The sequence below is a fragment of the Spirosoma aerolatum genome (assembly GCF_002056795.1).
In the GTDB taxonomy this organism is placed as follows: domain Bacteria; phylum Bacteroidota; class Bacteroidia; order Cytophagales; family Spirosomataceae; genus Spirosoma; species Spirosoma aerolatum.
The window spans coordinates 5,033,123-5,494,495 of record NZ_CP020104.1 but is presented as its reverse complement, the minus strand read 5'-3'; the positions used below and the strand labels follow the sequence as shown (position 1 = coordinate 5,494,495).

At 49.0% G+C, this 461,373-nt stretch carries 371 protein-coding genes and 1 other RNA gene (1 of these 372 running past the window's edge); 174 read left to right on the top strand and 198 right to left on the bottom strand.

All coding sequences use genetic code 11. From position 1 onward, the window contains the following. Window positions 1-412: the 3' portion of a UTP--glucose-1-phosphate uridylyltransferase GalU gene (gene galU, locus B5M13_RS22740; RefSeq protein WP_080057852.1), read on the top strand. The gene continues 455 nt to the left of window position 1, outside the view; 412 of the gene's 867 nt are visible here — the last part of the coding sequence; its start codon lies off the left edge, out of view; it ends in the stop codon at window positions 410-412. Between the two features lie 56 nt (window positions 413-468). On the opposite strand, the gene B5M13_RS22735 is transcribed toward galU, so the two are convergent. Continuing rightward, window positions 469-3,351, bottom strand: a complete 2,883-nt coding sequence (locus tag B5M13_RS22735) for a sialate O-acetylesterase (RefSeq protein WP_080057851.1) — start codon at window positions 3,349-3,351, stop codon at window positions 469-471. Between the two features lie 293 nt (window positions 3,352-3,644). Between B5M13_RS22735 and B5M13_RS22730 the strand changes: the two genes are divergently transcribed. Next, complete coding sequence (locus B5M13_RS22730; RefSeq protein ID WP_080057850.1) at window positions 3,645-5,138, top strand: sulfatase family protein; 1,494 nt, start codon at window positions 3,645-3,647, stop codon at window positions 5,136-5,138. A gap of 102 nt (window positions 5,139-5,240) precedes the next feature. Here B5M13_RS22730 and B5M13_RS22725 read toward each other — a convergent pair whose 3' ends face one another. Beyond that, window positions 5,241-6,011 carry a MerR family transcriptional regulator gene (locus tag B5M13_RS22725; protein ID WP_080057849.1) on the bottom strand — a complete coding sequence of 257 codons (771 nt, stop codon included), beginning with the start codon at window positions 6,009-6,011 and terminating at the stop codon, window positions 5,241-5,243. Window positions 6,012-6,308: 297 nt separating this feature from the next. Between B5M13_RS22725 and B5M13_RS34465 the strand changes: the two genes are divergently transcribed. Further along, window positions 6,309-6,431 carry a hypothetical protein gene (locus B5M13_RS34465; protein ID WP_262508054.1) on the top strand — a complete coding sequence of 41 codons (123 nt, stop codon included), beginning with the start codon at window positions 6,309-6,311 and terminating at the stop codon, window positions 6,429-6,431. A gap of 71 nt (window positions 6,432-6,502) precedes the next feature. On the opposite strand, the gene B5M13_RS22720 is transcribed toward B5M13_RS34465, so the two are convergent. Then, the gene (locus tag B5M13_RS22720) at window positions 6,503-7,087 is read right to left on the bottom strand and encodes a hypothetical protein (protein WP_080057848.1); all 585 of its coding nucleotides are present in this window, start codon (window positions 7,085-7,087) and stop codon (window positions 6,503-6,505) included. A gap of 167 nt (window positions 7,088-7,254) precedes the next feature. Further along, window positions 7,255-7,671: an OsmC family peroxiredoxin gene (locus tag B5M13_RS22715; RefSeq protein WP_080057847.1), complete on the bottom strand. Its 417-nt coding sequence runs from the start codon at window positions 7,669-7,671 to the stop codon at window positions 7,255-7,257. Between the two features lie 195 nt (window positions 7,672-7,866). Between B5M13_RS22715 and B5M13_RS22710 the strand changes: the two genes are divergently transcribed. The 3 genes from B5M13_RS22710 to B5M13_RS34240 all read left to right on the top strand — a co-directional run bounded on the left by B5M13_RS22710 (window position 7,867) and on the right by B5M13_RS34240 (window position 9,441). Continuing rightward, window positions 7,867-8,460: a Crp/Fnr family transcriptional regulator gene (locus B5M13_RS22710; protein ID WP_080057846.1), complete on the top strand. Its 594-nt coding sequence runs from the start codon at window positions 7,867-7,869 to the stop codon at window positions 8,458-8,460. Window positions 8,461-8,581: 121 nt separating this feature from the next. Beyond that, on the top strand, window positions 8,582-8,869 hold the full coding sequence (locus tag B5M13_RS34245) for a hypothetical protein (RefSeq protein WP_245859447.1): 288 nt from the start codon (window positions 8,582-8,584) through the stop codon (window positions 8,867-8,869). Then, entirely contained in the window at window positions 8,854-9,441 is a 588-nt protein-coding gene (locus tag B5M13_RS34240; protein WP_317047016.1) for a DUF2306 domain-containing protein, read from the top strand. Before B5M13_RS34245 ends, B5M13_RS34240 begins: the two co-directional genes overlap by 16 nt. A 4-nt stretch (window positions 9,442-9,445) precedes the next feature. Here B5M13_RS34240 and B5M13_RS22700 read toward each other — a convergent pair whose 3' ends face one another. The 3 genes from B5M13_RS22700 to B5M13_RS22690 all read right to left on the bottom strand — a co-directional run bounded on the left by B5M13_RS22700 (window position 9,446) and on the right by B5M13_RS22690 (window position 13,499). Next, window positions 9,446-9,766 (bottom strand): hypothetical protein, encoded by a 321-nt coding sequence (locus tag B5M13_RS22700; protein ID WP_080057845.1) that lies wholly within the window; start codon window positions 9,764-9,766, stop codon window positions 9,446-9,448. A gap of 247 nt (window positions 9,767-10,013) precedes the next feature. Further along, window positions 10,014-11,558, bottom strand: a complete 1,545-nt coding sequence (locus B5M13_RS22695; protein WP_080057844.1) for a glucuronyl esterase domain-containing protein — start codon at window positions 11,556-11,558, stop codon at window positions 10,014-10,016. Between the two features lie 21 nt (window positions 11,559-11,579). After that, on the bottom strand, window positions 11,580-13,499 hold the full coding sequence (locus B5M13_RS22690; protein ID WP_080057843.1) for a sialate O-acetylesterase: 1,920 nt from the start codon (window positions 13,497-13,499) through the stop codon (window positions 11,580-11,582). A gap of 403 nt (window positions 13,500-13,902) precedes the next feature. On the opposite strand from B5M13_RS22690, the gene B5M13_RS22685 reads away from it, so the two are divergent. The 3 genes from B5M13_RS22685 (at window position 13,903) to B5M13_RS22675 (ending at window position 19,873) form a co-directional block, all read left to right on the top strand. Further along, window positions 13,903-15,336: a TolC family protein gene (locus tag B5M13_RS22685; protein ID WP_245859446.1), complete on the top strand. Its 1,434-nt coding sequence runs from the start codon at window positions 13,903-13,905 to the stop codon at window positions 15,334-15,336. Window positions 15,337-15,438: 102 nt separating this feature from the next. Next, the gene (locus tag B5M13_RS22680) at window positions 15,439-18,666 is read left to right on the top strand and encodes an efflux RND transporter permease subunit (RefSeq protein ID WP_080057841.1); all 3,228 of its coding nucleotides are present in this window, start codon (window positions 15,439-15,441) and stop codon (window positions 18,664-18,666) included. Between the two features lie 115 nt (window positions 18,667-18,781). After that, the gene (locus B5M13_RS22675) at window positions 18,782-19,873 is read left to right on the top strand and encodes an efflux RND transporter periplasmic adaptor subunit (protein WP_170061172.1); all 1,092 of its coding nucleotides are present in this window, start codon (window positions 18,782-18,784) and stop codon (window positions 19,871-19,873) included. Window positions 19,874-19,912: 39 nt separating this feature from the next. Here the strand turns inward: B5M13_RS22675 and B5M13_RS22670 are convergent, their stop codons facing one another. Then, complete coding sequence (locus B5M13_RS22670) at window positions 19,913-20,980, bottom strand: TolB family protein (protein WP_080057839.1); 1,068 nt, start codon at window positions 20,978-20,980, stop codon at window positions 19,913-19,915. 277 nt (window positions 20,981-21,257) lie between these two features. Between B5M13_RS22670 and B5M13_RS22665 the strand changes: the two genes are divergently transcribed. Beyond that, a complete protein-coding gene (locus tag B5M13_RS22665; RefSeq protein WP_155297315.1) occupies window positions 21,258-21,779 on the top strand; it encodes a hypothetical protein in 522 nt (173 codons plus the stop codon). 10 nt (window positions 21,780-21,789) lie between these two features. On the opposite strand, the gene B5M13_RS22660 is transcribed toward B5M13_RS22665, so the two are convergent. Continuing rightward, window positions 21,790-22,959: an exo-beta-N-acetylmuramidase NamZ family protein gene (locus tag B5M13_RS22660; protein WP_080057837.1), complete on the bottom strand. Its 1,170-nt coding sequence runs from the start codon at window positions 22,957-22,959 to the stop codon at window positions 21,790-21,792. A 173-nt stretch (window positions 22,960-23,132) separates the two neighbouring features. On the opposite strand from B5M13_RS22660, the gene B5M13_RS22650 reads away from it, so the two are divergent. Next, entirely contained in the window at window positions 23,133-23,612 is a 480-nt protein-coding gene (locus B5M13_RS22650) for an ankyrin repeat domain-containing protein (protein WP_080057835.1), read from the top strand. Between the two features lie 92 nt (window positions 23,613-23,704). Here B5M13_RS22650 and B5M13_RS22645 read toward each other — a convergent pair whose 3' ends face one another. The 7 genes from B5M13_RS22645 to B5M13_RS22615 all read right to left on the bottom strand — a co-directional run bounded on the left by B5M13_RS22645 (window position 23,705) and on the right by B5M13_RS22615 (window position 30,979). Beyond that, window positions 23,705-24,421 carry an SDR family oxidoreductase gene (locus B5M13_RS22645; RefSeq protein ID WP_080060043.1) on the bottom strand — a complete coding sequence of 239 codons (717 nt, stop codon included), beginning with the start codon at window positions 24,419-24,421 and terminating at the stop codon, window positions 23,705-23,707. Window positions 24,422-24,543: 122 nt separating this feature from the next. Further along, window positions 24,544-25,197 (bottom strand): hypothetical protein, encoded by a 654-nt coding sequence (locus B5M13_RS22640; protein ID WP_080057834.1) that lies wholly within the window; start codon window positions 25,195-25,197, stop codon window positions 24,544-24,546. A gap of 52 nt (window positions 25,198-25,249) precedes the next feature. Continuing rightward, window positions 25,250-25,585: a translation initiation factor gene (locus B5M13_RS22635; protein WP_080057833.1), complete on the bottom strand. Its 336-nt coding sequence runs from the start codon at window positions 25,583-25,585 to the stop codon at window positions 25,250-25,252. A gap of 120 nt (window positions 25,586-25,705) precedes the next feature. Next, window positions 25,706-26,488 carry a LytR/AlgR family response regulator transcription factor gene (locus B5M13_RS22630; protein WP_080057832.1) on the bottom strand — a complete coding sequence of 261 codons (783 nt, stop codon included), beginning with the start codon at window positions 26,486-26,488 and terminating at the stop codon, window positions 25,706-25,708. 12 nt (window positions 26,489-26,500) lie between these two features. Then, on the bottom strand, window positions 26,501-27,976 hold the full coding sequence (locus B5M13_RS22625; protein ID WP_080057831.1) for a histidine kinase: 1,476 nt from the start codon (window positions 27,974-27,976) through the stop codon (window positions 26,501-26,503). A 94-nt stretch (window positions 27,977-28,070) separates the two neighbouring features. Next, window positions 28,071-28,721 (bottom strand): hypothetical protein, encoded by a 651-nt coding sequence (locus B5M13_RS22620; protein WP_080057830.1) that lies wholly within the window; start codon window positions 28,719-28,721, stop codon window positions 28,071-28,073. Window positions 28,722-28,819: 98 nt separating this feature from the next. Continuing rightward, the gene (locus B5M13_RS22615) at window positions 28,820-30,979 is read right to left on the bottom strand and encodes a TonB-dependent receptor (RefSeq protein WP_080057829.1); all 2,160 of its coding nucleotides are present in this window, start codon (window positions 30,977-30,979) and stop codon (window positions 28,820-28,822) included. A 226-nt stretch (window positions 30,980-31,205) separates the two neighbouring features. Here B5M13_RS22615 and B5M13_RS22610 point away from each other — a divergent pair, with 226 nt between their 5' ends. From B5M13_RS22610 to B5M13_RS22570, 9 genes are all read left to right on the top strand, one after another. Next, entirely contained in the window at window positions 31,206-31,781 is a 576-nt protein-coding gene (locus tag B5M13_RS22610) for a GNAT family N-acetyltransferase (RefSeq protein ID WP_245859444.1), read from the top strand. Window positions 31,782-31,899: 118 nt separating this feature from the next. Then, complete coding sequence (cmk, locus tag B5M13_RS22605; RefSeq protein ID WP_080057827.1) at window positions 31,900-32,616, top strand: (d)CMP kinase; 717 nt, start codon at window positions 31,900-31,902, stop codon at window positions 32,614-32,616. A 90-nt stretch (window positions 32,617-32,706) separates the two neighbouring features. Further along, a complete protein-coding gene (locus B5M13_RS22600) occupies window positions 32,707-33,774 on the top strand; it encodes an NAD(P)/FAD-dependent oxidoreductase (RefSeq protein ID WP_080057826.1) in 1,068 nt (355 codons plus the stop codon). A gap of 125 nt (window positions 33,775-33,899) precedes the next feature. Beyond that, window positions 33,900-37,169 (top strand): hypothetical protein, encoded by a 3,270-nt coding sequence (locus B5M13_RS22595; RefSeq protein ID WP_080057825.1) that lies wholly within the window; start codon window positions 33,900-33,902, stop codon window positions 37,167-37,169. Window positions 37,170-38,275: 1,106 nt separating this feature from the next. After that, window positions 38,276-49,570 carry an SdrD B-like domain-containing protein gene (locus tag B5M13_RS22590; protein ID WP_080057824.1) on the top strand — a complete coding sequence of 3,765 codons (11,295 nt, stop codon included), beginning with the start codon at window positions 38,276-38,278 and terminating at the stop codon, window positions 49,568-49,570. Window positions 49,571-49,575: 5 nt separating this feature from the next. After that, window positions 49,576-50,553, top strand: coding sequence for a PorP/SprF family type IX secretion system membrane protein (locus tag B5M13_RS22585; protein ID WP_080057823.1), 978 nt, complete (start codon window positions 49,576-49,578; stop codon window positions 50,551-50,553). 259 nt (window positions 50,554-50,812) lie between these two features. Continuing rightward, on the top strand, window positions 50,813-53,191 hold the full coding sequence (locus B5M13_RS22580; RefSeq protein WP_080057822.1) for an OmpA family protein: 2,379 nt from the start codon (window positions 50,813-50,815) through the stop codon (window positions 53,189-53,191). A gap of 160 nt (window positions 53,192-53,351) precedes the next feature. Beyond that, entirely contained in the window at window positions 53,352-54,269 is a 918-nt protein-coding gene (locus B5M13_RS22575) for a PorP/SprF family type IX secretion system membrane protein (protein ID WP_080057821.1), read from the top strand. Between the two features lie 102 nt (window positions 54,270-54,371). Continuing rightward, a complete protein-coding gene (locus B5M13_RS22570; RefSeq protein ID WP_170061258.1) occupies window positions 54,372-55,451 on the top strand; it encodes an AAA family ATPase in 1,080 nt (359 codons plus the stop codon). A 13-nt stretch (window positions 55,452-55,464) separates the two neighbouring features. On the opposite strand, the gene accC is transcribed toward B5M13_RS22570, so the two are convergent. Beyond that, a complete protein-coding gene (gene accC / locus B5M13_RS22565; RefSeq protein WP_080060042.1) occupies window positions 55,465-56,958 on the bottom strand; it encodes an acetyl-CoA carboxylase biotin carboxylase subunit in 1,494 nt (497 codons plus the stop codon). A 202-nt stretch (window positions 56,959-57,160) separates the two neighbouring features. Between accC and B5M13_RS22560 the strand changes: the two genes are divergently transcribed. Both B5M13_RS22560 and B5M13_RS22555 read left to right on the top strand, forming a co-directional pair. After that, window positions 57,161-58,465, top strand: coding sequence for an aminotransferase class I/II-fold pyridoxal phosphate-dependent enzyme (locus B5M13_RS22560; RefSeq protein ID WP_080057819.1), 1,305 nt, complete (start codon window positions 57,161-57,163; stop codon window positions 58,463-58,465). A 143-nt stretch (window positions 58,466-58,608) separates the two neighbouring features. Next, a complete protein-coding gene (locus B5M13_RS22555; protein ID WP_080057818.1) occupies window positions 58,609-58,791 on the top strand; it encodes a histone H1 in 183 nt (60 codons plus the stop codon). A 176-nt stretch (window positions 58,792-58,967) separates the two neighbouring features. Here B5M13_RS22555 and B5M13_RS22550 read toward each other — a convergent pair whose 3' ends face one another. Beyond that, the gene (locus B5M13_RS22550; protein ID WP_080057817.1) at window positions 58,968-59,375 is read right to left on the bottom strand and encodes a MaoC family dehydratase; all 408 of its coding nucleotides are present in this window, start codon (window positions 59,373-59,375) and stop codon (window positions 58,968-58,970) included. A gap of 127 nt (window positions 59,376-59,502) precedes the next feature. On the opposite strand from B5M13_RS22550, the gene B5M13_RS22545 reads away from it, so the two are divergent. Further along, window positions 59,503-60,732 carry an acyltransferase family protein gene (locus tag B5M13_RS22545; RefSeq protein ID WP_080057816.1) on the top strand — a complete coding sequence of 410 codons (1,230 nt, stop codon included), beginning with the start codon at window positions 59,503-59,505 and terminating at the stop codon, window positions 60,730-60,732. Between the two features lie 36 nt (window positions 60,733-60,768). On the opposite strand, the gene B5M13_RS22540 is transcribed toward B5M13_RS22545, so the two are convergent. Further along, window positions 60,769-61,212, bottom strand: a complete 444-nt coding sequence (locus tag B5M13_RS22540) for a YybH family protein (RefSeq protein ID WP_080057815.1) — start codon at window positions 61,210-61,212, stop codon at window positions 60,769-60,771. 152 nt (window positions 61,213-61,364) lie between these two features. On the opposite strand from B5M13_RS22540, the gene fabG (B5M13_RS22535) reads away from it, so the two are divergent. Both fabG (B5M13_RS22535) and B5M13_RS22530 read left to right on the top strand, forming a co-directional pair. Further along, window positions 61,365-62,102, top strand: a complete 738-nt coding sequence (fabG, locus tag B5M13_RS22535) for a 3-oxoacyl-ACP reductase FabG (RefSeq protein WP_080057814.1) — start codon at window positions 61,365-61,367, stop codon at window positions 62,100-62,102. A 277-nt stretch (window positions 62,103-62,379) separates the two neighbouring features. After that, window positions 62,380-63,258, top strand: coding sequence for a diacylglycerol/lipid kinase family protein (locus tag B5M13_RS22530; protein ID WP_080057813.1), 879 nt, complete (start codon window positions 62,380-62,382; stop codon window positions 63,256-63,258). Between the two features lie 22 nt (window positions 63,259-63,280). On the opposite strand, the gene B5M13_RS34235 is transcribed toward B5M13_RS22530, so the two are convergent. Continuing rightward, window positions 63,281-63,862, bottom strand: a complete 582-nt coding sequence (locus B5M13_RS34235) for a hypothetical protein (protein ID WP_245859442.1) — start codon at window positions 63,860-63,862, stop codon at window positions 63,281-63,283. Between the two features lie 213 nt (window positions 63,863-64,075). Here B5M13_RS34235 and B5M13_RS22520 point away from each other — a divergent pair, with 213 nt between their 5' ends. Then, on the top strand, window positions 64,076-64,657 hold the full coding sequence (locus tag B5M13_RS22520; protein ID WP_080057812.1) for a hypothetical protein: 582 nt from the start codon (window positions 64,076-64,078) through the stop codon (window positions 64,655-64,657). Window positions 64,658-64,710: 53 nt separating this feature from the next. Here B5M13_RS22520 and B5M13_RS22515 read toward each other — a convergent pair whose 3' ends face one another. From B5M13_RS22515 to B5M13_RS22490, 6 genes are all read right to left on the bottom strand, one after another. Beyond that, complete coding sequence (locus B5M13_RS22515; protein WP_080057811.1) at window positions 64,711-65,226, bottom strand: putative immunity protein; 516 nt, start codon at window positions 65,224-65,226, stop codon at window positions 64,711-64,713. Between the two features lie 80 nt (window positions 65,227-65,306). Then, complete coding sequence (locus B5M13_RS22510) at window positions 65,307-66,737, bottom strand: family 43 glycosylhydrolase (protein ID WP_080057810.1); 1,431 nt, start codon at window positions 66,735-66,737, stop codon at window positions 65,307-65,309. A gap of 120 nt (window positions 66,738-66,857) precedes the next feature. Further along, a complete protein-coding gene (locus B5M13_RS22505; protein WP_080057809.1) occupies window positions 66,858-67,616 on the bottom strand; it encodes an acetylxylan esterase in 759 nt (252 codons plus the stop codon). Window positions 67,617-67,895: 279 nt separating this feature from the next. Next, the gene (locus tag B5M13_RS22500) at window positions 67,896-68,423 is read right to left on the bottom strand and encodes a GNAT family N-acetyltransferase (RefSeq protein ID WP_080057808.1); all 528 of its coding nucleotides are present in this window, start codon (window positions 68,421-68,423) and stop codon (window positions 67,896-67,898) included. A gap of 243 nt (window positions 68,424-68,666) precedes the next feature. Next, a complete protein-coding gene (locus B5M13_RS22495; RefSeq protein ID WP_080057807.1) occupies window positions 68,667-69,293 on the bottom strand; it encodes a chloramphenicol acetyltransferase in 627 nt (208 codons plus the stop codon). 2 nt (window positions 69,294-69,295) lie between these two features. Next, window positions 69,296-69,991, bottom strand: a complete 696-nt coding sequence (locus B5M13_RS22490; protein WP_080057806.1) for an HAD family hydrolase — start codon at window positions 69,989-69,991, stop codon at window positions 69,296-69,298. 77 nt (window positions 69,992-70,068) lie between these two features. Here B5M13_RS22490 and B5M13_RS22485 point away from each other — a divergent pair, with 77 nt between their 5' ends. From B5M13_RS22485 to B5M13_RS22465, 5 genes are all read left to right on the top strand, one after another. Then, window positions 70,069-70,632 (top strand): Crp/Fnr family transcriptional regulator, encoded by a 564-nt coding sequence (locus tag B5M13_RS22485; RefSeq protein ID WP_080057805.1) that lies wholly within the window; start codon window positions 70,069-70,071, stop codon window positions 70,630-70,632. A gap of 284 nt (window positions 70,633-70,916) precedes the next feature. After that, window positions 70,917-72,119, top strand: a complete 1,203-nt coding sequence (locus B5M13_RS22480) for an argininosuccinate synthase (RefSeq protein ID WP_080057804.1) — start codon at window positions 70,917-70,919, stop codon at window positions 72,117-72,119. Continuing rightward, on the top strand, window positions 72,116-73,312 hold the full coding sequence (locus B5M13_RS22475; RefSeq protein WP_080057803.1) for a glycosyltransferase family 9 protein: 1,197 nt from the start codon (window positions 72,116-72,118) through the stop codon (window positions 73,310-73,312). Before B5M13_RS22480 ends, B5M13_RS22475 begins: the two co-directional genes overlap by 4 nt. Window positions 73,313-73,599: 287 nt before the next feature. Further along, entirely contained in the window at window positions 73,600-74,583 is a 984-nt protein-coding gene (argC, locus tag B5M13_RS22470) for an N-acetyl-gamma-glutamyl-phosphate reductase (RefSeq protein ID WP_080057802.1), read from the top strand. 68 nt (window positions 74,584-74,651) lie between these two features. After that, complete coding sequence (locus B5M13_RS22465) at window positions 74,652-75,155, top strand: GNAT family N-acetyltransferase (protein ID WP_080057801.1); 504 nt, start codon at window positions 74,652-74,654, stop codon at window positions 75,153-75,155. Between the two features lie 81 nt (window positions 75,156-75,236). On the opposite strand, the gene B5M13_RS22460 is transcribed toward B5M13_RS22465, so the two are convergent. From B5M13_RS22460 to B5M13_RS22430, 7 genes are all read right to left on the bottom strand, one after another. Then, complete coding sequence (locus B5M13_RS22460) at window positions 75,237-76,700, bottom strand: gluconokinase (RefSeq protein ID WP_080057800.1); 1,464 nt, start codon at window positions 76,698-76,700, stop codon at window positions 75,237-75,239. A gap of 197 nt (window positions 76,701-76,897) precedes the next feature. Then, complete coding sequence (locus B5M13_RS22455; RefSeq protein ID WP_080057799.1) at window positions 76,898-77,725, bottom strand: amidohydrolase family protein; 828 nt, start codon at window positions 77,723-77,725, stop codon at window positions 76,898-76,900. A 93-nt stretch (window positions 77,726-77,818) separates the two neighbouring features. Next, window positions 77,819-78,670, bottom strand: coding sequence for a fumarylacetoacetate hydrolase family protein (locus B5M13_RS22450; protein WP_080057798.1), 852 nt, complete (start codon window positions 78,668-78,670; stop codon window positions 77,819-77,821). Window positions 78,671-78,942: 272 nt separating this feature from the next. Next, on the bottom strand, window positions 78,943-81,705 hold the full coding sequence (locus B5M13_RS22445; protein WP_080057797.1) for a CHAT domain-containing protein: 2,763 nt from the start codon (window positions 81,703-81,705) through the stop codon (window positions 78,943-78,945). A gap of 114 nt (window positions 81,706-81,819) precedes the next feature. Next, window positions 81,820-83,238, bottom strand: a complete 1,419-nt coding sequence (locus B5M13_RS22440; RefSeq protein ID WP_080057796.1) for a S8/S53 family peptidase — start codon at window positions 83,236-83,238, stop codon at window positions 81,820-81,822. 32 nt (window positions 83,239-83,270) lie between these two features. Continuing rightward, window positions 83,271-83,990 (bottom strand): hypothetical protein, encoded by a 720-nt coding sequence (locus tag B5M13_RS22435; RefSeq protein ID WP_080057795.1) that lies wholly within the window; start codon window positions 83,988-83,990, stop codon window positions 83,271-83,273. Beyond that, a complete protein-coding gene (locus tag B5M13_RS22430; RefSeq protein ID WP_080057794.1) occupies window positions 83,987-84,580 on the bottom strand; it encodes an RNA polymerase sigma factor in 594 nt (197 codons plus the stop codon). Before B5M13_RS22430 ends, B5M13_RS22435 begins: the two co-directional genes overlap by 4 nt. Before the next feature lie 204 nt (window positions 84,581-84,784). Between B5M13_RS22430 and B5M13_RS22425 the strand changes: the two genes are divergently transcribed. Next, entirely contained in the window at window positions 84,785-85,249 is a 465-nt protein-coding gene (locus B5M13_RS22425; RefSeq protein WP_080057793.1) for a T9SS type A sorting domain-containing protein, read from the top strand. Window positions 85,250-85,355: 106 nt separating this feature from the next. After that, window positions 85,356-87,068, top strand: a complete 1,713-nt coding sequence (locus B5M13_RS22420; RefSeq protein ID WP_080057792.1) for a hypothetical protein — start codon at window positions 85,356-85,358, stop codon at window positions 87,066-87,068. Between the two features lie 66 nt (window positions 87,069-87,134). On the opposite strand, the gene B5M13_RS22415 is transcribed toward B5M13_RS22420, so the two are convergent. Further along, window positions 87,135-88,154: an acyl-CoA reductase gene (locus tag B5M13_RS22415; RefSeq protein WP_080057791.1), complete on the bottom strand. Its 1,020-nt coding sequence runs from the start codon at window positions 88,152-88,154 to the stop codon at window positions 87,135-87,137. Between the two features lie 134 nt (window positions 88,155-88,288). Here B5M13_RS22415 and B5M13_RS22410 point away from each other — a divergent pair, with 134 nt between their 5' ends. From B5M13_RS22410 to B5M13_RS22400, 3 genes are all read left to right on the top strand, one after another. Continuing rightward, window positions 88,289-88,639 carry a 4Fe-4S dicluster domain-containing protein gene (locus tag B5M13_RS22410; RefSeq protein ID WP_080057790.1) on the top strand — a complete coding sequence of 117 codons (351 nt, stop codon included), beginning with the start codon at window positions 88,289-88,291 and terminating at the stop codon, window positions 88,637-88,639. 359 nt (window positions 88,640-88,998) lie between these two features. After that, a complete protein-coding gene (locus tag B5M13_RS22405) occupies window positions 88,999-90,174 on the top strand; it encodes an outer membrane beta-barrel protein (RefSeq protein WP_080057789.1) in 1,176 nt (391 codons plus the stop codon). A 64-nt stretch (window positions 90,175-90,238) separates the two neighbouring features. Continuing rightward, window positions 90,239-91,573, top strand: coding sequence for an ammonium transporter (locus B5M13_RS22400; RefSeq protein WP_080057788.1), 1,335 nt, complete (start codon window positions 90,239-90,241; stop codon window positions 91,571-91,573). Between the two features lie 378 nt (window positions 91,574-91,951). Here the strand turns inward: B5M13_RS22400 and B5M13_RS22395 are convergent, their stop codons facing one another. Then, complete coding sequence (locus B5M13_RS22395) at window positions 91,952-92,314, bottom strand: DUF1304 domain-containing protein (protein WP_080057787.1); 363 nt, start codon at window positions 92,312-92,314, stop codon at window positions 91,952-91,954. 132 nt (window positions 92,315-92,446) lie between these two features. After that, window positions 92,447-93,775 carry a tRNA (N(6)-L-threonylcarbamoyladenosine(37)-C(2))-methylthiotransferase MtaB gene (gene mtaB / locus B5M13_RS22390; protein ID WP_080057786.1) on the bottom strand — a complete coding sequence of 443 codons (1,329 nt, stop codon included), beginning with the start codon at window positions 93,773-93,775 and terminating at the stop codon, window positions 92,447-92,449. A gap of 159 nt (window positions 93,776-93,934) precedes the next feature. On the opposite strand from mtaB, the gene B5M13_RS22385 reads away from it, so the two are divergent. From B5M13_RS22385 to B5M13_RS22375, 3 genes are all read left to right on the top strand, one after another. Continuing rightward, window positions 93,935-94,642 carry an RsmE family RNA methyltransferase gene (locus B5M13_RS22385; protein WP_080057785.1) on the top strand — a complete coding sequence of 236 codons (708 nt, stop codon included), beginning with the start codon at window positions 93,935-93,937 and terminating at the stop codon, window positions 94,640-94,642. Further along, on the top strand, window positions 94,639-95,298 hold the full coding sequence (locus B5M13_RS22380; protein ID WP_080057784.1) for a DUF4159 domain-containing protein: 660 nt from the start codon (window positions 94,639-94,641) through the stop codon (window positions 95,296-95,298). Before B5M13_RS22385 ends, B5M13_RS22380 begins: the two co-directional genes overlap by 4 nt. 153 nt (window positions 95,299-95,451) lie before the next feature. Beyond that, window positions 95,452-96,264: an acyl-CoA desaturase gene (locus B5M13_RS22375; RefSeq protein ID WP_080057783.1), complete on the top strand. Its 813-nt coding sequence runs from the start codon at window positions 95,452-95,454 to the stop codon at window positions 96,262-96,264. Window positions 96,265-96,351: 87 nt separating this feature from the next. Here the strand turns inward: B5M13_RS22375 and B5M13_RS22370 are convergent, their stop codons facing one another. The 3 genes from B5M13_RS22370 to B5M13_RS22360 all read right to left on the bottom strand — a co-directional run bounded on the left by B5M13_RS22370 (window position 96,352) and on the right by B5M13_RS22360 (window position 99,803). Then, a complete protein-coding gene (locus B5M13_RS22370) occupies window positions 96,352-96,879 on the bottom strand; it encodes a 5' nucleotidase, NT5C type (protein ID WP_080057782.1) in 528 nt (175 codons plus the stop codon). A 111-nt stretch (window positions 96,880-96,990) separates the two neighbouring features. Continuing rightward, entirely contained in the window at window positions 96,991-98,457 is a 1,467-nt protein-coding gene (locus B5M13_RS22365) for a dihydrolipoamide acetyltransferase family protein (protein ID WP_080057781.1), read from the bottom strand. A gap of 95 nt (window positions 98,458-98,552) precedes the next feature. After that, window positions 98,553-99,803 (bottom strand): competence/damage-inducible protein A, encoded by a 1,251-nt coding sequence (locus B5M13_RS22360; protein WP_080057780.1) that lies wholly within the window; start codon window positions 99,801-99,803, stop codon window positions 98,553-98,555. A gap of 205 nt (window positions 99,804-100,008) precedes the next feature. On the opposite strand from B5M13_RS22360, the gene B5M13_RS22355 reads away from it, so the two are divergent. Continuing rightward, complete coding sequence (locus B5M13_RS22355) at window positions 100,009-100,776, top strand: DUF4197 domain-containing protein (RefSeq protein WP_080057779.1); 768 nt, start codon at window positions 100,009-100,011, stop codon at window positions 100,774-100,776. A 69-nt stretch (window positions 100,777-100,845) separates the two neighbouring features. Here the strand turns inward: B5M13_RS22355 and B5M13_RS22350 are convergent, their stop codons facing one another. The 3 genes from B5M13_RS22350 to B5M13_RS33550 form a co-directional block, all read right to left on the bottom strand. Further along, a complete protein-coding gene (locus B5M13_RS22350; protein ID WP_080057778.1) occupies window positions 100,846-101,247 on the bottom strand; it encodes a group III truncated hemoglobin in 402 nt (133 codons plus the stop codon). A 75-nt stretch (window positions 101,248-101,322) separates the two neighbouring features. Next, window positions 101,323-101,670, bottom strand: coding sequence for an ArsC family reductase (locus tag B5M13_RS22345; protein ID WP_080057777.1), 348 nt, complete (start codon window positions 101,668-101,670; stop codon window positions 101,323-101,325). Window positions 101,671-101,730: 60 nt separating this feature from the next. After that, entirely contained in the window at window positions 101,731-101,889 is a 159-nt protein-coding gene (locus B5M13_RS33550; RefSeq protein ID WP_155297314.1) for a hypothetical protein, read from the bottom strand. A 104-nt stretch (window positions 101,890-101,993) separates the two neighbouring features. Between B5M13_RS33550 and gldC the strand changes: the two genes are divergently transcribed. Beyond that, the gene (gene gldC / locus B5M13_RS22340; RefSeq protein WP_080057776.1) at window positions 101,994-102,347 is read left to right on the top strand and encodes a gliding motility protein GldC; all 354 of its coding nucleotides are present in this window, start codon (window positions 101,994-101,996) and stop codon (window positions 102,345-102,347) included. Between the two features lie 238 nt (window positions 102,348-102,585). Then, window positions 102,586-103,773, top strand: a complete 1,188-nt coding sequence (locus tag B5M13_RS22335; RefSeq protein ID WP_080057775.1) for a thioredoxin family protein — start codon at window positions 102,586-102,588, stop codon at window positions 103,771-103,773. A 75-nt stretch (window positions 103,774-103,848) separates the two neighbouring features. Here B5M13_RS22335 and B5M13_RS22330 read toward each other — a convergent pair whose 3' ends face one another. From B5M13_RS22330 to B5M13_RS22320, 3 genes are all read right to left on the bottom strand, one after another. Then, window positions 103,849-104,613: a DUF4397 domain-containing protein gene (locus B5M13_RS22330; RefSeq protein ID WP_080057774.1), complete on the bottom strand. Its 765-nt coding sequence runs from the start codon at window positions 104,611-104,613 to the stop codon at window positions 103,849-103,851. An 86-nt stretch (window positions 104,614-104,699) separates the two neighbouring features. Beyond that, window positions 104,700-106,223 carry a SusD/RagB family nutrient-binding outer membrane lipoprotein gene (locus tag B5M13_RS22325; protein ID WP_080057773.1) on the bottom strand — a complete coding sequence of 508 codons (1,524 nt, stop codon included), beginning with the start codon at window positions 106,221-106,223 and terminating at the stop codon, window positions 104,700-104,702. A gap of 81 nt (window positions 106,224-106,304) precedes the next feature. Beyond that, a complete protein-coding gene (locus B5M13_RS22320; RefSeq protein ID WP_170061171.1) occupies window positions 106,305-109,481 on the bottom strand; it encodes a SusC/RagA family TonB-linked outer membrane protein in 3,177 nt (1,058 codons plus the stop codon). 314 nt (window positions 109,482-109,795) lie between these two features. Between B5M13_RS22320 and B5M13_RS22315 the strand changes: the two genes are divergently transcribed. Further along, a complete protein-coding gene (locus tag B5M13_RS22315) occupies window positions 109,796-112,204 on the top strand; it encodes an outer membrane beta-barrel protein (RefSeq protein ID WP_080057771.1) in 2,409 nt (802 codons plus the stop codon). 100 nt (window positions 112,205-112,304) lie between these two features. Here the strand turns inward: B5M13_RS22315 and B5M13_RS22310 are convergent, their stop codons facing one another. The 9 genes from B5M13_RS22310 to B5M13_RS22265 form a co-directional block, all read right to left on the bottom strand. After that, window positions 112,305-112,859: a tetratricopeptide repeat protein gene (locus B5M13_RS22310; protein WP_080057770.1), complete on the bottom strand. Its 555-nt coding sequence runs from the start codon at window positions 112,857-112,859 to the stop codon at window positions 112,305-112,307. Window positions 112,860-112,924: 65 nt separating this feature from the next. Beyond that, window positions 112,925-113,275, bottom strand: coding sequence for an MmcQ/YjbR family DNA-binding protein (locus B5M13_RS22305; protein WP_080057769.1), 351 nt, complete (start codon window positions 113,273-113,275; stop codon window positions 112,925-112,927). Continuing rightward, window positions 113,272-113,460 carry a DUF6728 family protein gene (locus B5M13_RS22300; RefSeq protein ID WP_080060040.1) on the bottom strand — a complete coding sequence of 63 codons (189 nt, stop codon included), beginning with the start codon at window positions 113,458-113,460 and terminating at the stop codon, window positions 113,272-113,274. The genes B5M13_RS22305 and B5M13_RS22300 overlap by 4 nt, the downstream gene beginning before the upstream one ends. A gap of 116 nt (window positions 113,461-113,576) precedes the next feature. Further along, window positions 113,577-115,592 carry a (E)-4-hydroxy-3-methylbut-2-enyl-diphosphate synthase gene (ispG, locus tag B5M13_RS22295; RefSeq protein WP_080057768.1) on the bottom strand — a complete coding sequence of 672 codons (2,016 nt, stop codon included), beginning with the start codon at window positions 115,590-115,592 and terminating at the stop codon, window positions 113,577-113,579. A gap of 157 nt (window positions 115,593-115,749) precedes the next feature. Continuing rightward, entirely contained in the window at window positions 115,750-117,933 is a 2,184-nt protein-coding gene (locus B5M13_RS22290) for a peptidase domain-containing ABC transporter (RefSeq protein WP_080057767.1), read from the bottom strand. Window positions 117,934-118,034: 101 nt separating this feature from the next. Then, window positions 118,035-118,544, bottom strand: coding sequence for a peroxiredoxin family protein (locus B5M13_RS22285; protein WP_080057766.1), 510 nt, complete (start codon window positions 118,542-118,544; stop codon window positions 118,035-118,037). Then, entirely contained in the window at window positions 118,541-118,882 is a 342-nt protein-coding gene (locus B5M13_RS34230) for a hypothetical protein (protein WP_245859440.1), read from the bottom strand. Before B5M13_RS34230 ends, B5M13_RS22285 begins: the two co-directional genes overlap by 4 nt. A 645-nt stretch (window positions 118,883-119,527) precedes the next feature. Further along, window positions 119,528-119,725: a hypothetical protein gene (locus B5M13_RS22270; RefSeq protein ID WP_080057764.1), complete on the bottom strand. Its 198-nt coding sequence runs from the start codon at window positions 119,723-119,725 to the stop codon at window positions 119,528-119,530. A gap of 158 nt (window positions 119,726-119,883) precedes the next feature. Next, window positions 119,884-120,549, bottom strand: a complete 666-nt coding sequence (locus tag B5M13_RS22265; protein ID WP_080057763.1) for a helix-turn-helix transcriptional regulator — start codon at window positions 120,547-120,549, stop codon at window positions 119,884-119,886. 321 nt (window positions 120,550-120,870) lie between these two features. On the opposite strand from B5M13_RS22265, the gene B5M13_RS22260 reads away from it, so the two are divergent. Beyond that, window positions 120,871-121,251 (top strand): hypothetical protein, encoded by a 381-nt coding sequence (locus B5M13_RS22260; RefSeq protein WP_080057762.1) that lies wholly within the window; start codon window positions 120,871-120,873, stop codon window positions 121,249-121,251. Window positions 121,252-121,381: 130 nt separating this feature from the next. On the opposite strand, the gene B5M13_RS22255 is transcribed toward B5M13_RS22260, so the two are convergent. Further along, window positions 121,382-122,254 carry a lysophospholipid acyltransferase family protein gene (locus B5M13_RS22255; protein ID WP_080057761.1) on the bottom strand — a complete coding sequence of 291 codons (873 nt, stop codon included), beginning with the start codon at window positions 122,252-122,254 and terminating at the stop codon, window positions 121,382-121,384. A 151-nt stretch (window positions 122,255-122,405) separates the two neighbouring features. Continuing rightward, entirely contained in the window at window positions 122,406-123,278 is an 873-nt protein-coding gene (locus B5M13_RS22250) for a lysophospholipid acyltransferase family protein (protein ID WP_080057760.1), read from the bottom strand. A gap of 122 nt (window positions 123,279-123,400) precedes the next feature. On the opposite strand from B5M13_RS22250, the gene B5M13_RS22245 reads away from it, so the two are divergent. Continuing rightward, window positions 123,401-124,081, top strand: coding sequence for a WbqC family protein (locus B5M13_RS22245; RefSeq protein WP_080057759.1), 681 nt, complete (start codon window positions 123,401-123,403; stop codon window positions 124,079-124,081). Window positions 124,082-124,120: 39 nt separating this feature from the next. Continuing rightward, entirely contained in the window at window positions 124,121-126,649 is a 2,529-nt protein-coding gene (locus B5M13_RS22240) for an ATP-dependent Clp protease ATP-binding subunit (RefSeq protein WP_080057758.1), read from the top strand. Window positions 126,650-126,786: 137 nt separating this feature from the next. Here the strand turns inward: B5M13_RS22240 and B5M13_RS22235 are convergent, their stop codons facing one another. Beyond that, entirely contained in the window at window positions 126,787-128,541 is a 1,755-nt protein-coding gene (locus tag B5M13_RS22235; RefSeq protein ID WP_080057757.1) for a GMC oxidoreductase, read from the bottom strand. Window positions 128,542-128,671: 130 nt separating this feature from the next. Next, on the bottom strand, window positions 128,672-129,415 hold the full coding sequence (locus tag B5M13_RS22230) for a phosphatidylinositol-specific phospholipase C/glycerophosphodiester phosphodiesterase family protein (protein WP_080057756.1): 744 nt from the start codon (window positions 129,413-129,415) through the stop codon (window positions 128,672-128,674). 281 nt (window positions 129,416-129,696) lie between these two features. Here B5M13_RS22230 and B5M13_RS22225 point away from each other — a divergent pair, with 281 nt between their 5' ends. The 4 genes from B5M13_RS22225 (at window position 129,697) to B5M13_RS22205 (ending at window position 134,796) form a co-directional block, all read left to right on the top strand. After that, complete coding sequence (locus tag B5M13_RS22225) at window positions 129,697-130,893, top strand: hypothetical protein (protein WP_080057755.1); 1,197 nt, start codon at window positions 129,697-129,699, stop codon at window positions 130,891-130,893. A gap of 162 nt (window positions 130,894-131,055) precedes the next feature. Further along, window positions 131,056-131,802, top strand: a complete 747-nt coding sequence (gene fabG / locus B5M13_RS22220) for a 3-oxoacyl-[acyl-carrier-protein] reductase (protein ID WP_080057754.1) — start codon at window positions 131,056-131,058, stop codon at window positions 131,800-131,802. Window positions 131,803-131,856: 54 nt separating this feature from the next. Beyond that, complete coding sequence (locus tag B5M13_RS22215; protein WP_080057753.1) at window positions 131,857-133,974, top strand: hypothetical protein; 2,118 nt, start codon at window positions 131,857-131,859, stop codon at window positions 133,972-133,974. A gap of 486 nt (window positions 133,975-134,460) precedes the next feature. Then, window positions 134,461-134,796: a DUF6169 family protein gene (locus tag B5M13_RS22205; RefSeq protein ID WP_080057751.1), complete on the top strand. Its 336-nt coding sequence runs from the start codon at window positions 134,461-134,463 to the stop codon at window positions 134,794-134,796. Window positions 134,797-134,841: 45 nt separating this feature from the next. Here B5M13_RS22205 and B5M13_RS22200 read toward each other — a convergent pair whose 3' ends face one another. Continuing rightward, on the bottom strand, window positions 134,842-137,304 hold the full coding sequence (locus B5M13_RS22200; RefSeq protein ID WP_080057750.1) for a helix-turn-helix domain-containing protein: 2,463 nt from the start codon (window positions 137,302-137,304) through the stop codon (window positions 134,842-134,844). Window positions 137,305-137,469: 165 nt separating this feature from the next. Then, complete coding sequence (locus B5M13_RS22195) at window positions 137,470-137,892, bottom strand: EamA family transporter (protein WP_080057749.1); 423 nt, start codon at window positions 137,890-137,892, stop codon at window positions 137,470-137,472. A 157-nt stretch (window positions 137,893-138,049) separates the two neighbouring features. Here B5M13_RS22195 and B5M13_RS22190 point away from each other — a divergent pair, with 157 nt between their 5' ends. From B5M13_RS22190 to B5M13_RS22170, 5 genes are all read left to right on the top strand, one after another. Beyond that, on the top strand, window positions 138,050-140,560 hold the full coding sequence (locus B5M13_RS22190) for a phosphocholine-specific phospholipase C (RefSeq protein WP_080057748.1): 2,511 nt from the start codon (window positions 138,050-138,052) through the stop codon (window positions 140,558-140,560). Between the two features lie 114 nt (window positions 140,561-140,674). Further along, complete coding sequence (eat, locus tag B5M13_RS22185; protein ID WP_080057747.1) at window positions 140,675-141,988, top strand: ethanolamine permease; 1,314 nt, start codon at window positions 140,675-140,677, stop codon at window positions 141,986-141,988. Window positions 141,989-142,085: 97 nt separating this feature from the next. Then, a complete protein-coding gene (locus B5M13_RS22180; protein WP_080060038.1) occupies window positions 142,086-143,465 on the top strand; it encodes an ethanolamine ammonia-lyase subunit EutB in 1,380 nt (459 codons plus the stop codon). Window positions 143,466-143,476: 11 nt separating this feature from the next. Then, entirely contained in the window at window positions 143,477-144,247 is a 771-nt protein-coding gene (gene eutC / locus B5M13_RS22175; RefSeq protein ID WP_080057746.1) for an ethanolamine ammonia-lyase subunit EutC, read from the top strand. 133 nt (window positions 144,248-144,380) lie between these two features. Further along, window positions 144,381-145,406, top strand: coding sequence for a Smr/MutS family protein (locus tag B5M13_RS22170; protein ID WP_080057745.1), 1,026 nt, complete (start codon window positions 144,381-144,383; stop codon window positions 145,404-145,406). Window positions 145,407-145,481: 75 nt separating this feature from the next. Here the strand turns inward: B5M13_RS22170 and B5M13_RS22165 are convergent, their stop codons facing one another. After that, window positions 145,482-146,849 (bottom strand): TrpB-like pyridoxal phosphate-dependent enzyme, encoded by a 1,368-nt coding sequence (locus B5M13_RS22165; protein WP_080057744.1) that lies wholly within the window; start codon window positions 146,847-146,849, stop codon window positions 145,482-145,484. Window positions 146,850-146,988: 139 nt separating this feature from the next. Here B5M13_RS22165 and B5M13_RS22160 point away from each other — a divergent pair, with 139 nt between their 5' ends. The 4 genes from B5M13_RS22160 (at window position 146,989) to rnpB (ending at window position 154,534) form a co-directional block, all read left to right on the top strand. Continuing rightward, complete coding sequence (locus B5M13_RS22160; RefSeq protein ID WP_080057743.1) at window positions 146,989-148,407, top strand: DUF4403 family protein; 1,419 nt, start codon at window positions 146,989-146,991, stop codon at window positions 148,405-148,407. A 645-nt stretch (window positions 148,408-149,052) separates the two neighbouring features. Further along, window positions 149,053-152,244 (top strand): SusC/RagA family TonB-linked outer membrane protein, encoded by a 3,192-nt coding sequence (locus B5M13_RS22155; protein WP_080057742.1) that lies wholly within the window; start codon window positions 149,053-149,055, stop codon window positions 152,242-152,244. Window positions 152,245-152,268: 24 nt separating this feature from the next. Beyond that, window positions 152,269-153,915 carry a RagB/SusD family nutrient uptake outer membrane protein gene (locus B5M13_RS22150; RefSeq protein WP_080057741.1) on the top strand — a complete coding sequence of 549 codons (1,647 nt, stop codon included), beginning with the start codon at window positions 152,269-152,271 and terminating at the stop codon, window positions 153,913-153,915. Window positions 153,916-154,056: 141 nt separating this feature from the next. After that, an RNA gene (gene rnpB, locus B5M13_RS22145) (RNase P RNA component class A) lies at window positions 154,057-154,534 on the top strand. 28 nt (window positions 154,535-154,562) lie between these two features. On the opposite strand, the gene B5M13_RS22140 is transcribed toward rnpB, so the two are convergent. Continuing rightward, window positions 154,563-155,078, bottom strand: a complete 516-nt coding sequence (locus tag B5M13_RS22140) for a GTP cyclohydrolase II (RefSeq protein ID WP_080057740.1) — start codon at window positions 155,076-155,078, stop codon at window positions 154,563-154,565. A gap of 246 nt (window positions 155,079-155,324) precedes the next feature. Between B5M13_RS22140 and B5M13_RS22135 the strand changes: the two genes are divergently transcribed. From B5M13_RS22135 to B5M13_RS22120, 4 genes are all read left to right on the top strand, one after another. After that, window positions 155,325-155,867: a 30S ribosomal protein S16 gene (locus tag B5M13_RS22135; protein ID WP_080057739.1), complete on the top strand. Its 543-nt coding sequence runs from the start codon at window positions 155,325-155,327 to the stop codon at window positions 155,865-155,867. A 120-nt stretch (window positions 155,868-155,987) separates the two neighbouring features. Further along, complete coding sequence (gene rimM, locus B5M13_RS22130) at window positions 155,988-156,575, top strand: ribosome maturation factor RimM (RefSeq protein WP_080057738.1); 588 nt, start codon at window positions 155,988-155,990, stop codon at window positions 156,573-156,575. Further along, entirely contained in the window at window positions 156,565-157,242 is a 678-nt protein-coding gene (gene trmD, locus B5M13_RS22125; RefSeq protein WP_080057737.1) for a tRNA (guanosine(37)-N1)-methyltransferase TrmD, read from the top strand. Before rimM ends, trmD begins: the two co-directional genes overlap by 11 nt. A gap of 70 nt (window positions 157,243-157,312) precedes the next feature. Then, window positions 157,313-157,945 carry an NAD(P)-dependent oxidoreductase gene (locus B5M13_RS22120; RefSeq protein ID WP_080057736.1) on the top strand — a complete coding sequence of 211 codons (633 nt, stop codon included), beginning with the start codon at window positions 157,313-157,315 and terminating at the stop codon, window positions 157,943-157,945. Between the two features lie 30 nt (window positions 157,946-157,975). Here B5M13_RS22120 and B5M13_RS22115 read toward each other — a convergent pair whose 3' ends face one another. Then, entirely contained in the window at window positions 157,976-158,335 is a 360-nt protein-coding gene (locus tag B5M13_RS22115; RefSeq protein ID WP_080057735.1) for a winged helix-turn-helix transcriptional regulator, read from the bottom strand. 139 nt (window positions 158,336-158,474) lie between these two features. Between B5M13_RS22115 and B5M13_RS22110 the strand changes: the two genes are divergently transcribed. The 5 genes from B5M13_RS22110 (at window position 158,475) to B5M13_RS22090 (ending at window position 161,878) form a co-directional block, all read left to right on the top strand. After that, entirely contained in the window at window positions 158,475-159,245 is a 771-nt protein-coding gene (locus B5M13_RS22110) for a type 1 glutamine amidotransferase domain-containing protein (RefSeq protein ID WP_080057734.1), read from the top strand. A 108-nt stretch (window positions 159,246-159,353) separates the two neighbouring features. Continuing rightward, a complete protein-coding gene (locus tag B5M13_RS22105; protein ID WP_080057733.1) occupies window positions 159,354-159,710 on the top strand; it encodes a nuclear transport factor 2 family protein in 357 nt (118 codons plus the stop codon). A gap of 119 nt (window positions 159,711-159,829) precedes the next feature. Continuing rightward, entirely contained in the window at window positions 159,830-160,612 is a 783-nt protein-coding gene (locus B5M13_RS22100) for a DUF481 domain-containing protein (protein ID WP_245859439.1), read from the top strand. Between the two features lie 36 nt (window positions 160,613-160,648). Further along, window positions 160,649-161,269 (top strand): NADPH-dependent F420 reductase, encoded by a 621-nt coding sequence (locus B5M13_RS22095; RefSeq protein WP_080057732.1) that lies wholly within the window; start codon window positions 160,649-160,651, stop codon window positions 161,267-161,269. A 9-nt stretch (window positions 161,270-161,278) separates the two neighbouring features. Then, window positions 161,279-161,878 (top strand): TMEM175 family protein, encoded by a 600-nt coding sequence (locus tag B5M13_RS22090; protein WP_080057731.1) that lies wholly within the window; start codon window positions 161,279-161,281, stop codon window positions 161,876-161,878. Between the two features lie 37 nt (window positions 161,879-161,915). Here the strand turns inward: B5M13_RS22090 and B5M13_RS22085 are convergent, their stop codons facing one another. The 4 genes from B5M13_RS22085 to B5M13_RS22070 form a co-directional block, all read right to left on the bottom strand. Beyond that, window positions 161,916-162,287 (bottom strand): hypothetical protein, encoded by a 372-nt coding sequence (locus tag B5M13_RS22085; protein ID WP_080060036.1) that lies wholly within the window; start codon window positions 162,285-162,287, stop codon window positions 161,916-161,918. A 45-nt stretch (window positions 162,288-162,332) separates the two neighbouring features. After that, window positions 162,333-164,636 carry a transglycosylase domain-containing protein gene (locus B5M13_RS22080; protein ID WP_080057730.1) on the bottom strand — a complete coding sequence of 768 codons (2,304 nt, stop codon included), beginning with the start codon at window positions 164,634-164,636 and terminating at the stop codon, window positions 162,333-162,335. Window positions 164,637-164,737: 101 nt separating this feature from the next. After that, complete coding sequence (locus tag B5M13_RS22075) at window positions 164,738-165,190, bottom strand: GNAT family N-acetyltransferase (RefSeq protein ID WP_020598965.1); 453 nt, start codon at window positions 165,188-165,190, stop codon at window positions 164,738-164,740. Window positions 165,191-165,566: 376 nt separating this feature from the next. Further along, window positions 165,567-166,598: an RluA family pseudouridine synthase gene (locus tag B5M13_RS22070; protein WP_080057729.1), complete on the bottom strand. Its 1,032-nt coding sequence runs from the start codon at window positions 166,596-166,598 to the stop codon at window positions 165,567-165,569. 105 nt (window positions 166,599-166,703) lie between these two features. Here B5M13_RS22070 and B5M13_RS22065 point away from each other — a divergent pair, with 105 nt between their 5' ends. From B5M13_RS22065 to B5M13_RS22050, 4 genes are all read left to right on the top strand, one after another. Continuing rightward, a complete protein-coding gene (locus B5M13_RS22065) occupies window positions 166,704-167,603 on the top strand; it encodes a 1-aminocyclopropane-1-carboxylate deaminase/D-cysteine desulfhydrase (RefSeq protein WP_080057728.1) in 900 nt (299 codons plus the stop codon). A 20-nt stretch (window positions 167,604-167,623) separates the two neighbouring features. After that, the gene (locus B5M13_RS22060; protein ID WP_080057727.1) at window positions 167,624-168,886 is read left to right on the top strand and encodes an acyl-CoA dehydrogenase family protein; all 1,263 of its coding nucleotides are present in this window, start codon (window positions 167,624-167,626) and stop codon (window positions 168,884-168,886) included. 41 nt (window positions 168,887-168,927) lie between these two features. After that, window positions 168,928-169,557 (top strand): response regulator, encoded by a 630-nt coding sequence (locus tag B5M13_RS22055; protein WP_080057726.1) that lies wholly within the window; start codon window positions 168,928-168,930, stop codon window positions 169,555-169,557. Between the two features lie 208 nt (window positions 169,558-169,765). Beyond that, window positions 169,766-170,839: a phosphotransferase family protein gene (locus tag B5M13_RS22050; protein ID WP_080060035.1), complete on the top strand. Its 1,074-nt coding sequence runs from the start codon at window positions 169,766-169,768 to the stop codon at window positions 170,837-170,839. Between the two features lie 363 nt (window positions 170,840-171,202). Here the strand turns inward: B5M13_RS22050 and B5M13_RS22045 are convergent, their stop codons facing one another. Together B5M13_RS22045 and B5M13_RS22040 are read right to left on the bottom strand one after the other, a co-directional pair. Continuing rightward, the gene (locus tag B5M13_RS22045) at window positions 171,203-172,153 is read right to left on the bottom strand and encodes an L-threonylcarbamoyladenylate synthase (RefSeq protein WP_080057725.1); all 951 of its coding nucleotides are present in this window, start codon (window positions 172,151-172,153) and stop codon (window positions 171,203-171,205) included. A 105-nt stretch (window positions 172,154-172,258) separates the two neighbouring features. Then, entirely contained in the window at window positions 172,259-172,726 is a 468-nt protein-coding gene (locus B5M13_RS22040; RefSeq protein WP_080057724.1) for an FKBP-type peptidyl-prolyl cis-trans isomerase, read from the bottom strand. Between the two features lie 292 nt (window positions 172,727-173,018). On the opposite strand from B5M13_RS22040, the gene B5M13_RS22035 reads away from it, so the two are divergent. Together B5M13_RS22035 and B5M13_RS22030 are read left to right on the top strand one after the other, a co-directional pair. Beyond that, entirely contained in the window at window positions 173,019-173,372 is a 354-nt protein-coding gene (locus B5M13_RS22035; protein ID WP_080057723.1) for a YciI family protein, read from the top strand. 158 nt (window positions 173,373-173,530) lie between these two features. Further along, window positions 173,531-174,796: an RNA polymerase sigma factor gene (locus tag B5M13_RS22030; RefSeq protein WP_080057722.1), complete on the top strand. Its 1,266-nt coding sequence runs from the start codon at window positions 173,531-173,533 to the stop codon at window positions 174,794-174,796. A 62-nt stretch (window positions 174,797-174,858) separates the two neighbouring features. Here the strand turns inward: B5M13_RS22030 and B5M13_RS22025 are convergent, their stop codons facing one another. From B5M13_RS22025 to B5M13_RS21985, 9 genes are all read right to left on the bottom strand, one after another. Further along, window positions 174,859-175,779, bottom strand: a complete 921-nt coding sequence (locus B5M13_RS22025; RefSeq protein ID WP_080057721.1) for an ROK family protein — start codon at window positions 175,777-175,779, stop codon at window positions 174,859-174,861. 103 nt (window positions 175,780-175,882) lie between these two features. Beyond that, complete coding sequence (gene kduI / locus B5M13_RS22020) at window positions 175,883-176,767, bottom strand: 5-dehydro-4-deoxy-D-glucuronate isomerase (RefSeq protein ID WP_080057720.1); 885 nt, start codon at window positions 176,765-176,767, stop codon at window positions 175,883-175,885. A gap of 200 nt (window positions 176,768-176,967) precedes the next feature. Beyond that, window positions 176,968-178,230: an L-fucose:H+ symporter permease gene (gene fucP / locus B5M13_RS22015; RefSeq protein ID WP_080057719.1), complete on the bottom strand. Its 1,263-nt coding sequence runs from the start codon at window positions 178,228-178,230 to the stop codon at window positions 176,968-176,970. Window positions 178,231-178,498: 268 nt separating this feature from the next. Further along, complete coding sequence (locus B5M13_RS22010) at window positions 178,499-179,107, bottom strand: tetratricopeptide repeat protein (RefSeq protein ID WP_080057718.1); 609 nt, start codon at window positions 179,105-179,107, stop codon at window positions 178,499-178,501. 23 nt (window positions 179,108-179,130) lie between these two features. After that, a complete protein-coding gene (locus tag B5M13_RS22005; protein WP_080057717.1) occupies window positions 179,131-180,369 on the bottom strand; it encodes a hypothetical protein in 1,239 nt (412 codons plus the stop codon). Then, a complete protein-coding gene (locus B5M13_RS22000; RefSeq protein ID WP_080057716.1) occupies window positions 180,366-182,576 on the bottom strand; it encodes an urea transporter in 2,211 nt (736 codons plus the stop codon). Before B5M13_RS22000 ends, B5M13_RS22005 begins: the two co-directional genes overlap by 4 nt. Window positions 182,577-182,686: 110 nt before the next feature. Further along, window positions 182,687-184,054, bottom strand: a complete 1,368-nt coding sequence (locus B5M13_RS21995; RefSeq protein ID WP_080057715.1) for a type III PLP-dependent enzyme domain-containing protein — start codon at window positions 184,052-184,054, stop codon at window positions 182,687-182,689. 32 nt (window positions 184,055-184,086) lie between these two features. Next, a complete protein-coding gene (locus tag B5M13_RS21990) occupies window positions 184,087-185,163 on the bottom strand; it encodes an ATP-grasp domain-containing protein (RefSeq protein WP_080057714.1) in 1,077 nt (358 codons plus the stop codon). Between the two features lie 50 nt (window positions 185,164-185,213). Further along, complete coding sequence (locus B5M13_RS21985) at window positions 185,214-185,402, bottom strand: PqqD family protein (RefSeq protein WP_080057713.1); 189 nt, start codon at window positions 185,400-185,402, stop codon at window positions 185,214-185,216. A gap of 136 nt (window positions 185,403-185,538) precedes the next feature. On the opposite strand from B5M13_RS21985, the gene B5M13_RS21980 reads away from it, so the two are divergent. From B5M13_RS21980 to B5M13_RS21960, 5 genes are all read left to right on the top strand, one after another. After that, window positions 185,539-186,273, top strand: coding sequence for a LytR/AlgR family response regulator transcription factor (locus tag B5M13_RS21980; protein WP_080057712.1), 735 nt, complete (start codon window positions 185,539-185,541; stop codon window positions 186,271-186,273). A gap of 179 nt (window positions 186,274-186,452) precedes the next feature. Then, window positions 186,453-187,514 carry a sensor histidine kinase gene (locus B5M13_RS21975; RefSeq protein WP_080057711.1) on the top strand — a complete coding sequence of 354 codons (1,062 nt, stop codon included), beginning with the start codon at window positions 186,453-186,455 and terminating at the stop codon, window positions 187,512-187,514. Window positions 187,515-187,534: 20 nt separating this feature from the next. Further along, on the top strand, window positions 187,535-188,332 hold the full coding sequence (locus B5M13_RS21970) for a LytR/AlgR family response regulator transcription factor (RefSeq protein WP_080057710.1): 798 nt from the start codon (window positions 187,535-187,537) through the stop codon (window positions 188,330-188,332). A 17-nt stretch (window positions 188,333-188,349) separates the two neighbouring features. Next, the gene (locus tag B5M13_RS21965) at window positions 188,350-189,468 is read left to right on the top strand and encodes a DUF3089 domain-containing protein (RefSeq protein ID WP_170061170.1); all 1,119 of its coding nucleotides are present in this window, start codon (window positions 188,350-188,352) and stop codon (window positions 189,466-189,468) included. Window positions 189,469-189,712: 244 nt separating this feature from the next. Next, window positions 189,713-190,087: a hypothetical protein gene (locus tag B5M13_RS21960; protein ID WP_080057708.1), complete on the top strand. Its 375-nt coding sequence runs from the start codon at window positions 189,713-189,715 to the stop codon at window positions 190,085-190,087. A 79-nt stretch (window positions 190,088-190,166) separates the two neighbouring features. On the opposite strand, the gene B5M13_RS21955 is transcribed toward B5M13_RS21960, so the two are convergent. From B5M13_RS21955 to B5M13_RS21945, 3 genes are all read right to left on the bottom strand, one after another. Further along, complete coding sequence (locus B5M13_RS21955) at window positions 190,167-190,730, bottom strand: dihydrofolate reductase family protein (RefSeq protein WP_245859437.1); 564 nt, start codon at window positions 190,728-190,730, stop codon at window positions 190,167-190,169. A gap of 226 nt (window positions 190,731-190,956) precedes the next feature. Further along, entirely contained in the window at window positions 190,957-192,498 is a 1,542-nt protein-coding gene (locus B5M13_RS21950; RefSeq protein ID WP_080057707.1) for an RtcB family protein, read from the bottom strand. A 64-nt stretch (window positions 192,499-192,562) separates the two neighbouring features. Further along, complete coding sequence (locus tag B5M13_RS21945) at window positions 192,563-193,666, bottom strand: slipin family protein (RefSeq protein ID WP_080057706.1); 1,104 nt, start codon at window positions 193,664-193,666, stop codon at window positions 192,563-192,565. A 646-nt stretch (window positions 193,667-194,312) separates the two neighbouring features. Here B5M13_RS21945 and B5M13_RS21935 point away from each other — a divergent pair. Both B5M13_RS21935 and B5M13_RS21930 read left to right on the top strand, forming a co-directional pair. Next, window positions 194,313-195,329: a helix-turn-helix transcriptional regulator gene (locus B5M13_RS21935; RefSeq protein ID WP_080057704.1), complete on the top strand. Its 1,017-nt coding sequence runs from the start codon at window positions 194,313-194,315 to the stop codon at window positions 195,327-195,329. A gap of 189 nt (window positions 195,330-195,518) precedes the next feature. Then, a complete protein-coding gene (locus B5M13_RS21930; RefSeq protein WP_080060033.1) occupies window positions 195,519-196,253 on the top strand; it encodes a GAF domain-containing protein in 735 nt (244 codons plus the stop codon). Window positions 196,254-196,317: 64 nt separating this feature from the next. Here B5M13_RS21930 and B5M13_RS21925 read toward each other — a convergent pair whose 3' ends face one another. Continuing rightward, a complete protein-coding gene (locus B5M13_RS21925; protein ID WP_080057703.1) occupies window positions 196,318-197,202 on the bottom strand; it encodes a cation diffusion facilitator family transporter in 885 nt (294 codons plus the stop codon). 505 nt (window positions 197,203-197,707) lie between these two features. Between B5M13_RS21925 and B5M13_RS21920 the strand changes: the two genes are divergently transcribed. Beyond that, a complete protein-coding gene (locus B5M13_RS21920; protein ID WP_080060032.1) occupies window positions 197,708-198,601 on the top strand; it encodes a hypothetical protein in 894 nt (297 codons plus the stop codon). A 127-nt stretch (window positions 198,602-198,728) separates the two neighbouring features. Here the strand turns inward: B5M13_RS21920 and B5M13_RS21915 are convergent, their stop codons facing one another. The 3 genes from B5M13_RS21915 to B5M13_RS21905 form a co-directional block, all read right to left on the bottom strand. Beyond that, window positions 198,729-199,952: a hypothetical protein gene (locus B5M13_RS21915; protein WP_080057702.1), complete on the bottom strand. Its 1,224-nt coding sequence runs from the start codon at window positions 199,950-199,952 to the stop codon at window positions 198,729-198,731. Window positions 199,953-200,101: 149 nt separating this feature from the next. Next, on the bottom strand, window positions 200,102-200,797 hold the full coding sequence (locus B5M13_RS21910; protein ID WP_080057701.1) for a porin family protein: 696 nt from the start codon (window positions 200,795-200,797) through the stop codon (window positions 200,102-200,104). 128 nt (window positions 200,798-200,925) lie between these two features. Further along, complete coding sequence (locus tag B5M13_RS21905) at window positions 200,926-201,756, bottom strand: AraC family transcriptional regulator (RefSeq protein ID WP_245859435.1); 831 nt, start codon at window positions 201,754-201,756, stop codon at window positions 200,926-200,928. Between the two features lie 202 nt (window positions 201,757-201,958). Between B5M13_RS21905 and B5M13_RS21900 the strand changes: the two genes are divergently transcribed. The 4 genes from B5M13_RS21900 (at window position 201,959) to B5M13_RS21885 (ending at window position 207,052) form a co-directional block, all read left to right on the top strand. After that, window positions 201,959-204,253 carry a DUF5703 domain-containing protein gene (locus B5M13_RS21900; protein ID WP_080057699.1) on the top strand — a complete coding sequence of 765 codons (2,295 nt, stop codon included), beginning with the start codon at window positions 201,959-201,961 and terminating at the stop codon, window positions 204,251-204,253. A 119-nt stretch (window positions 204,254-204,372) separates the two neighbouring features. Then, window positions 204,373-205,650 carry a TolB family protein gene (locus tag B5M13_RS21895; RefSeq protein WP_080057698.1) on the top strand — a complete coding sequence of 426 codons (1,278 nt, stop codon included), beginning with the start codon at window positions 204,373-204,375 and terminating at the stop codon, window positions 205,648-205,650. 48 nt (window positions 205,651-205,698) lie between these two features. Further along, window positions 205,699-206,325, top strand: a complete 627-nt coding sequence (locus B5M13_RS21890; protein ID WP_080057697.1) for an outer membrane beta-barrel protein — start codon at window positions 205,699-205,701, stop codon at window positions 206,323-206,325. Window positions 206,326-206,338: 13 nt separating this feature from the next. Next, entirely contained in the window at window positions 206,339-207,052 is a 714-nt protein-coding gene (locus B5M13_RS21885; protein ID WP_155297313.1) for a hypothetical protein, read from the top strand. Between the two features lie 181 nt (window positions 207,053-207,233). Here the strand turns inward: B5M13_RS21885 and B5M13_RS21880 are convergent, their stop codons facing one another. The 5 genes from B5M13_RS21880 to B5M13_RS21860 all read right to left on the bottom strand — a co-directional run bounded on the left by B5M13_RS21880 (window position 207,234) and on the right by B5M13_RS21860 (window position 214,541). After that, entirely contained in the window at window positions 207,234-207,653 is a 420-nt protein-coding gene (locus B5M13_RS21880) for a CBS domain-containing protein (protein WP_080057695.1), read from the bottom strand. Window positions 207,654-207,837: 184 nt separating this feature from the next. After that, complete coding sequence (locus tag B5M13_RS21875; protein ID WP_080057694.1) at window positions 207,838-208,938, bottom strand: NHL repeat-containing protein; 1,101 nt, start codon at window positions 208,936-208,938, stop codon at window positions 207,838-207,840. A gap of 31 nt (window positions 208,939-208,969) precedes the next feature. Continuing rightward, the gene (locus B5M13_RS21870; protein ID WP_080060031.1) at window positions 208,970-210,421 is read right to left on the bottom strand and encodes a DUF1501 domain-containing protein; all 1,452 of its coding nucleotides are present in this window, start codon (window positions 210,419-210,421) and stop codon (window positions 208,970-208,972) included. Window positions 210,422-210,453: 32 nt separating this feature from the next. Further along, the gene (locus tag B5M13_RS21865) at window positions 210,454-213,705 is read right to left on the bottom strand and encodes a DUF1553 domain-containing protein (protein ID WP_080057693.1); all 3,252 of its coding nucleotides are present in this window, start codon (window positions 213,703-213,705) and stop codon (window positions 210,454-210,456) included. 242 nt (window positions 213,706-213,947) lie between these two features. Continuing rightward, entirely contained in the window at window positions 213,948-214,541 is a 594-nt protein-coding gene (locus tag B5M13_RS21860; RefSeq protein ID WP_080057692.1) for an RNA polymerase sigma factor, read from the bottom strand. A 424-nt stretch (window positions 214,542-214,965) separates the two neighbouring features. Between B5M13_RS21860 and B5M13_RS21855 the strand changes: the two genes are divergently transcribed. Further along, on the top strand, window positions 214,966-215,988 hold the full coding sequence (locus tag B5M13_RS21855; RefSeq protein WP_080057691.1) for a LacI family DNA-binding transcriptional regulator: 1,023 nt from the start codon (window positions 214,966-214,968) through the stop codon (window positions 215,986-215,988). A 41-nt stretch (window positions 215,989-216,029) separates the two neighbouring features. On the opposite strand, the gene B5M13_RS21850 is transcribed toward B5M13_RS21855, so the two are convergent. The 13 genes from B5M13_RS21850 to B5M13_RS21790 all read right to left on the bottom strand — a co-directional run bounded on the left by B5M13_RS21850 (window position 216,030) and on the right by B5M13_RS21790 (window position 237,139). Continuing rightward, window positions 216,030-217,352 (bottom strand): M20/M25/M40 family metallo-hydrolase, encoded by a 1,323-nt coding sequence (locus B5M13_RS21850; RefSeq protein WP_080057690.1) that lies wholly within the window; start codon window positions 217,350-217,352, stop codon window positions 216,030-216,032. A gap of 94 nt (window positions 217,353-217,446) precedes the next feature. Further along, window positions 217,447-220,263: a M14 family metallopeptidase gene (locus B5M13_RS21845; protein ID WP_080057689.1), complete on the bottom strand. Its 2,817-nt coding sequence runs from the start codon at window positions 220,261-220,263 to the stop codon at window positions 217,447-217,449. Between the two features lie 292 nt (window positions 220,264-220,555). Then, window positions 220,556-221,365 carry a sugar isomerase domain-containing protein gene (locus B5M13_RS21840; RefSeq protein ID WP_080057688.1) on the bottom strand — a complete coding sequence of 270 codons (810 nt, stop codon included), beginning with the start codon at window positions 221,363-221,365 and terminating at the stop codon, window positions 220,556-220,558. A gap of 17 nt (window positions 221,366-221,382) precedes the next feature. Next, window positions 221,383-222,267: an ROK family protein gene (locus B5M13_RS21835; protein ID WP_080057687.1), complete on the bottom strand. Its 885-nt coding sequence runs from the start codon at window positions 222,265-222,267 to the stop codon at window positions 221,383-221,385. Window positions 222,268-222,287: 20 nt separating this feature from the next. Next, window positions 222,288-224,429: an outer membrane protein assembly factor BamB family protein gene (locus tag B5M13_RS21830; protein WP_080057686.1), complete on the bottom strand. Its 2,142-nt coding sequence runs from the start codon at window positions 224,427-224,429 to the stop codon at window positions 222,288-222,290. A 141-nt stretch (window positions 224,430-224,570) separates the two neighbouring features. Beyond that, window positions 224,571-225,620, bottom strand: a complete 1,050-nt coding sequence (locus B5M13_RS21825; RefSeq protein ID WP_080057685.1) for a glycoside hydrolase family protein — start codon at window positions 225,618-225,620, stop codon at window positions 224,571-224,573. A gap of 36 nt (window positions 225,621-225,656) precedes the next feature. Further along, complete coding sequence (locus B5M13_RS21820; protein ID WP_080057684.1) at window positions 225,657-228,269, bottom strand: glycosyl hydrolase; 2,613 nt, start codon at window positions 228,267-228,269, stop codon at window positions 225,657-225,659. A 102-nt stretch (window positions 228,270-228,371) separates the two neighbouring features. Beyond that, entirely contained in the window at window positions 228,372-230,834 is a 2,463-nt protein-coding gene (locus tag B5M13_RS21815) for a hypothetical protein (RefSeq protein ID WP_080057683.1), read from the bottom strand. An 8-nt stretch (window positions 230,835-230,842) separates the two neighbouring features. Beyond that, window positions 230,843-231,958, bottom strand: coding sequence for a DUF4249 domain-containing protein (locus B5M13_RS21810; protein WP_080057682.1), 1,116 nt, complete (start codon window positions 231,956-231,958; stop codon window positions 230,843-230,845). Between the two features lie 14 nt (window positions 231,959-231,972). Beyond that, entirely contained in the window at window positions 231,973-233,088 is a 1,116-nt protein-coding gene (locus B5M13_RS21805) for a DUF4249 domain-containing protein (protein ID WP_080057681.1), read from the bottom strand. Window position 233,089: 1 nt separating this feature from the next. Beyond that, on the bottom strand, window positions 233,090-235,861 hold the full coding sequence (locus tag B5M13_RS21800) for a TonB-dependent receptor (RefSeq protein ID WP_080057680.1): 2,772 nt from the start codon (window positions 235,859-235,861) through the stop codon (window positions 233,090-233,092). Beyond that, window positions 235,858-236,592, bottom strand: coding sequence for a hypothetical protein (locus tag B5M13_RS21795; protein WP_080057679.1), 735 nt, complete (start codon window positions 236,590-236,592; stop codon window positions 235,858-235,860). Before B5M13_RS21795 ends, B5M13_RS21800 begins: the two co-directional genes overlap by 4 nt. A 142-nt stretch (window positions 236,593-236,734) precedes the next feature. Continuing rightward, entirely contained in the window at window positions 236,735-237,139 is a 405-nt protein-coding gene (locus B5M13_RS21790; protein ID WP_080057678.1) for a VOC family protein, read from the bottom strand. An 84-nt stretch (window positions 237,140-237,223) separates the two neighbouring features. Between B5M13_RS21790 and B5M13_RS21785 the strand changes: the two genes are divergently transcribed. From B5M13_RS21785 to B5M13_RS21775, 3 genes are read left to right on the top strand one after another with little or no spacing between them, the layout of a single operon-like run. Beyond that, window positions 237,224-237,700, top strand: coding sequence for a RidA family protein (locus B5M13_RS21785; RefSeq protein ID WP_080057677.1), 477 nt, complete (start codon window positions 237,224-237,226; stop codon window positions 237,698-237,700). Window positions 237,701-237,702: 2 nt separating this feature from the next. Next, complete coding sequence (locus B5M13_RS21780; protein ID WP_080057676.1) at window positions 237,703-238,818, top strand: D-TA family PLP-dependent enzyme; 1,116 nt, start codon at window positions 237,703-237,705, stop codon at window positions 238,816-238,818. A 56-nt stretch (window positions 238,819-238,874) separates the two neighbouring features. Continuing rightward, complete coding sequence (locus B5M13_RS21775) at window positions 238,875-239,945, top strand: dipeptidase (protein WP_080057675.1); 1,071 nt, start codon at window positions 238,875-238,877, stop codon at window positions 239,943-239,945. A 79-nt stretch (window positions 239,946-240,024) separates the two neighbouring features. On the opposite strand, the gene B5M13_RS21770 is transcribed toward B5M13_RS21775, so the two are convergent. The 10 genes from B5M13_RS21770 to B5M13_RS21725 all read right to left on the bottom strand — a co-directional run bounded on the left by B5M13_RS21770 (window position 240,025) and on the right by B5M13_RS21725 (window position 252,560). Then, a complete protein-coding gene (locus B5M13_RS21770) occupies window positions 240,025-240,831 on the bottom strand; it encodes a methyltransferase domain-containing protein (protein WP_080057674.1) in 807 nt (268 codons plus the stop codon). Window positions 240,832-240,921: 90 nt separating this feature from the next. After that, entirely contained in the window at window positions 240,922-242,088 is a 1,167-nt protein-coding gene (locus tag B5M13_RS21765; RefSeq protein ID WP_080057673.1) for an aldose epimerase family protein, read from the bottom strand. A gap of 226 nt (window positions 242,089-242,314) precedes the next feature. After that, a complete protein-coding gene (locus tag B5M13_RS21760; protein WP_080057672.1) occupies window positions 242,315-243,013 on the bottom strand; it encodes an L-ribulose-5-phosphate 4-epimerase in 699 nt (232 codons plus the stop codon). 93 nt (window positions 243,014-243,106) lie between these two features. Beyond that, on the bottom strand, window positions 243,107-244,651 hold the full coding sequence (locus B5M13_RS21755) for an alpha-N-arabinofuranosidase (protein ID WP_080057671.1): 1,545 nt from the start codon (window positions 244,649-244,651) through the stop codon (window positions 243,107-243,109). Between the two features lie 112 nt (window positions 244,652-244,763). Further along, window positions 244,764-246,254: an L-arabinose isomerase gene (araA, locus tag B5M13_RS21750; RefSeq protein WP_080057670.1), complete on the bottom strand. Its 1,491-nt coding sequence runs from the start codon at window positions 246,252-246,254 to the stop codon at window positions 244,764-244,766. A gap of 144 nt (window positions 246,255-246,398) precedes the next feature. Further along, window positions 246,399-248,033: a ribulokinase gene (locus tag B5M13_RS21745; RefSeq protein WP_080057669.1), complete on the bottom strand. Its 1,635-nt coding sequence runs from the start codon at window positions 248,031-248,033 to the stop codon at window positions 246,399-246,401. A 199-nt stretch (window positions 248,034-248,232) separates the two neighbouring features. Continuing rightward, window positions 248,233-248,934 carry an NUDIX hydrolase gene (locus B5M13_RS21740; RefSeq protein WP_080057668.1) on the bottom strand — a complete coding sequence of 234 codons (702 nt, stop codon included), beginning with the start codon at window positions 248,932-248,934 and terminating at the stop codon, window positions 248,233-248,235. A gap of 149 nt (window positions 248,935-249,083) precedes the next feature. Beyond that, entirely contained in the window at window positions 249,084-250,067 is a 984-nt protein-coding gene (locus tag B5M13_RS21735; protein WP_080057667.1) for a pectinesterase family protein, read from the bottom strand. Between the two features lie 9 nt (window positions 250,068-250,076). Further along, window positions 250,077-251,423 carry a pectate lyase family protein gene (locus B5M13_RS21730; protein WP_080057666.1) on the bottom strand — a complete coding sequence of 449 codons (1,347 nt, stop codon included), beginning with the start codon at window positions 251,421-251,423 and terminating at the stop codon, window positions 250,077-250,079. Between the two features lie 714 nt (window positions 251,424-252,137). Then, entirely contained in the window at window positions 252,138-252,560 is a 423-nt protein-coding gene (locus B5M13_RS21725; protein WP_080057665.1) for an OsmC family protein, read from the bottom strand. A gap of 698 nt (window positions 252,561-253,258) precedes the next feature. Between B5M13_RS21725 and B5M13_RS21720 the strand changes: the two genes are divergently transcribed. From B5M13_RS21720 to B5M13_RS21690, 7 genes are all read left to right on the top strand, one after another. Further along, a complete protein-coding gene (locus B5M13_RS21720; RefSeq protein ID WP_080057664.1) occupies window positions 253,259-253,594 on the top strand; it encodes a PadR family transcriptional regulator in 336 nt (111 codons plus the stop codon). An 85-nt stretch (window positions 253,595-253,679) separates the two neighbouring features. Further along, complete coding sequence (locus B5M13_RS21715) at window positions 253,680-256,307, top strand: permease prefix domain 2-containing transporter (protein ID WP_218919459.1); 2,628 nt, start codon at window positions 253,680-253,682, stop codon at window positions 256,305-256,307. A 92-nt stretch (window positions 256,308-256,399) separates the two neighbouring features. Beyond that, window positions 256,400-259,051 (top strand): ABC transporter permease, encoded by a 2,652-nt coding sequence (locus tag B5M13_RS21710; RefSeq protein WP_080057663.1) that lies wholly within the window; start codon window positions 256,400-256,402, stop codon window positions 259,049-259,051. Window positions 259,052-259,128: 77 nt separating this feature from the next. Beyond that, a complete protein-coding gene (locus B5M13_RS21705; RefSeq protein ID WP_080057662.1) occupies window positions 259,129-261,750 on the top strand; it encodes an ABC transporter permease in 2,622 nt (873 codons plus the stop codon). Between the two features lie 124 nt (window positions 261,751-261,874). Continuing rightward, window positions 261,875-264,508 carry a permease prefix domain 2-containing transporter gene (locus B5M13_RS21700; RefSeq protein WP_245859432.1) on the top strand — a complete coding sequence of 878 codons (2,634 nt, stop codon included), beginning with the start codon at window positions 261,875-261,877 and terminating at the stop codon, window positions 264,506-264,508. 76 nt (window positions 264,509-264,584) lie between these two features. Next, window positions 264,585-267,224, top strand: a complete 2,640-nt coding sequence (locus B5M13_RS21695) for an ABC transporter permease (protein ID WP_080057660.1) — start codon at window positions 264,585-264,587, stop codon at window positions 267,222-267,224. A gap of 64 nt (window positions 267,225-267,288) precedes the next feature. Next, window positions 267,289-269,964, top strand: coding sequence for an ABC transporter permease (locus B5M13_RS21690; protein ID WP_080057659.1), 2,676 nt, complete (start codon window positions 267,289-267,291; stop codon window positions 269,962-269,964). A gap of 182 nt (window positions 269,965-270,146) precedes the next feature. Here the strand turns inward: B5M13_RS21690 and B5M13_RS21685 are convergent, their stop codons facing one another. Next, entirely contained in the window at window positions 270,147-270,743 is a 597-nt protein-coding gene (locus tag B5M13_RS21685; RefSeq protein ID WP_170061169.1) for a MarR family winged helix-turn-helix transcriptional regulator, read from the bottom strand. A gap of 102 nt (window positions 270,744-270,845) precedes the next feature. Here B5M13_RS21685 and B5M13_RS21680 point away from each other — a divergent pair, with 102 nt between their 5' ends. Then, window positions 270,846-271,214 carry a VOC family protein gene (locus B5M13_RS21680; protein ID WP_080057657.1) on the top strand — a complete coding sequence of 123 codons (369 nt, stop codon included), beginning with the start codon at window positions 270,846-270,848 and terminating at the stop codon, window positions 271,212-271,214. Window positions 271,215-271,285: 71 nt separating this feature from the next. Here the strand turns inward: B5M13_RS21680 and B5M13_RS21675 are convergent, their stop codons facing one another. Continuing rightward, complete coding sequence (locus B5M13_RS21675) at window positions 271,286-271,900, bottom strand: response regulator (protein WP_080057656.1); 615 nt, start codon at window positions 271,898-271,900, stop codon at window positions 271,286-271,288. Beyond that, window positions 271,893-273,875 carry a tetratricopeptide repeat-containing sensor histidine kinase gene (locus B5M13_RS21670; RefSeq protein WP_080057655.1) on the bottom strand — a complete coding sequence of 661 codons (1,983 nt, stop codon included), beginning with the start codon at window positions 273,873-273,875 and terminating at the stop codon, window positions 271,893-271,895. The genes B5M13_RS21675 and B5M13_RS21670 overlap by 8 nt, the downstream gene beginning before the upstream one ends. 136 nt (window positions 273,876-274,011) lie before the next feature. On the opposite strand from B5M13_RS21670, the gene B5M13_RS21665 reads away from it, so the two are divergent. Then, window positions 274,012-274,473: a hypothetical protein gene (locus B5M13_RS21665; RefSeq protein WP_080057654.1), complete on the top strand. Its 462-nt coding sequence runs from the start codon at window positions 274,012-274,014 to the stop codon at window positions 274,471-274,473. A 100-nt stretch (window positions 274,474-274,573) separates the two neighbouring features. After that, window positions 274,574-275,593, top strand: a complete 1,020-nt coding sequence (locus B5M13_RS21660) for an OmpA family protein (RefSeq protein WP_080057653.1) — start codon at window positions 274,574-274,576, stop codon at window positions 275,591-275,593. 92 nt (window positions 275,594-275,685) lie between these two features. On the opposite strand, the gene B5M13_RS21655 is transcribed toward B5M13_RS21660, so the two are convergent. The 5 genes from B5M13_RS21655 to B5M13_RS21635 form a co-directional block, all read right to left on the bottom strand. Further along, window positions 275,686-277,131: an alpha/beta fold hydrolase gene (locus B5M13_RS21655; RefSeq protein WP_080057652.1), complete on the bottom strand. Its 1,446-nt coding sequence runs from the start codon at window positions 277,129-277,131 to the stop codon at window positions 275,686-275,688. A 172-nt stretch (window positions 277,132-277,303) separates the two neighbouring features. Next, window positions 277,304-280,033 carry a permease prefix domain 2-containing transporter gene (locus B5M13_RS21650; protein ID WP_218919458.1) on the bottom strand — a complete coding sequence of 910 codons (2,730 nt, stop codon included), beginning with the start codon at window positions 280,031-280,033 and terminating at the stop codon, window positions 277,304-277,306. A 3-nt stretch (window positions 280,034-280,036) separates the two neighbouring features. Continuing rightward, the gene (locus tag B5M13_RS21645; protein ID WP_080057651.1) at window positions 280,037-280,363 is read right to left on the bottom strand and encodes a PadR family transcriptional regulator; all 327 of its coding nucleotides are present in this window, start codon (window positions 280,361-280,363) and stop codon (window positions 280,037-280,039) included. 205 nt (window positions 280,364-280,568) lie between these two features. Continuing rightward, the gene (locus tag B5M13_RS21640; protein WP_080057649.1) at window positions 280,569-281,378 is read right to left on the bottom strand and encodes an AraC family transcriptional regulator; all 810 of its coding nucleotides are present in this window, start codon (window positions 281,376-281,378) and stop codon (window positions 280,569-280,571) included. A 4-nt stretch (window positions 281,379-281,382) separates the two neighbouring features. Next, window positions 281,383-282,672 (bottom strand): hypothetical protein, encoded by a 1,290-nt coding sequence (locus tag B5M13_RS21635; protein WP_080057647.1) that lies wholly within the window; start codon window positions 282,670-282,672, stop codon window positions 281,383-281,385. Window positions 282,673-282,875: 203 nt separating this feature from the next. Between B5M13_RS21635 and B5M13_RS21630 the strand changes: the two genes are divergently transcribed. From B5M13_RS21630 to B5M13_RS21575, 11 genes are all read left to right on the top strand, one after another. Further along, window positions 282,876-284,054: a hypothetical protein gene (locus B5M13_RS21630; RefSeq protein WP_080060028.1), complete on the top strand. Its 1,179-nt coding sequence runs from the start codon at window positions 282,876-282,878 to the stop codon at window positions 284,052-284,054. A 35-nt stretch (window positions 284,055-284,089) separates the two neighbouring features. Then, window positions 284,090-285,121: a right-handed parallel beta-helix repeat-containing protein gene (locus B5M13_RS21625; protein WP_080057646.1), complete on the top strand. Its 1,032-nt coding sequence runs from the start codon at window positions 284,090-284,092 to the stop codon at window positions 285,119-285,121. 400 nt (window positions 285,122-285,521) lie between these two features. Further along, the gene (locus B5M13_RS21615) at window positions 285,522-285,848 is read left to right on the top strand and encodes a PadR family transcriptional regulator (protein WP_080057643.1); all 327 of its coding nucleotides are present in this window, start codon (window positions 285,522-285,524) and stop codon (window positions 285,846-285,848) included. Continuing rightward, window positions 285,845-288,472: an ABC transporter permease gene (locus B5M13_RS21610; protein ID WP_080057642.1), complete on the top strand. Its 2,628-nt coding sequence runs from the start codon at window positions 285,845-285,847 to the stop codon at window positions 288,470-288,472. The genes B5M13_RS21615 and B5M13_RS21610 overlap by 4 nt, the downstream gene beginning before the upstream one ends. 74 nt (window positions 288,473-288,546) lie before the next feature. Further along, complete coding sequence (locus tag B5M13_RS21605) at window positions 288,547-291,153, top strand: ABC transporter permease (protein WP_080057641.1); 2,607 nt, start codon at window positions 288,547-288,549, stop codon at window positions 291,151-291,153. A gap of 74 nt (window positions 291,154-291,227) precedes the next feature. Continuing rightward, window positions 291,228-293,909 (top strand): ABC transporter permease, encoded by a 2,682-nt coding sequence (locus B5M13_RS21600; protein WP_080057640.1) that lies wholly within the window; start codon window positions 291,228-291,230, stop codon window positions 293,907-293,909. A gap of 91 nt (window positions 293,910-294,000) precedes the next feature. Next, entirely contained in the window at window positions 294,001-296,667 is a 2,667-nt protein-coding gene (locus B5M13_RS21595; RefSeq protein ID WP_218919457.1) for an ABC transporter permease, read from the top strand. A gap of 93 nt (window positions 296,668-296,760) precedes the next feature. Beyond that, the gene (locus B5M13_RS21590) at window positions 296,761-299,370 is read left to right on the top strand and encodes an ABC transporter permease (protein WP_218919456.1); all 2,610 of its coding nucleotides are present in this window, start codon (window positions 296,761-296,763) and stop codon (window positions 299,368-299,370) included. A gap of 91 nt (window positions 299,371-299,461) precedes the next feature. After that, window positions 299,462-302,116 carry an ABC transporter permease gene (locus tag B5M13_RS21585; RefSeq protein WP_080057639.1) on the top strand — a complete coding sequence of 885 codons (2,655 nt, stop codon included), beginning with the start codon at window positions 299,462-299,464 and terminating at the stop codon, window positions 302,114-302,116. A gap of 337 nt (window positions 302,117-302,453) precedes the next feature. Further along, window positions 302,454-303,008 (top strand): peroxiredoxin, encoded by a 555-nt coding sequence (locus B5M13_RS21580; RefSeq protein WP_020598868.1) that lies wholly within the window; start codon window positions 302,454-302,456, stop codon window positions 303,006-303,008. Between the two features lie 83 nt (window positions 303,009-303,091). Next, a complete protein-coding gene (locus B5M13_RS21575; protein WP_080057638.1) occupies window positions 303,092-303,679 on the top strand; it encodes a carboxymuconolactone decarboxylase family protein in 588 nt (195 codons plus the stop codon). A gap of 82 nt (window positions 303,680-303,761) precedes the next feature. Here the strand turns inward: B5M13_RS21575 and B5M13_RS21570 are convergent, their stop codons facing one another. From B5M13_RS21570 to B5M13_RS21530, 9 genes are all read right to left on the bottom strand, one after another. Beyond that, window positions 303,762-305,864, bottom strand: coding sequence for an acylase (locus B5M13_RS21570; RefSeq protein ID WP_080057637.1), 2,103 nt, complete (start codon window positions 305,862-305,864; stop codon window positions 303,762-303,764). Window positions 305,865-305,986: 122 nt separating this feature from the next. Next, window positions 305,987-308,389: an ABC transporter permease gene (locus tag B5M13_RS21565; RefSeq protein ID WP_080057635.1), complete on the bottom strand. Its 2,403-nt coding sequence runs from the start codon at window positions 308,387-308,389 to the stop codon at window positions 305,987-305,989. Window positions 308,390-308,570: 181 nt separating this feature from the next. After that, window positions 308,571-309,068 (bottom strand): hypothetical protein, encoded by a 498-nt coding sequence (locus tag B5M13_RS21560; protein WP_080057634.1) that lies wholly within the window; start codon window positions 309,066-309,068, stop codon window positions 308,571-308,573. Window positions 309,069-309,106: 38 nt separating this feature from the next. Further along, window positions 309,107-309,460, bottom strand: coding sequence for a PadR family transcriptional regulator (locus B5M13_RS21555; RefSeq protein ID WP_080057633.1), 354 nt, complete (start codon window positions 309,458-309,460; stop codon window positions 309,107-309,109). A gap of 175 nt (window positions 309,461-309,635) precedes the next feature. Beyond that, on the bottom strand, window positions 309,636-310,223 hold the full coding sequence (locus B5M13_RS21550; protein WP_155297312.1) for a hypothetical protein: 588 nt from the start codon (window positions 310,221-310,223) through the stop codon (window positions 309,636-309,638). 281 nt (window positions 310,224-310,504) lie between these two features. Then, the gene (locus B5M13_RS21545; RefSeq protein ID WP_080057631.1) at window positions 310,505-311,017 is read right to left on the bottom strand and encodes a glycoside hydrolase family 97 N-terminal domain-containing protein; all 513 of its coding nucleotides are present in this window, start codon (window positions 311,015-311,017) and stop codon (window positions 310,505-310,507) included. A 139-nt stretch (window positions 311,018-311,156) separates the two neighbouring features. Then, a complete protein-coding gene (locus tag B5M13_RS21540) occupies window positions 311,157-313,307 on the bottom strand; it encodes a xanthine dehydrogenase family protein molybdopterin-binding subunit (RefSeq protein WP_080057630.1) in 2,151 nt (716 codons plus the stop codon). 97 nt (window positions 313,308-313,404) lie between these two features. Further along, on the bottom strand, window positions 313,405-314,334 hold the full coding sequence (locus tag B5M13_RS21535) for a Cif family virulence factor (RefSeq protein ID WP_080057629.1): 930 nt from the start codon (window positions 314,332-314,334) through the stop codon (window positions 313,405-313,407). Between the two features lie 27 nt (window positions 314,335-314,361). Then, a complete protein-coding gene (locus B5M13_RS21530; RefSeq protein ID WP_080057628.1) occupies window positions 314,362-315,453 on the bottom strand; it encodes an alpha/beta hydrolase in 1,092 nt (363 codons plus the stop codon). Between the two features lie 332 nt (window positions 315,454-315,785). On the opposite strand from B5M13_RS21530, the gene B5M13_RS21525 reads away from it, so the two are divergent. The 3 genes from B5M13_RS21525 (at window position 315,786) to B5M13_RS21515 (ending at window position 318,678) form a co-directional block, all read left to right on the top strand. After that, window positions 315,786-316,373: a hypothetical protein gene (locus tag B5M13_RS21525; protein ID WP_080057627.1), complete on the top strand. Its 588-nt coding sequence runs from the start codon at window positions 315,786-315,788 to the stop codon at window positions 316,371-316,373. 199 nt (window positions 316,374-316,572) lie between these two features. After that, window positions 316,573-317,694: a sensor histidine kinase gene (locus B5M13_RS21520; protein WP_080057626.1), complete on the top strand. Its 1,122-nt coding sequence runs from the start codon at window positions 316,573-316,575 to the stop codon at window positions 317,692-317,694. Between the two features lie 264 nt (window positions 317,695-317,958). Further along, a complete protein-coding gene (locus B5M13_RS21515; protein WP_080057625.1) occupies window positions 317,959-318,678 on the top strand; it encodes a LytR/AlgR family response regulator transcription factor in 720 nt (239 codons plus the stop codon). Window positions 318,679-318,722: 44 nt separating this feature from the next. On the opposite strand, the gene B5M13_RS21510 is transcribed toward B5M13_RS21515, so the two are convergent. Further along, window positions 318,723-319,088, bottom strand: coding sequence for a DoxX family protein (locus tag B5M13_RS21510; RefSeq protein WP_080057624.1), 366 nt, complete (start codon window positions 319,086-319,088; stop codon window positions 318,723-318,725). Between the two features lie 153 nt (window positions 319,089-319,241). Between B5M13_RS21510 and B5M13_RS21505 the strand changes: the two genes are divergently transcribed. Beyond that, window positions 319,242-319,622, top strand: a complete 381-nt coding sequence (locus B5M13_RS21505; RefSeq protein WP_080057623.1) for a winged helix-turn-helix transcriptional regulator — start codon at window positions 319,242-319,244, stop codon at window positions 319,620-319,622. Window positions 319,623-319,691: 69 nt separating this feature from the next. Here B5M13_RS21505 and fbp read toward each other — a convergent pair whose 3' ends face one another. The 7 genes from fbp to B5M13_RS21470 all read right to left on the bottom strand — a co-directional run bounded on the left by fbp (window position 319,692) and on the right by B5M13_RS21470 (window position 328,798). Next, window positions 319,692-320,696 (bottom strand): class 1 fructose-bisphosphatase, encoded by a 1,005-nt coding sequence (gene fbp / locus B5M13_RS21500; RefSeq protein WP_080057622.1) that lies wholly within the window; start codon window positions 320,694-320,696, stop codon window positions 319,692-319,694. 183 nt (window positions 320,697-320,879) lie between these two features. Continuing rightward, window positions 320,880-322,199, bottom strand: a complete 1,320-nt coding sequence (locus B5M13_RS21495) for an MFS transporter (RefSeq protein WP_080057621.1) — start codon at window positions 322,197-322,199, stop codon at window positions 320,880-320,882. After that, the gene (locus B5M13_RS21490) at window positions 322,196-322,855 is read right to left on the bottom strand and encodes a beta/alpha barrel domain-containing protein (RefSeq protein ID WP_080057620.1); all 660 of its coding nucleotides are present in this window, start codon (window positions 322,853-322,855) and stop codon (window positions 322,196-322,198) included. The genes B5M13_RS21495 and B5M13_RS21490 overlap by 4 nt, the downstream gene beginning before the upstream one ends. A 128-nt stretch (window positions 322,856-322,983) precedes the next feature. Continuing rightward, complete coding sequence (locus tag B5M13_RS21485; protein ID WP_080057619.1) at window positions 322,984-324,006, bottom strand: sugar kinase; 1,023 nt, start codon at window positions 324,004-324,006, stop codon at window positions 322,984-322,986. A 92-nt stretch (window positions 324,007-324,098) separates the two neighbouring features. Beyond that, entirely contained in the window at window positions 324,099-325,529 is a 1,431-nt protein-coding gene (uxaC, locus tag B5M13_RS21480) for a glucuronate isomerase (protein WP_080057618.1), read from the bottom strand. 87 nt (window positions 325,530-325,616) lie between these two features. Further along, window positions 325,617-327,272: a UxaA family hydrolase gene (locus tag B5M13_RS21475; RefSeq protein WP_080057617.1), complete on the bottom strand. Its 1,656-nt coding sequence runs from the start codon at window positions 327,270-327,272 to the stop codon at window positions 325,617-325,619. Beyond that, a complete protein-coding gene (locus B5M13_RS21470; protein ID WP_080060025.1) occupies window positions 327,269-328,798 on the bottom strand; it encodes a tagaturonate reductase in 1,530 nt (509 codons plus the stop codon). The genes B5M13_RS21475 and B5M13_RS21470 overlap by 4 nt, the downstream gene beginning before the upstream one ends. 294 nt (window positions 328,799-329,092) lie before the next feature. Between B5M13_RS21470 and B5M13_RS21465 the strand changes: the two genes are divergently transcribed. Then, complete coding sequence (locus tag B5M13_RS21465; RefSeq protein WP_080057616.1) at window positions 329,093-330,103, top strand: LacI family DNA-binding transcriptional regulator; 1,011 nt, start codon at window positions 329,093-329,095, stop codon at window positions 330,101-330,103. 51 nt (window positions 330,104-330,154) lie between these two features. Here the strand turns inward: B5M13_RS21465 and B5M13_RS21460 are convergent, their stop codons facing one another. The 9 genes from B5M13_RS21460 to B5M13_RS21420 all read right to left on the bottom strand — a co-directional run bounded on the left by B5M13_RS21460 (window position 330,155) and on the right by B5M13_RS21420 (window position 339,054). Further along, window positions 330,155-330,856 carry a hypothetical protein gene (locus B5M13_RS21460; protein ID WP_080057615.1) on the bottom strand — a complete coding sequence of 234 codons (702 nt, stop codon included), beginning with the start codon at window positions 330,854-330,856 and terminating at the stop codon, window positions 330,155-330,157. A 490-nt stretch (window positions 330,857-331,346) separates the two neighbouring features. Then, the gene (locus B5M13_RS21455; protein WP_080057614.1) at window positions 331,347-332,120 is read right to left on the bottom strand and encodes a LytR/AlgR family response regulator transcription factor; all 774 of its coding nucleotides are present in this window, start codon (window positions 332,118-332,120) and stop codon (window positions 331,347-331,349) included. A gap of 84 nt (window positions 332,121-332,204) precedes the next feature. Beyond that, complete coding sequence (locus B5M13_RS21450; RefSeq protein WP_080057613.1) at window positions 332,205-333,398, bottom strand: sensor histidine kinase; 1,194 nt, start codon at window positions 333,396-333,398, stop codon at window positions 332,205-332,207. 193 nt (window positions 333,399-333,591) lie between these two features. Continuing rightward, window positions 333,592-334,347 (bottom strand): SDR family NAD(P)-dependent oxidoreductase, encoded by a 756-nt coding sequence (locus tag B5M13_RS21445; RefSeq protein ID WP_080057612.1) that lies wholly within the window; start codon window positions 334,345-334,347, stop codon window positions 333,592-333,594. 132 nt (window positions 334,348-334,479) lie between these two features. Then, entirely contained in the window at window positions 334,480-335,646 is a 1,167-nt protein-coding gene (locus B5M13_RS21440; RefSeq protein WP_080057611.1) for a DUF1624 domain-containing protein, read from the bottom strand. A gap of 43 nt (window positions 335,647-335,689) precedes the next feature. After that, the gene (locus B5M13_RS21435; protein ID WP_080060024.1) at window positions 335,690-336,586 is read right to left on the bottom strand and encodes a 3-keto-disaccharide hydrolase; all 897 of its coding nucleotides are present in this window, start codon (window positions 336,584-336,586) and stop codon (window positions 335,690-335,692) included. 37 nt (window positions 336,587-336,623) lie between these two features. Beyond that, window positions 336,624-337,586 carry a Kelch repeat-containing protein gene (locus tag B5M13_RS21430; RefSeq protein WP_080057610.1) on the bottom strand — a complete coding sequence of 321 codons (963 nt, stop codon included), beginning with the start codon at window positions 337,584-337,586 and terminating at the stop codon, window positions 336,624-336,626. Window positions 337,587-337,784: 198 nt separating this feature from the next. Next, window positions 337,785-338,501 carry a DsbA family oxidoreductase gene (locus tag B5M13_RS21425; RefSeq protein WP_080057609.1) on the bottom strand — a complete coding sequence of 239 codons (717 nt, stop codon included), beginning with the start codon at window positions 338,499-338,501 and terminating at the stop codon, window positions 337,785-337,787. 91 nt (window positions 338,502-338,592) lie between these two features. Next, window positions 338,593-339,054, bottom strand: a complete 462-nt coding sequence (locus B5M13_RS21420) for an Lrp/AsnC family transcriptional regulator (protein ID WP_080057608.1) — start codon at window positions 339,052-339,054, stop codon at window positions 338,593-338,595. A 172-nt stretch (window positions 339,055-339,226) separates the two neighbouring features. Between B5M13_RS21420 and ald the strand changes: the two genes are divergently transcribed. Beyond that, window positions 339,227-340,360 (top strand): alanine dehydrogenase, encoded by a 1,134-nt coding sequence (gene ald / locus B5M13_RS21415; RefSeq protein WP_080057607.1) that lies wholly within the window; start codon window positions 339,227-339,229, stop codon window positions 340,358-340,360. A 157-nt stretch (window positions 340,361-340,517) separates the two neighbouring features. Continuing rightward, complete coding sequence (locus B5M13_RS21410; RefSeq protein WP_080057606.1) at window positions 340,518-341,000, top strand: group II truncated hemoglobin; 483 nt, start codon at window positions 340,518-340,520, stop codon at window positions 340,998-341,000. A 19-nt stretch (window positions 341,001-341,019) separates the two neighbouring features. Here the strand turns inward: B5M13_RS21410 and B5M13_RS21405 are convergent, their stop codons facing one another. Further along, a complete protein-coding gene (locus tag B5M13_RS21405) occupies window positions 341,020-342,558 on the bottom strand; it encodes a DUF2079 domain-containing protein (RefSeq protein ID WP_245859430.1) in 1,539 nt (512 codons plus the stop codon). A gap of 141 nt (window positions 342,559-342,699) precedes the next feature. Between B5M13_RS21405 and B5M13_RS21400 the strand changes: the two genes are divergently transcribed. Then, window positions 342,700-344,136, top strand: a complete 1,437-nt coding sequence (locus B5M13_RS21400) for a glycosyltransferase (protein WP_080057605.1) — start codon at window positions 342,700-342,702, stop codon at window positions 344,134-344,136. A gap of 28 nt (window positions 344,137-344,164) precedes the next feature. Here B5M13_RS21400 and B5M13_RS21395 read toward each other — a convergent pair whose 3' ends face one another. From B5M13_RS21395 to B5M13_RS21370, 6 genes are all read right to left on the bottom strand, one after another. Next, window positions 344,165-344,452: a hypothetical protein gene (locus B5M13_RS21395; protein ID WP_080057604.1), complete on the bottom strand. Its 288-nt coding sequence runs from the start codon at window positions 344,450-344,452 to the stop codon at window positions 344,165-344,167. After that, window positions 344,449-345,987, bottom strand: coding sequence for a glycosyltransferase family protein (locus tag B5M13_RS21390; RefSeq protein WP_080057603.1), 1,539 nt, complete (start codon window positions 345,985-345,987; stop codon window positions 344,449-344,451). The genes B5M13_RS21395 and B5M13_RS21390 overlap by 4 nt, the downstream gene beginning before the upstream one ends. Before the next feature lie 136 nt (window positions 345,988-346,123). After that, window positions 346,124-346,924, bottom strand: coding sequence for a DUF3298 and DUF4163 domain-containing protein (locus tag B5M13_RS21385; RefSeq protein ID WP_080057602.1), 801 nt, complete (start codon window positions 346,922-346,924; stop codon window positions 346,124-346,126). 82 nt (window positions 346,925-347,006) lie between these two features. Next, a complete protein-coding gene (locus tag B5M13_RS21380; RefSeq protein ID WP_080057601.1) occupies window positions 347,007-347,741 on the bottom strand; it encodes a LytR/AlgR family response regulator transcription factor in 735 nt (244 codons plus the stop codon). Between the two features lie 90 nt (window positions 347,742-347,831). Next, the gene (locus B5M13_RS21375; protein WP_080057600.1) at window positions 347,832-348,920 is read right to left on the bottom strand and encodes a sensor histidine kinase; all 1,089 of its coding nucleotides are present in this window, start codon (window positions 348,918-348,920) and stop codon (window positions 347,832-347,834) included. Window positions 348,921-349,070: 150 nt separating this feature from the next. Further along, window positions 349,071-349,709: a histidine phosphatase family protein gene (locus B5M13_RS21370; RefSeq protein WP_080060022.1), complete on the bottom strand. Its 639-nt coding sequence runs from the start codon at window positions 349,707-349,709 to the stop codon at window positions 349,071-349,073. Between the two features lie 143 nt (window positions 349,710-349,852). On the opposite strand from B5M13_RS21370, the gene B5M13_RS21365 reads away from it, so the two are divergent. From B5M13_RS21365 to B5M13_RS33545, 7 genes are all read left to right on the top strand, one after another. After that, window positions 349,853-350,269 carry a hotdog fold thioesterase gene (locus tag B5M13_RS21365; RefSeq protein ID WP_080057599.1) on the top strand — a complete coding sequence of 139 codons (417 nt, stop codon included), beginning with the start codon at window positions 349,853-349,855 and terminating at the stop codon, window positions 350,267-350,269. Window positions 350,270-350,469: 200 nt separating this feature from the next. Then, complete coding sequence (locus B5M13_RS21360) at window positions 350,470-351,501, top strand: hypothetical protein (RefSeq protein WP_080057598.1); 1,032 nt, start codon at window positions 350,470-350,472, stop codon at window positions 351,499-351,501. Window positions 351,502-351,576: 75 nt separating this feature from the next. Continuing rightward, on the top strand, window positions 351,577-353,844 hold the full coding sequence (locus B5M13_RS21355) for an NADP-dependent malic enzyme (protein WP_080057597.1): 2,268 nt from the start codon (window positions 351,577-351,579) through the stop codon (window positions 353,842-353,844). An 85-nt stretch (window positions 353,845-353,929) separates the two neighbouring features. Further along, window positions 353,930-354,907, top strand: coding sequence for a tryptophan--tRNA ligase (gene trpS, locus B5M13_RS21350; RefSeq protein ID WP_080057596.1), 978 nt, complete (start codon window positions 353,930-353,932; stop codon window positions 354,905-354,907). 107 nt (window positions 354,908-355,014) lie between these two features. After that, complete coding sequence (locus tag B5M13_RS21345; RefSeq protein ID WP_080057595.1) at window positions 355,015-355,233, top strand: response regulator transcription factor; 219 nt, start codon at window positions 355,015-355,017, stop codon at window positions 355,231-355,233. Window positions 355,234-355,589: 356 nt separating this feature from the next. After that, window positions 355,590-357,191, top strand: coding sequence for a hybrid sensor histidine kinase/response regulator (locus B5M13_RS21340; RefSeq protein ID WP_080057594.1), 1,602 nt, complete (start codon window positions 355,590-355,592; stop codon window positions 357,189-357,191). 697 nt (window positions 357,192-357,888) lie between these two features. Beyond that, on the top strand, window positions 357,889-358,035 hold the full coding sequence (locus tag B5M13_RS33545) for a hypothetical protein (protein ID WP_179950457.1): 147 nt from the start codon (window positions 357,889-357,891) through the stop codon (window positions 358,033-358,035). A 23-nt stretch (window positions 358,036-358,058) separates the two neighbouring features. On the opposite strand, the gene B5M13_RS21335 is transcribed toward B5M13_RS33545, so the two are convergent. Together B5M13_RS21335 and B5M13_RS21330 are read right to left on the bottom strand one after the other, a co-directional pair. Beyond that, window positions 358,059-358,448 (bottom strand): RES family NAD+ phosphorylase, encoded by a 390-nt coding sequence (locus B5M13_RS21335; protein ID WP_080057593.1) that lies wholly within the window; start codon window positions 358,446-358,448, stop codon window positions 358,059-358,061. Window positions 358,449-358,468: 20 nt separating this feature from the next. Further along, window positions 358,469-359,446, bottom strand: coding sequence for a GlxA family transcriptional regulator (locus B5M13_RS21330; RefSeq protein ID WP_080057592.1), 978 nt, complete (start codon window positions 359,444-359,446; stop codon window positions 358,469-358,471). Between the two features lie 145 nt (window positions 359,447-359,591). Between B5M13_RS21330 and B5M13_RS21325 the strand changes: the two genes are divergently transcribed. From B5M13_RS21325 to B5M13_RS21305, 6 genes are all read left to right on the top strand, one after another. Then, window positions 359,592-360,383, top strand: coding sequence for an SDR family NAD(P)-dependent oxidoreductase (locus B5M13_RS21325; RefSeq protein WP_080057591.1), 792 nt, complete (start codon window positions 359,592-359,594; stop codon window positions 360,381-360,383). 70 nt (window positions 360,384-360,453) lie between these two features. Beyond that, the gene (locus B5M13_RS21320) at window positions 360,454-361,317 is read left to right on the top strand and encodes an SDR family oxidoreductase (protein ID WP_080057590.1); all 864 of its coding nucleotides are present in this window, start codon (window positions 360,454-360,456) and stop codon (window positions 361,315-361,317) included. Window positions 361,318-361,347: 30 nt separating this feature from the next. Next, window positions 361,348-361,464: a hypothetical protein gene (locus B5M13_RS34675; protein ID WP_394334323.1), complete on the top strand. Its 117-nt coding sequence runs from the start codon at window positions 361,348-361,350 to the stop codon at window positions 361,462-361,464. Window positions 361,465-361,539: 75 nt separating this feature from the next. After that, entirely contained in the window at window positions 361,540-362,325 is a 786-nt protein-coding gene (locus tag B5M13_RS21315; protein ID WP_080057589.1) for an SDR family oxidoreductase, read from the top strand. Window positions 362,326-362,343: 18 nt separating this feature from the next. Beyond that, on the top strand, window positions 362,344-363,327 hold the full coding sequence (locus tag B5M13_RS21310; protein ID WP_080057588.1) for an NmrA family NAD(P)-binding protein: 984 nt from the start codon (window positions 362,344-362,346) through the stop codon (window positions 363,325-363,327). 18 nt (window positions 363,328-363,345) lie between these two features. Next, window positions 363,346-363,801: a DUF3291 domain-containing protein gene (locus B5M13_RS21305; protein ID WP_080057587.1), complete on the top strand. Its 456-nt coding sequence runs from the start codon at window positions 363,346-363,348 to the stop codon at window positions 363,799-363,801. Window positions 363,802-364,278: 477 nt separating this feature from the next. Here the strand turns inward: B5M13_RS21305 and B5M13_RS34670 are convergent, their stop codons facing one another. After that, complete coding sequence (locus B5M13_RS34670) at window positions 364,279-364,431, bottom strand: hypothetical protein (protein ID WP_394334322.1); 153 nt, start codon at window positions 364,429-364,431, stop codon at window positions 364,279-364,281. 300 nt (window positions 364,432-364,731) lie between these two features. Then, the gene (locus B5M13_RS21300; RefSeq protein ID WP_080057586.1) at window positions 364,732-365,205 is read right to left on the bottom strand and encodes a hypothetical protein; all 474 of its coding nucleotides are present in this window, start codon (window positions 365,203-365,205) and stop codon (window positions 364,732-364,734) included. Window positions 365,206-365,482: 277 nt separating this feature from the next. Here B5M13_RS21300 and B5M13_RS21295 point away from each other — a divergent pair, with 277 nt between their 5' ends. Then, window positions 365,483-366,145: an MltR family transcriptional regulator gene (locus tag B5M13_RS21295; protein ID WP_080057585.1), complete on the top strand. Its 663-nt coding sequence runs from the start codon at window positions 365,483-365,485 to the stop codon at window positions 366,143-366,145. 327 nt (window positions 366,146-366,472) lie between these two features. Here B5M13_RS21295 and B5M13_RS21290 read toward each other — a convergent pair whose 3' ends face one another. After that, window positions 366,473-366,982: a hypothetical protein gene (locus B5M13_RS21290; RefSeq protein WP_080057584.1), complete on the bottom strand. Its 510-nt coding sequence runs from the start codon at window positions 366,980-366,982 to the stop codon at window positions 366,473-366,475. 769 nt (window positions 366,983-367,751) lie between these two features. Then, a complete protein-coding gene (locus tag B5M13_RS21285; protein WP_080057583.1) occupies window positions 367,752-368,153 on the bottom strand; it encodes an RDD family protein in 402 nt (133 codons plus the stop codon). Window positions 368,154-368,434: 281 nt separating this feature from the next. Between B5M13_RS21285 and B5M13_RS21280 the strand changes: the two genes are divergently transcribed. Then, a complete protein-coding gene (locus B5M13_RS21280) occupies window positions 368,435-368,746 on the top strand; it encodes a hypothetical protein (RefSeq protein WP_080057582.1) in 312 nt (103 codons plus the stop codon). Window positions 368,747-368,964: 218 nt separating this feature from the next. On the opposite strand, the gene B5M13_RS21275 is transcribed toward B5M13_RS21280, so the two are convergent. Together B5M13_RS21275 and B5M13_RS21270 are read right to left on the bottom strand one after the other, a co-directional pair. Continuing rightward, a complete protein-coding gene (locus tag B5M13_RS21275) occupies window positions 368,965-369,324 on the bottom strand; it encodes a hypothetical protein (protein WP_080057581.1) in 360 nt (119 codons plus the stop codon). A 418-nt stretch (window positions 369,325-369,742) separates the two neighbouring features. After that, complete coding sequence (locus B5M13_RS21270; RefSeq protein WP_080057580.1) at window positions 369,743-371,389, bottom strand: glycoside hydrolase family 28 protein; 1,647 nt, start codon at window positions 371,387-371,389, stop codon at window positions 369,743-369,745. Between the two features lie 457 nt (window positions 371,390-371,846). On the opposite strand from B5M13_RS21270, the gene B5M13_RS21265 reads away from it, so the two are divergent. From B5M13_RS21265 to B5M13_RS21240, 6 genes are all read left to right on the top strand, one after another. Continuing rightward, complete coding sequence (locus B5M13_RS21265) at window positions 371,847-373,031, top strand: esterase (protein WP_245859426.1); 1,185 nt, start codon at window positions 371,847-371,849, stop codon at window positions 373,029-373,031. A gap of 109 nt (window positions 373,032-373,140) precedes the next feature. Next, window positions 373,141-374,295: an esterase gene (locus B5M13_RS21260; RefSeq protein ID WP_080057578.1), complete on the top strand. Its 1,155-nt coding sequence runs from the start codon at window positions 373,141-373,143 to the stop codon at window positions 374,293-374,295. Window positions 374,296-374,400: 105 nt separating this feature from the next. Then, complete coding sequence (locus B5M13_RS21255) at window positions 374,401-378,513, top strand: glycosyl hydrolase (protein ID WP_080057577.1); 4,113 nt, start codon at window positions 374,401-374,403, stop codon at window positions 378,511-378,513. Between the two features lie 131 nt (window positions 378,514-378,644). Beyond that, window positions 378,645-380,984, top strand: coding sequence for a glycoside hydrolase family 3 protein (locus B5M13_RS21250; protein WP_080057576.1), 2,340 nt, complete (start codon window positions 378,645-378,647; stop codon window positions 380,982-380,984). Between the two features lie 25 nt (window positions 380,985-381,009). Beyond that, the gene (locus B5M13_RS21245; RefSeq protein ID WP_080057575.1) at window positions 381,010-381,936 is read left to right on the top strand and encodes a sugar phosphate isomerase/epimerase family protein; all 927 of its coding nucleotides are present in this window, start codon (window positions 381,010-381,012) and stop codon (window positions 381,934-381,936) included. Window positions 381,937-382,018: 82 nt separating this feature from the next. After that, complete coding sequence (locus B5M13_RS21240) at window positions 382,019-382,420, top strand: hypothetical protein (RefSeq protein WP_080057574.1); 402 nt, start codon at window positions 382,019-382,021, stop codon at window positions 382,418-382,420. A gap of 168 nt (window positions 382,421-382,588) precedes the next feature. On the opposite strand, the gene B5M13_RS21235 is transcribed toward B5M13_RS21240, so the two are convergent. From B5M13_RS21235 to fmt, 3 genes are all read right to left on the bottom strand, one after another. After that, the gene (locus B5M13_RS21235; protein WP_080057573.1) at window positions 382,589-383,083 is read right to left on the bottom strand and encodes a dihydrofolate reductase; all 495 of its coding nucleotides are present in this window, start codon (window positions 383,081-383,083) and stop codon (window positions 382,589-382,591) included. Window positions 383,084-383,158: 75 nt separating this feature from the next. Further along, window positions 383,159-384,142 carry a polysaccharide deacetylase family protein gene (locus tag B5M13_RS21230; RefSeq protein WP_080060021.1) on the bottom strand — a complete coding sequence of 328 codons (984 nt, stop codon included), beginning with the start codon at window positions 384,140-384,142 and terminating at the stop codon, window positions 383,159-383,161. Window positions 384,143-384,292: 150 nt separating this feature from the next. Next, window positions 384,293-385,216 carry a methionyl-tRNA formyltransferase gene (gene fmt, locus B5M13_RS21225; RefSeq protein ID WP_245859424.1) on the bottom strand — a complete coding sequence of 308 codons (924 nt, stop codon included), beginning with the start codon at window positions 385,214-385,216 and terminating at the stop codon, window positions 384,293-384,295. A 310-nt stretch (window positions 385,217-385,526) separates the two neighbouring features. On the opposite strand from fmt, the gene greA reads away from it, so the two are divergent. The 3 genes from greA (at window position 385,527) to B5M13_RS21210 (ending at window position 390,350) form a co-directional block, all read left to right on the top strand. Next, window positions 385,527-386,000, top strand: coding sequence for a transcription elongation factor GreA (gene greA, locus B5M13_RS21220; RefSeq protein WP_020598809.1), 474 nt, complete (start codon window positions 385,527-385,529; stop codon window positions 385,998-386,000). A gap of 109 nt (window positions 386,001-386,109) precedes the next feature. Beyond that, window positions 386,110-386,499: an HIT family protein gene (locus B5M13_RS21215; RefSeq protein ID WP_080057572.1), complete on the top strand. Its 390-nt coding sequence runs from the start codon at window positions 386,110-386,112 to the stop codon at window positions 386,497-386,499. A gap of 146 nt (window positions 386,500-386,645) precedes the next feature. Then, window positions 386,646-390,350 (top strand): M12 family metallo-peptidase, encoded by a 3,705-nt coding sequence (locus tag B5M13_RS21210; RefSeq protein WP_080057571.1) that lies wholly within the window; start codon window positions 386,646-386,648, stop codon window positions 390,348-390,350. A gap of 88 nt (window positions 390,351-390,438) precedes the next feature. Here B5M13_RS21210 and B5M13_RS21205 read toward each other — a convergent pair whose 3' ends face one another. The 4 genes from B5M13_RS21205 to B5M13_RS21190 form a co-directional block, all read right to left on the bottom strand. Then, complete coding sequence (locus tag B5M13_RS21205; RefSeq protein ID WP_080057570.1) at window positions 390,439-391,191, bottom strand: hypothetical protein; 753 nt, start codon at window positions 391,189-391,191, stop codon at window positions 390,439-390,441. A 132-nt stretch (window positions 391,192-391,323) separates the two neighbouring features. Beyond that, window positions 391,324-392,829 (bottom strand): tagaturonate reductase, encoded by a 1,506-nt coding sequence (locus B5M13_RS21200; protein WP_245859423.1) that lies wholly within the window; start codon window positions 392,827-392,829, stop codon window positions 391,324-391,326. Window positions 392,830-393,033: 204 nt separating this feature from the next. Next, window positions 393,034-394,026 (bottom strand): sugar kinase, encoded by a 993-nt coding sequence (locus B5M13_RS21195; RefSeq protein WP_080057567.1) that lies wholly within the window; start codon window positions 394,024-394,026, stop codon window positions 393,034-393,036. A 6-nt stretch (window positions 394,027-394,032) separates the two neighbouring features. After that, window positions 394,033-395,394 (bottom strand): MFS transporter, encoded by a 1,362-nt coding sequence (locus B5M13_RS21190; RefSeq protein WP_080057566.1) that lies wholly within the window; start codon window positions 395,392-395,394, stop codon window positions 394,033-394,035. A 186-nt stretch (window positions 395,395-395,580) separates the two neighbouring features. Between B5M13_RS21190 and uxuA the strand changes: the two genes are divergently transcribed. Both uxuA and B5M13_RS21180 read left to right on the top strand, forming a co-directional pair. After that, a complete protein-coding gene (gene uxuA, locus B5M13_RS21185) occupies window positions 395,581-396,759 on the top strand; it encodes a mannonate dehydratase (RefSeq protein WP_080057564.1) in 1,179 nt (392 codons plus the stop codon). 88 nt (window positions 396,760-396,847) lie between these two features. Continuing rightward, window positions 396,848-397,483, top strand: coding sequence for a Uma2 family endonuclease (locus tag B5M13_RS21180; protein WP_245859421.1), 636 nt, complete (start codon window positions 396,848-396,850; stop codon window positions 397,481-397,483). Window positions 397,484-397,587: 104 nt separating this feature from the next. Here B5M13_RS21180 and B5M13_RS21175 read toward each other — a convergent pair whose 3' ends face one another. From B5M13_RS21175 to B5M13_RS21160, 4 genes are all read right to left on the bottom strand, one after another. Next, window positions 397,588-398,865 (bottom strand): metal-dependent hydrolase family protein, encoded by a 1,278-nt coding sequence (locus tag B5M13_RS21175; protein WP_080057561.1) that lies wholly within the window; start codon window positions 398,863-398,865, stop codon window positions 397,588-397,590. A 79-nt stretch (window positions 398,866-398,944) separates the two neighbouring features. After that, complete coding sequence (locus B5M13_RS34225; RefSeq protein ID WP_245859419.1) at window positions 398,945-399,181, bottom strand: hypothetical protein; 237 nt, start codon at window positions 399,179-399,181, stop codon at window positions 398,945-398,947. A gap of 209 nt (window positions 399,182-399,390) precedes the next feature. Next, a complete protein-coding gene (locus tag B5M13_RS21165; protein WP_080057558.1) occupies window positions 399,391-399,822 on the bottom strand; it encodes a hypothetical protein in 432 nt (143 codons plus the stop codon). A gap of 57 nt (window positions 399,823-399,879) precedes the next feature. Further along, window positions 399,880-400,329, bottom strand: a complete 450-nt coding sequence (locus B5M13_RS21160) for a DUF4920 domain-containing protein (RefSeq protein ID WP_080057557.1) — start codon at window positions 400,327-400,329, stop codon at window positions 399,880-399,882. Window positions 400,330-400,536: 207 nt separating this feature from the next. Here B5M13_RS21160 and B5M13_RS21155 point away from each other — a divergent pair, with 207 nt between their 5' ends. Then, the gene (locus B5M13_RS21155; RefSeq protein WP_080057555.1) at window positions 400,537-401,037 is read left to right on the top strand and encodes a DinB family protein; all 501 of its coding nucleotides are present in this window, start codon (window positions 400,537-400,539) and stop codon (window positions 401,035-401,037) included. Window positions 401,038-401,103: 66 nt separating this feature from the next. Here B5M13_RS21155 and B5M13_RS21150 read toward each other — a convergent pair whose 3' ends face one another. The 5 genes from B5M13_RS21150 to B5M13_RS21130 form a co-directional block, all read right to left on the bottom strand. Further along, complete coding sequence (locus B5M13_RS21150) at window positions 401,104-402,180, bottom strand: aminotransferase class V-fold PLP-dependent enzyme (RefSeq protein ID WP_080057554.1); 1,077 nt, start codon at window positions 402,178-402,180, stop codon at window positions 401,104-401,106. Between the two features lie 10 nt (window positions 402,181-402,190). Further along, on the bottom strand, window positions 402,191-404,122 hold the full coding sequence (locus B5M13_RS21145) for a hypothetical protein (protein WP_080057552.1): 1,932 nt from the start codon (window positions 404,120-404,122) through the stop codon (window positions 402,191-402,193). Window positions 404,123-404,212: 90 nt separating this feature from the next. After that, complete coding sequence (serA, locus tag B5M13_RS21140; protein WP_080057551.1) at window positions 404,213-406,117, bottom strand: phosphoglycerate dehydrogenase; 1,905 nt, start codon at window positions 406,115-406,117, stop codon at window positions 404,213-404,215. A 28-nt stretch (window positions 406,118-406,145) separates the two neighbouring features. After that, window positions 406,146-406,406 carry a nucleotidyltransferase family protein gene (locus B5M13_RS21135; RefSeq protein WP_080057549.1) on the bottom strand — a complete coding sequence of 87 codons (261 nt, stop codon included), beginning with the start codon at window positions 406,404-406,406 and terminating at the stop codon, window positions 406,146-406,148. Window positions 406,407-406,413: 7 nt separating this feature from the next. Beyond that, on the bottom strand, window positions 406,414-407,424 hold the full coding sequence (locus B5M13_RS21130; protein WP_080057548.1) for a YheT family hydrolase: 1,011 nt from the start codon (window positions 407,422-407,424) through the stop codon (window positions 406,414-406,416). A 432-nt stretch (window positions 407,425-407,856) separates the two neighbouring features. Here B5M13_RS21130 and B5M13_RS21120 point away from each other — a divergent pair, with 432 nt between their 5' ends. The 4 genes from B5M13_RS21120 to B5M13_RS21105 all read left to right on the top strand — a co-directional run bounded on the left by B5M13_RS21120 (window position 407,857) and on the right by B5M13_RS21105 (window position 413,358). Next, the gene (locus B5M13_RS21120; RefSeq protein WP_245859417.1) at window positions 407,857-409,128 is read left to right on the top strand and encodes a Kelch repeat-containing protein; all 1,272 of its coding nucleotides are present in this window, start codon (window positions 407,857-407,859) and stop codon (window positions 409,126-409,128) included. A 60-nt stretch (window positions 409,129-409,188) separates the two neighbouring features. Continuing rightward, entirely contained in the window at window positions 409,189-410,229 is a 1,041-nt protein-coding gene (locus tag B5M13_RS21115; RefSeq protein ID WP_080057545.1) for a DUF4249 domain-containing protein, read from the top strand. Continuing rightward, a complete protein-coding gene (locus B5M13_RS21110; RefSeq protein ID WP_080057544.1) occupies window positions 410,223-412,631 on the top strand; it encodes a TonB-dependent receptor in 2,409 nt (802 codons plus the stop codon). The genes B5M13_RS21115 and B5M13_RS21110 overlap by 7 nt, the downstream gene beginning before the upstream one ends. A gap of 64 nt (window positions 412,632-412,695) precedes the next feature. Continuing rightward, complete coding sequence (locus B5M13_RS21105; RefSeq protein ID WP_080060019.1) at window positions 412,696-413,358, top strand: Uma2 family endonuclease; 663 nt, start codon at window positions 412,696-412,698, stop codon at window positions 413,356-413,358. Between the two features lie 22 nt (window positions 413,359-413,380). Here B5M13_RS21105 and B5M13_RS21100 read toward each other — a convergent pair whose 3' ends face one another. Continuing rightward, entirely contained in the window at window positions 413,381-414,403 is a 1,023-nt protein-coding gene (locus B5M13_RS21100) for a cation diffusion facilitator family transporter (RefSeq protein WP_080057542.1), read from the bottom strand. A 106-nt stretch (window positions 414,404-414,509) separates the two neighbouring features. After that, window positions 414,510-416,660 carry a glycoside hydrolase family 31 protein gene (locus B5M13_RS21095; RefSeq protein ID WP_080057540.1) on the bottom strand — a complete coding sequence of 717 codons (2,151 nt, stop codon included), beginning with the start codon at window positions 416,658-416,660 and terminating at the stop codon, window positions 414,510-414,512. A gap of 238 nt (window positions 416,661-416,898) precedes the next feature. On the opposite strand from B5M13_RS21095, the gene B5M13_RS21090 reads away from it, so the two are divergent. Continuing rightward, on the top strand, window positions 416,899-417,891 hold the full coding sequence (locus B5M13_RS21090) for an amidohydrolase family protein (RefSeq protein ID WP_080057539.1): 993 nt from the start codon (window positions 416,899-416,901) through the stop codon (window positions 417,889-417,891). Window positions 417,892-417,922: 31 nt separating this feature from the next. On the opposite strand, the gene B5M13_RS21085 is transcribed toward B5M13_RS21090, so the two are convergent. After that, on the bottom strand, window positions 417,923-418,549 hold the full coding sequence (locus tag B5M13_RS21085) for a hypothetical protein (RefSeq protein WP_080057537.1): 627 nt from the start codon (window positions 418,547-418,549) through the stop codon (window positions 417,923-417,925). A gap of 235 nt (window positions 418,550-418,784) precedes the next feature. Here B5M13_RS21085 and B5M13_RS21080 point away from each other — a divergent pair, with 235 nt between their 5' ends. Both B5M13_RS21080 and B5M13_RS21075 read left to right on the top strand, forming a co-directional pair. Continuing rightward, window positions 418,785-419,333, top strand: coding sequence for an NUDIX domain-containing protein (locus B5M13_RS21080; protein WP_080057536.1), 549 nt, complete (start codon window positions 418,785-418,787; stop codon window positions 419,331-419,333). 116 nt (window positions 419,334-419,449) lie between these two features. Continuing rightward, window positions 419,450-420,088, top strand: a complete 639-nt coding sequence (locus tag B5M13_RS21075) for a LysE family translocator (RefSeq protein ID WP_080057535.1) — start codon at window positions 419,450-419,452, stop codon at window positions 420,086-420,088. Between the two features lie 76 nt (window positions 420,089-420,164). On the opposite strand, the gene B5M13_RS21070 is transcribed toward B5M13_RS21075, so the two are convergent. Beyond that, complete coding sequence (locus tag B5M13_RS21070) at window positions 420,165-421,712, bottom strand: GH3 family domain-containing protein (protein WP_080057534.1); 1,548 nt, start codon at window positions 421,710-421,712, stop codon at window positions 420,165-420,167. Between the two features lie 79 nt (window positions 421,713-421,791). Then, window positions 421,792-422,568 (bottom strand): 5'/3'-nucleotidase SurE, encoded by a 777-nt coding sequence (gene surE / locus B5M13_RS21065; protein WP_080057533.1) that lies wholly within the window; start codon window positions 422,566-422,568, stop codon window positions 421,792-421,794. A gap of 22 nt (window positions 422,569-422,590) precedes the next feature. Between surE and B5M13_RS33535 the strand changes: the two genes are divergently transcribed. The 3 genes from B5M13_RS33535 to B5M13_RS21055 all read left to right on the top strand — a co-directional run bounded on the left by B5M13_RS33535 (window position 422,591) and on the right by B5M13_RS21055 (window position 424,947). Beyond that, a complete protein-coding gene (locus B5M13_RS33535; RefSeq protein ID WP_155297311.1) occupies window positions 422,591-422,728 on the top strand; it encodes a hypothetical protein in 138 nt (45 codons plus the stop codon). 49 nt (window positions 422,729-422,777) lie between these two features. Further along, window positions 422,778-423,683 carry a LysR substrate-binding domain-containing protein gene (locus B5M13_RS21060; RefSeq protein ID WP_080057532.1) on the top strand — a complete coding sequence of 302 codons (906 nt, stop codon included), beginning with the start codon at window positions 422,778-422,780 and terminating at the stop codon, window positions 423,681-423,683. Between the two features lie 64 nt (window positions 423,684-423,747). After that, window positions 423,748-424,947, top strand: a complete 1,200-nt coding sequence (locus B5M13_RS21055; RefSeq protein WP_080057531.1) for a threonine synthase — start codon at window positions 423,748-423,750, stop codon at window positions 424,945-424,947. Window positions 424,948-425,015: 68 nt separating this feature from the next. On the opposite strand, the gene trhO is transcribed toward B5M13_RS21055, so the two are convergent. Beyond that, a complete protein-coding gene (gene trhO / locus B5M13_RS21050) occupies window positions 425,016-425,987 on the bottom strand; it encodes an oxygen-dependent tRNA uridine(34) hydroxylase TrhO (RefSeq protein WP_080057530.1) in 972 nt (323 codons plus the stop codon). 159 nt (window positions 425,988-426,146) lie between these two features. On the opposite strand from trhO, the gene B5M13_RS21045 reads away from it, so the two are divergent. After that, window positions 426,147-426,788, top strand: coding sequence for a deoxynucleoside kinase (locus tag B5M13_RS21045; protein ID WP_080057529.1), 642 nt, complete (start codon window positions 426,147-426,149; stop codon window positions 426,786-426,788). On the opposite strand, the gene B5M13_RS21040 is transcribed toward B5M13_RS21045, so the two are convergent. Further along, window positions 426,783-429,746: a lamin tail domain-containing protein gene (locus B5M13_RS21040; RefSeq protein ID WP_080057528.1), complete on the bottom strand. Its 2,964-nt coding sequence runs from the start codon at window positions 429,744-429,746 to the stop codon at window positions 426,783-426,785. The genes B5M13_RS21045 and B5M13_RS21040 overlap by 6 nt on opposite strands. Window positions 429,747-430,283: 537 nt before the next feature. Here B5M13_RS21040 and B5M13_RS21035 point away from each other — a divergent pair. The 3 genes from B5M13_RS21035 (at window position 430,284) to B5M13_RS21025 (ending at window position 432,049) form a co-directional block, all read left to right on the top strand. Further along, complete coding sequence (locus B5M13_RS21035; protein WP_080057527.1) at window positions 430,284-430,781, top strand: LytR/AlgR family response regulator transcription factor; 498 nt, start codon at window positions 430,284-430,286, stop codon at window positions 430,779-430,781. A gap of 415 nt (window positions 430,782-431,196) precedes the next feature. After that, window positions 431,197-431,466 (top strand): hypothetical protein, encoded by a 270-nt coding sequence (locus B5M13_RS21030; protein ID WP_080057526.1) that lies wholly within the window; start codon window positions 431,197-431,199, stop codon window positions 431,464-431,466. 232 nt (window positions 431,467-431,698) lie between these two features. Continuing rightward, the gene (locus tag B5M13_RS21025) at window positions 431,699-432,049 is read left to right on the top strand and encodes a LytR/AlgR family response regulator transcription factor (RefSeq protein ID WP_080057525.1); all 351 of its coding nucleotides are present in this window, start codon (window positions 431,699-431,701) and stop codon (window positions 432,047-432,049) included. A gap of 694 nt (window positions 432,050-432,743) precedes the next feature. Here the strand turns inward: B5M13_RS21025 and B5M13_RS21020 are convergent. Continuing rightward, window positions 432,744-433,721: a ThuA domain-containing protein gene (locus B5M13_RS21020; protein WP_080057524.1), complete on the bottom strand. Its 978-nt coding sequence runs from the start codon at window positions 433,719-433,721 to the stop codon at window positions 432,744-432,746. A gap of 363 nt (window positions 433,722-434,084) precedes the next feature. Continuing rightward, window positions 434,085-435,377: a PKD domain-containing protein gene (locus tag B5M13_RS21015; protein ID WP_080057523.1), complete on the bottom strand. Its 1,293-nt coding sequence runs from the start codon at window positions 435,375-435,377 to the stop codon at window positions 434,085-434,087. Window positions 435,378-436,251: 874 nt separating this feature from the next. On the opposite strand from B5M13_RS21015, the gene B5M13_RS21010 reads away from it, so the two are divergent. Beyond that, window positions 436,252-438,090 carry a right-handed parallel beta-helix repeat-containing protein gene (locus tag B5M13_RS21010; RefSeq protein ID WP_170061168.1) on the top strand — a complete coding sequence of 613 codons (1,839 nt, stop codon included), beginning with the start codon at window positions 436,252-436,254 and terminating at the stop codon, window positions 438,088-438,090. Between the two features lie 87 nt (window positions 438,091-438,177). On the opposite strand, the gene B5M13_RS21005 is transcribed toward B5M13_RS21010, so the two are convergent. Continuing rightward, window positions 438,178-439,101, bottom strand: coding sequence for a LysR family transcriptional regulator (locus B5M13_RS21005; RefSeq protein WP_080057521.1), 924 nt, complete (start codon window positions 439,099-439,101; stop codon window positions 438,178-438,180). A 92-nt stretch (window positions 439,102-439,193) separates the two neighbouring features. On the opposite strand from B5M13_RS21005, the gene B5M13_RS21000 reads away from it, so the two are divergent. The 5 genes from B5M13_RS21000 (at window position 439,194) to B5M13_RS20980 (ending at window position 444,591) form a co-directional block, all read left to right on the top strand. Next, window positions 439,194-439,490: a hypothetical protein gene (locus B5M13_RS21000; protein WP_080057520.1), complete on the top strand. Its 297-nt coding sequence runs from the start codon at window positions 439,194-439,196 to the stop codon at window positions 439,488-439,490. A gap of 138 nt (window positions 439,491-439,628) precedes the next feature. Further along, window positions 439,629-439,826 carry an IS1/IS1595 family N-terminal zinc-binding domain-containing protein gene (locus B5M13_RS34735; RefSeq protein WP_449448524.1) on the top strand — a complete coding sequence of 66 codons (198 nt, stop codon included), beginning with the start codon at window positions 439,629-439,631 and terminating at the stop codon, window positions 439,824-439,826. Between the two features lie 444 nt (window positions 439,827-440,270). Continuing rightward, window positions 440,271-440,807, top strand: coding sequence for a pyridoxamine 5'-phosphate oxidase family protein (locus B5M13_RS20995; protein WP_080057519.1), 537 nt, complete (start codon window positions 440,271-440,273; stop codon window positions 440,805-440,807). Window positions 440,808-441,660: 853 nt separating this feature from the next. Beyond that, on the top strand, window positions 441,661-442,065 hold the full coding sequence (locus B5M13_RS20985) for a PadR family transcriptional regulator (RefSeq protein WP_080057517.1): 405 nt from the start codon (window positions 441,661-441,663) through the stop codon (window positions 442,063-442,065). A 21-nt stretch (window positions 442,066-442,086) separates the two neighbouring features. Further along, window positions 442,087-444,591, top strand: a complete 2,505-nt coding sequence (locus B5M13_RS20980; RefSeq protein ID WP_080057516.1) for a PspC domain-containing protein — start codon at window positions 442,087-442,089, stop codon at window positions 444,589-444,591. A gap of 46 nt (window positions 444,592-444,637) precedes the next feature. On the opposite strand, the gene B5M13_RS20975 is transcribed toward B5M13_RS20980, so the two are convergent. The 5 genes from B5M13_RS20975 to lepA form a co-directional block, all read right to left on the bottom strand. Continuing rightward, the gene (locus B5M13_RS20975; RefSeq protein WP_080057515.1) at window positions 444,638-445,717 is read right to left on the bottom strand and encodes an AI-2E family transporter; all 1,080 of its coding nucleotides are present in this window, start codon (window positions 445,715-445,717) and stop codon (window positions 444,638-444,640) included. 150 nt (window positions 445,718-445,867) lie between these two features. Beyond that, window positions 445,868-447,250, bottom strand: a complete 1,383-nt coding sequence (locus B5M13_RS20970) for an L-serine ammonia-lyase (protein WP_080057514.1) — start codon at window positions 447,248-447,250, stop codon at window positions 445,868-445,870. A 34-nt stretch (window positions 447,251-447,284) separates the two neighbouring features. Then, window positions 447,285-448,040 carry an oxygenase MpaB family protein gene (locus B5M13_RS20965; RefSeq protein WP_080057513.1) on the bottom strand — a complete coding sequence of 252 codons (756 nt, stop codon included), beginning with the start codon at window positions 448,038-448,040 and terminating at the stop codon, window positions 447,285-447,287. 86 nt (window positions 448,041-448,126) lie between these two features. Then, on the bottom strand, window positions 448,127-448,858 hold the full coding sequence (locus tag B5M13_RS20960) for an OmpA family protein (protein WP_080057512.1): 732 nt from the start codon (window positions 448,856-448,858) through the stop codon (window positions 448,127-448,129). 144 nt (window positions 448,859-449,002) lie between these two features. After that, entirely contained in the window at window positions 449,003-450,790 is a 1,788-nt protein-coding gene (gene lepA / locus B5M13_RS20955; RefSeq protein WP_080060018.1) for a translation elongation factor 4, read from the bottom strand. Between the two features lie 485 nt (window positions 450,791-451,275). On the opposite strand from lepA, the gene B5M13_RS20950 reads away from it, so the two are divergent. The 4 genes from B5M13_RS20950 to B5M13_RS20935 all read left to right on the top strand — a co-directional run bounded on the left by B5M13_RS20950 (window position 451,276) and on the right by B5M13_RS20935 (window position 454,448). Beyond that, on the top strand, window positions 451,276-451,749 hold the full coding sequence (locus tag B5M13_RS20950) for an Lrp/AsnC ligand binding domain-containing protein (protein WP_080057511.1): 474 nt from the start codon (window positions 451,276-451,278) through the stop codon (window positions 451,747-451,749). A 135-nt stretch (window positions 451,750-451,884) separates the two neighbouring features. Further along, complete coding sequence (hslV, locus tag B5M13_RS20945; protein ID WP_080057510.1) at window positions 451,885-452,424, top strand: ATP-dependent protease subunit HslV; 540 nt, start codon at window positions 451,885-451,887, stop codon at window positions 452,422-452,424. Between the two features lie 130 nt (window positions 452,425-452,554). Continuing rightward, window positions 452,555-454,036 (top strand): sensor histidine kinase, encoded by a 1,482-nt coding sequence (locus B5M13_RS20940; protein WP_245859415.1) that lies wholly within the window; start codon window positions 452,555-452,557, stop codon window positions 454,034-454,036. Beyond that, the gene (locus tag B5M13_RS20935) at window positions 453,987-454,448 is read left to right on the top strand and encodes a response regulator (protein ID WP_080057509.1); all 462 of its coding nucleotides are present in this window, start codon (window positions 453,987-453,989) and stop codon (window positions 454,446-454,448) included. The genes B5M13_RS20940 and B5M13_RS20935 overlap by 50 nt, the downstream gene beginning before the upstream one ends. A gap of 144 nt (window positions 454,449-454,592) precedes the next feature. Here the strand turns inward: B5M13_RS20935 and B5M13_RS20930 are convergent, their stop codons facing one another. Further along, on the bottom strand, window positions 454,593-455,015 hold the full coding sequence (locus B5M13_RS20930; protein ID WP_080057508.1) for a hypothetical protein: 423 nt from the start codon (window positions 455,013-455,015) through the stop codon (window positions 454,593-454,595). 407 nt (window positions 455,016-455,422) lie between these two features. Between B5M13_RS20930 and B5M13_RS20925 the strand changes: the two genes are divergently transcribed. The 4 genes from B5M13_RS20925 to B5M13_RS20910 are packed head-to-tail and all read left to right on the top strand — an operon-like array spanning window position 455,423 to window position 458,612. Continuing rightward, window positions 455,423-456,379: an aldo/keto reductase gene (locus tag B5M13_RS20925; protein WP_080057507.1), complete on the top strand. Its 957-nt coding sequence runs from the start codon at window positions 455,423-455,425 to the stop codon at window positions 456,377-456,379. Then, window positions 456,372-457,409 (top strand): zinc-binding alcohol dehydrogenase family protein, encoded by a 1,038-nt coding sequence (locus B5M13_RS20920; protein WP_080057506.1) that lies wholly within the window; start codon window positions 456,372-456,374, stop codon window positions 457,407-457,409. The genes B5M13_RS20925 and B5M13_RS20920 overlap by 8 nt, the downstream gene beginning before the upstream one ends. Further along, a complete protein-coding gene (locus B5M13_RS20915; RefSeq protein ID WP_080057505.1) occupies window positions 457,409-458,221 on the top strand; it encodes a sugar phosphate isomerase/epimerase family protein in 813 nt (270 codons plus the stop codon). The genes B5M13_RS20920 and B5M13_RS20915 overlap by 1 nt, the downstream gene beginning before the upstream one ends. A 43-nt stretch (window positions 458,222-458,264) precedes the next feature. Continuing rightward, a complete protein-coding gene (locus tag B5M13_RS20910) occupies window positions 458,265-458,612 on the top strand; it encodes an L-rhamnose mutarotase (protein WP_080057504.1) in 348 nt (115 codons plus the stop codon). A 295-nt stretch (window positions 458,613-458,907) separates the two neighbouring features. Here the strand turns inward: B5M13_RS20910 and B5M13_RS20905 are convergent, their stop codons facing one another. The 4 genes from B5M13_RS20905 to B5M13_RS34220 all read right to left on the bottom strand — a co-directional run bounded on the left by B5M13_RS20905 (window position 458,908) and on the right by B5M13_RS34220 (window position 461,205). Continuing rightward, window positions 458,908-459,774, bottom strand: coding sequence for a hypothetical protein (locus tag B5M13_RS20905; protein WP_155297310.1), 867 nt, complete (start codon window positions 459,772-459,774; stop codon window positions 458,908-458,910). Window positions 459,775-459,962: 188 nt separating this feature from the next. After that, complete coding sequence (locus tag B5M13_RS20900) at window positions 459,963-460,454, bottom strand: hypothetical protein (protein ID WP_080057502.1); 492 nt, start codon at window positions 460,452-460,454, stop codon at window positions 459,963-459,965. A gap of 16 nt (window positions 460,455-460,470) precedes the next feature. Next, window positions 460,471-460,953, bottom strand: a complete 483-nt coding sequence (locus B5M13_RS20895; RefSeq protein ID WP_080057501.1) for a response regulator — start codon at window positions 460,951-460,953, stop codon at window positions 460,471-460,473. 33 nt (window positions 460,954-460,986) lie between these two features. Beyond that, window positions 460,987-461,205, bottom strand: a complete 219-nt coding sequence (locus B5M13_RS34220) for an ATP-binding protein (protein WP_245860089.1) — start codon at window positions 461,203-461,205, stop codon at window positions 460,987-460,989. Window positions 461,206-461,373: the final 168 nt, after the last annotated feature.

Below are 461,373 nucleotides of genomic sequence, written 5' to 3'. Positions count from 1 at the left end.
CTCGGTGATAGCGGTAGAAGAAGTGCCGCATGATAAGGTAAATCGCTATGGAATTGTCGGTGGTAAATACTTGAGCGACCGTATTCTGGAACTAAATACACTGGTTGAGAAGCCTTCCATCAGCGATGCGCCATCCAATCTGGCGATTGCGGGTCGGTATATTCTGACGCCCGAAATTTTTACCATGCTGGAGCAGACGCCAGCTGGTAAGAACAACGAAATTCAGTTGACCGATGCCATGCTGCTGCTGTTGAAGCGGGAGAACCTGTACGCTCATTGCATCGAAGGAAAGCGGCACGACATTGGTAACAAGCTCGATTTTCTGAAAACAACCGTCGAATTTGCCTTGAAGCGTCCCGAATTTGCCGACAAGTTCCGGGCCTTTTTAGAAGAGATTTTGGCGAAGGAATAACCGAAAGAAAGGTATAAAAAGGAGCGATGTGTGTACATATCGCTCCTTTTTATTTTTCACCTTACCCGCACACTGACTATTGCTTCGTCGTCCTCACCATTGGTGTACCCATTGCCTGGTGTCGAGTCGGGGTCCAATGGAGTAACACTCAATACCTGACCCTGTATTGTTCCTGAATTGGGTACCTGAACAAACAGCGACATAGTCCCTTTATTGCCTGCAGCGATTGGCCCTATGTTGGCCGTAACTGACTGTCCATTGATGGTCAAGCCGGTTGTAACGGCCAATTGCCAGCCTGAAGGCAGGAGTGTTTTCAACGTTACATTGTTAGCCATTGCTCCACCACTGTTCGTGACAATAAACGTAAACTTGGCTACCTGATTCGGTTGCACGACCAGTTGGTCACTAACAATAGCTAAACTCAGATCGGCTTTTGTTGGATCTGTAGGAGGTTGGTTCGATTGTACGGTAGGCAATGGAACCTGATTGGGATTCGGTGAAATACTTATGGCATCACTCTGTTCAGGCGTCCGTAAATCGACGGTAGCTTCATCATCCTGCCCATCGCCCGTACCCGACCCCGGCTGGCTGTCGGGATCACGATGGGTACTGGTCATAATCTGAGCTGATGTCAGGAACGTACCCGCCTGCCTGGGCTTGATTCGAAAAGCAAAGGGCAGACTGGTGCCAGCGTCGACTCTCCCCGAATTGATCCGAACTGTATCGCCAGTGGCCTGAATGCCTGCATCAACCGCATTGACAAACTCCATACCTGCCGGAAGTAAACTTCGCAGAGTAACATTATCAACAACGCCCGGCCCGTCGTTGTTGAGTACTAGGGTAAGGGTAACGGGCTGGTTAACAGTCGGACTACGACTACTAAGGCTCATTGAAATAGAGAGGTCGGCCTCATTACAGATTGCAAATGGCTGACTGGGTAACGTTGCCAGGTTTGGATTGCTGGTAACTACCCGGATGCGGTATTGGCTGCCCGAGGTTAACTGGGGCGACAGCGTAACGGTGAAGGGCCCGGTAGCTGTAACGTTGCTGATTGTCGTTTCATTGGCAAAGGAACCGGTTGGGTCCGATAAACGAACACTGTAAATGCCATCTTTAGGACCGTCAACAACGTCGATGGATACAGTAAGCGGATTGGTAAGGCAAGCAGGTGTAGCCGGGGTATTACTTAGCGTTAGGAGAGGCTGGATAACGGTAGTCGGTTCTTTTTGGTACAAGATTTGGCGGGCATCAATAAATGTAATATCGAACCACATCACCTGGCTCGTATTGCCCTGTAATCGTATCGAGTATCGGTATTTGCCGGGCGTGACTCCACCAACCCCGACTGCCTGGGGAGGATAATTGCGGACGTACGTAAAATTGGCAAATTCTTCATAGTCGGGTGCCTGCGAGCTTGGTGGAGCTAGATACCAGCCGGTATCGGTGAATGTTCCCCCATCAATGCGTTCAAGTTTCACCTCAACGGATGCTGTCGATTCCACCATAGCAAAGAAACCATGTGTATAGGAATCGTATTTATACGACACCCGCCGAATGGCATCGGGGGGTGTACCTCCCATGACAGGCTGACGTAATACACGCAGCAGCGCAGCAGGAGCGGCCGATTGCTGGATTGTAAACGGTTCACTAAGAGTTCCCAGAATTACTGGGTTCGTTGAACGGGTTCTGACCCGGTATTGGCTATTAGGTAGGCTGGAAGGAATCTTTATTAGAATCGGGTTGTCCTGCGTTGGGGAGGACTCGGCAACCACTGTTCCATCGCTGGCCCGAATGATCTGAGCAACATATTGATTGGATGGCTGATACGGGTTACTACGGAGTGATGCGACGGCCAGTGTATCACCCTGCCGACGAAGAAGGGGCAAGGTGTATCCGGTGGTAATCAAAGCACCAGGGTCGTTTGGCATGAAAGGGACTGCATTCTGAAAAAATGCAGTTGTCAGTGCCTGATCCCAACTATTAGTAAATCGGACCAGGCCTGGACCTTTCATGTGAATGCCATCCGGCCGGTTTGCCGTGCCTATAATACTGTCGCTGGCTGGGCCAGGAAACGCGTTGGGTATATTGGCAATGAGTTGGTTCTGAGCCGAAATAATGCCGGCATTGGTCTGATAATTATTAAAGCTCACGCGTGAGATCATCCAGGCCAGTGGCTGCGAGCCTACCTGCTGTCGACTTTTCTCAATGACCGCATTAATATTGTTGTAATATGTCTGACCATTTACGTTATAGTACGTATCGGTTTCGCCCTGATGCCACAACACGGCTCGGGCACCTGTACGCGATACATAATGCAGCAAGGCTTCTCCCAGCCTTCGATAAACCGACGAGTTGGTGGTGGTACCCATATTTCCAGTCGCACCCTGCTGCCATTCGCTACTGCTGCTGCCCCCCAGAGCTGCTCCCAGAAATAAAACGGGAACATTTAAACGTTGCACCAGTTTGTCGCCGAGGGTACTCCATAAATGGGGAGGCTGACTAGGACCTATAGAGCTTCCATAACTGACTTTGCTGAATTGTAAGGGTAAAAGCTGCTCGCTGATGCTATCCTGCCGGAAATCGACGCAGGATACGCGATCCTCGACCGAACTCGTTACGCGCTGCAAGCCGCCGTATACGTTCGATTGCCCCGCTACTACAAATACCTCGCCTACGCCTATCCGATCAACCTGTGTTTCGGCTATAACCACCGACCCATTTTTGGCCCGGACTGCTAATCGGTACCAGCCACCGTTGACTGTTACCTGACCCCGGAACGAGGATGTACCTGATAAAAATGAAAGGGATGACCAGTTGGTGAGCGTTCCCTGGCTGGATGATATGGGTATAAAACGTGCCTCAACCAGGGAGGCATTGGTTGGTGCCGTGCCGGTTATGGTAACAGTGGCATTATTCGCTAAGTTGCGCTGGAATACCATTCTGGTTACCGGGCTCGTAATCGTGAGCTGGGCATACAGGGTGGTAAAAGGAAAAACTACCAGTATTAAAAATACTAGCCTCTGTAAAGGTAAACGCATAGACAATCTATTAAATGGATAGGATATAGGATGCGGTGACAAATAGTGTGCCTAAAGACATCGAATTAATTATTGTTTTTAGGATCGATAATGCATTTGTGTTGATTGACGAAGAAGTTGGATTGATTATACAAGAGGAGTTTAGGGCAGATGCGAGGAAAAAGGTATTATTATGAGCGCTTACGTTCTTACTTATGGATGCTGTGTTTAAGTTGGCCTTAACCGGCTATCTGTCAATAGCTTTGCTTCTTTCACAGGAGTTAACAACAAGCCCTGAAATCAGTCAACAGGTGCCACTGGCTACCAGACGACCTAATATTGTTCTGATTGTTTCCGACGATCATGGGCGCGAAGCGGTAGGGTGTTATGGCAATACGTCCATACGCACGCCCCATATTGATCAATTAGCGACCGATGGTGTGCGTTTTTCGAATGCTTTTTGTACTACAGCCAGTTGCAGCCCTAGCCGGTCTGTATTACTTACCGGTATCCATAATCATGCCAATGGTATGTATGGACTAGAGCATCAGGCTCATCATTTTAGCTCGTTCGACACAGTACGTTCTTTACCTGTCTGGCTCGCGCAGGCCGGCTATCGCACGGCCCGCATTGGGAAGCTCCACGTGGCGCCAGAGCCAGTTTATCGTTTTCAACGTATACTTGGTACAGGAAAGGTCAATGATCCTGCATCCATTGGCCGTAGTCCGGTTGAGATGGCGCGGGCGTGTTATGATTTTATGGCGCAGGAATCAGATAAGCCATTCTTCCTGTATTTTGCAACCGACGACCCTCACCGCAGCAATACGATCGCTCCTGATGGCTCACCCATTTTTGACGGTACAAAACCGAATGTATTTGGGAATCGGCCGGGGGGGTATCCGCAGGTGGGCGATCATTTTTATCAACCTCGCGAGGTCAGCGTTCCGGCTTATCTACCCGATAACCGAGCCTGTCGGATGGAACTGGCTCAATACTATGAAGCCATTAGTCGACTCGATCAGGGCGTTGGACGGTTGGTAGATTATCTGAAAGAGACGGGACAGTACGATAACACCCTGATTGTTTATCTGTCGGACAACGGGGCTCCCTTTCCAGGAGCCAAAACGAACTTGTACGAACCGGGTATGCGGTTGCCCTGCATCGTAAAGCTCCCCAGTCAGCGCAAGCGTGGTTTTGTGCAGGATGCCATGGTTTCGTGGGTCGACGTGACGCCTACATTGCTGGATTTTGCGGGTGTTGATCTGAGCAGGATTGCAACACATGGCCGTTCGTTCCGGTCGATTGTGGAGCAGGAGTCGGTGACAGGCTGGGACGAGGTGTATGCATCACATTCGCTGCATGAAATCACAATGTATTACCCCATGCGGGTGCTCCGCGAACGACGCTACAAGCTGATTTTCAATGTGGCCCACGAATTGCCTTACCCAATGGCACTCGATTTATATCGGTCCTATACGTGGCAGGAAGGGTTGAAGAAAGGGGTAAAAGTATACGGAAAACGAACGGTAGACGCTTATTTGCATCGTCCACGTTTTGAACTTTATGACCTACAGACCGATCCCGACGAGATCCACAATCTGGCTGCCAATCCGAAGTATGGCGAGGTACGTCAACGGATGCAGACTAAGCTAAAGCAGTTTCAGAAACAGACCCATGATCCGTGGCTAAGCAAATGGGAGTTTGAATAATATAGGTTTCAACACAGAGACGTGGAGAGTACACAGAAAAAATAGTTTATGCAACTCACGTATCGATAAACGCTGTACCCTCCCCGACCCTGTGTTATACTTTTACTGAATCTGTGTGTCGGCGAAGTAGACCATGGCGTTGTGGAGGAAGGCCCCATAGGCCGGGTTTTCGGTGCCGTTCTGGCTCGTAAACCGGGCATCATCGAGGTATAATTGAGCCAACCCTTTATACGCTTTTGCCATATCTTTCGACTGGCAGACTTCTTCTCCCCAGAAGCCCCGAATATTGGCATAATGCCGGGCTATCTGCTGTTGTACCACCAGGCTGGTCGGGTCCAGATCGACCATTGCCGTTAATTTCTGCGCAATAGCTTGCTGATCGGCTTTAAGTTCCTCAAAACCGGCCTTGCCCATTTGCTGTAGTTTGGCTTCACTACTTTCAACGGCTTCTTGGCCGTATTTTTCAATAGCTTCCTGTCGGTACTCTCTGCCTTTGGGAAAACCTTCGTATAACTCTTCGTTGGTTACCATGACTCGTTTGCCTTTTAAAGTTGAAATTGTTTTATCAATCGTCAGCAGCAGCTTTGACAGTCGAAATTGCTGGGCCTGAAGGGCTAGTTTATGACTTTCGAGTGCTTTCAACGTGTCGAATTCCGGATCTTCCAGAATATGCAGAATCTCGTCAAGCGAGAAATCCAGTTCTTTGTAAAACAGAATCTGCTGTAGCCGGATCAGTTCTTTTTCACCATACAGTCGGTACTTAGCCTCGGTACGGACTACTGGTTTTAATAGACCCACCCGGTCGTAATGATGGAGTGTGCACACACTTACACCTGCCAGATTTGCCAGCTTATTGACCGAATAGTGTCGCATAAAAAAACGTGCTTTGATTGACCCTGGCAAATGTAGGCTATGACGTAAGGGGAGAGTCAAGTAAAAGTTTGATTTTTTACCGCCGATTTACATAACGCAGGTGGGAACCCGCTATTTGGGCCCATTGCGCGGGTTTCCACCTGCGTTACCTAAATCGGAGAACGAGGTGTTTGGGATTTATCGCTGTTTTCGGGCGTTTTATCCCCGAAATTCGACGGTTAATCAATTTGTCATAGGAGCAGACCGACCGATCAGTCATTTTTGTAGCCTCCCTTCCAACAGTAAACAACAACTACCATGAAATTCAAACACTGCTTATTGCTCAGTCTGATTCTGTCATCCTTGATGATTGGTTCCTTAATGGCTCGTAGTTTAAAAGCCCAGCATAAAGCCAGCGCAGCCATGCAGCAATCCCGTTAATTAGCCAACAGTTATCAAACCAGTTCGGCCCAGAGGGCAAACTGGTTTGATAACTGTTGAAAAGGCAAGCGTTAGTTCGTCACAACGGGTCGGGGAAGTCTATTGACCAGCCAAAGGCAGAATAGTGCGTTGAAAATCAGGGTGAACGGAATCACCGAAATATTCTTGAAGAACAGAATGATTGCCCACTCCGACGATTGATCGGAAATCAGGTCGCGGGCTTTCAACGTAATGTAAAGACAGGTTTCGTAAGCAATGTGGTCGATTAACTTGTTGAACAGCAGGGCGATGACCGAAAATGCGATTAAATTGACCAGTAAAGCCCCCCACTTGGTTCGAAGTTTCTGAATTGCCAACTGCCAGTTTTGTTTCCGGCTCTGTTTATTAAAAACGATCTGCATCAGCCGCTTAGCTCCGGCCCCTATATTGGTGAGCCCCAGTGCATACAGGAAAATCAGTATACGGGCCGACTCCACAACAATTTCCAGCAATCCATGCGACAAAGGGCTGATCGGTCCAAACGCTTTCAGTTGAATGGCTCGTCCAACAGCGGCAATCAGCCCCAGGCTGAAAATAAACCCGAAATGTTTTTTGCAGAATTGAATCGTTTCGACCGTCCAGTCGAGCGCTTTGAGGAGGTTAGGGGGTAACGTCATAAGTCAATTGGGTATTAATACTCAGATTAGTATTTAGTTTAAAAGTATTGATAGCCAGTAAATTACTGATTCATGTGAAAAGCCGCGAGGACGCGAAGACGCAAAGAGTACGTATTGATTACTTCCCTGCGCCTGCGCGTCCTCGCGGTTTATGTTCTATACGATTCTTATGCCAAAGTAGCCTCAACGCTGATGGTTGTATTGAACAGCTTCGAGATCGGGCAATTGTGTTCGGCATGGTCGACTAGTTCGTCGAATTTAGCTTTATCCAAGCCTGGAACAGCGGCTGTCAGCGTCAACTTTGAACTGGAAATGCCACCATCTTCAAGAGTGATAGCACAACTTACGTCTAGCGATTCGGCTGCGAAACCAGCCTGCTGAATGTTGAAGGCCAGTTGCATGGCGAAGCAACCCGCGTGGGCAGCCGCTACCAGTTCTTCAGGGTTAGTGCCGATTCCATCTGCAAATCGGGTATTGAACGAATATTGGGTTTTGTTCAGAACCGTGCTGGCGGTAGTCAGGTCTCCTTTTCCATCTTTTCCGGTTCCAGTCCAGTGAGCAGAGGCATTGCGTACGATTTTCATAAGAGTAAGCTTTAACTTGTTTTGTGATTTGTTTTTGATGCCTCAAAGGTAGACAGGCACTTTTTGCCAATTTTTCACCTATGTTAAAAAGAGAATATAGAACACTGATTTTTATGATGATTATGATTTGTCATGATCTGTGTAAATCATAATCATAATAAAAATCAGTGTTCTATTGAACGTAACGAATAGCCAATGCCCACCACGAAACACACTACCTTACATCAGTCTTTACGACAATTTGCTCAGCTTTCTGACGATGATCTCAGGCTGGGTGATCCGTTCTGGACTATCCGAACCATCGCCAAACATGAGTATTTCAATTTTCGGAATTCGGTATGTCGGCAGGTGGGATTTATTCTGAAGGGAATCTTTCGGGTTTACTACATCGATCCCCGAACCGAGCAGGACCATAATCTCTACTTTATTCCTGAATACGCTTTTCTGACTTCGCTAAAAAGTCTGCTGACGAAAACCACCTGCCCATACTTGATTGAAGCGCTGGAAGATGCTGAGTTGCTGGTGATCGACTACGACCATCTGCAGCAGTTATACGAACAGTCGCACGGATGGGAGCGCTTCGGCCGTTTGCTGGCCGAACAGTATTTTGTGTTCAATCAGACCCGTTCGGAGAGTCTGCTGACCCAATCGGCCGAGGAGCGGTATTTAGCTTTATTGACGAATTATCCGGATATTCTGAATCGGGTATCGTTGGGGCATATTTCGTCCTATCTGGGTATTAAGGGGCCGTCGCTCAGCCGCATTCGGGCACAGGTAGCGCAGAAGTAGGAGGCCAGAGCAGTGGGCGTTTCCAGTAACTCGTCAGCACGTTTGGAGGTTCGTTCTATGAATTCTAAATTTAGGCAATAGACCTTTTTCTGCTAAATTTCCAGAACGACTCGTCAAAGCAATGACAAACCTCTCTACTGAAGCGCCTGTTCGTTCGCCCAATCCGTCTCGTTTAGCAACCTCAAGCTTAATCACCCTGCGTTGGACCAGCATTTTGCTGGTGGTGATGGTTTGGGCCAGTGCTGCCTTATTTGGGTTGTATATCCTGGCCTTTTACGCAGCTGCCTTATACAACGGCGACATGAGCCGATGGAATGAGGTGTTGCCCCGATTATATGAACGAAACACGACGATGGCTACGGCCGGAATAGGGCTGCACTTTGCTATGGGGGGATTATTCTCCTACTAGGAAGTATTCAACTGATCGACGCTATCCGGAATCGGTTTCCGTCGGTGCATCGCTGGATTGGCCGTGGCTATGTGCTGGCTTCGCTGCTGGCGGCTATGGGTGGATTAATTTTTATTGGAATAAAAGGGACAATTGGCGGAACCTTCATGAGCATTGGCTTCGCACTGTATGGCGTCCTGATGTTTGTGGCGGCAATTGAAACCTATCGGCATGCCGTAGCCGGGCGTGTTGATACCCATCGGACCTGGGCGTTGCGGTTGTATGCATTGGCCATTGGCTCCTGGCTATATCGTATGGATTATGGGTTCTGGGTTTTGCTGACCGACGGCCTGGGGCACACGCACTCGTTTAGTGGCTGGTTCGATTACGTTATGGACTTTTTCTTTTATCTGCCCAATCTGCTGGTAGTCGAAGCGTTTATCCGTGCGGATCGCTATAAAGCGTCGCCTATCCTTCGCCTGTCGGCATCGTTGGTACTCCTGCTGGCAATGGGCTTTCTAGGTTTAGGTACGTACTACTTTACCCTGTATTACTGGGGACCTGCTATTCTGCGGTATTTATCCATTGCCTAATTGCTTAATAGCCTTCATCCAGAACGAGGTAATAGTTTTTTATAGCCGTTGTCTGGTCGGCATGCTGAAGCGTTACCGTCAGTAATTCGACGTGGGTATAGGCATCAAATTTGACAATCCGGCTATCCATAACCAGCTGTTGCTGGCTAGCAGCCTGTTCCTCAACAAATACCAGCGCTTCTTCCCGCGAGTCGAAACTACCGAGCAGATGGCCCAGGTCAAGAGCAGGCTCTTGTTCTGGAAGTTCACCCGTTGTGTTGGAGATGGGCGATTCAACGGGGGCTGAATAATCAGTAAGTGAGGTGTTGTAAAGTTCGATAGTCATCCGGGTGAAAAGTAGGTATAAACGGATAACTATTTTTAGGAGAAGTAGTTAAAAAATATGGAGATACGATTTGATCATTTGTCGCATATGTAGTGGCTCAACCTTGTCCTGCTGAAGAACGAAACATCTTAAGTTAGTGCTACCTGAGCATTTTTAATCGTTCAGATGCTTCCTACCTCAGCAGGACAAAATCGGCGGTTACAGGCTAAAGATCCTAATAGGCTTGATAATAGGTAGGCCAGAATCGTTATTTAGCCACTCGTTCATACCTTAACAGCTTACTGGCCCAGGGAATAAAATACTGGAAATTAGGCGCGTCGGTATGGCCGCCGTTATGCTGCCGCCACGCGAGTTCGCCGTTCATCAGGCCGGTCAATACGGGTGGCATACTGTCTTTATTGTACTCACTATTGGCACTTAGGTCTTTCGCACCCAGAAGTTGGAAAACCGGCCCAGCCGCTACGGTTGCCTTGTAACTACCCATCTGATCGAGCCATTTGGCATCGCCTTTTTCGGGTATACCGTAACTGACAAACGTTGGCCTTGGTGCACAGAGCGCCAGTAATTCGTGTGAGTCGATCGGGAGATCGCAGCCGGTTTTAGGGCCAGACGAAGATTCAGAAGCGGCATATTTCAGATAATTTCCGGCCATCCAGTGATACTCACCGCTACCCGCCAGACTTTCGACGGCTTCTCCAAAAACGCGCCGTTGCAGCGTAGTACCACCTTTTCCGGACGAACCAATCAGTACCATCGCAAATCGCTGGTCGAAGGCCATCGCCACCAGGGCCGCTTTCCCATAGCGGGAAACCCCCTCAACCGCTACCTGTTTGGCGTTTACGAGCGGATCGGTTTCCAGATAATCGAGTACCCGTGAAGCCCCCCAGCCCCAGGCGCGTAAGGCGCCCCAATCCTCTGGTTTGCGTGGTTGGCCTTTATTGGTCAGACCAATAATGCCTCGGGTAAGGCCCGCGCCGTTGTCGGCCTGGATACTACCCGGTTCCAGGGTGCAATAGCCCCAGCCAGCCGCCAGCAGTTGCTCGGTAGGGGGCGAGTCGCCGTTGGGGGCGGGGGCAAAGAAATTGGGGCCGGGCAGTCGGGTGATGGGTGAGTAAGCCGGGTATTTATCGAAAATAGCTTTTAGCTCCGGGTTGCTCTTGATCATCATGTCCTTAAAAGCGGCATTGATCTTTTCCAGCTCAGGAAGCGAAGGCTGAGCCGGTGCCGGTAAGGTCGGAAAGCCCAGCATGATCATGACGGGTACGGGGCCTTTCACGTTTTGCGGCAACACCAGTACCATGTTGATATTCACACTGATCAACGGATACTCGCTATTATCGACCCGGCCAATCATGTGCCGGGCAAGCACAGGGATACGGCCCACAAATTCGTTGTCGGTAACTTTCGTTGTCCAGGTAACCTTAGGAACGTTGGCCGGTATGCGACCATACATTTCCTTTTCGAAATCCTCAATGATTTCGGGACGACGAACGCTCCACCACTGATCGGGGGTTGTTACTTTCCTGCCTTTTTTAGTGGTAAGCACATCGGGTAGTTGTGGGCATGGATTCGCCTGCGACTCGTCGTAATTGGCATGATTGGGGTCTGATTCATTGCCACTTGGGCCCGGTCTTAATTTGCGGATGCCCAGTTGCTGCATCATGTTGGCCTGATCTTGTTGGGCCGTCATGGTTTTCAGCGGAGGGTACTTGCTGCTATCGATGGCAACTTGTTGAGCGATGGCCCAGCAGGGGAGGCTTGTCAACAGTACTAGCGCCAGATGTTTCGGCATATAGGTAGCGGTTTAGGAAGATTAGTTGTCGGTTCGGAACGGTGAAGCGGGTAGTCCCTCCTTATTATATAGGTTGGGATTCACGGGGTTATCGGCCCAGGCGTATCGCACGAATTTGGGCGAAAGTACCTCGTCGCTCCAAACGACCACTTTATCACCTTCGATTTTTGCCTTTGCCCACACGAATTTTTTGTCGCTGCCCGCAATGGCAAACTCGCCCAGTTCCTCGCCATCATGGGTGATCAAGCCACCGCCAACATGGGTAAAGCTGATCGTTATTTTGTTGCCGTCGACCTGCGCTGATTGATACAAAGGACCTGAAGAAACCAGGTTTTCGTGGTAAGCGGTTTTCAAAGCGGCCAGGGCCAGCCGTTCTCCAACTCCCTGTTTATTGTCGGGGTGAATATCGTTCCATTCGCCCAGGTCAATGGCGACAACCATAGCCGTGTTGGGTACCGATAAGGCGTTGAGTTGACCTTCCCGCAGAATAGCCCAGTTGCTTTCAGAAGGGAGATAGTTGTAGTCCATAAAGCCCGGAAGCTGGATGAATAGAAAGGGCAACGCTCCCTGTTGCCATTGATTTCGCCAGTTTTTGATCAGAGCAGGTAATAAGGTTCGGTACTGCTCAGGTTGTCCGGCGTTACTTTCGCCCTGATACCAGCAAAAACCTTTGATGGCGAACTTGATTTCGGGAGCTACCATGGCATTATACAAGGCCGTTGGCTGATTCTGAGCCGCGATGCCGCCACCAAAAACTCCTTCGACGGGCCGGTAAACGGTGCCGACTTTATACTGCCATGTCCCTTTCAGATCGACCGTATCGGCACCCGCAAAAACACAGTACGGCTTGTCGGGTACAAAGCCACCTTTCCCGGCCATATTGGTCACCCGCACGACAAACACGTTTTTACCAGCTTTCAGCAAATCGGGCGGAACGGCATACCGGCGTTGTGGGTACTGATAGGTGGTTCGACCGACCGACTTGCCATTGATATAGAGTTCGTCGGCATCGACGATTCGCCCCAGAAAGACGCGGGCCGGTTTACCAGCCATAGAGGCCGGGATGGTAATTTCCCGTCGATACCAAACCACACCGTTCAGGTCTTTAATGCCCTGATCTTCCCAATAACCGGGAATATTGATAGGCCGCCAGCCTTTGGGAACGTAAGCCGGGTCATACCATTTGGTGGCTCCTGTCTGTCCTAAATCTACAGGAGGAGCCGGTCGGTGGGTGGGCTGTCGTCGGGACAGACTGTTGATATAGGTGGTGTCTTTATTCTTCTCAGCAGTAGCTTTTAGGGTAACAAAATCGGTCAGGCCCTCTTCACTCATCCAGGCTTCGATGGGGGTACCGCCTACACTGGCGTTAATGATGCCGATAGGTATCCCATACTGTTGGTGAATTTTTTTGGCAAAGAAATAAGCTACAGCCGAGAACGGGCGGACATCTTCCCCAACAGCAGCTTTCCATTGGCCATTGGGCAGATCGCTCTGAGGTCCCTGCAGGTTCGTAAGGGTGGGAATCCAGAACTGGCGAATTTGCGGATAGTTGGCTTTCGCAATTTCGTTGGCATAGGTCACGTCATGAATGTTGAGCTGGTGAACCATATTGCTCTGCCCACTACAAAACCATACATCCCCCATCAGAATATCGTTTACGGTTAGTTGCGTACTGCCCACGATATCCATGCTGTAGGGGCCACCTGCTGCTGTCGATGGCAACTTGACCTGCCATTTTCCGGTAGCATCGGTGACGGTTTTGTAGGTTTTCCGGTTGAAACGCACCGTAATTTTTTCACCCGCTTTGGCCCATCCCCATATGTTCAGGGGCGTGTCGCGCTGCAATACCATTCCGTTGCTGATTAGGCGGGGCAAGCGAAGCTGAGCCTGCGTTGAGTTCGTTAAAATACAGAGCAAACAAATAATTAGTAGGTGCTTCATTATACGTGCATTAACGGATTTAGTATTCTATGCAATCGGTTGCAGAGATAGCGCGAAAAATAAACCGCTACTAAGGATGACTCTCCCATAATTGATCGCGGTTCGAGTTCAAAAAGCATAGACTATCGGTTTACTAACTATTTATTTTGCTCTAAATGATAGAGAAGGCAACTAATACCGTTAAACTCTGGCTTGTGCATATCAGCACAATTAAAAGAGGTACTATAGGAATGTGCTGTTGATGAAAAGCCGATAACTCCGATTGCCATACAATCGTGTGTTTTATGGGGGAGATAGTTTTTAAACGTATCCCCAACTACCTGTTTTCCCAAATGTTTCCAAAATTGATGCAGTGTTTTGCATACACCTGACTGTCGGCTAAAGGGCCGTCAGGTGTATGGACATGACGAGCTTTTTTTTCGCTTACGTTCGACAACGGTTTTTAATAACGAGAAACCGGTACTGGCAAACTGGGTGTATTCTGGTGGGGTTGAGTCTATCCGGGCTACCGTCCTGGGGACAGGCACTCTCGCTGAATCAGGTGGTCGAGCAGAGCGTACGACAGTATCCGTTTCTGAAAGCGAAGCAGGCCGAAATCAGTAGTGCCGAGCGTCGGGTACAGGCCAGTCGGACTGAACTGATGCCGATTATGCTGCTTCAGCATCAGTACAACTATGCCACCAGTAACAGCCTGAATGGGTCTTTCTTCCCAAATGAAAGCGTCAATATTTCTACATCGGGTGGTGTACGGCCTGTCGCGATTTCGCAGGCTAGTTTTGGTAGTTTTTCGACCGCTTCTATCGAATGGCGGGCTATCACGTTTGGGCGGATCAAAGCGAACATTGGCGTAGCCAACGCCGATCTGCAACGGAGTCAGGTCGATTATGAAAATGAAGTGTTTCAGCATCAGGTGCGCACCATCGATGCCTATCTGCTTTTACTGATCAATCAGAAACTGGTTCAGATACAACGGAGTAACCTAGACCGGGCCGAAACCTTCAAACGGGTAGTCGATTCGGGAGTCCGGTCGGGTATGCGGGCGGGCGTCGATAGTGCGCTGGCCACAGCAGAGGCCGTTCGGGCGCGTTTGCTTCTACTCGAGAGTCAGCAGCGCGAGCAGGTACAACGGCTCCGGTTATCCGAACTAACGGGCTTGTTGCAGACCAACCTCCGGGTCGACAGTATGCGCTTCTACACCAATCTGCCTAACGATTCGTTTCTGTCGGATTCCATTTCGCCCAAGAACCCAACGCTTCGACTGTTCGAATCACAGGTCAATCTGTCGGCGGCCCGGAGTTTAGCAACCCAGCGATCGGGGATACCCATGATTTCACTGGTCGGGGTAGGTAATGCGCGTGGTTCGGGCTTTTCCAATCAAGGAGATATTTTTCTGAATAATCAGATTAATGGCCTCGGCTATCAGGTAGGGAATTACCTCGTTGGAATCGTGGCTCGCTGGAATTTAACCAATATGATACGCACCAGACGTGATTACCAGGCCGATCAGTTTCAGATAGAGCGATTCCGGCAATTGTTCAATGAGCAGCGTTTGCGAATCAACCGACAGTACCAGGAAGCAGATACGCAGTATGACGTAGCACTGGAACAGGCGCGTCAGGCCCCGCTTCAGCTACGGGCGGCTCGTCAGGCATACGATCAGGCTAAGGCTCGCTATACCAGTGGTTTAACCGATTTGCCGACCCTGCTACAGAGTGTGGTTACGCTCAATAGGGCCGAAGTCGATGGCTACGTAGCCACCAGTAATGTCTGGCGGTTTCTACTGCTGAAAGCCGCTGCTGAAGGGGATTTGTCGCTATTTATGAATCAGGTAAAATAAACCAGTTTTTAGTGTCTACAGTTGCGAGTCCTCGCCGGGGCTGACGCGTTTGTCAGCCTCACAGCAACTAATTGAAAACTGAAAACAGAATGCTATACTAAGATGAATTCAATCATTCGATCTGCGCTGCGAAAGCCGATTTCGGTGGTGGTAGCGGTTATGGGACTGTTGTTCTTCGCTGTGATGTCCCTGTTTACTATCCCGGTCGACATTTTCCCGAACCTCGATCTACCGACTATTTACGTAGTACAGCCTTATGGGGGTATGGCTCCCGACCAGATGGACGGGTTTATCGCTACTCGTTATCAGGACCACTTTCTCTACGTATCGGGGATTCGCGATGTTGAGGTAAAAACGATTCAGGGACTATCGCTGATCAAGCTGCAATTTTATCCGGGCACCGATATGGCGCAGGCTGCAGCCGAGGTAGCCAACAACGTTTCACGCGCAAAAGCCTATATGCCTGAGGGTACGGTGCCGCCCCAGGTGGTGCGTTTCGATGCCAGTTCGGTGCCGGTAGGGCAATTGGTGTTTGAAAGTCAGAGTCGGTCATTGAACGAAATTCAGGATTATGCCTCGTCTCGTGTGCGGCCGATGTTCTCCCGGATTCCGGGCGTGTCGAGTCCTCCACCGTTTGGAGGGAACCAGCGTACCATCGTTATCCGGGTGAATCCGCAACTGGTGCGTAGTTATCAGCTTACGCCTGAAGAGGTCATTAAAGCCATTACGACCAATAACCAGCCATCGCCCGCCGGGAATATTCGGATTGGGGATAAAGCGCTGATGACCCCCGTAAATTCGCTGGTGAAACGCCCGGAAGATTTTCTGAATATTCCGATTCGGATTGGTACGGGCCCAACGGTGTTTGTACGGGATATTGGAACGGTGGAGGATGCCGCCGACGTAACGGTCAGTTATGCACTGGTCAACGGTCGACGGGCGGTATACATTCCGGTGGTCAAAAAGTCGGATGCCTCGACGCTTGATGTCGTGAACAACATCCGCAAGGCGATGCCCGAACTACAGGCGGCTGTACCCGAAGATGTAAAGATTTCGTACGAATTCGACCAGTCGGTGTATGTGACCAACGCACTTAAAAGTCTGGTGACAGAAGGGGTTTTGGGCGCTATCCTGACTGGCTTGATGGTATTACTTTTCCTGCGCGACTGGCGGAGTGTGATTATTGTCGTACTGACCATCCCGATTTCGGTGCTGTCGGCGGTGATTCTGCTCAATCTGTTCGGGCAAACTATCAACATCATGACGCTGTCGGGGCTGGCACTGGCCATTGGTATCCTGGTCGATCAGGCGACGGTGACGATTGAAAATATTCACCAGCATCTGGAAGAAGGCAAGCCGAAAGCGGTTGCGATCTGGGATGCCTGTAAGGAAATCATTTTCCCCGAATTCCTGATTCTGCTGGCTATTCTGGCGGTGTTTGCCCCGGCCTTTGTGATGAGTGGCATCCCCCGTTCCATGTTTCTGCCGCTGTCACTTTCCGTAGGGTTTGCCATGATTGCCTCGTTCATCCTGTCGCAGACACTCGTGCCGGTGATGGCCAATTGGCTGTTGAAAGCCCATCCTAAGCACGAAGCGCCAACGTTAGCGCTAGACGCCCAGGAACGCCACATGATGCTGGACGAAGCGGCCCATCCAACAAAAAATGCTACGGGTTTTGAGAAGTTCAAGCAACGGTATACGGCTCAGCTTGAAACGATTATAAACCATCGGGGGCTGGTAGTGGGTGGTTATCTGATCGGCTCGCTGGCGATAATTGTGGTTTGTTTTCTGGTGATCGGGACGGATATTCTGCCTCATGCCAACAGCCACCAGTTTCAGCTTCGGTTGCGTGTTCCTGATGGTACACGGGTAGAACGGACCGAGCTGGCGACCTTGAAAGTCCTCGATATTATCAAAAAGGAAGTAGGCCCTGAGCATCTTGATATTTCATCGGCTTATGTCGGTACGGTGCCGTCCAGCTATGGTACATCAAACATCTTTGTGTTCAACAGCGGCCCACATGAAGCCGTTTTGCAGGTGTCGCTACACGAAGATTTTCCGGTGAAGATGGATGATCTGAAAGAGCAGTTACGTAGTCGGATTGCCAGTGCCTTACCCAATGCCCGCATTTCGTTTGAGCCGATTGAACTGGTCGACAAAATCATGAGTCAGGGATCGGCTACACCAATTGAAGTGACCGTAGCTGCCAAAGACCTGAATGAAGCAGGACGGTTTGCGAACAAAATCAAAGACCGGATGAACCAGATTGCTTACCTGCGCGATGTGCAGATAGCCCAGCCGCTATCGTACCCGATCCTGAACGTGACCATGAACCGCGAACGGGCCGGGCAGTTGGGGGTTACATCGACGCAAGTGGCCCGGTCGATGGTGGCGGCTACATCGTCGAGCCGCTTTACCGATAAAAACCTCTGGCTCGACGATTCGAAAGGGCTGGCGTATCAGGTGCAGGTACAGATTCCTGAATATCAGATGGCTAATACCAGCGACATCGGGAATATTCCGTTGAAAAGTGGTGAAATGCGCCCGCTCCTGTCGGATGTGGCTACGTTCTCGGAAGGGACGGCCCCCGGCGAATACGACCGGGCAGGACCAAACCGGCTAGTGACGGTGACGGCCAATCTTCAGAAAAAAGACCTGGGTACGGCCCAGAAAGCCGTTATGCAGGCTATCAAAGACGCTGGCGATCCACCCCGTGGGGTTATTGTGGAGATGCGGGGCCAAACCCGGCTGCTAGCCGATACACTGAGCAGTTTGCAAACAGGTCTGCTGGTCGCGATTATCATTATCTTCTTACTGCTGGCGGCCAACTACCAGTCGTTTAAGCTGTCGCTGGTTATCCTGGCGGCTATTCCGGCTGTGGTAGCGGGGGCCTTGCTGATGTTGCTGGCCTGTGGCGCTACGCTGAACCTGCAATCGTATATGGGGCTGATTATGTCAGTAGGGGTATCGGTAGCCAATGCGATTCTGATGGTAACGAACGCCGAGAACTTACGACTGGAAATAGGCGAAACCCGAAAGGCTGCTGTATTGGCAGCTAACAGCCGGATTCGCCCCATCCTGATGACCAGTATTGCCATGATTGCCGGGATGGTGCCGATGGCTTCGGGTCTGGGCGAAGGGGGCGATCAGATTGCCCCATTGGGTCAGGCAGTTATCGGTGGGTTGATTGCGTCTACATTGGCCGCTTTGCTGATTCTGCCCTGTGTGTTTACGCAACTTCAGGCCAAAGCCGCTATCCAATCCGTATCGCTCGATCCCGAAGACCCGGAAAGCAAATTCTATCATCCCGAACTAAGTGCTACAGCATAAAATTGGTCTTTACATCCTTTCAATGGCAACAGACATGGCTTCTTTTCACGATAATCGCTCTTTCACTCTTTCGCTCTTTCGCTCTTTATCCCTGAGCCTATGCATATCTACAGCTATGGTTGCCTGCACTTCCGCCAGCAGTGACCATAAGATATCGGTTAAAGAGCCCGAAATTCAGCAGGTAGTGGTATCGACAGTGCAGTCGCTCCAGCCCAGCAAACGGGTTACGCTCCCCGGTGAACTGAAACCCTGGAACCGGGTGAGTATGTACGCCAAAGTAAAGGGGTTTGTCCGGGACGTTTCAGTCGACCGGGGTACTGTTGTTCGTAAAGGGCAGGTACTGGCTCGGCTGGATGCGCCCGAAGTTATTTCCGAGCTGAGTCAGGCTCAGGCGCAGCTACAGGCGCAGGAGGCCACGCTGGTGGAACAGACAACCCGTGCCCGTGCCAGCAAACTGACGTATACGCGGCTGTTGCAAACGGCCAAAATGGAAGGAGCCGTATCCGCCAATGAACTCGACCAGGCGCAGGCTCGCATGGAGGCCGACAGCGCTATGGTTGCTGTAGCGAGGGGAACCGTGCAGGCATCCCGTTCCAACTATCAGGCGAAGACCGAACTACGCCAATACCTGACCATTACGGCCCCGTTTGATGGTATTGTTATCGAGCGGAATATCAGCCCCGGTGCCTTGGTCGGCGCGGGTGATAGCGGTAAACCGTTATTTGTGCTGGAAGACAGCCGAACCCTTCGCCTGACGGTGGCTATCCCTGAGTTGTTCGCTAATCAGTTGCCTGCCAATAGTTCGGTTTCGTTTACGGTCAACGCCATGCCCGATCATCGGTTCAATGCAAAACTGGCTCGTTCGGCCCAGAGTCTGGTTGAAGCCAATCGGTCGATGATAGCTGAGTTTGATGTGCCGAATGCTGCACATGAACTGAAAGCCGGTATGTATGCCGAGGTGCAGATGCCTATCGAGCGTACGGCTAAAACCCTGTTTGTACCGACAACTGCCGTAGTCAACTCCAGCGAGAAGATGTTTCTAATTAAGGTACAGGGCAACCGGGCACAGTGGGTTTCGGTGCAAAAAGGTAATGTGCTGGACAGCCTGGTCGAAGTATTTGGCGACGTTCAGCCGGGTATGGCCATTGTCAAAAAAGCATCCGAAGAAATCCGGGATGGGCAGGAAGTGAAAGCCATTCAGCAGTAAAATAGTTAGATGAAATAATGCGTCGAAGAGCTATAAAACCTACGGCTGATTGATGGGAATACCCACCCGATATAAGTCGAACCCGCCTTTGCCTCCCGGACGATTCGAGGAAAAGAGCATTAGTTGATTACTAAACTGGTTTACACTGACCAGAATAGGGCGGTATTCATCATACTTTGTATTGATGGCAGGACCGAAATTGACAGGAGCTGACCAGCCCCCTGACGTCCATTGGCTGTAATACAGATCGAATCCACCATAACCTCCCGGACGGTTAGACGTAAATACCAACTTATCTCCACGGATAAACGGGCATTTATCATCGGCTGAGGAAGACAGAGCTGTTACCTTTTCAATCGGGACATCGGCCAGCGTGGTTAATTGGGCTGGTAATGCGGACGGAGAGAGAGTTGGTAAAGTAGCTTTGTATACATCGAACGAACCGGCCCGGTTAGACGTAAAGTAAATGGTTTGGTTGGTTTTGTCAAACGTTGGATAGGCGTCATCATAGAGCGAGTTGAGGAAGGATACCGGCTTAGGATCGACAAATACCTTATTGCTGACCCGACTCGACAGGCCGCTTACGGAAGTGGGTGATGACTGATAATTATGTGTCAGGTAAATATCCAGATTGCCAGTCCGATCGGAAGCAAACAGCATCAGATACTCTCCGAAGTGCGTATCACTGTATGACGTACTGATGTTTAAATCATGGGTAAACGAGCGGATATAAGGGCCTAATTCGTTGGCATTGGAGTTGGCTTTGCCGGTGGCCCAGGTCAGTGGACTTTGCTCTTCGACAACATCTAAGCCTCCGTAGGGATGAGAATCAAACGTAATTGCTCCGTTTCGTAGATTAAAGGACGTTTCCAGCGATTCATGAACGAAGTCGAAATCGGTTCGCCCTCCTCGTTTAGAGGAGAATACCAGCGCCATGATATTTCCCACAACATGACTGGTCGAGTTATAATCGTCATCGACGGAATTAATATCCCCTAAGTTCTCGACGGTTTCGGGGAACTGGCCTTGTGTGTACTGGTCGGGAAGTAATGGACCGCAGTTACTGGCAATCGCTAAGAGGAGGGATAGGAAAAGAAACCGTTTCATCGTACAATGTTTTAACAGCATAGACTCCAATTTTCAGGATACAGTTGGAACTGTATGGTCTATAATAGATTGGCTAAGAAGTTGGATGCTCATTATAACGTGGGTAGAAACCCGCGATTTAAAAAAAAGAGCGCGGGTTTCTACCCACGTTATAAGTTTTATTTACCGGAAAGATATAGTTTGAAATATATAGTTATGTTTATTCGATAAGCGCTTTTTAATTTGTCAGTTTGGTTAAACCGTCAATTTATACTGTTTTCTACTAGTTCGATACGCGATGATGCTCTTGATGGACGGAATGTATAAAGGAGTTCACTATGAGAATGTGGCTCACTGGGTTCAGAGTTATGAATCCGCATTCGAGCTACTAACGCAACTTGTTGTAAACCAGTGGACGTTGACGACTGCTATCCTTGTCGATAATGGCGATTGCCTGTGCCTGCCTGTTGAAGCATTTGATGGGCAACCGATTCAGATTCACATTCAGGCGTTAGAACAGGAATGGAAGCGACTCCTATCGACCAAGTCCTATACCTCCTCTATATCAGGCGATGCGCGGCTTAAGGATTGGTATGTACGACTGGATATCTATTATGGCGATTTACTGGCCCATTTAGAGAGAATCATTCTTCTGCTGGAAAACCGGAAGCTTAAGATCCTGAATCATCACAATGAAGCGATCAGGCGGCTGCTGAGCAGTAAATACGAATCGCGGCTTGAGCTAAACCGGAAACTGCATCTGCAAACGCAAAACAATCGACAAACGAATCAACAACGTTTACGGCAATTGGAGGGCTAATTCTTAAAAGTTAATACAGTAAATACGGCTTAATCATCTCTTCCCACCTCCTACAGTCAGTTACTGTCTGACTCGTTTGCAGAAACGAATCGAATGGTTGCTCGAACAAGGCTTCTGAGTCAGGTATACCCAGGAGCTTGTCCAGGTGTTGATTTCCCGTTGGGTTCACGTAAGTGGGGTAGGGAGCCCAGCTAAACTCGTCGGGATGAAAGTCGTAGACAAGCTTAATGAAAAGCATCCCAGACAAAACCGCCTTAAATACAGTAGCATCCGTAATGTGAAACATCACCCCCTGGCATAGTTCACCAGCGTATTTACCACTTTGGGGTGTAAACGTCAAGGCACGGGCAATAATACCCGGAACGGCCATCGCATTGAATTGATTCGTAAGCGTATATGCATCCAGCCAGGGCGCACCAGCCAGTTGGAACGGGGTTGCGGTTCCGCGTCCTTCGCTCAGATTAGTGGCTTCCAGCAGGCCCAAGCCCGGATAAAGGACAGCCGATTCCGAATTGACCATAGCTGGCGAGGTTGGAACAAACGAGGGTTGCCAATCGCGTGAAAAATAAGTCCGGTGCCAGCCTTCGGCTTTTACAACAGTAACTGATAGATTGGAAAAACGTTGATGTTGCCAGTACCGGGCCAATTCGCCAAAGGTGCAGGCGTGTCGGAGCGGAATAGCCCATCGGCCAATAAAGGACGAGCAGGTGGATTCATCGAGGATAGGGCCTTCAACTTGATCTATTCGCCCGGAAAGCGGATTTGGTCGGTCGAGCAGAATTAATGGTTTGTCATAGTGCGAACAGGCTTCCATAACGTGCGTAAGCGTCCACAGGTAGGTGTAAAATCGGCAACCGATGTCGGGTAAATCCACAATGACCACATCAATATCGGCCAGGTCGTCAGCTGAAGGCTGAAGTTTGGTACCGTATAGACTGACAATAGGAAGACCCGTCAATGGATCCGTTCCATTCGGCATAGGCCTGCCATCTTCGCCAATCGAATCCAGCCCATGCTCAGGGGAGAACAATTTGGTTACCGGAAATCCAGCAGTTAGCAAAGCATGCCGGGAAGGTATATACGAGGCCGTGGTAGCGGCCTGATTGGTGACAAGAGCAATCCGTTGTTGCTGAAAATTTACTGCCTGTTCTAGGAAGCGATCGATACCAAAGGAAACCATGATGCGGGAGAAGAAGGCCACTTCCTCAAAGTTCAGAACTTTGGAGAAGTCTGCAAGGAATAGGTGTGAATCAGAGATTCAATCCAGAAGTTTGCTGAGTTTTCGTTGCTATTTTCAGAACAAAGATGTCGTTGTCAAGTGTTTACTTCATGACCAACTTAAACACATTCACTATGTCTAGCCAATCTACCCGGCCCGAAGATTTGCTTTTTGAGGCCGCTCGCAACGGCGATGTTCGTTACCTGAACCAACTTATTGATAATGGGGTAGAGGTCAACATCCAGAATGAGCAGGGATTTACGCCGTTGATTCTGGCTACGTATAGCGGTCATTTGGAAGCGATCCGGGTTTTGCTGGACGCCAATGCCGATGTGAATGGACAGGACGTACACGGCAACACGGCGCTGATGGGCGTTTCTTTTAAAGGCTATCCTGACATTGCCCGTTCGTTGATCGAGAGTGGGGCCGATTTGAATAGACAGAATGTCAACGGTAGTACAGCTCTGATGTTTGCTGTCCTTTTTGGCCGAAATGAACTGGCCAGACTGTTACTGGATCATGGCGCTGATGCTTCTATTGAGGATAGCCGGGGGTTGACCGCCCGCGATCTAGCCATTCAAAAGAGCAATGAAGAAGCGTTGCAATGGTTATAGATGTTATTGATGAGCGTAACGTGGGAGGAAACCCGCGATTAAAAAGAAGAGCGCGGGTTTCCTCCCGCGTTACGCTCATCAATAACATCTATCTATTTCCCTCCTGGACGGGTTGGGCGTACTTCAATTTTACTGGGGAGCGTGCGGGCGGGCATTTTGATCAGGTCCGAAACGATCTGACCAATATCTTCCGGCTGGATTTTCCAGGCGTCTTTTTCGCTGGGCTGGTGGTCGTTGAAGTACGTAGCAACCGAACCCGGCATGATGGTCGATACTTTGATGCCTTCGTTTCGCAGGTCGAGCATGACCGCTTGTGTGAACCCGACCAGTCCGAATTTGCTGGCGTTATAAGCCGCTCCTTTCTCGAAGAAGTTTGTACCCGCCAGACTGGCAATGGTAATGAAGTAGCCTTCCGATTTCTTCAGGGCGTCGAGAGCTGCTTTGGCGGTGTAAAATACGCCAGTCAGGTTGATGTCTATGGTTTCGTGCCACAGTTCGGGGGTAAGGTCCTGAATGGACGCAAAGTGGCCGACACCGGCATTCGCGATCGCATAATCCAGCCGCCCCCATGTTTGTAGAATAGTGTCGACGGCTCGTTGCTGTGAGGCTAAATCGCGTACATCGGCACCGATGCCTAATGCATAACCGGGCTTGATGTCATTCAGTTTGGCGGCTGCCAATTCGGCGGCTACCGACGAGCGGCTGGTAATAGCTACCCGAATTCCTTCGTTGATGAGCACTTCGGCAATACCGTAGCCGATGCCTTTTGAGCCGCCCGTAATAAGTGCGGTTTTGATACTATCTGCCATGAGGACTATGAACGGAATGGTTTCTGTTTCGCCCATAACCCCGAAGCCAACAGAAAGGTTTTTGGTAAACCGATTTCATTACAGCGCCCAGGGGATGCGTTCACTGAAACGTTTAGGCTGGTTTACCGTGAATGAAACCGATAGTTTAGCGTAGCAATTCCCTGTATGCCCGGCCAGAACGTGTCCCAGTTTGTGAGGCCAATGCCCGGCTGGTAGGTCATGTACTTATCAAAGAGCAGATAATCCGTACGTTTGCTCAGTCCGATAAATTTCTGGAGGCCGAGGTCCATATTCCAGCGTGGCGAAAACCGGATGTTCATCGCTGCGGTTACACCTAACCCCATTATAAATCCGCTTGCCGATTGCGTGGAAAAAATGTCCTGTCCGCTCGGAAATGATCGAATCGTGGCGTTCTGGTCATACTGGGAGCCAATCAGCAGTACGCCAATCGGCAGGCCAATTCGGGTGGTGGGTTTGACCGTCCGAATGGCGTCGATTCGCGCACCAACTTTGGCCGAAGCGCCCGACGTATTGATGGCGCTGAGGCCGCAATCACACAAATAGCCGGAAGGGATTCGACTGGCATGATTCTGATAGGTATACCCCGCGCTAGCCACCAGCGCCCAACGGTTCAGGTCCGGGCTCCAGGCGGTGGTTAATTCGATTGACCGACCTGGTAGCGTAGCCAGATTAATACCGATCTGCCCTTGCCAGGATTGGGCGTGGGCTATGCCTGAGCAGATCAGTACGACTAGTGTAAGTAGATTGTGTTTCATGGAGAAGGAGGAGTGGTTCGTGAGGTAGTCGTTTGACGGAAGATGACGATAATCAACCGCCTGCTTTCTTCGCTTTGTAGCCTTTGCTGGCCAACCAGGTCAGGACTTTGTCGCGGTGATCGCCCTGAATCAGAATTTCGTCGTCTTTGGTCGATCCTCCCGATCCACAGGCTGTTTTGAGCTGCTTGCCTAAATCGGCCAAATCAGCCGTACTGCCGATAAATCCTCGGACAGTGGTAACAACTTTATTTCCACCTAGTTTAACCAGCCAGATTTTCAGGTTTTGCTGAACAGCAGGCAGCGTCTCGGCCTCCGATGGCTCGTCTGATTCATAGTGAAAATCTGGATTGGTGGAAAATACGATTCCCGACCTGTTTTTCTTGCTCATATGCCATGCCTATTTAAGTACAAAGCTAATGGCTTTAGGCCAAACTCTCGTTCAGTAGATGTAGACCCTAAACGGATGGGTAAGGTTGTATAGACAGGAAAATTAATGGATACACAGCCTCTATAACTCCATCAACTGCCGCACCGCTTCGCCATACGTGCTGCCACTGGTCAGTTTCGTTCCTTTCCGGTCGTTCATCGCCAATACGAATTTACCGTCGAAATGGCGGTGGATTTCACCAATCTTATGCCGATTGACCATAACCGACCGACTGATGCGTACGAACGTATCGGGTAGTTTTTCGTTGAGCGTCGTCAGCGTGTAACTGGTCAGGTATTTCTGGCCGTCGAGGGTGGCCAGGAAAACGTATTTATCTTCAGCCTCAAAGTACGCAATATCAGACAGAGGTATCAGAATGATTTTTTCGCCGGTTTTAACCGAGATCGAATAAATCTCCTTCTTCGGTTGCATCTGGGCCAGTAAGCGCATCACACTGTCGGTCATAGGGTTACTGACGGGTTGACTCGAATCGTTCCGTTCGACCAGGTTACGGATTTTTTGGGCGGTTCGGGCTAGCCGATCGGCTTCAATCGGCTTGAGCAGGTAGTCGACTGAGTTTTCTTCAAAGGCACGGATGGCGTATTGATTGAAGGCCGTGGCAAACACTACCATCGGTACAGTGGTCACTTTTGCCAGCATTTCGAACCCATTTAGCAAGGGCATTTCGATGTCAAGGAAAATAATGTCCGGGTGTTCGGCTTCAATCAGGGTTAGTCCTTCAGCTCCGTTGGTGGCTTCGCCTATAATGTCGAACGTGTCGCGGTGTTTATCGAGCAATCGGCGCAATCGGCTGATGGCCAGCGATTCGTCGTCGATCAGTATGGTTTTTAGGGGGAAAGTCATAACGCGTTGAGATTAAGCGTCGGGAGTTACAGCGGTATCGGTATTACGAATTTTATCCATGCTGATCGAGATCAACACCTGTTTAAGCGGCCAGTTCTGGAGTTCAACGCGGGCATCGTTGCCATATAGTAGTTTTAGTTTATCCTGAATACTGCGAAGGCCATAGCCGCCGTCCATATCGTCGGGAAAAGACGGGCCATTGTCGTGTACACACAGGTGTAACTCTTTGGCTTTTTCGTAAATTCTGACGTCGATCCGACCCGAATCGGCCCGTTTGGCAATACCATGTTTGATGGCGTTTTCGACAATGGGCTGCAATAGAAACTGTGGTAATTTCAGGTCATTCAGCGACGGGTCGGACACTTCTACGCTGAACGCGAGTCGATTGCCAAACCGGACCTGCTCTACCTGTAGATAGGTGCGAACCATTTCCAGTTCGTCCGACAGGGTTGCGTACAGCTCGCCGTTGCGTCCGGTCGAATACCGAAATAGTTTGGACAAGAGTAGCGTCATTTCTTCGGCCTTGTCGGGGTCTTCGTGAACCAGGCTGGCAATGCTGTTGAGGGCATTGTACAGAAAATGCGGGTTAATTTTGGCTTGTAAAGCGTCTAGTTCGGCACGGGTTTTCAGTTTTTCCAGATTCAGCAACTGGAATTCCTGCTCGGAGAGCTTACGCGTCAGTTGCCTGCCTTGTTGTAATACGTACAAAAACAGGTTGGCAATCAGCAGATCTCCCATCACATAGGCATACCAGGGCGCTGTTTGATCGATGCCCTCTGGACGTTTCAGCAGCACTTCGACATGAGGCCGTCCCAGAACCTCATAAAGACCCATATTCACGATAGTGAAGCTACAAATGATAATCAGGCTCATAAACACATGCCGGACCCATATGGCCGGAAACTGATTAATGAGCCAGCCTGAGAGTGCCCAGGTCAGCAGATATGTAACTGCACCATCGGTCATATTCTGAACGACCAGAAACCGATACAAACCCACCATGTTCGGGTCCTGAGTGGTCAGAATCAGATTGGTAAAGTAGATGATGGCGTTCGAGCCGTAGATCAGCAGGGCCCCTAACATCATTCCAATCAGCGTTCCCCAACCTGGTTTTTGTAGAATGGTGGTTAATGTAATCGGCTCAGGACGTATTTCCGATTTTGAACGGTATTTGCTCCGACCTGAAAAGTTGAAGGTAGCTCCTTCAACATTGGCTCCGGTCAGGTTTACCTCTTCTAGTGAACTGAAATTCAGGTTGGCTTCGTAGAGGTCCGCATCCGTAAAGTCGGCCCCTTCCAGATTGGAGAAACTTAAGTTGGCCTGCCGGAGAATGGCTCCCCGAAAGTTAGCTTTACCGAGGTTCGAAAAGCTTAGATCAGCTTGGGTCAGGTCAAGGCCGCTAAAGTCGAAATGTTCCAGATCGGAGCCCATCATATTGACCCGTCGGCCATTCTTGCCAATCGTACCAATGAGTTGTTCGCGCGTCATTTTCTTCGTTTACGGGTTACGGTCTTCAGTTTTCGGCTTACAAATGGCTGACATAAGAAATAGGTTAACCATCCGTAAGCCGAAAACCGTAAACTCATTTACACTTGGCTAATAGCGGTTCGATCTGCTTTTGCCCCCAGTTTGGCGACAGGTCGTTGGCAGGTTTAAATGTAGCAAATTTTTCGGCGGCCTGTTTCAGCACGGGGCAGGCAGTAGTAGGACCACCGCCAAACTGCTCGGGGGTGTACATCAGCGAGGTCCCTTCCAGTACATACGGGCGTGGATTGGCGGCATTCAGGCTTTTCGCTTTTTCAATACCCGCCTGAGCCAATGGGCCGTACTGTTGCCAGCGATTCATGGGATCGACTACCATTCGCGACTGGGCAATGTAGGCTTTCAGTACAACCAGCTCGTCGTTATTGAGTGAGAGGGCTTCGGCTGCTTTCAGATTCGCGTCGGCCTGGTCCAGGTATTTGTCTTTGGCGGCTTCATCTTTTCCCGTAAAGCCCAGATAAACGTACATCAAGCCTGCATAATACCGGGGTAGCCATTCTTTAGTTTCAACACTGGCGATACGTTCAAACTGATTGGCTAGCGCCTGTAAATCAGTAGCTGAAGTCTGCATAGTTTGCGTTTGCAAGGCGCCGATTGCCTGGCTCATAGCCTGCTTGTATTGGTCAGACTGCGCCCAGACTGGGGCTATTGTACCGAGCGTAGAGATACCGAGAAGGATAAGGGTTTTCATGAAGCTTATGTTTTAAGCGAGCCAGGTTCCAGTTTGACTCGATCATCGGTTTAAATGGCCAGCCTGGAACGATCCGCTGGAGCGGGCGGGCCAGTGAGTTATAATTCGTTGACGTTTACGTTGGCTTTTCGGGAAAGCATAATCACACCACCCACAAAAAAACTTCGATACGATTGTGGCCCCACTGCATAGCGCGTTTTGTTGTCGGGAGTATAGCGGTAGGTGTATACATTGTGTGTGTTGAGGATATTGTCGACTGATGCATACAGCACGACCAGATTTTTATTGATTCGGGTAATATGGCTGGCCGAAAAACTGAGGTTATTAACCATCGGCGTCCGGTCGGCCAGGAACGTTTCATTGTTGGGATTGTAATACGGGCGACCGCTGCTGATGGTGTACGTTAGGCCGAGGTTTGTGCTGATTTTCTCGAAATACCGTTTACCAATCAGGCTGATGTTATGGTTCGAAATAAACGTTGGCGTAGCGGATACAGTGAATTGCTGGAAAAGCCGTTTCGAGTCGACATAGCTATACGTAATCCAGTAGTCGAGTCCTTTAATGGTTTTCTGATCGCGCCAGAACATGTCGAATCCCTGGGCATATCCATTTCCCGAATTGTCGGTCTGGCCGATGGGAAAGCGGTAAGGGTTGGCGTCGAACGGCTGCCCGGTGAATTCACGGACCAATTCAGCGTAGTTTTTATAGAATGTTTCGATTCGGAAGGTGCGTTTGTTTTTGATAATCTGGTAGTTAAGAATCAGGTGGTCGGCGCGTTCGTAGGTGAGGCTGCGGTTCAGATACAGGTAACGATAATCCGGAGTCTGGTAAAATTGCCCATAGGCCAGTGAAACCTGACTGTATAGGCCGGTTTTATAGGCCATCGACAGGCGAGGAGCCAGGTTGAACCGATTGATGACCGATGCATATTCGCCCCGAATTCCAAGCTGAATAGCCAGATTCCGGCCCAGGTAGGTTTGCGATTCGACAAACAGAGCTGCGTAGTTATCGTGCAGCGCGTAGCGGGTTCCCATAACTGTATTGCGAAGCGTAACCCGGCTGGCTTCCGTACCGAACAGGAATGTATTGTTATTCGGCAGCAATCGTGTTAGTACGGCTCGGCCCTGTAACCGCTCACTTGATCGGCCAAAATCGTAGGCATCGAAGGTGGTGGCATCTGTATCGTAGCTGTACGACAGGCCAGAATAGAGTAACCAGCGACCATCGGCCCAGCTATCGGTATAGGTACTGGTGGTAAAAAAGTTGTTGTTTCGTTGTTTAAAAGCCGTTTTCCCGGCATCGTTCGATGGGTCGATGAAGTTCATGCCAAGCTGACTGGCCGAATACATTCCGTAGCATTTAAGCATGCCGGTCTTGCTGGGTTGCAACCTGTAGGTGAGTGAGGTGCCCGCAAATTCAGGAACCTGTGTCCAGTCGATATTTTGCCGAACCAGGGTAAATAACGGTTTCAGATTGCCGTAATAGGCCGTTGCCGAAATAGACGATTTATTGCTTGTGTGATCGTAGCTCAACCCGGTGTTAGCCAGATTTATGCTTAGGCCAAGGCCTTCATTTTGGGATTTATCGGTTGTGTTCAGGAGCAATACCGACGAAAGCGCCTGACCATACTGGGCCGAATACCCGCCCGTACTGAACGAAGTACCTTTGAACATAAACGGCTGAAACCGGCCCCGCGACTGCACATCGGGCATCGAACTGAAATAGGGATTCTGTACAATCATGCCATCAATAACAACTTTGGCTTCTTCGCCTGAACCGCCCCTGACAAACAAGCCCGTTTGTTCGCCCACCCGCTGCGTACCGGGTAGCAGGTTCATCGCAGCCGTTATGTCAGCATTAGCCCCGGCCGTGGTAACAATATCCATCGGTTTCAGCATGGTCATGCGCTTTTCATCCGATGCTTCAAACGAGCCTGCTGTAATGACTACCGTATTCAGTTCGTTGGTCGCTTCCTGAAGCCGAATGGTTAGCGGTGTGGAGCTACCAAGGGTTATTTTCTGGCTAAAAGGTTCGTAACCAATGTATGATACCAGCAAGGTTGCCGTATCGTTTCGGGCTGAAGTAAACCGGAACGTGCCGGTACTATCGGTATTGCCTCCATCGTAGGTACCTTTAAGAAACACATTGGCACCGGGTAAAGCACGTCCTTTCTGATCCAGCACCCGACCTGTCAGCCTGGTTTGTGCCGTAGCCGTCGAGCAGAGGAAGAGTATGCAGAGGAAGTAAACAGGTTTCATCAGTGCGGTGGCTGTTTGGATGAACCAAAGCTATCACCTTGTAGAGCCGTGTTAACTCATTTTCTGACGAATCCCGAAAGGAGTGGAGTGAACTAGGGTAGGGGCAAGATGAATTGTTGGCTCCTGATAGCCAGTCGGATCGGAAACTTACGTGGTTAAAAGCCAGTTTTAGACGATAAACATTTGGTAATATACGTAGTTAGTGACGTAATTTACCTTTACACCTGTGACTCCGTCAACTACTACTTTGATTTGCTTCCCCCTTTCTATCGGTCAGTTGCGTCCCTGGCGTGAGGGCGATGAAGATTCATTGATTCACCACGCCAGCAATCGACATATCTGGAATAATGTACGGGATTTTTTTCCGTACCCCTATACCCCCCGCGATGCCCATTCCTGGATACGCTCAAACAAATCGTACCAGCAGCCCAGCAACATGGCCATCGAAATAAATGGACAGGCCGTTGGCAACATCGGGTTTACGGTAAAAGATGATATCTATCGCTACAATGCCGAAATTGGCTATTGGATCAGCGAAGATTATTGGGGACGTGGGGTCATGTCGGAAGCGGTTCCGATCATGACCAATTATATCTTTCAGAATTTTCAGGTAAACCGCATCTTTGCCTGTGTACTGGAAGGAAATATCGGCTCCATGCGGGTGCTTGAGCATGCAGGCTATCGGCACGAGGCCATTCATCGGAAAGCGGCCGTCAAAAATAATCAGTACCTCGACGAGCACATTTTTGCCATTCTTCGATCCGAGCACAAACAGTTAAATGCCGCAGAGGGTAGTAAGTAACTTGTAATACACCAATATTTCGTTGGATTATAGTAGCTATTGCTAAAAACTTGCTTAACTATACGCCATTTTTGTGGTTATTTTGTAGGACTATTGCCGCTTCGGCGGACAACCATTCATGCCGAAGATCGTTATTGCCATTGATGGATATTCGAGCTGCGGGAAAAGCACAACCGCTAAAGCTGTAGCGGCCCGTATGGGCTACGGATATATTGATACCGGCGCCATGTATCGCGCTGTAAGCCTGTATTTTATTCAGGAGAAAGTATCGCTTTCCAGCCATCGGGATGTACTGATGGCACTGGATAATATTCACATCGCTTTCAAGTTTAATTCGCGTACGGGTAAGAACGAAACCTGTCTGAACGGCTTGAATGTAGAAGATGAAATCCGCAAGATGTACATCTCCAATATTGTCAGTGAAGTTAGTGCCATTCCTGAGGTGCGCTGGGCCATGGTGGCGCAACAACAGCAAATGGGTCGCCGACGGGGAGTGGTAATGGATGGCCGTGACATTGGTACCAAAGTTTTTCCTGATGCCGAAGTGAAGGTATTTATGACGGCCGATACCTATACACGGGCTCGGCGTCGTCAGCAGGAGCTACTGGCTAAGGGAGAGCTGGTCAATCTGGATGATATCATCAGTAACCTTGAGAAACGCGACCACATCGATACGACACGGGCTGAAAGTCCACTCGTTCAGGCGCCCGATGCCATTTTGCTGGATACATCGTACATGACCATCGAAGAACAGGTTGACTGGGTAATCGAACTGGCTGACCGACGTCTGGCCGAGCTGCACCGCGAACGGGCAAATAAGGTATTGGTGAAATAAGCCAAAAACTAAGAAAGGAAGGAGAGGTGGAGGAATAACAGCTTTCTCCTTTTCCTTCCTTTCTTAGTTTTTGGTTACTGCCTGAAAATTATGAACGTTGATTTTTTAATTGTGGGGCAAGGTGTGGCCGGGTCAGCTCTGGCCTGGACTCTTGACCAGCGCGGTTGTTCGGTTGTACTGGCCGATGATCCGGCTTTGCCAACGGCATCGACGGTGGCGGCTGGTATCGTAAATCCACTAACGGGCCGTAAGCTGGTTCGCACCTGGAAAGCCGATGAGTTGTTTCCGTTCCTACATACCTTTTACAAACAGATCGAGCAGGATCTGGGTGTTAAGTTCTTTCAGGCCAAAAACATTTACCGACCCTTTCGCTCACTGGACGAAAAGACAGCGTATCTAACCTATGTCAGTGAACCCGATATTCAGCCCTATGTAGAGAAAGTGACTGATGACCAGGTGTATAGCCCGTTTATCTATAACCCATTCGGTGGGATCGAAGTGACGCAGGCCGGGTGGTTGGATTTAACTGAGTTTGTCAGAATCATTAAAGGGTATTTTATAAAAAAAAATCAATACTTTGAAGGTTGTATCTTACCCCGTGACCTGACAATCAGTGATAATAAAGTGGAATGGCAGGGGCTAAGTATCGGGAAAGTACTATTTTGTGATGGGGTTCAAGCCCGCGAGAATCCATTATTTGACTGGCTTCCGTATAATCCCGTAAAAGGACAGGTTCTGACGGCGGTTGCGGAGGGTTACTCTATTAAGAATATAGTCAATCAGGGTGTATTTATTTTGCCGGTTCGGGAGGGGTTGCTCAAAATCGGAGCTACCTATACCTGGCATGACCTGGATTGGCAAACAACCGACGACGGTCGCGAGTTTTTAGAGTCGAAAGTTCAGCAGATTTTAAAAGTACCTTACAGAGTTGTGGCACAACAGGCCGGTATCCGACCTTCGACCAAAGACCGTCGTCCCTTTATCGGACTGCATCCTTTGCATCCGTCAGTTGGTATTTTTGGCGGTATGGGCACCAAAGGCGTGTCGCTTGCTCCTTATCTGGCAGAGCAATTTGCCCGGCATCTACTAGATGGCGAAGATTTAGAGCCCGAAGCGAATATTAGCCGTTGTGTTTCGTTATTATCGAGAAGTGAATAACTTAGGAGTTAGAAGTGAGGAGAGAGAATGATCGATGCAGGAAGCTAGTGCTGCGCTAGCCATTCTCACTGCACCGGTGGCCCGGTTCTCGTTTCTGACTCCTAATACCTGATTGCTAAACACGTATGCGAAATCAGTACATTTTGTTGTTGGGTCTGTGGCTGGGTGGACTTAGCGTGGCAACGGCGCAAAACTATCCATCGCTTGAACGGTTCGGGAAAAACCGTATTCAGTATCGGGACTTCGAGTGGAAAATTATCCGAACCTCCAATTTTGAGATTTACCATTATCAGGATGGGACTCAGATCGCCAATCTGACGGCACAGTATGCCGAGTCGGAGTTCGATCGAATTACCGAATTGCTGGGGTATACGCCTTACAATCGGGTAAAGATATTCCTTTTTAACTCACCCGCCGAGCTAACGCAAAGTAACATTGGCCTGAATGCGCAGAGTGGCCTTAACAGCCGTGAGCAAAATCTATCGAAATCGCGGATTGAGCTGGCCTTCACGGGTGATCAGATCAGTTTTCGGAAGCAGATTATACACGATGTGGCTATGTTGTTCGTGTACGACATGCTTTACGGGGGTAGTCTGAAAGATGCCTTACAAAGTTCATTGCTGCTGACCCTGCCCGATTGGTTCATGCCTGGTATTGCGTCCTATATTGCCGAAGGGAATAGCCTGGAACTGGACGATTATATGCGGGATGTGTCGCTTACGCGCCCGGTTCGGAAGCCATCGTTGCTCTCCGGAATCGATGCGGAGCGGGTCGGCCATTCAATCTGGAATTATATTGTGCAGCGATACGGTCGGGATAACGTGTCAAATATTCTGAACCTGACACGAATCATTCGGAATGAACAAAACAGTATTTCCAGTACGCTGGGTATTCCCTACAGCCGGTTCCTGCGGGAGTGGCGGGAGTATTACGCGGGTATGGCTAGCGGCTTTGCCCAGTCGAATACATTGACTACAGACGGTTTTGAGTTCAATGTTGGCTCTACTGATGATAAGACATCACTGGTAAGCCTGAAATTAAGCCCTGATAAGCAGTTTATTGCATATTCAGTACTACGCGATGGTAAGTTTCATGTTGAGGTTGTCAATACGGCTAATCGCAAACACACAACGGTCTTATCGGGTGGGTATCGGCTGGATGGCGAACTAATTCGTGCGAATACGCCCCTGGTGGCCTGGCAGCGGGATAACAATCTGCTGATTATTACCGATGAATTAGGCGAAACAAACCTTTATCAATATAGTGGTTTTGAAAAACGGCCTAAACGCCAGTTCAAGCGGAAAGTCAATGGATTGTCGCAGGTTGTCTGGATGGATGCATCGGAAGATGGTGGAAGTCTGATTTTGAGTGCCGATCGAAAAGGGCAGAACGATCTCTTTTTATACAGTATCAACCGGGGTTCGTATCAACAACTGACCAACGACCTGTACGATGATATGTATCCAGCCTTTATTGGCCGTACAGCTCGGCAGGTAGTGTTCAGTTCCAATCGCCGGGACGATACACTGGGTGTTGATAAAGGATCGTATAAAAGTATTCGCGATCAGATGGTGCTGTTTTCCCATGAAGGAAGTGCCCGCGACCTATCGGTATCCCGACTGACCGATTCACTGTATCATGCTACGCAACCTATACCCGCCAACGAATCAACGATCTATTTCCTGAGTGATGCCAACGGCATTCGGAACCTGTATAAGTTACAGACTGAAAGTGGTTCAGTGTCGCCCTTAACAGCTTTTCCACAAAGTATTCGATTGTATGATCTGATTCCGTCGAATGGAGGTTTTGTATATAGCAGCCTGAAAAACGGTCGCGAGTTTATTGGGTTCCGTTCGCAAATCAGCCTGACACAATCGGTGGCATCGACGCCTACCCAGCGAAGTGCCGCAATTGCCCGAACAATGGGACCCCGGCCTGGACAACCTAAAGCTGATACGACCACTCAGCCAAAATCGGTTGCAGCTGACTCCAGTAAAGTAGCTCAGGGACAGGCAACTACTCCGCAGTCGAATACGGGGTCGAAACTGGCTCTGGAACCCGGTGAAGTCGATACCGACAATTATCAGTTTGATCCTGACGTTCTAAAAGCAGCCGAGTATCGCCAGCGTCGTTCGATAACAGGATCTTCGCCTAGTATAACCACCACGTTACCACGTAATCGACGTCGGGAAAACATCACCATTCGTGGCCCCTTTGAGTATAAAGGGACTTTTGGGATTAATGAAGCGCCGTCAAGCTGGCGTATCGACCCCATCAAAGGGTTTGGTTACGCCCAGGACGTAACGCTAACGGATTTGCTGGAGAATCATGTGATACGGGCTGGTGGGTTTATCAGCTTGACTAATACGTTGCGTAACAGTGAGTTGTTTGCTGAATATACCAACCTCACCCATCGGATCGACTATGGTGCCCGGATTGACCGGCAAACCCTGTTTATCGATGGAGCTGGGTTGTTGCAGAAGTACCGGTATAATCGCTTTGCCGTTTCGGCCTCCTACCCAATTTCGGTAAATAGTCGGTTTACGGTATCGCCTTTCTATGCCCTGACCCGGCTGATTGATCTATCGTCGTTTGCTGAGCCAGACCATGTATCCGATTACGCAGGTCTGCGAGGAGAGTTTGTGTTCGATAATTCGAAGGTAAATGGCATGAACATGGTTGAAGGCACACGCATGAAACTCCGGTATGAAGAATATGCAGGCCTACGCTCGTCGTCGGAGGGCTTCCGGCGGTTGTCATTTGACTTAAGACATTATCAGAAAATTCATCGCGATCTGATCCTGGCGGCCCGTTTTGCATTTAGCCAGTCAGGGGGGGCGTCGCCAAAGAAAGCGACATTAGGTGGCATGGAAAACTGGATCGGACCTAATCCGAAGGAACCGGTTTCGTCGAACCCTCTACTAATTCCGAATACAGAGCGTAACGTTATTCCTTCCGATTATCGGGATGTATTCTTTTTAGATTTTGCGGCTCCATTGCGTGGATTCCGTCAGGGGAAACTTACTGGTAACAGTTATATGCTGTTTAATGCTGAGCTTCGGCTCCCATTGGTTCGGTATTTATACCGGGGTAATATAACCTCCAATTTCCTCCGCAATCTTCAACTGGTTGCCTTCTCAGATATTGGGACTGCCTGGACGGGTAGTGGGCCATTTAGCCAGCAAAATAGTCTGAATACCGAAATTGTTGGCGGAGGGCCCATACCATTTAGGGCCATTGTCACAAACTTTAAGAACCCATTCCTGATTGGGTACGGGGCTGGGGTGAGGACTATGATTTTTGGCTACTTTGTGAAGTTTGACTATGCCTGGGGCTTAGAAGACAAGACTGTAGGCAAACCGATTGCTTATCTCACACTCGGATACGATTTTTAGGACATTAACAGACTGCTTTCTAAATGCAAAAAGCCACGCTAGCGTGGCTTTTTGCATTTAGAAAGCGAGAATAGTCACGCTAAATAAATAATTACTATTGAGTATGTAATTTAGGCACATAGTTTGATATGTAAAAGATACTGTATAACGATAACTTAAGTATTTATTTAGAGCAATAGCTATATTTTTTGATAGCCTAAATCGTAATTGTTGGTAACAATTCGAATCTCACAAATAAATAAAGAAAGTGCAGAAGTATACAATAGAGTTGGCATAGTTTTCGCTAAGCCCTTTCAGCCTCACCGTAGCCTACAGCCGTAGAACAAAAGGTTTTTATGCTAACCACATAAGCATAGGTATTTCGTAAAAAGTCTCTAAAAGTTGAGTTTTTGGCGATTATTGATCTGATGAGCCAAAACGAAACTGTGGTTTGGCATAGTTTTAGTTAATTTTTAAGAAGCTATTGAGTCTGATATCTCCGGCTAATGAACCGTGGCTTATTTCCACGTGGTTGGCCTGAGTTATTGTAGTCTACCTTATAGTATCCGACTCGCTGAGATCATTCCAAATTAAGTTCCAAAATGGAAGAAATGTCTACGCTACACACAAAACATACCGATCGCTTTGCGCCTGCAATTGACAGTAGGCAGTTACCGAAGCGATACCATTCAGTCAGTAAGCCTCAGCGAAGAATAGGCTTGATTGGAACTCTGATTACCTATATCTGGCAATGGTATGATCAGGCCATGCAGGTCTTCCAAATGACCTTGTTTTCACAAGGGAAAGCGAGTGATTCAGCCTCAATTGATTTCGCATTCAGTCAAACAGAAAGTAGGCAGGGATTTAGTGGGTTTGATCGGGAGCCGCCTAATATCATCGATTCTGGACCACCCGGCTATGGTATCCATACTAGTTCAAACGCTTTTTATTTTCTTGTACGCCGACCAATGAATGAGCAATCTCTACTTAACAAATCACCTCATAAACCGATGAACTTCCCTGTTTTAGTTAGAACATCGGCAGCTATGAGACGGATTCCTCCGCGATGGAAGAGCTATACACAAAAGCTATCCTCGTTTGTTGGCTATACCCATCATAGTGGATCAATGCTTCGCGCATTATCAGTTCTGGCATTTTTACTGCTCGGAATGGCGGCTTTGCCAGCTCAGGCTCAGACGCAGAAGATTAACCTGAGTCTCCATAAATCTATAAACAGCCAGTCGCCAGCTATTGGCGACGTCGTTACATATACGATTGTAGTTGCTAATGCGTCTGGTTTCGCTACAGCGACTAATGTATCCGTTAAAGATGAACTGCCTGCTGGCGGGGTTTCATTTATACCAGGGTCGGCTACTGTCACACACGGTACAGGAACATTCACACCTACCGGCTCACTAACCGCAACAACGGGTACCTGGTCGATTCCGTCAATTGCTTCCGGCGATTCGGCGGTTTTGGTAATGAAGGCTACCGTACTGGAACGTGGTGTCTGGTTTAATACGGCTGAAGTTATTGGAGCCGATCAAACGGACTTAAATTCTATTCCCGGCAATCAGAGTCTGGCTGAAGATGATTATGATGCCGTTTGTTTTTCGGTGCCAATATTATGGTACGTTGGCGATGAATATACGGTTACGATCCCATCTGGGTATGATCAGATTGTCTGGTACCGAGATAATGTACCGGTTAGTTCAACGGCCGTGTCCACCTCACTGGCTGAGGTCAACAGTGATTCGTCCCTGACTATCAAAAGTCCGGGTACATACCGCTTTGTGACCTACAGAAATGGTTGCCCTTCTTCGAACTGTTGTGACATTCAAGTCATTCAGGGGCCTTATGGAAGCTTGGGCGACTATGTATGGCTTGATACAAATCAAGATGGTAAGCAAGATAATTCCGAAACGGGTATTGATAGCGTAAAGGTTTATTTATACGACAACACGGGTACCGTAAAACTCGATTCGACCATTACCGCCGGTGGTGGTAAATACCTGTTTGATAGCCTTACAGACGGAAGTTATATTGTCCGATTTATTGCGCCTTCGGGTTATCAATCTACTTCCGTTAATGCGGCTGGTGTTACTGACGATCTGGATAGTGATGCTGGCCTTAACGGATTTACAGGTATTTATACCATTGATACCAGCCAGCCAGAGTCCAGTACGGCCCGAAATAATCCGACTGTAGATGCGGGCTTCTACATCCCAAGTGCAGGATTGGGCGACTTTGTCTGGAATGATACCAATAAGAATGGTATTCAGGATGATGGCGAACCACCCATTCAGGGTGTAACGGCTGTCCTCTATATTAATGGAGTCGCTTCGGCAACGACGGTAACCAATGCCTCGGGCTTATACAGTTTCACCGGCTTGACCCCAGGCAGCAGCACCAGCTATGCGGTAGGCTTCACGACGCCATCGGGCTTTACGGCAACGCTGCCCTACAGTGGCACCGACCGCACGAAAGATTCGAATGCGGACTTGATCACAGGGATGACCGAATCGGTTACGCTGGCACCGGGCGAGTTCAACTCAACGCTGGACGCTGGCTTCTACATCCCAAGTGCAGGATTGGGTGACTTTGTCTGGAACGACATCAATAAGAATGGTATTCAGGACGATGGTGAGCCGCCCATTCAGGGTGTAACGGCTGTCCTCTATATTAATGGAGTCGCTTCGGCAACGACGGTGACCAATGCCTCGGGCTTATACAGTTTCACCGGCTTGACCCCAGGCAGCAGCACCAGCTATGCGGTAGGCTTCACGACGCCATCGGGCTTTACGGCAACGCTGCCCTACAGTGGCACCGACCGCACGAAAGATTCGAATGCGGACCTGATTACAGGGATGACCGAATCGGTTACGCTGGCACCGGGCGAGTTCAACTCAACGCTGGACGCTGGCTTCTACATCCCAAGTGCAGGACTGGGCGACTTTGTCTGGGTTGATCTGAATAAAGATGGTATCCAGGATGGTAACGAACCAGGTATTCAGGGAGTAACCGTTACGTTATATGTTAATGGTTTGTCTACTGGGACGACAGTAACCAATTCGTCGGGCTTCTATAGCTTCACCGGCTTAACCCCAGGTAGTAGCCTAAGCTACTCTGTTGGTTTCACGACGCCATCAGGTTATACAGCAACGATTCCGCTAAGCGGTTCGGATAAAGCATTCGATAGCGATGCTGATCTGATTACGGGTATAACCGCATCCGTCACGCTGGCACCAGGTGAATTTAATCTGACCCTTGACGCTGGTTACATACCACCAGTACAAGAGGTAGTAAAAGCAAGTCTGGGTGACTTTGTCTGGAACGACGTCAATAAAGATGGTATTCAGGACGATAATGAATCCGGTATTCCAGACGTAGTCGTTACGCTCTATACAAACGGGGTAGTTTCGGCGACGACAGTAACCAATTCGTCGGGTTTCTATAGCTTCACCGGCTTAACGCCAGGCAACAGTCTGAGCTATTCAGTAGGCTTTACAACGCCATCGGGCTATACAGCTACCCTGGCACAGCAGGGTGGGAATGATGAAAAAGACAGCGACGCTGATGTGATCACGGGTAAAACCCGCTCCGTAACGCTGGCCCCAGGCGAAAACAACCTGAATCTGGATGCTGGCTTCTATGTGCCAAGTGCAGGATTGGGTGACTTTGTCTGGAACGATACCAATCACAATGGTATTCAGGACGATGGTGAGCCGCCCATTCAGGGTGTAACGGCTGTCCTCTATATTAATGGAGTCGCTTCGGCAACGACGGTAACCAATGCCTCGGGCTTATACAGCTTCACCGGCTTGACCCCAGGCAGCAGCACCAGCTATGTGGTAGGCTTCACGGCTCCGTCGGGCTTCACAGCTTCAGTTCCCTACAGTGGCACCGACCGCACGAAAGATTCGAATGCGGACCTGATCACAGGGATGACCGAATCGGTTACGCTGGCACCGGGCGAGTTCAACTCAACGCTGGACGCTGGCTTCTACATCCCAAGTGCAGGACTGGGTGACTTTGTCTGGAATGATACCAACAAGAATGGTATTCAGGATGATGATGAACCTGGTATCGCAAGTGTAACAGTAACCCTGTATGTAAACGGTGTCGCTTCGGCAACGACGGTAACCAATGCCTCGGGCTTCTATAGCTTCACCGGCTTAACCCCAGGCAATAGTACCAGTTATGCGGTAGGCTTCACGGCACCATCGGGCTACACGGCAACGCTGGCTCAACAGGGTGGCAATGATACGAAGGACAGTGATGCGGATGCCATTACAGGCAAAACGCGGTCAGTAACATTGGCTCCGGGTGAATTTAATGGTAACCTGGATGCTGGTTACTACACCTGCCCAGTCAACTTCAGCCTGATCGCTTCGAACGATCTGTCAATCTGTAATGGTGATGTCGCGATCTTGACGGCAACTTCGTCGGTGACGGCTGCCCAAATCCGGTGGTACCTGACGCCTTACGATGGAGTGGCCTTCGCTACAACCTCGAATGGTGCATCGCTAACCGTGAACCCAACGACAACGACAATCTACTATGCTGAAGCCTTCACCGCAGATGGCTGTGTAAGCGCTCGTAAGCCAGTGGCTGTTCAGGTGACGACGGTACCAACGCCGGTTTGCTTGGGTATTATGAAAAATACCTGTCCTCAATCGACGGTTGATCTGACACAGATTCATATTGAGAACCACGCGAATGGGCTAACGTATGAATGGTACACCAGTATCGAACGGTTGGCTGAGACACGAGTAACGAACCTAACGGCTGTGGGCGCAGGTAAGTACTATCTATTTGCCAAGCAGAATAACTGTTACAGCACCCCAACAGTATTGAATGTGGAAATCGTTGATTGTAGCTGTCAGAACCCAGCAAGTGTAACCGCTGTTGCCCTGGCTTCGGTTTGTGAAGGTGACCCGATCTCACTGAGAGCGATCCTCGGCGGTTCTGCAACAAGTGTAACCTGGTCAGCAACAACAACGGGTGGTATGTTCAGCGCACCCGGTAGCCTGACAACGACCTATACACCATCGGCAACTGATGTTGCTGCTGGTAATGTCTTGCTGACGGTTACGACGAATGATCCGGATGGTGAGGGTATCTGTGCCCCAGCATCGTACGCTGTACTGGTGAAAATCAACAAACGGCCTGATGCTCCGCTAGGTGTAGCCTGCGATGACACGCTCGTTTGTCAGGGCAGCAGCACGAAGCTGGTTGGCTTCGCACCAAACGGTAGAATAAACTGGTATGACCAGAATGGAACGCTGATCGGAACGACCGTAAGCGGAGGTAAACTGACGGTGACACCTGCAAAAGCGGGCGATGCTATCTACTATGCTGAAACCATAAGCTCCGAAGGTTGCGTAAGCAGCACACGTTCGTCGCTGACGATTACAGTAGGTCAGTGCCTGGCCGATCTGGCAGTAGTGAAAGACGTAGTAACGGCGGGTCCGTTCTCGGTAGGTCAGAAAATTACCTACTCGCTCACGGCCTCTAACAATGGGCCGATTACAGGTACAGATGTGAAAGTAACCGATCTGTTACCAGGCACATTGACCTACGTAAGCTCGACCCCAGTCAACCAGTATAACCCTGCAACGGGTATCTGGACCATTGGCACGCTGACACCAGGTTCGAGCCGGGTGTTGTTGATCGAAGCAACCATCAATGCGGGTGGGTCATTGAAAAATACGGCCATCATCAGTGGTGCGAACAACGATCCAAACCATGCACTGAACGATACATCGAGAACGGTAACGCCAATTATCGACTGCAACGTGGCACCGCCAACGCTGATCTGCGCTATCAGCCAGATCTGTAAAGGCAATACGACAACGCTCAGCGCGAAAGGCTGCGAAAATGGTACAGTCAGATGGTCGAACGGAAGTACGGGTACGACAATCTTTGCGGCCCCAACGGCTACGACGACGTATACAGCTAGCTGCGTAATTGGTCAGTGTGTAAGTCAGGCATCGGCACCGATCACGGTCACCGTAGTTGAGCCTCAGACACCGGTAATTGTCGCTAGTGCAGATAACGTTTGCCCTGGTACATCGGTAACGCTGACCGCATCGGGTTGTCAGGGTGGTATCATCGAATGGTCGGATAAAGCACAAACCGGTAACTCGATTGTTGTAACACCTTACAGCAAAACGACCTATACCGCACAGTGCCGTCAGGGTAGCTGCCTCAGCAACCCGGCTGTCATCACGATCAATATAAATGCCGATCAGCCACAACCCACGATTGTATGTAGCACGTCGGTTGTATGTCCAGGTGAAACGGTAACCTTAACGGTTGATAACTGCATCGGTACACCGCACTGGAACAGCACAACGGCTACGACATCGAGCATCGTTGTAACGCCAACGCTGGGTAGCAATACCTACTGGGTATACTGTCAGAGCGGTAGCTGCACCAGCAAGTCGTCGCCAACGTATACGATTCAAGTGGTGGCTCCAGTAATCCCAACGGTTACAGCCAGTGCTGATACAGTCTGTGCCGGTGGGGCTATCACCCTGACGGCTGCTGACTGCAACGGTACGGTAATGTGGTCGAATGGTGAAACCGGTACTAGCATTACAGTACATCCAACGGCCAACATCAGCTACTACGCACAGTGTAAATACCGCACATGCCTGAGCAATCCTTCCAATACGGTGTCTGTAGCTGTGGTTAACCCACAAGCGCCAATTGTACGGCTCAGCAGCACGAGTGTTTGCAGTGGTGAACCTGTTTCGTTAACAGCTACAGGTTGCACAGGTACAGTGGTTTGGCATGGTGTCGATAAAACGGGTTCGATCATCACGATCTACCCGACCGAAAGCAAGCAGTACTACGCAACCTGTAAGATTGGTTCCTGCGAGAGCAGTGCTTCTAACTCGGTTCGTATATCAGTGAATACCTCGCCAGCACCTGCTCCAACGGTTGTGGCATCAACAACGGCCATCTGTAGTGGTGGATTAGTATCACTGACGGCTACGGGCTGCGATGGAACGGTGAAATGGTCGGATGGTCAGACAGGCGCTGTTGTATCGGTGTCCGTAACTCCGTCGAACCATGAATTCTACGCACTGTGTATACCAGCAAGCGGCTCTGCCTGTGGTTCAGGGAAGTCGAATGTGGTGAACATTCAGGTGACGCCAACGCCGACACCGTCAATCGTTCGTTGCCTGTGTAGTGCCGATACGATCTGCCCAGGTGAAGAGGTGAAGCTGTCAGTGAAAAACTGCCAGGGTACGCCATACTGGAGCACGGGTGAAACCACTACAAGCATTATCGTTTCGCCAACCGTTACAACGGGCTACACAGTATACTGTCAGGACGGCGTGTGCCAGAGCACCACGACCCAGCCTTACACGATTACGGTGATTCCAGTAACGGCACCGACCATCGTGGCTTCGACAACGAATGTAACGCCGGGAGGTTCGGTAACCCTGACCGCTTCGGGCTGCACAGGTACCGTAATCTGGTCGGCCAACGATGTGAATGGCAATAACAAAGGCGCGTCGATTGTTGTGATACCAAATGGTACACAGACCTACTACGCACAATGTCAGTACCATGCATGTCTGAGCGATCCGTCGAACCCTGTCATCATCAATCCTGGCGATTGCGTGGTTAAAGCAGGAAGCTTGACGCCTGTAAATGACAAGGTTTGTGCAAGCACCAGTACAACGGCTGTTGTGGCCGCTACGCCAAATGGCGGACTGATACAACCAACAAGCTACTCGGTGGTCTATGTGCTTGCCAAAGATGGTCTTGTTCAGCAAACAGGTGCTGCACCACAATTTACGGTAGATGCTTCGAATGCGCACTACACGATCCATACGCTGGTATACAATGCAAACTCGGGTGATGCCAACTACCTCGATCTGTCGCAGGTGAAACCGAATCTCTCGACCATTGCCGACGTACAGCAACTGATCGGTAGTAAGTGTGCCAGCCTGGATGCAACGGGTGCTGCTATAAAAGTATGCGTCATCGATGCACCAACGCTATCGGCTACCTCGCTCACCGTATGTTCGGGTGGACCGGTTTCGATCACCGCAACGGGTTGTGAAAATGGTACCGTGAAATGGTCAGATGGCAAAGAAGGCGCTGTGTATACGACAAGTGTCTATGCTGAAACCTGGCTGACGGCTATCTGTGAAATTGATCATTGTGCCAGCAAGCCATCGGCAACGGTACACATCAGCTTAGGTACACCACCTATCCCGATCATTGTGAGCAACAAGTCGGCTCTATGTGTGGGTGAAACCGTATCGCTGACGGCTACCGGTTGCTCGGATGGTAACTATCAGTGGTCTGACGCACAGCAAACGATCGGTTCGATCCTGACTGTAACCCCAACCCAGGATGTTACCTTCCGCGTGAAGTGTAAAGTGGGTAGCTGTGAAGGTGAGTGGTCGGCAGCAACGACGATCCAGGTTGGTAAGCCATCGGCACCAACGATCTCGATCCTGGGTGGTGGCAGCAATGCTACGGTCTGCTTCGGAGCTTCGGTAACGCTGGTCGCTCAGGGTTGTTCGCCAGATAGCTACGTAACCTGGTCTAATAATCAGGTGGGTAATACCCTGGTTGTTTCGCCTGCTAGCTCGACAACGTTCTCGGCACAATGCTGCAACTCGACCTACTGTAAGAGTGATGCGTCGAACACGGTGGGTGTGAATGTACTGCCAAAAGTACCAGTACCAACCGTGTCGGATCTGACGAATACCTGTCCGATTACGACGGCTGATCTGTCGAAAGGCGTAACCAGTAACCCAGCCACAACAGGTGGTGTGTTCGAATACTATACGGACGCTACGTTGAGCACCAAAGTTGCTGATCCAGCGCATGTAGGTACGGGCGTCTACTATGTGATTGAGAAAACGACAAACGGTTGCGTAAGTCTGCCGGTAGCGATTCATGTGCAGGTAACTACCTGTATGGAACCATCGCCCTGTGATGGTGTGAATCCGGCAACGGCCAGCGCTGGCGCCGATGCGAGTGTGTGTGCAGCGAAAACCTATCAACTGAGTGGAACCATGGGCGGTTCAGGTAATACCGCCCACTGGACCACCAGTGGTACCGGTACATTCGACAACCCCTATGCGCTGAATGCCGTTTATACAGCTAGTGCTGCTGATTTACAAGCGGGTAAAGTAACGCTGACGTTGACTGTGACGCCTACGAATCCGAATTGCCCAGTGGCTACGGATGCTATGGACTTGACGATCAATGGGGTTAAGGATGTACCTGTTGTAACGGTAGTCGGTGCTCAGAATCTGTGCTATGGCGACTCGGTAACCCTGAAAGCCCCTGCGGGTTATACAGGCTACAAATGGAGCAATGGTGCTACGAGTGAGACGATCATTGTGAAACATAGCGGAACCTACAGTGTGCAACTGGTCGATGGTTCGGGTTGTAGCTCGGTAAGTTCAGAGCCTGTTATGGTGAATGTAGCTGAGCCGGTACTTCCCCCGCTGGTACACAACCTGCGTAACGAGTGCCCATCGAAAATTGTGGATCTGACCAAAGCGCTGTCGACGACAACGGCTGGTAGCACCTATACGTATCGGATCTGCGAATGCAACACGTCCAATATTGTGATCCGTCCGGATTCCGTTTGCGAGGGAACCTATTGGGTAGTTGAACGGACCGCACAGGGATGTGTCAGCAAACCATCAAAAGTGGTTGTGAAAGTCTTCAACTGTGCCGCAGATACGTTGAATACGGATGTGAGCATTGCCAAATTGGCAAGCACGGCATTCGTGCAAAACGGTGCACCTGTAACCTATACCATTACGGTTAGCAATGCAGGCCCGCACACCGCTTATAATGTAGATGTGCGTGACGTACTGCCCAAAGGTCTGGAGTTAATACCGACTCCAGGTAGCAGCTTCACGATCTCGAACGGATCGATGATCATGCCTGATGCAGGTGGTAGCTTCACCGTCTCGAACGGTGTAGTGTCGAAACACATCGATAGCCTCAAAACAGGAGCGTCTACGCAGATCGTGTTTAACGCTCGTCTGACCGTGAAAAATCAGGAGGTTGTCAATACGGCCGAGATTGTTTATCTCGACAATAAGGAAACCAATCTGGCTAATAATACATCGAGCGTAACGGTGAAAGATACTTCAGCCCACAAAGCCAGCGTAATCGGTCTGGCGAAGTCGGTGCTGGGAACACCTCAAGCGATTGGTGATTCGCTCGTGAAGGTGGCCTACAAATTTGTAGTGACTAACTTCGGTGAGGATACCCTGCGTAGTGTTCAGGTAAATGATGATCTGGCTTATGCTTTCCGCCCGAATACGGTATCGGCTAGTGTAACACTATCGGATGCGGCTTCAACGCTGAAGGTTAACTCAGAATTTACCGGAAGCGGTAGCCATACAAACCTGCTGGATTCTGCCAGCTATATCCTGCCGGGTAAATCGCAGATTATGGTACTGGATGTTACGGTAAAACGCGTAGCGGGCGACACGACGAAAGCGTTCTACAACCTGGCTGGCTCATCGGCCGTCAGCAGTAATGGAACCGTAACGGATATGTCGACTGATGGCGGTGTGGCTGATCCAGATAACGATGGCGATCCAACCAACAACACGGTGGTCACCAGCTTCACGCTGGGAACGGGCCAGCCACAGGGACCAAGCATCGGTCTGGCCCTGGCTGTTGTTAAAGTTGAGCAGCAACCCGATAGTTCATACAACGTTACCTACAAGGCAACGATTAAGAACTTCGGAGATGTCGAACTGAAAGGCTTGAGCCTGACCGATAGCCTGAACAAGGTGTTTATCTCGCCAGCGTCGTATAGCGTGGTTGGTGGCCCAGTAGTGGGCGCAGGCAGCACCTTGGTTGCTAACACAGGTTTCGACGGTTCGTCGCAGCCCGACCTGCTGACCAACGCCAGCAAACTGGCCGCTGGTGCTCAGGATACGGTTGTCTTTGTGGTGAATGTGAAAACCAATGGTAACAACGGTCCGTTCTACTCCAGTGCTACAGTAACCGGTACGACACCAGATGCCTCGCAAACGGTAATGGATATTTCCAATAATGGATTCGATCCGGCACCGCAGGGGTCTACCCTAACCACGGTTCGCTTCGACCTGCCCAAAGGCTTGCTTGGGGTAGCCAAAGAGGTGGGTACACCGACGCTGGTACAGAATGGTGTATATGACATTCCGTATACCATCACACTGACCAACATGGGAACCGAGCCACTGAAGACTGTACAGGTAGAGGATAATCTCTCGACAGCGTTCGGTAAAGGAGCACTGATTGTCAGCAACCAGATTCATGTTGCCAGCACAGGAACCGTAACGGTCGATACGCTGTACACAGGTCAGGGCATGATTACCAAGATGCTGGTCGATACGGCCAGTACGCTGGCGGTGGGTGCGAAAGCTACGCTGACCTTCACCGTTCGGGTTGATGTGTCGGGTGTTAATCCGGATTCGCTGACCTTCTATAACACAGCGCTGGCATCGGCTAAAACGTCGTCTGATGAGCTTGTAGATGATGCATCGACGGCTGGTACGAACAATGACCCAGATAATGACCTGGATCCGCGTAACAACAGCCAGCCGACACCAATTGTGCTGAACGGTCGTGCTACGGATTCGCATATTGGTCTGGCCATGACCGTGGCCGATACGGTCCGTCAGTCAGATGGTAGCTACAATGTCACCTACCAGATCGTGGTGAAAGCCTACGGGCCTGATCCATTGACAAATGTGACCATCTCTGATACGCTCTCGAAGGTATTCAATACCCAGACGGGGTCGATCTTCACGTTGGTGAAAGCACCGTTCATCACCTCGACGGGTAGCGCCCTCAAGCTCAACCCCAACTACAACGGGGTGTCGGATCCGGTCATCGTCCTGGGCGACAGCACCAGCGCGCTGGCGGTGGGTAAAGTCGATACGATTCGAATGGTGATCAACGTCATCGCCGATGGCTCGACCACAACCTTCCTTAACACGGCTTATGCGACAGCTCAGTCGAAGACAGGTTTGGTAAGCGATATATCGACGAGTGGGTTGAATCCGGACCTCAACGGCAATGGTGACCCGACCGATCCCAACGAGCGCGAAGCCACTCCGCTGACGCTGCTGCCGACTTATCAGGAGATTTTCATCCCGCAGGGCTTCTCACCAAACGGCGATGGAATCAATGACCGGTTCGTGATCCGGGGCGCCAATGGGCTGACGGTCAGTCTGGAAGTCTATAATCGCTGGGGTAATCTGGTCTACAAAAACGAGGATTACCAGAACGATTGGGATGGCAAGCCGAACACGGGTATCGTGCTCAGCTCGGCCGACTCCAACGGCGTGCCCGATGGCACCTACTACTACGTAGTGAATCTGAGCGATGGCCGCAAGTTTGTTCGATACATGACTATTAACCGCTAATTCGGATGGCAAACCAGTTTGCAACTAAACTATGGGCCGCGGGAGTTGTGCTGCTGATGCTGGGCATCAGCAGCCGCCCCGTGCGGGCTCAGCAGGACAAGATGTTCTCTCAGTACATGTTCAACATGATGGCTTTGAATCCGGCCTATGCCGGTAGCCGGGATGTACTGAGTATGTCGGCGCTGTACCGCAACCAGTGGACAGGCGTCGAAGGGGCTCCCCAAACGGCGACTTTCACGGCGGACATGCCGCTGAATCAGGAGCGAGTCGGAGTGGGTCTACAGTTGTACGGGGATAAGGCCGGGGTGATTCAGGAAGCGGGTGCGTTTGCCTCCTATGCGTTTCGCATCAAAGTGGGCCGCAAGAGTACCCTGGCGCTGGGTCTACAGGCTGGGGCCTCCAGTTACCAGGCCAACCTGATGGAGGTACGGACATCTCCGGATAACCAGATCGATCCGGCCTTTGCCAGCAATATCTCCAAGATACTGCCCAACTTCGGGACGGGGATTTACCTGAGCAACGACAAGGCGTATGTGGGCTTATCGGTTCCCCGGCTGATCAAGAACCGGTTGAGCGAGTACAATGTGGGGGATTACCGGTCGGTGCAGGCTCGTCATGCGTATCTGGCGGCTGGTTTTGTGGTAGGCCTCAGCCCGGTGGTGAAGATGAAGCCGTCGATGCTGGTGAAGTATGCGGAAGGGGCCCCTCTGGGTTTTGATGGGAACATCAACTTCTGGTTTGCGGACCGGATTGCGATCGGAGCCTCGATTCGTCGGAATCAGTTTTCGACCTGGTCGACCTACACGACGGATGCGGTGGTAGGGATGCTGGAGGTGCAGTTGACGGATCAGTTCCGGTTCGGGTATGCGTATGATCGGACGATGAACGGGTTGCAGAGTGTAGCGCCGAGTTCGCACGAGATCATGATTCGCTATGAGTTTGGATTTGGCAAGAACCGTATCCTGACGCCGAGATATTTCTAAAGAGGGAGTAAGTAAGAACGCGTGCATAAGTGAAAGAGTGAACTGCTGAGACAGGTTTTTCGCTCCGTCACTTGTGCACGCGTTTGCGTTTGGGAAAGGCTGTAAACGTACTGGATGGTTTTTCATTCTTTCACTCATTCTGCCATTCTCGTATTCATTTTCGGCGTAGATTTTGCTTAGGAAAGGGTATATTCTTCTGGATTCCGGTAGAGTGTACCCTTTCTTTTTTGCTACTGAAGTTTTCCAACTTTTATAGTGTATGAAGCATATTTTCTCTATTATCGTACTTGCCTGGGTCATGGTAAGACCGGCTCTGGCTCAGTCGTTAGTAAAACAGGCCGACCGCCAGTTTGATCAGTTAGCCTATAACAAAGCTATTGAACTATATGAACAGGCGCTGAAGAATCCGGCTACACTTCCAGAGACTGATCGATTGGCGGCCCGTGCTAAATTAGGCTACAGCTATCAGCAAACGCGTGATATGCCCAATGCCGAGCGCGTATATCGCGACCTTATCGGTCAGGGTGCACTGCCAACAGACTACACGAAATGTTACTTATACTACGCCCAGACGTTGGCCAGCAACGGTAAATACCGTGAAGCCCAGGAGGCATATGATAAATACGGGGCTACCCAGACGAGCGATAAACGTGGTCAGGGATTTTCGAAGTTGTATCAGGATGTAAGTGCTTTAACGCGTAATGCCGGGAGTTATAAGGTTGAATTCCTGAGTATGAATACCCGACAGGCCGAATTCAGCCCCATGATGTATAAAGATGGGTTGGTTTTTGTGTCGACGGGGAATGGTAGCAGTGGTGTTAAACGTGTGTTCAAATGGAACAATACACCCTTTCTGGACTTGTATTATCTGCCCGATCTGAAGACGATTCGTGGCTCAAAGGCAGCAAGCTTAGGCGGTGGTACATCGGCAAGCAAACGTATTCGTACTCAATTAGTCCGGCCTCTCGGTAGTGATGATTTTACGGCTCCGACTGCCAACGACTCCCGAACGGTTGGGTTCTATGGTGGTACTAACATCAGTCAGGGCTATGAAGATCAGCCTATTAGCGAATCAGACCAGTTTAGCCGGACTTTAAATACCAAGTATCATGAGGGCCCAGCTACGTTTACCAAAGATGGCTCGCGGGTGATCTTTACCCGAAATAACTACAACGGTGGTAAATACCGGAAAAGTAGCGACGGGATTAATAAGCTAAAGTTATACACGGCTACGCAAACGAGTGGGATCTGGAGTAAAGCAGAAGAACTACCGTTCAACAATGACGAATACTCGACCGGGCATCCGGCGCTATCCAAAGATGATCAGCTTCTTTATTTCGCATCTGACCGACCTGGCGGATTCGGGGGAACTGATATATATGTGTCGAAATGGACGAACGGTAAATGGGGTGAGCCCGTCAACCTGGGTAAAGAAGTGAATACGAAAGGAAATGAACTGTTCCCCTTTGTCGATGAAAAAGGGAATATCTACTTCTCTTCCGATGGACGGCCTGGTCTGGGCGATCTGGATATGTTCTACGCTCAGCTTTCGCCCGATGGGCAACAGGCTTTGCTGTCACGAAACCTGGGTGAGCCTCTAAACTCGTCGAAGGATGATTTTGGGATTGTCACCGATGGTGACCGAATGAGTGGTTATTTCAGCAGTAACCGCAAAAATGGCGGAGCTGATGACGACCTGTATCGGTTTACCCGTGAAGGTTCGCTATACCCCTGTCGCGAACTCACCGTCAGCATTGTTGATGCAGAAACCAAACAGCCGCTGGCCAATACATCGGTTGCATTGGATAATCCAGCCAGCAATGGCCAAAAACAGCTTAAAACGGATGCCGAAGGCCTGGTGCGTGTCTGCCTGAATGTTGATAGCGACTTTAAATTCCTGGCTACCCGGGAAGGATATTTGGATAATCAAATCGGTTTTTCAACGAAAGATATGTCCGACGACCAGCCTTCGCGGCTTGAAATTCCGCTCTCAAAACCGAAGGTGGAAGAAAAGCCAGCCCTGGCCATGACGACGCTGCGTGGGCGTATTACGACCCAAACCGATAAACAGCCTATCGAGGGGGTAAAAGTAGTGTTGGTGAATGAATGCGACGGAACCTCTCAGGAAACCACTACCGGCCCCGATGGTAGCTATGAATTTTCTGTAAAACCCGGCTGCGATTATGCCATCGAAGCCATGAAAGACAACATGGGGACAACGGGTAGCCGGATTACCAAAGAGGGGGTTGGATCGACCGACATCGCTATGTTCAAGAAGGGCGATATCATTAAGATTGACAATATTTATTACGATCTGAATAAATCCGCAATCCGGCCCGATGCCGCTGTTGAGTTGGATAAAGTAGTTGCGTTGATGAAAAAATATCCGACCATGAGTATTGAAATGCGCTCGCATACCGACAGCCGCGCATCGGCCAAGTATAACGCTACGTTATCGGGCAATCGGGCGAAAGCAGCCGTTTCATACATCAAGTCGAAAGGGATTGCCGCTAAGCGAATGACCGCCAAAGGGTATGGTGAAAGCCAGCTATTGAATAAATGTAAAGATGGTGTAAACTGTCCTGAAGAGGATCATCAGCAAAACCGCCGGACAGAAATCAAGATTCTGAAGTTTTAGCGTGTACAACTGAATAGCACGGAGCCGATAGGGCACTTTACAGAGAAAAACTACGCTCTACTGTGAAGCGCCCTGTCGGCTCTGTGTTTCGCTATGCACTAATTTTAAGTAGGTTTTTCAGGCAAAACCTTGCAATTTGGGCCACTTTACCAGCAGCTCTATGCGTGTTTTTACGTCTGTACTAGTCTTGTTCTTTTTAGGGGTCATTAGTTTGTTGATTACCAGTCAGCAGGCATATGGCCAGAAGGAAGTGTTGTATTCACAATACCTCCTGAACCCACTCAGCATTAATCCGGCGTATGCAGGAAGTCGCGAATCGTTTCATCTGACGGCCTTTCTCCGGCGGAAATGGATCAGTGTTCGGTATGCGCCCGTTACGCAAAGTGTTTCGGCCGATGGAGCCATTGCGCATGGTCGGGTCGGGTTAGGTTTTCAGGCGTTAAAAGACAATATGGGGGTTTTTACGCCAACGGGTTTTTACGGAAGTGTAGCGTATCGATTTAATCTTCCTGCACTGGCAAAACTATCCATAGGCGTTCAGGGCGGAGTAAGTGTAGTGCCGCTCTACGACGTAACCAGCGCAACAAGTATCAACCGGGCCGTAAGTAGCCTGGGGGTTGGTGTCTATTATCGCTCTGATCGATTTTTTGCGGGTATTTCAGCGCCTGAGTTGAGCGGACAGATAAAGGATATTACGGGCCGATATTCATTTAAAGGGGTTCAGCCTATTATGCTACAGGTAGGTATACCCTTCGAAGTGGGCGAGAATACAGTCCTGATTCCATCGGTTCTGCTGTCGAAAATAGCGGATCGGCCGATGGGATTCGACATCAATATGCGAGCCTGGTTTCAGGAACAATTTGGCTTTGGCCTCTCCTACCGGCAAAATAGCCCGGGCTATATCTCGACCAATTATGTGCAGGCGATTGCCGAATATCAATTGAGCAAATCCATTCGGTTAGGGTATATTTTCAATTCACAAACCCCCGAAAGCCCTAACGCCATGCAGTACGATCAGAAGAGCGTGCATGAGATTATGCTCCGGTTTGCCCCCAACATACTTTCCATTACCTATTGATTAAAAGACCGCGTGAGTCTATTAAAAAAATAGTACATTGGTACTTTAGAAACGTAACATAACGACCGATTGGAAGCCAACGAAGAGATTTTAAGGAACGATATGTTGCGCTATTTGTCGGCCAGCAGTCGTATGCCTAATCAATCCAGTATTCAGAATTTATACATCCCCAGCGACCTCGATCGAGAGTTTCCGTTGGCCCCTCATTTTGTCCAGGCATTTGGTAGCTATCCCAATTACCTTCATTTCAACGATGATTTTAAGCCCTCGGCTCAGCAGTTGCTCGATAGTCGGGGATTTGTGTTAATCAATCACTCAACGCGTGTTACTGATAAAGGATGGCATGTTATAGAGCGAATTTATCAGCATGATGAGGGGTTGGTGCTGAAGGCAGAGTTTGTCGGGGAGCGGTTCATTCGGTTATATGGGTACTTTCGCGACGAAACATCTGCTAAAAGCTTACTGGATGGATTTCAGGAGCACAGATACGTTCATGAAGATAACCAGACGCACATCTACCTCATTCAAAGTGGACTGGGTGGACTGCATACCGAGCGTGTCGAAATTCTGCCGCCCGAAATCGACCTGGAGCTTCATTATAACGACGATTTCCCTGCGGTGCATGAGCGGCTGGTGGCCTTGTTGGCGCAACCCAAAAGTAAAGGGCTGATTTTACTGCATGGCGAGCCTGGAACGGGCAAAACAACCTATATCAAATACCTGAGTTCGCTGGTTAAAAAGGATATGCTCATTTTGCCTCCTTACATGACCAACTACCTGACCTCCCCCGAAATTATTCCGTTTTTGCTGGACAATAAAGATTCGGTGTTAATCATTGAAGATGCCGAACGGATTCTGCAATCGCGCGAGGCCGGTGGCGATACCAACAGCGTGTCCAACATCCTGAACCTGACCGATGGGTTGCTTGCCGACTGTATGCATATTCAGGTCATTGCAACGTTTAATGCCAGCAAGCACCTTCTGGATAAAGCCCTCCTCCGTAAAGGCCGCCTGATGGTCGATTATGCGTTTGGAAAGCTGGCTCCTGCCAAAGCCAACCGACTGCTCGAACACCTGAGTATGGACTACCGGACCAGTCAGCCCATGACTCTGGCGGATATTTTCAATCTCGATGAGCAGACCGTTTCGGGCGAGCGGCAGGAAGTCAGAATGGGTTTTTAATAACATATTGCCACTACCCTAACCGATTGGTTTTCCATTTGCTTTGTTGGGTTGTCGCAACGGTAACACCATGCTGTTTGGGCTTGGCCGTTTCCAGGAGCCAGGCACTCAGCACGGCCGCTAATTCGCGTTCGTGTGTGTCGGGCGCTGGGCTGAGTTTATCGGGAGTGAAATAGCGGCTTACAAACCCAGTGTCGAACTGACCTGACCGGAAGGCTTCATGTTCCATCACAAAACGACAGAATGGTAAGGTCGTTTGTACTCCCGAAATGGTATATTCATCAATCGCCCGGATCATTTTCTGGATGGCTTCTTCGCGTGAATCGCCATACGTAATCAGTTTGGCAATCATCGGGTCGTAATAGATCGGAATGGCCATGCCCTGTTCGAAACCATCGTCGACACGTACGCCATTGCCCTGTGGACGCACGTAGGTGTTGAGCGTACCAACGTCGGGCAGGAAGTTGTTGGCTGGGTCTTCGGCATAGACGCGCACTTCGACAGCGTGACCCTTGATCTGTAAATCTTCCTGTTTGATCGTCAACGGTTTCCCTTCAGCAATGTAAATCATTTGCTTCACCAGATCCACACCCGTGATTTGTTCCGTAACCGGGTGTTCAACCTGAAGGCGGGTATTCATTTCCAGAAAATAAAAGTCGAGGTTGTCGTTGACGATGAACTCGACGGTACCCGCTCCATAGTAGCCACAGGCTCGGGCTACATCCACGGCCGCCCGGCCCATAGCTTCCCGGATTTCGGGCGTCAAAATAGCCGATGGCGCTTCTTCGACCACTTTCTGATGGCGACGTTGCACCGAACATTCGCGTTCAAACAGGTGAATAATGTTGCCGTGCTGATCGCCCAGCACCTGAATTTCGACGTGTCGGGGCGAGGTAACGTACTTTTCAATGAACACCGACCCATCGCCAAACGCCGACTGCGCTTCACTGACCGCGCGGTCCATCTGCTCATCGAAATCCGCTTCCTGCTCCACGACACGCATCCCTTTGCCACCACCACCCGCACTGGCCTTGATCAGAATCGGATACCCAATTTTGGCTGAAATAACTTTGGCTTCAGTACGATCCGTAATTGCCGATGGCGTGCCTGGTACCATAGGAATGTTGTAACTGGCCACGGCAGCTTTGGCCGCCAGTTTACTTCCCATAACTTCAATACTTTCGGGCGACGGGCCAATAAAAATCAGGCCAGCCTCACGAACCTGCCGGGCGAAATTGGCATTCTCCGACAGGAAACCATATCCAGGATGGATGGCATCAACCTGAAGTTTTTGGCAAACGTCAATGATCACATCGGCGCGGAGGTACGATTCAGTGGAAGGGGGCGGACCAACGCAAACGGCTTCGTCGGCATAGCGGACATGCAGGGCATTACGATCGGCTTCTGAGTAGATTGCAACGGTTTTGATGCCCATTTCGCGGGCAGTACGCATAATCCGCAGGGCAATTTCACCCCGATTGGCAACAAGAATTTTTTTTATGGTCATTGGGCTTTGATCATTCATTGGCATAGGTTGTCATTCATTGACCGCCACTATTCATGACAATACAGGACGCTGAATGACTACTTCATAGCAATAATACGGAATTGAATTTTATGACTTCCGTTTGCGCTACCAAAAGATAACCGTATTTTTGCACTTACCGTATAAAAAAACGAGGCTGTAGCCTGATAAACACCAATAAAAAGTGGATTTATTTGAGAAACTGCGTAACAACTTAGGGCCGATCGGTTCACCGGCAAGGGATTTTAATGGCCACCACTATTTCGCATTCCCTAAACTGGAAGGAGAGCTTGGTCCTCACATGCGTTTCCGGGGCAAGGAGGTGTTGAACTGGAGCCTGAACAATTACCTGGGTTTAGCCAATCACCCTGAGATTCGGAAAGCCGATGCTGAAGCGTCGAAGCAGTGGGGACTGGCTTACCCAATGGGGGCTCGTATGATGTCGGGAAATAGCGACCTTCATGAGCAATTTGAGAAGGAACTGGCTCAGTTTGTCGGTAAAGAAGACGCGTTTCTGCTGAACTATGGCTACCAGGGCGTTATGTCGGCTATCGAAGCCGTCGTTGATCACCGCGATGTCATCGTATATGATGCCGAATGTCACGCCTGTCTGATCGATGGGATTCGGCTGCATAAGGCCAAGATGGGTGAGTACTATAAGTTCAACCACAACGATATCGAAAGCCTGGACAAAAACCTGCAACGGGCTACCAAAAAAGCCGCCGAAAAAGGTGGAGGTATTCTGGTTATTACGGAAGGCGTATTTGGTATGTCGGGCAAAGTAGGAAGCCTGGATAAGATCGTTGCGCTGAAAGAGAAGTATGAATTTAAATTACTGGTCGACGATGCGCATGGATTTGGTACGATGGGCAAAACAGGCGCTGGTGTAGGCGAAATGCTGGGTTGTCAGGATGGTATCGATTTGTACTTTTCGACGTTTGCCAAATCGATGGCGGCTATTGGGGCCTTTATCGCTGCCGACCACGACATCATCATGTACCTCAAGTACAATATGCGGTCGCAAACCTACGCAAAGGCACTTCCGATGCCTTACGTGGTAGGAGGCATGAAGCGCCTGGAGATGATTCGCAACTCGTCGGAATTCCGCGATAAGCTGTGGGAAAACGTTCGGGCACTGCAAAGCGGTTTACGCGAACGGGGCTTCGATATTGGCGATACGCAATCACCCGTAACCCCTGTATTCCTGCATAACCTTGAAGGGGGAGTACCAGAAGTGGCAGCTCTGACGAAAGACTTACGCGAGAATATGGGCGTGTTCTGTTCCATTGTCGTGTACCCGGTTGTGCCGAAGGGAACCATTATGCTGCGCATCATCCCGACGGCCTCACATTCACTTGACGATGTAGCGTATACGTTGAATGCATTTTCTGTAGTAGGCGAACGGCTGGAAAAAGGTTACTATAAGCAATTTGCTGCCGAAATAGCTCAAAAAACACTTCAGGTATCAGCCGAAGCGGCTACAGAATAGGGTTTTGTGTTGAAAATAGGATTTTTTGGGCATTTTTTTGGCTCAGCTATTGCGCTGTATAATAGAATGCTTAAATTTCCAACCAAAACCGCGTTTTTAGCGGAATTTGGGCATTTTTCACACTTAAACCCATACGTATCGCTATGGCACGCTTCGATGAAGTAAAGAATTTGGTTATGTCGCTCGAGAGTGATTTCGAGAAGTTTTACGAGAAAAATAACCAGGCTGCCGGTACCCGCGTTCGGAAAGGAATGCAAGATTTGAAAACGCTGGCGCAAAACATTCGGGCTGAAGTTCAAAACACCAAGAACACAGCCACCAAGTAGCGTTAGCATCTGGTCAATTGACCAACTATAAAAACACCCCTGTCAGGCAATAGTCTTACAGGGGTGTTTTTATTTGGCCAGTAATCAGGCAAATTTTGGATGTTTAAGGGTATAGCGTTGTAGAGACGTTACGCTCTAGTTTTATAGTCCTATGGCTTACCAGCCACCTGAACCGCTTATATTTTTTCGCGGTGCATCAGCGTAGCTACGCCCCGTGTGGTGACTTTGCCCGTTTGGACATCTCTAAGTTCGCCAAGGATCTGGGCAATATGTTTAACCGGATCAATCGACTGTACGGTGAACGTAGCTTCGTAGTCGGTATCGACAAACATAGGCCGTAAAAACTCCAGCGTTTGCCCTAAATAAACGGACCCATAGCCTGGAAACTCAGTACCCAGTACTTTCGTGAAGACACTTGCCCCCAGCATACCGTGAATGATAGGAAGTTTAAACGGGGTTTGAGCAGCAAAATCAGCATCGAGGTGCAACGGGTTATTATCGCCCGTAACCCTGGCAAAATCAACTACGTCGGCCTGCGAGAACCGAAAGCTATAGTGATGAACAGCATGTAGGCCAAATTCCATAGACGGAAATGAATAATGAATAATGTAAAATGGAGAATGACGGTGGGGCAAAGATCGTATAGAAGCACGAATCATTAGTCATTTTGCATTATACATTATTCATTGAGTCTTACCTTCGCGGATACTTATGCTTACGAAACTGTTTTCAACCGATACGGCAGCTAAGCGCGTATTTGGGCTGGATGTAATGCGGGCGCTGGCTATTCTGATTGTTGTAGATGCCCATGCGACCATTGCGCTGAAAGAATACTATAATGGGCTATTTATCCACCATCTGCTGCCCGATGGCGTTGAGCTGTTTTTTGTGTTGAGCGGCTTTCTGATTGGGGGCATTTTGATTCGATCGTATGAAAAGAAAGGCCATTTTAACGGGGAGCTACTGCTGAATTTCTGGACACGACGCTGGTTTCGTACCCTGCCGAACTATTATCTCGTACTGACTGGATTGATCCTGTTCGCGCTGGTCCGCGCCTGGCGCAGTGGGCTCCGCCATACATTGCCCGCTAAGGCAACGTTGATTAAGTATTACCTGTTTATTCAGAATTTTGCCAATCCTGTCCCTGATTTTTTCCCAGAAACCTGGAGTCTGGCCATTGAAGAATGGTCGTATATCACACTACCACTGGTATTGTGGGGGATGCATACGCTGCTTTCGGCACGGTGGTCGCGGCAGCGGATTGTTCTGGTTACCATTCTGACCATTATTGTCGGAACCAATCTATATCGGTTCATTACGGCTCTTCAAATCCCACTTTCGGAAGGAGAGTTGCAATACCGGGGCATGGTTATGACCCGGCTGGATGCGATTTCCTATGGCGTGCTGGCAGCTTATGCAAAAAACTACTTCCCGAGCCAGTGGACCAATAAGAGTCTCCAACGACGATTGTTAGTGATTGGGATACTGATCAGTGCACTGGTTTCTTTTTCGGCGTCGATTCTGGTCATTGGATACTACTATAAAGCGGGAGTCCATCTGGGTTACACATTTTTCAAACGGACATTATATTTTCCATTGATGGGGTTAAGCATGGCCCTGATTGTTCCCTATATGGATGGCTGGCGGACACCAACGGGGATTTGGGCAAAGGCCGGAATCAGCCAGATTATTACACACATCAGCCTGATTTCATACTCAATGTATCTACTGAATTTGACGCCCATTATGTTAATGATTATTGAGCGAATACCTACGACATCGTTTGTTGTTGGCTGGACCAAAGTCGGTCTATTCTGGGTAGTAGTGCTTGTTGCGTCAACGCTGCTGTACTACTTCTTCGAAAAGCCCGTCACCGAACTCCGCGAACGGATTTCCGCAAAAGAACCAACGCTGTTGATGAGCGAACGGGTGAAAGAATGAAATTGGTGCCCTGGTGCCACTTGTTCATTCGGTGAATCAGCTCGTATGGTCGCTGATAATGACCCAGCGTCGCTTGACTTTATGCCAGAGTAGGGTAAAATAGCCATTGGCATCGCCTATTTTGGGCCGGGTGAGATGAAACCGGCCAATTACATAGGCAACATTCGGACTCGGAAAATCCATATTTAACACATCGAACCGGAGCTTCCCCATGGCAGCCCGGTCGGGGTATCGCTTTTTATAGTTTTCAAGGGTAGCCTGATAGCCATAGGTAATGCCGGCTTTTCCTACAAACGTGAGAGAATCAGACACCCAGTAGGCGGTCATAAACTTGTCGATACGCCCGGCATTCCAGTCATCGGTCTGACGTTTCAAAATCTGGAGAATTGCCCTTCGGTCAGGGGCAGTGCCGATGGATTGGGCGCGTACACCTGTCTCAAAAAATAAGCTAAGAATAAAAAGGGTAATACGTAAGCGCATTATAAGCAGGTTTTGTGGTGTATAATGAGACGACAATTCGAGTAAGAGGCTGTTGCGTGGCAGTAAGTTAATCAGGAATTGATTGACAAGTAAGCAATAGTTTAGCGTTATTCGCTGCAGGATACGATTACGCTGTTTCTAAACCGGAAGTTATGCGATTACTGAATAAAGTTGCCATCATTACGGGTGCTGCACGGGGTATTGGCCAGAAAGCAGCCGAAATTTTTTGTCAGGAAGGGGCTACCGTTATGATCTGGGATGTGCTGGACGAAGGCGAATCTACCGCACAAACATTGCGTTCGCAGGGCTTTCGTTGTGAGTTCAAGCACGTTAGTACAACGGATGTCGAGGCTATAGAAGCGGCTGCCAAGGAGGTGGTTGACGAATTTGGCCGGATCGATATTCTCATAAATAATGCAGGCATTACGCGTGACAAAACCCTGCTGAAAATGTCGTTTGCTGAGTGGCAGCAAGTGATTGACGTAAACCTGACGGGCGTATTTAACTGCACGAAGATCGTAGCTCCGTATATGGTCGAGCAGAAATACGGTCGGATCATTTGTACGTCGTCGATCAACGGCGTACACGGGGCATTTGGACAAACGAACTACGCAGCCGCCAAAGCCGGTATTATTGGCATGGTCCGGTCGTGGGCTAAAGAACTGGGATCTAAAGGGGTTACGGCCAATGCCGTAGCGCCCGGTTTTATCCAGACTGCTATGACCGATGCCATGCCCGACGACGTTCGGAATCATGCCGTTGCGTCTATTCCCGTCCGACGGATCGGGAAGCCCGAAGATATCGCCTATGCCTACCTGTTCCTGGCATCCGACGAAGCTTCCTTTGTTAACGGCCACGTTTTAGCTGTAAACGGTGGACAGGCAATTTAGCGGGTTTACCGTTTACGGTATTTGGTTTACGGTAGGCCGACGCATAAGTTGCTTTCGCATGGTCTGCCCACCGTAAACCCTTATCTTTACGAATGCATTGACCGTAACTTGATCATGTGGAAAAAGATTCTGGATTTTTATCAGGAGTATAAGCCGTATATTTTTTCCGACGGCTGGTACTATATTTTTATCGTTGTGTTCATTCTCGTTCTGTTTATTTTCTTTTCCTGACAGGGGAAATGACAAGCAGTGCAATCGTAACCTTTAATTCATCTACGTGGCTATTCGGTCAAAAGTTCTGGCCATTATTAATCCCAACTCAGGCACAACATCGGCCGAGCAAAAGAACGTGCTTCTGGATGCGTTTATGCGTCGTGCAGAAGCACTTGCGTATGATCCCGAAGTCCTGTTGACAGCGCATGCAGGGCACGCTACCGAGCTGGCAGCCGATGCTGTAAAGCGTGGCGTAAGCCGAGTATTAACCATCGGTGGCGACGGCACCATTAACGAAATTGCACAGGCCCTGCGTCGGACATCCACGGCCCTGGGTATCGTGCCCATCGGGTCTGGCAATGGGCTGGCCCGACATCTTGGCGTGCCCCTGAATCCATTGAAGGCCATAGACCGGGCGTTGAGTGGACGCCCGGTAGTGATCGATAGTGGTGAGATTAACGAATATCCATTTTTTTGCACAGCAGGCATGGGCTTTGAAGCGTACGTAGCGCACGAATTCGCCAGAGCTCCGGTGCGTGGGCTGCCTACCTATATTCGAACGGCCTTTCGAGCCTTTTGGGCCTATAAACCGCAACGATACGTGGTCGATGGGCAGGTTAAGCCCCTGTTTTCGATGACCTTTGCCAACGCCGGACAATTCGGTAATAACGCCTGGATGGCCCCAACGGCCAACATCGCTGACGGGAAGTTGGAACAGTGCGAAATCAGACCGTTTCCAACTCAGGTGGCTGGTATGCTAACCTGGCGACTTTTCAACAAAACTTTGAACCAGTCGACATACTGGCGTGGGCGATCTATTACCAAAGCGGTGGTAGAGAGTGATGCACCGTTGCTTATTCACGCCGATGGCGAACCGCTGACGTTACCCACGGGGCGGGCAGAGGTGCGCGTCGTTCCGGGTAGTCTGTTGGTACTGTTGTAGATAACCAGTTTTAGCCAACGTTCTAGTACTCAAACAAACCCAGAATAACGCCAAGGGCACCAATCAATGAAGCAATCAGGCCAATAAATGCAACCGTACCAGAGCCCATAATCAGCATTAACAAGCCGCCTATCAACAAAACAGCGCCACCGATCAGAATAGGCCCCTTACTCAGCATGACCTTCTCTGGATGAGCGGGCGCCAGTCTATGGCTGATCTTTTTATTCACTTTCTTTAGTATGATTCGCTCCACTAAATTCAACTTGTGAGGAGTAGCAACGGCCGCCGGTTCCTGCATGCCATGAGCTGTTGCCAGCAGATACTTCATTCGTTCGATACGCTTGCCCAATTTTTTGCTAGCTATCAGTTTGCTATCGGTACGAGCGTACGTAACAGGCAGATTATTCGCAACAGTTTCCAGGGCAACCGACTCAGTAAGTAAAGGAATAGAAGGAGTAGCAGCGGGATTCGTCGTTTGGCTGGTGCGAGCCTGAACGGTCTCGACTGGGCTGCGCTGAAAATAAGCAGTCGGACGGCTACAAGATGTGAAAAGAGCTGTGCCAAACAGGGCGGCTACTAAAAATTGCTTACAGGTCGTGGTCATACATCACTTTTGTTTTGAGATAATACATTGAGTTGTTTATTTGGCCTTCCGTTGCTGCCAGGCTGTAAACCGTATTTCGTAAAAGGCTGGTCAATAAAACGCATTTTGTTGAATTTGTAAGCCGTTGGGAGCCCAGATACTGCCTTATGGAAAAGCTATTGCTTGTAATCGTCTGGTTATCTGAGTGTAGACAACTATTAAAATGTGATTAGTATGCCCCGTTCAACCCGTAAAGTCGTCGTGTCGCTCGATACATATCTGAGTATTCTGGCTGTTGTGTCCAGCTTCTGTGCCATTGGAATAACCTTCTATCAGGCGTATCTGCAACGAACCCAGCAGTATGCATCGGTCATGCCAATCATGGATAGCTATCTGAATGATAGCGGAGGAGATAAAGCCTGGCAAGTCGCTATGATTTTTGTGAATAATGGAGTAGGTCCTGCCATTGTTAAAGAAACGCAGATCACCTATAAAAAGCAGCGGTATAGTGACCTTCGACGGATAGCCGGCATCATTGTTGATGAGAAACTGGCGAAAGGGGAGGTAAAGCCAGCCGATGTAGAAGGTTATACTGTTACTAAGGCTGACCTTTGGCCCGAACGGGTTATCGCGCCGGGGCAGACTATCGAACTTTGCAACATCGACCATAAATACGTCGGGCGCTGGGTCGATGAGGCCATTGGGCGTGGGGATATTCGGGTACAAATCTGGTACGAATCCATTTATGGCGAACGCTGGCGATTCGATACAGTCCCCGAACGGATTGAATTGCGGAATATAAAAATTGAGGAGTAGCCCTAGTTATTGACGAGCCCCAACATTCGCTACAAGTTCCTGCTGATGTCAAGTCAACAATCGAATACAAACCAGCACAGATGATTCCTTAAGGCCTGGTCATCGAGAACAAGCTCACGGATGTTGGCTGGAAGCTGGTCGCGCTGCCATTGACATTCTGCTTGCCCTATTCTGTCCTTCTCATTCTTGTCAACAGATTCTCTAATTGCTCTGATAGCGTAGGCAGCCGCACCAAGTTCATGGGCGGCCACGTGGGCCACAGCCACGGCCTGTCCGGCAGCCAGGGCTGCAAACCGGGCTGCATCGGGCATACCTTTAGCTGCCGCATTAGCCGCAAAAGCCGCATTGTGCGCTTGTTTCATGGTTATTTCTCCGTTTGCCCATGCCCGTGTCAACTCGATAGCTTGCCGTGGGCGCTCATCCTCAGGGTTGACTTGCTCAAACAGATGAAGCACGTGTTCGGCACAGGCAGCGGCCCATAACGCAAGCAGCTGATGGTTGGAGTCAGTCAACGTACCGCCACGCCGTAGGGTAATAAACCGTGAATCGCGTTCTTTCGGTAAGATCATGGTTCGTCTGGTGTATGCCGTTTTTATGCCGTTCGTACTAATTTTTTGTTTTTCCTACGTTCAGCGTTTCTGCACCCCGTTTAGGGAGTCCTGAAATTCCACTTGGAATTATCGCTGTTAAAATCAAATTCGGCTAATGTAGGGGTGCTGTCGCCAGAGGATACCAGCGCTAACTTCTTTGCTGAATTCGGTACGATTTTCGGCATAATCCGATAAGCACCATCCGTCAATTGATCGATTCGCCATAACTGTTCGGGGGCGCCGGTAAAGGTCGGTACGGTTATGACTTCGGCATCGGCAGTGGCCGCTAGAGCCCGATCGGTTCCGGCCAGGGCAATCTTGTAATAGGGGCCACCTAAATACCCGGTGCTATCAGGTGCATCGGTAATCGTCCACTGTTGATGGGGACGCGACATATAGTCGCCTATTCGTAGATGAATAGGGCCGGTTGGCCAGTTTTTCTGCACATCGGCCAGCTGCTGAGCCGGAACAGGCTTTATGGGGTCATTGTTGGGCTGGCCAAATCCCCGGGGTCCAACGGCCATTCGGGTGAAATCAACGGCCAGCTCTAAGGCATAGCCTCGTCGTACGGATTCAATTTCAAACGTGCCTTCTTTAAATTTTTCTCCGGCAATCGGCCAGCCATCTTTCCAGACCACCGGCAATATGCCTAGTACGCTTCGACCACCCTGCGCCAAATCGGCTTCGTAATGGATCGACATTTTTTCAACACCGTTCTCAAGAACGATATGGCCAAAATGACCAGGACCGATTAATCCGCCACGCGTAGCCACCACCATTTTGCCACCCCCTTGCAGCATACTTCGCCCTACATTATCGAGATAAGGGCCGGCTATTTTTCTGGATCGACCCACCACCACATTGTAAGTAGAGTTGGCGCCATCGCAACAACTACCATGCGTGGCCAGCAGGTAATACCAACCATCGCGGTAGACGAGCGTGCTGGCCTCACAGACGATGGCTACATCCACGGGTTTATTACCAGCCTTGAGCTTACCTGTTTTGGGGTCTAATTCGATCAGGCGCGTGTAGCCAAAATAGGTGCCGTAGGTCATCCAAAGGCGTCCGGTCGTTGGGTCCAGCATCAGGCCGGGGTCAATGGCATCGTTCTCTTCATAACCATCCGACGTAGCCACAACAACTGGTTCAGAATACTTGAAATCAGGCGACTTTGGGTCCAGGGTCTTGTTCCACATGGTCAGAATCGCTCCTTTATGGTTGGGTGATCCACCAGTGGCTCCATATACGACCAGGTAACGATCCCCAATTTTGAGGACATCAGGAGCGGCACCACCACCGGGCCTCACTCCACCGCCATACCATGTCCAGCCATCATTGGAAATTAATCCACCACCACCGGTGCCAAACGTGTAATACTTGCCTTCGCATTCCGCGACGGTCGATGGATCATGGATAAACGGTCGCCCGATCTGTGCAATTACGGGTTGGGTTATCAATAAGGCGAAGAAGGTAGTCAGGATGGTGTTCATGTGTGCTAATGTGGTTTAAGCTTTCCTTACCCCTAAATCTCCTAAAGGGGACTTTGTCTACTAAGGAGCCAAGTCCCTTTTAGGAGATTTAGGGGTAAAGCAGCAAATCGTAAACAGGAGCTATTCGTAACTAATACGGAGGTTTTTGATGGGCGATCCTTTTTCATCTAAAAAACGCATACAGAAATTAGCCATTCCCGGTCCGTTTATGACGGCCCCGCGGATGATGTTCTTTCCCTTTTTAAGCGTCAATCGCGCCGAGGTGCCATTGTCGGCAATCATATCCCGGTCGCCGGAGAGTAGCAGGGCTTCCTGACCATTCAGCCACCACATGCTTCCCGAATTGCACCCAGCCGCCATCCTGACGTTCGGGATTTCTTCCGGGCAGTCGATCACTGTGACTAGCCAGACAAGGATTCCGTATTTGGGCTTGTTTAGGGCGTAAGTAAAATGGTATAGATTAAAGTTGAACGCCTTGCTGTCCAGCGCATACCATTTCAGCGCCTGATTGCCCACGTTTACCGTTTCGCCATTTTTAGGGACGAGGGTATAATCACTAGAAAAATTATCCGTCGAAAACGTGGTTCGGAGGTAATTGTCCGTGAAAATATTATTCCTGACAATATCTTTTTTCACGGGTTCCAGCACCAGCCAGCGCTGAATAAATCCCTCAGAATCGGGTGCTTTTTTAGCAGCAGCGGCTGGTATGAAGTGTTTGGATAGGGTATGGGTCGTATCGCCTTTTAGCGGTATGGGAGGGAGGGGGATTCGTTGTCCCGGACCGGGTCCCTGGGCAAACGCCGTAAGGCCGTTTAGTTGCAAGATTGATAAAACGCCGAAAGTGATAACTGGCAACAAGGTTTTGCGTTGTCTGTTCATAGCAGATTGCTCTGGTAAGGATCAGTGTTTCTACAGTAAGCGTAGTTTAAGCAAACCTACTCAGCGAAGCTAGTAAAATAGGGGTGGTTGAGTGAACCTTAAAATCCCCTAAGCTTAGGGTGATTTATATAAAATGTAGCAAGTTTCAGAAATTGTACATTCGGGTTTTCGCTATCGACGGGCGCTGAAACATGACTGATGGGGTGGTATTCCGTCATTTTAAATTTTACTAAACCTTTGTTAGCTAGGTGGGCTTTTATTGATCCAAACCAGTAATCTTTAGTTTGACAAACTGAATTGTACTAGGGTAGAGCTAGCCTCTTCAATACCTATCATTTCCTTGAAATTTAACTTGCGAAGAAGCTTAGTTGAACGCTGATTGCCTTTATGAACAAAAGCGTCAATTGTCTCAAATTTCAGTGTCTTAAAAGTGAATCCAATGATTTTCTTTAATGCCTCATTCATTATCCCTTTGCCTTGATAATTGGATAGAAGCTCGTACCCGATTTCACACTTTTTAAGTTCGTATGAGAAATTAAAAAGGCAAATTGCACCGATAACCTTTTCGTTTCCTGCTTGTATAATCACCCAATAAATACCCGTGCCATTTTTAAAGTTTTCATTTACTTTTCTAATAAAGCTTACTACTTCTTCTACAGTTTCGGTTGGCTGACGGTCGAGATATTTATTTACACTAATGTCAGACCGAAGTAAAAATAGGTGCTGCGCATCACTTTCCAAAGGTTGTCGAAGTGTCAATCGTTTACTAGTCAATATCGGGAAAGATGTTGAAATATTATTCAGCATTTTGCTTCTGTTTGCGGTCGAATCACCTGTTAACTAATAGTAAAGCATTTATGATGGCATGGGAATAGGGGAATGCTAGCCTGATACAAATACCAAATTAAAAAACTGATGCTGAAAATAAGAACAATTACTAAATGCTTCAGGCCGAGCTGGCCATAAAAGGTGATAAGAATTAATGCTATATAGTTGCTGCTGGTCAAGCCACGCTTTTACAAATACATTTGTTACCGGTAGAAGGCAGTACTACTTTTTATCAAGCATCTCCTGAAAAATGTCTGCAAATAGCCCAACATGATAACCATCCATCAGACCATGATGCGCATGTATTGAAACAGGCATCGATTTTAACGGGCCTTGCTCTATCATTTTTCCAAAAGATATTTTTGGAGAACTATCAGAAAAAGAAAAACTTCTGGCGTGAGATAGACTTGTAAAATTCAGCCATGGAAGCACTGAAAAATGAATTACATTTTCTCCTGAAACGGCTGGCAGTAAACCACTTGCCTGTCGAACCTTTTCCATTTCCACACGGGCACTTTCGTAAAACTCATGTTCATTCTCTATATAATCAATATACGAGAAGCCAAAAGTTCCGTTTGGGCGATTAACAGTTGTCGATGCTTGTATACTGTCGTATATATACACTTCGTTTTTATAAATCCGGTAGCGGAAATTTTCTACTTCATTGGCTGCTCTCAGAGCTCGGTACAGGTAGTAGAGAAAGAATGAAATGTTTTTGGATTTTGCCTGTTGGTAAGCAATTGTGCAATTAACAGATATAGTGACGCCAAAGAATGGCTCTTCAAATTTGGAGAAAAAAAGATAGTGTTCTTTCCTGTTCCAGTCGTTAACATTAATACTTTTTTTCATCACTACAACAGGTAGGTAAGGATTTCATTTATGGATTGTAGTTCAAAAAAGCGCTCGTGTTCCACTCTTGCTTCGTAGCGTTCGTGCTGCCAAGTAACGTGATAAGGAGTGTGCGCAGCAAAGCCGCCAAGTTCCAGTACAGGGAGGATGTCTGATTTAATAGAGTTGCCCAGCATAAGGAAGTTTTCAGCCTTGCAATCGAGGTGTTTGATAAGCTTTTGATAGTTGCCAACTTGCTTATCACTCATAATTTCAATATGGTGGAAGTATGGCTCTAACCCTGATTGTTTAAGTTTATTTTCCTGGTCGAGTAAATCTCCTTTTGTTGCCACTACCAATCGAAACTTCCCTTGCAGTTGTTTCAAGGTTTCAACAACGCCTGGCAACAATTCAATTGGTTTCTGCAATAGTACCTTCCCTATCTGGATTACCTTTTCTGCCAGGTCTATATTGGCATTCCCGTTTGTAATCCGGATTGCTGTTTCTACCATGCAAAGCATAAAACCTTTTACTCCGTATCCATACAAAGAGAGGTTTTGCATTTCGGTTTTAAACAGTTCCTGAGCTGTTGAGTGCTGTGGCAGGTAATCTTCCATCAGTTCGCAAAATAGCTTTTCGGCTTCCTGGAAATAAGGTTCGTTTATCCACAGCGTGTCGTCGGCATCAAAGACTACGGTGGTGATGGTATCTTTTAGCATATTGTCTATATTCGGTGGGCAAAAGTGAGCAGGGAGCAAAACAAAAAAAAGGACATTTGTCTCACCGTACAGATTTTATGGTACGCACCAATCAGACGTTTTTAGAATACATCGAAACGCTTTACGAAAAGCAGCACAAAGAAGAAATTATCGTAAAACAGTTTAGAAAGGGGCAAAATCTGTTGAGGCAGGGCGAAGCGGCTACCAAAGTGATGTTGATAAAGGAAGGCATTACAAAATGTTATCTCAGTGAAGAGAATGACAAAGAGTACATTGTTGAATTTCTGGGAACAGGCGAAATCGTTGGCGAAATAGAGAGTATAAGAGCAATCACCTGCTTATGCAGTGTAGATGCCATAACCGATACGTCGGTATTTGCCTTTTCAACTCCATATTTTTTTCACTTACTACAAACTGATTTACAGTTGAATCATTTGCTGTTAAATACATTTGCCGGGCGAATTATTAACACATCCATCCGTGCATCGTTTCAACAACTTTATACAGTAGAACATAGCTTGAAAAAGTTGCTGGAACTGCAGGCGAAACATGGCCTTAAACTGTCAAAAGAAGAAATGGCTTCTTATCTCGGCATTACAATCCGTACGTTAAACAGAAGCCTGAAAGGGTTGCTAGATTGATTATTTTAAAGTTAGGCTTACTAACAGGGGACTAGTGTATAGCGGATTTTATATATCCTATACACTAACAATAGCTTAATATCGCTGTCAACTGGTTTGGAATCGGATTAATGTGTTCTGGTTGGGTGTTAAGTGGTTTGTTGCGAGTACTACTGATGTAATGGTATGCCACTACTAACGAAAGGATAGAAATTAAGTCGGGTTTTTCGGGAACAAGCCCGATATTTGCCCCTCCAAAACTAGACTGATAATCGGGCGGTTAGTAACCCGTTATCTTTTTGCCGATGTCTCAAAAAGTAGTTCTTGCCTTTAGTGGAGGTCTGGATACCTCCTTCTGCGTTAAATATCTGTCCGAAGACCGGGGTATGGATGTGTATTCTGTACTGGTCGATACGGGCGGTTTTTCGGATGCCGAACTCAAAGCCATTGAGGAGCGGGCGTATTCGCTGGGCGTGAAATCGCATAAGACGATTTCGAAAACCGACGATTACTACCAGCAATGTCTGAAGTTTCTGGTGTTTGGTAACGTTCTGAAAAACAACACCTACCCGCTTAGCGTGAGTGCCGAACGGATTTTTCAGGCCATCGCTGCGGCCGAGTATGCCCGCGAAATCGGTGCGTCGGCTATTGCTCATGGCAGCACTGGAGCCGGTAACGATCAGGTGCGGTTCGACATGGCGTTTCGGATCATAGCGCCCGACGCCGAAATCATCACGCCCATTCGCGACCTGCGGCTGTCGCGGGAAGCCGAAATCGAATACCTCAAGTCGAAAGGGGTGGATCAGGAGTGGCACAAAGCGGCTTACTCGATCAACAAAGGTTTGTGGGGTACGTCGGTTGGCGGTAAGGAAACCCTGACGTCCGATCAGTTCCTGCCCGAAGCGGCCTGGCCTACCCAGATCACCAAAACCGAGCCTGAAACCATTACGCTGACCTTCCAGCATGGCGAAATTCGGGGTGTTTCGGGGGCTACGTTCTCGGAAATGTACCCCAATTCGGTCGATGCTATCCGCAAGATCACCGAACTCGCCGGGCCGTTTGGCATTGGGCGCGACATACACGTAGGCGACACCATTATCGGCATCAAAGGCCGCGTCGGTTTCGAAGCTCCCGCTCCGCTGATTCTGATCAAGGCGCACCACACGCTCGAAAAACACGTACTGGGTAAGTGGCAACTATACTGGAAAGAGCAACTGGCCAACTGGTACGGCACCATGCTGCACGAAGGCCAGTTTATGGACCCGGTGATGCGCAACATCGAAACCTTCCTGGCCGATACGCAGGCGCATGTGTCGGGTAAGGTACACGTACTGCTGGCTCCTCACCGTTTCCAGGTGCTGGGCATTGAGTCGGAGCATGATCTGATGTCGTCGACGTTTGGTTCGTATGGCGAAATGAACAATGCCTGGACCGGAGACGATGTGCGGGGCTTCTCGAAAGTGGCCTCCAATCAGGTGATGATCTATGAGAAAATCAACAACCAGTGATCGGTAAAGCCCGAAAATATTGCGCCCCCCGGAGTGTAGCCTATCCACTGCAACTGCTTGATGTCGTAGTGGATGGCTATGCACGGGGAAGCTATTCCCGTCGGGATTTTGGGTCGCCCAATCTGGATACGCCCCTTATACTGGTGATGACATCGGGACATCTGGGTGATGCGCTGATTGTATCGTACATTTTCCCGCTGATCCGGCAACGGTATCCCAATGCACAGATCGATGTGCTGGCCGGAAGTTGGTGCGATCCGATCTGGAAGGGAAATCCCTACATCCGACGGGTCATTCATCTGAACCACCCGAATACCAACCGGCGACCGTTGTCGACATGGGGCAAATGGCAGGAGTTTTACCAGACCGCCAAATCCGCCACCGCAACGTTGCACGATACGGTCTATGATTTTTCGATCGATGTACGGTTTTCGGATTCGCCCATGCATTTTGTACTGCCGTATCTGAAGGTTAAACGTAAAATCGGCTATGGCACCCGTGGCTTCGGGGGCTTGCTCGACGACGAGTTTTTTATGCCCGACGAAGAGGTGCATAACTTCGATCTGATTCTGAAACTGCTCAAGCCGATGGGCATCGAAGCCGATCTGCGCACCGTAAAGCCTTATTTCGTGCATCCAGCCGAATCGCCAGATCAATTATGGAGTAAACTGGATCGATCGGTGCCAACTCAAAAGCCTATTTTGATTTTCCCGGAATCGGGCGATGAAGTGCGGATGTTGCCGCTGGAATACTGGAGTGAACTGGCTGTCCGGTTGTTGCAGGAAAGCACCTCTCCAATAGTTTTTGGCGGCCAGAAAGCGTTCACGACGAACCTGTACGAGCAAGTCCGGGCGGCAGAGCCTGCCTTTGCCGACCGACTGGTATCGGCGGTAGGTAAGCTAACCCTGCAAGATATGGCTAGTCTGAGCGAACAGGCAAAGGCTGCGTTTACGCTCGATTCGTTACCGATGCACCTGTGCTGCCTGGGGTGTCCTACGCTTTCGTTTCAGAAACGTGGTATGGGTATTCAGTTTTTCCCCATTTCGAGCCAGCCAACGCTGGTCATTCACAATCATGAACCGAGCCGATACCTTACCCTCGATCGGCCTGGCTTCTCCAGCGAATACGTCACTACGTTTGATGCTGGCGTAATTGATCGGGCTGTGGAATGGTTTCGGGGGATAATAGGTTAACTAGCTATGATACAGAGATACACGGAGAAAACCGGAGATTCGTTGAGAAAGCTTCACGCTGAAGCTGTTGCCATTTTAACGAGACTTTGAATAGCGTGTTTTGTCATTCCGACGCAGGAGGAATCTCAAGGTATTCCTACCTGAGTGTTTGGAGACCTTGAGATTCCTCCTGCGTCGGAATGACAAAACGTACTCTATTAGGAGCCTTTTTATAAAGCTTGAACAGCCTTATAGCAATAATACCTCAGTGAATCTCCGTGTCCCTTTGTGTTCCAATCCTTTTCATAATGGAAAAAATTAACGTTGGTATTATTGGCGGAGCAGGCTACACAGGTGGCGAACTGCTGCGTATTTTGATTAACCACCCCTTTGTTAATGTCGCGTTTGTACATAGCAAAAGCCAGGCTGGCAAACCTGTCTGGTCAACCCATACCGATCTGCTGGGCGATACTGATCTTACTTTTTCAGGTGCCGAAACAACTGAGCTAGTGGCGCAGGAAGGATTGGATGCCGTATTTCTCTGTTCGGGGCATGGGGCGTCGGCGACCTTTATGGCCGATCATGAGGTATCCGACGATGTGATGGTGATTGACCTTAGCGCCGACTTTCGTGACGAACACGACGATTTTGTGTACGGACTGCCCGAACTACAACGCGAACGGATTCAGGAAGCGACCCGGATTGCCAACCCCGGCTGCTTTGCGACGAGCATCCAACTGGCTTTATTGCCATTAGCCAAAGCGGGTAAATTAACTGATGCGGTACAGGTGAGCGCCATTACGGGCAGCACCGGAGCCGGACAAGCCCTGGTACCCACAACGGGCTTTACCTGGCGGAATAACAACGTATCGATCTATAAAGCGTTCACCCACCAGCATCTGGCCGAAATTCGCCAAAGCCTGACTCAACTGGAGCCTGATTTTAAAGCGGCTATCAATTTTGTACCCTACCGGGGTGATTTTACGCGGGGTATCATGGCCAATGTGTACACCGCATTTTTGGGTACGCTAGATGAAGCGAAGCTGTTGTACAAAGCCTATTACGAGAATCATCCGTTTACGCATGTGAGCGATACGCCCGTTGATGTGAAGCAGGTGGTGAATACCAACAAATGTTTGTTGCATCTGGAAGTACACGACGGCCAACTGCTCATTACGAGTGTGATCGACAACCTGACCAAAGGGGCATCGGGACAAGCCGTTCAGAACCTGAATCTAGTCTTTGGCTTGCCGGAGGATACTGGCCTTCGGCTGAAACCAGTAGCGTTTTGATGATGTAACGCGGCTGGAAAGCCGCAGCCTGATAAGTAAAATCACGGCTTTCCAGCCGCGTTACAGCTATGTTCGAAACAGATCGGCTACTGCTTCAGAAGTTTACTTTCGAGGATGCTCCGTTTATTTTGCAGTTGCTGAATACAGCTGCCTGGCTCCGGTTTATCGGTGACCGTGGGGTACGGACGCTGGATGATGCCTGTCTATATATTCGGAATGGCCCTTTGCAGAGCTATGAACAGCATGGTTTTGGCCCCTATCTGGTCAGGCTGAAAGAGAACGAGCAGCCCATCGGGATGTGTGGCCTGTTCAAACGCGATACCCTGGAAGATATGGACATCGGATTCGCTTACCTGCCCGAACACGTTGGTAAAGGGTATGGTCTGGAAGCTGCCACTGCCGTGATGGATTTCGCCCGTAATGAGCTAAACGCAACGCGCATAGTGGGCGTAGTCGATCCGCAAAATGCCAATTCGATACGGCTGCTCGAAAAACTAGGGTTACGTTTCGTGCGTGCCATTCGTCTGAATGGGCATGAGGAGGAATCCTGGTTATTTGCCAGTGCAAAGTAATTTTTTCGACAGGATTCACAGGATTATCATGATTTTTTAAGACAATATATCCTGTCAATCTTGTGAATCCTGTCGAAAAAATTAGAGTCGGGCTAATGCATCCTGCCATTTTTTGAATGCTGTCCGGTACACTTTATGCCGATGTAAATCCGGTTCGAATGTTTGGCCGAAAGTAACTCGTTCGGCGGCTTCTTCCAATGTTTTGACGAGGCCGATGGCTTTCATGGTCAGCAAAATAGCCCCCATCGACCCACTTTCATTACTGGCATTCAGCCGAACAGGGACACCCGCCATGTCGGCCAGCATCTGCACCCAAAGCGTCGACTGGGCGAAACCGCCATTGGCGTGAATGACACGTGCCGGGCCGGTAAAATCAGTTAACAGTTCGTTGATGCTAAGCAGGTTGAATAAAACGCCTTCCAGAGCCGCCCGCACAAAATGCGCACGCGTATGCTGCCAGTCGACATGAAGGTAGGCCCCTCGAACCGAAGCGTCCCATAAGGGAGCCCGCTCTCCTTGTAGATAGGGGAGAAACAGCAAACCGTCGGAACCGGGAGCAATCGTAGCAGCTTCGTCCAGAACGGTTTTCGTTTCCTGTTGAGTGAGTTTTTCAGATACCCATTCCAGTACATTACCCCCATTATTGGTCGGCCCGCCTACGGCGTAATGCCCCTCGTCCAGATAATAACAGAACAGGCGAATTTGAGTATCTCGTAAGGGTTTTCGAACCGTTTGGCGAATGGCTCCACTCGTACCGATGGTCAGCGTAGCCGTACCCCGCTTAATAGCCCCAGCCCCCAGATTTGCCAGACACCCATCCGATGCGCCAATCAGCAGCGAAACCCCGGCGGGTAAATTGGTAGCCCGAGAATTAGCATTTGGCTGGTAAGTTCGCTGGTAGGTCGTTGAAACAGGTGTCGAAAGTTGGTCGGGCCGCACACCGGCATAGTCCAGGGCTCGTTTACTCCACTCTCGGGCACCTTCATTGAACAGCCCTGTAGCGGTAGCAATCGAAAAATCGACTTCGAAAGCGCCTGTCAGTTTATACCACAAAAACTCTTTAATGGAGCCAAAGTGCGCAGTCCGATGGAGCATTCGTGGATCATGTTCGCGTAGCCAGGCCAGTTTGCAGAGCGGAATCATCGGATGCAGGGGCGTTCCGGTTTCCTGATAGATCGACTTGCCTAAATCGGCCTTCGACGCTCGAAGTTCAGCCGCCTGCGCTTCGGCTCTATTGTCGGACCATAGAATGGCATTACTCAGAGGGTTCCCATCGGCATCCATCGGCAAAAGGCTGTGCATGGCTGTACAGAATGCCAGATGAGTAATAGTATATCCCCCTTTGTCTGCTTCCCGAACTACCTCGGCAATTACGTCGACAAAAGCGGCCCAGATTTCGTTAGGGTCCTGCTCAGCATAACCCGGCTCGGGATTCAGGGTCGTTAGTGGGGCCGATGCATGGGCCAGAATCTGACTCAGATCGGCAGGCATAGCTATCGCTTTTACATTCGTTGTGCCGATATCAACCCCAACAAAACAATCCATAATAGTGATATACGATTATTACACAGAGATACACGGAGAAGGTACTGAGAAAAATAAACCGTTCTGTACCTCCCTCTGTTAAGTTAGTTAAACTTCCCCTAATCGAGTCATAATGGTTTTTTGCCTTCCTGCGTCGGAAGGCAAAAAAAACCTGCTTTCCCAAAAAGAAAAAGTTTAAACAGGTTCTGTGTTATACGTTAAGTCAACCGATAAAATGACACGGCGTTGGCGCCGAAAACTTTCGCCCGTACTTCATCTCCCCAGGGTGCTACATAGTCTTCGACCAAGGTCTTTACCTGGGTGTAATTGGCGGCTACCAGACAGACCGGCCAGTCGGAGCCAAACATGAGCCGGTCGGGGCCGAATTGCTCGAAGACCACATCCAGATAGGGAAAGAAATCCTGCTTGCTCCAGTTCTGCCAGTCGGCTTCGGTAACCATACCTGATAGTTTGCAGGAGACGTTTGGCTGGCTGGCCAGTTGGGTCATATAATTGGACCACCGATTGATTTCCTTTTTCGTAATGTAGGGCTTGGCGAGGTGGTCAATGACGAAGTTGACCTCCGGTACAGCGCGTACCAGTTGCAGTGCCGCTTTCAACTGGCTGGGGTAAATCAGAATATCGTACGTCAGGCCAAACTCAGCCAGTTGACGAATTCCTTCAATAACAGGGGGCCGGGCCAGAAAGTCGTCGGGCTCTGCCTGGGCAACGTGTCGATACCCTTTGATCTGACTATGAGCTGATAAAGCTATTAAGCGCTCGTTTAAACGATCTGACTGTAAATCGATCCAACCAACAACCCCTTTCACAATATCGTAGGATTGGGCCATCCTAACCAGAAAAAGCGTTTCCTCTTCCGATTGCGATGCCTGCACGGCTACACAGCCATCAATGCCGTTTTCTTTGAGGACAGGTTCTAAATCGGCAGGTAGAAAATCGCGCTGGATGACGACCATGGCGTCGTTAATCCAACTGTCACGAACGGGGTCGAAATGCCAGAAATGCTGGTGCGAATCAATGGTCATAAAATGAATGGATAATGAATAATGGACAATGTATAATGAGCATTAGAGGGATAGTTTTCCATTCACCATTACTCATTATCCAGTCTACATGATTCATTGAAAACTTACGGCTACCTGCTTTTGCGATCCCAGCCCTTCGATCCCTAGTTCAACCACATCGCCGGGTTTCAGGAAACGCTGGGGTTTCAGGCCCATACCGACACCAGCTGGCGTACCTGTCGAGATCACATCGCCAGGGAGCAACGTCATAAACTGGCTAATATAGCTGACCAACGTTGGCACGTTGAAAATCATGTCGTCGGTATTCGAGTTCTGAAGTTGCTCGCCGTTGAGGTTCAGCCACAGCGGAAGGTTATTGGGTTCAGGCACTTCATGTTTCGTAACCATGTAAGGCCCCAGTGGGGCAAACGTGTCGGCGCTTTTGCCTTTCACCCATTGCCCATTGCGCTCCAGTTGCCACGCCCGTTCGCTGTAGTCATTGTGAACAGCATAGCCAGCAATGTAATCGAAGGCGTCGTCCAGCTCAACGTAACTGGCCCGTTTGCCGATGATAATGGCCAATTCAACTTCCCAGTCCGTTTTTTCGGAGCGTTTTGGAATCACGATGGTATCGTTTGGCCCACTGAGCGCCGTTGTCGACTTGAAAAACAGTATGGGCTCCGACGGAACGGGTGCATTGGTTTCTGCCGCATGTTTGGCGTAGTTCAGGCCAACGCACACGATTTTGGAAGGCCGTTTCACACAAGGGCCGAAGCGGTCAGGAGTTACTTCGGGACAGGTATGGGCATGGGCCGTCAGCCAGTGGGCGAGTCGTTCGGGGCCGTTGCTGGCGAAAAATGATTCGTCGTAGTCTTCGCCAAAATGGGTGACGTCAATGTGCTGGCCGGTGGGTAGTAAAACACCAGGGTGTTCGTGGTCGGGTAAGCCGAAGCGGAAAAGTTTCATGCGGTAAAATTCAGATTTTTTTTAATAAAAGACGCCCTGGAATTCTTTTTAATTATCAGGATTCGGGTAAGTTGATCATTACTATCCTACCCCGCAAACCAGAAGTTCCGACGCGCAACATACCAGAAGAAACCCATAAATCCTGTCATGGAATTTCGAGTTGGGCGACTGATATCGAAACGATTTCTCACGGCTGGTTTCAGCCTTTTGGTCTGCGGACTCAGCTGTTGGCAACTGGATAGGAGCTCCCGGAAAATTAATCTGAAATGGGCTCATGTGTCTGAAGTAGCCCGTTTTCGTCGGCTGAACCACCAGATACCACCTAGTGCTAATATGCCTAGCCCTGCGCTCCAGGCTACCAATGCCATGCTTTTTTTAAGGGGTTCAGCATCACCAATCAGTAATAGACCGGCCCATTGGTTAGGTAACTGACCCGATAAATCAACGCTGGCCAGATAATCGATTTTGGCTTGTTGAAGCGCAAAATCTTTGGGTAATCCCTCAGCCAGCTTCGTATAAAACCGTTCGGTTAGATCGTAGGTGGCCTCACTTTCCACATTCCAAAGGGTCGTCAGGATACTAGGAACGCCCAGGGCAGTAAATCCTCGTGCCAGACTAAATACGCCTTCGCCGAGTTGATTGGCGCCAATTCCCGTTTTACAGGCCGATAGACCAATCAACTCAGTTGACAATAAACTACTGCCTGATAACTCAGATAGGTGAAGGGCTGAATCCGAAAAGAATAAAGCAGGTTCATGACCTAGGGTATCGGCTTCGGCATGGGTAAAAAGTTGGATTACCTGATACGTATCGGCCTGTTGCCTGAAAGCCTGGCGTGTGGCCAGCTTTCCGGTTAATAAAGTCGGCGAGGAAAACTGATCCCCAATACGTTGCAGTACCATATTGGAGCCGGGCAGGGGAAGCTGATTTAATCGGGTCGAAAACCGGACGGGCGCCATTCCCAGAAATGAACCTGTTCGGTTAGCCCATCCAGTGCTGGTCGCAATTGATTCTTTAAATAGGCGATTGATGGAATAGGCATAGCTAAAGGCATAGCGATTGACCAAAAAATCGGGTTTAGTAGCCGATACGCTCAGAGCCTCGAATGGCAGTAGCATGCCATCGGGCGAAACAATGACCCGGCCTGGCTTGAGAGCCAAGGGGTACAGTAATTGGTTGTATAACTGATTGGAAACAGACAGGTAGCGGGTAAACTGCTGGTTTTGAGCATCCGAACTGGCATCCAGCGCGAGCAGCGTATTGGCTAAGGTAGTATAGCCTGATGCCGCTAGCTTGATCAGTTTTGTTCCACTTGGGCTAATTCCTAGTGCATACAGGCTACTATCGCCTACAAAATACGTGACCAGCGACGCGTCTCGTTTGGCTAGCTGCGTCTGCACCTGACTGAGCGACAGTACGCTATTGTCGTACTTGTATCGATAATAGACGGGGTTGGTCTGTTCGAGCTGGTGAACAAACGCTTCCCGTTGTTCCTGAGCCGTGTGCAGACTATCGAGTGCCTTTGTATAAGCAGATGTGTTCGGCTTTTCAGTCAGTAGTTTGGTTTGCCAGTCGCTTACCCGTTTCTGAAGCCGTTCTTCTTCGATAGCCTGCTTCGGCGAAAGCTGACGATTGGCTCCCAGTTCGTTCAGTTTATCGTTGAGCAACACCGCCCGACTCTTCTCAATAAAACGATAAGCACTAGCAGCATCCTTGAGCCGGAAACAGGTTTCAATGGCCTGTTCATATAGCCGATGCGTTTTGTCACGCCAGAATAGTTTCGACTGTTGCCCGGTATGCTCCCAGCGCATATAGTCAATAATGGTATCGGCCAGCGTATAGGTTTTCAGGGCATTACTGAGCCGGGCTGGATTGTTGTTCGTCTCTTTGCCCCAATCGAGCCAGGTGTCAGCTTTGTCCTGAACTAGGGTCAAAAAATATTCCTTCTTTGCGATCCGCTGAATGACATTCGCAGAAGGGTTGGCCGAAAAACTTGCTTCACTAAACCCGATAGACAGCGTTAAAAGTGCCTTCTGGAAATAGGTAAGGGCTTCGTTATAACGTTTCTGCTGTTGATAGATCGTACCGAGATTGTCCAGCACTCTGGCCTGGTCGTTAGGGTCGTCAAGGTAAGTAAGTGCCTGTTTATAAAGCCTAATTGCCTCCACTTGATTTCCCATTTTGAGTTGGTAGAAAAAACCAAGATTCGTCAGCGTTTGGGCGCAGCCATACCTAAAATCGGCTTTTTTGTTAGCCTCAAACGCTTTCTGATACGTGTCGATTACTGCTTTATAATGGCCTAAAGCTGTGTTTAATAGAGCTTCCTGAGTGAGTATATATGCTTCAGTTTTGGGATTATTTAATAAATGCGTCAAAGGTAGGGCGGCATTAAGAATTTTTTTTGCATCGGAATATCTATGCATTTCCAATAGGGCTTGCATCTGCTGAGCTAGATTTTGAACCATCATTTTGATGTCATTGGCCCGTTTGGCTAGTGCAAATCCTTCCTTAGCTATATCATTCGCTTTTTGATAATCGCCTTGTAAAAAATATAAATCAGCTTTTTTTACAAGAGCAATGGCACCAACGAAATACTTTTCAGGATATTTCTTGGCAATGCGAATGGCTTGATCAAAGACTGAATGAGCAGCTAAGTACTGATTCTTCTCGGCCAATTGTTGTCCAAGATTATTATAGCTGTTGGCCAAATTAGCTTCACGGGCAAGAGGAGTTTGCAGACTGTTAATAGCAATAGCTTTTCGGGTATAAGCAATACCTTGATCCAACTGACCACTTTGCCAATAACTTCTGCCTAAAATATGCATCAGTTTCGCGTAAACGGAATCCTTTGTTGCTCTACAGCGATCACATTGAGTCGCTAGTTGAGTGGCCGCTTTGATAATGGATGTATTATCGGAGAGCTGTTCAATGGATCGCAGTTGCTCGTATACCGCTTCCCGGTCAGGACATTGAGCAACGGCATTGGGCAATAGCCCGGCCAGAGTAACAACGATAAGCAGACAGGCTGGTTTCATAACAGCGACACTCTTTTGTTGAGGTACTGGATTCGTTCTCGCTACTCGGTAGTGCTACTAGTTCCTTCAGCTTGAAAAGGCGGTAAATTCCTGTTTATATAGTAATCGGTATAGCTATGGAGTGGATCGGAAAAATCGATTACCTCTTACCTGATCACCACTGTTCCCTTTATTCATAAGCTGAAGTAAATCGGCCGAACTAGCTATAGCCCCAGGGTTTTCGGCTAAAGACCTGGCTAGCCTTCCTGTTATGATGGGAGTTGCATAAGAGGTTCCGAAAATAAATAAATCAGTGCCAGCCTTCGTTTCGGCAGGGGTAGCTAACCGTAAACGACCTTCTCCTGTATTCATCCAGTCTATATCGGCCCAAACTCCCAATACGATAGCCTGTCCGTAGTTTTGTCGGGCAGAAGCCACAACTTTGCCCCCTGGTGTAAGTACTGTGGTTGCCACCAGCAGTTTATCGAAACCAGATTGCAGACTGAAAGCAGCCGGATAAAAGGTGGTATCCATCGTCGCTAAGTCACGGTTCATCGTCAGTGGCTCATATGGTCTGGCGTTGCCAGCCGCTACTACAATCCAGATGTTGTTGTCAACGGCTCGGGTAAAATAACGTTTCAACAAAGCATCCTCAGCCCCATAGTAACCCAGACTCATGTTAAATACGTTAACCCCATTTAAGCGAGCCGTTTCCATCGCACACATCAGCCCAAATAAATCACCTATACGGTTTTTATCCAGCACCCGCATGGGTATAATGTGTGGAGCTATTAGGCTACCATTAAATTGTTTGGCTAACAGGTTAGCGACTCGTGAACCATGATGGATGTTGCCACTGTCCAGCGTATTGGTTGGGAGTGCGCCATCTGCAACAAAATTCCAGCCTGATTGGCTATTTTCTGCAACGAGGCCTGTATTGGAATGTCCATTTTGGCATTGGCTGGTTAAATGAGTAGATAGGCCTTTAGGTAGGTAACCGGGATTCAGACCCGAATCAAATACGGCTATTTTAATACTCCTATCTGGCTGCTTATTCATTAAATTGATCGTATTCGCCAGATTTTTCTCAATAGTTTCATCTGAACCGCTGCCGGTTTGGTCGTCGTCGTATGTTGAAATAGGATAATTGACACCCGATAAATTAATGCCGGGTAAAGCTACAGTACCTTCTGTTGCTCCATCAGGTGGGCGAGCTGCGAGGTTGCCTCCTTGTCCTTCAATCGTCCAACTAGCGGGAAGCGTGATATTCACTAAGGTTGTATCACAAGGGCAGGAGCGGACTTTTATGGAGTCAGGTGGGAGTTGGGAAAACTGGTTATGAAAAGCCTGCTGGATGGCGCTTGCGGCTATGGGATGGCTGACCGTAATATTCAAGGAGTTGTAATTGACAACAGCTCGCATTGCCTCAAAGTCAGCATTTGTGAGGCTTACGGAAGAGAAACGGTCTCCCGTCAAGTTGAAGCAACCCCCTAGTAAACTGGCTACTGTAAAGACAATAGCGCCCCAGAGCGACAAGCGAAAGGTACGGGTCATAGCAGTGAATGGTTATCTGTTTACGAAGGATGCTAATCCAAGACCTCAACCAATTCCAGAGCTGCCTTCTTGCCTTCTAAGCTCTTGTTTATCACCATATTTAGCAATTGGAAAGCGATGTTTTTATCATCCGGTCGATTTCGCTTCAGGCGGGCCAGAGCTTCATAAAATAAACCGGGGTTTGCTCTCAGATTTGCCTGCTGGCTCAGCCGATGGAATTGGTTAATGGCTTGGTCGTAATTTCCTTGCTGGAGGGAAACAAGCCCGGCAATTTTTAGTAGCTCTGCGCTGCTGGTATCGCGTCGTTGCAGGGCGGTTATAATGGCATCCGCTTGGGCAAAGCGCCTGTCGTTATAGGCTTGATGAGCACGTTGCAGACTGTCGGGCCGACTGTTCATCGTAACGGGGAGGATGCTGAGATGCGCCTGAATGTAGCGGTCGGCAAGTTGCTGCGCCGATGGCTGGGGACGAAACAGGAAAAATCCTAAGATTAACAGAATGGAAGCCGCAGTAGCATAAGCGAAAGGTACCCAGGTAGGATTGATGGTGCGTTTAGGTTGCCGGCGAATGGCTTCCCAGTCGGCCTTGCGTTGCATCAAGGCTTCCGTTCGGGCAACCTGTTTAGCCTGTATATAAAAGGCAACTGCTTGCGCCAATTCAGGATCACTAACGATCTGCTGCTCAAATCGTGTTTTTTCGCTATCCGGTAACCGACCCGCAAAGTAGTTTTCTATGGTTTCCAGATCGTTCATTTTTTTATCTGATTATAAGCATCTCGTAAGCGTTCCAGGCATCGCAGTCGGCTGGTTTTGGCGACAGAAGCCGTATGATAGCTCATCTGTTGCGCAATTTCTTCATCTGAATAGCCTTCTCCCCAGGCCAGTAACATCTGATAGCATTTCTCTCCCAAACTACGTAGTTGCTGAAGCAGACGCTCCCAATCACTTTGATCGATAAGTTTCTGAACAACCGATCGGGCTGAGTCGGGCAGTTGCATGAGCGAATCATCGAGCGAAATCGCCTGATGAACGCTTTGCCGATTAGTCGTTTTTTTTCGAATAAAGTCAACGCATTTGTTCGTAAAAATCTGATAGAGGTAGGTCCTGAGTTCGGAACGGCCCTCAAAACGCCCACTGCTGATCTGCTCAATCGCTGCCAGAATGGTATCAGCATATATGGTAGCACAATCGTCGTCCGAAAGCTGATGTTTTCGAACTCCATCCCGAATTAGGAAGAGGTATTTTCCATAAAGCCGGTTCTCTGCAGTCAGCCGCGTAACCCCACCCGCAAGCAGGCCTTCGATAATCTCGGCATCGGCTAAATGTCTGGAAAAGAGGCTCATCGGTATGAAGTTGATCGGCCTAAGGTACAAGAAAAAAGAAGTTTTAAAAAAAAGTGCTGGCTTTGTTTCCAAAGTCGCTCGGTCGTACGACTAACTGGTCAGATGCAGCTCAAGTAATCGCTTTCCGCTGTCATCTGCATCTTATCGTATTTCTCATTGGGTACGAAGCTCAATGATTCCAGCAACTTTAATCCATAGTCTACCATGAAAACGAGCCGCGTTTACTCTCGCTTCAGCAAATTTTGCCAGCTATTTTGTTTTCTGCTTTCTGCCCAGGCCCTGCATGCGCAAACGTTTAATGGACAGCCAGCGCTACTGGACTCTCCGACTCAGTTGCAGGCTGTTATTTACCCTGTAAACAACGAGCCGTCCACGATTCGAGTTAACGTCAATAATCCAAAAGGAGGCTCCGTTCGGGTTGTTATTCGGGATGAGAAAGGCAAAGTGTATTACGATGAATTTGAATCAGATGGCCGCTTTCGTCGCGCTTTCGATTTATCGTCGGTGCCAGCGGGAATATACACGGTCGAGTTGAGTAAAAATAGAGAACGACTACTGCGTACATTCATGATTGAACCCCCTGTGGCAAGCCATATCACGCTGATTGATAAGTCTGATCAGCAAATACCTGTTTCATCGGTTAGTAAAAAGCTAATAGTCGATAATTAGCAAACATCATGTCAGGCCAGTTCTGCTGGCCTGACATGAGAGAGGATAGTAAGAGAAGTTACATAAATTAGTATCTTATCGGCTGATAATCAACCTGAACATCAACATGAGATACTCACTACTGCTTTTTATTTGTTTATTGACCACGATCACTCAGGCCCAGATAACGTTTTCGGTTTCGTTTGCCGCTTCGCAGGGCCAGCAACCACTTGATGGACGCGTATTGCTTATTCTGGCAAAAACAGATAAGACCGAGCCACGATTTCAAGTCAGCGATGGGGTGGCTACAGCGCAACTGTTTGGTATCGATGTCAATAGCTTGAAACCCGGTCAGGCCGCAACGATTGATGCCAGCGTGTTTGGCTATCCAAAACCGAGTCTGAAAGACCTGCCTCCGGGCGATTATTATGTGCAGGCGGTACTCCATAAATACGAAACCTTTACCCGGAAAGATGGCCATGTGGTCAAGTTGCCCATGGATCGGGGAGAAGGGCAAAACTGGCGGGTCGCTCCGGGTAACTTATTCAGCAAATCGCAGAAAATCAGCCTCAAGCCAGGAGCTAAACAAGCTGTGGCTATTGTGATGGATCAAGCTAATCCGGCACTGCCTGAACCAAAAGATACCAAATTTATCAAGCACATTAAGATTCAGAGTAAACGACTAACTGAGTTCTGGGGGCGGCCTATGTATCTGGGCGCGCACGTTTTGCTGCCTGCCGGGTTTGATGAACACCCTGAAGCCCACTATCCGCTTTGTATTTTTCACGGCCATTTTCCTTCTGACTTTGCAGGCTTTAGTGCAACACCCCCGCCTGCCAATATGGACACAACTGATTACGCAGAGCGTTTCCATATCTATGGATACAAAAAAATTGTAGCGCAGGAAGCCTATGATTTTTACAAAAAGTGGACAAGTAAAGATTTTCCCCGGATGCTGATCATTGAAATCCAGCATGCCAATCAATACTACGACGATTCGTATGCCGTAAATTCCGAAAACCTTGGCCCATATGGTGATGCCATTATGTACGAACTGTTGCCCGAAATAGAAAAGCGATTCCGAGGCATTGGTCAGGGATGGGCGCGGTTTACGTATGGCGGAAGCACAGGAGGCTGGGAAGCATTGGCGGCACAGGTATTCTATCCCGATGAGTTTAACGGCTGCTTTGCCGCCTGTCCTGACCCGATCAGTTTCGATGCATATACAGTTTTTAATCTGTACAAGGAGAAAAACGCGTATTATCAGGAAGGTACCTTTCGACGGACCCCTCGTCCTGGTCAGCGAAATTATCTTGGGCAAGTGCAATGGACCATGGAAGAAACTAACCACCGTGAGTTGGTCACCGGGACACACACACGCTCGGGCGATCAGTTCGATATCTGGGAAGCCGTGTTTTCGCCGGTAGGGGCTGATGGGTATCCGAAACGAATCTGGAACAAAATGACGGGCGAAATCGATCAGACTGTAGCCGCTTACTGGCGCGAGCATTACGACCTATTGCATATCCTGAAGCGCGACTGGAAAACACTGGGGCCTAAGGTTACCGGAAAAATCCATATATACTGTGGCGATATGGACAACTACTACCTCAACAACGCTGTTTACCTGATGGAGGATTTTTTGAAAAGCGTGAAAAATCCATCCGCCTATAGCGAAGTTGCTTATGGTGATCGGGCGGAGCATTGCTGGAATGGCGATCCAACGCATCCCAATTACATCAGTCGGTTACGCTACAATACGATGTATGTGGATAAAATACTGAAACGTATTGAGGCTAGCCATCCGGCGGGGGCAGATCTGACAAGCTGGCGGTATTAAGACGTAGAGGGAAAAGACAGAAGAAGGAGTAGTATAAATTCTCTTTCTATCTTTTCCCTCTACGTCTTATAACGTTGATAGAAAGGCCATTGTGTCGATACCGTCGGCATAGTCGGTGAGGGATGGACATTGAGTTTGGCCAAATGGAATGCTACCCGTTCGCCACCCCTGCGCAGAAGCTACCACCTGAATTTTTGCAGTATGGGTATGAATCCAGGCGTCTACATCGGCCTGCGTTTGATAGGTTTGGTAGTAAACGACCGAAATGGGCGATACCAGACCATCGTTTTGAGTGACCAATAGATAGCCATTATCCAGATGAGGAATGGCGTTGATCAGGTAAACCGACTTATTATAATCGTAATTGTTCTGGTACTTGTGGTTATCTAAATAGTTCTTAGCCTGAGGCTCCAGTGTCCGCAGGAGAGGGATAAAATCGTAGCCTTCGGGCACCAGCAATGTCGATACGTTACGGCAACCCAGCCCGTAGTAGTCCGAAATGTCGTGGCCTAGTTTTGTAAATTCTTCCTCAGACTCTTCACCCATTAGCAGACCCACTGATGTGCGGTTTTTACGAATAATATGGGGCTTTTTGGCGAAGTAATAGTCAAAGTAGCGGGAGGTATTGTTGCTGCCTGTAGCAATGTAGGCATCTGCCGCATTGAGCCGTTCAGCCTCTTCGACCCAGTCGGAAATAGCTGGATTGATCTCCTTTAATTTTTGTATTAAATAATGAATAAGTACAAAATCCTGGGTGCTGAGTTTGGCTAATAATTTGTGCCCGCTCATGAGCACACAGAGCAGGTCATGAAAGCCGACTGCCGGAATATTTCCTGCCATAACAACCCCAACTGTTTTAGGTGTTTCTGGCTCGATACCATACTGGTTAGCCCAGGCAGTAAGTTTATCGGTAGTCAGAAATTGATCGGCAATGGCTCGTAACGCTTTTTGTGAGTTAATGGGCGTGAACCAGTTATTTTTATGGTAGGCTCGTTGGGCAATTTCGTCCAATTCGGGCTGAGCGTTGGCCGAGCGCAGAAACTCGCCCAAAGCCACGAACGTTTGCAGGCGTTCAGAGTGAAGCATGTAAGAAATAAACAAATGGAATACACCATCAACTAATGTAATGAAATTTTAGTTTGCGGCCAACCTTTAAATAGTTATATTTGTTGTTCAATTTACAGAGACAAAAATTTACGATCTATAAATAAGTACTGCTCATGGCAATCATGATCACCGACGAGTGCATCAATTGTGGTGCCTGCGAACCTGAATGCCCCAACACAGCGATCTACGAAGGTGGCGTTGAATGGACTTGGGGTGGAGGAACCGAACTGACCGAAGTCGATTTTGGTGATGGTACAGTTGTGGGCGGCAAAGATCCACAAGCACCTGTTTCTGACGAATTCTATTACATTGTAGCCGATAAATGCACGGAATGTATGGGCTTTCATGAAGAGCCACAATGCGCTGCCGTTTGCCCGGTTGACTGCTGTGTACCTGATCCCGACCACGAGGAGGACGAAGAGACACTGCTGGCCAAAAAAGCATGGCTTCATGCCGAAGCATAGAGTAAGCTGAGATTTTAATTTTTTTTAGAAAGGCCCTCTCATCTCGATGAGAGGGCCTTTCTGTGTTTAGCCCGAACAAAGCAACCGCCTACGGCCAGAAAGATAACCCCAAAATGCTATAATTTAAGAAAAATAATATTTGGCAAATGAATTAATAAACCAAATATGTTGACAGATGATATTTTTAGCGTATTTTCAGTATTAAGGATAGAATAAGTAGTATATTTTAAATAATATTGGCTAAAAAACACAAAACAGCTTAATTTTTTTGCACTATTACTTGCGTAGAATAAATTATGTAACAAAATTTGCTTCGAAATAAGACCGCAGTACCTACTCTACACAACCAAATTTATAGTATGAAAAAAGCAATTTTACTTATCAGTTCTTTGTTTTTGGGTTATGGAGTTCAGGCGCAGGATACAACCGCTGCCGCCCCCGGAAAATTCACCTTCTCGGGCTATCTGGACACCTATTACTTTGGTAATTTTAATAATCCAAAGAGTCAGTCGAATTTGGGTTTAAACGGTAGTGGGGTTGGAAATGCGCGTGCTTTTGACCAGAAGGCTGGGCAATTTGGAATCGGATTAGTTCAGGCCAAAGCGGCTTACTCATCGGCGCATGTAGACGCGGTGATGGACCTTACCTTCGGAACGTTCGGCGATCTGGGGAACTATGGCAACAACGTTGGCCTGCTGGGCACCCCTGGTTCGACGGCTCTGGCGATTAAGCAAGCTTACATTACGTTGAAAGCATCCGACAAGTTGTCGTTTACAGCGGGTCAGTTTGGAACGCACATTGGTTATGAGGTGATCGATGCGCCGGTTAACTACAACTACTCGCTCTCGAACCTCTTCAACAACGGTCCCTTCTATCACATCGGTCTGAAAGCGCAATATGCGTTCAGCGATCGGGCTTCGTTGATGCTGGGTTTGGTTAACAACGTTGACAACCTGGTTGACAACAACAAAAAGAAAGGGCTTATCGGTCAATTCTTCTTCTCCCCGGTTTCGGGCTGGAACGTGTACCTGAACGCGATTGTGTCGAATGAAGCGTCGAAAGATGTAACGAATCCCAATGGTACAGTAGCTGTCAGTGCAGATAATGCCATGTACCAACTCTTCGATCTGACAACAACCTATCAGATAACGTCCAAATTCTTTCTGGGTCTGAATGCGGCTGCTGGTTCGCAGAAGGGCGATTATCAGGGTGTGGGTGGTCCTGTTACGACGAAGAACTGGGGTGGGGTTGCTGTTTATACGAACTATGCCTTCACCGATAAATTTGGCTTAGGTGCTCGTTACGAAACGTTTGACAACAAGGGAGGTGCCCGTGCCCTGACGGATGCTGCCGGAAATGGCGCCAGCGTAAATTCCATCACCATTACAGGAAATATCACGACTGGTGATGGTCATGTATTGTTGAAGCCTGAATTGCGTATCGACAGCTATTCGGCCAACAAGTTTGAGAAAAATGATGGCTCGTTGACAACCTCTCAGACTACACTGGGTATGGCTGCCATCTTTAAATTCTAGTTCGTATCCCCGTTTTCTTAACCTAGTTTTAAATTAACCAGTACAACAAAAAACCTCAATTATTATGCAAAAGCCCAATTACATTCCTCTGGTTTTGCTGTTAGTATTTGCCGTTCTGGGTATAATACCAGGCTTTAACGGCGTACCAACGCAGATTGTGACTGAAGGCATCAACTCAGGCGATACGGCCTGGATGCTGGTTGCTACAGCCCTTGTTCTGCTGATGACCCCTGGTCTGGCGTACTTCTATGGTGGTATGGTGAACAACAAAAACGTGATCTCAACCATGCTGCAAAGCTTTATTGCCATGGGTGTGATCAGCGTATTGTGGGTTATTGTTGGTTTTAGTCTGGCCTTTGGCTCTGACATTGGTGGATTTATTGGCAACCCAATGGATCACTTCATGTTCAAGGGTGTGCTGGATGGTAAGCCCTGGTCGCTGGCAGCTTCGATTCCACTGGTCGTATTCGCTTTCTTCCAACTGAAGTTTGCTGTAATTACCCCAGCTCTGGTTACGGGCTCGATGGCCGAACGTATCAATTTCCGCTCGTATGTTCTGTTCATGATTCTGTTCAGCATATTTGTATATGCTCCACTGGCCCACATGACCTGGCATCCTGATGGTATCCTGTTTAAGCGTGGCGTACTCGATTTTGCAGGTGGAACGGTTGTTCACATGTCGGCTGGTTGGGCTGCTCTGGCGGGGGCGCTGTACCTGAAGCGTCGTAAGTCGCACGTAGAAGCGAGCTATTTTCCACCAGCCAATATTCCTTTTGTATTGTTAGGTACTGGTTTACTGTGGTTTGGCTGGTTCGGTTTTAACGCTGGTTCGGCAGTAGCTGCTTCTCCATTGGCTGCTTCGGCTTTCGCAACAACGAACACGGCTGCGGCAGCTGCTGGCCTGGGCTGGGTGCTGTTCGATGCTGCAAAAGGTAAAAAAGTATCGGCGCTGGGTTTCTGTATCGGTGCGGTAGTTGGTCTGGTTGCTATTACGCCAGCCGCTGGTTTTGTTACAGTTCCGACAGCTATTTTTATCGGTGCGATAGCCGCTATTATCTCAAACTACATTGCTCACCTGCGTTCGAAATCAACTCTGGACGATACACTTGACGTATTCCCTTGCCACGGTGTAGGTGGTATGGTTGGTATGGTGATGACGGGTATTTTCGCCAGCAAAGGTGTTAACTCGGCTGTAACGGTTGAAGGTCTGGCTTTCGGTGAAACCGGTCTGTTTATCGAGCACATGATTGCTCTGATCGGTGTATCTGTTTTCGCATTCGGTATGTCGTTCGTACTGCTGAAAGTGACCGATCTGATCCTGCCACTGCGTGTTACCGAAGAAGACGAGAAGTCTGGTTTGGATATTAGCCAGCACGATGAATTCCTCATCGAAGCCTAAACGAATGTATGATGTAGGTTATTGAATACGCATGACCTACATCATACTGAGCATATTATACATCAACTGAGCCACAGGCACCCTGTCTAGCCATAATGTCTGGCAGTTTTATCTGTGGTTTTGTTGTACTCATGGAGCCGCTCCCACTTGGGGGCGGTTTCCTGTTTTATGCATATGTAAGAATAGTTAGGCATAGAAGCCCTATTAGAACATTACTACTTGGGCCAACAATGGTTTTGTCTTGCTAAATTATGAAGGGAAATAAGTTGTTTAGGCCTAGTTTCAAACGCTTATATGGACTAGGGTTGTTAAACACCATCTTGTAACACATTACAGTATCTGACTATTCTAGGCAGCACCCGATCAACCCGAACGGATTTAGGTCAGCAGCAAAACCAGTAAGGCGATAATGGCGGGCATCGCCTGAACCCAGAAGATAGATTTTTGTGCTGTTAAAGCCCCAAACACACCCGCTACAATGACGCAACCCAGGAAAAAAATAGCGACGTTTACGCACCAGGCTGGGTCCTGAATCAAGAGCGACCAGATCAATCCTGCCGCCAGAAAACCATTATATAGTCCCTGATTGGCCGCCAGTGATTTGGTAGGTTCAAACAACTCAGCCGGAAGCGATCGGAACGTTTTACGGCCACGGGTAGTCCAGGCAAACATTTCCAGCCAAAGTATATAGATGTGTTCCAGGGCAACAAGGCCGATCAGAATTTTGGTAAGTAGGGACATAGAATAAATGAGAGAGTAAAACTTATTGACTTAATCTCAATAGTTTAATTAACCGCAAAGGCGCGAAGACGCAAAGAAATACACTATTGTGAAATACTTTGCGTCTTCGCGCCTTTGCGGTTGATGACTAATTCAATGCTTCTCTAAAACCACTTCAGGCTCTTCGACTTCCATCAAGCCATCGCTGTTAACGGCCGTCAAGCGCACAGGGAGCGTTTCATTGATGAGTAAAGGGTCGTATTTGGCCACAACCCGGACGTAGTTTTCGGTAAATCCCTGCATCAGGCCTTCCTGAACATCTTCTTCAAACAATACAGTGGCTGTTTGGCCAACCTGAGCGTCGTAAAAGGAACGACGTTTTTTGTCTGATAGAATATGTAACATTTTAGACCGCTCGGCCCGTACATGATTGGGCACAATCGGTTTAATACCTAAAGCCGTCGTATTGGGCCGCTCCGAATACGTAAATACGTGCAGATACGAAATCGACAATTCGTTTAGAAACAGATAGGTCTCCTTGAATTCAGTATCTGTTTCGCCAGGATGGCCTACAATCACATCCACACCAATGCAGGCATGCGGCATCAATTCTTTGATTTTCTGGACCCGATCGGCATACAGTTCGCGTTTGTATCGACGACGCATCAGGCCTAACACCCGGTTACTACCTGACTGTAAGGGTATATGAAAATGCGGAACGAATCGTTTCGACTGTGCTACAAAGGCAATGATTTCGTCGGTCAGTAAATTTGGCTCGATGCTGGATATACGGAACCGTTCGATGCCTTCTACGTCGTCCAAGGCTCGTACCAGATCGAAAAATGTTTCCTGCCGCTGGCCATTGATCAGACCAAAGTCACCGATATTTACCCCGGTCAGTACAATCTCCTTTACACCTCTCCCCGCAATTTCCTGGGCTGCTTTTACGACGTTGGCAACGGTATCCGAACGGCTCTTGCCCCGTGCCAGCGGAATGGTGCAGTAGGCACAGGGATAATCGCAGCCGTCCTGTACTTTCAGGAACGTTCGGGTTCGGTCGTTGAGGGAGTAGGAAGCATGGTATTCGATGGCTTCTTCGATGGGAGAGTTGAAAACCTGCGCAGGTTGGCCAGTGGGAACTTTTACAAACGTTGGCATCAGCTCGTGCAGCCGGAATTTCTCCGATGCACCCAATACCGCATCGACACCCGGAATTTCGGAAATCTCCTGTGGCTTCAGTTGGGCATAGCAGCCCAAGATAGCTACATAGCCATCGGGGTTTATCTTCTGAGCTTCGCGGACGATTTTCCGGCATTTTTTGTCGGCATTGTCGGTCACGGAGCAGGTGTTGATGATGAAGATGTCGGGTTGCTCATTGAATTCTACGCGTTCGTATCCATGCTGCTCCATCAGCCGGGCAAGCGTAGACGTTTCGGAAAAATTTAGTTTACAACCGAGTGTATAAAAAGCGACTTTTTTCACAGCAGATGATCTATCTTGCAAAATTACAAAAAAACGACGGGCTGGGTTCCGTTGGCTTTTATTAGCAGTACCCGCCTGTCGTAAGAGGCTATGGTTTTTGCCGTTAGTTTTGGGTCAGTTCCTTTCTAATTTGGCAACAGTCTCATTCATAGAATACATATGCACTTATTTTATCAACCGGATCCGGTTTCTTATTTGAGTGAAGACGATTCGCGCCATGCGGTCAAAACATTGCGTTTAGGGGTTGGCGAGATTATTGCTGTTACGGATGGACACGGAAATCGATACACTGCCGTTATAACTCAGGCCGATGTTCGGCGTTGTGGGTTTCAGATAACCGAGACTGAGACGACACCGGGAAGACCGTTTTCGGTCCGAATCTGTGTGGCGCCAACCAAAAATCTGGACCGTATCGAATGGTTTGTGGAAAAAGCCGTCGAGGTTGGGATTGAGCGGATCAGCTTCTTTTATGGGCAGCATTCCGAGCGTCGGGTGCTCAAACTGGAGCGGCTGGAGAAGATTGCGATTGCAGCTATGAAACAGTCATTGCAGTCGTTTTTACCCCGTCTGGATGAGGCCGTTACCTTTGGTGAACTGACCAAAACAATCGACGAAGCAGAGCGGTTTATTGCACATTTACCTGGCGTGAATTCGTCTGCTAATGAACCAGTGATTAACTTAGCAAAAGTGGCCGTAGCAAACCGTCGATATGCCGTGCTGATTGGACCCGAAGGCGATTTTTCGGAAATCGAATTGCAACAGGCGGCTTCGGCTGGTTTTCGGATGGTAACGCTAGGGGCGAATCGACTCCGAACCGAAACGGCCGCCCTTACAGCCTGTCAGCTATTGAATTTTGTAAATACATGAGAAAGCTACTGCTTGTTTTCACCATTCTGCTGTCGACATCTTTTGTTGTGCAGGCGCAATACGCCTACAAAATTGCCAAGTTAAAATATGGGGGTGGGGGCGACTGGTATGCCAATAAAACCTCGTTGCCGAACCTGATCAAGTTTGCCAATGCTAATCTGCGTATGAACATCTTCCCGGAAGAAGACATCGTAGAAGCCGGAAGCCCCGATATTTTTGGGTATCCGTTTGTCCACATGACGGGTCACGGAAACGTTACGTTCAATGATGCCGAAGTGCAGAATCTGCGTCGGTATCTGATGTCGGGCGGCTTTTTGCATATCGACGACAACTATGGACTGGATAAGTTTATCCGCCGGGAAATGAAAAAAGTATTTCCTGAACTGAATTTTATCGAACTGCCATTCAACCACCCTGTCTATCAGCAAAAGTTTAAATTCCCGAATGGACTACCTAAAGTGCATGAGCATGATGGCAAGGCACCCCAAGGTTTTGGATTGATTTACCAAGGACGGCTGGTTTGTTTTTACAGCTACGAGTGCGATTTAGGCAATGGTTGGGAAGATCAGAGCGTATATAATGACCCCGAAACCGTTCGTCAGCAGGCATTGCGAATGGGAGCCAATCTGCTGCAATATGCAACGACAACAAACTAAAGAGGCTATAGGTCTCTGGCTTTCATAGGATAAATAGATGTGGTCCAGACTTAAATTATTTGAGGAAGCTAGGGCTAATCCAATGGAAATTCGTTAGTTTTGTATTACTATTTTTAGTGACTTGTAGTTTCACCCTTTAATTTAGTAAAGCTTGTGATTGTACTGGCCGCGTTCATTGGGCACTGGTATTTGTCCCTGTTCTGCCAAACATTTTTTTTACACCGCTATTCTGCCCATAAAATGTTCTCAATGAGCAAATTCTGGGAGCGGTTTTTTTACACGCTGACGTATATCTCGCAGGGGTCATCGTACTTGAGCCCACGGGCTTATGCTGTCCTGCATCGAATGCACCACGCGTTCAGTGATACAGAAAAAGATCCTCATTCTCCGCATCATACTAAGAACATCTTCACCATGATGTGGAAAACCAAAGATATTTATAACGCCGTTCTGCACCGTAAATATGCTGTTGAGCGTCAGTTCGACCGTAATTACCCCGAATGGAATTTTATTGAAAAACTGGGTGATTCGTGGGTGTCGCGTATCGGCTGGGGGGTGCTCTACAGCGTATTTTACATTTTTGCCTTCATTTATCTGGATATGCACTGGGCGTTTTTCTTCCTGTTGCCAGTCCATTTTGTAATGGGGCCTGTACATGGAGCTATCATCAACTGGAGTGGTCATAAGTACGGCTATTCGAACTTCGACAACCATGATCAATCGAAAAATTCGCTGGTGTTGGATGTGGTTATGATGGGTGAGCTGTTCCAAAACAACCACCACAAACGGCCTAATGCCGCTAATTTTGGCGCCAAATGGTTTGAATTCGATCCAACCTATCCCCTCATCGGTATTCTGCATAAACTGCACATCGTTCGGTTGCGTCCGTCGGCAGAGGCTAAGAAGGCACAGCAGGAAGTAGGCCATGACCGTCGGGTTGATGTTCAGGAGGAAGTGGAAAGCTAGATTAAAATGGACGTACATAGCCCGAGAAGGCAACGAAAAAGCCCTGAATGTTCAGGGCTTTTTCGTTTTATTTAGAAGAACAAGTAACTACAAAAGCGCTTTAGCGATGTCATGCCATGATTTAACCCGCCGAAACTGAGTGTCTTCACGGTTATGAAGTGCATCGAAAAGAAAGCCCTCTCCCTGAAACGTGCGGAGGTTTCGGGGTAAATCGTCGATCAGATAGTCTGTATTTAGGACACTTTTATCGCCTAGAAAAATATAGTTATGCCAGGTAATGGCCGGAAAGTGCCGTTGCAGCCAGTCCCATTTTTCGCGAAGTGAGTTAGGGAATTCCTGAGCGGCCGATGCCACAAAAACATCATATTTCTGCATCAGCTCGGCAATGACTTCCTGTGCCCCTTCCATCACCTCAATGTCAGCAAAGAAGCCAGGTTCGTACACCCGTTGCGACAAAGCAAGGTATTCATGTTCGTCGAACAGCTCGTGAAAGGACTTTTCTTTCAATTCATCGAGGGTGTAGAGGGGCATTTCGCCCTCCAGATAGAGTTTGACGAATTTAGCGTGTGTGTCGGCCATGACATCATCCATGTCGATGGCAATGCGTTGTTTCATAATTGTCTGATCGGACCGCCGACGCGGCCAGGATTGAAGGGGTTTTAGATTAATCTAATTTCGCTTTTCGCTTCCTTGAAACGCTTCTACAAAATCAGATTAATCCTGAAATCAGCTAAATCCCGGTTTAAATTGTTCAAGATAATCGGCGACGCGCCGGACAAATTGACCGCCTAATGAGCCATCGACAACGCGGTGGTCATACGAGTGGGAAAGGAACATTAATTGACGAATACCAATAAAATCGCCCTGTGGCGTTTCGATGACTGCCGGTTTTTTGACAATGGCACCAAAGGCCATAATCGCAACCTGGGGCTGTACAATGATCGGTGTGCCCATGAGGTTGCCAAACGTACCGATATTGGAGATGGTGTAGGTGCCACCCGCCAAATCGTCGGCTGTTAATTTATTCTCACGGGCCCGTTTGGTCAGATCATTCACCTTTTTTGTCAACCCTACCAGATTATACTGGTCAGCATTATGGATAACGGGGACAATCAGATTACCGTTGGGCAAAGCCACTGCCATACCAATATTGACCTGTTTTTTGACCAGAATCGTATCGCCTTCTACCGAAATATTGATCATCGGGAAGTCTTTGATGGCTTTAACAACGGCTTCAACCAATAGAGGTGTATAGGTCAGGTTTTCGCCAGTCTGCTGTTTGAACTGGTCTTTGACTTTCGTTCGCCATTCGACAACAGGGGTCATATCGGCCTCTACAAACGAACTGACGTGGGGCGAAATCTGCTTCGACTCCACCATGCGCTGGGCAATCATTTTCCGCATCCGATCCATCTGGATGATGTCGGTTTGTCCATTTAGTGAGCGCGGTGCAGTAGGCTGGACGCTGGGTGCTGGGGGCGTGGAGCCTGTAGCGGCAAACTTTCCGAGGTCTTTACCCCTTTGCTCCGTATTCCATGCCCCATGTACTTTCCCTTCTGCCCGGTCAATTACATAAGCCAGAATGTCCTTTTTGGTCAGCCGATTGTCGGCACCAGAGCCCGGAATGCGATCCAGTTCATCGCGTGAAACGGATTCTTCCTTGGCAATATTCAGGACCAGTGGAGAATAAAAGCGGTTGGCGAAAACAGGACCATCATTGGGCAGAACATGTTTGGATGACGTTGTTCCTGTTTCTGGTACAGCCGGACGGCTACTCATGGCCGAAATGCTGGCTTCCAGTTCACGAGCTACTTCGGTAACATCGTGGCTTTCGGCTTCGGGCTGCGATGTTGCCAATTCAGGATTGGCAACATCGCCAATCCCTTTGGGCGTTTCATAGGCGTCGTCGGGTTGGTCGTTGCTGGGTGTGGTAGCTTGTTCCGCAGATTCCTTTGCGACTTCAATACGGGCGATGGGCGCCCCAATCGCAACTACATCACCGTCTTTTACCAACAGTTCTTTCAAAACGCCCGCAAACGGAGCTGGTACTTCCGTGTCAACTTTATCGGTCGCCACTTCCAGTACTGACTCGTCGGCTTCGATACGGTCGCCCGGTTGTTTCAACCAGGTAATAACCGTACATTCCATTATACTTTCGCCCATTTTGGGCATAATCATGTCGATGAGCGCCATATTCGTTAAAGAGCGAGGAGCGGGGAGCGAGGAGTTAAAAGGGCTGACGCATCGTTTACCAACCATTCTCGCTCCCCGCTCCTCAATCCTACATACTAGTTCATAATTTCTTCCCGCAGCATGTTGAGCAAATAGGTGCTGGTAAGCTGGATGTTCTGGTCGCGGTACTGGCCTAGTTTGAGCAGCCGCGTAACCGTACGGGTGTCCGTCGCACAGGCAATCCAGATCGTTCCAACGGGTTTATCGGGTGTACCTCCGTCGGGCCCTGCAATTCCGCTGGTGGCAATTCCTACGTTTGTGCCGAGTGCGGTTCGGACACCTTCGGCCATTTGGCGTACCGTTTCCTCACTTACCGCGCCAAAGAGTTCCAGCGTTTCGGGTTTTACCCCCAGGGAGGCTACTTTTACAGCGTTGCTATAACTTACAATACTTCCCCAGAAATAAGCCGACGACCCTGGCACTTTGGTAATCTGTGATGATACATAACCACCTGTGCAACTTTCAGCAATGCCCAGTGTAAGGTTTTTTTCTTTCAGTAATCGCCCAACCACGTCTTCGAGTTCGTCATTGTCGAAGCCAAATACGTGCTTGCTAATAAGAGGCATTACCTTTTCTACCTGATCGGCCAATTCCTGATCAAGTACGTTCTCATTGTCGCCGGTTGCTGTTAACCGAAGTTTTACCCCACCAAAGCTGGGTAGGTAAGCGAGTTTGATATGGTCGGGTAGGGCGTCTTCCCAGGCTTCGATCCGTTCCGCCAGAAACGATTCGCCAATACCTACCGTCCGAATCATTTTGTGTTTGATGATCGGGGTCTGGAAATGGGTGGTCAGCTTTGGCAAAATCCGGTTCGTCATGAGGTGCTTCATCTCGAAGGGAACCCCCGGAAGCGATACATACACCCGTCCTTCATGTTCAAACCACATGCCTGGAGCGGTTCCCCAATCGTTCTGGATATAAACGGCATTGGCGGGCAGGTCGGCCTGGGCACGGTTTAAGTCGGTCATTTCCCGGCCTCGCTTGGCAAAAAAGCTGGTTACCAAGGCCAGTGCATCGGGATTTCTGACCATGTCGACGCCAAAATAGGTGCAAAGCGTTTTCTTGGTAATGTCGTCTTTGGTTGGGCCCAGGCCACCCGTAATGATGATGACATCAGCCCGTTGATGGGCTTCGTGCAGCACCTGCAGGATAACGTCGGCCTGATCGCCTACCGACGATTTACGAACGGTTCGAATCCCAATGTTGGTAAGTTCGGTGCCAATCCAGGCGGTATTCGTATCGATAATTTGCCCGAACAATATTTCGTCGCCAATAGTAATTACTTCGGCACGGATGGTGTTGGTCATAGAAATGAATAATGAGTAATGGATAATGAATAATGACTTGGAGCCAGCATTCGGGGGTGTGAATGGAAAAAATATTTACTGACTATCAGGATGTTGAAAAATATTTTTCATTCTTCATTATACATTATGCATTCATTGCTGTCAAAAGTACGAAAAAACGATTTAGCGCCATTGTTCGTTACGAAATAGCAACCTGATAAATGCAATGATGAATAAAACCATTTTTACGGCCGCCCTGCTTGCCTTCGCGCTCAGTCAACCAAGCTTTGCTCAAGATTCGACCCGCCAGCAGCAATCCTCCGGGAGCGGCATTTTTGGTAAAATCCTGAAAGCCGTAACCGAAACTGCCCCCACAACATCGGGCGGGCTGACGAGTACCGATATTGCGTCCGGGTTAAAAGAAGCGTTACGGATTGGGGTTACCAATGGATCGAATCAGGCTTCGAAACTGGATGGCTATTTTAAAAACCCATTGTTGAAAATTGCGTTCCCGCCGGAAGCACAAAATGTAGCAACAAGACTGCGCCAGTTGGGCTTTAACAAGCAGGTTGATCAATTTGAGCTATCGATGAACCGGGCTGCCGAGGATGCGGCCAAAAAAGCGGCTCCTGTGTTTGTAAAGGCCATCACATCGATGAGTATTCAGGATGCTGTTGGGATTTTGCGGGGTAATGATGATGCCGCTACCCAGTACCTTCGCCGGACATCGGGACAACAACTCGTAACGGAGTTTACGCCTATTGTCGACAGTACGTTACGGAAAAACAACGCAACCAAATATTATACCGACCTGGCGAATATTTATAACAAGATACCGCTTGTGCAGAAGGTAAATCCGAACCTGACCGAATATGCCACGAATAAAGCTGTTGATGGGCTATTTATTCTGGTTGCTCAGGAAGAAAAGAAGATACGCGAGAACCCGGCTGCACGGGTAACGGACTTATTGAAAAAAGTATTTTCGAAGCAGTAATGTGGGTGGAAACCCGCGTTTTATCGCTATTAAAACTAGGATTTTATAAATCGTGGGTTTCCACTCACGTTACTGCTCCATATACGAGTCATTGTTGATGTACTCCAGTTTATTGGCCCAGACCAACGCAATCTGGGTAGCTCTCTGACGAACCTGTTCGGCGGTTTCGCCAGTGAAGTTTTCGGCTAAGGTTGCCGAAAATAGCTGCAACCATCGTTCGAAGTGGTCGATGGTAAGTGTATGCTGTTGATTGACAATTAGATGAGGTCGGAATGGGTGTCCATCATAGGCATTGTTTCCCAGGATGATCGACTCCCAGAAGGCGTACATCTTAGGCAAATGCTTCGACCAGTCTACCTGGGCCACATCGGTAAAAACAGGGCCGATCAGCGGATCAACCTGTACTTTCTGATAAAAGGAATCGACCAGAAACTTAATGGCTTCCGGCGAATCCAGCGTTTTCCTGGACATAATACGAATTGGTTTTCAACCGGATTTACAGGATGAATCAGAACTTGTAAATCCGGTTGAAAATACAACCGTTAATCAGGCCGAAAACGTTTCCTGGTACTGCTCTTCGTTGAAGCCCAACGCAACAATTTCCCCATCAGACTCGATCAGGGGACGACGAATCACTGATGTTTTATCGAGCATCAAAGCGGTCGCTTCTTCGGCGTTGGTGGGCTTTTCGGCGTCGGTGAGTTTTTTCCAGGTTAAGCCCGATCGGTTTACCAGCTCTTCCCAGGGCTTTTGCTGAAGCCAGCGCTCGATTGTGGTTCGATCGATGCCTTGCTTTTTATAGTCGTGAAATTGGTAGTCGATACCGTAATTAGCGAGCCAGGTACGAGCTTTTTTCACTGTGTCACAATTTGGGATGGCGTAAAGGGTATACATGCGTGTAGTGCAAATCGAACGAACGGACGACTGCAACGTTTGATGAATAAAGCTCCAAAGTTATTGGTCGAGCTGGAAAATGTTGGCATCTGGATTTTTCTTTCCCTGCATCAAATCGGTGATGATTTCGACTGCCAGAATGCTAAACAGAGTGGTATGGTAAGCCCTTAATACCCCATTCTTGTAAAGCCAATACGACTGTCCACTGAGTAGATCCATGATTTGGTTGAATACCAGCGGATCAAACGGTTGTTGAAGGCAGGTGTTTCAAGAATGGCCTGTGGGTGTGTGGGTTTCCAGCTGTACTCCCTAAATTTGTACTTATGAAAAAATCAGATATTAATTTTTCGGTTGAACTCGATAAGGAAAACGTCCCTGAAAAAATCTACTGGGATGCTACCGATAACCCGAATGAAGGGCTCAGCGATACACGGGCTATTGCTATTGCCCTTTGGGATCACTACCACAACAGTACGCTCAAAATTGACCTCTGGACAAAGGATATGGAGGTAATTGATATGAAGCGTTTCCTGATCGAAATCATGAGTGGTATTGCCGACACAGCTATAAATGCAACGGGTGATCAGCAGATGGCGAATGACATTGAGAAAACCTGCCGGGTTCTCAGCAAACGGCTTGAGGAGGAAATTAAACAGCAGCAAAATCAACAGCAGTAGGCACGAAGTCAACACATTGGCCGTTAATTTGCTAAGGTCTGTTTAATCCTATTTTCTTGAGCAAGTAAGCAAATTTAGATTTGGGCATTCTATGTGACCCCGTCAGGGTCACACAAAAATTCGTTCAAGTTAATTCTGCGTGATTGCTTAAATATGGAGACACGGAGAGCACACAGCATAAAGTGATGTCTATGTTTTCTCTGTGTACTCCGTGCCTCCGTGTTTAATTCATTTATTTATGAAAAAAATTCTTCTGCTGCTTCTGGTCGCTAATGTAGCTCTTGCCCAGAAAGCGGGTATTCAGTTTCGGCAAATTCCGGTGGCGGCTGTCTTCCAGGAAGCCCGGCGAGCGAATAAGCCTGTATTCATCGAAATTTTTTCGCCAACCTGTCATGTCTGTCAGAGCTTTATTCCTACGCTGGAAGATGCTCGGGTCGGTAAGTTTTATAACAGCAAGTTTATCAGTACAAAGCTGGATATTAACCAGCCTACAACCCAGCAGTTTCTGACCAGCCGTCATCTGTTTGTGCCTTCGTTACCCCTGTTTCTATATTTCGATCCGCAACAAAATATGGTTCACTTCGCCATGAGTAATAACTCGACGGATGAAGTAATTCGGCATGGGACGAATGCACTGGACCCGAAAACGCGCAGTCAGACGATGCAGTCGCGGTTTCAGCAGGGGGAGCGGTCGGCCAACTTCCTGATCGATTACGCTATGTATGCCCGCATTACACGCGATACAGTGGCGAATATGGCTGCGATGAATGAATATGCTCATCAGCAATCGTCGGCTACCTATGCCAACCAGACGAATTGGGCGGCACTTCAAAAGCTGGTGCTGGACTATGAAAACCCGCTGTTCCAGTATATGCTGAATCACCTCGATACGTACCGAAAAGCATATGGCGCTCAGGAAACTCAGCAGGTGGCCGAAAATATCCTGATGTCGTCGTTATACAGCGGTCGGGGAGCACAGTTTCCAATTTCGAAGATTCTAGACGTAAAACAGGGTTTGATCAAGATCGGTATTGACTCGAAAGTGTCGGCCAATCGGACGCTCCTGCCTGAAGTTAATGCCTATTTTCGGGCCCGGCAGACGGCTAAAGCGGTTGAGCGAATGGATAATCAGGTGAATTCGAACCAGCTAACTGTACCGGAGTATCTGTACATTACCCGATTGTTTAATCGGAGCAGTCCCGATGCCAGCGATGTACCAACCGTTGTGAAATGGGTGAACAAAGGCTTGGCCCTGAAACCCACACCGAAGGATCAGGCTGATCTGTATTATGAACTAGCCGAGGCTTACCGTCGGGGCGGTAAAACTGCCGATGCTCAGAAAGCGGCTCAGAAATCCATGGAACTCGCTCAGGCCAGCCATATCGATACGCGTCGCAATGTTGAGCAGATGGGAAAACTGAAGTAGTTTACACTGATAGTAACAGAAAAGGGTCTCATTGCAATGTGACCCTTTTCTGTTATATAACCTTTTGAGTGAGTCTTAGCGGTTCACCGAAATATTCATCCCCACTGCCTGGGAGCCAGTTCCTCCGAACACACCACGTGCTAGAATTGTATAGAACCGACCTGCATAAGGTTGGATAGTGCCTGAGACTACGCTGGTAGAGCCTCCGGTTGGCCTGATTTGCACCGGAACGGCTGTAGCGCCGTAAGTAATGGCCGGGATAGGCACAAAAGCAGCGGTTCCTTTTAGCGGAGTAATTCCAGTAGCTACTACGGTTCCATTGACAACCAAGTCGTAGATGGCATTAGCGTCGGTTGTTCCCGTTACGAAGTTCAACAGCCTAATATACGCTTTTGTCGGGTCGCTAACCGTTAGATTATCGGTCAGCGTTAGCGTGCTGTAAGTAGGAGAATTCCCATATACGAAAACGGAATAGTAAGTATCGGCCTGGGTGCTTACGTCGGTTGTTGCCACGGTGGCACCAGGCGTAGTCGTTGTACTGGATGGGGCCACTACTTTTACTTTTGCGGTTCCGGGCGTTACCAGTGCATAATCCTGAATCGGAAATGAGTTGTTGTAAGTAACAGTCGCTGCACTAGCAGGAGGAACCGTGTTTACACCCGAAAACCGCTGGTCGTTAATATAAAAATCGACGCCTGACAAATCAGGAGCTAAGTGATAGAACTTCACTCGGGCTCCTGTTGCGGGCGCAACGGAATCCAGAAAGTTAGCCTTGTCTCCACAGGCTAGCACGAACGAGCCCAGGCAGAGAATGAATAAAAACTTTATGATCTGTTTCATAGATGGCATTGAATGAAAGTAGCGTTAAAGTAGGGTTGGAAAACTGGCCACTCTGGATCTGTTGAGGGAAAGTTTCCACTGCTCTACTATTTCTGACTGAACCATTGCTCAACCGTATGATAATCGAGTGCATTGCCGCCGTACTTATCCAGCGAGGCCCGGTTCCAGACATACTCTGAATTATAGCGCGGACGAACCCGATAAGCCACCTTCCCATTGTTGTCAGGGAAAAGCTGCGTACCATTGGGAGGTGTAAAGCCAATATATACGTTCGGATCGTAATGATACCGACGCAGATCGACCCAGGTTTCAATGATACCATGACCTACCAGCGCTAAGTACTTTTGTAGCATGATATCGCTGATTTTGAGCGCGCTGGCCGATTGGGCTACGGCTGCACTGGTCAGGTATTTGGCTTTGTCGGCTGCCGACACACCCGCGTAATCCATGGCTGCCCCAATACCCGCCTGATAAGCTGCTAATGCAGTCGCTTTGTCGCCTTTAATGAAGGCAGCCTCGGCTTTAATAAACTGAATCTCGGTGTACGTCAGGAGTGGGAACGGAGCGCCATCTCTGTAAATGTATTTGCCCGGCGTGGTACCCGACACCACCAGATTCGGTAATTCGCCCCAGAAAGTCGGAATCCGTTTGGTATTGCCATTTACGTTGTTGGGATCACCCTGGGTGGGTACCACACCCCGATAAACACCATCGGGAGAAGCCGACGTGAGAATTGGTTGACGAGGGTCAACAACACCGCCAAATACGCGACCATCGAGCAGGCTGACCAGAAAATCCGTCTGGCGATAGGTACCGAGGTTGCTTCGGGTAACGCCGAAGAAATTCATCAGGGCTGAGTTCCCTCCCGCTGTAAACGGAATGTTAAAGTTATCAGCATTGCTCGCCAACGACTTATTGCAGTAATCGATGACTACATCAGGGTTATAGCTGGATTTGTTGCTGATGTGATGGGCGTTGCGGGCCAGTACACCATAGGTAAACTTGATCCATTTAGTGCGGTCGCCCCCATACACCAGATCACCACGAGCCAGCGATGCCTGCGAAACGGCCCCATCCGTACGGTTAAGGTCGGTCAGGGCATCGTTTGCCAGTTGCTTGACATAGGCATACACATCCTCCTGCTTGTCGTAATCGAACACATACCGGTTTGGCTCGAAGGCTTCTTTAAGCACAATTTCGCCGTGATAGTCAGTTGTGGTCTGCCAGCTCCAGGCAAAGATTGCTTTCGCTACGCCACTATAGTCCCACTTTTGCTTGGCTTTCGCGTCGTCGATCATAAGCTGGATATTCTGACCCAGGTTCCAGTAGTTCATCCGCCAGATCATCCCGGCATTGTCCGAACCAGCATCATATCCCATTCGGTCCCAGTTGTTGTTAGCCGTGGCCTCGCTCCAGTTCTGAATGTATTTGCCAATGAACCGGGAATCGAACTGCTCACCGAAGGCCATCTGGGCAAACATCGGGGGGAGCAAAACATAACCTTCCGCAATCTGAGGGTTAGAGGGATCGCGGTTAATATCCAGGTATTTTTCGCAGCTACTCATCGTTATCAGGCTGAGTAGCAGAGCGAGTAGGGTAAGTCGTTTCATTAATGTATGATATAGGGTATGTGGTATATGGTGTAAGAATGAGCTTAGGCTATACATTCTGCATCATATATCCTATATAAGTTAGAAGCCTACGCGCAGACCGGCCGAGAAACCACGGGGAACCGATAACGTGCCGAAATCAATACCACCGGCACCGACACCACCCGATGTCGCCGTAGTACCATTTACGTTTGGATCAGCCCCGGTATAGTTGGTCAGCAGGAATAAATCGGTCCCGTTAACGAACACACTGGCCTGTTTGAACACTTTCGATTTGTTCAGCAGGGCTGTTGGTAGCACATAGCTTAACGTTACATCACGCAGACGTAGCCAGTTGATGTCTTTCTCGACAAACTCCGACTCAGGAATCGAGTTATAATAATCCGTGGATCGTAACGAAGGAATGATCTGAATCGTATTAGGCGTTGGCGTGCCTGTATCTTCCTTGCCATCGCGCAGAACGCCCTTGAATACGACCGGCGTATCGCGATCAAGCGTCTTTTTGCTTAGGCCTGAGCGCCAGAGATACATAGCCGTTCCATTGAACACATCACCCCCTTTGCGAATGTCGAGCAGGAACGACAGGCTCAGCGACTTGTACCGGAACGAGTTAGTCAGACCAATCGTGAAATCGGGATTACGGTCGCCAATGGGCAGGAAGGTGGCATTGGTAATGGGCAGACCTGTGGCTGGATTGACCAGAATATCGCCGTTTTTGTTGCGAGCATAACTATATCCGCCAATGGCCGTAGCCGAACCGCTGCCTCGTTGGTAATAGTTGAAGTTATAGCTTCGGTAGGCAGCATTGTCGCTTGGGAAATAGGATGGCAGATTACTTACGAACGCACTGGAACGGGCATTGCCATACAGCCAGGTGTCGGAGTTGTAGTATTCTGGCACGTCGGCAGGCAGGCTTTTCACATCCGTTTTCAACTTCGAGAAGTTCAGAATGACATCCCAGCCGAAATCTGCCTTTTTCACAGGTGAGCCTTTCAATTGCAGCTCAACGCCCCGGTTGTTGAATGTGCCCCCGTTCAGCAGTCCGAAAATGAATCCGGTGGCATAGCTAAGCCGTTGGGTAACAATCTGCTGGGAAAGTGTTTTGTTGTAGTAGGCAAAGTCGAGGCCAAGGCGTCCGCCAAAAAACATCAACTCGGTACCTACTTCATAACTTTCGCCACGTTCGGGCTTCAGATCGGGATTGCTGCCGTAAAAGTCATAGGCAAAACCACCACCCGTAGAGGTCTGCGGTACCAGCGTAGCGGCTACTTTGTAAGGAGGAGCATCGCGTCCCGTCTGGCCGTAACTGGCCCGAAGTTTACCATAGTAAAAGGTATTTCCACGCGCTTTGAGAGCTGGGAGATCCGAGAAATTGAACGCCAGCGAAGCCGCCGGGTAGAAGAAGCTCCGGTTGGCTGCAGGCAGGGTCGATGACCAGTCATTACGGCCAGTAACGGTCAGAATCAGCAGTTCGTCATAATTCAACGTCAGGCTTCCCAGCACACTTTGCAGCCGTTGTTGTGTCTGCGTGTATTTGTTCCGTTGCGTAGTTGGGTCGGTGTTGTTCGTTGAGTTGAAATCAGGCAGATAGAGCCGTTCACCGTAGGCTGTCGTAACTTTATAATTCCGGTCGTCTATAGTGGTTCCGAGCAGGAGGGAAGTGCTTAGCTTCCCAAAGTTCTTTTTGAGTGTCGCAAGCAGGTTCCCGTTTAACAGTTGGCTATTCTCCAATGCATTTTCAACCGAGCCTTTGGTCGAGTATCCGCCGAGTGTGACATCCGTACCCTGCCAGGATTCTGGACTCAGGAAGAGGTTACTTTGAGTCGAATACAGGTCAGCGCCGAAACGACCTGTCAGGTTCAGCCAGGGCGTTGGGTTATAGTTCAACTGGAAGTTGGCAATGGTCCGGTTAGTGATGTCGCCACTCTTGTTTTTGTTGACCGAAAAGAAAGGGTTGTCGGTTTCGCCCTGGTTGATGCTACCACCCAGAATTCGTCGTGTGCCATCTGGATTCAGGTAGTTCCGAACGTCATCGTTGGCAGGCCAGGCAAGCAGACTGATCAGAAACCCATTGTTTCCCCGGATAGCCTTCGTTACCTGCGAATTGACGTAATTCAACGAGGTCATAACGTCCAGTTTCGGGCTGAGCCGTGCCGTACCCGTAAGCCGTACCGACAGCCGTTTGTAACCCGTGGTCGGTACAACCCCCGTCTGATTGGTGTAGTTGGTCGATAGTCGATAGGTAGCTACATCGCTCCCTCCTTCAAAGCCCAGATTATGAACCTGGGTAAAGCCTTTCTGGAAAAAGTTATGAACGTTGTCATAGATCGGCGTATCTGACGGATATTTCGGGCCAAAATAAGCGGGTATGGTAGCGGCACTGGGGTTCGCATAGCCCTGTGTACCCCGGCCATATACCGTCTGTACTTCTGGGAAACGATAAACTTCCGTCGTTTGAAATCGGTTGTCATAGGTTACCCGGCCAGCGCCTTTTCCACCTTTTTTCGTCGTAATCACGATGGCACCCGAAGACGCGTCAATACCGTACAGAGCAGCCGCTTCAGGGCCTTTCAGGACGGTGATGCTCTCAATGTCGTTCGGATTGATGTCGGCGGCCCGGTTTAGGTAGTCGTTATCGCGGTTGGGGCGGTTGGAAACCAGTGCCCCCTGATTGAACGTCCGGTTGTCTATAGGCAATCCGTCGACGACGAACAGGGGCTGGTTATTACCGCCAATTGAACTGGCTCCGCGTAACTGAATCATCGCCGAAGAACCGGGGGTACCTGATGTCGTGGTCATGGTCAGACCGGCTACGCGGCCCTGCATACCCACCAGGAAGTTATCACGCTGGGCGTTGGCAATATCCTGTCCTTTTACCAGGCCAACCGAATACCCCAATGCCCGTTGTTCCTGCTTGATACCGAGGGCCGTTACGACGACTTCGTTCAGTTCTGATTCTGATTCGGCCAGGCTGATGTTGATTTGACTTTGCGCACCTACTTCAACTGTTTGGGCGACCATTCCGATCAGGCTGAATACCAGCGTAGCATTGGGTCCAACGGTAAGTTTGTAGTTACCGGCTCCATCGGTTGTAGTACCACGGGTTGTGCCTTTGACTTGTACGTTTGCACCAGGGAGGGGACTGCCATCTTTGGCCGATGTGACTTTACCCGTGACCGTGCGATCCTGAGCGTACACTTTCGTCAGCATGACCAGACTCACCAGCAGTATACAAATACTGCGTATACATGCTCTCATAAGCAGATAGTTTGGGTTAGTTGATGAAAAAAATAAATTAAAACTGAGTTAACGGGGCAAAGAAACAAAAATATAGGTTCAGTAGAGTAAAGAATTGACTTTTAAAAATGACCCGAAAGGGGCTGCCTATAGGTATAGTTGATTAACTGCCTTGGTAATCAGTTTTGTAGAATTATGTGTAGGTACTTTAAATAGCTGCATAAATAATATTTTGAAATCGTTCGGTTAGGATGCGTTTTATGCGTATGGAGCAAAAGCCTTCATTAGTCGTTTCGTTGACAAACGATTACTTTTGTCGGGTAACTTGTTTTTAAATGATTCGTTTCTACACCATCTTGTTCTGCTTTTTTCTTACGCTAAGTAGATCATCTCTACTTTTTGCCCAGCCTAATCCACTTCGCATTCGTATCCAGGAAGCCAATCAACAGGCGGTTATTGGGGCAACCCTACAACTGACCGACCGAGCCGATACGACCCGTAAGCTGTATGTGCTGAGTGATACGGCAGGCCGGGCTACGTTTACCTTGGCGCCTGGCCATTCCTACCGGCTTCTGGTGACTTCGGTGGGGTATAAGCCGCTTCGAAAAGAGCCTTTACTAGCCTCAACACAGCCGTTATTGACTTTGGTAATGACACCCGACAATGTACAACTAGGGGCTGTGTCGGTAACGGCTGCTAAACCTCTGGTGCGGCAGGAAGACGATAAGATGATTGTTGACCCGGAGCCTGTAGCGGCTACAAGTACCAGCGCTTACGAATTACTGGAAAAGACGCCGGGGCTTTTTCTGGACCCGGATGGAAACGTGTATCTGAGCAGTACAACCCCCGCTACGATTTACATCAATGGGCGGGAACAGAAAATGAGTGCCGCCGATATAGCTTCTATTTTGAAAAGCCTGCCGCCGAATAGCATAGCACGTATGGAGATTCTTCGAACCCCTTCGGCGCGATATGATGCCAGTAGTAGTGGTGGGGTTGTGAATATTGTCCTGAAGAAAGGAATTAGCCTTGGGATGACCGGGTCCGCCAACGCGGGTTTTAACCAGGGACGATTTGGTAATCAGTTTGTTGGGTTGAATCTGAACAATAGCCGGGGCAAACGGACATCCTATTTGAATCTGAATTATACCCACCGGGATTCGTATGAGCAGATTCTGACGAATCGAGCGTTTTCGCCCGATTCTATTTTGCGGCAGGACGCGTATACAACGTACCCGGCTCATGTTTTTTACACCGGGTATGGATTAGGACTTGAGCTTTCCCGGAAATGGGATATAAGTCTGGATGGTCGCTTTTCCTGGAATCAGTCGTCGTCATCGGCTGTCAATCGGAATCAGATCAGCCAGCTTAGTCTCAACCGGTTGGTGTCGGATAATTTGAATCTGACGGATGGCTCCAATCGGATGCTTTCGATTAGTCAGGGAGCGAACCTGAAATATAAAATCGATACGCTGGGTTCTGAATGGATTACTGATGTATCGTACAACTATACGGGTAATCGGAGCGAACAGGTATTCTCAACGCAGTACCTGCTGCCCGAACGCCCGGAGACGCGTGGCGATGGTAACTTTGATTCGCAACGCCAATTGATTGCCCTGCAAACCGATCTGAAATATAAGCTCACCAAAACAATTACGGTTGAAACTGGAGCCAAACTGACCTGGCAGCAATTTACCAGCCAGCAGGATTATTTTACGGTGATCGCGAATCAGCGGCAGCCAACCGTTAGCCGGACGAATGCCTTTGAGTATCGGGAAAATATCAATGCGGCCTATGCGCAGGCGTCCAAAACAGTCGGACCATTCCTGTTGAAAGCAGGCCTTCGGTTGGAGAACACGAATATGAATGGGCATCAGCGAATCCCGACGGATACGTCGTTTAAACTAAGCCGGACCGATTTGTTCCCATATGTATACCTGAGTCGTCGGGTCGCTAAAATAGCCGGATATGAACTACGAAGCTATCTGGTGTATCGTCGATCGATTACCCGTCCGGCCTACGATTACCTGAATCCCGCAGCCCGTTATGTCGATCAATACCTGTACGACCGGGGTAATCCGGCGCTGCGCCCCCAATTCACCGAAAACTATGAGATAAACATCAGCGTAGAAGATCGGCCTTTGTTTGCCATCGGGCAGAACAATACTCGTGATATTTTTACGAATGTGGTGTATCAGGACCCCGTTAATCGGAGTGTTGCGTATCGCACATACGACAATCTGGGTACGAATAAAGAGACGTATTTCCGGGTATTAGCTGGTATTCCGCCCATCAAGCGGTATTTCTTCGTAGTGGGAGCGCAGTACAATTACAACGAGTATTCGGGTGTGTATGAAAATCGTCCGCTAAACTTTAAGCGAGGAAGCTGGTCATTTTTTACCTATCATTCACTTAAAATCGATACCCGCTCTACCTTAACCCTAAATGGGTTTTTTCGCACGAAAGGGCAACTTCAATTTTATGAGTTGAGTAATTTCGGGGCGCTGAACCTGAGCTTGAACCGGAAATTTGTGCAGGATAAACTGATGGTGACTCTGACAGCGAACGACATCTTTTTTACGAATTTTTACGACTTTACCCTTCAGCAAGGGACTGTGTCCGCCAATGGATTACGTCGAAACGATACCCGTCGATTTGGATTGACGTTGCGGTATAACTTTGGCCTGCGCAAAAAGGAAGAGCGAGTAAATATGTTCAACATCGATGCTCAGCCGCAGAATTGAGAACAGGCCGCAGATTGGTATGATTCATATGATTTACACAGATCTTAACCAGTCATAGCCGAAGCCTCGGCCTGGCATCATAACAATCTGCGTTTTATTCTTATTTTCCCTGATAAATAGGCCGTGTAAACGGTGGTTGAAGGAGCAAATGGAATGAGTTTTCATCGCCCAGCACGACCGCCCGACGCAGGTCGTTTTCGGCCTGGGGAAGCTGCCGAAGCTGAATCCGGGCTAATGCTCGCCAGCGATAGGCATCCGGTTGCTCATCGTGGTAATGCCATACGGCTTTGTCGAACTCCCGGAACGCTAGCTGAAATTCAGCCGTGTGGTAATAAGCTATGCCCCGATCCAGGTAACATTCGGCCAGGGTATTATCCCGGCTGATGGCTTCGGTTAGGTCGTAGATGGCCGAGTAGTAATTTTGCTGAACAAGCTGACACTTACCCCGATATGCATACGCAATGGCTGATTTGGGGTATTGCCGAACGGCGTTGTCGAAGTAAGAGTAGGCTTCCGAAATATTGCGCTGCTGAACCAGATCGATGCCTCTTCGAAACCGTTTCAGGTCTTTATCAGAGACAGTGTCGTGGTCAACCAGGAAATACCGGATGGTCAGATAAATTCCAAAAAGCAGACATAACAGGGTAACTTCCATATCTCTTCTGGTTTTCCTAATCCTGCGAATTTAGCGGTTCAGGGCCTATTGAACAAGCAACCCATTCAGTTTAATCCGGCCTGAATGGCTTTGGGTAAACTTTTGCGAACGAGTTCGTAGGAGTGATCGATCCACTCCTGAAGCTCGGCTGTTCGAACCGTTCCGTTGACGGTTATTGTATTCCAGTGTGACTTATTCATGTGATACCCTGGCGCTACGGCCGGATGCTCATCCCGAAGCTGTACGGCCCGTTCCGGGTCACATTTTAAGTTGATTGTCGTGGGCTGACTTTCGGTTGCCAACAGGGCAAACATTTTGCCGCCTACCTTAAAAACGAGCGCATCACCACCAAATGGAAATGATTCGGTAACACCTGGTTTGGCAATACAGTAGTCGCGTATGGTTTCGATATTCATCGGGTGCAGTGACGAACTGAGTACACGATAATGGCGATCAAAAACATTACAATCGAAATTCGATTGATGCCGTGCATCATCCGCAGGTTTACGCTGGTAGGCTGGTTTGGATCAGGCTTGCGGAATACCCGTATGAAATAGGCAAAGACCGGCCCAATTTTCAGATAATTAAGGAGTCTGTTCACGAGAGTGTCAATGTATGCTGTACAAAGAAAAACGGATAATGCGAGTTCCTCACCGGATAACAATCCTAAAGACTTAAACATTACCGCAAGTCCGATTATTCATCCTACATTTTTCATTATTCGTTAACCAGGCTTGGTTCAATCCAGCGGTTGTCTTCCCGAATCAGTTCGATAAGCTCATCGACCGCCCGATCGGCAGGTACCGATTTCTTAATAACCTGCTGACCTCGGTAAAGGGAGATTTTGTCGCGACCGATCCCAACATAGCCATAATCAGCATCGGCCATCTCGCCGGGGCCATTCACAATGCAACCCATAATACCAATCTTAACCCCTTTTAGGTGGTCGGTACGTTGCCGGATCATGGCTGTCGTTTCCTGTAAGTCGAACAGTGTACGGCCGCAGGAAGGGCAGGAGATGTACTCGGTTTTGGTAATACGTGTCCGGGCTGCCTGCAAAATGCCAAATGACAGGTTGTTAAGTGTTTTTAACTGCTCTGGTTGGGGCTGCTTAACAGGCGATAGCATAACACCATCTCCTAGCCCATCGATCAGCAAACCACCTACATCGGTAGCGGCATACAATGGAATATCTTCAGAAGGAATAGCTGAATAGCTACGTTGAACAACTATAGGAAGAGTAATACCCTGGTTAATCAATTCCACAAACAACCGACGTAGTTCGGGCATTGCATGGGCATTGTCGGTTGTGATGACGAGCACAGCCGTTTGATCGTTGCTCAGCATAGCCAGCAATTTGGGGGACAATTCCGCAAGCGAAAGCCGGACGAAATTCAGACGTCCCTGTAAAGGGGCTTGCGCTACTTGAGCCTGTAGATACTCACTGGCTGTGAGCAGAGGGAACGCATTGATCTGATCCGTAACCGTTTGCCAGATGGTATAGTCTACAATCTGTTTCAACCCATTCGGCAGCATGAACGCTGCAGGCTGCGATCCGGTATAGATATAGTCGGCACCCAGGTCGTTCATCCGCCACTTATCGGGTTCGGGTAGGTAAAAGTGACCGATGGGTTTGAGATCATCATGTTGACGGACGGGAATCTGGCTAAAATCAGCAATGACCCGTGGTACATTCTGACCGCCAAAATTAGCGACCTCATGCGTAGCTCGACGCATATATTGAAATGGATTGATCGGATAGCTGGTAATGGCAGGAATTGGCTTGCTCTGGGCGGCTCGATGCGTGTACCGATCAATCAGGGCCTGAGCAACGGGCGCTTCACGTTCGGGTTCTTCGGTAAGGGATACCCGAACGGTATCGCCAATGCCATCTTCCAGTAAGGTGCCAATCCCCAGTGCCGATTTGATGCGGCCATCTTCAGCTTCGCCAGCTTCGGTTACGCCGAGGTGGAGCGGATACGCTTTGAGCCCTTCCTCATCCAGGCGTTGAACAAGTAAACGATACGCTTGCACCATCACCTGCGGGTTGCTGGATTTCATCGACAGGACGATGTTGTAATAATTTTCGTCCTCACAAATTCGTAGAAACTCCAGCGCCGATTCCACCATACCAACGGGCGTATCGCCATATCGACTCAGAATCCGGTCGGAAAGCGAACCGTGATTGGTACCGATCCGCATAGCGGTGCCATATTCCTTACAGATGCGTACCAACGGCAGAAATTTATCCCGAATCCGCTCTAGTTCCGATGCATAAGCCGCATCGGTATACTCGATAAACTCAAAGCGTTTGCGGTCTGCATAGTTGCCCGGATTGATGCGAACTTTCTCAACAATACGTGCGGCCAGTTCGGCTGCATTGGGTGTAAAATGAATGTCAGCAACGAGCGGAGTGGTATACCCCCGCGCCCGAAGTTCTTTGCGAATGTTCTCCAGATTCTGTGCTTCTTTTACACTGGGAGCTGTGATGCGCACATACTCGCAACCAGCTTCAATCATCCGGATGGTCTGCTCTACCGAACCGAGCGTATCCATCGTATCGACCGTTGTCATCGACTGAACCCGAATCGGATAATCGGAGCCCATTGGTACATCGCCAATGTTGACCGTAATCGTTTTCCGGCGGATGTACTGCGTCAGGGAAGGAGTATAGAGAACAGGTGAACCTGATAAAATGGCTGATTGTGAAGGGGTAATCAACGAGTCGAGCATACAGATAGCGGCAGCGCCGTTTGACCACACAAAGGTACGGAAAAACTGCGTTTTCAGTTTCGTGCCGGTTATCTGGAAAACGTTTAGCTTCTTCTAAACGTTCGTTGAGGAACGTTATGACCAGGGCTTTTGAATGGGGCTTGATAAGGTTCTAACTCTATTGGAGCAACGAATCCATAGACAATAGGGTTTGAGTTGTTTCTGATTGTGTATAGATATGGCCCGGACTTAGATGGCCTTGCTGTAAGAAGTAAACTTGATCGGCTAGTTGAGCGATACTTGGCTTGTGTGTAATCAGCAGAATAGCTAGTTGCGGACGTAGTTGCTCCAATAAATCTACGACAAATTGTTCCGTATGATGATCCATGGCGGCCGTTGGTTCGTCGAGCAATAGGAGTTGGGGCTTTCGGTATAAAGCTCTGGCTAAGGCTACCAGTTGTTGCTGCCCACCCGAAATGGCAATACCATCTTCGCCAAGCTTTGTCAGATACCCCTGTGGAAAGGCCTCGAAAAAACGGTTGAAACCGTATTGTTGGCAGAAATCAATCAACTGCTCAGCTTCCTCGGCTGTATTGCCAAGGCAGATATTGTCCACTAGTGTACCTGTAAACAATTTGATCTGTTGGGGAACAACACCAATGGCTTGTCGCCAGGTTGTCGTATCGACGTTATGCCAATCCGCCCCATTCAGGCTAATCTGACCTGCTTCGGGCGTATAAAATCGCTGAATAAGCTGAAGGAATGTACTTTTGCCGCTACCGCTTTCACCCAGAAGAGCAATCAACTCGCCTTTGTTTAATGTCAATGAGATGTTTTCTAACTGCAATGGACGACCCGGAAACCGAAAGTGCAGATGCTGGATCGTCAGCGACGAAAAGGTAAATGAGGGGTCGGGTTCCGATGCGCTTCGCTCGGGTGTAAGGTGGGCATACTCATACATCCGCTCAAAAGTTACGTTGGCCTCCTGAAGTTGAATGTTTGTCATGGCCAGACTAGCGACCGCAGGTAGAATACTGCCCGCTAGAGTTAAAATCGCCATCATTTCGCCCAATTGCAACGAGTGCTGTACAACCAGAACCGACGTGGCCGTAATTAATCCGGCAATGAGCAAGGCACTGATCAACTCGGCCGTCAGGTTGAAGCGAAGACTAACCTGGCCAAGCTGATACACTTTATCCTGAAAACGGCCGTAAATAATGCGGGTAATACCCCCGAAAAACGACTCCCGATTAGTAGCCTTGATCACATCGATGCCCTGAATGGTATCCACATAATTACTTTCCGTATGAGCTGAGGCTGCCATAACCTCGCGCTGACTATGGATGATGCGAGTATGATACAACCAAACCAATCCGCCGTATAATGGAATACTCACTAACGCCAGCAGACCCACCCAGACTGAATACGTAAATAGATAGCCTGCCGACACCAGTACCACTAAGGCGTTAATCACAACTGTACCTGTCAGAAAGCTAATACTGCGCTGGATTCGCCCTGTGTCGTTCAGGCGAGCCACGAGTTCACCCGTTTTGCGGCTATCGAAAAACGACTTGGGCAGGTAGAGTAATGCTTCATAAAAACGGTTGATAATCCGGTTATTAAAATCCCGGCTTTGGCGGTTCAGCAGAAAACCACGCAGATAACCAACTATTGCCCGTGCCACCAGCAGGAAGGTTAATAAAACCAGGCCTAGTATCAGTCGCTGGGTATCGTGTTTGGGTAAAATTTCGTCGATCAGTTTTTGGGAGAAAATAGCAGTCGATAGCCCTAGCCCCGCAGTAATAATGCCGAGCCCGGTTGCGATAGCTAGTAACGGGATATCATCGCGAATAAGGCTAAGGAGCCATCGTCGTTTGGCTTTTTTTTCATCAGCTTGGTAGTGAAAGGAAGCATTCGGGGATAACGTCAGGAGTATACGCGAAGACCAGAGAGTTTCTAATTCTTCGGCTCGATAGGTCCTGATTCCCTGCGCCGGGTCGCCAATCACGAAGTGCTGTTCTACAGCATTCCAGCCATAGCAAACCACATAGTGCTGTAACCGTTGGGCTATCGGACCGTTATCGATCAGGACATGCAGAATAACCGGGCCACTGACATCGGTTTTAAGGTTTTCCACCGATTCGGCTTCCATCCCTTCCCCATCCATACCCAATTGTGTAGCTGCCTGATACAAGCCCAGCAAAGTAGTACCCCGTGGATCGGTGCCACTCAATTCACGTAGCCGCTCCAGGCGGCTATGTCCACCATAGTAGGCCAGTACTGATGCCAGACACGCTACACCACAATCGGCCTGTTCCTGCTGACGGACCAGTGTCCGTTCAATATGTTTACGCGATTTCATATCAAAGGGTAGGATGGGCGAAATACTGAATCAAAAGCCACAGCAAAGCGAGCAGAACGGATAGAATCTGTTCCATAGTTGAATAAAGGGTGGTAGAAAACTTAGAGATGACGGGCGATAGCCTCTATGCTGGTTTCGCCCCGGAAGTGTTTGGCCAATGAGCCGTCTGTATGATAGATCAGTATATCGGGAATGGAAGTAAACCCAAACGTTTCGTAGGCTGCCTTCCGGTCAATGTGGGCTACCTGTACGTTAGAAAGTTTAGTGAGTTGGTGTATTTGGGCAAAAGTTCTCAAGGCTGGCAACGATGCCGACGAAAGCAGGATAATTTGCGCATTGTTCAGTAGGGTGGCTCGTTTATGGAGTTCATCAGCCTCACGCTGGCAATGCTCGCAATCAGGATCGAAGTAGATAAACACCGTTGAACGGTTCCTTAATTCGACTGTGTTAATGACTGAACTATCCAATCCATAGGCCGTAAACGTAGGTAGTGTCTGAATCTGCTTTGCCGTTTTCTGCTTCTGATTCAGTTTGTTGGTAAATCCCCAAATCAGATACGATAACACAGACAGTACCAACAAAGGCAACCCCCATTTCAAATAGGTTCTCATAATAAACTTACCGTTAAGAACATAACCAGCGCCACCCACACCAGTAGGCCCGACCCGTATGAAGCCGCTACCAAACCAACGGCTTTAGGCATAGGTATATCAATAACCTGCGAAACGCCATAAGCCAGCACCAGCCAATAGGCTAACTCGAACAGGTTGGTGAGTTGAAGCGGATAAAGCAGATAGGGAGCCACCGAGTCAGCACCAACCAGGCTCAGAACACTCAACGGATAAAATAACTGCAAGTCGGTAAGACTGTAATCCGTTTGGACAAACAAAAACCAGAGCAGCTTAATAACCGAAGGGAGTAACAGCACCATTTCAGCCTGAATAGCCACCCGAAAAAACGCTTTAAATATCCATTGGTTAGTTCCGAAGTAATACCCTAGACTTAAGCAGGAGGCTACCAGCGTAAATTTAAGGAGATTGAATATTGGGAATATTGTATATGCTAACCAGATGCGTCTGTGGCTATCATCTATTATCTGTTGGATCTGCTTAAACGTTAGCTGTTCAGCTAATTCGTTAAAATACAATTGATCTGTAGTTAGAAGATATTGGCTTGCAAAAAAAGCTAAGATACACAGTAAAGTTATAGCAGTGAAAAGGGCCCAAGTACTTTTGCTAATCCAAAGCTCAGCATAATAATTGCCAAAATTCATAATGTTCAATAAAAACAATATGTTATTTATCTATTTATTTAATATCCCGTTTTTCAAATTGGCTTTTCAACTCGAGGATAATTTGTTATTTTTTAGAATTCCTTAAAAAAAACTCTGTAAGAAATAAAATAAATAGAATGATGTAGCCAATAATTTCCCATGTTTGAGGTATTGTAATATAGCCAACTGAAAAACCTATTATTAATATTATTAGCCCTCTAATTATTTTAAAAACACTTGGTTTCTTCTTCCAAGGTCTATATATAATTTCCATATTTCGAAAATTTTTAATGCCTCTCTTAGGAGAGGCATTATAGTATTTTACCAATTTGCGTATACGGTATAGCCGCAAGCTACTAGTTCAACTAGTCCTAGAGGGCCTCCTGCAAAACATGCTATCAGTGTACCCCCTAAGCATACTAAATAAGCTCCGGGAGCCTTTAATTTTTTAGCTGCTAAATCGTCTAAACTCTGGCCGCCCTGAATAAACTGCATTTTTGAATAATCTAATTTTTTCATATATTTTATCCTTTAACCTACTCTCTTTAGGCTTTTCGGTATCCACCTTTGTTGTACATCAACGAGACAAAGTTGAATACTAAACCCAGTCGGCACATGAGGGAACTCACTCATTTTTCTATAGGTGAGTTCCCTCATTTTTGTATAGGTGAACTCACCTATGGTTGTCTGGCTGTAGGCTTTGTCTGAGAAGCCTCTTTGAACAGTGTACGTAATCGGTCACGGTGCAGTAATGAATATTTTACCAGGCTTCCGGGACCGCCCGTCACATTGAGTTTCTGAGAAATTTTGTATTTGTGGTTTTCAACCGTTTTAGGGCTTATGAACAGCATCTGGGCAATTTGTGGCCCACTATATCCTTCTGCCATTAGCTTTAATACGCTACGTTCGCTCGTTGTAAGCGAGTCCCAACCCGGCAGTGGCTCAGGCCGAACGTAGGCTGGATGAGTCTCTAAAAAGCTTGACGTGTAGAAATACCCTTCGGCAAGTGCAGTCAGACACTCGTTCAACTCCGGGAGCTTACAAAGAACATCGATATCCAAATTGTCCAGTAATGGCCAAAGTAGCGATGGGTTGGCTGCATCGGGCAGTAGGCATAGGACAATTCGGGTAGTAGGCGTATGCTGCCGAATGCTTGCGAAAAGAGCAGGCTGGTCGATGTATTCGCTGGTTAGTAGGGTAAAAGCAGGTTGTTGGATGCGCAGTGTATGCTGGAATGTTTTTTCGTCGGTCAGAAGGACCTCTTCACTAAAATTTGTTACATTGGTAACTGCTTTCATGAGCAGAACATTGCTCCGACGGCGGCAAAGCATAACAATAGCCATAATTTACAACGGGTAAGGTGGGCATTCGGTCAAACATGGCTAATAGAGGCAGGATCGTAGCAAATATAAGGTATTTATATATATTATTGTAATAATAATATATATAAAGTGTATTGAAAATATAGTATTTGTATCCATATAGCTTTTCTTGCAGATAAACGCTCATCTAGGAGTAGTTTTTAAACTGATTTATAAACTACTAGCTGCTATGGGGTAAAACAATTAGCCTCATTAGCAGTTGAATGAGCAACAGATTAGTCAAGTGGTTATAAGCTTACTGGAATCTGCTAATTAAGAATACAATCGTAAACTCAACACGTTATGAAAACCAAGATATTCAGTTCATTGGCACTTGCTTTTATGATCAGCCTGGGAGCTTACGCGCAGGATGCTAGTACCATGACGAAGCAGGAGCGAAAAGAAATGCGTAAGCAGGAAAAAGCTGAACGTAAAGCCCGCATGAAGGAGGATTTGAAGAATACCGGCCGGGCTATTGGCGAAACAGCCGACGAAGCTGCTCAAGGCGCTAAAAGCAAAGCCAAAGTAGCTGGTGAGGCTATCGATAGTGCCGCCACTAAAACGGGTCGGGCTGTGGATCGAGGATTAGATAAAGCAGAAGGGGCTATCATTAATGAACGCGATCGGGTCAGAGCCAAACGTGATTCGTCACGAGCCGAAAAAGCCCGTCGGGATTCGTTGTAGAGCGCAAGGTATGCGGCTTATGACAGGATGGTTCTAGTACCTGTAATGGAACAAGGATTGGGTCCGTGTAAGCTTGATCTAACAGACGGTAATTATTGCTGACGCGAAAGAGACGCAATACCCTGCGTCTCTACGTTAGCTTTGCTTCGATTTTCGTATATTTTCCCCGCCAGTGCTTCCAACGTTTATGTGACCAGAGCCAATCGGAGGGGTGTTTGCAAATACTGGCTTGTAATTGATCTCTATACATTTCGAGAATAGCGCCCTCAGGGATATTTGTATACGGCGGACAGGCAATAAGTTTAAAGGTACCTTCGTAATAACCTCGTCGGATACGAACCAATTCCAGAAAAAAAACAGGTAAGTTTTTACTTCGGGCCAGTCGTTCCGTACCGGGATAGAAAGGGGTATCGCGGTTCAAAAATTCCATCCAATAGCCTTGCTCCGGTACATTCGGAACCTGGTCTGCTACCAAGGCAATTACACGAGGAATGGCTTTTCGAATTACCATTTGCCGGGGGAGTAAATTCATGGGTGTTGGCACAGCCCCATGACTAGCACGCAATTCCTGCATAAACTTCTCCATGTCTGGATTGGTGAGAGGCTTATACACGCTATCCACCGGAATATCAATAACAACTGCAGCCGATGGAACCCACTCCCAGTTGCATTGATGAGAACCTGTGCAGATTACAGTCTGCCCATTTATTAAATACTCCTTAATTAATTCGGGATTGGTATATATAAATCGTTTTTTCAGTTCGCAGGGAGTGATGGCAGATAGCTTAATTGTTTCAACAAGTATATCGGCAAGATTACGATAAAAATTGTTGGCTATTTGCTGGATTGTTTCGGGGGATTTTTCAGGAAATGATAGACGAAGGTTTTCCAGAACAACGTGTTGTCTATAACGGACAACATGAGCAAGAACAGCATATAAAACATCCGAAATGCCATATAAAATAGGAAAGGGCAAACGGGCTAAAAGGCGCAGGAATATCATTTAGATGTACTGAACGGTAGGCAATTAAGACTTTTAATTGCCTTAAATATAATAAATTTTATATTAAATAGTCATAAAAAAACATAACATAGGGGTATGTACCATATTATTTGAACGATAGCCAGTAGAAAAGCGTATAGATTCGGGAAGATTAATCCAACTTTGTCTCAATCTTTGGATATTTCTCTCGCCAATGTTTCCAACGGCGGTGCGACCAGAGCCAGTCGGAAGGGTACTTGCGGATGGTGGCTTCAAGAAGATCCCGGTAGCGTTCTAGTAAAGTACCAGCAGGCAAATCACTGTAAGGAGGGGAGCCAACCGAAAAAAAAGTGGCCTCGTAATAACCACGACGTAAGCGAACTAGTTCTACATAAAAAACCGGCAAATGACGGCTACGGGCTAGTCGTTCGGTTCCCGGATAAAACGGCGTGTCATGGTGGAGAAAGTTTGTCCAATAGGCTTGTTCGGGCACATTAGGAACCTGATCGGCTACGAGTGCAATAATGCGAGGTACGTTTTTGTGCGAGGCCATCCGACGGGGTAGATTATTCATCGTAATGGGTACCGCACCAAAGCTTGACCGGATCATCTGCATCATTTTTTCTGAGAAACCACTGGTTAACGGCTTATAAATACTATCAGCAGGCATTCCATTTAATACAGCCGCCGAAGGTAGCCACTCCCAGTTACTCTGGTGAGAAGCCATGCCGATAACGGGCTGACCAGCCGCTAGACAGGCTTTTACAATATCGGCATTTGTGAACCGAACCCGCTCTTTTAACTCGTCGGGTGACAGGCTGGGCAGCTTAATCGTCTCAACCAGTAAGTCAGAAAGATTATGGTAGAACCCTTTGATAATCTGATTGATTTCGTCGGCTGATTTCTCTGGAAACGATTGGGTTAAATTGTCTGAAATTACCCTTCGGCGATAGCGGATAACGTAGTTGAGCAGGAAAGCTAATATATCAGAAATACCATAAAGGATACTCAGCGGTAAGCGAGATAAAAGTCTAAAAAAAGTCATTGGTTGAACCTAAACCGAACCCACGGCGAAAAAAAAGTTTAATCCAAAAATTAAAAAAATACTAAAATTAGTTGGTGGTATTGTTTTTTTGCTTTACTTGTGAACGGATACATGAGTTGCCTTTGGAAACGTACCCATTAACGCCTGACTCCACCGCTTTACTGATTGAATTACATTACCTGCCTTGTCTGGACTACCTGTCGGGGTTGTTGAAATTCGGTACAGTATGGCTGGAAGCTCAGGAGCATTACCAGAAGCAAAGTTACAGAAATCGTTGCTACGTTCTGACGGCAAACAAGGTAGATAGCCTTACAGTGCCTGTGCAGCAGGGGACCCGGCACCTGCCCATTCGCGACCTTCGGGTGGCTAATGACCAGAACTGGCAGATGCATCACTGGCGATGTATTCAGGCCGCTTATGGGAAAGCCCCATTTTTCGAATATTATGCGCCCGACATTGAGCCGTATTATCGAAAAAACTGGACGTTTTTATTCGACTTGAATTATGAGTTGCTGACAATTTGTCTGAAATTGATGCAGGTACGTATCAATCTGAACCTGACAGAATGGTACGAAAAAACACCTCCGGTCGGCTTATTTGACGCTCGATCCTGCATAAATCCAGCCAATGGGCCAGAATCATACATATTCCATCAGCCAGTGTCCTATCCACAAAATTTTGGACCTGAATTTGTACCTAATTTAAGTGTCATAGACCTGTTGTTCTGCCAGGGACCGGCCGCTAAGGACGTGTTGAAGGCCGGTCTTCGGGAGAGTGAACAAATCCTTAAAACTCTTCGTTAGGCCAGTATAGTACGCTTACCTAAGGAGACCCTAAAACGAATGGAAGCAAAATTCTCAAATCGCGTAAAGGAAGTTATCACGCTGAGTCGGGAAGAAGCCTTACGCTTAGGCCACGATTATATTGGCACAGAGCACCTGTTGCTCGGTATGATTCGTGAAGGGGAGGGTGTAGCCGTCGGCTTGCTGAAAAAATTAGGCATCTCGCTCGACGAACTCCGGGTTACCATTGAACAGGCCACGAAAGGAACCGCTACCAACAATGTGAAAAACCTGGCGAATATCCCGCTGACCCGTCAGTCGGAAAAGACGCTGAAAATCACGTATTTGGAAGCTAAGATCTTCAAAAGCCCGCTCATCGGAACGGAGCACCTTCTGCTGTCGATTCTACGTGATGAAGACAATGTCGCCACGCAGATTCTCAATAAATTTAATATTAATTACGAAGTCATTAAGGAGATGCTGGAATATCAATCTTCGGGTAGCCGACCAGTGATGGGCCCCGAAACCGACGATGACGACAACGACCGGGGCATGTTTGGCGGAAGCAGCTCCAGCTCAGGAAAAGATCCGAAAGGGTCTGAAAAGTCCCGGACTCCCGTTCTGGATAACTTCGGACGCGATCTGACCAAACTGGCTGAAGTAGGTAAACTCGATCCTATCGTTGGCCGTGAAAAAGAAATCGAACGCGTGGCCCAGATTCTGAGCCGCCGGAAGAAAAATAATCCAATTCTGATTGGTGAACCAGGTGTTGGTAAAACTGCCATCGCTGAAGGACTTGCCCTGCGCATTGTGCAGAAGAAAGTCTCGCGGGTGTTGTTCGGCAAGCGGGTAGTTACGCTTGACCTGGCGTCGCTCGTGGCTGGTACCAAATACCGGGGCCAGTTTGAAGAGCGTATGAAAGCCGTGATGAACGAGCTGGAAAAATCACCGGAAGTTATTCTGTTTATCGATGAGTTGCACACCATCGTTGGCGCAGGAGGTGCTTCGGGTTCGCTCGATGCATCGAATATGTTCAAACCGGCTTTGGCTCGGGGCGACATCCAATGTATCGGCGCTACTACGCTTGACGAATATCGTCAGTACATCGAGAAAGATGGTGCGCTGGCCCGTCGTTTCCAGATGGTGATGGTCGATGCTACGTCGATTGACGAAACCATCGAAATCCTGAACAATATCAAGGATAAATACGAAGACCACCACCACGTCAACTACACCAAAGAGGCCATTGAAGCTGCGGTGAAACTGTCGGAGCGTTACATCTCTGATCGCTTCCTGCCCGACAAGGCAATCGATGTGCTCGACGAAGTAGGGGCTCGTGTACACATCTCGAACATCACCGTTCCCGAAGATATTCTGAGACTGGAAGAACAGATTGAGAATATCAAGAAGGAGAAAAATCAGGTTGTCAAGAGCCAGAAGTACGAAGAAGCCGCTCAGCTCCGCGACAAGGAAAAACGCCTGATCGATCAACTGGAACGGGCTAAACAAGCCTGGGAAGAAGATACTAAGAAACGACGCTATACGGTCAACGAAGAAAACGTGGCCGAAGTGGTAGCGATGATGACGGGTATTCCAGTTACGAGTGTATCGAACGACGAAGGGAAGAAGCTCGTCAACATGGGCGAAGAACTGAAAGGTCGGGTTATCGGACAAAATGCTGCCATTGAGAAACTGGTGAAAGCCATTCAACGGACGCGGGTTGGTCTGAAAGATCCGAAAAAACCGATTGGTTCATTTATCTTCCTTGGCCCAACCGGGGTTGGTAAAACGGAATTAGCGAAAGTTCTGGCTACTTACCTCTTCGACAAAGACGATGCGCTGGTTCGGATCGATATGTCGGAATACATGGAAAAATTCAGCGTTAGCCGTCTGGTGGGCGCTCCTCCGGGCTACGTTGGGTACGAAGAAGGTGGCCAGTTGACCGAGAAAATTCGCCGGAAGCCCTACAGTGTTGTGTTGCTTGACGAAATCGAAAAAGCACACCCGGATGTGTTCAATATTCTGTTGCAAGTGCTGGACGATGGTATCCTGACCGATGGTCTGGGTCGCCGGGTTGATTTCCGTAACACCATCATTATCATGACGTCGAATATTGGGGTTCGTGATCTGAAAGACTTCGGTGCCGGTATCGGTTTCGCTACCAAGCGGAATGCCGAAAGCCAGGATGAACTGATGAAGAGCACGATTCAGAGTGCATTACGAAAGGCATTCTCGCCCGAATTCCTCAACCGACTGGACGATGTGATTGTGTTCAATTCGCTGCTGCGGGAAGATATTCACAAAATCATTGACCTGATGCTGGGCAAACTGCTGGGCCGTGTTATCAACCTGGGTTACCGGGTCGAGTTGACCGATAAAGCGAAGGACTTCCTGGCCGAAAAAGGATACGATCAGCAGTATGGTGCTCGTCCATTAAGCCGGGCTATCCAGCGCTACCTCGAAGACCCCGTTGCTGAGGAAATCCTGAAAGGTGAACTCAAAGAAGGCGACGTGATTATGGCGGATTATAGTGGTGAAGGTGAAAACCTGACTATCACGGTTAAGAAGCCTGAAGCTGTGGTCGAATAAGATAAATTAACTCATGAAAAAGCCTCCCGACTCTAGAAGTTGGGAGGCTTTTTCATGAGGCTGGAAAGTCATGAGGCCGAAGGCAAATCAACTTACTACTCTTCGGCTTCACGGCTTTCCAGCCGCGTTACTAGTTGCTACAAATTTCGTTGTTTCACCTGGTCGATCAGGTACTCGCTGGTACGCATGGAAGCGGCCAGAATAGTCCAGGTAACGTTCTTGTCACCCTGAGACACGAACGGAGCTGCATCGACCACAAACAGGTTTTTTACGTCATGAGCCTGCTGGAACTTATTGAGGGCCGATTTTTTAGGGTCGTTACCCATACGAACGGTACCGACTTCGTGAATGATACGTCCGGGAGCTGCCAGGCCATAGCCATGTGCTGTATTAGGCCCAGGTTTTGAACCAAGGGCAATACCACCCATGGCATGGATAATCTCTTCGAAGGTATCCTGCATGTGCTTGGCCTGCTTCACTTCATAATCCGACCATTTGTAGTGAAAACGTAGGGTCGGAATCCCGTATTTATCCACTTTATCGGGGTCAATTTCGCAGTAGTTACTTTCGAGCGGCACCGGCTCTCCACGACCCGACATGCTGATATAGGCACCATAGAAGCGACGATAATCGTCTTTCAGGCCTTTTCCATAGCCACCACCGGGTTTCATCTGGCCATCCCGACCCGGAATGATGCCGTTCAGGGCTTCAATACCTCCCCCAAAACCGGCTCCCGGCATGCCCATACCGCCACCGTATTCGATATGATAACCGCGCGGGAAGTCTAATTTTTTGTTATCGAGCCACCAGGGCGTAAACACGTGCATCCCTCCAACGCCATCTTCGTTATAGCGTTTACGGTCCATCAGGGCTGGTACGAACCCGGATCGGCTGGCTCCTGTAGAGTCGTTCAGGTACTTACCTACTACACCACTGCTATTGGCTAGTCCGGTTGGGAAACGGGCTGATTTTGAGTTGAGCAGTATCCGTGCCGATTCGCAGGTGCTGGCGCCCAGCATTACGGCTTTAGCCTTGATCGTTATTTCCTGCAAAGTGGCTTTGTCAACGTAGCTAACACCCGTAGCCAGACCGGTTTGCGGATCGGTCAGCACTTCACGAGCCATAGCGCCGTTGATTAGCGTTACGTTGCCTGTTTTAACAGCCGGAATGCAAAGCACTGAGGAGGCCGAGAAATCGGCATACGCCTGACAGCCCCGGTTACACTGATGGCAATAAAAACATTGCCCCCGGTCTTTATTGATGGGTTTGGTGAGGATACTCAGGCGAGACGGGATAACCGGAATTCCTACGCTTTTTCCGGCTTTCCGAAGCATCAGTTCATGCAAACGAGGCTTCGGCGGGGGTAAAAAGATGCCGTCTGGCTCGTTGGGCAAGTTCTCGATAGAGCCAAAAACACCGATTAGTTTATCGACCCGATCATAGAAAGGTTTCATATCGTCGTAGGTAATCGGCCAATCGTCACCTACACCAGATAGTGAACCCCGCCGAAAATCGTCGGGTCCGAAACGCATGGAAATACGCCCCCAGTGGTTGGTACGGCCTCCGAGCATACGCGACCGAAACCAGCCAAATTCCGTTCCTGGTTTGGCAGAATAGGGTTCTCCTTCGATTTCCCAGCCTCCCCATGCCGCGTCGAAGTCACCACCCGAACGGAATTCGGTAGCAGCCCCACGCCGGGGAGATTCCCAGGGCCACTTGAGTTGAGTAATATACTTTGGGTCGGCAGGGTCGTAATAGCCACCCGCTTCGAGCAGAGCAACTTTGGCACCCGCTTTGGCGAGCATATACGCGGCCATACCGCCACCAGCTCCCGAACCAACGATGACGACATCGTATACAGTTGGGGCTTTTTTGAGTTGTGGGACTTCCATACGTTGGAGAGGTACAAGAATAGGCTTTTCAGAAACAGTAGCTTTATAAGTTAAAAAGCGGTTAAGTTTACTGATACACCTGTACGAATTATGGTATCAACAACTTGGTAAGCCCGCTATGTTTATCGATTCACCGCATTGCCTGTACGCACTCGGCCACTTTATCGGTATTGATGACGTCCACACCGAGTTTCTTTAATTGCTTCCAGGCATTGGGCGTATCGGGAATTGCCCAGAAACGGATTGGCTTTTTATCGTTGTGTGCCCGTTTAATGACTCGTTTGAGCTTTTCGCGGTCTTCGTCCGGAATTTCGCCGTTGCCATCCCAGTGTGAATATAGTTGGAAATTATCACTGATAAGAGCAATACGCTGGAGGGTTTCTTCGTCGTACACTTCACTGGGCCGACCGTCAAACTGGAGCAGGGGATAGTCGAAATAATTGGGAATTTTAGGCCGATTTCCACTGATAATCAACTGGATCGCTTTCGGATTTGCAGCTCGATTAAAAACGGGTAGATTCTGCTCTAATAAGTTGATCAATAAGGGCAGTATCTCCGTTGGATTTTCTTTTACATCAACCACCAGGTTAAATGTATAGTCACGGTCGGAGCTGGGTTTGTCTTTGTATTGTTTAAACAACCGAATAATAGGTTGCAGATAGAGCGAATCGAGGGTAGGCGCATTAGGTCCTGGTTTATCGTGTGCAACAACCAGTTTGCCATTTTGGAGCCAGATGTCTGCTTCGATGAAATCCGCTTTTTGCTCGTAGGCGTTCATGAAAGGACGCGCCTTGGCATAATCGTTGTGAGAATGGATTTTCTGGGCAAAGGCAATCGAAGCCGTTAGTTGTATAAGGAGTAAGACGCGTAGCATGGCGAGATTTGTTGAAAGGCTCAGGAAATTAGGCTCGATAAGGTTTGAAGAATGAAATGTACACAGAACATCCTTAATTCCTGTGACAAAGTAAGAGACTGGTGCGGCAATCGCAAAAGACTTCGGTCAGGAGTTAGTCAGAAAGTAAGGGATTGCCAGCAATTAACATTATTTAATATGTTTTTGAATGATTCGATGGACAAAAGCTATAGATTGCTCTGTAAACGAAGAATATAGTCGATACATGGTTGTGACGCTATAGAAACAGGACGATTTATAGTATGAAACTAGTATTTACGGCACTTTTGGGACTGCTTTGTCTGAACGATTCGTATGCCCAGATTCAGAAAGGAAATGGTATTCTTAGCGGTAGTGTTTCTATTGCGTATAATCGGCAAACGCAGCCTTTTCCAAATTTGCCCAGTACAGGGGCAATGCGTGTACAAATGAACTGGATGCCTGCTTTATCCATAACGGCCGGGCGTTTCTGGAAAGATAACTGGTTGGCAGGAGTCTCGTTGTCAGGTTCGCTAACCCAGAACCAGCAGAATCTGGAGGGTAACCCCGATCAAACCTACCCAAATACTTTCTATTCCGTCTCTGTTACGCCTTTTGTCCGTCGATACTGGCAGTTAGGTTCGGTTTATGTATTTGGCGGGGTTGGTGTGTCGGTGAGTACGAATGGTAGTAAGCAATCGTATTTTGATTATAATGGCCAATTGAATGAATCTGGGCAACGAACTACAACAATAGGTATTGCACCAAGAGTAGAAGCCGGGATCAACTATTTAGTTACCAGTCGACTAGGGGTTCAGTTGCTGGCAAGTACTAATTCATTTCCATTATCGACTGCCGGGTTAAGTGCCGGTTTGGTGTACTGGACAGGACCTGGACGGACGTCAAATACTCAGGAGCAACGCGACAATCCGCAGACGAATGCTGGTAAATGGGTTTTAGAAGGTGGGTTTTCGGTAACTAATCAACAAACAAACCAGGATGCAGGGACCGGACTCACTGCCTATCAGTCAAGAACTAATGTATACTCGTTCAGTCCATCAATCGGTTATTTTGTTGGGAAAAATAATTTGGTAGGTGTTAGCATCCCTATTGCCTACAGTGGTAATCATCTGACAAGTACAAATACGCCAGATAGTAAGGATATACAATGGACAGTGGGGGTTGTGCCTTATTTTCAGCACTACTGGCTACCAACACGACTGACGCCTTATACACGCATCGAAGCCGGATATATGCATTACACATCAGAGGATTACAGTGGATTCTCTGCCAGTGGAGCGGTTCGGGTTGGATTGGCCTATATGATTGGACAGCGGTTTATTTTGGAGACATCGCTGGCAGGTGCTTCGGTTTCGTATATAGCATCTGATAGGCCTGGTCGGCCTGGCGATGTTAAAACCTGGAACGGAGGAGTATCGGCTGGGTTAACCGGAAACTTTGGACTTCGATATGTACTATAATACCCCGTTGATACCTTGTCATTTAGGCCCAAACCGCTATTTTTGGCACCGTAAAAAAACAGCGAAAGAGTGAACGAGTGAACGAGTGAAGCTATCCAGTAGTTTATTGCTCTTTCACTCGTTCGCTCTTTTACTCTTTCGTTTTTTGCTCTTTATTTTAAAATGAATTTACTAACAGGAAAAGTTGCCCTGATCACAGGTGCATCACGCGGAATTGGCCGGGCTATGGCCCAGAAATTTGCTCAGGAAGGGGCTACCGTTGCCTTCACTTATTTGTCGAGCATTGAGAAAGGCCAGGCATTAGAAGAAGAACTACGTGCCTTTGGCGGCCAGGTAAAAGGCTACCGGTCCGATGCCTCTAATTATCAGGCTGCCGAAGAACTGGTCAGTCAGGTGATTGCCGATTTCGGTAAGATCGATGTATTGATCAATAATGCCGGTATTACCCGTGATGGATTGTTAATGCGGATGTCGGAAGAACAATGGGACACCGTAATTAACGTTAATTTAAAGTCGGTCTTTAACCTGACTAAAGCGGCTACCAAGCCGATGATGAAGGCAAAAACGGGTTCGATTATCAATATCACATCGGTAGTCGGTATTCGGGGCAATGCAGGCCAGGCCAATTATGCGGCTTCGAAAGCTGGGATCATCGGATTTACCAAATCGGTAGCCCTGGAATTAGGCTCGCGGAATATTCGTTCCAACGCCATTGCACCCGGTTTTATCGAAACCGAAATGACTGGCGAAATCAATGAGAAGGCCCTTGAAGACTGGAAGCAGCAAATTCCAATGAAGCGGGGAGGCCAGCCCGACGAAGTTGCCGATTGTGCCGTTTTCCTGGCATCCGACCTCTCCCGCTACATCACCGGCCAGGTGCTGCAAGTAGATGGAGGAATGTTAACCTAGTAGTGAAGCGTGAGTAATACGATTACTCACGCTTTGCTCCTCACTCCTAAAAAAATGGATTTTATCTTTCAGTCCTCACCCTGGTGGATTTTCGTTTGTTTGCTTGTCGGGGCCGTGTATGCCTTCGCTATGTACCAACCCTTGCCACGTCTGGCAGGGAGTGGTGCAACCGTTGGTGGTTTCGACAAACGAACGACGTATGGACTAGCCGCTTTGCGTTTCGTAGTGGTTAGTTTTCTTTGCTTTTTGTTGCTGAATCCGCTAATTCGAAGTCTGCGCACACTGACCGAGAAGCCGAAAGTAGTGCTGGCTATTGATAACTCAGAGTCCATAGCAGGAACAGGACGTCCTAATCTGGATAAAGCGTTAGTGGGCTTGCAAACCCTTCGGCAGCAGTTGGCCGACAAGGGACTGGACGTTTCCATCCGAACCTTAGCCGATACGGTCACCAATGGTGATTTGACGCAGATTCCCTTTACTCGCCGAACGACCGATTTGTCGGCATTGCTCGCGGGCATTCGCTCGGATTATGAGGGACGTAACCTGACCGATGTAGTGCTGGTGACGGATGGCATTTTTAACCAGGGCGTGTCGCCAACGTTTGGTCAATATCCGTTTGCTGTACAGACAGTAGGGTTGGGCGACACTGTTGCCAAAAAAGATATTCAGCTTAAAGGTATTATCGCCAACCGTATTGCGTATCTGGGTAATCAGTTTCCGGTACAGGCCGAAATTGTGAGTAATGGCTTTCAGGGAAGAAACGCAACGGTTGTGCTGCGTCAGAATGGAAAGGAATTGGGGAGGCAATCGGTCAATTTTACCAAGAACGATACGTTCAACCAGGTTAATTTCCAGACAACAGCCACCCAGAAAGGTGTTCAGCATTTCGTCGTTGAGATATTGCCGCAGCCGGGTGAATTTAGCACCCGCAACAACCGTCAGGATGTGTATCTGGACGTTATCGACGGGAAAGAGAAAGTCCTGCTATTGGCGCTGGCCCCGCATCCAGATGTGAAAGCCATCCGCAACATTCTGGAGCGTAATCAGAACTACGAACTGGACGTACGTATCCTGACGGGAACGCCTGCCGAAGCTACCCCACCCGCCGACAAAACTTACGACCTGATTATCCTGCACCAGATTCCCGATAATGGAGGAGTCGGTAGCCCGTTGATTCAAAAATATTTTTCGAAAAATACACCTGTATTGTTTGTTCTTGGTAATCAGTCGTCGCTGGGGCCGTTCAATACATCTAATTCGGTGGTTCAGGTTTCAGCACAGCCTAGCCAGAGTGACAAAGTAACGGGCGTGTTTAACCCCGAATTCCGGCAGTTGAACCTTGATCCGTCCCGACTCGAAATACTGTCCAAACTTCCACCCATGTCGGTACCGTATGGTGACTACCGATTACAGCCCGGTAGTGAAGTTGTCCTATGGCAGCAGGTTGGCAGTATCAAGACAGCAAAACCATTGCTGGCTCTAAACGTAACCAGCCCACGTAAAACCGCTGTACTGGCCGGAGAAGGGCTTTGGGCATGGCGCCTGGAAGAATTCGCCCTGACCGATAAGCAGGAGGTTGTGGATGAGTTGATTCAGAAAGTGATTCAACTGATTTCAGTGAAAGAAGATCGACGCAAACTGCGCGTGTACCCGATTCGGAATGAATTCGTAGCTGGAGAAAAAGTCATTTTCGAAACCGAGCTCTACAACGACATCTACGAAGAGATATTTGATAAACCTGTTCGGCTGGAGATTAGCGACGAAAAAGGCGTAACGCGGTCTTACAATTACACGCCTACTTCTACCAATAAACGTTTTGAAATCAGTCGGTTACCTGAGGGGGCCTATCGTTTTAAGGCGACAGTAACGATCAATGACAAAGCCGAACAGTCGTCGGGGCAGTTTGTGGTTCGCGATCTGCAACTTGAAGCGCTTAATACAACGGCCGACCATGGTATGTTGCGTCAGTTAGCGCAGCAAACGGGCGGCCAGTTCTATGCAGTCAGTCGCATGGATGATCTGGTCAAAAACCTGACTAGCCGTTCGCACCCGGCTCGCCTGACCAGCACTGAGGAAATGAATGAGTTGATCAACTGGAAATGGCTATTTTTCGTCGTACTAACGCTGGCTGCCATTGAATGGGGCCTGCGAAAGTTTTACGGAGGCTATTAGCCGAATTGATTATCCAAACCTGTAGCGCTTTACCGACACCATGCTTTGTTTCGGTAAAGCGCTTTTCTTTTGAACCGTTAGTACTTCATACAGATAAACTATTTGCTTCAGCTTTTATGTTTTTAGGATGTAATCAAAAACTTTACGATTGTATATTCGTCTAATCAACACTAACTACAATGGAAACACCAATGAAGCCGATGACCGCTCTCGAAAAAATTCGCAGGCTGGTCGAAGTAAAAGAGCACGGGAAGCCCGGGAACGCTACCAAAATGACCCTGAATATCGGGCCATATTTGACGAGTTGAAAAAGAAGAATGCAGGAAAAAGGGCCATTAAAGAAATAGATACGATTTTGCCTGGATAGGTGGAGAGCAAAATGTATATGCTTTTACAACAAGCGACGAGGTTGTTTATGAAATTCGATTTGTTCCATCCGATTAGTTATTTATCGATTATATAGAGGGGCGGGTCAACGCTTTTGAAATGGTCATTGCCGTGGCCGATAATCCGACTGGAAAACACATTCCGGCCGACCCTCTGACAGAGCCAACAATTCTGGCTATTTTTTACGATTTCTTCCGGTCTTTAGAACACGTAATAATTTATATCTGCGATAGTTCGGATGGTCGGGAGAAGGCCCGCTTCCGAAAGTTTACCAGTTGGTTTTTCAACAATACGAGGGCCGATTTGGTCAAAATGGACGCCTGGATTCCTGATGGAGATCGCCATACAATTCTCTCCGGGATATTGAGTAGGAAAAATCCCTATTTCAGTCAATTTATCGAACTCTTCCACAACTTATCAGAAGCGGATAAGTGAGCGACGCTAAAGCCAATCCTAATTGACTGAAAAATTAGAAGGGTACTACTCCTGTTCAATCTCTCCCAATTCGGCCCGGATGGCGCTGTTTACAAACCGTATTTCGCTGTAGGTGACGCCATGGCCGATTGTCTGAATCAGTTCGGTAAATGTGGCTGATGGCGTAGTTTCGAGGTGGGGGCGAATCAGCTGAATACGATCGGAAGGTAACACGGCATCGACCGATAGTTCGCCCCGATTGATGCATTGAGCAAGATGCCCTTCGATAGTAGATATGGCAAATCCCCGTTCGGTCGCTATTTCGGGAATGGTTTTGCCAGCCTGAAAAAGGGCAAGGGTCTGCGTAGTCGATGGAATTTTAGGCTCCTTCGGCTCTTTCACCTTTTTTTCTTTCACTTTCGGCTCTTTGGTAGGCTTGGGCCGTTCGAGATACTCTTTAATGACGGACAGCACTTCGTGGCCGATCTGCTTCACCTTAGTTTTGCCAAACCCTTTGATAGCCAGAAGTTCTTCGAGTGTAGTTGGACGAAGACGGGCTAGTTCGGCGATGGTTTTCTGTGGAAGTACCATATAGCCGGAGGTGTCGTGTTCTCCCGCCAGATCATTACGCCATTTCATCAGCGCACCATATAGCCCCCCACGTCCCGATTTTTCGGAAGCAGCTTCGGCTGGCTGGTCGAAATTTTTGCGTTCGGGCTGAAAGTCCAGCTCGGCATGGTTTCGAGCCTGTAAATAAGCCAGCGCGTCAAATCCGTTTTGGCAGCTCTCGAAGGTACGAAGCTTGACAAACAACTCTTTTTCAAGTTCATCCAGCACTTCCAGCAGCAGCTCTCGTACCTGTTTGTTATCGCAATCGGTGGGGCAACGGTGAAGTGTAGGCAATAGCTCGTCGCCAAGCAACGACCGGAAATAGGCAACGGCCTTTCGGATACGTTCCTGTAAATCGGGGTTGTCTTCAGGCAAACGTTCGTCAGCAAAATAACCCGTTAACTGCTTCTGAAAGCGAATGCTGATCTCACGAGCCTTATCCCGTACGCTTTCTGTTAGTTGGGTGATAATAGGCCCACATTCAGGATCGACACTACTGGCATGCTCATTGACCACTCGTCGACAACGGTATAACAAGGAACTGGCGCGTTCGAACGAAAACAGATCCAGAAGTAATTGCTGCTGATTGGTGCGCTTAGACTCATGCAGGTGCTGTTCATTGGGCGTTTGCTGAATAAGTTCATCGTGAAAATCTTCCAGCGTCTGCTCGGTTTTGATGCTGTGCGACGGAATTGGTGATCGCAACACCAGTCCGTCGAGTGTTTTACAACGGCTCAACGCTACATAAACCTGCCCATGAGCGAAGGCCGCAGAAGCATCGATAATGGCTTTTTCGAAGGTAAGTCCCTGGCTTTTGTGGATGGTGATGGCCCAGGCGAGTTTGAGTGGGAACTGTCGGAACGTACCAATAGCTTCGGCTTTGATTTCTTTTGTAGCTGGGTCGAGGCTATACCGAAGGTTGGTCCAGTCGGTGGGGAGTACATCAATCACATCGTCGTCCCCGCTTTTGACATAAATGATATCATCGTCAATATCGACAATCTGCCCGATTTTACCGTTATAATAGCGTTTTTCGCGCGAAATGTCATTCTTAATGAACATCACCTGCGCCCCCACTTTTAGTTCAAGATTGGCTTCGGTCGGGTAAATCGTAGCCGGGAAATCCCCTTCAATCGTGGCATCAAAGGTGTGAAGTGCCGTTTTAAGGCTATTCAGTTTATGACTATTGATTTGCTGGGCCGTTGTATTATGCGTCGAGAGGGTAATGTAGCCTTCGTCGTCGCGGGGGGTAAAGTTGGGAATGTAACGTTGATTAAGGTCGGCAAGCTGATCGCGGGTAATCGTTTTTTCGCGAATGCTATTCAATAAACTCACAAACCGAGCGTCGGCCTGCCGGTAAATCTGCGTCAGTTCAATCGAAATATAGGGTGTATGGCTTAATGCTTTACTACCGAAAAAATAGCCGGTTTCGTAGTGTGGTTTTAGTAACTCCCATTCTTCATCCCGGATCACGGGTGGCAGTTGCTGCATATCGCCAATGAGCAGAAGCTGGACACCACCAAACGGCTGGCTGTTATTTCGGTATCGACGGAGCACCTCGTCGATACCGTCCAGAACATCGGCCCGGACCATACTGATTTCGTCAATGATGAGCAGGTCGAGGGTGCGAAGAAGCCTGATTTTTTCTTTATTGAACTTCCGGCTTTCCCGGAGCGTAGAACCTGGCACTAGGGGGCCAAACGGCAATTGAAACAGCGAATGAATGGTAACCCCCCCGGCATTGATGGCGGCTACACCCGTTGGTGCAACTACGGCCAGCCGCTTGGCACTTAGCTGTTTAACCTGGTGTAGAAATGTTGTTTTGCCCGTCCCCGCTTTTCCGGTCAGGAAAATATTTCGATTTGTGTGAAGAACAAATTGATGGGCAAGAGCAAGTCTTTCGTTTACGGGGGCAGGCATACCAACACAGTATTATTCGTATACAAAAGTACTCATTTTAAGGCTGGGTTTGTAGCTGGGTGTAAGCTTTGGTATATCAAACCACGAGGACGCAAAGGCGAAAGGAGGACTCTTTTTATCCTTGCGCCTTTGCGTCCTCGCGGTTTTTAGGAATGCTTAACTTACTCAGTCGCGGGAGATAGCGATGATGACGGCCCCAATTCCCATAAGCAAGGCCCCGGCTATGACCTGCCAATTGATTTTCTCTTTTAAAAACACCACCGCCAGAATGACCGAAAAAATTAGTGAGCAGTTGGTAATGGGTGATACTTGAGAGGCATGTCCAAGCTTCAGCGCCCGAAACGAAAATAACGACGACAGGCAGGTGACAATCCCGGCAATGATCAGGTATATCCAGACCCGGCGTTCTATTCGGGGTATGTCGGCCAGGAGACCCTGCGAAATGACCACACTCCACGACACAATTAGGATCATTACCGACTGAATGGCAAATGCCAGGCTGGAATCCAAATCTTTGATACCTGCTTTTGATAGCGTAACAACAATGGCTGCCGATAAAGCCGCCGATAAGGCAAATACAATCCACATAGCCTTTTTGATCTAGTATATCGTATAAATCAGTAGAGGAGCCTAAATGATTAAAAAAAGATAAAATTGACTTCACCCTGAGGGTTGTATTTTTGAGGATGCTTTAGGTACTCCATTTGCAGGATAGCCAGCCAATTACGATCAACGACAATAATGTATGGATTCCAGACGCGATTTTCTTAAAAAAGCAGCGTTGCTGTCAACGGTTCTTTCGGGCGGATTGCCTGAATCTATTCAGCGTGCGTTTGCCATTGACCCACAACCTGGTACTACCTTTCTGGATGCTGAACATGTGGTGATTCTGATGCAGGAGAATCGCTCGTTCGATCATACCTATGGTACGTTGCAGGGAGTTCGGGGATTCAATGACCCAAGGGCGTTTACCCTGCCGAACAAAAACAAAATATGGCTTCAGACCAATAAGGCGGGTGAAACATACGCGCCATTTCGGCTGAATATTAAGGATACAAAGGCAACCTGGATGCACTCACTGCCGCACTCCTGGGAGAATCAGGTCGATGCCCACAATGGTGGCAAAATGGATAAGTGGCTGGATGCCAAGCCGTCGGGCCACAAAGAATATGCCCATATGCCGCTTACGCTGGGGTATTACAACCGGGAGGATATTCCGTTTTACTATGCATTGGCCGATGCCTTTACAGTTTGCGATCAGAACTTTTGTTCATCCCTGACGGGCACCACACCGAACCGGCTCTATTTCTGGACGGGTACCATACGCGATCCCCGCGATCCAAAGGCCATGGCGAACGTACGAAATGAAAACGTTGATTACGATGCCGAGGTAAGCTGGACGACGTTTCCCGAACGACTGGAAGACGCTGGCATATCGTGGAAGATTTATCAAAATGAAATCAGCCTGTCGACGGGCTTGCAGGGCGAAGAAGACAACTGGCTGGGCAATTTTACCGATAATCCCATCGAATGGTTCTCGCAGTATCATGTCCGGTTCCACCCGGCCTACTATCCGTTTCTTCAACGTGAGGAAAAAGCCCTTCCCGAACGGATTAAAGCCCTGGAAGCCAAACTGAAAAGTTTGCCTGAAACTGACAAGGCTTACGCTGAAACAGCACGGGCATTGAAACAGCAGCAGGAATGGCAAAAGGAAGTGCAGGTCGATCTGGTGAAGTATGCACCGGAGAAATTTGACCAGTTGTCGCAGCGGGAAAAAGCGCTGTGTCAGAAAGCCTTTACGACCAATGTCAATGACCCGAACTACCGCCAACTGACCACCCTGACCTATCAGGATGGGACGGCGGAGCGGAAAATGGCTGTTCCAAAGGGAGATGTGCTGCATCAGTTTCGGGAAGATGTAAAAGCCCGGAAACTCCCGACGGTATCGTGGCTGGTTCCCCCCGAAAACTTCTCTGATCATCCCGGTGCTCCCTGGTATGGTGCCTGGTATCTGTCGGAGGTAATGGATATTCTGACCCAGAACCCGGACGTCTGGAAAAAAACGATCTTTATTCTGGCCTATGACGAAAATGATGGCTACTTCGATCATGTGCCTCCGTTTGTGCCAGCTCATCCCGATAAGCCAGAAACTGGATTAAGCAGCAAAGGCATCGATACGCGTCTGGAATTTGTGACCCAGGAGCAGGAAAGTAAGCGTAAAAATGGAGGACGTACCGGGCCAATTGGATTGGGTTTTCGGGTTCCGCTAGTGATCGCGTCGCCCTGGAGTCGGGGAGGATATGTTTGTTCAGAAGTGTTTGACCATACATCGACGCTTCAGTTTCTGGAGAACTTCCTGAGTCATAAAACCGGCAAGACCATCCGGGAATCGAATATCAGCGATTGGCGACGCACCATCTGTGGGGATTTAACCTCGGCGTTTCAGCCCTATCGCGGTGAAACCATTAAGTTGCCCACCTTTGTAGCGAAACAATCGTTTCTGGAAGGCATACACAAAGCGCAGTTCAAAGGCCTTCCCAGCAATTATAAGCAACTGACCTCCGATGAAATCAGCCGGATCAATGACAACCCGCAAACGGCAACCCAATTGCCACGCCAGGAAGAGGGGGTTCGCGCTTCCTGTGCCTTACCCTATGAGCTTTACGTGGATGGACGCGTAGTTGACAACCGATTTGCTCTGACCTTATCCGCGAAAAACGATGTGTTCGGAAAAAAAGCGCTGGGCGCACCGTTTCAGGTCTGTCAGATGCTCCCAAATGATGCTCGTTTTCGATCCTATACGGTGATTGCAGGCGATAGCCTTACCGATACCTGGTTGCTCGACGCTCCTTTACATCTATGCGTTCAGGGGCCTAATGGCTTTTATCGGGAGTTCAAAGCAGCAATCAGAACCCCACCTATCTCCATCGCCTGCACGTATGAACGCGATTCTAAAAACCAGTTGACGGGTAATGTGTTGGTAAAACTTACCAATACCGATGCGGGTCGAAGCTATACGGTTCAGCTTATAGACAATGGGTATCAGGCTAAGGAGCAAATGAAACCGCTGGAGAAGGCAGGGGCAAAGGGAGCCACGCAAACAGTTTTGTTAAATCTGAAAGCCAGCTATAACTGGTATGATTTCAGCGTGAAAGTGACTGGGTTTGCCGACTTTGAGCAACGCTATGCCGGGCGGGTAGAAACTGGGAAAGTGGGTTTCAGCGATCCGCTGATGGGACGCTCGAATAAAGTGTAAAAGCGACTTTTCTGTCGTTCCAATGAAGGAGTAATCTCAACATTGATTATTCGTCAAGCCTGAGATTCCCCTTCGTTGGTATGACCCAAGAGAAAAAAGTGTATCTTCCCCCGTATGACCGACGAATCACAGGGACTTAAAAAAGTATTAAAACCCATTCATTTGTGGGCTATAGGGGTTGGCCTGGTTATTTCGGGCGAATATTTTGGCTGGAACTATGGCTGGGGCGTAGCTGGAACCGTTGGGCTGCTGATTGCTACTCTGTTGATCACGGTTCTGTATTTTACCTTTATTTTCAGCTTTACCGAACTTACCACAGCGATTCCGAATGCCGGCGGGCCGTTTGCCTATGCGCTGCAAGCCTTTGGCCCCTGGGGGGCATTGATAGCAGGTTACGCTACCCTGATTGAATTTTTGTTTGCAACGCCTGCCATTGCCCTGGCGCTGGGCAGTTATCTTCATTTCCTGTATCCAGCCGTTCCTGTACTGGCAGCGTCGATCAGTGCGTATATTCTGTTTACGATCATCAATTTGCTGGGTATTCAGGAAGCGGCCTGGTTTTCGCTGATTATGACCCTGCTCGCCATTGTTGAGTTGCTGGTGTTTATTGGGGTTGTAGCTCCCGATTTTAAACTGGCTACGTTTCTGCATAACCCAATGCCGTTTGGCTGGGGTGGAGTGTTTGCTGCCCTGCCATTTGCTATCTGGCTCTACGTGTGTCTGGAAGGCATCGCTATGGTGGCCGAAGAAGTTCGTGATGAGAAGAATGCCATTGCCAAAGGCTACATTTCAGCGTTGCTTACATTGACCGTTCTGGCACTGGCCGTTATGTTCTGCGTAGGAGGCATTGCCGAATGGGAAAAACTCGACCATCTCGACTATCCACTGCCCGAATCGATTGCTCTGGTGGTTGGTCGCGATAACCCGCTGACGAAGGCGTTTGCCAGTGTTGGCCTGTTTGGCTTGATTGCTTCGTTTCATGGCATCATTATCAGTTACTCTCGGCAGATTTTTGCATTGGCACGTAGTGGCTATTTGCCCGGTGTACTCGCCAGCGTCAGCAAAACTCGCCAGGTGCCGTATTGGGCCTTATTGCTTGGAGGGATTCTGGGCGTTCTGGCGCTGTGCCTGTTGGATACTAGCAAATTGGTGGTCTTGTCGACCATTGGCGCTGTAGTGGTCTATATAATTAGTATGCTGGCATTGTTTACATTACGACAGAGCCAGCCAATGATGAACCGACCATTTAAAGCCCCGTTCTACCCCGTATTTCCGGCATTGGCGCTGCTACTGGCCGTTGTGGCACTGGCCGCTATGATTTATTTTTATAGTGGGTTGAGCCTACTATTTTTTGTTGGTTTAATGATTGTTGGCGGCTTGTTTTATGCCTCTAGCCTGTATCGGTTGAAAACTTCCCGACGGGTCTGAAAATTTCGGCGTTGCTGGTCATTGGGTAGTCATGCATGTTACATCAAGACCAATGGCTATCAGTGATCACAAAAAGACAACCAATGACGCTTTGTTTATGGCCTATTCGTGTACCATTCGAGGGTTTACGTATCGATTTGACAGCTTACGCGAACTGCTGGCAAAAGCAAGCCCATTGCGCTCGGGTGATGCATTGGCGGGACTGGTAGCCGATAGTTACGAGGAACGGGTAGCAGCTCAGATTGCCCTGGCCGATGTCCCGCTGACGGCCTTTCTGAATGAGGCTGTCATTCCTTATGAAACCGACGAAGTTACCCGGCTGATTGTCGATACGCACGATACAACTGCCTTCACTATAATTAGCCATCTGACCGTGGGCGACCTGCGCGATTGGCTACTAAGTGATGAGGCTGACACGGTTACCTTACAGCAACTAGCCCCCGGACTTACCCCCGAAATGGTGGCTGCTGTCTCGAAACTGATGCGGAATCAGGACTTGATATTAGTGGCCAAAAAGTGTGAGGTGGTCACCCGGTTTCGGAATACGCAGGGGCTTCGTGGGCATATGGCCGTTCGGCTGCAACCCAACCACCCTACCGACGATGCGAAAGGTATAGCGGCCAGTATAATCGATGGGCTGTTGTACGGGAGTGGTGATGCCATGATCGGGATTAATCCGGCCACCGATAGTCCGGCTGCTACGTCCCGACTGCTTTTCATGCTGGAAGAACTGCGTGAGCGATTTGCTATACCGACCCAAAGCTGCGTACTCAGCCACGTTACGACGACCCTACAACTGATTGAACAACAAGTGCCTGTCGATCTCGTGTTTCAATCCATTGCCGGAACTGAAAAGGCCAACGCTAGTTTTGGTATCAATCTGGCACTACTTCAGGAAGCCTATGAAGCGGGCTTATCTCTACAACGAGGAACGCTGGGCAGCAACCTGATGTACTTCGAAACGGGGCAGGGGAGTGCATTGTCGTCCAATGCACATCATGGGGTTGATCAGCAAACCTGCGAAGTACGGGCCTATGCCGTTGCGCGGGCGTATCAGCCCTTTCTGGTCAATTCGGTGGTAGGTTTTATTGGTCCTGAATACCTTTTTGACGGGAAACAGATCATTCGAGCGGGGCTGGAAGACCATTTTTGCGCTAAAGTGATGGGCTTGCCGATGGGCATGGATATTTGTTACACCAATCACGCTCAAGCCGATCAGGACGATATGGATACATTACTGACTCTGCTGGGTGTCGCGGGTGTCAATTTCATTATGGGTATTCCCGGTGCCGACGATATAATGCTGAACTACCAGTCCACTTCCTTTCATGATGCACTATATGTGCGTCGGGTATTGGGGCTTCGGCCAGCGCCGGAATTTGAAGACTGGCTATTGCGACAGGGTATTATGGATCAGCAGGGAAACCGGCTGTCGGGTCAGGCACAAAAACAGCTTTACGCAGCGTTGGTAGGCTGAGCGCAACAAACATGAGTGAGATTAGAAAAGCAGGAGTTGAATCCGATGAGTGGGAATCGTTGAAAGCCTACACCAAGGCGCGCATTGCATTGGGCAGAACGGGTGTTTCGGTTCCGCTTCGTGAATCCCTACAGTTCAAACTGGCCCATGCTCATGCTAAAGATGCGGTGTATTCAGCACTGGATGTGACTGACCTGCAAAACCAACTGGCGCTATGCGGATTGCCGGTTTACTGCGTTCGCAGCCGGGCTATTCACCGGGATATGTATCTTCAACGTCCTGACCTGGGCCGATTGCTGGACGAACGCTCGGCCGAACAGCTTCAACAGCTCGATAGTCCAGCGGCTGATATCAGTATTATTGTAGCGGATGGCCTTTCGGCATCGGCTATCAGGCAAAACGCAGCTCAGGTTGTAAGTGGTCTGGTCGACAAAGCGAAACAGGCTGGCTTTTCGCTGGCTCCGATCGTGCTGGTCGAACAGGGACGGGTGGCTATAATGGATGCCATCGGGAGCTTGCTAAACGCCCGTTTGGCGATTATTCTGATTGGTGAACGGCCAGGGCTAAGTTCGTTCGACAGTATGGGCGCTTACATAACCTATGCTCCTCGACCGGGACTGACCGATGAAAGCCGAAACTGTATCTCCAACATCCGTGAACAGGGTTTAGCGCCTGTTTTGGCCGTCGATAAAATCATGGACCTGATTTGGTCGGCGTTTCGGTTGCAACTGACAGGCGTTCAGTTAAAAGCAGATAGTAACGCCGGCATCCTACCCGCCTAGTTTCAGGCTATGTTCGCCGAAATAAACAATCTCAGGAGCAATTTCTGTTTATCTGCGTTATACTTTTGACATCACAAGGTCATAGGCTTTTGGGCTACTGAAGGCGTATGACGACTAACAACGAGCGATAATCATGAATATAGGCGATAAAGTCCGGTTGCTCCGGGCAAAAGAACAGGGCGTTGTGTCGCGGTTTTTACCCGGCGATATGATTGAAATTGAGATTGAAGATGGCTTTCGGATTCCGGTTATGCGTTCGGAACTGGTACTGGTTTCGCCCCTGGAGGCCGAACGTCTTCTGAAAGCGAATCCGTACGATCCACAGAAAACTATAACCCCTGCTGCGCCCACTATTCTGGCCAATCAGGGGATTTATCTGGCATTCGTTCCCATCAACGATCGTGAGTATACACTGCATCTGATCAACAATACCGACTGGGAATTTCCGTATCTGATCGGTGAAGAGTCGGCGGCTGCGGGGGGAGGAGTTCAGTTTCGAGGCTTGCAGAGCGGGGTTCTGAAACCTAAATCGCAGCAGAAAATGAACGATTTATATGCCCACGCCCAATTTGAAGCCTGGCCAACCTTTGTGGTGCAGGGGCTCTGGTTTCGGGCCGGTAAATCATCGCTGCGTCAACCGTTGATGAAACGGTTCAAGGCAAGGGCGGCTACGCTTTTTAAAGAGAAAGTAAAGGCGCCTATTCTGAATCAACCCGGTTTTCTGACCCAACTGGATGCCGATACAGCCGAACCAGCACAGCCTGTAAGCGCAACCAGTAACCGGCCTCCACAGCCCAAAACGATTCGCCCCGACGAACTGAAAGCAGAGATGCTGAAGCCCAAAGCGGAACAAACCAACGTCTCGATCGAACGGCCTACATCCGTCGTGGACTTACATGCCGAAGCGCTTCTCCCCAAAGGAACAGGCAATCGTACCCCCGCCGATTTATTGAAGCTGCAACTGGAAACCTTCGATAAAGCCCTCGAAAACGCTATTGCCAGTGGCATGAGCGAGATTACGTTTATTCACGGTGTAGGTAGTGGTGCATTGCGAACCGAACTGCATAAGCGATTGGGCAAGCATCCGAACGTCCGATTTTTTGAAGACGCTCAAAAGCAGAAGTTTGGCTATGGGGCCACAAAGGTGACGATTAAATGAATAATGGATAATGAACAATGAATAATGAGGCTGCCGTCGATCATTATTCATTGTTCATTATCCATTCCTGTAGGGCTAATTAATAATCGGTGTATCCAGTTCGGCCAGCGATGCCTGAATTTCTTCGGACGTAACCTCATGTTCGACCAGCTTTCCGGTCAGGTATTGTTCGTAGGCGCTCATATCGAAATGGCCGTGACCGCATAGGTTGAACAGGATGGTTTTGCTTTTTCCTTCTTCTTTCGCTTTTCGGGCTTCCTGCATCACCGTTGCAATGGCATGAGTCGCTTCAGGAGCCGGAATGATGCCTTCGGCTCGGGCAAACTGAACCCCCGCTTCGAAGCATTCCAGTTGCTTGTATGCTTGTGCTTCGATCAACCCGTCTTTTAATAACTGGCTGACAATGGCTCCGGCGCCATGATACCGTAAACCACCGGCATGAATGGGAGCCGGAATAAAGTTATGCCCCAGCGTGTACATGGGAATCAGTGGCGTCATACCGATGGTATCGCCCAGATCGTACCGGAACACACCCCGCGTCAGTTTGGGGCAGGAAGCAGGTTCGGCCGCAATGCAGCGAATCTGTTTGCCTTCGGTCAGGTTGTATCGGAGAAATGGGAACGAAATGCCAGCAAAGTTTGATCCACCGCCAAACGGTGCCACCACAATATCCGGGAAATCGCCTGCCATTTCAAGTTGTTTGATGGCTTCCAGACCAATGACCGTTTGATGCATCAAAACGTGGTTCAGCACCGAGCCGAGCGCATACTTGGTCTGTTCGTCCTGCATGGCGAGTTCCACCGCTTCCGAAATGGCGATCCCCAGGCTACCCGGCGAATTGGGGTCCTGCGACAGAATCTGCCGCCCGGCGGCTGTGCGCTCCGATGGTGACGGATACACGGTAGCCCCCCAGGTATTCATCATGATTTTTCGGTACGGCTTTCCGTCGTAGCTAGCCCGTACCATATACACCTCACAGTCGATACCAAATAACTGACACGCAAAGCTTAACGCACTGCCCCATTGCCCGGCCCCCGTTTCGGTTGTGATCCGTTTTACCCCAGCCTGCTTGTTATAAAAAGCCTGTGGTACAGCCGTGTTGGGCTTATGTGAACCTGCTGGGCTAACGCCTTCGTATTTGTAGTAAATCTTAGCGGGGGTGTCCAGTAGCTTTTCCAGGCCATACGCGCGAAACAAAGGGGTGGGGCGCCAGATTTTATAAACATCGCGGACTTCTTCGGGAATGGGTACCCAGGTGTCGGTCGTCACTTCCTGCTTGATCAGCTCCATTGGAAACAGCGGAGCCAGCATGTCGGGACCTATGGGTTCGTGCGTTCCCGGATGAAGCGGTGGGAGTGGCTTGTGGGGCATGTCGGCCACAATGTTGTACCAATTTTCGGGGATGTCCGTTTCCGGTAAATTGATTTTTTTGATCTGTGTCATAATCAATGAGGGACTCTGATGAACTGGGTTTTAGGTAAGAACAAATAGACTAATGCATAGATTGGCTATCAATAAACGGAGAATAAACGATAAAAAGCAACCAATTAATGTAATTTAGCTCCTAAATCTGCTACCCGTTATGCATGGTAAGTATGTGACCCGTCTAGTCATTATCGGACTATTGGTCAGTATCCTTAGTTGCCAGACTTCTCAAAAACGTCTCAATCCGAAAGCTCCCAAAGAAGCTTATAACACCACCGAAATGGAAGTCCGTAATGAACGATTTTTATCCACGGTTCATGTTCCTGTATCCATTGCCCTCAGCGATGTAGAACGGCAGATCAATGCTCAGGTCAATGGATTGATTTATGAGGACAATAGCCTGGATGATAATAATAACGACCAATTCATGACCAAAGTCTGGAAACGGGGAACCATTATGGTGTCGGCGCAGGACAGTCTGTTTCAGTTTACGGTCCCGTTGCGAATCTGGGCTAAAGCAGGCGTTTCTGTTCTGGGATTCATGCAGTATAAAGAAACTGAATTCGAAATCGACCTGCGCTTTAAATCTAAATTTGATCTCGATCCCGACTGGTCGGTGCATACCCAGACCCAGGCCGATGGCTACGGCTGGGTTCGTAAGCCAACGGTGAGCGTAATAGGGGTAAATATTCCCATTACCAACATGGTTGCCCGGCTTATCGATAAAAACCTGGGAACTATCTCCAAAACGCTCGATCAGCAGATTCGCCGAAATATTGATCTTCGGGCTCCCGTTCTGAAAGCCTGGAATACCCTTCGCGAACCGTACCTGCTTTCCGAAAAGTATCGGACCTATTTGCAGGTGGTACCCAAGCGCGTGCTCATTACCCCGCTACGGTTCGAAGGGCGGCTCATCCGGGCAACCATTGGCATTGAGGGATATACCCTGACCACTACGGGCGCAAAACCCGATGTACGTCCGGTCGTGTCATTGCCGAACCTGACGGTGGTATCGCAGGTGAAGGACGACTTTCAAATTGGTTTACTTAGTGAAGCCAGCTACCCCGAGGTGGCCCGGATTGCCGCCGACGAATTTGTCGGAAAGTCGTTTTCGTTCAGCAATGACCGCTACCATATTACCATCACTGGCATGGATTTGTATGGGCAAAATGAACACCTCATCATCAAAGCAGGAATTAAGGGAACCTTGAACGGTGATATATACCTTCGGGGAAAGCCGTATTACGACCCGAAAGATCAGACGATTTCTCTGAAAGATCTCCAGTATGACCTCGATACCAAAAATATACTGGCTCAGTCGGCGAGTTGGTTATTAAAAGGAACATTTGCCCGAACGCTCGAAAAACAGTTGACTATTCCGGTCGGCTCGCAATTGGCCGACATGCAGAAGTTGTTGCAGCAGCAATTGACTAATAATCAGTTAGCAAAAGGTGTCGTAATGAACGGGCATATTGATGAGATCAAACCCGATCAGGTATACCTGACTCCAACGGCTATGCTGGCGGTCGTTAATGCCAGGGGGCGTATCGATATTAAAGTGGATGGTTTGCAGTAGTTTTTGATATATTAGTTCCTGTCTTGCAAGAATAGATTAATAAGGCCTTCCCTGACTGTTGACAAGGGAAGGCCTTTCTTTTTGTCAGAAATTGACCGTATTAGGAAATTAGATTATCTATATATACTTAAGCAATGAAAGCTGAAAAATTCCTTCGTAAGTATCTTATATTTTGATATGTAATACTAGTGATTTATTGGTTTATAATTTTATGTTTTGTAAATAGTCTAGTTGGTGTAATTAAAAGTTAAATTATGATTAAAATTCAATTTATTATTTGGTTTAATATATAAAATTAAGATTTAATAAGTAATAATACTCAAAGACCCTTGTAGGATTATCGCTGACATAACTAGACAAGTATATAATTTTTCCAATAATAACTTATCTACTGGTCGTAAATCTAGGTTAAGACAATTCTTCAATTTATATGATTTATATCATAAAAAATTTAACAATATTTACATTTAATCTAATTTTTATATTTAGTATTGGAAAAATTACAGAATTATATTTTGATTATCTTATTGTAGTCATCTATAAAAGTTTGTATAATTTTTTTAATACGAAATTTTGAACTGAAAAATGCGGAATATACTTTTGTAGAAGTGCTTCTTGCTTAACTGACACTAATCGTACTTGTTTATGGGAAAAAAGTTACTGCTGAGCTTACTTTTCGTTTGCTCAATTTGCGTCGTTACCTGGGCGCAGGATCGTAAAATTACGGGTAAAGTTACTCAGGCCGATGACGGCACTTCTTTGCCAGGCGTGTCGGTGGTTTTGAAAGGAACGACCGTTGGAACAGTTACCGATAGTGATGGTGGGTATTCGCTATCTGTTCCCGCAAAAGGAACATTAACCTTCTCCTTCATCGGCATGATGACCAAAGAGGTAGAATTAGGAGCCTCAACGGTCGTAAACGTGAAATTGTCCAGCGACACCAAACAACTTTCTGAAATCGTTGTAACAGGAACCGGGGTTGCCACCGATAAACGTAAACTGGCTATATCCGTAGAGTCGGTATCGGCGAAAGATTTACCACAGGCGCCATCGGCCTCGATCGACCAGGCATTGATTGGTAAAATCGCGGGTGCTCAGATTACCAGCCGAAGTGGTACGCCCGGTGCTGATGTAAATATTCTGCTGAGGGGTATCAATACCATCAACCGGGGCACCTCACCGATGATTCTGATCGATGGAATCCAAATGGGCGCTACCAGCCTGCAAACCATTGATCTGAACTCGATCGAACGCGTTGAGGTCGTACAGGGCGCGGCTGCGGCTACTATTTATGGCGCTCAGGGGGCTAATGGTGTTATTCAGTTGTTCACTAAAAAAGGGAAAAATGGCCAGTTGAACATCGACATTTCATCGAGTATCGCCCAGAATACATATCTGAACGTTGGGGGGGTAAGTAAGGCCATGTACCATGCGTTTGCTACCGATGCCAGCAACAACATCATCGGATCGTCGGGCAAGCCCATCACCTATGATGCCACGAACGGGATCTATAGCGAAAACGTGCAGTATAACTCGACAGACCCTACGGCAACCAACAGCAAGCCGTACAACGCGAATCTGCAATACCACGATCACTTTGCGTATTTCTTTAAGCCTGCCAATACGGTTAACAACAGCATTGCGATTTCGGGTGGTAGTCAGAAAGCCGATTTTAGTTTGTCGGTGTCGAACAGCCATCAGGAAAGTAACATCATCAACAACGGCTATTTCGATCGGAGTAATATGACGGCTAACATTGGCACTCAGTTAGCCAAAGGCTTGACCCTGCGTTCGATCACGCAATTGGCGTACACCAAAAACACGTTGAAAACCAGCGACCGGACGATTCTGTACGGTATGCTGAACGCGTATCCGCTGGCTGATTTCTCGCTGACGACCACGGACGGTTCTATTCCCTTCAACATGAACCAGACCATTGGTATCAATGCGTCGAACCCATCGTATCGGCAGGCCTATACCCGGAACAATGACAACAAGGTTGACATCATCCAGAATATTAACCTGAACTTCAAGTTTCCCAAATTCGTGGAGTTGGACGCCAAGTATGGCCTCAATTTCCAGACGCAAAACCGCGACCTGGAATTTGCGAACCAGTCGAATAATGCAAACGTCAAATACTGGGTAACGCAGGGGTCGCAAAACTTTATTTCGAACTACAATACGGCCAACACGGGCGATCTGACGAAATATACGAACAGCAAGATGTTCCAGAACTTCCTGGCTACAGCAACTGCTGTGTTTGACCTGAAAGAAGATTTTGGTTCCTCTATCCCGCTTAAGTCGGTTACGCAGGCTTTGTTCGATTATCGGAACAGCACCGTGAAAGAATACACCAGTGCTGCTATTGGTTTGCCGGCTGCCTATGCGCCGTATAACGCAGCGAACACCACATCCTGGCGAGTTTACCGCGATTATCAGGAGCCGTTCATTACCTATGGGTATCTGATCAACCAGCGGTTTGAGTACGGTGATTTCGCGGGTATTTCGGGCGGTTTCCGAAGCGATTACTCGTCGGCCTTCGGGCAGGGTTCCAAGCCCTTTACATTCCCGCGTGGCGATGCGTTCGTGCGGCTGTCAGCCCTACCTTTCTGGCAGAACAGCACGGTCAATGGTTTCCTGCCTGAGTTGAAACTACGGGCGGCTTACGGTCAGGCCGGTATTCAGCCCAAGCCCTTTGACCGCTACGTGACCATTACACCAACCACGGTCGGCAATACTACGGCTTTTTATTATGCATACGGGCAAAGTAACCCGGCGCTGGGCGTAGAGGTGTCGCAGGAAATAGAAGTCGGAACCGACATGGTATTCAGCCTATTTAAAGGATCAAGCTGGCTGAATGGTATTGCGCTGGCGGCTACCTACTGGGATCGGCAGACTAAAGACGCGATCTACTCCGTCGACGTAGCGCCTTCCGTCGGCCTGGGGACGCTGATCGATAACGCCTTTACGTTGGGCTCGAACGGTATCCAGTTCTCGTTAAATTCAACGGTATATAACGGCTCTGCCCTGAAATGGAATACGACCATAAACTTCGGTAAGCAAAGTTCGAAAATTATTTCGGTTCGGGGCGATGCGCCGGTTGTTGTGACATCGAACGCCGGTAGCACCAACTATGTGCTGAAGGCAGGTGAAAAAATCGGTCAGTTGTATGGCTATAAGCTGATTCACAGCGTCGATGCCAAAGACCCGAACGGTAACTTCTTTATTCCTCAGGCCGATCAGGAAGCCTACACGGTTGCCAGCAATGGAATTGTCGTGAACAAAGCTACCAAGCAGCCGTACTTTACAGCCGACAAATTTAGCTTTGGCGATCCGAATCCGAAATTCAATATGTCGTTCATCAACGACTTTAGCTACAAGAATTTCCTGACATTCGGCTTCCAGTTCGATTGGGTAGCGGGTAACCATCTGTACAACCAGACCAAAGAATGGATGTATCGGGATGGTATCCACAGTGAGTACGCCAATCCATTCACTATTGATGGGCAGACGGGTGCCTGGACGGCCTTCTACCGGGGGGTTTATGCACAACGTACGGCCAACGGCACGAAAGATTATTTCTACGAAGATGCTTCGTTCCTGCGTTTGCGAAACATCCAGATCGGACTTGATTTTGCCAAGTTGTTTAAAATCCCGGCAACCAAAAAGCTCCAGCTTGTTCTGGCCGGACGTAACCTCTGGACCTTGACCAAGTACACGGGCTTCGATCCTGAGATCAGCTCGGGTACGTCGAATTCGGCCTGGGACCGGGGTACGGACCATAGTACGATGCCAAACTTTAAGTCGTATCAGGCTACGCTGAACATTGGATTTTAAGTAACCCACTCAAAAACTTGAACTATGAATAAGTTAAAAATATATGCATTAACGCTGGTTTTTTCGGGGTTCATGGCGTCTTGTAAAGAACAACTCCAGGTCGAAAACCCCAACCAGCCTTCCTCACCGGCTCTGAAAACGGAATCAGGTTTGGTCTCGTTCGGCGAAGGCTTTTACATCACTGGTTTCAAAGATGTGAAGTACTACGATGGGGTGCCGGGCTATTTCTGGTCGGGCGCTATCGGTAACCATGAATTGATGGGCGACGTGATCGGAACGGATATTGCCAACGTGTTTATCAATCAGATCGGCTGCCCCAATCAGGTTACCCTCGACGACGGTACGGTACTGGTCAATCCGAACTCACCGAGCAAGCAGATTGATTTCATTCGCATAACGGCAAACGTCAACTCGACAGGCTTCCAGAACTCCACTTATTACGAATGGGCCTACATGTATAACCTGAACAATGCCGCCAATACCCTGCTGGCGAATATTGACGGTGTCACATTTACGGGCGAGGCAGATACCAAAAAAGGTGTACTGAAAGCCTGGGCTTACTGGTGGAAAGGCTATGCCTACTCGCGTATTGGTTCAATATATTACGCCGGGATCATTAACGATAAGGCAAATGGCGAAGTGCTGAACGGCACGAATGGTAACTATGTAACCAAAGAAGCGATCATTGCTGAGGCCAATAAAAATTTCGATGCAGCTGCTAAAATTCTGGGTGGCTTAACGGCTAGTGCCGACTACACAGCTACGATGCAGGGACTGATTCCTAGCTTCAACCGGGTGGGTAAAGGCGGTGTGTTGACCCCAGCCATGTGGGTACGGAATATCAACACCATGAAAGCCCGGAATATTTTGGTGAACACGCGTGTGGCGGATATGACCGCAGCCCAGTGGGCCGACATCCTGACCTTAACCAACAGTGGGGTACAGGCTACCGATCTGGTCTTCACGGGTCGTTCGAACGCAACCAGTGATTTTCTGTCGCCAACTACCGGAACTGTTTCTGGAAAAACAACGGGTGCCAACAACACCTACAAAATTTCGGAACGCCTGATTCAGGATTTCAAAACGGGCGACCTCCGCTTGTCGAATAACTTCCAGCAACGGAGTTCGGCATACATTGGTGAAACCTCACGGGGCAATGCATTCTTTACCCGCTGGAACCTGATCAACCGGGGAGCCGCAGGTTCGGAGGGTAGTGCATCAGTTATTACGTATTCGAATACCAATGCGGGTGGTTATGAATTATACATGGCCAGTTCGTATGAAGAGAACCAGTTGATGAAAGCCGAAGCGTTGATCTATACAGGTAAAATCGAAGATGGCCTGGCGTTGATCGACGAAGTGCGGAAAGCGCAGGGCGCTGGATTGGCGGCTGTGGCCGGTACGGGTTTGACGCTGGATGCTGCGAAAGAAGAACTTCGTCGTGAGCGTCGAGTGGGCCTTTTGTTCCGTGCCCTGTCGTTCTACGATGCACGTCGCTGGGGATTACTGGAATCGGGGCGTAAAAATGCGGTTGCCCTGAGCCGGACGGGCGTTGTAAGCACAAAAGCAACCATTACGTATGGCTATCTAGATTATTGGGATGTGCCGGATAATGAAATCGCCTATAACCCACCCGCCAGTGGTAGTGCTGCTACAAAGAATCCGAAGTAATAAAACCTGAATTGATAAGTCGACTCCCGGTTGCATGTAGTTCGCTACAGAAACCGGGAGTTTTTTATTGGTCGGGCCTATACGATAGAATAGGGGGGGCGAAAACAATGGCTAAAAAAACGTAGCTTTGTAGCCCCATACAACCCAGGCTGGCTTATCGCGTCTGCAAGAGCAGATGAGGAAAGTCCGGGCAGCATAGAGCACCCTACTTCTTAACGGGAAGGCGGATGGCTGGGAACGGCCATTCGACAGACAGGGCAACAGAAAACATACCGCCCAGGTTAATAATTGAATGATTGGGTTTTGAATGATTGAATAGGCTTGCGCCAGTTGTTTTTATTCAATCATTCAAAACTCAATCATTCAATTATTAACCTGGGTAAGGGCGAACCGGTGGGGTAAGAGCCTACCGCCCATTGGGTGACCAACGGGGCACGGTAACCCTTAGGGGCTGAAAGACCAAATAAGCATCGGATGTGCGGCTGCTCGTCGCCAGAAGCCGAAAGGCCAAACCGATGCGGGTAGGTCGAACGAGGTGTCGGGTGACTGGCATCCCAGATAAATGATAAGCCATTCCAATTCGGAAGGACAGAACCCGGCTTATAGGCCTGGGTTGAATGGGGATTTTTTTAGAAGGGGCGTCAGACCTATAGAAGTGCTACGGCTTTTGTGCCGTTTACCTGAATGCCATGCTGAGTAAGTGTATCCACTTTCTTCGGATTGTCGGTTAGCATACAAATCGACCGTACGCCAAGTGCTTTCAGGATTTCGGCGGCTGGCGTGTAGTCGCGGGCATCTTTTTTAAAGCCAACAGCTTCATAGGCATCGGCCTGAGGGAGTCCCAAGCGTTTGTGTTCTACACTTTTCAATAGGGCGAAATGACCATTGCCTTTCCCTTCCTGGTCCAGCCAGATAATTATACCGCGCCCGGTCTGCTGAATCAACTGCTGTGAGATTTCCATCTGCTCCCGACAATCGCATTCAATGCTGTTGAAAGCGTGACCAAACAGGCAGGACGAGTGTACCCGGCATAGGACATCATCAGCCCCCGCTACGTCACCCATAGTTAAAGCAATTGATTCTTTTTGGCCGTTGTAGAAAAGCGTTTCATGGAATTCGCCAAACTTTGTTTTTAAGTCACCTTCGGCAAGTTTGATTATCATACGCTAGTGTGTTTGAGGATTATAAGCGTGAACCACCGGATCGGTCGTAGTCCCTTGTGGACTATACACGTACTGAGGGCAAAAGTAGCCAGCTCGTTTAAAAGAGCCATCACAACAAAATCAAAATATTAATGAATAATACGTGATAATTCAACGGCAGTAAGAAGGGATTAATCTATTTTTTCGTACCTTTGCGGCCACGTTTTACGAGGAGGTGCGCCCTCCATCAAAACCAAACAAGCACAAATGGCTGTTAAAATTCGTTTAGCGCGTCGTGGACGCAAAAAAAGAGCAATGTACGACATCGTCGTTGCAGAGTCGACTTCTCCACGCGATGGCCGGTTCATTGAAAAAATCGGTTCATACAACCCCAATACCGATCCGTCGACGGTTGTATTGAAATCGGAGCGGGCTCTTCACTGGCTTCTGGTCGGTGCACAACCAACCGATACCGCTCGTTCGGTATTGTCGCACGAAGGTATAATGTATCGTAAGCACCTGCAGGTAGGTGTTAACAAAGGTGCTATTTCGCAGGAACAGGCCGACGAGAAATTCGCAACCTGGCAAGGCGATAAAGAAAACCGTAAAGCCGGTGCTGCTGACACCAAAGCGCAGACTAAAGAAGAGGCTCGTGCCGCTCGTCTGGAAGCTGAGAAAAAGGTAAATGAAGCGCGTGCTGAAGCAATTGCTAAGAAAAACAAAGTAGAAGAGCCTGTAGCCGAAGTGGCTGCTGAAGAAGCGCCCGCTACGGAAGCGCCAGCCGCTGAAGAAACCCCTGCTGCGGAATAGTTTTTCCAGAAATCCTGTTAATAAAGAGCCTGTTCGTACTCGAATAGGCTCTTTTTATAAGTAACACGGCTGAAAATCCGTGCTTTTAGGCAAAACAGTGGCTACTCAGCCGCATTACCTATGACCAAAGACGATTGTTACCAGGTCGGCCATATTACCAAAACGCATGGCGTGAATGGTGAGTTGGTTCTTTTTCTGGATGTTGACCAGCCCGATGAGTATGCCGATCTGGAGTCGGTACTGCTCGATGTAAAGGGAGAGCTGATTCCCTATTTTATCGAATCGATTGCGATCGTGAAGGGGAGCCGGGCTATTATTGCCTTCGAGGATGTCGATACCATCGAGCAGGCGGAGCGCCTGATCAACTGTGGTGCCTACTTACCCTTGAGTGAACTGGAACCGATAACTGATGAAACCCGATTCTATTTCCATGAAATTGTGGGGTATCAGGTAGTGGATGCCGAAGCGGGTGAATTGGGTATTGTGCAGGGCGTATATGCCATGAATGCGCAGGATTTGATTACGATGGACTATCAGGGAAAGGAAGTACTAATTCCGATCAATAGTGATATTGTTCGTTCGGTAGATCGCGCCAGCAAAAAGCTCAACGTTGTATTGCCTGATGGGTTGCTGGATATTTACATGAACGAAAGCGGGAAGGATACGCCAGAAATCGAAGGCGACACGGACGATACGGATGAGGATTGATATTATCACCTGCCTGCCCAAACTTCTGGAAAGTTTCTTCGCTCACTCGATTCTACAACGGGCGCAGGCAGGCGGTTATGTAGAAGTGGTGGTGCATGACTTGCGCGATTATACCCTGGATAAACATCGCCGGGTAGACGACTATGCCTTTGGGGGCGGTGCGGGTATGGTGATGCAGATTGAACCCATTGCCCGTTGCATACGAGCACTACAGGCTGAGCGAACCTACGATGAAGTCATCTATATGACACCCGATGGGGAGCGACTGAGCCAGAAAACAGCGAATACGCTCTCGTTAAGAAAGAATCTAATCATTCTCTGTGGTCATTATAAAGGGATTGATGAGCGAGCCAGGGAATTATTCGTGACTCGTGAAATCAGTATCGGCGATTATGTGCTGTCGGGTGGCGAGTTGGCAGCCTGTGTACTGTCCGATGCGATCATTCGGCTGTTGCCAGGTGTGTTGAACGACGAAACATCAGCCCTGACCGATTCGTTTCAGGACAATTTACTGGCCCCGCCGGTTTATACCCGCCCAGCTGAGTTTGAAGGCCATCGAGTACCCGATATTTTGCTATCGGGCCACGAAGCGAAAATTGATGAATGGCGCTACGAGCAGGCACTGGAACGCACCCGAACCCGTCGGCCTGATTTGCTGGAATCGTAAAAGTATGCGAATTATCGTATAAACTGAATGACTGATTTTGCGTTATACTTACCAGAATCAGCCATTTTTTATGCAAGTACTAGTCGTAGGGGCCACAGGAGGAACTGGAAAACAGGCAGTGGAGCAGGCCCTTCAGCGCGGACATTATGTTACAGCCTTTGTCCGCGATCCATCTAAATTAGGTATTCAACATCCCAATCTTACCGTTTTTACGGGTGATGTATTGAACCTGGAAACTCTGTTGCCAGCCGTCCGGCGTCAGGATGTTGTTTTATGTGCGTTGGGGAGCCGACCCGGTCAGAAAGATGAGACCGTAGCACAGGGTACCGTTAATCTGATGGACGTTATGAAACGCTGTGGCGTTCATAGGTTATTGGTAGTGTCGTCGTTAGGGGTTGGTACCAGCTATGAGGAAGCGCCTTTGCCCAGTAAATTGATTATTAAAACGCTCCTGAAGGGATCTATCGACGAAAAAGAGAAACAGGAAAAAGCTATCCGGGAAAGTGATCTCGACTGGATCATTGCCCGGCCAACCCGGCTGACAGATGGACCCCTAACTGGACACTATCGACTGGGGGAACACCTGCCTTTTTCAACCTTCGCCCTGCCCAGTATTAGTCGGGCCGACGTAGCGGCTTTTTTGCTCGATCAGCTAGAAAGCGAAATGTACCTGCACAAAGCCGTTACGATTACCGGGGATTAATACGAATGTTTCGTTGAGGGGACTAACGATTTATTGTTGCGGTTTACGCTCTTCAACTCCATATTCATTCATCAGTTCCCGGCCAAACTGTCGGATTGTTTCGATGACAGGAATGACCCGACGGCCTTTTTCAGTAATTGCATACTCAACATGAGGAGGAACGACCGGGTAAACTGTACGCGTTACAAACCCGTGTTCTTCCAGTTCGCGCAACTGGGTCGTCAGCATTTTATGACTGATATGAGGCAGGTATTTTTTTAGTTCACTATAACGCATAACCTGCTTATTGAGCCGCCAAAGAATAGGCATTTTCCAGGTGCCACCGATATGGGCCATGGCAAACTCTACGGGATTATAGTAGAGCTTTCCGTTGTGCAAGAAATCAGGCATACGAGTAATTCGTTGTTAATCAGATACTCTCTAAAAGGAGAGTATCACACTTATATGTATATATATTTACAAAGGTACGTAGGTATTCTACTTTTGTTCAGGTCAATCAACAAAAATCTGACTAAACAACTGATAGATCATGAGCCTCAAAGACCCAAATCTGGTTAATATAAAGCGCCCTAAACGCATTGCAATTGTGATTTCCAATCCGGCCGTTTCAACCACCACAGGCTGGCCGGTTGGTTTTTGGTGGAGTGAGCTTACCCATCCCTACTATGAATTCGCCGAGAAGGGCTATGAAGTGGAAATTTTCAGTCCAAGCGGTGGTAAATGTGAGCCCGATGCTATGAGCGATCCCAACGACGCGAGTGGGTATTCATCGACAGACCTCATCTCGCAGGGTTTCATTCATACCGACAAGTTGCGAGCCCTGGTCGATGCGACAAAGCCAATTTCTGAGCTAAACATAGCTGATTTCGATGCGTTGGTTGTAGCGGGCGGACAAGCCCCTATGTTCACGTTCGAAAACGCAATTGAGCTGCACCAAAAGTTTGTTGAGTTTTACGAAAGTGGTAAAGTAACCTCGGCGCTCTGTCATGGAACGGCCATTTTACGCTATGCTAAACTGAGCAATGGCGAGTACCTGGCCAAAGGCAAAACCGTAACGGGCTTTGCCAATGTCGAAGAAGATTTTGCGGACAATGCCGTATGGGATTATGGACTGCTAGCACGCGATACGCATGTAATGCCCTGGCGTATTGAAGACGAGCTAAAGAAACTGGGAGCTAACTATGTGCAGGCGGGTCTATGGCGTGGCTTTGCCATTCGCGATGGAAATCTGATTACGGGGCAGCAGAACTTTAGTGGTGCCGAAACGGCCCGTGCCATTATCGAAGCATTGGGCGAATAGCGCAGTAATAAGTAACTAGGTATAGATGTCATTTCCTATCGAAACCGTCTTACCTGACGATTCAATGGGAACTCCGTTGCTATTCGTTCATAAATCCATTCAAACTATATGACAACACAGGAAATTGCCGACCGTTTGGTGGCACTCTGCAGCGAGGGTAAGTATGAGCAAGCCCAGCGCGAATTGTATGCTCAGGATGCCCAAAGTATTGAGCCCGCCAGTGCACAGGGTATGCAATCGGTAGCGGGATTGGAGGCTATCGTAGCAAAAGGGAATCAGTTTCAGGCTATGATTCAGGAAGTTCACGGTGGGAGCGTTGGCGGACCGTTGGTTGCGGGTAATCAAATCGCGATGACAATTGGCCTCGACCTAAGCTTCAAAGATGGTAACCGGATGAAGATGGATGAAATCGCCGTGTATACTGTAAAGGATGGAAAAATCGTGCAGGAGCAGTTTTTCTATTAACCCACAAACGTAATCCTAACGGAGGCATTCTACAGGCTATTTTAGGGTCGATGCCTCCGTTGGAGCAGTAAATTTATTTCCATCCTTCTCCGATGCACCTGGGATGTACTGATAAGCCAATGAGGGAGGCTATTTTATCTGTCTTCTTACTGACCGGGCTGGCAACCATGAGTTGTGCCCAACTTAATGAGAGTGATTCTTCCCGATTTCAGATTCGGATGTCATTGACAGGCAATTTTCAGCAAGGTAATGTGGACGTGAGCACTGTGCGGAGTAAGTTGGATTTAATTATATCTCCGGTTCGGGCGTGGGTGTTCAAGTCTCAGAACTCCAGTTTGTATCAGTCGTTCTACTCGGTCAAAGCCGACAATGACCTGTTCAGCCGGAATTATCTCTACTACCACCCTGAACGGCGTGTGTACCCGTTTGCTATTGCCTACATATCGACCAACTACCGCCGAAAAATCGACCTACGCTATTTTACCGGAGCCGGAGCCACGTTGCAACTCATTAGCAAGCCCAGGCATGTACTGAAACTATCGGCGGGGACAGTCTATGAGAACACCCGTTTTACGGCTGATATGTATAACGAGACTCGGTACAACGGCTCCCAATCTATTGCTATCTGGCGCGGCACAGTCTGGTTGGGTGGCTGGCATTATTTGTTCGATAATTACCTGCGACTCTATTACGATGCCTACTATCAGCCCGCTTTTTCGGATACCCACAACTACCGCTGGCAATACGACATCGGTTTTGATTTCCCAATCTGGCGGGGGCTGGCATTCAATGCGATTTATACCTTTACGCATGAGAATGTGGTGATTACGAAAATCCAGCCCGACGACAAAATACTGACGGTTGGTCTAGCCTATACCCTACGTAGCCAGCACAAACAATGAAACAACTCTGTATTATCATTTATCAGATTATTAACGATGATCATTGCTATTATTGGTTCCGGCAACGTTGGAGGAGCATTAGCCCAACGCTTTATTGAAGTTGGCCATACCGTATTGATTGGCGCTCGATTTCCACTTTCTGAAAAGTCAGTCAAGCTAGCCACAAAAATCGGAGAAGACCGCTTTACTTCACCAAACCATGCGGTTGCACAGGCAGAGGTTATTGTGCTGGCTACCCCTGCCTTGAAAACGATAGACGTAGTTCAGGAATTAGGTGACACCACTGACAAAGTCATTATCGATACCATGAATAGTGTCCGAGGCATGGGACCAGCCGGATTCGATAACACGACCAATGCCATTCTGGCCAATACAGTCACTCGCGATGTGGTAAAGTGTTTCAACACAACCGGCTTTGAAAATATACTCAACCCACATTATGGCGACCAGGCCGCCGATATGTTTATGGCAGGTGACAGCCTGAAAGGCAAAGCCATTGCCGCTCAACTGGCCAGAGAAATTGGCTTTTCAGACTGCTATGACCTGGGCGGAAACGATAAGCTTACCCTCATAGAACAATTAGCGCTAAACTGGATCAATTTAGCCCTTTTTCAAGGGTATGGGCGGAGTATGGCTTTTACCGTTTTAAAGCGTTGAGTTGCTACAATGGATTACTTCTCTAAATCACGGGTAGAAGCATTCAGCGACGGTGTTTTTGCGATTATTGTAACGTTGCTGGTACTGGAAATTAAGGTGCCACATCTTGTGCAAGCCGAATCGGTTCGTGAACTGGGAGAGGCATTGGTTTCATTACTCCCCAAGATTAGTAGCTGGGTAATCAGTTTTCTGATCGTATGCGTGATTTGGGTGAACCATCATCGAATTCTGGACCAGATTGAGCGGGTGACCCACAGCTTTTTCTGGCTTAATGCTTTGTTGCTGTTGTGGTGTTCATTTATTCCATTTCCAACGGCCCTTATGGGCGATTATCTTTCGAATCCGCTGGCTGCCTTTATGTTTGGATTCGTTCTGGCCATGATGGCCCTGACCTTTAGTTTTATCCGTTGGTACGCGCTTCGAAACAAACTCGTCTTAAAACCAGAGATCGATTTAGTCCAATTTCGGCAGGCGACGATTCGGTCGGTAGTATTTGGACCAGTGTTCTATCTGATAGGTGGTATACTGGCTTTCGTTCATCCGTGGGTATCGATGAGCATTTATGCCTGTATTCCGCTCTATTTTATTCTGTATAATTCGACCCGTTAACGCCTGAAGCATACGCTGAACGAGATCTTTACTACTTTTAGTTGAATGGGTGCGAGCTGACAATCTGGCAATCGCAGCGTTTGGTTTTTGCTGGTAAAGTCACGGGTTTATCAAATATGCTTTTGGGCGGGAGCATTCGGGAGAAAGTGGTATACTTTTCTTTCAGTAGATTACCTGCTTCATCGTAGGCCCTGATCTTGACGGATATATCGTTGTGTGAACGGGACGATAAATTTTGAACGGCTACATTCACCGATGAAGTAACCAGTACATTATCGATATCGGAACAGTCTACGCGCAGATCAATGGTGTTAGCCGAAAGGACTGTGTGATTTCGTTGCGAAATGACAATAGCAATGACGCCACCGATAACAAGGAGAACCAGAATAACGCGAATGAGTGATTTCATGTTGATATATTTAAACAATGCGGACATCCTGTCCGCGTTACTGCGTTACGGGATGTTGCCTTCTTCCTGTAATCGCTTGGCTTCTTTTTCCCGGCGTTTCTGTTCGCGCCGTTCCTGACGAAGTTGCTTGCGCGTTTTGACGGTATCGGTTGGAGCTACCTCGGGTGAGGCAGACTCGGTTCGTTCTGACTGAACTGTTGGCTCTTCTTCTTTCTTCTCATCGGCCTTTTTACCCTTGAAAAGGCGACGGAAAAAATTACCGATTCCAGTGCCGCTTTCTTCTTCATCGTCATCGAGTTCAGTGCCATTCGGGTTGGGCAGAAAGTCCTCCATTTGCATCGTCGTATCGACAGGAGCCACTTCATGGCGGAGACCTTCACGAAGCCGAACGCCATAGAAACCATAAGCGCCGGAGTCGGGAGCCGTGAGGCCACGCCGTGCCATGATTCGCCCAATCAATCGGAAATAACCGCGCACATTTCGGGTTTGCAGGGTGCCATCGGGCAAGAACCAGTCGAGAGCGTGTTTAGGACGAGGGACGACAAAAGCTAGAAAAATACTCTCCCCTAAGTCAAGATCAGCGGGGCGCTTGGCAAAATAATACCGAGCGGCTTCGCCAATGCCATAAATATTCCGGCCCCACTCAATGATGTTCAGATATACTTCATACATCCGTTCTTTCGGAACGATATGCTGGTTTTCGATGAGCCAGACAATCAGAATTTCTTCGACCTTACGGGATAACGTTTTATTACGATTCAGAAACACATTCTTAACCAACTGCATCGAAATTGTACTGGCTCCCCGTTTGAACGACTTTTCCTTAAAATTGGTAGCAATCGATACACGGAAGGCTTTTTCGTTAAATCCTTTGTGAGTGAAGAAATTGTAATCTTCCGAGGTCAGCAGCGCATTGCGAAGATCAGGTGAAATTTCGTTGATTGGGGTATAATCGGGATTGCTCGGCCCAACGATTATGTCGCGGACGGGTTTGCCTTTTTCGTAGGGCGTATAAACAAACGGATGATTGATTTCGGCAAAATCGGTCTGCCCCATTTTCAGGATTTGAAAGCCTTCTGAGGTCATGCCAGAGTTGAATTCAACCGAATCGGGGAGGGATGTGTCCAGTCGGAACGTAACGTCGTACTTCAGTTTGCCGGCTACCTGCATTCCTTCGAGCGATTCGAACAGTCCTTGGGGGAATGAGTTAAACAGCGATTGAGCCTCCATCTGACCGGTATGGAGCTGAACTTCATAAATTTTCCCCGGCCCTACAGGCTCCTCGTCGTCCGGAGAGGTATGACGAGCCTGCTTCAGGTTGGACTGATCTGGGGTTTCGGAAAGCGTATATTTCAGAAAAGGATGAGCGCTCACTTCGCCCAGATGGAGTGTTGACGAACTATCGACGCCAACATAATTTTTACCAACGAACAGGTGGGCGTCCATAGCCGCTCGGGGAACCAGCACATCCGTACGGGCAATAGCAGGGTGATTGATGCGTAAATTTCGAACCGAGCCAGCCCCTTCCATCCGAAACTCACCACCCGTCCTGTCGACATCGTGCAGTTCGGCCCGTAGGGTATCAACCTGTACTTTTAAATTGTACTTTTTCTGGATATACGGTATCTCAATCGGCTTGCCATCGGCATACAGAGCCAGGTTGTATTCCCGGTCGGCCGGATCGGCGGTTCCTGCTATATGCCAGGTTGCCTGATTGCCGTTGAGAAAGATGGTAGACCGAACCTCTTCGTTCTGAATGATGGCCGATTTAGTCAGCAGGTTCAGCGTATCATTATTATCCATCACCCGAAACGCCAGATTGTTGATGTTCAGGTCGTCAGGAATTTTAGAGAGGATGTTATCGATCAGATTTTCAGCTACTTCGGATAAATCCGTTTTGCGAGTGGTTTCTCTGGGCGCTTCTTCCACGGCTGTAGAATCCCGCTTCCTGTGCAATAAAAAATCGATATTCGACAGGGAGTCGCGCTTGACAACCTGAATAAATCCGTTGTCGAGCAGCATGCCGGATAGGCCAATCTTTCCGGTTAGTAAGGGCCAGAACCGAACGGCTACTTCTACTTGCTGGATATGGGCCAGACTGTCGCGGTCTTCGGGGACAACGGAAATGTCCTGAAATGCCACCGAACTCAGCCCGGTAAATTTGGCCGAACCGATGTGGACATTGAGTTTATAGTCACGTTTGGCTTTACGGATGGCCCGTTCAAGTGTAGACTGTAAAAGACTTTCCCGTTTGGAGTAGGCAATACCCGCTCCTACACAGGCCAGTAAAAAAATACTTAGAAATGCCCAACCCGCAATTCGGAGGGCCTTTTGTTGACGATACGTCATGCTCGGTCACAATTCGCGAGCTGCAAAGATAGGGAATTATAGGTAGTATTAAGAGCGAGGAGTAAGGAGGGTCATTGGCGCTCCTTACTCCTGATACTGATTTAAAAATCCAGGTGGCAGTTGGTCCAGCCGTCGTCGAAGCGAGTGCCGAATTGTTTGTAGAAGCCGATGGCGGGTTCATTCCAGTCGAGTACCTGCCACATCATACCCGTACAATTGGTTTCGCGGGCCGTTTCGATGGTGGCATCCAGCAGTAGTTTTCCGATTCCGTAGCCCCGAAATTCTTCTTTGACGATGATGTCTTCCAGATACAACCGTTTTCCTTTCCAGGTCGAATATCGATAGAAATACAGGGCCATACCAACGAGTCGTTGGCTATCGGAATCTTCGGCAACGAGCATCCGAAAAAGGGGATTAGGGCCAAAGCCATCCAACGCCATCTGTTCGACGGTATTCGTAACTTCATCGGCGGCTCGTTCATAAATGGCCAGTTCCATGACTAGCTCAAATGCTTCAGGTACATCTTCAAGGGTGCCGGGACGAATTGATATCATTTGCAATAATGAATGATGAGTGATGAATGAGTTTTAAGTAGTGATTGCTTTGCTGAGAGAATAATACTACGGATTTATTTCAGTAATTCATCTGGATCGTGGTAAATACTATTGAACCTGTTTATCCTTTCCGTTCTACGTACTAAAGTTATCTACAAATCAGCCTGCTTCACCCCTAAATCCCCTGAAGAGAACTTTGCTTACCAAGGAACCCAGTTCTTTTCATGGAATTTAGGGGTGAAGCAGGCCCGAAAATAAAAGTTCAAACAGTTTCACGGATAAAGTCAAATGATACACAGGGTGAACCCGAAAACTTTTATCAGACACAATATTATCTTTTTTCATTGTACAAGGTAGCTCATCGGCACAAAATTCATCATTCATTAGCCAGTATAAGCTTTCGCCATTTGTCCAGAGCCGACTGGAAGTCATCGGGTAAGGACGAATCGAACTGGAGCCATTGGCGGGTACGGGGATGAACAAAGCCCAGCGATTTAGCATGAAGGGCCTGCCGAGGGAGTAACTTAAAAGCATTATCGACAAACGCTTTATAGCTCCCGACGGGATTGCCCCGCAGAATGCGGTCGCCCCCGTACATGGCGTCGTTGAAAAGCGGATGACCAATATGCTTCATGTGCGCCCGAATCTGGTGAGTTCGCCCGGTCTCCAGATTACATTGGACCAGTGCCACATACCGTAGGTTTTCAAGCGTTTTGTAGTGTGTAACGGCCCACTTACCTTTGGTTTCGTCGTCGTAAATGGCTTGTACTTTACGGTCGCGAACGGAGCGGCCAATGTAGCCGGTTATGGTACCGTCGGGCGGATTGGGGATGCCCCATGCCAGAGCGTTATACGTTCGTTCGATAGTATGCTCAAAAAACTGCCGGGCCAGGTGAGTCATGGCATATTCCGTTTTGGCAATGACCATCAGCCCCGAGGTGTCTTTGTCGATCCGGTGAACGAGTCCAGGACGGATTTCGCCATTTCGGGAGGTAGGCAAATGCTGAAAATGATAAACCAGACCGTTTACGAGTGTGCCATCCCAGTTGCCATGTGCCGGATGGACTACCATACCCGCCGGTTTATTGAGTACCAATACGTCTTCATCCTCGTAAACGATATTGAGCGGAATATTTTCGGGTTTAATGTCAGTGTCACGAGGTGGGTGTGCCAGCGAAATCGTGATCACATCGGCTGGTTTAACCTTATAACTGGCTTTAGTGAGGTTGCCATTAACCCGAACGGATTCGGCATCAATAGCCGCCTGAATTTTGGTTCGGGTGGCGTTTGATAGTCGATCCATCAGAAAACGATCGATTCGCAGCAGACTCTGCCCCTTATCGACCACAATCCGGTGGTGTTCGTATAATTCTTCCTCTTCCGAAAATTCTTCGGCTATGTCGTTCATGAGCTGATAAATTTGGCAAATTTACGTTGTAACGCCGATATCCCGTCCGCCTTGTTTAGTAATACCAGTGGACAGGATGTCGGTTTGCCGTATCACCACGTTACAATGCATTCGCTTTTACAATCACTGGATAACCCCTTTCCCGAATCAATCAACATCCGGTTGCTGCTCAAGCGGGACGATCTGTTGCATCCGCATATATCGGGCAATAAATGGCGAAAGCTGAAATACAACCTGCTGGCTGCTCGCCAGCAGGGTTTCGATACGCTACTGACGTTTGGCGGGGCCTATTCCAATCATCTGTATGCTACAGCGGCTGCTGGTCAGGCGTTTGGCTTTCGAACGATTGGGGTTGTACGGGGCGACGAGCTGGCCCAGGCACCGCGTAACAAAACCTTGCAGGCCTGCGAAGACTATGGCATGACTCTTCATTTTGTCAGCCGGGCCGACTATCGGAAGAAGCAAGAGGAAGCATTTTGGGCCGATTTAATCGCTCAATTTGGATCGTGTTATATCCTGCCCGAAGGAGGAACCAACGAGCTGGCTATTCAGGGAACCGCCGAAATTATCCCTGAACTAATCGCTCAATTGGGCGCTATTCCCGATTATGTATGTTGTCCGGTGGGTACGGGTGGAACTGTGGCAGGATTAGCTCTTTCGGCTCCCGAAAGAATGCAGGTTATCGGATTTGTAGTCTTGAAAGCCGATTCGGGTTTCGCGTTTCAGATTATCAGGGTTGCGGAATCTAAGCCGACGAACCTAACGTTACTCCCGGATTATCACTTCGGGGGCTATGCCCGAACGACTCCGCAACTGATCGAGTTTATCCGGGCGTTTGAGCGAAAAACAGGCCTTCTACTCGATCAGGTGTATACGGGCAAGATGCTGTTCGGAATTTACGACTTGGCCCGGCGCGGTTATTTTTCAGAAGGAGCTACGGTTGTGGCCATACATACCGGCGGGTTACAGGGTAGGAGCGACGAACTGACGATGCTAATTCCATAAAAAATCTACTAATTTCCCGCATGGAAACCATTTTTACCACCGAACGGGTCCGACCTTTACTAGTGCGGGTTCGTGAGTTTGTCGAAACAGAACTGATTCCGCTCGAAGCCGGCTTTTCGCATCAGAACCTGAAAGCCATTCTGCCTATTCTTGATCAAAAACGGGAACAGGTCAAAGCGGCTGGCCTTTGGGGCCTGGCACTTTCTGAAGCCGAGGGTGGACATGGGCTAACGCTTTGCGAGTTCGGGCAGATTAGCGAAGTACTGGCCTATGCGCCATTCTTCGGGCACTATGTCTTTGGCTGCCAGGCTCCCGACATTGGTAATATCGAACTCCTGCACAAGTTTGCATCGCCCGAATTGAAAGAGCGGTATCTGAAGCCGCTTATGGCAGGTGAAATCCGTTCCTGCTTCTCGATGACCGAACCTGATTTTGCCGGTTCTAATCCAACGCGTATGGCAACGCTGGCGGTGCGAGATGGGGATAGCTACGTCATTAACGGTCGAAAGTGGTTTACCTCCTCCGCCGATGGCGCTGCCTTTGCGGTGGTGATGGCCGTAACGAATCCAGAGGCAGCACCGCACCAACGCGCCAGTATGATTATTGTGCCAACCGATACCCCCGGCTTTACTATTGAGCGGAATATTCCGGTCTTCGGCGAAGCGGGTGAAGGGTGGTTTAGTCATGCCGAAGTGACCTATACCAACTGCCGGGTGCCCATGTCGAACGTCATTGCTGGTGAGGGAATGGGTTTTCGACTGGCGCAGGAACGTCTGGGGCCGGGACGTGTCCATCATTGTATGCGTTGGATCGGTAATGCTGAAAAAGCACTGGATCTGCTCTGCAAACGAGCCGCTACCCGAGAGATTGAAGATTATGTGATGCTTGGTGAAAAGCAGTTTATCCAGGACTTTATTGCCGAGAGCCGCGCCGAAATTGATGCCTGTCGGCTGTATGTACTCAATACGGCCTACATGATCGATACGGTTGGCGTAAGCAATGTCCGTGAGGCTGTATCGGCTATTAAATTCTTCGTGGCTAACGCATTCCTGCGCGTACTGGACCGGTCTATTCAGGTACATGGCGCGTTGGGCGTAACGGACGATACCGTACTGTCGGCGATGTATCGGCACGAACGAGGTGCCCGCATCTGGGATGGGGCTGATGAAGTGCATAAGCAGAATTTAGCAATTAGTATCCTCAAACGGTATGGTCTGGACATTAAACAAAAGGTAAAGGAAATCCGGCAGTTCCGTAAACTAATGGCGTCTCAGCAGGAATAAGTGTTTATATTAGGGCTACTTCGTGTTAAATCAGGAAACCTATGCCATTACGGCTCATTATAGCAGATGATCACCCTCTACTGGTTGATGGGGTACGGTCGGTACTTGATGAGATGGACGAGGTAGAGGTGCTTGACCCTGTAACCAATGGACATCAGCTATTGGACCGCCTGCAAAAGCAGTCAATCGACCTGGTTTTGCTCGATCTGAATATGCCGCATATGGACGGCATCGCTACATTGACGACGCTGAAAGAAAAACGACCTGATCTTAAAGTGATCATCTTCACCAGTTATGATCAGCCGAAGTTGATCAAGGAAATGAAAGCGTTAGGCGCTAATGGGTACTTGTTGAAAACGAGTCGTTCGGCGACCCTGAAAGCCGCTATTCGGGCAGTTGCTGCTGGTGAAAACTGGTTTCCTGAAACAGGAGTGGCTGTCCATACATCGGAACGATTGGTCGATGATTTCACTGTAAAATACCAGATAACGAAACGCGAGGTCGAAATAATCCGGCTGGTTGTGCAGGGGTATTCAACCCGTCAGATTGGCGAACAGCTGTTTATCAGCGAATTTACAGTGAATGCCCACCGCCGGAACATAGCCCGCAAACTGGGTATCGATACGCCCATTGGCTTGCTTAACTTTGCCAGGGAACAGGGACTGGTATAAATTGGTGCTTAGTATAAGGCTGTAACTAATAAAAACTGACCCTCACTGACTGATTCCAGTGTAATAAAACCCTTTGCGTATTTTCTGTCATTCCTCCTCCGTCGGAATGACAGAAAACTTAAATTACAGTGTACTGATAGACATAAAGTATGAGGTCGACCTTAGCCGCTTTACTTTCTACAGTTTATTTTACACATCCCAGCATCAAATGATTGCTCCTGATATGCCCCGGTCGGTTCGGACGGGCGACGAGTTGGATCAACTTCGGTTAACTACATATCTCCACGAGCACGTCCCAGACATGGGTGAGGTTGTGGACGTACGGCAGTTTCCAGGGGGCTTTTCAAACCTGACCTACTGGCTCAAAACGGCTCATGACGAATACGTATTACGTCGACCGCCCGTTGGGGCCAATATCAAAGGTGGGCATGATATGGGTCGTGAGTTTCGGGTGTTGTCGTTACTAAAAGGTCACTATGCTAACATACCGGAGCCGATTGTGTATTGCGAAACAACGGATGTACTCGGAGCGCCTTTTTATATCATGAAGCGCATTCCAGGTATTATTTTACGGGCAACGATGGCGCCAACGCTGACACTCGCTCCCGAACGTATGCGTCAGCTTTCTGAATCGTTGATCGATAATCTGGTAGCCATTCATCGGCTGGATATTGAAGCGACCGGGCTTGTTCAGCTTGGTAAGCCGGATGGCTACGTACAGCGACAGGTAGTGGGTTGGATGAAGCGATACCGACAAGCCGAGACGGATAAAATTCCGGCTATGGACCAGGTTGGCGACTGGCTTCAACAGAACTACCCGCGTGAGCAACCGCCCGCTTTTCTGCACAACGATTATAAGTATGATAACGTCATTCTGGCTCCTGATGAACGCACTGGCGAGCCAACGCCGGAAATTAAAGGGGTATTGGATTGGGAAATGGCCACCGTCGGCGATCCGCTGATGGACCTAGGCGCCACACTGGCGTATTGGTCTGAGGCAGGGGATAGTCCGGCCTATCGAAATTTTAACCTGACCTGGCTCCCCGGAAACCTAACCCGTCGGGAAGTGGTAGCCCGTTACGAAGCCCAAAGCGGTCGTGACCTGACCGATATTGTCTTCTATTACGTGTTTGGCCTTTACAAGAATGCCGTAATTGCCCAGCAGATTTACGCCCGCTGGAAGCAAGGCTACAGCCAGGATGCCCGCTTTGGCCATTTATTGCCCATGATTATTGAACTCGCTACCAAAGCGGCAGGGACGATAGAGCGGAAAATCGAATGAATTGTAGGAGGGACTAGCGGATCACCCGGAGGGCGATTTCCGGTAGGATTGTCAATGACAACGATGCTTATCTCAAAAACAAACGGCTCCAGAGCTGGGTCGTTCGCAAAAATATACCCGCTTGGCTTAAAGCGGACTTCATAAAGAATTGAATTGCTTGTCCTAAATAGAAATGTGTTTTCTTATTCATGGGGGAATTGGTAACCTAACGATTGGTGTTCCTGCTTCTGCATTGATCTTTTGTTAATTCTTCAGAGGTCATACTTGATCGTAGTTGATAGTTAAATCAGAAACGTGCCACCAATTAGCTAGGCTAGTGTCAACTTTCTAGTAAATAAAAAACAAAAATAGTGACAAAAAAAATTACTGCACACTCGCTCGTCGTAAACGGTCGTTCATGGCCCAGCCGAGTTCCTGATTGGGTAAAGGCTCTGCATAAATAACATCGACAGGCAGTGAATCCAGGGCGCGTAAGTAGGCGAACAGGTTTTTTGCCGCTTCGGCCAGGTCGCCGGTAGGAGAAAGAATACGTTGATTTCCGGGTAGAATTCCACCAAATGGTTCCCGGAAAGCCAAAGCACCAACACGCTTGCCCGGTTGCGGACTTTCGCCCGGTGCCAGAAGTTTAAGCGGTTTACGGGGGGCATAATGGCTGCTCAGCATCCCCGGTGCTTTGGGATTCGACGTAGAGTGCGTACGGACCTCAACCGGGCCAATCACCTGCTCGATCTGTTCAATGGCCAGTCCTCCCAATCGATACACCGTAGGCTGATTCTCTTCAAATCCTACAATCGTTGATTCGAGACCGACACCCGCTGCACCCCCGTCCAGAATATACGGCACCTGATTGCCAAGCTGGTCGGCCACATGCTGAGCCGTCGTAGGGCTTATATAGCCAAAGGGATTGGCACTCGGTGCCGCCAGGGGAAAATCCAGCGAGCGTAGCAAGGCAAGCGTTAAGGGGTGATTCGGTATCCTGACGGCTACACGGGGTAAGCCAGAAGTTACCAGGTCGGGGATGATGTCTTGCTTGGGAAGCAGCAGCGTAAGCGGACCGGGCCAGAAAGTCGTGGCCAGCTTTTGAGCTGCTTCCGGAATCTCCGTAACAAATTGACTAAGTTTATCGAGCGAATCCGTATGGACAATGAGCGGATCGAAAGAGGGGCGGTTCTTAACCCGAAAGACGGTGAGTACAGCATCGGAATTGAGCGCATTACCCGCTAATCCATAGACCGTTTCAGTAGGGATACCTACTACATTTCCTGCTTCCAGAAATGCCTTTGCTGCCTGTATGTCGGTTCCTATCTGGGACATACGTGCAAAGATAAGTACAGTTTACGGTCTTCGGATTACAGTGGCTAACGCGATAAGACTTATTGCTTCAGCCACTGTAAACCGAAGACCGTAAACTGTGAACTATTAATGATGCCCACCAGGTCCGTGAACATGGCCATGAGCCAATTCTTCGGGACTAGCATCGCGGACCTCAATTACTTCGACATCGAAATGGAGATTCTGGTCGGCCAGAGGGTGGTTGGCGTCAACCGTAATGTTTTCAGGATCAACACCGGTTACGGTAACTACCTGACCGTCGTTGGTTTGGAACTGCATACCAACTTCTATGTTCTGGCCACCAAATGCCCGGCGAGGTACTGCCTCAACAAGCTGTGGGTCGCGTTTGCCATAGCCTTTTTCGGGCGTTACGTCAATTTGAAAGTGGTCGCCTTTCGTACGCCCTTCCAGGCCTTCTTCCATACCCGGAATCAGGTTTTGTGCTCCGTGCAGGTAGTACAATGGGTCGCGGCCCTGGCTCGAATCCAAAATAGTCCCCTGATCATCACGCAGGGTATAATGGATAGCAGCTACCTTGTTTTTTGTAATGTTCATGATTGGTTTATTTACAGCATCGCCTGCTATGGCAATGCCTTCTTTTTAGTACAACAAGTAAACGGGGAAAGTTGCTTTTTAACTGATAAAATGGCAGGCTTCCCAGGTATTACCAGTCTTTTTCGTAAGGAATAAGCCCATTTTTTGTGAAACTTACTGTGCTGATTACGAGTGTATGTCAGTCTGATAAATAAAAAAAAGAAAAATTTTTAGCTTACCTGTCCGATTTACGGGCCGCCATTCGTCTTAGTGACGAAAAACAAATCAATAACCTCTAAAACAATCAAATCGAATGGACAAATTTATGCTCGTCTTTCACTCGCCGTATTCTCAGGAAACTGCATTGATGGATATGTCGCCCGAAGCCATGCAGGCCGAAATTCAAAAATGGAATACCTGGATAGGGGGTATTGCCGCACAGGGAAAACTGATCGGGACCGATGCATTGGCACCCATTGGGAAAACCATGACGAAAGGCGGACAGGTTATTACCGACGGGCCGTTTACCGAAGGGAAAGAGATTGTAGGGGGCTATATGTTGCTGACGGCAGCTAGTCTGGATGAGGCCGTCGAACTGGCGAAAGGGTGTCCCATGTTCGATTCGGAGGGCACCGTTGAAGTTCGGCCGATCATCAACTTCGAATAGGCATCTCTAGGTTCTGTTAGTCCGGTAGGTCTGATTTCGTACGGGGCCGCCGGATTAGCAGAACGCAGATTATCTGAAACTTAAACTATTAATCCCATCTAGCTACTTTATAGAGCTTATTCTGAGCGGATGGCGCTAAATTGACTATACGCATGCACATGCCTGACAACATAGTATCCTCAACCGAACCTGGTCAGCTCGTAAGTCACCTGTTCCGGCACGAAGCTGGTCGGATTGTATCGGTGTTGACCTGCATGCTTGGGTTCGATCGGGTTGATCAGGCAGAGGACATTGTGCAGGATACGATGGTACAGGCGTTGCAAAGCTGGCGATTTCAGGGCATTCCCGATAATCCGGGCGCGTGGCTGTATCGAGTAGCCCGGAACAAAGCGTTGGATGTAGTTCGTCGTGAAAAGCGGTTTCGGGAAATCAGTGTTCAAACGGATTATTGGCATCAACAGGAAAACGCCGATACGATGCAGGAGCGCTTCTTTTTCGATGAAGAAATCACGGACAGCCAGTTACGGATGCTATTTGCGATCTGCCATCCGGCTATTGGCATCGAATCGCAGATGGCGATGTGCCTGAAAATTCTTTGCGGGCTGAGCGTTCGGGAAATTGCTGGTGCCTTTCTGACTACCGAAGAAACAATTGCCAAACGGATTTACCGGGCCAAAGAAAAGCTCCGGCAAGACGGTATCCAGCTCGACGTTCCAATGGGCGCTCAATTGCTGGTTCGGCTGGATGCTGTTCTGAAAAGCATTTACTTGCTGTTTAACGAGGGGTATAATTCATCGAACCCTGATCAACTGATCCGGCAGGATTTATGCGAAGAAGCCATGCGGCTCTGTCTGTTGCTTGCGCAGACCCCTCGCACCCAGCAGCCTACTGTTGATGCGCTATTGGCACTTATGTGTTTTCAGGCTGCCCGTTTCGACGCCCGAACTGATGCTAGCGGGGCCATCATCCTGCTCGCCGATCAGGATCGAAGTCGCTGGAACCAGGCTCTCATTCGACGGGGGCATGTATACCTGAATCGTTCGGCCGAGGGAGCAGCGCCCGGTGAATATCATCTTGAAGCCGGTATCGCCATGCTTCATTGTATAGCTCCTACCTACGCGGCAACCGACTGGCCTACCATTTTGCTGTATTATGATCTGCTACTGGGCCTAAAGCCGTCGCCCGTGGTAGCGTTGAATCGGGCTGTTGCGCTGGCAAACGTAGAAGGTCCACAAAAAGCACTGACTGAAGTGGCTAACCTGTCCGGCTTAGATTCCATGCATCATTATCACGCTATTCTGGGTGATCTATACGAACAGAACGGCCAATTTGAACCCGCCCGGATTCATTACCAGCGTGCCATTCAACTTACGTCTTCGATGGCAGAGAAGGAATTGTTGAGGAAAAAAATGGAGAAGCAATGAGCGGACGGAGAAGCGGAAGGGCTGTAAAACCCTGGTGTTGCTTTCATCCCTTCCATACGTCCTTACATCAACGCGGCACCGAACACCCCGGCACTGTCGCCCAGTTTAGGCTTCAGAAACAACGTATTCAATCGGCCATCGTTGAATGCGTATTTTTTGGCTCGCTCAACACCCTCAGTATAGAGTAAATCGACGTTGCCAACGCCCCCACCCAGAATAATAGCGTCGGGGTCGAGCATGTTGACGATGGTTGAAACGGCTCGCCCGAAATACTCCAGCATCCGTTCAACGGTGGCTTCGGCATAGGGATCGATTCGCCTATGATACCGGTCGAGAATTTCTTTCAGATTTCGACTTTCACCACTTTGCTCGAGGTAGAACCGCTGGAGGGCCGGGCCCGAAATTACCTGTTCGTTACAGCCACGTTTGCCGCAGTAGCAGGCATAGCCGTTTTCTTCTAGAATATTATGGCCCCATTCGCCCCCGATCCCCTGCCTTCCGGCCTGTACGACAGGCTGTCCGTCGAGGCCACGAAACACTACCCCACCGCCCACACCCGTTCCGAGAATGACGCCGAAGACCATCCGGTAGTCAGGAATGACGTCCTGCACAATGCCCATAGTAGCCTCAGAAAGGGCAAAGCAATTGGCATCGTTGGTCGTGGTGACGGGGATACCCAGGGCCCGCATCAGATCATCGCGGAAGGGCATTCCGTTGATACTGGTCATGTTCGAGTTTTTCATGGTTCCCAGGCCAGGGTCCAGTGTGCCGGGGGTACAGAAGCCGATCTTATCAGGGGTGATACCCGTTTCGGCTTTTAGGAGATTGACGAGCTTAACGATCTGATTGATAATGTGATCGTAGCCGTAATGGGCTTCGGTGTCGATGCGTTTGCGAATCAGGATCGCATTGGGCGATGGAGCGGTAAGTACAACCCCTTCGATCTTGGTGCCGCCCAGGTCAACACCCCAGTAAGTTTGCATTGGGTAAAGGTTTCAGTTTTCGGTATTTGGTTTTCGGAAGTCTGGCGTTAAACTAATGATGCGTCAGTCCTGCGAAAATCATAAACCGAAAACCGTAAACAAGCTAACGAAGTTCGGTGATTGGACTGAAATCCATGTCGCCATAATCAAGGTTTTCGCCTGCCATACCCCAGATAAATGTGTAGTTGGAGGTGCCTGCCCCCGAGTGGATGGACCAGTTGGGCGAAATGACAGCCTGCTCGTTTTGCATCCAGATGTGGCGGGTTTCCTGCGGTTGACCCATAAAATGACAAACGCTTTGCCCTTCAGGGACTTCGAAATAGAAATACACTTCCATGCGTCGGTCGTGGGTGTGGGCAGGCATGGTATTCCAGATGCTTCCGGCTTTCAGTTCAGTCATGCCCATCTGCAACTGGCAGGTCGGTAGTACACTATTGACGAGCAACTTGTTGATCGTGCGGTGATTAGCTGTTTCAAGGCTACCCAGCGTGACAACATCAGCTTCGGCCCGCGATACTTTTCGGGTAGGGTAGTTGCGGTGAGCGGGTGTCGAATTCAGGTAAAATTTGGCAGGTTTGGCCTCGTCGTGCGACAGAAACTGTACGTCCTGGGTTCCCTGACCAATATAAAGCGCTTCTTTGTATTCCAGATCATAAGCAACCCCTTCTGCCATTACGCGTCCGGGGCCGCCCACGTTGATGATACCCAGTTCACGGCGTTCGAGAAAATAGGTTGCCTTGAGTTGATCGGGTGCTTCCAGCGTAAGCGTTCCGGCTACGGGCATAACGCCCCCCGTCAGGTAGCGGTCGAAAAAGGAAAGTACCCAGCGAAATTGATCGGCAACGAATAGGGTTTCGATCAGGAAATTCTGCCGAAGCTGTTCTGTATTCATCCCTTTCACTTCGTTTGGTGAGGAAGCATAGCGGCTTTCAAACGTAACCGTCTGTTCAGCCTGTTTATGGGCCACTGGGGTCAATTCAGTTTGCATATACTGGTTGCCTGTTGTCGGCAGGCGTTTAGGCGTATGAGGTAATCTGGTAGAGTAGCTGTCGGTTTATGGCTATCCCTTACCTATACTAAAATAGTCGTTAGTTGGTCTGTAATACTCCCTTGTAGACTGAATATTTTTGGTTTGACGTTGGTAGGCTTATCGTCACCAACGTCAAACCCTATCGTACAAATGCCAAATTACCTGACTTTTGAAAATTTAGCGCCAAACAGGAAGATAACGGCGTAGCAGATAATGGGCAGGTAATAAGCAGAGGCAATATCTTTATCGGCAATCTGTCCCATAAGCGGAGGAAAGAGGGCACCGCCAACTACACCCATCACAATAAAGGACGAGGCCTGTTGGGTATGTTTGCCTAATCCTTTCAGACCCAGACTGAAAATGGTGGGAAACATGATGCTGAAGAAGAAGTTGAGCATGATGAGTGCCACGAACGATATCCAGCCCCAGCTCTGTGCAATCAGCAAACACATGGTGATACTGCCCAGGGCAAACCCTGCCAGCAGCTTATTTGGGGCAATGAACCGCATCAGATACGTTCCAACAAATCGCCCGATCATCATCATAACCATGCTGAAGGAGAAGTAATAGGACGCTTTTTCGGCGGGGAAGCCCATTTTTTCGACGCCGTAGTTGATAAAGAACGCCCAGGTGCCACCTTGTGCGGCCACATTGAACAACTGGGCAATAGCCGCCCAGATAAAATGCGGATGCTGAAAAAGGGTTTTAGGCGCTTTTAAATCAGACGGTTCAGTCGGAACGGCATAGGCATCAGCCTCGGCTTCGAGAGAATGAGCGTCCTGGACAGGGGGAACTTTGACGAACGAGAACGCAATGGCAATACTCAGGATAACGGCGCCAATAATAACATAAAGCATCTTCACAGATTCCAGGTCGTTGGAATGTTCCTGACCACCTCGCAGGATGAAATAACCACCCAGCAGCGGCCCGATAACGGCTCCTAATCCGTTGAACGATTGTGCAAAATTAATACGCTGGTCGCTGGTGCGCTGGTCACCCAGACCGGCTACAAAGGGGTGTGCAACGGTTTCCAGCGTAGCCAGTCCGCAGGCCAGGATGAACAAAGCCCCCCGAAAAAAACCAAACGACTCGGCATTGGCCGCCGGAACAAACAGAAACGCACCGATGGCATACAGCCCAAGGCCCAATAAAACGCCATTTTTATACCCAAAGCGTTTCATGAACAAACCCGCCGGTATACCCATGACCGCATACGCCCCAAAAATGGAAAACTGTACCAGCCCTGACTCGGCCTTCGATACGTGCAGTACGTTCTGAAAATGCCGGTTCAAGACATCCCCCATCGTAATGGCAATGCCCCAGAGCATAAACAGGGAGGTGACGAACACAAGGGTAACGAGGTATTTGTTTTCGGTAAAAGCGGCCGGTTTCGATTTGTCCGCCAGGGATGTTGCCTGCATGAGAGTCGATTATAGTAATAAGTTAGGGCTAAACGATTCAATATGGCGTACTGAATACGCTGTTCACGGGTAATAAGTATTCAGTGCGCTCAAAATACCCTTTTCATTCAGAAATCGCGTGTTTATGAGAACTCTATGCGTATAACCATATCAGTCGTGGTGGCAATACACACAAAACTCATGAAAAGCCATACCCCGACTCTCCAGGGGGCTAACTTCTAGGCTGGTTGGCGGTCATTATTTCCAGTTTAAACCAGACTCACTGCGCTTATTTCAGGGCGGCTAGCCCTTGCGTGGCCGATGAATCGGTGGGGGTGTTGAGCAGGGCTCTGTTAAACAAAACACGGGCTTCATTGCCCTGACCCAGCATGTATTTGGTCCAGCCCAGCATGAGTAAGCTGTCATGGTCGAACGGATAGAGTTTAAGCACTTTCTGAAAATAGCTTTCTGCAGTTTTATACTCTTTCCGGTAATAGTACATTAGCCCGACTCGGTAATTGGTTACGGTATTGTTGGGATCGAGTCGGAGTACGGCCTGATATTGCTCGGTCACATTGTCCCAGTTATTGAGAGCTGATGCGGGTAAGGCATAGCCTAAACGAGCTTCGATGGAGGTGGGGCGTTGGGTAATCGCTTTTTGATAATAATTTACCGATTCGGTTAGTAAGCCCGCCAGGTAGTGAAGCCAACCTTGCCGTAGGTTTACCTCATACGAATCGTCGTTGGCTTTGCTTAAGGCCGCTATGGCTTTTTTGTATTCTTTTTTGGATTCATACGAATAGCTTTCTTTAAAAGCATTCAAGGTCTGGGCGTAGGTTTGCGACAATGAAACAAAACCGATAATAAGGATAAAGGCTATTTGCTGCGTGAATTTCATGGCAATGAATTGGTTTTAGTGTACTAGAAATGGAACGTTATGCCGCCTGAAACCGTCAGGTAGCGGTAATTCTGGTTCAGCATCGGTGCTTCTTTGCGCTCATACTGACCGAGCAGATAGAGCGAACTGCGTTTGCCAAGGCCCCAGTTGAATAAAAGGGTTGTTTTGTCGAGGGTTGGGTCGGGTACGTTATTGAAAATCCCCGTTGTTGATTCCAGAAAATTGTTGGTATGGAAATACCCATAGCCAGCCCGAACGCGAAAGGCGGGCGAAGCCGTAAACCCAGCGTTGAGGTTCCAGATGGAATTCCAGGGCCCGTTTGAACCTGTTTTGGCCTGTAGTTCATAGCTTCCTACTAGCCGAAGCCGATGCAGGGCATACTCTCCACCTACACCCAGTTGCCATTGACGTTCCGAAAAGCTACCTGATGCAGGTGTGTTTGCGCTGCTTTCGAATGGGGTAGCCGCCTGCATGGCATTGTTGATTGTTGAGTAGGTTAATATCGGAAACAGTTTCCAGCCCGCTCCGCTTCGGGTCAGATTCAGATGAAATACGGTTCCGTTCTGGCGAAGGTCGGTGATGGTCGTACCCGCTCCTTTTACCGAAAACCATTGAAACGCAGGGGATAACAGCCAGTCGGGTGAGAATCGCAAATCGGCACGGGCGGTATACTGAACCTGATTCAATAGGAGGTCGTTGCCATATAGCTGCCGCAGATACCCAACCGTCTGATACAGATGCATGAACGGATTCAGCCGATGCCCGAAGCCTACTGTCCAATACGTGGCATTGCCTACCTGGTCGGGTATCGAACTTAGTTTTATCCCGCTTTCAATCGTCAGGGAGGTGATGAACTGAGAAGGTCGTATACCTAACTGGTCACTAACAGCCGTAGGGTATTCATGGGCTTGAGCAACGGCTTCGGCGGCTCTTCCATCCTGAAGCAGACTGTAGTACAGGTAAGTCAATGTAGTGGCATCGTGGTGATTGAACCGCCGGGCTGCCGTCAGATGCTCAATGCTTTGCGTAAAATCGCCCCGCGAAAAACTGGCAATACCAGCCCGCTGTCGCAATGCGAAATAGTCTATTCGGTTCAGAACGGCCAATTGAGTTAATTTCAGTACGCTCTGCCAGTCGCGCTTTGCATAAGCCGCCTGAACCTGTGCCTCCATGGAAAGATAATCTGGTTTCTGCTGTGTAAAACCATCCGGTTGCCACCCCAGCAAAAGGGCCATAACCAATACGATGACGGCTTTTTTCATACCAATTCTTCGATTAAAATAGGAATGGAGGTAGCTTCGGCTGAGTCGGCAACGGATTGAATCTGGCGAGCCGTCAGTAATTTACCCCTGTATTGAATGGTTAGTTGACTAAGCATCTTATTCTCGAGAGTCAACTCAAAATTGTACAACTGTTGTGTGCGCCCTAAAACGGCCTTGTGTATGGTTGAGTGTATCCGCAAGGTTTTAGGCCGGATGTGGTTGTCCATATACGTATAAGCCAGTTGATACCGATAATGGCGGTAAACCATGAAAGGAGCCAGAAAATCCTGAATCAAACGTCCTGCGCCTTTGTCCACCTGCTGAAGCGGTATTTCGTCGTCGATGGTGGTACTCCGATAGAATCCAAGCATAACCTTGTAGGCTGCCAGATAAAAATAGTACAACAAGCCATGTCGAGGCCCCACATACAACGAGAAGTAAAACATGGTTCCGTCGTTGACAAAATAGGCTGTTGCACCCGTCACCGCGCAATACAGATAGGACTGATTCAGACTGGTAGTGCCTACTACCCACTCCTCCATCCAATGTTCACCACTGGCTTCGATGTCGAACCGAAGCGTCTGACCAGGTAGAAACCCAAACGCATCGCGCAAAAGAGGGGTGGTTCGGATGTTCGCAATGGTTTCATTTTCCTGCGGCACATCGTAGCTTTTCAGGCTAATCTGTTGCTGGTTTTTGAGCAGGTAATACGTGATTGGATATTGGATGGTGGGCGCACCGACATCGGGGGTAGCCTGTACCTGAACATGAATGTGTGGCTCTGGCGACCGCCCCGAATTACCCAGTGCTCCCAGCACATCGCCCTTCCGAACATAATCGCCCAGCCGAACGGTGAAACTGTCTTTTTTGAGGTGAGCAATTTTCGAGTACAGGTAATCGGCATGTTTGATGACAATGGCATTGCCCCAGTTTTCCTTGATGTTCATGTTGCCAATAGGGTTATCCTCAATGCCATCCACAATAGCCACCACATAGCCCGAAGCTGGAGCCACCACCGGCATATTGTAACTGTAGTAATCGTCGGGAGTCAGGCCCGTTGTCCGAAAGGTTTTATCGGCTGCATCCCGAATTACAAAATCCCAGGCAAAACGATAGGCGTCCTTGTGCGTAAACCGCCCGTTATAGCCTTGATAAACAGACCACTCTCCGAAAAATGGCAACCCAATTTCGACATAGGTCGACTTGCCGAAGCGTTGCTGGTGGTTTCGGAACGAGTACAGATTGAGTTCGGGCGAATAGTGCTGATAAATCACCTCCACCATGCCGGGTATTCGATTGCCCATCCGTAGTACGTAAATAACCATCGGAACCACCAGCACAAACGGCAGCGACACAATCGGTAAGCCTACTTTGCCAAACAGATTGGTGCCAGCCATCGCCAACAAGACAACCACCGGCATACTCAGGGCCGCTAGTCCGTAGGTACGCCAGTTGGGCACATAGAAGAACCCGCCCAGGGCAATAGCTGTCAGGATGAAATTGAACCCGATAAAGTGGTCGCTGATATGAATGGAGTTACCGCCGAGGCTGCTGAAAAGCCCATAACCGATGCCGAAGCCCAGAACAGATAAGGTGAAACTAATGCGAGAGGCCCACAGAATCCCCATTAGTACCAACCCTCCGGCGATTACGTTTCCCTGAAACAAAATGCAGCCCAGCGATTGCAGGTAATAGCGCACCCCATCGGGCAAGGGCCACTGCTGCACCAGCGAATCGTACCAGTGGGCAGGCGTTTCGGCCGAAATGGCTTGTGTGTGTATACTGGAGAATCCGGCTACGGCAATCATGACCACCCAATACCCTCCTAAAAATGCCGCACTCAACGAGGGTAGATTGTGTTTGCCCAACCGATGAAAAAATGTGATCGACAGCCATACCGACAGCAAGCAGGCCACTCCGAACAAGCCTATAAATGCCCCGTTGATCGCCAACGTTGAAGCCAGTCCTAACGAAACCAAAACCCCATTGAAGCTAACCATTCCCTGCCGAATCAGTGTCCGGTCGGTACCCATCAGTAGCCCCAATAGCATACACAATACAGCCCCTATCAATCCCCACACACCTACAAGAGGGTTCGTTAGCGATGCTGCTAGCACCAGTACGCCCGTTACTTTATCTTGGGTAAAAAACAATTGCGCGTAGCTGTTCAAAACCCCGTCAACGATAGTTTTGATGGTATCTTTCATGATAAAACAAGAAACCTCGCCCTCAAGAGGGCATTTAAAAACCGAGTATTCATGCCCTGGGGTGCTTGTGTGAGCATGAATGGTTCGTGACAAAAAGGGTTAGTAGTGACCTATAAATCGAATGATTCAAGGTGAGTAGGAGTCAATTCTAACTGGGTCAAATCGCCAACCGTTTCGTGCTTGCGGATCAGGTGCGGCTGCCCGTCCATATCAATCAGAACAATATTGGGCCGGAGCGAAATAAACTGCATCCATTGGGTCATGTTATAGGCTCCCACCCGATGCACCACCACCTGGTCACCTTTGTTGAGCGGAGGGAGCTTGACACTTTCACGCACCACATCAATATTCATGCAGAGAGGGCCATACAACACCGCATCTTCGGCATATTGGCTACAATCCTGCGCAGGCGAAATGGCGTGTTCATACCAGAACGAGGTGAAGAGCAGATTGACACCAAAATCCATAATGGTGGCCCGTCGACCGTCGGACAAGCGTTTGTTAGCCAGCACTGTACCCAGCAAATACCCTGCATCGTCCACCAGCGCCCGTCCAGTCTCCAGAATTAGCAAGGGTAACTCCTCCGACCGGAAACCCGCTTTAATCAGGGTCGTACAGATTTGTTCGGCGTAATCATGGAACGATGGGGTAATGTCGGTACCGCTTAGATAAGCACCCTTTAGCGTATTTTTTGAGGCAAACCCACCGCCTAAATCAAGGTATTGAATGTCGATGCCAAATTGCCGTTTCACGTTCAGGGCCAGGTCGGCCATTTTCGAAGCCGCCACCGCGTAGGCATTGGTCGAGAGCATAAAGGTTCCGATATGGCAATGCAAACCTACCAGATCCATTTTGTCGGTCTGGATTATTTTGGTAATCGCATCCCATGCCTGACCACTTTCGTAATTGAACCCAAAGCGGTCCCACATAGGCTGAACGCCTGTGTCCATATTGACCCGAATAGCTACTTTAGGGCGTTTGCCTAGTTTGGCACTTACTTCCATCAGTCCATACAACTCATCGAAATGGTCAATATGAATGGGAGAGTTATTCTGCACTGCCACCCGATGGTCGTCGGCGGTTTTGTCGGGCCCATTGAAAATGATTTTGTCGCCAGGTACGCCATTGCCTAACGCTTTCTCATACTCGAACCGTGATACCACTTCGGCCCAAGAGCCTTCCTGATGGAATACACGGCATACCGCATTCATATAATTGGTCTTGTACGACCAGGCAAACTGCACATTCGGGTATCGATTGGCGAACGCGTTGTAAGCTTCCTGATAGGTTTGCCGAAGGCTTCGCTCCGAAATTACAAACAACGGCGAACCATACTTAGCCATAAGGTCTTTCACCGCCACACCATCAATGTGTGTATGGGGGATAAAGCCCGTTTGTGCCCCGAATTTGTTGGTTATGCCTGCATTAAGCTGTTTAATAACAGGACGTTCGTATTTTATTTTTTGTAAGACTTCCATGATGTTAGAAAATTCTCTGTTAGGTGGCGGGTTTATTGTACCAACTCTAAAGGCCGTATTGCCATTTCACCCGTGGTGGCAATCTCCTGAAAGCGGCTCATGTCGCAAATCATATCCCACGAATAGCGGACAAACATCTTTCCTACCTCATACTCATCTGAAGGCTCTACATCTTCGCCCAATGCCAGCCGAACCAGCATGTCGGGATGGTTTTGACCACAGGCAGCCGCCAGATACACCCAGGCCGGAAAACGCGGATTTATCTCAATCAGATACACATCGCCGGTGCTGTCCTCCTTCATCAGTTCAAGCTCCATGCCTCCGCCCCAGCGCATCTGAGAAACCACTTCGCGAGCCATCTCAAGCAGGTTTTCATCTTCTATCGAAACTCCAGCCCAGCCTTTGCCATTGGATGTGATGTACGTTTTTCGCATCGGAACGGCTCCCATCAGTCGGCCTTTACCATCGCCCAATGCCGTTATGTTAAACTCCTGCCCCCGAATGAATTGCTGAAGAATGATAGGTGTACCCCACTTGGCTGCCAGTTTATAGAAGTAGCTCTGGGCCTGCTCAGGGGTGTGGGCAATGTAGGCTTCATAAAACTTGCCCTTTACGACCACTGGATAGCTAAACAATTGAAGCGCCTGTCCTAACTCGTCGGCCCGGAAAACCGTCACGCTTTTAGGGACATTTATATGGAACTGCTCGCCAAATTCGGCCAGTTTGCCTTTCAATCGGGCATCAAACTGTTCCTGTGTTGGCAACAACGTGCGAATGCCCATACTAACTAACCTGTCACTGATTTTGATAAAGCTGAACAGTTCGGCATCAAAGTTTGGAATAATTACATCCAGCCCTTCCTGCTCATGGATATAGGTCAGACGGGCCAGCAGGGTTTCGTGGCCGAGCGATGGGTACGGAATGGAATACACCATATCCACCATATCGTCCAAATAAATACCCGGTTCAAGATTTTCGTAGGAAAGCCCCACAATCCGAACATCCAGATAGCGGCTCTCGCGTAGGCTGCGAATAACGGGAATGCCAGGGCCAGGATTGTCAGAATTGTTAAGTCCTGTGACGGCGATGGTTACGGGTAGCTTGTTCATACGTCTAACAGGTTATATTGTTTCAAGATCTTAATGAAATCGTACAGGTCTTACTCGCAGGTGGCTTCATCAATTTCATACTGAGCCAGTAACAGGGCCTTCATCTCACCATCTGTTTTGCCCAGCCTGAGCCAGTCCAGAATTTGGGTTCCGGATGGGTTTGTCGAAAAGGAGTCTCCTCGCGATGCGTTGAAGACAAACCCATTTTCGCTAATGGCAACGCTTTTTTTGAGTTTCATAAAAAGTTCGTTTTTATCGGCCCGATGACCGTAGGATTTGCCAGAAAGACGACGTCTAAGCCATAAACCCTACGGACGATTCAGCAGACGCATCGAAACGTTCAGCAAACGGACATAAAATTTCAGTAAACGGTACATGACCTCCGAGAGTACAGAATCGCTCAATTGCCTGATCTATGAAGAGACCTACGACGCCAGTCGTTGGCTAAAGCAACACCTGCACAATGCCTCGTCGAGCAATACGATACGGGTGGTCAGCGAGATAGGGCAGTTTGAGAAACGCCTGCAGGAAGACGACTATAATCTGGCGTTTGTAGTGGTTGAGCAGTTGCCTATTCAGGCGTTTCTGGTTTGGCAGGAGCTTGACTTTTGTCCGCCTATTCTGGTCTGTAGTGCCAATAGGGCTGTGGCTGCCGATGCGTTTATGGTAGGGGCCGCTGGTTTTGTATCGCCCGACAATCCTACCCTTCAGTTGAGTCGACAGATTAGGGAGGTTTTAGCCCAGAATCGACTTAATATAAAGGTTTTACCTGCTGCTAAAGCCCCTACACTTCCGTTTTTCTTTGTAAAATCCGACTATAAAATTGTGCGGCTCAATTTTGATGATGTCCTGTTTGTAGAAGGCTTGGGTGAGTATTTACGGATTTATACCGATACGGCTAAACATATTGTACTCCAATCGTTTTCAAAGATGGCGGACGTGCTCCCCTCGCATCAGTTTTTGCGAATCCACCGTTCGTACATGGTTAACCTCTATAAAATCAATTTTATCCAGAACAATGTTGTGTCCATAGGCAACCATCAATTGCCCATCAGCAAAAGCCAGAAAAAAACGTTTTTAGAATTAATTGAACATATTGGATTGCTCTAGCAGGAAGAGCCGACACGTAAAAAAATAGAGAAGCTAGCCCATATAGACGTGTTCGTAAACACTGGGGTGATGAATGCATAGGTGTGTTCTCGCCCACCAAATTGTCAGCCTAACGTTCGACTTTGGGGGTTTCATTTGTTTTTTGCCAACCAAGCCTCCGTACCTGCGTATCTTGGGGTATGAATAGTCGTTTGTCGTGGCGTCAGATTGCCGCAGTAGCGTCGCTGATTATTGGGGTGCTGGTGAACCTACCGCTGTTGCGATTAACAGCCAGGGCGCGTTTGTCCTTTTTGCCAGGAGCCCCCGATGTAGGACCAGGGCTTGCTGTAAGTCGCCTGATTTTTCATGTCCTCTTTGCCTTCTTCTTTATCGAAATCAACCGATACGTGCTCGGCCGAAAGCTATACCGAAACCGGTTTGGTCTGGTGGGGTGGTACGGAATCAACTTCATCCTCTACGTTTTTTTAACGGGTGCGTTTGTCGCCTTGTTAGTGCTCTGGTATCCCGATCGGCCCATGTTGGTGGTTATAACATCCTACTTTCGCAGTTTTTTCGTTTGGGTAACGGCCCTGCCAATCGGTTATTTCCTGACCGTTCTGCAAGAGAACCGGGCTATGCAGGCAGAGAACGAGCAGCTAAAACGGCAGAGTCTGCAAGCGCAGCTCGACACGCTCCGGGCGCAGCTTAATCCTCATTTTCTGTTCAATTCGCTCAACGCCCTCAGTTCGCTTATTCGGGAAGGAGAGCCTAAGAGTCAGCAGTATCTGGCAAAATTATCGCAGGTATTACGGTACTCGTTGCAGACACAACAGCAGACGTTGGTCCCCTTTGCCGACGAAATGCAGTTTACCTCTGCCTATTCCTATCTGCTGACGATTCGCTTTGGCACGAATCTGCGCATCGAAAATGCATTACCAGCGCAGGCTCCCTGGCTGATACCACCTATGTCGCTGCAACTACTGATCGAAAATGCGGTCAAACATAACGTTGTTTCGAACGCCCGTCCCCTTACCATTCACCTGACGACTGACCCAACCCATGAATGGATTGTTGTTCGGAATGCACGACGGCCCAAAGCCGAGCCGACCGATGGCATGGGGAGTGGCTTGTCGAATCTGGATAATCGGTATCGGCTACTGACTGGTAAATCGATTCAGCTTATCCGAACCGACAACGAGTTTAGCGTGCATTTACCAATTATTCCGCTAACGTCCGGTCAGTCCTTAAACCAACTCCGATAAACCGAAATCAATGAACTGTCATGCGTGTCTTGATTATTGAAGATGAACAAACGGCAGCGAGCCACATCATGGCCTTGCTCCGGGAAATCGAACCGGAGTTGCACGTAACGGGTGTGATCGATAGCGTAGAAGATGGGCGGACCCAATGGCTAACGCTGCCGACACCGGATCTGATCTTCTCGGATATTCAACTGGCCGATGGACTGTCGTTTTCATTGCTCGAAACCGTGACGGTGCCCTGCCCGATCATTTTTACAACCGCTTATGATGAATATGCCATACGGGCGTTTCGATACAATAGCATCGATTATCTGCTGAAACCCATTGATCGTGAGTCGCTTGAAGGGAGTCTACAAAAATACCGATCCCTGGCCCAGCCGGTTGCCCACCATCTGATTCAGCAGATGCAGACCTTATTGAGTGGGCGGGCGTTTTTGCCCCCAGCGTATCGGCAGAGTTTTTTGCTAGCGTTTCGGGATAAGCTGTTGCCCATAAACGTGGCCGATGTGGCCTATTTCGCGATTGAGGGTGGCGTAGTGTCGGCAACGCTGTATGATCGGCCCAACGAACGCCGACTGTCGGAACGACCGGTAAGCTACGCCATCGACCTGAATCTGGAAGAACTGGAAACCCAACTTGATCCGCAGCAGTTTTTTCGAGCCAATCGACAATTTATTGTAGCCCGCAACAGCATTCGGGAGGCCGAATTATACTTTAATGGACGGCTCCAGTTGCGGCTCCAACCCGAATCCAGTGTTCAGGTGCTCATCAGTAAAGATCGGGTAAGCCAATTCAAAAAATGGATGGAAGCCTTTTAGCATTTTGGAGAATCATCATGAAAAACAGCCTTTTTATAGTCGCTACCTTACTGATGGCGCAGACTACCCTGGCACAGCGAGGCCGGCTGATGCAACAGATGATGGAGCGGAATTTCGACCGGAACGCAGCGCCTACTACTGGCCCGGTACCGGACTACAGCAACCTTTATTATTGGGCAGCTTCGCCTGACAAGCACGATGTGGCCGACAGTATCCCCGCCTTTCTGAAAGCCGAACAACGCGATACGCTGGCCGATGTATTCTTTATTCACCCAACTACGTTCGGAACGGGGATTCATTCGGAAGCCGACGCATCTGCTCCGACTCAGCAACGGACTAATCTGCTGGCTGAGCTACGAAATTCGGCCTGGAATGCCGACCTGCGCGATACGGCGCTGAACCGTACGACCGACTTACGGCCTATTCTGTATCAGGCATCGGTGTTTAATGGGAGCTGCCGCGTTTTTGCCCCCCGGTATCGACAGGCCAGCCTGAAAGCGTTTTTCGTGCGGGATTCTCCCAAAGCACAGGCTGCCTTCGATCTGGCGTATGGCGACATTAGAAAAGCGTTTCTGTACTACCTCGGTCACCACAACCATGGGCGGCCCATTGTGATTGCCTCGCATAGCCAGGGGAGTTTGCACGCGATTCGGCTGTTGCAGGAGTTTTTTGATGGGAAGCCGCTGCAACAGCAACTGGTCTGCGCCTACGTGGTGGGTTACCAGATTGAGAAGCGAGCCTTTAAGCAATTGCCCTGGGGCGATTCGCCAACGGCAACGGGCTGTGTGGTGGGCTGGCGGTCGTATGCAAAAGGGGAGATTCCCCGGCCTGTAGAAGAGGAAAATGGAAACTCGCTCTGTATCAATCCACTGGCCTGGACAACTGCTACGCAATGGGCTTTCAGCGATCTGCATGCCGGGGCATTACGGGGTTTCAATGAATTGTTGCCACATAGCATTGGGGCGGGTATTGAACCCCAGTCGGCTATTCTATGGGTCAGTTTGCCCGATGGGATCGATGATCGGTTAAAGCACATGAAAAACCTGCATGTGCTGGATTACAACCTGTTCTGGATGAATATTCGGGAAAATGTCCGGCAGCGGGTTACGGCTTTCGCAGGATTATCGAAACGGTAAATTCGAATCTATGAAGGATGGGCATACGATTTATTCCTATACTTACGTAACCGTATGCATAAGCGGATCAGATAGCCGTGCATCAACACTAGGTGTGTAAAAGAGGAAAAATCCTTCGGCAGGTCTTGCGGACGGTTGACGCGTTAATCTGTCGCCTTCGCCTTCGTTTCTCAGCGGTTGATTTCATGGTTAAGTAGGTTTGTATTGTCTGCTAATAGATAAAACAACCAATCTAGTAATTCGTATGAAAAACAACCTGTTAAGTTCTGTATTTGTATTTTCACTCGTTCTCTTTTCGTTGGTGTCATATGCCCAGCAACGACCCATCGGAATCCCTGAAGAACGCGCCACACGCCAAACGGCCCGCATGAAAGACGTATTGACGCTATCGCCCGAACAGGAAATATCGGTAGCCGATATTAATCTGAAATATGCCAAACAGGCTCAGTCGCTGATGGAGACGGGTGGACGTAACCTCAAGACCATGCGCGAAGCCAAAGCCATGATGAAAAGTAAAGACAAAGAGATGAAGGAAGTGCTGACCAAAGACCAGTATAAGCAATACGAAGCACTGCGGGACGAGATGCGCAGCGCCATGCGGGAGCGCCGTCGGCAGTAAGTAGATCAGGCTGCTTGCTGAATGGGGGAGGGGTGCTAAAAACCGTAAGTAGCCCTACCACCGTTGCGCAAGTAGCCATTTACTTTTTGAGTTCGTAGATGAGCTCAACCATACCGCTTTTATAGGCTCGCACATCACGTAAATGCAATGCCTGTTCTGGACCGAACTGCTCAAAGAACAAAACACCGTCGCCCAGAATAATGGGTAGGATGGATAAACGGATTTCGTCGGCCAGTTTCAACCGGATGAACTGGTTGGCAAGCTCCGCCCCGCCGACTACCCAAACCATTTTGTAAGCTGGTTTCAGCCGTTCATTCACCAGCACGCTCAAATCGCCCGAGTAGCGTTCGATGTTGGGTCGCTCAATGGGCAGGTCCCGACTGGTTACGACGAATGTAGGCACATCGCCATACGGCCAGCCGTACAATTTCGACAGTTCCAGTGCGTGCTCATAGGTGCGGGCACCCATCACATAGCAATCGATGGTTTTCAGAAATTCGGTGGTAGCCTGCTCGGTCAGTTCAATGCCTTTTTCGTAGTGGTCAGCAGTTTCGAACCAGGAAACACTATTGTCCTTTTTGGCAATCCTACCATCCAGGCTCGACACCATATGAATCGTTAGCGTAAATATGTCTGTTGTCATGGATTGGTAGGTATCGTACTTATGAATCTTTGTTGGCTATTTTTTATATGGTGCGGATAGTAAAATAGCAATAGACACGATGGCATCGCTAAAAAACAACATCCGCTCATAAGGAATTTCTCGTTCGTTGCTATCGCTCATGTTGCCCGGCTTATTTGTTGGCATAGATGTGATTTACAAAGCCTTCCCGAAAGTTTCGCGCTTTCGGGAAGGGAAACTATATTCATCAATCTTCGCGGCCTTCTTTACGGTTGGCGTCGGCCATGCGGACGATTTTCGGGGTGAACTTTGCCAGAACAGAGACCAGGTCGCGCTGGGCGTCGATGACGGTTTCGATGTTTTTGTAGACCATTGGGGCTTCGTCGAGGTCGCCACCGATCAACTGCACATCGGCCGCTTCCAGGGCTTTCTTCAACTGCGAATTGGTGATGTTGTTGAACGCCTGCGTCCGCGACATCAACCGTCCGGCTCCGTGCGAGGCCGAGTTGAGTGAGTCGGTATCACCGCGCCCCCGTACCACAAAACCGGGTTGGGTCATCGAGCCAGGTATGATTCCCAGTACATCCGGTCCGGCGGGGGTGGCCCCCTTTCGGTGCACAATCACCTCGCGGCCATCGGGCATTTGCTCTTTCCAGGCAAAGTTGTGGTGGTTTTCGATCATCACCAGCGGTTTTTCGCCGAGGGCTTTGGCCAGCTTGTTATGAATCTCGTGGTGGTTGGCCGACGCATATTCTCCCGCAAGGTTCATCGCAATCCAATATTCCTGCCCTTCTTCGGTATTCAGGTCGAGCCAGGCCAGATGCGCTGCCTGTTTGGGTAGTTTCGTTTTCAGCATGGCGAGTTTGGAGTAATAGTTTGCCACGTTACCCCCAAACCCACGCGAACCCGAGTGCGACAACAGCGCCAGGTACTCACCCGAAGGTAGATTCAGGCCAGTCGTTTTCGACGGGTCGGCTGATTCGTAAACCTCTACGATTCCCCATTCGACGAAGTGGTTACCCGTTCCTGAGCTTCCGAGCTGTCGGTAGGCTTTGTCTTTCAGGTCGCGGATTACTTTGGTCGCTGTCCATTCGGGCAGATCCATCACCGACTCATCGAACTTCGCCCGCGTTTCGCCACCGATGCCAAACTTAGTTTGTTCCACCAGCGATTTTTTCAATAGATGCGGTTCCCGTTTCAAAAAAGCGGGCGGTAAATCAAAGATGGACAGGCACATTCGGCAGGCAATATCGACCCCAACAGCAAACGGAATTACGGTATTGGCATCCGTTGCCAGCACACCACCAATGGGCAGGCCATACCCCTGGTGCGCATCGGGCATGAGCGCACCCGCTACCGAAATCGGCAGACTGGCAGCCGTTTCCATTTGTTTCAGGGCACCTTCTTCAATATTCTCCCGACCAAATATGGCATAGGGTAACGGGCCGGAACGCAGGTCGAAGGTTTGCTCGGTCTGGTTTCCGCTCGTATTCAGCGTGAATGGTGCGGGTTCGGGAGGCAGATACGCAGCCCCGGCTTCGCTCAACGGAATGGCAATGCCCTGTTTGTTGAGGTCATAGATGGCCTTTGCCAGATTCGTCACCTTGTTTTTCGAGTAAGCGAATTTTTTAGGATTCTGAAGCATTTGCGCCAGTAATCCCATCACCTTTTCGGTTGGGTACCCGGCCCGCTGAACCAGCCCATTGGCTACCCGCAGAAAGGGGGTATGCAACGATTCGGGAATGGGCCCAAGTGTTAAAATATTATCGATTGATATTGGTGTTTCCATTGTGTAACGCGGGTGGAAACCCGCGCTGTTTTAAGTAGTTATAAATCGCGGGTTTCCACCCGCGTTACGTTGGCCGTACGAAAAGTTGTTTCAATTGATCGACCATCGAGCTGTCGTTCGATACGGAAATCGAACTGATCTTATCCGCAATTTTCTCGACGTACTCCATCTCTTTCAATTTCCAGAGCATTTCGTTGTCTTCCATCAACTTGGCCGTGTTCAACAGACTGCGCGTTGAAGCGGTTTCTTCCCGGCGCATGATGCTGTTGGCCTGGGCTTTCTTTTCGGCCATCAGGACTTGGTTCATGATGTCGCGCATATCGCCCGGCAGGATAATATCACGTACCCCACCGTTTCGCAACTCAACACCCAGATCAGCGGCTTTGCCTGCCGTGGCTGCGAGCACAAACGGTGCCAGTTCCCCTTTTTTATCCAGCAGTTCGTCGAGTGTCAGGCCACCAATGTACTCACGCAGAGCCAACTGAATAGCCACATACAACTGCTTGTCGTAGTCCTTGTTGCCGACCAGCGCTTTTATAACATCCTGCACCTGAAACTGAACGAAAAAACTCAGCCGTAGAGAGGCTTTGTCTTTGGTCAGAATCTCCTGACCCGACACTTCCATTTGCTGCTGGCGCGTATCCACTTTCAGTACATGAAGGGGCGTGTTATTTTTCCACCAGTAATAAACCCCCGGCTTGAGCACTCGTTCGAATGTCCAGTCTATAAACAAAACGCCTTGCTCGTGTGCTTCTACCGTGAATGTACGGACATAGGCCGACAAAGGCGCTGGCATCAGCGATTTGAGGTCGATCGTTGTCGGAATATCGAGTTGACTTAAATCGGCTTTGAGGTAGTCGTACTGCTTGATACCTTTCCAGTACGCCCAGCGGCCTTTGGTCAGGATAGATTGAAAAAGCCCTTTTTCGTATTGCAGGGCAATTTCATGATCGTTCACGTCGATCACATCAAGTGAGGCCGCTACCTCGGGATACTGTAAGAGCACGTCCAGATCGCAGGGGGGATTCTGTAACCGCTCTCCCCGGTTGTAGACATAGACGGTCTCGTTCGGCCAGGCCCAGTACGTGCCTTCCGAAATCAGTTTTTGATACCCGCCCTGTTTGAACACAAGCCCGATTTGCCAGGCCTGGATGCGTACAGTTTTCATTGTTTTTTGGTGTTTGTAAATGGTTATGAATGAATAATCAGTCTGGAGCTATCGATTTAGCCTGTGCGGAAGCCGGTTGGCGAGTGCGTTGGTACAGAGGTTCGACGAACGAGTAGGGGCGAGGTGTTTTCAGGAGAGTGCCGTAACACGGTATCCGTTAACAAATCGACCCGTTTGCATCCGGCAAAGCACTGTACACCGACAAACGCGGTATCGGCCTGCTGGCCCTGGCTAAACTGTCACTCACCCGGCGAACCGATCGAGCAACCCGATAGCTCCTTGCTGATTATGGATCCTGGAGACCTTTTTAGAAGTGGCCGTCTTCCCAACCAATGGATCAACCTTTAGAGTTGATAGCAGGATTCGAACCTGCATTTCCTATTGCTCTACCCTTAAGCTACTTTGCCAAAACAAAGGGAGGACTCGAACCTCCAACACATAGAGACAGAACGCATCCATAACCAACAGCATATCGGTATCAGCCAGTGGCTGCGATACTATGGGGCTATACAGAAACCCGCATCTGGTTTGGGTATTGATGTTTCCATCGTTGCAAAGATTCGGGGCAACTGCGCAGTCTTTTTGCGCAGTTGAGAGATTTTTTTCATTTTTCTCAAAAAATAGCCAACAACCAACACTAATCACCATGCCTGTTAATCGGAATGCCCTGATTCGGTACAAAACACTGGATGCCTGCCTGCGCAATCGGCAGCGGAAATGGACGCTGGAAGCCCTGATCGAAAAAGTATCGGAAGCGCTCTACGAGTACGAAGGCATCGACAAAGGCATCAGCCGACGAACCATTCAGGCCGATTTGCAGCTGATGCGGAGCGATAAGCTAGGCTATTTTGCCCCCATTGTGGTCGTCGATAAAAAATACTACACCTACGACGATCCAGCATACAGCATTACCAATATTCCGTTGTCGGATGGCGATTTGCTTCGGATGAATGAGGCCGTCGAGGTGCTGAAACAGTTTAAAGGGTTTTCGCACTTTACGGCCCTGAACGACGTGGTGCAGAAACTGGAAGATTACGTGTATTCGACAGCCCAGAAGTCTGTTCCGGTTATTGATTTCGAAAAAAACGAGGGGCTGAAAGGGCTTCATTTTCTGGATGTACTGTATCAGGCCGTCATTCAGAAGCAAGTGGTTTGTCTTGACTATCAGTCGTTTTCGGCACGGCTGCCTCAAACGTTTATCTTCCATGTATGGTGGCTGAAAGAGTTCAAAAACCGCTGGTTTGCGGTGGGTGTACGGGATGGAAAAGGACAAATCATGAACCTCGCGCTCGACCGTATGCATGCCATAACACCCGCCCCAGAGGTCGATTATGTCGTGAGTCATATTGACCCTGAACTGTATTACCGGGATGTGATCGGGGTGTCGGTCAGCGATAATATGCGGCCAATCAGGGTGAAGTTGTTTGTTACGCATCGGCATGCCCCATATGTAGAAACCAAGCCGCTTCATCACTCACAGGAAGTACTGGAACGAACCGGCGAGGGAATTATCATTCGGCTATATGTGCAGCACAATTTCGAGCTGGAAAAGGAAATTCTGGGCTTTGGCGAAGCGATGGTCGTGCTTGAGCCCGACCGGCTGCGTCGTTCCATTCAGAAACGCCTGCTGGAAGCCGTCCATGCGTATGCTCCGAACGAGTAAAATGCTTCTTTCAACATGCCAGGAATAAAGCCGGAGGTTGATTATGTATCTTATTGTTCTGTTTTGGTATCCAAAAAGGATGCAATTGTTGCGTGTAGTAAATAAAGGATGCTTGAATGGCTGATTTTGTGTCTAAAAAGCTGCGTTGGTTTTAGCTTTGCTTTCCAAACGAACCTAATCAACGAACGAATGCAAAGTGCCCTCTTACCCACTGATGAACTGAGTCGGATCGACGCGTTAAAAAGTTATGACATTCTTGATACATTGCCAGAAGCCGACTATGATGCCATAACGACATTAGCGTCTGAAATCTGCCAAACACCCATTGCTCTGATTAGCCTTGTCGATGATGAACGGCAGTGGTTTAAATCGAATCATGGACTCGACACGCGCGAAACTCCTCGTGCCTTTTCCTTTTGCGCGCATAGTATTCTGAACCCGTCCGAAGTGTTTATCGTACCGGATTCGCGGCAGGATGAACGATTCTCCGACAATCCGCTGGTAACGGGTGATCCGCATGTGGTTTTCTATGCCGGAGTTCCTCTGGTAAATAATGAAGGCTTTCCGCTGGGATCGTTGTGCGTGATCGATAATGCTCCAAAGCAACTCAATGAATCCCAACTTAACGCGCTGAAAGCATTGGGTAAGCAGGTGGTCAATCTGATGGAACTCCGCCGTTCTAACAAGGCACTCAGCACCGTGAAAAACCTGTTGGAGCAGCGGAATGCCGAACTGGAGCAGATTGCCGCCATCGCCCGCGATGAAGTACGACCCGAAGTACTGCAACTTCACCAAACAATTGTTCAACTGATTACCGAAGCCATCAACCCCGACTACGACACGATCAAGTTATTACTCAATGAAGCCATCTGTAAGCTGAGAGTCGTTGAAGGTGGGCTGAACCGGATACAGCTACTCGATTGAACCGTACAGGTAATGTATGCAGGCTATTATGGGCTTGCCAGGCAAACATGTTCATAAAAGCCTGCTAATGGGGTTCGATGTGAATCAATACGTCATATACAGCGGGTTTTTCGGCCATAATAGTCCGCTTCACGGCATGAGCAATGTCGTGACCCTGCTTCACGGTCAGATGGGCTGGAACCTGTACGTGCATATCCACGAAATACTCAAACCCCGTTTTCCGGACAATACATTTTTCGACCCGTTTCACATTCGGAACCGTTAGCGCGATAGCTTCGATTTCAGCTTTCCAGTCGCCAGCCGGGGATTCATCCATGATTTCGCCAAACGACGGTCGGAAAATGTGGTAGGCGTTAAAAACAATAAATCCTGAGGCCAGCAGAGCCGCCCAATCGTCGGCACTTTCATAGCCTGGTCCACCAATCAGGGCAATGCTGATGCCCACAAAAGCGGTCAACGACGTAATGGCGTCGCTGCGGTGGTGCCAGGCATCGGCTTTTACCGCACTGCTTTCGGTTTCGGTGCCCACCTGAACGATGCGCCGGAACAGCACTTCTTTCACAATAACGACCCCCGCCAGAACCACCAGCGTAAACGGAGCCGGGACCTCGTGCGGCACCTGGATGTTATGAATACTTTCGAAAGCAATAAAAATAGCCGCGCCCAGCAGGGCCATCGACACCACAATAGCGGCCAGTGGTTCCGCTTTCCCGTGCCCATAGGGGTGATTTTCGTCGGGTTTACGGGCGGCAACCCGTAGCCCAAACCAGACAAAGGTGGACGTGATCACATCGGTTCCTGATTCGATGGCATCGGCAATGAGGGCATAGGAATGACCCAGCCATCCGGCCGTTCCTTTGATCACCAGCAAAACAATGCTGACAGCGATGCCGATGCGTGTTGTTTTTTGTCCCCGCTCGGCCCGATGGGGTTTAATGGGCTGCTCCATGAGATATACGCCTGGTGGTGAAGCGATATGGTAGTCCGTGTGTGTTTAACTATTTTGACCAGCGAACGGCTGTTAACTTTTTTTTAAGGCTACTTATCCGGCTAGTTTAACGCGTTCGACTCGCCCAGGGTTAAGGTATCTGGGCTACCTAGTTGAATATAGTTGATAATCTGTAGCCAACTGGCTGGTCTGACTAAAAAAAGGAAAGGGATTCAATAGGGAGCCGTATAAGGATCAGTTACCTATTGAATCCCTAAATAGTTCATGGGTATGTTGTAAACTGGCAGGGGTATCGGGTGTAAAAATAATAGACAGACTAATATAGTTGTATGGTATATAACAAAAATATAATATACAAATCTGGTAATCTGCTTAAATGGTCCGCAACTCTGGTAAAGTAGCTTACGCACGTATCCTGATACAAGTGGACGGCCGTTTTCAGATCTATCTGTCAAACATTCCCTTTAACTGGGGGTTGTAAATGGTATACTCAACGCTATTTTTTATGAATACTTTTTCAAAAACAGGTTTTATTTTGGCGAGTCTCTGTAGTGCGACCCTTGCTTTGGGGCAGCAGTACAACTCGTACGATGATCGGTATAATGACCGTTCGGATCGTATGCGGGACCAACGTCGGTATGATCGGCAAAGTGATCGAGAACGCGAACGGGTGATTGATGAGCGTAGAGACTACAATCGCCGTAATGAGGAATATCCCCGGTATGAAAACCGATATGAGGATCGCTATGACGACAATCGACGGTTCAGTGAGGAGGATTTGAGCAAGGCATATGACGAGGGGTTTGAAGATGGCATGCGCAATCAGGAAGCAACCGAACGTCAGGAGCGTCGGGAGAAATACAAGCATTTTACGTTTGGTATTTACGGCGGGGCCAACTCGACCCGTTTTGAAGGTGAAAGCGTGAACAACAAAAAACTGACTGGGCGACTAGGGTATCAGTTAGGCTTTTTTGTGCGGGGTGGTGGTCGTGTATACGGGCAGATTGGTGCCGAATACCTGACATCAAGCTCTGAGTTTTATCGGGCCGGTGATGGGCAGGTTGGCAGTGTGAGTGATATTACGGCCAATATTGATCAGCGTTATCTGCATGTTCCTGCCTACATTGGTGTTAAACTGGCGCAGTCGGATCGGGGAGTGTCGGCCGTTCGGCTGGCAATTGGGGCTGAATATGCTACACCACTGAGTACCGACAAAAATGATTTCAACCTCGGCAACGCTGATTTTCAGGCGGCTACTATCAACGGGCTGGTGAACCTTGGCTTCGATGCGGGACCAATCATGTTAAGCTTTGTATACCATCATGGTTTTGCTGATGTGTTGAGCAGCGGCAATAGCCAACGGCGGATACTGGGCGTTAACCTGGGGGTTAAATTTTAACGGATTTACCGATAGAAAGTGTATAAGAATGACAAAAGCCCCGGCCAGTCAATAGGTTAACAGTCTCTATATCAAAAAGGGGTAGCTTACAATGAGCTGCCCCTTTTTGATGGAATCGAATTCGAGATTACTTTTTGTCACTAAGTGCGTCCGTTACATCATCGACGAGCTTGTTGGTCTCTTTTTTTAGCTTGTCGAATTCATCGTCGCTCGACCGCTGCACTTTATAGTAGGCATACGACAACCGACTCCGTTTATCTTCCAGATCGCGTACACGCTCTTCTCGCTTATTGCGTTCCCGGCGGCTTTCATTTTTCACATCGGTCTTTGCCTCATCAATTTTCTGATCAAGCTTATCCATCTGCTCCGCTATACGGTCCATCAGGTCGCGCTGATCGCGGTTCATAGGCCGGTCACGCATGAAATCAGATGAGCGTCCCCCACTCATATTGTTTGAGCGGTTCATATCCGAATCATTGCCTCGGTTGTCGGAGTTTCCCCGGTTATCCATATCATCGGAGCGTTGCCGATTGGGCGACGAATTCATCTGCTGATTATCATTCCGGTCATCGTTGTTATTTCGATCCATATTCCGACGATTGTCGTTCATTGAATACGAATCCCGATTGCCGTTATCGCGTCGGCGGTCATTGTACTGGCGATCACGGTCGTCAGTATTGGATCGGTCGTTATCATTGTCCCGATCATTATAACGCATCCGGTTATCCGACGAATTGCGGTCATCGTATCGACGGTCGTTATAAGTATTCCCGTTATCGCGCTGATCCCGGTAGTTATCCGAGCGATTATTGTAGGAGTCATTCCGGTTACGATCATAGTCAGAACGGCCATTGTAGGAGTCCCTGTCCCGGTCGTCGTATCGACGATCGTCCGATTGCCGAGCATACGAACCATCCCGCCGATTATAGGATCGGTCAGTATACGAATCCCGGCTATTGTAATCCCGACGGTTATAATCGCGGTCGTCATAATCCCGATCATCATAATCGCGGTAGGAGTTCATGTAGCTGCGATTATCTGACCGCCGATCCGATCGGTCGTAACGATCGTTACCAGAGCGGTATGGGTTGCGATACGTACCCGTATACTGATCGTTGTAATCGTCGTCGGATGAACGACGATCATCGCGATTACGACGGCTGCTAAATATCGTTTCGTCGCGATCACGATCCGACTGTCGATCGCGCATTGTACTCGTTGTGCGTTGGGGCGCAATGTCCTGCCGACTATTACTTGAATTGCCGTAAACCCAGCGCTCTGTGGCAGCGCAGGATGATAAGCCCACGACAGCAGCCAAAATCGCTGCTACGGTTAGTATGTTCCTTTTCATAACGTTGTTGTGTATTGTTTAAATGATCGAGAAAGTTAATCTCAGTGGCCGTTAGCTAATTAATAGGATCGTAAACACGGATGACTAAAAAATCTTGTTTTTGTGTGCCAATGGTGCAATAGGTGCTTCCCTTCATTAGCCTACCTGAGTTATCGGGTCAGCTTCACACCTCGATTGCTTATCTGGCCGAAATAATAATTTACACCTAGTTTGATTCGATTACCCTTACCTCGACTGACGGTTGGATCGAGTTTGTTATAAAAATTGCTTTCGTAGGAGAGTTCAGCGCCCAGGCGATGCAGAATCCAGGCCATCACCCCAACTTCCAGCCCTACGCTGGTATACTTGGCCTTTGCTTCAGGAGGCAGGTTGTCCGAAAATTCCCGACCACTGTTCAGGCTGGCACCCAGAAAACTGCTTATGCGGGTCCTAAATGGATAGTATCGGGCAAAAGCGCCGATTTGACGGGAGTTGTATTTATTACCTACTAATCGATCGGTGTCGAAGCGTAGACCAGCTGCAAAGCCAGGCTGAAAGAAATAGCCGACTCGTGTATTCAACGCCAAATATGCCTGCCCATTGGCTGCACCCATTCCGAGGCTACCGCCCAAAAACAAGTTGCCCGGTTGAAACCAGCTAAGCTGATTGCGTTGCTGATACGAAATCGATTGGTCGAGTGTTTCCTCAAATTTTTCGGCCGCCTGGTTACTTTTCTGGTTGATGTTCTGTCGGGTCTCCTCCGATAAAATGGGTTTATCCCTGCCCGTCGAATCGGATCTACTCTGAGCCTGAACGGTCAGTGTAAAGGCAACAAGCAGTGTTGCTGTCGTAACAAGTGTTTTCATCGCTGTTGAGTTGATAGTTTCAATGCTTAATTAACCATAAATACCGCGTAAGGTTAACATCGACTCAACAGACCAGCCGTATATTCGAGTATTAGGCTCGTAATCAGGTAGGCCAAGCTGAAAAATAGTTACATCGTCCAGGCCGTTTCGCGGTACTGTCCGGGTGGTATACCGAATCGGCGTTTGAAGAGCCGGGAGAAGTAATAAATGCTGGGAATACCAACAGATTCGGCTACCGCTTTTAACGCCATTGATGACGTTGTCATCAGGAGCTGGGCTCGTTCCAGGCGCTTATTGATGATGTAATCCGTCGGACGAATGCCTACAATAGTTAAAAATAGTCGTGAAAAATAGTCGACATTAAGATGGACTTTGGTCGCTAGTTGTTCAACCGTGAGCTTATCGTGTAAATGACTGTCGATGTATTGTAGTACCGACGCCAGTTGATGTATACCTTTCGCTCGTTGTCGGTCATCATTGTTCTCAGCCCCCAGAAAGCGGGAAAAAAGTTGCAATAATATACCATTCGTTTCGACAAACTGACTCAGCGACTGGCTCGGTTTGGGCTGGTTAAAACTAAGTACTTCAGGTCGGTTATCATATTCTTTCGGATTAGGCTGCTGGATTGTCCGACCGGGATTTTGGGCCAGAAGGCGTTCCATCAGGCTATAATCGACAGGCTCTGCTTTTACTTCATATAGTGTAGAGGTAAGGTCGTAAATAGACAGCCCCTCAGGCATTTCGTCGAAAAAACTGATATAATATTGCTCCAGAAACTGATCGCAGTGGTAGCGGCTATAGGTAAAACTGGGTATTAGGTAAAGATAACCGGGTTTTAATATGAACTTTTGCCCGTTATGCCAAACCCAGCCTTCGCCGTTGGTAATCAGGTATAACCGCGAAAATGGGCTGATCACATGGTCGTATTGCCAGCGCGAGTCAAGCTGTATGAATCCCATGTGTAATAAGCTTAGTCGGAGACTTTTAATGACGTCGAACATGAGTTGTTGGAAAAGACAAAGTCGGATTTCGACAAAAGAAAGCCGTTATTGTGAATTTACTAATCGGGATAGAACACGGATTTTTAGGATCGCTATGATTGGTATGATCTTTTGAAATCCTAATTGATCATACCAATCATAAAATCGGCGTTCTATTCTTATGAAGTATACCCACTTGTGCTTTCTGATTATATGCCTACTGGTTCACTCGGGTTTTGCCCAGTCCCCGTCGATCAAGGCCTATAATGTTGTCTGGACTAGTCAGAGCCGAAACTCGTCGGAATCGATGCCTTGCGGTGGGGGCGATATTGGTCTGAACGTATGGGTCGAAAAAGGCGATGTGCTTTTTTACCTGGCCCAGAGTGGTACGTTCGATGAGAACAACGCCATGCTTAAGCTGGGCCGGGTTCGGCTGAAACTTTCGTCTAATCCATTTCAGGGGTCCGATTTCCGGCAGGAGTTACACCTGGGCGAAGGGGGCGTAACCATTAGTGGAGCGAATACACAGGTATCGCTCTGGGTCGATGTCTTCAGGCCCGTAGTGCATGTGGATGTGCAGAGTGCCAAACCCATTAGCGTGACGGCTTCTTATGAATCCTGGCGGTATGTCGATCATTGGGTACAGGGTACGGAGTACCGGGCAAATTCGTACAAAGTACCCCCGAAATTTGATGTGATTACCCGAAAAGATGTGATTGATTTTCAGGGCAATGATATTCTGTTTTACCACCGTAATCGCAGCGACGTCGAATCGGTTTTTGACTATACCGTGCGGATGGAAGGGATGGCTTCTGTAAAAGATAGTCTGTTCAACCCACTCATAAACAATACGTTCGGGGGCATGATGCGGGGCGCTGGTATGAAACCCGTTGGAACCGATTCCGGTCTATATGTTAGCACCCGATACAAGGCATGGTCGATAGCCAGTCAGAAACCGATCCGTTCGCAGCCGATCGAGATTTTTCTCAACGGGTCACAATCGCCCACGCTTGATGCCTGGAAAGCCGAATTGGCGACTATCGTTCAGCAGGCAGTACAGAACCGCAAAACGGCTCGGCAGAAAAGTGTGGCCTGGTGGGGGCAATTCTGGAACCGTAGCTACATCGCCATTGACAGTAAAGACACCGCCGTAGCAGCCATTTCCCGAAACTATCAGCTATTCCGCTATCAATTGGGCTGTAATGCCTACGGCAAATGGCCGACGAAGTTCAACGGGGGCCTGTTCACCTTCGACCCGGAGTTTGCCGATACAAAATATGCTTTCTCTCCCGATTTCCGGCTCTGGGGTGGGGGTACCATGACCGCACAGAACCAGCGGCTGGTGTATTTCCCATTCGTCAAAAGTGGTGATTTTGATATGCTCAAACCCCAGTTCGACTTTTATCTGCGTTCGCTGCGGAATGCCGAGTTGCGGAGTAGGGTCTACTGGGGGCATGATGGAGCCTGTTTTACGGAGCAGATCGAAAATTTTGGCCTCCCTAACATCATGGAATATGGGCTAAAACGTCCTGAAGGTTATGATCCCGGTGTGGAGTACAATGCCTGGCTCGAATACGAATGGGAAACCGTATTTGAATTCTGCCTGATGATGCTGGATACAGAACGATACGAAGGTCGCGACATTAGTGAATACATCCCCTTGATTGAAAGCTGCCTGACGTTTTATGACGAACATTATCAGTTTTTGGCCAAACAGCGGGGCAGTAAATCCTTCGATGGGCAGGGGCAGTATATTTTCTACCCCAGTTCGGCGGCCGAAACCTACAAGATGACCTACAATTCGACCACTGTGATTTCCGCCTTGACAGTTATTCTGGACCGGATGCTGGAACTGCCCGAACGGTATCTGAACCCAAAAATCCGGGAGAAATGGGCAACCATGCGCAAACGGATTCCACCCCTGCCGTTTGGTGAGTACAACGGCCATAAAACGCTGGCTCCCGCGCAGGCCTGGGCCCGAATCCAGAATTCGGAAGCCCCCCAATTGTATCCGGTGTTTCCGTGGGGGCTGTATGGGATCGGCAAACCCGGTCTGGATGTAGCTGTTAATACCTGGACATACGATACGCTGGTGGTGAAATACCGGAGCCATGTCGGCTGGCGACAACATAATATTTTTGCGGCCCGGCTTGGCCTTACCGACGAAGCAGCCCGGTTAACAACCCTCAAATTCAAAAATGGCTCACATCGGTTTCCGACGTTCTGGGGGCCCGGCTTCGACTGGACACCCGACCATAACTGGGGTGGTTCGGGCATGATTGGCCTACAGGAAATGCTGATGCAAACCGATGGCCGAACGATTCGACTGCTACCTGCCTGGCCCAAAACCTGGAACGCAACCTTCAAACTGCACGCACCTTATAATACGACGGTGGAAGGCAAAATCGTAGATGGAAAAATACAGGATCTGAAGGTGACACCGACGGGCCGAGTAAACGATGTGATTCTGCCCTGACGTTTCCACTGGCAGGGCGATGGCTGAAGATCAACAAGTTAGTTATTGATTATTAGATAAGTAGTATCCCAACCTTTTAGCACTGACTGGGGTCTTTAAAACGTAAAACTACTGGTCTTATGATGAAGCGTTTACTGCTCTGGTCGATTGTATTTGCGTGTCTGAGCTCCTGTAGGGAGAATGAGGACGTTGCGGTTGATCCAACTAAACGGGTAAGACCAGTTAACCTGCAGATTGCTGTAAGTGGCACTGACTATACACTCAGTTGGCAGGAAGTTCGTATCATTTGCATTACGGCACCCTGCCCCGATATTGCGGATGTCGAAGCTGAAACCTATGACGTACAGATTGCCTCCGGCGAGTTAGGGCCGTTTCGCACGTATCAGACCCTAAGCGCTGACCAAAAATCAATTCGTATTCCAGTAGCTTCGGCTGGTGAGCAACTGGTTGCCCGGATTATATCGAACAACAAAAGTGCCCCTCCGGTGAACTCCAATGTGGTTATGGTCACAAACGGATTCCTATCGCAGTCGCTTTACTATCCCGGATTTGGAAGTTCAACAACTGTTATGGGAGGGGATGTGACAGCGGATGGTAAGAAGGCTACGTACTCGTTATCAATTGAGCAGGGTGCAGGACAGTACATTAATCCGCTGTATGTAGTTAACTTACAGAACGAACAGCCTGTTTCAACAAAGCTGGTAACCCAGCAGGGAGCGAAAGCGTCATTTTCGCGAGATGGCGGACAGCTTGCCTATCCTTCCAGAGCAGAAAATGGACTTATTATCTACGATATTGCATCCGAACAAACGCGAACCTTGCCTGTGCCGGATGCCGCCTGGATACAGGGAATAGACTGGTCGCCGGATGGTAAGTGGCTGGCGTTTTCCACCGTTTCCAATGAAGAATCCCGCCTTTGGAAACTAGCGGCATCGGGTGGTGCAGCAATTCCATTGACACCTGCGTTGCCCATCAGTGCATCAACCTATATTCGGCAAACCAACATAGACTGGTCGCCGGATGGTCAGTTTATCGCCGTTTCACGCGGTCGGAGCGGGGGAAATAGCCAACAGTGGCGGGGTGTTATTTCCTTGTACTCTCCCGATGGGGGTGGCGAGGTGAAATTTTTTGACGCGCAACCCGGCTGGGTCGATACAACGCCGTCGTTTTCGCCCGATGGTAAACGGCTAGCTTTTCTAAGTACGCGAACCAGTCCGTCGGCTACTGTCTATAGTCTATGGGTTCGGGATTTGTCAACTGGCAAAGTGCGCCAGATCAATATGTTACCCGGCCTGATTCCATCGGCCGATTACGCCCCCCGCTGGCTTGGTAATGAACGACTGCTATTTATGGGCACTCAGCAAGGAAAGCAAGGCTATTTTTCCGTATTCCTGTAAGGGGCCTCAAGGGCTAAACGAAGTGTATGTACTTTCCTGCCTACGTTGATGAAAGGTTATCTGAGTGTCATACTTATCGTACTGTCCTGGGATGGATTTGCCCAGAGCGGTACTGATTTCTACAAATACCAGCCGGACACAAGACGTTTTGTCGGCTTACGGGTGGGAGTTAATTATTCGCATACGGCTGTTCGAGCTTATAATATTGGGCCATTGGCTGGTATGCGGCCATTTGCCGGATTCTATATAGGAGGATTTTTTCAGAAAAACCTGCAGTCTGATCTAGTGTATAGGCTGGATGCAAACGTTCAGATGAAGGGGGTGCGGGTTTTGAATACAAGCGGGAATGTGGGTATCCAGGCCAAGTATTACTATGCCGGATTTACACCCCAGTTCGGTCTACAGCTTATGAGGCAGTTAACCGTGTATGCTGGTCCTGAATTGAATATAATGCTGGCGAAGCATGATGAAATTGGTCGAAATAGTTACCCCGTTGAAGTGGGTGCGACCGTTCGGCTCTTGTATTCTTTTCGGAACCTGGGAGTTGAGCTTAGTTATTTCCGCTCGTTTACCCAATATGATTTTTTAACGTTTGGCCAAGCCAGTACGGCTGGCTACCGTCATGACTTCTATAACCGTAATTTGCAGGTGGGGTTAGTCTATCGATTCAATTAAATGTGTGATCTGTGTGAAACATCTATTTACCGTTCTATGGCTCTTTTGTTCCAGCGCAGGCGCACAGACTAGTTTGTCAGAGCCTAACCGAGTTTTCGATTCAGGCAAGGAGCCAACAGACACCCTTGCATCACCCGTGCCAAACCGAACCCGGCTTATCAAGGCAGGATTGACATTGCCTTTATTTCGACAAAGTTCCTTTGCTCCCACCTGGCTAACGGCGGGTTTGCAGGTAGGTATGGAACAGAAAATGAAGAGTGGATTCGCTTTGGTTGGGAGGTTGGAGACGAATTATAGCTTTCAGAAGGGAATCCAGCTATACACCGTTGAAATGCCTCTTGGTGTGCGATATTATTTTTCAGTAGGAAGGCACATGCGTCAACGAGCCGACCGGCATAGCTTCTTTAGCCATTACGTGGCTTTCCAAACACACAATGTTCTGTTTGCAAATGCACAATACAACCAGGGATATCGAATACGATATGACTTGATGAAATACTCAAGAGGTCAAATGCTGGATCATATTGTGAATGAAGGAGAAGTAAATGAGTCCTTCTATTTTTTACAATATGGGTATTTTCAGGTTGGTAGCCAACTCCAATTAGGAGTGAATAAGTATCTGGATATAGATGCAACAATACCCATTTCGCCCTTGATCCATCACAGAGGATCTTATACTTTATCTACGCCTTCTCTGGTCACCATCCGCTATGGTCTTTTCTGGTAATGCTCGTAAAATCAGGAGTATGCAGGCTACAAATTCACCATGCATCATGGTCAATCAGGCTGTTTAACTGTCTATTACGCAAATCCTGATAGGACGAATAGGGTATAGTTCCAGACAACAACGCTGGTAGTGATGCCGGTTATGTATCACTGACATCACTACTCGTTAAGCAGGAATTGGACTAGTACTGATCGAGCAGGTACTGAATCAAATCGGTAGTTGTCACAATACCAACCAGTTTATTCTCGTCGTCGACAACGGGCAGGGCATGGAATTCTTCTTCGGCAAACACTTCGGCTACTTCCCGAATAGTCATACCGACGGGAATCGTCCGGGGCTTATGGGTCATTACCTGGTCAATCGTGAGTATCTGTAAAACGGCTTCGTCGGCATCTTCCTGGCCTTCGAACAGCGAACTGAACGTCAATCGGTTGACGTCCGTTTTGCTGATCATGCCAACGATTTCATTGGCGTCGATAACAGGCACATGTCTGATTTTGTGGTGATTGATGAGGTCAATAACCTGGTGGAGGTCATCGTTGAGGTTGACGGTGAATACCGTGCGGGTCATAATGTTCGAAACAGGCTCTCTGTGTTTCATAGTGCAATGGTTTAATTGACTCAAAGGTCAACCAACCGGCCTGCTCCAGAAATGACTTACCTCAAGACTCTTCCTGTTTTTGCTCAAATTGAGGCTCAATAGGCACTGGACTAATTTTTTTCGACAGGATTTCAATAGGTTAAAACCCAAACCTGTTTAATCTTGTTAATCCTGTCGAAAAAAATTACACGCGCTCCAGCTTGATGGGATAGGTTCGTTTGGCGTTCCACTGGCAGACGTATAGATTATGGTCTTCATCAACGCACACGTCGTGGCCGTGGTAGAACGTGTTGCCGTCCTGATAGAGTTGCTGGAGCGCTCCGTTTTTGTATTCAGGTTGTGTTCCGCCCGGATTTGACACCACTCGATTGTTCTTGTCCAGAATGGTCACAAAGCCTGAATTGTCGAATCGCTTGCCTGTTTCCCGTGATTTCGACCAGCATACACCCGCGTAAATGTTCTCTCCATTAATTACAGGCCGACAAACATACGCTCCGGGAAGTTGAACGGTTTCGAGGTATTTTCCGTCGAGGGTGAAGAATTTGAAGGCGTTGTCTTCCCGCGAGGTACAGATGAGTTTGGGGTTATTGGGTTGTCGTAGATCAACCGCTACTCCGTGGGCGTTGTTGAGGTTATGATCGGGATTGGCGTTGTTATGGCCTCCAAAATGGCGGATGTATTGGCCCTGATGATTGTATTGAATGATGTAGTCGGAACCATAGCCATCGGCCACGTAGAAATCACCGTTGGGCGCAACGGCAACTTCGGTCGGCATGAATTTCTGATCGGGTTTGTAGATGCCAATGGTCGACGGGTGACCAATGCTGAAGAGCAGGCTGCCATCAAGGGTTGTCTTGAAAATGCCACCCGATTGTGCGTGCCATTTGTTGTCGCGCCCAAAGAAATAGCCACAGTCCGTAATGAACAGGACGTCTTCGCCCCCTTCGCTGGCTAGCGTGAGGCCATGTCCACCGGGGTAGCGAGTACCCCACGAATCGAGCAATTTTCCCGATTTATCGTAGACCAGAATGTTGTTTTTGACCTCATCGTTGATCATAATCAGCCGCCCTTTCGAGTCTTTGACCATTTCATGGCAGTTAAACACAGGCGTTTTGGCTGGGTCGAGTATGCCCCATTCCTTATTGACGCGGTAACGATACGCACCATGACCAATCACATCACTGTCTGGATTTCGGGCGTAACCAATAAGATTGATTACCATCGAGCTAGCAACGGCTGCTGTTGACTGTTTAAGAAACGTTCGGCGGGTTTGAGGCTGATTCATTGGTCAAAATAAGGGTAAGGGTGATGGTTGATTACGCTAAAATTCCTTTCACAATTTTGCCTTCAACATCGGTCAGACGGAAGCGACGGCCCTGGAATTCGTAGGTTAGTTTTTCGTGGTCGATGCCCATCAGGTGGAGCAGCGTTGCCTGGAAATCATGTACATGCACGGGGTTATGGGCAATGTTGTACCCGAATTCATCCGTTTCGCCATAGGTAATTCCCGGTTTTACACCGCCACCTGCCATCCAGACGGTGAAACAGCGCGGATGGTGATCGCGACCGTAATTGTCCTTTGTCAGTTTCCCCTGTGAATAGTTGGTACGTCCAAATTCACCACCCCACACAACGATGGTATCATCGAGCAATCCCCGTTGTTTCAAATCCTGAACCAACGCGGCCGAAGGCTGGTCGGTTGCCTGACACTGACGACGGATTCCCTTGGGTAAGTCGCCATGTTGGTCCCAACCCTGGTGATAGAGTTGCACAAACTTGACATCCCGCTCCAGCAATCGACGGGCCATGAGGCAATTCGCGGCAAACGTTCCTGGATTACGGGCTTCAGGACCATATAGGTCAAATACCCAATCGGGTTCGTCGGATAAGTCGTTGACTTCTGGTACGGACGTTTGCATCCGAAAGGCCATTTCGTACTGAGCAATGTGGTTGGCTACTTCCGGGTCGCCGTAGAGTTCTTCCTGTACCTGGTTGAGGTCTTTGAGTGCATCGAGCATATAGCGTCGGTCGGCCGTAGTGTATCCCGATGGATTGTTCAGATACAATACCGGATCGGCACCGGATCGAAATTGCACCCCCTGATGTTTGGACGGTAGAAAGCCATTGCCCCAAAGCCGGGCATAGAGGGGCTGATCCTGCGGGGCATTTTTCGAAACCAGTACGATGAAGGCGGGTAAGTTCTCGTTGGCGGACCCCAGGCCATAACTAATCCAGGAGCCAATGCTGGGCCGACCGGCCAGTTGGTTACCAGTCTGGAAGAATGTCAGTGCCGGGTCATGATTGATCTGTTCGGTAAACATCGACTTGATAAAACACAGATCGTCGGTCACCCGGCTGGTGTGAGGCATTAACTCACTCACCCAGGCACCACTCTGGCCGTGCTGGGCAAAGGCATAGGGGGAGCGAACCAGCGGTAACGAGGATTGCTGAGCACTCATACTCGTCAGGCGCTGCCCTTTGCGGACCGATTCGGGCAGGTCTTTGCCGTGCATCTTTTCCAGATACGGCTTGTAGTCGAACAGTTCGAGCTGGGACGGACCACCGCTTTGACACAGGTACACAATCCGTTTGGCTTTGGGAGACCGGTGCGGAACAAGCGGAACGGACGACGTTGGCGACGGAGTCGAAAACAGATTTCCGGGCAGCAAAGACCCTAATGCCAGCGACCCCAGGCCAATACCCGCCTTTGTCAAAAATGACCGCCGGGTAAACGTATCGGCCAGACTTTGTATGCGTTTATCGTTCATCGTCATTAAGTTGTCATTCAATGACAACCTAGTTAATGTTTGGTAATAAATGCCTCTGAGTTCATAACCGTGCTGGCAACGACGGCCCCCGCAGCCAGCGCAGGTTTATCCGTATTTTCTGTCAGCTTGTATTCGCCTGCCTGCAACCAGCCGTTCATTTTGGCCGGATTTTTTTTGAATTTCTGGTATTCCTGCTCATACAATCGGTTCAGAATAGCCATTTCGTTCGGAATCGGTTTACGGCTTGTTAACAGACGGAACAGGTTTGTAAGTCGTTCTGAGCGAGTTGTGGAACGTGTAAATGAACGTTCGGCAACGACTTTAGCGGCTTCGACAAACTGCGGATCATTGAGTAAAACCAGTGCTTGCAGGGGTGTACTGGTTTTCTGTCGCTGGACGACACAATAGCTACGGGAGGGCGCATCGAAGGTATTCATCGACGGGGGCGGGTTCGTCCGGCGCCAGAACGTATACAAACTTCGTCGATACAAACTTTCGCCCTTGTCCTGCTCATAGGTGGTGTTGTTGACGGCCCATAGCCCTTCGGGCTGGTAAGGTTTTACGCTGGGGCCACCAATTTTAGCGGATAGCAACCCACTGGCGGCCAGCGCGTTGTCGCGAACCATCTCAGCCGTTAAACGCGACATTGGGCCACGCGACAGCCAGACGTTTTCCGGGTCTTGCCGGAGGCTTTCCTTCGTTGCGCGTGATGATTGTCGATAGGTAGCTGACATGACAATCAGCTTTTGCATGGCTTTCATGTTCCAGTTGGATTCCCGGAAGTTAATCGCCAGCCAGTCGAGGAGTTCAGGGTGGGAGGGAAGCCCACCCTGATTGCCAAAATTGTTGGATGATTTTTGTAGACCTGTACCAAAATAGGTTTGCCAATAGCGGTTGACCACTACACGGGCCGTCAGCGGATTGTCGGGGTGCAGCAGCCATTGGGCCAGACCGAGTCGATTGCGCGGGAAATTGGCTGGAAACGGTAAGATACTGGCTGGCACATCGGGTCGAACGCGTTCGCCGTGGGCGTCGTATACCCCGCGTTTGAGGAGGTATGTCGGGCGGGGCGTTTTCATTTCTTCCATCACCATCAGCTCAGGAACAGCTTCGACCTGCCGATTACGCTCGGTGCGTAGCTGCTGGAGGGCTTCCCGCTGTTGCTGATATGGAACCGATACGTTTGTCAGGTAATAGGTTAGCAACGCGTTAGGTTCCGATACGGTGGTAGAGATGGGTGAGCTACTACCCGACGATTGAGCCAGTAGGGTAACTTCCGGGGCCGTCAGCTCACGGTTGTAGACGACTAATTCATCGACCAGCCCGTTTTTGATGCCCGTACCTCGCATGTCGGCTCCTACCTGCAAACCGGGTTGATCCTTGCTCAGCGATCGGGCAAACGTAATGTCTTTATACAGGTTGTCCCGTTCGGTGGTCATGGGCATTTCCCGGCCATCCAGATACAGCTTCAACCCATTGGCTTTACTCGATCCATCGTAGGTCATGGTGAGATGAACCCATTTTTGTTTGGGGAGGGGTTGCTGGCTTACCCGATTGATGCTGTTATACGGCCAGGTGTGCGCCATCCGAAGTTCGGCTTTCCCATCGCGTATATTCAGGAAATACCCTCGGAAATTGTAGAGAATATCGCCCTGACCTTTGTGCAGAATGACCCCTTTATTCAATCCGTTCGGAATGTTGACCCAGACGCCAATGGAGAAAGGTTGTGCACGGTTAAAGATGCCTACTTTACCTAAATTCAAAATGTCATCGCCATTGGATTGGAATGCCTGCCCGAACTTTCCGGCTGCCAGTACCGGATCGACGACGGTGCCTTTATCGACAGGCGATACCTCGCTGACAAACTGGCCATTAACCAGCTTGTCGAATGTAAACCGGGCCTGTAAACCTTTCTTTGGGTCGAATGTCACGGTATTATGATTAGCAGCTTTCCACTTTGCAAGGCTCCGTTTTTCGGTCGATATAATTTTGTTTAACGACTGTTCGCCCGTTTTGATGCGAGTATCGATGAAGGCCAGCAAACTATCCTGTTTTTTGTCGGAGAGGAGCATGGTTGGCACGGGCATGGCATCGTCCCAGGAGATTTGCCCGATCTCATCGACGTTGTTAAAAAAGGCGAACAGACTATAATAATCTTTCTGCGAAATGGGGTCGAACTTATGGTCATGGCAGCGGGCGCATTCGACGGTAAGGCCCAGCATGGCCGTGCCGAGTGTGTTGGTTCGGTCGGCAACGTATTCGACCCGGAATTCTTCGTTGATAATCCCCCCCTCCATGTTCTGCGAATGATTGCGGTTGAAGGCCGTAGCCAGCCGTTGTTCGTGGGAGGTCGGGTCGTTGTTGCGATGGGGAAGCAAGTCGCCAGCCAGTTGCCAGGTCAGAAACTGGCTGAATGGCTGATTACGGTTGAATGCCTGAATCACCCAGTCGCGCCAGGGCCACATGGGTCGGTAACGATCAACGGTGTAGCCGTGCGTATCGGCATAGCGAGCCAGATCGAGCCAGTCGACGGCCATTTTCTCGCCATAGTGGGGCGATTGTAGTAACCGATCGACTACTTTCTCATAGGCATTAGGCGAATGATCGGCCAGAAACGCGTCGATTTCATTGAGCGTAGGAGGTAATCCGGTTAAGTCGAGGGTTACCCGGCGGAGCAGCGTTTCCTTGTCGGCTTCGGGCGAAGGTTTCAGTCCCTTTTCGTCCAGTTTGTGCAAGATGAAATAGTCAATCGGGTTTTTAGGCCAGCGGGTATTGGAAACGGTCGGCAACTCCGACTGTTTGGGTTTGATCAGCGCCCAGTGGGGTTTGTATTCGGCCCCCTGTTCGATCCACTTAACGAGAATTGCTTTTTCGTAATCCGACAGAACCCGGTTCGAGGCTTTGGGCGGCATCATCTCGTGTTCGTCGGTCGTGATGATCCGGTGATAGACTTCACTGTTCGCCAGATTGCCCGGAACGATGGCATGTTTACCGTTCGTTTTTTTCAAAGCCGCCAATGCCCCTTCGCGGGTGGCTAGTTCCAGCCCAGCTTTCTGACTATTCTTGTCGGGGCCATGGCAAAAGAAGCATTTGTCAGACAGAATCGGCTTAACGTGCAGGTTATAATCGACGGTTTCGGGTAGCTTATCAGCCAATTGGAGAATGGCTACAGGTTTGTCGACATGGCTACAGCTTTGCAGGAAACCGACAGCACAACAGCCAAGCAGGCTTGCCAGCAGTACTAGATAGGGGTAAGTAAACGGTATCGGCGGTATTCGTCGCATAAACTCCCGGATAAGTGGTTGACGAACAGCTAATCAACAATATAGTCGTAAAAAGCTATCGGTCAGGTACGAAATACGTATTGACTAATCGGGAGCAAAAATAGGATTTAAACCAGCGACGATAAATACACAAATAAGAGATTGTTTTACACAAATCCGACGTGGAGAGTAGTTGATGATTGAATGAAAGAATTGTTGAATGATTGAATAAAGGCTGGCGCAAAAAACGACAATTCAATCATTTAGGCAAACGCCTGCGTGCGTAGGGTTGATTTCATGGTTCCCAAAGCCCGATACAGGAAATTGGCGACGGTTTGGCGCTCTACATCCATCATCTGGGCAATGGTTTCGTTCGATAGACCCTTGTAAAATTTGAGAAAGATAACTTCCTGCTGCCGGGCTGGAAGCTTGTCGATGAGTTGCCGCAGGCGATTTTCTTTTTCCGTACTGAATTCGTCAAGTATCCAGTCGCTTTCATACGTACGGCCGTCGGTTAGCAAGGCACCCGTTGCCTCCCAGTCTTCCAGCAGCGTTTCCCGACCCGTTTCTTTTTTGAGTAGTCGAAACAGGTTGTTGCGTAAGGCTTTGATGAGGTAGATGGTCACATAGTCGGTTTCGACCACATTGGCCCGCCGATACCAAAGCTCCAGAAACAATTCCTGAATACAGTCTTTGATTAACTCGTGATTCTGGGTAAAGCGGGTAGCATAGGTAAACAGCACCCGGTAACGCTTCTTGATTAATTGATTGAACGCCTGCCCATCACCCGCTTTGAACCGGAGCCAGAGTTGAGCAAGAAGAACTTCATCAGTAGGAACAAAGGCCAACCTAGCCATAATCGTATGTCTGGAAAAGGGTAAACGAGCTATACTGTGTGAAACAGCTTTTGGCAGAAGAGTCGCTATTTATTAAAGCTGCTTTGTGGCTTATCGCGATAAAGTACAATTCTAGGCTAAAAGGCTATGGAATTGCGCTATGCCCGAAAAGTTATGCTTAAGGCTATTCTTCTGGGTATTATATACTAATATACCCTCTTAGTACAACTTGTCAAGGCGAATTTCCCTTTAATTGGACTTGTTTTTATGCAATCGATTCCGCAAACGCTACCGCAAACGTTTGCATAAAAGAAACCTAGACTTAAAATGTTTAAATTTTTTTAAACTAACTTATTGCCTGGTTTTGCTGATATTTTAGTTAGTTTAAGGTATCTTGAGGAGACTTTCTTCTAAAAGTTATACTTGATAATCGCGTTCTGTCATCATGAAAAACACCCCTGTTACGATAAAGGATATTGCCCGTTCGCTGAATATCTCGATCTCGACCGTTTCACGGGCGCTACGCGGTATGCCCGAAATTCATCCCGATACGCGAAATGCGGTGTTGAAACTGGCCGAAGAGCTGGATTATCAGCCGAACCAGTTAGCTAAAAATCTGGCCAAAAGCCGGACCAAAACCATCGGGGTTATTGTCCCGAATTTGAGCTATTACTATTTCTCGGCCATGCTCAACAGCATCGAAGAAGCTGCCTTGCAGGCGGGCTATAGTGTGCTGGTGTGTCAGACCAACGAATCGTATCTACGCGAAATTACCAACATTCAGAACCTAATGCGAAGTCAGGTGGAGGGGTTTATTATTTCCTTATCGCGCGATACAGACAACTACGAACATGTGGAGCGGCTCGTTCGGAAGAACATTCCACTGGTGTTGTTTGATCGCTATGCCGAAAGCATCAATGTCTCGAAAGTGATTGTCGATAACCATGCCGCTGCGTTTAAGGCAACCGAACACCTGATCGAGAATGGTTGCCGACGGATTGGCTTTCTGGCGGGGCCTACGCAACTGGTTCTGAGTAACCAGCGGATTGCGGGGTATAAGGCTGCACTGGAAAAGCATGACTTGTGGGCTGGCGATAAATACGTGTTTCACTGTGATTACACGACCGAAAGCGCCATTATGCAAACGCTGGCGATGATGAGTCTGCCTCAGCCTCCCGACGGTGTGGTGATCATTAGCGACCGGATGGCGTTTTCGGCCATGTATGCCATGAATCAGAAAGGCATTCGGATTCCCGACGATGTGGCGATTGTGAGCTTCAATAACGAACCCGTATCAGCCCTTTTTTCGCCTACGCTGACCAGCATAAACCAGCCCATTCAGGAAATGGGGACGGAAGCCGTACGGTTGCTGCTCCGCGAACTCGATGCTGTTGATGAGAACGTGCCGAAAGAAACGAAAGTCATGGAAACTCAGCTTATGGTGCGAGGATCGTCGTTGCGGAAATAGGTTTTCTGATTCAGGCGTGTGCCAGCCTGAATCAGAAAAATTCAATACCCTGCTTCGGCCAGCAGTACCAGTAAAATTCGCTCCAGACCCAGAACGCCTTTGTCATTCAGCCACCACTCTTTGAGTGAATGAGCATTTGCTCCTGTTCCACCACTGCCGATAGTAATGGCTGGAATTCCTTTGGAAAACGGACCGTTGGCATTGGTCGAACTGGCGTTTAACTTAGGTTCGCCTTTGAGAAACTTGGAGGCCGCCATGGCTCGCTGTACGATTGGAGTGGTTGGCTCGGTACGGCCCGAAGGACGGTCGCCTACGAGTTTAACATCGACCGTTAGGTCAGGCCCCCGGCGTTTCATGGCGTTTTCTTCTTTGAGGGCTTGCTGAACGGCAACCTGAAGGAGTGCGTCGATACCTTTCAGTTTCTCCGGGCTTTCAGATCGCATATCCACTTCCATCCACGATTCATACGGAATAGCGTTCACGGAAGTGCCTCCACCAATAACACTCACGCTATAGGTTGTTTTCACGCCCTCTTTGGTAAATTTATCGGCTTCGGTGGTAAAGTGATAAATGGCTTTGCCCAATGCACCATGCGGATTAACGATGCCAAACGCGCCATACGAATGCCCGCCTGGTCCTTTGAACGTAATTCGGTAGCGATGCGAGCCCAGTCCCCGGTGGGTGATGTTCGTATAGCCATCTCCATCCACAGCAATATAGGAGTCAATTTTAGGGCCACCGGGCCGAAGTAGGTGCTTTACTCCGCGCAGATCGCCTAACCCTTCTTCCCCAACAGCCCCGACAAACAGGATAGTTGCATCGGTCTGAATGTTCGTTTGTTTAAGGGCTTTCAGGATGGTCATCACGGCAGTAAGTCCACGGGTATCGTCACCAATGCCGGGTGCATACAGCGTATCGCCTTTCTGCTTCACCTTCACATCGGTTCCGGCCGGGAACACCGTATCGAGGTGCGCTTCTACGACGACGGTTTTCCTGCCTGAGCGACCTTTGCGGGTAGCCAGCACATTGCCTACTTCATCAATCCAGACCGAATCGGCTCCGGCTTCCTTCATCAGAGCGGCAAAGGCTTTGGCCCGCTCGGTTTCCTTGAATGGGGGCGAGGGGATTTCGGTCAGCGTAATCAGCGTTTTTTTGGTTTGAGGTTCCCAGTCGGTAAAGAGTTTAAACGCCGACTGAACGGCCGGTTTTTTAGCGAGGGTACTGATTTCGGTCGTGTACTTCGCATCGATGGGTACTACCTTCTTCGACTCTTCATCATCCGCTTCTTCCTGGGCAAAAAGATAATGGCTAGTGCTGCTTAGTAACAGCGTACAAACGAAGGCTACTTTAATCAATTGATTCATAGATAAGATAGTAAATAGAACGCAGATGGTTTAACCATCTGCGTTCTATTAGCAAAATATGAACGGGATTGCCTGACGGGATCAGTTGATTCTCTTAATGTTCGCTGATAACATCACTGGCCTGTGAGCCGCTTTTGCCGGAACTATACAACTGGTTGAACAGCAGTTTGAAGGTGCCATGCGACTGAGCCCGGAAGGTAATTTCGGGACCGAAGGCATACAGTTTACCAGCACCCACCGGAGCCATGAAAGCCGCTACGCCATCCTGCAAATAGGCCTGACCCCACGCCCAGCCACTACGTAATGGCTTGTTGGTGGCAAACCAGGCCAGTGGTGTAACCGTTCCTTTGGCAATGGCTTCGGGAGCCAGTTTGAAGACCGGACTGGCATCGAAGTATACATCCGTCAGCGTCGACAGACCATAGGTTGCCTGCTGGGTAGAGTCAACGGTCACTTGCAGCACACTACCGGGGATGTAGTATTTCTCACCGGGTAGGGGGCGCTCCTGACCGGAGGAGGTCATTTCCATGAGGGCGTTTTTAACGGGTAGGCCGAGGTGGTAGGCCAGGTTCGTGCTGGAGCCAATGGTCACGATGTTTCCTCCGGCTTCCAGGAAAGCCTTGAGCTGAGGAATGGATTTGGTAGGGGTAATCTTTCCTAACCACGGACGATATTCAGCTGGCGTGTTCTCTTCTTTCGGTTCACGTTCGAAGCCACTGAATGGGTCATTTTCGCCACCACGAAGCGCCGGAATAGCCCGCGTTACGAACACAATCACGTCGAATTTCTTCCGCAGATCACCCGCGTCAATGTCTTGTGGGTAGACCACTTTCATCGGAAAATGATATTGTTCCATCATCCAGCGAATCCAGCCCGACGGCATCGAGCCACCGTAGGTATCCCACAGCGCAATCCGCATGGGCGATACTTTGATCATCGAAGCAGTGGGCTTTTTGGATACGCCCGTTACATTGAGGTTCAATTCTTTAGCTGATTTATCGATAATCGATTTCGCCTTTGCCGATGCAGGAACAAAGAACGTCCCGGCTTCTACGGTAGGTTTGCCACCTGTTCCATTGGGCAAACGATAGACATCGATACCCGAAGCCAGCAGGTCGTTGACGGCGATGAACGAGTTGTTCGTTTTAGCGCTCAGCAGATACCCCGCACTGGCACTTCCGGCAACGTGGCCTTCAGGCGACTGGAGTTCACCATAAGGTAGTTTTTTGAAGGGACCATCGAAGCTATCCAGAATCCGGTCGAATTTAACGTTCATCAGGTAAGCGGGTGTCCAGCCAGCGGCATCATAGGGTCGAATTGGAGGGCCACCGGGATACTGGAAATCGTTGGGGTGATCCTGGGGCTCGAACATATCCAGCAAGTGCGGACGGAATGACTGATCAGCCTTCACAACATACGAACCGGCTGGATACTTCTTGCCGGCTACGGTAAAATCGGCGGTAGCCTGTTGAATTTGAATCCCCGTCCGAATCAGCGCATTAACGAACTTAACGGCTGTTGAGAAATCAGGCTGGTTGGCCGGAATGATGAAGCCACGCGGGTCGCGAAGCGTCTGATTAGTCATGATGGTATCATAATACTTGATCGGCATACCCCCTCCGCGTGGCATCAGGCCATATTGATTGGCCGATGCAGTGGCTGGCTTTTTAGGATCAGCCTGAAACGCGGTATTGATGGCGTCGATCTTCTTGGGCGACAGGCTCCAGGTGTCCTGACTACCGCGCTCGATAGAGTTCTTACCCATCCGGTAGATGTTGAACAGCAATTCGTCGCGGTGACGGCTCGCATAATCCAGCACGGCGTAGTTCAGCGATACCGAGTAATCAATCGACTGTTTGAAATGCCATTTCTGCGGCCGAACGGGCAGTGGTGTATTCCCATTCGGAATTAATCGGCTCGGTACGAGGGGAACATCTTCAGGGGTTGGGCCCCCGATGATTTCGGTTAGCAGCCCAATCATGTTGTGGAAGTGAGTCGTTGTCCGTAGCCCACCATTGTACCAGGTCGAGAAAACCGACCCACCCAGACGCGTATATCCCGGCTTGTTTTCGGTATTCATCCGGTTGATCATAGCCGCCCCCAGTGCATCGATCCCCGTAACCATCAGCGGATCGAACACGTAGTTGAACGGATCACGGTACGGCGGCCCTGCCAGCACTGAACCGGCTGGCCCGCGCTGGTGGTGGTTGTACATGATTTGTGGGAGCCACTCGATGAATAGCTGACGGCCAATATTCTGGGTTTCTTTCAGGTTGAGCATGAAGAAATCCCGGTTGTTGTCGTGGCCCGCGTATTTTTCATACAACCGGGGCAGGTTTTCCAGCGACCGTTTTTCGGGCTTGGGATCACGCATGTACCAGTTGGTGACGAGTTCCTGTCCGTCGGGATTGGCGTGAGTGAGCAGGATGACGCAATTGTCCAGAATCCGCATGGTTTCGGGGTCTTTGCGGCTTACCAGTTGCCAGATGGTTTCGATCAATTGATGCGTGCCCACAACTTCTGTAGCGTGCAGGCCCCCATCGATCCACACCACCGCTTTGCCCTCGTTGGATAAGGCACGAGCCTGTTCCTCCGAAAGGCCTTCGGCGCGGGCCATTTTTGTCGAGATCTCTTTGTAGCGATCTAGCTTTTTGAGGTTTTCGGGCGACGATACGATGAGCATGAACTGATGACGACCTTCTTCAGTCATGCCAATGTCAACCAGTTTTGTCCGGTCGGAACCTGCCGCCAGTTTTTTTACGTAGGCTTCGGTTTGGGTGTAAGTCGCCAGTTGGTAATCGTCGCCGATGTTAAAGCCAAAATGTTCTTTTGGCGAAGGTAGGGTTTGGGCTAAGGCTGTACGTAAACCAGCAGTTAGCAGCACAAGTACTAAGTAAAGAGAAGAACGCATTTGTTGACGGATTGATTGGGTTATATAGACGCAGTTTAGAAGTTGCCAGGCAGGAGGTAATGCAAGTAATGCAGAGGTGGTAAGCTATATAGCAAAATCGAGTTCAATTTAACTTATAGTATTTTAGGGAAAGCTATCAGCGACAAATAATATTTCTAATAATTCATTAATTGAAATATATTCTTCCTTTGGTTCTATTCTATGGCTTATATTACTCCGTATTGTCAGATGTAAGCATCTGACAACACGGGAGACTACAGGGCGCTGCGACATACACATACATAAAGCGTACTTACAAGTCAGCTCGTTCGCTTACGTAGGAGGGGAAACCTACTTGCGCGTATAAGGTAGCCAGTCGGTGGGCGTGCTCGTCGTAGGCGCTTTCGAATAGCGTAACGGCTCGTTCTGGCCCGACAACATTAGCCGCTGATAATACAGTTGGTGGATAGCCTGCCTGCGTTAATAATCCAGCCACTTCAGCTTTAATGCAGTTGACAATCACGGCACCACCGACTGTAGAACCGGGCGAAACGGGCGTATCGAGACCAGGAACGTCGACCATTGCATCGCCTACCGGGGCGCCCGTGTCGAGTACCAAATCGGCAAAATCGCTTAGTTTTTTGCCATCCTGTCGTTTGCTGGTGCTTTTTTCGGCATGTTGCCGTGTTAGCAGGGCCACGACTTTGATACCACGTTTCTGAAAGAGTTCGGCCATCTCGATAGGCACCACATTACAACCACTTGACGAAATGACCAGCGCCGAATCCTGTTCGGAGAGATCGTAGTTGCGAAGAATCCGGTCGGCCAGGCCGGGTACATTTTCGAGAAACATGGCCTGCCGTTGCCCATTGGCGCCAACAACCAGGTTGTGAAACGAGAGTGACAGCTCAACAATGGGGTTGAAACCCGAAAACGACCCATAGCGGGGCCACATTTCTTCGACCATAATACGGCTATGACCACTGCCAAACAGGTGCACCATCCGACCTGCCAGAATCGTTTGACTAAACCATTGGGCCGCCTGTTGAATGGCTTCGGTCTGCTGTTCGGCAACGTCCAGAATGGCTTGGGCTTTCTGAATATATTGAGACGTTAGAGACATGATTGTAAACCGTAAATTTAATCAGTAAAGCGAGCTGCAGCGCCGATGGCCCCGGCCCAATCTTCGAAATGCGCTTTGCATAGGGTAGTTTTCTTTCCAGCAGGGCGCCATTCGAACAGATCCATGAAGGCTTGTAAAGGTGTAAATAAAGCGTCGTTGGCCTGGGTAATGCCTCCGCCTAAAATGACCACTTCGGGCGAAAACAGGTTGGCTATAGAGGCAATGGCTACCGCCAGCCGACGGACGGAGGTGAGCCAGACAAGGGCTGCCAGAGGCTCACTAGCGGCATAACCTGCTACTAGTTCGTGCGTAGTCTGATAACGGCCATACGAACGACGGCTAACGGTCGTGTTGCCAATGGCTTCTTCCAGACTGCCGGGTAAGTTGGTGATGCTGAGGTGGTCGCTATCGGCATCTACCGTTATGTGGCCGATGTGCCCGGCCATCTGATAAAACCCCTGATAGAGTTGCCCACCCACTAACAGGCCTCCCCCAACACCCGTTCCGAGGGTAATGAGCGCGGCATTGGCGATGTTCCGGGCGGCTCCAAAACGAGCTTCGGCCATCATAGCAGCATGCGCATCGTTGAGTACATGGACCTGTTCGTTGAGGAAGCTTCCCCAGTTGAAGCCTTCCAGCCCCGGTAATCGACCGGGCATACACGCAATAGCCGAATTATCGACCGTAGGTAAGCCGGGTGCGGCTAGCCCAACCCCCTGAATCGGCTCGGTCGTGGTCGCTTTTAGTTCGTGGACAATTTGATGAACAACGGCTTTCCAGCTACCCGTTTCACTGTCATTAGTCGGTACAATGCGTCGCTCCAATACCTCACCCGTATGCCTATCCATCAACACGCCTTTAATGCGTGTACCACCCAGGTCAATGCCAATCGATTGGCTCATAATTAGTGAAGCGTTTCGGTTTAGGGTAAAGCAAAGGCTACGTAGCTATCGCCTTTGGGGGCGCCAAGTTTGGTGCCTCCGCAAGCCAGGGCAATATACTGTTTTCCATTGACCGAGTAGGTACAGGGGGTTGCAAATGAGGCCGCCGGAAGCTTTGTTTCCCAAAGGAGCTTGCCCGTTTTACGAGCGAAAACCCGTAGCATGGCATCTTTCGTGCCGGCAATGATCACCAACCCACCGGCTGTAATGACCGGCCCACCGTAACTCTCCGAACCCGTTGGGGACTGGCTGTTCAATTCGGGATAGTTGCCCAGTACGGTTGTCCACACGTATTCGCCAGTGTTCAGATTAATGGCGTTCAGCGTTCCCCAGGGTTGTTTCATGGCTGGGTACCCGTTCTTGTCGAGAAATTTGCTGTAGCCCGAAATCTGGTAAGAGGCTTTGGGTTGGGTTGGGGTTCCTTTTCGGGCTTCGGATGAGGCATTCATGCCGACTTCCTGCTTTTCTTCACCAAACAAAAAAGCCAGTAATTCCTGCTTCTGCATTGTCGACAGACCCGTAAAGGCGGGCATCATGCCCTTACCCGTCGAGATGACATTATCGACATAAGCCCGGTTTCGCCGTTTACCGATATCGACCAATGATGGATAGCCACTGGCTGGATTGCCTTTGCGCTCAGCACCGTGACAGGACGCGCAGGTCGTGGTGTACACCCGATGACCCGGACTGAGTTGGGCAAGCTGATCGTTCGACAGTTTCTTATCGAGAGAAATCAACCAGGCCATTTCGTTACTGTTGATGTACATAATGCCGTTAGGGTCAACGGCTGCTCCTCCGTATTCCGCTCCGCCATCGAGACCGGGGTAGATGATCGTTCCTCGTTTGCTCAACGGGGTAAAGGGGCCTTCGTTTCGGCTTCGGCGAAGGCTTTCGATCAACTCCTGCCGATTGGCAGCCAGTGGGTTAACGTCTGTTTCAGGGAAGGATTGACGGGCATAGGGGGCTGGTTTTGTCGGGATGGGTTGAGTTGGCCAGGCTTTTTCTCCGTCAACATCTGAAGCAGGGACTGGTACTTCTTTGATGGGAAACAGCGGTTTGCCTGTTACCCGATCAAATAAAAAGACATACCCCTGCTTGGTTGCCTGCGCAACCGCATCGATTTTCTTTCCGTTTTGGGTGACTGTCAGTAAGTTTGGTGGAGCAGACGCGTCGCGGTCAAGGATATCGTGGTGCACAAACTGGAAATGCCAGCGTCGTTTCCCGGTTTTGGCATCAAGTGCCAGCAGACAGTTTGCGAACAGATTCTGTCCGAGCCGATTGCCGCCGTAAAAATCGAAAGCCGCCGAGCCGGTTGGCACATAAACAATGCCCCGTTGCCGGTCAATCGCCATGCCCGACCAGTTGTTGGCAGCTCCTACATCTGTATTCTTGTACGTGTCTTTCGGCCACGTATCGTAGCCAAATTCACCCGGATGCGGAATCGTATGAAATACCCAGGCTAATTCTCCCGTCCGAATATTGAACGCCTGGATGTTTCCAAGGGCGGCATCGGCTGCTTCCGACAGACGCATCGGCATGATGATCAGGTCGCCGTAAACGGTGCCGGGGGTATTGGAGATCACGAACTTATCTTTGGCCGTTGGGCCCAGTCCCGCTTTCAAACTTGTCCGGCCCTGCTCACCAAAGGAGGGAACAGGTTTGCCTGTGGTGGCCTCAATAGCGTAGAGCCAGGGCCCCCGTGTAAACAGAATCCGTCGATCGGAGCCGTTTTCCCAGTAGACAACACCCCGACTGGTACTCTGCGAACGGACAGAGCCTTTAAGTCCTGTCGTGTCCTGCCAGGTCCAGAGTTTTTCGCCTGTGGCGGCATTGAGCGCAAACGGCTGGGTCGTTGCCGTCATGCCATACAACACCCCATTCTTGACAATTGGATTGCACTGGACCTGCCCCGAATCCAGCGTATGGTATTGCCAGGCCATCTTCAGTTGGCCCACATTACTGGTATCAATCTGGCTGAGGGTTGAATAGTGGCTACGGTCGGGACCACCCAGGTACTCCGCCCAGTCATCACCCGAACCCGGTGGATCAACGGAGGACGTTAAGGCAGCCGCTCCGAATAGTGTAATCGACGCTAATGTGAGAGGTAGGTAAATACGTTTCATAGGCCGTGAAAGAGCGAAAGAGTGAAAGAGCGAAAGAGTGAAAGAGTGAAAGAGCGAAGGTATACTTTTAGTCCTTCGCTCTTTCACTGGTGCGCCAGCCCGGTCATTCACTCTTTCGCTCTTTCACTCTTTAATCATTCGTTAAACGATTTTGAAGATAAAAGGCGATGAGGTCATGTATTTACCGCCCTGAGCTGCTGTAAACAGGTAGCGTGGTCGACCGTGTTGCAAAAGCAATTGAGGATGCTCCAGTCGACCGTATGCGTTCCCTTGGTCAAGGGTAGGGGACTCTTTTACGTAGTCGTTGAGGGGGCCAAACGCAACGCTGGGGTCTTCCCAATGAACGCCATCGTGCGAATCTAGGTATAGGCCTGCGTTGTTACTTTGAACACCCATGTCGCCGAGAAGCATATTGAACCGGCCCCGCTGTAACCAGACAAAGGCATCATCGATCTGGGCATGTTTACCTTTGGACGAAAAGTCGATGATGGGTTTTTTACTGTAGCGTCGATACGGTCCCTGGAGTAAATTGGCAGTAGCCAGCCCATATTTTTGATACCCTTGACCGGCCGAGTTGCTCGTTTTTCCTGACTGGTAATAGAGCCAGTACTGTCCGTTGGGATGTTGAATAAACGCTGGATTCGTGGTGCAATGGTCATCCCAGGCTCCCGCAGTCCCAGGTTCCAGCAAAGGCGTATCGGAACGTTTCCAGGGCCCTTTTAGGGACTTGGCAGTAGCCAGTCCAATACGCTGGGTGTCTGGCTGTCCGTTGGAATTGCCCGTATAGAACAGACAATACCTGCCATCGATATACTGAATATGTGGCGTATGGCAGGTCGTTGCATCCCATTGGCCCGGACGAGGAGCCAGCACTGTTTCGACGTATTCAAACGCGGATTCGGGCGATTTGGCAACAGCATGGGCTATTTCAGCGCCGTTGAGCCAACCATCTGCTTTCCGGTCGGCAGGCCAGCGCGAATAAAATAGGTGTACGCTACCGTTGGGGCCATAGATAGGACTATTGGCCGATACATACCAATCGGGCGATTCCAACGCCCGACCAACGGGCTTAAGGTGTTTACTGAATTCGGCGCGATTATCATCGAAAGGCCATACAGTCAAGCCATCCGCCAAGGCATTGGTGAATGGGAGTAGGGTTAATCCGGTTAGAAAATTTCGTCGAGTCATCATAATGATATTGGTGTTTACGGTAAACCGACTACCAATTTATAACGAACTAATCGGTGTCAGCATTATTGGTCCCAGCAGACCAGATGGTTGAGCATCCCATTTCGTAGCGTCGAAGGGGCGGTAACGAATGTCTACGATGTTGATGTCATAAAACTTCTTCCAGCCTGGGTTTTGTCGGTCGTAAAGCCGCATGTAGTTGGCCGATAAGTTCGTTACGTCGATTTCCAGTTTGTTGCCGGTGGGTTTCAGGAGTGATGCGGGTATTGTGAGTCGAAAAGGAATGCACCAGGCGGTGCCAATGGCTTGTCCGTTGAGCCGCACCTCGGCCACTTCCCGCACATCACCCAGATCAAGCTGGTAGCCCGATGGGTTGGGGTTGGCAGGCAGATCGAAGGTGGTGGTGTATCGGGCTGTGCCCCAGAAATAACCAGCCGAGTCGGAAAGCGTTGTCCAGGAAGTAAGGGTGGGTAAGGTGACCTGGTTGGTTAGGCTCGGTCGGCCTTTCAGAAACTGTACCTGCCAGGGATTGGAGAGCGGAATGGACTTTGTCGATGCGTGGTTTACCAATTGGTTTTGACCGGCTGAACTCATCAGAACGGGATGGCCTGGAACCACATTGATAAAGCAGGATTGCCCCGGTTCCAGTGCCAGAAATACCTCGGTCTGGCCATTTGATGCTTTTCGGGCTGGCAACGGCTGGGTTTGGTTCGTCAGCGGATCGTAGCGACTTATGTGCCCCTGTGCTGAAAACGTTACCCAGTTCTGGCGGAACTGGTTGCCAAGGTTCGTGATAAAATACTGCGTGGTATCGCCCCGGTGTTTGCGGATAAAGGATAAACCTTCGGCCGCCCAGGGTTCTACCCGAACACCCGCTTTGGCTAGTGTATTGAAGATGTCCGGGCTAACCGCTACCGTCTTTTGCTGGCGAAGTGTCTGACCGATTTGTTGAATAGCTGCCGAACGACTTTGGTGGTTATGAAAACCCGGAGCTTGCTGCGGTAACTGGCTGTCAAACATAATCCGTGCACCCTGCTTTGTCAGTTGGTCGAGCAGTCGGAGCGAGGTTTCGGGTAGGTAGGTTGTGCGGGGAATCAGGATGGCCTGATAGGTTGCTCCACCGGGTGCATGAATGCCTTTCTTGTCGACCGTCAGAGTTTTTAATAACTCGTCGGATACATAATCGAACGAATACCCGCGCTGGCTCAACTGTTCGCATAATTGACCAAACGGTTGGGGAAGCAGCCACCGCTCCACATGATGCACCTCCAGTTGATGGATACCGCCTGCCGACTTTGCCCGTGTGCTCCACAAATCATGAATGGGGAAATAGACCAGCAGGTCATTGTCGGGTTTGCTGGCCTGCAAACGGGTCTGGCAACGTTCGATGTAGCGATTGAGTAAAGGTAAATGGGGCCAGAAATGGGAGCTTGGCCCGTAGTTCGTCGACGCGTAAAACAGCCAGCCGGGCGAATCCACGCGGGGCCAGCCTTCCGACGGGGGCGAGTAAGGCGTACCGTGATAAAAAATATGGTTGATACCAGCCGCCAGCAATTCATCTACCTGCGGTTTGATCTGCGACAGCGACACCTGAAAATGGTTGGCGAGCCAGGTAGTCGTTTCAGAGCTAACAAGTGGTTTGCCCAGCAGATGAGCCGCCGACGAAGCGAATTTCATCGCCAGCGGGTTGGGGGTTCCGAACCGATCAACTTCATAATTGGCATCGACGCGCAAACCCGGAATCGGAAATCGACTCGAACCGAAGGACTCAGTTTCAGGAATATCGGCTCTGGCGTATAGGTCGATCAGATTGCCGGGTGAGCCATGTGCCTGATTACGGGATAGATAGCCCGCTTTGGTTGCCCAACTGCCCCAGGGTTTGGCAAAGCCATCGTGCAATAGCTCGGACAACGTCTGGTGGTAGTCCTGATGAACGAGAATGCTGGTTTCGGACTGGGTAGTATCCAGAAAAGCCGCTAGTTGCGTGTGCAGATCATACCCGCGACGGGCTTTGAATTCGGTCAGGAAAACGTCAGACCAGTTGGCTCCGAACACTTCGTAAGAATCATTATATACCGCTCGCGGACGTTCGGGCAGGTGGGTAAGCGTTGAGTCGAACCGTTTGAGATAGTACTGAACCGCTGCCGGATTGAAATAGTCGATAACCAGCCCCTGACCACCGGGAGCCGGACGTTTTACCTGCTGTTTGGTCGGTACGGCAATCAGTTTCCCATTGTCCAGCTTCCATTCTTTGGCGGCCAGGCTGTTCGATATGCCCGGCCCCCCAAATGGCCAGCCTGTTCCGGTTGTCAGATCGACACCTACACCCAGCCGTTTTCCCTCGCGAACCGTATGGGCAAACACTGCCAGCCAGCGGTCGCTCAGGAAGGGGATGAATTGCTTTTCGGCGCCTTTTACCCCATAAATCGGGATGATATGAACGCCACCGAGTCCGGCTTTGGCAAACTGTTCGAGTTGGTAGGTAATGTCGGCTTCGTTAACGGCATTGCCCATCCACCACCAGTATGTCCAGGGTTTAGCGTTATTGCCGGTTGCTATCTGGGTATTTTTGGGAATCGACGACTGAGCCGCCGAAGAGGTAAACTGGAGCCATAGCAGAAGAGCCGTTAGGGCTATACATACGTTTTTCATGAAAGGTCAGAATCTGAACCGACAAAGTACTAAACAGAAGCCGGGTTACCGTACTGTACTTACCTAGTTTCGCGTTCATGTTCCCCCTGAGCGAGGCAAAATCTACTTCGGTGTATTTTTTACATCAAACGTAAATCGCTGAAAAACAGGCGTTCCTTCGCGGGTGAGGCCGTTTACGTCTACCTGGTAAGTGCCCGTTTGGTCGGAGGTGTAAAAATCCACCTGCGCTTTGCCCTGTGGGTTGGGTTTCCAGTTCGGATTCCAGTACAGGAGCGTTCGTCCATCGGGTAGTCGGCTGGAGGCTGACTTCGTGGCGGCACTGGCAGGTCGGTCGTAGCGGGGGGCAAAGAACTCCCGTTGCAGTTGGAGACCGTCGTAGTCAAGCCGTACCAGCCGATTATCGAGTGGGAAACCCGCCAGATCGCCCTTGTACGTCATAAAGCTGATGATGCCGCTGAAAACCGCCGGGCTCATGAGGTAGAAGTTCGTAACGACATCCAGTTGCTTCACCTTCAACGGGCTAAACTCAATCACTTTGTCCATGTCGAAAACGGGCACGCCATCGATCAGTACCAAGGCTTGGTTCTCAAAAATGGCGCGGTACGGTTCGTTGAGTACGTTCAACACAAAATGGCCCTGTCGTTTGCGGGGCATCACACCGAGCACATACTCGCGCAACACTTCTTCCATACGTGGAAAGCGGGTGTAGGCATCAAGCAGATACGATTCTTTGGGTTTGGCGTAAAACGCGGCACTATCGACGGCTGGGTATTTGTATTGAATGGATCGGTCGCCCCAGTAGGTCGATTGCACCTGCATGGCTACACTTCGATTGGTCAGCGAAGTGGCCTGGGATTCGGTGGGGAGCCGATCTGCCCATTGGTGTGTTGATGGCGTTTCGCTAAACGGATTGCTGATAGTTAGTTTGAAAAGACTATCCTGCGGATTGGTCTGGGCAATCAGGTTTTTCGGACCATAAAAGTCCTGCACTTCGTACAGAAGCCGTCCGGCTGTATCGCTTAGCGAGACATACAATCGGATGGGCTTACCGGGTGTGGAGAGGTAGGTTAATTTGCGGGGAACGGGTTTGCCCGTAGCCGGATCGGTGAGCGTTCCACTCACGGTTGGGCCGCTATATTCAGGAATGAATGGAAAGGAAGGTCGTGATACAGGACGCAGTACATCGGTCCAGCGGAAGCGTCGCCAGCCGTGGGTAAGCATCAGATTGTCAGTCGACTGGGCGATCTCCGGCGTTTCGGGTTGGAGGTAATAGTCCGGTGATTCGATGCCCCCCTGTAAATCGGAGGTCATCAGTAAGTAGCTCAGAATGTTGCTCGTATTGGGCGAACTCAATGAATCGACCCGGTACACAGCGACCGACAAAGCCGACGGCGTTACCTGCGAAGTCGCTCCCTGAATGGAGGCTTCGAGCGTTACTTTGCTGCGGGAGGCATACTGCGGCTGGTCTGTTTTGAGGGCAATGGTAAGCGGCTGAGCCGGACGTTTGAAATACAATCGCTCACAGACGGGTTTTTGCTGAGCGTCGAACAGGGTCAGGTGTGAAATGCCATCACCCAGGGCTTTTTTGTCGATCAGAAACGTCGTCTGTCGGTCAATCGAATGGGCTTCTACTTGGTTAATCGCCTGTCGGGTATGGGCAAACAGATAAACCGTCGAAGGAGTACCCAGATTGGATGTAACGGTGATCGTTAGCTGATTGGGGTTGCCGTCATCCAGAGCCATAACATACCCCTGCGGCTGAATGGCAGGCAATGATCGGGTAAACTGCCGCCCTGTTTCATCACGCAAAAGCACCCGGTAGTTGGTATTGGATGCCGGGGTGAGCGTAAACGTGCCGAGCCCAAATTTGTGCGCCGAGAAGGTCGTCAGCGTATCGTTCCGACTGTTGAGTACCCACCCCCGGACCGCTTGCCCGGCCCCCGACGCATTGACAGCCCGAAAGGCTACCTTGCTGGAAAGGCCATCGACGAGATTGCCTCCTTCGGGAAAAAACTGAATATCCAGATCAGCGACATCGGCTGTTGGGGATGGAGTCAACGGCTTGAACGGGTTGACAATGGTAATGGTTTTTTCGAAAAAGTAGCTGGCCGGAAAATTCTTCATCCAGTTGGTATAGGCCCGCATCAGATACGTCCCCGAATTGAGCGACGAAGGCAGAAACAGGGTTCCGTCGCCACCGTTGGCCGTGAGTGCTACTTTGGTTTGCAATACGGATTTCTGTTCTTTGTCGAGCAGTTCAATGTAGGCTACTTTGCTCAGGTCCAGCGGCTTGTGAAAACTACCATCAACGTAATAGATCTTGAACCACATCGTTTCGCCCGTTAGGTAAAATCCCTGGTCGGTATGGACAAAAAGCTTCTCCTGTAAGGCCTGCTGCCGATACTGGTCAAACGATTGGGTGAGTGCGGCAGTCGAGCCAGGTGTTTGTCCAAAGCCGGGTAAGGCGCTAATAGTCAGGTAGCTAAGGAATAGTAGAAAAGGGCTGGTCAACCAAGTGGCTTGCTTCGCGAGGGTAGGGGTATGGTCTAGCGTCAGGTGGTTCATACAGTGTCTTATTCCCAAAAAGAGGGCCGTTTATTTATGCCTTTGTACCGACAATCGACACAAGGAAACGAGGTTACCAAATATTGATTTTCGCCAAAGAGGCTGATGATAGCTGGTTGCTCTTTTAATACTTTCGATACCGAAAATGTGTCGACTACACAGCCGGGATCCCCCGCATAGGTATTGATATTCGGTAGCTGGTCGCGCCGGATAAAAATGCGTTTGGTTGCTACAGTGCCAACGCGGAAAAAGCCCAGCGCCAGATCGTCCGGGTTGGCGCTGGCCCGAATGTTTCCCGTAATCTGCGACGGCTGCGGGTCGAAAATAGAGCCTAGATTTTGGGTGATCTTTGCCAGTTGATCGTAGTAGGCAAACCCGGCCTGAGTCAGCGCATAGGATTTCACCAGCATACTGTATTTAATGCCCAGTTTGCCCGACGTACCCGCCACCGACGTCAGCGGAAACTGACTGACAATATCCTGACTCAGCCGTTCGGTCGAGGTGAGCATAATATTGGTCGAATAGGTAGTATTCCAGCATCGGTTGATGTTTTCCGTTCGGTCGACAATCTTATTGTTTTTGATCTCCAGCTGTGAAAAGTAAGGAGCCGTAAACTCCCAGGTTTCTTCGAATTCCCAACGGTAATAATGCGTGTTGTTTTTCGGATCGTGGGTGTTTACGCTGAACAGTACGTTGTTGGCTTCGGTATGCCAGCTAACGCTGTCGATAGCGGGCGTCGTAAGCACAGGTACATAGTCTGAGTAGTAGTCGGTCCCTTTGCTGGTTTTGATATGCAGGCGGTAGGTTTCGCCAGTCAGTGGCGAAACACCCGATAGTGAATAGGCTCCATTGGTTCCTTCTTTAAGTGTATAGACCGCCTTACTCTGACTTTCGATGGTCACCAGCGCCTTTGTCTCGGCCGTTGGCGATTTGGTATCGGTCAGGTTCTGGGTGCGCGATAGCTGGATCGTAGTCGTAGCGCCCGGTGCGCTATCGAAAAACCCATTGACGACCAGATAACTGGCAGGCGCAGCAATCTCAGGCGGCCGATACGGATCGATACACCCGCTTACGAGCAGGAGCAGAGCACAGCTAAGCCAATATAGGAATAGGTTGTTACGCATACGGAAAAGCTCCTCTACCAAAAACTCGGTCGTTGAATAACGCCACCCCGTAACCGGCAATCGACGCAGGGCTGACTAGTGGTTATATAACTGGCACTTGTGTAGGGACTAACGATACCGGGTTGATTCATTCGGACGTCGGCCGTACTTAATGTATCTGTGTCGCAGCTACCTAGTCCGTTGTTCGTGTACCAGTTGGGAAGCTGTGATTTCGAAATGAAAATGCGTTTGGTCTCGATGTTGCCAACCCGAAAGAAACCCATGACCAGATCGCTGGCATTTGTCAGCGAGTGAATGTTGCCGACAATCTGGGTGGGTTGCGGATCGAAAATAGAGCCAATATTCTGGGTGATTTTGCCCAACTGATCGTAATACGTAAAGGCGTCCTGCGTCAGGGCAAACTGCCTGACCAGTATACTGTATCGCACGCCTATCTTTAATGATGTTCCCGGAATGAAGGTTAGTGGAAATCGGCTGACCACATCCTGGCTGAGTCGGACGGTTGAAAAGGTCATGATGTTGGTAGAGCTTTCGCTTCCCCAGCACGTATACACATTCTCCTGACGCGGCACGATCTGGTTGTTTTTTATCTCATGCGATGAAGTATAGGCCGAATAGTATTCCCAGGTTGCATCGTATTCCCAGCGGTAGTAGTGGGTATTATTTTTCGGATCGTGCGTGTTTGCGCTGATTTGTACCCCATCGTTTTCAACCTGCCAGCTAATACTGTCGATAGGTGGAGTCGTCACAACGGGTACATAATCGGAGTAATAGTCAAGCCCTTTGGCCGTCTTGATATGCAGTCGATACGTATCACCTACCTGTGGAATGACACCCGTGAGGGTATACGACCCAGCCGTACTTTCCTTGAGCGTATAAACCGCTTTGCTTTGGCTTTCGATGGTGACCTGCGCCTTTGTTTCGGCTGTGGGCGCTTTGTTGTCGGATAAGTTTTGGGTACGCGCTAGTTGGATGGTAGACGTTGTACCGGGGGCACTGTTAAAAAAGCCACTCACCACCAGATAGCTATCAGGTGACGTAATTTCGGGTGGGCGGTAGGGGTCAATACAGCTACTAACCACTAGTATGAGTAGCCAGCCAACCAGTTTTGTATAGAATCTGCTCGTCATATCAAAACCGGAAATTATAGGTGACCGACGGAATGGGTTGTCCAAAAATAGATAGCTGATACCCATTGATCCGGTAACCCTCTGTTTTGAAATATACCGAATACGGATTGTGCCGACCCAGTAGGTTGTAGACCGCAATGGTCCAGGAGCTATGTGCCAGTTTTTTGACCTTGTGATTGCCCTCGATATTCATGGCAAAATCGGTGCGGTAATAATCGGGGATGCGGTATTGATTCCGTTCGGAATAGAGCAGGCGCGGTACGCCATCGAGCACATATTTCGATACAGGTAAGGTAATCGGACGACCCGTACTGTATGTAAAATTGAGCGACAGACTGAACCGACGGTTGATCTTGTAGTTGCCCACCAGCGTTACATCGTGTGGTTTGTCGTAATTGCTTGGATACCAGCTTCCTTTATTGATGATTTCGTTGTTGGTGGCGTCGGCGGTTCGGAGCAGAGTCCGGGCGTAGGTGTAGCTGAGCCAGCCGTTCAGTTTACCCGTTAGTTTTTTAACCAGAAATTCAACCCCGTAGGCTTTGCCTTCGGCATTGACCACATCGGTTTCAATATGGTGATTCAGAATCAGTTCGGCCCCGCTTCGGTAATCCAGTCGATTCTGCATGGTTTTGTAATAGGCTTCGACCGACATTTCGATGGTGTTGGTGCGGTTGTTTTTATAAAGGCCAATGGCATACTGATCGCCAACCTGGGGTTTGATGTGCGTGTCGCTGAGTTTCCAGATGTCGGTGGGCGAGATGACGGTCGTGTTCGACAGCATCTGAATATACTGGCGAGTCCGGTTGAAGCTCAATTTGATCGATGCCGTCGACGACAGACCATACCGAAGCGCAATTCGGTATTCGGGCCCCTGATAATTGGTGATCGATTTATGAGTTCCGTAATTCAGGGTATCGATAATGGTATTCTCCGACTTGGGAACGCCTGGTACATATTGATACACCGCATGAGGCCCCAGGTAGTTATAGAACGAATACCGCAGTCCGGCACTGATCGACAGTTTGGAGCTGATATCGAAGCGGTCGCCTAGATAAATCGCACTTTCCAGCCCCTGTTCATCAGGAACCACATCCGGCACGATCAGCGACTTATCGCCCTTGGGCTGGAAGTTGCCGGGTGAAAGTTTGTAGTACGTACTGCTGATGCCAAAGTCGACGGTGTGCTGATTGGTCGGGAAAAAGTTGAAATCGGCCTTAACCTGCGATTGATTGATACCGAAGCTCAGATCATAGGCATTGACCGGATTTTTATCGCTCGACACATGGTAGGTGTAGCCGCTATAACTGCCTGTGAATACGCTGTAGAGCTTGTTATTGAAAATGTGTTTCCATTTCAGCGTAGCCGTTTTGTTCTGATACTGGTAAGACGTATCGCTGTTGAGCCGGAATTTGTCATTACTCAGATAACCCGTGAAATAAATTGTATTCTTTTCATTGGCCTCGTGCGTGACGTGCAGATTCAGGTCATAGAACGAAGCTTTACTGTTCTGAAACGATGCACTTTGCAGTTGACGAAGCAGCCAGTCGGAGTAGGTAGAGCGTACCCCGGCAATGAACGACGTTTTGTCTTTAAAAATGGGGCCTTCCAGCGTCAGTCGACCTGTCAATAAGCCAATCCCGCCCGACCCGACAAATTTCTTTTTGTTGCCATCACGGGTTTGCACGTCGAGTACCGACGCCAGCCGACCGCCAAACCGGGATGGAATGGCACTTTTATATAATTCGGCACTTTTGATCATGTCGGGGTTAAATGCCGAGAAGAACCCGAACAGGTGCGACGAGTTATAAATAGTAGCGTCGTTGTAGAGAATCAGGTTCTGGTCGGTAGCGCCCCCACGTACATTAAGACCCGTAGAACTTTCGCCAACGGTTTTTACTCCAGGCAGGGTCTGAATCACCCGCAGCAAGTCCGCTTCGCCCAGGGCTGTCGGTACCTGCTTGATGCTTTTGATGTCGATCCGTTCCTGCCCCATCTGAAGCCCCGATATATTTTTATCCTTCTCGGCTTCGATAACGACTTCTTTCAGGGCAATTACATCGTCTTCCATATCAATATCGAGCTTACCATCACCGTACAGGATAATCCGGCGTCGGGTGTCTTTCATGCCGATGCTGCGGAGTTTGAGGTCGTGCCGCCCACGGGGAAGCGTGATGGAATAATAACCAAACTGATCGCTGACGGTGCCCTGGCGAGGATTTTCGATGTAAATAGCGGCTCCTACGACGGGTTCGCCGGAGGCTACATTGCGTACAAAACCGGCCAATGTTGAACGGCCCGGTCGAATTGGGTTGGTCCGTTTACCGATTTCGTAGGTTTTGGTTTCTGGTTCCGCCTGAACTTTTCGAGCGCCCTGGGTCAGGTAGGCATTTAATGTCGTGTCGGAACCGGACGGAGCACCACCCCGGAAAAATCCGATAGGTAAATCGGTTCGAATAACCCGATCAACAGTCACATAGACCCGCTGCTGGGCGTCGATGGCATAGTTATATCTGGAGCCATTGAATACCTGTTGCAATATCGTCCGCACGGGCTTATTCTCGACCCGTATATCCACCAGGAAGCTGTCGACTTCGGCAGGATTGTAGAAGAACCGATAGGGCGTTTGCATTTCGATGCGCTCCACAAAGGCGTCGAAACGCAGGTTCGAAAAGTCACCACTGATTGGTTTTTCGGGTAGGGACTGGGCCAGTGCAACTCCGCCAGACCCGATCAGTAGCAACCAAAGAAACGTAATCCGGTAAAGATGGGTCATAGTTTGTGCGTTAGTTCTTCATACTGCTGAGTCACCCGACTGATGGCCTCTTCGCGTTGCAGATCCTTGAATTTGAGTTGATTAGCCCGGATGAACTTTTTTAGTTCCTTTCCCTTATCTGCGAACACACTCAATACTGAGCCTTTGGTTTTAACGGGGTGATAAACGCCATCTTTCAGAATGAAGAAGCGATCCTGAGGAATGTAATCAGCTTTATAGGTGCCGCTCGAAATGTCTTCATGAATGGTTTTTATGCGACGGACGAACACCTTGACGGAGCCATTGTGCAGAAGTTGGTAGAATCCGCTAGGAGCACCTAATGCGCTGTCACCCATGATCTTCACAAATTGATAGGGCCCTATGGAAAAAGCGCTGACTTTGTTGGTATGAATCCGAATCCGGTAGCCGCCTTCGGGAGGCTGGATGGATAATTCATCCCGCACAATGTCGTACAGCATCGGCACATTGTGGTAATCAGTGCCATTATAGGCTATCGTTCCACGCTGAAGCGTATCGATGGGGTAGAAGGGATGAATTTTTATTCGGTGATCATGCGGAATGTATTCGTTGCCTTCATACACATGCTCCTGCCGATAAATAGCCCGTTCGTATACGCCAATAGCCCGATTTTTAGCACGTTGTATGAATAAGCTGTCTGACCTGACTGATTGCCCCAACAGGTTAATAGAGGGCAGTAAAGTAGCAACAAGAACAAGGGTGGGCCAGCGCATGGAGGATTAGTCGGGTGAGGAACGGTCGATAGGCAAATTTAAAAGAATTTGTGAAACAGCTTCTACTAAGTACTGCTGAGTAGGGCAATTAATCGCATAGGCTCATTTTATTAAACTGTTCTGGTTGAGCCTACTGCGCTAATTAGCCCTTGTTGTCGTCATTGGGCTGGAGTAAATCCCATAGATTGCCATACAGATCGGCAAAGACCGCTACCGTTCCATACGCTTCTTCGACAGGCTCACGAACGAACTGGACGCCTTTCTCCAGCATACGATGATAATCACGCCAGAAATCGTCGGTAAACAGAAATAGAAAAACGCGCCCGCCCGTCTGATTGCCGATTCGGCTTCGCTGTTCGTCATTCGCGGCTTTGGCCAGTAACAAACAGCATTCATGAGCGCCCGGCGGAGCTACAACTACCCAGCGTTTATCGTCGCTGAGCTGGGTATCTTCAACTAGCGTAAACGACAGTTTTTCGGTATAGAATTGGATGGCATCGTCATACTCTTCGACAACCAGGGCAATGTGTGCGATTCGCTGCTTCATATGTTTGGAAATATGCAGCAAGATAGCAACCGGACGCCCGCTTTCGATTAAGTTTGCAGGAACTAAAAACTCTAAACCAACCTCATGCAAGCGGAAATCCTATCTCCTGAAGCAGCCTTTGCCCAAACGGGTCTTTCTTTGCCTCCAGCCCCCCAACCGTTAGGTGTTTATAAACCCTATCTGATCGACGGCAAGTATCTGTATGTTTCAGGACACGGCCCTGTTCAGGATGACAAAAGCCTGATTATCGGCCGAATTGGTGACGATATGGACATGGAACAAGGTAAGCTGGCGGCTCGTCAGGTTGGTCTGACCATCTTATCTACAATACGAACTCACCTGGGTAGCCTTGATCGAGTGAAGCGAGTAATTAAAGTACTTGGCATGGTCAACTGCACGGCCAATTTCGAGCGACATCCCTATGTGATCAATGGATGTAGCGAGCTGTTCGCCAACGTCTGGGGGACCGAAAATGGCATCGGTGTGCGGTCGGCGGTGGGTATGGGCTCCTTGCCCGACAATATTCCGGTTGAAGTAGAAGCGTTATTTGAACTTGTTTAGCCATGGAACAAAAATCCTGGTATTCCATCGACGATTTGTCGCATCTGGACACACCAGCGTTGGTCGTGTACCCAGAGCGGGTTAAACAGAATATTTCCCGGCTCATCAGCACCATTGGTGATCGAAGCCGGTTGCGGCCCCACATAAAAACATGCAAATCGCGGGAAGCGGCCCAACTGTTGCTCGAAGCGGGTATTCAGAAGTTTAAGTGTGCGACGATTGCCGAAGCCGAAATGCTGGCGATGATTGGGGCACCCGATGTCTTGCTGGCCTATCAGCCCAATACCACAAAAATTCATCGGCTGATCGAGCTGATCAAAACGTATTCACAGACTCGCTTTTCGTGCCTGGTCGATAACATAGATACGGCTCAGGCCTTGTCGGAACAGGCGGTGGCGGCTGGGCTGGTTATACCTGTGTATATCGATCTGAACGTGGGAATGAACCGAACGGGGATTGCACCCGGCGAAGCGGTGGTAACGCTGTATGCAGAGCTGGAAAAACTGCCCGGTGTGCAACCCGTTGGGTTACATGCCTACGACGGTCAATTGCGAAACCCTGATATTGCCGCCCGGACCATTGAATGCGATGCCGGTTTCTGGCCGGTGCAGTTGTTAGGCGAAACACTGGCTGCCAAAGGGCATGGTAAACCAATCATCGTTGCAGGCGGTAGCCCGTCCTTTCCCATTCATGCGAAACGACCTGAGGTAGAATGTAGCCCCGGCACATTTATTTACTGGGATAAAGGCTATCAGACTATTTTGCCAGAACAAGCGTTCCTGCCAGCCGCTCTGGTTATTGCCCGTGTGATTTCGTTACCAACATCGACCAGAATTTGCGTCGATCTGGGGCATAAGTCGGTAGCCGCCGAAGGCGAATTAGTCCAACGGGTAACCTTCCTGAATGCACCCGAATTAAAAGCCGTCGGGCAGAGTGAAGAGCATCTGGTTTTAGAAGCTGGCGAAGGGCATTCCTACAAGGTGGGTGATGTATTCTACGGCATCCCTAACCACATTTGCCCAACGGTGGCACTCTATGAACGAGCCTACACGGTTGAAACGGGTAGGATCATGGGCGAATGGCGTACCATTGCCCGCGACCGAACGATTGTTGTGTAATCTTTAGCGACCGACAGGATACGCCAGTTCACTGTAAACCGGAAACGGAATATAATATGTTTACCATAGATGCCCACCTTGATCTGAGTATGAATGCGATGGAGTGGAACCGTGATCTCCGTCAATCGGTGGAACGGCTCCGCGAACGCGAAATTGGGATGACAGATAAGCCAGATCGGGGGAAAGCGACGGTTTCATTACCCGCACTTCGTCAGGGAAATATCGGCTTAGTGGTCGCTACCCAGATTGCCCGTTTTGTCGCTCCGGGGAACCCATTGCCCGGCTGGCAATCGCCCGAACAGGCCTGGGCACAAACACAGGCGCAGCAAATCTGGTATAAAACCATGGAGGAAGCTGGTGAGATGGTACAAATTACGGATCTGGCCAGCCTGGAAGCGCACCTTGCCCTTTGGAATGATGGGACTTCAAACGACCAAAAGCCTGTTGGTTATATTCTGAGCCTGGAAGGAGCTGATTCGATCGTCACACCAGCGTATGTCGAGCGGGCGTATCAATATGGTCTGCGCGCCATCGGGCCTGCCCATTATGGTCCGGGACGTTATGCGCAGGGAACGGATGCTACCGGCTTTATCGGTCTTGCCGGACGGGAATTACTGCGCGAGATGCAGCGGTTCAATATCATCCTGGATGCTACCCACCTCTGCGATGATAGCTTTTGGGAGGCACTTGATTATTTCGAAGGACCTGTTTGGGCCAGCCATAACAACTGTCGGGCGCTGGTCAATCATAATCGGCAATTCAGTGACGAACAGATTCGGGAACTGATTGCCCGTGACGCTGTTATTGGTGGCGCATTGGATGCCTGGATGATGGTGCCGGGTTGGGTACGCGGCCAATCGACACCCGAAGGCACCAACTGCAATCTGGCCAAACTAATCGACCATCTGGATCATATCTGTCAGATTGCCGGAAACGCTAACCATATCGGTATCGGTTCAGATCTGGATGGCGCTTTCGGAAAAGAACAATGCCCCTACGATCTCGAAACCATTGCTGATTTACAGAAAATCCCTGATTTACTCCGTCAACGCGGTTATTCGGAAGAAGACATTACCAACGTGATGCACGGCAACTGGCTGCGGTTTTTAAGACGAGTATGGAGTTAAATAGAACGCATATTTTTATGATGATTATGATTCCTTAAGATCCGTGTACATCATAATCATCATAAAAATCTGCGTTCTATCAGGACTGCTGCCCCTCTACCGCCAGCAGATAAACGGTCATGGATTCGCCAACGGTTGCAATCCAGTTGTCATAATCGGTAATCGCTTCCAGGCGCTGCGCTTCGGTAATATAACCTGCCTGAACAAGCTGAGGGCCACGTAATTCAGCCACTTCCGACCAGAGTCGGCTTGTTTTGGCAAAGTCGGTATCACTTCGTTTGCATAGCTCAAACTGGGGTTCGATGCGTACATTGGTTAACCCAAGTTTATGCAGCATACCACTTAGGTGATCGGCAATGGCATTATCGAAACCGGCATCTGTTCGCCAGTTGAGGAAAGCCTCATAGAATAGCCGCATGGAGGCTGGCGGTTCCGGTTCCCAAAGGATTTTTTCGTGGTTGTAATCCAGAATTGCGAGGTGACCGCCGGGTTTGACCAGTCGTTGCATATTAGCCAGAGCCACTTCGGGCTGAGCCAGCCATTGCAGAGTGCGGGCGCAGGTGACCAGATCAAATTGCTCGGTGGTTTCAAAGGTGTACACATCGCCCTGCTCAAAGGCAATGCCGGGTAAGTCACCGACATTTTGCCGGGCCTGACTGATTAGATTTTCGCTTGGGTCGATGCCCAGAACCCGTCCGGCTGGGCCCGTTTTGTCGGCAATGCTTCGGGTGATGGCTCCTGAACCACAACCCACATCAAGCACCGATAGGCCCGGTTTCAGGTATTTCAACAGATTCCGGTTGCCGTTTTCAACCGTTCGTCGTTCCAGAACCGGGTTGTATCCTTTAGGCATTGTAGCCCGGTCGGATGTGGGTTGTTCTGCCATAGAATGGGATTAGTGTAGAGACGCCATCCCTGGCGTCTCCTGACCGGATGGTTAATTGCTGACGCACATGAGACGCCAGGGATGGCGTCTCTACGGTTTCTTCGTTGAAAATTGGTAGATCGTAGTGGTTTTATACGTTTCTCCCGGACGCAACACCGTTGTTGGGAAGGCCGGATGGTTTGGCGAGTCGGGATAATGTTCGGTTTCCAGACAGAGGGCGTACCGCTTTTTGTAGGGGAACCCTTCACGGCCCGTTACAGAACCATCGAGGAAATTGCCGGTATAGAACTGTATCGCTGGTTCGGTGGTACGCACTTCCATCACTCGGCCGCTGGTGGGTTCGTAGACCGTAGCGGCCAGTTTCAATGAGTCGCCCGAACCATTCAATATCCAGGCGTGATCGTAACCCAGACCGTATTTGATCTGCACATCGCTGGAGTCGTTGATCCGTTTGCCAATGACGGTTGGCTTGGTAAAATCGAACGGCGTACCGGCTACAGGCTGCAAGACACCCGTTGGAATGAGGGTTTTGTCGACGGGTAAAAAGCGGTCGGCGTTTAGGGTTAGTTCATGGTCCATAACGTCGCGCTTGGCACCACCCGTCAGATTAAAATAGGTGTGATTTGTCAGGTTAACAACCGTTGGTTTGTCGGTTGTCGCCTGATAATCAATTTTCAGCGCATTGTCTTTCTGAAGCGTATACGTAACCTCAACCGACAGATTGCCGGGGTAGCCTTCTTCGCCATCTTTCGAGGTGTAGGTCAGTTTCAGGGCTGGTTCGTCGCCTTCAACGGGAGTGGCTGTCCAGAGCACTTTATCGAAACCAACTGTACCGCCGTGCAAGTGATTACCGAAGTTATTGGTTACCAGCGTATAGGTTTTACCGTCGAGGGTGAATTTTCCTTTGGCAATCCGGTTGCCGTACCGACCAACCAGTGCGCCAAAAAATGGATTATTTTTTACGTAGGAAGAGAGCGAGTCGAAACCGAGGGTTACGTCCTCGAACTTACCATCTTTATCAGGAGCCGTTAAGCCAACCACAATGCCGCCATAGGTGGTGATTTTGGCGGTCATACCTGCTGCATTGCGCAGGGTATACAGATCGGCGGTTTGTCCGTTGGGCAGTTGGCCGTACGTTGTCTTTTCGATGCCTGCTTTTTGCTCGTCGGCTTCTTTTTCTTTTTTAGACGTACACGCGTTCATAGTCACTAAGCCTGTTAGCAGAGCCAGGGGTAGGAATTGAGAGAATAATTTCATGAATCGATAAGGTGAGTTAAAGCGATTAGTGAGTAAAGCGGTTTGGGCTCTGATTCTATTCTTCTGTCATTTGTTTTTCACCGCAAGGACGCGAGGGCGCAACGAATAAAATTTGTTTGTACTCCTTGTGCCCTCACAGACCACGGGAAATGACCACAGATTTATTCGTTGCGCCCTCGCGTCCTTGCGGTGACCTTTAAAGGAGAATAGATCGGTTTTTATCCCTTTAACATCCTTGTCCGTAGTAGGCATTTTTGCCGTGCTTCCGTTCGTAATGCTTGAGCCGCAGCGTGTCTTTGATGCGGGGCGTGTTGGGGTTGATTTGTAAAGTCAGATACGCCATGCGGGCCACTTCTTCCAGTACGGCTGAGTTATAAACAGCTTTAGCGGCTGTTTTACCCCAGGTAAATGGCCCATGATTTTGTAATAACACCATCTCCATCTCGCTGTAAGACAGCCCTTTCTGAGTAAATACGTCGAAAATCTGGTTGCCCGTTTCGTGTTCATAATCACCCTGAATCATCTCGTCGGTAAGGGCAGGGGCGCAGGGAATATCCTGGTGCGTATGGTCGGCGTGGGTAGTACCGAAAATGGGAATGTCCATCCCGGCCTGTGCCCAGGCTACCGCATGGGTGCTGTGTGTATGCGAAATACCGCCGATTTTATCCCAGGTTTTGTAAAGCAATGCATGCGTTTTGGTATCCGACGATGGGCGCATGGTTCCTTCGACCACATTCCCGTCGTAGTCGCAGATAACGATGTCGTAAGGCGTCAGTTCCTCATAAGCTACTCCGCTGGGCTTGATGGCAAACACGGCTCGTTCGCGGTCGACGGCACTTACATTGCCGAAGGTAAACAACACCAGCCCCAGCTTAGGGAGCTGCATATTGGCCTCGTAGCATTCTTCTTTTAGGGATGTATACATGGCTAAAAAGCGAAAGAGTGAATGGGCGAAAGAGTGAAAGAGCGAATGAGCGAAAAAGGCTCAGCGTCAAACGCTCTTGCTCTCTTTCGCTCTTTAAATCTCTAAAACGACCACCGAAACGGGCGGTAGGCTAACGGTTAGTTTATCGCCAGAGAGTTTGGCACCTGTGAAGGCGGCCGGTTTGATTTTCGTTAAATTTTCGAAGGTGTTATGATCGCGAACACTGGCCGAATGCAGGATGCGGCCAGTTACGGCTGTTCCACGAATGCCTTTCAGATCGATGGAAATTTCCTGCGCCTTAGCCAGATCGATGTTGACGAGCGAGATGTGTACTTTACCGGCTTTATCGCGCGAAGCCGATACCGAAACGGCGGGGAGTTTACCCTCGCCGGTTGTAAAGTCGGCCGTTTTTACATCGACGGGTAGCATGGTCGCATCCTGATGGACGTTGTACATTTCCAGGACATGGTACGTCGGCGTTAAGATAATCTTGTCGCCTTTGGTCAGGATAACCGATTGCAGTACGTTAATGGCCTGCGCCAGATTCGCCATACGAACCCGCTCGCAGTGCTTATGGAAAATGTTGAGGGTAGCTCCGGCCAGTACGGCGTCGCGCATGGTGTTTTGCTGATAAAGAAAACCCGGATTCGTACCCGGCTCTACATTGTACCAGCCCCCCCATTCATCCACAATCAGGGCTATTTTCTTTTCAGGATCATATTTGTCCATGACAGCTGAGTGCTTCTCAATCAGTTCGTCCATCAGTAGCGCCTGCTGCATCGTTTTGAAATACTCCTGATCGGTGAATTGCGTGGCCGAGCTTTTCTTGCCTTCACCCCACGACAATACGGAGTAGTGGTGCATGGCAATGCCTTCCATTAGCGAACCCGGAATGTTCTTCATCAGCGTTTCGGTCCAGTTGTAGTCGTTGTCGCTGGCACCCGATGCAATGCGAAAAATCTTGCCATTGCTGCCCACTCGGGTATTCATGAAGGTACTATACTGCCGGTACAAATTGGCATAATAATCGGGCTTCATGTTGCCACCGCATCCCCAGGCTTCGTTGGCCACGCCCCAGTAGCGTACATTCCAGGGAGCTTGCCGCCCGTTTTGCTGCCGAAGGTTCGACATGGGGCTATTCTTCTCGAAATTGACGTACTGTACCCAGTCGGATAGCTCCTGAACGGTGCCGCTACCTACGTTGCCCGCCAAATAGGGTTCTGTACCGATTAACTCGCACATATTCAGGAAGTCGTGCGTACCAAAGCTGTTGTCTTCGGTGACGCCCCCCCACCACGTATTTACAATTTTCGGACGTTTGGCTTTTGGGCCAATGCCATCTTTCCAGTGATAGGTATCGGCAAAGCAACCGCCTGGCCAGCGCAGATTCGGAATCTTTAACTTTTTCAGCGCATCGACCACATCCAGCCGTACCCCTGCCTTGTTTGGAATCTTTGTGTTGGCTTCCCCGACGTAAAAACCGTCGTAGATGCTGCGTCCGAGGTGTTCAGCAAAATGGCCATAGATATGGCGGCTGATGATGTGTTTGCCTTCGCTGGCGTTGATGGTAACACTGGCCTGCGAAAAAGCCATCAGGCTATTGCCAGCGAGCAGAAAGGTTAGGAGCTGTTTTTTCATAGGAGTTTAAAGAGCGAAAGAGCGAAAGAGTGAATGAGTGAAAGAGCGAAAATGTGAAAATATGTGACGAACAGATCGCTCTTTCACTCATTCACTCTTTCGCTCTTTAAAATTATCGATAGGCCGCTTCGCTCCAGCGCAGTTCATTCTTTAACTGGCGGAGGTTGGTGTTACGGTCGATGACAACCAGTTCGACACCGAAGATGTCGGCGAAATCTTCGATATGTTCGGTCGTCAGGTTTTGGCTGTAGACGGTATGGTGAGCACCACCGGCCAGAATCCAGGCTGCACAACCCGTTTGCATGTCGGGCATGGGTTTCCAGATGCCGCGGGCAACGGGTAGTTTGGGCAGTGCTTCGGGGACTTCGACCGCTTCGACTTCGTTGACCAGCAATCGGAACCGATTTCCCATGTCGATGAGCGATACGTTGATGGCCGGGCCAGCCGGGGCATTGAATACCAGACGAACTGGATCAGCTTTACCGCCAATACCCAGTGGGTGAATTTCGCAGGTGGGTTTTCCGGCGGCAATCGATGGGCAGATTTCGAGCATGTGCGAACCGAGCACAAGTGGATTGGCTGGATCGAAATGGTAGGTGTAATCTTCCATGAACGAGTTGCCACCGGGCAATCCGGCGGCCATCACTTTCAGCGTCCGAACCATCGCCGAGGTTTTCCAATCGCCTTCTCCCCCGAACCCGTAGCCGTCGGCCATTAGGCGTTGGGAGGCAATACCCGGTAACTGGGCCATGCCGTGCAGGTCCTCAAACGTATCGGTATAGGCTGTAAAATGGCCATCGTTCAGGAACGCCCGAAGTCCGAGTTCAATTTTGGCGGCATCGCGTAATGAGCTGTGTTGGGCACCGCCTTTCAGGAGGGAGTCCATCAGCGTATAGCTGTCGGCATATTCGGCTACAAGCCGGTCAATTTCAGCATCGGAAATTTGATTGATAACGGCTACCAGATCACCAATACCATGCGTATTGACCGACATGCCGAAGGTCATTTCGGCGGCTACTTTGTCGCCATCGGTTACGGCCACCTGACGCATATTATCGCCAAAGCGAACGACTTTCATGGTTTTTAGCTCGGAAGCAGCTACGGCTACCCGCGTCCAGGCGGCAATTTTGTCGATTACGGCCTGATCCTGCCAGAACCCAACCACGACTTTCCGGTTCAGCCGCATCCGCGACATAATGAACCCAAACTCCCGGTCGCCATGAGCCGACTGGTTGAGGTTCATAAAATCCATGTCGATGCTGCCCCAGGGAATATCACGGTTGAACTGCGTGTGCAGGTGAAGCATCGGTTTTTTCAACACGGTCAGGCCCCGAATCCACATCTTAGCGGGCGAAAACGTATGCATCCAACTGATAATACCGACGCAGTTAGGCGCTACGTTGGCTTCCTGGCAGATGGCATAAATTTCGTCCGGTGTTTTAACGACAGGTTTGAAGATCACCCGAACGGGAATCGGTGCCGCCTGATTCAGGAAATCGGCAATGATCTGCGAGTGTTCGTCAACCTGCCTGAGGGTTTCTTCTCCATAAAGATGCTGGCTACCCGTAATGAACCAGACTTCGTATTGCTTTAGATTTAGCATTATATTATTGGTTTGTGTTGTCAGCTTTAAGAAGCTGACTTGTGCGGTTTCTCAAAACCGTCTGAATACTGGATCAATGTAAAACGCGGTTTCTCAAAACCGCTCGATGTCAGTTTTAAGAAACTGACATCACTGAAATTCGGCCTACTTCCCTTCGATAAATGCCCCTAATTTGAGGTATTTCTGATAGAGCGTTTCATAAACTGGCACCTGTTCTGAACGTGGCTGATACTCGGCATCGAAACCGGAGCCTATGGCGTGTTGGGCGGCTACCATCGTTGGGTGAACGCCTGCTGCAACGGCTGCACACATAGCGGCACCTAATGCACAAGCCTGATCGGCACTGGCTACCTGAATGGGTTTGTTGAGTACATCGGCCAGAGTTTGCATCACGAAAGGCGATTTTTTAGCAACTCCGCCAATGGCAATCACTTTTTTAATGGGTACCCCTTCCTGAATAAACCGCTCGACAATGCTTCTTGATCCAAATGCCGTGGCTTCGACCAGGGCTTTAAAGACTTTAGCAGCATCGGTTCCCAGGTTCAGTCCCGACAGAGCAGCTTTCAGGGTATGGTTAGCATCGGGTGTTCGGCGTCCGTTGATCCAGTCCAGGGCTATCGCGTCTGATTCTGTGACAGGAAGTTTGGCAGCCTGTTCCGATAAATGCGGAATGAGCTGACGACCTAAGGTATCGGCGGCTTCATCGCCCAGCAACTCGCGTACCGGGCTAGTAATCAGGCGGGCAAACCACGCGTATACATCTCCAAATGCCGATTGACCCGCTTCGAGGCCGAGCATCCCCGGCGCTACCGACCCGTCGACCTGCCCACAGATACCCCGGATGAGCCGATGGCCGATTTCTTCGTTGGGAGCCATCAGAATATCACAGGTAGAGGTGCCAATGATGCGAACAAAGGCATAGGGTTCAATTTCGGCCCCAATGGCACCCATGTGTGCGTCGAAGGCACCCACGCCGATGACAACGTTTGTCGATAGCCCCAATTTCCCGGCCCATTCGGGAGAGAGTGTACCCATCGACTGGTCGGCCGTGTAGGTATCGGTGAAGAGTCGATCACGAAGACCGCTTAGCAATGGATCGAGTTTCGTGAGAAATTCGTCGGAGGGAAGGCCGTCGAATTCGTTGTGCCAGAGCGCCTTGTGACCAGCCGCACACCGTGAACGCTTGAGCGTTAGTGGATTAGTGTTGCCCGTCAGAACGGCCGAAATCCAGTCGCAGTGTTCGATCCACGAAAATGCATGTTGCCGAACGGCTTCATCGACACGCAGGGTCCGAAGCAGTTTTGCCCAGAACCATTCGGACGAATAAATCCCACCGACGTATTTGGTATAGTCGACATCCCAATGATGAGCCAAGTCATTGATTTCGTCGGCTTCGGCATTGGCGGTATGGTCTTTCCAGAGAATAAACATCCCGTTGGGGTTCTCGGCAAAATCGGACCGTAATGCCAGGGGTAGCCCCGTTTCATCGACCGCACAGGGAGTTGAACCGGTGGTATCGATGGAAATACCAACGACCTGCTGCCGGACCTCTGCGGGAGCCTGTGCCAGGGCTTCGTTGATTGTGACTTCCAGTCCTTCGAGGTAGTCAAGTGGGTGCTGACGGAATTGAGACGTGGCCGGGTCGCAGTAAAGGCCCTGTTTCCAGCGTGCGTATTCGTGGACGTGGGTGCCGACTGCCTGTCCAGTGTGTGCGTTAACGACTAACGCCCGTACGGAATCGCTACCAAAATCGACGCCAATAACGTATTGATTATTCATAAAGAAAACGACTGGGTATACCGATAAAGAGGGTCTCTTTTTGAATCGTGTATATATGACACAATATTAGAACGCCTTTGTGTTATTTCCATGAAAAATAGAAATTATTTTTCGGTTACTTTCCGACAGGATTTGCATCATGTATAGGACTAATCATCAGAAATATCCTGTACATCGTGCAAATCCTGTCAGAAGAACACTATGTCAAAGTCAATTCGGGGAAAAAGCTAACGTAATCGGTGAGGTATTGCTGATACTTCTCGGTATTAAGGCGAAACAATTGCCCCTTTTTGGTGGCTGAAGTTGTATCTTTCTCGCCTGTAGCTACTAATAAGTCCGTAGATAGAATCTTCCGGCTGAAGTTTCGACGATCAAGCTGACGGTTATAGATCGCTTCGTAGAGTTTCTGAAGTTGTGGAATCGTAAACTTTTCGGGTAACAGCTCGAATCCGATGGCGTGCAAAGCGGCTTTATACCGAAGCTGACGGAGTGCCTGTTCTACCATCTTATCGTGGTCAAAAATCAGTTTGGGCTTTACGTTCAACCCAATCCACGAGGCATTATGCGCCCGAATGGCGGCCACATCCTGATCCTGAATATTGACCAGAGCGTAATACACAACTGAAATCGTGCGCTCGACGGGGTCCCGGTTCACGGCCCCAAACGTTTGTAATTGTTCGAGGTAGTTGTTGGTTAGGCCTGTCAGCGTATACAGAATCCGATTGGCAGCTACTTCAAGGTCTTCTTCTTCGTTGAGAAACCCACCCATCAGTGACCATTTTCCCTGTTCTGGCTCGAAATTACGTTTGATCAGCAGCAACTTAATTTCTTCACCATCGAAACCGAAGATGATACAATCCAGAGCAACCAGAATGCGATTTGGATGGGTATAATGAATCATAGGCAGTTAGTGGTCAGTCAATCTCGGACTAAAAGTGCATGGGGTGTGAGGATTACTCAAACACAGGAAAGACAATCCGCCACGAAACTAAGTACAAAATAGCTTTTCCTGAGAAAATGGAGCGGCAAAGCCATCAAAAGATGACCTTACTACTTCACGTCAGGTTTCCACTGATCGCTGCCCGCCAGAATGATATCAGGTTTGTACGCTTTGATTTCTTCAGTCGATAGTTGCTTCGACCAACTTGCCCGACTCGTAGGGTTAGCACCTGGTCCTTTAGAGCCATACTCAGCGTAGAATGTTGTTTTTTCCGCGTTTGGTTTGTCCCAGTTGTGCCAGCCTTCTGGTTTGATATGATTACCCAGTTGACAATGGATAAACACAGTTTTGGCAAAGTCGCGCCAGGGGCGACCCAGGTAAATGCTGGCGGCTGGCGCGTTGCTGGTGAGCGTGCAGTTCAGGAATACAAACCCATAGGGTTTCCCTTCAGGTGTGGCGGCTGCGGTTACGTAATTTCCGTTCGTTTTACTGAAAATCGTACAGTGGTCGAATACCGCCGTGGCCGACCCGAAAATGAAATCAATCGTTCCTTCGATATAACAGTCTTTGTAATACTGCCGACCGTATTGGCTGGGCATACCGGTATACAGCGTGTCCTGATTTCCCAGAAAACGGCAGTTGATAAACACCGCCCGGTCGCCGGTTACGAAAGCGGCCACGGCCTGACCGACGGGCCCGGCCGTATTTTCGAACGTCAGGTTTTCGGCCCGGAAATCATTGCCAAAGATGTAGAAAGAGCCTGAGGTTGAGGTTCGTAATTTCGTGCCATCGGGGAAGGGCTTGCCCGAATAATCGTCGTAGGTAAGTATGGTCGTGGCTTTGTCTTCACCAATCAGGGTGACGTTGTGCTGGGTAGAGTCGAGCTTTAGTTTCTCTTTATACGTCCCTTTTTTGATGTAGATAATGATGCGCGTCGGGTTATTGGCCGGAACCGTGTTGAGGGCAGCCTGTACGGTTTTGTAATCGCCATGACCATCCTGCGCTACCGTGATGCGCTGTCGCTGAGCGATGGCTGCTGTGAGATGGACGGATAACAGAAAAAGTAAGCCAGGAAATGGTATACGTAAACGCATAAATGAAGGTTATGGCACAAGTATATTCAGGTAGACTTCGATATTGGTATACTGATCATTCAGCTTGAACTGGCTGGCATCAGCAGGGTCTTTGGGGTTCAATCCGGTAGCTGCTTCCCAACTATCGGGCATGCCGTCTGCGTCGGTATCGACAGGGGCTGCTTCGGACTTTAATACTGGCCAGCCACCCACATCCGTTTGGGAGTCGATGATTCCTTTTTTGTTTTTACCGACGGAGGCTGTTCCCATGCGGACGTCGGCAACGATCCGGGTATCGACGGCATCGCGATGAAGACTGGCTCCGGCTTTCGCCAGTACCTGTTCGTACGCTTGCTGAGCGTTTTGTTCGGCAATACTTTCGACCAGAAACGGTTGCGTCGCAATAGCTGAGTCGGGCTGCTCGCATTGTATACCCCCAGCAAGGTTATTAAGGCTAAGGGCTTCGTTGCCCGATACGACATTGCCCGATACGTAAAATCTGCCGTAAGGCTTCGAGGGATTGACAATTCGATTCCGGAGTTTATCGGGGGTTGCCGGGCCAGGCTTGTAATAATTGTTGACCAGGTTATGATTACCACGTTCACCTCCATACGCACTGTTGATCCCCCAGTTATAAATCACATTGTTCCGAAAATCAACGATTTCGCGCGTTGGCTGATTATGGTAGCGAGCACCACAGAAACGTGGGTTCCGGCTGTGTTGGTGCGCAAGCAGATTGTGATGAAATGATGCGCCCAGGCCACCCCAGATTCCACCGTAGCCATGCTCACCTTTCTCATGTACCGACTTGTTCAGGCTTTCGGATACGATACACCACTGTATCGTAAAATTTTCGTTGTCGTAAAACGAAGCACATTCGTCGGTAGCCCAGCTCATGGAGCAGTGATCGATGATGATCTTCTTCTGACGGAGCCCCGTTATGGCGTCGTCCTGTTGGCGGGCTTCGTCGCCCAGCCGAAAGCGCATATAGCGAATAATAACGTTGTTGGTTTCGATGCTCAGGTTATAATTTTTCAGGCAAATACCATCGCCCGGTGCCGATTGACCCGCAATGGTCAGATTCCCCTGTCGAATGAGTAGTTTGGATTGAAGGGCAATGGTCCCCGACACCGTAAAGACGATGATGCGTGGCCCTCGGGTTTCGATAGCTTCGCGCAGACTACCTGGCCCACTATCGTTTAGGTTACGAACAATTAGCACTTTACCTCCGCGTCCGCCCGTTGTATAGCGCCCGAACCCTTCAGCCCCTGGAAAGGCGAGGGCTTTGGAAAACGATGTCTGCCCCCACGCATTAAGTGGGATCGTCAAACTGAGCAGGAGGCCGAGTAACAGCCTATTAAGGTTGGGTTGTATCATGTCATGGAGTTGAACCTATAGGCTGAATAACGATGAATAAGCTACTGGTTGATAGGTGCTTATCGGATTTGTTGCCCCGTGGTTAGGAATCCGCGCCTTTTCGCCAATAGTCACCTGATCGCGACATATTATAACAGGCATTATAGAAAATTAGCTAATCTGTTTAAACTTTCGAAAATGCGATTGAAACGTGTGCCTTTGTCATTCCGACGGAGGAGGAATCTCATAATTTCCTTATCTGCAAGTATGGATAACTTAAGATTCCTCCTCCGTCGGAATGACAAATCACTTCTAAACAAAAGTTTAAACAGGTTCATCTTTTTGACGGCTACTTATATGAACTACATAATGAAGCTTCAGCAAAGACGATATTAAAAGTTTCTAATAGAATGATAGTCAGCAAGTATACAATGCCTTTTTTTTATGCAATCGTTGCCGGGAACGTTCTCAAACAGAATTTTCCTGCTGTACTATGGGAAAAATCTGAGGGAGTAGCAGGAGCAGCTATGAACTAGTTTAACCTCCCAGCATAGACTAAGAGCGATAGGAAGAGGCTGCATTTATCCAGAAATCGGTTGTAGGATATTGTCCTGAAAACGCCCCATCATTGCGTCTGTGGCATAAAAACTGCAAATTTCGGCTTGATTAAACTAGAACTTCCCGAAAAGTCAAACCTTTCGGGAAGTTACGAGCACATGCGTAGTTGTTACCTGCTTAAGCCAGCGAGGCATCAACTGTAATCTTGGTATTGAATAGTTTGGAAATCGGGCAATTCTTTTCGGCATCATCGATGGCTGCCTGAAACTTCTCATTATCGATGCCCGGCACACTGGCTTTCACCACCAGGTGCGATTCGGTAATACCACCAACCGCCGGATCGAGCGAGATGGTGCATTGGGTGTCAATGGCATCGGCAGTGAAACCGGCTTCCTGAAGGTTGAAGGCTAATTTCATGGAGAAGCAGCTTGCGTGAGCAGCGGCCACCAGTTCTTCAGGATTCGTACCTGCGCCATCGGCAAAGCGCGTGTTGAACGAATACTGGGTTTGGTTGAGTACAGTGCTGGCGGTAGATACAGTGCCTTTGCCTTCTTTACCTGAGCCTTCCCAGTGTGCAGAAGCATTCCGTTTAATTGGCATACTGACTTGATGTTAAGTGGTTAATGAAACACGTATTGAGCCGTCAGGAAAGACGTTTATTCTCTAAGACAAAAATAGAGCAACTTTGTTTGATGCGACAGGCCTGATGAAAATGTAAAGAATAATTAAACGTCAGGCACGTTTTTAGTAATAAGGCTAATCAGTAATGAGGCCGAATGTGAACGAATTGTCATCAAACTGTTAATAATATTGGATTTTTCTTGTATAGATTTGATTAATAGCTATATTGGCGCGGAGATTGCCTGGCTATTACTAAACTCTGTACAAAACCTTAGGAAATACGCTGTAAACAGCGCCGATTGCCAGGAAGAACAAATTGGGATCGGAATGAACTTGAACCGGCTAATCCCCCTCCCAGTGGGAAGGGAGACGCCGTAGTTCAGATTAGGTTGGTTTGGAAAGCATAGTAGATGTTCTGCTATGCTTTTTTGTTAAAGGCCCCTGGAGGCTTTTTCTTACTTATGTATCAACATAAATTATTCTTTTTAATCAGCTTTTTAACCCCTGCCTGTCCATAAGCGTACAATAGCTGTCCAAAAACGGACAGCCGTACACGATTTATGATTACTTAAAAGCCCATTTCGTACAGGAGAGGGCTTTTTTTTTATTTGGTCCGGCATTTGACATACGGAAATAGATGAAATAAGCATTCAACTGAGCAGGCCAACGATTGATATATGCGACGAAGTGATTTAGGCGAGTTCGAAGAGGTAGTGCTGCTGGCAGTAGCCGCACTGTCGCCAGGGGCCTATTCGGTCATTATTGCGGAAGAACTTGAGCGCGAAACGGGTAGCTCTGTCAGTACGGGAGCTGTTCATGCGGCTCTTCAGCGACTGGAGCAAAAGGGGTACTTGCGTTCGGAACTGGGTGAGGCTACTGCCGAACGGGGTGGGCGACGAAAACGCCTGTTTACCGTTACTGCCCTGGGTGGCCGGGTACTGAGCGACGTACGTGCCGTTCGGAATCGCCTTTGGGACCGTATCATTCCCAATATCCGCCTGGAGTGGTCATAATGAAAAAGTGTAGAATGTAAAATGGACAATGATTTCTGACTAATCCTCTACTCCATTTTCCATTATTCATTATCCATTACTTTCTATGTCTCCACCTCGCCTTGCCGACCGCCTTTTGACCTGGTTCTGCGCCCCTCATTTGCGGGAGGAGGTGCTGGGGGATTTGCACGAGCGGTATACCCTGCGGGTGAAGAGCGTAGGGGAGGCCAATGCCCAACGACGCTATTGGCTTGATATGCTGGCTTATGTACGACCTGAATTTATTCGACGACAACCTGAACAATACCCTCAATCAACAAATACAACTATGCTACGAAATTATTTGAAAATCGCCTGGCGAAATGTACTCCGCTACAAATTGAATAGCGCACTCACTATAACCGGACTAGCCTTAGGTCTGGCTTGTGGGTTGTTGATGATTCTTCATGTGCGAGAAGAATTGAACTACGACAAAGGATTTTCAAAGGCAGACCGGATTTACCGGATTACATCGGAAAATATTGGCGAGAAAAATCGGCAATGGGCCGCTACATCACCCATTCTGGGGATTGAAATGCAACAGGCGATCCCCGCCATCCAGACCGTAGCCCGATTCCATCGCCCTTATCCAGATCGGGTTTTCAGCTATGTGCCTTCCAATGGCGTGACAAAGCAGTTTGAGGAAAAAACCGGCTTTTTTGTCGATTCGACGGTGGTGGATGTATTCGATCTTTCGTTTGTGAAAGGTGACCCACAAACCGCCCTCAAACAGCAGGACGCCATTGTCCTTACTGAAGCGATGGCGGCTAAATATTTTGGTAATGAAAACCCCCTGGGCAAACGGATTCAGGATGATCTGGACAAACGTCCATTAACCGTGACGGGTGTTATAAAACCCTATTCGTTTCCAACACATTTACAGTTCGATTACCTGATTTCCATGTCCACCTATTACAATCATGCCGACAAAGGAGACCTGGAAAACAGAGGATGGGCGGGCTTTTATAACTACATCTTACTGAACAACAGTGCTTCGCGATCGGATGTAGAAAAACGCATTCCAGAGTTCATGGTGAAGTTCTACGAGGCTAAGGGCGAAACCAGAAAAGAGATTTTGGCAACTCGGAGAACGCCTATTCAACCCATTACAGATATCCATCTGCACTCAAAGCTGGAAAAGGAAATGGGGCCAAACAGCGACATCACTTACGTCTACGTTTTTTCTATAGCAGCCCTATTCATCCTGTTGTTAGCAGCGGTCAATTTTATCAATATGGCCACAGCCCAGGCATTCAATCGAATGAAAGAAGTGGGCGTTCGGAAAGTGTTGGGCGCTCGCAAAGGTCAGTTAATCAGGCAGTTTCTGGGTGAATCATTTATTCTGACGCTATTGGCTACGATAGGGGCATTTCTTTTGTTCCGACTGGCCATTCCTTTGTATAATGATCTGGCTGCGAGGACACTTCGCGTTGAGCAATTGTTCACCCCATCAAACGTACTGCTACTGGTGCTATTGATTGGACTAATCAGTCTGGTTGCTGGCTTTTACCCGGCCTTGTTCATTTCAAACTTCACGCCTGTCAACTCCCTGAAAGGAAAGAAAAGCCAGGTTTCTTCCGTTACGCTGGTTCGAAAAGGGCTAATCGTATTTCAGTTTAGTGTGTCGGTATTCATGATCTTCAGCACCCTTGTCGTATACCGGCAAATGAAGTTTTTTCAGACGAAAGATCTGGGTTTCGATCAGGATCAGGTAGTGGCTGTAAAACTGTATGGACGTGAGATGTGGGAGAAAGCAAATACACTTCAGCAGGAGTTTCAGAAAAATTCAGCCATTACCAGTGTAGCCCGTATTTCTACCTTACCGGGTGATCGATTCAGTACAGACATGCTCGCCCCCCTGGGGAAATCGGAAGATGCATCTCAACTCCGATTTATGTGGGCTGATGAAAATACGCTGCCCGTATTAAAGATCAGGATGAAAGCAGGCCGAAATTTCGTCAGGAGAACGGAGAACGCTCACTTTCCTGTAATTCTAAATGAAGCGGCAGCCAAAGCACTCAAACTGGATTCCCCCATCGGGCAGAAAGCCGTATCTCTGGGAGACACCGGCGAAATTGTGGGTATTGTCAGCGATTTTCATTTTGCGTCCCTGCACAACACCGTAGATCCGCTGGTTATTGTTCAGCACCCTGGACAGGCCAACTACTTCCTGCTGAAAATTAGCGGAAACAAACTAACCGAAACCTTGCAATACGCCCAATCTACGTTGGCTCGTCTGTCGCCCGGTAGCTTGTTCAGCTACACATTTCTGGATGAAAAAATGGCTCGTCTGTATGATTCAGAAAAGCGGGTAGGCAATGTGCTGAACGTGTTCGCCATCTTCGCCATGTTCATTTCCTGTATGGGTTTATTTGGTTTAACAGCCTATGCCGTTCAGGTACGCACGAAAGAAGTGGGTGTTCGGAAAGTGCTCGGGGCTACAGTGACCGGAATTATCGCATTGCTTTCCCGAGACTTCCTTCGCCTGGTGCTCATTGCCACTGTGCTAGCCTCGCCAGTAGCCTGGTGGGCCATGAATTCATGGCTTAACGACTTTGCTTACCACATCGACATTGAATGGTGGATGGTTGGGATTTCCGGTCTGCTAGCCGTTGTCATTGCCTTCCTGACGGTCAGTTTTCAGACCGTAAAAGCAGCCCTGATGAATCCAGTAAAATCGTTGCGATCGGAATGAAAGGTAATGATGAATTATGAATGATAAATGATGCCTACCATTCCTAGTTCGTCGTCCCCTCATTCTTCATTTATCATTCATAATTCATCATTATGTCTCCGCCCCACCTCGCCGACCGCCTTTTGACCTGGTTCTGCGCCCCTCATTTGCGGGAGGAGGTGCTGGGTGATTTGCATGAACGCTATGCCGTACGGGTGAAGCGGGTAGGAGAGACTCATGCTCGACGACGCTACTGGCTGGATATGCTGGCCTATGTACGACCGGAATTTATCAAACGACAACCACACGATACGTCGGCGTGGGAATATCCGAACCCAAAAGCTACTGATATGATCCGAAACTTTGTAAAAATCGCCTGGCGAAATCTGATGCTGAATAAAGCATTTGCCGCCATCAATATGCTTGGCCTGGCCATTGGGCTAACCAGCTTTATGCTCATTGCGGTGTTTGTGTACAACGAATTGAGTTATGATAAATACCCCACCAAGGCCAGCAATCTGTACCGGGTACAGCTTTCCGTAGTGGGCAATGGTAGTGTGGAAGTGTATCCTAATGTTGACCTGGCCGTTGGCGAGGGTATGCAACGGGCGTTTCCTGAAGTAAAAGCATCGACCAGATTCAGTCCTGCTACCGACTACATTCAATACAAAGACAAACAGTTTAAGGAACCCCACCTGGCTTTTGCCGATTCAAATTTTCTGCAACTGTTTTCGATTCCATGTATCAAAGGCAATGCAGCAACGGCATTGGTAGCGCCCAATAGCGTTGTTATTTCGAAAGAATTTGCCCAGAAATATTTTGGTGACGAAGACCCAATCGGAAAAGCGCTGGCCGTTGGTACACAACGAGAAGCTTTTACCGTAACGGGGCTTATCGATAAAGTGCCCGATAACTCACATTTCCATGCCGATGCCTTTTTGAGTTTATCGACACGGCATATCACGAATCCAACCTGGAGCAATCTCGGCTTTTTTACGTATCTGGAGCTAGCCGATAAAGCGGATCCGAAAAAGCTGGAAGCGAAATTTCCACAACTCGTTGCCAAATACGTAGTACCAGAAGTGCAACGGGATATGGGAATCAGTCTGGCCGAAGCGCAGAAATCGGTTGAGACGTTCCGTTTTTTAGTAAAGCCACTTACGGATATCCATCTGTATTCAGATACTAAATACGAAATGGAACCAAATGGCGACATCAAGTATGTCTATATTTTTTCGATACTGGCACTGTTTATTCTGCTGTTAGCCTGCATCAACTTTACCAATTTATCGACGGCACAGGCGGCAAAACGCGCCCGAGAAGTGGGCATTCGTAAGGTGATGGGGTCGATCAAAAATCAGTTGGTCTTCCAGTTTTTGACCGAATCGGTATTGCTGACATTGATGGCGATGGTGTGCGCTTATGGGTTGCTGTTTCTGCTATTGCCGTACTTCAATCAGGTGGCTGATAAACAGATCAGTTTTACTTTTTTTCTGAGTTATCAGGCTATTCTCGCTCTGTTTCTGGTCAGTTTTTTATCAGGCATAATTGCCGGCATTTACCCCGCATTTTTCCTGTCGTCGTTCAGTATTATTAAAACCCTGAAAGGGTCGTTTTTCGGGAAAAGCTCACAGAAAAAGCCACTGCATAGCGGTTTAATCGTCTTTCAGTTTTCTATTTCAACCATCCTGCTGATTGCTACCCTGGTCGTGTACAAGCAACTACAGTACATGCAGAACAAAAAGCTGGGCTATGATAAAGATCAGGTTATTGCACTACCCGATACTCGACTATTAGGCGATAGACAACTCGCTTTTAAAGAGCAACTGGCGCAGAATTCGCACGTTGTTTCGGCCAGTCTGTCGCGGTTTGTGCCGGGCGGTATGATGATGGATGGGACGCAGATTTACCCAAAAAATGAGACCTCGAACGGCGTCGAAATTCATACGAATATTTTTCATGTCGACTATGATTACCTGCGCACCTTAGGTATACAGCTTGTGCAGGGCCGAAATTTCTCCAGAGACTTCCCGACCGACTCGATTTCTGGCGTCCTTATCAACGAATCGGCGGTTCGTGAATTAGGCTGGAAGGGGACCAATCCCATCGGTAAATCGGTGGTTCGTTCGGGCAATCGTGAGTTTAAAGTCATTGGCGTTGTTAAGGATTTCAACTATGTATCGGTCAAGCAAAAGGTGGCTCCGCTCATGCTGATGATGGGCCGAAATGCGGGCGGTATCGTGCTGAAAATTAAAACCACGGATGTTCCAGGCTTTCTAGCTGACCTGAAGGCTCAATGGGAAGCTTTCAACCCAAATGGGCCGCTGGAATATCATTTTCTGGACGAGCAGTTCGCCACTTTCTACGCCAGCGAACAGCGTACTCAACAACTATTCTCTGCCTTTGCCGTTCTGGCCGTAATCATCGCCAGTCTGGGGTTGTTTGCGCTGTCGGCGTTTGTCATCGAGCAGCGTACCAAAGAGATCGGTATTCGCAAAGTGATGGGGGCTTCGGTGCCAGGTATTGTGCAGTTATTGGTTAAAGACTTTGTCCGGCTGGTGCTGATTGCTATTGTCATTGCTTCGCCCATTGCCTGGTATGCCATGCACCACTGGTTACAGGATTTCGCCTATCGAATCGACGTTGAGTGGTGGATGTTTGCATTGTCGGGTCTGATGGCACTTGCCATTGCCTTGCTGACGGTCAGTTACCAAAGTATCAAAGCCGCCCTGATGAACCCCGTGAAATCATTGCGTTCTGAATAGCATGGAGCAAGGGGCGTGGCGCATGGGCTATTGGCTATGGGTCACCCCCCGCACTGCCTGCTTTACCTCCTTGCTCTATGCCCCCTGTTCCTCGCTTCAACCCTCCTCGCCTTGCCGACCGCCTTTTGACCTGGTTCTGCGCTGCACATCTGCGGGAGGAAGTACTCGGTGATTTACACGAGCGGTATGCCATCCGGGTAAAGCACCGGGGCGAATCCAGAGCGAAGTGGCGTTACTGGCTGGATGTGCTGACCTATGTACGACCGGAATTTATTCGAAGACAACCCTCACAATACCCTCAACCAACAAATACGACTATGCTACGGAATTATCTTAAAATCGCCTGGCGAAACCTGATACGGGAAAAAGGTTATGCATCGCTCAATATGGCCGGACTGGCGGTGGGTATGGCGGCTTCTACGCTCATTTTCCTCTGGATTCAAAGTGAGTTTACGTACGACCGTTTTTATAGCAAAACGGATCGGTTGTTTCAGGTATATAATCAGGATGTATTTAGCGGCAAACCGATGGTATGGGGAACAACGCCTTTACCGTTGGCCCCCACATTAAAACAAAATTACCCCGATATAGAGGAGGCCACCCGGTATCGACCCACCACCTTACTGCTGACTGCGGACGATAAGGGGCTAAACGTAGAGGGTGCCTATGCGGATCCGTCTTTTCTGAATTTATTTGACTTTGCTCTTCTCGGGGGCAATCGGGAACAGGCTCTTTCCGGGGCTAATGGAATCGTAATCACCAAATCCTTAGCCGAAAAACTGTTTGGGACCAGTGACGCCGTGGGTAAAACGGTTCAAATTGACCATAAAGACAGCTTTGCAGTATCGGCGGTTCTGGATGATCTGCCAAACAATACCCAGTTTAGCAATCTATCCTTTCTGCTTCCGTGGACTTATTTTATACCACCAGGCTGGGACTCTGATGGGTGGGGTTCAAACAATAATTACACCTATGTTTTGCTAAAAGACAAGGTTAATCCGGTTGCCCTCAACGAGAAGATCAAACACGTTACGGCAGAAAAACTCAAGGGCGTTATTGAAGACGTATCCCATCGGCAGATTTTTCTTCACCCCGCCAGTAAATGGCATTTGTATTCCAAAGAAGACAATGGTCGACTGGTTGACGGGAAGATTGTTCACGTGCGATTGTTTAGCCTGATTGCGGGCTTAATCCTGTTGGTGGCGGCTGTCAACTTCATTAATTTAACGACGGCCCGAAGCGAAAAACGAGCCAAAGAAGTTGGTGTTCGAAAGGTAGCAGGCGCTCAGAAACGGTCACTGGTTTTTCAATTCATCAGCGAATCGTTACTGCTTGCCTGCTTTGCCGGCCTACTGGCCTTGCTGATCGTCCTATTGTTTATTCCGACGTTCAACAACCTGACCGACAAACAACTGTCTTTGGAGTTAGGGTCGGTTAATTTCTGGCTGGGGGGCATAGCCTTTGTCCTGTTTACGGGCTTACTGGCCGGTAGTTATCCCGCTTTTGTTCTGGCTAATTTTCAGCCCGGAAAAGTGATGAAGGGTGTACAGCATTCGTTAAACTCTGTTTTCTCGTTGCGAAAAGGTCTGGTAATCACGCAGTTTTCCTTCGCTATTGTGTTGATTATAGGCACGTTGGTTATTAACGATCAGATTCAGTATGCACAGAAAAGGGACAACGGATATGATCAAAATAATCTCCTGTTTATCTACATGAGAGGAGATTTATCAAAACACTATAGCTCGTTTCAACAGGAATTAATCCATGATGGTGCGGCTATCTCAGTGGGGAAATCAATTGGTTCTATTACGAATCTTAACTCCCGGCAATGGGGCCTTTCGTGGCCGGGCAGCACCAAGGCCGATAAAGATGTTGAGTTTGATCGCTTTGCGGCCGATGAGAGTTTCCTCAAAACGACAGGTACACGATTGATTGCGGGACGGGATATTGACGTTCAGAGCTACCCAACGGATTCAACGGCCGTTTTGCTCAATGAAACGGCGGTCAAAAGGATGCATCTGAAAACTCCGATTGGAACCATCATCCAGTTCGATTCGCACAATTGGCATGTCGTTGGCATTGTGAAGGATTTCATCTTTGCGTCACCTTACGAGCCGATTAATCCCGTTGTCGTTCATGGGCCTGCTGGCTCACTTCCGCTTTCCTGGATCAGTATTCGGTTAAATCCGGCGAACACCACAGCCCAAAATCTGGCGATTACTGAAAAACTCACTAAGAAATATAACCCTGGCTACCCCTTCGAGTACATCTTTGCCGACGAGTCGTACAAGGCCAAGTTTGCCGACGAGCAACGGACTAGCTCATTAATCAGTCTGTTTATGGGTTTAACCATTATTATTTCCTGCCTGGGATTATTTGGCCTGGCAGCCTACACTGCCCAGCAACGCACCAAAGAAATTGGCGTTCGCAAAGTACTGGGAGCTACCGTTACCAGCATTGTTGGGCTTCTGACCAAAGAATTTATTCAATTAATAGGTATTGCTTTTGTCATTGGCGCACCCATTGGTTGGTATGTTATGGAAAAATGGCTACAGGATTATAGCTATCGCATAGTCATTGGTGCGGGAGTATTTCTGCTAACCTTGGTAGCTGCCATTCTCATCGTAACCCTAACCGTCAGTTTTCAGGCCATCAAAGCCGCGTTAACGAACCCCGTGAAATCATTGCGGTCTGAATAGCCTTGTAGAGACGCCATCCTTGGCGTCTCCTGACCGGATGGCCCACCTGCCGGATGGTTTATTGCTGACATAACAAATTGCTGACGCCAATGAGACGCCAGGTATGTCGTCTCTACATAAACTCATGAAAACACCACCCCGCCTGGCCGACCGACTGCTGACCTGGTTCTGCGCCCCTCATTTGCGGGAGGAGGTACTGGGTGATTTGCATGAACGCTATGCCGTACGGGTCAAACAACGGGGAGAAGCCAAAGCTCGCTGGTACTATTGGCGGGATGTGCTGGCCTATGTTCGACCCGAATTTATTCGAAGACAACCCGACGAGTATCCTCAACCAACCAATACAACTATGCTACGGAATTATCTAAAAATTGCCTTTCGAAACTTAGCACGGAATAAGGTTTCGTCGGCTATCAACATCGGTGGACTGGCGGTTGGTATGGCCGTTGCCATGCTCATCGGCCTTTGGGTGTATGATGAACTATCGTTCAACACCTATCACCAGAACTACAGCCGCATTGTACAGGTCCGAACCCGCGAATATGGGGAGCATGGCGTTGGCGTAAATTCGTCGGTTCAGTATCCACTGATTACGGAACTGAAAACCAACTACAAAACTGATTTTAAGCATATTGTCGCTACCTCGTGGGATGTCGATAATGTGCTGTCGGCTGGCGACGCGAAGATTTCCCGGAAAGGATTGTTTATGGAGCCTACTGGTCCCGACATGCTCACGCTGAAGATGATTTACGGTTCACGGGCCGGGCTGAAAGATCCGCATTCCATTTTACTTTCCGAGTCTACGGCCAGGGCATTGTTTGGCGATATTGATCCCGTCAATCAGTTAATGAAAATCAGCAATAAACTGGATGTGAAAGTGACGGGTGTGTATGAAGATTTACCGTTGAACGCTCAATTCAACGACGTCAAATTCCTGGCTCCGTTCGATCTATGGGTGTCCAATAATCCCTGGATTCAGGAAAAAGCCATGCATGACTGGCAAAACCACTTTCTGAAAATCTACGCCGAATTAGCCCCCGATGCTGATTTTGACAAAGTCGCTGCTGACATCAAAAATGCGGAGATGAAGAAGCTGGCCAATTTTCCGGAAGAAGCCAAACGAACGCCAGAAGTTTTTATGCTCCCCATGCGCGACTGGCATCTGCACAATTACAAACGTGGACAAATCGACGAAGGGCCAATGCAGATGGTCTGGCTCATCAGCATCATTGGAGTCTTTGTGCTACTGCTGGCCTGTATCAACTTTATGAACCTGAGTACAGCCCGTAGTGAAAAACGAGCCAAAGAAGTCGGCATTCGTAAATCGGTAGGGTCGGTGCGGAGTCAGTTGGTGAATCAGTTTTTCAGCGAATCGTTTTTGGTGGTTGTTCTGGCCTTTGTGCTGGCGCTTCTGCTGACCTATGTGTCCCTGCCCTGGTTCAACGACGTAGCTGCCAAGCAGATCGTAATTCCCTGGACGAATCAATGGTTCTGGATCGCCAGCCTACTCTTCATTGGCTTAACAGGCTTTGTTGCCGGTAGTTATCCTGCTTTGTATCTGTCTTCGTTCCAACCCGTTAAAGTACTAAAGGGGACTTTTCGGGTAGGGCGTTTTGCATCGATACCGCGCAAAGCGCTGGTAATAATACAGTTCACGGTTTCTGTTACCTTGATTATTGGTACCATCATCGTGTTTCGCCAGATTCAGTTTGCCAAGAATCGGCCGGTGGGCTATACCCGCGATGGGCTATTGATGGTGGAAATGAAATCGGGTGATTTTTACGGCAAACATGAGTTGCTCCGAACCGAACTCCAGCGTACTGGGGCGGTCGAAGAAATAGCCGAATCGATGGGAAAGGTTACCGAGGTTTGGTCGGGTAACGGTGGATTTAACTGGAAAGGCAAAGACCCGTCATTGGACGATAGTTTTGGGACACTGGTCGTAACGCCGGAGTATGGCAAAACGGTTGGCTGGCAGCTCGTGAAGGGCCGCGATTTCTCCCGGGAATTCATAGCCGATTCGTCGGGTATCGTTATCAACGAAGCGGCTGTTAAGTACATGGGATTGAAGCAGCCGATTGGCGAACGGGTTAGCTGGAAATTTCAGGACCAGCCGATCTTAAATTATAGAATTTTAGGCGTCATCAAAGATGTGGTGATGGAATCGCCCTACGAGCCGATCGCCCCAACCATTTTTATGATTCGAGGTCATGGTGGCACCAACTGGATCGATATTCGCCTTAAACCAACGGTCAGTGCCAGCGAAGCCTTACCCAAAATCGAAGGAGTCTTTAAAAAACTCATTCCATCAGCTCCGTTCGAGTACAAATTTGCCGATCAGGAGTATGCCCTGAAATTTGCCGCCGAAGAACGGGTAGGGAAACTAGCTTCCGTCTTCGCTGCGCTGGCCATTTTTATCAGTTGTCTGGGCCTTTTTGGATTATCCTCGTTTATTGCTGAGCAGCGAACCAAAGAAATCGGTGTGCGGAAAGTACTGGGCGCTAGTGTGCTCAATCTATGGGGATTATTATCCAAAGAGTTCGTGATGCTGGTCGTTATTGCATTGGGTATCGCCACCCCAGTAGCGTACTACTTCCTCAGTAACTGGCTTCAAAAATACACCTACCGCACCGAGCCATCGTGGTGGATTTTTGCTGCCACCGGAGCCGGAGCTTTAGTTATTACGCTCCTGACAATCAGTTTTCAAAGTATCAAAGCCGCGTTGGTGAACCCGGTTAAATCGTTGCGGTCTGAATAGCGAGGAGCAAGGGGCGTGGCGCATAGCGTCTTCTCTATGGTTCGCCCCCTTGTTACTTGCTTTACCTCCTTGCTCTATGCCCCCTGCTCCTCGCTTCAACCCACCCCGCCTGGCCGACCGCCTTTTGACTTGGTTCTGTGCTCCTCACCTGCGGGAGGAGGTGCTGGGCGACTTGCACGAACGCTATGCCATCCGCGTCAAACGACGGGGAGAAACCAATGCGAACCAGCGCTATTGGCTGGATATGCTGGCCTATCTGCGGCCTGAATTTATAAAACGACAGAAACCGGAATACCCCAACCCAAAACGTACAGATATGCTACGGAACTATATCAAAATCGCCCTTCGCAATCTGACTCGTCAGAAAGCCTACTCGTTTATCAATATCGGCGGACTGGCCGTTGGGCTGGCAGTGGCGATGCTGATCGGTTTATGGATATACGATGAATTGTCCTTCGACAAATACCACCAAAACTACGACCGCATTGCCCAGGTCATGCAGCATCAGACGATCAACGATGTGACAAGTACGAGCCGGGCAGTTCCTATTCCGGTAGCCAGTGAACTGCGGAGAAACTACGGCTCTGACCGTAACGGCGGACTGTTTAAACACGTGCTGCTGTCGTCCTGGACCGAAGGGCATATTTTGTCGTTTGGCGATAAGAAATTCTGGCGGACAGGGAATTACATCGAGCCGCAGGCACCTGATATGCTCTCGCTGAAGATGCTGAAAGGGACACGGGCAGGCTTAAACGAACCGTACTCCATCATGATTTCGGAATCCGTTGCCAACGCCTTTTTCGGCACCGGTGAACCGTTGGGGAAACTGCTGAAAATTGACAACCAGTTCGCTGTAAAAGTGACTGGCGTTTACGAAGATTTGCCATACAACACCCAATTCAGCAATCTGGATTATATGGTTCCCTGGAAGGTGAATGTAGCCATACGGGATTGGGTGAAACGATCGGAGCAAAAGTGGGATAATAACTCGTTTCTGGTTTTTGTGCAACTGACCGATCATGCTGATATGGAGCAGGCTTCGGCAACGATTAAAGACGTAAAACTGAGGAACGGAGGTAAGGATCTCGCCAAATTCAACCCCCAGCTTTTCCTTCAGCCCATGAGTCGCTGGCACCTGTATTCGGAATTTAAAAACGGCGTGAACATGGGTGGGCAGATTCAATTTGTGTGGTTATTCGGGATTATCGGTGTGTTTGTGCTGCTGCTGGCCTGTATCAACTTTATGAACCTGAGTACGGCCCGGAGCGAAAAACGAGCCAAAGAAGTAGGCATACGCAAAGCCGTCGGTTCTGTTAGAGTCCAGTTAATCGGCCAGTTTCTGAGCGAATCGTTATTGGTGGTACTGATTGCCTTTGCGCTGGCGCTATTGCTGGTGGAACTGGTTTTACCCTTCTTCAACGACGTGGCCGCGAAAAAGATGACCATGCTGTGGACAAATCCCATTTTCTGGGCGCTGGGACTCGGCTTTACGGTATTTACCGGATTGTTGGCAGGTAGCTATCCAGCCTTGTATCTGTCCGGTTTTCAGCCTGTTAAAGTGTTAAAAGGGACTTTCCGGGTCGGGCGGTTTGCGTCCTTGCCGCGTCGGGTGCTGGTGGTAGTTCAGTTTACAGTTTCGGTGGCGTTGATTATTGGCACCATCATCGTGTTTCGCCAGATTCAGTTTGCTAAAAACCGGCCCATTGGCTACAGCCGAAGCGGACTGCTCTACGTACAGACTACAACGCCTGATATTCATAACCATTATGAGGCTTTCCGAAAAGAGCTGATCGAAACCGGGGCTGCTATCGAAACTGCCGAATCAGAAAGCCCACTAACGGGCGTCTGGAATGTAAACGGCGGTTTCGACTGGGACGGGAAAGCCCCGAATCAGCAGCCCGATTTCGCCGTCGTTGGTGTGACGTATGACTTTGGAAAAACCGTCGGCTGGCAATTAAAAGACGGCCGCGACTTTTCGAAAGCGTTCGGTACCGACTCAGCCGCGATGGTCATCAACGAAGCCGCTGCGAAGTTTATGGGGTTAAAAGACCCCGTGGGTAAAATCATCCGGGAAGGTAATCTGCGTTACAAAATCATCGGTGTCATTAAAGACATGGTGATGGAATCGCCTTACGAACCCGCCCGGCAAACGCTGTTTTACATCAGCAATTTCCCTAGCAACTTCATCAATGTCCGGCTGAATCCAAACCTGAGCGCGAGCGAAGCGGTGAGTAAGTTTGCCCCTGTTTTTCAGAAATATAACCCCACCGCTCCATTTGATTATAAGTTTGCCGATGCCGAGTACAACCAGAAATTTGCCGACGAAGAGCGAATCGGTACCTTGGCGTCGTTCTTCGCCGTGCTGGCGATTTTCATCTCCTGTCTGGGCTTATTTGGTCTGGCATCATTCATAGCCGAGCAACGTACCAAAGAGATTGGCGTTCGGAAAGTGCTGGGCGCTTCGGTACTCAACCTTTGGGGTTTATTATCGAAAGATTTTATAATACTGGTTATTATCGCTTTCGGCATTGCCACACCCATCGCCTACTACTTCCTAGACAACTGGCTTCAGAAATACCAATACCGCACTGAACTATCGTGGTGGATTTTTGCGGGTTCGGGTGCTGGTGCTATGTTCATTACGCTCATGACCATTAGCTTCCAGAGCCTTAAAGCGGCTTTGGTAAACCCCGTGAAATCGCTTCGATCGGAATAAGTAGTATAGAGCATTGGGGTTGGGGCATAGGGCTCCTGTCCCCATGCTCCAACCCCTACGTTCTATGCCTAACACCCCACCCCGCCTGGCCGACCGCCTTCTAACCTGGTTCTGTGCTCCGCATCTGCGGGAAGAAGTGCTGGGCGACTTGCACGAACGTTACGCTATCCGCGTCAAACGACGGGGCGAAAAAAGAGCAAACGGGCGCTACTGGCTGGATGTGCTGGCCTATGTACGACCGGAATTTATTAAACGAAAACCAACGGCCGGAATGCCGTATCACCGACGCTTCGGAGAATATCCTAATCCAGCAATGACAACTATGTTACGGAGTTATCTTACAATTGCCCTTCGAACCCTGCTGAAAAATAAGGGCTATTCGGCTATTAATAGCATCGGGCTGGCGCTGGGGATCGCCTGCTGCATGGCAATTGGTCTGTACGTCGTCGACGAGTGGCAGTATGACCGTTTTCATGCCAACTTCAATCGGATTTACCGGGTGGTTGAGCACCAGAAACAGGCCGACGGGATGTATAATGTGGCGGTTACGCCCGGTCCGCTGGCGCCTACACTCAATAAGGATTTTCCAGAGGTGGAACAGACCGTTCGAATTGGCCGCTGGTCGGGGACGGTCGGTTATAAACAGAAAGTCGCCGAAGCGACCGATATGCTGATTGTAGACCCTTCGTTTTTTCGTGTGTTCGATTTTCCACTGGTGGCGGGCAATGCCCAAAAAGCGCTGTCGAGCCCTAATGAGATTGTCATTAGCGAGCGTATGGCCGAGCGGCTGTTTGGCCCGAACTGGGCGCAACAACCAATTATTGGCCAACCTATTGATTTTACGAAAGACGACCATTTTACGCTGGTGGGTGTAGCGGAGAATCCGCCTGTTCGGTCGCACCTTCAGTTCGATGTATTGCTGCCCTACAAATGGCTGGAGAAAACCGACGAATGGAGCCAGAAGTGGAATAGCAACAACTACCACACCTATATACTGCTAAAACCTGCTCTGGCCGATGCGTCAGCAGACCTGGCTCGTTTCGAAACTAAACTGAGTGGGCAACTCAAACACTACCAGAGCGATACAGAGAATACGCTGTATCTGCAACCGTTACGCGATATTTATCTCCGGTCGGTTTTTGATTTCCAGACCGATTGGGGCCAGCGGAGCGATATTCTGTACGTACGTATATTTCTGGCAGTGGGCTTTATTGTGCTGCTTATTGCCATTGTCAATTTTATGAATCTGGCCACGGCAAGGGCTTCGCAGCGGGCGCGGGAGGTGGGCGTACGAAAAACAATCGGGGCAAAACGGTCGGGATTGATTCTGCAGTTTCTGGGCGAATCATTGCTGATGACAAGCCTGGCCGTTGGGATTTCTCTTGTGCTGTTACAGACCAGCATGCCGCTTTTCAACGATCTGACGGCTAAAAGCCTGGAACTGCCTCTTCGTGAGCCGATATTCTGGCTGGCGCTGTTCGGACTAACTCTGGTGGTCAGTTTACTGACGGGTCTTTACCCGGCTTTCTTTCTATCGTCGTTTCGGCCTGTGCAGGTGTTAAAAGGAACAGTGAACTCGCTCGGATTGTCGGTGCGGTCAGGCCGTCGATTCCGGCAGTCGCTGGTGGTGGGGCAGTTTACCCTGGCTATTGCACTGGCTATCGGGAGCGTCGTAATTTATCGGCAACTGGCTTTTATTCAGGATAAAAAACTGGGCTTCGATCAGTCGAAGCTCCTGTATGTTCGGATGAAAGGGGACCTGCGGTTCAACGCCCTGCGGCTCAAGCGCGAGGTCGAAAAGCTTCCCGGTGTAGCCCGCGTATCGGCCACGACAAGTAATCTGATAGACATCACCAACTCCTCTAATATTGAGTGGGAGGGTCAACAGCCCAACGATGCATTTTTGATCACGAATATGAATGTCGACGCCGATTTTGTATCAGCAACGGGTATGCAACTGGCGGCTGGTCGCAATTTTTCCTGGCGAGTCCCGTCGGATACGTCCTCCAGTATGGGTGCATTTCTGATCAACGAAACGGCCGCCAAACGCATGGGCTGGACGCCCGAACAGGCTATTGGCAAGCGTATCCGATTCTGGGGGCCGTTGGGTCGGGTAGTGGGTGTACTGAAAGATTTTCATTTCCGGCCCCTGCGTGTTTCCATCGAGCCTTTTCTATTCCGCTTCCGTCCCGACAATCCGTATTTCAATATGCTGGTGAAAACCGCGCCGGGCGCTTCGGCCGAGCGAGTCATTGCCGGACTATCGGCCGCTTATAAAAAATACGAACCCCTGAGTTCCTTCCAGTTTGGCTTTGTGGATCAGGATCTGGATGCTCAGTATCGGACCGAACAGCGTACGGGCTGCATCATTCTGTATTTTTCGATCCTGTCGATATTCGTTTCCTGTTTGGGGCTGTTTGGTCTGGTAGCTTTCACGGCTGAGCAACGCACCAAAGAGATTGGCGTTCGGAAAGTGCTGGGTGCTAGTGTCGCCAGTATTGTTACACTGCTTAGCAAGGACTTCCTGAAACTGGTGTTTGTGGCCATTGTGCTGGCCTGCCCAATGGCCTGGTACGCCATGAACCGCTGGCTTCAGGATTTCGCTTACCGGATCGATATTGAATGGTGGATGTTTGCTCTGGCGGGTCTGCTGTCGGTGACCATTGCGCTATTGACGGTTAGTTTCCAGAGTGTAAAAGCCGCGTTGATGAACCCCGTACAATCGTTGCGGTCGGAATAATTAAAGAGCGAAAGAGCGGAAACCTGCCGGATGAATCGCTCTCTCGCCCTCTAAATCAGTTGTTCGTAATGGCCAGTTTGATCAATTGGACGTCATATTTGGCCAGCCTAATGGAGGCCTAAAGGCTGGAATACTGTTTCTAAGGCTTCACCGCTTTGGGGGCTACCGCAGGGCTAAGGCATTTATTTTTTCTTGTCTGCCAGCCATTGCCTGGCTAGTGAAGCTTCTACAGGCTGCAATAATTGAATGCACAGATTGATCTGTTCTTCCGATAAACCCGCAAAGCACATCTCGTTTATTTCGGATAATTTTTGGTAGCAGGCTTTTAATACGCGGGCTCCTTCTTCAGTCATCGATACCCGTTTCGTCCGCTTGTCCAGTTCATCGCCCTGTTCCGCAATCAGGTTTGCTTTTCGGAGTCGGTCGAGAATCAGCAGGCCCGACGACAGCTCATTGAAATTGGCCAGAATAATATCTGTTTTTTTAAGATTTGAGCTATTAGCCAATGAGTTGAGATACAGAAACTCGTCGAAACTGCTGATACCACAGTCTTTAAAAGCATGAACGGCATAAAGGCCCTGAAGCCGGGCAATCCTGCCCACTAGCTTTGTGAGCGTACTGGTGCTGGTAGGTGGAACAGGCGATTCCCAGAAGGTAGGCTGCCTGTTTTTCTGTTCCTGATTGACCAGATAGGCCTGACAAAACTGGCTTATGTCGGCCTTGGGGTTTTCCTCTTCATACGCAGCCCATAGGTTCAATAGCTCAACTGCCTTATTCATGCATATCAGTTTTGATGTAAAATTAATAAAAAACATCATTTATGTTTTTTATTATCATCTACGTTGTATGTTTGCATAAAAAACATCATTAATGATATAATTATGGAGGACTTGCGTGTAAAGGGGTTAGGTGGCATCATTATGTCATCGCCCAATCCAGATCGGTTAGCCAGCTTTTACCAGAATGTATTGGGCATCCCTCTGGCGCTCAGTCGGCATGGCAACACACCCGAACATTGGGAGTGCGACTATCAGGGGGTTCACTATGCCTTGCTGAAACGAAAAGTGGAAGACCGTCCCAACGAAAATATTGTGCTCTCGTTTAGGGTGGACGATATAGAAACCTTCGTGACGGCACGCGATATTGAGCTGATTCACCCCATTATGGACTTAGGGGAAGGTGCCTTTATCGCCAGTTTCAAAGACCCGGATGGTAACATCCTGCGTTTTTGGATGAACAAAAACGGGTAAGTCCCATACTTGGCTATATAGATTCTGATTGCCGGGAAACCATCCCGGCAACCGCATTTTCTTACTCATCTTTAAATCAGCTTATTCGTAATGGCCAGTTTGATCAATTGGGCGGTGTTTTGGACGTCATATTTGGCCAGCATGTTTTTTCGGTGGCTGTTGACGGTACTGACATCGACAAAGAGCTGGTCGGCAATTTGCTGATTGGTTAAGCCATCGGCTATTTTAACCAGAATCTCGCGTTCCCGACGGGTTAGTATAGGAAGGTTTATGGCGTCGGGTTTGTTGAGGGTGATCGATGCCGACTGGCTGAAGTACTTTTTATGCTGTATGACCGTTTTGATGGCGTCTACGATTTCGTACTGGGCTGCATCTTTCAGAATGTAGCCGCTGGCTCCGTTTTCGATCATCTTTTTAATGATGCCTTTTTCGTTGTTGATGCTAAGGGCTAGAATATGAACAGCTGGGTGGCTTTCCTTGACCTGCTTACAAAGGTCGAGACCGTTGCTATCGGGAAGGTTGATGTCGAGGACAATCACATCCGGGTGCTGATGCTGAAGTTTACTCAGCAGGTCTTTGCCCGTAGCCAATACCCCCAGGCAATGAATATCGGGTTCACGCTCGAATATGGCTTTTAGCCCCTCCGAAACAAGTGGGTGATCTTCTACAACCAGCAGGTTAATCATGGTTTAGCGGAATTTCGATGTAGTACGAACAGCCTTTACCGGGTTCGGTCTGGAGGTCAATGCTGCCTTTAAGATACGTAATCCGATGGTAGACATTCTGAATGCCCATGCTTCGGTTATCATTCACTCGCTTGGGGTCGAATCCCTGCCCATTATCTTCGATGGTGAGATTGATCTGCTGGCTCTTCGCCACGATCTGAACGATCACGTCGGTCGCGTTGGCATGTCGGACAATGTTGGTTGTCAGTTCCTGCACCACGCGATAGATGGTTGTTTTGTAGAGATTGTCGAGGGGAACGGTATCGAGCCCGAAGGTCTGATACGTCATGGTGATACCCGTGTTTTCGGTTATATCCTGGAGGTAGTCGCGGAGGGCATCTTCGAGGCTGAGCCTGACCAGAGTTTCGGGCATCATATTGTGCGACACCCGGCGTAGTTCTGCCAGGGAAGCATCCAGCAGGTTCATGCTTTTTTCGAACGCCAGCGCGTTTTCTTCCGATAGTACGAAGGTTTGTTTCATGGCTTGAAACGAATATTTAACACTGGATAAAATGCCGCCGAGACCGTCGTGCAGGTCTTTGGCCAGGCGGCTCCGTTCGTCTTCCTGCCCTTTCACAATGGCGTGGCTGGCCAGCAACTGCTTTTCGTTTTCCAGTTGCCGGAGGGTTTGTTCGTACAAGGCCTTTTCCTGCTTTCGAACCCGCGTCCGATTTCGCATCCAGAGCCCAAAGAAAAACAGGGCACCCACAAGCACAATTATCGAAAATGCCAGTAGACTGACGAGCCGCTTACGGTTCTGATTTTCGAGCGACAGTTGCTGAAGAGCAGCCTCTTTCTTTTCGGTCTCGTACTTCATAGCCAGCTCTCGCGTGGTTTTTACAATGCTGTTGCTCAGGCTCATATCACGCAGTGAGTCGGCCAGGTGCTCGTAACGGGCGGCTCGCTGTAGGTCACGTTTATCGGCCAGCAACAATCGGGCGTAGTGGCTGTAGTAGCTCTGTAGGTGCTGGATATTAGCCGATTTGCGCGCTTCGGTCAACGCCGTTTCGAGATGGGCTAGGGCAGGGGTAAACTGGTTTTGATAGTAATAACCAACCGAGAGCCAGTAATGAGCCTGAGCCGTTCGGTCGGGCGATTGCAGGCCCGGACTTAACTGCTGCAAGGCCTGTGCATGAGGTAGGATAGTCTGAAAGTGCCCCGTCTCCAGATCATGCTGACATTCGTTTTGCAGTGCATCGGCCATGGCTACGGTGTCGTTGAGCTTTCCGGCAAGTGCCATGATCTGCTGGTTCGTCTGATTGGCTTCCTTGCGTCGGCGTAACTTCCAGAGAATGGCTTCTTTATTGACCAGATGGCTCAGGAAAAAGCCGTCTTCAAACGCCCGGCTGATGGCAATGGCTTTGTCGATGTAGGTCAGGGCGGTTTCGGGTTTATCAGTTTGCATAAACACCGAACTGAGGTTGTTGTACACATTCGCCAGTTTGACGCTGTCCTGAAACGACTCGAAAATGGGCATCGACTTAAAATAATAGGCCGTTGCCGAATCGAGCCGCTGCAACAACGCAAAGGTATTGCCCATGTTTTCGTACATGATGCCTTCGCGCATGGGATCTTTTCGGGCCCGACTCAGGGCAACACCTTGTCGAAGCAGCGCCATGCATTGATCGTATTTGCCTTCCAGATTCAGCAGTTCGCCCTCGCTCGAATAATAGCGGATAATGCCCCGCACGAAACCCAGTTTCTGGCTCAGCAGGTAGCCATCGTGGTAGTAGCGCCGGGCCGTTTTGATGTCGTTGTAGGCATATTCGTCACCAATTTTGTTCAGCAGCTTAACCCGGTATGTATCCGGTTGGGAAGCAGCCAGTTTTGTTTGTAAAGCCGTTAAATCGCCCGTCTGTGCCCACGAATCCATATCGTGCCTCAACACAAGTAAGACAGCTAAAGCAATAAGGAAGCGGCTGGCAGTCAGCTTCATGGTCTGGAGGTAAGGATTGGAAAGAAGAGTCAAAAAAAGGGATTTTTCGGTAATAAAAATTCCCCTTTTTGGGGGAAATCAAACGGAGCCTATTTTTCTATTTTTGACCCGTTTCCTGAACCTTTCACGATTGGCTATGAAACGAGTCTTTGTCAGTTACTCTCTGCTTTTGGGCGTTAGTGGGATTACCTATGGGCAGTTAACTACTCTATTCCCGCCTGCTACGGCAGGTTATAAGCCGGTGGGCAAACCCGACTGTCCGTCGATGAACAGGGTGGGTGTGCCGCCCATGAATTCCTGCTCGCAAAAGTACAGTAACGGCAAACAGATCATCACAATCTCCATTACCGAATACCCGAAAGGCAATCCTACGATGGTGGACTATGGCGCTGCGGGTAGCCGTCAGGGTGATGACCCGTCGGTAGGGGCGCACAGCTACGAAAAACTGGTGGTAGGCCGGGCCAACAGGAGCGTCATGTTTATGAAACAGACGAAATTTGCTACCACATTGATGACCGTAGGCAACACGCTGTTGGTGGACGTAAATGGTGCCAACCAGTTCGATGCCGAAGCGGTAAAAGCCTTGGCCAAAGCGTAGAAACTCGGAAAAATAGGCCAACAAGTAAACCCGCGGTGGCGGTCAAAGCGCGGTGGCGCAATACTAGATTTTAACCATTCACAATCACGAAAAACGAAGCATGAAAACGTATTTACTAGTGGGGCTTTCACTGTTGGCGGGTCTGGGCGTTCGGGCACAGGATATGAAGGCCTATCAGAATTATGATTTTGTAGCCGGGGATAAGATCATCTTCAGCGATGACTTTCAGGATAGTCAGGTAGGCGAATTTGGTACTCATTGGAAGCTGAAAGAAGGGCAGGCCGTTGTAAACAAATCAGGCGATGAGAAAGCCTTTTTTATCACCAAATATTATACGGGCTTAACGCCGAGAGTGAAAACCCCGACGTATTTACCTAAGGATTTCACCATCGAATTCGATGCTTACCTGGATGCTAGTTATGATTCAAATCCGGGTGTCAGAATTAAGCTGATGAATGGTGACGATGCGGTAATCACCATCGAGACAGGCCGGGACTACACCACCTTCTCTGGCCCGGAAGGGAAACTAAATGGCGACAACCCCGAAGAGGTCCGGGCCGAAAACTATTTCAACAAATGGATCCACTACGCCATTGCAGTAAAAGGAAGTCAGTTGAAAGTGTATGTCAATCAGTACCGGGTGCTGAGCGTACCCGAGGTGACCTTCAAGGCGACTACCTTACTGGTTAGTGGAGATGCTAGTGAAGGCAAACCTATGGCGTTCAAGAACTTTAAACTAGCTGCTGGTGGTGATCAAAACCTGATTGGCAAAGCTTTTACCGATGGCAAATATATTTCGCATGGCATCAATTTCGATGTCAACAAAGCTGTTATCAAACCCGCGTCGATGGGCGAAATCAATGCCATTGCCAACATTCTGAAGCAAAATTCAGCGCTCAAATTCGAGGTAGGTGGCCACACCGATTCGGATGGCGATGATGCCAGCAACCTCAAACTGTCGGAAGCCAGGGCCAATGCCGTGAAAGCTCTGTTGGTGTCGATGGGTATTGACGCTAGTCGTTTGATGACCAAAGGCTACGGCGAAACGAAGCCTATAGGGGATAACAAAACTGTGGAAGGCAAAACCGAGAACCGACGGGTTGAGTTTGTGAAAATTTAAAAGCGGGGAGCAGGGAGCGGGGTGCTTCGCACAGGGGTTGTAGGGCGTTGCTTGGATTTTCCGTGCTATTCCATGTTCCATGCTCCCCGCCCTTAATACACGACAATCTCTGGTTTAGCAGACGTTAATTTCTGGTAGGGATTGGTCAGAAACTCCTGCATCAAACGAGCCCAGTCGGGACCACCAACGCCATGCGAGCGGAGTTTGAAGAGGACTCGCTGGCTATTGGGCATATAATGGTGAAGCCTATCGATGTACAGCGGTCGGGTGGCGTTGTCCATTTCGCCATCGACCAGCAAGGCGGGTTTGCTGGAGTAAAAAGGCTGTTTGGTCTTCGGATTAATCGGCGGTACTTTCCAGCAGTCGCACAAGGGTTGGTAGACATCATTGATGTGATACCCACGCAGGTACGGATAGGCATCGTAGAGTTGCTGCTTTACCTGTTCGCTGTGATAGGCTGTCTGATCAGCGCAATAGACCGACATTCGCATGCCCGAAGGACCACTGTAACCACTTAATTTACTGTCTAAAACGCCTTTTACGTAGCGATGATTACCTTGCATCATCTCGGTAATGATATAGGGAATTTGCTTGATCCTGGAAGCATTATACATCACATTGACGAGGTAATCGAGTAACTCATTCCGCGTGTATTGCACCTGTAGGGTGTCTTTTGCCCCTTTTTCCAGGTACTGAAACGTAAATGTTTTGCCTTCGATACTAGTAAAGTATTGTTCGAAGCGAGCCTTTAAATTGCCATACCGGGCTTTGTCGGTCGAGTCCCGTTCAACGTGATCGAACAGGATGTTCAGCGCTTCGGCAAAATTGGCGGGTTCATCTTCATCAATCGGTATAAAAATTGGGAGGGGAGAATCCAGGATTAACGACCGAATACGTGTAGGATCGCGCTGAAGAACGGCCGACATTAAGCCACCGCTATAGGAAATACCCAGCAGGTTAACGGAATCAATCTTTAGTGTAGCCAGCAGATCATGAATGTCGGATACTGTTTCATCGGTGTTATAACCCGCCAGGTCGATTCCTTTGGCTTCCAGTGCTTTTTTGTACCGTTTCACCCCGACCACTTCCATGCTGTCCTTGTTCAGATTTTTGCGATAGGCTTCCCTGACAGCCTGACCCAGCTCGGTACCTTCCAAATTCGGAACGGCAAAGTGAGTACCCCGTTGTTCAAACGCAATACAATCGCGGTCATTGATAACCAGCGACTTAACCGCTCCCTGCACCCACCCCAGTGAACTGGTACCGGGACCGCCACCCGTAAACAGTACGGGATCTTTCCGTTTAGCCGGATTTTTACTTTCTACGAGAACAAAAGGCAATTTAATGGTTTTGCCGTTCTTCTTTTTCCGGTTTTCGGGTACAATCAGGTAGGCACAACGGGTTTGAAACGTGCTGTCTATTTTGACCTGACAAGGGCAGGTTTCCAGTTGACGAACGACACCCGGCTGGCTTCTGACCGGGGTCAGGAATGCAACGAAAAGAGGAATGAGTAGGGTAACGACTGATAATCGGTTCATCGGCTACTGTTTTTTCGGCAAAAAAATCGGATTGCTCGCGCAGATTTTAGTAAAAAACGGACATTCTCGATCCCGACAGCCTCTTGAAAAGCTCTTTCTCAACCATGCCCTACCTGCGCGGCAAGCTGGAAACTTCCGATTACAGATTAGGTTACTGGCAGTACGTTAACTTTTATTCGCTTCGTAAGGAATTAACCGGGTTCATCAGCGCGCTGGCAATTGTTTTACTGCCAATGGATAGCAAAACCAGTAAAAAGACGAGCAGCGCAGGACCCGCAAAAAGCCACCAGCTTAGTTCGATGCGTGTAGCGTAATTGGCTAGCCAGTTGTTGACTAGAAAATACGTAACGGGCAAACCGATCAGGATGGATAGCCATACGGTGCGGATAAAATCTTTCGAGAGTAAAACCAGCAGGTTTGTTGTACTGGCTCCGATCACTTTACGAATCCCAATTTCTTTGGTTCGTTTGGAAACCGTAAACGTCGCTAAGCCAAACAAGCCCAAACAGGAGATCAGAATAGCAAAGCCTGTCAAGCTACTAAAGACCTGTTGAAAGCGATCATCGGCCTTATATTGTTTGTCATACTCGCTGTCCAGAAAGAAATAGCTAAAGGGCGAATGGGGAAAATTAGCCTCGTAAATCCGCTTTAATGTAGCCAGATGCTCTTCCGCATTTCCTCCGGCAAACTTCACACTGGCAAATGAGCTGAAGTGGGGAGAGTACAGCAGGATAATGGGAATAAAGGCAGATTTAGGCGATTCGTAGTGGTAGTTTTTGACAACCCCCCGGATTGTAGCCTGATGCCCCCACAAGTCGACCCGCTTACCGATGGCCTGCTGAGGTGTCGGAATTTCCCATAAACGCAACGTTTCCTCATTGACAATGAGTTGCCGATCAGTGGTGTCCGAAAGGCCGTACCGGGTGGTAGCATCGAAGTTCTTCCCCGCCAATAGCTGTATCCCCATTAAGTCAATAAACGAAGTGTCGATTGGAGTCAGGTAATAGTTGTAGTACGTTTTCTTAACGGCGTCGGATAGATTGATGCCCGTGCTTGTTCCCATTTGCGACGACTCCAGACCGGGTACAGTGTTGGAATACGCTACCGATCTGACCTGCGATTGAGACAGTAGCATTTGTCGAAAGGATTCATAAGCCTGCTCACTGTTAGCCCCCACTGGAGCTTTGACCACCAGCGTATGGTCCATGCGAAGCCCTAAGTTTTGTTTCCGCAGAAAGGCCACCTGCTGGTAAACCGTGAACGTTTGTATTAACAGAATAAGGGTAATCGTCAGTTGAAAAACGGCCAGCGATTTGCGTAGAAATAGGCCTTTGGTGGAGCGCGAGAGATTACCTTTGAGGACCGTAATCGGCTCGAATGAAGACAGGACGAAGGCGGGATAAATACCCGAAAGGCAACTACTTAGCACTAGGAATACCACCAGGCTTTCCCAGAAAAAAATGTCCCCAAACACAGTAAAACCATCCGGTAAGCCCGCCACTTCGATAAACACCGATCGCAGAGCTGCTACCAACCCTACAGCCAAAGCTCCAGCGATCCCATTGATTAAGACCGTTTCCAGAAAAATCTGGGCTCTGATCTGGGCCAATGTAGAGCCGATGACCTTTCGCATGCCAACTTCTTTAGCCCGGTCGAGGGCTTTGGCTGTGGTCAGATTTACATAGTTGACAAAGGCGCTTAAGAGTACCAGAAACGCTACACCCATCAAAAAATACACCGATTTCGCGTCCCCATTGGGTTCGATTTCGTAGGTTTTGTGGGAATACAGATGGATGTCGCCGATTTTCTGGCCGATAACCCGCTCGTTGGTTATCTTCTTTTCCTGCAGCAATCGATTACTAAAGGCCGACAGCGATTTCGTAAACTTGGTATAGTCGGTATTTTCGGCCAGCTGTAGGTAAGTATACAGATTATTACCGTTCCAGTCCTCCTCTTTTTGGCCAAAGTCAGCTTGCAGCGTAGGATAGGAGAAAACCATATCAAATTTCAGATGGGTGTTGATTGGGCTATCGGGCACTACACCCACAATTTCCAGCAGGATGCTGTTCTCAGGCCGGGAAATTTTCAGGGTTTTCCCCACCACATCCAGCGTCTTGAAGTAAGTCAACGCCATTGTTTTGGTCAGTACAGCCTGTCGGGGCCTGGTAAAAAGATGGTTTCGGCTTCCCCGGATAAGCGGGTAGTTGAACATGGAGAAAAAGGAAGAATCGACGGCCAGCGCCTTATCCACTACGGAATACGTATCGCCAAGCTGAATGGTAAGTCGTTTGCTGAACGGTTTGGCCCGAGTGTAGTTTACCACTTCATTCATTTCCCGCTTTGCTTTGGGGCCAATGGGGTTATAGGTTTCAGCATCCTGGGCATCTACCGTTTCCCCATTCAGATAGTCCATGGTGAGTCGCACAATCTGATTCGCCAATGGGTTGGTCTTCTCATAACTTAGTTCAAAGCGCACATACTGAACTATGAGCAACGCAACAGCCAGGCCAGTCGCCAGGCCCGCCAGGTTAATGAGCGTAAACGTGTTGTCTTTGCGAACTATGCGCAGAGCAATTTTGAGGTAGTTACGAATCATAAGTGGAGAGAGAAAAAATGGGGATGAATAGGGGTTTTCAGGCATGGGCCGGGCTCGAAGTTGGCGAATGATAAAATAAGGCCGACAAAATCGTATGACCTGCCCAACATACAGACGCCGGGCAGTAGGCTCACCCAATTCGACGACCTGTTGCTCAAATTGTTCATGTAGGTCGCCGAGTAGTTCTTCCTGTAAATCTTCCGGGCAGAAGAGCCTCAGCAGCCGATCGGCCCAGGCGGGTGGTAGCGGTGCCCCTCCAGAGGAATGGTCGTTTGGCGGCAATAAGGGATGAGGAGGTTGCGCCATGGTTTAGGAGAAGGATAAGTTGGGGATAGCCTCCCATAAGTCGTTACGAACCTGTCGTAGTTCGTCCAGCGTCTGCTTGCCATAGGCCGTGATCGAGAAGAGTCGCTTTCGACGTCCACCCCGAGCGGCTGTAGCGCCACCTAGCTCCGATTTGACAAACCCTTTGTCTTCCAGTCGATACAGGGCGACATGGACCCCACTCAGGTTAATGGAGCGGTGAGTTCGTTGCTTTAACTCGTCTGCAATATTGAGCCCATACGCTGAGCCATTCAGAATGGCCACCGTCAGAAGGACAAGTTCTTCAAATTCACCCAGGTAAGTTCTGCTCATACACCCGATTGATTGGTTAGCTATTTTCTTGCTATTTGCTAAACAAATCAAATGCCACATATTTAATGAGCAGATTTTCAGGTGGTTATATCATGGTTGGAGCTGCTTAGTTGTCCGAAAGCGTACAGGGTATGTCCATTCCTGAACAGAGCCGCCGTCGTTAGTTCTCTAAAACCATCAGGCTGATGAGGCCGTCTGACCGTTCTTAGGGTCTGCGTTCGTTAATTTTTTGCCCGGTAAATCTGACGACATCCCTGTAGAAGTGGCTCATGTCGTAATAGCCAAAGTCATCGGGTGAAAAGCGATCGTTATGGGCAACATAACTGGACAAAGCTGCCCGCACTCTCATCATCGAAAGGTATTGCTTGGGTGGGGTGCCGATAACCCGATGAAAATACCGATTGATGGTTTTGGAGGTCAGAAACATCCGATCGGCGAGTTGCGCCGTGTTTAGCTCCATGCCGTTCGCGCCAAACGTACCAATCGTATTACTCACCATTGTTCGGTAGTGATCGGCTTTTTTACGGCCCTGTAACTGGTTTAAAAAGAATGACTCAATCAGATTGACGCGCTCTTCGAAATTGATAGCCTGTTTTATGCGCTGAATAAGCAGGATGGGTAAAATAGTTTCCAGCGGCACCACCTGATCTTTGAACTGCACCTGATTGATACCCAGAATCGCTTCCAGACCGCCCGGAAAAAACTTGATCGTGAAAATATGATCGGTCGGCAGATTATGCCGCTCAACGATGCTGTTGCGCAGAATGAGCACATCGGTCTGTTTCTGGATCTGGTATACCGTTAGGCCTACAGTTAGCTGATACGGATCCCCCAGATTGATGTAACAGGTTGGGGTCCAGCTCGGAAACATCCTGACAGTAAACGGATTATTGGCCACCTGCCGAAAGGTTTCTTCTGCCGACGATTCGGAAATGAACTCAATGTAACTGGCTAGTTCATTTTGTGGAAGGTAGAATCGGTACAGCTTTCGGATGTTGTCAAAAATCTCCGTCATGCGATTAACGTGGGTTAAATGACTCGAATATCCGTTTCCCTTTCGTTGCCAGCGTTACATTTTTCACGGCTCCTGTTCCCCGAAAGCCGAACACAATTCCTATGATTTCGACCTTCGACGTCGGCAAAGCTGCCGAGTACGCAACAGTGCCGTTGACAGTATAATATAGTTTCTGCCCGTCGCTGTGGCAGCCTACATGAACCCAATCCGAAAAATCGACGCCCAATCCGGACAGATCCGTGTTTTTGCCCGAAACAGGCTGGGAGCCATTCATCAGCATGAGTTCAGAAACGCAGCCTTTCGTACAGAGTGGTATCGAGATGGGCATACTGTTGGTCATCAGCACAATCCACGATTGCTGACAGGTGGCCGCTCCCTCGCTGTATTCGTTCTTTACCCGGCAGTCAAAGACGAAATCTGTAACGGGTACGGGATCGAAATTGCCGACGTTGAAATATTTCACGAAGGGTGCTTCGGGTTGTAAGGCTACGTTTTTCTGCCGAATTGTCGCAATGGGTAGCTGAATCTGCTCCTGCGTTATAAAGTCCGTTTGCTTCAGGTAAATCGGAACGGATTTGGTCACTATGGTGCCTAACCAGCCATTGGTAGGAATCAACAGCGAATGCTCTTTCACAATCTCATGACCGACCACCAGCTTGGCCTGGTAGAACCCCGGTTCATAATAGATAGATGTGTGCGTTTGGCCATTTTTGTCAACCAATTCCCGTCGGGTCTGATCCCAGGATTGCTGAATGTAGACCGAATCGGTGGGCGACGCTGATGCATCGTAGGTGAAAATGACCGAGTTTGGAATAGTACGGGTCAGGGGTTTGCTACTAAAGCTGTACTGAGCCGCATCGACCTGCGGATTTTTCTGCTCAAAGGCCACCATCCCGAGTAAAACAATCCCAAGTGTAATGCCTGACATCCAGCCTAGCCGACGCCAGTTGATCGACGGCTTCATTGGTATGGCTCTTATCGGCTCAACTGGATCTGACGAGTGAGTGGTCGATTCTGTCGGCACACTCAGCGACCGAACAAACTGCCGCCAGTCGGCATAACCGGCAAACTGAGCCAGCGTATTTAGGGTAGTGCCACTGGGCAAATGCTGGTAATCCACCCGTCCCCAGATTCTTCGTAGTGTACTCGCGCTTAACGAAACGCCTGTTTCGTCCAGAATCCGTTGTTGCAGATTCTCAAAGTCGGTACTGGTCCAGGTTTCGACCGCTCCCCAATCGAGTTTCTGTTCGATCAATTGTTTGCAACGGAGCAAATCGGTAGAGTCGGAAACCATTGTCTGTCAGTGTGATATAACTTGAAAAAACTTGAATTCGGAATGATTTTACGCGGGTGCCCTTTCGCGATACGTTTGCCGGTACATCCGTAATCAGCGTACGAGTTTACATGTTTTTACGATCAATTCCGATGCAGCCTGTTGCCTTTCAAACGATCACGAATCACTTTTTCGTCAATCCGAACTCCTTAATCATCAAGTGTATGTCCCGACTTCCTTTTCTTCTACTTTTCCTGCTGGCCTTTGTTCAGCCAGTGCTCGCTCAGAAAACGACTGCCCGTAAACCGCAGGAACTACACATTCCGATGACTGCCGAACGCTGGAGTTATGCACCGGGGCAGGTCGAATTCATGACCGGCAAAGAAGCGGGCATCATGAAAATTATAAAAGGCCCCAAAAGCATCGTGCTGAAAGACGTAACCTTCAGCAATGGTACCATTGAGTACGATGTCGAACTTACGGGCCCTGGTTTTCCGGGTATCAATTTCCGAATGGACGCCGATCAGGAGAATGGCGAAAACTTTTACATCCGTTCGTTCGGGAAAGTAACGCCCGATGTTCGGACTACGCTGCAATATGCACCTATTATTAAGGGGATGAGCATGTGGGATATGACGGACGAATACCAAACGGGCGCTACCATCGCCGAAACGGGTTGGAACCACGTAAAACTGGTGATTTCGGGTCGGCAGATGAAAGCGTATGTCAACGACATGAGCAAACCAGCGCTGATTGTGCCGGAACTGGAAAGCCCGGAAGGGGCAGGGGCTATCTCGCTGAGTGGTTCGGTCAATTATGCCAATTTTGTCATCAAACCCGACGTTACCGAAGGGCTCAATCCAGAAGCTGGCTATAACATTGTCGCCCACGATACGCGCTACCTGCGAAACTGGCTGGTCAGTGAACCTTTCCTATTGCCATTTGGCAAAGAACCGGTTGTTGCCGTACCGAGTACCTTCGGAAAAACAGGCCGGTCCGAACTCCCCGACAGCACCACGCGCTGGTCGCCCATCAAAGCTGAAAGCCGGAACATGGTCAACCTGAGCCGACTGTATACGCATAAAGATGGTGAAGTGCGGCTGATGGCCTGGCTCAAAACCAATATTCAATCCAATAAGGCCCAGGAACGGCTGCTGAATCTGGGTTTTAGCGATGATGTATGGGTGTTTGTAAATGGTCAGTTTCTGTATGCCGACAAAAATTGCTTTGGCACACCGCAGCAAAAATATCCGGCTGGCCGGTGTACAATCGAGAATACAACCATCCGGCTGCCGCTGAAAGAGGGCAACAACGAAATCCTGATCGGGCTGGCCAACTATTTCTACGGCTGGGGCATCGTGGCTCGTCTGGACGATACCGTCGGCATTCAGACGATGAAATAAGTGCAGAAGTACTAGCCTATAAATCAGTAAATAACATGAACAAGTTTTTTCAAAGCCTCCTCGCTATCAGTGCTTTTAGCCTTTCGCAGCTCAACGCCCAGACGTTGTATGTGGATGCCGTCAATGGCACAGACAACGCTTCCGGTACGCAGGCTTCTCCGGTAACCAGTATCGAAAAAGCCGTAGAACTGGCGCACAATTTTTCGGGGAACGAGCCCGTGACCATTAAACTATTTCCAGGCTTATATACGCTCCAGAGCCTGTCCGAACTCCGAACCAAACAACAGCCCGACAAGGCAGACTCATACACGCTGGAAGCCGTCACTATGCCCGATGATGCCGACTGGCAACCTACCAAAATGCCGGTCATTCAGAGCGTATCGGCCAACAATTCTACCGTTCAGTTTGCGCACTCAGTAGGTTTTCTGGTGGACCAGAATAATGTGAGTTTCAAGGGGCTCAAGTTTTTGGGGAATGCTAATCCGGCTGTGAACTATTACTACCCCATTTCCCGAAAAAACGAAGCCCTGAACGGACTGACTGTTTCACAGTGCTATTTCATTGGTGAGAAAAACTCATCGCCTATCCAGGGAGCAATTTGGGCGCATGGAGGGGGGACGCACGTAGACCATACCATTTTCTATGGTTGTAAAAACGCCCTGTTGTTGTTTAAATCCATCAGCGATTTTTCGTTGACGAATTCGATTGTTTCCGGTTCCTACGAAGCTGCGGTATGGTTCGGTAAGAATGATCCAGACTTTCAGTTTAGTAACAACCTGATTACCAACTGTGAGTACGTCTGGCTCCGACCCGAAAATACCGCACCCAAATACACCTTTCGGAATTCGGTCATTGCCGGGAATGCGCATTACATGGGTTTTTTCGGTCCCAAAGGCGCTGTAGAAGCGACCGAAAACAATCATGTCGAACAGAATGTGAAAAAATCGGGAGCCGTTGTACTGAGTGAGGTGAAAACCAATGGCCTACCAGCCGACTATTTGAATCCGTTACCACAGTCTGAAGGCTATGGATTGAAGGCTGGCATTTTCAAAAAAACGAAGCCATAATGCTCGTGGCTGGCAGCAGACTTAAATTTACTCCTGTACCAAAAAATAAAGCCAGACAACACGAAGTTACCTGGCTTTTAGGGTCGCTTAGTAGAACGGCTATTATTGAAAATCAGGTGCCTTTCACAGCATCCCCGTCTAGCAGCGACACACGAACATATAACATCGGGCGGTTAGGTTTTGTTAAACAAATTGAAAAATTGTGAAATAATTTTTCAATTTGTTGTCGCTACGGAATTCCGTTTTTGATAAACCCTGTCCACGTTCGTACAAAAAATGTCCGTTTGTGGACAGGGTTATTTTGAATGATATAGTCAAAACAGGCCAATCAGAGCTGGATTGGCCTGTTTTTATATGTGGCCCGGCATTTGTTATACATTTACACATCTAATCCTTACGTATGAAAGGGACTTATTTAGGTGAGTTTGAAGAAGTCGTACTGTTAGCCGTTGCCATTCGGGCGGGCGATGCTTACGGCGCGGCTGTCGTCAACGAGATTGAGCAGCAGATGGGGCGTTCAGTCAATTTAGGAGCGGTTCATTCTGCGCTCAACCGACTCCAGGAAAAAGGGCTGGTTAGTTCCGAAATGGGTGGTATGACTGCCGAACGGGGTGGTCGTCGAAAACGACTCTATAAGGTGACAGCCTACGGTCAGCGGGCATTGGAAGAGATTCGGCAACTGCGCAATCAGATGTGGGAGGCCATTCCCCGAACCGCCTGGTCATGAAACATATTGATCCTCCTAGCTTTATCTCGCATTTTCTTCACCTGTTCCTGCCTTTGCATCGGGCCGAAGAGTTGGAGGGTGATCTAGATGAACTGTTTCAGCAGCGCGTCCGGGAAGTGGGCATTCGAAAGGCCCGCTGGCGGTATGCACGCGATGTAGTGAGCCTGTTACGACCCAGCCTGATGCGTCGAGACAAGGCATGCCTTGTCTCGACAAACACAAATAATACATACCCCAACCCAACCAATACGACTATGCTACGCAATTATTTTAAAATTGCTTTTCGAAATCTGACCAAGCACAAAGGGTATTCGGCTATTAATATTGCTGGTTTAGCAACGGGCATGGCTGTAGCCATACTCATTGGCCTATGGGTCTGGAATGAGTTTGCCTATAATCAGCGCTATGCGAATTATGATCGTATGGCGAGGGTGCTTCAGAATCAAACCTTTAACGATAAGATTGAAACCTGGACCAGCCAGGCAATGCAGTTGGCTCCCGAACTACGAAGCAACTACAGTAGTCATTTCAAATACGCTGTTACGGCTGACTTTCCTGGAAAGCATCTGTTGTCGCTCGATACGAAGAAAATCACCAACGTCGGCAGCTTTATCGAGCCCGACATAACGGAAATGCTGGCGCTGACTATGCTGAAAGGTACACGGGCGGGCTTACGCGACCCATCGTCCATTCTCCTTTCCGAAACGACGGCCAAGTCGTTGTTTGGAAACGTTGATCCGCTGAATAAGATCATTACGATTGACAAAAAATGGCCGGTAAAAGTGACAGGCGTTTATGCCGATTTGCCACTCAACTCGTCATTCCAGGAATTAACGTTTATCGCACCGTTTGAGCTGAAAAAGAAAGATTTGCCCGAATGGCTTAGCTGGGGCAATAGCTGGTTTCAAACCTACGTACAGATAGCCGATAACGCCACGATGGAAACCGTATCGGTAGCCATTAAAGACGTTAAATTGAAACGAAGCCAGGACGATGCACGCTTTAAGCCCGAACTATTTCTGCTACCAATGAGCCAATGGCATCTGTATTCGGAGTTTAAAAATGGCGTAAATGTGGGCGGGCAAATTCAGTATGTCCGTCTGTTCAGCATCATCGGCTTGTTTGTGCTCTTACTGGCCTGCATCAATTTCATGAACCTGAGTACCGCCCGTAGCGAGAAACGCGCTCGGGAGGTAGGGGTTCGGAAAGCCGTTGGATCAGTACGCAATCAGATTATGCTGCAATTTTTCAGCGAGTCGTTTTTGTTTGTCATCGTTGCTTTCGCCTTTGCCCTGTTACTGGTGCTACTCGTATTACCGGCGTTCAATACCGTAGCCGACCGCCAGATTAGTATTCCGTGGGATAATCCCATGTTCTGGATTGCAGCGTTTGGCTTTAGCTTATTTACCAGTTTAGTAGCCGGTAGTTATCCTGCCATTTATCTGTCGTCTTTTCAGCCCGTTAAGGTGTTAAAAGGAACCTTCCGGGTTGGGCGCTTTGCTTCGCTTCCGCGTAAAGTGCTGGTTGTTGTCCAGTTTGCTGTTTCGGTCACGTTAATTGTGGGTACGATGATTGTTTTTCAGCAGATTGAATTCGCCCGAAATCGACCCGTAGGCTACAACCGAAATAATCTGGTGTCGTTCCCGATTAAGTCAGACAAACTGATCACCCATTTTGCTACGTTCCGGGACGAGTTGCTGAATACCGGCGCTATTGAGGAAGTGGCTGCTACCGATTCGCCCATTACCGACACCTACGTGACCAATGGCGGCTTAACCTGGAGAGGACAAGCGCCGAACATGGCCGACGAGTTTGTAACGTTACGGATTACCCATGGATTTGGAAAAATGATTGGCTGGCAAATCAAGGAAGGGCGGGATTTTTCAAAAGAATTTGCCACTGACTCGGCTGGGTTTGTCCTCAATGAAGCCGCTGTTGCCTATATGGGATTCAAGAACCCTGTTGGTGAAATTATCAAGTGGGGCGACCAGCCTTTTAAAGTCATTGGTGTGGTCAAAAATCTGGTTACCCAATCGCCTTACGATCCTGTTAAGCAGACCATCTTTGTCATCAATTACAAACGGCTTAACCTGATCACGGCCAAAATTAATCCTACAAAAAGTGCGTCGGAGGCACTGGCTAAGGTCGAAGCGGTTTATAAAAAATACGATCCCGACAACACGTTCGACTACAAATTTGCCGATCAGGAATACGCGAAAAAATTTGGCGAAGAAGAACGAGTTGGCAAACTGGCTAGCTTCTTTGCCGGACTAGCCATCTTTATTTCCTGCCTGGGTTTATTCGGTCTGGCTTCGTTCGTAATGGAGCAGCGCAGCAAAGAAATTGGTATCCGAAAAGTAATGGGTGCGTCGGTGGGTAGCTTGTGGCAGTTGCTTTCCAAAGATTTTGTGCTGTTGGTAATCATTTCGCTGTTCATTGCCTTTCCCCTAACCTGGTATTTCATGCAGGATTGGATTCAGCGATACACCTATCATACCGACCTTTCGTGGTGGCTGTTTGCTGCAACGGGTGTGGGTGCCTTAATCATTACCCTGATGACTGTCAGTTTTCAAAGTATAAAAGTTGCATTGATGAACCCCATAAAATCATTACGTTCTGAATAGCATAGGGCATGGGGCCAGGCGCATGGAGTATTTTCTATGAATCACCCCTCGCTTCTTGCCTTACTCCTCGCTCCATGCACCCTGCTAACAATCCACCTCGCTTTGCCACCTCCCTACTACACCTGTTCTGTCCACCGCACCGGGCCGAAGAGCTGGAAGGTGATCTGGATGAACTGTTTCAGCAGCGCGTCCGGGAAGTGGGTTTACGGAAAGCCCGCTGGCGATACGTGCGCGATGTGGTGAGTTTACTACGCCCGTCGCTGATGAGACAACAGGAAGAGCAATATCCAAGATCAAGCAATACAACCATGCTACGGAACTATCTCAAAATCGCATTTCGGAATCTGGCCAAGAACCGGGTCTATTCATTCATTAACATTTTTGGACTGGCGTCGGGCATGGCTGTGGCGATGCTGATTGGCCTTTGGCTGTACGACGAACTTTCGTTCAACCGGCAGTTTCGAAATCACAACCGATTGGCTATGCTCTGGCAGTTTGTGAAGTTCGACGTAGAGAAGACGGCCTACGATGTGATGCCCATTCCACTGGCGCAGGAACTTCGGACTAACTACCCCGATTTTGAGTCGGTTGGTCTGTCGGTGTCCCGCGATGTTATTGTAGCGGTCGGAGAACGAAAACTGTTGAAAACCGGCAACTATGTTGAGCCTTCGTTTATCGACATGCTATCGTTGCCGGTTATAGCGGGTACTCGGTTTGGGGATAACGATGTCAATACGATTCTGCTGTCGAAGTCGCTGGCGCAGGCGCTTTTCGGCACACAAAATCCACTCAACAAACTAATCAAACTGGACAACAAGCAGACGGTTAAAGTAGCCGGTGTGTACGAAGATTTTCCGGCCAACAGTACGTTCGACGACGTTATGTTTCTGGTTCCCTGGAAGTTCTTTGCGGCTAATAGTGAAAACGCTAAACGGGATCGGGATCAATGGGATTCCAATTCGTATCAGATCTTCGTCCAGCTCAAGCCCGGTGCCGACTTCAGCCAGGTATCGGCTAAAATCAAAGACATACGGATGAAGCGGGATAACCCGCCAGGCTATAAACCGGAATTTTACCTGCATCCGATGAGCAAATGGCACCTGTATTCCGATTTTAAAGACGGCGTCAACACGGGTGGGCTTATCACCTTTGTCTGGTTGTTTGGTAGCATTGGCGTTATTGTACTGCTACTGGCCTGCATCAATTTTATGAACCTGAGCACTGCCCGAAGCGAAAAACGCGCTAAAGAAGTGGGTATTCGGAAAGCCGTTGGATCGCTACGAAGCCAATTGATCAGTCAGTTTTTCAGCGAATCGCTGCTGATGGCGTTGCTGGCCTTTACGCTAAGCCTTTTGTTCGTACACCTTACGCTTCCCTTCTTTAATCAGGTGGCCGAAAAAAAGATGACTATTTTGTGGGCCGATCCCATGTTCTGGCTGGCCGGACTGGGTTTCAGCCTGCTGACTGGACTGATTGCGGGGAGCTATCCGGCGTTGTATCTGTCGGCCTTTCAGCCCGTCAAGGTGCTCAAGGGCATTATGCGAACCAGCCGTTCGGCTACTGTTCCGCGTCGGGTGCTGGTGGGTTTTCAATTCACCGTTTCGGTAACGCTCATTATTGGCACCATCATCGTATTCCGACAGATCGAACACGCCAAGGATCGCCCAGTGGGATATAGTCGTAATGGATTGATTGAAATCGGGATGAACGCGCCCGAACTATACCGGCATTATATGACCCTGCGTACGGATCTGCTCAATACAGGAGCTGTGGCCAATATGTCGGAATCATCAGGACCGGTCACATTTCAATCGGGAGGGACCACCGATATTTCCTGGAAAGGCAAAAAGCCTGAAGGTAAGCCGCTTGTGATGTCGAATTATATAACACACGACTATGGCAAAACGGTTGGCTGGCAGCTACAGGAAGGCAGGGATTTCTCGCGGGAATTTTCGACAGATAGTGCTTCGATAATCTTAAATGAAGCGGCTGTAAAACTAATGGGATTCAAGCGTCCTGTTGGTGAACTAGTTCGGCTGAGCGGCCGTGATTACACGGTCGTTGGCGTCATCAAAGACATGATAAAAGAAGATCCGTTCAGGCCAGTCACCCCTTCTTTTTTTGTCGTCAACTACCGGAATGTCAATACCATTAATATCCGACTGGCTCCGCAGTTATCGACTAATGAATCGCTGGCGAAAGTAGAGCAGGTGTTTAAACGCTACAGCCCCGATTCGCCCTTCGACTACAAATTCGCCGATGAACAATATGACCGAAAATTTGGGGCCGAACAACGGATTGGCCGATTGGCCGGTGGCTTTACTATGCTGGCTATTTTGATCAGTTGTCTGGGTTTGTTTGGGTTAGCCTCGTTCATGGCCGAACAGCGAACCAAAGAAATTGGTATCCGTAAAGTGCTCGGCGCATCGGTCTTCAACGTCTGGCAACTGCTCTCGAAGGAGTTTGTCATACTGGTCGTTATCGCGTTTTGCCTGGCGACTCCGCTGGCATATTATCTACTATTGGACTGGCTTCAGAGTTACCAGTATCGAACCGAATTGTCGTGGTGGATTTTTGCCGTGTCAGGTGTCGGTGTGCTAGTCGTTACGTTGCTAACCGTCAGCTTCCAAAGCATTAAAGCCGCGTTGATGAATCCGGTGAAATCATTACGTTCTGAATAGCATAGGGCATGGGGCCAGGCGCATGGAGTATTTTCTATGAATCACCCCTCGCTTCTTGCCTTACTCCTCGCTCCATGCACCCTGCTAACAATCCACCTCGCTTTGCCACCTCCCTACTACACCTGTTCTGTCCACCGCACCGGGCCGAAGAGCTGGAAGGCGATCTGGATGAACTGTTTCAGCAGCGCGTTCGGGAGGTGGGCCTGCGGAAAGCGCGTTGGCGATACGTACGCGATGTGGCGAGCCTGCTGCGGCCAAGCCTGCTGCGTCGGGACCAGGCACCTAGAGGCAAGGCATGCCTTGTCTCTACGACAACAACTACATTTCCCAAACCAACACATACAACCATGTTACGGAACAACCTCAAAATCGCTTTTCGGAATCTGGCCAAAAATCGAGTATACTCTTTCATAAACATTGGTGGGCTGGCCATGGGTATGGCCGTTGCTATGCTCATTGGCTTGTGGATATACGATGAGCTATCGTTTAATCAATATCACCAAAACTATGAGCGAATTGCGCGGGTGATGCAACATCAAACCATTCGCGGAGAAACGAGTACCCGAGAGAATAACCCGATTCCGTTAGGGACAATGCTACGCAACGAATTCAAAGATGATTTTACGAGCGTAGTGATGTCTACACAAACACAAAACATCATTGTCGCTGCTGGTGATAAAGTTTTCAGTCAAAAGGGGCGCTATATGCAGGCGGAGGCTCCTGAATTGCTTTCGCTGCAAATGAATTATGGAACTAGAAATGGATTAAAAGAGCTGAACTCCATTTTGTTATCTGAGACATTGGCCAACATGCTCTTTGGTGATGTTGACCCGCTGAATAAACTAGTGAGACTGGATAATGAAATCAATGTAAAAGTGACGGGCGTATATGAGGATCTGCCTAACAACTCTGAATTCAAAGATGTAGCCTTTATCGCTCCCTGGGATTTAATGCTGTCTTCATACGATTACATCAGAGATCACAAGGATGACTGGAACAATAATTTCCTGCATATCTACACGCAAATTGCCCCTCAGACAAATTTTGACGCCATTTCTGCCAAAATTAAAGATCTGAAACTGGCTCATGTGGATAAAGAATATGCGGAACGTAAACCGACTCTATTTCTCCAACCCATGCGCAATTGGCATTTGTATTCAACCTATACAAACGGCGTCATCGCTACCAGTGAAGCGTTAAGATATGTCTGGATTTATGGTATCATTGGTGTTTTTGTGCTATTGCTGGCTTGCATCAATTTTATGAATTTGAATACAGCCCGCTCTGCGAAACGGGCGCGGGAAGTAGGTATTCGAAAGGCCGTCGGATCGATGCGTAGTCAATTGATCAGCCAGTTTTTTACTGAGTCGTTATTGACAGTCGCCTTGGCCTTTATCAGTTCTCTGGTACTGGTTCTACTTTCATTGCCGTGGTTTAATAACGTGGCCGACAAACAAATTGCCATTTTGTGGAGTACCCCTTTTTTCTGGCTGGTTTCAATCGTAATAGTTGTTTTAACCGGCCTATTGTCAGGTAGTTACCCTGCGCTGTATTTGTCATCTTTCAAACCTATCCGTGTCTTGAAAGGGGTCGTTTTGATAGGTCGTCTGGCTTCAATGCCTCGGAAGGTTCTGGTAGTCATCCAATTTTCCGTTTCAACTATTCTCATTATCGGGGCAATCGTTGTTTACCGGCAAATCCAGTATGCCAAGGATCGTCCCGTTGGTTATTCCCGCGAAAACTTGCTGGTATTTCGGAAAAGTGTACCCGACCTCGAAGAGAAAGGGAAATCAGATATTTTAAAAGCAGAGTTTCTAAAAACAGGTGTAGTCGCCGACATGGCTGAATCGTCAAGTCGGGTAACAGACATTAGTGCTATGAATGGCGGCTTTGACTGGCCAGGAAGAGATCCTGGTTTCCAAACCAATTTTGGCACTTTGGGCGTAAGCCATGATTATGGCAAAACCATCGGCTGGCAGTTTATAAAAGGCCGGGATTTTTCGAAAGAGCTTGCCTCCGATTCCGCCGGATTTATCGTAAACGAAGCTGCGGTAAAAGAAATGGGATTAAAAAGGCACCCCATTGGAGAAACCATCACCTGGGATACCGAATTTGACGGCAGCCAGAAGTTTAAGATCATCGGAGTGGTCAAGGATATGGTTATGTTGTCGCCGTTTGAACCTATAAAACCAACTATTTTTTTCCTGCAAGGCTATAAAGGCTACATTTTTGTCAAACTAAAGCCGACAGTTACGACTCACCAGGCGTTGGCAACGCTGGAAACAGCCTTCAAAAAAATTGTTCCTGACGCTCCCTTCGACTACAAATTTGTCGATGACGAGTACTCCCGAAAATTTGCTTCCGAAGAGCGCATTGGCAAACTGGCAGGTTTCTTTGCCATACTTGCCATTTTGATTAGTTGTTTAGGCCTTTTTGGCCTGGCCTCGTTTGTCGCCGAACAGCGTACCAAGGAAATCGGCGTTCGGAAAGTGCTGGGGGCGTCGGTTGCAAATGTATGGCTACTCCTTTCTAAAGATTTCGTTTGGTTAGTGCTGATCGCCTTTTGTATTGCTACCCCAACGACTGTGTATTTCCTCAGCAACTGGCTTCAGAAATATGCCTATCACATAGAACTGTCGTGGTGGATTTTTGCTGTCGCCGGTATCAGTGCATTGTTGCTAGCCTTATTGACAGTCAGTTTTCAAAGTGTAAAAGCGGCTTTAATGAACCCGGTTCGCTCCCTGCGGTCGGAATGAAAAATGGACAATGAAGAATGCATAATGCCCGATTGCCATAAATGACGTCCCTCATTATTCGTTATCACTTATTCATTTTTCATTATCCATTATGGACCCACCCCGTTTCGCTACCTACGTCCTCCACCTGTTCTTGCCCGTGCACCGGGCTGAAGAGCTGGAAGGCGATCTGGATGAACTGTTTCAGCAGCGCGTCCGGGAGGTGGGCCTGCGGAAAGCGCGTTGGCGATACGTACGCGATGTGGCGAGCCTGCTGCGGCCCAGCCTGATGCGTAGAGAGAAGGCATGCCTTCTCTCGGCAAACACAACTAATACATACCCCAAACCAGCACATACAACCATGTTACGCAACTATTTAAAAATTGCCTGGCGAAATCTGCTTCGTAGCCCCGGTCTCAGCAGCATCAATATCGTTGGCCTGAGCATTGGTCTGGCGGCTGTTTTGTTTATTCTGCTGTTTGTGCAGGACGAAGTGTCGTATGATCGTTTTCATGCCCGAGGTGATCAACTGTACCGGGTCGTCCTGAATGCAACCAGTCCTGAGGGTAACGAAATTGCCAACGGAGCAACGGGGCTGCCGCAGGGGCCAGCCTTTGCCGCTGGCTTGCCTGAGGTAGCCGCGTTTTGCCGGGTACAAGGGTATGAAATGCTGGTCCGCCACAATCAGGATGCCGTGTACCACCAGGTCATGTACGTCGATACGTCTTTTTTTAACCTGTTTAGTTTTAAGCTGCTGGCCGGTGATTCCAAAAGCCTGCTGAACGATCCGGGAAGTGTGGTCATTACGGATGATATGGCCCGTACGTACTTCGGTACGACCGATGTACTGAACAAGGTGTTGGCCATTGATGCCGGAGGGAATTTCGAAAACTATCGGATTACTGGCGTTGTGAAAACACCCCCGGCCAATTCGAGCATCCGGTTCGATATACTGAGGCCGTTTGTAGCATCACTCTCACCCGATCAGAAGGGCTGGGCGCAAAGTGACTGGTCGGATGGATTTCTGAATACCTTTCTACTGCTGAAGCCTAACTTGCCTACGGCAGACCTCGGTGCGATAGAGCAGAAAATGGCCACGGTTTTCGAAACATATGCTGGTCAGCAACTTGCGCAACTTCGTAAAGAGCATGGCTCGTTTCGGATGGCTTATCAGTTGCAGCCTTTTTCGGCCATGCACCTCGACGACCGGTATGAACTCAGTAATGGTCTGGAGCGGGGGTCATCGTCGGTATATTCGTATGTATTGAGTGGGATTGCCGCGCTGATTTTACTGCTGGCGGGTATCAATTTCGTCAATCTGACGCTGGCGCGGTCGCTCCGTCGGACTAAAGAGATTGGTATTCGTAAAGTGACAGGCAGCACCCGTCAGCAGTTGATCGGGCAGTTTGTTGGCGAGACCTTTCTGCTGACTCTCCTGGCCTTTGTTCCGGCTCTGATTCTGGTGTATAGCCTTCTGCCCGAATTTGGGGCGCTTGCCAATAAGGCTTTAAACGTTCGTTACCTGCTGACTCCCCAGACAATTGGCCTTTTTGTAGTACTTATCGTGCTGGTTACTGTGCTGGCCGGTTTTTATCCGGCTCGGGTGCTTTCTGGTTTCAATCCGGCACAGGTACTCTACGGCCGATCTGGCCTGATACAAAGCAATAGAACCGACAAATCGTTGCTGGTTTTACAGTTCGTGGTTGCCATTGTACTGCTGATTGGCACGGCGGTACTGCATGGGCAGTTCCGGTACATTCAGACGGCCAACGTAGGCTATGAGCGTGCCAACCGTGTACGTATTTACGTACCCTGGGGCCGCGAACGGCAGGGCGAACTGCTGAAGCAGGCCCTTCGTGATCAGCCCGGTATCGAAGCCGTTGCCCGAAAATCAGGGGGGCATCGGGCGGGCACCTATTACGTCAATAACAAGGCGGTAAAGTCGGGTAATGAGTGGGTCGATGATCAGTATCTCCAGTTTGTGAACATACCGATTCTGAACGGTCGGGGCCTTCGGGCCAACAGCCCTGCCGATAGTGCATCCAATATTCTGGTAAACGAAACCTTTGTCAAGCGTTTCCTTTCGACGGATCGGTCGCCTATCGGTCAGGTTGTTCAGCGGCAGGATGAGGCTGCTATCCGGCACGATCTGACGGTGGTTGGTGTCGTCCGGGATTACCAATACCGATCCATGCGCGATAAGCCCGAACCGGTGCTGTTTCAGATTGGCAAGGCCGAGCAGATGAATCAACTTTACGTCAGGCTGAACCCTGCTCAAACACAGGCCGGTTTGCAGACCATCGAACGGACATTCAGGCAACTCATTCCCTTTCAGCCATTCTCCTATCATTTTATGGAGGATGACCGATTGAGCGATTACGCCGATGAGGCCAACTGGAAGCAACTCATTACTTATGCCGCTCTGCTGGCTATCCTGATTGCAGGCCTTGGGCTGTTCGGCATGGTTTCGCTAACGGTTGAGCAGCGCACCAAGGAAATCGGTATCCGCAAAGTGCTGGGAGCTACAACATTAGAAATCAACCGTATGTTGTCGGGCGCGTTTCTGAAACTGGTGTTGCTGGCGTTTCTGATAGCTGCACCCATCGGCTGGTATGCCTCCCGGCAATGGCTCGACCGATTCGTGTACCGCATGGATCTAAACGGCTGGTTATTCGCTTCGGTTGGTCTTTCAGTACTGGCCCTTGCCCTGCTAACCGTCAGTTTTCAAAGCATTAAAGCGGCTTTGATGAATCCGGTCAAATCGTTACGGTCGGAATGATTGTGTAGAGACGCATCCTTGCGTCTTATAAGCGTCAGCAATAAACCACCCGGTCATAAGACGCAAGGATGCGTCTCTACAAATGACAAACCCATGAAACCACCTCGCTTTGCGACTTACTTACTCCGTTGGTTCCTGGCTTCGCATCGGCTGGAGGAACTGGAAGGCGATCTGGATGAACTTTTCCGGCAACGCATTCGGGAGGTGGGCTTGCGGGAAGCGCGCTGGCGGTATGTACGGGATGTGATGAGTTCGTTACGACCATCGCTGATGAACGAAAAATCAACAGATTACCCAACCCCTGTTTTTACAACCATGTTACGCAACTATCTCAAAATCGCTTTACGGAACCTGGCCAAGAACCGGGTCTATTCCTTCATCAATATCGGTGGGCTGGCTGTTGGTATGGCCGTCGCCATGCTGATCGGTCTCTGGATATACGATGAACTGTCGTACGACCGATATTTTCAGAACTATGGCCGCATTGCCAAAGTCATGCAGAATGGAAGCTTCAACGGCGAAGTGTTTCATGGTGAATACAACCCGGCACCGATGGGCCCCGAACTCCGAACGGTATATGGGCCCGATTTTTCGCACGTCGTCATGTCGTCCTGGACTAAAGATCATATTCTGGCCTATGGTGAGAAAAAATTAACCAAAATGGGCAATTACCTGAGTGCCGATGCGCCCGATATGTTCACGTTGAACATGCTTAGCGGTACACGGGCAGGTTTAAAAGACCCCAATTCGATTTTACTATCGGAGACAACAGCTAAAGCCTTGTTTGGGGAAACCGATCCAGTGGGTAAGCTCATGAAGATCGATAACAAGCTCGATGTGAAAGTAACGGGCGTGTATGAAGATTTTCCCTACAATACGGAGTTCAAGGATATGAAGTTTATCGCTCCCTGGGATCTGTACGTGGCCTCGGAAAGCTGGGTAAAACGGGCGCAGGACAATGTTGAATGGGGTAATTTCTCCTGGCAGGTATTGGTGCAGATCGCTCCTAACGCTGATTTTGATGCGGTTTCGGCTAAAATCAAAAATATACGGTTGAAGCATAGCCCGGAGGTAGCGTTTATAAAACCCGTGGTATACCTGCTGCCCATGAGCAAATGGCACCTGTATTCGGGCTGGGATAAATCGGGGAACCTCGAAGGGCGAATTCAGTACGTGTGGTTGTTCGGGATTATTGGCGTGTTTGTGTTGCTGCTGGCCTGTATAAACTTCATGAATCTGAGCACGGCTCGTTCTGAGAAGAGAGCCAAAGAAGTAGGTATTCGGAAAGCCGTTGGTTCGGTACGGAGTCAGTTGATCAGTCAGTTTTTCAGCGAGTCGCTGCTGGTGGTTGCGTTTGCATTCGTCCTGGCGATAGGGTTGGTGTTATTGGTCCTGCCGGTATTCAACGAAGTGGCTGATAAACAGATTGGTATTTTATGGGCCAACCCGGTCTTCTGGCTTTGCGGGATTGGCTTCAGTCTGCTCACAGGCTTAATTGCCGGTAGCTATCCCGCGCTTTATCTATCGTCGTTCCAGGCTGTCAAGGTGCTGAAAGGCACATTCCGGGTAGGAAGATTTGCCTCGATTCCACGTCAGGTGCTGGTTGTGGTACAGTTTACAGTTTCCGTTACGCTCATTATTGGAACGATCATTGTGTTCCGGCAGATTCAATATGCCAAAGATCGACCAGTTGGTTACGACCGGACTGGATTGATTACGGTGGCTATGAATACGCCGGAATTGTATCAACACTACAATGCCCTTCGGGGAGCGTTGATCCAGACTGGAGCTGTTATTGATATGTCGACCTCATCGGCTCCGGCTACCGATCTGAACTCCCAGAATAGCGGCTTCGACTGGGAGGGAAAAGACCCCAACTTCAAAGACAACTTTGGAACGATTGCCGTTACGCACGATTATGGCAAAACGGTTGGCTGGCAGTTTGTGCAGGGGCGGGATTTTTCCCGGCAGTTTACCAGTGATTCATCGGGTATGGTTCTGAACGAAACCGCCGTGCGATATATGGGTTTGAAAGATCCGGTTGGCAAACAGGTTAAATGGAATGGGAAGCCGTACCGAGTGGTGGGGGTTATTAAGGATATGCTCATGGATTCGCCGTTTAAGCCCGTTTATCAGACGGTTTATGTCATGGATTATGGCTGGGCGAATGTGATCAATATTAAACTCAATCCGGCCCGCAGTACCAGAGAGTCGCTGGCTAAGATTGAAGTGGTATTTCGGAAGTTTAATCCGGGCAGCCCGTTCGATTTTCGGTTTACCGATCAACAATATGCCTTGAAGTTTGCCGCTGAAGAGCGTATCGGTAAACTAGCATCCGGTTTTGCCATCCTGGCCATTCTGATTTCCTGTTTAGGCTTATTTGGCTTAGCCTCATTCGTAGCCGAACAACGAACGAAAGAAATCGGCGTTCGGAAAGTGCTGGGGGCATCGGTAACGAATCTGTGGGCCATGCTTTCCAGAGACTTTGTGATACTGGTTAGCATCTCGTTTGGTATCGCTACCCCCATTGCCTGGTACTTCCTGCGAAACTGGCTCCAGAAGTACGAGTACCATACCGATATGTCGTGGTGGATTTTTGCCGTAGCTGGCTTAGGCGCTTTAGTCGTCACCTTGCTGACAGTGAGTTTCCAGAGCATCAAAGCCGCGTTGATGAATCCGGTTCGCTCCCTGCGGTCGGAATGAAAAATGGACAATGAAGAATGCATAATGCCCGATCGCCATAAATGACGCCCCTCATTATTCGTTATCAATTATTCATTTTTCATTATCCATTATGAACCCACCCCGATTCGCCACCTACCTGCTACACTGGTTCTGCCCACCCCACCGGGCCGAAGAACTGGAAGGTGATCTGGATGAACTGTTTCAGCAGCGCGTCCGGGAGGTGGGCCTGCGGAAGGCCCGCTGGCGGTATATGCGCGATGTGGTGAGTTTGCTGCGTCCTTCATTACTGAAACGACAATCGGTTAATACCTACCCCAAACCAACAAATACAACGATGTTACGCAACTATCTCAAAATCGCTTTTCGGAATCTGGTCAAAAATAAGGTCTATTCCGCTATCAACATTGGCGGCCTGTCCATCGGGATGGCTGTGGCTATGCTTATTGGCCTGTGGGTGTATGATGAATTGAGCTTCGATAAACAAATTCCGAAGTATGACCGCATTGCGCGGATCAGACGTGTGGCTACAGAGCCATCTACTGGCATTTCGCAGGGTACTGATGCCTGTCAGATTCCAATGGCAACTATGCTTAAAGCGAAGTATGCATCGTATTTCAAACATATTCTGATCGGATTCTGGCCGGGGAATTACATGGTTGCTGATGGGCAGAAAAAATACACCCAAAAGGGCCAGTTTATCGAAGGGGGTGTGATCGATATGCTATCACTCCAGATGGTACAGGGTAGCCAAACGGCTTTGGACGATCCGCATTCGATTATACTATCCAAAACAGCCGCTGAGTCCATTTTTGGGCAGACAGATCCCGTTGGAAAACGGTTGAAACTCGACAACCGCATGGATGTAACGGTAACAGGTGTTTATGCCGATCTGCCCAAAAATTCGACCTATAGCGATTTGCAGTTTTTTGCTCCCTGGGCCTTGTGGGTATCCTCGAACGACTGGGTGAAAGCTAGTGAGAGCGATTGGGGGCGTAGTTCCTTCCCCATTAATGTCCAGATCGCGGATAACACGTCGATGGAAACGGCCAATGCCTCTATTAATGATTTTTACCAAAAGAATGCGCCCCCTGATTTTGTGTCCGGTGCTCGTGACTACAAGCTGGAAACCTATTTATATCCGATGCGGCAGTGGCATTTGTATTCGGAGTTTACCGACGGTCGTCCATCGGGTGGACGCATCACCTTCGTCTGGCTGTTCGGCATTGTGGGTGGATTTGTGTTATTGCTGGCCTGTATCAACTTTATGAACTTAAGCACGGCCCGATCGGAGAAACGGGCTAAAGAAGTAGGGATTCGAAAAGCGGTAGGTTCGGTTAAATCGCAACTGGTCAATCAGTTTCTGAGTGAATCCTTTCTGGTGGTTTCGCTGGCGTTTGCCGGTTCGTTGGGGCTGGTGTTGCTGTCGTTGCCATGGTTCAATGAACTGGCTGATAAAGCCATCGTCTTTCCCTGGCAAATGCCTTCTTTCTGGCTGGCTAGTCTTCTGTTTCTAACAGTAACTGCTCTGTTGGCAGGGCTTTATCCGGCTTTTTACCTGTCTTCTTTTCAGCCTATCAAAGTCCTGAAAGGCACGATTCGAATGGGTCGTCTGGCCTCGCTCCCTCGCAAGGTGCTGGTGGTTGTGCAGTTTACCGTATCGGTTGTATTGATTATTGGGGTTCTGCTCGTCTATAAGCAGATTCAATATGTAAAGGACAGGCCGGTGGGCTACGAACGGGCAGGCCTGCTGTCGATTCCGATGAATGATCCGAATTACAAAGGGAAAGAAGAGGTCCTGGAGCGGGAACTGATGGCGACGAGCATGGTTGATCAGGTGGCTTACTCGTCAAGTCCACTTACCAGCGTCTGGAATAACATAGGCGGATTCGAATGGGATAACAAACCCCTCAAAGCAGAGTCTGGTTTTGCTGTAATGGACATCTCCACCAATTTTGGCACGATGGCAGGCTGGCAATTTGTGGCTGGTCGTGATTTTTCCAAAGCGTTTGCTTCTGATTCCGGTGCGGTAATTATCAACGAAACGGCTGCCAGGTATCTGGGCCTGAAAAAACGCAACGGTCAATGGGTCGTTGGGGCTTATATTCGGCAACCGGATTTTCACTGGAAACGTCAGATCATCGGGGTCATTAAAGATATGGTGATGGATTCCCCCTTTGAGCCGGTGAAGCGAAGCTTTTATTTCCTGGACGCTAATTACGCAGCCGCAGCCCGGCTCAACATACGTCTGAAACCCACCGTCAGCGCACAGGACGCCCTCGCCAGTATTGAATCGGTTATTCGCAAAACAGTACCTTCTGCACTATTTACCTATTCATTTGTCGATCAGGATTTTGTTGCTAAATTTTCAACCGAGCAGCGCATTGGTAAGCTGGCACTGGTGTTCGCCGTTCTGGCCATTTTTATTTCCTGCCTGGGTATTTTCGGGCTGGCTTCGTTTGTAGCCGAGCAGCGGACCAAAGAAATTGGGGTTCGGAAAGTGCTGGGGGCGAGTGTGCTAAATCTGTGGGGACTGCTTTCGAGAGACTTTATCGTTTTGGTAAGTATTGCCTTTAGTATCGCCACGCCCATTGCCTACTATACACTTACAAACTGGCTCCAAAAGTATGCATACCGTACCGAGTTGTCGTGGTGGATTTTTGTCGTATCAGGCGCTGGGTCTTTGGTTATCACCTTGCTGACGGTGAGTTTTCAAAGTATTAAAGCGGCCTTGATGAACCCCGTCAAATCGTTACGGTCGGAATGATGTAGAGACGCGATCCCTGGCGTCTCCTGACCGGATGGTATTTTATTTCTGACTAATTTCTGACGCGCAGGAGACGCCAGGGATGGCGTCTCTACAATACAGCATATCAATAAAATTATACCTGGTATCATTTCAATGAATAGTATTATTCTTTTGATATGTTTCTTGGCTGTATCGTTTGTAAACAGCGTTTAATCACTTGATTGCCACAATAGATTCAAATTTTGATAGTTTTTCTCTATGAGGTGATTGATAAAAATCATATTTCTGGAACGCGTGGATGGTTTAATTTGCACTTGAATAAGAACATGTAGTGCGTACAACCACCATAAATTCTATGAAAAATCATATTGTCTCTGTCGGATCAGAATTTCCTGAATTCAAGAAACTAGCTGTTGTTTCGCTGGATAAGGATAAAGAATTTTACGAAATCTCGTCGGAAGATCACAAAGCGGCTGGTCAGTGGCTGGTCATGTTCTGGTGGCCAAAAGATTTCACCTTCGTTTGCCCAACCGAAATTGCGGAGTTCAACAAGAAGTTCGAGGATTTCCAGGATCGCGATACGATGGTGATTGGTGCTTCGACCGATAGCGAATTCGTGCACCTGGCCTGGCGTAAAAACCATGACGATCTGCGTGGCTTGAAGTTCCCGATGCTGGCCGATACGTCGAAATCGCTGGCCGAAGATCTGGGTATTCTGGAAGCCAACGAGAAAGTAGCATACCGGGTTACCTACATCGTTGATCCACAAGGTATTGTTCGTTGGGTAAGTGTAAACGACCTGTCGGTAGGCCGGAACGTAAACGAAGTACTCCGCGTACTGGACGCCCTACAAACGGACGAACTCTGCCCCTGCAACTGGACAAAAGGCGAAGCCACGCTAACGGCTTAATTAATGATTGAATGATTGAATTGCTGAATGATTGAATGAGGTCTATTCAACAATTCAATCATTCAACAATTCAATCATTTCGTATGATAACTACACAAAACGAAACCGTTACGTCGCTGCTGAATCTGGTTGGACTGAGTGCCGAAGGAGAGTATCCACAACTCGACGCGCTGGCCCAGGCCGAGCATCGGTATCTGCGCGATCTGAAAATAAATCTTGGTAATGTGCTGAATAGCAGTCAGAACCTGACAAAGAAAGAAGCGGTATTATTGGCACTTTCGGTTGCTGTGAATGAAAATCACCAGCCGCTGGTCGATTCGCTGACAGGTGTTGCCAAACAGGAAGGGGCTTCGGATGCCGACGTGGCCGAAACGATTGCCTGTACGTCGCTGTTGAGCACTAACAATGTATTTTATCGGTTCCGGCACTTTGTCGGTAAAGACTATTATCAGCAAACGCAACCGGGTATTCGCATGAGTATCATGATGAATCCAGTGCTGGGTAAAGAGTTTTTTGAATTGATGAGTCTGGCGGTGTCGGCGGTCAATGGCTGTGAACTCTGCGTTCGGTCGCATGAAGAGAGCGTCCTGAAACACGGTGCCAGCGAAGCTCGCGTTTTCGATGCCATTCGACTGGCGTCCGTGATCAAAGGGTTTATCACGCTGCTTTAGTAAAGGGGGAGTTACCCGCACCCTATCCGAATCTTCAGATCGCCCCCCTCCAGTTTTAGGAGAGGGGCTTTTTTATCCTACTTTATGGATTCGTATCGAGCTGTACCAGTTCTTTTTTCTCCAACTGACGCAAAATGGATTGCTTGTCCAGTAACGCTTCCCGGAGTTTTTTGTCTGACATACGTTTCCAGTTATCGCCGTTGTGCTTATGGCCGGGTTGACTCGCATTGCCGTAGCTGAGTGATACCTGCGCCCGTACCTTCTCACCAAATTCCGTCACGGCCACGTAGGTATCGCCCGCAACGGCCCGGTTCAGTTGAGGTTGCTTAGGGTCTGGTACAAAATGGATGGTTCGGTAAATGCCGTATTGCTCTGAACCGCCATTGGCCGGGTAGTCATGACCAGCGGCACCAAATCGGTTCACATCACCCCAGGCAACATCCAGTCGCCCATAGTTTTGACGGACCTGACTGGCAGCATTTCGCAATAACTCAACCGCTTTTTTAGGATCTTTCAGGCCATCGGGCGTGCTTACGGGACGTTGCGGATTCCAGCCAACGGCTACCATACCCGGATTGAACTGATCGAACCAGGCCGTAAACAACACGGCTCCTTTACTATCGCGGTTGGTGGTTTTGTCCCAGGCTTTAAGTACCGAAGCCGCTTGCTGAGTCAAGGAGTCGGGGTATTGTTCAACGGCTGCCAGTAGGTCGTCCAGAAAGCGGTCGGCGGCTTCCAGACCCGTATTCAGTTTGTAGCCCACCAATTCATCAAAACTAATCGACGCATCGTCTTTTACCAGATTGATTGCCCGTTGCGGACGCAGCCGTATAGGAATGCCCACAGGCGACATATAGCCCGGAAACGCCTTCGGATCAAGTACGGCTGGATACGTACAGCTCCAGGGAGCATCGTTGGCGTTTTGCACAAATCCCGATGGCGGATTGAGTACGCGGGGGAGGTCGCGATATGGATGCGTTTGGGTCCAGATGTACTTCGACGTAGAACCGTCGACCGGGCCTTGCCAGAAGGGCCAGTCGCCTTCGCTGCGAATCGGTACACTACCGTTGAACAAATACAGAATATTACCGACCTTATCGGCATAGATGACGTTGAACATCGGCAGTTGCATCCGCTGGAGGGCGGTTTCGAACTCAGCCAGATTTTTAGCTTTCGCCATCGCATGGTGTTGAGCCGCCATCGCCGGATTGGTCAACCCAGCAAACCGCATGGCGTAGGTTTTTCCATCTTTGCTTTCCATCACTGGCCCCTGTTTGCTGTAGCGATAGGTAAGTTGTTGCGGTTTAAGCTGCCCATCGGGCTGGCGTACCTGAAGGGTAACGGCTTTTGTGTCAAAAGCTTGTTTGATACCGTCCAGCATGTAACCACCATCCTGTAGATTAAGTACGTATCGGTCGGCTGCATCAATGGTATTAACCGTGTGGGTCCAGCCCAGATTCTGATTAAAGGCAATGTTAAGTACTGGCTGACCCAGCAAGGAAGCGCCGTAGACCATAAAGTCCGGGCCGTTCAGATGAGCCTCAAAAAACAGAAAGAATCCTTCCCAGGGCAAGTGTGGGTTCGCCATCAGCATCGCTTTTTTGGAAGCAGACTTCGCGGGTGCAATGGCGTACGCGTTCGAACCCGGTGGCATTACCCGAGCGGCTCCCGCTTCGGCTCCACCAATAAATTCCAGACCGATCACCCGGCTGGCGTGGGCCAGTATGTCCTGGGGGGTAATAGGCAGTACCTGTTTGAATTCCGCACCGATAGCCTCCGGGTGCGCTTTGGCATAAGCATTCAAACCGCTGACGAAGCTGTCCAGACACGGTTTGTAATCGGCGGGTTGTTGAGTATACTGTTTCTGCGCCTGCTCAGGTACACCAAATAAGGTTACAATCTTGTCGGAGTCGAGGTATCTCGGCCCCCAATACTCAGCCGCCCGGCCTCTGGCCTGACCATATAGCTGAAGCAGCAAATTGGCATGGTTCTGCATTTGGGCATACCCAAAGCCGTAATACATGGCTTCCAGGGTTTGCCCGTAGATGTGGGGAACTCCCGCACTATCCCATAAAATTTCGACAGGAGCCGTTGTTTGTGAAGCCGTTTTCAGGCGTTCAGATTTACGGGACTGCCCTAGGGCAGTCAGGCTTATGAGCCATAGACAAATGGTCAGGAATTTCATACGCTGATACAAATGGTAAGGAAGTTAGAAATTGTAACGCGGGTAGAAACCTGCGCACTTTGGTCAAAATCGCGGGTTTCTACCCGCGTTACATGAAACCACCCGCGCTGCAGAAAGCTAGCTTATTCGCTTTTTAAATAAAGAACCGGGTTGGTTCGGACGGCTTTTAGCGCCTGACGAACGATGGTCAGGGCTGTGATCAGTACGGTCAGGATGAGTGTACCTGCCAATAGCCACCCGTTTACCGAAATACGATAGGCGTACTGCTGAAGCCAGTTTGCTAATAGCCAGGTGCCGAGCGGTGCGGCCACTAAAAAACCCAGACCAAGTAGTTTCCCGAACTCCCGACCCAGCAGCCAGAGGAGTTGTGACGTCCGGGCTCCTAATACCCGGCGAACACCAATTTCTTTGGCTTTGGCTTCGCTCAGGAACGTAACCAGCCCGTAGAGGCCGAGGCAACTCAGACCAATCGCAACCAGGGCAAATGCCTGAACCATCCCAGCCAATAGACGTTCGATCTCGGTAAAGTTTTCCATCAGGTTCGTCAACGTATCGGCATGGTAGACCTGATCGGGTAAGACTTTATCCCAAACCTGCTGTATACCCTGCTGGGTTTGGGGCGAATAGCCTGGACTCAGGCGTAGCATGGCCACCCGGCTGTGTGGAAGGTCATGAACAAGCGTTATGGGCAAAACTGGCTGGTGCAGATCGCCACTACGGAAATCGCGCACAACACCGACAATGACCCGGTCGGCATCTTTCACCCGGATGCGTTTACCCACTACCGTGCCTGGTGAGGTAATGCCTAGTTGCTTCACCAGCGTTTCATTGACCAACACGTCGCGCCCGGTTGTATCGTTGGGCCGGACATTTCGACCCGCTATCAGCCGCAAGTCAAAAGCCGACAGATAGTGGTCATCGATGGCCCGCACGCAGGTTTCAAATGATTCGGGTTCTGTAGCTGTATGATAGCTGAATGGACTGGGTCTATTATAAGCCGACGCAGGGGGATCACTGCCGAAGGTTACCTGTTCGACACCGGGTATGCTTAGCCATTGTTCGCGCAGGAGGGGCAGGGGCGAAGCCTCCCGCTGGGGTAAGAAAATAACCAGTGTCGATTCGCGGTGAAAGCCCCATTCGGCCTGTCTCATATGCCGAAGCTGGATCGTAATGACCAGTACGCTCAGAATAAATAACTGCATCAGCACGAACTGACCTAAAATAAGTGCCTGTCTGACAGTAAGTCGGCCTGTAAACCGGGTTGTCGATTGGTTGGCAAAGGCTGTTGCCGGGTTGAAACGGGCTAATACAAACGCTGGGTATAGCCCTGACAGGACAATGACGCCAATGACCAGACCCAGAAACCAGCCTATAGCCCGCTGCTGAACCAGATCGGCAACAGACATCTCCGGCTGGAGCTTATCCACGGTGGCAGCCAGAATCTGGTTGATAAAGGGCAGACACACTTGGGCCAGTACCAGCGCAACGGCTATGGCCATACATACGAGTAGGGCGGTTTCCAGCATAAACTGCCCGATCAATTGCCAGCGTGTACTGCCCATCACTTTGCGAACCCCAACTTCCCGCGCCCGTTTGAGAGCCCGAGCCGTTGCCAGATTAACGAAATTGATACAGCCTGCCATCACCAGCAGTACCCCTACACCAATGAGCGCATATAGGACTGGTCGGGGAGCCATGCCGCTGCGTTGGTGGTTGAGTTCGGCCAGGGGAAACACATGATAGTCGAAGTGGGCGGCCTCCTGAGGGGGCAGATTTTTGCGTCGAATAACGGGTAGACTTTGACGGAGTAGCGTAGGGTCGGCTCCTTCACGCAGCCGTACGAAACACATAGCCTGCAACCCCTGCCAGTCGGCTAAAGCGGTTGGACCTTCCAGTACCGGAATGGTAGCATACGAAACGAAGGCATCGAACCGAAGCTGGGTGTTGGCGGGCGGATCTTTAACGATCCCGGTTACGGTCAGATCGGTTCGATTGTCTAGCCGTAATGTTCGGCCCATTGCCGGGAGTGAGTCAAAAAATTTGCGGGCGTATCGTTCGCTGATTACAATTGTGTTGGGTGCTGCCAGGGCCGTTTTTCGATTCCCGCTTACCCATTCTACCCCAAATAGGTCGAAGTATTGAGGTTCCGTGAAACAAACATTACGGGCTTCGGCAAACTTTTTCACCCAACCACCCTTGCCGTTCGGAACGCTTAAGGTACGCCCAAAGAAGGTTTCCAGCCGGGTTGAATTTTCCACGAAAGCATAATCACGCCGGAGTACTTCAGCGAGGGGTCGGGGAGCGGCATCAGTGGGCATGGTGCGTTCCCGCTTGATGTCGGTGACGATCCAGTAACTCCGATCCAGGTGGGGGTGGTAGCGGTCGAAGCTAAACATGTAGTTGACAACCAGGAAAATAACCAGACCGCTGGCTAGCCCTATGCCCAGCCCCAGCACGCTAATTAAATTGACATGACGATTCTGCCACAGGTGGCGCCGGGCCACTGTGAGGTAGTGTAAAAGCATCGGTAAAGGGTGTTAGGTTAGCGTTAGAAAGGGGTGTCTATTGGAAGGACTATTTAGATTTAGGCGTTTTGTGTGACCCCGCTGGGGTCAAATGCCTATAGGAAATTATGGGGGCTATAAACCTTTGACCCCGTCGGGGTCACACAAAACGCCATTATCAAACTTAATTCTGCTTGATGGCTCAGGTAGTCTGGAAACGTTTCGGTTTTGCACCCTTACGCGACAGCCACCATCGAACGATGACTATGCCCATTAATCCCAATGCTCCCCAGGCCGTCTGGAATGCCCGCATAGGGATGGCCAGCGGGCGGCTAACGACAACTAGAAAACCCACCAGGATCAGAAACGTAAGCACACTGGAGAGTAGCATGTACTGAAACGGTTTGGTGGCTGGACGGCGCTGATGCCGTAGTCCAATACGTGTTGGTTTCATAGAGACTGTCGATAGTGGCGAAGGAAACTCCTGTAGATAAAGTTGTTTCAACTGGTTCAAGGCCTGTGGGTTCGCCTGTTGTATTACCTGATCGAAAGCGTCTGTAAAAATCTGCCCCTGATCCATGCGCTGTTCAATCAGAGAGGCCATATGATCCAGTAGCTCGGCCTGTAGCGCCTGATGGGGACTGGTTTGCTGAAGCTGTTGTTCAAGGTGGGTAAGTTGATCGCGAGATAGTCTGTTCATAACTAACTGAAGGGCTAAAGGTGAAGCGAATTGGTAAACTATTGCCCGAAGGTTACCGTTGGAGAGGGGTTGATGAGTAGGCGCATGAGCTGGATAAATCGTTCGAACTCATCGACTTTCCGAACGGCTGTGGCGCTGCCCGTTGGGGTGAGCATATAATACTTACGGAGCCGCCCATCCACCTCCTGACTTTGGGTAACCAGTAAACCTTCGTTTTCCAACTTATGGAGTACCGGATACAAAGCACCGAACGTAAGCGTTAATTCGCCACTGGTACGTTCCTCAACAGCCTGGGTAATCTCGTAGCCATACATTCGACCCTGTTGGGCCAGCAGCCGAAGAACAATCGTCCTGAGTGTTCCCCGTAAAAATTCCTGATTCGCTGAATCCATAGGAGTAAATAGATCGTTAGTATTTAATTTGAAACAAAAATATATAAGAAAATTATATATACAAGAAATAGTATGAATTTTGTAGAGACGCCATCCCTGGCGTCTCTACAAACGAAAATACCCTGATCATCCATTGCTGGCTGATCAGGGTATTCCGTTGTACAAGTTTTATCGTCTACTTGGTCAGGCCAAGGGAAAAAAGACCGTTACGGAATCGGGCAGTAGCAGTGCTATTATCGGATCGACTTACTAATGTTACCTCGAATTTTCCTTCCAATACGTTTGCAACGGTATCGGCTTTAATTACCTCGATCCAGCCACTGGCAGGCTCTTTGGCGATGTAGGATGAAAATATGGCGTCGCCACCAACAATCAGCCCGTAATTTACGCCCGTTAATGGCGTGGAGGCACAGGTATTCAGGCTGGCTATATCATATTTCCCGACAGCTAACGGGACTTTTTCAAAGCTAAGGTATTGGGTTATATCGCAAGGCCCTACACAGATGGATGGTGCTGCCTGCCGTAGCCCTTTCGGATAAGGTAATGCGTTTGAGATAGACAGGTTAAACCGATTTTTGCCGCAATCGCCGTCCACCAGGGGCGATACTCTGGAGGCTATGCCATGACCATACCAGACAGAGTCGTTCAGCGAAGCCGTTACATTTTTGGTGTCGTCAAGAAGGGGAATCATCGCGTCATCGGTTGGTCGGGAGCAAGCCCAAAGGCAACCGAACAGGACGAGCAAGTAGAAGCTTGTTTTCATGGTCATCGAGCGTCTTTTTTGGCTAGACTCCAGAATAGCTTTATCCGTTGGAACAGGCTATCTGGTTCTTAGTACTTTATGAACTGAATGGCGCAACAACCGCCTTGGGCCAATGCTGCTCTCCACGCGGTATGATCCGACCAACATAACCTGTTTTGACGGTGTTCCTACCCTCCTTCTGCATGGACTGGAAGGCCGCATTCACCGGTGCTCATAGTTGGTGACGGAGCCCGACGTTTCGTGGTACATGATGATCCGAACGCCTTTCTCGTTTTAATCAGCTACGGCTGCCAGAAGGTTTTGTGATCACCCGATAGCGTAAACAGGGTTTTTTCGTCGGCCACGATAAAGTGCGTCAGGTTAGTCTGCTCTGGAAATTCATAGCGAAAACCGACTCCATCGTTGAACACCCGAAACCGCACCAACAGCCGGATTCCCGTTGTGCCTTTGTCGGTTAAGGTCAGGGCCAACTCCTTGTAGTGATTGCGAATCTGAGCCACTTCACCCCAGACGGGTTTCCAGGTATCGTCGTGCGTGGAGGAGTCGATAGCGGAGAGCGTAAACTGGGTAAGCGATACCTGTGGCTTGCTCAACACAAAGCCAACCCCCAACGGCTCAATGGCCTTTTTACTCTTATACGAAATTCGATAGGTAACGATGCCGGATTCATTCGCCTGTACCGATAGCTGTATGGCTTTATCGGGCGAGGAAAGCGAGATTGTATGCTGGGCTGATAACCTTGAAACCGTTCCTAGGGTAAGGAGAAAAAGTAGAATGGGTTTGATGGAAAGCATGTTGGCTTATCGACTAAACAATCACGATGGGGCCAATAAGGTAGCGCGGTCGTCGTAAGGAATCAACAAGGTTGATATTATTTTAACTGACTTTTGTACTTTTTTAACCGGATATGGCCGAGTGGCCCTAGTGCTATACCTACTTAAGCCCCTCCAGTCGAATAGGTAGTTGCCGGAATCGTTTACCGGTGGCGGCAAACAGAGCATTGGCCAAAGCGGGGGCAATCGGAGCAACGCCGGGTTCGCCAGCTCCACCCATTTTAGCTGTGCTGGGCACAATATGTACATCAATAACGGGGGTATCAGCCATACGAAGCATTGGATAATCGTGAAAATTACTCTGCTGAACCTGCCCATTTTTTATCGTGATCTCGCCGTAGAGAGCGGCCGTCAGTCCGAACACGATGCTGCTTTCCATCTGCGCCCGAACCCCGTCTGGATTGACAGCTAACCCGCAGTCGATCGCGCATACTACCCGATGAACACGGATCGTCTGTTTATCAATGGACAACTCAATAACCTGCGCAACGAAACTACCCATCGCTTCGCAAACGGCAATCCCTCTGAATTGGCCTTTGGGCAAGGGCTTGGTCCAGTCTGATTTTTCGGCTGCCAGATTGAGCGCAGCAAGATGCCTCGGATAATTAGTGAAGAACGCCCGACGATACGCAACCGGGTCGGTTTGGGCGAGGAAAGCCAGTTCGTCGATGAGTGTTTCCATCACAAAAACGGTATGGGTACTGCCAACAGACCGCCAGGGAAGCACCGGAACACCAACAGATGTAGTATGCAGTTCGAAGGAGTGGTCGGGAATGGCGTTGGCGTAGGGGGCTCCCGTCGTGACCGAACTGTAATCAATACCCTTATGGACAATGACATCAGCCAATGGGGTATTCGTAAAAAGTGATTGCCCAACAATCCGGTGCTGCCAGGCGATTGGCAGTGCGTTCTGTCCAATACCAATCTGAACATGGTGTACGTACATCGGTCGGTAATAGCCGCCTTTGATGTCGTCTTCGCGCGTCCAGATGAGTTTGATGGTTTTGCCGCTGGCTTTGGCAATGTGAACGGCTTCCATGATCCAGTCACCACTAAAGGAACCCCGTCGGCCAAAACTGCCACCCAGATGGGGTGTATATAAGTTGACCTGTTCCGGTTTTAAGCCAAGAAAAGTAGCTATTTCGACCTGATGGAGTAAGGGCGATTGGGTTCCTGTCCAGACTTCACACTGCTCTTTCCCAATTTTCACCGTGCAGTTTAGTGGCTCCATAGGGGCATGGGCGAGGTAAGGAAAGCTGTATTCGGCATTGAGGGTTTTTGAGGATTGGGCTAGTGCCGATACTGCGTCACCTTTTCGTTGAATGATTGTACCTTCTGTTTTAGCGATTCGTCGATATTTTTCCAGTTGCGCGGTTGTGTCAAGCGTTACGTTTTTTTCAGCATTCCAGGTAATTTTCAGCGCATCACGGCCAACTTTAGCCGCCCAAAAGTTATCGGCAAGAACGGCAACGCCAGTTGGTATCTGAACCACAGCGCGGACCCCTTTTACAGCCCTTGCCTTAGTCGAATCAAAGGACGTTACGGTTCTGCCAAACACAGGTGGATGGGCAACAACGGCAGTTAGCAAACCGGGGAAGTGTATATCCAGACCGTAGACTGCTTTGCCGTTAATCTTTTCGGGTGTATCGAGCCGCTTCCGTGATCTGCCGATGTATTTCCAGTCTTTGGGTTCGCGAAGGGCAACGTTCGGGACTGGCAGTTTGGCAGCATCAGTGGCTACGGCTCCGTACGAAATACGTTGATTACCAGCAACAACGTAGCTATTTTCCGTTCGGCAATCTTGTGGTTGTACACCGAGTTGTTCGGCTGCCGCAGTTACCAGCATCACGCGGGCCGTTGCTCCGGCCATCCGGTATCGGTCAAATTCCTGAATGGTTGTTTCCGAACCCCCCGTTGATTTATAAACGGGATTTTCCTGAAAATCACCGGCCTGTCCAGGTGGGCTATGCGTTACCTTTATTTGGCTCCAGTCGCAGTCGAGTTCTTCGGCAATCAGCATGGGCAACGTTGTCCAGATACCCTGCCCCATTTCGACTTTCGACAGAATGATATGGATGCTATTGTCCGTATCGATTTTCAGAAACGTATTCAGCGTTGCCACCGTTGAACCGGGGGCTGATCGAACGCCTGTTGAATTTGCGGATGTCGCAAAACCGATCAGCAGCCCTCCACTGGCGAGCGTACCAATTCTTAGGAAATCCCTTCGGTTTATCTTATGCGAAGTAAGCATACTGTACTCCTATTTTTATATTCCGATAGACAAGTAATCTTACTTTTCTCATTTATCGAACCCAAGCTTTGCTGGAATGAAAAGTCATAAAAGTACTTCAATCGTACATCCCGATATGCCTAAAGATTTTGAGCGAGCCGTTCTTTTCTCTTCGCCAGATGCGCAGGTCTTTGCCTAACCCGATTCCCGACGACTCTCCATTCCGCCAATTGGCAATGTGACTGGCATATTCGATCACATAGAGACCTAGGTCATCGACCCGGTCATTACGCACATCCAGCTTTTCGAAAATGGGTAAATCTTTTGTATGCATAGCAATGTAGGCGTCTATCGCTTGTCGCCCTTGATAAATCGAATCATGTTGGGCCAGTAAAATACCTTCGTCCGAATAAAACTGAGCCCACAGGTTCGCATCATGCTCGGCTATGGTCTTCTCCATCAATCGGTTCAGGGCCGCCAGCTCAAACCGAATGGGTGAGTTTATTGGCAAATGTGCCTGAAGCGCAACGTCTACAACCGACACTTCGGCAAAGCGAAACTGATCAGCTATATCGAGCCAGTGATTGTAGTTCCAACTGTCTGTGATGACGGTTAGTTTATCGCCGTTGTATTTTTGCCAGAGGGTCAGGTATTTGCCTTTTAGGTGATACGTTTGGCCCGTTTTCTTCAGCACAATGGTCATGTCAAATAGTCCATCGTCCACAACCTGTTTACCTAAATCCAACAGTTCTTTCTGGATTCTAGTATAGGCTTTAACGGTAAATCGGCCCAGCAAGGCGTTGAAATAGGACAGAGCAGACGTTCGACCAACCATGGTTCGTTGTGACTCGGTCATCAACCGAACATCATCGGCCCAATAGCCCAAAAGGCGTTCACTTCGGGCATCCAGCAAACAACGGGCAAAATCGGTTCGGTATTGATTCAGATAGGCATCTGTCTGGGTATTGGTCGTTAGCGTTGCCTGGGCGCAAGCGCAAACTGTGCTCGTCAGCGCTATAAGTAGGTAAAGATAGGAACGGATACACATATTGAATGGTTTGGCCAAAAGGATTGATTAGTGGGGGCTGTCAAAAACGAGATGGCGTTGCAGAAACGGTAACACACGGGTATAGAAACGGCCATCATCGGTCCAGACTCTGTTCCAGGGCGTGCCCCGGTATTCTTCGGCTTCATGCTCAATACCAAATTCTTCCAGTTTTCGGCTAAATACCTGATTGGAAAAAACATGACTTTGCGTCGGATCGAAACGCCCCCAGTCAAACGCAATACCGCGCATTGATTGTAAGCTGGCAACCGCTTCAGGCAGTTCTTCTTCCAGGAGAAATCCGTGCTGATAACCTCGGATGATGCGTTCGGCTTGCGGTTTGGGTACGCCATTTTCCAGTTCCATAAAAAAGTCGCAAAAAAATGGCGGGCGGTTTGGGTTAGGTAAAAAAGCCTGACAGACTGTTACAAAAAGCTTTGTACGTCCATCATTTCCGAGATCATCGAATGTGTTGGCCTGGTGTATTTTTTTCCAGTCAACTTCAACCAATGGAAACGGGGTATAGCCAATACCCGTCGCCACCGGATGTAGGGCATACACGACACTGAACAGATCGGCCCGAGTCATGGCCAGTTTTAAGGCGCCCCGACCGCCCATAAAATCGCCTACTATGGCCCGGCTGTCTCGGTGGCGAATGGTCCGGTATTTTTGATCGATGAAAGGTAGTAGCTCGTCGGTTGTGAAGTCGAGCCAACGTCCACTCACGGGCGAATTCTCAAAAATGCTCCCTGTCGTGGGGGTACTAAAGTCGGCAGCTACAAAAATAAATTCACTGGAAACCCTATTGGCCATTCCCCGATCCAGCAAACCAACCACTCGCCCATCCCGAAAGAACTGCTCGACGTTCTGAAAAATGCTGTGAAAATAGTAGACAACGGGATACCGCTTGCCCGATGTAGCATAGCCCGGCGGCAGATACACCTTTATCGTTCGATTGGGATCAAGCCCGATTTTGTTGTCGTGAAGAATGGTGGAGGTCAGTTTTTCGGTCATCAGGGCTCCCTGCTTTACTGGCTGAGCCGGTACGGTCGCCATCACAAAGAACAGTAGGAGGCCAGTGGGAAGTATACTTCGCCAGTTCATCGGTTGGGTTTTATGCATCTTGCGATTGGTTGCTTATCTATTTGAGGAACAAATAGAATACGGGCAAACAATTCCCCAAAGCCTGATTGACGACCAACACGATCTACTTGACCAACGACCTGTTTTCAGGGCAGGCAGGAAGATTTGACTCACACATAGCTGAAGCTACTAGTTGTGTAGCCACAGATGTATTTCGTCAACGCAAAGGTGCTATTTGCATAAAACCCCTCTGGAAATCAGCGCGATTTGTTTACTTTCGGGTAAGGGGGCATCAACCGAAATATATCCCTGAGTTGCCCGTATGTTGGCTGCAATAATGAAGAATTGTTCACAATCACATAAAACAGCGTATGACATTTTTAAATAAAAACGTCACATACCTACTGGCTGTAGGATTACTATTAAATTTACTATTTAGCCGTTGTATGTCACCAAAAAACATGTCAACGGCCAATCCAAATAAGGAAGCCAATCTGCAAAATCCCAAAAATCCCTTCCATAAATTTATTGGCGAATGGACGTTAAAGGAGGATAATTGGACACAAAATTGGGGACAAACGGAACATATAAAAATCCCGAACCATCATACTGTTTGCCGACAGCTTAATACCGACAATAGCCTTCTTGCGGTGATTGATGGCACGCCACCCTATGGACATATTTTTTGGTCGTATAATCCTGTAAAAAAGGAAGTGGACCATCTTTCAAGTTTTGGGACAACAAGAGCAGGTGTAGGTAAAGGGACTGTAAATGAAAATGGGGACGTTTCCCTGAAGATTTCATTTTCTGACGAAGCTGTTGGTACGTATAGGCTATATACCTACAAATGGATGACTGAAGATGAGTATGAATTGAAATCAATTCAATATGATGCTAATGACAAACCAACAGGTTTTTTCTATGGCGGAACATTTATAAGAATAGTGAAAAAGAAATAATTACGGCGACCCATAGGGGTTTGACACTAGGACGGGGCGACGAATATGTGCTCAACTTTTTGTTCGCTAATCGGCTATATTTCCAGCCGACAGATGAAGCCGTGCAATAGACTAAGCAATGAACTTTTAGTTATAAATTTAGCAGTGGTTGTGAGCTGACGATATTCAATTACCGCCACATCGCCAAGCCGTAGATCTTATGAACGTTCTGCCAGTGCAACAACCAGCTCAAAACTGGTTTTTTCGCTATAAACTGTACCACCTGCCGTTCTGGTTTTTCTACCATTATCTCTGGTGGGTAGTCACGCTGGGAAATCCGGTAAAGGTGCTACAGAGCCTGGCCGTTTTGCCGTACGCGCTGAAATACAGCTTCTACGTTATTTTTCAGGCAATGGCGGTCTATTTTAACCTGTATTTTCTGATTCCAAAGTACCTTGAAAAAAGCCGATATGCCCTCTATTTGAGCTATCTCCTTCTGACCGTATTATGTGCTACGTTGTGTATTGTCGGTGGCTATTATTTCAGTGCTTTTGCCAGTGGTCAAACGATCTATGACTTATTCGGTCAATCGGCCTGTTTCAATACGTTTTTCAGCAATGCCTTGCCCTCAACCGTCGCCAGTACGACCCTGGCGATGAGCATTAAACTGACGAGAAACTGGATTCAGACCCGGCAGCGACAGCAGTTGCTGGAAAAGGAAAAGCTGGAAACAGAACTGAAATTCCTGAAGAATCAGTTTAATCCCCATTTCCTGTTCAATACCATCAATTCGATTTTCTTTCTGATTCATAAGAACCCGGATATGGCATCGAATTCGCTGGCTAAATTTTCTGATCTGTTGCGCTATCAACTGTACGAATGCAATGACCCGCAGATTCGGTTGAGCCGGGAGATTTCGTATCTGGAAAATTTCATCGAGCTGGAGCAGCTTCGACAAAACAGTAATGTAACGGTTACAGCCGACATCGAATTAGGATACGCCAACCATCTGGGTATTGCGCCATTTATTGTCATGACGTTTATCGAAAATGCCTTCAAGCACGTATCGAAAGACGGTGACAAACTCAACTGGATACGGATCAAGTTATCGCTGGAAGGCCAGCAATTGAAGCTGGTTGTAGCGAACAGCACTACAGCAGGGCAAACGCAGGAGGCTGTTCATTATGGAGGTATTGGCCTGAAAAACGTCCAGCGCCGACTGGATTTGCTGTATCCAGGTCAACATAGCCTGACTATTCAGCAGGATTCGAGGAGTTTCAACGTTACCTTATGGCTAAACCTGACTGAAATGGCGCAGGTGGATCGATTACAAGTTGCTTGATAATCAGGGCGATAATAGGACGCAGATTTTTATGATCGATATGATCAGTGTTAATCTTAATAATGATTTTACAAATTGAGACCAAATAGGTTCGTTTTTGTCATTCCGACGAAGGAGGAATCTTCGGTAGTTACAATAATGCTATTACCGAAGATTCCTCCTTCGTCGGAATGACAAAAACGTCATCAAAAAAACAGTTTAACAGGCTCGATCATAAAAAATCTGCTGGGGCCGCCATGCGGTTCTACAAGTTAACAAATGCATATGCTGAACTGTGTTATTGTCGATGATGAGCCACTAGCGCGGGAAGGGTTGGCCAGTTATGTTAGGGAGGTCGATTTCCTGCAACTGACCGGCACCTGCGAGAATCCGCTGGCACTCATCACCTTATTGGATAAACAGTCGGTAGATCTGATTCTGCTGGATATTCAGATGCCCAAAATGAGTGGGATCGATTTCCTGAAAATTATCCAGAAACCCCCTATGGTGATCATTACAACAGCTTATCCGAGTTTTGCGCTGGAAGGGTTTCAGTTGAATGTGCTGGACTATCTGCTGAAACCCATAACATTCGACCGCTTTTTTAAGTCGGCCAATAAAGCCAAAGACTATCATCGGCTCCTGAACCAGTCCGCTTCCTCTGCTACCCCAAAGACGGAAGATTATGTCTTTATCAAGTGTGGCAATAAGTACGAAAAGATTCTGTTCGAAGATATTCTGTTCATTGAAGGGATGCAGAACTACGTGACCATTTTCACGACGAAGGGTAAGTATATGACCTTGCTGAACCTGAAAAATTTAGAACAGAACTTAACGAGTCCTGCGTTCATCCGGGTGCATAAGTCATACCTGGTTGCTGTCGACAAGATTGATGGTATCGAGGGCAATGAGTTGTTCATTCAAACCTACCGCATCCCGATGAGCCGCAACTACCGCGATCAGGTGATGGCCAGCGTACTGAATGATAAACTGTGGAAGAAATGACTATCGATCAGCCCATAACTGAAGTCATGGGCTGATCGATCATACTACATGGTTGTGGGTGTGGATAGAAACATCGTTTTGTCGCGCAGGAACGCACTTATCCAGATCAGAACGATGGGCATCAGCGCGTTGAACGGTGTTCCGTGCGACAGTTCGGTAGCGATGGCCCCGGCGAAGTAGCAGGATAACAGGATAAAGCCCAGTTTCATGGTTTTGGGATACAGATACAACAACGTAAAACCAATTTCCATACAGCCCAAGAGAATCACATAATGCCCAACGCCTACTTTGTTGAGGCTTTCCATAACCTGCGCTGACTGGGTTAGTTTCATAATTCCACTAAGAATAACCATCCCGGCTGCCAGTACGGTTATGACGATCGTGACGATGCGTTTACTTTTCGGATTCATCGATAGAGTGATTTACTATGTAGTAGTTCGACCTGAATTACAGCAGCAAACCTACATACGCTCAGTATCCATCTGTAAGCAGTTTCCCAAAGGATACCACTATCCTTCAGGAAACCGCATCACTAATTCAACCCAGCGCATTACCTTTAGTCTATGACGACGATTCAAAAAGGCCTGGCTCCGCAACGACTTGGAGCGGATCATAAAGAGTGCAAACAGAGCGTACAGGCTGTGCAGGATGCGCTTTACGTACTGAATGGAAAATGGAAGCTTCCCATCATCATCGGATTGAGCACCGGACCCAAGCGATTTCGAGAGTTGCAGCGGGTCGTGAATGGGATTACGGCCAAGGTACTGAGCAAAGAACTGAAAGAACTTGAGCTGAATGAATTTGTGATTCGCAATGTCTACACAACTACGCCCATCACCGTCGAATATGAACTGACCGATTACAGCCAGACGCTGGATAGCATTATTGATGCGTTAAGAAACTGGGGTATGCAGCACCGGGCGCGAATTTTGAAAAAAATGTAGGTAAGGGCTGTAAACGCAAACATCCCGAAAACGCGAAGCTTTCGGGATGCTGCATAAATTAACTACAAATTAGCCCACCAGCATGCCTACCAGATTTTCGACCATCATGGGGGCTCCAATGTACAGCGGGGTACGCTGGTGAAGACTATAGGGCTTAATATCCAGAATGGCCTGATGCCCAGACGTAGCCAGACAGCCCGCTTTTTCGGCCAGAAACGCAAGGGGAAATGCTTCATACAGCAGCCGCAGTTTGCCATCCGGCGCTTTACGGGTAGATGGATACAGGTAGATTCCTCCTTTTAGTAGATTCCGGTGAAAATCAGCCACCAACGAACCGATATACCGGGCTGTAAATTGCTTTTTCCGGCAACCGTTCAGATACGCCTGAACACCCTCTTCGTAGCCTTCCACATTCCCGTCATTACAGGAATAAATCTGACCATTGGCCGGACTATGAATGTCGGGGTGCGACAGAATGTATTCGCCCAGCGACGCATCGTAGGTAAAGCCATTGACACTGTGGCCGGTCGTGTAAACCATGATGGTCGATGAGCCGTACAGAATATAACCAGCCGCTACCTGCCGACGACCACCTTGTAAGAAATCGTCCAGTGTCGGTTCGGTACCAATAGGTGTAACCCGCCGGTAAATGGAAAAAATAGTTCCAATCGATACGTTTACATCAATGTTGGATGAACCGTCCAGCGGGTCGATAGCCACCACGTACTTGCCATGGTTATTCCCTGTGTAGATGATGTCCTCTTCTTCTTCTGAAATGATGGCACAGGCTTCGCCACCGTTTTTCAGGGCGCGACTAAACCGAATGTTGGCGATCATATCCAGCTTTTGCTGACTTTCGCCCTGTACGTTCTGAACGCCCATACCGCCGGTTAAATCGATTAATCCAGCCCGATTAACTTCCCGATGGATGATTTTTCCGGCTAGGGCAATATCACGAAGTAACTGTGATAGTTCGCCGGTAGCATACGGGAAAGCCGTTTGACGGTGCATGATATACCGGTCGAGCGTTACGCCTACCGGCAATGCTAATGGATGGGAAGCCGAGAGTTCCATTTGTTGGACATTCATCGCATCGAAAGTTTTAATGAATAGTTAGTTTCTAGAATTATCGTAGGCTTTTGTTTAGGATGGAAACTGATTTACGTTTTATAGATATAGGTTTTTTCTTGTTTTCAGGGTTGTCATGCAGACGAAACCGGGCGCCCGGTTTCGTCTGCATGACAACTATTTTACTCACTATACAACTGGCTCTGACTCTGTAATGTCGAGTTTGACGGGTTGCATTTTGGGGGTTAGCAGGTGCATGACCGTCCAGGCCAGCAGGTAGGCCGAGCCACACATCAGGAAGATGATGCCGTAGCCGCTCTGTAGGTCGCCGGCCTTTTTGTAGCTGTCCAGAATCCGACCGACGATCTCCGGGAAAATAATTCCCCCAACTGAACCGGCCATGCTGCCAATACCTACCACTGAGCTAACCGCACGCTTGGGAAACATATCGGAAGCTGTCGTGAAAATGTTCGCGCTCCAGGCCTGGTGAGCAGCGCCCGCCAGCCCAATCAGCGCAACAGCACCCCAGATGCCCGGCCCAAACCGAACAGCCATAACAGGTAGCACAAGCAGAGCAAAGATGAACATAGCGGTTTTGCGCGCTTTCCAGACACTCCAGCCCCGGCTAATGAGCGCTGACGACAGATAGCCGCCACCGATACTGCCAATACTGACCAGCGTATAGAGTACGGCCAGATACAGGTTCGGCTTTTTGGTGTCAAGGTGGAACGTGGTCGAAAAATAGTCCTGTAGCCAGAACAGGAAAAACCACCAGATGGGGTCGGTCAGCATTTTGCCGAATACAAACGCCCAGGTTTGGCGTTTCCCCAGCAGCATACCCCAGGAGACAGGTTTGCCATGATCGGCCACTTCGTCGGGTGTTGCTTCGCTGTCGCTGTGGATGTAGTTATATTCTTCCTTGGAGAGTTTGGCTTGTTTTGAGGGAATCTCGTAGCCGACATACCAGAAGATGAGCCAGATAAAACCGACGGCACCCGTTACGATGAAGGCCATTTCCCAGCCCCAGATGCCCAGAATCCAGGGCACCAGAATCGGTGCGACCACCGCCCCAATGTTAGCCCCTGAGTTGAAAATACCCGTTGCCAGCGCCCGTTCTTTTTTGGGAAACCATTCGGCTACCGTTTTGATCGCTGCCGGGAAGTTTCCCGCTTCACCCAATCCCAGGCCAATCCGGGCGAAAATGAATCCCATCGTGCTGGTAGCCAGGGCATGAGCCATAGCCGCAATACTCCAGAAAATAATGGCTACCGTATAGCCGACTTTGGTTCCGATCCGGTCGATAATTCGTCCAAAAATCAGCAGGCCAATGGCATAAGCGGCCGAAAAAACCTGTACAATGCGGCTATAATCCAGCTCCGACCAGTTGAATTCTTTTTCCAGCGTAGGTTTAAGGAGTCCCACTACCTGCCGGTCGAGGTAGTTAATGGTCGTAGCGAAAAAAAGAAGCGCTACGATAGTCCAGCGGTAGTTTCCAATGGGTTTGCTCATGCGGGTTGCGGAATAAAGGGTGTAACAATCTGAACTAAAGAGGCTATGCGGTCGCGGAGGGCCGATGGGTCGGCACTGTCGCCGGAGAATAATTGAGAACCAATCCCTACGGCTGTTACACCCGCTTTAAACCAGGCCGTGAGGCTTTCGCTGGTTGGCTCTACACCCCCGGTTACCATGAGCTTGAGCGAAGGCATTGGTCCTTTGATCGCCTTGATAAAACCGGGTCCGACCACATTGCCCGGAAATACTTTTACAAGCTGGGCACCCAGCAGCGTGGCCTGGTAGATTTCGTTCAGTGTTGAACCGGCAGGCATCCAGGGGATACCCCGCTCCCGACAGACATCACCAACTGAAGCGGTTATAACGGGCTGTACAACAAAAGCGGCACCAGCATCAATGAATTTGGTTGCATCTTCGGGCGTCAGAATAGTGCCAATACCCAGTGCCATTTCGGGACACTTGTCTTTCACATAGCTCGCTAACTGGGTGAAAACGGCCAACGCTTTATCGCCCCGGTTGGTAAATTCAAATACGCGAAGGCCACCATCGTAACAAGCCTGTAAAATAGCCGAAGCATGGTCGACATCGGGATGATAGAATACCGGAACAATTGGGTGAGTGATGACTAGATCAAGGATTTTATCAGAGGACATAACTGGGTTCGTTTAGAGCCTTAATAGAACCGCACGGGTGGCCCGACAGATTGTTATGATCATTATGAGTGACATGGATAAAAATCATCATGACAATCTGTCGGAGCCGCCCGTGCGGTTCTATTATTTTAGAGTAAGGATGTGATCATCTGTTGACGTTGGGTAATTGCATCGATGGTCTGATTGGTTGCATCTCCGAACTCCTGTAATTTTCCGAAGGCAGCTTCAGCCGCAAAATTGACAATCTGTTGTGGATCATGCTGGTTGTAAAGGCCATAAATCAGCCCTGCCATAAAGCAGTCGCCACTACCGACCCGATCAACAACGGAATCCGTCAGCAATTCGGGTGACACGTATTGCTGGCCATCCGTATACAGGGTAGTATAGTACCGCAACCCCGTCGGAACCTTGTCGAACCGGAACGTATTGGCAACAACCGTACAGCGCGGAAATCGCTCCTGGATTGCCTTTGAGGTTTCCAGAGCATGATTCAGGTAGTCGGGCTGCTGGTTTTTGACGTGGATGTCGGCATCGACCGGGATGCCTAGCAAAGCATTGGCAGCCCAGATATTACCCATGACGACGTTGCAATGCTCCACAATTCCGGGCATAATATCGACGGGAGAAACGCCGTATTGCCACAGCCGCGCCCGGTAATTCAGGTCTATCGATACCGTTATGCCTTTGGCTGCAGCCGCAGCAACCAGCTCAGTACAGGCCGCAGCCACATCGGCAGTTAGAGCCGGGCTAATGGCACTCACATGCAACCAACTTGTCTGTTGCAGAACAGCGTCCCAATCTACTTTGCCGGGAGCCAGTTCCGAAAAAGCCGAATGCGCCCGATCATAAATCACGCCCGCATTTTTCAGATCCGAACCCTGGGGCAGAAAATAACTACCGACACGTTGCCCAAACCGGACAATGCCCGACGGGTCAATTCCTTTGCTCGAAACGTATCCAATAATGTCATCGGCCAGCGAATTTTCGGGGAGTACGGTGCTGTATTTGACGGGGACGTTCCATTTTGCCAGCGCGGTAGCCACATTCAGTTCGGCTCCTCCCACATAAACAGGCATAGCCGTCTGCCGAATCCATTCTCCATTGGCAATCGGGGAAAACCGTAACAATAACTCTCCGAAACAACAAACCATGTGATTTTAATTGATAATGAATAATGGACAATGAAAAGTGCCTCATTATCAGTTGTCTATTCATTGACCATTATTCATTGTTCATTAACTTATTACACTGCCAGCGACATGGGCTTGCTACTGAAGCCGAAGTAGGTTTTAGCGTTACCGTAGCAGATGTTTTGTACAACCTGGCCCGTCCAGTCCATATCGTCGGGGAGTTCACCGTTTTCAATGTCGTTTCCAAGCATGTTACACAGAATCCGACGGAAGTATTCATGCCGCGGATACGACAGAAAACTGCGAGAATCGGTCAACATACCCACAAATCGACTCAACAGTCCCATAGTAGAAAGAGCATTTATTTGTCGTTCCATACCCTCTTTCTGATCTAAAAACCACCAGCCTGAGCCAAATTGGATTTTACCAGCTACTGACCCATCGTTGAAATTGCCAATCATGGTTGCAATCAGCTCGTTGTCGGCGGGGTTCAGATTGTAAATGATGGTCTTGGCTAGTTTGTCATTGGTATCGAGCCGGTCGAGGAAGCGGGCCATGGCACGAGCCTGCGAGAAATCACCGATGCTGTCCCAGCCCGTATCAGGCCCCAGTACCCGCAGCATCCGGGAATTGTTGTTCCGAAGTGCGCCCAGGTGGAACTGTTGTGTCCAGCCTTTCTCCCAATCCATCTCCGCCAGATACACCAGCATTGCCGATTTAAATTGCAGAATTTCTGTGATACTGAGTGAATGCCCCGAACGGAGTTGATGGAAGATGTCCTGGACCTCTTCTTCGGTATAGTCTTCAGCATAAATCTGCTCCAGACCATGGTCGGAGAGTTTACAGCCCATAGCTGCAAAGAAATCGTGACGCTGGCGGAGCGCTTTCAGAAAATCGGCCAGATTACTGATCGATACATTACTGGCTGCTTCCAGGCGGTTTACATAATGATTGAAAGCTACGACATCTTCAACGGCCATGGCTTTATCGGGCCGAAAGGTGGGCAATACGCCAATCTCGAATCCTTCTTCGGCTAATTTCTTATGGTGCACCAGCGAATCGACAGGGTCGTCGGTGGTACAAACGGTTTCGACGTTCATCCGACGCATCAGGTTCCGAACCGAAAAATCGGGCGACTGCAACTGCTCGGTACAGGCATCGTAAATCTGCCGGGCGTTGTTGCCGTTGAGGGTTTCCTTAATGCCGAAATACCGTTGCAGTTCGAGGTGAGTCCAGTGATACAGCGGGTTTCGAAGTGTGTAGGGAACTGTTTCGGCCCATTTCTGAAACTTGCTGAAATCATCGGCCTCCCCTGTGCAGAACCGCTCATTCACCCCATTGGTTCGCATGGCCCGCCATTTGTAATGGTCGCCATAGAGCCAGATTTGCGTAATGTTCTCAAACTGTCTGTTTTCGGCAATCTGATCGGGTGGTAGATGGCAGTGGTAATCGATGATGGGCATCGGCTTCGCAAATTCGTGGTAGAGTTGTCGCGCCGACTCCGTTTGCAGCAGAAAATCTTCGTTCAAAAAGGGCTTTTTCATGTATTAAAGAGCGAAAGAGTGAATGAGTGAAAGAGCGACCGACCAAAGAGCATGAGTCGCTCTTTCAGTCTTTCGCTCTTTCACTCTTTAAAGAGAAACTCCCCGTTTCCAGGGTATAAAATCGTCCTGACCGTGACGAACGGCGGCTACTTCGACCTCGCCACTGGCTACCCGAATGATTTGATCAAGTATTCGTTCGCCAGCCTGTTGGATTGTTTCGTCGCCGTCGATCACTGTACCGGTGTTGATATCAATAATATCAGGCATACGGTTAGCCAAAGCGGAATTGGATGCAATTTTAACCACAGGAGCGATAGGATTTCCAGTTGGTGTACCTAAACCGGTTGTAAATAATACGACTGTGGCTCCCGAACCGACTTCGGCGGTGGTCGATTCGACATCATTGCCGGGCGTACAAAGCAGATTCAAACCGGGTTTGGTAACCAGTTCGGGGTAATCCAGTACCGCTACTACAGGTGAGGTGCCGCCTTTTTTCGAAGCCCCTGCCGATTTCATGGCGTCGGTAATGAGGCCATCTCGGATATTACCCGGCGAAGGGTTCATATCGAACCCTGATCCTACTTCCTTAGCACGCTGCGCGTATACGTTCATCAGCTCCCGGAATCGGCTGGCGGTTGCTTCATCAATACAGCGGTCACACAGTTCCTGTTCGACCCCGCAAAGTTCAGGAAATTCCGATAGGATAACGGTACTGCCCAGCGCGACCAGCAAATCGGATGCGTGACCCACCGCCGGATTGGCCGAAATGCCCGAAAAACCGTCGGAACCACCGCATTCCAGCCCGACCACCAGTTTGCTTAAAGGCATTGGTTGCCGAACACAGGTATTGGCCTGCATCAGCCCGGCAAACGTCTGGCGAAGGGCCTGGCTAATGAGCGATTCTTCAGTACCAATTGCCTGTTGTTCCAGTATAAACAGGGGCTTGTCGAACTGCGGACTGCGCTTCTGTATTTCCTCCTGAAGCATGGCCACCTGCGCATTCTGACAACCCAGACTCAGGACGGTGGCTCCCGCTACGTTCGGATGGGTAATATAGCCTGCCAGAAGTCCACAAAGAGCCTGCGCATCCTGACGGGTGCCACCACAGCCCATGTCGTGCACGAGGAATTTTACTCCATCGACATTTGGAAACAACTTGAGTTGGCCACTCAGCGACTGCTCGGCCGTTTGCAGATCGGCCTGTAAAATCTCCTCAACCGATCGGCCTGCCTGTACCAAAGCCGCCAACTCCTGGGCCTGTTGCTGGTATGTATTCCGACGACCGTAGCCTAGGTCATGAACCAGGGCATCTTCCAGAACCTGGATGTTTCGGTTCTCGCAGAAAACGAGCGGAATCACTACCCAATAGTTGGCTGTTCCGACGCGCCCATCCGAACGGGGATAGCCCATAAAGGTTTGGCCCTGCCAGCGGTCGACGGAGGGAGCCGCCCATTGATACGACGACCCATGCAGGTCGTAGCTGTCGGTCGCATGTTGTACATTGAAGGTAGTCAGTCGGCCGCCCATCGGGATAGCCTGTTTCGCTTTGCCAACCAGTACGCCATACATCATAATCGAATCGCCTGGCTCAAAAGCCTGTAAGGCTACCTTGTGCTTGGCCGGGACGGCTTCTGTCACAATCAGATTTGTGTGTTCCCATTGCACCCGGTCGCCCGGCTCCAGGTCAGTAAGAGCGACAAGGACGGAATCGTCGGGGTGTATTTTCAGAACGTTCTGTTTCATTTTGTTATCGTTTCAAGGTGATCGAATTGGGCCGATACCGTAGAGAATACGCCGGTTTCGATCATTTGTACTAAATAGTGGCTCACCGAATCGGCAAATCCGGGCAGTAGTGTCAGGTCATAGCCCCACAACGCGATATTTTGTAAAACCGTTGTTGTCAATTCCTGTGGGGTGAACCGCGCCCATAGGTCGGCGAAGTAACCGGCCTGAGCGTCGTAGATCGGGTATTTTACCCCTTCCCGTTCGCCATACCAGACTTCATCCTCCTGTGTGGTGGCCTTCATGAATAGCAGGTAAGCCGCAAAGCCAAGGGTGATGTAGCGGGGCGTTACATCCAGATGCTTATAGTAGTGGAGCAGGGTTGGTATATTCCGCATTTGCATTTTGGCCGAATACTGCATCGTAATGGCCAGCCAACGATGCTCAATAAATGGGTTTCGGAACCGATCGAGAACCTGGAACCCAAAGCGCTGGGCCGCTTTCTCATCAACAGGATAGGGGATACCCGGAATGAGTTCGCCCAGCATAACTCCGCTGATAAAGGCCGACAGAATCTCGTCTTCCATAGCTTCGCGAACTGTATCGAAACCGCTCAGGAAAGCCAGTCCACAACTGAGCGTATGGGTGCCGTTCAGCAGCCGAAGTTTCAACTCCCGGAACAGGTCGATATTCGGACGAATGAAAATATTCTCGTCGGCCTTATGGAATGACAGGACGTTTTGCACTCGTTCATCTCCTTCGATGGCCCACAGTCGGTACGCTTCCGAAATGGTCAACAGGTCGTCTTCGTAGCCAAGTTGCTCGGTCAGCGCGTGTTGAGTGGCCGGGTCGGGGCGGCCGGGTACGATGCGGTCAACCAGCGAGTTGCAGCAGGTGTTCGCATTTTCGAGCCAGTCAATAAAAGCTCCTTCGAGGGCATTGCGGTGGGCTAGTTCGAGCAGTATGGCTTCGAGTTTAGTACCGTTGTCGGGAATAAGTTCGGTCGGCACAATGACCAGTCCCTTGGTTGGGTCGCCGTTGAAAGCCTTATAGCGAGCATACAAAACTGCCAGCAGTTTGCCCGGAAACGATTCCGGGGGCGACTGCCGGATGTCGTCCTGAACGAGTTGAATGCCTACTTCCGTTGTGTTCGAAAGAACGATTTGCAGATCGGGGCTGGTAGCTACCTGTAAGACCGCGTTCCACTGCTGTTTGGCTGAAAGAACCCGGCTGATAGCTGAGCAAACGATATTCTGTTCGACCAGTTCGCGATTCTCGACGCCCCGTATACACAGTGTATATAAATTATCCTGACGGGCAAAGGCCGTCATATCACCACCATCGGTCGACTTCACCACCACGATCCGACCATTGAAGATACCCTGGCGGTTGGCTTTATCGATAAAATAATCGGGAAGGCCGCGTAGCAGAACACCTGTGCCAAACTGGAGAACGCGTTCCGGTAGATGCTGATGATCGGGTAGGGGAAGCGTAAGCTCGAGTTGAGATTGAATAGTTGGGAGTGATTGGACAGATAATGGTTGCATAGGAATGTCTTTCGTCAGAAAGCTGTAGGTGATGCTAAAAATTGTCTTTTTTATGGAAAGCGTCAAAGCGAACCAACTGGTGCCTAAGTAAGTTGGTTAAGTAAGATTAAGCAGGCTATTTTTTATATTTAAACTTTTAAAGATATTTATTCACGCAATCGTTATCGGGAACGTTGCCAATTGGCGGGTTTGTTGGCTAATGAGCCTCAAAAAGCGAATCGGCGGTTAACCCGATCATGTGTAAAGGACGTGGTAATGGGCGCGTGTATTTTTGTATTTTACGAATAGTCTGCTTTGGATACCATAACAATAAAAGATATTGCTCGCGCGCTGAATCTCTCGACATCGACGGTGTCGCGGGCACTACGCGACAGCTACGAAATCAACCCAGAAACCAAGCGCCTGGTCATCGAATATGCTGAGCGGCTCAACTACAGGCCCAATCCCATTGCGCTGAGCCTGAAAGAAAACCGGAGCCGGGTTATTGGCGTCGTTGTGCCACAGATTGCGAATAATTTTTTCTCGCAGGTAATCAACGGCATCGAAGCAATCGCCTATAATCGGGGGTATCACGTTATCATTTTTCAAAGTCACGAGTCGTTTGAGCGGGAGGTGCTGACGGTGCAGCAGGCCGTAGCCCGGAAGGCTGATGGACTCCTGATTTCATTGTCGAGTAGTACGTCGGATGTGTCGCATATTCGGGAGCTTCAGGAAAAAAAGATGCCTATTGTACTCTTCGACCGGGTGGCCAAAGAACTCGACTCGATCAGTGTAACGGCCGATAATTTCGAAGCGGCATTTGCCGCCACCGAGCACCTGATTCAAACTGGCCGTCGACGGATTGCTCACATTACGATCCCGCCCTATATTTCCATTACGCAGGAACGATTGGCAGGTTATAAGGCCGCTTTGGAAAAATACGGTATTCTTTACGAGGAAAATCTGTTGCGCTACGCCGGTTTCGGGCAAAATGAAGTTGAACCAATTATTGACGACTTGTTGAGTCAGTCGCCCGATGCCTTTTTTGCCGCCAGCGACCGGCTGGCCCTGAGTACATTAGCAGCCCTGAAAAAACGGAATATTGCCATTCCGGGGCAGGTATCATTGATTGGCTTTACCAATACGCCCGTTGCCGATTTGCTGGCCCCGCCCATGAGTACCGTCGAACAGCCAGCCCTGGAAATTGGCCAAGTGGCAGCCGAGCAATTGATCAATCTGATTGAGGGGAAATACAAAGGACTCCAGCCCGAGCGCATCAAAATCCCCACCCGCATGGTCATTCGCGAATCGTCCCAAATAGACTAGAAATTGTTATTTTACCGCCGTATTAATTGGTTTCTAGAAGCCTATACGTATCTAGTCCTTTTGTAATTCATTATCAACCTTTTTTAGAAGCTTTATTGCTACTTTTTTAGTAGTAATAAAGCTATTTACACCTTCTTTTTTATAAACGGCGTTTGCTAGAAGCAAATTTCTTAACTTTTTTAACCTTAATGCTTTGATTATTTCTTGTGAAGAAATAATCTTCAATGAGTCAGTCACGACTGGGAAATAGCTACTCATCTCAGGAATCAATTGTGTCATTGTATGGGTTTCATCTATTTTACACCATTCTGTACAATAAGGTATTGTTGATGTATAATAGGATAAGAATAGTATTTTTAAAGAATCATTTTTGATCAAATTTGTATGCGCAGTTTGTCGGATCTCTTCATAAGCCATTTGATTTGGTTTGAAAAATAAATAACTAGCTGCGTTGTCAATGTGAAAACTAATACTGTCTTTTATCTCTGTATCAGATCTAAAATAAGTTAATTTGTTGATACTGTTGACTAGTTTACTGCTATGTTTAATTCTACTCGTTAGATTTAGAGTGTCTTCTACTAAATTTGTTCTTAAAAATGCTAAATGTTTCTTCATTGTTTCATCATCTTTTCTATTTTCTCTCCATTCATCAAAGAAAAAGGAAATTGATATACCAATAAAAATAACAAGAATTTCAGAAATGTATTTTTCGAGAATAACTTTAAACGGATGTTTTTCTTCTTTTTCGGACATAACCACAAAACAGTGTTTAACTAGCTAAATTGATGATTTCGGTTTTAATATAATTATACTTGATTTCTGAATCAAATTGAGTTCACTAAGTCGAGCCGTGCGTTACGCCCCAGATGCTGATGGCAAAGCACAAAACGACACTGAGCAGCAAAGATGTCCAATCTTTTTATAGCCGCTTGTTGGACTCTTAAATTATAGCTTATTGATCCTTCAGAATGGCGATTAAACAGCTCTTCTGGGTTCGCTCGCCCGCGAGCATGGTGGCGGTTGGGCTGTACACTTCCCTGAGGATGATCGGCCTGCCGTCAGACAGGAGAATTGATATATGATCGTAAATAAAATGAATTGGTCGATACAAAAAAGTAAGGGTGAAAGATTCCATAACGTCCTTGCCAAAATAAGTCACAAGCGAACCTGGCTAACTGTGGTCGCTTCGGTCAATAAAAAAGCCCGCCTTTTCGCGGGCTTTCTGATAAGTATGTTGCGAGTGTTATTTCCCCAGCCATTCTTTAAATTCGGTCATGCGGTCGCCACTGACAAAGACTTCCTGACGGGATTTGGGCTGTAAGTCGAGTTTGAGCTTACCCGCCGAAAACGTATGGATGGTCTGGATGGCTGGCAGTGACACCAGAAACTGGCGGCTGATACGGAAAAACTGACGCGGATTGAGCAGTTGCGTGAGCTTATCCAGACTGTAGTCGACAGGTAAGTTCAGTCCGTCTTTCGTGACCAGAAAAACTACTTTCTCTTCCAGAAAAAAGTAAGCGATTTCGGAGGTTTCGATGCTGCGAATCTTGGTGCCCACCGTAATCATGAACCGATCTTTGTAGTCCGTCTGTCGCGATCTACCAATTAGATTGAGCAGCGTTTCGATGTCGGGAGCCGAACTCGCCTGACCAAACTGTTTTTTCAGGGCTTTGAATTTTTCAATGGCCGCTACCAGTTCATCATAATTGATGGGTTTCAACAGGTAGTCGATGCTGTTGACTTTAAAGGCCTGAATCATATATTCGTCGTAGGCCGTGGTGAAAATGACGGGCGTACTCAACGATGTTTGCTCGAAAATGCGGAATCCCAGATCATCTTCGAGGTGAATATCCATAAAAACCAGTTCGATGGGCGGATGTGGCTCATTGAACCACTCCACCGCTTCGGCCACGGAGGGCAGTTTTGCCAATACGTTTATGGATGGATCGTATTTCTGGAGTAGGCTTTCGAGCCGCTTTGCGGTCAGGCTCTCGTCTTCAATAATCAGTACATTCATTCCTTACCAAGTGAAAGAGCGAAAGAGCAATAGAGTGAGAGAATGAAGGAGTAAAAGAGTGAAAAATTGTCGTAGGGACGTTTTTCACTCTTTCACTCTTTCGCTCTTTCGCTCTTTCTCCACCTCGCTCACTAAAACTTTTTCACTAATCAGCAGCGGTATTCTTACCACAAAATCGCCATCGCTCTCACCCACCCAAACCGACTGTTCGGTCAGTAGGGCATAGCGGGTAATAATATTCTCAAGTCCAACGCCCGTCGAATTCTCTGATTTCGGACGGGGTTGTAAATTATTGCTAACCACCAGATAATCACCGTCGAGCAGGATATGCACCCGAAGAGGCTCTTTGGTCGACATGCGGTTGTGCTTCACCGCATTCTCGACAAGAAGTTGCAGGGTCAGAGGGGCTATGCTATAGCGGTTCTGCTCCCATTCGGGTACGTCGATAAACACGTCGAATTTGTTCTCGAAGCGGATGTTGAGCAAAAATCGATATGCCTGAATGAACTCCAGTTCAGTTTTCAGCGATACGCGTTCGTTATCCTTCTGCTCCAGTATATAGCGATACGCCCTTGATAACTGGTCGATGAATTTCTCCGACAGATCAGCATCGGCATGCACCAGCGACGACAAAATACTCAGGCTGTTAAACAAAAAGTGCGGATTTACCTGACTTTTCAGGGCCGCAAACTGGGCCTGTACATTCTCCTTTTCCAATCGCTCTGCCCGCAGCTGTACAGCTTCCAGCCGTCGAAAGGCACGTCGGTTTGCTGACAAATAAAAGGCTGAAAGCATGGCCATTACCATCAGCGAGTTGTTGGTCCGCTGCCGTCGCTCACGGATTCGTTGCCGTTCTTCGGGTGAGCGCGGGGGCGTTGGAAGTCGCTGCTGACGAGGATCAGGATCGCGCGATACACCGAACCGTTGTTCCATTACCTCGTCCAGATTATGCCATAGTACAGTAAAGGCACTATTGAAACCTACCGCTAAGGCACTGGCAATGAGTAGCGTGGCTATCTGGGCCGGAATCTTGAACTCGATCAGGAAACCCTCGCCAAAGTGCTTGAAAAAGCGCTGCTGTAACCACTCCGTTACCGTAATCCAGGCGTAGAAAAACAAAATGGTGACCAGGAATTCCAGCGCCCAGAACGGTATTTGCCGAGCCGAAAAAATCCAGCTAAAGCTTGCTCCATTGGCATACATGCGGATAGGCCAGTAGATAACGAACACGCTAAAGGCGAGTTGCCACTTTTGCGAATTCGTCAGACGGTAGGTCATGGCTCGGTTGGTTTATAAACAAAGCTACTAATTCTGATCAGCCGACAAAAAAGAAACCGGCGGAATGCCGATTTCAGATGTGCGAGTGCCCCAATTAGGTCGGTGAGCAGGCCGGAATTATTAAAAACTGGTTAATTCATGCTTAAAATCAGGCTAAGATAGGCTTAGCCACTACTAATTAGCGGTCAATCTGTCAGTATGTAGCCCGTCCACCCGACAAATCGTAAATGAATCCGGTGGTAAAACTAGCTTCTTCTGAGACAATCCAGGCTGCCAGCGCAGCTACTTCTTCCACCGTTCCCAGCCGTTTCATGGGAATTTTAGCCGTCATATAAGCAAGTTGCTCAGGAGCTGTATCGTTGTTCAGAGCAGTCCTGATTACGGCAGGGGCAATGCCATTGACGGTAATGCCCGTTTCGGCATACTCTTTCCCGATGCCTTTGACCAATCCGATTACGCCTGCTTTCATCGACGAATAGCCGGTCATGAATGGATTACCTTCTTTGCCCGCAATGGAAGCCAGGTGCAGAATGCGGCCATAATTGGCTTTTTCCATCGCTTTCAGGGCAAATTTCGTCATCAGAAAAGCGCCCCGAAGGTTGGTATGGTATACACGGTCGTAATCGGCCACCGAAAAGTCGGTAATTTTTGTATTGGTAGGCCCGACAATACCCGCCGAATTGACCATAATGTCTAATCGACCGTACGACTCTTCGACCGTTTGAACCGCTTTTTCAACCGAACTCTCCTGCGACACATCGACTACATGGCCCGATACACTATGTCCTTGCTTCGTAAATTCGGCCACCGTTCGTTCGAGGGTAACATGATTGATATCGAACAGGATGATGGTTGCCCCCTCCGAAGCCAGCCGTTTGGCAATGCCTTTTCCGATGCCGTCGGCTCCTCCTGTTACAATGGCTATCTGATTTGAAAACCGATTTGACATAGTCTATGCGTGGTTTAGGATACTAGGGTCGTTATTTTTTAGACGTTTACCTGAAAATGAAATTCATTGGTAAGGCTACTGAACACACTCGATGTAAAGAGTTGTTTTAATCGGAAATTAATCTTGTAGTTCCTAGATATACCGGAGCCATTTTATAGTTGGATGCTCCAATTTGTACTGACCATACCAGCGACAAAGTGGATACAGAAAAAGGACAATGCTAATCCAGACCAGATAGACGTATTCGAGCGAAATACCCGCATTGGCCGGGCGTCCGAAATTCATCGGTCCTGATGGCAGATCGGCCAGCGAATACCCCTGCCATAGGGCCATTCCGATCATGGAGAGATGAACCAGATACCAGTGTAGGATGTAATAAAACATAGGCACTTTGCCGTATACAGTCATCCAGCGGGTAAATGTATTATTGGCACCATCCATGATTGCCAGAAAGACGAACATCAGGCCCAGTGTGACCAGATCGTATAGTAACGAAGGTGGGTACTTGGTAACGTTAATGAACGAGAAGAAGGTAAACAAGTGACTTTTCTGCGATGACCAGGGAGCCGGGTCGCCGTAGATATTCAGAAAACGGAGTAGGATAAACAAGGCCAGAGCACCGAGGCCGATGCGTAATAGAAGCGGTTTTCGGTTTTCAGTTGGGCGTTCCAGCAATTGGCCGCAGCCAAAACCGACCAGCATAATTCCCAGCCACGGTATGACCGGATAGGCAACCAGCAAGGCAAACGTTGGACTGACTGGAAAAAAATCGGTTCGAAACAATAAGGCCCAGATTAATCGAGCTACCGGATTCGTAAAAGTGGGAACCAGTTGCAGGATGTTTTGCCCCACTACAATGACCAGACCAATGATGCCAACCGTTCGGACCGGTAGCTTGGCCAGAAACGACAGGATAACCAGCCCGAAGCCGATGGCATAAATTACCTGTAGCATCAGCGACTGGAAATGAAAATCGAACCAGAAGGCGAAGTTGATAACGGTTAGTTCCAGTAATAGCAACACCAAACCCCGGCTCCGTAAAAATCGAAGGGCGTCGTTCCGATTTCCAATCGCCTGTCTGCGTAGCGATAAGTAAGCTGAAGTGCCCGACAGAAACACGAAGGTAGGAGCGCAAAGATGGGTAACCCAGCGCGTCATGAAAATAGCGGGCGTCGTTGTGGTCAGGTCGGTCGGGTTCTGGGTCAGGGCCGGGGTATGGAGCAAATCGCGGACATGATCCAGCGCCATAATGACCATCACTAAACCACGCGTTACATCAATTGCAGCGACTCGTCTCATTCAGGATGTAGTTAGGTTGCTTAGCTATTGGAAATCGGCAATACTACTTTTTATAGCGGCATAGGCTATTATCGGACTTGACAAAATAGGATTTATAGTTGAGTGCTTTGGGATCGGTGCAGCCTTTCAGATCAAGCACTTCGACATTGCGGAAATCAATGTCGTGGCTTTCGGCCTGTAAAGCAATGAATCCTTCGCCAAGAGCAGTATTGGCCAGACTGTTCCAATGGGCAGCTGCCTGACTATCGAATCGACCAGCTTCCCAGTTATGGTCTTTGCTCACAAACCCGCCACCAACCTGTGGGCGTTCGTAGGTAAGTACTGTATCGCCTTCGATGATGTGATGCACGATCGAGTCGCCCAGTACAATGGCTTCTGCCGTTATCCAGCGATCACCATCGTAGGTTTTTGAATCGGAATCCGTACAATGCTCCGGCCGAAGCTTGCCACTCATGTATACCTGTGTACCGGGCGTACACAGATTGCCTGTATGACGCGGCCCATCGCCTAGCCCACCGAGTAACTGCATTTCCAGCGATACCGGAAACGTCTGGTTGAGCGATAAGCTCTTTGCCGATTGCGAATGCAGCATAATACCGCTGTTTCGTACGTTCCAGGGATCGCCACCGGGTGTTTGTTTGCCCAGAAACCGATAAGAAAAACGAACCCGATAATAGGCGTATGGCTTGTTGTAGTAGATATGTCCGTATTTGCCATCGAAGGTTTTGTACTGATCGTACATGACCCGGAGCATACCCTTTTCGACGCGGAAGGTATTTTTGTAGTTGTCGTTCAGGGGCTGTCCGGCAATTTTGATGTCCCAGCCAGTAAGGTCTTTTCCGTTGAAAATCCGAACCCATTCTTCCCGGTTGGTTGTGGATTGCGCAAACGATGAAAGTGTGATAAACAGACCCGTTAATGTCAGTAAAATGTGTTTCATAAATAGCTGTTTCAAACCTGGAACCTTAAAGGCCAAACTACTTTAACACCTCAACCGTATTCAGCTCTGGCCCGCCACCGTGGTTGGCTGATCCGGCAACAATGTAGATGTTCCCTTTATAGACAACGGCCTGCGTGCCATGACGCCCCTGGTTGAGTCGGGGGCCGGATGTCCAGGTGTTGGTTTTCGGGTCAAGGGCTTCGGCTTCGTTGTGCGCCTTCAATTGTACCGTCTCGCCCCCAATAATCCATACTTTACCGCCCTGGGTAACGGCAGTGCCACCCGCCCGTTGCGTGGGAATGTTTGAGGTAGAAGGCAGTGTGCTCCAGCGTCCGGTTTTAAAATCGTAGACATCCACTTCGGCGATGGTCGTTTCCAGCACTTTATTGATCCGGGCCGTTGAATTGCGACCTCCCGCCAGATACAGTTTGTCATCGACAACAGCCGCACTGATGTGGTCGCGGGTGCGGGGCGCATCAGCCAGTTTTTTCCAGGTATTGGTTTTGGGATCGTATTCATCGAGCCACGCTACATGACCATCGTAATGCCCATCGATGATACCACAGGCCATGTATATCTTGTTTTTATACACGACTACACCTGCCGAACCTCGTAGCCGGTCTTTCGGAATTTCGGGACCAACCCGCCATTTACCTTGCTTAGGACTGTAGATATAGATGTTTGGAATGGGGGTCTCGTGCGGGTATTGCCCCTGGAAAGCGCCCATCACATATAATTCGTCATTGTAGGTAATGGCCTGAAAGTGATTCATTTCGGCCGGTGGCGTCGGTAGCGTTTGCCAGACCAGCGTTTTTAGGTTCAGGGCCTCCAATGGTTTAATGCCTCGTCCGCCAACCGCATACAAACTGTCGCCAATGAGAGTAGCCGCATTTTCATGACGGGCCGAACAACTGTTCTGGGTGGTAACAGGCTGCCAGCTTTGGGCCTGTACCAGACCGTTTAACAATACGCCTAAACTACTGGCTATTACGATTTTCATAGAGGAGAGGAAACGTAAATACATGTACATGGTTGATAAAGGCCCAACGGTTCATTTTCTCCTAAAAACGGTTTGAACTTTCCGGAATCAAACCAGAAAACAAACATTCAAACTGGTTAAAAACACTGAGGCACGGAGAACAAAGAGGTTTATAGCGTATCTCTGTACTATCCGTGCCTCAGTGTTTTCCGACGATTATTACTCTGGCAATACGCAGCCATCTTCTGGGGTGCAGGCGGCTTCACCAGCGGCTACTTCGGTGAGTTTAGGATGTTGTTGGTCCCATTCAGTCCAGGCCGTTTCGAGGGCACCTAAAAACGTTTCCGGAGCCTGAGCACCCGAAACAGCATATTTCCGATTCAGAACAAAAAACGGAACACCTCGTATGCCCAGTTGCCGGGCTTCGTACAGGTCATGACTTACCTCGTCGTTAAAGGCCGTAGAAGCTAACATCTGGCTAACCTCTGATGCATCCAGGCCAATGTCGGTGCCCAGTTCAACCAGCGTTGTATGATCCGACGTATTTTTCCCTTCGGTAAAATAGGCCCGAAACAGTCGCTCTTCAGCGGCATCGCCCAGTCCCTTTGTTTTCGCTAGCTGAACCAGCCGGTGCGCATCCCAGGAGTTGGCAACGATAGCCTTGTCGAAATGATACTCCAGACCTACCTCGCGGGCCATATCGGTTACCCGGTTGTTCATTTGCTCAGCCTGTTGAAGGCTCCAGCCTTTTATATCGGCCAGGTGCTGGTTAACATTTTTAGATGGGTCAGTTTTCAAACCCGGATTGAGCTGAAAACTTTTCCAGACGACTTTGACATCCTTATTATGAGCAAACTGGGCCAAGCCAGCTTCGAATTTTCGTTTGCCGATGTAGCAAAACGGGCACATCACATCACTCCAAATTTCAATTTCCATATCGTGGGGTATTCTGGTATGATTACAGAACACCACTAAACCCGAATTCCTTCCTGAACAGGTTAATTTCTGATTCGGCACGATGTAGGCATCAAACCGGAATTACAGTCGAATTTTTGATCTCCGACATCACAAAGAAGCTGCTGATATGCAAGGTGCCGGGAATGACCGACAGTTTTTCCTGATAGAAATGGTTGTAGGTATCCATATCCTGGCTGATGATCTTGATCAGGTAATCGAATGTGCCCGATACCCGATTGCATTCAAGTACTTCGGGGAGTTCGCGTACGTCGATTTCAAAAGCGGTAAACGCATCGCGGGTTTGTCGATCGAGGGTTACCTGGCAATAAACCATCAGTGAATTACCCAGTTTTTTTTTATCGACCAGGGTTACATAGCGTTCAATAACGCCCTCGCGTTCGAGCCGTTTGATGCGTTCGTGGACGGGGGTTTTAGACAGATTGATCTTCCGACCAATATCCTGAATGGTCAGATGGGCATCCTGTTGGAGTAAGTCCAGGATTTTCCGATCAGTTGCGTCGACAAGAGCCATAAGCGGAATTTTTACGGCAAGAGTTCCTGATTTATTTTCTTAATAGGAAAAATTCCTACAAACACATAAAGGTAATGCCTCTTTTCCTGAAAAGATAAAAACTACTAGAAAACGTTTATAGCTGCTTTACCTTTGTGCTATCGACGTACAACAATCCTTCGTTTAAGCCACTATGGTCATTGGCGTTCCTAAAGAAATCAAAAACAACGAGAATCGCGTTGCGCTTACACCGGCTGGTGTTACTGAACTCCGTAAACATGGACATACTGTTTATGTGCAGGTGAATGCGGGTGAGGGGAGTGGTTTTGAAGATGAGGAATATATTGCAGCTGGGGCGGTTATGTTGCCGACCATCGAAGAGGTGTACGGGATCGCCGAGATGATTATGAAGGTCAAAGAGCCAATCGCTCCTGAATATGACCTGATTAAAGAAAATCAACTGCTGTTTACCTACTTCCACTTTGCATCGTCGGAAGAACTGACCCAGGCCATGCTGGCGAAAGGTGCCGTTTGTCTGGCCTACGAAACTGTTGAACGCCCTGACCGTAGCCTGCCTCTGCTGGTGCCTATGTCGGAGGTTGCGGGTCGTATGGCAATTCAGGAAGGTGCCAAGTACCTCGAAAAGCCAATGAAAGGCCGGGGCATTCTGCTTGGTGGTGTACCGGGTGTAAAGCCTGCCAACGTATTAATTCTGGGTGGAGGTATTGTTGGAACGCAGGCGGCCAAAATGGCGGCTGGTCTGGGTGCGCACGTAACCATCATGGATGTGAGCCTGCCCCGATTGCGGTATCTGTCGGATATCATGCCCCCAAACGTACAGACCATGATGTCGAACGAATACAATATTCGGGAGATGATCAAAGTCTGTGACCTAATCGTAGGAGCTGTGCTGATTCCGGGAGCTAAAGCCCCACACCTCATTACCCGCGAAATGCTGAAGCAAATGCGGCCGGGTACGGTGTTGGTCGATGTAGCGGTTGATCAGGGCGGTTGTATCGAAACCTGTCACCCAACAACGCACGAAAATCCAACCTATGTGATTGACGGTGTAGTGCATTATTGCGTAGCCAATATGCCGGGAGCTGTTCCTTATACAAGCACTGTAGCGTTGACCAATGCCACATTGCCGTATGCCATTCAACTCGCCAACAAAGGCTGGCAGCAAGCTTGCCGCGACAACGCCGATCTGAAGCTGGGTCTGAATGTGGTAGAAGGCAAAGTGGTCTACAAAGGGGTAGCCGATGCTTTTGGGCTGGCGCTGACCGATGTAAACTCGGTGCTTACAGAAGAAGAACTAACACATTAAGATATTACTAATTCATCGACAGACGCAGGCCGCACTCTTCGGGGTGTGGCCTTTTTTTTGTAGTTTGCTGTGCATCTATTTTAAAAACAGTAGAAGTAAAGCAAGTAAACAAATTTAGATTTGCTTACTTGCTTTACCAGCGAACCGCAACCATTGTATGGAAACTCAACCAAAAACACCCATCCCTACTTTATACGAGTGGGTGGGAGGGATGGAAAACTTTGAAGACTGGACCAGCCTGTTTTATCAGCGTGTAGGACAGGATTCGATCCTTGAGCCGGTATTTCGAAACATGGTGCCCGAACATGCTCAGCATGTAGCCCATTTTATTGCCGAGGTGTTTCGTGGCCCTGCCCGGTATAGCCATGAGGAAGGAAACCACTACCAGATGATTCGTAAACATGTGGGTCGACACCTGACCGAAATCCAGCGTCGGCGCTGGATTGAGCTGATTCTGGATACGGCCGATTCCGTTGGCATGCCAGATGATCCTGAGTTCCGTTCGGCATTAGTGGGTTATTTGGAGTGGGGCTCCCGACTAGCCGTTATCAATTCAAACGCTGACTCTGTAAATGAGGAACTGGACGCGCCTATGCCAACCTGGGGATGGGGTGAAACAGGCGGTCCATACGTTCCCTAAAGCTCCACAACTCAGGCAATTAGTTTGGGCCAGTGTTAGATAGGCATGGACCGATGTAAGGGGCGTAAGCACGACTGGTATAAATCGTATACGCATTCAATCGGAACGTCGTGTCCGCTTTGGGCATGGCTGACGTCTGCGTTAGGTGTTGCGGGTCAGTTGTTGGTATGATCGCAATATCGGCAGCACGATAGGCATTACCTGTGGGCCATATGCCATAGTGCCGATGAAAAAAGGGCATTACATAATCAAAGGCAAAGACACTGGACCGGGGAGGAAGCTGGGCTGCCATGCACTTTATAGCCGTCAGATCAGCCGATTGAATGAGGGCTGGGTTTTTGTCTTTTGCAGGTCGATAGCGTATCAGGCTCACCCAATCTTTTAAAGGAGGAATGTCGGGACGAGCTATGTATACAATAGGAATTTGAAAGAACCATAATCCCAGTAGCGCTATTGTTGTACCCGATGGGGCCCGCTGAGGGATTCGATCACTTGACATGAGTAGGCAGGCAATCAGGAAAGCAGCTACAAACGCCCACAACAGCACAAACCGCGGAGGCCAGGTCAGCGATACCAGATAAAAAAGAGGCTGACCATAATACAACACACTCTGCACAAAATTCAGTGCTACTAAAGCAGTTAAGCCAACTCCGGCTATCGTTACCCAACTCCAGATTACGCTGGCGCGTTGCTGCCTTGCCAGTAAAGCCAGAAATCCTACGGCTGGCAGTAGCAGTACAATAACGGCCCCCAGTAAGAACAGCATTTCTTTCCAGAAGGCCTTCGTGGCAATATTTTGAGTCAATAAAGCAAGGGCCTGTTGAAGCCGAGGTTCCGGTTTTGCTGCGTGATTTTTCCAGGACAGCCAGAACATCCCCAGCAGGAAAATAGCTACCCAGGTACCGGCAATGCGCCAGAACGTTCCCTGGCTTAACAATTTTATCAACGGTTGATCAGATTCCTGCCGAAATGTAAGGGCTAACCAGCCCAGGTGAATCAAAGCCGCTACCACAGCGCCATCTTCTTTTATCAGCACCAGAAGCAGACCAGTAAGTGGCACCCAGTATTGTCGGGATGCAGATCGACTGGTCAGCGCCAGAATAAAGAAAAGAGCAAAGGGGAGGTACGTTAGTTCGGTATGCCAGCCAATGTTAGGGTGGTCGTTGAGCCAGAAGGCTACCGGGCCCAATAAAATCACGAGCAGCAAACCCTGCCGGGCCCAGGTGGGTATCTGGCGATTCGCTAATCGCCTGTAAACCAATGCATAACTAGCGGTTAAGAGGAAAGCTTGTACGGCAAATAGGCCATAAGCTCCCCACAGGTAGCAAAAAGGCCCCCAAAAAAGTACCGTATAATAGTTGTGGATACGGTGATGAAAGCCCCAGATATTATCGTACATAAACGGCCGACCGTCCATATAGCTACACGACATCTGGATAAAGGCATACATGTCGTTGAATGTATAGCCGAGGGTCTGAAATCGAATCAGTTTAAACGCGAAAAAAAGTAAACCTGCGGTCAATGCAAGGAGTAATAGCCTGTTGGTTTTAGGCATCATGGATCGGGGCTGTATGGTAAAAAAGCGACTCAGTATGAGTGACTGAAAAATAAAATAACTTTATTTGTAGGTAGGAATGCACATGATTTTTGTCTTTTTAACGCTAACCCCCCATAATCACCCGCTTCCTGACGTAATAGTATGAGTGAATTCAGGCATGTTGAAGATCTATCGGTAAATAGTACTCAATCAGACTTACAAGGTTCTAAGCGGGAACATTGGATCAAGCGGAACAGCTATTATTATCGCATTTTAGTAAATTTTCTGAGATATAACATTCCCGCCAACCAATCAATATTGGAAATAGGCTGTGGAACAGGGTATGTGTTGAATCAGTTGCAGCCCTCTCTGGGAGTGGGTATCGATACCACTGCGGAGCTAATACGCTATGGCCAGCAAAAGTACCCAAAACTGGATTTGCGCACAGCCGACGCCAAAGAACTGGACCTGAATGGGTTGGTGTTCGACTTTATCCTTATCTCTGACACGATTGGCTATTTCGATGACGTTCAGCAGGTCTTTAAGCAATTGCACAGCGTTTGCCACGCCGACACGCGGATTATAATTACCTATAGAAACCAGCTTTGGACGCCGTTGCTCTCGGCAGCAGAAGCCATTGGCCTGAAAATGCCCGAACATCGGCAAAACTGGCTCGACCGGGGTGATATTGAAAATTTGCTCGATGTGACCGGATTTGATGTCGTTCGCGAAGGGCGGAAGTTTTTGATGCCACGCTACATCCCGCTCTTGTCTGGCCTGCTCAATAAGTATATTGCTAATCTTCCTCTTTTCAACCGGCTCGGCTTGTGTACGTTTATTGTGGCTCGTAGTATGCAGGCCAATAAATCGGTTGATCTGCCGTCGGTGAGCGTTATCGTTCCGGCTCGCAACGAAAAAGGAAATATTGAAACCATCGTGCAGCGACTGCCTGCTATGGGAAGTCATACGGAACTGATTTTTGTGGAAGGTAACTCGACCGATGATACCTGGTCCGAAATTCAGCGCGTAACCGCCGAGTATACCCCTGAGTACGATATTAAGTGTGTACAGCAGGAAGGTAAGGGCAAAGGCGATGCGGTTCGGAAAGGGTTTGGTATGGCTACGGGCGATATCCTGATGATCCTGGATGCCGATATGACCGTTCCCCCCGAAGATCTTCCCAAGTTTTACGAAGCCATTGCCAACGGAAAGGGCGAGTACATCAACGGTACCCGATTGGTGTATCCAATGGAAAAAGAAGCCATGCGGACGCTGAATCTGATTGGTAACAAATTCTTCTCGATTGCCTTCTCGTGGCTGTTGAATCAGCGGATCAAAGATACCCTCTGCGGAACTAAAGTGCTTACGCGGGCCAATTACCAGCGACTAAGTGCGAACCGGGCTTATTTTGGGGATTTCGATCCGTTTGGCGACTTCGACCTTATTTTTGGATCAGCTAAGCTGAATCTTAAGTTTGTCGAAATTCCGATTCGGTACCGGGCTCGTACCTACGGCGAAACCAATATCTCGCGGTTTAAGCATGGCTGGCTCCTGCTGAAAATGACCTTCTTCGCCTTGAACAAAATCAAGTTTATCTGAGTGTCTGGCTGGGACTGAGTTGCCCTATTTATAAATGCTGCTGGACGAGTGCCGCCCACTCTTCATCCAATGTACCCGTAAAAAACGAAGCCCCCGCCCGACGATACCAGTAATTGGCATTAAATCGGTCACCTTCTTTCCGGTGGAGGTACGCATGCAGACGGTCGTACGCCTGGGTGCCTTCACGGCTCTGGGCTATTGAATGGGCCTGTTCCCAATCGTCGTTGGCATCGTACCAAAGCCCTTGTAAAACCGGATGTAAGTTGGTTGGGGGTTGCGGTTGGGTCAGGGTTGCTGTAAACTGGTCGAAAGTCATTTTGCGTTGCCGTTAGGAGTAAGTACTGCGTTTATATAAGGCTCGTAGGCCGGGGTAACGTAAAGGGTATAGGTACTCAGCCGAACCGGTTTGTAAGGGTGTTTCATCACCCGAGGCAGACGATCGCCAAGTTTCTGAAAATCGTTGGACGGAATGATAGCCAGGTCTGCATTTTCCCACTGCTTTTCAGTGGGCCAGATGTTATAATGCTTGTGAAATAAAGGAATCAGATAGTCAAACACAAATACATTGGAGTGGGGAGGAATGGCCTGGGCCAGTTTCTTGACAACAGTCACATCATCATCTGGTAGCAGAGGTTCTTTTTGCGGATCGAAACGATGCGTAAAACTGTCGCGCAGAATGGTAAACAACCGAAAGTCCGGGCGGGCATACTGTACTATGGGTAGCTGAATAATGAATAATAGTAAACCAATGCGTACTGACTGCCAGCGTTGGATTGATACCCGATCTGCCTTGTACAGCAGCCAGAAAGCAATCGTATAAACGGTCGAAAAGGCATAAACAAGCACAAAGCGGGGCGGCCAGGTCAGCGATACCAAATCAAAAAGGGCGTTGGTGCCATAATACGTAGCCCCCTGCACCCAGTTCGACAGCAAAATAGGCAGCAACCCAACACCGTAAACCAGTAAGATACTACCCGCCTGTCGCCAATCCAGGCGATATAAGCCATAGTTCAATACGCCAATTGGGGGCGCTAACAGCAACAGTGTCTGGGCAAACAACAGCAGATTGGTACGGATAAACTCGCGGGAGGTTAATCCGGTATGGATAGCATTGAGTGCCTGTTGCAGACGAGGCTCTGGTTCGGCAGCATGGTTTTTAAAGGATAAAAAAGCCATGCCGGCTATAAACAGTAAGGCCCAGCCACCGAGCACCAGCCAGAATCGGGGTTTCGTCAGAATACCAAAGATAGATTGCTGCCGGTTAGTGACCAGATATTGAAGACACAGGAATGCCAGATGAATTGCCCCAGCCAGCAAAGCCCCGTCCTCTTTTACTAGTACCAGAAGCGTAGCTGTTACAAAGAGCCAGCCTGTATGCGCGTGCACCAAAGCTAGCAGAAAGAGGATCGATAATGGGAAGTATGTCAGTTCGGGATGCCAGCCGATATTGGGGTGTTCATAAAACCAAAACCAGACCGGCCCCAGCAGCAGTACAGCCAGCATCAGCCATAAAGCCCAGTTAGCTAACCGAATGGCCAGGTGACGTAGAAGTAATACATAACTGAGCAGAGTGAGACCGAACTGAACGAAAAAGGCTCCATAGGCACCCCAGACGTAGATAAGAGGCCCCCACAGGAGCATGGCATAATTATTATGAATTCGATCATCGTAGCCCCAGATATTTTCGTACAAAACAGGGCGCCCATTCATCCAGCTATACGATTCCTGAAGGAAAATGTACATATCGTTGTACGTATAATACAACGCCTGAAATCGAACGACTTTAAACCAGAAGAAGAGGAGCAAAAAAAGGCTACTGATGGCTACGGGGCCAATCCAATTTGGTCTCATACAATACGGAAACGAATCTCCATTTCATGGAGCGTGACTCGTTGTAAGGGCAAAAATAGGGAATAATGGCGCCAGTGACCAGTACAGTTAGTAGCCGGATGGGGTTGGCGCTGTAAATTGGTTGGGAAAAGCCGATCTATTGCCAGTCGTCACGCAGAATACCGTTCAGTTTTTCGTAGGGGACAGTTACCTGAATGGGTCCGACAGCATAAGCGGCTATTTCGTACGGATTGTAATAGAAAACCAGTCCATTGCGGCTGGTACCTACATTGGCTGGCAGGAAAAAATGGCCATCGCGCAGAAAGTAGCCCTGCTCTTCCAGATTCGCCTGGGGTAAAAGGTGTTGTTGTTGTCGAAAGGCTGACTCCAGGACTCCGAGCAAAGCAGTCGTATCGGCAATCATGTCGTTTAAGGTAAGCGTCCGGCCCGTTTCCCGGTCAAATGTATAAAAAGACAGGTTTGAGTTCGGATGGGCTCCACCCGTATAGGCTCTGGTTTCGACCTTTACAGTTAAGGCTTTGGGGCCAACATGCATCGTATCAGCACTGGTTTCCAGCTCCCAGCATCCCCCCAGGCTACCCATGTCTTTCCGCATTACTTCGTAATCTTTGGCAAAAAGCGATGCGGCTTTCGCCAGGTTACTATGAACATCGGGATGGCTGGCGATGGTAGCGCTGTCGAGCCAGTTGACCACACTGTTCACCGCCAGCAATCGTAAACTGTCGTTGATTTTACGAGCGCCTTCCGTATCGTCTTTCAACTGGATGTACGACACCGATACATCCACTCCCGTATTGGTTGTCGTGTCGCAGGGGGTAGGACTGCCCAGCGTATACTGCTGACGATCTAAGGCCGGAGGGTCACTTTGAGCGGTGTGGCAAGCAGCAAACATACTGGCTAAACCCGCCAGCAAAACGATATATGGGATATGCTTCATGAAGCGTCAAGGGCTAATCAAGGAAGCGCTACGAGCTTGTCCCTGGTCTTTCAATTAACCATTCACGTTCAGGTAGCTGCTATTACAAACTTAACAAATCTTTAAACCGAATAGCCTGTCGGCGGCTAATTTCGATTTTATCGCCCCCGCGTAGCGTAACCAGCAATCCACCACTAAACCAGGGCTCGATTTTTTCGATCCATTGAAGGTTAATAATATGTTTGCGATTGGCCCGGAAGAACGTGGTTGGGTTCAGACGATCTTCAAGTGCATTTAATGATTTGAGAACCAATGGTTTCTGGTCGTCGAAATAGAGCCGGACGTAGTTCCCCATTGACTCGAACAGTCGCACTTTGCCGAGTTTGACGAACCAGCATTTTTCGCCATCTTTGACAAAAACCTGGTCATTTTCGCCCAGAATTTTTGTCGAAATACCTACCGCTTGGCCCGTTGCCTCAGGAATATGCTGTTCTTCTTCGACCCGATGAATGGCTTCCGACAGCCGGGATAGTTCGACGGGTTTGAGGAGGTAATCGAGCGCATTGAACTCGAACGCTTTAATGGCGTATTCGTCATAGGCCGTCGTAAAAATCACTTCCGGCGTTTTGCCTTCGATCGACTGGAGTAGCTCAAAGCCGTTTTTTCCAGGCATCTGAATGTCTAGAAACAGTAGCTCGGGCTCCAGTTCTTCGATCATGGGCAAGGCTTCGTCCGCATTGGCGGCTTCTCCGATAATCTGAATTTTGGGGAAGTTTTCGAGAAGCCTGCGGAGTTCGTTGCGGGCTAAACGTTCGTCGTCAATAATAAGTGTCTTCATAGTTTAGAGGGGTAGGGACAAGGGGTTGGAGCGAGGAATGAGAATCTATCCGGTAATCGTTTTTTACGTCAGGATTCTCACGTTTAGCACCTAACTCCGGGCTCCCAGCGGTTGTTTTTCACGTCGGAACATACCCTCCGACTGGGCAGGGATGGTAATTTCGGCACACACAATAGGCCCGTCGCCTTGGGTATCGTTTTCCTGATAAATCTTGAATTGGGCTTCAGGACCGTATAATAAATCAAGACGCTGAGACGTATTGGCCAGTCCAAAGCCACCCGAAGCTTCCTTGTCGCCCAGCACACCGGTGTTGCGAATGGTAATATGCAACTTATCGCTTTCAAGGCTCGACCGAATATCAATGAATCCACCTCCAACGGCTTTTGAGACACCATGTTTGATCGCGTTTTCGACCAGCGTTTGTAACATCATGGGGGGAACCTGCCAGAAAAGTGTCCGGCTGTCGAGTTCAATATAAGACGTAAGCCGGTCTTCGTAACGAACTTTTTCGAGCGATAGATAATCCTCTACGGTTTTGATCTCTTCGCGCAATTCCACTGTTTTTCGTCGGTCGGCGAGCAGCGAGTTTCGCAGTAAATTGGACAACTGCGTAATACCCTGCTGCGCTTTGGTTGGGTTTTCAAAAACCAGTGCCCGGATGCTGTTGAGGGCATTAAAAACGAAGTGCGGATTTAACTGTGAACGCAGGACTTTGGCTTCCGTTTCGCGTACACTGGTTTTGAGCAGCAGTTTCTCTATTTCGTCGTTCCGATTTTGCTCGACGTAGTGATAAGCGGTGTAGGTAAGCACCCAGGTGAGCATTGTTTTGCCCCAGGTCATGATATAGCCGATAACGAGCCAGGGTTCGTCGGCCAGATGTTGCGGTACGATGAGCCGGTCCATTGGCAGGTTAACCATTGTCATAATGAGTGCGAGCACAAAAATTGACAAAAGCACACGGGGGGCCAGCCGGAAAAAAGGCAGTCGTACCCAATTCCAGCGTCGGATCATGAGCCGATACAAGTGCGTAAGGCTAATACCCAGAAAAATATTGGCAATTGCCAGGTATAATGCGTCAGGATCGAAGCCGTCCTGTAGCAAATAAGCCGTATACTCTACTGTCATCAGGAGAGACCAGCCAAATAGCTGACAGAACCAATATATTTTCTGCTTTGACATACTCACTTCATTCTCCACTAATTACTGGACTATTGACGAATATACGTGTTTCAGCACAGAATTGGTTTCCGGCAATTATTAATGGAAATATACCTGGATTATCGGCCGATGATGATTGTTGACTGGTAACCACTAAAGTCAGATAGGGGCTTATTGAATCAGTGCCAGGGATAGCAGATGGGCCGTATCGTTGGCCTGAGTAATCGTAAACGTGGTCGACTCGTAATCATAGAGAAGTTTGTACAGACAGACGTTGCTGTGTTCAAACTGGTCCATGTGCGCCAGTGGCTGATTGGTGATCCAGCTAAGCAGAATACGCATAGCCCGACCATGCATGGCAATCAGAACCGTTTCTTCGCCAGGATGAGACAGGATGGCGTCGATGGCTTCTTTTTGGCGGGTCGCTACCTGGTCTGGACTTTCACCACCCTCAGTAGGCTGGTCGGTGCGTCCCGATTCCCAGGCTTCGATGAGGGCGCGGTAATATTCGTTATCCAGGTTGCCAGGAGCTTTGCCTTCCATAATGCCCCAGCTAATTTCGTTGAGGCCAGTAAGTTTTTCATATGGAATACCCAGTTCAATAAAGGGCTCGGCCGTCTGATAGGTACGTTTTAGGCCGGAGATGTAAATTTTCTGGAATGGCACATGCTGATACGCCAGAAAAAAGGCCATTGCCTGGGCTCGGCCCATTTCATTGAGGTCTGAATCGACGCCACTTCCCTGAACTATACCGCGTCGGTTGAAGTCTGTTTCGCCATGGCGAATCAGATAAATTGTTTTTTGTGTCAAGCTGCCCCCTTGCCTATCGGCAATTTTTGTCAAATTTGAGCCGCAAAATTACAAAAAAAACAGGTTATAAATTGTTTCAGGTTTTAAGTTTTGGGTTACCATGACTTAGTAAACCTGAAACCTGGAAATTGGACCAAAACAACATGAAAGCTGGCTTTGACCTGAATGCACTCGAGTTTATTCATAATGACTCAATCGCCAAACACCTTGGTATAGAATTCCTTGAAGCCGGTGAAGGCTATCTGACTGCCCGAATGCCCGTCGATAAACGAACCCATCAGCCCTTTGGTATTCTTCATGGGGGAGCCTCCGTTGTACTGGCCGAGACATTGGGCAGTGTGGCATCCTATATGTTACTGGACGATCCGGCAAAGCAACGGGCCGTGGGTCTGGAGATCAATGCCAACCATATTCGCTCCGTACGTGAAGGCTGGGTATATGGTCGTTGTACTCCCATTCATGCCGGACGTACTACCCACGTTTGGGATATTCGAATTACTGACGAACACAATAAACTCGTTTGCGTGAGCCGGTTGACGGTTGCAGTGATTAGCGTATAACGATCTCTTCCAAACACCAAAGCGCTAGATCTCTGCTTAGCTAATTATAGCGGATCATACCAGGCTGGCTGTAGGATCGGCTAAGTATTTATTGACGTTTTATACGTCTTAGTAGCTATAAGGAGTATTCGTTACAAAGATTGACTAGGCCTGGATAGGAGCGATAGTCATAAAGGGTTCAGGTTTTAGACGAAAATACAATGATTACACTTACTCAACATGAAGAAACGTTTCGAATCAGGAGTCGCTGGCTATGGTTGCACCGATTTCTGTTTGGGCTTTTGGTCGCCCTTCTGTACATCCCTTATAAAGTGGCAACAAATGGTCAGGTTTACCCCGACCTGAGTCAGGCACCGATTTGGTTGGTACTGTTTGGATTTGTCTGGATTATTTGTCTGGCGGAAGCCTGGAAACAAACCATAGTGATCACGTTAGGTCCTCAACAGTTCACCGTAAAAAAATGGACGCAACCTGCCCGACAGTTCGCTTACGACTCGATCGAAGGTTATCACGAATATTTGGATCAGGATAGGCGAGGGCCCTACCAGGCGTTGGTGATCTATCTGCCTGGAGACTATTTTACGATCCGATCCATTGATTTTGAGGCTTATGAACTCTTGAAAGCCCGGCTTACCGACCATAAAGCTATAGTGCCCCGGCAACGGGTAATCACAAGGGTAGAACGGAATCGGTTACGGTGGCTGATTGGGGGGCTGAGTGTGCTGATTGTGGCCAACATTGTATACGGGTATCTGGCTCATAACCCTGAGACCAAGCAGCCTGCACCGCTTATATCCGTGACCAGTACACTGGATCGTATAAGGCCGGATGCCGATCGGGGTGTACTGAAAGGATTTACGATTCGGCTACGTAGCTGGCCTGATTTTGAGTTTTACATCAGTCGGAAAGCCTATGCGGATGACCTGCGTATGTTGCAGCAGGAAGTTGCTATAAACCGATCAGTCCGGGTGCTGATTCGGAACAGCGATTACCGAAAAAAACTGTTAAGAACCGAACCGCTGACGTTGGGCGACAAGTATGATAATTTCAACCATATTTCGGTCTTCGGGATTGAGCAGCTGAATGGTCTCCGGCTTCGGGCTGCCATAACCGCCCTGGAACCAACACACACCAAACCCGGACAGCGAACGGCTTTTTTAGGTGTACTACTCCTTTTTTGCTGGGCAGGCTGGGTATATACAGCTCAGCCGAAAGTATTAGACCGATCGTGATACACCACTCCGCTTAGTTTCCGTACCTTCGCGGTCCCAAAGGGTACAACAAAGCTCATCAACTACACAATCCGTATGCAGCAGAAAATTCGTCGCGAAGATGCGCTCGATTACCACGCCAAAGGGCGCCCTGGTAAACTGGAAGTGATTCCGAGTAAAGAATACAACACCCAGCGCGACCTCTCGCTGGCTTATTCGCCGGGCGTAGCCGAACCTTGTCTGGCTATTGAAGCCAATCCCGACGACGCCTTCAAATACACTACCAAAGGCAATCTGGTAGCAGTTATCAGCAACGGAACGGCCGTACTGGGGTTAGGTGATATAGGAGCCGCAGCCAGTAAGCCCGTTATGGAGGGTAAAGGGCTACTGTTTAAGATTTATGCCGACATTGATGTGTTCGACATTGAGTTGAATACCAAGAATATCGACGAGTTTGTTCGTACGGTTAAAATTCTCGAACCCACCTTTGGGGGCGTTAATCTGGAAGACATCAAAGCGCCGGAGTGTTTCGAGATCGAAGAACGGTTGAAGCGCGAAATGAACATCCCCGTCATGCACGACGATCAGCATGGAACGGCTATTGTGAGCGGTGCTGCGTTGTTGAATGCCCTGGAACTCGTTCATAAGTCTATCGAAACGGCGAAGTTCGTCATTCTGGGAGCGGGGGCCGCGGCTATATCCTGCGCTCGTCAGTACATTGCGTTGGGGGCCAAACACGAGAATATGGTCATGTTCGATGTGAACGGCCCATTGACAACCGACCGAACCGATCTGAGCGACATCATGCGCCCGTTTGCCACATCCCGCCCTGTGCAGTCGCTGGCCGATGCATTCACCGGAGCTGATGTGTTTGTCGGACTATCGAAAGGGAACATTGTCAGTCAGGATCTGATTCGCACAATGGCAACGGATGCCATTGTGTTCGCCATGGCAAACCCGAATCCTGAAATCAGTTACGACGATGCGATGGCGGCCCGGCCCGATATTATTATGGCTACGGGTCGTTCCGATTACCCCAATCAGGTGAATAACGTACTCGGTTTTCCGTATATATTCCGGGGGGCGCTGGATGTACGTGCCACCGAAATCAATGAAGCCATGAAACTGGCAGCCACCTACGCGCTGGCCGACCTGGCAAAAAAGCCTGTGCCTGATCTGGTTAACCTGGCCTATGGGGAGTCGAACCTGATTTTTGGCCGAAATTATATCCTGCCTAAACCTGTTGACCCCCGTTTACTATCGACGGTTGCACCGGCAGTGGCCAAAGCGGCAATGGATTCAGGCGTGGCGCGTCTACCGATTACCGACTGGGAAGGGTACGAACAGCAATTGGCCCGTCGGTTAGGGCAGGACAACCAGATTTCGAGGGTGATTCTGAGTAAAGCCAAGGCGAGTCCGAAGCGGGTGGTATTTGCCGATGCCGAAAACCTGAAAGTATTAAAAGCGGCCCAGCAGGTGCGGGACGAAGGTATTGCGTATCCTATATTACTTGGCGAGAAATCCAAAATTGAACAGCTCATCCGCGAAAACAGCCTGGATTTGGGCGATACGCCCATTCTTGATCCACGGTCGCCTGAGCAGGATGCGCTCATTCAGCGATTTGGTGACCTGTTTTTTGAAAAACGGAAACGTAAAGGAGTGAATCCAACTGAAGCGCGGAAAACGATGAATGTCCGCAACTACTTCGGTGCCATGATGGTCGAAACAGGCGAAGCTGATGCCCTGATTTCGGGCTTAACTCGCTCGTACCCAGATACGATTCGTCCGGCCTTACAGATCATTGGCAAAGAGTCCGGGGTTAAGAAAGTAGCGGGGATGTATATCCTGCTGACGAAACGGGGGCCTCTGTTTTTTTCGGACACGACGGTTAATTTTAACCCTACGGCTGAAGAAATTGTCGAAATAACTGAATTAACGGCCCGGACGGTTGAGCGATTCAATATTAAACCACGTATTGCCTTAGTTACGTATTCCAATTTTGGCAGTGCGAAGGGCGAAGACGCAGAGAAAATGAATCGGGCCGTTGAAATTTTGCAGAAAAAGCATCCCGATTTAATCGTAGATGGCGAAATCCAGGCTCACCTGGCGTTCAACACGGAGCTTCTCCAACAGAATCATCCGTTTAGTAAGCTGGTTGGTGAGGGGGCCAATACGCTTATTTTTCCGAACCTGTCAGCCGCTAATATTGCCTATAACCTGATGAGTGAAGCTGCCGGCTTCGACGCTATTGGACCCATTTTGCTGGGTATTCGTAAGCCCGTTTATGTATTGCAGTTGGGGTCCTCCGAACGCGAAATCGTCAATATGGTTGCCATCGCCGTCGTGGAGGCACAGGGGAAATAAATAGTAGCAAAGAGAAGCGAGAATCCATCCGGCAATCATTGGCTTGCGCCAGCATTCTCACTCCTCACTCCGAATACTTATAATTATGTCACGTATCTTAACCGGGATCCAATCCAGCGGGCGACCGCATTTAGGCAATATTCTGGGGGCTATCAAACCCGCCATTGAGCTGTCGAAACAGTCTGATAATGAATCCTTTTTGTTTATAGCCGACCTGCATTCGCTGACAACCATCAAAGATGGCGATATGCGTCGGGAGTTCACGCGGGCGGTAGCTGCTACCTGGCTGGCGTTTGGGCTGGATACCGAAAAAAACACATTCTGGCGGCAATCGCGGGTGGCCGAGCATACCGAGCTGGCCTGGCACCTGAGCTGTTTTACGCCCTTTCCTATGCTCAACAATGCTACCTCGTTCAAGGAGAAGTCGGATCGAGCGTTGTCGGGGGTGAATGCGGGGCTGTTTGTTTATCCGGTATTGCAGGCTGCGGACATTTTGCTGTATGATGCAGAAATTATTCCCGTTGGGAAAGACCAGCGCCAGCACATCGAAATGACCCGCGACATCGCCAGCGCATTCAATCATCAGTATGGCGAAGAGGTGTTCGTGCTGCCCGAAGCGCGTATCGACGATCGGTTGATGACTATACCCGGTATCGATGGGGCTAAAATGAGTAAATCGTATAACAACTACATCGATATTTTCCTGCCCGAAAATGAGTTGTGGAAGGTTATTAAAAAGATCAAGTCAGATTCGACACCTTTGGAAGAGCCCAAAAACCCAGATACAGACATAACCTTTCAGTTGTATTCGCTACTGGCCTCTGATTCGCAGATTGCCGAAATGCGGAGCCTGTATGAAGGTGGAAATTACGGATATGGCATGGCCAAAAAGGCGTTTTATGAATTGATCCTGAACCAGTTTGCTAAAGAGCGAGAGCGGTTCAATTATTACATGACAAACAATGATGCGCTGGAAGCTGAACTAAAAGCTGGTGAAGAAAAAGCGCGGTTATTTGCTCGTCAGACCATTGAACGTGTACGCAAAAAGCTGGGATTCAGTTAGAAAAGAACAAAAAGCTACCGTTAACTCATGTGATTTGGAATTAGTGTTTTTGTTTGGTTAGATTCAGTCGACTAAATAAATAACCATTCATAAGCTCACTCCATACTATGCATGTTCAATTCAATTCTGTAAAACTAAATCAGCGCGAAACACAGTTTGTGCAGTTGGCCTGTTCTGAACTGACCTATGTTCAAATTGCTGACCGAATGTGTGTCAGCCCTCGCACCGTAGATGGATACCGCGAATCACTCTTTGATCGGTTACAGGTAAAAAGTCGGGTTGGCCTGGCGTTATGGGCAGTGCGCTCGGGTATCGTGGCGCTGTAAGAAAAGATAGTAGAGTAACAGAAGCTATTTCTGAAAAGCGCTTCCCAATGAGTGTTTTTCAGAAATAGCTTTGCTATGCAGTGCCTGCTCCCCAATTATCCCTATACTAACGTTTCCACTTATCGTATCGGTAAATACGGGCTTCTGCTTTGTAAACGGGTTTGCAGTATAAACGGAATAGCATTTATTCTATACTGACCGTTCCGTTAGGACTCTTCTCAAATGAAGACCGTTTCCCAATTGCTCAGAACCCTATATCCATCGGTTCGTTTTAGGAGCAGTGTTCATGCCTGCTCGTTTAGGATCCAATTAGCTTGAGTGCTTGTGGCCATTCGTAGGCTTTGATTATACGCTATATGGCTAACGAGTCAGAACGTTCAGATTCGGCATTCGACCAATTGAATAGCGACGCCGATCAGGTGCGGCTCCAACAGGCACTCCGCCAGTCGGAAGAACGGCAACGCCTAATCCTGGAAAGTGCCAGAGACTACGCTATTTTCACGCTTGATCTGGAACGCAGGGTTAGCAGTTGGAACGTTGGTGCAGAAGCGATGTTTGGCTATGCAGAAGACGAAATTATTGGCCAGGCGGGCGACATACTTTTTGTTCCAGAAGACCGGGATATGGGGGTGCCTCAGGCGGAGGCTCGTACAGCAGTTCAGGAGGGAAGGGCCGAAAACGAACGCTGGCACATGCGAAAGAACGGATCGCGCTTTTACGGTTCAGGCGTTACAACACCTTTACAGGAACAGAACGGAACAATCATCGGCCTGGTTAAAGTGATGCGGAATTTAACGGCCCAGAAACAGGCAGAAGAAGCATTGAAAATAGCTGACCAACGAAAAGATGAATTTCTGGCCATGCTCAGCCATGAACTGCAGAATCCATTGGCTGCCCTGCATAATACACTGCTATTACTGGAGTTAACGCAAGGTCAGGACACGAGCCTGTCTTTGCCCAAAGCGATTAGGATGATGAATCAGGAAATCGTTCAGCTCCAGCGTATGGTCGATGATTTGCTTGATGTGAGCCGTATCAGTCGGGGCGTTATACCGCTTCAATGGGGCCGGGTTGAGCTTGGTACTTTGATCAATCAGGCCGTTGAAGGTATACAGGCGTTGTATGAAAGTCAGAACCGTCAGTTGCTTGTTAACCTGCCAACGGAGCCAGTTTATGTAAATGGAGACGCGACCTGGCTTAATCAGGTACTGGTAAAACTGCTTACCAATGGCGTCAAATATACTCGTGAAGGTGGCCATGTGTGGATCACCCTGGAACTGGTAGCCGGGGTGGCCCCGGAAGCCCTGGTGCATATTCGCGACGATGGCGTTGGCTTGACCTCTGATCAGTTGACGGGTATTTTTGAGGTATTTGTTCAGGGGAATACGTCACTGGATCGACCACAGGGTGGGTTGGGCCTGGGATTAACGGTTGTCAAACAACTGGTTGAACAGCATGGTGGGTGTGTGGAAGCTCAAAGTGCCGGATTAGGCCAGGGTAGTGAGTTTATCGTTCGTTTGCCAGCCTTGTCTGACCAGAGTTCGACGCTAAAGCATTCAACCGATAAATCGGAAGCTGTTATGCATTCATTTCGGCTACTAGTCGTCGATGACAATCGGGATTTGGCTGATACAACTGCCATGCTTATCAGGCGTCAGGGGTATGAAACGCATACGCGCTACGGCGGGGAGGAAGCGATACAAGCTGCCGAACAACTTCGCCCCGACGTATTGCTGCTGGATATAGGTATGCCGGGGTTGGATGGCTACGCAGTCTGTCAACAGATTCGCCAGCAACCTTGGGGTAAAGCCATATTCATTGTTGCCCTGACGGGTTACGGACAGCAACAAGACAAACAACGAAGTCAACAGGTCGGTTTTAACGAGCATCTCGTTAAGCCTGTGGACTTCAAGGTGCTGATGAATCTATTGGCTTCAATAAAGGGTAAATGGCGGTAAGTAGGATCGTTGTAGGCGTTTGATTGAACTATTTTAGTGGCCTTTATAGGATGTTTAGCGGTTGAAACGGGTTAACGTTTTCACCCAATACGCTGAACGAGCTGCTGGATTCTACAGGGACATTCCTGATGGCTTTGGGGCGACTGCTTTACCGGGGCATTGATCATGTCAAGGACGGTTTCCAATGAGACGCCACTAAATATAAACGACGATGTAACTTGTCTTCGGTATAGGGCGCCAATAAAAACATAAGCGTATCTGGTTGAATGCCCCCATATGTTGGCAACCCGTCTTTCTGTATAATTCAGTTAGTCTGGTTTGCTGGCTTGCCCAGGTAAGACTAACCGCATTGATCAGGATAAAAATAGTTCACTGCAATAAAGAAAAGCAGATTGGTAATTTTTGTTGAATCAGAATGTTTCAATTAGAAGGCAACGGCCTGAACGAAAAGAAAGTTAGGATAAGTCGGTATTAAAAGCAGGAAGTAGGCCTGTCTGGAATATGGAAGCCGGGACGAGGTAAGGGCATGGGGCTGGGTAGAAAATAATCAGCTACGCTTTTTTAGTTGATCGCTGATTGACTCATCAGGTTTAAGTAAGATGGAATAAACCGATAATCGGTTAAGGCCGACGCGGCTCTGTCCGCGTTTGCGTGATGCCACAATGATTTGCAACTCTTCACTAAATCGGTCTTTTCGATGAAAACGCATGTACAAACTCAGGCTAACCTGGATTTACTGTACTGGCAACAGCTACAAGCGGGGAGTGAAATGGGCCTGAAAAAACTCATTGAGCGCTATTTTAATGCCTTACAGAAACTTGACGACGTACAGATTTTCTTATGACGGAATTATAGATCGTTCTGCTACTAGAGTCGACGTTCGATAGGAAAAGGTTCCTGATGGACAATGCGAATTCGACCAAAAGCCTCGTGAGCAGGATGGAGCAAATAATTGTAGGACATCGGCACTACCACAGACGGGACAGCCGCCACCAAGGTGGTGGGTTCATTTAGCCAATCCCGTAAAATCCACTGAGTTCGTTCATCGCTTTCCTCATTCCAGTAAGCAGGCAAGTCATCCAGCAACCAAGTGGTTAACGAGTCATCGGGTATCTTCAGGGTAAACAGAAATAGCTTCGGCAGCTTTTCGCACTTAACCCGAGGTTGGTGCACCAACGATTCGCCTAAAGCCGGAGCTGGGGAAAAGGTCGTATAGAGTAAGGAATATCCCCTTGGATTCCACCGACCCCCAAACAGCTGTACTCCTTATACGATCACTATACAGATGTAGCTTCCTGATTGTATCTGGCTCTATACTCCAGGGGCGATAAGCTGGTTATCTTTCTGAACACCTCTCTGAACGCTTTGTCGTCGGAATAACCAACTTCGTCCATCACTTCGAAAATTGATTTGCGACCTTTCTCCAATGATTTTTTAGCAACTTCGATTTTTACCCGCTGCAAATATTCGACAGGTGTATTGCCCGTGGCTTTGATAAAACGACGGTCAAAATTGCGTCGACTGATGGCTAGTTCAGCGGCTAATGCCTCAAATGAGATCTTTCCACTTAGATTTTCTTCAATGTACGTCTGCGCCTGTTCAATCAGGGCATCGCCATGATTTTTCTGGGTCTGAAAAATAAAGAAAGGCGATTGCGAGCTGCGCTCCATATCAATCTGAAATAGTTTGGAACAGTAGATAGCCGTCTGCCGATCAAAGTATTTTTCGACTAAAAACAGGATCAGGTTTAAAAAAGAGTACGCTCCACCATTCGTATAGATGCCTTTTTCGGCCGTAATGAGTTTATCAGCCTGCAGGTTGATTTTGGGGAACAACTGCCTGAAACTGGCTTCCGCACTCCAATGCGTCGAGCACATTCTGCCGTCCATCAAGCCGGTAGCCGCCAGCAAAAAAGCACCGGTACACATACTCGCAATTTCGGCCCCGTCCAGATACTGCTCCCTGATCCAGCCGATCATCGCTTCGTTCTCCCGGATCAATTGCGCCGAGTAGGGCGCCGATGGAATAATCAGCAGGTCCGTTTTCTTGATCTGCTGGATATGGATCGGATGCACCGTAACAAACCCGGCATCCAGCTTTAGTTCAGACTCCGTACTGGCCAAGGTAACCTCCAGCCTGGGTTTGTTGCCCTGCCGCTGCCAGTACGCGTCCGCGCTGGTCAGAATTTCATGCGAACCAGTTATGCTGCTGAGGTTGGCGTTGCCTTTGGGAACCAGTATAGTAACGTGTTTCATGACTCGTTTTTTGGTCAAAACTACGGCTAATTTTTGTCCAGATCAACCCGTATAAATGTCTATTTTACACCCTGTCAGGTCAAAATCAAGACACTACTTTTGTCTCATTCCTAGCGATTAGGATTCAATAACTCAATTGAAAACGATGTTATTAACAAACAAAGTAGCTGTTATCTATGGGGCTAGCGGAGCGGTAGGTAGTACCGTGGCCATGACGTTCGCCCGGGAGGGGGCCACGCTTTTTCTGACCGGCCATTCGCGGACAGGGGTGGACGAATTGGCCGCAAAAATTAATGCCACCGGAGGCTCTGCCGAGGCTGCCCAGGTTGATGCGCTCGACGAAAGAGCTGTCGAGATGCACCTTGCCGGAGTGATCGAACAAGCGGGTAAGCTCGACATTTCATTCAATGCGGTTGGGCTTCGCAACACCACCTTACAAGGCGTTCCACTCACCGCCCTGGCGCTCGATCAATTTATGGCACCCATCCAGACGCACGTTCAAGCCAATTTTATAACGGCACGACTGGCCGGACGGCTCATGGCTGCCACAGGATCGGGGGTAATTATGACCGTTACGTCGACGCCCTCCCGGGTTGCCAACCCCCTGATGGGCGGAGTAGCCGTAGCGATGGCTGCTCAGGAAGCGCTGATTCGTGATCTGTCGGTCGAACTGGGACCGAAAGGGGTTCGGGTGCTTGGTATTCGGACACACGGCATGCCGGACAGCGACACCATAAAAGAAGTCTTCGGCCTTCATGCCAGGGCGTACGACATTACCCGCGAGCAATTTCAGCAGTTGGTTGCCGAGCGAACGCATCGCAAGCGCCTGCCTTCGCTTCAGGAAATGGCCGATGTGGCGGCATTCATGGCTTCTGACAACGCAAGCGCTATGATGGGCACCGTAGTAAACATGAGCCTCGGCGCCATTGCTGACTAATTCTTCCTTTTCGTACTGAGCAGAGGTCCGAAGAATCGGATACGCCTACCTCATTGACCAATCAAAGAACATGAACAAGAAAGTGATTCTAATCACCGGCACGAACAGTGGTTTTGGCTGGCTCACAGCCAGGAGTTGTGCCGCTTCGGGGCATCGTGTCTACGCAACCATGCGCGACGTAAGTAGCCGAAATGCCGATAAGGCACAGGAACTAGTGCGACAGGCGGGTATAACCGTGCTGGATGTCGACGTTACCCGTAGCGCGTCGGTGACCGATGCGGTAGCTACCGTCCTTGGCCACGAAGGCCGTATCGATGTGCTGATCAACAATGCCGGACTGTATGCGACCGGCATTACGGAAACGTTTACGGATGATGACCTCGACAATGTCATGGACGTGGACGTAAAAGGCCCCTGGCGCCTGATCAGGGCCGTTTTGCCCCACATGCGCCAGCAGAAAGAAGGATTAATCATCAACATCTCCAGTGTGGCAGGCCGCTTCTCGGTTCCGTTTCAGACGGTGTACAACAGCGCCAAATTTGCCGTTGAAGGACTGACCGAAGGGTTGCATTACGAAGTGAGACCGTTGGGAGTGGATGTGGTCATGGTGCAACCGGGGGCTTTCCCGACGGAGATTTTTGGCAAAATTGTCAGTGGGTCAGACAATACCGTCATTGCTGGGTATGGTGAGCTGGCCCATGTTCCCGGTCAGATGGGAGCCGGGGTTGCCCAGATGTTTGCTACCCTGAAGCCTGACCCGCAACTGGTTGCCGATGCGATTCTGAGCCTGATTGACACCCCCGCCGGTCAACGCCCCCTGCGGACGGTGGTTGACCCCGTTGCTGGCAGCTTTACTGCCAGTGCAAACAATTCTGTGAAAAAGGAATATGACCAGTTTATGACAGCATTTGGCATGCAGGCCATGCTGAGTTAATACTTCAGCTTTCACTCCGGGTTTAGCCGGATAAAGATTGATGAACTTATGATATACGAAGTGAAAGACGGGCAGATCGTTCAGAGCAATTCTTCTATTAGAAAATACGCTCGTGAATATCTGTCACGAAAGCAATTCGCATCATAGATAAATGGGCAATCCATAGCAAAAACAAATTAATCCATCATACACCCCGTGCTGAGTGAAGCACGTAACCTATTTATGCAACCTCTAAAAAACAAAAAAGCAGTCGTTATTGGCGGTAGCCGGGGCACCGGTCGCGCCATTGTCGAAGCCCTTCTGCAGGAAGGTGCCGATGTACGGGTGGTAGCGAGAAACCCCGACTCGCTTGCTGAACTTGTCAGCCAATGGCCCCGTGTACGTACCTTACAGGCAGACATGAGGGACACAACCACCGTTGAAACCATCTTCCAGGACGCTCCCGACGTCGTGATTCTGGCGGGTGGAGCCATGCCACCTTCCCAACCAGTCGTTGACCTGGACTGGGAGACCTTCAGTACAAACTGGACTACCGATGTGAAAGCCTCCTATTTACTGACCCAGTATGCGCTCAAAAGGCCAGCCAAAGCGGGTACCCTGATCTTATTCCTATCCAGTGGGGCGGCCATCGGTGGTTCACCCATTTCAGGTGGCTATGCGGGTTCCAAGCGGATGCAGATGTTTCTGGCCAACTATGCCCAACTCGCTTCGAACCGGGGAGGGCTGGGCCTTCGCTTCCTGACGTTAGTGCCTTGGCGACTCATGAAAGATACCGGCGTTGGTGATGTTGTCGTGCCAAAATACGCTGCGTTTACGGGCGTTTCGGAAGAAGATTTCGTGGCCGGAATGACCCAGGCGCAAACGAAAGAGGATGTTGCTGATGCTGTTGTGGCCTTCGCCAGGCAATGGCCTGCCCCTGCCGAAGGCAACGTATTTGTGGTGTCGAGCGACGGCGTAGCGACCGAATCAGACATGCTAAAAGGGGCACCTTTTTGGTCAAAACGCTGATCAGCAACGTACCTGAGCATGAACGATAAACGGAAATCTGCCAAACCACCGATTATTGTCCTGGGGGCATCGGGTCGAGTGGGTAGGGTTGTAGCTCATCAGCTACTAAAAGCCAATGTTGGCGTAAGGGCGGTAGCCCGGCATGTGGATAAACTAACGGAGCTGGCCGAGCAGGGAGCCGAGCTATGGTCAGGTTCTTTGCTCGATCAGGCGTTTATGAACCGTGTGTTTGCCGGTGCCAAAGCCGCCTTTGTGCTGACGCCCGGCGATACGCTGTCGCCCGATCTGCATGACGAACAGCGCCAGTACAACGAACATATTGTGGAAGCCATCCGAGTGGCTGGTCTGACGCATGTGGTGTTTCTGAGTAGTTGGGGAGCTGAGCTGGCAGACAGGAAAGGTACTATTTACGGTTGTTACTTGATGGAGACCCTGCTTAACCGCCTACCCGATCTCAATGTGGTGCATCTGCGCGCTGTATGGTTCATGGACAATTTCATCTACAGTATCGGGTTAATAAAAATGGCCGGTATCAACGGTCTTTCCATCAACCCTGACTTTGCTTTTCCCTGTATCGATAGCCGGGACATCGGGATGGTAGCGGCAGCGTATCTGAAGCAATTAGATTTTACCGGGAAGACCATCCACTATCTCCAGAGGCCACGTGACTATACGATGAGCGAGGTGACCGCCATCCTGGGGGCTTCTATCGGTAGGCCTTCTTTGCGCTACCTGAAATTTCCAAAAGCCGTCATGATCAACGGTCTGAAAAGCACGGGGACCATATCGGCCAATGTGGCGCAGTTGCTGGCCGAGACAAACGAGCGTATTAATTCCACCAGCGTTCATGGCGAGCCCCGCACAGCCCATAACACAACGCCCACAACACTGGATGAATTTGCCCGTCAAAAATTCGCACCTGCGTATCTTGAGGCTCCGGCAGCCTCGGTACTCCAGAAAATTCAGGGTGCTTTTCTGCGGATTTATCTGTTTATTTCATAAGACTGCCTTATAACTCAGATGATGAACTACCACCTAGCCGAGATTAACATTGCCAGAATGAAAGGCGTAATGATAGACGATCCAATGATGTCCGAGTTTACCGACAATCTGGACCAGGTGAATACCCTGGCTGAAAACAGCGCGGGTTTTGTGTGGCGGCTCAAAGACGAATCGAACAAGGCAACCAGCATCAGCCCGTTCGATGATGAGCAGATCATTATCAATTTGTCAGTCTGGGAGAACCTGGAAAGCCTCAAAACGTTTACCTACAAAACGGTTCATACTGATTTTTTGAAGCGTCGAAGCGAGTGGTTTCATAGGTTCGGCAGGGCGTATCTGGCTCTATGGTGGGTACCCGCCGGGCAGTTGCCCACCGTGCAGGAAGCGGTTGATAAACTGGCGTATCTCCAGGAAAATGGCGCTACCGAACTGGCTTTTGATTTTAAAAAGACCTATGCTCCACCCGGCTACTAGCTCCTTCATTCGTAAGCTTTGCCGCTGTTCGCTTTTCTAAGTCTATGTTAGCATAGTCTATAGCTTACTTTGCAACTACGTTAACGTCATATACTGGCATGTAGCGAGACACTTATAGTAAACGAGCAGAATGGATAGGAAAATTGACAAAATAAGAAAACAGACAGTTCGTATTTGATCAAATTTCAGGTCTATCTGACGAACAGTTAAACAAAATTCCGGCTGGCTTTACCAACAATATTATCTGAGACTTAGCCCATTTGATTTGTGCTCAGCAAAGTATGTGTTATATAGGAGCCCAGCAACAGGTTATTGTTCCTGACAAGTTTATCGCTATTTTACCCAAACGCATTTTAAAGTCTGGTAAAGACTATTTGCCCTAACTACAAGATATGTTGCAATGCTGATAATGAACTAGTTAGTTAGATGAAAATTCCAAAATCCGGCACTTACGTCGACTACTGTATTGTACATTTCCTAGTTATGAGTCCGTAACCGATCTGACAAAATGCGATACCGTTTCAGACCGCCAATCGAATGTTCAGCATAGATTTGCTCAGAGAACTTTTGTCGATTGGCGGCTTGGTCTTGGTCAAATAAGGCTTGCTTACCAGGCTTCTTCTTGGGGATGATAACCTGTTGACAATCCTATTACGTATCGAAGCCTTGGTAGCCTAAATCCAGCCGAATCCCGAAAATAAAAGTCTAAACCTGCCACACGGGGCTGACTAACAACGCACGAAACCGAATAAGCCGGGAGAGGCCGAAGCCAACAAGCCGAGGCTGTCAAACGATTCTACTAAGGCATGTTGCTCTGTCGGCCAAAACGTATTTGTCAACGTGCTGTCGAACGGTGATTAACTTGTCAACAGGTATGTGAAATACCACCGCTACACACAGGATTGCTTCCTATTACTAAATAATGATGCATTACTTTTTAAACAATTGGACAGATAGGCCAGCAACAAGTAGGTAAAGAAGATAGCTCCCAACGATAACTCCAATCACTTTTAGATATTTAGAAATATCACTGCCTTCTTGCCTAAAAATACTGAAGTTTGTAACCGCTCCGACCGCACCGATTCCACCACCAATAGCTCCACCGACAAAAAGTAGTAAAATAGGAAGCCCACCAATCACGTACTGATACCATTCTAGTCTCTCTAAAATCTGAATATTTTCTCCATTTATTTCTAATACTGAAATGGCATCAGGAAACGAAGATTTAGGAAATGCTTTTACAAACCCTGCATCATGAGTCGGAATTAAAAAAGGTTTTCCTTTTTCGTCAATTTTTTCTAAAATCTCATTGTCCATAATCAACTTTGATTTGCCAGTCCAAATAGAGGTCTCAATCTCAAAAGTTGAATTTGGGAATTGGGGTAAATGAAAAACGTGCTTCATTAAAAGTGATTTTTATTGGATTACTTAAAAACCTCTCACCCAACGACCCTGAGTGCTGATGGCTCTACAAGCTACTCACCTGAACGCACGTACCTGCTGCCTTTACACACTCAGCAGGTTGGGCTGAAAACTTTCCTACAGGACGTGCTGCCTGTCGCCCGCAAGGGTGACATCACGAAGCTGACATACAACTTCGATCATTATTTATATTCATGTAATTTTGACTTCGTAAACGTTCTCCAAAGAAATCAGAGCAGCAATTATATACCGTATACTTATGACTCAAGAGGAAATCTACCAAAACTTCAAAACTGTCAGTAAGTTAAGAAAAGAACTTAATAAAGAAACTGACAGAGGATGCTGTTTGATGGCGGTGTCTTACATTGATAGCATCCTTGAAAAGCTACTTCGTAGGAAGCTGATTGGAAACAAAAAGCATAAGGATAATTTATTTAATGCAAATGGATCTCTTAATACACTGTCGTCTAAAATAAATCTCTCTTACTCAATCGGCTTATTGAGTAAAACAGCTATGACAGATCTAAATATTGTTAGAAAAATTCGTAATGAGTTTGGGCACAGCTTTGAAATTATAGATTTTAAGACCGACAAGATAAAAGACGAAATTGCTAAAATAAAAAGCTCTATGTACAATGGTGACGAAATACGAGATATTGAGCCACGCAGGATTTTTGTTAATGCAGTATCAGGTATAGTCGGCGAAATACACAGCACTCTAACATTTGATCCTGAATTTGTAGAGAAGACAAATACAATTGTTGACAATACAGATGCTAAAAATATGATTAAGCAGCTAAGTCAAAATCTTTGGTCGACAGTTGAAAATGCTCAAGCTGAAGGAGCTATTTTTCCCGATGAAGATATTGCTAGAATATTATTAGATCATCTTAACAAGGTTACAGATAAAAGAAGTACATAAAAAAATCTGTACTAATTCACTTAATTTTAACTGGAAAACCCAATCTGTCGGCGCGTTTGCCCTGTCAATGGGAACTGCCTAATGAACCAGAACCGCCCTGTCGCTAGACGTATAGCCTGTCACACGAAGCCCGTAAACACGCCTTTTTTATTGCTTGTTGTATTCGCCCAACACCCACAGGGGTTGATGGTGAACACGCTACGTCCCTGAACACAGACCACTCGCAACCTTTACACCCCCGTTTGGTTGGGCTGCCCTAGCTTCCCAACCGGCGAGCATCCTGTCGCCCGGCAGGGTGACAGGATGCGAAATACCAAAGCCCCTTTTTTATTCTCTTTCTTTAACTTTTTGGCGAACTAATGCGGCTAAAGCTTCACTGTCTGGGGAAAAGGACAATGGCAAATAAATTGGCTCTTTAGGTTTTTCGCGTGAATAAAGTATGAAGTTTCTTTCAAATTCTTCGTATTCAAGAAAGTATTCCCACTTTATTTCGCTTTGCGATACTATTGTTGAGTAGGTAACAGCCTCCTCACTTAGTGTTATCGTATATGGATGTCTATTTGGAAAATCAGCAATACTTTCCTTCAACAAACTTCTTCTTACGAAAAAGAGCAATATCCAAAGACACAGCACCAAAAACAGAATGGAAGCAGCTACCAAATTATTGGCATTATGATTGGCAAAGTATGCCAAAAGCAATAAAAATGGTATAACAAGTAAGGCGGTTGTCTGAACCCGTTTACGTTGAAAGAACTCTTTTTTCTGTGAGTGATAAAATTGTCGCCAAATTAAGGTTTTATACCGGTCAGTATTCTCAGAAAAAACGAAACTTCTCATACTTGCTAACGGGACCTAAATTGTTTTCCTGCTTATAATGGTTAGCCTGTCGCAGCGGACGTAACAAACTTACTTTTTATCTCCCTAACTCAGTTGTTTGGCCTGTCAACCAAAGCCGACCAACGAGCCTAAAAGCTACCTGTCGAGCCGCGCTGCCTGTCGACCGTAACCCGCCTTACACTACCATCTTAGACCCGCCACCCAACACCCACAGGGGTTGATGGATGATGGCAAAACTACACTGAACGCGAGTGACTTGCAACCTTTACACACCTGTTTGGTTGGGCTGCCAACTTTCCTTCGGGACGTGCTGCCTGTCACCCGGCAGCGACCCCGCGCGGAGCGATAACAACGCACGGTCCGATTAAACCGAGCGCGAAGCTTGACGCGGCAGCTTGCTACGTTGTCGAGCCTGCCAACGGCTCAAGTACCTGGTGTCGACCGACGCTTTTGGGAGCCTGTCAACGCCCAATTGTCCGCTGGCATCCGCCACCTGACCTGCCCAAAAAGGGTGACCTGTCCCCAAGTGCGGCCTGTCGACCGAAGCCAGAAATGAAAGAACGAAACTGCCCTCACGAGCCGTGCAACTTGTCGCCCGGATGCTGGACTTTGAAATTCGGCATTAATATTCCACCCAACGGCCCAGGGGGTTAATGGTGGGCGCTCAACTCAACTAAACACACGTAGCTGCACCTTTACACACCCGTTTGGTTGGGCTGCTCACCTTCCTTCGGACGTGCTGCCTGTCACCCGCGACACGGCACATGCTTTATTTGGTAATGACAACTGAGCCTGCTGCACGGTCGTGGATGGCTCTACGCATAGGATCGGAGTGAATTGTCAAAAACGAAATCCACCCTAATAACGCTTTGACTACAAAGCGTAGTAAAGCCCTATGAAAAGGTAATTTTTTGCTTATGTCAGCCGAATCTCTTACGCGAAACCTAAAAAGAAAAGACCCAAATGTGTAGCCTAATGTAGCATTGCAAATAGGCTCATAAAGAACAGCTAATGCGAAAATGGCTAATCGAAATCGATCGGCAAGCGGTTCTGGCAGAATGATAATCAGGACATAAGCCAGCATAAAAATGAAATAGAGGTCAATTACATAAGCCCCAATTCGTTTCCAAAGCGGTGGGAATACTAACTCAGTAGAGGTACTTGCTTCCATAGAAATTGTTTAAGTTGTTAAGTTTTAAGGCTTGCCCAACTGGGGCGTTTATTCTGTCGCCAAGATGCTGCTTTGCAAACCAAAACCTGACTTGTCGGGGCGTTTCTCGTGTCACAGGGAAGCCGCCGAACGAGCAAAAGGCCTGACCTTTGAGCCGCTCTGTCTGTCGCAAGGAACCCGCCTTGCAAGCCCCTGTTAGCTTTGCACCCAACGACCACAGGGGTTGATGGTGGGCAAACAACTCAACTGAACGCGAACCGTCTGAACCTTTACACCCCTGTTTGGTTGGGCTGACACGCTTGCCTTCGGGACGTGCTTCCTGTCAGCGGGAGCCTGCCCACGCCGAGCGAACACAAACGCAGCAAACCGATTTCACGCCGAAACACGAATCGCACCGGCGAACCGGCCCAACAACGCACCTAAACCGCTTGGCTCAACCTGCCCAACCGGGGCGTTTGTGGTGTCGCCAGGGAGCTACCCAGCTTGGCAAAGCCCGAATTAGGGGGCGGCTGGCCTGTCAACGGGAGTCGACCAATGAGCAAAAAAACTCACCTTGGAGCCGTGTAACCTGTCGACCGAAAGCCAACCAATGAGCCAAAAAGCCAGCCTGTCGGGGCGGCTCCCCTGTCGCAGGTAACCCGCCTTATGAACCCATTTTTGACCCGCCACCCAACACCCACAGGGGTTGATGGATGATGAAGCTACCTCCCTGAACACAAGTCACTTGCAACCTTTACACCCCTGTTTGGTTGGGCTGACCCGCTTGCCTACGGGACGCGCTTCCTGTCGCCAGACAGGTACCCATGCGAAATTAATCAAACACCCAATCAGGATGCTCCTGTCGGGGTAATGATTTGACTTTCTCAGCAACCTCACTCCATTTCTTTGTCGGCCACTGAGCTGGTTTCGCATCATATTTGCCGCCCATAGCAATTAAAGTGTGTAACGTAGCGCCCAGTAAATAAGTCAATGAGCCGAAGTTGGTTAATACAATCTGATTTGACTCATCATAGTAAATTCCAAATGAATCAATCTCATCATGTGGATTTGTCAATGACCAGTCGTTCTCATCATAAATTGGCTCAAGACCAGTTCGTTGACTGACATGCTTGACTATTTCCTCTATTGAAGGTAGTTGGTTTTCAAAGAAGATTTCCCGATGACAAACCATATTCTTTTTATTTTTTGCTACCCACTTGCTTACCGGGGTGTTTCTCGTGTCACAAGTAACCTACCTAACTTGTCAAGCCTTAAATTAAGGGGCGGTTGGCTTGTCAACCGAAGCCGCCTGATGAGCAAAAAAACACCCTGTCGCGGACGTGCGGCCTGTCGCACAGAAGCTGGCACACGAACACCACTTTTTGGCTGTTCACCCAACGCATTATTGTACGCAGAACTGCGGAACTGAAAACTATTGATTGATAAGGAGATATAGTTCTGTGCTGTTAGTTTATACGCTGCTGATTGATCTACAATTGTTCGCAATCATAGGCGATTGGATGGAGTTATGCAATAGAATGATCAAATAAGTTTTGGTTATACGTTCAATAGACGGATAAAAGGCGCTGAAGAGTCGTAAAGTCAAAAATTTACTTCATCGTCAGTACATTAGGCGGAGCATTGGCGCTGATTTCGACGGTTTTGCGGGCCTTCGAGGTGGGTGTGTTGAGTAGCTTAATGCTTTTGGAGCGGTCGCCGGAAATGTGCATCAGCAGGTCGGTATCGTCGGCATAGCGGATGTTGTCGAGGGTAAGGCTGCGGCTGTTCTGAATCTGCATCAGGGTTTTGGCGGGTGACATCAGGGTTACGTTTTTCAGACGGATGTTCTCCGCTTCGATGCAGACCAACCCCTTCCGGCTTTGCAACACCGCATTCTCGATCAGAATATCCTTTACCGCCATTTCGGGTAATCCGCGTACCATAATGCCTGTTTCAGCGCCTTTGCACGTTACATTCCGAATCTGAAACGCCCGAAATTGGGGAGTCCCTTCGGACAGAGGCTGGGCCGGAATCTGGGGCAATTCAGTACGTTCTCCGTGCTGTGGAACGGGGTCTTTGGCAGCATAATACATATCGAACAGAATGGCTTCTCCGGCAATGTTGGTCATGTCAACCCCATCGACGAAGATGTTTTCGACAATTCCACCCCGTCCGCGAGCCGTTTTGAAACGAAGCCCTACGTCCGTGCCCATGAACGTGCAGTTCGATACGTACAGATTACGCACCCCGCCCGACATTTCGCTACCGATCACAAAACCACCGTGTGCATTATACACCCGGCAGTTGCGCACAATGATATTTTCGGTCGGTACACCCCGTTTGCGGCCTTGCTCGTCACGACCCGATTTAATGCAGATGCCATCGTCGCCCACGTCGAACGTGCAGTCTTCAACCAGCCCGTTCCGGCACGATTCCAGATCAAGACCGTCACCATTCTGAGCGTACCAGGGATTTTTAGCCGTCACCTTTCGCAGTGTGATGTGCTCACAAAGAAGGGGGTGCAGACACCAGGCGGGTGAGTTCTGGAAAGTAACTCCCTCCAGCAGAATTCGCTTGCAACGGGTCAGGCTGAGCATGTTGGGGCGCAGAAAGTCTTTTATACCCTCGTAGTAACTCATCGGCTGGCCCGATTTTACCGCCGACATCGTTGCGCCTTTGAACGACTGCTCAGAAGGGTACCACATGTCTTTCTTCTCATTGACAACCCCACCCGATGCGACCAGCTTTTTCCATTGATCGTCAGTTAGTTTGCTCCGTTTCACCATCCGCCACACATCGCCCGAACCATCCAGAATGCCTTTGCCCGTAATGGCAATATTGTCGAGGTCGGTCCCCGAAATAGGTGCCTGATTGCGTAACGCTTCTTCGCCTTCCCAGGTAGTATTGACCAGCGGATACACACTGCGCTGATCGGTAAATTGCAGTAGAGCCCCTTCGGCCAGATGCAGATTGACATGGCTTTTAAGGATGATGGGACCCGTCAGCCACAAGCCACGGGGAATCAGAACCACCCCGCCACCAGCCCGGTTACACTGCTCGATGGCTTTGGTAATGGCGACTGTATTGAGTGTCAGCCCGTCGGCTACTGCGCCGAATTTGCTGATACTGAGCGTGTCCTTCCGAAATGTTGGAGTTACCACCTTTGGCAGTTCGGTACCAGCAGTTGATTGATGGGGGAGCGTGGTACGAAAGGCGGTTGCCAGTACCACGAGGACTAAGCCAGCGAGCGTTTTCATAGGTATCGGGACAAATACGTTGATGGCCTATTCACTTGGATGTAACAGGGTGTATGGGCCAATTGGATAAGTAAAGTGACCCAAAAATTGAGACGCTTTCAAGAAAGGATTGCCCTTTTTTTACGCAATCGTTGCCGGGAACGTTGTCAGGCTGGATCGATTAATTATCGTTCTTGAGAAAATGTCTGAAAACTTTTGTCATTTCGACGCAGGAGAAATCTCCAGCTAACTCATTGATTATTCCTAAGATTTCTGCTGCGTCAAAATGACAAAAGTCCATTCAGGTTTAATGGCGTTTGGAGCGTTCCATCAACTTCGTTACCGGTATCTGATAGCCCTGTACAGGCTCGATACGGTCGATCAATAGTTTATCTGAAAAAGCTACAAAAAAACCTTTTAGAATTACCAGTTGCTCATAATCTTTATGTACTTTTGACGCAAAGCTATTTGCATGACTATGTATCGAGTTTGCAGTCTGAGTATCGCTCTGGTAGTCACAGCCTGTTGGGGCCTGAACGCGCAGCAGGCGCATGTCAATCTGGACTGGAATCCACAGAAGAATACACAGAATCTGATGCCTTTTGGGGCCAGTGTCATCTCCCCCGAAGTTCGCGACGACCGTACAGTTACCTTTCGACTCAAGGCCCCCGAAGCTAAACAGGTCATGCTGACGGGAGGCCCAATCTTGCTGGCACTATCGGCCAAAAATCCGATCCCATTTAAAAAGGAAACCGATAGCCTGTGGACCCTGACGGTCGGGCCAGTAAAGCCGGATATCTACGTGTATAAGTTCGTGATCGACGGGGTAACGGTGCCTGATCCGAACAACACACTGACGGGTTTCAACGATCAGCCTGGGTACAGCAATCTGGTTGTTCCGGGCGATGGGCCTGCCTATTACGACGCCAAACCTGTGCCGCACGGGGCCGTAACGCGGCATATCTATCATTCGACGGTTCTGAATGGCGAACGGGAAATGTACGTCTATACACCACCCGGTTATTCGCCTAAAAAGAAGTATCCGGTGCTGTATCTGGTGGGCGGTAGTGGAGAACTGGCCTCCGGCTGGGCACTGGACGGCCGGGCTAATTTTATTGCCGATAACCTGCTGGCTGAGGGCAAAATGGTGCCGATGATTATTGCCATGCCCAACAATCAGGTCGTTCACCGCAGCGACCCAAGCCACACAGCCAAAACATTCCCTCTCTTTGAAGACGAGCTGAAAACACAGATTATCCCGTTTGTCGACAAAACGTACAGCACCATCGCGACCCGGAAGGGCCGGGCTTTATCGGGTTTGTCGATGGGAGGGCGGCACACGCAGTTTGTCGGCCTGAAAAATCTGGATCTGTTTAGTTCGTTCGGCATCCTGAGTGCGGGCGATGTGGACAGCGAAACCACCAGTGCTGCTTTTCTGAATGACCCATCCGCCAATCAGAAAGTCGATTATCTGCTGGTCGGGCAGGGCACCAATGAGGCCAATGCACCCATCGGACAACGAGTGATCGCCCTGCATGAAGCCCTGCAGCGTCATAACATCAAACACGAGTATTACGTAGGTGGCGACGGAGCCCACGATTGGGGCACCTGGCGGCATCTGTTGTATTATAAGCTTTTGCCTGCTCTCTGGCGCAGCAAATAACTAGTTAATGGATAATGTAAAATGAACAATGTATAATCATTGTCGGCTCTTCCATTATTCATTCTTCATTATCCATTGTTCATTCTGTATTTACATTCCCAACCCAATTATGCGTTTCTCCAAACAACTTCTGTGCACGGCTGTATGTACGGTTTTTATGGCCCCGCTGGCAATGGCGCAAATGGCACAGCGAACGCCAACGCCCAACGACACCCTTAAATCGCCCAATGTGCTGGCCGATAAGCGGGTTCTGATTCAGATTTATGCCCCTAAAGCGAGCGAAGTAACCGTTGGGGGTGACTTCCTGTCGAATCCGCAACCGCTAAGCTTAAAGAAGAATGAGCAGGGGGTGTGGTCGGTTCTGATTGGCCCACTAAAGCCTGACTATTATTCATATACGTTGATGGTCGACGGCGTACGGACAATGGATCCTAAAAATCCGGTTATCAAGCAGGGAATCAGTAGTCTGGAAAATATGATGGCTGTACCGGGCCCGGAAACCGCATTTGAAGATAACAAAGCGGTGCCGCATGGCGAAGTGCGGGAGGTGTGGTATTCGTCGAACACGCTGAACATGATGCGCCGGATGCATGTATACACGCCACCGGGCTACGAAAAAGGCAACACAAAATACCCCATTTTTTATCTCCTGCATGGCGGGGGCGATGACGATTCGGGCTGGAATACAATCGGGCGGGCTGGTTTCATTCTGGACAATCTGATTGCAGCCGGAAAAGCGAAACCCATGATTGTGGTTATGCCGAATGGCAGTATGCCGCTGCCACCCATGAACGGTATGCCTAATGCGCAGATGATGAATCAATTGCGCGACCTATTTTCGAGCGAACTGCTGAAAGAGGTGATGCCGTATGTGGAGAAGAACTACCGCACCCTGCCCAATGCGGAAAACCGTGCCATTGCCGGGCTGTCTATGGGGGGCTTCCAGACGCTGGACGTAACCTTAACGCATCCCGAGTTATTCAACTACGTAGGTGTGTTTAGCTCTGGTTTCTTCGGCGCAACGGCAGATGAAGCAGATACCAAATACGCCAAAGTGCTCAACGATCCCAATTTCAACAAAGGCAAGAAGCTCTTCTGGGTAAGCATTGGTAAGGATGATTTTGTGATGGATGCCAATAAAAAGACACTGGCTCTGCTGGATAAACACAACATCAAATACCAGTATAAGGAATCGTCGGGCGGCCACACCTGGATCAACTGGCGGCAATACCTGAATGAGTACACTCCAATGCTGTTTAAATAAACACGATTTATTCACCGCGAGGGCGCAAAGGCGCAAAGAATTAAAGTCTGCTAATTCTTTGCGCCTTTGCGCCCTCGCGGTGAATAAATTCGACTCCCACCCTTCATGAAACGACGAACCTTTTTAAAGAATACCGCTACGGCTGGTTTAGCGGCACTGGTTACTCCGGCAGGCATCATTGAATTCAAGCAAAAGCCATCTATCCTTGATACCAAGGCGGCTGAATCGTTTGTCGATGCCTTTGTCAATCCGCCCATGTCGGCGCGGGCACAGGTCTGGTGGCACTGGATGAATGGCAATGTAACAGCCGACGGCATCACCCGCGATCTGGAAGCCATGCAACAAATCGGGCTGGGAGGCTTTCAGAATTTCGATGCTGGAACAGGTATACCGAAAGGTCCAGTGGTATACCTAAGTCCTGAATGGCTGAGCCTGAAACAGCACACCATGAAAGAGGCCGATCGGCTGGGTCTGGAGTTTACCATGCACAATTGCCCCGGCTGGTCGTCGAGTGGTGGGCCCTGGATCACGCCCGAGCTGGCCATGCAGGAGGTGACCTGGAGCGAAGCGTATCTGGCAGGTGGTCAGCCGGTAACGATCTCACTGCCCAGACCGCCCGCAAAACTGAACTACTACCGCGATGTGACGGTGCTGGCCTACCCATCGCTCCCCGGTGAAGCATCACTAGCCTCGCTGATTACTAAAATCACAGCTACTGGTGGAGCTGATTCGAAGCCAGCGGAGCAGTTGGCCGGAGGAGAAGGACTGACTGTACAGCCGAGTGCTGAAGGTCAGCCAGCTACGATACTGCTTGAGTTTAAGGCGCCTTACGAAGCTCAGTCAATCGCTTTTGTCAGCAAACCCGTCGGGAAAGCGCCTTCGGGTGGAGGTGGCTTTGGAGGAGGGCCTCAGCTTACACTGGAAGCGTCGGACGATGGTACGCAGTTTCGCAAGGTAGCTTCAGGGAGCGCAGGACGTTCGGCGGATGAGGCATTGACAATTATTGAGTTTGCGCCGACAAAGGCACGATATTTCCGCATTTCGTCGCCTGGGGCGCGGCATTTTTCGCAGTTACGGTTTTCTGGAACGGCCCGACTTGCCGATTGGCGGAAGAAAACGAATATGGTCTTCGGGGCAATGGGCGTAACGGATGATTCGGAAGCGGCAGGAAAAGCAGCTATTAAGCTGTCTTCGATTGTCGATCTGACGAAATTCATGGATAAAGATGGTTCGTTACGCTGGGATGCCCCTTCCGGAAACTGGACTGTTTTACGGGTCGGTTACACGCCCAAAGGCGAGCTGAACCGTTCGGCACCCGATACGGGAATCGGTCTCGAATGCGATAAATACAATCCGGCTGCCATCGATTTCCATTTTAACCGGATGATGGAAAACCTGTTGCCGACACTCAAACCGCTGGCCCGGAAAGGCAAGGTGGGTCTGTTGATTGACAGCTATGAGGTGGGTATGCAGAACTGGACGGCCCAGCTTCCGCAGGAGTTTCAGAAACGGGTTGGCGATTCACTGCTGGCTTATTTACCAGCGCTGACGGGCCGTATTGTGGAAAACGTAGACCTCACTGAGCGGTTCCTCTGGGATTTTCGCCGTGTACTGGCCGATCTGATGGCCGATCATTATTACGCCCGATTCACGGAGTTGTGCCATCAGCAGGGTATCGTTGCTTATGCCGAGCCGTATGACCGTGGCCCGATGGAAGAAATGCAGATTGGGGCACGAGTCGATGTCAACATGGGCGAGTTCTGGCATGGGCTGTCGTCGTTGTTTCAGAACAATTGGACCATGCGCCGGACGACCAAACTGGCAGCATCCATTGCTCATATCAACGGTAAAAACGCCGGTGGAGGTACACCCGCTAATCCACAATTGGTTGGAGCCGAAGCCTTTACGGGAGAGCCCGAATCGGCTCGCTGGCAGGAATACCCTTTCGGTATGAAAGCACTGGGCGACCGGATGTTTACCCAGGGATTGAACCGGATTATTTTTCACCGATACGCACATCAGCCCCATCCAACCGCCGTGCCGGGTATGACAATGGGCCCCTGGGGTATCCACTTCGACCGGACAACGACCTGGTGGCATCAGGGGCGGGCGTGGCTGGATTACCTGGCCCGATGCCAAAGCTTGCTGCAGCAGGGACTGTTTGTGGCCGACCTGGCCTATTTTACAGGAGAAGATGGAAATCAGTACACCAAAGTAGAGTCGCACGAACTCACGCCAACACCACCACAGGGTTACGATTACGATCTCATCAATGGCGAAACACTCCTGAAACGCACTCGTGTTCAGGATGGAAAGCTGGTGCTGCCCGATGGCATGAGTTACCGGGTCCTGGTACTTCAGAATCATAAAGCGTTGAGTCTGCCACTGCTCCGAAAACTGCGGGACTACATAAAAGAAGGGTTGGTTATCGTGGGCGAAAAGCCTGAAACAACGCTCGGTTTGCATCGACATTCGGAAGGCTATACCGAGTTTAAGCAACTTTTGACCGATATCTGGGGGCCTATCAACGGGACGACGATAACAGAAAACAAATTCGGCAAAGGGCGTGTGTTCTGGGGGCAGTCTATCCCGGCAGTGCTCAACCTATTGGCGATCAGGCCCGATGTGGAAGTGACGTCTCGTTCCGGTGATGCGCCCATTACATGGATACACCGACGAATTGGCGAGGTACAGGTGTACTTTCTGGCCAACCAGCGTCGGACGGTCGAAGAAACGGTCTGTACGTTCCGGGTAGCGGGCAAACAGCCTGAACGCTGGGATGCTTCGACGGGGAAAATGACGCCCATGCCGATCTACGAAACCGTGGCCGGACAAACCCGTGTACCTGTGCAGTTCGACCCGTCGGGTTCTGTGTTCGTCGTATTTCGAACACCTGCCAAAAAAACGCTGCAAGCCATCAGCAAAGGGGCAGAAACCGTATTGAGTACCAAACCTTTCCCGATTCCGACCCGCAGGCTATACAAAGACGTTTCCAATACCTTTACGATTAGTTTGTGGGCCAAGCCGGAATTGAATATCATGCTGGCTCCCGGAGGATTGCTGGAAAACGTAAAAGGGCCCTGGACAGATTATTACGCCATCTATCCCCCTTCAGGCACAGATCTATACGGAGCTGGTCATGCTGCCTGCGGGCTAACCATCGGGCGAAATGGCGTGGCGATTTGGGAACGAACGACTGGTATGCCCGTTTTTCGGATGTCGGCCCAAACACCCATTTCGGGCTGGAGCCATATAGCGGTGGTCTATAAAGACGGTATCCCGGCGATTTATGTGAACGGCAAACTCATTCAGCAGGGAAAATTGGGAACGGACATCGTTCATCCCGGAATCAGTAAAGCCTACCTGAGCGATGGGGCTTCGTTTTACAATGGCGATATGACCGAACCGCAATTGCTCATGGAAGCCGCATCGGACGACCGTATCCGTCAGTTGGCAGCGCAGCAACGTCTTGAATCAACGGCTACCCCTACCGTCGAAATGGCAGCCAATGGGGAAAGTGGGCTACTGTTCTGGCAGAATGGACAATATGTTGCACGCGATACAGCAGGACGTAGTACACCAATGGCCGTTGCCGGAATTAATCCGCCAGTGGAAATTACAGGTAGCTGGCAGGTTCGCTTTCCGGCCAATATGGGGGCTCCCGAACAGATCACGTTAGACAGCCTGATTCCACTGAATACTCATGAGCAGCCAGGGGTAAAGCATTTTTCCGGTACGGCGACCTACGTCAAAACGGTTCAGATACCGACCACGCTGCTACCGGGTTCATCAGGACGGCGGTTGTTTCTGGATCTGGGTAGGGTGGAGGTACTCGCCAGTGTATCGGTCAATGGGAAAGCGCTCGGCACCTTTTGGAAACGTCCCTACCGGATAGATATTTCCGAAGCGGTGCAGGCTGGCAACAATACGCTGGAAATTAGCGTAACCAATTTATGGCCGAACCGACTGATTGGCGATGAATACTTGCCTGATCCCGATAAGTTTACACCGGGTGGTGGGGCTAGTGGATTTGCCAGCCTAAGCAGCGGGGCTATTGTTGAGTTGCCGGCCTGGTATAAAGAAGGAAAGCCTAAACCCGCCGACGGGCGCGTAACGTTCACGACCTGGAAACACTACACCAAAGACTCGCCACTTCTGGACTCCGGCCTGGTCGGACCTGTCGTGTTGCGGGTAGCAGCGCTGAAATTGCTGAGTTAATCTTTATGCAGAAGAATAGTGAACCGCAAGGGCGCGAAGACGCAAAGAATAGGCGATAGAACTATTTCTTTGCGTCTTCGCGCCCTTGCGGTTTAATTGATTGACATCTATTTAGAATACCTACCAAACCTATGAGAACAAAGAACATTACCTTCGGCCTGTTGACTCTGTTGACGGCATCGGCCGCATGTGGCCAGAACTGGACCGAAACGAAAGTCGGAAACTGGACGAAAGTCACCAACAAAGGTGGTAAAACCATCGGCTACTCGACAGCATCGGGTGTGAAACTGCTGACTGATAAGGGGTTTGCCTTCAAAGACCTGAACAAAAACGGCAAACTGGATAAGTACGAAGACTGGCGGTTGTCGGTTGATGAACGGGCGAAGGATTTAGCCTCAAAAATGACCATCGACCAGATTGCCGGACTGATGCTCTATAGCCGTCACCAACCGATTCCGGCGGCTGCGGGTGGTCCATTTGCCGGTACCTACGGCGGAAAAATATTTGCGCAAAGTGGCGTCAAAGCATCTGATCTGTCGGACCAGCAAAAGGCGTTTCTGACCAACGATAACCTTCGGCACGTACTCATTACATCGGTACAAAGTCCTGAAATTGCTGCTGAATGGAACAACAACGCCCAGGCTCTGGTCGAAGGGATTGGTGTGGGCATACCGATCAACAGCAGTTCGGACCCCCGGCATGGCACCCGCGCCGATGCCGAATACAACGCAGGGGCGGGTGGCTCCATTTCCATGTGGCCTGGTTCGCTGGGGCTGGCCGCTACGTTCAATCCCGACGCCGTAAAACGGTTTGGGCAGATTGCGGCCACTGAATACCGGGCGCTGGGCATTGCTACGGCTTTGTCGCCCCAGGTCGATCTGGCCACTGATCCGCGCTGGAATCGTGTCAGTGGTACCTTTGGCGAAGACCCACAACTGGCAACCGACATGGCCCGTGCCTACATTGATGGTTTTCAGACGTCGTACGGAGCCAACGAAATTACGGGGGGCTGGGGTTATCACAGCGTTAATGCGATGGTGAAGCACTGGCCGGGTGGGGGTTCGGGCGAAGGTGGACGTGATGCCCACTATGGGTACGGTAAATACGCCGTCTATCCCGGAAAAAATTTCGAAACGGCGTTTATTCCATTCCTGAACGGAGCCTTTAAACTGAACGGGAAAACCGGTACGGCAGCGGCTGTGATGCCGTATTATACCATCTCATACGGTCAGGATAAAAAGTATGGCGAGAACGTAGGCAACAGTTACAGCAAATACATCATTCACGACCTGCTGCGGACCAAATACAACTACGATGGGGTTGTCTGCACCGACTGGCTGATTACCGCCGACGAAACTGCTGTCGATGTTTTCCTGACGGGCAAATCGTGGGGTGTTGAAAAACTGACAGTAGCCGAGCGACACTACAAAATCCTGATGAATGGCGTTGATCAGTTCGGCGGGAACAATGAATCCGGCCCGGTGATGGAAGCCTACAAAATGGGCGTAAAAGAGCACGGTGAATCGTTTATGCGTACCCGTTTCGAACAATCGGCCGTTCGGTTGCTCAGGAATATTTTCCGGGTTGGGTTGTTCGAGAATCCATATCTAGACCCACAGGTGTCTCAGAAATCGGTGGGAACACCCGAGTATATGAAAGTAGGCTATCAGACCCAACTGGAATCGGTGGTGATGCTGAAAAACAAGGCGAAAGCGCTGCCGCTCGCGAAAGGCAAAACGGTCTATATTCCGAAACAGTTTACACCCGCTGGCCGGAATTTCCTCGGTATGGAAACCCCGGAAAAACTGGCCTATCCGGTCAATCTGAACATTGTCAAGAAATATTTCAATATAACGGATAATCCGGCCGAAGCCGATTATGCACTGGTGTTTATCCAAAGCCCGAACTCGGGTGGTGGCTACAACAGCGCCGATGCCAAAGCGGGTGGTACGGGCTATGTTCCCGTCAGTCTGCAATACGGCGATTACACGGCTAAGGGTACCCGCGATCCCAGTATGGCCGGTGGCGACCCGATGGAAACATTCACCAACCGGACGTACAACGGCAAAACGGCGAAGACCATCAACTCTACCGATCTGAACATGGTCAAGGAAACCTATGCCAAAATGAACGGAAAACCCGTGATTGTCGCGCTGAATATGTCGAACCCAACGGTGGTCAGCGAGTTTGAAGGCCAGTCGAACGCAATCCTGGTCCATTTCGGTGTGCAGGATCAGGCCTTGATGGATATTCTGACCGGAGTACATGAACCTTCGGCCCTGTTGCCCATGCAAATGCCAGCCGACATGAAAACGGTAGAAGCACAAGCCGAAGACGTTCCCCGCGATATGAGTTGTTACAAAGATTCGGAAGGGAACACCTACGATTTCGGCTTTGGCCTGAACTGGAAAGGGGTCATCCGCGATGCGCGAACAGCTAAGTATAAGCAGTCGGTTTTGAGTGCGAAGTAGTACGATAAACAATAAAAAGTCAACCATGAATCCTACTCGTCGTCAGTTTTTAGGCCAGCTTGGTGCCTTATCTGCATTGCCCTTCATTCCGGATCTGGATGTAGAAGCACCCAAAGATTTATTTTTTCAGATTTCGCTGGCGCAGTGGTCACTGCATCGGGCTTTGGCCAAAAAGGAGACGACAACCCTCGATTTCCCGACTCGCGCCCGACGTGATTTTGGAATAACGGCTGTCGAGTACGTCGATCAGTTTGTGAAAAATGAACCGGCTTATCTGAAAGAACTGCTCAAAAGGAGCCAGAACGAGGGTGTCGTGAATCACTTGATTATGATCGATACAGCAGGCAGTCTGGTCGATGCCGATGCTGCCAAACGAGCCGATTCCATAAACCGACATTATGCCTGGGCAGAAGCGGCTACGTTTCTGGGTTGTAAAACTATTCGGGTCAACCTGCAAAATAAAGATGCAGTCGATGAGGTGCGGAAGCGAGCCATTGACAGTATGGGGGAACTAGCCGACCGAATTAAACCATTAGGATTGAATGTGGTAGCCGAAAATCATGGCGGCTACTCATCCGATGGCAGTTGGATGGCTTCGGTGGCTAAGGGGGTGAGCAAATCGAATTGTGGTTTATTGCCCGATTTTGGCAATTTCTGCCAGTCGCACGATTGGGGAAGTACCGAAAAGGCCTGCGAGCGCCCGTATGACCGATATAAAGGAGTGGCCGAAATGCTACCGTATACCAAAGGTGGGGTGAGCGCCAAAAGTTACGGTTTCGATGCAAAGGGTATTGAAACCAAGATCGACTATGGACGCATGCTGAAACTGGTGAAAGCGGCTGGATTTACAGGATACATTGGGGTAGAGTTCGAAGGAGAAGGGATGGCTGAGGGGGAAGGAATTCGCCGAACCAAAGCGCTCCTGGAAGCTGAAGGCAAGAAGCTAAGCTAATCGAAAAGGAGATTAATGAGCGATTAACGGCCAAACATCTAGATAATCGGATCGGTTAACAGACTAACTAATTGGTAACGTCATGAAAACGATCCGATCTATTCTCATTACTTTATACGTAGCTGCGGCCGTTAGCGCCTGTACTCCTCAACTGGTCTTCACCGATTCGTCGATTGTTCCATCGGCTTCGGGGAAAGTTGGCGTTCGAAAGGATAAAAACAAAAACTACGTCGTCAATGTAAACGTGCGAAATCTGGCCGAGCCCAAAAAGCTTAGTCCGCCATCGAATACTTACATAGTCTGGATGGAGTCGGGTAACGATCCGGTCAATAAACTGGGGCAGTTAGTGCCTTCCGGGCGTGCACTCGAAGCGCGGTTGAAAGCCACATCCATTGCCAAACCCGCCGACATTTTTATTACAGCGGAAGATAACGCCGAGGTGATGAGCCCAAGCGGCCCCACGATATTGACCACCCGGAAATGAGTGTGGCTGTGATAAATTAATTGAGAGAGTTAGCTGGATTTTTGTCGTCCCGACGCAGGAGGGATCTGCGCAGACTAACTATTCAATTGGTTTGCCTGCAGATCCCTCCTGCGTCGGGATGACAAAATCGCCAAATTCAATCTATGTTACTATACGGATGATAGGTTATTAAGCCACTCGTTCATACTCCACAAAGTCGAACGAAACCGCATGCCGTTCGTCGGCGGGGTGGTGGTGTCGGCTGACTTCACGCCATTCGGTTTTGTCGAAAGTGGGGAAATAAGCATCACCCTCGTAAGCCTGGTGGATTTCGGTCAGGTATAGGGTAGTGGCGACGGGTAAAGCTAGTTTATAGATTTCAGCCCCGCCAATCACGAAAATTTCGACTTGGTTGATAGCCTTTGCTTCGCCAAGGGCTTCGTCCAGCGTATGCACAACCGTAACGCTCGGAACACTAAAATCGGCGTTACGGGTTATCACAATATTGGTGCGATTGGGCAAGGGTTTTCCTAGCGAGTCCAATGATTTTCGTCCCATAATAATGGGATGATGGCTTGTTTTACGCTTGAAAAAAGCAAAATCATCGGGCAGATGCCACGGTAATTCATTATTCCGGCCGATAACGCCGTTTTCCGCCACTGCGGAAATGAGACTTATTTTCATAAAGAGTGAAAGAGTGAAAGAGCGAAAGAGTGAAAGAGTGAATGAGTTCACAACGGATTTCACTCCTTCACTCTTTCACAATTTTTTCCGTCGTTCCATTAATTCCCGCCAGGTGGTTACAATGATGCCCTCTTTCTCGATATAAGCTTTGAGAACTGGGTCCATCATGCCCAGCATATCGCCCTTCCGCGATTGCCCCGAACTACTGATCAAATCAAACGTTGGCGTAGGGGCAGTGCAGTGCATGATGATGTAGGTTAAACCTGGCTGTACAGTGTTCAACAGTTCGATGAATTTCTGGGTTTTGAATTTTTGTAAATCCGAGTCTTTGGCTCCGGCAGGCAGGTTCAAACTGGTGATGCTTCCATCCAGGTCATCGAGTACCGGTAATCCCGCGTCCCAGAGCTGTTTGCCCAATTGTCGGGCCATTTGCTGCATAGGCGCGGCCAGTCGATTCGTTTTGCTGATGAGTGCCGCATGGCCACCGGGAAACAGAATCGGGATTTTTTCGTCGATAGCCACTTTTACATAGCGCTCAATAAATTTAGGTTCGAACAGCGTGCCCATGTGCGAATCCATGTGGGTAGGCTGAAACCCGAATGACCGATACCGAGCCAGTTGGGCCCGAACTTCGGCCTCTACTTCATCGGGTGTAGCATGGGCGACAACATCGGCTACTTCGGGCCAGAAACTACCCTGGCCATCGTAGAGCCCCGGTGCTTTATCACGACCAACGATGGGATACCAACGGTAGTTTTTCCATTCGGAGGTGAGCGTCAGATGGACACCCGCATCGACATTGGGATGTTCTTTCAGATAGGCAAAGAAATGAGGCACCCATCCACAGGGCATCATAACGCTGGTGGAATTGGCAATGCCCTTGTCAATAGCGTTGATCGTTCCGATATTTGAGTCATAGCTCATCCCCGCGTCATCGACGTGTAAAATAACGACCTTTTTACCCTTTGGGAACCCCAGCTTTTCGGCATAGGTTTCGGTTTGGGCTAAAGCAATCTGGGTTGCGAGCGTGAGCAAGAGGCTGGTTAGGATTAATTTCATGATGGGTAACCGAGTTAAGTTGGCCTTCATTGTCATTTGGTAGCTATTAATAGCCATTTATTGGAGTACCATTTCCACAAGGTAATACGATAAATGACGACCAAATGACTATCAATGAAACGAATGGGCATGAAAATGAATGGCTAATCCTTAAAGCTTATTCCCCCGTAAAAACTCCTCGGCAGTCATGCGTCGTTTGCCTTCGGCCTGGAGCGAGTCAATTTGCAGCCAGCCATCGGCAGTTCGTACCAAAATCGTTTTTTTATTGTCGGAATACGCCTGACCTGGGTCAGCAGCAAATGGAGATTCATTGGCAACCGAAACCTCATACAGTTTAAATACTTTACCATTGATCAGTGTCCAGGCAGCCGGGTAGGGCGATAAGCCCCGTACGAAATTTCGAATCGCGTGAACCGATTGATTCCAGTTGATCTCGGTGGTTTCGCGGCTGAGTTTAGGAGCCGGTTTCAGGGTATCGGCTGCGGGTTGGGGAATCCGCGGATAGTCTCCAGCTTCAATAGCTTTCACCGTTTTTACCACCAGATTAGCTCCTCGTTCCATCAGTCGGTCATGTACGGTTCCCGCCGTGTCGCTGGGGTAGATGGGTTCGTGGTCCTGAAAAATCATTTGCCCCGTATCAATTTCTTTTTCGATGAAGAAAGTTGTAACGCCCGTTTCGGTTTCGCCATTGATGACGGCCCAGTTGATGGGGGCTGCTCCCCGGTATTGCGGCAACAATGAGCCATGCAGGTTAAACGTTCCTATAGTAGGCATCGCCCAGACCACTTCGGGAAGCATTCGAAAGGCGACTACTACCTGCAAATCGGCCTGATAACTGGCGAGTTGTTCCAGGAAGGCGGGGTCGCGGAGTTTTTCGGGTTGCAGGACTGGTAAATTGGCGGCCTCGGCGGCTTTCTTAACCGGAGAGGGAGTTAGTTGCAAACCACGGCCCGATGGGCGGTCGGGAGCCGTAACAATGGCAACAACCTGGTAACCCGCTCCGAGCAGTCTTTGTAAGCTGGCAACGGCAAAATCGGGTGTGCCCATGAATATGATGCGAAGGGGTGTCGACATGAATCAGTAAATCAGTTTTTAATAGGTCAATTGCCTATGTGTTGATATAGCGCAGAACTCTTTCTATTTTTGTCTCATCAATGCGCTGCTCCAACCGCATGACAGTAGAACATGATTAGCCGCTTACTGGCACAGCCTATGCGACGAACCATTTTTTATATTCCTGAATCGCTTGCTTCGGGTATCCGACGGCGACTCTGACGCGTCTGCAAAGAAAACCAATTTGGTTGCAGAACGGTCGGTGTACCGTTCTTTTTGTTTTAAGGAGTAGGCTAAACCAATGTGAATAACGCGTAAGTATTAATGGATTATGGGAAAGATTTCATACTACACCGAGGAAGGACTCAACCGGCTCAAGGCGGAATTAAATGAGTTGAAAACCAAAGGCCGGGCGGCTATTGCCCGTCAGATTGCCGAAGCCCGTGATAAAGGTGATCTTAGCGAAAACGCTGAGTATGATGCCGCTAAGGATGCGCAGGGTCTTCATGAGCTGAAAATATCGAAGCTGGAAGAAGTGCTTTCCAATGCACGTGTTCTAGACGAGTCGACCATCGATACATCGCTGGTGTCGGTACTGTCGAAGGTTAAAATCAAGAACAAGAAAAACGGCGCTGTGGTAACCTACACGCTGGTATCGGAAGAAGAAGCCGATTTGAAGGCGGGTCGTATCTCCGTGAGTTCACCTATCGGAAAAGGGCTGCTGGGCAAGCGGGTCGGAGATGTCGCCGAAATTAAGGTACCTGCCGGTATTATGGAGTTTGAAGTAATTGAGATTGGACGATAAAAAGTAGCTAGTAGTTAGGAGCGAGGAGAGAGAATGGCTGACGCCAGAGTAATAAATGCGTCAGCCATTTTCACTCCTCGCTCCTAACTACTAATGACTAGAAGAAACTATGGCTTCTATCTTCTCCCGAATTGTGGCTGGTGAGATTCCGGCGCATAAAATTGCTGAAACCGACGAGTATCTGGCTTTTCTGGATGTCATGCCTACGGCTATGGGGCATACGCTCGTGATTCCGAAAAAAGAAGTTGATTATCTGTTCGATCTGGACGATACATTGTATATGGGGTTGATGGCTTTTGCCAAAAAGGTTGCTCCAGCAATTGAGAAAGCGATTCCCTGTAAGCGCATTGGCGTAGCTGTGGTCGGTCTGGAAGTGCCGCACGCTCACGTCCATTTGATTCCGCTCAACTCGATGGCCGACATGAATTTTCACAATAAACTGAAGCCGACTCAGGAAGAGCTGGCCGCTACAGCTGAGAAAATTCGGGCATTTCTGTAAGCTATTTGTTTCTCGTGTAAGATACGGCACCAACTAATACCTGGTGCCGTATTTTTTTTATCTCAGACTGACTCTTTTAGTAAGTAATAATGACGTTTTTGTTTAATTATCGTCAAAGCACAGAGTAGTTTACTTATTGTGCTTTAATGAAAAATATATACACTATTGTCTTTACGGGTTTGCTAATTTGCTTAACCACATTTGCTACTGCACAAACACCTCTCACTTGCGGAGTTGACGACCGAAATCTCCCTGATAGTACCATTCGGCTGATGGGGCAATTGCCTCGCCTGATGGCAGCACAAAACGCGCGTAAAGCGGCTGGTGAACGGAATGTATGCCGAATTGCCGTAGAAATTGATTCTGACACGTATCTGGAATTTGAGAAAGATACCAACCGAATACGAAGTTATTTTCTGGAACGGATTGAGCAGGCATCGAAGATTTTCGAGCGTGAAATCAATACCCAGCTGGTCGTTGTTTATTTCCATATCTGGAAAGATACCGAGGCTGATCCGTATCGGGGGGAACTGGATATGTTCAGGCTATCTACAATTTTTTCGAATAAATGGGCTACCCAGTTCAATCAGATTCCCTACGATAAGCGGGTGTATTTCCCAACCAAATCCGTAACGGGAGCAGGTGGTTTGGGTGGTGGTAATCAGGCTATATCGGCTAATGGAACTGATCTTTCGACACTTTCTCATGAATTGGGCCATTGTTTTGGTTCACCCCATACGCACAACTGTTCGTGGCCCGGTGGCCCTATCGATTATTGCTCAACTGCTGAAGGTGATTGTTATACGGGGGCTCTGCAAACGATCCAGGGTACTATCATGAGCTATTGTCAGGTGGTAAATAATGCACTCAACATAACGTTTCATCCCCTTTGTCAGGCGTTAATGACTGATTACGCAGTGAAGAGCCTGCCTAAACTGTCGGCCGCTAACCAGGCACCCGTGTTGCCCACTCAATTGGCGCTGTCGGGTATACCATTTATGTACTGGAATGGTCAGGCGATGGCCGAACGGTACGATGTGGAGGTTGCCAGCGATGTTGATTTCGCGCAAAAAATCATCAGCGACACCACTCAGGTGAATGGTTATACCATGAGCAAACTGGCAGTGGGGCAAACATACTATGTTCGGGTTCGATCTGTAAACAGATTAGGTACTTCAGCCTGGTCAACTATTTGTCAATTGCAGCGTGTAGTGGTTGGAGTTGCTCCCCCTATTCTGCTGGTACCAACGCAGGATCAGCGGTTAATCCCTTACAATAACGGTATTTGCCAGATGGCGGTACAACCTGTGGAAATTGCTACGGGTTACGAGATGCAGTTTACACAGTCAACGGACCCGCTCTTTAAATACTCATCGGCTATTTCAACATCAACGGCCTCCTTTACGGTCAGTTTGAACCGTAGAGGAACAGTTTTATGGAGAACCAGAGCGATTGTGGGTAATACGAAAGGCCCCTGGTCGGCAATAGGTCGGTTTGTGATTAATCCGGCATCGTATAATATTTGGCTACCGTTTTTGGCAAACAATGCTGCTCCGTTAACGTTTCCATATGTTTTTAATAAACCCCACGACCATACAGAGATTCAGATGACGTTGGCAACTGATACGACATTTGCCAAACCAATATCAGCCCGAACGACTACCAATACCATGAGCTATTATTTCGCGCTTGGAATGGCCGAAAACCTACAGCCCAACACGCAGTATTACATTAAGGTAGAAGAATGGAATACGCACATACTGGATTATCCGACAGGGCTTCTTACACGGACGGTTATACCGTTCAAAACAGGTAGCGCCAAAATGCCGGATGGCTGGTCGTTTATAAACAACATACATAATCCAGACTGGCCAGTGGGCAGTAATGTAGGGGCGCTGGTACTGTCGCCAACGGCCGCCTGGATCGGTACGGCCAACGGCCTCGCACGAATCAGCCTGGATAGTTTAACAATACGTTTCTATACGCCTAAAAACACCAATGGCAAAATCGGCAATGTGGGGGCCATCTTGACGACTGACGATCAGGGCAATGTTTGGCTGGCAAATCGAAAATCAGTTAACGTTTTTAAGAACTCCTTTGCGGTGCCGTACTATCAGTTAGGGAAAATTGCCGAACAAACCGTCGACTTGACTGAAGCAGTGGTATATAACACGAACGCTAATTATTCATCGATTAGCCTTTCACCTAAGTTATTTCATAGCTACAATGCTATTTATGAGCAGAAAGCCGATACACTGGCGAAGTTCTATACCGCTCCCGAAAATCGGGGTATAAATCAGACGGTGGCCAGGGCGGGCATAGTTTGGATACTACAATATAACGGTAGCAGCGCTACTGCGCCGTATGAGTTGGTACGATTGAACACCCTAACCCGCACCACTCAGGTATTTAATGCTGATAATACACCACAACTGAGAAAGTACCTCAATCGCATAGTTATCGATGGATTAGGTAATCTGTGGGTGTCGCAGTTAGATTTGACCTTCTCATTTCCACCACTGGCCCGATATGATGGGCAAACCTGGACGACATTCAGCCAAAATAGCACAATGCCTATTTCGTATGTCAATAATATGGCCAGCGATCCATTGGGAAATTTATATGTAATCGATAACGCGTCTCCTCGTGGAATCTTTAAATATGATGGACTTAGCTGGAAGAAAATAACGACTATGCCGCTAAATGACATAGGTACCATGAGCGCTGATATCAACGGCAATCTGTGGTTTAGCGGCAGTGCCTATCAGGTAATACGGTACAGCGCCTGCGCAAATGTGGCTACACCAACCCTGACAGTCTCTAAGCAGACCATTGAAATTGGCGAGAGTGCTACACTTCAGGCGGCTGGCTGCTCCGACGTGATCTGGTCATGGGCCAGCGAAACCGAAACGGTCACGAACCGTCTGGTTCGGGGAACTAATCAACTGCTCGTAAAACCCGAAGTCAACACCACCTATCGGGCGCGGTGCTATACTGGAAGTTGTGCCGGAGCCGATACCGTTCTGTCAGTGACCGTCTTACCCAAACTTTCCCTAATGCAAACTGGCAAAACGGTTTATTGCCCCGGCGATTCACTGACGGTCGGATATGGCGTACAAGGAAAGGTAGTCAACCCAAATCAATACTGGTTTGTGGTGAAATCGGCTGGTAAAACAACGACCTTACCCGCTACGGTTCGGGGGGGTACGGTGTCGATGCCCATATCGAATACATTTACCCCTGGTCAGTATGTGTTCTTTCTGGAAGCCTCCCAACCCGTTGTGCGCACACGCGACTCACTTCAGATCACTGTGTCGGCATTACCTACTGCTGAGCTCAGTAGTAATAAGCTTACGTTCCCACTCGGCGACAGTGCACTTGTTTCTATTACATTAACGGGATCAACACCCTGGCAGTTTACACGTTGGGACAATCAGATTATACGCGCCGATAATTCGCCTTATGTAGTGAGCCTTAAAGCCAATCAGCCAACGAACTACAGCTTATCGATCACTGGGTTGAGCGATGCCAACTGTGCTACGGGTACTATCAAAAACTCCATGGTGATCAGCGCGCTGGCATTGGCCAATGAGCCGCTTCTGTTGGAAGGAATTAGCGTATACCCAAATCCAGTAACTGACCAGATAACGATTGAATTAAAGGCGGGTACTGCGCCATTGGCCCGACTTCAATTACGCGATGAACAAGGGCGCGACATTCGTCAAAAAAACCTTGCAGGGCGATCATTCAGGGAACAGTGGGATATGCGGGGCCTGCCTTCGGGATCCTATGTTCTGCACATTGAAACGCAGGATGGCCGAGCGGCCAACTGGAAAGTGGTCAAGCAATAAACTAAAAAAAGCGGGTCTACAAAACCCGCTTTTTCATGTGTCAATAGTGCATTATTTATGAAAGAAATTAGCCTGACTCTGTAACCAATTAATTGTCGGCGGAGATGAGTAAAGTTACCGTCGCAACAACAATCAGCGTCAGCCAGGAAAGCCAGAAGCGCCGACTGTCGCGCTTCCGTTCATCGGCCGTCATATCCTGTCGTCGTTTAGGCGAACGCTGAAAAGCTTTACTGAAGTAGTAAAAAGAGCCCGCCAGTCCGCCGAGGCCGAGGTAAAAGGTCAACAGGGCTCCAAAACCATAACCGGCACAGAGAACATTACATGCCAAACCTGCTAGTACATAGGCTACCGCTATCCCTGCTATTCCCAGGAGTATATACATGATGCGTGGAGGATTCGTGTTGTCTGCTCGCGTTAACCTGGCTTTTGCGACTGAATGAGCAGGTTGCCGGACACTATCGGGCCGGGCGAGGCTATCGTTAACAACCGTTATTTGTCGACTACCCAGCACAATACTTGTTGCGTCTGAATACTTGACGCGATGCGCCCATAGGCCACCTAACAGACTAAATAACAGGAAACTTCCTACAAAAGCCGTAAAAGCCCATCGGCGTACGGACCAGTAGGAATAGCCATCTTCTGAATGTGTTGTCTGTATATGGATGGATAGAATCAGGCTGATAATTAATAACAAGCTGATATATAGCCAGAGCGGGGGAAGATCATTAAATAGACTCGCTCCTAAAAGTATAGCGTTGACCCCGTTGGTTAGCTCACCAAACATAATAAGGCCAATCGCCAGCGGGGTATGCCGACTGGCCCATAGGGAAAGAGTTTTCATACGGTCAGGGTTTATTGCCTGTAACCACCTAAACCTTAAAGTGTTATCGAAATGAAACGTTATGTAAAAAAATAACTCCTGCCAGATGCTTTCTGACAGGAGTTATTTTGGGCTGGCCAATAGGCCGGGATGTTAAGCGAGCGCTTTCTCCAGCGTTTTTTCAACACCGGATGTAAGCATCGAACTAAGATCGTCGGCAACTGTTTCAACAAATCCCGGCAACGTACTGAGATCAGCCAGCCAGAGCTTTTGGTCGGACAGAACACTTTTTACAAACGCCTGTACGGTCGATTTGTCTTTAGGTTTAACGGTTTTCCAGTCGCCATAGAAATAACCCGCTTTATCATCGCGGATAGGGTAGGTGAGTATACCGCCGTTTACCGCGATCTCTCCGAAGAACTGGCCTCCTTCTTCGCGAATGGCTTTCATGAAAAGTAGGTAGGCCGCAAACCCTAAAGCGGTCATCTTCGGAACGGCGTTGAACTGATCGAAGTAGCGCTGAATGGTGGCTACGTTACGAGCCTGCATTTTCGCTGTTTCCTGCAACGAGATATTCAGCAGCAAATGATCAAGATGCGGATTGCGGAATCGGTCGAGTACGTCGTGAGCGAACTGGCGAACGGCTTCTTTATCCATACCCGAAACACCATAGTCTGGCACGGTAGGTACGATCTCGTTCAGCATCAGCGACTCAACGAACTGGCTCATGAGCGGATGACGCATCTCGTCGGCAACGGTTTCCAGACCGAGCAAATACCCAAGTGGCATGGTAAGGGTATGCGTACCGTTCAGTACCCGCAGTTTACGCTCGCGATAGAAGTTAATATCTTCGTCAATAATGATTTGCGGAGTATTTCCATCCGCAAAAGCGAGCGTTTCTTTGACCCGGTCGTCGCCTTCGATGGCCCACAGATGGTAGGGCTCGGTAAAGGTGAGCAGATTGTCTTCGTATCCGGCTTCCTGTTGCAGAGCCTGTTGTGCTTCGTCGGTTGGACGAGTCACAATTCGGTCAACCAGCGAGTTACAGAAGCGAACATGGAATTTGAGCCATTTGGTAAACAGCTTGCCCAATTCGTTGAACTGCGCCAGTTTCTCGACGGCTTCGCGGAGTTTGAGCCCGTTGTCGGTTACGAGTTCGGTCGGAATGACAATTAACCCTTTGGCTTTGGAACCACCTACGCTACGGAACCGCTCATACAAAAAAGCCGTCAGTTTAGCCGGAAATGACTGTGGAGGATGTTGAAAAATGCTTTCCTCGACATAGTTCAGGCCAACTTCGGTCGTATTGGAAATAACGATCTGGAGTTTCGGGTTTCGGGCCAGCATCAGCACCTCTTTCCATTGGGTCTGGGCGGCCAGCACCCGGCTGATGGCCGAAACAATGGTTGTTTCCGAAACGTCCTGCCCTTGTTGGACACCACGGACAGCGACTGTGTATAGGTTATCCTGTTCTGCAAATTCATCCGTCTGGCTATCTGTCGATTTTACAACGACGATTGAGCCGCCAAAGCGGCCGTTGGCATTCGCTTTATTGACTAAATAATCCGGTAAGCCCCGGAGCAGTACACCGGTGCCGAACTGGAGAATTTTTTCGGGATAAACGGGAGCGGGATGCGTCGAACGCGTTAGTTTAGGCATGGTTGGAGGGGCGGCAATCGGCTCTTCGGTCATCAGTTAAGTAGTCGTTACTGTTATCAAAAATCGATTTTTCTAGCTGGTGTCGTCATCATTCAGCAATATTACGAACTACTTTAATAACCCGTACTTTCATTTTAGTAAATGTGCGACTAGCTGTGTTTTGTTGATTAAGAGGCCAACTACCTTCACTATAACTTGTTCGGCTTAGCGTTTCAATTTGCCCGAGCTATCGCCACTGGCCAGGGTTTCTATTTCGGCTACGGTTGCCAGATTGACATCGCCCGAAATGGTGTGTTTCAACGCAGAGGCTGCTGCCCCGAATTCAACAGCCCGTTGCAGATCATTGAACGTCAGTAAACCATAAATCAGGCCTGCTATGTAGGCATCGCCTGTACCAATGCGGTCGGTAATGGGGCGAATGTCGTAGGTCCTTGATTTATAGACGGCTTGTCCGTCGAAAAGCTTTCCCGAAAACTGATTGTGCGAAGCACTGAGCGAATTTCGCTTGGTATCGGTAATGTACCGTACAGTAGGAAATCGTTTGAACATGGCACGTCCGGCTTCCTGAAACGTACTGCCTACTACACCATATAACTCGGAGAAAAGTCCTTTGCTGCCGAGTACCAATGTGCAGCCTTCGGTCAGGGCGGGCATAATCTCCTGAGGACTGCGACCGTATTGCCATAGATTGCTCCGGTACACAATATCGGCCGATACGGGTACGCCCAGCCGATTTGCTGTCTGGATTCCTTTAAGCAGGCAGTCGGCAGCACCTTGTGATAGAGCTGGTGTAATCCCCGTCCAGTGAAACCAGTTGGCGCCCTGCAAAATCGGTTCCCAGTCGATGTCGTCCGCTTTTATTCGGGCAAAGGCCGAGTCGGCCCGGTCATAAATAATTTGACTGGCCCGGCTCCCGGCTCCTGTTTCCAGAAAATAAAGCCCTAAGCGACCGTCGCCATATTGGATGTATTGGGTGTTGACATCGTATTTGCGCAGGTACCCGGCAGCGGCCCTACCCAGCGCATGATCGGGGAATCGGGTAACATGGTTTGACTGCAAGCCCAACTGCGCCAGGGATACGGCTACATTCGCTTCGGTACCGCCAAAATGCATCTCAAGGGAATCGGTTTGTGCAAACCGCTCAACCCCCGGCGGACTCAGCCGGAGCATAACTTCTCCAAAAGTGACTATTTTCATCCGTTTTTATAATCTAGTGCCTGCCAGCCAATGGGTGCTACTTTCTAAATCTTCGGCCTTTAGGGGCTCCAATTTCGGCAATATTAAATGAATAAGTACAAGGGCAATCAGATAGGAGCAACTGGCAATGATAAACATAGGTAAATAACCGAACGAGGTAATAATCCGCCCAGCCAGTAAGCTCAGCAGAATACCGCCTACTGCCCCAAACATACCGCCAATGCCAGTCACAGAGGCCACCACATTTTTTGGGAAAAGATCCGAGGCAAAGGTGTACATATTGGCCGACCAGCCTTGGTGAGCGGCTGTGGCTAGGGCTAACAGACCGATCGCGACGGTAAGGCTACTGGTCTGGGCTGCAAAGAAAATCGGGATTACACAGACCGCACAAATCATCAGCGTAGTTTTACGAGCCTGATTGGCGGTCCAGCCCCAACTCATGAACTGCGTACTGAGCCAGCCAAAAAAGATGCTGCCAGCATCCGAAACGATGTAGATAATTAGAAAGGGAACCCCAAACGTTTTGAGCTCCAGTTTTTCTTCAAAGGCATCGTTGGAGTTGAAGAAGTCGGGAAGCCACGAAATATAAAACCACCAGATCGGGTCAGCCATGAACTTGCCTACGGCAAAGGCCCATGTCTGTTTGTAGCCCAGCAGTTGCCCCCACGAAACATGTACCGGAATTGCTTTCTCATTGTCGCTGCGGATGTAGGCAAGCTCTTCGGTCGAAAGATTGACCTGTCGTTCAGGCTTGGTGTACGTAAACCACCAGATAATTAGCAGGACAAAACCCAGCATCCCGGTAATCAGGAATGAACTGCGCCAGCCAAGCTCAAGAATCAGATAAGGCGTCACAAAGGCCGTCACAATAATGCCAACATTGGTTCCAGCATTGAAAAGGCCACTCGCAAACGATCGCTCAGTTTTTGGAAACCATTCAGATACGGTTTTAATAGCCGATGGAAAGTTGGCCGACTCGCCCAGACCCAGAAAAGCCCGCGCCCACCGAAGGCCAGCCATATTATGGACAAATCCGGTCGTCACAGCGGCTATGCTCCAGACAAGGATACCCAATGAAAAACCCCGCTTTGTGCCAAACCGGTCGATGAGCCAGCCAACCAGTAGAAAGCCAATCGCATACGCGAATTTGAATGCCGCATCCACATCGCCATACAGCACTTTAAAGCGGTCGGTGGCTTCTTTGGTCAGAACGGTGTTGGGCGCTACGTCGAGCATTTCCTTTCGGAACAGGTCGTCGGTCATCGTAAACGATAACACCTGCCGATCTACGTAATTTATGGTCGTTGCCAGAAACAACAACGCGACAATACGCCAGCGAAAGCGGCCCGAAGGGGTTGGAATTTGCACAACAATGAAAATAGGTTGGGGAGAAAAGAAAATTAAAATGCTTATTTACCCGAAAAAAGTGGTTTACGGCTTTTCGGTAGTTGGTTTATGGTTTACGGTAGACTGACCCGTCAGCCTGGTTGCGTCAGTCGGCGAAACCGAATACCGTAAATACCAAACAGCCATTGATGATTAACAACTGTTTTTATGCTTGAACAAACCTGGCGATGGTTCGGTCCGAACGACCCGGTATCGCTCAATGATGTCCGACAGGCAGGCGCTACGGGTATTGTAACCGCCCTGCATCATATTCCGAACGGCGAAGTATGGACCGTTGAGGAAATTCAGACCCGGAAAGCCCTGATCGAAACAAGCCATCTGAGCTGGTCGGTGGTCGAAAGTATTCCGGTGCATGAAGGAATCAAAACCCGAACCGGCGATTTTCGACGGTACATTGACAACTACAAAGAGTCGATTGTGAATCTGGCGGAGGTCGGTATTGATACCGTCTGCTATAATTTTATGCCGGTTCTCGACTGGACGCGTACCGATCTCGATTACCCAATGCCCGACGGTTCGACCGGCCTTCGGTTCGACGCTACGGAGTTTGCGGCTTTTGAGTTGTATATTCTCCAGCGTCCGGGGGCTGAGTATCTGTATAATGACGAACAGAAACGGCTGGCCAGAGCCAAGCTCGATAGTATGAGCGATGCACAGGTCAAACGGCTGACGCGCACCATTATTGCAGGATTGCCGGGTTCCGAGGAAAGCTATACGGTCGAGAAGTTTCGCGATGCGCTGGCAGCGTATAAGGACATCAGTGACCGCGAACTCCGACAGAATCTGTATGCATTTTTACGGGAAATTGTCCCGGTTGCTGAATCGGTCGGCGTCCGGCTGGCCATTCACCCCGACGATCCTCCGTACCCGATTCTGGGCCTTCCCCGTGTAGTCAGTACCGAAGCCGATGCCCGTGCCTTGCTGGCGGCTGCCGATTCACCGTCGAATGGGCTGTGTTTCTGCACAGGCTCCTATGGGGTCCGGGCCGACAACGACCTGGCAGGTATGGCCGAACGACTCGCGCCAAATATCCATTTTATTCACCTGCGCAGTACTCAGCGCGATACAGACGGAAGCTTCCAGGAGGCTAACCACCTCGAAGGTGATGTGCCGATGCCAGCCGTTATGCGGGCGCTGCTTACCGAACAAAAACGCAGACAGGACGAAGGACGATCGGATATACGGATGCCGTTCCGCCCTGACCACGGCCACCGAATGCTCGACGACCTGACATCGGGAAAACGGACTAATCCCGGTTATACAGCCATCGGCCGGTTGCGTGGCCTGGCTGAATTGCGTGGCCTGATGCTGGGACTACTGAGTTAATACTCCTCAGTCGATAGGTACAAAGCCAATCACTGACGGCGAGTGCCTATCGACTGTTTTTCGTATATTAGTGCTGTAAAATCGTTTGATGATGGAAGCTGCCAATAAATCCAAACGTCCTCCTCTTACTGCTGAACAGAAACAGCGCCGGGTCGAACGCGCCCGTTTGCTGAAATCGCTCGTCTACGAAATGTGGGCTGGCAAGCCGGTGTATTACGCTGGTTACGAAGGAGTCCTGAAAGGGGTAAAAACAGTAGAGCAGGTTATGAGTTCAAGTATTTTACAGAGTCGTTTAGTCGTTCGACTGTCTGCTTATTTATTATCGGTGTTAAATTTAGACGTCTACGATGTATTAGGAAATGAACTAGGTATTCAATTCAGTAAGGGGGATTGGCGAGCTTGTGATGTAGCCATTTTCGAGTTAAGTACATTGGAAGGCCAGGACGAGACAAAATATGCCTGGGTGCCTCCAAAAATTGCAATTGAAGTAGATACGAAAGCAAACCTGAACCAATTTGACTCTGAATTTGACTACTACGAGCAGAAAACCACAAAACTCCTTCAGTTTGGCGTTGAAAAAGTGATCTGGCTATTCACGAAATCACATAAAGTACTGATTGCCGAACCCGGAAAAGACTGGCTTATTCGCGGCTGGAGCCAGGTAGTTGAGGTGTTGCCTGGTTGCCAGTTTATTCCCGATGAACTGGTCGCAAAAAAGAAATAAGTAATAGGTAGAACTTAGTTAAACCGCGAGATCGCAACGATTTGATGGGTAGCTTTTAGACTTCTTGCATCTCGGCTTCTCGCGGCTTAAGTAAGTAGGGAGATCTACTGCTTATACACCTTGCCGTCTTTCATGACAAACTTGACGGCCTGTAGGGTCTTGATGTTTTGAATGGGATTTTCATCGACGGCAATGATGTCCGCAAATTTGCCCGATTCAATCGACCCGATTTGTGCGTCCATACTGAGCAGTTTGGCATTGGTTAGCAGCGCCGATTTGATAGCTTCAACGGATGGCATTCCGGCTTCGACCATGTACTCAAACTCTTTAGCGTTATAGCCGTGAATGAATACACCCGCATCGGTCCCGAACGCAATCTTTACCCCCGCTTTGTAGGCTTTAGCAAACGTAGCCTGAATTTTTGGTCCGATGGCCAAGGCTTTGGGCGTAACCAGAGCGGTGTAATAGCCGAAATGTTTGGCTGAGTCGGCTACTGTTTTTCCGGCGATGATGGTGGGCACAAAATAGGTGCCGTGTTTTTTGAATAGTTCGATGGTTTCATCGTCCATGAAAGTGCCATGTTCGATGGTTTGAACACCCGACCGAATGGCTCGTTTCATGCCTTCGGCACCATGCGCATGAGCGGCTACCGAAAAACCGTAATCTTTGGCCGCATCCACAATCGCTTTGGCTTCTTCTTCCGTAAACTGTGGTCCTGAACCATCCTTGGCATTACTTAGAACGCCACCTGTAGCCGTAATTTTAATCAGATCAGAACCGTCTTTGTACCGTTGTCGAACGGCCTTGCGGGCATCATCCGGGCCATTGATAACCCCATCTTCCGGACCTGGGTCTCCCATTAAATCTTTGCGATAGCCGTTCGTAGGGTCGGCATGACCACCCGTGGTAGCGATGGATTTTCCTGCCGTTAATACGCGTGGCCCTTCCACCAGACCAGCGTTGATCGCGTTGCGGAGCGATACATTAATGCCGGAGCCGCCCAGGTCCCGAACCGTTGTAAACCCAGCTAGCAAGGTAGTTTTCGCAAAGCGCGCAGCCCGGAACGCCACATCGGCCGGATTGCTCGTAAAACCATCGATGGCTCCACCACGTCGGGTCTGGGTTTCCAGGTGAACGTGCATATCGATCAGGCCGGGCAGTACAGTTTTCGATTTGAGATCAACGACCTGGTCCTGACTCGAGGCTGCGGTATAGCCTTTCTGAACGGCCGTAATTTTGTTTCCTTCGACTACGATGGTCATTTGCGGCTGGATACTGTTGCCAATCCCATCGAACAGATTACCGCAGTGAATAAGTGTACGCTGGGCAAAAAGGGGGAAAGCCAGTAGCGAGAGGCCAGCCAGTAGGTATATTTTTTTCATTGACTATAGTGGTTGGGTACAAAAAAGGCTGTAACGAATTCGTTACAGCCTGAAAATACGGAAAAGACGCTACAAATGCCTATAACCGGGCAATCTCAATAACCGCTTTTTGAGTTGGATCGGGCATAAACGAAGTTGGATAGGGTGTCACATCCTTTAGAACCACTTTATAGGCCTGACTACGCAGGGTAACCTTCGTTGAATCCTGGCTATTGTTCTTGTCATAGAACCCCAACGTCAATCGGACTGTGCTGGAGTCGATCGTCTTTGACAGGAGCAGTTTAACGGTTGCTGAGCTTGCTGTCAAACAAGACATATAGCTTGAGTTTGGGCAGCGGCTGTCCCATATAGAATCAACGCGAACTGTAACATCAGAACTCAGTCGGGCTGATTGATGAAGCCTCACTGATACCTGATTGGCTGGTAGCGTGTCATTGGATTGACAAGCCGAAAAGACAATGGTTCCAATAATCAGGAGTCGCTTCATTGATTCTGATTTTTACTCATCGGGTAAGGTCTGAGCGCCTATAGCTTCGTGACCTGCACAACCGCCGTTTGAGGCTGATTGCTTGGTGTCGTGCCTGGATAAGGGTTTACTTCACGCAGGATCACTTTATAGGTTTGACTACTGAGCGTTACATTCGTTGAATCAGGACGTTTGTTGTTACTCACACCGGGATCGGCACCCAGGGCTAATCGAACGGTGGTAGAATCCCGATCGTTCGATAGCAGCATTTTAACCTTTGCCTGGCCTGCCCAGATACAAGTGGCATTGGCTGGACAGCGGCTGTCCTGAATGGAATCGACCCGAACGGTTACGTCGGAACCGATCCGGGCTGATTGATGAAGCCCTAACGATACCTGATCAGTAGGGTCGGTGTTGGCATGTTGACAAGCAGCAAAAACAAGTGTTCCAACGAAGAGTAAACCAGAAAGCTTTTTCTTTAACTGTATCATACTATAATCCTTTTTTTAGCAAGACTCAAGAACTAAAAAAAGGGTTGTAGGAGCCGATTATCTTTTTACGATAACGCCATCGGCAACAAATGTCAGCGCTTTTTCGGGCTGGGTAATTTTCTCGATTTCTTCCTTCGACTTTCCAGCGTCCTGTGCGTAGTGACGCAGGTCGGCTACGGGCGTAGTGGTGGTTTCGGCCAATCCTTCAACAACCACGGTTTTGCCTTCAATATCTTTTGGCACAAAGAAGCCGTAATCTTTAAACGTGACGCGCATGGTTTGACCATCGGCCGTTTTCAGCTTCATCCAGCAGCCTTTTACTTTGCAGACCGACTCAACCGTACCTTCTACTTTAGCTGGCATTTGTGGTTTGTCGCCCATTTTATTGGCTAGCTGAGTAGCTGGAATGGCGCCGGTCTCTGTAATTTTTTTGCCATGGAAGCTGGTTTGCGCGAAGACGCCGATCGAAGCGGTAAGCAAAAACGCGGTAAGCAGGAAGTGTTTCATTACTGTGTTATTTTGATGAACGAGTGTTCGTCAAAAGTACGACTTTTTGTGGTATCCGCTGGTCAATGCTACAGTTCGCATACAACACCGCTTTGTAAATTATAGCATAGACTTTATTACTTTGACCATCAATTAGAAAAATAAGTGAAAGCCTGCTTAGTTCTCGTTTCCCAAAACGGGAGGGGGGCTAGGGGTGAAGAAAACGCTATGCAAACGATTTCAGAACGAATTACCGCCGATTGTCAGGCATTTGTCGATGTGGCTAACCGATTATCGGAAGAGGAATTTCAGCGTCATATCGGCGATAAATGGTCCGTAGCTGATGTGATGCAGCATCTGTACCTATCGGCCCGGCCTGTTGTTAAAGTAATGACTGGCCCACGTGAAGTATTGGCTCAATGGGGGAAAGCTGATCATCTGCCCAAACTCTACGACCAGCTTGCTGCGGAGTATAACGCTGTGCTTTCCACAGGCATGAAAGCGCCAACGCCTTTCGTTCCCCGGCCTGAGGATATGGATGTCGAAAAACAGGTTGTCATTGATCGATTTACAGCGATGTATAAGGCTGTAAACAATGCAATAAAAAGCTGGGCGGAACAGGAATTGGATGCGTATTGTATGCCTCATCCGGCATTGGGCAAACTGACTGTGCGGGAAATGCTTTACTTTATCAGCATTCACACCCAACATCACCTTAACCGGTTATAAATAACGCCGTTACTATAAACCAGTGCGAATCGCAAGGTTTTCTGCGATTCGCACTGGGTAAATGAACTACCGTTGCAACTGCTCCAGTAAAGCGGCTACCTGATCGGCCGAAGTGGCCGGGAAATTGGCAATCCGAATCTGGCTTTCCTTGAACTTTCCATACCCACTGCCTACGACCATATTCGCGGCTTTGGCACCTGCAATGACGTCGGCAGACGGCTTTTGAGTGGTGGCAACAACGACAGTTTGCGAGCGGTGGCGCTCCTGCTTAACAAAAGCCTCAAAGGCATCGGAGTTGTCAATGAATTTATAAATCATTTTTGCCTTTTCTTCGGTCTGCTTCCGAATGGTATCGATACCAATCCGATTGAAGTCTTCGGCGATCTTGCCCAGCAAATAGATAAACAGTACGTTTGGCGTAGCTGGCGTTTCAAACGTTTTATAATGTTTCCAGAGCGTTGGCAGCGTATGATGGGCACCAATAGTGAGCGAATCGGACTTCTGCAAGCGCTCGGCTTTAGCCAGACAACCTTCACTGGCAATCCAGACACCCAGACCAGCAGGCATACCAAAGGCTTTCTGCACCGAGAAGAAAGCTGAATCGATACTACTGAAGTCAAGATCGGGGTAGGGGGCCGACGAAACCATATCCACGCAGAATAGCTTTTTCGGGTATTTGCGTTTGAGCTTATGAATTTCGGAGGTTTTCATCTGCACACCCGAAGATGTTTCATTATGCGCCAGACAGACAACCTCGGCATACTCAGGAACCTGAATTTCGGCTGCGTCGAATCCTTCGCCAAACGGCTTTTCGAACACCTGTGCGTGTTTGTGAAGCGCATTGGCGTAGTCGTAAAACTTCTGCGAGAATGAGCCGTTGACGAGGTGAAAACTCTCAAACTCAACGCAGTTCAACAGCATACGCTCCCACACTTCGGAGGCCGAGCCCGTAAAAAAAATACCATGCGTGGCCGGAATGCTCAGCAACGTCCGAAGCTGCTCGTCAGCGAACTTATAGAGGTCCCGAAACCGTTGGCTACGGTGCGAAATCGAGCCAATTTGCTCATCCATAGCCGTTTGCAAATGCTTGTAAAACGTTGGATAGAGTTCGGCAGGGCCGGGCGTAAAGTACGTTTGAGGCATAATAATTGAATTAGGGATTGAGTGGACAGCCGCAGGGAAACCGTACTGACTGACCTAGTAAGCGATTGACTTTTTGCCGCATAACGGCTGATTTGGGGATGAATACGACACGACCGGCCCCAGGCACTTCAGTAGCAGCTACTGGCCGACCCATCTGTTTATAAAACAAATCTATGCATGATTTAGGCAGCAAATCTATGCAAAGATTGATACCGGCGAAGTCATTGGCCTCATAGAATTCCTTAAAAAAACGCCATTGGTCATCGGTCAGGCAGGTGGTCAGTTGCTTGGCCTCCCAGATACTCGACGTGTCCGGATGATTCAGCAAGGTAGGCCAGCCCGCCTGAATAAAGGGTTTGATCTGCGACTCGTGCAACCGGCCGAAATAATGACCGATTGTTTTCTTATTGTGAAAGCGCTGAAGCGCATAGAGCATATTCGTTCGATTATATAACGGACAAAGTCCTTCCGGCAAACCAACCGAATTGCCACCAATCAGGCAGAAAGGCCAGTCTAAAATGGCTTCACCGGGTTGTTGCTGAATGCGGTCGATGTACGCCTTGAATGAGTCGGAATAATAATACGGTTGCTGACTATAGCGATATTGATACACGCTGACAGCCTCAATAAGCCCAACCAGTAGCCATAGACCGAAAACAACAGGGCGAATGCGACCACTCCAATGCAAGGCAAAGATGACCAGGATAACCGGGTAAGTGATGGTAACCCGCGAAGGCATCCGGTTAAATCGATCCCAGGGGAAAATTTGGAGCGTAGGGATTCGAATCGGGTGATAGAGGGCATGTATCAGGCCAAAGATAAGGAGGGGGACATACGCCCAGCGAATAGGTTTTCGGGTGGTCCAGAAACCCAGAAGGCCCAGAAAAAGTAGAAACCAGCCGGCACTTCCTGCCCCATAACCTTCGGGCATATCCTTTAGATACCTGCCCAATGGATCGATAACCGGATCAAATCCGGGTAAGTAAGGAGCCAGCAACCGGAGCGGATGTACCCAGCCATGCCCATTGGCAAAACGGTCTTTAAAAACAAATAACTGCGTTTGCTGCACGATTTCGAGCAGCAGCGGCAGGTAAAGAAAGCTAACCAGCAGCGTGGTTAATACCAATAGAATTGGAATGAGCGGCTTTTGCAGCTCTACACGCCAGGTGGCCAATAAATTCCTGATTTGCTCACCCGGTTTTTGCGGGCTTCGAACCAATCGCCAGCCTAGTAGTCCGCTTACAAACAACGCATTGATAGTAAATGAACTTAATGCGTACCCTGCCATATAGGTTAGGTCGTGGCCCAGGCTTAAAAGGACCAGAAGAATTTTCAGGAGCAGGAACCGGAGACTTACTCGTTCCTGCAACACAACCCGCCGGGTTAGCAGAAAATCGGTTAAGATGCAAAGCACCGTCCAGTGGATGACCGCATGGGTGAAGTGACCCGGATATTTGTTGAGCGCGTAAAAATTGAAGAAGCAGACAAACAAACCTGCCAATGCGGCCCGGAATTCCCCGTAATCGTGCCGAAGCAATGCATAGGGCCCAAAACTGAGCAGAAACAGACTAATCAGGTAATAGATGTTCAGCCAGGGACCATTGCCCAGAAACAGATACCAGCCTGCGTACCAGTAATCCTGTTCAAAAGCCCAGCTCTGAAAAACGTGGTTGGTACCGTAGGGGTAGAAGGTTTTATCGTTCAGCAGATCCAGATGGGGGAATGGGATGAACGACAGATTCTTAGCGAAATAATAACCAATGTAATCCCATTGGTCGGTATCGCTGGGAACCATACTGGCCAGAGGGCCGCTGAAATTTCGGATAAAAAATATGCCATACAACAGGGCTAATCCTGCGAAGCATATGGCTACTCTACCGGGTGATATCCATTGCGCATAACGTGATTCGAATGAGGAAGGTTGAAAGTAGTTATTGGGCATAAAAGAGGAAGAAAAGAGAAAGGGAGTAAAGCAAAAAGGAGGCCGGTAGCTTTTTATTCTTCCCTTCCTCCTTTTTGCCTTACTCCCATATTAGTAGAGAAGCCTAAACTTGATTGTATTGTCGATTTTCTTCAGCTCATCGACAACTTCCTCGGCATATTCTTTCGCAACGTCTGTAATCACATACCCAATCTGCTCGTTGGTTTTGAGGTATTGGCCGTGAATGTTGATGTGGTATTTGGCGAAAATTGAGTTCATTTTTGCCAGAATACCCGGTACGTTGGCGTGAATGTGGAGCAGTCGGTGTGCGCCTTTGAGCAGCGGCAACTGAAGTTCCGGGAAATTGACACTGCCATACGTACTGCCATTGTTGATATATTCGAGCAGTTTGCCTGGTACAAAATTGCCAATGTTTTCCTGGGCTTCTTCGGTGCTGCCACCGATGTGCGGAGTCAGAATTACGTTCGGTAAGTTTCGAAGGGCACTAACAAACTCTTCATTGTTAGTTTTGGGTTCGTGCGGAAACACATCGACGCCCGCACCCGCCACTTTACCCCGCTCAATGGCATCGACCAGAGCCGGAACATCTACAATATGACCCCGCGACAGGTTCAGGAAAATAACCCCAGCTTTCATGAGTGCGAACTCCCGGTAGCTGATCAGATTTTTGTTTTCCTTGCGTCCGTCTGTATGCAGGCTGATAATATCGGCAATGGCCAGCAGTTCATCCAGCGATTTGCATTTGCGGGCATTTCCCAGGGCTAGTTTATCCACGATGTCGTAGAAGTACACCTCCATGCCCAGGGCTTCGGCCACAACCGATAACTGCGTACCGATGTTGCCATAACCGACCAGTCCCAGTTTTTTACCCCGCACTTCGAAGCTATTCTTTGCCGACTTATCCCAGCCGCCCTGGTGCATCAGGTTGCTTTTCGGAACAATGCTCCGAATCAGCATAATGATCTCACCAATCGCCAGTTCGACTACCGAACGTGTGTTGCTATAAGGGGCATTGAACACCGCAATCCCTTTCCGGGTGCAGGCGTCAAGGTCAATCTGATTGGTACCAATACAGAATGCGCCGACTGTCATCAGTTTGTTAGCGTGTTCAAGGACGCGGGCAGTCACGTTGGTTTTAGAACGGATACCCAGGATCGATACGTCGCGAATGGCTTCGATGAGTTCCTCCTCATCCAGTGCTCCTTTTCGAATTTCGACGTTGAAGCCTTCCTGTTCGAAGAGCTGAACCGCTACGGGGTGGACGTTTTCCAGCAGCAGTACTTTGATTCGGCTTTTGGGATAGGATTGACTGCGGTTCAAATTATTATGGTATAAAAATTCATCGAGCGAAGGGGCAATGTGATCCGCTTTTTCGACTACTCGGGGTCGCATCACATTTTCGGTAAAGGCATAAAAACGGTTCGCCAGCCCCGATGCCCGGATTTCATAATCTGTATAGCCATCACCCAGCACGTACACTTCGCCATCCAGATTCAGGTTTCGAATCACCTGCGATTTGCCCCCATTGGCCGACAGTGGATTTTCAGGGTCGAAACCAATAATGGCACCGCTTTCATCGAACACAAACGTATTGGCAAACACATTGTCGGCCAGAACCCCCAGCGACGTGACAATCGGCACGATGAATTCTTTAAATCCGTTCGATACAACGTAAATGTTCTCGGCATTTTCGGTCAGAAAATCCTTGTTGCGCTGAAACGAGTCGGAGATTTTGCCCATCAGGTTGTCGATGAGCGCCGGAAGATGATCGCGATGTGCTTTGAGCAGGTTCAGCCGTAGATTGAGCGATTCGGTAAACGAAATCTCGCCCGACATGCCCCGGTCGGTAATGGCTTTAATTTCGTTGAGTACATCCTCCCGGTCGGGTCGGCCGATGAGTGAGATTTCGCCCAGCACGTCGAGGGCCTCTACCTTTGTGAAGGTACTGTCGAAATCAATGATGTAGTACGTCTGTTCCAATGGTTTGGTGAGCATGAATTTGAGAATCTATTCCGACTCTTTATTAAATTGTTGTAATAAGAATTCCAGTTTTACTCGAAGCGGTATTGGCAGAAACCAGATCGACGGATACATGCAGAAGTTCTTCTAACTGTATCTTCATTCGCACGAAGTCAAATAAAGATACCTTTGGCTCCAATTCAACCAAAATATCAACATCACTTTCCTGAGTAGATTCTCCTCGAGCTTGTGAGCCAAATAAATAAGCTCTCTTAACTGGTTGAGAGTTAAAATATTGCTGTATAGCTACTTGATAAGGTATCATACCAGGACTATAATTTTGTTAAAAACTCGAGCGCTCGCTTTTCCGACCAGTAGGTACCCTGAAGGCTGCTGTGCCTGTCGGGGAAGCCACAGTGCCCCCCTTGCTCTGGAAACTCCATCCAGACGTTGGGTAGTTCCCGGGCCAACGATTCTGGGAAACATTCGGGCGAAAGAAACGGGTCGTTTTTCGCATTGATAATCAGCGTGGGTATCGCAATATTCGGAATAAACTGAAGCGAACTACTCTGCGTATAGTAGTCCAGTGCATCCCGAAAGCCGTTCATAGGTGCCGTAAAGGTATTATCGAACTCTCGAACGCTCCGAACTTTTCGAACAGCTTCGGTCGGAAAAACACCCGGCATCACTTCTGCTTTCTGCAAAACTTTCCGCTTTAGTGTCCGATTGAATCGGTAGTTATATACCCAGCTATCCCATTGCTCCAGCCGTCGGGCTGAGCCCATCAGATCGAGGGGAACCGAGAAAACAACAGATTTTTTGATAGCTGGATTGATTGCACCGCCTTGTTCGCCGAGGTATTTCAAGGTCACGTTGCCACCTGCGCTGAACCCCATCAGATACAGGGTTGTGTAGCCTTTCGTGAGGGCATAGTTAACCACAAAGTTCAGATCGCTGGTTTCACCAACATGGTAAAAACGTTGCTGGCGATTCATTTCGCCACTGCACGACCGATAATGCCAGGCCAGGCAATCGAATCCATGATTAGTCAACTGCCTGACCATGCCTGCCAGATACGGGCTCGTCGAGCTGCCTTCCAGACCATGGGAGAGAATAACTAATGGATAATGGACAATAGCAGCCTTTTCATTATTCATTATCCATTGATCATTATCCATTGCCTTTGCCCAATCAAGATCCAGAAAATCATCGTCGGGAGTTTCGATACGTTCGCGGACGTAAGCAACCGATACCTTGCGAAACAGCGAGGGGATAATGGTTTGTAGGTGGCCGTTCCACAAACGGGCGGGCGGCTCATAGCTGGATGGGGCAATCAGCGGCATTGCACACGCGGGCGATTGAAGCCGCAAAGGTAAGCGTTCTACCGCTTAGAAACCTGGTAAATTCAAAAAAATAGGGCGATTGGTTTGTTTTGTTTTATTGTTTGCCCGATTCTATTGCCAATTCGGTATTGATAGTAACTCTATGCTGAACGAATGTGAACGTATCAAAATAAAAAGGCTGGTCGTAGTGCGGCCAGCCTTTCCCATTGAATACAACCTGAATTGAAAAAAGCAATGATGGATGCCGCGTCAGCAGCAAGTGAGTCAAAATTGGCAAATAAAAAGATTTAATACAACTATTTCGATAAAGAAAAATTATTTTATTACTAATCATTCTTTTAGAGACCCTATATTGCATGAAGATCATATATCTAACACCTTTCAGTGAATAATCGGTTAAGATGTTGGCTGCTTGGGCTAACCGTGTTTTGGATGACTTGCTGTTCAAAAACTCCTGAACCAGCCCAAGTTGTAAACACAAAAGTGGTTTTACCATCACAGGCGGCTCTGGTATCGGTACAGCCGATTGGATCGACTACCGCCGAGGTGATCGTTAAGCTAACTTCGGTCATTAAACCAACCGACTGGCGATTGACCGCTCAGACCGCATCAGGTACGGTATTAGCCCTAAACTCGGTCGAGGAACAGGTTTATGATCCGTTTAGTCTGACTATATTTCGGTTGTCAGACTTAAATCCGGGGCAAACCTATACGCTGCGACTGGGCTTTCGCTATAATCAGAAAGATAGCCTTACCCTTGAGCGAACGTATACGCATACGACCTATAATCCGTGGAAGCGACTGGCTCAGTTGCCGTTCAATAGTGGTGATTTTACCGGGTCGATTGTCAGCTTCGTTTCGGATCTGGATCGAACGGGGAGTACCGTACAGGTCACGCGGTATGTGGATGCCGAAACCTGGCAGCGTGCCTTGTTTAACTATCAGCTAAATACCTGGTACGATTATACTCCGCCTTATCTGACGCTTCGCCGGGGATTGATCGAGTATGTACTTTATTACCACAATGTCGACCGATCGTATTTCTATGGGATGGGCTACCAGACCGACGATCTGTTTCCTGGTAAGTACATTTATTCACGGGATTTATACGCCATTTTTCCGGCTGGGGGCAGCCGGGTATTTCCGTATTATCAGGGCGAAGATGGCGAAGTGGTGTATTTTACCACCACTGAATGGGCGTTTTTTCTGACTAATAATGGCTCACCGGCCATGCGTGGTATTTATGCTCAGTTCGATCAGGAAGCTCGCGCTCCCTTGCCCGAAAAACCAGGCGTTATGGCGACGTTTAGCCTGGGCGAAACGGGCTATGTGGTCAATCAGGTGTTAGGAAGCCAACCCCATTTGTTCGCCTACGATTCGCAAAAGGACACCTGGACACGGAAAGCCGATTTCCCTGGTACGCAGCGATCAAGGGGAACTGGGTTTTCGGTGAATGGAAAAGGATACTTTGGCTTAGGTACAGCAAATGACCAGCGTGGCCTGCGTGACATCTGGCAGTATGACCCGGCTACGGATAAATGGCAGTATCTGACCGATTACCCGGGGGAGGGTAATCGCTATCTGGTGGTGTGGAGCGGGCCTAAGCGGGCGTATCTAGGTTGGGGATACGAAAGCCAGACGGAGGTAGGTTCGTCGAGCCACCGGCTGGTAGGTTGTACCGATTTCTGGGAGTTTGTACCCTAATTCGTTGATCGTGAAAAGCGTAGGATGCCCTGGTAGTATGGATCTGTTTGTTATTGATATATGCGAAACCTGTTACTAGCTGGTGTTTTTATTTTCCTGATCGCCTGTGTGGATGAGGTTCAATTGCCGATTCGTCAAGTCGAACCCCGATTGGTGGTGGATGGATTTATTACGGATGAAGCGCCACCGTATCCGTTTAAACTGACTTTTTCAGGAACCTATTCGTCGGGAAACCTTTTCCCGGAAGAACTGATAATCAATGGGGCCATCGTTACGATTACGGATAATGGTGAGCGAACTGTAACGCTGGAACAGGACCCGCTACTGCCATCGTATTACTGGGTGCGCGATCCGGCTTTTCGAGGTCAGCCAGGTCATCGGTATACGTTGAAGATTGTCCTACCCGACGGCCGTATTTATGTTTCCTCGCCGGAGCTGCTGGCTCCTGTAGCGCCAATCGAACGGGTTTATGCTGAGTATCGGCAGTCGGAGGGTTATTCTGGTCAGCCTGACCTGTACAATGTCCTGATTGATACCCGTGATCCGGCTACACCGGGTGATTATTATCGGTGGTCGACTTATAGTTATGTACCCCGCTGGACGAGCTATGATCCCAAACACCCCCCTGTTGGGTCTATTACAGTCTGTAGCACCTGTTCCTGCTGGGTGCCTTACTTTAGTCAGTTGACCAGTGTATTATCCGATGCACTGATCAATGGCAACCGCATCAGCCACCGCTCGGTGTTCAATTCGCCAGTCTATGCCGTCGGCAGGCAATATGTTGAGGTCAGGCAATATTCACTGAGCCGGGCAGCTTATCAATACTGGACACATTTTGAAGAGCAGCGTAGTCGTACCGGTTCCTTGTTCGACCCTCAACCGGCTTCTATTGAGGGTAATGTGCATCTACAGGCCGATACGACCATATTGGCACTAGGGTATTTTGGGGCTTCGGCCGTCAGTAAACAACGGTTGGTTATTCCAGGCGATACGATTGGCTATGATAAGTTCCTCAACCGCCTGAACAAGTCCTTTATTCCACCCGGCGACTGCGGGTCGAATTTCCCTCAGTTTCAACTAGACGTACCAGCAGGATGGTAAATCAAACGAAAGGCAAGGCTACGTTGTCGGGAGATGGAAAAAAGGCCATTCGCTGTGGGCTACTGGTCTGGCTACTACTTAGTGGGTGGTTTACGCAGGCTCAGATTCGATTTCGTGTTTATGGACAGGTCAACGATGGGGTGACGGGCAAACCGATAGCCAACGCATCAATTTATGATAAAAAGCAGGGGGCAGGCACCACTACCGACAGTACAGGCGCTTTTAGTATGCAGGTGTTGCCCAGTGCCTACAATCTGACCTTTTCAGCGGTTGGATATTATTCGCGGAGCCGGTTTCTGGAGGTTGGACGGAATACGATACGGCTGGAAGTGGCCCTGAACCCGGATACACGCCAACTGGACGAGGTAAATGTAACGGGCCGGACGCCCGATGCCAATGTATCGGCTACGCAGATGAGTGTGGTGCGGCTGGATATGAAAAACCTGCGTAACATTCCAGTGGTATTTGGTGAAGTCGATATTCTGAAAGCGTTGACTTTACAACCGGGTGTCAGTACCGTAGGTGAGGGTGCCGGAGGATTCAATGTGCGCGGAGGACGCACAGACCAGAATCTGGTACTATTGGATGGGGCCCCGTTGTTTAATACGAGCCATATGCTGGGTTTGCTGAGCAACCTGAATGCCGATGCCATTCAGGATGTAACACTCTACAAAGGAGGTATCCCAGCGGCATATGGCGGACGATTGTCGTCTTTATTGCTGATGAACACCAAAGCGGGCGAAACCGAGCGGATCAGCGTAACGGGCGGTATCGGTTTATTAACCAGCCGATTGTTGGTGCAAGGACCCGCAAGTCGGAATAAAAAGCTAACGTTTCTGGCGGGGGGGCGGATCGCTTATCCCTCATTTATACTTGGTTTATTCCCGGCTCCAACGAATAAAGATCGAGCGTTTTTCTATGATCTCAACGGTCGGCTGACGTATCGGATTAACGAAAATAGCCAGGTATCCGCAACCGCCTATCGGAGTTATGACACGTTCAAATTCCCGCAAGACACACTCTATACAACGCAATCGACACTGTTTACAGCCCGCTGGAGTCAGCGTTTGAGTCCGCATCTTTCGTTTAATCTGAATGCTACGCAAAGCGATTATCGGTTTTTTCTGGATGGTCTAACCAGTTTCAATACCTACCGCTATCAGTCAACCATCCGCCAGCGCGATGCCCGTTTCGATGGTTTGTGGACCCCAACGGCAGCGCATCGGATTGAGTTTGGCAGTTCATTGACGGGCTATCAGCTGCTTCCGGGAGCCATCAGCCCGACGGGGACTAATTCAACCATTATCAACATAACCTTGCCAACCGAACAGGCGCGTGAATGGGCGGGGTACGTATCGGAAGAATGGACGCCTACCCGCGTAGTATCGGTGCAGGCGGGTATTCGGTATGCGCAGTTTACGAATGTGGGGCCAGGAGTGGCCTATACATATGCCGAAGGGCAACCCCGTACCCGCGAGAGTATAACCGATACCCTGCATTTTGGGAGTGGGCAGTCGCTGGCAAAATACGGCGGCTGGGAGCCCCGGTTAACTATCCGAGCCAACGTAACAAAGAATAGTTCGTTGAAAATCAGCTATAACCGAACCCGGCAGTATCTGCACCTGATTTCCAATACAACGGCTATTTCGCCCGTCGATTTCTGGAAAGTAAGTGACGGACTGGTACCTCCGCAGGTAGCCGATCAGTTTGCGATAGGATACTTTCATAATGCTCTGGATAATGCCTACGAAATGTCGGTGGAGGTATACCATAAAACCCTTGAAAACCTGGTCGAGTACCGTAACGGGGCTACTTTATTGCTCAATCCGACGCTGGATGCCGATCTGTTACGGGCGCAGGGGCGTGCCTATGGAGTGGAAGTGAGTATCCAGAAAACGCGTGGCCTACTGACCGGGCTGGTGGCTTATACCTACTCGCGTACATTGGCGCGGGTGCCAAGCCCCTATGCCAGCGTACAGATTAACGGAGGTAACTGGTATCCATCCACGTTCGACCGGCCGCATAACCTGACCATTGCAACCCAGTGGAAATGGAGCCGGGGCTGGACGTTCGGCACTAATTTCGTGTATACCAGTGGGCGGCCAACTACCTATCCCGATGGTACGTACCGGCTCAATGGCACAAAAGTGCTGGACTATTCGCAGCGAAACGTTGACCGGATTCCTGATTACCATCGGCTGGATGTATCGTTTACGAAAGATGGCCGCCGAACGACGGGACAGCGCCGATACAGCAACTGGGCCTTTTCGTTTTACAATGTCTACGCCCGTAAGAACCCGTATTCCATTTATTTCCAGCGTGTAAATACTACGACCAAAAGCTACCAGCTTTCTGTTTTCGGGACGATTATTCCGTCGTTGAGCTGGAATTTTAACTGGTAATAGCGGGTCGTCGTTGTATAGAATGGGCGATAAATCGTTATCTTTGGTAAATGCCCGCTTAGCCATGTCTGAACTACTATTGCAAATTTTAGATGCTCCCCAGGCCCCGCTTATTCTTCAGAAAGTGCAGGCTATTCTGGATGAGGAGCGCAAGAAACGGTATGCTTTTTATGAATGGCTGGACGAAGATAAAAAAGCTGAGTTTATCAATGGTGAAGTCGTAGTGCATTCACCGGCTCTGGACCGCCACAACTCGGCAATGCTACTATTGGCTACGTTGCTGACTGTTTATGTAAATGACCGCCAGTTAGGGTATGTTCGGGCTGAAAAAGCACTAGTTGAACTGACGCGCAATAGCTACGAGCCAGACATTTGCTATTTTGGACCCGCCAAGGCTGCGCAGATTATGCCCGATCAGCTCTATTATCCCGCCCCGGATCTGGTGGTCGAAGTGTTATCGAAGAGTACCGAAAAAATTGACCGCGAAATCAAGTTTGCCGATTATGCAGCTCATCGTGTAGCTGAATACTGGATCATTGACCCGCTACGCCGAACTATTGAGCAGTATGGCATTGATGCCGATACGCTGGAATACGCATTGACGGGATTGTTTGGGTTGAAAGAGACTATTACCAGCCAAACATTATCAGGCTTTTCGATTCCGGTTCGGGCTGTATTCGATGAAACGGCAAACATCCTTGCCCTGCGAAATCTGCTCATCAACTGAGCAAAACTAAACAGTCAGGGCTTTAGGATGCCAGACCGGGATTGGTCAGTATGGTTGGTGGCACAAAATGCTTCTGATTCAGCCGGAGGTTTTCGGCCGTCCATTCCACATCGCTGATAAACGCCGACCCCCGCACCGGGCAGTTGGCAACCTGGCAGTAATGGCAACAATCCTGCATACAGGGGTCCGTATGCACAAAGATTTCTACTTCAGCGTCAAACCCATCCTTCAACGTATCCTCGAAATGGTGTACCTCATCGTGTACCCGGGTCAACTCCCAGTAATAGGGGAGGGTCAGGTGGCAGTCGATGTGGAGGTCGGCCCCGTATTTCTGTACACGTAAGTTATGGACATCGATCCAGTTGCGATCCCGGTTGGTGTTGAGCAACTCAACCACCCGGTTCATGGTCGGGATGTCGGTTTCGTCCATGAGCCGGGCTACCGACTGGCGGGTAATCTGGAAACCGTTGTAAATGATTACCAACGATATGCCTAACGACAGTGTGCTATCGATCCAATGTTGACCCGTGAGCGCCACCAGGGCCACGCCCACCATGACGACAATACTACTAAATGTATCTGTGAGCAGGTGTTTGCCATCGGCCGTGAGGGCTGCCGAATCGGTTTGCCGACCCGAACGGATGAGCATCCAGCCGACAAACGCATTGGCTGCCGCCGTAATGCCTACCAGGACAAAGCCCCAGTCGAGATTGGTTAACACTTTAGGTTCAAAATAACTCAGAATGGCCTGCCAGATAATGACAATCCCGGCCGACAGGATCATAGCCCCCTCGAAACCGGACGACAGAAATTCGATTTTCCCGTGTCCGTATGGGTGGTTCAGGTCACGCGGTTGCCCGGCCAGATAGATGCTATAAAAGGCAAATCCGCTAGCAATCACGTTTACAATCGATTCGACCGCATCCGACAGAATCGCCGTTGAATACGTTAAAAAGTAAGCCGTGAACTTTAGAATCAGCAGGGTAATACTCAGCCCCAGCGAGATGCCCATCCAGCGGTATTTTGTTTGTTGACTGGCACTCATGAGGCCATTTTTAGCTTGTTAGAAACAACAAAGATAACGGTTTTGACGCGGATTGCCGGGTATATTAGCCACCAGGAAAGGATTTGGTTATCGGAAAGACGGTCTGCTACGGGGTCATGAATTGCCAGTTGATAGATGAATAATGAAAGTTGGGTGTTCTGGGCCGACTCCAGCTACCGACGAGTTTACCTTGTCGATCCCGCTTTACGGTTAAAGGTGTCCAGGTGAATACACCCCGTTCGTAGTCGTAGGTTTCGCCGTCGTCATCGTAAAGTGACCAGCTCGCTTCTTGGGTTCCATAATGGCGTACCGTCAGGGAAAGTGTCTCCTGCTTGTTGGGGGTATGCAGCCGGGGTGGAAGCATGGGAATAATTCCGCCATCTTTTACAAACAACGGAATCCGTGAAAGGCCGGGGCTAATTTCGATAAGCTGAGCCTCACCCACCAATTGCCCGGTATAGAAATCATACCATTTACCCGCAGGCAGCCATACCGTCCGTTTGGATTGACCGGCAAACATGGGTGCTACCAACATATAATCGCCAAGCATGAACTGGTCATTCAGGTCTTTGGTAGCGGCCATGGCGTAGGGGTTATCGGTCGAATTCAACCGCCCTTCTGTCGTTTGCGAAACGGCCGAAAATCCATCTACAAGGTGCATGGCGCGGATGGGTGGTTTTCCGTCGAAATGGTATTGCGCGAAGGTGGTGTACAGATAGGGGAGTAGCTGCATGCGAAGCTGCATGACTTCTTTAACGTCCTGCGCTACATCGGCAAATGTCCAGGGTTTAGTCCCATCGGCCCAGGCATTTAGCATGGCCATTGGCGAAAAACAAACCGACTGCATCCGCCGGAGCCATTCTTCCGATGTTTTGGATGAACGTGCTTCGGGAGTCCATAACACACCGATAAAGCTGCTGGTACATAGGGCCGTAATGAAGTCGTGGTGGTCGTAGTAGTCGTTATAGATCACGTAAGGCAGCGCCGAAGCCCCAGCATTGGAGCCTCGAACCAGTCCGTACGTTCGCTGATTACGTTCCCGAAACCAGGTATCGGTCATTTTCTGGAATTGTAACCCGTAAATCTGGCGCATCTGCTCGGCTGGAATCCCCGACGGAAACGTAGCTACATCCGGCCAGAGCCAATGATCGTATCCATCGACCTCATCGACTTTATACCCCGAAATGCCTATCGACAGGTGTTGCTGGGTAAATAACTGTTTATATAATGCCTGTGCTTTCGGAAACGTAAAATCGGGCACGCGCCCAACCCAAACCATATGTGAGCCCGTATACGGCAGGATGTCCTTAAAAATGGGCGAATGCGACGAAACGTAGGGGTTGATCCATAAATTGGCCCGAATCTCCTTTTGCTTTAGGGTGTCCAGAAATTGCTGCGGCTTTGGAAATCGGGTACTGTCCCAGACAAAACTATTTGGATAGGAGCGGGATTGCCAGCCAGGTTCCAGCCCGACAAAACTCAGTGGGTACCCTCTGGCTTCGAAATCGGCTACTTCAGCCAGAATCTGTTTGTCGGAAAACAGCGTTGGGGTTCGATGCGTGAAGCCCAGACCCCATTTTGGTGGTAACACCCCACCGCCATTATACAGATTATACCGCTGGACAACCTCCATGGGCGTACGGCCCGCAAAGACGTATACGTCGGAACCGGAAGCCGGGATTAGTATTTCGACTGCATCGGAATAAGGCTGGGCGCTCCAGTCGCGTTGGGTGTTCCGGTCTTTTTCGGGTGGGAGGTTTGGGCTGTCGGTTCGAACGGCTGTACCGGCATACACGGTGATGTATCGCGCCGAGTTGATCAACACCCCATAACCCAGGCTGGACACATAGAAAGGTACCGGAGCATGCGTTCGTCCATTGTCTTTTCCATTGTAATGATCGACATGCAGGGTTTTGATTTGCCCCCGTTGCTGGACGGTTTTGAAGTTAAGGCCCAGGCCAAACAGTTGCTCCTCTTTCTGTAAAGGAAAGCGCAGATAGGTTTTTCCATCGACCAACTGATGGCTACTTCCGGCCAGTGCGTTCGGGAATGCAGGTTCGCCTAATGATTTCAATCGGTCGATACGAGGTGTAATACCTGCTACGGCCAACGGTGTGATTCGGTCCGGCTGTCCTACAATGGCTTTCCAGACACCGGGAGCAACTGATTCCCATCGAAAGTCTGTTGGCTGAGCGGTTACGGCTAAGCCAGAATACAGGTTTATCAGCATCAATAGGCTAAGTAATCGTCGGGGCATAGGGATATACGGATTGTATTGATCATGATAAGCGAGTTGGAGTTTACGGCTACTCAAATTGGCCCGCTCGCAATGTGTAGTGGCCGAGCAGGAGAGAAACGACGAAAATTTAATCTACTAAATGTCTTTGCGTTGTTTTTACATAATGAGTCTTTATGTACTTTTGACGTAAAGGTACTATTGCTGATTTTTAGCGCCTGAATAATCCGTTCCTAACGATGTTATAGTCCTGTTCTCTATGAAAAAAAGTGCTCTGTTCGTTGTTGCCCTTTTGACAGTAAGTTGTGCTTTGGCCCAAACGACTCCGCCAAAGCGACCATTACCGATCATCGACGTCCATGTGCACGCGATGAAAGTAAGTCCTGGGTTTGCCGTCGAAATGTGCCCGTGGTTCCTGCGGGATATGCCCGGAGGAGACCCAACCCAGAATCTACAGATGCGGGCCTTCCTGAATACAGATTGCGTAGACCCCTTACAACCGGCCAAGTCGGATGAAGAAATGCAAAAAGCAGTCCTCGCTACGATGGAGCGGCTTAACATGACTATTGTTGCCTATGGCGATCCGCAGATCTTACGGAAATGGAAAAAAGCGGCTCCCGATCGGGTTATTCCGGGTATTGGGGTTAGCTCGCCCAATGAAATGAGTGTACAAGCCTTCACCGATTCGCTATCGTCCGGTTTTTATAAAGTGATGGGCGAAGTAGCTCCACAGTATCAGGGCCTTTCGCCAAGCGATATGTCATTGGATGGCTACTTTGCAGCCGCTGAAAAACTGAATATCCCCGTTGGTATCCATATGGGTACGGGAGGAAATGGTATGGCCAACCTGACGCAGGCGAAATACCGCGCTTCACTGGGACGCCCGTTCCTGCTCGAAGATGTGCTGGCCCGGCACCCGAAACTGAAAATATGGGTGATGCATGCTGGCTATCCGATGTTGGACGAAATGATTGCTCTTATGGGGGCCAATGCCTATGTGTATGTCGATCTGGCGGGTTTTATCTGGAGTTATCCGCAGGCTGAAATCCATGCCTATCTGAAGCGATTGGTGCAGGCTGGTTTTGGCAAACGGATTCTGTACGGCACCGATTTTATGATGTGGCCCAAGCTATTCGAAGCGTCGATTAGTGTGATCGAAAATGCCGACTATCTGTCGTTCGATCAGAAGCGAGATATTCTGTTCAATAATGCCGTTCGCTTCTTCCGGCTGGACGCCAATACGTTAAAGTAGTCAGGGGAAAGCCATATCCTCCATACTTGGCCTAGTTTCTTAATTTACCCACTGCTTTCAACCGACTGAGCAATGGGTCGCCCAGATTCGTGGAAGGGGAAGGACGTTGGTTTTGGGCTACCGTTAACTGGTAGGATTCCTCAGGGCGGGAAGCCGCTCCAGTGGGTAGAGGAGGCAGGCATGGGACATTAAAGTAAGGCGGATTATTATAAGCGCAACTGATGGTACTACTACAATCGCTTAAGACAATACCGCCAAAAACGGGCTGCCCATCCAGCATTAACGTAATGCAACGGCTTGTATAGTTCCGATTTATGGAATCAGCGGCAACGGTGTTGGTGCCTACCCATAGCCAGTCATACAGAGAAACGTTCAATTTGAAAAGAGCAGCACTTTGGTCATAATACGCAATGTCAGATTCAGTCAAGGGCTTGCCTATTAATGTAAGCTTGGTGAGGTCAAGTTGGCAGTTCTCCTGGTTATTCTTCTGAGGGAAGGCAATATACATGGCTACTCCTTTACTTGCTTCGGTAGAAGCAGGGGTAATTGGTAACGCCTGGCTGGTTGACGATTTAGGAGGGGAGGGGGGCGAGTCCGAACAGGAAAAGCCTCCTGCCAATAGATATAGGCTTAGTAACGCTGGTAGGCCCTGTTTCATAAGCAGAAGGTTGTTGGGTTAAGAAGCAACCCGAAGATAAACGATTTTAGAGCACCTCCTATAAACTTAAGAATAATCCTTCATGTATATAAGCTGCCTGTTGTTCGGAAAAAGGGGGGAAGATCAGGACGAATGGCCGAAAGGGGTTAACTTAGCAACTTTTTACGGCACAATTCGACTATCGGCAAGCTGAAAAAGCCTGGAGAGGGTAAGCACCTCTGTCGCTTTTATTTCTATGGAAACAACCGAAAATCCCTGGCAGACACTTAATTCGTCGGTCAAATATGAAAATCCCTGGTTAACGATTCGTCATGAAGAGGTGATCACCCCCGCCGGAACACCCGGTATTTACGGCGTGGTCAGTTTTAAAAACAAAGCCATCGGGGTAGTCCCAATCGACAGCGAAGGAAATACGTATCTGGTTGGGCAATACCGCTATGCACTGAATGAATATTCCTGGGAAATTCCCGAAGGTGGTTGTCCAATCGGCACCGATCCACTCGATTCGGCCAAGCGTGAACTAAAAGAAGAAACGGGCCTGGAAGCCGCAAAATGGACCAAAATAGCCCGTATTCATACCTCGAACTCCGCGACTGACGAAGAAGGTTTTCTCTACATTGCCGAGGAACTGGTACAGGGCGAACATGAACCTGAAGAAACCGAAGATCTGCGCGTCTGGAAACTGCCACTGGCCGAGGCCGTCAATATGGTTATGAGCAGTCAGATTACGGATTCACTCAGTGTTAGTGGCCTGCTGATTGTAGCCCGGTTGCGGGGAATTTAAACACAGTTTATCGTTTATGGTTTACAGTTTACAGGGCTTTGATGCGCCAGGAACGTGCGTCAAAGCCCTGTAAGTAATGAGCCGTAAACTGTAAATCGTAAACTTTTTCACATCCTGTGTTCTTACCCATTCTCTTTGGTTTTTTATTGGGCGTTGCGCTGTGCCTGACCTTCGGAACTGTCTTTTTTGCGCTGATTCAGAATAGCGTCGATAATGGATTTCGATCGGGGCTAAAGATGGTGTTTGGTGTTATTGTAGGCGATATTATATTCGTCATTGCGGCCCTTATCGGGACTTCATTTATCCCCAAAGTACAGGGTTTCGAAAATCTCATGGCTATCGTTGGGGTGATTTTTTTAGTAGCTCTGGGGCTGGTGAACATTATGAAAGGAACGCCCCGGCTGGCCTATCCCAAAACCCGTTTGGGCAATTTTGTCTACTATTTCACAACGGGCTTTTTTCTGAACGCCCTCAATCCCGTCAACTTTGTAGCCTGGGTAGCTATCGTGGCCTATATTCGGTCGCACCTGCATTATTCCGATGCTCAGCAGTATGCCTTTATGATTGCGGCTTTGGTAGGTGTCTTTAGTACCGAGACAGCGCTGGCCTATTATGCCAACCGACTCAAGCGGTTGTTTACGCCCCGTGTTGTTAAGATTTTCAACCGCACTACTGGCGTAGTTTTCCTGATTGGGGCCGCCAACATCGCCTACACGCGCCTGCTGGAGCCCCTATCGAAGGCAATGAATTGGTAGGAAGTTAAAGAGCGAAAGATAGAAAGAGTGAAAGAGCGAAAAAAGCTTGCGACAGCCATTCGCTCTTTCACTCTTTCTATCTTTCGCTCTTTAAAAAGTTTTCCCACTCCTTCACCAGTCCTTTTTTTAGCACGCGGGGAAATTTGTGCTGGCCGCCCATTTTGCCTCGCGATTCCATCCAGTCGTAAAAGGTTTTGGCGGGCAGTACAGTCACCGAAATATCTTTTAGGGCATGTTTGCGTTCAACAGCATAATCGTCGTTGAGTTCTTTGAGTTTATCGTCGATACGGTCGCGGAGTAGGTTAGGGTCTACGTGATCGTCGGTTCCGATGTACCAGTCGTGAGCAAAGAGCGTACCATGCGCTACCCCGGCCACAGTAAATTCACGCACCGAAATCCCCAATTCCTGCGACACCAGTTCAATCGCTTTATTCATGTTATCAACAGAAAGGTGTTCGCCACACAGGCTCAGAAAGTGCTTCGTTCGGCCTGTAATTACGATCTCAGCCTGTCTTTTATCGACAAATCGAATCGTATCCCCGATGAGATAACGCCAGGCACCCGCACAGGTCGAGATCAACAGCGCATATTCTTTACCTTCCTCAACCTCATCGATCATGAGCGTTTGGGGATTTTCCACCAGTTCGCCATCGGGTGAGAAGTTCTTTTCGTTGAAGGGGATAAATTCGAAAAATAAGCCGTTGTTCAGTACTAGTTGCATACCTTCGGCATTGGGGTGCGTCTGGAACGCAATGAAGCCTTCGGATGCCAGGTAGGTTTCGATGTAAGTAATGGGGTGCGCGAGCAGTTTCTCAAAGCCTGCCTTATAGGGCTCGAACGAAACGCCACCATGGCCAAATACCATTAAGTTGGGCCAGATGTCATGGATGGTTTTTACATTATACCGGGCAATGATTTTCTCCATCAGCAACTGAATCCAGGCCGGAACGCCCACCACATAGCCAATATCCCAGTCGGCTGCCTGCTCTGTGATTTCGTCCAGCTTCAGCGCCCAGTCGCGTTCCTGAGCTATTTCTTTACCCGGCTTATAAAATCGCTGAAACCAGAACGGAATCTGACTGGCTGTAATCCCACTCAGATCGCCCTCAAAATGCCCCTGGCGAGCATTCAGATTGGTGCTGCCTCCCAGCATCAGATAGCCTTTTTCGTAGAGTGTAGCCGGGAGGTTCTGGTATTTGCCCAATGTCAAAATTTGCCGGATACTAGCCCGCTGAATAGCCCTCGACATGGCTTTCGTTACCGGAATGTATTTTGTAGAGGCTTCGGATGTTCCCGAGCTTAAGGCAAAATATTTTACCCGTCCAGGCCAGGTAATGTTTCGTTCGCCAGCTAGTGTGCGATTCCACCAGCCATCGAACATTTTGTTATAGTCGTGGATAGGTACATTCGTCTTGAATTTCTCGTAGAACTCATGGTGGGCACCAAACTCGACCGCCCGGAGCAATTCATTGAAATGAAAGGTCGTGCCAAATTCCGTAAACTGGGCTTTCTGAATGAGTTTACGAAAGGCTTTTCGTTGCTGACTGAACGGATTCGTTTTCCGTAACCGAACGGCATTCGTTAGCCGAATACCACTTTTGAGCAAACTTCCTAAAAGAGCCATATTTTGTTGATGTATAATGTAGGATATATGATGTATGGTAGGTTGGAGCGATATATCCTATGTCATACATCCTATACGCTTAGAGTTTCCAGTTTTTCAATTCGTCCATCATGCTGTAGGCGGTCAGGTCATAGTGACAGGGAACAACAGAGGTATAATTGTTGGCCAGGGCGTATTCGTCGGTGTCTTCGGCATGGGTGTCGAAATTGACAAAATCGCCCGCCAGCCAGAAATACCGACGCCCGTGTGGGTCACGTCGTTCGTCGAATACTTCCTGCCATTTAGCGTTGGCCTGTCGGCAAATCTGAATGCCTTTCAGTGGCTCAGGTCCACGGGCCGGGAAGTTGACATTCAACGCCGTACCACGTTGAATACCCTGCTGGAGCACATGGCGGGCAATGGTCAGGATGTGCTCATGTGTATGCGAAAAATCGGGCTGCCGCGTAAAATCGCTTAACGAAAAACCAATAGCGGGTATCCCCTCTATAGCTGCTTCGATGGCTGCCGACATCGTCCCCGAATACAAAATGCTGATCGACGAATTGCTGCCGTGATTGATCCCACTGACCACCAGATCGGGCGAACGGTCTTTCAGCACATGATGTTTAGCCAGTTTCACACAGTCGGCAGGGGTGCCCGAGCATTCATAGGCAGGTATGTCGCCAAAAATATCGGACGGATACAGCCGGATTGGATTGGCAATGGTAATGGCGTGTCCCATACCCGATTGGGGACTGTTGGGAGCTACCACAACCACTGAGCCAAGTTGTTTCATTAAATCGACCAATGTGCGAATGCCGTGAGAAGTGATCCCATCGTCATTTGTTACTAATATCAGTGGTTTTTGTTCAGACATAAACGGCAAAATCAATAGGTTTATGCATCGCCAGGCCTTATTGACAGAGTTTACCGACTGGCGACTATCGACTATGGAATTGCAATACTACGGAAATCAGCCCAACCTTCAGGCCGAAAAACAAGTCAATGACGCGTTAAATAATCATGTATTGTTCTGAATACAGCGAATAACTCGAAATTAGTACCCGATTTTTCATCACCGGATTTATGCTTTCGTCAAGGCACAAAATTTTTATGGAAGTGGCTCGTCTGCTGAGCTTTACCAAAGCCAGCCAGACGTTGTTTTTGAGTCAGTCAGCCATCAGCAAACACATCAAATCGCTGGAATATTTTTACAAAACAGGATTGTTTGAGCGGCATGGCACCAGCATCAGTTTAACCCCAGCCGGGCAAACGCTCTACGCCAAGCTCCTGGAAGCCGGGCAGTTGCAGGAAGAACTGCACCAGGAGCTTCAGCAGATCAATGAAAATTTTCTACCACCCACCAAGTTAGCTGTCGGTTCCAGCACCACCATTAGCCTCTATGTGCTGCCGCCTGTGCTGTCGGCCTATCTGAAGCGGCATACCAATATCCAGATCAATGTTTTGAACCGTAACTCGAACAACATTCAGAATGCCTTGCTGGCTCACGACATTGATGTTGGCATTGTTGAGGTTATGACCCGGATCAATACCCTGACGTACACACCCTTTATGACCGATGATGTACTGGCGGTATGCTCGGCCCGGAGCCCTTTGCGAAACCGAACCGTTACCGTTGCCGATTTACCGACTATTCCGTTAGCCTTACGTGAAAATGGTTCAGGAACCCTCGCCGTTGTTGAAGATGCACTGAATAAACAGGGTCTTACCATCGCTTCATTACGAATCCTGATTCGATTGGGGGGAACCGAAGCCCTGAAAAACTTTGTCCTGGCCGATACCTGTCTGGCGTTTTTACCAAAGCGGGCCATTATGAAAGAACTGGTAGCGGGCGAGCTGGTCGAAGTTCCTATTCGAGATTTGACGCTCCAAAGGATCTTCTATTTTATTCAGCGTAAAGGCACCGAAAACAATCGACTCGTCAGCGGATTTATTCAATTCGCGCTCCGCTATTATTCCAAACGGGAATAACTCATCTCAAAACGGTATTTGCTTCATGGCTGGTTAACCGGGATTTTTCGGAAAAAATACAACCATGAACGTAGCTCTTACATCATCATTATTAGGCGATCTACACTGTTCGCAATGTGGGAAAACCTACGACCCGTTTAGTCGGCAGACGGTGTCCCGATGCTGTCAGGCTCCTTTACTTTGCGACTATGTGCTGGATGTTGGCAGTGTATTGCCCAGTGATTTAGCCTCCCGGCCTAAATCGCTCTGGCGCTATGAAGAGCTTCTGCCTGTTATTCAGCCCGACAACCAAGTGAGCCTGGGTGAAGGGTTTACACCGATCCTGACCCTGAACCGACTGGCTAACCACGCTAATCTGCAACACCTACTGCTAAAAGATGAAGGGCTAAACCCGACGGGCTCATTCAAAGCGAGGGGGCTAAGTATGGCCATTTCGAAAGCGAAGGAAAACGGTGAACAAGCCTGTATTATCCCAACGGCTGGTAACGCTGGTGTGGCCATGGCGGCTTATTGTGCACGGGCCGGTATGGAAGCCGTGGTCGTGATGCCTCGCCATACGCCTGATGCCTTTAAGGAAGCCTGCCGGGCCTATAACGCCCGCCTGATTGAAGTGGATGGGCTGATTAACGACTGTGCAGCTAAAGTGCAGGAAATCAATCAGTCTGGTGCCTATTTCGACGTATCGACCTTAAAGGAACCCTATCGGCTGGAAGGGAAGAAAACGATGGGCTTTGAAATCGCGGAGCAGCTGGCGTGGCAGCTACCCGACGTGATTGTTTACCCAACGGGCGGAGGCACCGGCCTGATCGGCATCTGGAAAGCGTTCGATGAGATGGAATCGCTGGGGTGGCTTCCTCAGCACGTAACCCTGCCGCGCATGGTAGCCGTACAGGCTGAATCGTGTTGTCCCATTGTAACCACCTGGCAGGGCAAACAACTGAATAGTAAGCAGTATGTAGGTCAGCCAACGCTGGCCAATGGCCTGGCGGTTCCACGCCCAATCGGCGAACCACTTATTCTGAATACATTGCTGGAGTCGGGTGGAACCGCCATTGCCGTTTCGGACGAGGACATGGTAAAAGGTGTACGCGAACTCGCCCGATACGAAGGGCTTTTTGTAGCGCCAGAAGGCGGGGCTGTATGGGCGGCTACCAAAAAACTACTACAACAAGGCTGGATTCAGCCGAATGAACGGGTACTGCTCCTGAACACCGGGTCGGGACAGAGCTACCTGGATAATTTGAAAGGGAAGCTGACCGATTGACTGCTGAAGCGGTCGATTGACGCGTCGGAATCACCTGCGCCAATCGACCGCTTCAGCAGTCAATCAATTTATAAATTAACCGCCAGCGTTTGTCCTTTCCGGCTTTTGAAACCTTGCAGAGGGGAGTAGCTGTCGGTCGTTTTTCCGTAGTACCCTGTACCGTCATATGCACGGAGTTGTGGATCGTTCTTGCACGCGTCGGAACAGGTGCCCTGATGCTCATGGCCGCAGGATTCGCAGAGGGTAAAATGATTGTTGCAGGCAGGGCTGGCGCAGTTGACCATCCGGCTGGTAGGCGTACCACAGCGGTGGCAGGTCGATATGACAGCCGGATTGACCTGGTTTACAGGGACCGTAACCCGGTTGTCGAACACATAGCATTCGCCGTCAAAATCTTCACCACCGGCTTCCATACCGTATTTGATGATCCCGCCGTGGAGTTGATACACATTGTCGAAGCCCTGGGCGAGCAGATACGCCGACGCTTTTTCGCATTTGATGCCGCCCGTACAGTAGGTAACGATCTTTTTGCCGGAACCTTTCAGGTGTTCTATTTCGGCAATATGCTCGGGTAGCTCGCGCAGGTTTTCCATATCGAACGTAATGGCTCCTTTGAACCTGCCCACCGAATGTTCATAGTTGGACCGCATATCGACCAGCACCACATCCGGGTCATTTTTCAGGCTCCGAAATTCGTCGGGCTCAACATAAATACCCGTTTGCCGGAGCGGATCGACAGGAAGGTCGGAGTGAACAATTTCAGGTTTTACCCGTACGTGTAACTTCTGGAACGTATGGCCGTCGGCCTCATCGACCTTAAATTCAATACCAGCAAAACGAGGGTCGTTGCGAAGTGTATTCATATACGTTTCGCAATCGGCAGTCAGGCCCGACACGGTTCCATTGAGGCCTTCTGGGGCGACAATAATCCGCCCCAGCAAGTTGAGGTTAAGGCAAAGCATGTGATGCTCCTCCCGATATTGCTCCGGATTCTCAATGGGCGAATAGATGTAATACAAAAGCACTCGATACGGTTTCATAGGCAAAAAGTGAAAGAGTGAATGACCGGGCTGGCGTACCAGTGAAAGAGCCGATTCGCAACGGCAAATCAAGCTCCTGATTATGGCTCTTTTCAAATACAAAATTAAACTCAAAACACGAAAGTTCGTTATAAGAGCAATAAAGGTATCCGTTTGCTTATGCATATCGCCATTACTGGAAATATTGGGGCTGGAAAAACCACGCTGGCCGAACTGCTGGCGGCTCAATTTGGCTGGGAAGTTTTGTATGAAGCAGTCGAGGGTAATCCGTATCTGGCTGATTTCTATGCGGATATGCCGCGCTGGTCGTTTAATCTGCAAATCTTTTTTCTGAATAGCCGCTTTGCGCAAATGAAACGCATTCTGGATCGTCAACAGGCTGTAGAAGCCATATCCGGTCGGCCAGGTGTAATGGTTCAGGATCGGACTATTTACGAGGATGCGGCTATTTTCGCCCGTAACCTATACCAGCGTGGTGATATGACCGAGCGCGATTATCTGACATACCGACAGGTGTTCGAAAACATGACGAGTCTGGTTCGGCCACCTGATCTGATGATTTACCTGCGTGCCAGCCTGCCTCGACTTCGCCAGCGCATTCGAAAGCGAGGGCGGGATTTTGAGCAGGCCATAAGCGATGAATACCTTGATAGCCTGAATCAACTCTACGAAGAGTTTGCTTCAGGCTATCAGTTAGGACCTCTACTGGTACTTGATGTTGACCGGCTGGATTATGTAGCTCGCCCGTTGGATTTCGACGAAGTGGTGAGCCTGATCAATAACTCACTCTCCGATTTATAATCCGCTTATGATTCGGGCATACACATTGTTGGTTGAGTTTCCATCGTAGGTTTGCGTAGTATCATTACTCACATTGACCGTAATATTGGACACGCTTCCTGAGTTGGCGGTAGTACGGGTAGCACTAAAACCCAGCACCGCCGTCGCATTGGCGGCAATTAGCTGTCCGGTATTCATCGTCAGCGTAATCTGCTGGTTGTCTACGTTATTGGAAACATACCACTTTGAGTTCTCAACGGCTACGGGGTTATTAGTCCCCCCGGTCACATTGATGTTGGTCAGGGTCGAATTGAACGATACCGAATAACCAGCGGGAACCGTAATCGTGATAACCACGCTGCCACTTGTCGTTGGTACGCCACCCGCTTCGAATAAATTCACGACAAAATTACGCACATTATCAGGGCTACTGGTGCCAAAAGCCGCCTGTGGAAGGATTAGCGTTGGGCTTAGATCAGGGCTCTGAACAGACCCTAACGTCGCGAAATCGCTGCGGAATTTCTTGAAATTGTTCTGCGACAAGTCTTTGCCTCCGGTGCCATCATTGTAAAATACCTGGCTACCATTGTCCATCAGAAACTGGATAGAACTGGTCGCATCCAGTGTGGCTGGTAGGTCAACAATCGATTCGATGCTGCTGCCTCCACTAATACCACTCAGACCACTCAGATCAGCCGATCGCTGACGAGCTGGGTCAGCCGGGTTGCCTGTCCAGGTGAACAGTTTAAAGGCATTGGGATCAGAACCGGCGCTACCTGAAGGACCAGCAACAATCAGGTACTGCCCATTACCGTTGCTTTTGATTTCCCGAATACCGCGTCCGCCAAGATCTAGTAAAATAGGCGCACCGAAGGTAGCCGAGCCCGACGTTGGGTTGCCTGATACAAGCGATGTAAAGTTGGTAACGGGTACAATCAACGCCTTGGTTCGGTTCGATGCCGGGGAAATTGGGGCTCTGAATGCAAGATAGCCCGTCGTACCATCGGGAGCAACGGTAAGCCCTTCCATAGCAAAGCCGGCCCCTCCTGTGGCTTCAGGATCAACACCATCTGCTGCACTGGCCTGAATGCCAAAATAATTGGCACCTAACCCATGCTGGTTGTTCACATCCCAGGCAATCAGGTCCGTTTTGAGTCCATCGTAGCGACCCACGTAGCTCAAGGTCGTACTGGCTCCGCTACCCGTTACATCGGTAGCAAACAGTCGATTGCGATTCGGTCGGGTTGCACCACTCGACGCATTGGTGTGCGAACCAAGCCAGTAAATCCGATTGCCTATTCGAGCGGAGGCTTCAATATTCACCTGGCGGGGTACTCCACCCGAAATGTCGGTTAACCCCAGCGAGGACGTATAATCGAAACCGTTGACAGGCAATCCAGAATTGGCTCTGTTATAAAGGCGAAGCACCTGATTATCGTCGTCACCAACCAGCATATAGTCGGCGTCGAGCGCCTGAGCGGTCGACGCATCGCTGGCACCCGTATGAAACCGGCTGGTGGTGGTCGACGCGGCCGATGCCGCGTAGCTGATGGTGTAAGACGTTATATTGCTCCCATCCGATACGGTAGCAAGTATAGTCGTATACCCAACCCCGGCAGGCGTAATTTTTAGATTTCGATTGGCACCGCTACCCGCCAGCGCCAAATTGGCATTGGGAACGACGCTGGCATTGCTGCTGCTGGCCGTTAGAGTCAGGTTGTTAACGGGTGTATCGGTGTCGGCCAGCGTAAAGTCAATCCCCAGGGTACGGGCCGGATCGGTAGGATCGTTGATGACCCCACTGATCGCCGATCCACTTAGGTAAGTTGTTGTCGTACCGGCTACAGTAATCGTAGGCGGAGCGCCAACCGCTACGTCATTATCTGTAATGGTAACTGAAACAGGATTAACGGCTATGCCATTATAAGCCGGGTCGGAGCTGGTAGCGCTATGCGTAATGGTGGCAGAATGGACACCTTCAACCAGATTATCATCTACGGCTGATACGGTTACGGTCTGAGTCAGACTAAAATTAGCTGGGGTGAAAGTTAGCGTTGGGACATCGGTTGTTAATTGAGAGCCGGGCGTAATTGTCACAACGACATTAGCAGTTGGCTGGCTGGTCAAGGCCATCGTATACGTATCACTGGCCCCACCTTCAGCAACGGTTGTGGTATTGCCCGTTATCCGAACCAGTACGCGGTTTAGTGCCGTGTAATATCCGCCGGGACTGCCAATGTTGCCATCGACAGAAGCATACGAGTTCTGAGCATCATTGACCGTCGATAGCACCCAATTCGCAATTGTATTTGTGCCCAGATTACTCTGAGATGTCCAGGCACTTACGCCATTGGTGAATACAGTAGCACCTGCCGTACTACTATTCGGGAAAGTAAGGCGATCGACCAGCGTGTTTGAGGCATCATAAATATTGAGTTCATCCCCATTTCCCAGGTTTTGGTTATTGCTGCCGACAACTTTTACAGTAGTGGGCAAATACCAGGCTGTTCGGAAGGCAGCCGCCGACGCTTCGGCAATGACGACCGATTCGCCAGGTTGGACAACCCCAAATGTACCAATGGAAAATGAACCGGCCACTCGGGAATTATCATCGAAACTCCAACCCGTCAGGTCAATAGGTGCTGTTCCAGTATTTGTCAGTTCGATGAATTCATTCGCTGCTCCGGCACCATTATAGGCAAATTCCGTAATTCGGATTTGACCTACAGGATCAGCATTGACGGCAAGCGAAGATGGGGCGTTACCTTTCACCGCTGTTTGGGGGAGGAGTGAAGGATAAAACTCCCGAAGAACGCCTGATCTTTGGGTCTTGGGTAGTAGAATACTCCCGTTGTCAGTCTGTTTTACCACCCCGTTGCTGGGTGTATATCGCGCAAAAAGAGGAGAAATTGTTAGAATAGTTGCTGCCAGAAACAGAATGGTGAACAATGCGATGCTGATCGGTACATATTTTTTCATAACTAATTGGTTTTATTAATGGGGATAGCCCTGGTCATGGATAAGGTTTATAGTAAGATGCCGAAAATTGGTTACAAATTGAATGGCTTTCTTTAGAATGAATGTTATTTTTTTGTTAAATCTTAAGCGTGCTATATGCAAAGGGTTTTTACTAAATACCCATCTGTTTAGCAGGTAGTTGCGAAGTTTGGCTTAGTAATTGCACAAGTGCCTCTGCCTGAATAGACGTTAGTCTCAGCCATTAGCTATCTAAAGATTGAGATTTAGGTATTGAAGCGGTTTAAACGCTCAAAATACTGATTTTAACTAGCCACAATAGCAAAAGAAAAATAGTAGTCATAAAATATAAACACTGAATTGGGCTTTGGCGTAATTCTTGTAAAGGTAAATTGATAGGTAAAATTCACTAAGTAATGGCGTGGAAAGTTGGCAGCATAACGCCAGGGTATTTCCTGTAAGAAGCTTAGGGTTTACTCTGGAAACTCAACCAGATTTGTTGAGGACTAAAATGATTTACTCAACCGGTTTGCCTATCGAATGATTGTCTACATTCATCAACCAGCCAGTAATCCTGCTGAGTTACTTTCCTGGCCACCCTTACGGGTTTATTCGAGCGATAGTGGCGCAAAATGGCGAGCTGTTGCCGACTTAATGTATTTACGGGGAGAAGCCAATTATACCTGGCTTTATTGGAGCAGCGATCCGCCCGTACTGGTTCCGTATACGCTTAAACGTGTTGAAGCTAAATTACCTTCGGCCTGGTTTACGCGCACTCACCGGCATTATGTGGTGAATCAGCGGTTTATGGACCGAATCGAGCTTGGTAACGCCAGCGCCATATTGCATCTGACAAACGGTGCCGCATTGCCGATTTCGCGTCGTCGATGGTCGCTTTTACGCCGGGAGTGGGCTGGCTTGGAGGAAACGGAAATAGCTGGGTTTGGATCCCGTTCTGCTTGTCCGGCGGTAGCGCCCAGACTGACCATCTTCCCGCCCGAAAAAAACCTTCTGACCTCTATTCTCCTGAGCGACTAATTCGGTGATTTACGCGGTAGGCGTACCTTAAATTTGGTTTCATTATCTTCAATTGTTGGCCTATCCTGGCTCACTACTGAATCGGCCTATGATTGAATGCCATGTTCCATAAAAAAAGCCTGACAGCAACTGCTGAATTCAGGCTTTTTTTCATATTGTCTTGTCAGAGTTGATGCTACGTGTTGAAGAGGGAAATTGTTCAAGGGCGAACAAAAACACCCGACTCAACGGCGGTCGGGTGTTTTTCATAACTAATTGATGAGTTTATGACCTATATACGACAGGGCGTAAAACCTGGATTGGGCTGTAACTAAAAAAATGCAAAAAAGTTTAGTTTATTAAGTCAAGCATGCCCGGAATCGACTAAAACTATTTAACGCTATTGCGGTTATCTCTGTAAACAACCTATAAAATCATGGATAAAAAAGTAACCACTTTGATCGGCCTTGCAGTAGGAGCATCGTTACTGGCTGGTTTCGGAATTTATAAATTGATCAGTAACAAACGTAGTAAAACCCACAAAGCATCAGCACCTGACGGCGGTATCAGCCGGAATGGCTTAGGTGATGGGTATATTGGAAGTGGATTCGTGAAAAGTACCGGCCTTTACAAGGGTATCGATCTGGCGAATGGGCTGATCGGAGGAGGTTTGTACAAACTGCAAGGGGCTTCTATCGGCGGCTAACATCCTGCCACCAGTGGTTTATTCAAATCAGTGTTCATGAAGTTGCTGTCTAGAAATAACTAGTAAGTGCCCTGATTTATGGACCGAAGAAGTTGAGTGTACGTGTTAATGAGTGCTTTTTTACACTTCAGTGACTGTTTTTACCAGTTCATTCAACTGGGTATTTGGCTGGCGTAAGGGGCGTTTACCTTTGTCTACGAAACAACGACACAAGATTTAACCCCCCCTACTAATGGACACACTACTTTTGCCTCACTTTACCTCTAAACGCTCAATTCCAGTACAAACCATCGAATATCTGGAAGCGATGGGTAATTACACCATGGTTCACTTAATGGGACAAAAACCGATGCTGGTAGCCATTACATTGAAACGCTTTGAGGAGCGATTACCTTCCTTCCTGCGGATTCATAAAGGGATGCTGGTCAACCCTGCTCATATTGTTACCTACCGAATTCGATACGAATCGAATCCATTCGTTCAACTCTCCCGCGAAAGGCAGCTGACTGTCTCACGTCGGCAGATTCGCAGGCTGAGACCAACTTTAGCGGCTTTCTCACCGACTCTTGTTAAATCCTGCTAGTCGCTGTTAGGTGATCAACTCCAGCAAATCAGCTTAGTTGGCGAATGGGTTGAAAATTAGTTTGTTAGCTTATTTTTTTCGCTGATTTAATTGCGCTGGTATAGTATACATTAAAAATAGTATTCTTGGGTTGTGACTTTTGGGGAGTTTTTTCGTCTCTAAGGTGCACTTTCTCCAGTACTAACCCATAAGGATAAAGCCCAGTTTTAAAACTGGGCTTTGTTGCGTTGGGCAAATCAAGTCTATTTCTTTTCAATTTATTGGAGTGGCTTCAGCCATAGAAACGAAGCAGCAGTAGTGATAGGGTGGTAAAGAAACAGGCCACACTAACCAGCATGGCCTGTTCAATTGCAAGGTGTAAAGTAGACACTTAAAGACAGTTAAATACCATATATGTAAACCGTCTGCTATACTACTCACTTATTGGTAAACAATATTAATACCATTGTCTATAGGAAACAAAACTTTTTCACTTTGTTTAATTACTTTATGAGAAAATTAAACAAGTAGAAGAATCTATTAGTGGGCATAAAACTATTAAATAGTATACTTATGGGGCGATAAATAAACTATTAGTTCTTTGTGCCTCAAAGAAGGAAACCCCTTCTGCAAGCGTTTAACTGGCTGAATGCCAGATGAATTGTGAAGTTCTTCAGCTAGTATAAACTTGTATGAGCCTGCCAAAAGCTTGACCTTACTCCGTAAAACTTCGTTTGCTAGTCGAATTTGATGTCGGGAAATCGGAAGGGATAGGAATATCAACTTTGCCGGTAGCTGCCCACTGAGCTCCTCGCTGTAGCGATGTAATGAAGCCGACGCATTCGACAGAGTAATCCACATGACCTAACGGCGTGTGAAAAATTCGGCCTTTCCCGTAGTTGATGGTCATCAGCATAGGTTCGTTGCGATCGGTACCTTTGTTCTCTTTGGATGAAAAGGCAGTGGCCAGTACGGTCATATTTTCGGCGGGACCGCGCAATCGATCATACATCTCATCTTTGGTATGCATCCAGGTTACTGGCATCCCTTTCGTGATGGGGTGGTTCGTATCGCGAACGGTTACCAAAAACTCTTGTTGGGCTCCATGCGATCCTGCCCGGCCAGGCTGCGGGTCTTTAATTAACTTTCCATCATTGTCATAATACACATAGGGGCCGTCTTTCTCGGTACGATCGCCCCAGCCTCCTAAACCAATCATTTTGTTATAGGCAGGCCATAGTGGAAACGAATTATCGGCTGCATGCACCACAACCAGGCCACCCCCTTTTTTCATGAAGCTTTCGAAATCGGCCTGCGTTTCATCGGACCAGGGAGCGGCATTCCAGCCAAAATTACAAACCACAAGATCATACTTCGAAAAGTCGGGGTGAAAGCTGGAGTCTGCTCTGGATTTGGGCAATGCTTTCGTAGGCTGAACACCCGGAATTTTGTATTTATCAATCAGGTCGGCACCGTTCCAGGTATAATAAGTTCGCTTTACGTCGACTGAAAACTTGCCTGTTTCTTCGAGATAACGCTTGATCATAAACGTGATTTTAGGCCACTGCTCATGGTTGTTCTGGCCATCAACGATTAGGGTCCGTATCACTTTCGTTTTACCTTTTTGGGGCGATTGAGCCAAACTAAGGCTGCTAATGAAAAGCAAGACAATCAGGGTATATAGGGGTTTCATAAGCATTTGTTTGGCACCGATAAGCGTATAGATATGGAGAATGTTGTGATTGAATTTAAAAACAAGGAATGAATTGAATCTACTTGGTACTGCGATGGCCAAAGTAGTTGCAAATCGTTTCGAAATAGTTCTGATAGAACGTACTACCATGGTGCAGACTTTGATACTGGTTCGATGTACTTCCCTATGCTACTTGCCCAACCGGGCTAATCCGTAGAGTTTATCCGTGATACCACCCAAGTGTGATTCAACAACTGACCCAACTCATTAGGGATTAAGGTCAAAAAAAATGTGCATCGATTTGGCTTAAGTATTTAGCTAGCTGTATGGAGTAAAGCACGTTCAACCCCCTCATTTAATAGATCAGCGACAGTAAACGGGTTGGCCTACAGGCGAAGCGGCTTTCCGGCCGGATGGCAGAATCTGGTTCTCATCTAATCTTGTAATCAGTCGGGGCGCTAGTTCGTAATTGTACTGCATAACCAGTGCATCGGAAAGTGTCTGCATCAGGCTGACACCCGGCCGATAGTAGGGAGTAGTAGCCGGCGAAACATAGCTGAATTGATTGACCAGTAGATCCTGTGGAAACTGATCGCGCCAGTATTCGGGAACAACATACTGATATCCCCGATAGGGCTGAGCTTCCAACCTAACTAGTTGATTCACGTAGCCTTTGACTTGAAACTCACGATACTGATTCCAATAGCTACCACAATTACCCAAAACTTTCAAAGGCGCATCCCCACCCACCATAAGTGGAAATGTCTGACAATCCCGGAGTGTATCGTGGGCTAGCCCAAAGGAATGGCCTAACTCATGAGCGGCTAATTCAGCATTGGCATTCAAACACACCAGGAAGGAACCTTCGTAAATGGAGTAACCTGCATAGGGATATTTGGGATAACCCGTTGGTAGGGTTGGATCTTTCATGAAAAAGACAATCCGGGTAGCTGCTTTGGCTTGTTTAAGAGCTACCAGTTTCTGGGTGAGTGGATCAGTTGGGTCCGCAAATAGTTTTCTCATTAAGCCTTCGGGGTCTCCACTATCCTTAAAACGAGCCATTTCACTGGCCGACAAAGGGTAGATGATATGCTGAAAGACAAGTTTGTTCAATTCCTGCGGATGGTCTGGTTGGGTACGGTTTAGAAAATCAACAAAAACTCGGTTCTGATACGGATCATAATGATTGCCATTGGTTGTCGGAAACGCGCTGACAAAGGATGGATCAGTGAGTATGTAGAGCAATCGAATGGTATCCTGCTTGTTGGGTGGTAAGTCGGCAAGCGTGCGTGCCAGCCGGGTGCCTACCCTCACCGATTGAATGCCGGAGACCTGCCGGGTACTTCTGTCGATAGTCAGTTTTACCTGATAAGTGGCGTTGCGGGTAAATTGATGAGTAATTCGAGGTGACTGGGTACTCACCTGCGCGGTACTGTCGCCGAAATTCCAGTGATAGGTAATTCCTTGCTGACTGGAATCAGCTTTAAAAACAACCAATCCATCTTGTTGGGAAACTACTTGAAAGGTGAAAAGCGCAGTTTCCGGGTCATCTGAGGGTATCTCTTTCGAACAAAAGAGTAACAGAGAACTAATCGCTACCAAGTAGACTGGTAGCCATTTTCCGACGGGCGTGGTGTTACGGATTTCAGATATCATCGACGTTTGTATTTGAGTAAGAGGTGAGTGTAACTCAAAATTTCCAGAATAAGCTCAGGCGACAGGAAGTGGATGATAGGTAGGGAAATCTGGGTTTGACTACTCACAAACCTAGGTAAGTCTTATGCGCTTCACAATACTTGGCGTTGATCTGGTTGAATTAAGCAAATATAAAGCACTCAATGTATAAACATATTTTTAAGGATATGGCAGGGCTGGTAATTTGGATGAACGTAGCTGAGAACTGCCTGGCGAACAGCAACGGTGGTTCGATCTGGAGCGGATGGAGAAGCTAGTTGAACGGGTTAAGAAATACAATCCAGAAGGAGTCCTCAACATGAAGCGCTACTATACGCTACGCCCAAAATCGCAACGTCACATTTAGCCGGTGAAAAACTCTGATGGCGTTTCGTTCGGTCAAAATCCGGGGTATTAAATGCTGCTACGCATCTGATCCGATCTGTCAGGTCAGGTCTATAACTTGAAGATTCATATCTACAAGAAGTGAACCCAGTGACTAACCGGGTATTTTTTTCAACATTTGCGCTAAACGTTTTGTTTTTCCTATTCTTAAGGAAGGACCTGTTTAAACTTTTATAAATTGAGCCCAAACAGGTGCGTTTTTGTCATGCTGACGAAGGAAGCATCTTCGGTAGTTTAGTATTAGTAGCTACCGAAGATGCTTCCTTCGTCAGCATGACAAAATTGCCCAATTCCTGGCCTGAGCAGAAAAGTTTAAACAGCCTAGAAGACAAGTTATGTCTTGTAAAGTCTGCTTTGTACATACATCCATCACTTACCTCAACAAATAGGAAACTTTGCTACGAACACATAAACAGGTGTGTTTATGAAATTAAATTTTAAGCAGAGTATAATGAAGACTGTTAAGATGAAGTTTTTCTGGGTATTCCTTCTTCTCCCACTTTTCCTGATCTGTAAAGGTTTAGTAGCGCAGCGCTTGTCTACTTCCCCAACGGTAAACCTATACGTCTCGCCGAAAGGGGATGATACGAATCCGGGAACCTTGAAACGTCCGTTTAAAACCATCGAGAAAGCAAAGCAGGTGGTAGGTGGCCTTCTGAAAACGGAAGCGAAACAAATCACGGTCAATTTACGGGGCGGTCGGTATGCGTTGCAGCAAACCCTGACGTTCAATCAGCAGGACGCCAGGGTAAATTGCCGGGTAGTTTATCAGGCCTATCCAGGTGAAAAACCTGTGTTATCCGGTGGGCAGAAAGTTCTTGGTTGGACACTCCATAATGCCGGACAAAACATATACAAAGCTTTTGTGGGACATAGTGATTTCAGGCAACTCTACATCAATGGTAAAGCAGCGGTACGGGCGAGGCAGCCAAACAAAGAAAATGAGACCGATTTTGGCCCTTACTTTCGACTGTTGCGGGCGAATGTGCAAAAACAGGAGTTTACGATTGCATTAAAAGACTGGGACGCTGCGAAGTCGGTTACCCAGAAAGAGGCCATGGAACTGGTCGTACTCCCACACTGGATCCACCAGAATGTCCGCTACAAAAGCCACGAGGTCGATGGAGATTCTGTCCGGTTTATTCCAGAAGATGCGGAACGAACTGTCGTTTTTAATAAGAATGACAACTATTATCGGAATGCACCTTTCTATTATGAAAATGCCTATGAGTTTATTGATAAGCCGGGCGAATGGTATTTGGACAAAGTAAAGGGAATACTATACTTCAAAGCCGAAAAGGACGCTGATATAAGGCGATTGGATTTCGAAATACCGGTGCTGGACGTACTGATTGAGGTGGTTGGCACTCAGGAAACGCCCGTTCAGAATCTGGAGTTCAGGGGCCTTACGTTCGAGTGTACAAACTGGACCAGCCCTTCAGAAGTCGGGTTGTCAGCTACGCAATTCGTACTGCCTTATGGCCAACTTGCTAACCGTACATTTGTCAACCGCGCCTACCCACAGGCTGTTTTTAAGTTAATGAATGCCCAACATGTGATCATTCGCGGCAACGTTATTCGTAATGCAGGCGCAAACGCCATCGTATTTTTCGCCAATGTCGATAATTCGCCGATAGTCGGAAATACGCTAACGAATATAGCCGCCAATGGTATTGTGATTGATGCTCAGGGTAAAAAGAACGCCAAGCCAGAAGAACAGTCCGACAGTGTCGTTATTGTCAATAACTCCATTTCAAAATGCGGGCAGGTGTATACCAACGGCGGTGGTGTGCTGGCATATAATGTCCATGGGATGACTATTGAACACAACGAAATTTTTGATATGCCCTACAGTGGTATTCAAGTGGGGGATCAGCCAGCAGGGTATGCGGATATGGGATGTTATGCGAACCTTATCCGCTTCAATCACATCCATCACTGCCTTCAGTTACACGATGATGGAGGAGGCATTTACACCTTAGGCGGCAATCAACGCGGAACCCGTATCGAAGAAAATTACCTGCACGACATCAAGCGAAGCCAGTGGGCTGGGGATTGGTATGTGGAAGCAATTTATCTGGATAACTACTCTCAGTTCATACGGGTAGCCAACAACGTCGTTTACAATGCGGATGTGGGTGGACAGTATAACCATGCCCAAAATAATGAATTCAACACGAATGGCCTCGACATACCAAAAAAGGCTGCCATCATTGCCAATGCCGGTGTCAAGGTAAGGTTTAAATCTGAAGGCAACCCGAGCGTTCAGCCATCATCACGTAGAAAGTAGAAACTATATATACCAAATTCACTAAGGGGGACAGTTAAATAATACGCTACTGGGTGAGCGTAGTGTTTCTTTTATCAATTGCCACCGTTATTGTCGATCGTAACCAGTAAACCGTTCGGATATGATAAGTTCTTTATTCATTTCCAGATAGTTCATGAACGCCTGGGAAACGGGTGAAAAGGGTTTATCTTTCAACCAGATTAGGTTCCACGAGGTTTGCAGTGGCAGCCCGCTGACTGGTATAATTTTCAAATCACCACGTTGAATTTCATTCCGAATACCAATCAAGGGCATGATTGAATAGCCCAGCCCAGCCATGATTGCCTGTTTCACCGCTTCGTTTGATGTCAATTCCAGCTTTTTACGAACCTGAATCTGGTTATCGGCGATAAATTTTTCCATCATGTAGCGCGTTCCTGAACCAGCCTCTCGGTAAATTAAAGGGAGGTTTTTCAGCGCCTGAGGATCCAGCACCTGCGTTTGCTGAATGCTATTGGCACCCCCTACGAAATACAACTTGTTGGGCATTAATTCGACGCGCTGTACAGCCAATTGCTTGGGTATGATCGAGACAAGTGCAAAGTCTACTTCATTATTGGCCAGACTTTCTAATACCATCTGCTTGTTGGTTACGTCCATTTTCAGATCAATCCCTTCGTGCGTCTGTATAAAGCCCGCCAAAAAATAAGGCATCACATATTTGCCTGTCGATACTACGGAGATGCGGAGCCGACCAAACAGCAGACCTTTGTAGGACAAGGTTTTATAATTAATAGCATAGACTTCGTTCACGATTTTTTCGGCGGCTAGAGCAATCTCCCGACCAAAGTCGGTCAGATACAGTTTGCGGCCGATGATCTCCGTCAGGGGAATATCAAACTGATCCTGAAAATTTTTGAGTTGAATCGAAACGGCAGGTTGGGTTAGGTATAACTCATCGGCCGCTTTAGTAATGCTCTGCGTTTGCGCTATTTTGAGAAATACCTGTAGTTGGTGTAAGGTGTAATTCATAAAAATAATTTATATATTCTATCAATAATATAAATTTTTACTTATATTATAAAGTAGTCACCTTTGTGCCACACATGATGTTATGTTTACTTATGGAACACAAAATTGATCTGAAGCTAATTGAGGGCGTGTTTACTCATGAAGATGCCCGAGAAGTTCTGTGCGGCCTACTTACTTATAAGATTAACTTCCATGATTTGAAAACCTTTTCACACATGGAAAGGAAAGGGGAAGAACATATTGATTCCCTAAAACGGGTAGAGGAATTGAAAGCCGATAAAGCCAGAGTATTATCTTGGTTAAAAGGAATTGAAAGCGGGAAACAGATCCGTATTCAGTCTGAGATAAAGATATATGTAGAAAATGAGCAATTAGCCTTTAGCAACTAAGCATTTTTATGTTGGGATTGCCTTCAGGGCCATTAGCCTGAATGACAAGCGGTTCCATACTACATTATCTGTAGCATATGGGGAAATAAATATGAATGGATAATGGCTCAACTGTCTTGAAATCAGTAGCATTTATGAATGCTCTTAGAAGCAATCGCTTGCAAGCATTGTGGGCAGACCCAACACGTTAAACGCTATGACACCACTCGCTCAGGTACTCAACGATACCGCTGTTACGACTGTGGGCGAACCGCTCTGGTGGCCCGGTTCGAGTGCTCGCAGTTGAGGATCGACGCGTGCATAGGAATCTTTCATGCCCTCTCTGCTCTTGCATAAATACTCCAATCGCCCCTTGTGCAGCAATGAGGGGATAGCGGGGTGGCTCGTGCCCTTGTAGTTGCGACAGGTCTCGTCATGGCCGCAGGAATTACCTCTTGGATGATGGAATAGCAGTCTTCGGGGAGAAACTTCGCCAGCTTCGGCTGTCCGATGATTTTGCTCATGATTTCTGAATTTATTAGGGCTAATCACACCGGCGACCCGGCTGGTTTTCCAATTTTGTTCAACCATTCAGGGGGCTAAGACAAACCTCGGATGGGTGTTCTAAAAATAGAGGTTGATTAACCATACGTAATCTCCAATTTGGGTAGTATCTGTTCGAAACTACGGGCCGATCGAAGACCATACAATAAAGAAATTTTGTAGTATGGGTTTTTCCAAAGACAGTTGGTTCAACAGGTTGTTAGCCGTGGAAACAACTCTACGCTAATTAAAAACGTTATGGATAGTATTAATCAAGAGCAACCCGAAGCCAATCACCAGGATCTGAAAGGGACCCAAGCCGGAAAAAAAATTAAGGAATTAGTAGATCAGAACAAGACCTGTTATTTCTGTACCAAAATCACCTCAGGCCAGCCATTGACAACAAGGCCTATGTCGGTACAAAAGGTGGATGAAGCTGGCAGTTTCTGGTTCCTCAGTGCCGATGATAGTCATAAAAATGCGGAGATACAACTTGACCCTCGAGTTCACTTATTGTTTCAAGGCTCGGCCCATTCGGATTTTCTGAGTATCTATGGTGAGGCCACCATATCGAAAGATAAACAGCTGATCAACGAGCTCTGGGAGCCACTTTTAAAAACGTGGTTCACCGAAGGAGAGGACGATCCGCGTATTACGGTGATCAAAGTGGATACGCGTGAGGGCTATTATTGGGACAATAAACACGGGAACGCTGTAGCCTTTGTCAAAATGGCTGCCGGTGCGATTATGGGGAAAACCTTAGATGACTCGATTGAGGGTAAATTAACGGTCTAACAAGTAGCCTTCCTTAGCCGCTCGTCGATTTGGGTACTACTGTTAACAAACTGTAATGGTATTACCCAAATAGGCGAACGGTGGTTGATCTAATACAACGTTTAGCTTTGGTTTTAAGCCATCGAATAGAATCAGCATAATAGCGAATAAACTCAACTTCAGGCGCTCATAGGCACCGTTGTAAATCGTCAACCGAAAGTGGACAGATGGGGGCGAAAAAGAGAAGAGACAAATCTAGCCACTTTGGATTCGCTGAAAAATATGTCATAGCGATGGGTTGCTTTTCCGCCGTTGAGCCGTCGTTAGCTTCTTGATTTTTTACGCTCGACAACGATTTGTTCTTAGCGCTCCCAGTACGCATCGGCGGGGCGTACGTTATACAGAGATTCATAATAGTGTTGAGATTATAGTAATCTACCCAATCGGTTAAGTGCTTCCTTAACTCATCTGGACTATAGTAGTGCTCCGGCAACAGCACATTTTCATCAATCGGTACCGCGACGGAGTGCCATTACCGATTGATTTTTCCCATTCTTGCAGCATTATAGCATGAAGCGGTACACGGCGATGTGCTCAATGCTTTCCCATTCAGGTATTGCCTTAGATGCCCAGACAGATAGGCCGGCCTATAGCATGCGAGGTCTTTGACTTCTTTTCAGACGAATCGCTTTCAGAGTGGCATGCACTGAGTTCATAAAAAGTGTTGGATTTACGATCCTGAATCATATAACCATTCAGCCTGCCTTTTTTACCACTGATCCAGTTTTATATATAGAAAGAAGCAAAGTACCTTGCATCGCATAGTACCTTTTAGTACCTTTGAAATAAGAAATTAACGAAATTTTATATACCAATGAATATTGAAAACGCTCAAGTGCAAATGCGGAAGGGCATCCTGGAGTTCTGCATCTTGCACATCATATCGCGGGGCGAAGTGTATGCCTCCGATATGCTTGACGAGCTGACCTCCGCCCGAATCATGGTTGTGGAAGGTACCTTGTACCCACTACTAACCCGATTGAAAAATGCCGGTCTGCTCGATTACAAATGGGTAGAGTCGACGTCTGGGCCTCCTCGTAAGTATTATATTCTGACTGAACTGGGTCGCTCTTCGCTGGATGCTCTTAACGAAACCTGGCAGGAGCTTGCCGAGTCGGTTAATGCCATTGTCGGTAAAGCGGAGCAGCACAAGAAACCGGCTAATGGGGCGTCGCCTGTTCTGCCATCCGATCCAACCACTCCATCTGCCAACGCTTAACCTATTCTCTTCTCAATAGCCATGAAAAAGACAATTAGTATTAATATTAGTGGCGTCATCTTCCATATTGAAGAGGATGGCTACGACAAACTTAAAAGTTACCTGACGTCGGTACAGCAATATTTCTCCACCTATGAGGATAGCCAGGAAATAGTAACCGATATCGAGAACCGAATTGCCGAAAAACTGCTGGTGAAATTGAAATCGGCTGATAAACAGGCTATTTCACTGGAAGATGTGAACGAACTCGTGGCGGCTATGGGTACCGTTGCCGACTTCGAAGCGGTGGAGGAAGAAGAAGTACTCGTAACCACTGGCGGACGTAATTCGGCTAGCGGTATAGGGCAGGGGCCCAAAAACGCAGGAAGTCAGAGCACCGCGCAAGACCCAAAGCCCTACGCTCCAAGCCCATCTCTTGAACCACGTCGGCTGGTGCGTGATTTACGTCGGAAAACCCTGGGTGGGGTGTGTGCCGGTCTGGCACATTACTTCAACATCGACGTTGTGTGGATACGGCTGATTTTTCTGACCTTGTTTCTGGCCTTACCACCACTCGGTCATGAGTTTGGCGCTGGCGTTTCGAGCTTTACCCTGATTGTATACATTGCCATGTGGATTGCCCTGCCGGGAGTTAGCACGATTGAGGATGACAAAACTGTCAAGAAATTTTTTCGGAATCCCGAAGATAAAGTACTGGGCGGTGTAGCTTCAGGGATTGCGGCCTACTTTGGTGTCGATACGGGTATTATCCGACTGCTTTTCGTGCTGGGTATTGTCTTGTTCGGGGTTGGTTTTCTGCTCTACATCGTTCTTTGGATGATTGCTCCGCAAGCCAATACACTTACCGAAAAAATGGAGATGCAGGGGCAACCCATTACGCTCTCGAATATCGAACATAGCATTAAGCAGAACCTGAATATCAACGAATCGCCAAATAATGAGAGTACCCTGACTCGTGTTCTGCTGTTTCCGTTCCGGGCTATCGCTACCATAATCGGTGGGCTGGGCAGTGCTTTAGGGCCGTTTCTAAATGCGGTGGTCGCTGTCATTCGGATTTTTGCAGGTGTGCTTATGCTGATTCTTGCCTTTGCCTTGATGGTCGCCTGTCTGGCTGTTGCGGGGGCCTTCATCGGGTTTGAATCGGGCGTTCATCTGGGTAACCTGCCTATTGATATGATTCGGGATGATATTAATGCGCCCATGGTACTAACGGCTTTTCTGGTTGGATTCATTCCTGCCTTTGGATTAGCCATACTGGGCATTATGCTGATCGTGATGCGAAGTGTGTTGAGCAGCCGTACCGCCCTGACACTAGCTGGCGTCTGGCTCGTGAGTCTGGTAATATTTGGCGGTACGGTGACCCCTGTCATCAGCAGCTTCCAGCGCCGGGGTACGGTCGAAGAAACCAAAGTGCTGAACGTACCGGCTGCCATTCCGACTTTCGCGATGAACAATGCGGAGAACGATGACAACTGGCGACCATCCATCGAATTGAAAGGGTATGAAGGCAATACATTGAATCTGGTGCAGTATTTCCGTGCGCAGGGCCGCACCCGGACCGATGCACAGGTCAACGCCCGCCAGATCCGGTATGTGTATACCATTAAGGATTCGACAGTTCGTTTCGATGAAACTATTGAGTTGGCTCCCAAATCCCGCTTCAGGGGTCAGGATCTGGATATGGATCTGATGGTTCCGTACGAGAAGCCATTCCGCATGACCCGTGAGTTTGCCCGATTTATCCGTAATGAGTTTGGCGGAAAAGAGTTTGATCGGATGGAGTCGAGTATCTGGAAGTTTACCAAAGTTGAAGGATTGGTTTGCATCAACTACCCACGGGAGAAAGATCGTGAGTACAATGATGAAGACAACGACGTGACCGATCTGACGGAAGATGTACAGAATGCCGTTGCCAGCGAACTAGGGGACGATTTCGACCATATCGGCGATCATACCCGACAGTTCAACGTCACCGATTTTTCGAAAGTCGATGTAGGTGGAGCTTTTGTGGTGCGTTTCCGAAAAGGGGATTCCTACAAAGTGGTGGCCGATGGCCGTGAAAAAGACCTGGAGGATGTTAACGTAAAAATCGAAGGTAATACCTTAAAAGTATTCATCGACCGGAGTGGTATATTCGACTGGAGTAATCGGAAACGCATAGGACTGACCATTACGGTTCCGAAGGCGATTGAGGAACTGCAATTAACCGGGGCATCAAAAGCCAGCCTGACCGGCTTCGAGCGGTATGGCCACTTGACCATCGGCATGAGCGGTGCCTGTCGTACCGTATTCGATGGCGAAGTCGATAAACTGGATCTCGATATGTCAGGCGCTTCCAATACGGTACTGCATGGACATGCTAACCAACTGGATGCTGAATTGAGCGGAGCCTGCAAACTGGAAGCCACTGGAATGAATATCGGTAAAGCGACCGTTGATGCTAATGGTGCCAGCCATGCAGATCTGGGTCAGGTTGGTTCGCTCGACACCGAAACCTCAGGAGCCAGTAAAGTGACGCGGCAGTAAGATAAAGAGCGAAAGAGTGAAAGAGTGGGCTGACGCAAGCCTGCTTTCACTCTTTCGCTCTTTCGCTCTTTTCAGCTACTTTCTCTAGGCGCTCCTCGGCTAGTGCGGCTTCTTTTTCCTGCTTCTTGTTCTCTCGTTCGAACACCTGAATCAGTACGATGAAATAGGAGAGGAGCAGGGGGCCGATGACCAGACCGATTATGCCGAAGATAGGAACACCGAGTACGATACCAGCCAGCGTAACGAGTGGATGGATGTCGCCCATGCGCTTAGCAAGCATAATACGAAGCAGATTATCGATGTTGATAATGACGATCACACCGACCAGCAAAATGCCTACTCCCTCCCCAGTATTGCCCTGCGACAGTTGAATCAGTCCGGCAGGAGCCCAAACCAGTGGTGTACCTAATACCGGAATAAATGCCAGAAAGAAGGCAACGGTGCCCCAGAATGGCGAATCGGGTACGCCAAAAATCCAGAGTGTCAGGCCCGTCAGCACACCCTGTACCAGACTAACCAGCGCCTGCCCCAGCACATTGGCGTTTACGTTGTTCTTTAGCGACTCCGCCAGTTCTTTCTGCGTATCCCGCTTGAAGGGTAAGTATTTTTGGAGCCCTTTCTGAAACGCTTCCTGCTGCACAAACATGAAGTATAAGGTAAAGAGCATCAGGCCGATAATCACGATAAAATCCAGCGCTCCACCCGCTATAGAAGGCAGTAATCGACTTGCATAGGTACCGCCCTGTCGGAGAATTGCCTGAATATTTTGCTGGCTGGTAATTTTGTAACCCGTAAGCTCTTCGAGTTTTTTTACCAGATTCAGAATCACTTCCGTATGCTGGCTATAATACTGAATACGGTCGATCAATAACAGGCTAAGCGTCAGGAAGGGCATGATTATGACCACCAACGAAAAAACAATCAGGAGCGAAGCCACTAGTGATCGGTTCCAGTTGCGTTTAATAGCCAGTGCCGTAAACCAGGGACGGAAAACTACATATAAAATACCTGCCCCCAGGAAAGCCGTTGTATATCCGCTTAAGCCAAACAGAATGAAGCCAGCAATAATGAGCAGGCTTGCAATCAATAATATGCGTTGCTGTTGGGGTGTATAAATTGAATTCATTTTAGAGAATGGTACCGTATACGTTGACGGTATGTCATTAAAAACATGTTAAAGGTGCGGAATTGTTTTAGAATCAAAAAAGGAAGAAAAGCGAAAAGAGATAATACGTCCCAACTTTCGCCCTTCTTCCTTCTCTATTTTTCTCTCTGTTTAACACTCTGTCGCGCTGAGGGCTAAACCGGCTTCGGAGGTTTCTTTGTATTTGGTCGACATATCGCGGCCGGTGGCTTTCATGACTTTGATGACGGCGTCGAGCGAGATTTTCTGAAACGAAGCCGCTCCAGAGGTGGCCAGCAGATAGGCATTGTATGCTTTTACGGCGCCCATCGCATTTCGTTCAATACACGGAATCTGAACATATCCACCAATGGGGTCACAGGTCATGCCGAGGTGATGTTCAATGGCGATTTCGGCAGCCGCTTCAATCGGGCCAACATTGGCCTTATTCTGTGCGCAACGGGTCAGAAAAGCAGCCCCCATGGCCGAGGCAGTACCAATTTCGCCCATACAACCCATTTCGGCTCCCGAAATACTGGCGTTGTGCTTGACCAGAAAGCCAATGGCGGCTGCCGCCAGCATACCCGCTCGCAAGGTAGCTTTGTCGTAATGAAAATGATGCTTGGCTAAATACGTCAACCCAGGAATTACGCCCGATGCGCCTGAGGTTGGGGCTGTAACGACGATACCACCAGCCGCATTTTCTTCGGATGCGGCCAGGCAATACGCATTCAGAAAAATCAGGAAACTGTCGGAAGACTGGCTCATTTCCTTCGCCTGATTGAACAGAATCGGCGCTTTGCGGCTCAGCCTGATCGAGCCCGGCAGCGTCCCCTTGTGGCGCAGCCCACGCCGTACGGCTTTGTGCATGAACTCCAGAATCTGGTCGAGCCGCTGATTGACCTCTACGCGACTACGCCCCGAAACTGCCATTTCGTTGGCCAGCAACAAGTCATCCAGGGTAATCTGTTGGCTGGCAAGCTGCTCTTTTAATTCTGCCATAGTTCCGTATGGATAGGGAACCGATTGCGCACTGGCAGCAACCTCAGGCTCCCCTTTCCGAAGGATAAATCCACCTCCAATAGAATAATATTCTTCCTCGGCTAGTATTTCCTCGCTCGCTACCAACTTCAGTACCATGGTATTGGCATAAGGTGAATCATAGCGTTTCTTATGGAAAAAGATATCCTTTGGGCCAATACCAATCGTTTGGGAGCTAACTGATACAGGATACGTGACCGATTCATCCCGCAACAGTTTTAGTAAGGCATCGGGATCGGTCGTTTCAGGTTGCCAGCCCAGTAACCCTGCCACAATAGCCCGGTCGGTGCCATGCCCTTTGCCAGTTGCACTCAATGAGCCGTACAGATGGATCTGAATTGTATGGGCCCGTTGTTGGCTGTCGGATGGGGGTTGCGCGAGTCGCTGTCGAAAATCGAAGGCGGCCTTCATAGGGCCGATGGTATGCGAACTGGATGGCCCCGGCCCAACTTTGAATAGATCGAAAACAGATGTTGTAATAGGCGATGAGGGCATTGTTGATGAGATTTTTGGAGCGGTAAACCGTAAATTATTTATCCAGTGCCCGAATCTGCTGCAAATATTCGGTTGGTAAAAGAACCCGCTGAACGAATGAGCGTAAGCCAATCGCATTGAGAAGGCCATATAGGCCCAGCGAGTAATTAAGGAGAGGCTTCTGGGGCAGTTCGAGTAACTGACGGACCTGTTTAGGAACCAGCATACCCTGTACCTGTCGGAGTAGATCGTACCGCCAGTTTCCTAATTCTTCCCGGTACCGCTGAAACAACTGATCCGTAAACTCACTATGAACCAGATCACGATTCAGATGCAGTTCCCGGTCTGTCTGCCAGTCGGCATACGTGGTTGGCAAATCAGGAACGCCCATACCTGCACCAACTTCACGAAAGGTGCTAAATAACTCGTTACGCTCTACATCGGTAAGCGGACGTTTCAACAGTTCGAAAGCACGTTGCGAATAGTCAATCAGCATGTAAAGCACGTCGCGGTAGGCCCAGGCCGGAATCTGATAGCCGCGTTTCTGCTCAATGCCCTGGTGAATAGAACCCATTCGGGCAATAGCCTGGCGAGCTTTTTCATCAGGAGTAAACACAATCTCCTGCGCATAGCGTACAGTTGAAAATAAGCGGCCAATCGGGTCAGCAGGCAATTTTCCGGTATAAAACAACCAGTCGACAGCTCGGTTGAGGGCAAACTCAGCCGCCGATCCGGCAAACACGAGCAAGATTACATCGGCATCGCCCCATATCTGACGAACAATAGAGCCGGGTTTTACGAAATATGTCATCGGAAAGCCATTTCGTGGTCATTCAGAATCACCTTGTTGTTCACCGTGAACAGTTCGATGGCAATTTATGACAAAGAATGACCTACTTACATAGCTAATACAACAAATTCGACACGACGGTTCTTTCGTTTATTCTCTTCCGTATCATTGGGAGCCGCTGGGTGTGTATCCCCATATCCATTATGGTGAAGGCGGCTTTCGGGTATGCCATTACGGACCAGGTAATTGGTAATGATCTTGGCCCGATTTTCGGAAAGGGCCTGGTTCAGCCGTCGATCGCCGACATTATCGGTGTGGCCTGCAATTTCAATAACTAGCTTTGGCGTCGAAACCAGTGTCTTGATGAGCTTATTTAATTGAGGGTATGATTCTGGTCGCAGGATATAGCTACTCTGATCGAAATACACATTATCGAGCCGAAATGCCTTGTTGACCTGCAAATTCCGGAATATACTATCTGGCTTGGGTTCTTCTTTTTCTAGTCGAATTACGTAACCGTAATCCGTACAGGTATCGCACGAAACCACCATGAGTTCTTCTGCTTCGTAATAGCCGGGCGAACTGGCTATCACATTCAGGGTATCGGTGCGGGTGAGCACAAAGGCAAATGGCTTTCCATCAGCAAAGCTTTTTCCTACAAACTTTTTCTTCGCCTGTTTCGCCTGAATGGTAAACAGAGCTGGAATTTCCTGGGAAGTTTTTTCATCAACTGCCGAAATGGTGAACAGTGTTTTCTGGGTTCGGGCAACGGCTAGATTCTGGCTGTAAGTTGTTGATATAAGCGCCAGTAAAAAGAATAAAGACAATAAAGCACGCATTTGGGGCTATGGTTGTTCAATTGTGTAACCACAACGCAAAAAAAATGCCGTTTTTGTTAAGTGTCTAAACTGCTGATAGTGTAGCTATGGGCTGGCTGTTACGGTTTTAAAAAAAGCCAGCTCATTACTGAACTGGCTTTTCGATTAGTTGATCTTCAGAACGGCCATAAAGGCTTCCTGCGGAATTTCGACGTTGCCGACTTGGCGCATACGTTTCTTTCCTTTTTTCTGCTTTTCGAGCAGTTTACGTTTCCGCGAAATATCGCCACCGTAACACTTGGCCAGTACGTCTTTTCGCAAGGCGCTCAGGGTTTCGCGAGCAATGATTTTTTGTCCAATAGCGGCCTGAATCGCGATTTCAAACTGTTGGCGCGGAATTAATTCCTTGAGTTTTTCGCAGAGTTTTTTACCCCATTCGTACGATTTCGAGCGGTGGACGATGGCTGAGAGGGCATCGACTTTATCGCCGTTGAGCATAACGTCGAGCTTGACCATGTCCGATTCCCGGTTGTCCATAAACTCATAGTCGAGCGAAGCATACCCACGCGAGATCGTTTTAAGCTTATCGAAAAAGTCGAATACGACTTCGGCCAGTGGCATCTCGAACTGGAGTTCAACCCGCTCGGCGGTTAGATATACCTGGTTTTTAAGTATACTCCGCTTATCCATACATAGACTCATGATACCCCCCACATACTCGGCCTTGGTAATGATCTGTGCCCGGATAAATGGCTCTTCAATATAGTCGATGAGGTTCGGGTCAGGCATATCAGCGGGGGCCGATACCTGAATGTCCTGCCCTTTGGTAGTCATCACCTCGAAGCGCACTGAGGGCACTGTAGTGATGACCGTCATGTCAAATTCACGCTCCAGACGCTCCTGTACGATCTCCATATGAAGCATCCCCAGAAAGCCACAACGAAAGCCAAAGCCTAAGGCCGCCGATGTTTCGGGCTCCCATACAAGAGCCGCATCATTGAGCTGGAGCTTCTCCATAGCATCGCGGAGGTCTTCGAACTCACTGGTTTCGACAGGGTAAATGCCCGCAAATACCATTGGTTTCACTTCCGAAAAACCCTGAATTGCCGAACTGGCAGGATTGTCGACGGTGGTAACGGTATCGCCGACTTTTACCTCTTTGGCTACTTTAATTCCTGATATGAGGTAGCCTACATCGCCACATTCGATCACTGGTTTAGGCACCTGGTCCAAGCCGAGAGTACCTACCTCATCGGCAATATATTCTTTGCCGGTGTTCATAAATTTAACCTTGTCGCCTTTCCGAATCCGTCCGTTCTTAACCCGGAAAATAACTTCAATACCACGGTAGGAATTGAAATGCGAATCAAAAATCAGTGCCTGTAAGGCGCCATCAGGATCGCCGGTTGGGGCTGGAATCCGCTCGACAATGGCGGCCAGAATTTCAGGAACACCAATGCCCTCTTTACCCGATGCCGGAATAATGTCGTCCCGGTCGCAGCCCAGCAGGTCAACCATCTCGTCCTTAATCTCTTCGGGCATGGCACCGGGAAGGTCAATTTTGTTCAGGACAGGAATAATAACCAGATCGTTATTCAGGGCCAGATAGAGGTTGGAGATGGTCTGTGCTTCGGTTCCCTGCGACGCATCGACCAAAAGTAAGGCACCTTCGCAGGCGGCAATGGATCGCGAAACCTCGTAGGAAAAGTCAACGTGCCCTGGTGTATCGATCAGGTTCAGGGTATAAAGTTCCCCCTTATGCATGTATTCCATCTGGATGGCATGGCTCTTGATGGTGATACCGCGTTCTCGTTCCAGATCCATATCATCGAGCAATTGGGCCTGCATGTCGCGGGCACCTACTGTCTTGGTAAATTCTAATAATCGGTCGGCCAGGGTACTTTTTCCGTGGTCGATATGAGCAATAATGCAAAAATTACGGATGTGTTTCACGTAGAAAAATCCTGTTTGAGGTTTGTAGTTCAAGCGGTATGGGCCGAACTACCTTTTTAAACGGCAAAAATACGCATAAAAAACAAACGCCGGTCTCATCCAGGAGCCGGCGTGTTCAATTACACTTCATCAACAAACTAAAAACCAAATGCTGTAGGAGGGGGACTCGAACCGCCCACGGTGCAGTTAGCTACAGTACAATCTCTGGTGGTCAACCCCAGTCGCCACGAGGGCGGCATTATGCTGCGTTTATCCTTTATCACCACCCCCGAGACAGGAGGGCACGTCTGCCAATTTCGACATCCTACAGTGTGAGGAAAAAATGTCAAGAAGACCGGCGTGCTGACCCCGCTCGATCAACTTGACATTGCAAAGTTAAGTAATAGGTGATATTTGTTGCAAATTTCACATAAAAATTTCTTAAAATTTATAATTCATTTAAAAATGGAGTAGATTTGTTGCACTTCATCGAAAAATAGATTGAAATGGCGGAAAAAAATTTAGAAATTGATAATACTGATCTAAAAATACTGAGCCTGCTAATGCAGGATGCCAATATGCCGTACACCGAAATTGGGAAACGAATCTTCGTTTCGGGGGGAACCGTACATGTTCGGATGAATAAGCTTCGGCAGATGGGTATTGTTCGGGGATCGCAGCTGGTGATCGATCACGCCAAACTAGGTTGGGATATCAGTGCCTTTCTGGGTATTTATTTAGATAAAAGCTCATTGTATGAAGATGTATCCAGGCAACTGGAAAAAATCCCTGAGGTCGTCAATGTGCACTATACAACGGGTATTTATAGCATATTCGCCAAAATCGTTTGTCGTGATACCCAGCATCTGAGAGAAGTGCTACACGATAAAATTCAGAAAGTGAGCGGAGTACAACGTACGGAAACCTTTATCTCACTCGAAGAGAGCATTAACCGCTCAATCCCCTTTTCGGAAGAGTGATGGGCTTGGAGCGTGGGGCTTGGTGCAGGGATAATCGGAAAAATGCTTCCCTGCTCCAACCCCCACGCTCCAGGCTCCAGGCTGTGAACCCTAAACGGCTTCACCCGTGTTATACCCACCAATACAAGTTAAGTTATGCAACCTACAATTCATGCAACAACCGTAGTTGGCATTCGGCACAACGGCCATGTGGCCCTGGGTGCCGATGGGCAGGCTACTATGGGAAATACTATTGCCAAGAGTAATGTTCGAAAAGTTCGGGTATTAATGGGAGGGAAAGTGCTGGCGGGTTTTGCTGGGTCAACCGCCGATGCCTTTACGCTCATTGAGCGTTTTGAAGAGAAATTGAATGCGTACGGAGGCAATCTGAAGCGGGCAGCTATCGAACTGGCAAAAGATTGGCGTACAGACCGCTATTTGCGAAAGCTTGAAGCTATGCTCATCGTTGCATCGAAAGACGATCTTCTTATTGTATCAGGCACAGGCGATGTGATCGAGCCCGATAGCGATATTGCTGCCATTGGTTCTGGTGGCATGTACGCCCAATCGGCGGCTATTGCCCTGAAAAAGCATGCTTCAGACCTGTCTGCCGAGGAGATGGTTCGGGAAAGTCTGCATATTGCAGCCGATGTATGCATCTATACAAACCATAATTTGGTGGTTGAATCGTTATAGGGTAGTAGAATCATTGGAATGTAAAAACAAGCGAAGCGTGGCAATGTATTTGCAATACATTGTTATATGTTTATCATTTCACAAGTCCTGACCCTATTCCTTACATTTGCTACATGAGAATTCTGACGTTATGAAGATTGCACCACAGTTTGGTCCCAGACTTATGAATCGGCGAATAGCCCTGGGATTCATTGTAGCTATGGTATTGATTGCGTCGGGGTTTATAATCTCGTTTTACAGCTATAATAAACATGGGGAGGATACGCAGCGGGTCCGTCATACGTATGAAGTGACAGGAACGCTTGAGCGAATCTTGTCATTAGTCAAGGATCTGGAAGCAGGCTCACGAGGATACCTGATCACCAATGATACATCCTACCTGCAACCCTATCATAAGGCAGTTAGTCAATTGCCAGTTGAGCTTAAAAAGCTGAAAGAGTTAAGCACCGACAATCGACTTCAACAGCACCGTCAACAAGTGCTGGCCGAGCTAATTAGCGATAAGCTAGCGGCTACGCAGGTTCGAATCGGAACGAGCATGGCCGATAAAGCAAATCTGGCTATAAGTGCGCAAAACAAGCGACTTATGAATATCATTCGGCAGCATGTGTCGATTATGGTCGAGACAGAGCAGTCGTTGATGGAGATGCGGAATAACCTGGCTGTCCGTTCGTTTCGGAATACCTTGACTGTGATTTTTTTGCTGTCGTTGCTAACGTTTATGGTGTTGGTCATTTCATACCGATTGCTCGAGCAGGAACTAATTCGTCGTCAGGAAACGGAAGACCAGCTACGTGAGTATGAGAATCAATTGAAAGGGCAAATCCGGCAACTTGAAACATCGAATGAAGAGTTGGAACGATTTGCATTCGTGGCCAGTCACGATTTGCAGGAGCCGCTACGAAAAATTCAGTCCTTTGCGAATTTGATTACAGATCGCTACAGCAGTTTGTTCGATGCGGATAGCCTTATGTTTATGAGTAAGATTTCGCATTCGGCTGAGCGTATGTCGAAACTGATAAAGGATTTATTAAATTTCTCGCGAATATCGAATCATCAGGAAGGCTTTAAATCCGTATCGCTGGCCGATATTGTGCAGCGGATTCTCGACGACCAGGAATTGCGGATCAAGGGCTTGGATGTGCAGCTTGAGGTGGGTGAATTGCCTACGATTCAGGCCGTGCCCAGCCAAATGGACCATCTTTTTAACAATTTGATTTCGAATGCGCTTAAATTTACCAGACCCGATGTTCGGCCTCTGCTTCGGATCATGGCGCATCCAGTTCAAGGGGAAGCCTATCCTGAACTAATTCCAGACAGGCCTTATTTTGAAATCACTATTGAAGACAACGGGATAGGGTTTGAGGAGAAATATTTAGATCACATCTTTAAAGTTTTTCAACGATTGCATGGCAAAACCGCTTTCGAAGGTACTGGTATCGGGCTAGCCATTTGTAAACGGGTTGTTATGCGCCATCACGGCATTATCACAGCACGGAGTCAACCAAACGAGGGAACCACATTTGTGGTTGTTTTACCAGAAAGCCAATTACTACAACATTATGACAGACCAACTTCAGCCGAAACCTATTCATATACTACTGGTCGATGACGACGAAGACGATCGTTATTTAACACGTGAAGCTTTTCATCAGCATTACCCAGCTAGTCGTATTTCGTTTGCTGAAGACGGGGAAGACTTGCTGGATTTTCTGAACTATAGTGGTCGGTATGCCGGATCAACGCACACGATTCCTGAGTTGATTCTGCTGGACCTGAATATGCCCCGCAAAGATGGGCGTGAAGTGTTACGTGAAATTAAGTCAAGCGACCAGTTTAAGCATATTCCAATCATTGTTCTGACAACCTCTGATGCCAAAGAGGATATTGAAACGTCGTACTTTAACGGTGCCAATAGTTTCATTACCAAACCTTCGACGTTTCAGCGCCTGAGTGAAGTTACTAAAGCCATTGGTCAATATTGGTTCAGTATCGTAACCGTTTGCGAACACCCTGAGTTTTAATGAATAGTTGAAGTGTTAAAGTGTTAAAGTAGAAAACAGACCTAAGTGAACCATGTTTACACTTTAACACACTAGAGTATGTTTTGGTAGATTAGTTTAGATTTTCTCTATCTTTTGAAATCACCGTCACTACGTTTGCCACCATTAATATTCAATAGCTCGCAGTGTAATGCGGGGTGTGGGGTAAATTTCAATAAATCGGCTAATGCCATCACTACCAGCCTGACCTAAGTATTTTCCCTTATAAATCAGCGAGAACATATCCTGGTCGAAGGCGTTTTGACCTGTTAAAACTACGTCGACATTGGAGTAGGTATAGGTAAATTTAGTTTTGCCTGATGTGCCCATTACGGTAATATTAATCAGGTCAGGACTGATTTCAGTGACCTGAATCGTACCTGTAGGATTGTTGTCGGAAAGATTGGCTGTTGAATACTGATCCAGTTGATAACTACCCGCAGTGGCCTGGGCGATACTGGGACGTACGTAGTGTCCACAGCCAATGACCAACAATAAAATTGGCAAAGCAAAGCTGCTACAAAGTCTTTTGACGGAAAAACCGGACATGACGCTATTGATGGTTGAGTGGTTAATCTAGATAGATACCCAAATGTAGGGGATTATTAAGTAAAAATACGGATAGTTTGTTCTCTGGCTATAGGCAAATTCAAGGCAAGGCTAACGTCCTAGCCCCACCACCTGGAAATTTGTAATATTTTACAGCGGCTCACTCAGTTATCGGCTTATCTCAGGGCGATCTACAACTTTTTGATTTGGAGCGCTATTTTTACTTTATATTACCTTTACCGGCAAAATTTTCTGCTAATTGGGCCTTTATATAGGCTTTTCGCTAGTAGAAACGAGTATTGAGCGCATTTGCTATCTGAGTATTTCAGGTATCAGGTAGTAGTGAATCATACTGTTGTCATCGAGTGGGACAGCAACTACCAGGATTCTTTTTTCAAAACGAATCAATGCAGTATCGTCAATTAGGGCAGACGGACTTGGTCGTATCACAACTAAGTTTCGGAGCCTCTCCATTAGGGAATGTGTTTAACGATGTTACCGAAGACGAAAGTATCCGTGCCGTTCATGCGGCCATCGATCAGGGCATTAATTTCTTCGATGTAGCCCCCTTCTATGGTGATACACTGGCTGAAACACGGTTGGGTAAAGCGCTGAAAAACAAACGTAATTCCGTTTTTCTAGCCACAAAGTGTTGCCGATATGGCAATGGTGTATTCGATTTTTCCTACGAACGGGTTTTACGGAGCATCGACGAATCTCTAGAACGGTTACAGGTCAATTACGTGGATTTACTGACTGTCCACGATATTGAATTTGGCGATCGGCAACAGGTACTGAACGAGGCTATTCCGGCAGCTCTGAAGGTAAAAGCCATGGGTAAAGCGCGTTATGTCGGATTTTCGGGCTTACCCGTCCGGTATCTGGCGCAGATAGCCCGGCAAGTAGAGGTCGATGCGGTCCTTTCCTGGGGCCATTATACCTTGCTGGAAGATGAAATCAATGACGAGCTAGTACCTCTTTCCATCGAAAAAGGATTTGGCCTGATGAATGCCGCTCCACTGATGCAGCGGATTTTGTCGGATGCTCCGATTCCACCCTGGCAAAGTTCTCCGCCGGAAGTGAAAGCCATACAGCCCAAACTAATCGCTTTATGTCGTGAATATGGTCTGGTATTGAGCGATGTAGCGTTGAACTATGCGGTGCGTCACCCGGTAATTGCAACCACCATTGTCGGTATGTCGGAGCAACATCAGGTCGAGCAGAACTTGCGGGCGTTGGACATTCACGTTCCCGACGAATTACTGCAACGCGTTGAGAAGCTGGTCGCTCCGGTAAAAAATCAGATGTGGTTTGAAGGAAAACCGGAAAATAATATCCCTAAATCGAACAGTCAAGATGAATAAACAACCTGCTTTGGTGCTGGTGGAACCTGGAAAAACCGAAATACGCGAGATCGATATTCCCACCCCCGGCCCGGAGGATGTATTATTGGAAGTGAATAAGGTAGGTTTCTGCGGGGGCGATCTCAACGGTTTTCGGGGGCTGTTCGAATTGCAGGAATATCCGAACGTATTGGGCCACGAAGTGGGGGCTACTGTGCTGGAAACAGGTAACCAGGTGCCGGGGCAGTACCAGCCGGGTATGCGGGTTACCTTAAATCCGTATCTGAATTGTGGCGTTTGCCTTTCCTGCCGCAAAGGGCGGCCCAATGCCTGTCAGGACAACAAAACGATGGGTGTCCGTCGACCCGGTGCGATGACCCGATTGATCAGCGTTCCTTGGCAAAAACTACATAGTTCGGCTACATTGTCGGTCAGGGAGTTGGCGCTGGTTGAGCCGCTGACGGTAGGTTTTCATGCCGTGAGCCGGGGCCGGGTCGTAGCGGGCGAAAGAGTGGCGGTTATCGGTTGCGGTATTGTGGGTATGGGTGCTGTGGCAGCTGCGGTTCATCGAGGGGCTGAGGTGATTGCCATCGACATCGACGATGCTAAAATGCGAACAGCGAGCCTGGCCGGAGCGGCTCATACCATCAACACAAGCCGCGTCGATCTGCACGAAGCGCTGACGGAAATTACCGATGGAGACGGTCCTGATGTAATTATCGAAGCTGTCGGACATCCGGCTACTTACCGGGCCGCCGTCGATGAGGTGGCCTACACGGGGCGCGTGGTTTATATTGGCTATGCAAAAAAGCCCGTTGATTACAACACGGGTACATTCGTTCGAAAAGAAATCGAAATTCTGGGCTCCCGCAATTGCCTGAGCGAATTTCCGGAGGTGATCGAGTACCTGGAAGCGGGTAAATTTCCAGTCGATGCGGTGATTAGCCGGATGGTTTCGCTGGATGAAGCGGGGGCTGCTCTGGCAGACTGGTCAGCTAATCCAGGACCAATCACGAAAATTATGGTCAATTTTGATCCCATAGCGAATTGATGAAATCCTGTGTTACTATTGCGCTGGTTCCTGCCATCAAAACGGGCCCCTGGATTTACTGGAATGATCTGGAAACGAGTATGGCCAAAGCGGCTGCCTTAGGTTTCGATGCCGTTGAGTTATTTACGCCCGCTGCCGATACCGTTAGTTCCAGTCAGTTAACGGATTTACTGGGTCGATTTGACCTGAAGATAGCGGCTGTAGGAACTGGAGCGGGAAAAGTCCTGCATGGATTAACGCTGACTGACCCTGATCCGCAGATTCGCGCCCACGCGGTAGCCTTCATTGCCGCTATGATGTCGTTCGGGGCAACTGTTGGCGCCCCAGCCATTATCGGCTCTATGCAGGGAAACATAGCACCGGGCGTAGAAAAAGAGCAGGCACTTCATTGGCTGGCAGATGGGTTATATCAGCTAGGTAATCATGCCGAAACGCTGGGTGTGAAGCTAATTTACGAACCACTGAACCGCTACGAAACCAACCTGATCAATGACCTCAGCACGGGAGTTGAGTTTATCCGCTCCCTAACTACCAATCAGGTCGTGTTGCTGGCTGATCTGTTTCACATGAACATTGAAGAGCGATCGTTGCCTGAGAGCATCCGCAAAGCGGGGTCGTACATTGGCCATGTTCACTTTGCCGATAGCAACCGACGACCTATTGGATTTGGGCACACCGCCATGGACGAAGTGGCCATTGCCCTCAAAGAAATTGGCTATACGGGGTATATTTCGGCGGAAGCGTTTCCTTTTCCAGATTCTGATCAGGCGGCCCGGCAAACCATCCGGTCATTCAAAGCCTATTTTGGCTAATTTCATTTTTTACAAATTAGTAATTACTTAACAAGTAAGCTCCATGCAACGATTCTGTCTGGCACTCGACCTGAAAGATGATCCTGAACTGATTCGTGAATACGAACAGTGGCACGCCAAAGGGAGCGGTTGGCCAGAAGTACGGGCCAATGACCTGAAAGCCGGTATTCAGGACCTTCAGATTTATCGAACCGGTAACAGGATGTTTATGATCCTGGAAACGGATGATGCGTTTAGCTTTGAAAAGAAACGGGAGCTGGACGCTGACAATCCGCATGTGCAGGAGTGGGAGCGTCTGATGTGGCGGTTTCAGCAGCCCTTGCCCTGGGCCAAAGAAGGCGAAAAATGGGTGTTGATGGATCAGATTTTTCAGTTTGAGAAAGAAGCGTAGTCCTCAAGCATTACTGGATTCGTTTAGTTATTGAGAATTTTGCAGTTACGTATAGTTTAAATGTCAATTGGTGTCATTAAATAGCTTATTCGTAATATACAACAAGTTGCGGGGCAACTATGACACGGTATTTGCTCTTTTAAGAGAAGTAGAATATAGACATACAACATCAATAAAAAGCAGACTAAGTGTTATGGTCTGCTTTTTTTCTGTGGGGCATAATTGTCAAGATATCATCCTGATTAATGGGGTGGCCGAAGCGCCATGCCAATTAGTCCTATTCCACATGGCACATCTAGTAGGACTCGTACTCAAAATTTAAGGTTCCCATCACAATTCGATCCGGGAATCCAGCTCGGAAAGCCGTTCGGCTGGTAGGTAACCCAAGATTGTTATATGTGTAGACAAAATCATAATACCCATCAGAGGTGGGATTGTTCTGGTTCAATGACATCAGATTGGCAATCCCGTCATTCTTGGCCGGATAAACGAAAACCGATACCGGAGAGATGGTTACGGGGTCGAGATTGAGGGTCGCAATAGGCATAATAATGCCATAGAAGGGATTGACCTTTGTATCGTAGGTGAAGTTGAATTCGCTCACCTGACCCGTCGGCAAAAAGGTTATCCGAGCCGTTGTTAGATTTTTGTTGGTATAAGTAAATTGGGTCGTAAACTGGTTGAACTGATACCCATTAAAGCTCTCAACAGAGTTGCCAACAATTTGATTAGCCGTATTATAAGTAGGCTTGCAGATGAAATTAAGACTATCTACCGCGTTGTTGGTATATCGGATTTCGGTAATTTGGTTACCTGTCCCATAGCTGAAAGTATAGCTATCGGTTTTAGTTCTGGGCGGGTCCGGGGTTAGGTGAGTCTGGATGGTTCGCTGGAGTTGAGTGAGTTTATTCTGATTGTCATACACATAGGACGTATACTCCAGACGAGCCGTGTCTTTTCGGTAGGTTTTGATGTTACTCAATCGCCCTTGGCCATCATAAATAAACTCGCTTATTAACTGGTTGCTACCAATTACTTCGGTTAGTGTTTTTAGACGGAGTCGATTAGGTGCCAGGCCCGGAAATCGGTGGTCGCTACAGGCAACAAGTAGCGAAATGAGCAATAAGCTGCTCATAATTAAACGGATAGAGTAGGTCTTCATGATGATAATAGAATCAAAAAAGGTTAGTTGATCCTTGATGGTGGATTACCGCACCTCCACTAGCGGCAGCCTTACCGGGATTTCGACTGCAAAGAAGACCTGTTGAAAGCTAATCGTATATGATGGTAGTCAGGTGAACAGATGATAATGGCCAGTACTGTCAGGGTGGCCCGATGGGTAGTTCAGGCCTACAACTTTACCTGCTGGCAATCCTTGGTTCGGGCAAGTGATGTTCTAAAGTGATGCAGGGCTTGCTGATAGTGGCGTAACAAACGGTCTTTACGCACCCCCCGTTTTAGTTGACGCTGGGTTGTCCAGATCAGTCGCTGCATCTGATCGTGGCATTCCTGTAGATGAGCGATCCGGCTTTGCTGGATTTCCTGGGCCCGTTGAAGCCAGTCTCTCTGAGCGGGTTTCTGAAGCCAATCGTTGGGTTGAATCAGCAATTGTTGCCAATCCTGCTCAAGGTCTCCCAGGGATTTGGAGAAGGGAGATCCGTCGAAGATGCAAACCGGCAAGTCTATAACACCGTACTCATCCAGGTAGCGTACTCTTCGTAGTTGGTCGCCCTTATGTGTCAGTGTGTTGATGATGTCCAGACCTGATCCCAGCGACACTCCACTGAATGAAAACGTACGTTCCCCCTGCTCCTGCGTGTATAGATTGACTAGAAATGGCATTTTAATTCGTTTGAATTTAGAATGAAATTTGAGTAGGAGGGAGAATGGCTGTTTCCCACCAGTACGTATGAAAGCAGCGAAACAGACTCTCCCATGCTGAAGGAGTTGTGGGCTTAACCAAATAAGAAGCAACTCCCAGCTGGTAGGCAGTCTCTATATCTTGCTGACTCACAGATATACTGAGCAGAATGATTGGTATAAGGCTACAGGGGAGGGCCATAGCTTTGATTTGCCGAAGAAACTGCCAGCCTTCCTGGGCAGTCGGTAAATACAAATCTAGTAGGATCAATTTAGGTAACTCCCATTCCTGATAGGTCCACTCCTGGAGTAAAGACAACCCCTCCTGAGCAGTAGTTACGCGCTGTAAGGTTGCCTGAGGAAGCAGCCGGGCCAGGACCTGCTTCATGACTAGCCAATGGTCATCATTATCTTCAATTAATAGAAGTTTAGCCTGTTGAGTTGTTGGCTTTGAAAAGAGGCCCGAACGGGTAGGTGACATCCGTTGAATGAATTTAAATATGTTGTAGTAAATCTACAATATATCATGGAATATCAAACCGATCTGTCCACCCATCGATTGAATAAACTCTGTGGAAATGGCCAGACCTAACCCTATGCCACTGACCTGGCCATTGAGGCTGGGGGCTTTGAAATACTGATCAAACAAGCAAACGCGGTGTGCGGGTTGTAAGCCTGGACCATAATCCCGAACCATGAATTCTACTTCATTATCCAGTTGATTAACAGCAATGTCGATCGTTGCTTGTTCGGGACTGTCCCGAACGGCATTCGACAGGAAGTTAATCAGTACCTAAGAGGCTTTATCCAAATCCGCTTTTACGATCGGATGCCGACAGCGCAAACTGAATTTGTTTCTGCTCGGCCTGCGTTCGGAGGTCTGCCATGGCCGTTTGGACCA

What these genes read in the sequence shown, in the direction of transcription:
- B5M13_RS20960 (WP_080057512.1), bottom strand. Translation starts at nt 448,858, where the DNA reads ATGCGTGCTTTATTGTCTTTATTCTTTTTACTGGCGCTTATATCAACA.
- B5M13_RS21405 (WP_245859430.1), bottom strand. Translation starts at nt 342,558, where the DNA reads ATGATGCCTAAAACCAACAGGCTATTACTCCTTGCATTGACCGCAGGT.
- B5M13_RS21285 (WP_080057583.1), bottom strand. Translation starts at nt 368,153, where the DNA reads ATGGAAGCAAGTACCTCTACTGAGTTAGTATTCCCACCGCTTTGGAAA.
- B5M13_RS22230 (WP_080057756.1), bottom strand. Translation starts at nt 129,415, where the DNA reads ATGCTACGCGTCTTACTCCTTATACAACTAACGGCTTCGATTGCCTTT.
- B5M13_RS22080 (WP_080057730.1), bottom strand. Translation starts at nt 164,636, where the DNA reads ATGACGTATCGTCAACAAAAGGCCCTCCGAATTGCGGGTTGGGCATTT.
- cmk (WP_080057827.1), top strand. Translation starts at nt 31,900, where the DNA reads ATGCCGAAGATCGTTATTGCCATTGATGGATATTCGAGCTGCGGGAAA.
- B5M13_RS34225 (WP_245859419.1), bottom strand. Translation starts at nt 399,181, where the DNA reads ATGTCTTGTTTGACAGCAAGCTCAGCAACCGTTAAACTGCTCCTGTCA.
- B5M13_RS21695 (WP_080057660.1), top strand. Translation starts at nt 264,585, where the DNA reads ATGCCCCCTGCTCCTCGCTTCAACCCACCCCGCCTGGCCGACCGCCTT.
- B5M13_RS21420 (WP_080057608.1), bottom strand. Translation starts at nt 339,054, where the DNA reads ATGGCTCTTGTCGACGCAACTGATCGGAAAATCCTGGACTTACTCCAA.
- B5M13_RS21700 (WP_245859432.1), top strand. Translation starts at nt 261,875, where the DNA reads ATGAAAACACCACCCCGCCTGGCCGACCGACTGCTGACCTGGTTCTGC.
- B5M13_RS21720 (WP_080057664.1), top strand. Translation starts at nt 253,259, where the DNA reads ATGCGACGAAGTGATTTAGGCGAGTTCGAAGAGGTAGTGCTGCTGGCA.
- B5M13_RS33550 (WP_155297314.1), bottom strand. Translation starts at nt 101,889, where the DNA reads ATGGATCTACTCAGTGGACAGTCGTATTGGCTTTACAAGAATGGGGTA.
- B5M13_RS21360 (WP_080057598.1), top strand. Translation starts at nt 350,470, where the DNA reads ATGATTACACTTACTCAACATGAAGAAACGTTTCGAATCAGGAGTCGC.
- B5M13_RS21870 (WP_080060031.1), bottom strand. Translation starts at nt 210,421, where the DNA reads ATGAACGATAAACGCATACAAAGTCTGGCCGATACGTTTACCCGGCGG.
- B5M13_RS21600 (WP_080057640.1), top strand. Translation starts at nt 291,228, where the DNA reads ATGCACCCTGCTAACAATCCACCTCGCTTTGCCACCTCCCTACTACAC.
- B5M13_RS21470 (WP_080060025.1), bottom strand. Translation starts at nt 328,798, where the DNA reads ATGCAACCATTATCTGTCCAATCACTCCCAACTATTCAATCTCAACTC.
- B5M13_RS22365 (WP_080057781.1), bottom strand. Translation starts at nt 98,457, where the DNA reads ATGGCGCTCATCGACATGATTATGCCCAAAATGGGCGAAAGTATAATG.
- B5M13_RS20905 (WP_155297310.1), bottom strand. Translation starts at nt 459,774, where the DNA reads ATGAAGACCTACTCTATCCGTTTAATTATGAGCAGCTTATTGCTCATT.
- ispG (WP_080057768.1), bottom strand. Translation starts at nt 115,592, where the DNA reads ATGCTCGACTCGTTGATTACCCCTTCACAATCAGCCATTTTATCAGGT.
- B5M13_RS22385 (WP_080057785.1), top strand. Translation starts at nt 93,935, where the DNA reads ATGCACTTATTTTATCAACCGGATCCGGTTTCTTATTTGAGTGAAGAC.
- B5M13_RS21780 (WP_080057676.1), top strand. Translation starts at nt 237,703, where the DNA reads ATGGAACAAAAATCCTGGTATTCCATCGACGATTTGTCGCATCTGGAC.
- B5M13_RS21030 (WP_080057526.1), top strand. Translation starts at nt 431,197, where the DNA reads ATGGATAAAAAAGTAACCACTTTGATCGGCCTTGCAGTAGGAGCATCG.
- B5M13_RS21725 (WP_080057665.1), bottom strand. Translation starts at nt 252,560, where the DNA reads ATGCCAATTAAACGGAATGCTTCTGCACACTGGGAAGGCTCAGGTAAA.
- B5M13_RS22105 (WP_080057733.1), top strand. Translation starts at nt 159,354, where the DNA reads ATGACAACACAGGAAATTGCCGACCGTTTGGTGGCACTCTGCAGCGAG.
- B5M13_RS21925 (WP_080057703.1), bottom strand. Translation starts at nt 197,202, where the DNA reads ATGGAGCAGCCCATTAAACCCCATCGGGCCGAGCGGGGACAAAAAACA.
- B5M13_RS21150 (WP_080057554.1), bottom strand. Translation starts at nt 402,180, where the DNA reads ATGCCTCAAACGTACTTTACGCCCGGCCCTGCCGAACTCTATCCAACG.
- B5M13_RS22555 (WP_080057818.1), top strand. Translation starts at nt 58,609, where the DNA reads ATGGCACGCTTCGATGAAGTAAAGAATTTGGTTATGTCGCTCGAGAGT.
- B5M13_RS21690 (WP_080057659.1), top strand. Translation starts at nt 267,289, where the DNA reads ATGCCTAACACCCCACCCCGCCTGGCCGACCGCCTTCTAACCTGGTTC.
- B5M13_RS22710 (WP_080057846.1), top strand. Translation starts at nt 7,867, where the DNA reads ATGCCCACCACGAAACACACTACCTTACATCAGTCTTTACGACAATTT.
- B5M13_RS21630 (WP_080060028.1), top strand. Translation starts at nt 282,876, where the DNA reads ATGTCCCGACTTCCTTTTCTTCTACTTTTCCTGCTGGCCTTTGTTCAG.
- B5M13_RS21310 (WP_080057588.1), top strand. Translation starts at nt 362,344, where the DNA reads ATGAACGATAAACGGAAATCTGCCAAACCACCGATTATTGTCCTGGGG.
- B5M13_RS21070 (WP_080057534.1), bottom strand. Translation starts at nt 421,712, where the DNA reads ATGGCTCTTTTAGGAAGTTTGCTCAAAAGTGGTATTCGGCTAACGAAT.
- B5M13_RS21575 (WP_080057638.1), top strand. Translation starts at nt 303,092, where the DNA reads ATGATAACTACACAAAACGAAACCGTTACGTCGCTGCTGAATCTGGTT.
- B5M13_RS21315 (WP_080057589.1), top strand. Translation starts at nt 361,540, where the DNA reads ATGCAACCTCTAAAAAACAAAAAAGCAGTCGTTATTGGCGGTAGCCGG.
- B5M13_RS21035 (WP_080057527.1), top strand. Translation starts at nt 430,284, where the DNA reads ATGATTGTCTACATTCATCAACCAGCCAGTAATCCTGCTGAGTTACTT.
- B5M13_RS22630 (WP_080057832.1), bottom strand. Translation starts at nt 26,488, where the DNA reads ATGACTTTCCCCCTAAAAACCATACTGATCGACGACGAATCGCTGGCC.
- B5M13_RS22380 (WP_080057784.1), top strand. Translation starts at nt 94,639, where the DNA reads ATGAGAAAGCTACTGCTTGTTTTCACCATTCTGCTGTCGACATCTTTT.
- ald (WP_080057607.1), top strand. Translation starts at nt 339,227, where the DNA reads ATGGTCATTGGCGTTCCTAAAGAAATCAAAAACAACGAGAATCGCGTT.
- B5M13_RS21515 (WP_080057625.1), top strand. Translation starts at nt 317,959, where the DNA reads ATGCTGAACTGTGTTATTGTCGATGATGAGCCACTAGCGCGGGAAGGG.
- B5M13_RS21675 (WP_080057656.1), bottom strand. Translation starts at nt 271,900, where the DNA reads ATGATTAACCTGCTGGTTGTAGAAGATCACCCACTTGTTTCGGAGGGG.
- eat (WP_080057747.1), top strand. Translation starts at nt 140,675, where the DNA reads ATGACCGACGAATCACAGGGACTTAAAAAAGTATTAAAACCCATTCAT.
- B5M13_RS20930 (WP_080057508.1), bottom strand. Translation starts at nt 455,015, where the DNA reads ATGTCCGGTTTTTCCGTCAAAAGACTTTGTAGCAGCTTTGCTTTGCCA.
- B5M13_RS21650 (WP_218919458.1), bottom strand. Translation starts at nt 280,033, where the DNA reads ATGGCGCAACCTCCTCATCCCTTATTGCCGCCAAACGACCATTCCTCT.
- B5M13_RS33545 (WP_179950457.1), top strand. Translation starts at nt 357,889, where the DNA reads ATGAAAACGCATGTACAAACTCAGGCTAACCTGGATTTACTGTACTGG.
- B5M13_RS22225 (WP_080057755.1), top strand. Translation starts at nt 129,697, where the DNA reads ATGAAACTAGTATTTACGGCACTTTTGGGACTGCTTTGTCTGAACGAT.
- B5M13_RS22190 (WP_080057748.1), top strand. Translation starts at nt 138,050, where the DNA reads ATGGATTCCAGACGCGATTTTCTTAAAAAAGCAGCGTTGCTGTCAACG.
- B5M13_RS21820 (WP_080057684.1), bottom strand. Translation starts at nt 228,269, where the DNA reads ATGAAAAACGTATGTATAGCCCTAACGGCTCTTCTGCTATGGCTCCAG.
- B5M13_RS34235 (WP_245859442.1), bottom strand. Translation starts at nt 63,862, where the DNA reads ATGACCACGACCTGTAAGCAATTTTTAGTAGCCGCCCTGTTTGGCACA.
- B5M13_RS21855 (WP_080057691.1), top strand. Translation starts at nt 214,966, where the DNA reads ATGAAAAACACCCCTGTTACGATAAAGGATATTGCCCGTTCGCTGAAT.
- B5M13_RS22505 (WP_080057809.1), bottom strand. Translation starts at nt 67,616, where the DNA reads ATGAACAGACAACGCAAAACCTTGTTGCCAGTTATCACTTTCGGCGTT.
- B5M13_RS21245 (WP_080057575.1), top strand. Translation starts at nt 381,010, where the DNA reads ATGAATCCTACTCGTCGTCAGTTTTTAGGCCAGCTTGGTGCCTTATCT.
- rimM (WP_080057738.1), top strand. Translation starts at nt 155,988, where the DNA reads ATGACCAAAGACGATTGTTACCAGGTCGGCCATATTACCAAAACGCAT.
- B5M13_RS22345 (WP_080057777.1), bottom strand. Translation starts at nt 101,670, where the DNA reads ATGTATACCCTTTACGCCATCCCAAATTGTGACACAGTGAAAAAAGCT.
- B5M13_RS21935 (WP_080057704.1), top strand. Translation starts at nt 194,313, where the DNA reads ATGCCTGTTAATCGGAATGCCCTGATTCGGTACAAAACACTGGATGCC.
- B5M13_RS22335 (WP_080057775.1), top strand. Translation starts at nt 102,586, where the DNA reads ATGAAAAAAATTCTTCTGCTGCTTCTGGTCGCTAATGTAGCTCTTGCC.
- B5M13_RS22165 (WP_080057744.1), bottom strand. Translation starts at nt 146,849, where the DNA reads ATGACACAGATCAAAAAAATCAATTTACCGGAAACGGACATCCCCGAA.
- B5M13_RS21160 (WP_080057557.1), bottom strand. Translation starts at nt 400,329, where the DNA reads ATGAAACACTTCCTGCTTACCGCGTTTTTGCTTACCGCTTCGATCGGC.
- B5M13_RS21045 (WP_080057529.1), top strand. Translation starts at nt 426,147, where the DNA reads ATGCATATCGCCATTACTGGAAATATTGGGGCTGGAAAAACCACGCTG.
- B5M13_RS21265 (WP_245859426.1), top strand. Translation starts at nt 371,847, where the DNA reads ATGTATCGAGTTTGCAGTCTGAGTATCGCTCTGGTAGTCACAGCCTGT.
- B5M13_RS21235 (WP_080057573.1), bottom strand. Translation starts at nt 383,083, where the DNA reads ATGAAAATAAGTCTCATTTCCGCAGTGGCGGAAAACGGCGTTATCGGC.
- B5M13_RS21985 (WP_080057713.1), bottom strand. Translation starts at nt 185,402, where the DNA reads ATGAAACTCAAAAAAAGCGTTGCCATTAGCGAAAATGGGTTTGTCTTC.
- B5M13_RS21135 (WP_080057549.1), bottom strand. Translation starts at nt 406,406, where the DNA reads ATGATACCTTATCAAGTAGCTATACAGCAATATTTTAACTCTCAACCA.
- B5M13_RS21655 (WP_080057652.1), bottom strand. Translation starts at nt 277,131, where the DNA reads ATGAACCGATTATCAGTCGTTACCCTACTCATTCCTCTTTTCGTTGCA.
- gldC (WP_080057776.1), top strand. Translation starts at nt 101,994, where the DNA reads ATGAAAAAATCAGATATTAATTTTTCGGTTGAACTCGATAAGGAAAAC.
- B5M13_RS21570 (WP_080057637.1), bottom strand. Translation starts at nt 305,864, where the DNA reads ATGAAATTCCTGACCATTTGTCTATGGCTCATAAGCCTGACTGCCCTA.
- B5M13_RS21975 (WP_080057711.1), top strand. Translation starts at nt 186,453, where the DNA reads ATGAATAGTCGTTTGTCGTGGCGTCAGATTGCCGCAGTAGCGTCGCTG.
- B5M13_RS20925 (WP_080057507.1), top strand. Translation starts at nt 455,423, where the DNA reads ATGCAGTATCGTCAATTAGGGCAGACGGACTTGGTCGTATCACAACTA.
- B5M13_RS20935 (WP_080057509.1), top strand. Translation starts at nt 453,987, where the DNA reads ATGACAGACCAACTTCAGCCGAAACCTATTCATATACTACTGGTCGAT.
- B5M13_RS21090 (WP_080057539.1), top strand. Translation starts at nt 416,899, where the DNA reads ATGAAAAAAAGTGCTCTGTTCGTTGTTGCCCTTTTGACAGTAAGTTGT.
- B5M13_RS22215 (WP_080057753.1), top strand. Translation starts at nt 131,857, where the DNA reads ATGGATTTTATCTTTCAGTCCTCACCCTGGTGGATTTTCGTTTGTTTG.
- B5M13_RS21485 (WP_080057619.1), bottom strand. Translation starts at nt 324,006, where the DNA reads ATGGTTTGTTGTTTCGGAGAGTTATTGTTACGGTTTTCCCCGATTGCC.
- B5M13_RS21560 (WP_080057634.1), bottom strand. Translation starts at nt 309,068, where the DNA reads ATGAACAGACTATCTCGCGATCAACTTACCCACCTTGAACAACAGCTT.
- B5M13_RS21660 (WP_080057653.1), top strand. Translation starts at nt 274,574, where the DNA reads ATGAAAACGTATTTACTAGTGGGGCTTTCACTGTTGGCGGGTCTGGGC.
- B5M13_RS21460 (WP_080057615.1), bottom strand. Translation starts at nt 330,856, where the DNA reads ATGTCCGAAAAAGAAGAAAAACATCCGTTTAAAGTTATTCTCGAAAAA.
- B5M13_RS20985 (WP_080057517.1), top strand. Translation starts at nt 441,661, where the DNA reads ATGAATATTGAAAACGCTCAAGTGCAAATGCGGAAGGGCATCCTGGAG.
- B5M13_RS22415 (WP_080057791.1), bottom strand. Translation starts at nt 88,154, where the DNA reads ATGCTTCACTCTGAACGCCTGCAAACGTTCGTGGCTTTGGGCGAGTTT.
- B5M13_RS21735 (WP_080057667.1), bottom strand. Translation starts at nt 250,067, where the DNA reads ATGCGTTTACGTATACCATTTCCTGGCTTACTTTTTCTGTTATCCGTC.
- B5M13_RS20970 (WP_080057514.1), bottom strand. Translation starts at nt 447,250, where the DNA reads ATGCCCTCATCGCCTATTACAACATCTGTTTTCGATCTATTCAAAGTT.
- B5M13_RS34245 (WP_245859447.1), top strand. Translation starts at nt 8,582, where the DNA reads ATGACAAACCTCTCTACTGAAGCGCCTGTTCGTTCGCCCAATCCGTCT.
- B5M13_RS21295 (WP_080057585.1), top strand. Translation starts at nt 365,483, where the DNA reads ATGACTCAAGAGGAAATCTACCAAAACTTCAAAACTGTCAGTAAGTTA.
- B5M13_RS21795 (WP_080057679.1), bottom strand. Translation starts at nt 236,592, where the DNA reads ATGCGCTGGCCCACCCTTGTTCTTGTTGCTACTTTACTGCCCTCTATT.
- surE (WP_080057533.1), bottom strand. Translation starts at nt 422,568, where the DNA reads ATGTCTGAACAAAAACCACTGATATTAGTAACAAATGACGATGGGATC.
- B5M13_RS22715 (WP_080057847.1), bottom strand. Translation starts at nt 7,671, where the DNA reads ATGAAAATCGTACGCAATGCCTCTGCTCACTGGACTGGAACCGGAAAA.
- B5M13_RS22350 (WP_080057778.1), bottom strand. Translation starts at nt 101,247, where the DNA reads ATGTCCAGGAAAACGCTGGATTCGCCGGAAGCCATTAAGTTTCTGGTC.
- B5M13_RS22255 (WP_080057761.1), bottom strand. Translation starts at nt 122,254, where the DNA reads ATGATATTCCTGCGCCTTTTAGCCCGTTTGCCCTTTCCTATTTTATAT.
- B5M13_RS22030 (WP_080057722.1), top strand. Translation starts at nt 173,531, where the DNA reads ATGCCTGACAACATAGTATCCTCAACCGAACCTGGTCAGCTCGTAAGT.
- B5M13_RS21525 (WP_080057627.1), top strand. Translation starts at nt 315,786, where the DNA reads ATGACATTTTTAAATAAAAACGTCACATACCTACTGGCTGTAGGATTA.
- B5M13_RS22235 (WP_080057757.1), bottom strand. Translation starts at nt 128,541, where the DNA reads ATGGAAGTCCCACAACTCAAAAAAGCCCCAACTGTATACGATGTCGTC.
- B5M13_RS21440 (WP_080057611.1), bottom strand. Translation starts at nt 335,646, where the DNA reads ATGAGACGAGTCGCTGCAATTGATGTAACGCGTGGTTTAGTGATGGTC.
- B5M13_RS21425 (WP_080057609.1), bottom strand. Translation starts at nt 338,501, where the DNA reads ATGGAAATTGAAATTTGGAGTGATGTGATGTGCCCGTTTTGCTACATC.
- fucP (WP_080057719.1), bottom strand. Translation starts at nt 178,230, where the DNA reads ATGCAGGCAACATCCCTGGCGGACAAATCGAAACCGGCCGCTTTTACC.
- B5M13_RS21110 (WP_080057544.1), top strand. Translation starts at nt 410,223, where the DNA reads ATGGTAAATCAAACGAAAGGCAAGGCTACGTTGTCGGGAGATGGAAAA.
- B5M13_RS22155 (WP_080057742.1), top strand. Translation starts at nt 149,053, where the DNA reads ATGGGAAAAAAGTTACTGCTGAGCTTACTTTTCGTTTGCTCAATTTGC.
- B5M13_RS21955 (WP_245859437.1), bottom strand. Translation starts at nt 190,730, where the DNA reads ATGACAACAGACATATTTACGCTAACGATTCATATGGTGTCGAGCCTG.
- B5M13_RS22135 (WP_080057739.1), top strand. Translation starts at nt 155,325, where the DNA reads ATGGCTGTTAAAATTCGTTTAGCGCGTCGTGGACGCAAAAAAAGAGCA.
- B5M13_RS21105 (WP_080060019.1), top strand. Translation starts at nt 412,696, where the DNA reads ATGTCTGAACTACTATTGCAAATTTTAGATGCTCCCCAGGCCCCGCTT.
- B5M13_RS21830 (WP_080057686.1), bottom strand. Translation starts at nt 224,429, where the DNA reads ATGAAACGTATTTACCTACCTCTCACATTAGCGTCGATTACACTATTC.
- B5M13_RS22665 (WP_155297315.1), top strand. Translation starts at nt 21,258, where the DNA reads ATGATGCTCTTGATGGACGGAATGTATAAAGGAGTTCACTATGAGAAT.
- B5M13_RS22090 (WP_080057731.1), top strand. Translation starts at nt 161,279, where the DNA reads ATGGATTACTTCTCTAAATCACGGGTAGAAGCATTCAGCGACGGTGTT.
- B5M13_RS21765 (WP_080057673.1), bottom strand. Translation starts at nt 242,088, where the DNA reads ATGAAATTATTCTCTCAATTCCTACCCCTGGCTCTGCTAACAGGCTTA.
- B5M13_RS21680 (WP_080057657.1), top strand. Translation starts at nt 270,846, where the DNA reads ATGGAGGACTTGCGTGTAAAGGGGTTAGGTGGCATCATTATGTCATCG.
- B5M13_RS21095 (WP_080057540.1), bottom strand. Translation starts at nt 416,660, where the DNA reads ATGCCCCGACGATTACTTAGCCTATTGATGCTGATAAACCTGTATTCT.
- B5M13_RS22540 (WP_080057815.1), bottom strand. Translation starts at nt 61,212, where the DNA reads ATGCGCTTACGTATTACCCTTTTTATTCTTAGCTTATTTTTTGAGACA.
- B5M13_RS21040 (WP_080057528.1), bottom strand. Translation starts at nt 429,746, where the DNA reads ATGAAAAAATATGTACCGATCAGCATCGCATTGTTCACCATTCTGTTT.
- B5M13_RS22520 (WP_080057812.1), top strand. Translation starts at nt 64,076, where the DNA reads ATGCCCCGTTCAACCCGTAAAGTCGTCGTGTCGCTCGATACATATCTG.
- B5M13_RS21380 (WP_080057601.1), bottom strand. Translation starts at nt 347,741, where the DNA reads ATGAAGACACTTATTATTGACGACGAACGTTTAGCCCGCAACGAACTC.
- B5M13_RS22160 (WP_080057743.1), top strand. Translation starts at nt 146,989, where the DNA reads ATGCATGGTAAGTATGTGACCCGTCTAGTCATTATCGGACTATTGGTC.
- fbp (WP_080057622.1), bottom strand. Translation starts at nt 320,696, where the DNA reads ATGGAACTCTCGGCTTCCCATCCATTAGCATTGCCGGTAGGCGTAACG.
- B5M13_RS21745 (WP_080057669.1), bottom strand. Translation starts at nt 248,033, where the DNA reads ATGAATAATCAATACGTTATTGGCGTCGATTTTGGTAGCGATTCCGTA.
- B5M13_RS21475 (WP_080057617.1), bottom strand. Translation starts at nt 327,272, where the DNA reads ATGAAACAGAACGTTCTGAAAATACACCCCGACGATTCCGTCCTTGTC.
- B5M13_RS22330 (WP_080057774.1), bottom strand. Translation starts at nt 104,613, where the DNA reads ATGAAACAGATCATAAAGTTTTTATTCATTCTCTGCCTGGGCTCGTTC.
- B5M13_RS22700 (WP_080057845.1), bottom strand. Translation starts at nt 9,766, where the DNA reads ATGACTATCGAACTTTACAACACCTCACTTACTGATTATTCAGCCCCC.
- B5M13_RS21920 (WP_080060032.1), top strand. Translation starts at nt 197,708, where the DNA reads ATGAATACTTTTTCAAAAACAGGTTTTATTTTGGCGAGTCTCTGTAGT.
- B5M13_RS21565 (WP_080057635.1), bottom strand. Translation starts at nt 308,389, where the DNA reads ATGCTTTTACACTACCTCACAGTGGCCCGGCGCCACCTGTGGCAGAAT.
- B5M13_RS22640 (WP_080057834.1), bottom strand. Translation starts at nt 25,197, where the DNA reads ATGAAACACAATCTACTTACACTAGTCGTACTGATCTGCTCAGGCATA.
- B5M13_RS22325 (WP_080057773.1), bottom strand. Translation starts at nt 106,223, where the DNA reads ATGAAACGACTTACCCTACTCGCTCTGCTACTCAGCCTGATAACGATG.
- B5M13_RS22370 (WP_080057782.1), bottom strand. Translation starts at nt 96,879, where the DNA reads ATGAAACAACGCATTGCCATCGACATGGATGATGTCATGGCCGACACA.
- B5M13_RS21740 (WP_080057668.1), bottom strand. Translation starts at nt 248,934, where the DNA reads ATGATTCATTATACCCATCCAAATCGCATTCTGGTTGCTCTGGATTGT.
- B5M13_RS22440 (WP_080057796.1), bottom strand. Translation starts at nt 83,238, where the DNA reads ATGACCCGTACCTTTCGCTTGTCGCTCTGGGGCGCTATTGTCTTTACA.
- B5M13_RS21710 (WP_080057663.1), top strand. Translation starts at nt 256,400, where the DNA reads ATGTCTCCGCCCCACCTCGCCGACCGCCTTTTGACCTGGTTCTGCGCC.
- B5M13_RS22285 (WP_080057766.1), bottom strand. Translation starts at nt 118,544, where the DNA reads ATGAGAACCTATTTGAAATGGGGGTTGCCTTTGTTGGTACTGTCTGTG.
- B5M13_RS21930 (WP_080060033.1), top strand. Translation starts at nt 195,519, where the DNA reads ATGCAAAGTGCCCTCTTACCCACTGATGAACTGAGTCGGATCGACGCG.
- B5M13_RS21610 (WP_080057642.1), top strand. Translation starts at nt 285,845, where the DNA reads ATGAAACATATTGATCCTCCTAGCTTTATCTCGCATTTTCTTCACCTG.
- B5M13_RS21230 (WP_080060021.1), bottom strand. Translation starts at nt 384,142, where the DNA reads ATGAAATTAATCCTAACCAGCCTCTTGCTCACGCTCGCAACCCAGATT.
- B5M13_RS22730 (WP_080057850.1), top strand. Translation starts at nt 3,645, where the DNA reads ATGGATGCTGTGTTTAAGTTGGCCTTAACCGGCTATCTGTCAATAGCT.
- B5M13_RS21945 (WP_080057706.1), bottom strand. Translation starts at nt 193,666, where the DNA reads ATGAAAACTGTACGCATCCAGGCCTGGCAAATCGGGCTTGTGTTCAAA.
- B5M13_RS22545 (WP_080057816.1), top strand. Translation starts at nt 59,503, where the DNA reads ATGCTTACGAAACTGTTTTCAACCGATACGGCAGCTAAGCGCGTATTT.
- B5M13_RS22150 (WP_080057741.1), top strand. Translation starts at nt 152,269, where the DNA reads ATGAATAAGTTAAAAATATATGCATTAACGCTGGTTTTTTCGGGGTTC.
- B5M13_RS22725 (WP_080057849.1), bottom strand. Translation starts at nt 6,011, where the DNA reads ATGCGACACTATTCGGTCAATAAGCTGGCAAATCTGGCAGGTGTAAGT.
- B5M13_RS21645 (WP_080057651.1), bottom strand. Translation starts at nt 280,363, where the DNA reads ATGAGCAGAACTTACCTGGGTGAATTTGAAGAACTTGTCCTTCTGACG.
- B5M13_RS21165 (WP_080057558.1), bottom strand. Translation starts at nt 399,822, where the DNA reads ATGATACAGTTAAAGAAAAAGCTTTCTGGTTTACTCTTCGTTGGAACA.
- fmt (WP_245859424.1), bottom strand. Translation starts at nt 385,216, where the DNA reads ATGTCGACACCCCTTCGCATCATATTCATGGGCACACCCGATTTTGCC.
- B5M13_RS22685 (WP_245859446.1), top strand. Translation starts at nt 13,903, where the DNA reads ATGACGAGCTTTTTTTTCGCTTACGTTCGACAACGGTTTTTAATAACG.
- B5M13_RS21625 (WP_080057646.1), top strand. Translation starts at nt 284,090, where the DNA reads ATGAACAAGTTTTTTCAAAGCCTCCTCGCTATCAGTGCTTTTAGCCTT.
- B5M13_RS22680 (WP_080057841.1), top strand. Translation starts at nt 15,439, where the DNA reads ATGAATTCAATCATTCGATCTGCGCTGCGAAAGCCGATTTCGGTGGTG.
- B5M13_RS21195 (WP_080057567.1), bottom strand. Translation starts at nt 394,026, where the DNA reads ATGAAAATAGTCACTTTTGGAGAAGTTATGCTCCGGCTGAGTCCGCCG.
- B5M13_RS21325 (WP_080057591.1), top strand. Translation starts at nt 359,592, where the DNA reads ATGTTATTAACAAACAAAGTAGCTGTTATCTATGGGGCTAGCGGAGCG.
- B5M13_RS22355 (WP_080057779.1), top strand. Translation starts at nt 100,009, where the DNA reads ATGATGAATAAAACCATTTTTACGGCCGCCCTGCTTGCCTTCGCGCTC.
- serA (WP_080057551.1), bottom strand. Translation starts at nt 406,117, where the DNA reads ATGCTCACCAAACCATTGGAACAGACGTACTACATCATTGATTTCGAC.
- B5M13_RS21605 (WP_080057641.1), top strand. Translation starts at nt 288,547, where the DNA reads ATGCACCCTGCTAACAATCCACCTCGCTTTGCCACCTCCCTACTACAC.
- B5M13_RS21950 (WP_080057707.1), bottom strand. Translation starts at nt 192,498, where the DNA reads ATGGAAACACCAATATCAATCGATAATATTTTAACACTTGGGCCCATT.
- kduI (WP_080057720.1), bottom strand. Translation starts at nt 176,767, where the DNA reads ATGCAAACTGAATTGACCCCAGTGGCCCATAAACAGGCTGAACAGACG.
- B5M13_RS22035 (WP_080057723.1), top strand. Translation starts at nt 173,019, where the DNA reads ATGGACAAATTTATGCTCGTCTTTCACTCGCCGTATTCTCAGGAAACT.
- B5M13_RS22570 (WP_170061258.1), top strand. Translation starts at nt 54,372, where the DNA reads ATGTTGCGCTATTTGTCGGCCAGCAGTCGTATGCCTAATCAATCCAGT.
- B5M13_RS21000 (WP_080057520.1), top strand. Translation starts at nt 439,194, where the DNA reads ATGGAACACAAAATTGATCTGAAGCTAATTGAGGGCGTGTTTACTCAT.
- B5M13_RS21755 (WP_080057671.1), bottom strand. Translation starts at nt 244,651, where the DNA reads ATGAAAAAACAGCTCCTAACCTTTCTGCTCGCTGGCAATAGCCTGATG.
- B5M13_RS22290 (WP_080057767.1), bottom strand. Translation starts at nt 117,933, where the DNA reads ATGAAATCGCGTAAACATATTGAACGGACACTGGTCCGTCAGCAGGAA.
- B5M13_RS21970 (WP_080057710.1), top strand. Translation starts at nt 187,535, where the DNA reads ATGCGTGTCTTGATTATTGAAGATGAACAAACGGCAGCGAGCCACATC.
- B5M13_RS21770 (WP_080057674.1), bottom strand. Translation starts at nt 240,831, where the DNA reads ATGGCAGAACAACCCACATCCGACCGGGCTACAATGCCTAAAGGATAC.
- B5M13_RS21450 (WP_080057613.1), bottom strand. Translation starts at nt 333,398, where the DNA reads ATGACCTACCGTCTGACGAATTCGCAAAAGTGGCAACTCGCCTTTAGC.
- B5M13_RS20895 (WP_080057501.1), bottom strand. Translation starts at nt 460,953, where the DNA reads ATGTCACCTACCCGTTCGGGCCTCTTTTCAAAGCCAACAACTCAACAG.
- B5M13_RS21180 (WP_245859421.1), top strand. Translation starts at nt 396,848, where the DNA reads ATGATGGAAGCTGCCAATAAATCCAAACGTCCTCCTCTTACTGCTGAA.
- B5M13_RS21455 (WP_080057614.1), bottom strand. Translation starts at nt 332,120, where the DNA reads ATGAATGTACTGATTATTGAAGACGAGAGCCTGACCGCAAAGCGGCTC.
- B5M13_RS22260 (WP_080057762.1), top strand. Translation starts at nt 120,871, where the DNA reads ATGAAAACCAAGATATTCAGTTCATTGGCACTTGCTTTTATGATCAGC.
- B5M13_RS21210 (WP_080057571.1), top strand. Translation starts at nt 386,646, where the DNA reads ATGAAAAATATATACACTATTGTCTTTACGGGTTTGCTAATTTGCTTA.
- B5M13_RS22360 (WP_080057780.1), bottom strand. Translation starts at nt 99,803, where the DNA reads ATGACCAACACCATCCGTGCCGAAGTAATTACTATTGGCGACGAAATA.
- B5M13_RS21320 (WP_080057590.1), top strand. Translation starts at nt 360,454, where the DNA reads ATGAACAAGAAAGTGATTCTAATCACCGGCACGAACAGTGGTTTTGGC.
- B5M13_RS21300 (WP_080057586.1), bottom strand. Translation starts at nt 365,205, where the DNA reads ATGAAGCACGTTTTTCATTTACCCCAATTCCCAAATTCAACTTTTGAG.
- B5M13_RS21365 (WP_080057599.1), top strand. Translation starts at nt 349,853, where the DNA reads ATGAAAGCTGGCTTTGACCTGAATGCACTCGAGTTTATTCATAATGAC.
- B5M13_RS22110 (WP_080057734.1), top strand. Translation starts at nt 158,475, where the DNA reads ATGAGCCTCAAAGACCCAAATCTGGTTAATATAAAGCGCCCTAAACGC.
- B5M13_RS22070 (WP_080057729.1), bottom strand. Translation starts at nt 166,598, where the DNA reads ATGAACGACATAGCCGAAGAATTTTCGGAAGAGGAAGAATTATACGAA.
- B5M13_RS20910 (WP_080057504.1), top strand. Translation starts at nt 458,265, where the DNA reads ATGCAACGATTCTGTCTGGCACTCGACCTGAAAGATGATCCTGAACTG.
- B5M13_RS22060 (WP_080057727.1), top strand. Translation starts at nt 167,624, where the DNA reads ATGGAAACCATTTTTACCACCGAACGGGTCCGACCTTTACTAGTGCGG.
- B5M13_RS22195 (WP_080057749.1), bottom strand. Translation starts at nt 137,892, where the DNA reads ATGTGGATTGTATTTGCCTTATCGGCGGCTTTATCGGCAGCCATTGTT.
- B5M13_RS21835 (WP_080057687.1), bottom strand. Translation starts at nt 222,267, where the DNA reads ATGAGCCAATCGATTGGCATTGACCTGGGTGGTACACGCATTAAAGGC.
- uxuA (WP_080057564.1), top strand. Translation starts at nt 395,581, where the DNA reads ATGCTTGAACAAACCTGGCGATGGTTCGGTCCGAACGACCCGGTATCG.
- B5M13_RS21635 (WP_080057647.1), bottom strand. Translation starts at nt 282,672, where the DNA reads ATGGTTTCCGACTCTACCGATTTGCTCCGTTGCAAACAATTGATCGAA.
- B5M13_RS21495 (WP_080057621.1), bottom strand. Translation starts at nt 322,199, where the DNA reads ATGAGCAAACCCATTGGAAACTACCGCTGGACTATCGTAGCGCTTCTT.
- B5M13_RS21060 (WP_080057532.1), top strand. Translation starts at nt 422,778, where the DNA reads ATGCTTTCGTCAAGGCACAAAATTTTTATGGAAGTGGCTCGTCTGCTG.
- B5M13_RS21305 (WP_080057587.1), top strand. Translation starts at nt 363,346, where the DNA reads ATGATGAACTACCACCTAGCCGAGATTAACATTGCCAGAATGAAAGGC.
- B5M13_RS20920 (WP_080057506.1), top strand. Translation starts at nt 456,372, where the DNA reads ATGAATAAACAACCTGCTTTGGTGCTGGTGGAACCTGGAAAAACCGAA.
- B5M13_RS21410 (WP_080057606.1), top strand. Translation starts at nt 340,518, where the DNA reads ATGGAAACTCAACCAAAAACACCCATCCCTACTTTATACGAGTGGGTG.
- B5M13_RS22270 (WP_080057764.1), bottom strand. Translation starts at nt 119,725, where the DNA reads ATGAAAAAATTAGATTATTCAAAAATGCAGTTTATTCAGGGCGGCCAG.
- B5M13_RS21845 (WP_080057689.1), bottom strand. Translation starts at nt 220,263, where the DNA reads ATGCGTTCTTCTCTTTACTTAGTACTTGTGCTGCTAACTGCTGGTTTA.
- B5M13_RS21005 (WP_080057521.1), bottom strand. Translation starts at nt 439,101, where the DNA reads ATGAATTACACCTTACACCAACTACAGGTATTTCTCAAAATAGCGCAA.
- B5M13_RS22590 (WP_080057824.1), top strand. Translation starts at nt 38,276, where the DNA reads ATGCTTCGCGCATTATCAGTTCTGGCATTTTTACTGCTCGGAATGGCG.
- B5M13_RS22010 (WP_080057718.1), bottom strand. Translation starts at nt 179,107, where the DNA reads ATGAAATTCACGCAGCAAATAGCCTTTATCCTTATTATCGGTTTTGTT.
- B5M13_RS22085 (WP_080060036.1), bottom strand. Translation starts at nt 162,287, where the DNA reads ATGAAATCACTCATTCGCGTTATTCTGGTTCTCCTTGTTATCGGTGGC.
- B5M13_RS22170 (WP_080057745.1), top strand. Translation starts at nt 144,381, where the DNA reads ATGAATATAGGCGATAAAGTCCGGTTGCTCCGGGCAAAAGAACAGGGC.
- B5M13_RS22450 (WP_080057798.1), bottom strand. Translation starts at nt 78,670, where the DNA reads ATGAAACTTTTCCGCTTCGGCTTACCCGACCACGAACACCCTGGTGTT.
- B5M13_RS21275 (WP_080057581.1), bottom strand. Translation starts at nt 369,324, where the DNA reads ATGGTTTGTCATCGGGAAATCTTCTTTGAAAACCAACTACCTTCAATA.
- hslV (WP_080057510.1), top strand. Translation starts at nt 451,885, where the DNA reads ATGCAACCTACAATTCATGCAACAACCGTAGTTGGCATTCGGCACAAC.
- B5M13_RS21100 (WP_080057542.1), bottom strand. Translation starts at nt 414,403, where the DNA reads ATGAGTGCCAGTCAACAAACAAAATACCGCTGGATGGGCATCTCGCTG.
- B5M13_RS22515 (WP_080057811.1), bottom strand. Translation starts at nt 65,226, where the DNA reads ATGATCTTACCGAAAGAACGCGATTCACGGTTTATTACCCTACGGCGT.
- B5M13_RS21535 (WP_080057629.1), bottom strand. Translation starts at nt 314,334, where the DNA reads ATGTGTATCCGTTCCTATCTTTACCTACTTATAGCGCTGACGAGCACA.
- B5M13_RS21200 (WP_245859423.1), bottom strand. Translation starts at nt 392,829, where the DNA reads ATGCCTAAACTAACGCGTTCGACGCATCCCGCTCCCGTTTATCCCGAA.
- fabG (WP_080057814.1), top strand. Translation starts at nt 61,365, where the DNA reads ATGCGATTACTGAATAAAGTTGCCATCATTACGGGTGCTGCACGGGGT.
- B5M13_RS22040 (WP_080057724.1), bottom strand. Translation starts at nt 172,726, where the DNA reads ATGAACATTACAAAAAACAAGGTAGCTGCTATCCATTATACCCTGCGT.
- B5M13_RS21590 (WP_218919456.1), top strand. Translation starts at nt 296,761, where the DNA reads ATGAAACCACCTCGCTTTGCGACTTACTTACTCCGTTGGTTCCTGGCT.
- B5M13_RS21390 (WP_080057603.1), bottom strand. Translation starts at nt 345,987, where the DNA reads ATGAGACCAAATTGGATTGGCCCCGTAGCCATCAGTAGCCTTTTTTTG.
- B5M13_RS21640 (WP_080057649.1), bottom strand. Translation starts at nt 281,378, where the DNA reads ATGACGGAGATTTTTGACAACATCCGAAAGCTGTACCGATTCTACCTT.
- B5M13_RS22315 (WP_080057771.1), top strand. Translation starts at nt 109,796, where the DNA reads ATGATTCGTTTCTACACCATCTTGTTCTGCTTTTTTCTTACGCTAAGT.
- B5M13_RS22510 (WP_080057810.1), bottom strand. Translation starts at nt 66,737, where the DNA reads ATGAACACCATCCTGACTACCTTCTTCGCCTTATTGATAACCCAACCC.
- B5M13_RS21215 (WP_080057572.1), top strand. Translation starts at nt 386,110, where the DNA reads ATGGCTTCTATCTTCTCCCGAATTGTGGCTGGTGAGATTCCGGCGCAT.
- B5M13_RS21805 (WP_080057681.1), bottom strand. Translation starts at nt 233,088, where the DNA reads ATGACGAGCAGATTCTATACAAAACTGGTTGGCTGGCTACTCATACTA.
- B5M13_RS21080 (WP_080057536.1), top strand. Translation starts at nt 418,785, where the DNA reads ATGGAAACAACCGAAAATCCCTGGCAGACACTTAATTCGTCGGTCAAA.
- B5M13_RS21545 (WP_080057631.1), bottom strand. Translation starts at nt 311,017, where the DNA reads ATGCTTTCCATCAAACCCATTCTACTTTTTCTCCTTACCCTAGGAACG.
- B5M13_RS22250 (WP_080057760.1), bottom strand. Translation starts at nt 123,278, where the DNA reads ATGACTTTTTTTAGACTTTTATCTCGCTTACCGCTGAGTATCCTTTAT.
- B5M13_RS22460 (WP_080057800.1), bottom strand. Translation starts at nt 76,700, where the DNA reads ATGGATTGTTTTGTTGGGGTTGATATCGGCACAACGAATGTAAAAGCG.
- B5M13_RS21055 (WP_080057531.1), top strand. Translation starts at nt 423,748, where the DNA reads ATGAACGTAGCTCTTACATCATCATTATTAGGCGATCTACACTGTTCG.
- B5M13_RS21995 (WP_080057715.1), bottom strand. Translation starts at nt 184,054, where the DNA reads ATGGAAGTCTTACAAAAAATAAAATACGAACGTCCTGTTATTAAACAG.
- B5M13_RS21240 (WP_080057574.1), top strand. Translation starts at nt 382,019, where the DNA reads ATGAAAACGATCCGATCTATTCTCATTACTTTATACGTAGCTGCGGCC.
- B5M13_RS21775 (WP_080057675.1), top strand. Translation starts at nt 238,875, where the DNA reads ATGTTTACCATAGATGCCCACCTTGATCTGAGTATGAATGCGATGGAG.
- B5M13_RS20900 (WP_080057502.1), bottom strand. Translation starts at nt 460,454, where the DNA reads ATGCCATTTCTAGTCAATCTATACACGCAGGAGCAGGGGGAACGTACG.
- B5M13_RS22585 (WP_080057823.1), top strand. Translation starts at nt 49,576, where the DNA reads ATGGCAAACCAGTTTGCAACTAAACTATGGGCCGCGGGAGTTGTGCTG.
- B5M13_RS21340 (WP_080057594.1), top strand. Translation starts at nt 355,590, where the DNA reads ATGGCTAACGAGTCAGAACGTTCAGATTCGGCATTCGACCAATTGAAT.
- B5M13_RS21375 (WP_080057600.1), bottom strand. Translation starts at nt 348,920, where the DNA reads ATGTCAAAGCAGAAAATATATTGGTTCTGTCAGCTATTTGGCTGGTCT.
- B5M13_RS21270 (WP_080057580.1), bottom strand. Translation starts at nt 371,389, where the DNA reads ATGAAAACGCTCGCTGGCTTAGTCCTCGTGGTACTGGCAACCGCCTTT.
- B5M13_RS21115 (WP_080057545.1), top strand. Translation starts at nt 409,189, where the DNA reads ATGCGAAACCTGTTACTAGCTGGTGTTTTTATTTTCCTGATCGCCTGT.
- B5M13_RS20940 (WP_245859415.1), top strand. Translation starts at nt 452,555, where the DNA reads ATGAAGATTGCACCACAGTTTGGTCCCAGACTTATGAATCGGCGAATA.
- B5M13_RS22635 (WP_080057833.1), bottom strand. Translation starts at nt 25,585, where the DNA reads ATGAGCAAGAAAAACAGGTCGGGAATCGTATTTTCCACCAATCCAGAT.
- B5M13_RS22480 (WP_080057804.1), top strand. Translation starts at nt 70,917, where the DNA reads ATGTCTCAAAAAGTAGTTCTTGCCTTTAGTGGAGGTCTGGATACCTCC.
- trmD (WP_080057737.1), top strand. Translation starts at nt 156,565, where the DNA reads ATGAGGATTGATATTATCACCTGCCTGCCCAAACTTCTGGAAAGTTTC.
- B5M13_RS21435 (WP_080060024.1), bottom strand. Translation starts at nt 336,586, where the DNA reads ATGAAACACATTTTACTGACATTAACGGGTCTGTTTATCACACTTTCA.
- B5M13_RS21965 (WP_170061170.1), top strand. Translation starts at nt 188,350, where the DNA reads ATGAAAAACAGCCTTTTTATAGTCGCTACCTTACTGATGGCGCAGACT.
- B5M13_RS22405 (WP_080057789.1), top strand. Translation starts at nt 88,999, where the DNA reads ATGAAAAAAGCAATTTTACTTATCAGTTCTTTGTTTTTGGGTTATGGA.
- B5M13_RS21175 (WP_080057561.1), bottom strand. Translation starts at nt 398,865, where the DNA reads ATGAAAAAAATATACCTACTGGCTGGCCTCTCGCTACTGGCTTTCCCC.
- trhO (WP_080057530.1), bottom strand. Translation starts at nt 425,987, where the DNA reads ATGAAACCGTATCGAGTGCTTTTGTATTACATCTATTCGCCCATTGAG.
- B5M13_RS21990 (WP_080057714.1), bottom strand. Translation starts at nt 185,163, where the DNA reads ATGAACAAGCTACCCGTAACCATCGCCGTCACAGGACTTAACAATTCT.
- B5M13_RS22025 (WP_080057721.1), bottom strand. Translation starts at nt 175,779, where the DNA reads ATGCAAACTTACTGGGGTGTTGACCTGGGCGGCACCAAGATCGAAGGG.
- B5M13_RS22000 (WP_080057716.1), bottom strand. Translation starts at nt 182,576, where the DNA reads ATGAAAGATACCATCAAAACTATCGTTGACGGGGTTTTGAACAGCTAC.
- B5M13_RS22055 (WP_080057726.1), top strand. Translation starts at nt 168,928, where the DNA reads ATGCCATTACGGCTCATTATAGCAGATGATCACCCTCTACTGGTTGAT.
- B5M13_RS22430 (WP_080057794.1), bottom strand. Translation starts at nt 84,580, where the DNA reads ATGAGCCTCTTTTCCAGACATTTAGCCGATGCCGAGATTATCGAAGGC.
- B5M13_RS22395 (WP_080057787.1), bottom strand. Translation starts at nt 92,314, where the DNA reads ATGTCCCTACTTACCAAAATTCTGATCGGCCTTGTTGCCCTGGAACAC.
- B5M13_RS22620 (WP_080057830.1), bottom strand. Translation starts at nt 28,721, where the DNA reads ATGAAAACCCTTATCCTTCTCGGTATCTCTACGCTCGGTACAATAGCC.
- B5M13_RS33535 (WP_155297311.1), top strand. Translation starts at nt 422,591, where the DNA reads ATGCATCGCCAGGCCTTATTGACAGAGTTTACCGACTGGCGACTATCG.
- greA (WP_020598809.1), top strand. Translation starts at nt 385,527, where the DNA reads ATGGGAAAGATTTCATACTACACCGAGGAAGGACTCAACCGGCTCAAG.
- B5M13_RS22615 (WP_080057829.1), bottom strand. Translation starts at nt 30,979, where the DNA reads ATGAAACCTGTTTACTTCCTCTGCATACTCTTCCTCTGCTCGACGGCT.
- B5M13_RS22320 (WP_170061171.1), bottom strand. Translation starts at nt 109,481, where the DNA reads ATGAGAGCATGTATACGCAGTATTTGTATACTGCTGGTGAGTCTGGTC.
- B5M13_RS21540 (WP_080057630.1), bottom strand. Translation starts at nt 313,307, where the DNA reads ATGCTTACTTCGCATAAGATAAACCGAAGGGATTTCCTAAGAATTGGT.
- B5M13_RS21980 (WP_080057712.1), top strand. Translation starts at nt 185,539, where the DNA reads ATGACCTCCGAGAGTACAGAATCGCTCAATTGCCTGATCTATGAAGAG.
- B5M13_RS22735 (WP_080057851.1), bottom strand. Translation starts at nt 3,351, where the DNA reads ATGGTATTCCAGCGCAACTTAGCGAATAATGCCACTGTTACCATAACC.
- B5M13_RS34735 (WP_449448524.1), top strand. Translation starts at nt 439,629, where the DNA reads ATGCTCTTAGAAGCAATCGCTTGCAAGCATTGTGGGCAGACCCAACAC.
- B5M13_RS21860 (WP_080057692.1), bottom strand. Translation starts at nt 214,541, where the DNA reads ATGGCTAGGTTGGCCTTTGTTCCTACTGATGAAGTTCTTCTTGCTCAA.
- B5M13_RS22200 (WP_080057750.1), bottom strand. Translation starts at nt 137,304, where the DNA reads ATGCCTGCCCCCGTAAACGAAAGACTTGCTCTTGCCCATCAATTTGTT.
- B5M13_RS22180 (WP_080060038.1), top strand. Translation starts at nt 142,086, where the DNA reads ATGGCCTATTCGTGTACCATTCGAGGGTTTACGTATCGATTTGACAGC.
- B5M13_RS21155 (WP_080057555.1), top strand. Translation starts at nt 400,537, where the DNA reads ATGCAAACGATTTCAGAACGAATTACCGCCGATTGTCAGGCATTTGTC.
- B5M13_RS21815 (WP_080057683.1), bottom strand. Translation starts at nt 230,834, where the DNA reads ATGAACCACCTGACGCTAGACCATACCCCTACCCTCGCGAAGCAAGCC.
- B5M13_RS20965 (WP_080057513.1), bottom strand. Translation starts at nt 448,040, where the DNA reads ATGACATATTTCGTAAAACCCGGCTCTATTGTTCGTCAGATATGGGGC.
- araA (WP_080057670.1), bottom strand. Translation starts at nt 246,254, where the DNA reads ATGCTAAATCTAAAGCAATACGAAGTCTGGTTCATTACGGGTAGCCAG.
- B5M13_RS22425 (WP_080057793.1), top strand. Translation starts at nt 84,785, where the DNA reads ATGAAAACGAGCCGCGTTTACTCTCGCTTCAGCAAATTTTGCCAGCTA.
- B5M13_RS21760 (WP_080057672.1), bottom strand. Translation starts at nt 243,013, where the DNA reads ATGTATACATCCCTAAAAGAAGAATGCTACGAGGCCAATATGCAGCTC.
- B5M13_RS22600 (WP_080057826.1), top strand. Translation starts at nt 32,707, where the DNA reads ATGAACGTTGATTTTTTAATTGTGGGGCAAGGTGTGGCCGGGTCAGCT.
- B5M13_RS21670 (WP_080057655.1), bottom strand. Translation starts at nt 273,875, where the DNA reads ATGAAGCTGACTGCCAGCCGCTTCCTTATTGCTTTAGCTGTCTTACTT.
- B5M13_RS21510 (WP_080057624.1), bottom strand. Translation starts at nt 319,088, where the DNA reads ATGAATCCGAAAAGTAAACGCATCGTCACGATCGTCATAACCGTACTG.
- fabG (WP_080057754.1), top strand. Translation starts at nt 131,056, where the DNA reads ATGAATTTACTAACAGGAAAAGTTGCCCTGATCACAGGTGCATCACGC.
- B5M13_RS22580 (WP_080057822.1), top strand. Translation starts at nt 50,813, where the DNA reads ATGAAGCATATTTTCTCTATTATCGTACTTGCCTGGGTCATGGTAAGA.
- B5M13_RS21790 (WP_080057678.1), bottom strand. Translation starts at nt 237,139, where the DNA reads ATGAAGCAGCGAATCGCACACATTGCCCTGGTTGTCGAAGAGTATGAC.
- B5M13_RS21910 (WP_080057701.1), bottom strand. Translation starts at nt 200,797, where the DNA reads ATGAAAACACTTGTTACGACAGCAACACTGCTTGTTGCCTTTACACTG.
- B5M13_RS21120 (WP_245859417.1), top strand. Translation starts at nt 407,857, where the DNA reads ATGACTTGCTGTTCAAAAACTCCTGAACCAGCCCAAGTTGTAAACACA.
- B5M13_RS22695 (WP_080057844.1), bottom strand. Translation starts at nt 11,558, where the DNA reads ATGCCGAAACATCTGGCGCTAGTACTGTTGACAAGCCTCCCCTGCTGG.
- B5M13_RS21800 (WP_080057680.1), bottom strand. Translation starts at nt 235,861, where the DNA reads ATGACCCATCTTTACCGGATTACGTTTCTTTGGTTGCTACTGATCGGG.
- B5M13_RS21550 (WP_155297312.1), bottom strand. Translation starts at nt 310,223, where the DNA reads ATGAAAACAAGCTTCTACTTGCTCGTCCTGTTCGGTTGCCTTTGGGCT.
- B5M13_RS22410 (WP_080057790.1), top strand. Translation starts at nt 88,289, where the DNA reads ATGGCAATCATGATCACCGACGAGTGCATCAATTGTGGTGCCTGCGAA.
- B5M13_RS21580 (WP_020598868.1), top strand. Translation starts at nt 302,454, where the DNA reads ATGAAAAATCATATTGTCTCTGTCGGATCAGAATTTCCTGAATTCAAG.
- B5M13_RS22115 (WP_080057735.1), bottom strand. Translation starts at nt 158,335, where the DNA reads ATGCCTGATTTCTTGCACAACGGAAAGCTCTACTATAATCCCGTAGAG.
- B5M13_RS22445 (WP_080057797.1), bottom strand. Translation starts at nt 81,705, where the DNA reads ATGAAACCAGCCTGTCTGCTTATCGTTGTTACTCTGGCCGGGCTATTG.
- B5M13_RS21875 (WP_080057694.1), bottom strand. Translation starts at nt 208,938, where the DNA reads ATGAATCAGCCTCAAACCCGCCGAACGTTTCTTAAACAGTCAACAGCA.
- B5M13_RS22455 (WP_080057799.1), bottom strand. Translation starts at nt 77,725, where the DNA reads ATGACCATTGATTCGCACCAGCATTTCTGGCATTTCGACCCCGTTCGT.
- B5M13_RS21900 (WP_080057699.1), top strand. Translation starts at nt 201,959, where the DNA reads ATGAAGTATACCCACTTGTGCTTTCTGATTATATGCCTACTGGTTCAC.
- B5M13_RS21555 (WP_080057633.1), bottom strand. Translation starts at nt 309,460, where the DNA reads ATGGATTCAGCGAATCAGGAATTTTTACGGGGAACACTCAGGACGATT.
- B5M13_RS21915 (WP_080057702.1), bottom strand. Translation starts at nt 199,952, where the DNA reads ATGAAAAGGAACATACTAACCGTAGCAGCGATTTTGGCTGCTGTCGTG.
- B5M13_RS22420 (WP_080057792.1), top strand. Translation starts at nt 85,356, where the DNA reads ATGAGATACTCACTACTGCTTTTTATTTGTTTATTGACCACGATCACT.
- B5M13_RS22065 (WP_080057728.1), top strand. Translation starts at nt 166,704, where the DNA reads ATGCATTCGCTTTTACAATCACTGGATAACCCCTTTCCCGAATCAATC.
- B5M13_RS20975 (WP_080057515.1), bottom strand. Translation starts at nt 445,717, where the DNA reads ATGAATTCAATTTATACACCCCAACAGCAACGCATATTATTGATTGCA.
- B5M13_RS21085 (WP_080057537.1), bottom strand. Translation starts at nt 418,549, where the DNA reads ATGAAACAGGGCCTACCAGCGTTACTAAGCCTATATCTATTGGCAGGA.
- B5M13_RS22720 (WP_080057848.1), bottom strand. Translation starts at nt 7,087, where the DNA reads ATGACGTTACCCCCTAACCTCCTCAAAGCGCTCGACTGGACGGTCGAA.
- B5M13_RS21840 (WP_080057688.1), bottom strand. Translation starts at nt 221,365, where the DNA reads ATGTCTCTAACGTCTCAATATATTCAGAAAGCCCAAGCCATTCTGGAC.
- B5M13_RS21385 (WP_080057602.1), bottom strand. Translation starts at nt 346,924, where the DNA reads ATGAAGCATATCCCATATATCGTTTTGCTGGCGGGTTTAGCCAGTATG.
- B5M13_RS22100 (WP_245859439.1), top strand. Translation starts at nt 159,830, where the DNA reads ATGAGGGAGGCTATTTTATCTGTCTTCTTACTGACCGGGCTGGCAACC.
- B5M13_RS21205 (WP_080057570.1), bottom strand. Translation starts at nt 391,191, where the DNA reads ATGAAAACTCTTTCCCTATGGGCCAGTCGGCATACCCCGCTGGCGATT.
- B5M13_RS21015 (WP_080057523.1), bottom strand. Translation starts at nt 435,377, where the DNA reads ATGATATCTGAAATCCGTAACACCACGCCCGTCGGAAAATGGCTACCA.
- B5M13_RS22485 (WP_080057805.1), top strand. Translation starts at nt 70,069, where the DNA reads ATGGTACGCACCAATCAGACGTTTTTAGAATACATCGAAACGCTTTAC.
- B5M13_RS21850 (WP_080057690.1), bottom strand. Translation starts at nt 217,352, where the DNA reads ATGAATCAATTGATTAAAGTAGCCTTCGTTTGTACGCTGTTACTAAGC.
- B5M13_RS21880 (WP_080057695.1), bottom strand. Translation starts at nt 207,653, where the DNA reads ATGAAACACAGAGAGCCTGTTTCGAACATTATGACCCGCACGGTATTC.
- B5M13_RS22670 (WP_080057839.1), bottom strand. Translation starts at nt 20,980, where the DNA reads ATGAAACGGTTTCTTTTCCTATCCCTCCTCTTAGCGATTGCCAGTAAC.
- B5M13_RS22495 (WP_080057807.1), bottom strand. Translation starts at nt 69,293, where the DNA reads ATGAAAAAAAGTATTAATGTTAACGACTGGAACAGGAAAGAACACTAT.
- B5M13_RS21430 (WP_080057610.1), bottom strand. Translation starts at nt 337,586, where the DNA reads ATGAAAATCGTAATAGCCAGTAGTTTAGGCGTATTGTTAAACGGTCTG.
- B5M13_RS21020 (WP_080057524.1), bottom strand. Translation starts at nt 433,721, where the DNA reads ATGAAACCCCTATATACCCTGATTGTCTTGCTTTTCATTAGCAGCCTT.
- B5M13_RS21505 (WP_080057623.1), top strand. Translation starts at nt 319,242, where the DNA reads ATGACGACGATTCAAAAAGGCCTGGCTCCGCAACGACTTGGAGCGGAT.
- B5M13_RS21865 (WP_080057693.1), bottom strand. Translation starts at nt 213,705, where the DNA reads ATGCGACGAATACCGCCGATACCGTTTACTTACCCCTATCTAGTACTG.
- B5M13_RS21685 (WP_170061169.1), bottom strand. Translation starts at nt 270,743, where the DNA reads ATGAATAAGGCAGTTGAGCTATTGAACCTATGGGCTGCGTATGAAGAG.
- B5M13_RS21585 (WP_080057639.1), top strand. Translation starts at nt 299,462, where the DNA reads ATGAACCCACCCCGATTCGCCACCTACCTGCTACACTGGTTCTGCCCA.
- accC (WP_080060042.1), bottom strand. Translation starts at nt 56,958, where the DNA reads ATGACCATAAAAAAAATTCTTGTTGCCAATCGGGGTGAAATTGCCCTG.
- B5M13_RS21705 (WP_080057662.1), top strand. Translation starts at nt 259,129, where the DNA reads ATGCCCCCTGTTCCTCGCTTCAACCCTCCTCGCCTTGCCGACCGCCTT.
- B5M13_RS22305 (WP_080057769.1), bottom strand. Translation starts at nt 113,275, where the DNA reads ATGAATATCGAAACCATACGCGACTACTGTATTGCCAAACCAGGTGTT.
- B5M13_RS22435 (WP_080057795.1), bottom strand. Translation starts at nt 83,990, where the DNA reads ATGAACGATCTGGAAACCATAGAAAACTACTTTGCGGGTCGGTTACCG.
- B5M13_RS21615 (WP_080057643.1), top strand. Translation starts at nt 285,522, where the DNA reads ATGAAAGGGACTTATTTAGGTGAGTTTGAAGAAGTCGTACTGTTAGCC.
- B5M13_RS21025 (WP_080057525.1), top strand. Translation starts at nt 431,699, where the DNA reads ATGGACACACTACTTTTGCCTCACTTTACCTCTAAACGCTCAATTCCA.
- B5M13_RS22625 (WP_080057831.1), bottom strand. Translation starts at nt 27,976, where the DNA reads ATGACGCGCGAACAACTCATTGGTACGATTGGCAAGAATGGCCGACGG.
- B5M13_RS21290 (WP_080057584.1), bottom strand. Translation starts at nt 366,982, where the DNA reads ATGAGAAGTTTCGTTTTTTCTGAGAATACTGACCGGTATAAAACCTTA.
- B5M13_RS22050 (WP_080060035.1), top strand. Translation starts at nt 169,766, where the DNA reads ATGATTGCTCCTGATATGCCCCGGTCGGTTCGGACGGGCGACGAGTTG.
- uxaC (WP_080057618.1), bottom strand. Translation starts at nt 325,529, where the DNA reads ATGAAAAAGCCCTTTTTGAACGAAGATTTTCTGCTGCAAACGGAGTCG.
- B5M13_RS22120 (WP_080057736.1), top strand. Translation starts at nt 157,313, where the DNA reads ATGCAAGTACTAGTCGTAGGGGCCACAGGAGGAACTGGAAAACAGGCA.
- B5M13_RS21530 (WP_080057628.1), bottom strand. Translation starts at nt 315,453, where the DNA reads ATGCATAAAACCCAACCGATGAACTGGCGAAGTATACTTCCCACTGGC.
- B5M13_RS21490 (WP_080057620.1), bottom strand. Translation starts at nt 322,855, where the DNA reads ATGTCCTCTGATAAAATCCTTGATCTAGTCATCACTCACCCAATTGTT.
- B5M13_RS21905 (WP_245859435.1), bottom strand. Translation starts at nt 201,756, where the DNA reads ATGGGATTCATACAGCTTGACTCGCGCTGGCAATACGACCATGTGATC.
- B5M13_RS21445 (WP_080057612.1), bottom strand. Translation starts at nt 334,347, where the DNA reads ATGTCAAATCGGTTTTCAAATCAGATAGCCATTGTAACAGGAGGAGCC.
- B5M13_RS22265 (WP_080057763.1), bottom strand. Translation starts at nt 120,549, where the DNA reads ATGGCTATTGTTATGCTTTGCCGCCGTCGGAGCAATGTTCTGCTCATG.
- B5M13_RS21730 (WP_080057666.1), bottom strand. Translation starts at nt 251,423, where the DNA reads ATGATACAACCCAACCTTAATAGGCTGTTACTCGGCCTCCTGCTCAGT.
- B5M13_RS22490 (WP_080057806.1), bottom strand. Translation starts at nt 69,991, where the DNA reads ATGCTAAAAGATACCATCACCACCGTAGTCTTTGATGCCGACGACACG.
- B5M13_RS21715 (WP_218919459.1), top strand. Translation starts at nt 253,680, where the DNA reads ATGTCTCCACCTCGCCTTGCCGACCGCCTTTTGACCTGGTTCTGCGCC.
- B5M13_RS22645 (WP_080060043.1), bottom strand. Translation starts at nt 24,421, where the DNA reads ATGGCAGATAGTATCAAAACCGCACTTATTACGGGCGGCTCAAAAGGC.
- B5M13_RS21520 (WP_080057626.1), top strand. Translation starts at nt 316,573, where the DNA reads ATGAACGTTCTGCCAGTGCAACAACCAGCTCAAAACTGGTTTTTTCGC.
- B5M13_RS22500 (WP_080057808.1), bottom strand. Translation starts at nt 68,423, where the DNA reads ATGCTGAATAATATTTCAACATCTTTCCCGATATTGACTAGTAAACGA.
- B5M13_RS22140 (WP_080057740.1), bottom strand. Translation starts at nt 155,078, where the DNA reads ATGATAATCAAACTTGCCGAAGGTGACTTAAAAACAAAGTTTGGCGAA.
- B5M13_RS21890 (WP_080057697.1), top strand. Translation starts at nt 205,699, where the DNA reads ATGAAAGGTTATCTGAGTGTCATACTTATCGTACTGTCCTGGGATGGA.
- B5M13_RS20950 (WP_080057511.1), top strand. Translation starts at nt 451,276, where the DNA reads ATGGCGGAAAAAAATTTAGAAATTGATAATACTGATCTAAAAATACTG.
- B5M13_RS22595 (WP_080057825.1), top strand. Translation starts at nt 33,900, where the DNA reads ATGCGAAATCAGTACATTTTGTTGTTGGGTCTGTGGCTGGGTGGACTT.
- B5M13_RS20995 (WP_080057519.1), top strand. Translation starts at nt 440,271, where the DNA reads ATGGATAGTATTAATCAAGAGCAACCCGAAGCCAATCACCAGGATCTG.
- B5M13_RS21355 (WP_080057597.1), top strand. Translation starts at nt 351,577, where the DNA reads ATGCAGCAGAAAATTCGTCGCGAAGATGCGCTCGATTACCACGCCAAA.
- B5M13_RS21395 (WP_080057604.1), bottom strand. Translation starts at nt 344,452, where the DNA reads ATGACTTTCGACCAGTTTACAGCAACCCTGACCCAACCGCAACCCCCA.
- B5M13_RS22400 (WP_080057788.1), top strand. Translation starts at nt 90,239, where the DNA reads ATGCAAAAGCCCAATTACATTCCTCTGGTTTTGCTGTTAGTATTTGCC.
- B5M13_RS21595 (WP_218919457.1), top strand. Translation starts at nt 294,001, where the DNA reads ATGGACCCACCCCGTTTCGCTACCTACGTCCTCCACCTGTTCTTGCCC.
- B5M13_RS22690 (WP_080057843.1), bottom strand. Translation starts at nt 13,499, where the DNA reads ATGAAGCACCTACTAATTATTTGTTTGCTCTGTATTTTAACGAACTCA.
- B5M13_RS21330 (WP_080057592.1), bottom strand. Translation starts at nt 359,446, where the DNA reads ATGAAACACGTTACTATACTGGTTCCCAAAGGCAACGCCAACCTCAGC.
- B5M13_RS21825 (WP_080057685.1), bottom strand. Translation starts at nt 225,620, where the DNA reads ATGATGACTCGACGAAATTTTCTAACCGGATTAACCCTACTCCCATTC.
- B5M13_RS21130 (WP_080057548.1), bottom strand. Translation starts at nt 407,424, where the DNA reads ATGCCGCTGATTGCCCCATCCAGCTATGAGCCGCCCGCCCGTTTGTGG.
- B5M13_RS21260 (WP_080057578.1), top strand. Translation starts at nt 373,141, where the DNA reads ATGCGTTTCTCCAAACAACTTCTGTGCACGGCTGTATGTACGGTTTTT.
- B5M13_RS22310 (WP_080057770.1), bottom strand. Translation starts at nt 112,859, where the DNA reads ATGGAAGTTACCCTGTTATGTCTGCTTTTTGGAATTTATCTGACCATC.
- B5M13_RS22005 (WP_080057717.1), bottom strand. Translation starts at nt 180,369, where the DNA reads ATGAAAAAAGCCGTCATCGTATTGGTTATGGCCCTTTTGCTGGGGTGG.
- B5M13_RS21250 (WP_080057576.1), top strand. Translation starts at nt 378,645, where the DNA reads ATGAGAACAAAGAACATTACCTTCGGCCTGTTGACTCTGTTGACGGCA.
- B5M13_RS21345 (WP_080057595.1), top strand. Translation starts at nt 355,015, where the DNA reads ATGCATGTTCAATTCAATTCTGTAAAACTAAATCAGCGCGAAACACAG.
- B5M13_RS22465 (WP_080057801.1), top strand. Translation starts at nt 74,652, where the DNA reads ATGTTCGAAACAGATCGGCTACTGCTTCAGAAGTTTACTTTCGAGGAT.
- B5M13_RS20980 (WP_080057516.1), top strand. Translation starts at nt 442,087, where the DNA reads ATGAAAAAGACAATTAGTATTAATATTAGTGGCGTCATCTTCCATATT.
- B5M13_RS20915 (WP_080057505.1), top strand. Translation starts at nt 457,409, where the DNA reads ATGAAATCCTGTGTTACTATTGCGCTGGTTCCTGCCATCAAAACGGGC.
- B5M13_RS34465 (WP_262508054.1), top strand. Translation starts at nt 6,309, where the DNA reads ATGAAATTCAAACACTGCTTATTGCTCAGTCTGATTCTGTCATCCTTG.
- B5M13_RS22675 (WP_170061172.1), top strand. Translation starts at nt 18,782, where the DNA reads ATGGTTGCCTGCACTTCCGCCAGCAGTGACCATAAGATATCGGTTAAA.
- B5M13_RS21960 (WP_080057708.1), top strand. Translation starts at nt 189,713, where the DNA reads ATGAAAAACAACCTGTTAAGTTCTGTATTTGTATTTTCACTCGTTCTC.
- B5M13_RS22095 (WP_080057732.1), top strand. Translation starts at nt 160,649, where the DNA reads ATGATCATTGCTATTATTGGTTCCGGCAACGTTGGAGGAGCATTAGCC.
- B5M13_RS22660 (WP_080057837.1), bottom strand. Translation starts at nt 22,959, where the DNA reads ATGGTTTCCTTTGGTATCGATCGCTTCCTAGAACAGGCAGTAAATTTT.
- B5M13_RS21145 (WP_080057552.1), bottom strand. Translation starts at nt 404,122, where the DNA reads ATGCCCAATAACTACTTTCAACCTTCCTCATTCGAATCACGTTATGCG.
- B5M13_RS21010 (WP_170061168.1), top strand. Translation starts at nt 436,252, where the DNA reads ATGAAGACTGTTAAGATGAAGTTTTTCTGGGTATTCCTTCTTCTCCCA.
- eutC (WP_080057746.1), top strand. Translation starts at nt 143,477, where the DNA reads ATGAGTGAGATTAGAAAAGCAGGAGTTGAATCCGATGAGTGGGAATCG.
- B5M13_RS22045 (WP_080057725.1), bottom strand. Translation starts at nt 172,153, where the DNA reads ATGTCCCAGATAGGAACCGACATACAGGCAGCAAAGGCATTTCTGGAA.
- B5M13_RS22550 (WP_080057817.1), bottom strand. Translation starts at nt 59,375, where the DNA reads ATGGAATTTGGCCTACATGCTGTTCATCACTATAGCTTTCGGTTCTCG.
- B5M13_RS21665 (WP_080057654.1), top strand. Translation starts at nt 274,012, where the DNA reads ATGAAACGAGTCTTTGTCAGTTACTCTCTGCTTTTGGGCGTTAGTGGG.
- B5M13_RS21400 (WP_080057605.1), top strand. Translation starts at nt 342,700, where the DNA reads ATGAGTGAATTCAGGCATGTTGAAGATCTATCGGTAAATAGTACTCAA.
- trpS (WP_080057596.1), top strand. Translation starts at nt 353,930, where the DNA reads ATGTCACGTATCTTAACCGGGATCCAATCCAGCGGGCGACCGCATTTA.
- B5M13_RS22650 (WP_080057835.1), top strand. Translation starts at nt 23,133, where the DNA reads ATGTCTAGCCAATCTACCCGGCCCGAAGATTTGCTTTTTGAGGCCGCT.
- B5M13_RS21895 (WP_080057698.1), top strand. Translation starts at nt 204,373, where the DNA reads ATGATGAAGCGTTTACTGCTCTGGTCGATTGTATTTGCGTGTCTGAGC.
- argC (WP_080057802.1), top strand. Translation starts at nt 73,600, where the DNA reads ATGGAAAAAATTAACGTTGGTATTATTGGCGGAGCAGGCTACACAGGT.
- B5M13_RS22075 (WP_020598965.1), bottom strand. Translation starts at nt 165,190, where the DNA reads ATGATATCAATTCGTCCCGGCACCCTTGAAGATGTACCTGAAGCATTT.
- B5M13_RS22575 (WP_080057821.1), top strand. Translation starts at nt 53,352, where the DNA reads ATGCGTGTTTTTACGTCTGTACTAGTCTTGTTCTTTTTAGGGGTCATT.
- B5M13_RS21255 (WP_080057577.1), top strand. Translation starts at nt 374,401, where the DNA reads ATGAAACGACGAACCTTTTTAAAGAATACCGCTACGGCTGGTTTAGCG.
- B5M13_RS22240 (WP_080057758.1), top strand. Translation starts at nt 124,121, where the DNA reads ATGGAAGCAAAATTCTCAAATCGCGTAAAGGAAGTTATCACGCTGAGT.
- B5M13_RS21785 (WP_080057677.1), top strand. Translation starts at nt 237,224, where the DNA reads ATGCAAGCGGAAATCCTATCTCCTGAAGCAGCCTTTGCCCAAACGGGT.
- B5M13_RS21810 (WP_080057682.1), bottom strand. Translation starts at nt 231,958, where the DNA reads ATGCGTAACAACCTATTCCTATATTGGCTTAGCTGTGCTCTGCTCCTG.
- B5M13_RS22205 (WP_080057751.1), top strand. Translation starts at nt 134,461, where the DNA reads ATGGTCATTGCCGTGGCCGATAATCCGACTGGAAAACACATTCCGGCC.